The organism is Putridiphycobacter roseus, assembly GCF_003234935.1.
Taxonomy (GTDB): Bacteria; Bacteroidota; Bacteroidia; order Flavobacteriales_D; family Crocinitomicaceae; genus Putridiphycobacter; species Putridiphycobacter roseus.
The window spans coordinates 518,141-896,313 of sequence record NZ_QKSB01000001.1 but is presented as its reverse complement, the minus strand read 5'-3'; the positions used below and the strand labels follow the sequence as shown (position 1 = coordinate 896,313).

The 378,173-nt window shown below is 34.4% G+C and carries 310 protein-coding genes and 5 tRNA genes; 154 read left to right on the top strand and 161 right to left on the bottom strand.

All coding sequences use genetic code 11. From position 1 onward, the window contains the following. The 3 genes from DNU06_RS03755 to DNU06_RS03745 form a co-directional block, all read left to right on the top strand. Positions 1-1,824: T9SS type A sorting domain-containing protein (locus DNU06_RS03755; protein WP_146239140.1), on the top strand; the 1,824-nt coding region annotated here is incomplete at its 5' end. Between the two features lie 77 nt (positions 1,825-1,901). Beyond that, a complete protein-coding gene (locus tag DNU06_RS03750) occupies positions 1,902-3,245 on the top strand; it encodes a choice-of-anchor B family protein (RefSeq protein ID WP_111061854.1) in 1,344 nt (447 codons plus the stop codon). A gap of 153 nt (positions 3,246-3,398) precedes the next feature. Next, a complete protein-coding gene (locus DNU06_RS03745; protein WP_111061853.1) occupies positions 3,399-9,239 on the top strand; it encodes a T9SS type A sorting domain-containing protein in 5,841 nt (1,946 codons plus the stop codon). Positions 9,240-9,529: 290 nt separating this feature from the next. Here DNU06_RS03745 and DNU06_RS03740 read toward each other — a convergent pair whose 3' ends face one another. The 6 genes from DNU06_RS03740 to DNU06_RS03715 all read right to left on the bottom strand — a co-directional run bounded on the left by DNU06_RS03740 (position 9,530) and on the right by DNU06_RS03715 (position 14,290). Continuing rightward, on the bottom strand, positions 9,530-9,778 hold the full coding sequence (locus DNU06_RS03740) for a hypothetical protein (protein WP_146239139.1): 249 nt from the start codon (positions 9,776-9,778) through the stop codon (positions 9,530-9,532). 72 nt (positions 9,779-9,850) lie between these two features. Next, on the bottom strand, positions 9,851-10,816 hold the full coding sequence (locus DNU06_RS03735; protein ID WP_111061851.1) for an isopenicillin N synthase family dioxygenase: 966 nt from the start codon (positions 10,814-10,816) through the stop codon (positions 9,851-9,853). Beyond that, on the bottom strand, positions 10,816-12,048 hold the full coding sequence (gene clpX / locus DNU06_RS03730; RefSeq protein ID WP_111061850.1) for an ATP-dependent Clp protease ATP-binding subunit ClpX: 1,233 nt from the start codon (positions 12,046-12,048) through the stop codon (positions 10,816-10,818). The genes DNU06_RS03735 and clpX overlap by 1 nt, the downstream gene beginning before the upstream one ends. Positions 12,049-12,060: 12 nt before the next feature. Then, positions 12,061-12,732, bottom strand: a complete 672-nt coding sequence (clpP, locus tag DNU06_RS03725; protein WP_111061894.1) for an ATP-dependent Clp endopeptidase proteolytic subunit ClpP — start codon at positions 12,730-12,732, stop codon at positions 12,061-12,063. Between the two features lie 74 nt (positions 12,733-12,806). After that, on the bottom strand, positions 12,807-14,144 hold the full coding sequence (gene tig, locus DNU06_RS03720; protein WP_111061849.1) for a trigger factor: 1,338 nt from the start codon (positions 14,142-14,144) through the stop codon (positions 12,807-12,809). A gap of 64 nt (positions 14,145-14,208) precedes the next feature. After that, a tRNA-Leu gene (locus DNU06_RS03715) sits at positions 14,209-14,290 on the bottom strand. Positions 14,291-14,411: 121 nt separating this feature from the next. On the opposite strand from DNU06_RS03715, the gene DNU06_RS03710 reads away from it, so the two are divergent. Then, the gene (locus DNU06_RS03710) at positions 14,412-15,575 is read left to right on the top strand and encodes a 1-deoxy-D-xylulose-5-phosphate reductoisomerase (protein WP_111061848.1); all 1,164 of its coding nucleotides are present in this window, start codon (positions 14,412-14,414) and stop codon (positions 15,573-15,575) included. Here DNU06_RS03710 and DNU06_RS03705 read toward each other — a convergent pair. Together DNU06_RS03705 and DNU06_RS03700 are read right to left on the bottom strand one after the other, a co-directional pair. Beyond that, positions 15,572-16,258 (bottom strand): signal peptidase II, encoded by a 687-nt coding sequence (locus tag DNU06_RS03705; protein WP_111061847.1) that lies wholly within the window; start codon positions 16,256-16,258, stop codon positions 15,572-15,574. The genes DNU06_RS03710 and DNU06_RS03705 overlap by 4 nt on opposite strands. Further along, on the bottom strand, positions 16,245-16,622 hold the full coding sequence (locus tag DNU06_RS03700; protein ID WP_111061846.1) for a TraR/DksA family transcriptional regulator: 378 nt from the start codon (positions 16,620-16,622) through the stop codon (positions 16,245-16,247). The genes DNU06_RS03705 and DNU06_RS03700 overlap by 14 nt, the downstream gene beginning before the upstream one ends. 194 nt (positions 16,623-16,816) lie before the next feature. On the opposite strand from DNU06_RS03700, the gene DNU06_RS03695 reads away from it, so the two are divergent. The 9 genes from DNU06_RS03695 to DNU06_RS03655 all read left to right on the top strand — a co-directional run bounded on the left by DNU06_RS03695 (position 16,817) and on the right by DNU06_RS03655 (position 27,976). Next, positions 16,817-18,556 (top strand): T9SS type A sorting domain-containing protein, encoded by a 1,740-nt coding sequence (locus DNU06_RS03695; RefSeq protein ID WP_111061845.1) that lies wholly within the window; start codon positions 16,817-16,819, stop codon positions 18,554-18,556. Between the two features lie 176 nt (positions 18,557-18,732). Continuing rightward, complete coding sequence (locus DNU06_RS03690; RefSeq protein WP_111061844.1) at positions 18,733-20,010, top strand: M23 family metallopeptidase; 1,278 nt, start codon at positions 18,733-18,735, stop codon at positions 20,008-20,010. Positions 20,011-20,135: 125 nt separating this feature from the next. Beyond that, positions 20,136-21,665 carry a bifunctional phosphoribosylaminoimidazolecarboxamide formyltransferase/IMP cyclohydrolase gene (gene purH, locus DNU06_RS03685; protein ID WP_111061843.1) on the top strand — a complete coding sequence of 510 codons (1,530 nt, stop codon included), beginning with the start codon at positions 20,136-20,138 and terminating at the stop codon, positions 21,663-21,665. 72 nt (positions 21,666-21,737) lie between these two features. Further along, the gene (locus tag DNU06_RS03680; protein ID WP_111061842.1) at positions 21,738-22,766 is read left to right on the top strand and encodes a rod shape-determining protein; all 1,029 of its coding nucleotides are present in this window, start codon (positions 21,738-21,740) and stop codon (positions 22,764-22,766) included. Between the two features lie 36 nt (positions 22,767-22,802). Then, positions 22,803-23,624: a rod shape-determining protein MreC gene (gene mreC / locus DNU06_RS03675; RefSeq protein WP_111061841.1), complete on the top strand. Its 822-nt coding sequence runs from the start codon at positions 22,803-22,805 to the stop codon at positions 23,622-23,624. Continuing rightward, positions 23,617-24,129: a rod shape-determining protein MreD gene (locus tag DNU06_RS03670; protein WP_111061840.1), complete on the top strand. Its 513-nt coding sequence runs from the start codon at positions 23,617-23,619 to the stop codon at positions 24,127-24,129. The genes mreC and DNU06_RS03670 overlap by 8 nt, the downstream gene beginning before the upstream one ends. After that, positions 24,130-25,947: a penicillin-binding protein 2 gene (gene mrdA, locus DNU06_RS03665; protein ID WP_111061839.1), complete on the top strand. Its 1,818-nt coding sequence runs from the start codon at positions 24,130-24,132 to the stop codon at positions 25,945-25,947. It abuts the gene before it with no gap. Continuing rightward, positions 25,944-27,272, top strand: coding sequence for a rod shape-determining protein RodA (gene rodA / locus DNU06_RS03660; RefSeq protein WP_111061838.1), 1,329 nt, complete (start codon positions 25,944-25,946; stop codon positions 27,270-27,272). The genes mrdA and rodA overlap by 4 nt, the downstream gene beginning before the upstream one ends. Then, a complete protein-coding gene (locus tag DNU06_RS03655; protein ID WP_111061837.1) occupies positions 27,272-27,976 on the top strand; it encodes a CPBP family intramembrane glutamic endopeptidase in 705 nt (234 codons plus the stop codon). Before rodA ends, DNU06_RS03655 begins: the two co-directional genes overlap by 1 nt. 53 nt (positions 27,977-28,029) lie before the next feature. On the opposite strand, the gene DNU06_RS03650 is transcribed toward DNU06_RS03655, so the two are convergent. The 7 genes from DNU06_RS03650 to DNU06_RS03620 all read right to left on the bottom strand — a co-directional run bounded on the left by DNU06_RS03650 (position 28,030) and on the right by DNU06_RS03620 (position 33,634). Beyond that, positions 28,030-28,509, bottom strand: a complete 480-nt coding sequence (locus tag DNU06_RS03650) for an ExbD/TolR family protein (protein ID WP_111061836.1) — start codon at positions 28,507-28,509, stop codon at positions 28,030-28,032. Positions 28,510-28,518: 9 nt separating this feature from the next. Next, positions 28,519-29,241 carry an ExbD/TolR family protein gene (locus tag DNU06_RS03645; RefSeq protein ID WP_111061835.1) on the bottom strand — a complete coding sequence of 241 codons (723 nt, stop codon included), beginning with the start codon at positions 29,239-29,241 and terminating at the stop codon, positions 28,519-28,521. Positions 29,242-29,247: 6 nt separating this feature from the next. Continuing rightward, complete coding sequence (locus DNU06_RS03640; protein ID WP_111061834.1) at positions 29,248-29,955, bottom strand: hypothetical protein; 708 nt, start codon at positions 29,953-29,955, stop codon at positions 29,248-29,250. A gap of 28 nt (positions 29,956-29,983) precedes the next feature. Continuing rightward, positions 29,984-30,706, bottom strand: coding sequence for a MotA/TolQ/ExbB proton channel family protein (locus DNU06_RS03635; protein WP_111061833.1), 723 nt, complete (start codon positions 30,704-30,706; stop codon positions 29,984-29,986). A gap of 128 nt (positions 30,707-30,834) precedes the next feature. Continuing rightward, positions 30,835-31,869: an asparaginase gene (locus tag DNU06_RS03630; RefSeq protein WP_111061832.1), complete on the bottom strand. Its 1,035-nt coding sequence runs from the start codon at positions 31,867-31,869 to the stop codon at positions 30,835-30,837. A 122-nt stretch (positions 31,870-31,991) separates the two neighbouring features. Further along, positions 31,992-32,765, bottom strand: coding sequence for a TatD family hydrolase (locus tag DNU06_RS03625; protein WP_111061893.1), 774 nt, complete (start codon positions 32,763-32,765; stop codon positions 31,992-31,994). A 5-nt stretch (positions 32,766-32,770) separates the two neighbouring features. Next, the gene (locus DNU06_RS03620; RefSeq protein WP_111061831.1) at positions 32,771-33,634 is read right to left on the bottom strand and encodes a hypothetical protein; all 864 of its coding nucleotides are present in this window, start codon (positions 33,632-33,634) and stop codon (positions 32,771-32,773) included. A gap of 59 nt (positions 33,635-33,693) precedes the next feature. On the opposite strand from DNU06_RS03620, the gene DNU06_RS03615 reads away from it, so the two are divergent. Then, positions 33,694-34,056, top strand: coding sequence for a YraN family protein (locus DNU06_RS03615; protein WP_111061830.1), 363 nt, complete (start codon positions 33,694-33,696; stop codon positions 34,054-34,056). Between the two features lie 58 nt (positions 34,057-34,114). Here DNU06_RS03615 and DNU06_RS03610 read toward each other — a convergent pair whose 3' ends face one another. From DNU06_RS03610 to DNU06_RS03585, 6 genes are all read right to left on the bottom strand, one after another. Then, positions 34,115-34,906 (bottom strand): DUF3108 domain-containing protein, encoded by a 792-nt coding sequence (locus tag DNU06_RS03610; protein WP_111061829.1) that lies wholly within the window; start codon positions 34,904-34,906, stop codon positions 34,115-34,117. A gap of 187 nt (positions 34,907-35,093) precedes the next feature. Further along, entirely contained in the window at positions 35,094-36,080 is a 987-nt protein-coding gene (locus tag DNU06_RS03605) for a glycosyltransferase family 9 protein (protein ID WP_111061828.1), read from the bottom strand. Continuing rightward, entirely contained in the window at positions 36,073-36,828 is a 756-nt protein-coding gene (locus tag DNU06_RS03600; protein ID WP_111061827.1) for a glycosyltransferase family 2 protein, read from the bottom strand. Before DNU06_RS03600 ends, DNU06_RS03605 begins: the two co-directional genes overlap by 8 nt. A gap of 1 nt (position 36,829) precedes the next feature. Then, positions 36,830-37,543 (bottom strand): hypothetical protein, encoded by a 714-nt coding sequence (locus DNU06_RS03595; protein ID WP_111061826.1) that lies wholly within the window; start codon positions 37,541-37,543, stop codon positions 36,830-36,832. Further along, entirely contained in the window at positions 37,540-39,258 is a 1,719-nt protein-coding gene (locus DNU06_RS03590; protein ID WP_111061825.1) for a DUF349 domain-containing protein, read from the bottom strand. Before DNU06_RS03590 ends, DNU06_RS03595 begins: the two co-directional genes overlap by 4 nt. Before the next feature lie 78 nt (positions 39,259-39,336). Further along, on the bottom strand, positions 39,337-40,260 hold the full coding sequence (locus DNU06_RS03585; RefSeq protein WP_111061824.1) for a PfkB family carbohydrate kinase: 924 nt from the start codon (positions 40,258-40,260) through the stop codon (positions 39,337-39,339). Between the two features lie 354 nt (positions 40,261-40,614). Here DNU06_RS03585 and DNU06_RS03580 point away from each other — a divergent pair, with 354 nt between their 5' ends. From DNU06_RS03580 to DNU06_RS03560, 5 genes are all read left to right on the top strand, one after another. After that, a complete protein-coding gene (locus DNU06_RS03580; protein WP_111061823.1) occupies positions 40,615-40,968 on the top strand; it encodes an MmcQ/YjbR family DNA-binding protein in 354 nt (117 codons plus the stop codon). 18 nt (positions 40,969-40,986) lie between these two features. After that, complete coding sequence (locus DNU06_RS03575) at positions 40,987-42,156, top strand: cystathionine gamma-synthase (protein ID WP_111061822.1); 1,170 nt, start codon at positions 40,987-40,989, stop codon at positions 42,154-42,156. Positions 42,157-42,345: 189 nt separating this feature from the next. After that, positions 42,346-43,059, top strand: coding sequence for an SDR family NAD(P)-dependent oxidoreductase (locus DNU06_RS03570; RefSeq protein ID WP_111061821.1), 714 nt, complete (start codon positions 42,346-42,348; stop codon positions 43,057-43,059). 104 nt (positions 43,060-43,163) lie between these two features. After that, positions 43,164-45,263 carry a M43 family zinc metalloprotease gene (locus tag DNU06_RS03565; RefSeq protein WP_111061820.1) on the top strand — a complete coding sequence of 700 codons (2,100 nt, stop codon included), beginning with the start codon at positions 43,164-43,166 and terminating at the stop codon, positions 45,261-45,263. Positions 45,264-45,265: 2 nt separating this feature from the next. Next, the gene (locus tag DNU06_RS03560) at positions 45,266-47,389 is read left to right on the top strand and encodes a zinc-dependent metalloprotease (protein ID WP_111061819.1); all 2,124 of its coding nucleotides are present in this window, start codon (positions 45,266-45,268) and stop codon (positions 47,387-47,389) included. A gap of 72 nt (positions 47,390-47,461) precedes the next feature. Here DNU06_RS03560 and DNU06_RS03555 read toward each other — a convergent pair whose 3' ends face one another. Together DNU06_RS03555 and DNU06_RS03550 are read right to left on the bottom strand one after the other, a co-directional pair. Further along, entirely contained in the window at positions 47,462-47,803 is a 342-nt protein-coding gene (locus tag DNU06_RS03555; protein ID WP_111061818.1) for a DUF2853 family protein, read from the bottom strand. A gap of 143 nt (positions 47,804-47,946) precedes the next feature. After that, complete coding sequence (locus tag DNU06_RS03550; RefSeq protein ID WP_111061817.1) at positions 47,947-48,390, bottom strand: T9SS type B sorting domain-containing protein; 444 nt, start codon at positions 48,388-48,390, stop codon at positions 47,947-47,949. A gap of 68 nt (positions 48,391-48,458) precedes the next feature. Here DNU06_RS03550 and DNU06_RS03545 point away from each other — a divergent pair, with 68 nt between their 5' ends. Continuing rightward, positions 48,459-49,085: a uridine kinase family protein gene (locus DNU06_RS03545; protein WP_111061816.1), complete on the top strand. Its 627-nt coding sequence runs from the start codon at positions 48,459-48,461 to the stop codon at positions 49,083-49,085. On the opposite strand, the gene DNU06_RS03540 is transcribed toward DNU06_RS03545, so the two are convergent. Both DNU06_RS03540 and DNU06_RS03535 read right to left on the bottom strand, forming a co-directional pair. Continuing rightward, the gene (locus tag DNU06_RS03540; RefSeq protein ID WP_111061815.1) at positions 49,072-52,953 is read right to left on the bottom strand and encodes a DUF7948 domain-containing protein; all 3,882 of its coding nucleotides are present in this window, start codon (positions 52,951-52,953) and stop codon (positions 49,072-49,074) included. The genes DNU06_RS03545 and DNU06_RS03540 overlap by 14 nt on opposite strands. A 58-nt stretch (positions 52,954-53,011) precedes the next feature. After that, the gene (locus DNU06_RS03535) at positions 53,012-53,497 is read right to left on the bottom strand and encodes an SPOR domain-containing protein (RefSeq protein WP_111061814.1); all 486 of its coding nucleotides are present in this window, start codon (positions 53,495-53,497) and stop codon (positions 53,012-53,014) included. A 252-nt stretch (positions 53,498-53,749) separates the two neighbouring features. On the opposite strand from DNU06_RS03535, the gene DNU06_RS03530 reads away from it, so the two are divergent. The 10 genes from DNU06_RS03530 to queG all read left to right on the top strand — a co-directional run bounded on the left by DNU06_RS03530 (position 53,750) and on the right by queG (position 68,245). Further along, positions 53,750-55,084, top strand: coding sequence for a cytochrome c3 family protein (locus tag DNU06_RS03530; protein WP_158526807.1), 1,335 nt, complete (start codon positions 53,750-53,752; stop codon positions 55,082-55,084). Positions 55,085-55,107: 23 nt separating this feature from the next. Beyond that, complete coding sequence (locus DNU06_RS03525) at positions 55,108-58,431, top strand: TAT-variant-translocated molybdopterin oxidoreductase (protein WP_111061812.1); 3,324 nt, start codon at positions 55,108-55,110, stop codon at positions 58,429-58,431. Between the two features lie 34 nt (positions 58,432-58,465). Beyond that, entirely contained in the window at positions 58,466-60,178 is a 1,713-nt protein-coding gene (nrfD, locus tag DNU06_RS03520) for an NrfD/PsrC family molybdoenzyme membrane anchor subunit (protein ID WP_111061811.1), read from the top strand. 7 nt (positions 60,179-60,185) lie between these two features. Then, positions 60,186-60,731 carry a DUF3341 domain-containing protein gene (locus DNU06_RS03515; RefSeq protein ID WP_111061810.1) on the top strand — a complete coding sequence of 182 codons (546 nt, stop codon included), beginning with the start codon at positions 60,186-60,188 and terminating at the stop codon, positions 60,729-60,731. A gap of 7 nt (positions 60,732-60,738) precedes the next feature. Continuing rightward, on the top strand, positions 60,739-61,869 hold the full coding sequence (locus tag DNU06_RS03510) for an OmpA family protein (RefSeq protein WP_146239138.1): 1,131 nt from the start codon (positions 60,739-60,741) through the stop codon (positions 61,867-61,869). Positions 61,870-61,893: 24 nt separating this feature from the next. Next, on the top strand, positions 61,894-63,114 hold the full coding sequence (locus DNU06_RS03505; protein WP_111061808.1) for a quinol:cytochrome C oxidoreductase: 1,221 nt from the start codon (positions 61,894-61,896) through the stop codon (positions 63,112-63,114). A 32-nt stretch (positions 63,115-63,146) separates the two neighbouring features. Then, the gene (locus DNU06_RS03500) at positions 63,147-64,310 is read left to right on the top strand and encodes a cytochrome c oxidase subunit II (protein ID WP_111061807.1); all 1,164 of its coding nucleotides are present in this window, start codon (positions 63,147-63,149) and stop codon (positions 64,308-64,310) included. Between the two features lie 28 nt (positions 64,311-64,338). Next, entirely contained in the window at positions 64,339-66,117 is a 1,779-nt protein-coding gene (locus DNU06_RS03495; RefSeq protein WP_111061806.1) for a cytochrome c oxidase subunit I, read from the top strand. Positions 66,118-66,261: 144 nt separating this feature from the next. Beyond that, the gene (gene ruvB / locus DNU06_RS03490) at positions 66,262-67,290 is read left to right on the top strand and encodes a Holliday junction branch migration DNA helicase RuvB (protein ID WP_111061892.1); all 1,029 of its coding nucleotides are present in this window, start codon (positions 66,262-66,264) and stop codon (positions 67,288-67,290) included. Between the two features lie 25 nt (positions 67,291-67,315). Continuing rightward, positions 67,316-68,245, top strand: coding sequence for a tRNA epoxyqueuosine(34) reductase QueG (queG, locus tag DNU06_RS03485; RefSeq protein ID WP_111061805.1), 930 nt, complete (start codon positions 67,316-67,318; stop codon positions 68,243-68,245). A 48-nt stretch (positions 68,246-68,293) separates the two neighbouring features. On the opposite strand, the gene DNU06_RS03480 is transcribed toward queG, so the two are convergent. The 5 genes from DNU06_RS03480 to amaB form a co-directional block, all read right to left on the bottom strand. Then, complete coding sequence (locus DNU06_RS03480) at positions 68,294-69,064, bottom strand: PPK2 family polyphosphate kinase (RefSeq protein ID WP_111061804.1); 771 nt, start codon at positions 69,062-69,064, stop codon at positions 68,294-68,296. A 48-nt stretch (positions 69,065-69,112) separates the two neighbouring features. After that, the gene (locus tag DNU06_RS03475; RefSeq protein ID WP_111061803.1) at positions 69,113-70,015 is read right to left on the bottom strand and encodes a MerR family transcriptional regulator; all 903 of its coding nucleotides are present in this window, start codon (positions 70,013-70,015) and stop codon (positions 69,113-69,115) included. 3 nt (positions 70,016-70,018) lie between these two features. Continuing rightward, a complete protein-coding gene (locus DNU06_RS03470) occupies positions 70,019-72,430 on the bottom strand; it encodes a TonB-dependent receptor (RefSeq protein ID WP_111061802.1) in 2,412 nt (803 codons plus the stop codon). 44 nt (positions 72,431-72,474) lie between these two features. Further along, a complete protein-coding gene (gene kdsB, locus DNU06_RS03465; RefSeq protein ID WP_111061801.1) occupies positions 72,475-73,209 on the bottom strand; it encodes a 3-deoxy-manno-octulosonate cytidylyltransferase in 735 nt (244 codons plus the stop codon). 77 nt (positions 73,210-73,286) lie between these two features. Next, positions 73,287-74,837, bottom strand: a complete 1,551-nt coding sequence (gene amaB / locus DNU06_RS03460) for an L-piperidine-6-carboxylate dehydrogenase (protein WP_111061800.1) — start codon at positions 74,835-74,837, stop codon at positions 73,287-73,289. Positions 74,838-74,950: 113 nt separating this feature from the next. Here amaB and DNU06_RS03455 point away from each other — a divergent pair, with 113 nt between their 5' ends. Next, positions 74,951-75,667 (top strand): TapB family protein, encoded by a 717-nt coding sequence (locus DNU06_RS03455; RefSeq protein ID WP_111061799.1) that lies wholly within the window; start codon positions 74,951-74,953, stop codon positions 75,665-75,667. Positions 75,668-75,687: 20 nt separating this feature from the next. Next, positions 75,688-77,541 carry an LTA synthase family protein gene (locus DNU06_RS03450; protein WP_146239137.1) on the top strand — a complete coding sequence of 618 codons (1,854 nt, stop codon included), beginning with the start codon at positions 75,688-75,690 and terminating at the stop codon, positions 77,539-77,541. Here the strand turns inward: DNU06_RS03450 and DNU06_RS03445 are convergent. Continuing rightward, positions 77,538-79,010, bottom strand: coding sequence for a VWA domain-containing protein (locus DNU06_RS03445; protein ID WP_111061797.1), 1,473 nt, complete (start codon positions 79,008-79,010; stop codon positions 77,538-77,540). The two genes, DNU06_RS03450 and DNU06_RS03445, sit on opposite strands and share 4 nt — an antisense overlap. A 159-nt stretch (positions 79,011-79,169) precedes the next feature. Here DNU06_RS03445 and DNU06_RS03440 point away from each other — a divergent pair, with 159 nt between their 5' ends. From DNU06_RS03440 to DNU06_RS03425, 4 genes are all read left to right on the top strand, one after another. Continuing rightward, entirely contained in the window at positions 79,170-80,711 is a 1,542-nt protein-coding gene (locus DNU06_RS03440; protein WP_111061796.1) for an acyl-CoA carboxylase subunit beta, read from the top strand. Between the two features lie 139 nt (positions 80,712-80,850). Continuing rightward, on the top strand, positions 80,851-81,369 hold the full coding sequence (locus DNU06_RS03435; RefSeq protein ID WP_262510036.1) for an RNA polymerase sigma factor: 519 nt from the start codon (positions 80,851-80,853) through the stop codon (positions 81,367-81,369). Next, positions 81,369-81,647, top strand: coding sequence for a hypothetical protein (locus DNU06_RS03430; protein ID WP_111061794.1), 279 nt, complete (start codon positions 81,369-81,371; stop codon positions 81,645-81,647). Before DNU06_RS03435 ends, DNU06_RS03430 begins: the two co-directional genes overlap by 1 nt. Next, positions 81,644-82,108 (top strand): hypothetical protein, encoded by a 465-nt coding sequence (locus DNU06_RS03425; protein WP_111061793.1) that lies wholly within the window; start codon positions 81,644-81,646, stop codon positions 82,106-82,108. Before DNU06_RS03430 ends, DNU06_RS03425 begins: the two co-directional genes overlap by 4 nt. Before the next feature lies 1 nt (position 82,109). Here DNU06_RS03425 and DNU06_RS03420 read toward each other — a convergent pair whose 3' ends face one another. The 9 genes from DNU06_RS03420 to DNU06_RS03385 form a co-directional block, all read right to left on the bottom strand. Further along, positions 82,110-82,673 carry a hypothetical protein gene (locus tag DNU06_RS03420; protein ID WP_111061792.1) on the bottom strand — a complete coding sequence of 188 codons (564 nt, stop codon included), beginning with the start codon at positions 82,671-82,673 and terminating at the stop codon, positions 82,110-82,112. Positions 82,674-82,713: 40 nt separating this feature from the next. Further along, entirely contained in the window at positions 82,714-83,271 is a 558-nt protein-coding gene (locus DNU06_RS03415; RefSeq protein ID WP_111061791.1) for a hypothetical protein, read from the bottom strand. Positions 83,272-83,324: 53 nt separating this feature from the next. After that, a complete protein-coding gene (locus tag DNU06_RS03410) occupies positions 83,325-83,525 on the bottom strand; it encodes an EF-hand domain-containing protein (RefSeq protein WP_379659540.1) in 201 nt (66 codons plus the stop codon). Between the two features lie 113 nt (positions 83,526-83,638). Continuing rightward, a complete protein-coding gene (locus DNU06_RS18010; RefSeq protein ID WP_233502936.1) occupies positions 83,639-83,896 on the bottom strand; it encodes a YHYH protein in 258 nt (85 codons plus the stop codon). A 47-nt stretch (positions 83,897-83,943) separates the two neighbouring features. Further along, on the bottom strand, positions 83,944-84,600 hold the full coding sequence (locus tag DNU06_RS03405) for a hypothetical protein (RefSeq protein WP_233502935.1): 657 nt from the start codon (positions 84,598-84,600) through the stop codon (positions 83,944-83,946). Between the two features lie 121 nt (positions 84,601-84,721). After that, positions 84,722-85,414 carry an inorganic pyrophosphatase gene (locus tag DNU06_RS03400; protein ID WP_199398976.1) on the bottom strand — a complete coding sequence of 231 codons (693 nt, stop codon included), beginning with the start codon at positions 85,412-85,414 and terminating at the stop codon, positions 84,722-84,724. A gap of 33 nt (positions 85,415-85,447) precedes the next feature. Then, on the bottom strand, positions 85,448-86,908 hold the full coding sequence (gene cysS / locus DNU06_RS03395) for a cysteine--tRNA ligase (protein ID WP_111061788.1): 1,461 nt from the start codon (positions 86,906-86,908) through the stop codon (positions 85,448-85,450). Between the two features lie 78 nt (positions 86,909-86,986). Further along, positions 86,987-87,862 (bottom strand): toxin-antitoxin system YwqK family antitoxin, encoded by an 876-nt coding sequence (locus DNU06_RS03390; RefSeq protein WP_111061787.1) that lies wholly within the window; start codon positions 87,860-87,862, stop codon positions 86,987-86,989. A 100-nt stretch (positions 87,863-87,962) separates the two neighbouring features. Next, on the bottom strand, positions 87,963-88,901 hold the full coding sequence (locus tag DNU06_RS03385; protein ID WP_111061786.1) for an NAD-dependent epimerase/dehydratase family protein: 939 nt from the start codon (positions 88,899-88,901) through the stop codon (positions 87,963-87,965). A 245-nt stretch (positions 88,902-89,146) separates the two neighbouring features. On the opposite strand from DNU06_RS03385, the gene DNU06_RS03380 reads away from it, so the two are divergent. From DNU06_RS03380 to DNU06_RS03360, 5 genes are all read left to right on the top strand, one after another. Next, positions 89,147-90,304 carry a homogentisate 1,2-dioxygenase gene (locus DNU06_RS03380; protein ID WP_111061785.1) on the top strand — a complete coding sequence of 386 codons (1,158 nt, stop codon included), beginning with the start codon at positions 89,147-89,149 and terminating at the stop codon, positions 90,302-90,304. Positions 90,305-90,428: 124 nt separating this feature from the next. Then, on the top strand, positions 90,429-91,586 hold the full coding sequence (gene hppD, locus DNU06_RS03375; RefSeq protein ID WP_111061891.1) for a 4-hydroxyphenylpyruvate dioxygenase: 1,158 nt from the start codon (positions 90,429-90,431) through the stop codon (positions 91,584-91,586). Positions 91,587-91,667: 81 nt separating this feature from the next. Then, positions 91,668-92,189, top strand: a complete 522-nt coding sequence (locus DNU06_RS03370; RefSeq protein ID WP_199398975.1) for a 3-hydroxyanthranilate 3,4-dioxygenase — start codon at positions 91,668-91,670, stop codon at positions 92,187-92,189. A 3-nt stretch (positions 92,190-92,192) separates the two neighbouring features. Beyond that, positions 92,193-93,551, top strand: coding sequence for an FAD-dependent oxidoreductase (locus DNU06_RS03365; RefSeq protein WP_111061784.1), 1,359 nt, complete (start codon positions 92,193-92,195; stop codon positions 93,549-93,551). 347 nt (positions 93,552-93,898) lie between these two features. Next, on the top strand, positions 93,899-94,840 hold the full coding sequence (locus DNU06_RS03360; protein ID WP_111061783.1) for a tryptophan 2,3-dioxygenase family protein: 942 nt from the start codon (positions 93,899-93,901) through the stop codon (positions 94,838-94,840). Positions 94,841-95,007: 167 nt separating this feature from the next. Here DNU06_RS03360 and DNU06_RS03355 read toward each other — a convergent pair whose 3' ends face one another. The 3 genes from DNU06_RS03355 to DNU06_RS03345 all read right to left on the bottom strand — a co-directional run bounded on the left by DNU06_RS03355 (position 95,008) and on the right by DNU06_RS03345 (position 99,724). Beyond that, positions 95,008-97,422 carry an alpha-ketoacid dehydrogenase subunit alpha/beta gene (locus tag DNU06_RS03355; RefSeq protein WP_111061782.1) on the bottom strand — a complete coding sequence of 805 codons (2,415 nt, stop codon included), beginning with the start codon at positions 97,420-97,422 and terminating at the stop codon, positions 95,008-95,010. A gap of 140 nt (positions 97,423-97,562) precedes the next feature. Next, positions 97,563-99,167, bottom strand: coding sequence for a hypothetical protein (locus DNU06_RS03350; protein ID WP_111061781.1), 1,605 nt, complete (start codon positions 99,165-99,167; stop codon positions 97,563-97,565). Positions 99,168-99,217: 50 nt separating this feature from the next. After that, positions 99,218-99,724, bottom strand: coding sequence for a DUF2480 family protein (locus DNU06_RS03345; protein WP_111061780.1), 507 nt, complete (start codon positions 99,722-99,724; stop codon positions 99,218-99,220). 131 nt (positions 99,725-99,855) lie between these two features. Between DNU06_RS03345 and DNU06_RS03340 the strand changes: the two genes are divergently transcribed. Further along, positions 99,856-103,317, top strand: a complete 3,462-nt coding sequence (locus DNU06_RS03340; protein ID WP_158526806.1) for a WD40 domain-containing protein — start codon at positions 99,856-99,858, stop codon at positions 103,315-103,317. A 204-nt stretch (positions 103,318-103,521) separates the two neighbouring features. On the opposite strand, the gene DNU06_RS03335 is transcribed toward DNU06_RS03340, so the two are convergent. The 10 genes from DNU06_RS03335 to DNU06_RS03290 all read right to left on the bottom strand — a co-directional run bounded on the left by DNU06_RS03335 (position 103,522) and on the right by DNU06_RS03290 (position 125,633). Continuing rightward, entirely contained in the window at positions 103,522-104,925 is a 1,404-nt protein-coding gene (locus tag DNU06_RS03335; RefSeq protein WP_111061778.1) for an efflux RND transporter periplasmic adaptor subunit, read from the bottom strand. 10 nt (positions 104,926-104,935) lie between these two features. Then, the gene (locus tag DNU06_RS03330; RefSeq protein ID WP_111061777.1) at positions 104,936-109,285 is read right to left on the bottom strand and encodes a CusA/CzcA family heavy metal efflux RND transporter; all 4,350 of its coding nucleotides are present in this window, start codon (positions 109,283-109,285) and stop codon (positions 104,936-104,938) included. Between the two features lie 90 nt (positions 109,286-109,375). After that, positions 109,376-109,822, bottom strand: a complete 447-nt coding sequence (locus DNU06_RS03325) for a hypothetical protein (protein WP_111061776.1) — start codon at positions 109,820-109,822, stop codon at positions 109,376-109,378. A 97-nt stretch (positions 109,823-109,919) separates the two neighbouring features. Continuing rightward, positions 109,920-111,485, bottom strand: a complete 1,566-nt coding sequence (locus tag DNU06_RS03320) for a glycosyltransferase family 39 protein (protein ID WP_111061775.1) — start codon at positions 111,483-111,485, stop codon at positions 109,920-109,922. Further along, the gene (gene mutS / locus DNU06_RS03315; RefSeq protein ID WP_233502934.1) at positions 111,454-114,069 is read right to left on the bottom strand and encodes a DNA mismatch repair protein MutS; all 2,616 of its coding nucleotides are present in this window, start codon (positions 114,067-114,069) and stop codon (positions 111,454-111,456) included. The genes DNU06_RS03320 and mutS overlap by 32 nt, the downstream gene beginning before the upstream one ends. A 147-nt stretch (positions 114,070-114,216) precedes the next feature. Further along, a complete protein-coding gene (locus DNU06_RS03310) occupies positions 114,217-118,065 on the bottom strand; it encodes a T9SS type A sorting domain-containing protein (protein WP_111061774.1) in 3,849 nt (1,282 codons plus the stop codon). A gap of 184 nt (positions 118,066-118,249) precedes the next feature. Then, positions 118,250-118,945, bottom strand: coding sequence for a LytR/AlgR family response regulator transcription factor (locus DNU06_RS03305; protein WP_111061773.1), 696 nt, complete (start codon positions 118,943-118,945; stop codon positions 118,250-118,252). Beyond that, a complete protein-coding gene (locus DNU06_RS03300) occupies positions 118,942-121,866 on the bottom strand; it encodes a sensor histidine kinase (RefSeq protein WP_111061772.1) in 2,925 nt (974 codons plus the stop codon). The genes DNU06_RS03305 and DNU06_RS03300 overlap by 4 nt, the downstream gene beginning before the upstream one ends. A 221-nt stretch (positions 121,867-122,087) precedes the next feature. Further along, positions 122,088-123,641, bottom strand: coding sequence for a T9SS type A sorting domain-containing protein (locus DNU06_RS03295; RefSeq protein ID WP_111061771.1), 1,554 nt, complete (start codon positions 123,639-123,641; stop codon positions 122,088-122,090). Between the two features lie 105 nt (positions 123,642-123,746). After that, positions 123,747-125,633: an O-antigen ligase family protein gene (locus tag DNU06_RS03290; RefSeq protein ID WP_233502932.1), complete on the bottom strand. Its 1,887-nt coding sequence runs from the start codon at positions 125,631-125,633 to the stop codon at positions 123,747-123,749. A 127-nt stretch (positions 125,634-125,760) separates the two neighbouring features. Between DNU06_RS03290 and kbl the strand changes: the two genes are divergently transcribed. Next, positions 125,761-126,951 (top strand): glycine C-acetyltransferase, encoded by a 1,191-nt coding sequence (gene kbl / locus DNU06_RS03285; protein WP_111061769.1) that lies wholly within the window; start codon positions 125,761-125,763, stop codon positions 126,949-126,951. 64 nt (positions 126,952-127,015) lie between these two features. Here kbl and DNU06_RS03280 read toward each other — a convergent pair whose 3' ends face one another. Continuing rightward, complete coding sequence (locus DNU06_RS03280) at positions 127,016-129,472, bottom strand: TonB-dependent receptor (protein WP_111061768.1); 2,457 nt, start codon at positions 129,470-129,472, stop codon at positions 127,016-127,018. Positions 129,473-129,617: 145 nt separating this feature from the next. Here DNU06_RS03280 and DNU06_RS03275 point away from each other — a divergent pair, with 145 nt between their 5' ends. Together DNU06_RS03275 and DNU06_RS03270 are read left to right on the top strand one after the other, a co-directional pair. Continuing rightward, positions 129,618-130,736, top strand: a complete 1,119-nt coding sequence (locus tag DNU06_RS03275) for a glycosyltransferase (protein WP_111061767.1) — start codon at positions 129,618-129,620, stop codon at positions 130,734-130,736. Then, on the top strand, positions 130,729-131,862 hold the full coding sequence (locus DNU06_RS03270; protein ID WP_111061766.1) for a glycosyltransferase family protein: 1,134 nt from the start codon (positions 130,729-130,731) through the stop codon (positions 131,860-131,862). The genes DNU06_RS03275 and DNU06_RS03270 overlap by 8 nt, the downstream gene beginning before the upstream one ends. Here the strand turns inward: DNU06_RS03270 and DNU06_RS03265 are convergent. The 4 genes from DNU06_RS03265 to galE form a co-directional block, all read right to left on the bottom strand. After that, positions 131,859-132,254 (bottom strand): toxin-antitoxin system YwqK family antitoxin, encoded by a 396-nt coding sequence (locus tag DNU06_RS03265; RefSeq protein WP_111061765.1) that lies wholly within the window; start codon positions 132,252-132,254, stop codon positions 131,859-131,861. The two genes, DNU06_RS03270 and DNU06_RS03265, sit on opposite strands and share 4 nt — an antisense overlap. Then, complete coding sequence (locus DNU06_RS03260) at positions 132,251-133,228, bottom strand: polyprenyl synthetase family protein (protein WP_111061764.1); 978 nt, start codon at positions 133,226-133,228, stop codon at positions 132,251-132,253. The genes DNU06_RS03265 and DNU06_RS03260 overlap by 4 nt, the downstream gene beginning before the upstream one ends. A gap of 79 nt (positions 133,229-133,307) precedes the next feature. Beyond that, positions 133,308-134,057 (bottom strand): outer membrane beta-barrel protein, encoded by a 750-nt coding sequence (locus DNU06_RS03255; protein WP_146239135.1) that lies wholly within the window; start codon positions 134,055-134,057, stop codon positions 133,308-133,310. Next, positions 134,054-135,076, bottom strand: a complete 1,023-nt coding sequence (galE, locus tag DNU06_RS03250) for a UDP-glucose 4-epimerase GalE (protein ID WP_111061762.1) — start codon at positions 135,074-135,076, stop codon at positions 134,054-134,056. The genes DNU06_RS03255 and galE overlap by 4 nt, the downstream gene beginning before the upstream one ends. A 295-nt stretch (positions 135,077-135,371) precedes the next feature. Here galE and lepA point away from each other — a divergent pair, with 295 nt between their 5' ends. After that, positions 135,372-137,165, top strand: coding sequence for a translation elongation factor 4 (gene lepA / locus DNU06_RS03245; RefSeq protein ID WP_111061761.1), 1,794 nt, complete (start codon positions 135,372-135,374; stop codon positions 137,163-137,165). Positions 137,166-137,287: 122 nt separating this feature from the next. Here the strand turns inward: lepA and DNU06_RS03240 are convergent, their stop codons facing one another. Then, positions 137,288-140,086, bottom strand: a complete 2,799-nt coding sequence (locus DNU06_RS03240; protein WP_111061760.1) for a PD-(D/E)XK nuclease family protein — start codon at positions 140,084-140,086, stop codon at positions 137,288-137,290. A gap of 149 nt (positions 140,087-140,235) precedes the next feature. On the opposite strand from DNU06_RS03240, the gene bcp reads away from it, so the two are divergent. From bcp to DNU06_RS03210, 6 genes are all read left to right on the top strand, one after another. Continuing rightward, on the top strand, positions 140,236-140,703 hold the full coding sequence (bcp, locus tag DNU06_RS03235; protein ID WP_111061759.1) for a thioredoxin-dependent thiol peroxidase: 468 nt from the start codon (positions 140,236-140,238) through the stop codon (positions 140,701-140,703). 78 nt (positions 140,704-140,781) lie between these two features. Then, positions 140,782-141,819, top strand: coding sequence for a recombinase RecA (recA, locus tag DNU06_RS03230; protein WP_111061758.1), 1,038 nt, complete (start codon positions 140,782-140,784; stop codon positions 141,817-141,819). Between the two features lie 203 nt (positions 141,820-142,022). Then, positions 142,023-145,682, top strand: coding sequence for a sensor histidine kinase (locus tag DNU06_RS03225; protein ID WP_111061757.1), 3,660 nt, complete (start codon positions 142,023-142,025; stop codon positions 145,680-145,682). 6 nt (positions 145,683-145,688) lie between these two features. Further along, positions 145,689-147,029, top strand: a complete 1,341-nt coding sequence (locus tag DNU06_RS03220; RefSeq protein WP_111061756.1) for a cation:proton antiporter domain-containing protein — start codon at positions 145,689-145,691, stop codon at positions 147,027-147,029. Positions 147,030-147,064: 35 nt separating this feature from the next. Further along, positions 147,065-148,567: a hypothetical protein gene (locus DNU06_RS03215; RefSeq protein ID WP_111061755.1), complete on the top strand. Its 1,503-nt coding sequence runs from the start codon at positions 147,065-147,067 to the stop codon at positions 148,565-148,567. Position 148,568: 1 nt separating this feature from the next. Further along, positions 148,569-150,200, top strand: a complete 1,632-nt coding sequence (locus DNU06_RS03210) for a hypothetical protein (protein WP_111061754.1) — start codon at positions 148,569-148,571, stop codon at positions 150,198-150,200. A gap of 101 nt (positions 150,201-150,301) precedes the next feature. On the opposite strand, the gene DNU06_RS03205 is transcribed toward DNU06_RS03210, so the two are convergent. Next, a complete protein-coding gene (locus tag DNU06_RS03205) occupies positions 150,302-151,906 on the bottom strand; it encodes a T9SS type A sorting domain-containing protein (RefSeq protein ID WP_111061753.1) in 1,605 nt (534 codons plus the stop codon). A gap of 379 nt (positions 151,907-152,285) precedes the next feature. On the opposite strand from DNU06_RS03205, the gene DNU06_RS03200 reads away from it, so the two are divergent. The 4 genes from DNU06_RS03200 to DNU06_RS03185 all read left to right on the top strand — a co-directional run bounded on the left by DNU06_RS03200 (position 152,286) and on the right by DNU06_RS03185 (position 155,934). Then, positions 152,286-152,624 carry a single-stranded DNA-binding protein gene (locus DNU06_RS03200; RefSeq protein WP_111061888.1) on the top strand — a complete coding sequence of 113 codons (339 nt, stop codon included), beginning with the start codon at positions 152,286-152,288 and terminating at the stop codon, positions 152,622-152,624. A gap of 411 nt (positions 152,625-153,035) precedes the next feature. Beyond that, on the top strand, positions 153,036-153,512 hold the full coding sequence (locus DNU06_RS03195; RefSeq protein WP_111061752.1) for a T9SS type A sorting domain-containing protein: 477 nt from the start codon (positions 153,036-153,038) through the stop codon (positions 153,510-153,512). A 4-nt stretch (positions 153,513-153,516) separates the two neighbouring features. After that, positions 153,517-155,454 (top strand): hypothetical protein, encoded by a 1,938-nt coding sequence (locus tag DNU06_RS18145; protein ID WP_111061751.1) that lies wholly within the window; start codon positions 153,517-153,519, stop codon positions 155,452-155,454. Positions 155,455-155,667: 213 nt separating this feature from the next. Next, on the top strand, positions 155,668-155,934 hold the full coding sequence (locus DNU06_RS03185; protein ID WP_111061750.1) for a hypothetical protein: 267 nt from the start codon (positions 155,668-155,670) through the stop codon (positions 155,932-155,934). A 322-nt stretch (positions 155,935-156,256) separates the two neighbouring features. Here DNU06_RS03185 and DNU06_RS03180 read toward each other — a convergent pair whose 3' ends face one another. From DNU06_RS03180 to rpoN, 16 genes are all read right to left on the bottom strand, one after another. Continuing rightward, positions 156,257-157,969 carry a porin family protein gene (locus tag DNU06_RS03180; protein WP_111061749.1) on the bottom strand — a complete coding sequence of 571 codons (1,713 nt, stop codon included), beginning with the start codon at positions 157,967-157,969 and terminating at the stop codon, positions 156,257-156,259. Next, positions 157,966-158,493, bottom strand: a complete 528-nt coding sequence (locus tag DNU06_RS03175; protein ID WP_262510035.1) for an RNA polymerase sigma factor — start codon at positions 158,491-158,493, stop codon at positions 157,966-157,968. Before DNU06_RS03175 ends, DNU06_RS03180 begins: the two co-directional genes overlap by 4 nt. A gap of 53 nt (positions 158,494-158,546) precedes the next feature. Next, a complete protein-coding gene (locus DNU06_RS03170) occupies positions 158,547-160,088 on the bottom strand; it encodes a T9SS type A sorting domain-containing protein (protein ID WP_111061747.1) in 1,542 nt (513 codons plus the stop codon). 224 nt (positions 160,089-160,312) lie between these two features. Next, positions 160,313-161,566, bottom strand: coding sequence for a T9SS type A sorting domain-containing protein (locus tag DNU06_RS03165; protein ID WP_111061746.1), 1,254 nt, complete (start codon positions 161,564-161,566; stop codon positions 160,313-160,315). 317 nt (positions 161,567-161,883) lie between these two features. Next, positions 161,884-162,222 (bottom strand): T9SS type B sorting domain-containing protein, encoded by a 339-nt coding sequence (locus DNU06_RS03155; RefSeq protein ID WP_111061744.1) that lies wholly within the window; start codon positions 162,220-162,222, stop codon positions 161,884-161,886. Positions 162,223-162,245: 23 nt separating this feature from the next. Beyond that, positions 162,246-165,056, bottom strand: coding sequence for an alpha/beta hydrolase family protein (locus DNU06_RS03150; protein ID WP_111061743.1), 2,811 nt, complete (start codon positions 165,054-165,056; stop codon positions 162,246-162,248). 9 nt (positions 165,057-165,065) lie between these two features. Then, positions 165,066-165,416, bottom strand: coding sequence for a hypothetical protein (locus tag DNU06_RS03145; RefSeq protein WP_111061742.1), 351 nt, complete (start codon positions 165,414-165,416; stop codon positions 165,066-165,068). A gap of 62 nt (positions 165,417-165,478) precedes the next feature. Further along, on the bottom strand, positions 165,479-166,201 hold the full coding sequence (gene truB / locus DNU06_RS03140; protein WP_111061741.1) for a tRNA pseudouridine(55) synthase TruB: 723 nt from the start codon (positions 166,199-166,201) through the stop codon (positions 165,479-165,481). 3 nt (positions 166,202-166,204) lie between these two features. After that, positions 166,205-166,996, bottom strand: coding sequence for an undecaprenyl-diphosphate phosphatase (locus tag DNU06_RS03135; RefSeq protein WP_111061740.1), 792 nt, complete (start codon positions 166,994-166,996; stop codon positions 166,205-166,207). Positions 166,997-167,001: 5 nt separating this feature from the next. Continuing rightward, positions 167,002-167,235 carry a DUF3098 domain-containing protein gene (locus DNU06_RS03130; protein ID WP_111061739.1) on the bottom strand — a complete coding sequence of 78 codons (234 nt, stop codon included), beginning with the start codon at positions 167,233-167,235 and terminating at the stop codon, positions 167,002-167,004. 10 nt (positions 167,236-167,245) lie between these two features. Then, a complete protein-coding gene (locus tag DNU06_RS03125) occupies positions 167,246-168,130 on the bottom strand; it encodes a cell division protein FtsX (RefSeq protein WP_111061738.1) in 885 nt (294 codons plus the stop codon). A 79-nt stretch (positions 168,131-168,209) separates the two neighbouring features. Then, positions 168,210-169,031 carry a DUF4249 family protein gene (locus tag DNU06_RS03120; protein WP_111061737.1) on the bottom strand — a complete coding sequence of 274 codons (822 nt, stop codon included), beginning with the start codon at positions 169,029-169,031 and terminating at the stop codon, positions 168,210-168,212. A 4-nt stretch (positions 169,032-169,035) separates the two neighbouring features. Further along, positions 169,036-171,393, bottom strand: coding sequence for a TonB-dependent receptor (locus DNU06_RS03115; RefSeq protein WP_111061736.1), 2,358 nt, complete (start codon positions 171,391-171,393; stop codon positions 169,036-169,038). 147 nt (positions 171,394-171,540) lie between these two features. Continuing rightward, entirely contained in the window at positions 171,541-172,347 is an 807-nt protein-coding gene (locus tag DNU06_RS03110; protein WP_111061887.1) for a M48 family metallopeptidase, read from the bottom strand. Positions 172,348-172,375: 28 nt separating this feature from the next. After that, entirely contained in the window at positions 172,376-173,029 is a 654-nt protein-coding gene (locus DNU06_RS03105; protein ID WP_111061735.1) for a phosphatase PAP2 family protein, read from the bottom strand. Next, the gene (gene rpoN, locus DNU06_RS03100) at positions 173,026-174,468 is read right to left on the bottom strand and encodes an RNA polymerase factor sigma-54 (RefSeq protein ID WP_111061734.1); all 1,443 of its coding nucleotides are present in this window, start codon (positions 174,466-174,468) and stop codon (positions 173,026-173,028) included. Before rpoN ends, DNU06_RS03105 begins: the two co-directional genes overlap by 4 nt. 218 nt (positions 174,469-174,686) lie before the next feature. On the opposite strand from rpoN, the gene DNU06_RS03095 reads away from it, so the two are divergent. From DNU06_RS03095 to DNU06_RS03075, 5 genes are all read left to right on the top strand, one after another. Then, on the top strand, positions 174,687-175,391 hold the full coding sequence (locus DNU06_RS03095; protein WP_111061733.1) for a TonB-dependent receptor plug domain-containing protein: 705 nt from the start codon (positions 174,687-174,689) through the stop codon (positions 175,389-175,391). Between the two features lie 277 nt (positions 175,392-175,668). Further along, complete coding sequence (rimP, locus tag DNU06_RS03090; protein WP_111061732.1) at positions 175,669-176,145, top strand: ribosome assembly cofactor RimP; 477 nt, start codon at positions 175,669-175,671, stop codon at positions 176,143-176,145. Between the two features lie 9 nt (positions 176,146-176,154). Then, the gene (gene nusA, locus DNU06_RS03085; RefSeq protein ID WP_111061731.1) at positions 176,155-177,390 is read left to right on the top strand and encodes a transcription termination factor NusA; all 1,236 of its coding nucleotides are present in this window, start codon (positions 176,155-176,157) and stop codon (positions 177,388-177,390) included. A gap of 76 nt (positions 177,391-177,466) precedes the next feature. After that, a complete protein-coding gene (gene infB, locus DNU06_RS03080; protein ID WP_111061730.1) occupies positions 177,467-180,391 on the top strand; it encodes a translation initiation factor IF-2 in 2,925 nt (974 codons plus the stop codon). Positions 180,392-180,470: 79 nt separating this feature from the next. After that, on the top strand, positions 180,471-184,103 hold the full coding sequence (locus DNU06_RS03075) for an AAA domain-containing protein (RefSeq protein WP_111061729.1): 3,633 nt from the start codon (positions 180,471-180,473) through the stop codon (positions 184,101-184,103). A gap of 4 nt (positions 184,104-184,107) precedes the next feature. On the opposite strand, the gene DNU06_RS03070 is transcribed toward DNU06_RS03075, so the two are convergent. Next, positions 184,108-187,413 carry a PKD domain-containing protein gene (locus tag DNU06_RS03070; RefSeq protein WP_111061728.1) on the bottom strand — a complete coding sequence of 1,102 codons (3,306 nt, stop codon included), beginning with the start codon at positions 187,411-187,413 and terminating at the stop codon, positions 184,108-184,110. A 147-nt stretch (positions 187,414-187,560) separates the two neighbouring features. Beyond that, positions 187,561-188,403, bottom strand: coding sequence for a 1,4-dihydroxy-2-naphthoyl-CoA synthase (locus DNU06_RS03065; protein WP_199398974.1), 843 nt, complete (start codon positions 188,401-188,403; stop codon positions 187,561-187,563). 247 nt (positions 188,404-188,650) lie between these two features. Here DNU06_RS03065 and DNU06_RS03060 point away from each other — a divergent pair, with 247 nt between their 5' ends. The 5 genes from DNU06_RS03060 to DNU06_RS03040 all read left to right on the top strand — a co-directional run bounded on the left by DNU06_RS03060 (position 188,651) and on the right by DNU06_RS03040 (position 194,931). Then, positions 188,651-190,051 carry an arginine decarboxylase gene (locus tag DNU06_RS03060; RefSeq protein ID WP_111061727.1) on the top strand — a complete coding sequence of 467 codons (1,401 nt, stop codon included), beginning with the start codon at positions 188,651-188,653 and terminating at the stop codon, positions 190,049-190,051. After that, complete coding sequence (speB, locus tag DNU06_RS03055; protein ID WP_111061726.1) at positions 190,041-190,976, top strand: agmatinase; 936 nt, start codon at positions 190,041-190,043, stop codon at positions 190,974-190,976. The genes DNU06_RS03060 and speB overlap by 11 nt, the downstream gene beginning before the upstream one ends. Beyond that, positions 190,966-191,940, top strand: coding sequence for a deoxyhypusine synthase family protein (locus DNU06_RS03050; RefSeq protein WP_111061725.1), 975 nt, complete (start codon positions 190,966-190,968; stop codon positions 191,938-191,940). The genes speB and DNU06_RS03050 overlap by 11 nt, the downstream gene beginning before the upstream one ends. Before the next feature lie 18 nt (positions 191,941-191,958). Further along, entirely contained in the window at positions 191,959-192,273 is a 315-nt protein-coding gene (locus DNU06_RS03045; RefSeq protein ID WP_111061724.1) for a hypothetical protein, read from the top strand. A gap of 84 nt (positions 192,274-192,357) precedes the next feature. Beyond that, the gene (locus tag DNU06_RS03040) at positions 192,358-194,931 is read left to right on the top strand and encodes a LamG-like jellyroll fold domain-containing protein (protein ID WP_111061723.1); all 2,574 of its coding nucleotides are present in this window, start codon (positions 192,358-192,360) and stop codon (positions 194,929-194,931) included. Here the strand turns inward: DNU06_RS03040 and DNU06_RS03035 are convergent. Both DNU06_RS03035 and DNU06_RS03030 read right to left on the bottom strand, forming a co-directional pair. Further along, positions 194,928-195,854: a LysR substrate-binding domain-containing protein gene (locus DNU06_RS03035; RefSeq protein WP_111061722.1), complete on the bottom strand. Its 927-nt coding sequence runs from the start codon at positions 195,852-195,854 to the stop codon at positions 194,928-194,930. The genes DNU06_RS03040 and DNU06_RS03035 overlap by 4 nt on opposite strands. 173 nt (positions 195,855-196,027) lie before the next feature. After that, a complete protein-coding gene (locus DNU06_RS03030) occupies positions 196,028-197,698 on the bottom strand; it encodes an ABC transporter ATP-binding protein (RefSeq protein ID WP_233502930.1) in 1,671 nt (556 codons plus the stop codon). A 247-nt stretch (positions 197,699-197,945) separates the two neighbouring features. On the opposite strand from DNU06_RS03030, the gene rbfA reads away from it, so the two are divergent. From rbfA to DNU06_RS03015, 3 genes are read left to right on the top strand one after another with little or no spacing between them, the layout of a single operon-like run. Then, positions 197,946-198,287 carry a 30S ribosome-binding factor RbfA gene (gene rbfA, locus DNU06_RS03025; protein ID WP_111061720.1) on the top strand — a complete coding sequence of 114 codons (342 nt, stop codon included), beginning with the start codon at positions 197,946-197,948 and terminating at the stop codon, positions 198,285-198,287. Then, positions 198,287-199,516 carry an ABC transporter permease gene (locus DNU06_RS03020; protein WP_146239133.1) on the top strand — a complete coding sequence of 410 codons (1,230 nt, stop codon included), beginning with the start codon at positions 198,287-198,289 and terminating at the stop codon, positions 199,514-199,516. The genes rbfA and DNU06_RS03020 overlap by 1 nt, the downstream gene beginning before the upstream one ends. Beyond that, positions 199,513-201,540, top strand: a complete 2,028-nt coding sequence (locus DNU06_RS03015; protein WP_111061718.1) for a S9 family peptidase — start codon at positions 199,513-199,515, stop codon at positions 201,538-201,540. Before DNU06_RS03020 ends, DNU06_RS03015 begins: the two co-directional genes overlap by 4 nt. Positions 201,541-201,605: 65 nt before the next feature. Here the strand turns inward: DNU06_RS03015 and DNU06_RS03010 are convergent, their stop codons facing one another. The 3 genes from DNU06_RS03010 to DNU06_RS03000 form a co-directional block, all read right to left on the bottom strand. Continuing rightward, on the bottom strand, positions 201,606-202,295 hold the full coding sequence (locus tag DNU06_RS03010; protein ID WP_111061717.1) for a type 1 glutamine amidotransferase family protein: 690 nt from the start codon (positions 202,293-202,295) through the stop codon (positions 201,606-201,608). Between the two features lie 74 nt (positions 202,296-202,369). Further along, positions 202,370-202,732 (bottom strand): hypothetical protein, encoded by a 363-nt coding sequence (locus tag DNU06_RS03005; RefSeq protein WP_111061716.1) that lies wholly within the window; start codon positions 202,730-202,732, stop codon positions 202,370-202,372. Continuing rightward, the gene (locus DNU06_RS03000) at positions 202,732-203,052 is read right to left on the bottom strand and encodes a hypothetical protein (RefSeq protein ID WP_111061715.1); all 321 of its coding nucleotides are present in this window, start codon (positions 203,050-203,052) and stop codon (positions 202,732-202,734) included. The genes DNU06_RS03005 and DNU06_RS03000 overlap by 1 nt, the downstream gene beginning before the upstream one ends. Positions 203,053-203,185: 133 nt before the next feature. On the opposite strand from DNU06_RS03000, the gene DNU06_RS02995 reads away from it, so the two are divergent. Beyond that, positions 203,186-204,550: a saccharopine dehydrogenase family protein gene (locus DNU06_RS02995; protein WP_111061714.1), complete on the top strand. Its 1,365-nt coding sequence runs from the start codon at positions 203,186-203,188 to the stop codon at positions 204,548-204,550. A 345-nt stretch (positions 204,551-204,895) separates the two neighbouring features. Here the strand turns inward: DNU06_RS02995 and DNU06_RS02990 are convergent, their stop codons facing one another. The 3 genes from DNU06_RS02990 to DNU06_RS02980 form a co-directional block, all read right to left on the bottom strand. Next, positions 204,896-208,027 (bottom strand): fibronectin type III domain-containing protein, encoded by a 3,132-nt coding sequence (locus DNU06_RS02990; RefSeq protein WP_111061713.1) that lies wholly within the window; start codon positions 208,025-208,027, stop codon positions 204,896-204,898. A 59-nt stretch (positions 208,028-208,086) separates the two neighbouring features. After that, positions 208,087-211,398, bottom strand: a complete 3,312-nt coding sequence (locus tag DNU06_RS02985) for a CRTAC1 family protein (protein WP_111061712.1) — start codon at positions 211,396-211,398, stop codon at positions 208,087-208,089. 75 nt (positions 211,399-211,473) lie between these two features. Continuing rightward, a complete protein-coding gene (locus DNU06_RS02980) occupies positions 211,474-214,977 on the bottom strand; it encodes a hypothetical protein (protein WP_146239132.1) in 3,504 nt (1,167 codons plus the stop codon). A gap of 44 nt (positions 214,978-215,021) precedes the next feature. On the opposite strand from DNU06_RS02980, the gene DNU06_RS02975 reads away from it, so the two are divergent. After that, positions 215,022-215,714 carry an SIR2 family NAD-dependent protein deacylase gene (locus DNU06_RS02975; protein ID WP_111061710.1) on the top strand — a complete coding sequence of 231 codons (693 nt, stop codon included), beginning with the start codon at positions 215,022-215,024 and terminating at the stop codon, positions 215,712-215,714. A gap of 50 nt (positions 215,715-215,764) precedes the next feature. Here DNU06_RS02975 and DNU06_RS02970 read toward each other — a convergent pair whose 3' ends face one another. After that, positions 215,765-216,490 (bottom strand): T9SS type A sorting domain-containing protein, encoded by a 726-nt coding sequence (locus tag DNU06_RS02970; protein ID WP_111061709.1) that lies wholly within the window; start codon positions 216,488-216,490, stop codon positions 215,765-215,767. A 355-nt stretch (positions 216,491-216,845) separates the two neighbouring features. Between DNU06_RS02970 and DNU06_RS02965 the strand changes: the two genes are divergently transcribed. From DNU06_RS02965 to DNU06_RS02955, 3 genes are read left to right on the top strand one after another with little or no spacing between them, the layout of a single operon-like run. After that, on the top strand, positions 216,846-217,361 hold the full coding sequence (locus tag DNU06_RS02965) for a TlpA family protein disulfide reductase (RefSeq protein ID WP_111061708.1): 516 nt from the start codon (positions 216,846-216,848) through the stop codon (positions 217,359-217,361). After that, a complete protein-coding gene (locus DNU06_RS02960; protein WP_111061707.1) occupies positions 217,358-219,049 on the top strand; it encodes a DUF6029 family protein in 1,692 nt (563 codons plus the stop codon). The genes DNU06_RS02965 and DNU06_RS02960 overlap by 4 nt, the downstream gene beginning before the upstream one ends. Positions 219,050-219,060: 11 nt before the next feature. Further along, positions 219,061-219,981 carry an Omp28-related outer membrane protein gene (locus DNU06_RS02955; RefSeq protein WP_111061706.1) on the top strand — a complete coding sequence of 307 codons (921 nt, stop codon included), beginning with the start codon at positions 219,061-219,063 and terminating at the stop codon, positions 219,979-219,981. 384 nt (positions 219,982-220,365) lie between these two features. Here DNU06_RS02955 and rfaD read toward each other — a convergent pair whose 3' ends face one another. After that, positions 220,366-221,331 (bottom strand): ADP-glyceromanno-heptose 6-epimerase, encoded by a 966-nt coding sequence (gene rfaD, locus DNU06_RS02945; RefSeq protein WP_111061704.1) that lies wholly within the window; start codon positions 221,329-221,331, stop codon positions 220,366-220,368. 148 nt (positions 221,332-221,479) lie between these two features. Here rfaD and DNU06_RS02940 point away from each other — a divergent pair, with 148 nt between their 5' ends. Both DNU06_RS02940 and DNU06_RS02935 read left to right on the top strand, forming a co-directional pair. After that, on the top strand, positions 221,480-222,202 hold the full coding sequence (locus tag DNU06_RS02940) for a Bax inhibitor-1/YccA family protein (protein WP_111061703.1): 723 nt from the start codon (positions 221,480-221,482) through the stop codon (positions 222,200-222,202). Positions 222,203-222,278: 76 nt separating this feature from the next. Beyond that, positions 222,279-224,276 (top strand): urocanate hydratase, encoded by a 1,998-nt coding sequence (locus tag DNU06_RS02935; protein WP_111061702.1) that lies wholly within the window; start codon positions 222,279-222,281, stop codon positions 224,274-224,276. A 68-nt stretch (positions 224,277-224,344) separates the two neighbouring features. Here the strand turns inward: DNU06_RS02935 and DNU06_RS02930 are convergent, their stop codons facing one another. The 4 genes from DNU06_RS02930 to ileS all read right to left on the bottom strand — a co-directional run bounded on the left by DNU06_RS02930 (position 224,345) and on the right by ileS (position 230,731). Continuing rightward, entirely contained in the window at positions 224,345-225,013 is a 669-nt protein-coding gene (locus DNU06_RS02930; RefSeq protein WP_111061701.1) for an NAD(P)H-binding protein, read from the bottom strand. A 20-nt stretch (positions 225,014-225,033) separates the two neighbouring features. Beyond that, entirely contained in the window at positions 225,034-226,413 is a 1,380-nt protein-coding gene (locus tag DNU06_RS02925; RefSeq protein WP_111061700.1) for a CotH kinase family protein, read from the bottom strand. A 1-nt stretch (position 226,414) separates the two neighbouring features. Then, complete coding sequence (locus DNU06_RS02920; protein WP_158526805.1) at positions 226,415-227,119, bottom strand: DUF2490 domain-containing protein; 705 nt, start codon at positions 227,117-227,119, stop codon at positions 226,415-226,417. A gap of 144 nt (positions 227,120-227,263) precedes the next feature. Further along, positions 227,264-230,731 (bottom strand): isoleucine--tRNA ligase, encoded by a 3,468-nt coding sequence (gene ileS, locus DNU06_RS02915; RefSeq protein WP_111061698.1) that lies wholly within the window; start codon positions 230,729-230,731, stop codon positions 227,264-227,266. A gap of 153 nt (positions 230,732-230,884) precedes the next feature. Here ileS and DNU06_RS02910 point away from each other — a divergent pair, with 153 nt between their 5' ends. Further along, positions 230,885-231,106, top strand: a complete 222-nt coding sequence (locus DNU06_RS02910) for a hypothetical protein (RefSeq protein ID WP_111061697.1) — start codon at positions 230,885-230,887, stop codon at positions 231,104-231,106. 18 nt (positions 231,107-231,124) lie between these two features. Here DNU06_RS02910 and DNU06_RS02905 read toward each other — a convergent pair whose 3' ends face one another. The 5 genes from DNU06_RS02905 to DNU06_RS02885 form a co-directional block, all read right to left on the bottom strand. After that, entirely contained in the window at positions 231,125-232,105 is a 981-nt protein-coding gene (locus DNU06_RS02905; RefSeq protein ID WP_111061885.1) for an acyl-ACP desaturase, read from the bottom strand. A 7-nt stretch (positions 232,106-232,112) separates the two neighbouring features. Continuing rightward, positions 232,113-232,850, bottom strand: coding sequence for a lysophospholipid acyltransferase family protein (locus DNU06_RS02900; RefSeq protein ID WP_111061696.1), 738 nt, complete (start codon positions 232,848-232,850; stop codon positions 232,113-232,115). A gap of 317 nt (positions 232,851-233,167) precedes the next feature. Beyond that, positions 233,168-233,710 (bottom strand): CopD family protein, encoded by a 543-nt coding sequence (locus tag DNU06_RS02895; RefSeq protein ID WP_111061695.1) that lies wholly within the window; start codon positions 233,708-233,710, stop codon positions 233,168-233,170. A 1-nt stretch (position 233,711) separates the two neighbouring features. Then, the gene (gene hemH / locus DNU06_RS02890) at positions 233,712-234,725 is read right to left on the bottom strand and encodes a ferrochelatase (protein ID WP_111061694.1); all 1,014 of its coding nucleotides are present in this window, start codon (positions 234,723-234,725) and stop codon (positions 233,712-233,714) included. Beyond that, positions 234,722-235,594, bottom strand: a complete 873-nt coding sequence (locus DNU06_RS02885; protein WP_111061693.1) for a helix-turn-helix domain-containing protein — start codon at positions 235,592-235,594, stop codon at positions 234,722-234,724. Before DNU06_RS02885 ends, hemH begins: the two co-directional genes overlap by 4 nt. A 175-nt stretch (positions 235,595-235,769) precedes the next feature. On the opposite strand from DNU06_RS02885, the gene hemA reads away from it, so the two are divergent. The 7 genes from hemA to hemF are packed head-to-tail and all read left to right on the top strand — an operon-like array spanning position 235,770 to position 242,815. Continuing rightward, a complete protein-coding gene (hemA, locus tag DNU06_RS02880) occupies positions 235,770-237,014 on the top strand; it encodes a glutamyl-tRNA reductase (protein WP_111061692.1) in 1,245 nt (414 codons plus the stop codon). Then, positions 237,014-237,913 (top strand): hydroxymethylbilane synthase, encoded by a 900-nt coding sequence (gene hemC, locus DNU06_RS02875; protein ID WP_111061691.1) that lies wholly within the window; start codon positions 237,014-237,016, stop codon positions 237,911-237,913. The genes hemA and hemC overlap by 1 nt, the downstream gene beginning before the upstream one ends. A gap of 43 nt (positions 237,914-237,956) precedes the next feature. Further along, positions 237,957-238,580 (top strand): uroporphyrinogen-III synthase, encoded by a 624-nt coding sequence (locus DNU06_RS02870; RefSeq protein ID WP_111061690.1) that lies wholly within the window; start codon positions 237,957-237,959, stop codon positions 238,578-238,580. Continuing rightward, complete coding sequence (gene hemB, locus DNU06_RS02865; protein WP_111061689.1) at positions 238,567-239,541, top strand: porphobilinogen synthase; 975 nt, start codon at positions 238,567-238,569, stop codon at positions 239,539-239,541. Before DNU06_RS02870 ends, hemB begins: the two co-directional genes overlap by 14 nt. Before the next feature lie 20 nt (positions 239,542-239,561). Further along, a complete protein-coding gene (gene hemL, locus DNU06_RS02860; protein ID WP_111061688.1) occupies positions 239,562-240,860 on the top strand; it encodes a glutamate-1-semialdehyde 2,1-aminomutase in 1,299 nt (432 codons plus the stop codon). A gap of 10 nt (positions 240,861-240,870) precedes the next feature. Continuing rightward, on the top strand, positions 240,871-241,902 hold the full coding sequence (gene hemE / locus DNU06_RS02855) for a uroporphyrinogen decarboxylase (RefSeq protein WP_111061687.1): 1,032 nt from the start codon (positions 240,871-240,873) through the stop codon (positions 241,900-241,902). 10 nt (positions 241,903-241,912) lie between these two features. Then, positions 241,913-242,815, top strand: coding sequence for an oxygen-dependent coproporphyrinogen oxidase (hemF, locus tag DNU06_RS02850; RefSeq protein WP_111061686.1), 903 nt, complete (start codon positions 241,913-241,915; stop codon positions 242,813-242,815). A 20-nt stretch (positions 242,816-242,835) separates the two neighbouring features. Here the strand turns inward: hemF and DNU06_RS02845 are convergent, their stop codons facing one another. The 7 genes from DNU06_RS02845 to DNU06_RS02815 all read right to left on the bottom strand — a co-directional run bounded on the left by DNU06_RS02845 (position 242,836) and on the right by DNU06_RS02815 (position 247,439). After that, complete coding sequence (locus tag DNU06_RS02845) at positions 242,836-244,215, bottom strand: MBL fold metallo-hydrolase RNA specificity domain-containing protein (protein ID WP_111061685.1); 1,380 nt, start codon at positions 244,213-244,215, stop codon at positions 242,836-242,838. Positions 244,216-244,336: 121 nt separating this feature from the next. Beyond that, the gene (locus DNU06_RS02840) at positions 244,337-245,083 is read right to left on the bottom strand and encodes an MbnP family protein (protein ID WP_146239131.1); all 747 of its coding nucleotides are present in this window, start codon (positions 245,081-245,083) and stop codon (positions 244,337-244,339) included. A gap of 5 nt (positions 245,084-245,088) precedes the next feature. Continuing rightward, a complete protein-coding gene (locus DNU06_RS02835) occupies positions 245,089-245,478 on the bottom strand; it encodes a DUF4625 domain-containing protein (protein WP_111061683.1) in 390 nt (129 codons plus the stop codon). Between the two features lie 180 nt (positions 245,479-245,658). Then, entirely contained in the window at positions 245,659-246,045 is a 387-nt protein-coding gene (locus DNU06_RS02830; RefSeq protein ID WP_146239130.1) for a hypothetical protein, read from the bottom strand. Between the two features lie 47 nt (positions 246,046-246,092). Then, positions 246,093-246,533 (bottom strand): MarR family winged helix-turn-helix transcriptional regulator, encoded by a 441-nt coding sequence (locus DNU06_RS02825; RefSeq protein WP_111061681.1) that lies wholly within the window; start codon positions 246,531-246,533, stop codon positions 246,093-246,095. Positions 246,534-246,535: 2 nt separating this feature from the next. Further along, complete coding sequence (locus DNU06_RS02820) at positions 246,536-247,078, bottom strand: NADPH-dependent FMN reductase (protein WP_111061680.1); 543 nt, start codon at positions 247,076-247,078, stop codon at positions 246,536-246,538. A gap of 4 nt (positions 247,079-247,082) precedes the next feature. Then, entirely contained in the window at positions 247,083-247,439 is a 357-nt protein-coding gene (locus tag DNU06_RS02815) for a DoxX family protein (protein ID WP_111061679.1), read from the bottom strand. Between the two features lie 474 nt (positions 247,440-247,913). Here DNU06_RS02815 and DNU06_RS02810 point away from each other — a divergent pair, with 474 nt between their 5' ends. Further along, positions 247,914-248,342 carry a DUF2141 domain-containing protein gene (locus DNU06_RS02810; RefSeq protein ID WP_111061678.1) on the top strand — a complete coding sequence of 143 codons (429 nt, stop codon included), beginning with the start codon at positions 247,914-247,916 and terminating at the stop codon, positions 248,340-248,342. A 24-nt stretch (positions 248,343-248,366) separates the two neighbouring features. Here DNU06_RS02810 and aspS read toward each other — a convergent pair whose 3' ends face one another. Next, the gene (gene aspS, locus DNU06_RS02805; RefSeq protein ID WP_111061677.1) at positions 248,367-250,133 is read right to left on the bottom strand and encodes an aspartate--tRNA ligase; all 1,767 of its coding nucleotides are present in this window, start codon (positions 250,131-250,133) and stop codon (positions 248,367-248,369) included. A 250-nt stretch (positions 250,134-250,383) separates the two neighbouring features. On the opposite strand from aspS, the gene tyrS reads away from it, so the two are divergent. The 7 genes from tyrS to DNU06_RS02770 all read left to right on the top strand — a co-directional run bounded on the left by tyrS (position 250,384) and on the right by DNU06_RS02770 (position 255,928). Next, on the top strand, positions 250,384-251,664 hold the full coding sequence (gene tyrS / locus DNU06_RS02800) for a tyrosine--tRNA ligase (RefSeq protein ID WP_111061676.1): 1,281 nt from the start codon (positions 250,384-250,386) through the stop codon (positions 251,662-251,664). A gap of 10 nt (positions 251,665-251,674) precedes the next feature. Continuing rightward, entirely contained in the window at positions 251,675-252,103 is a 429-nt protein-coding gene (locus DNU06_RS02795) for a hypothetical protein (protein ID WP_146239129.1), read from the top strand. Positions 252,104-252,109: 6 nt separating this feature from the next. Continuing rightward, positions 252,110-252,652 (top strand): RNA methyltransferase, encoded by a 543-nt coding sequence (locus DNU06_RS02790; protein ID WP_111061674.1) that lies wholly within the window; start codon positions 252,110-252,112, stop codon positions 252,650-252,652. A 5-nt stretch (positions 252,653-252,657) separates the two neighbouring features. Further along, complete coding sequence (locus tag DNU06_RS02785) at positions 252,658-253,560, top strand: histone deacetylase family protein (RefSeq protein WP_111061673.1); 903 nt, start codon at positions 252,658-252,660, stop codon at positions 253,558-253,560. A gap of 284 nt (positions 253,561-253,844) precedes the next feature. Then, entirely contained in the window at positions 253,845-254,621 is a 777-nt protein-coding gene (locus DNU06_RS02780) for a hypothetical protein (RefSeq protein WP_111061672.1), read from the top strand. A 4-nt stretch (positions 254,622-254,625) separates the two neighbouring features. Continuing rightward, positions 254,626-255,405, top strand: coding sequence for a hypothetical protein (locus DNU06_RS02775; RefSeq protein ID WP_146239128.1), 780 nt, complete (start codon positions 254,626-254,628; stop codon positions 255,403-255,405). Positions 255,406-255,481: 76 nt separating this feature from the next. Further along, entirely contained in the window at positions 255,482-255,928 is a 447-nt protein-coding gene (locus DNU06_RS02770; RefSeq protein WP_111061670.1) for a hypothetical protein, read from the top strand. Positions 255,929-256,199: 271 nt separating this feature from the next. Here the strand turns inward: DNU06_RS02770 and DNU06_RS02765 are convergent, their stop codons facing one another. The 3 genes from DNU06_RS02765 to DNU06_RS18000 are packed head-to-tail and all read right to left on the bottom strand — an operon-like array spanning position 256,200 to position 259,876. Beyond that, positions 256,200-257,171 (bottom strand): glycosyltransferase family 9 protein, encoded by a 972-nt coding sequence (locus tag DNU06_RS02765; protein ID WP_111061669.1) that lies wholly within the window; start codon positions 257,169-257,171, stop codon positions 256,200-256,202. Between the two features lie 47 nt (positions 257,172-257,218). Continuing rightward, positions 257,219-258,991 (bottom strand): signal peptide peptidase SppA, encoded by a 1,773-nt coding sequence (gene sppA / locus DNU06_RS02760; RefSeq protein ID WP_111061668.1) that lies wholly within the window; start codon positions 258,989-258,991, stop codon positions 257,219-257,221. A 45-nt stretch (positions 258,992-259,036) separates the two neighbouring features. Further along, complete coding sequence (locus DNU06_RS18000) at positions 259,037-259,876, bottom strand: DnaJ domain-containing protein (RefSeq protein ID WP_111061667.1); 840 nt, start codon at positions 259,874-259,876, stop codon at positions 259,037-259,039. Positions 259,877-260,210: 334 nt separating this feature from the next. On the opposite strand from DNU06_RS18000, the gene DNU06_RS02750 reads away from it, so the two are divergent. The 3 genes from DNU06_RS02750 (at position 260,211) to DNU06_RS02740 (ending at position 263,593) form a co-directional block, all read left to right on the top strand. Then, entirely contained in the window at positions 260,211-261,371 is a 1,161-nt protein-coding gene (locus tag DNU06_RS02750; RefSeq protein WP_111061666.1) for an HU domain-containing protein, read from the top strand. A 116-nt stretch (positions 261,372-261,487) separates the two neighbouring features. Beyond that, on the top strand, positions 261,488-262,714 hold the full coding sequence (locus DNU06_RS02745) for a C1 family peptidase (protein ID WP_111061665.1): 1,227 nt from the start codon (positions 261,488-261,490) through the stop codon (positions 262,712-262,714). A 117-nt stretch (positions 262,715-262,831) separates the two neighbouring features. Next, positions 262,832-263,593, top strand: coding sequence for a hypothetical protein (locus DNU06_RS02740; RefSeq protein WP_111061664.1), 762 nt, complete (start codon positions 262,832-262,834; stop codon positions 263,591-263,593). 1 nt (position 263,594) lies between these two features. Here DNU06_RS02740 and DNU06_RS02735 read toward each other — a convergent pair whose 3' ends face one another. Further along, positions 263,595-264,323 carry a T9SS type A sorting domain-containing protein gene (locus DNU06_RS02735; RefSeq protein WP_111061663.1) on the bottom strand — a complete coding sequence of 243 codons (729 nt, stop codon included), beginning with the start codon at positions 264,321-264,323 and terminating at the stop codon, positions 263,595-263,597. A 256-nt stretch (positions 264,324-264,579) separates the two neighbouring features. Here DNU06_RS02735 and DNU06_RS02730 point away from each other — a divergent pair, with 256 nt between their 5' ends. The 7 genes from DNU06_RS02730 (at position 264,580) to DNU06_RS02695 (ending at position 272,437) form a co-directional block, all read left to right on the top strand. Next, positions 264,580-267,006 carry a PIG-L family deacetylase gene (locus tag DNU06_RS02730; protein WP_111061662.1) on the top strand — a complete coding sequence of 809 codons (2,427 nt, stop codon included), beginning with the start codon at positions 264,580-264,582 and terminating at the stop codon, positions 267,004-267,006. A 109-nt stretch (positions 267,007-267,115) separates the two neighbouring features. Next, complete coding sequence (locus tag DNU06_RS02725) at positions 267,116-268,795, top strand: sodium:solute symporter (RefSeq protein ID WP_111061661.1); 1,680 nt, start codon at positions 267,116-267,118, stop codon at positions 268,793-268,795. Positions 268,796-268,809: 14 nt separating this feature from the next. After that, positions 268,810-269,649 carry a DUF2911 domain-containing protein gene (locus tag DNU06_RS02720; protein WP_111061660.1) on the top strand — a complete coding sequence of 280 codons (840 nt, stop codon included), beginning with the start codon at positions 268,810-268,812 and terminating at the stop codon, positions 269,647-269,649. 386 nt (positions 269,650-270,035) lie between these two features. Then, positions 270,036-270,578, top strand: a complete 543-nt coding sequence (locus DNU06_RS02710; protein ID WP_111061658.1) for an RNA polymerase sigma factor — start codon at positions 270,036-270,038, stop codon at positions 270,576-270,578. Positions 270,579-270,582: 4 nt separating this feature from the next. Then, a complete protein-coding gene (locus DNU06_RS02705; protein WP_111061657.1) occupies positions 270,583-270,768 on the top strand; it encodes a hypothetical protein in 186 nt (61 codons plus the stop codon). Beyond that, on the top strand, positions 270,765-271,592 hold the full coding sequence (locus DNU06_RS02700) for a mechanosensitive ion channel family protein (protein ID WP_111061656.1): 828 nt from the start codon (positions 270,765-270,767) through the stop codon (positions 271,590-271,592). The genes DNU06_RS02705 and DNU06_RS02700 overlap by 4 nt, the downstream gene beginning before the upstream one ends. Next, positions 271,589-272,437, top strand: a complete 849-nt coding sequence (locus tag DNU06_RS02695; RefSeq protein ID WP_111061655.1) for a mechanosensitive ion channel family protein — start codon at positions 271,589-271,591, stop codon at positions 272,435-272,437. Before DNU06_RS02700 ends, DNU06_RS02695 begins: the two co-directional genes overlap by 4 nt. Before the next feature lie 6 nt (positions 272,438-272,443). Here the strand turns inward: DNU06_RS02695 and DNU06_RS02690 are convergent, their stop codons facing one another. Together DNU06_RS02690 and DNU06_RS02685 are read right to left on the bottom strand one after the other, a co-directional pair. Then, on the bottom strand, positions 272,444-273,274 hold the full coding sequence (locus tag DNU06_RS02690; RefSeq protein ID WP_111061654.1) for a metallophosphoesterase family protein: 831 nt from the start codon (positions 273,272-273,274) through the stop codon (positions 272,444-272,446). Continuing rightward, the gene (locus tag DNU06_RS02685) at positions 273,243-274,625 is read right to left on the bottom strand and encodes an SLC5/6 family protein (RefSeq protein ID WP_233502929.1); all 1,383 of its coding nucleotides are present in this window, start codon (positions 274,623-274,625) and stop codon (positions 273,243-273,245) included. Before DNU06_RS02685 ends, DNU06_RS02690 begins: the two co-directional genes overlap by 32 nt. Before the next feature lie 219 nt (positions 274,626-274,844). Here DNU06_RS02685 and DNU06_RS02680 point away from each other — a divergent pair, with 219 nt between their 5' ends. From DNU06_RS02680 to DNU06_RS02610, 15 genes are all read left to right on the top strand, one after another. Beyond that, complete coding sequence (locus tag DNU06_RS02680; RefSeq protein WP_111061653.1) at positions 274,845-275,210, top strand: hypothetical protein; 366 nt, start codon at positions 274,845-274,847, stop codon at positions 275,208-275,210. A gap of 115 nt (positions 275,211-275,325) precedes the next feature. After that, on the top strand, positions 275,326-277,695 hold the full coding sequence (locus DNU06_RS02675; protein WP_111061652.1) for a T9SS type A sorting domain-containing protein: 2,370 nt from the start codon (positions 275,326-275,328) through the stop codon (positions 277,693-277,695). Between the two features lie 243 nt (positions 277,696-277,938). Then, positions 277,939-279,054 carry a mechanosensitive ion channel family protein gene (locus DNU06_RS02670; protein WP_111061651.1) on the top strand — a complete coding sequence of 372 codons (1,116 nt, stop codon included), beginning with the start codon at positions 277,939-277,941 and terminating at the stop codon, positions 279,052-279,054. A 33-nt stretch (positions 279,055-279,087) separates the two neighbouring features. Continuing rightward, the gene (locus DNU06_RS02665) at positions 279,088-280,191 is read left to right on the top strand and encodes a sensor histidine kinase (protein ID WP_111061650.1); all 1,104 of its coding nucleotides are present in this window, start codon (positions 279,088-279,090) and stop codon (positions 280,189-280,191) included. Then, a complete protein-coding gene (locus DNU06_RS02660) occupies positions 280,188-281,507 on the top strand; it encodes a sigma-54-dependent transcriptional regulator (protein WP_317048224.1) in 1,320 nt (439 codons plus the stop codon). The genes DNU06_RS02665 and DNU06_RS02660 overlap by 4 nt, the downstream gene beginning before the upstream one ends. A 178-nt stretch (positions 281,508-281,685) precedes the next feature. Continuing rightward, positions 281,686-281,934, top strand: a complete 249-nt coding sequence (locus tag DNU06_RS02655) for a hypothetical protein (protein ID WP_146239126.1) — start codon at positions 281,686-281,688, stop codon at positions 281,932-281,934. Between the two features lie 13 nt (positions 281,935-281,947). Next, complete coding sequence (locus DNU06_RS02650; protein ID WP_111061883.1) at positions 281,948-283,231, top strand: Glu/Leu/Phe/Val family dehydrogenase; 1,284 nt, start codon at positions 281,948-281,950, stop codon at positions 283,229-283,231. A gap of 4 nt (positions 283,232-283,235) precedes the next feature. Further along, entirely contained in the window at positions 283,236-284,354 is a 1,119-nt protein-coding gene (locus DNU06_RS02645) for a Rossmann-fold NAD(P)-binding domain-containing protein (RefSeq protein ID WP_111061647.1), read from the top strand. A 2-nt stretch (positions 284,355-284,356) separates the two neighbouring features. Beyond that, positions 284,357-284,680 carry an NAD(P) transhydrogenase subunit alpha gene (locus DNU06_RS02640; RefSeq protein ID WP_111061646.1) on the top strand — a complete coding sequence of 108 codons (324 nt, stop codon included), beginning with the start codon at positions 284,357-284,359 and terminating at the stop codon, positions 284,678-284,680. Next, the gene (locus tag DNU06_RS02635; RefSeq protein ID WP_111061645.1) at positions 284,664-286,052 is read left to right on the top strand and encodes an NAD(P)(+) transhydrogenase (Re/Si-specific) subunit beta; all 1,389 of its coding nucleotides are present in this window, start codon (positions 284,664-284,666) and stop codon (positions 286,050-286,052) included. The genes DNU06_RS02640 and DNU06_RS02635 overlap by 17 nt, the downstream gene beginning before the upstream one ends. Positions 286,053-286,104: 52 nt before the next feature. Further along, on the top strand, positions 286,105-286,524 hold the full coding sequence (locus tag DNU06_RS02630) for a GreA/GreB family elongation factor (protein ID WP_111061644.1): 420 nt from the start codon (positions 286,105-286,107) through the stop codon (positions 286,522-286,524). A 26-nt stretch (positions 286,525-286,550) separates the two neighbouring features. Beyond that, entirely contained in the window at positions 286,551-287,357 is an 807-nt protein-coding gene (locus DNU06_RS02625; protein ID WP_111061643.1) for a universal stress protein, read from the top strand. Positions 287,358-287,400: 43 nt separating this feature from the next. Continuing rightward, a complete protein-coding gene (gene nhaA, locus DNU06_RS02620; RefSeq protein ID WP_111061642.1) occupies positions 287,401-288,702 on the top strand; it encodes a Na+/H+ antiporter NhaA in 1,302 nt (433 codons plus the stop codon). A gap of 215 nt (positions 288,703-288,917) precedes the next feature. Beyond that, positions 288,918-289,736 (top strand): universal stress protein, encoded by an 819-nt coding sequence (locus DNU06_RS02615; RefSeq protein WP_111061641.1) that lies wholly within the window; start codon positions 288,918-288,920, stop codon positions 289,734-289,736. A 19-nt stretch (positions 289,737-289,755) separates the two neighbouring features. After that, positions 289,756-290,190 carry a DoxX family membrane protein gene (locus DNU06_RS02610; protein WP_111061640.1) on the top strand — a complete coding sequence of 145 codons (435 nt, stop codon included), beginning with the start codon at positions 289,756-289,758 and terminating at the stop codon, positions 290,188-290,190. A gap of 43 nt (positions 290,191-290,233) precedes the next feature. Here DNU06_RS02610 and DNU06_RS02605 read toward each other — a convergent pair whose 3' ends face one another. Further along, positions 290,234-290,833: a DUF6134 family protein gene (locus DNU06_RS02605; RefSeq protein WP_111061639.1), complete on the bottom strand. Its 600-nt coding sequence runs from the start codon at positions 290,831-290,833 to the stop codon at positions 290,234-290,236. A gap of 242 nt (positions 290,834-291,075) precedes the next feature. On the opposite strand from DNU06_RS02605, the gene DNU06_RS02600 reads away from it, so the two are divergent. The 9 genes from DNU06_RS02600 to DNU06_RS17735 all read left to right on the top strand — a co-directional run bounded on the left by DNU06_RS02600 (position 291,076) and on the right by DNU06_RS17735 (position 299,789). Further along, positions 291,076-292,389, top strand: coding sequence for an APC family permease (locus DNU06_RS02600; RefSeq protein WP_111061638.1), 1,314 nt, complete (start codon positions 291,076-291,078; stop codon positions 292,387-292,389). Positions 292,390-293,016: 627 nt separating this feature from the next. Further along, complete coding sequence (locus DNU06_RS02595) at positions 293,017-294,312, top strand: tyrosine-type recombinase/integrase (protein ID WP_158526803.1); 1,296 nt, start codon at positions 293,017-293,019, stop codon at positions 294,310-294,312. A gap of 50 nt (positions 294,313-294,362) precedes the next feature. After that, the gene (locus DNU06_RS02590) at positions 294,363-295,172 is read left to right on the top strand and encodes a hypothetical protein (RefSeq protein WP_111061636.1); all 810 of its coding nucleotides are present in this window, start codon (positions 294,363-294,365) and stop codon (positions 295,170-295,172) included. A gap of 73 nt (positions 295,173-295,245) precedes the next feature. After that, positions 295,246-295,536 carry a helix-turn-helix domain-containing protein gene (locus tag DNU06_RS02585; protein WP_111061635.1) on the top strand — a complete coding sequence of 97 codons (291 nt, stop codon included), beginning with the start codon at positions 295,246-295,248 and terminating at the stop codon, positions 295,534-295,536. Continuing rightward, entirely contained in the window at positions 295,536-296,609 is a 1,074-nt protein-coding gene (locus DNU06_RS02580; protein ID WP_111061634.1) for a hypothetical protein, read from the top strand. The genes DNU06_RS02585 and DNU06_RS02580 overlap by 1 nt, the downstream gene beginning before the upstream one ends. 192 nt (positions 296,610-296,801) lie before the next feature. Beyond that, positions 296,802-297,716: a hypothetical protein gene (locus tag DNU06_RS02575; RefSeq protein WP_146239125.1), complete on the top strand. Its 915-nt coding sequence runs from the start codon at positions 296,802-296,804 to the stop codon at positions 297,714-297,716. A gap of 111 nt (positions 297,717-297,827) precedes the next feature. Then, a complete protein-coding gene (locus DNU06_RS02570) occupies positions 297,828-298,421 on the top strand; it encodes a hypothetical protein (RefSeq protein WP_111061632.1) in 594 nt (197 codons plus the stop codon). Between the two features lie 131 nt (positions 298,422-298,552). Then, the gene (locus tag DNU06_RS02565; protein ID WP_111061631.1) at positions 298,553-299,449 is read left to right on the top strand and encodes a hypothetical protein; all 897 of its coding nucleotides are present in this window, start codon (positions 298,553-298,555) and stop codon (positions 299,447-299,449) included. Between the two features lie 88 nt (positions 299,450-299,537). Continuing rightward, the gene (locus tag DNU06_RS17735; protein ID WP_146239123.1) at positions 299,538-299,789 is read left to right on the top strand and encodes a hypothetical protein; all 252 of its coding nucleotides are present in this window, start codon (positions 299,538-299,540) and stop codon (positions 299,787-299,789) included. Between the two features lie 23 nt (positions 299,790-299,812). Here DNU06_RS17735 and DNU06_RS02560 read toward each other — a convergent pair whose 3' ends face one another. The 7 genes from DNU06_RS02560 to DNU06_RS02525 form a co-directional block, all read right to left on the bottom strand. Next, positions 299,813-300,259, bottom strand: coding sequence for a hypothetical protein (locus DNU06_RS02560; RefSeq protein WP_111061630.1), 447 nt, complete (start codon positions 300,257-300,259; stop codon positions 299,813-299,815). Between the two features lie 5 nt (positions 300,260-300,264). After that, on the bottom strand, positions 300,265-300,822 hold the full coding sequence (locus DNU06_RS02555; RefSeq protein ID WP_233502928.1) for a Panacea domain-containing protein: 558 nt from the start codon (positions 300,820-300,822) through the stop codon (positions 300,265-300,267). Between the two features lie 1,310 nt (positions 300,823-302,132). Beyond that, positions 302,133-302,633 carry a hypothetical protein gene (locus tag DNU06_RS02545; protein WP_111061627.1) on the bottom strand — a complete coding sequence of 167 codons (501 nt, stop codon included), beginning with the start codon at positions 302,631-302,633 and terminating at the stop codon, positions 302,133-302,135. Beyond that, entirely contained in the window at positions 302,630-303,343 is a 714-nt protein-coding gene (locus tag DNU06_RS02540; protein WP_111061626.1) for a DUF3800 domain-containing protein, read from the bottom strand. The genes DNU06_RS02545 and DNU06_RS02540 overlap by 4 nt, the downstream gene beginning before the upstream one ends. A 150-nt stretch (positions 303,344-303,493) precedes the next feature. After that, positions 303,494-303,567, bottom strand: a tRNA-Arg gene (locus DNU06_RS02535). A 55-nt stretch (positions 303,568-303,622) separates the two neighbouring features. Next, positions 303,623-304,402, bottom strand: coding sequence for an SDR family oxidoreductase (locus DNU06_RS02530; RefSeq protein ID WP_111061625.1), 780 nt, complete (start codon positions 304,400-304,402; stop codon positions 303,623-303,625). A 42-nt stretch (positions 304,403-304,444) separates the two neighbouring features. Next, on the bottom strand, positions 304,445-305,065 hold the full coding sequence (locus tag DNU06_RS02525) for an HAD family hydrolase (protein ID WP_111061624.1): 621 nt from the start codon (positions 305,063-305,065) through the stop codon (positions 304,445-304,447). A 102-nt stretch (positions 305,066-305,167) separates the two neighbouring features. Here DNU06_RS02525 and DNU06_RS02520 point away from each other — a divergent pair. The 3 genes from DNU06_RS02520 to DNU06_RS02510 all read left to right on the top strand — a co-directional run bounded on the left by DNU06_RS02520 (position 305,168) and on the right by DNU06_RS02510 (position 305,973). Continuing rightward, positions 305,168-305,241: transfer RNA gene (locus DNU06_RS02520), tRNA-Ile, on the top strand. Positions 305,242-305,285: 44 nt separating this feature from the next. Next, positions 305,286-305,576 carry a GIY-YIG nuclease family protein gene (locus tag DNU06_RS02515; protein ID WP_111061623.1) on the top strand — a complete coding sequence of 97 codons (291 nt, stop codon included), beginning with the start codon at positions 305,286-305,288 and terminating at the stop codon, positions 305,574-305,576. 106 nt (positions 305,577-305,682) lie between these two features. Beyond that, on the top strand, positions 305,683-305,973 hold the full coding sequence (locus DNU06_RS02510) for a GIY-YIG nuclease family protein (protein ID WP_111061622.1): 291 nt from the start codon (positions 305,683-305,685) through the stop codon (positions 305,971-305,973). A gap of 263 nt (positions 305,974-306,236) precedes the next feature. Here DNU06_RS02510 and DNU06_RS02505 read toward each other — a convergent pair whose 3' ends face one another. Beyond that, complete coding sequence (locus DNU06_RS02505; RefSeq protein WP_111061621.1) at positions 306,237-306,629, bottom strand: acyl-CoA thioesterase; 393 nt, start codon at positions 306,627-306,629, stop codon at positions 306,237-306,239. A 263-nt stretch (positions 306,630-306,892) separates the two neighbouring features. On the opposite strand from DNU06_RS02505, the gene DNU06_RS02500 reads away from it, so the two are divergent. The 10 genes from DNU06_RS02500 to DNU06_RS02455 all read left to right on the top strand — a co-directional run bounded on the left by DNU06_RS02500 (position 306,893) and on the right by DNU06_RS02455 (position 318,075). Then, the gene (locus DNU06_RS02500; RefSeq protein ID WP_111061620.1) at positions 306,893-308,509 is read left to right on the top strand and encodes an AMP-binding protein; all 1,617 of its coding nucleotides are present in this window, start codon (positions 306,893-306,895) and stop codon (positions 308,507-308,509) included. A gap of 204 nt (positions 308,510-308,713) precedes the next feature. Continuing rightward, a complete protein-coding gene (locus DNU06_RS02495) occupies positions 308,714-309,805 on the top strand; it encodes an efflux RND transporter periplasmic adaptor subunit (protein ID WP_111061619.1) in 1,092 nt (363 codons plus the stop codon). Continuing rightward, positions 309,805-311,067 (top strand): ABC transporter permease, encoded by a 1,263-nt coding sequence (locus DNU06_RS02490; protein ID WP_111061618.1) that lies wholly within the window; start codon positions 309,805-309,807, stop codon positions 311,065-311,067. Before DNU06_RS02495 ends, DNU06_RS02490 begins: the two co-directional genes overlap by 1 nt. An 8-nt stretch (positions 311,068-311,075) precedes the next feature. After that, positions 311,076-311,750, top strand: coding sequence for an ABC transporter ATP-binding protein (locus tag DNU06_RS02485; protein ID WP_111061617.1), 675 nt, complete (start codon positions 311,076-311,078; stop codon positions 311,748-311,750). Between the two features lie 177 nt (positions 311,751-311,927). Next, positions 311,928-312,266 carry a hypothetical protein gene (locus DNU06_RS02480; RefSeq protein WP_111061616.1) on the top strand — a complete coding sequence of 113 codons (339 nt, stop codon included), beginning with the start codon at positions 311,928-311,930 and terminating at the stop codon, positions 312,264-312,266. A gap of 210 nt (positions 312,267-312,476) precedes the next feature. Then, entirely contained in the window at positions 312,477-312,887 is a 411-nt protein-coding gene (locus DNU06_RS02475; RefSeq protein WP_146239122.1) for a hypothetical protein, read from the top strand. A 91-nt stretch (positions 312,888-312,978) separates the two neighbouring features. After that, positions 312,979-315,366: a TonB-dependent receptor gene (locus DNU06_RS02470; RefSeq protein WP_111061614.1), complete on the top strand. Its 2,388-nt coding sequence runs from the start codon at positions 312,979-312,981 to the stop codon at positions 315,364-315,366. Positions 315,367-315,414: 48 nt separating this feature from the next. Further along, positions 315,415-316,287: a heme/hemin ABC transporter substrate-binding protein gene (locus tag DNU06_RS02465; protein WP_111061613.1), complete on the top strand. Its 873-nt coding sequence runs from the start codon at positions 315,415-315,417 to the stop codon at positions 316,285-316,287. Beyond that, positions 316,284-317,300, top strand: a complete 1,017-nt coding sequence (locus DNU06_RS02460) for a FecCD family ABC transporter permease (RefSeq protein WP_111061612.1) — start codon at positions 316,284-316,286, stop codon at positions 317,298-317,300. Before DNU06_RS02465 ends, DNU06_RS02460 begins: the two co-directional genes overlap by 4 nt. 1 nt (position 317,301) lies before the next feature. Next, positions 317,302-318,075: a heme ABC transporter ATP-binding protein gene (locus DNU06_RS02455; RefSeq protein ID WP_111061611.1), complete on the top strand. Its 774-nt coding sequence runs from the start codon at positions 317,302-317,304 to the stop codon at positions 318,073-318,075. A 30-nt stretch (positions 318,076-318,105) separates the two neighbouring features. On the opposite strand, the gene DNU06_RS02450 is transcribed toward DNU06_RS02455, so the two are convergent. After that, the gene (locus DNU06_RS02450) at positions 318,106-318,576 is read right to left on the bottom strand and encodes a rhodanese-like domain-containing protein (protein WP_111061610.1); all 471 of its coding nucleotides are present in this window, start codon (positions 318,574-318,576) and stop codon (positions 318,106-318,108) included. Positions 318,577-318,934: 358 nt separating this feature from the next. On the opposite strand from DNU06_RS02450, the gene DNU06_RS02445 reads away from it, so the two are divergent. Then, entirely contained in the window at positions 318,935-319,714 is a 780-nt protein-coding gene (locus DNU06_RS02445; protein ID WP_111061609.1) for a tryptophan-rich sensory protein, read from the top strand. Between the two features lie 7 nt (positions 319,715-319,721). Here DNU06_RS02445 and DNU06_RS17730 read toward each other — a convergent pair whose 3' ends face one another. Together DNU06_RS17730 and DNU06_RS02435 are read right to left on the bottom strand one after the other, a co-directional pair. After that, entirely contained in the window at positions 319,722-319,964 is a 243-nt protein-coding gene (locus tag DNU06_RS17730; RefSeq protein ID WP_146239121.1) for a hypothetical protein, read from the bottom strand. 315 nt (positions 319,965-320,279) lie between these two features. Further along, positions 320,280-320,759, bottom strand: a complete 480-nt coding sequence (locus tag DNU06_RS02435; RefSeq protein ID WP_111061607.1) for a hypothetical protein — start codon at positions 320,757-320,759, stop codon at positions 320,280-320,282. 397 nt (positions 320,760-321,156) lie between these two features. On the opposite strand from DNU06_RS02435, the gene DNU06_RS02430 reads away from it, so the two are divergent. Then, positions 321,157-321,957 (top strand): sulfite exporter TauE/SafE family protein, encoded by an 801-nt coding sequence (locus DNU06_RS02430; RefSeq protein WP_111061606.1) that lies wholly within the window; start codon positions 321,157-321,159, stop codon positions 321,955-321,957. A 10-nt stretch (positions 321,958-321,967) separates the two neighbouring features. Continuing rightward, complete coding sequence (locus tag DNU06_RS02425) at positions 321,968-322,369, top strand: rhodanese-like domain-containing protein (protein ID WP_111061605.1); 402 nt, start codon at positions 321,968-321,970, stop codon at positions 322,367-322,369. 8 nt (positions 322,370-322,377) lie between these two features. On the opposite strand, the gene DNU06_RS02420 is transcribed toward DNU06_RS02425, so the two are convergent. Further along, positions 322,378-322,971, bottom strand: a complete 594-nt coding sequence (locus tag DNU06_RS02420; RefSeq protein WP_111061604.1) for a class I SAM-dependent methyltransferase — start codon at positions 322,969-322,971, stop codon at positions 322,378-322,380. Positions 322,972-323,105: 134 nt separating this feature from the next. Between DNU06_RS02420 and DNU06_RS02415 the strand changes: the two genes are divergently transcribed. Then, complete coding sequence (locus DNU06_RS02415; RefSeq protein WP_111061603.1) at positions 323,106-324,644, top strand: glycine--tRNA ligase; 1,539 nt, start codon at positions 323,106-323,108, stop codon at positions 324,642-324,644. A 4-nt stretch (positions 324,645-324,648) separates the two neighbouring features. On the opposite strand, the gene DNU06_RS02410 is transcribed toward DNU06_RS02415, so the two are convergent. From DNU06_RS02410 to DNU06_RS02375, 8 genes are read right to left on the bottom strand one after another with little or no spacing between them, the layout of a single operon-like run. Continuing rightward, the gene (locus DNU06_RS02410; protein WP_111061602.1) at positions 324,649-325,587 is read right to left on the bottom strand and encodes an energy transducer TonB; all 939 of its coding nucleotides are present in this window, start codon (positions 325,585-325,587) and stop codon (positions 324,649-324,651) included. A gap of 35 nt (positions 325,588-325,622) precedes the next feature. Beyond that, positions 325,623-327,548 (bottom strand): YgiQ family radical SAM protein, encoded by a 1,926-nt coding sequence (locus tag DNU06_RS02405; RefSeq protein WP_111061601.1) that lies wholly within the window; start codon positions 327,546-327,548, stop codon positions 325,623-325,625. A 43-nt stretch (positions 327,549-327,591) separates the two neighbouring features. After that, on the bottom strand, positions 327,592-329,925 hold the full coding sequence (locus DNU06_RS02400) for a M14 family zinc carboxypeptidase (protein WP_111061600.1): 2,334 nt from the start codon (positions 329,923-329,925) through the stop codon (positions 327,592-327,594). Between the two features lie 53 nt (positions 329,926-329,978). Then, the gene (locus tag DNU06_RS02395) at positions 329,979-330,194 is read right to left on the bottom strand and encodes a hypothetical protein (protein WP_111061599.1); all 216 of its coding nucleotides are present in this window, start codon (positions 330,192-330,194) and stop codon (positions 329,979-329,981) included. Next, on the bottom strand, positions 330,172-330,753 hold the full coding sequence (gene lptC, locus DNU06_RS02390) for an LPS export ABC transporter periplasmic protein LptC (RefSeq protein WP_146239120.1): 582 nt from the start codon (positions 330,751-330,753) through the stop codon (positions 330,172-330,174). Before lptC ends, DNU06_RS02395 begins: the two co-directional genes overlap by 23 nt. Further along, a complete protein-coding gene (locus DNU06_RS02385) occupies positions 330,754-332,061 on the bottom strand; it encodes a hypothetical protein (protein WP_146239119.1) in 1,308 nt (435 codons plus the stop codon). 10 nt (positions 332,062-332,071) lie between these two features. Further along, positions 332,072-333,442, bottom strand: coding sequence for a hypothetical protein (locus DNU06_RS02380; RefSeq protein ID WP_111061596.1), 1,371 nt, complete (start codon positions 333,440-333,442; stop codon positions 332,072-332,074). Then, entirely contained in the window at positions 333,435-334,151 is a 717-nt protein-coding gene (locus DNU06_RS02375) for a type III pantothenate kinase (protein WP_111061595.1), read from the bottom strand. The genes DNU06_RS02380 and DNU06_RS02375 overlap by 8 nt, the downstream gene beginning before the upstream one ends. A gap of 110 nt (positions 334,152-334,261) precedes the next feature. Here DNU06_RS02375 and DNU06_RS02370 point away from each other — a divergent pair. Both DNU06_RS02370 and asd read left to right on the top strand, forming a co-directional pair. After that, positions 334,262-334,334: transfer RNA gene (locus DNU06_RS02370), tRNA-Phe, on the top strand. Between the two features lie 137 nt (positions 334,335-334,471). Further along, positions 334,472-335,353: an archaetidylserine decarboxylase gene (gene asd / locus DNU06_RS02365; protein ID WP_111061594.1), complete on the top strand. Its 882-nt coding sequence runs from the start codon at positions 334,472-334,474 to the stop codon at positions 335,351-335,353. Between the two features lies 1 nt (position 335,354). On the opposite strand, the gene DNU06_RS02360 is transcribed toward asd, so the two are convergent. The 16 genes from DNU06_RS02360 to DNU06_RS02285 form a co-directional block, all read right to left on the bottom strand. Beyond that, positions 335,355-335,582 carry a NifU family protein gene (locus tag DNU06_RS02360; protein WP_111061593.1) on the bottom strand — a complete coding sequence of 76 codons (228 nt, stop codon included), beginning with the start codon at positions 335,580-335,582 and terminating at the stop codon, positions 335,355-335,357. A gap of 2 nt (positions 335,583-335,584) precedes the next feature. Further along, positions 335,585-336,643: an Mrp/NBP35 family ATP-binding protein gene (locus DNU06_RS02355; protein WP_111061592.1), complete on the bottom strand. Its 1,059-nt coding sequence runs from the start codon at positions 336,641-336,643 to the stop codon at positions 335,585-335,587. Between the two features lie 42 nt (positions 336,644-336,685). After that, positions 336,686-338,788 carry a YfhO family protein gene (locus DNU06_RS02350; RefSeq protein WP_146239118.1) on the bottom strand — a complete coding sequence of 701 codons (2,103 nt, stop codon included), beginning with the start codon at positions 338,786-338,788 and terminating at the stop codon, positions 336,686-336,688. 9 nt (positions 338,789-338,797) lie between these two features. Continuing rightward, the gene (locus DNU06_RS02345; RefSeq protein WP_111061590.1) at positions 338,798-339,568 is read right to left on the bottom strand and encodes an enoyl-CoA hydratase/isomerase family protein; all 771 of its coding nucleotides are present in this window, start codon (positions 339,566-339,568) and stop codon (positions 338,798-338,800) included. A gap of 133 nt (positions 339,569-339,701) precedes the next feature. Continuing rightward, complete coding sequence (gene paaZ, locus DNU06_RS02340; RefSeq protein WP_111061589.1) at positions 339,702-341,756, bottom strand: phenylacetic acid degradation bifunctional protein PaaZ; 2,055 nt, start codon at positions 341,754-341,756, stop codon at positions 339,702-339,704. Positions 341,757-341,859: 103 nt separating this feature from the next. Next, complete coding sequence (locus DNU06_RS02335) at positions 341,860-342,810, bottom strand: HmuY family protein (protein WP_111061588.1); 951 nt, start codon at positions 342,808-342,810, stop codon at positions 341,860-341,862. Then, positions 342,807-345,050, bottom strand: a complete 2,244-nt coding sequence (locus tag DNU06_RS02330) for a TonB-dependent receptor plug domain-containing protein (protein WP_111061587.1) — start codon at positions 345,048-345,050, stop codon at positions 342,807-342,809. Before DNU06_RS02330 ends, DNU06_RS02335 begins: the two co-directional genes overlap by 4 nt. Before the next feature lie 4 nt (positions 345,051-345,054). Beyond that, positions 345,055-345,372 (bottom strand): DUF6686 family protein, encoded by a 318-nt coding sequence (locus tag DNU06_RS02325; RefSeq protein WP_146239117.1) that lies wholly within the window; start codon positions 345,370-345,372, stop codon positions 345,055-345,057. Then, a complete protein-coding gene (locus DNU06_RS02320; protein ID WP_111061585.1) occupies positions 345,359-346,747 on the bottom strand; it encodes an FMN-binding protein in 1,389 nt (462 codons plus the stop codon). The genes DNU06_RS02325 and DNU06_RS02320 overlap by 14 nt, the downstream gene beginning before the upstream one ends. 2 nt (positions 346,748-346,749) lie before the next feature. Further along, a complete protein-coding gene (locus DNU06_RS02315; protein ID WP_111061584.1) occupies positions 346,750-347,652 on the bottom strand; it encodes a sirohydrochlorin chelatase in 903 nt (300 codons plus the stop codon). Further along, positions 347,649-348,866 (bottom strand): T9SS type A sorting domain-containing protein, encoded by a 1,218-nt coding sequence (locus DNU06_RS02310; RefSeq protein ID WP_158526801.1) that lies wholly within the window; start codon positions 348,864-348,866, stop codon positions 347,649-347,651. Before DNU06_RS02310 ends, DNU06_RS02315 begins: the two co-directional genes overlap by 4 nt. Positions 348,867-349,389: 523 nt before the next feature. Then, complete coding sequence (locus tag DNU06_RS02305; protein ID WP_111061582.1) at positions 349,390-349,686, bottom strand: phosphoribosylpyrophosphate synthetase; 297 nt, start codon at positions 349,684-349,686, stop codon at positions 349,390-349,392. Positions 349,687-349,740: 54 nt separating this feature from the next. Then, complete coding sequence (locus tag DNU06_RS02300) at positions 349,741-350,739, bottom strand: T9SS type A sorting domain-containing protein (protein ID WP_158526800.1); 999 nt, start codon at positions 350,737-350,739, stop codon at positions 349,741-349,743. Positions 350,740-350,957: 218 nt separating this feature from the next. Next, the gene (locus DNU06_RS02295; protein WP_111061580.1) at positions 350,958-352,415 is read right to left on the bottom strand and encodes a zinc-dependent metalloprotease; all 1,458 of its coding nucleotides are present in this window, start codon (positions 352,413-352,415) and stop codon (positions 350,958-350,960) included. A gap of 90 nt (positions 352,416-352,505) precedes the next feature. After that, on the bottom strand, positions 352,506-353,348 hold the full coding sequence (locus tag DNU06_RS02290) for a helix-turn-helix domain-containing protein (protein ID WP_111061579.1): 843 nt from the start codon (positions 353,346-353,348) through the stop codon (positions 352,506-352,508). A 225-nt stretch (positions 353,349-353,573) separates the two neighbouring features. Beyond that, entirely contained in the window at positions 353,574-355,265 is a 1,692-nt protein-coding gene (locus DNU06_RS02285) for a M1 family metallopeptidase (RefSeq protein WP_111061578.1), read from the bottom strand. A 291-nt stretch (positions 355,266-355,556) separates the two neighbouring features. Here DNU06_RS02285 and DNU06_RS02280 point away from each other — a divergent pair, with 291 nt between their 5' ends. Then, a complete protein-coding gene (locus tag DNU06_RS02280) occupies positions 355,557-356,057 on the top strand; it encodes a hypothetical protein (RefSeq protein WP_146239116.1) in 501 nt (166 codons plus the stop codon). An 11-nt stretch (positions 356,058-356,068) separates the two neighbouring features. Next, positions 356,069-356,944, top strand: coding sequence for a PCP reductase family protein (locus tag DNU06_RS02275; protein ID WP_111061576.1), 876 nt, complete (start codon positions 356,069-356,071; stop codon positions 356,942-356,944). 122 nt (positions 356,945-357,066) lie between these two features. Here the strand turns inward: DNU06_RS02275 and DNU06_RS02270 are convergent, their stop codons facing one another. The 5 genes from DNU06_RS02270 to DNU06_RS02250 all read right to left on the bottom strand — a co-directional run bounded on the left by DNU06_RS02270 (position 357,067) and on the right by DNU06_RS02250 (position 360,241). Beyond that, on the bottom strand, positions 357,067-357,915 hold the full coding sequence (locus DNU06_RS02270) for a hypothetical protein (protein ID WP_146239115.1): 849 nt from the start codon (positions 357,913-357,915) through the stop codon (positions 357,067-357,069). Positions 357,916-357,944: 29 nt separating this feature from the next. Next, entirely contained in the window at positions 357,945-358,271 is a 327-nt protein-coding gene (locus tag DNU06_RS02265; RefSeq protein ID WP_111061574.1) for a hypothetical protein, read from the bottom strand. A gap of 82 nt (positions 358,272-358,353) precedes the next feature. Next, a complete protein-coding gene (locus DNU06_RS02260; RefSeq protein ID WP_158526799.1) occupies positions 358,354-358,914 on the bottom strand; it encodes a class I SAM-dependent methyltransferase in 561 nt (186 codons plus the stop codon). 212 nt (positions 358,915-359,126) lie between these two features. Next, positions 359,127-359,711, bottom strand: a complete 585-nt coding sequence (locus DNU06_RS02255) for an SOUL family heme-binding protein (protein WP_111061572.1) — start codon at positions 359,709-359,711, stop codon at positions 359,127-359,129. Between the two features lie 77 nt (positions 359,712-359,788). Beyond that, entirely contained in the window at positions 359,789-360,241 is a 453-nt protein-coding gene (locus DNU06_RS02250; RefSeq protein WP_111061571.1) for a hypothetical protein, read from the bottom strand. Positions 360,242-360,672: 431 nt separating this feature from the next. Between DNU06_RS02250 and DNU06_RS02245 the strand changes: the two genes are divergently transcribed. Next, entirely contained in the window at positions 360,673-363,792 is a 3,120-nt protein-coding gene (locus tag DNU06_RS02245) for a DUF7619 domain-containing protein (RefSeq protein WP_111061570.1), read from the top strand. Between the two features lie 213 nt (positions 363,793-364,005). Here DNU06_RS02245 and DNU06_RS02240 read toward each other — a convergent pair whose 3' ends face one another. The 4 genes from DNU06_RS02240 to DNU06_RS02225 form a co-directional block, all read right to left on the bottom strand. Further along, the gene (locus DNU06_RS02240; RefSeq protein WP_111061569.1) at positions 364,006-365,265 is read right to left on the bottom strand and encodes a serine hydrolase domain-containing protein; all 1,260 of its coding nucleotides are present in this window, start codon (positions 365,263-365,265) and stop codon (positions 364,006-364,008) included. Between the two features lie 347 nt (positions 365,266-365,612). Next, complete coding sequence (locus DNU06_RS02235) at positions 365,613-365,813, bottom strand: GIY-YIG nuclease family protein (RefSeq protein WP_111061568.1); 201 nt, start codon at positions 365,811-365,813, stop codon at positions 365,613-365,615. Between the two features lie 195 nt (positions 365,814-366,008). Then, positions 366,009-366,082 (bottom strand) — tRNA-Asp (locus tag DNU06_RS02230). Between the two features lie 115 nt (positions 366,083-366,197). After that, entirely contained in the window at positions 366,198-367,124 is a 927-nt protein-coding gene (locus DNU06_RS02225) for a DUF58 domain-containing protein (RefSeq protein ID WP_233502927.1), read from the bottom strand. Between the two features lie 73 nt (positions 367,125-367,197). Here DNU06_RS02225 and DNU06_RS02220 point away from each other — a divergent pair, with 73 nt between their 5' ends. Together DNU06_RS02220 and yidD are read left to right on the top strand one after the other, a co-directional pair. Beyond that, positions 367,198-367,572, top strand: coding sequence for a hypothetical protein (locus tag DNU06_RS02220; protein ID WP_111061567.1), 375 nt, complete (start codon positions 367,198-367,200; stop codon positions 367,570-367,572). Beyond that, entirely contained in the window at positions 367,569-367,811 is a 243-nt protein-coding gene (gene yidD / locus DNU06_RS02215) for a membrane protein insertion efficiency factor YidD (RefSeq protein WP_111061566.1), read from the top strand. Before DNU06_RS02220 ends, yidD begins: the two co-directional genes overlap by 4 nt. A 48-nt stretch (positions 367,812-367,859) precedes the next feature. Here yidD and DNU06_RS02210 read toward each other — a convergent pair whose 3' ends face one another. From DNU06_RS02210 to DNU06_RS02200, 3 genes are all read right to left on the bottom strand, one after another. Continuing rightward, positions 367,860-370,304 carry a protein-disulfide reductase DsbD family protein gene (locus tag DNU06_RS02210; protein ID WP_111061565.1) on the bottom strand — a complete coding sequence of 815 codons (2,445 nt, stop codon included), beginning with the start codon at positions 370,302-370,304 and terminating at the stop codon, positions 367,860-367,862. 130 nt (positions 370,305-370,434) lie between these two features. After that, positions 370,435-370,719, bottom strand: coding sequence for a hypothetical protein (locus DNU06_RS02205; protein ID WP_111061564.1), 285 nt, complete (start codon positions 370,717-370,719; stop codon positions 370,435-370,437). A 149-nt stretch (positions 370,720-370,868) separates the two neighbouring features. Continuing rightward, on the bottom strand, positions 370,869-371,240 hold the full coding sequence (locus DNU06_RS02200; RefSeq protein ID WP_111061563.1) for a hypothetical protein: 372 nt from the start codon (positions 371,238-371,240) through the stop codon (positions 370,869-370,871). Positions 371,241-371,362: 122 nt separating this feature from the next. On the opposite strand from DNU06_RS02200, the gene DNU06_RS02195 reads away from it, so the two are divergent. The 4 genes from DNU06_RS02195 to DNU06_RS02180 all read left to right on the top strand — a co-directional run bounded on the left by DNU06_RS02195 (position 371,363) and on the right by DNU06_RS02180 (position 377,681). Further along, positions 371,363-371,950 carry a ribonuclease HII gene (locus DNU06_RS02195; protein ID WP_199398973.1) on the top strand — a complete coding sequence of 196 codons (588 nt, stop codon included), beginning with the start codon at positions 371,363-371,365 and terminating at the stop codon, positions 371,948-371,950. A 102-nt stretch (positions 371,951-372,052) separates the two neighbouring features. Continuing rightward, positions 372,053-374,305 carry a hypothetical protein gene (locus DNU06_RS02190; protein WP_111061562.1) on the top strand — a complete coding sequence of 751 codons (2,253 nt, stop codon included), beginning with the start codon at positions 372,053-372,055 and terminating at the stop codon, positions 374,303-374,305. A 2-nt stretch (positions 374,306-374,307) separates the two neighbouring features. Further along, the gene (locus DNU06_RS02185; protein ID WP_111061561.1) at positions 374,308-376,893 is read left to right on the top strand and encodes a DUF5723 family protein; all 2,586 of its coding nucleotides are present in this window, start codon (positions 374,308-374,310) and stop codon (positions 376,891-376,893) included. Between the two features lie 14 nt (positions 376,894-376,907). Beyond that, on the top strand, positions 376,908-377,681 hold the full coding sequence (locus DNU06_RS02180; RefSeq protein WP_111061560.1) for a hypothetical protein: 774 nt from the start codon (positions 376,908-376,910) through the stop codon (positions 377,679-377,681). Between the two features lie 3 nt (positions 377,682-377,684). Here the strand turns inward: DNU06_RS02180 and DNU06_RS02175 are convergent, their stop codons facing one another. Beyond that, a complete protein-coding gene (locus DNU06_RS02175; RefSeq protein WP_146239114.1) occupies positions 377,685-378,152 on the bottom strand; it encodes a DUF4783 domain-containing protein in 468 nt (155 codons plus the stop codon). Positions 378,153-378,173: the final 21 nt, after the last annotated feature.

Genomic DNA, 378,173 nt, shown 5'->3' with positions numbered 1-378,173 from the left:
AATGGAACTGGTTCTGCTTTATCTTGTCATGGAGACAATGATGGAACAGTAACAGTGATTGCTGCAGGTGGAACTGCACCTTATACTTATGCTTGGAGTAATGGCGGTACAACTGCTACACTTACTGGTTTAGTTGCAGGAACATATACGGTAACCATAACAGATGCAAACGGCTGTACAGAAACAGCAAGTGCAATGGTATCAGAACCAACTGACTTAACAGCAAATGGAACTGGTTCTGCTTTATCATGTCATGGAGACAATGATGGAACAGTAACAGTGATTGCTGCAGGCGGAACTGCACCTTATACTTATGCTTGGAGTAATGGCGGTACAACTGCTACACTTTCCGGTTTAGTTGCAGGAACTTATACGGTAACCATAACAGATGCAAACGGCTGTACAGAAACAGCAAGTGCAATGGTTTCAGAACCAACTGACTTAACAGCAAATGGAACTGGTTCTGCTTTATCATGTCATGGAGACAATGATGGAACAGTAACAGTGATTGCTGCAGGTGGAACTGCACCTTATACTTATGCTTGGAGTAACGGCGGTACAACTGCTACACTTTCCGGTTTAGTTGCAGGAACTTATACGGTAACCATAACAGATGCAAATGGTTGTACAGAAACAGCAAGTGCAATGGTATCTGAACCAGCAGCAATTATTACGACAACAAATACTAATGATGTTACTTGTAATGCTAGTTGTGATGGAGCAGGTATGGTTAATGTATCAGGCGGTACAGCACCATATACATATGCTTGGAGTAATGGTGAGGCAAATGCATCTCTTACAGGATTATGTGCAGGTACTTATGTGGTTACAATTACGGATGCAAATGGTTGTATGGCAGTTGACTCTATAACAATTAATGAACCAACTGCGATTAGCACATTAACTTCTACTACAGATGTTACTTGTAATGGGAATAATGATGGAACAGCAACGGTGACTGTTTCTGGAGGTTCAGCACCATATACTTATGCATGGAGTAATGGACAATCAACAGCAACTGTTGTTGGTTTGTATCCAAATGTAAGTTATACTGTGTCGATTACGGATGCAAATGGTTGTAATACGGTAGATACGGTGATGGTAGGTGAACCACAAGAGTTGCATGTTATTGCTTATTCAACGGATGCTAGTTGTTTTGATGCTTGTGATGGAACAGGACATGCTTATGTTTCTGGTGGAACTGCACCTTATACCTACTCTTGGTCAGTACCTGATACCACAGCTTTAATTGATAACTTGTGTGCGGGATCATATTATGTGATTGTTACGGATGCAAATGGATGTATAGCTATCGCATCATTGTTGATTGGCCAGCCTACTGAAATCATGGCAGCATTTACGCCAGATTATATCTTAAACACTATTCAAGTTGCAGGATCAAACGGTGTGTCACCTTATACCTATGTTTGGAATGATGGTACAGCGGGAAATCTAGTTTCTAATGTTGTAAGTGGAACTTATTCAGTTACCATTACGGATGCAAACGGATGTGCAATAGTAGACAGTTTAGTTTATGATGATGGAAGTGGAATCATTAATCAATTTACAGTGAACGTTGGACCAAATCCATTTACATACACTGCAAATATGGTAATGAGCACGAAAAAAAGTACAAACATTACTGTTGAATTGTTTGATGTACATGGAAATATAGTTGAACATTCTTATGATGGCTTAATTGAATCTAATGTTGACTTACAGTTAACAATAGATGGAAATGGAATGGATCCAGGTTTATATATCTGGAGAGTTCTTGCTGAAGACGGAAGTGCAACAGCGAAAAGAGTCGTTCTAGTAAAATAGAGTTTAAACGTTAAACTTTTATTTAACACCTGTAACTATTGTTACAGGTGTTTTTTTTTAGCTTAATTTTGAAGGCTATGATAAGGGTGAAGCAAAACGGTTATTTAATTTTATTATTGGTTTGGGGTTGGAGTGCAGCTGCACAAGAATCCTTTGGTGTTCAATTTATCGATAACTGGAACGATACTACAATTACCATGGGACCCGGAAATGTTCGCTATTCTGATTGTTATGGGTTTAATATAAATGCCCAAAATTATGCAGTTATAGGCTCTACAATAGGTGCTCATTTTTTAAAAATCACCCCAACTAGTATAGACTATTTGGTTACTAAGGAGGGATCATTTGAAGGTAAAACGGTTCAACATAGAGATTATAAAAAGTATAAAAATTATATCTACGCAGTGTGTGATGAAGGGGCCTCCTCTTTGCAAATATTCGACGTTTCTTTTTTGCCTGACTCAGTACATAAGGTTTACGATAGTAACGAGTTTTTTGAAATATGTCATAATATTTTTATTGATACAATTTCCGCTAAACTATACGCTTGTGGACCAAATAATGAAGGGATGAAAATTCTAGATTTAACAAATCCTGTTGCACCTAAATTGGCACTTAATTTTAACAACTTACCTTATGTTCATGATTGTTTTGTGCGAAATGATACTGCGTTTCTAAATGCTGGAAGTAGTGGTTTAGTAATTTATGATTTCAACCAGAGTAGTCCCGTTGAAATAGGATTGCTAAATTTTTATGTTGATCAAGGTTATAACCATAGTGGCTGGTGGTCTGAAGATGGTTTGACTTATTGTTTTATTGACGAAACTTTAGGTAAAAAAATTAAATATTGTCGCATTGATAATGGCATACAAAACATAAATGTAAATGCGCTTTTTGGAACTAAAAATGCAATCAATTATATCCCACATAATATTCAGTTGTTTATGGATTTTGCTTTTGTATCTTATTATAATGAAGGTTTGAGAATATTTGATTTAAAAGCTAAACCTATTAAAGAAGTTGCCTTTTATGATACTTATTTAAGTGAGAGTGATTTTAAATTACATGGGGCTTGGGGAGTTTACTTATTTAAAAAAGATAATATCATTTTAATATCGGATAGACAAGGCGGTCTTTTTTCTTTTTATTTTCCTGCTCCCGCATTAAGAAATATTATTAATGATGCGGCGGTTTTTAATATTCCATTTATAGATGCCAATAGTTTAATTATCATCCAACCTAAAGATGCTTCAAAATTGAAGTTTAGTATTTATAGTATAAATGGAGCACTTGTCTATGAAAAACAATCGTATTTAAATTGGGTAAATATTCCTTTATTCCTGAATCCAGGGACATACATATATCATGTTACTTCAATAGATTTAAAAACGAGTTTTTCTGGCATGTTTGTTGCTAATTAAATTTTGTTAAAATTATTCTTACTGGATAATCACCAATTGGTCTATGATAAAATAGCTTTGGTCTATTAAATACACTAATTAATAGTATTAGGTGAGGATAAGTTTTACAAATAAAATTTTAACAAAAATTAATACATTTGTAACAAATTAAGTATGATGACAACTTTACCTTTTTTTTATAATGGGATTGCTATGCGTAAAATTTTCTCCTTCTTGGTGATTTTTTTGTTTTCGCATGTGGTGTTGGCTAGTGACACTGACAATTGGGACTATAATATGGAGAGTCCACCCTGTGATAATGTGACTAATTCTGGCACAATTACAGGGGCACAAAGTTCTTGTGGTTCATTTTATCCAACTAGCTTATTAAGTACTTCACCGGCTTCTGGTGGCTCTGGTGTGATAGAGTATCAATGGATGTACAAAAGTGCATCAACAGGTTGGAACTTACAAACTGTTGTGGGTGCTACTATGCTTGATTATACCCCCGGACTACTTTCAGAAACTACTAAATTTGTGCGTTGTTCAAGAACACAAGGCTGTACTAGTTGGCCTGGAGAAACAAGTAGTATTACGATTACAGTGACTAACGCATGTTGTAATGTTACCAATGCTGGAATCATTGGTAATACTCAAACTTCATGTGGCCCATTTGATCCCTCACCTATTGTTAGTATTGCTCCTGCTTCTGGTGGTACAGGTTTGATTGAATATGTATGGATGTATAGAAGTGCTTCTACAAATTGGGGTTTAACAATGATACCTAATTCTAATAGTGAAACTTATGATCCTGGTTATCTAACTGAAACAACAAAATTCAGAAGGTGTTCTAGAAATATAGGCTGTACTAGTTGGCCTGGTGAAACGACAGATTTGCTAATGACTGTGAGTAACTCTTGTTGCAATGTCACTCAGTCTGGGGCTATTGGTAACGCACAAATAAATTGTGGGGCTTTTGATCCTGCACCAATTACTAGTTTGTCCCCTGCTTCAGGTGGTAGTGGTATAATAGAATATATTTGGATGTATAGTAATGCTACAACAAATGATGTATTAACCGTAATTCCAGGTACAAATAGTGAAACATACGATCCTGGTTATATTACAGAAACAACAAGATTTAGAAGATGTTCTAGAAATGTGGGCTGTTCCAATTGGCCTGGTGAAACTACGGATCTTTATATGACAGTGAACCCAATATTTTCAGCAACTGCAACTTCAACTGCTGCGAGTTGTTCGGATACCATTAAAGTTTGTACCATGTCTGATTACAATGGCTCTAGAACTATTTGGATGCCAAATTTGGGAGGAACATCTGTTACGTCCAATTTTAAAATTATTAATAATTCCGCTAAACTTTATCAATTTTCAGATGGCACTGCGCACTATGTGGGTAAGGCTCAGAGTACAGTAGATGCAAATAAACAATGGGTTTTTTCTGTCTGGTTTAAAGATAAAAAAGACTGGTCTACATGGAATGCAGGTGGTGGAAGTTATAAAAATGGTGGTGGAACAACAAACCATACTAATTGGGACTATTACATCATGGATGCTTCTAAAACTAATTCAATGATTGGGTTGTTAGATTATGCTGGTATTGAATTAAATTTAACCCACATGCCTTCAAGTTATTTGTATGCTATGCAGTTAGGACAAGGCGCAAATGATCATGATGGTGATTTTGGGATGTCATTTTGGTTTAATTATACAAGTACTAATAGCGCTTTTAGTGCTGGTCATGGAGATTTTAATGCAGATGCCGCTTGTACTGATTTGATTACTTGTGGTGGTAGCGCTTCTGCTGCTATTGTAGGTGGAGTAGCTCCATATATTTATGAATGGTCGAATGGAATTTATGGAGATTATAATAAAGATTTGTGTATAGGGACTTATAACGTCACGGTTACGGATGCAAATGGATGTGTGGCTAATGCTTCCACTTCTATTTCATCTTCAACATGTTGTTTAATGTCTAGTGCTGGAACTATTGGTAATGCTCAAGCTGGCTGTGGTCCTTTTGATCCAATGGCTTTTACGAATCTTTCTTCAGCAATTGGAGGTGGAACAGGGGTAATTGAATATCAGTGGATGTATGAAAATTCTACTACTAGTGGAGTTTTGACAGCTATTTCAGGTGCCAATAATGCCGTTTATGATCCAGGGATGATAAATGAAACTACACAATTTAGAAGATATTCTAGAATTCAAGGCTGTTCTGGTTGGCCCGGTGAATCTAATGATATTACCATTACAATTAACGCCAGTCCACTTGCAACTGTGACTAATACCAATGCGACTGGAAATGGTGTAGCGGATGGTACAGCAACAATTATTGCCAATGGCGGTACCTTGCCTTATTCTTATTTGTGGTCAGATGGTCAAACTACTGCTACTGCAAATGGTTTAGCTTCAGGAACTTATTTGGTAACTGTAACAGATGTAAATGGCTGTACAACGTCTGAATCAGTAGTGATTAACGAACCGATTGCCTTGTCAGTAACAGTAACTTCAAGCGCTGTTTTATGTAATGGAGGGAATGACGGAACCGCTATGGTTTCCATTGCTGGTGGTACTTCACCATATACTTATTTATGGTCAACAGGAGCCACAAACGATAGTGTTTCTGGATTAACTGATGGAAATTATTCGGTGACAGTAACAGATGCAAATGGTTATTCAATTTTAGGAACCGTATTGGTGAATGAGCCAACGGCATTAACAAATACAAATATTTCAGTTTTGGATGTTACGTGTAATGGAGGAAATGATGGATTAGTGTCGTTGAATGCTTCTGGAGGAACGGCGCCTTATACTTATGCTTGGTCTAATGGACAAACTACGCCAAATGTAATAGGATTATCAGCTGGAAGTTATTCGATATCCATAACAGATTCTAACGCTTGTAATATAGTCGTTTCTACTGCAGTGAATGAGCCAACAGTGTTGTCTAATAATAGTGTGAATATCACGGATGCTTCTTGTAATGGAACCGCAACTGGTACTATAGCGTTACAAATTACAGGTGGATCTTCTCCATATACCTATGCTTGGTCAAATGGTCAAACAAATGCGGTGGCTACCGGGTTGACGGCAGGCGTGCATAGTGTTGTTGTGACAGATGTAAATGGATGTAGCTTAAGCATAAATAATTTAACTGTAAATCAACCATTGACTTTTGCTGTGGAAACTGCTGCAGCAACAAATACTTCTTGTTTTGGTGCTTGTGATGGATTTGCAATTATCTCTTTGGATGGTGGCACTTTTCCTTATACTTATTTGTGGAGTAACGGGGCAACGGATCCTGTTAGTTTAGGATTATGTGCTGGTACCTATTCTGTAACCGTTACAGATGCGAACGGTTGTTCTTTAACCGAAAACAATATTCTTGTTGCTGAACCTGCACCGATAGAAAATAGCAGTACTTCAATTGTTGATGTCACTTGTAATGGATATAATAATGGTTCTGCAACTGTACACCCAACTGGAGGTACGGCGCCTTATTCTTATGTTTGGTCAGATGGACAAACTACTGCAACTGCGACTGGATTAATGGCAGGTTTATTCAGTGTAACCATTTCAGATGCAAACGGCTGTTCTGTACTGATAAATGATATAAATGTATCGGAACCAGATTTATTAATAAATACAAATACTTCCATTGTAAATACTTCGTGTTTTGGTACTTGTGATGGTTCAATTTCAGTTGCTGTAACCGGTGGTACCGCTCCGTATACTTATGCATGGACAAATGTTGTCTTTAACCAAATCAATGGTGATGGCACAGCTGTTATTACAGATTTATGTAAAGGTTTGTACGCTGTTGTGGTAACAGATGCTAATGGATGCACTATTGCAATCGATAGTATTCTAATTGCTAGTCCAAGTCCACTTTTTAATAATAATCCAACCATTACACCGGTTTCTTGTTTTGGTGAAACAAATGGAAGTATTGATTTAGATGTAATGGGTGGTACGCTACCCTATACTTATGCTTGGTCGAATGGCGTTAATACTGAATTAAATGATAACTTATCGGCTGGTAGTTATAGTGTAACAGTAACGGATGCAAATGGTTGTGCTTTTGATGTGTCTAATGTAATTATTACTGAGCCGACTCTATTGTCAAATTCAAATACTACTATTGTAGCTGTATCTTGTAATGGTTTAAATGATGGTTCTATTACTGTTAACCCAACAGGAGGAACAGCTCCTTATACTTATGCTTGGTCAAATGGTGCGATAACTTCTTCTGTGAATGGTTTAACTGCTGGTGTTTACAACGTAGTGATAACAGATGCGAATGGCTGTTCTTTTAATGAGAATAATATGAATATAATGGAACCTACGCCGCTTGTAATATCTACCCCTATTATCAATCCTGCTTCTTGCTTTGGAATATGTGATGGTTCTATTACAATTAGTCTATCTGGAGGAACTGCACCATATACCTATGCATGGTCACAATTTGTAATTAATCAAATTAATGGTGACGGAACGCCTGAAATTACGGATTTATGTAAAGGAATTTATTCTGTTTTAGTGACGGATGCAAACGGTTGTACTGTAAGTTTAGATAGTGTTCAAATTTCAGAACCACCTGCAGTGTTTAATAACAATATGGTGGTTTCTAATATCTCTTGTAATGGAAGTAGTGATGGGGCTATTGATTTAGATATTTTTGGTGGAACATCCCCTTATTCTTATACTTGGAATAATGGCGATTCCACAGAGAGTATTGATGGCTTATCTCCAGGAGTTTATTCCGTAATTGTGACGGATGTAAATGGTTGTGGTCTAGATGAAAATAATATTTTAATTACAGAACCATTGCCAATGTTGGCTCCAAATAATGTTGTTTCAAATATTTCTTGCGCTGGTATTTGCGACGGATTAATTCAGTTGAATGTTACTGGTGGTATCTTGCCTTATAATTACAACTGGAATACAGGGGATAGCTCTATGTTAATATCCAATTTGTGCGCAGGGAACTATGCGGCTGCAATTACGGATGCAAACGGTTGTACTTTAAATGTAAGTGGAATGACGATAACTGAGCCAATGGCTTTATCAGCTGGGTTAATTTCAACGGAAGTTCAATGTTATACTGGTTGTGATGGTTCCATTAACACTACGATTACGGGTGGAACAGCGCCATTTCTATTGGATTGGAATAATGGAAGCACAAATAGTAATCTAATAAATTTGTGTGCGGGTGTTTATGCGGTATCTATTATTGATGCGAACGGATGTACAGTAGAGGATTCTGTTGCAATTAGCCAACCTAATGAATTACATTCTATTTCAACCACAACAGACGCAAGTTGTTTTGGAGTTTGTGACGGGACGAGTGCAACGACTGTAACTGGTGGTACAATGCCATATTCTTTCTTATGGAATACGGGTGATACTACCAATAATGTAACAGGTTTATGTGCTGACTCTTATAATGTGATAGTGACTGATGCCAATGGTTGTGTTGCGGTCAACTCTAGTTTAATATTAGCGCCTGCTGAAATACAAGTAGCCTTTGTGGTAGACTATAATTCGGCATCAATTCAAGCGAATGGGATGAATGGCGTTTTACCATATACTTACAACTGGGCTAACGGAAGTGTTGGAAATACCATTTCTAATTTGGTAAATGGGGAATATTTCTTAACCTTAACAGATGCTAATGGATGTAGTGTGAATGATAGTATTGAATTTGTAGATGGCGGTGGTATCATTAATCAGTTTACTGTAAATGTAGGACCAAATCCTTTTTATAACGATACTAAGTTGAGCATTTCAACCACACAGTCTAGTAAAATTGTGGTTGATATTTATGATGCAACTGGAAATATTATCGAAGAAACTTTTAATGGTATGTTAATCGAAGATACAGAATTTGAATTAATCATTAATAGTAATAGTATAAAACCTGGTATGTACTTATGTAGAATTCTAGCCGAGGATGGAAGTGCAATCACTAAAAAATTAATGGTTGTGAAATAGAATTAACACATAACCTTCAGTGTATTTATAGCCCTAACCATTTTGGTTGGGGCTTTTTTATGGTCTGGAGATGCGTTTTAAGTTGCTATATAAATTGGCTGGGGGAGATGGAACTACTGTAATGGAGTGTAATTATTTGTATAGGTATAATCGTTTTTAATATCACCTAATAATGCTTGGAGATTTTGGTGTTGTGCTAAAAGGAAAAATATTTTCGTCAGCACAGTGAAAAGTAGGCATAAAAAAAGCGTACCTCAAATGAGATACGCTTTTTTATTTATATTAACTTATTAATTATTTCCTGTATTCTTTTTATCTACATCAAAATCTTCGTCTTCATTAGGGTCTGTAACTAGGTGAATAGAATCAGAGTAAGATTGACAAGGAGCTTCAACAGATTTATCACTAAAAAAAGGCGTTTCGTTTTCGGATGTACTTGGCTCAATTACTTCTTTATTACAAGAAGTAAAACCGATTAAAAATAAAGCTATAAGTGATATTAGTATTTTCTTTTTCATTATAAAAAATGATTTAATCAAATATACAAAATTTATATTGTGCCGCCAAAAAAATAATTATTTACTGTAGTTTTTATTGATTTAACGGTAAAATCAGCCTTTTTTTAATCCTAACTCTATTAATCTTTCTGTTAAAAATTCGCCAGCAGTCATGTCTTCGTATGACTTAGGGTTATTTTCATCAATACAGGTAGACAGGCATGTAAGGTCCATTTCAGATCGCGGATGTAAGAAAAATGGGGCTGAATATCTGGGGGTTAACCAAGAAGATTCCTTGGGCGTAATGACACGGTGTTGGGTTGATCTAAACCTGTTATTAGTTAACCGAGCAAGCATGTCGCCAATATTTACCACAATTTCATCTGCCTTTGGACTAACTGGTACCCATGCACCACCTAATGTTTGCGCTTGAAGTCCTTCTGCGCTACCACCCATTAATAAGGTAATTAAATTTATATCTCCATGTGCAGCAGCTCTAACAGCTCCTGCAGGTATATCTTTTATATTATCCATAGGGTAATAATGTAACAACCTAAGTATACTATTGCCATGGTGGACTTTTTGTTGAAAATAATCCTCTTCCAAACCAAGATATAAGGCGACTGCTTTTAGTAGTTGAATACCGGTCTGCTCAAAAGTTTCATAAACTTCAAGCCCAACAGATTCAAAGTCAGCTACTTCTTTCGGCCATATATTGTCTGGGTATTGTGCTTTTATTGGATCATTATCCTTTACCGTCTGCCCTATGTGGTAAAATTCTTTGATATCTGGAATATTTCTTCCTTTCGCACTCTCTCTATTTTTTGCAATATATCCTCTTTGTCCCGATAAAGCTAAGTTTTCGTATTGCTGCTTGATGTCATTTGGTAATTCAAAAAATGCTTTCGATACCAAAAATAATTTTTTACGAAGCGCTTCACTTACGCCATGGTTCTTTACTATAGCAAACCCCATGTTGCTAAATGAATTACCAAAGTCTTCAATAAAACTATTTCTAACCTTTTTATCTTCCGATAAAAAGTCAAGATAATTTACAACAGCAATTTCATCCTTGTGCATTAGGCAATTTTTAATTTCGACAATTTAGATTTCCCAAATTTCGATTCTGCATAAGCTAATGTTACCCTAAAGTCTTTTTCTGTCGCACTAGAAGGTAATTCAAACATTGCATCTGTCAAAATTGCTTCACATATAGAACGCAATCCACGTGCCCCTAGCTTAAACTCTAAAGCTTTTTCAACAATAAAATCTAAAACTTCTGCATCAAATTTTAACTGAATACCATCTATGCTAAATAAATGCGTATACTGTTTGATTAAGGCATTATTAGGCTCTGTTAGAATTCTTCTTAAAGCCACTTTGTCTAATGGTTCTAAATAAGTTAAAACAGGCATACGACCAATTAACTCCGGAATTAGACCAAATTCTTTAATGTCTGTTGGAATAATATATTGTAGTAAATTATCAGGATCTAGTGCTTCCTCTTTGTCTTTATTTGCAAATCCAATCGCACTAGTATTCATTCTTCTACCAATAATTCTTTCAATACCATCAAAAGCACCACCAGCAATAAATAAAATATTAGTTGTATTAACCTTAATCATTTTTTGGTCAGGATGCTTTCTTCCACCTTGTGGTGGTACATTAACTTCCGTACCTTCTAACAATTTTAACATGGCTTGTTGAACACCTTCTCCTGATACATCTCTTGTAATAGAGGCGTTGTCAGATTTTCGTGCAATTTTATCGATTTCATCAATAAAAACAATTCCTTTTTCTGCGGCCTTAACATTAAAATCAGCTGCTTGTAAAAGTCTTGACAATATGCTTTCTACATCTTCACCAACATACCCTGCCTCTGTCAATACTGTAGCATCAGCTATACAAAAAGGAACATTTAACATACGGGCAATAGTTCTTGCCAATAAGGTTTTTCCTGTACCTGTTCTACCAACTAAAATAACATTAGATTTCTCTAATTCAGGGGTGTCTGTACTTGATAAGTTATTGTTAATTCTCTTGTAATGATTGTAAACGGCAACAGAAAGATACTTTTTAGCATCTTCCTGACCGATCACATACTCATTCAGTTTGTTTCTAATTTCAATAGGCTTTAAAAGCTTTAAGTCATTCCCTATTTCGGTTGACTTATGTACTTCCTCCTCATTTACAATTTCATGTGCCTGTTCTATGCAACTTTCACAAATATGTCCAGTTACACCAGCAATTAATATATCCACTTCACTTTTTGGTCGTCCACAAAAGGAGCAACCCACCTCATTTTTTGCCATTGTGTATTGTAATTATTTTATAATATTTTTTGATAAAACTTCATCAACCATTCCGTAGTTTTTTGCTTCCTCTGCAATCATCCAATAATCTCTATCAGAATCTTGCCAAACTTTATCGTAATCTTGACCAGAGTGATTAGCAATAATTTCGTATAATTCTTTTTTCAATTTTTGAATCTCTCTTGCAGTAATTTCGATATCAGATGCTTGTCCTTGCGCACCTCCTAATGGTTGGTGAATCATTACTCTTGAATGTGGTAATGCAGATCTTTTACCTTTTGCACCTGCACATAATAATACCGCACCCATAGATGCAGCCATACCTGTACAAATTGTGGCAACATCAGGTTGAATGTATTGCATAGTATCATAGATACCTAATCCTGCATATACACCACCGCCTGGAGAGTTTAAATAAATTTGTATGTCTTTCTTTGCGTCTACTGATTCTAAGAAAAGTAATTGTGCGGTAATAATATTAGCCACTTGGTCATTAATCCCAGTACCTAAAAATATAATCCTATCCATCATCAATCTTGAAAAGACATCCATTTGTGCCACGTTCAATTGACGTTCTTCAATAATGTAGGGTGTTAAAGATGATTCAATATAGTTTTGTAAATGCATACTACTAATTCCGTGGTGTTTAGTAGCGTATTTGTGAAATTCGTTTTGATCTATCATTTGTAAATGTTTTAATAAAAAAATAATGCCTATAAATATAGGCATTATTAAATAAAAATATGTTAAAATTAAAATTAGTTCTGAGCGTAAGCTACTTCAACAAATTTTTCATAAGGAAGTAATTTCTCTGTTAATTTGACATTTTCTTTAATGTATGCCAATATTTTAGCACCATATATACTGTCGTATATTTTATTTGCTTCTTCTTGATTTGACAATACGTTTTTAGCTTGTGCATCAAGTTCCTTCTCTTCAGGAGCAGGCATGCCATACTGTGCATATTGGTTTATTAATAAACCTTTTGTGTGGGCAATCACTTCTTCTGATTTAACTTGTAAATCATTTTCTTTTATTATTTTATTTTGAATTAATTGCCATTTTAAACTCTTCTTGTAATTGTCAAAATCTGCTTCAATTTCTTCCGCGGAAACTTCTTCTTTTGCAGATTCTTTTATCCATCTTTTTAAGAAATCTTCTGGTAATTCAAATTTGGTTTTTTCTACAATTGCTTCTGTTGCTTTTTGACTGAATAACCTGTCTGAATCATTTTGAAACATTTGGTCTAAATCCGCTTTAATTTTTTCTCTCAATTCTGTTTCGTTCGAAATAGTTCCTGGTCCAAACAATTTATCGAATAATTCTTGATCAATCGCAGCTGGAATCATATTTTTGATTTCCGTAATCTTAAAGTCAAATTTAGCTGGAAGATCGTTGATTTTCGATTCGTCAACACCTAACATTGCTGCTAAATCTTTGTCGTCTCTAGAAACCGTTTTTGGATCTAAACTTAATACATCTCCAACTTTCTTTCCTAAAATTGATTTTTTAACTTTATCATCCTCAATAAATTCTAATGAAATAGTGGAGTTGTTACTAATCTCACCAGATGGCTCTGAAAATTCACCAACTACCATGTCTTTCTCACCTACTTTATCCGCAGGTACTAATTTACCGTATCTTCGAGCTAAATTATCTACTTCTTTGTCTAACATCTCTTCAGAAACGTCAACTTTTAAATAGTCAAATTTTTGCTTTGCATTGATATCTAAATCAAAAGTTGGTGCTAACCCTAAAACATAAGCAAATTCGAATTCAGTAGGGTTAATAAAATCACCTTTTACTTCTTCGTCAATCTTTGGTAATGGGTTACCTAATACCTCTAAATTATTTTTTTGAATGAAATCGGTTAAGGATTCATTGATTAATTTATTTAGTTCGTCCGCTAAAACACTCTTGCCGTATTTTTTCTTTATAATACCCATTGGTGTTTTTCCAGGTCTGAAACCTGGCATGTTAGCATCTTTTCGGTACTTTTTTAAGATGTCTTCTACTTTTGTAGAATAATCTGCAGGTGCAATTTGAATTCTCAATACTGCATTTAAATCATCAATTTTTTCTTCAACTACATTCATTTTCTTAACGAAGTTTAAAATTTATATAAAAAAAAATGGTCTTGGCAATGCCGAGACCATTTAGTGCGGGTGGAGGGACTCGAACCCACAAGCCGTGAAGCACTAGATCCTAAGTCTAGCGTGTCTACCAATTTCACCACACCCGCAATACTTCAATCTCTTTTAAAAAGAAAGAGGGCACGAAAGTAGTTAATTAATATTTAACTACAAAATTTTATTTCTTACAAAATATAGCTTTATTCCAAAGTAGTCAATTATTTTTGCAGTATGTCAGAAAAGAAAAGAATTGCCATTTTAGGTTCCACCGGCTCCATAGGGACGCAAACCCTTGAAGTTATTGCCGCTAATCCTGATTTATTTGAAGTAATTGTATTGACCGCAAATAAAAATGCCGATTTGTTAATTGCCCAAAGTTTAAAATTTAAACCAAATGCAGTGGTGATTGTCGACGAAGAGGTGTACGATAAAGTGAATGATGCACTTTGGGACCATGACATTAAAACTTTTGCTGGAGAAAAAGCTTTGGAAGAGATTGTAGAAATGGAGGATATAGATATTGTATTAACTGCGCTCGTAGGGTATGCAGGTCTAAAACCAACTATTCGTGCTATTAAAGCAAAGAAAACAATTGCTCTGGCGAACAAGGAAACCATGGTTGTTGCCGGAGAGATTATTACCAAATTGGCAAAAGAAAATGCAGTGAATATTTTCCCTGTTGACTCTGAACATTCTGCTATTTTTCAATGTTTGGTAGGTGAATTCCATAATAAAGTGGAAAAAATATACTTAACTGCTTCTGGGGGACCTTTTAGAGGACGTTCTGCAGAACAATTAAAATCGATCACAAAAAGTCAAGCACTAAAACATCCGAATTGGGAAATGGGGGCAAAAATCACAATTGATTCAGCTACCATGATGAATAAAGGTCTAGAAGTAATTGAAGCAAAGTGGTTGTTCGCACTTAAAGATGAACAAATAGATGTTATTGTGCACCCACAATCTATTATCCATTCCTTAGTACAGTTTGAAGACGGGTCTATGAAAGCCCAAATGGGATTGCCAGATATGAAATTACCTATTCAATATGCCTTGACCTATCCATTGCGTGTAAAGACAGATTTTGAGCGATTTAATTTTGTTAATTATCCAAATCTTACATTTGAACAGCCAGATTATGAAACGTTTATTAATTTAAAACTTGCTTTTGCTGCCATGAAAAAAGGCGGTAATGCTGCTTGTGCTTTAAATGCTGCTAACGAAGTTACTGTGGGGGCGTTTTTGGCGGATAAAATCAGTTTTGTGGATATAGGTTTAATTAATCAAAAAGTAATGGATGCATTTACTTTTATTGAAAATCCATTATTAGAGGATTTATTTGAAACAGATAACAAGACAAGATTATTAACAAAAGAATTTATTGAAAATAATTAAGAACTTACCGGGGTTTTGTCTACTGGTTTTTTTTGCCCGAAATTTTTCCGGTATTTTAATAGCAATAGGCCAACCCCACAGGAGATAGAAAAATCAGCAATGTTCCAAATGGGTGGGAATATTTCTTCGCCTCCTAAACCAAAAGGCATTTTTTGTGGCCATGTGATGGTAAATCTTAGCATATCTACCACAGAACCTAACATGAATCCTGTTTCTCTGAGCTTGTCTGGAAAATAGACATCATTGTCTGCATTGTATTCCATGATCCAATTGGTCCTAAATCTTTCGTCTAAATCAAACCAGAAATCATAAAACATACCATCAATTAAATTGCCGGTAGCACCTGCAAAAACTAGTGCAATTGCAATTAAAAATAAGAGATTATGCTGACTCGAAATCACCACTTTTCTGACGTAATAACCTATGCCAATAATGGCCAAAAGTCTAAAAGTTGACAAGGCATATTTTGCCCAAATGCCAGCCCCAAACTCGGTACCAAAGGCCATACCACGATTTTCTATAAAATGTAATTCTAAAAACCCTTTAATTAATGGGCGCGTTTCATAGGGATTAAAATGTTGTTTAATCCATATCTTGAATACTTGATCTATCACTAGAATCATTAGAATAATTCCAACGACTAAAATTGATTTTTTTGTAGTAGAATAATTAACCTTGGGCATTTTTAGCTTCTATACTAAGAGTAGCATGTGGCACTAATCTTAATCTTTCTTTTCGGATTAATTTTCCAGTTTCGCGACAAATCCCGTAGGTTTTATTTTCAATTCTTCTTAAGGCATTCTCTAAGTTGGTAATGAACTTTGTTTGTCTTACCGCCAAATGAGACATCTCTTCTCTAGACATAGTTTCAGAACCATCTTCCATCATGTTGAATGATCTACTGGTGTCATTTGTTCCATGGTCGTCACTATAGTCAAGTTGACCACGTAATAATTTGAGGTCTTCTTTTGCTTCCCCTAATTTTGATTCTATAATTGTTCGGAACTCTTTTAGTTCCGTATCTGAATATCTTACTAATTCTGCCATTTTTAATGGTGTTAATTATCAATAAGCGACAAATATAAATTATTTATTTTTGATTTTAAGCCATATGTGTGAAAAATACTTCTGGTTTTATCATATAATTAGCGCTTTAATGGAAATGTAATTTTTACAGATAAATATTTTTTTTTATATTAAAAAAAGATTAAATTTGTGTTACACACATTAAATAAAAACTTATGAAAAAATTATTACTTTCTTTTGTTGCTTTTGCTACTGGGTTGACCAGTATAGCTCAAGTTTCATTTTACGTAAATCCACCGTCTATGAACAGTGGTAATTATTCTGTTATGTATGAGGATGCTACCGGTTTGGATTGGTCTATGCCTGATCCTGCGGATCCAGCGAATGCAGTGGATGATACATTGGTAATTGTTCAAGGTGTTGATTCTTTAGGGTGCGATCCTTTAACAAATGGCACTGATATTAATGGCCAAATTGCTGTGGTATGGAGAGGAGATTGTCAGTTTGGTACAAAAGCCTTAAATGCACAAAATGCGGGTGCAATTGCTGTTGTTATTGTTAATAATGATGGAGAGCCTGTTGGAATGGCAGGTGGTGATGACGGATTAAGTGTTACCATTCCTGTATTTATGATTTCAACTAGTACTGGAGAATTGTTATACAATGAAATTATGGGAGGTGCTACGGTAACTGCTTTTATTGGTAACAAATTTGGCTATTTTGCAAATGATATAGGTATTAACCAAAAAGATGTTTTAAGAGCAAGACAATATGCTACACCTATTGGATTAGCACAAGATAATACAGAGTTTGAAGTGAATGTTGGAGCTTGGGTTTACAACTATGGTGTTAATACACAGGCTAACGTTACTTTAAATGCAAAAGTTACTGCAAATGCAAGTGTGCTTTATGATGAAACTTCTAGTGCGGTAGCAACTATTCCTTCTGGTGATAGTGTTTGGATTGCATTGCCAACTTTTTCAGAAGCGACTTACAGCTTAGGTTTATATGAAATGGTATATTCTGTGTCTTCAGATTCAATAGATGACTTTATTGATGATAATGGTTTGAATGCAGATTTCTTATTTACAGATAACGAGTATTCTTATTCAAGAATGGATGCTTCTAACTTAGAGCCTTCTTCTAATCAGTTTTTTCAACCAAGTGATTTTACTTCCACTTTTGGGGATTGTATTCATTTTACAGATGCAAATGCAAGCAGAAAAACAGCAACTGGACTTACTTTTGCAGCAACGAGTGCAACAGGTACTACTTTAGATGGACAAGTATTGTCTGTGGAAGCTTATGAGTGGCAAGATGCAGTAACGGATATCAATGATGCTGGATTTGGAATTTCTTTGTTAAACGGTGTTGCAATTGGTGAATATACTTATGCAACGGATGATCAAGGTTTAGCAGTAAGTGTACTTTTTGATGAGCAATTAGCTTTAGAAGATAATGCACATTATATTTTCTGTGTAATTTCTTCTAGTCAAGATGTCTTCTTAGGATATGATAACGGTTTAGATTATGATGAAAATATTTCAGGAGAAGATGCTACAGGTAATGTTCACGGAACAGGTCATGTAACTTCTTTGGTAAACAATGATGGTTCCTATTCTGGATTAGGTTTTGGATCTGATTTGTCAGCTGCTTTGGTTGTAAACATGTTGACAACTGCTGAATTAGGTGTTGATGATAACGAAGTAGAATTAGAGAAAGCTTATCCAAACCCAGCCGTAAATACATTAACTATTCCTTTGAATGGTGTGGATGGTGCTGGAACTTTGAATATTGTAGATCTTTCAGGAAAATTAATTTCTACACAACAAGTTAACTTATCTGCATCTAAATTATTAGTTGATGTTTCAACTATTGCAAACGGAATGTATGTATTTAATTTAAAATTAGAGAATGGAAAATCTTCAACTTTCAATGTAGTTGTAGGTAAATAATTAATCTCTTTTTGATTTATATTGAACCACCTGTTACTAATGTGTAACAGGTGGTTTTTTTTGTGCATATAATATATTGCGTTAGGCAAATAATTCTAAACAAACATCCCTTAATAAACATTATCTTTAAGCTTGTGTATTCCCCGTTTGTTTTATTATTTTTGCCAAAAAAACACATGTACAAACTTTCACTTCTACTCTTAGGATTTGTTTTTATTATCAGTTGTAAAAATGAATCAAAAACCAAAGTTAAAGAAGTGGTAGAAGTGATTGATTCTGTGTTGCCGTCGCCTATAGCATATGGTTTTACATTAGACTCCTTTCAAATTCATTACGATACAATTGTCCCCAACAGTACCTTGAGTCATTTATTTGCGCCGTATGATATTTCACAATGGTACATCAATACCGCGGCTGAGATGGCTGCTGATAGCAGTATTGGGTTAAAATATGTAACAACGGGTACGCCAGTAATGTTGTTGCAATCAAAAAAAGATACTGCAGCACGATTGCTATATTGTGTTTACCCTAAAAATGAAGTGGAATATGTTGTTTTTAACTTTACCGATTCTGTAGAAGTGTCTTTGGAAGTTAAGCCACACGCGGTGGAAGAGAAGATATTAAGTGCTGAAATTATAGCCAATTCTAACTTAACGGTTGCCATTAATCAACAGTTAAAAAACATTAATATGACTGGGGAAATGGCAGAAGAGATATCAGGGCTTTTTGCATGGACTATTGATTTCTTTAAATTACATCCTGGTGACCAATTTAAAGTTATTTACAATGAAAAAAGTGTAGATGGTAATCCTTATGATATTGGAGATATTAAATATGCCTATTTTAAGCACCAGAACAAAGAATTCTATTCTTTTTATTATGTGTTGGATAGTGCCAAAAATAAAGTAGGTGTGTTTGATGAAAACGGTAAGGAAATGAAACGGAAGTTTTTAATGTCACCCGTAAAATATTCCAGAATTAGTTCCAGCTATTCCAATAGAAGGTTTCACCCTGTTCAGCGCCGGTGGAAATCTCACTTAGGCACAGACTATGCTGCGCCAAAAGGAACACCTATCTGGTCGACTGCAGATGGTTATGTGATAGCAGCAGCATATACAAGGGGAAATGGAAACTATGTAAAAGTAAAGCATAACGATACCTACACAACGCAGTATTTGCACATGACTGGCTTTGCTTCAGGTATTAAAAAAGGTGTTTATGTGAAACAAGGACAAATTATTGGCTTTGTAGGTAGTACTGGTTTAGCTACTGGCCCACATGTGTGTTATCGTTTTTGGAAAAATGGTAAACAAATTAACCACCGTACAGAAAAATTCCAACCCTCTACACCAATGCCTGATTCTTTGTTACAAGATTATTTAAAATTTATTGAACCTATAAAAGCAAAATTAGACCAGACAAAAATTACTCCTTTTATTCGAGAAAATAAATAAATATTCCATCAAATAATCAAATAACAACTTCGAATACTAAAAAATCTTGAATTAATTAAGTTTTCAACAAAATTATCCTAGTATTTATCCTAAATTTGCACTTATATTTCCAAGGGTAAAATAGAATGGCTGAAGTAAAAAAAATTAAAAATGCGCTAATTTCCGTATTTAGTAAAGATGGATTAGATCCAATTGTAAAGAAATTAAATGATTTAGGAGTTGTAATCTATTCAACTGGTGGTACACAATCTTATATTGAAAATTTAGGAATTTCAGTAATTCCAGTAGAGGAGTTGACGTCATATCCTTCTATATTAGGGGGGAGAGTAAAAACTTTGCACCCAAAAATATTTGGTGGTATATTAAATCGTAGATCATTAAGTGAGGATCAAGCGCAAATTTCAGAGTTTGAAATTCCAGAGATTGATTTGGTAATTGTCGATTTATACCCGTTTGAAGATACAGTAAATTCTGGTGCTAGTCATGCAGATATTATTGAAAAAATTGACATAGGTGGTATTTCTTTGATTCGTGCAGCAGCAAAAAATTATCAAGATGTGGTAATTATACCTTCTATGAATCAATACGAACCCTTTTTAGCTTTGTTGGAAAGTGGAAATGGGGAGACTTCAATTGAAGATAGAAAATCTTTTGCTGGAGAGGCATTCAATGTTTCTTCTCATTATGATACCCACATTTTTAATTATTTTGAACCGAATCAAACCAGAAGCTTTAAACAAAGCTTTAATCAACCAAATGCTTTAAGATATGGTGAAAACCCACATCAAAAAGGTACTTTTTATGGCGACTTAGATGCTATTTTTGATAAGTTACATGGTAAAGAGTTATCCTATAATAACTTGTTGGATGTAGATGCTGCGGTAAACTATATGAATGAGTTTAAAAATGACGATCCAACCTTTGCTATATTAAAACATAATAATGCTTGTGGCTTGGCAACAAGACCGACCCTTTTAGAAGCTTATAATGATGCTTTGGCCGGGGATCCAGTTTCTGCTTTTGGTGGTATTTTAATTGCTAATAAGAAAATTGACTTGGCTACTGCAAATGAAATTCACAAGTTGTTTTGTGAAGTAGTAATTGCGCCGGCTTATGATGCGGATGCTTTAGAAGTTTTAAAAGGAAAGAAAAATCGAGTGATTTTAATTCAAAAAGATTGTGTTTTACCAAGTAAACAATCCAGAACAATTTTAAATGGTGTTTTGGTACAAGATAAAGATTTGGTGACGGATCAAATTAAAGACTTTAAAACCGCAACTAAATTGGCACCTAGTGCTACTGAATTAACGGATTTAGAATTTGCTAATAAATTGGTAAAACATACTAAATCAAATACTATTGTATTGGCTAAAAATAAGCAATTATTTGCTTGCGGAACTGGTCAAACTTCAAGAGTAGATGCTCTGGAACAAGCTATTCATAAAGCGAAGTCATTTAATTTCGACTTAAATGGTGCGGTAATGGCATCTGATGCGTTTTTCCCTTTTCCTGATTGTGTAGAAATTGCAAAAAATGCTGGAATCACAAGTGTCATTCAACCAGGTGGTTCTATTAAAGATCAATTGTCAATTGATTATTGTGATGCAAATGGAATGAGTATGGTTTTTACAGGAAATAGACATTTTAAACACTAAAATCAACTTTTAAGTAAAAAGTTAGTTTGAATTTAATATATTAGTAAGCTTAATACAACGGAAAAATAAAGGATGGGACTATTTGATTTTTTATCACAAGAAATTGCCATAGATTTAGGTACGGCAAATACCCTAATAATAATGAACGACAAAGTGGTTGTTGATGAACCAAGTATCGTTGCCAGGGATATTCAAAGTGGTAAAATTGTTGCAATTGGTAAAAAAGCGCAACAAATGCATGGAAAAACCCATAAATTAATCGAAACGGTTCGTCCTTTAAAAGATGGCGTTATCGCTGATTTTGAATCGGCAGAGCAAATGATACGCGGAATGATTAAGATGATTAATACTTCATCAAGGTTATTTAACCCTAGTTTAAGAATGGTTATTTGTATTCCTTCTGGAATTACGGAAGTTGAAAAAAGAGCGGTTCGTGATTCTGCAGAACATGCAGGTGCGAAGGAAGTATTTTTAATACACGAACCAATGGCAGCAGCTATTGGTATTGGTATTGATGTCATAGAGCCTATGGGTAACATGATTATTGATATTGGAGGTGGTACTTCAGAAATTGCGGTTATTGCCCTTGGAGGGATAGTTTGCGATAAATCTATTCGTGTGGCAGGGGATGACTTTACCCGTGATATTGAAGAATACATGCGTCGTCAACATAATATTTTGGTGGGAGAAAGAACCGCGGAACAAATTAAAATAGAAGTAGGTTCAGCAATCACAGAATTACCAGATGAACAAGCGCCGGATCCTTATCCGGTTAGAGGGAGAGATTTAATGACTGGTATTCCAAAAGAAATCATGATTTCCTATGGTGAAATTGCGCATGCCTTAGATAAAAGTATTGCTAAAATAGAAGAGGCAATTTTGAATGCTTTGGAAATGACACCACCCGAATTGTCTGCTGATATATACAAAACTGGGATCTATTTAGCAGGTGGAGGTTCTATGTTGCGTGGATTAGATTATAGAATATCTTTAAAAACGAAACTGCCTGTACATATTGCTGAAGATCCATTGAGAGCTGTAGCAAGAGGGACGAGTATTGCCTTGAAAAATATCGATAAATTCCAATTCCTAGAACGTTAAAATTTAGGAGTAAATTAAGAAGTACCTAAGCATAAAATGAGAAATTTATTTAAGTTTTTAAAACGTTTTAGAAATTTCTTAATTTTTATGGTCCTTCAAATTTTTGTCTTAGGACTTTTTTTTAACAGTAAAAATTATCATAAAGCTAGTTTTGTAAATTCTACTAATGCAATTTCCAGTTGGTTTTTACAAAAAAGGTACAATATTACACGTCATTTTGATCTCGAAAAAAATAATGTAATATTGGCGAATGAAAATGCTGAATTGTTGGGGAAATTGCCCATGAGCTATTATGCGCTACAACAACAATTGTTTCAAATAAATGATTCTGTTTATGAACAACAATACCAGTTTATAGCGGCAACCGTTATCAATTTTTCTAACCATAAGTTAAATAATTTTGCTACGATTAATAAAGGCAGTTTAGCCGGCGTTGAAAAAGATATGGGGGTAATAGTTTCTGATGGAATTATTGGTTTTGTAATTGATGTATCAAAGCATTACGCCATTATAAGGACTTTACTTTCAGAAAGAATTAATATTATAGTGGAAGTGAATGATATTATGGGTAGTTTGGATTGGAATGGGAGAGATAATAAAGTTGGAAAAGTAAAAGGTATTACCTCAAGTGCTCAGATAGTGGTGGGTGATACAGTATATACCAAAGGAAGTAATGGACACTTTCCTATTGGAATTCCGGTGGGCGTAGTAAGCGAAGCTAAGATTGAAAATGGTGCTGCGACTTTGAGTATAAACATTGATTTTACGGTTAATTTTAGTGCTTTGGGACATGTTTATATAATAAAAAACATTTTTAAAATGGAAAAAGATAAATTAGAACATAAGTATTATGAGTAATCAATGGATTCAATATGGTATTTACTTTGTTGCTTTTTTATTAATTCAAGGATTAATTATTAATAATATTGCCCTGTCAATATATGTTTATCCCATGGTTTATGTGATTGCAATTATGATGTTGCCGTTTGAAACAAACGTTTTGTTGGCAATGGGTATAGCGCTGATAATGGGATTCGGTTTGGATATCTTAAGCGATACTTTTGGTTTACACACTTCTGCTAGTTTATTTTTAGCCTATATACGACCGTTTATATTAAAAGTATTACAGCCTAGGGATGGCTATGAAAATAATAAATTACCTACTGTGCACGATATGGGGTATACTTGGTTTTTAGCTTATGCTTTTGTATGCCTAATTTTACACCATACCTGGTTTTTTGCCTTTGAAATTTTTAGATTCGACCTCATAGGCTTATTGGTTTTAAAAGTGATATTTAGTAGTTTGGCTTCCTTTATATTGATTTTCATCTTTCAGTTTTTATTTTATAAACCAAGTAAATAAATGAATAACTTTGACAATCGAAAATTCGTAATTACGTTTCTAATCTTATTGATAGGATCCGTTTTTATATTTCGGTTAGCATATATGCAGTTGATTGATGACCAATGGAAATTAAGGGCTGCAGAAATTTCAGAGAATAAATTAGTTACTTATCCAGCACGGGGAATAGTATATGACCGTAATGATAAAATCCTGATCGATAACCAAGTTTTTTATAATTTATTGGTAATACCACGAGAAACGGAAGGTGTAGATTCAGTGGAATTTGCAAAATTGCTTAACATTCCAATCGAAGATTATACGACTAGGATGAATAAGGCAAGAAAGTATTCCAAAAGAAAGTCATCTATTTTTGAAAAACAAATTTCTCCAAAAGACTATACACAAATAGGACCTGAACTGTATAAGTATCCCGGGTTTATTGAAGAAGAAAGGACTTTAAGAACTTACCCTAAACCAATAGGCGCACAGATGCTGGGCTATATGAATGAAGTCAATAAAAGTGACATTCAAAAAGATGGGTATTACAAGTCGGGAGATTATATTGGTAGAAGTGGGATTGAAAAAGAATATGAGTCGGTTTTACGTGGTAAAAGAGGGGTGCGGTATATTTTGCAGAATGCCATAGGTGTTTTTACAGGTAGTTTTGAAAATGGAAAATTTGATACAGTTGCGATTCAAGGAAAAAATATTCAATTGGGAATAGATGCAGAACTCCAAGCTTATGGTGAGCGATTAATGCAGAATAAAATTGGATGTATTGTTGCTATCGAACCTAGTTCAGGTGAAATACTTAGTTTGGTGACTTCGCCTACTTACGACCCAAATCTATTGGTCGGTAGAAATTTGGGCAATAATTACATGGATTTATATAAAGATTCTTTGAAGCCACTTTTTAACCGTGCTTCTATGTCTACCTATCCGCCAGGATCGACTTTTAAATTAATGATGGCTTTAATTGGCCTGCAAGAAGGAGTAGTCACTTCAAATAGTAGTTTTCCTTGTACAAAAAGCTTGGTAGGTTGTCACAATCATCCAACAGCTCAAACTATTTCAGATGGCGTTAAAATGTCTTGTAATCCTTATTTTTATCACCTGACCAAAAAAATTATTCAACAAAATAAATCACCAAATGGGTATATTGATGCTGGTATTGGTTTGGATATCTGGCAAGACTATGTGCAAAGTTTTGGAATGGGTAAAACATTACCTACCGATTTAAATGGGGTAAGTAGAGGGTTAATACCTGGTAAAAGCTATTATGATCGGATTTATGGTGAGCACAGGTGGATGTTTAGTACTATTTTCTCTATTTCTATTGGTCAAGGAGAGGTTTTAGTTAATCCAATTGAAATGGCCAATTTAGCAGCTATAATGGCCAACCGAGGTTACTATTACCCACCTCACTTTATAAAAAACATTGAAAATGATACCATAGCTTCCATTTTTCAAAAAAAGCACAAGACTAAAGTAGATGCTGAAAATTTCAGCTATGTAGTGGATGGAATGTATCGGGTGGTAAATGAAGCTGGTGGAACGGCTAGAAGGGCTCGTTTAGACAGTATTGCTATCTGTGGTAAAACAGGAACAGCGCAGAATCCACATGGGGAAGATCATTCTATTTTTATCGCCTTTGCGCCTAAAGATGATCCAAAAATCGCAATTTCAGTATACATAGAAAATGCTGGTTTCGGCGGGACTTGGGCTGCTCCAATTGCAAGTTTGATGATAGAAAAGTATTTAACCAATGCTATCTCGCCAAGTTCGATTAAAAGGGAAAAGAGAATATTAGAAGCAAATTTAATATTGGGTAAATGAGAAGAAAATATGCAATCTTAGGAGATGTGGACTGGGTGCTAATTGGCCTCTACCTGATTTTAGTCTCTTTAGGCCTTTCTAATATTTATGCTGCAGTTTATGATGTGGAGCATCCTATGATTTTTAGCCTATCTACAGAATATGGAAAGCAATTTATGTGGATTGGAATATCCTTGTTTTTTGGGCTCTCTATTTTATTGCTGGATGGGTCTTTTATAAAGAAAAATGCCTATTGGGTATACGGTTTTACAATGTTACTGCTATTGCTGGTCCTTTTTACTAGTCCCATTAATGGAGCTAGGTCCTGGTTTGGTATAGGTAGTGTTGGTATTCAACCCTCAGAGTTTGCTAAAATTGGCATCAGTTTAGCATTGGCTAAATATATAGCTGAAATGGGTAGTCAATTTAAAGAATTTAAATCTAAATTTAGAATAGGTTTGATTCTAGGCATACCTTCTATCCTTGTTTTATTACAACCAGATGCTGGTACTTTTATCATCTTTGTTTCCTTCGTATTGGTGCTTTATAGAGAAGGTCTTTCCGGTAACATAATCTTGTTCGGTATAGTCGCAGTAATTGTGGCTGTTATTACATTGATTGTGGCAGATAATACATTTTTTATCCCTTTTACAAAAATTAAAGTGACTGGGAAGTTTGGTATATTTTTGTTTATTACTTTGTTGGGATTGGTTTCTATTTTTATGGTCAAAAATTATGTTATACCTAGAAATAGAAAGAGTTTATATCGTGTAATTATTGGTGGTTTTTTAATTTCTATAGTTTTTGTAAATTTTGTAGAAGTTGGTTATACTAATATTCTACAAAGTCACCAAAAGGAAAGAATTGATTTATTACTAGGGAAAATTGTTGATCCAGATGGTAAAGGATATAATATCAATCGTTCTAAAGCAGCCATTGGTTCTGGTGGTTTTATGGGGAATGGATTCATGCAGGCTAAATTAGCCAATGCTAATCAGCGCCATGTTCCCATGCAAAGCACCGATTTTATTTTCTGTACTTGGTCTGAAGAACGCGGCTTTTTAGGTGCTTCTTTGTTAATTGGACTGTATATAGGTTTAATGATGAAAATTATTACCGTGGCCGAAAGACAGCGGTCTAGATTTACCCGGATTTATGCCTATTGTGTTTTGGGAATCTTTTTTTTTCATATGCTAATTAATATCGGCATGGCCATTGGATTGGCACCGGTAATTGGAATTCCATTACCATTTTTCAGTTATGGTGGTTCCAGTATGATGAGTTTTACTGTTTTACTCTTTACATTGATTAAATTAGATGCCGAGAGAAAAAATGTCCTGCAATAATGACTGCTTATTTTAATCAATTTTCTGTTTTATTGCTATCCACCATTTTTATCAGTTTAGTCAGTGGTTTATTACAAATATTTTTAGTTGACTTTTTTGAGGTGGATATTACCTCCAATTATATTGTAAATGGTTTAATCACACAAATATTTGTATTTATTGGGGGTGGATTACTTTATTTAAAACTAACTGCACAGTCTTTTTATTCCGTTATTCAAATCAAATCCATTAACCTAAAGGGTCTATTGACTGCTCTAGGTTTATTTATAGTCGCAATAGCTCTAAGTAATATACTTTCGGTATTCAATGCTTGGGCGGTCGATTTTGACTACTTTAAAGATGCGCTAAATAGGAATGAAGAAATTGTAGCATTACAAACCAAATTAATTAATTCTTTTGAAGGGGTAGAGATTATTTATGCTGTAGCCTTTTTTGGTGTATTACCTGCCGTAGCAGAAGAGTTTTTATTTCGGGGACTATTGCAAAAGATAATGGTAGATTGGACCAAGTCAGTATATATTGGGATTACACTGACTGCTTTGTGTTTTGCCATTTTACATTTTCAAATACAAAGTGTATTACCAATTTTTGGAGTGGGGCTAATTTTGGGGTATACTTATGATAAGTTGAATAATATTTGGTATCCAATAATTATACACTTTTTATATAATTCACTACAGGTCCTCATGTTGAATTATGGGTAAAAAAAAACATCCCAATTAGGGATGTTTTTAAAAAGTTAACCGTTCAATTATATTTATTGATCGGTTGGATTTAAATCATTTTTAGTAGAATATACAATTCTATACCCTTTTACTTTTGGGTCACTTAATGCATCTTTGATATTGGCAACAGTTTTCATGTTTACATCATCATCAATTTTTAAAATAGTAGCTACATCAAAAACCTCCTTATTGGCTGGTTTATTAGCTATTTTCCATTTTCCTATTGCAGAAGTGTAATCCACTTTCAACTGATCATCTAAAAACACTTCCACCAAAGCATTAGACCCTCCATTGATTGGATATCCTGCCCAAATGTAATCTGTATCGTCATCTTTATTTAATTCAATAGCAATGGCAGATTCTGGAATTTGTAAATCTAAATTCGTTGGTTCTTTCTCTTTTGGTCTTGTAGCAACCATAAAGAAGAACAATAGCATGAATACAATATCAGGTAATGCCGCCGTGTTAACTGGTGGTTGTCCTTTTTTACCTTTCTTTCTAAATTTCGACATATTAAATAATTAGTTTGTGATAGCAGGTTCTAACAATCTGTCAGGAACCATGATATCTAATATTTTAATTTTTTCGTTGTCTTCCGGAATACTAGGATCTAAGTCGTAATATGAAGTACCGTTAAAAATTTCTTTCGAACGTTCGTCTTTCACTTTATTTACTACTTTACCAATGTGGTTAATTATAGAAATATAAACACCGTATGATGTACCCGCTTTTTGTTTTAACTGTATTGCAGCTTGTTCGTTAATTTCTAAAAACTTTCCATCAGGCATTGCATCTAAAACAGCTTTTCTTTTCTCCAGTTTTGAAACAGCAGATTTTAAAACAATATTGTCTTCATCTTGTGTTAATTCTTGCTTCGCTAAACCTAATTCTTGTTTTGTACTCTCTACATCACGCAAAAAGTATTCTACTTGAGAAGGATCTTTCTCTGGCGTATACATGTTTGCAGTATAAAAATAATAGAGTTTTTCTTCTAATTGAGAAATATCTAAATTTTCAGTTTCTACTAAAAGTTGGTCATTTGCATTTACGTTTATTGAAAATACATCCCGCATTCTAGTAGGTGGTAGAATTACATCATCCGGAACCTCTACCTTCATAGGTAAAGTTTTAGGTATTCCAGCTTCCAAATCCATTGTAGTGGTTACAATAAAGAATATTAAAAGCAAGAAGGCAATGTCGGCCATTGACCCTGCATTAATTTCTTCTAGTTCTCTTCTTGCCATACCTATTTATTTTGAAAAAAGTCTGAATAAATTAATAGCTCCTTGGTACAAGATTAAACCAACAGTAATGAATAATAACGTTCCCGTTACTAAGATTCCAGCTCCTGTGTATTGGAAACTTTTATCTGTGTAATTACTTGTCTCAAGCATTTTTCCTTCCCCAACTTCGGGTGCCATTTTAAAGCAAATAAATCCAATGATAATCAAGGCCGCAAAACCAATTGCAGAGCGAATGAATCTCTTTGGGTTATTGATAATGTTTATTACAGTAAATAATAAAATAACTATAAATGCAATTATCATCAACCATTTTGTAAAGTTGATAGAATTAGTGGTTGCATTTTGAAAGTCATAATTTTTACTGACTAAATCATTTAGCATGCCTTCTTTTAGTTCTCCTTCAACAGTTTTGGTATTTCCTTTAGAGTCTACAAATGCTTGGTAATTTAAAACTTTGTTTTCCGCTAAGTCATACACTTTGTTTGCTTTTGCGTCCACTACATAGTTATATAAAACTTGTTTGGTAGGTTCTTGAGGTTTTCCATCTACATCAGGTTGTTCGTGTTCAACAACAAAAAATGCTTGATCTGTTAAGGCGATATCTTCGTCAGAGCTTGGTGCAAGCGAAATATTGTTCCAAATAAGCACAATGCCTATTAAAAACAGTATCGCCATACCAGCTTTCAGTATTAATGATACTACTTTATTTTCCATATTCTTTTAATTATCGATTTTTCGATTATTATTTAGCTACTTTGTTTTTCAACATTACATCAATTAAAGAGATAGATGCATCTTCCATATCGTTTACAATACCATCCACTTTTGCAATAAGGTAATTGTAAAACACTTGAAGAATGATTGCTACAATCAAACCAAATACAGTTGTTAATAAGGCAACTTTAATATCACCAGCAATTTGATCTGCTTGTACACCACCATTAGTCTCAATGGTATCAAAGGCTTGAATCATACCGATTACCGTACCCATAAACCCTAACATTGGCGCCAAAGCAATAAATAATTGAATCCATGACATACCCTTTTCTAAAAGTCCCATTTGAACACCACCGTAAGAAATAACAGATTTTTCAACCATATCAATTCCTTCTTCAGAACGATCTAATCCTTGGTAAAAAATAGAAGCAACTGGTCCTCTAGTATTTCTACAAACTTCTTTTGCAGCTTCAACACCACCTGATGCTAATGCTTCATCTACTTGAGCAACTAATTTTTTAGTGTTTGTTGTGGCTAAGTTTAAATAAACAATTCTTTCAATAACCATGGCTAAACCAAAAATCAAACAGGCCAATACAACCCCCATAAATTCAGGTCCACCCTCAATAAACCTTTGTTTTAACACATTGGTAAATGATGTTTCTGCGACATCTGCAACTTTAGAATCTTGTGCGAATAATGATGCTGATGTTCCAAAGGCAGCTACTAACATTAATACTTTTTTCATTTTTTTAAATTTGAGTTATTTTTTGTTTTCTATTTTGATTAAACCCGTTATTTATTTTAACGAATTGCTAAAGTACAAAAATTTATAATTAATACTAATTTCAATTTATATATTTTAGTTCTGTAGTTCTATTTTCTAAGCATCTCACCACAAAGTGATGAGTTTAATAATTCAATTCTTTCTTCTTTTTCTGTAGTTCTTCCCAATACATACATCAATTTTGCAAGGGCTGCTTCTGTCGTTAAATCCACGCCATTTATTACGCCTAATTTCTTGAATATTTCACTGGTTTCATATTTGCCAAAAACTACTTTTCCTTTCATACATTGGGTGATATTTAATACTAATCCTCCTGCTTCAATATAGTCTGCTATTATTGTATTGAATGCGGTAGAACTAAACATATTGCCACTGCCAAATGTTTCTAGGACAATTGCTTCATTGATAGTGAAATCAAAAAATCCTTTGATAGAAGGAATGGACATGCTTGGAAATAACTTTACCAAACCTACTCTGGTGTTAAATTCGGTAAATACTTCCAATTTTGGTGCGGCTGTTCTAAATAGCTCTTGTTCATCAAATTCTATTTCCACACCAGCTACAGCCAAATTTGGATAGTTTGGTGAGTCAAATGCTTCAAAAGCATTGGCACTTATTTTGGAAGCGCGGTTTCCACGATATAAATGATATTCAAAATAAACAGCGACTTCTTGAATAATTGGCTCGTCGTGTATATCTCTAAGTCCAGCAATTTCAATCGCTGTAATTAAATTTTCCTTACCATCTGTTCTAATTTTACCAATTGGTAATTGTGAACCGGTTAAAATAACTGGTTTTTTTAAACCCAACAACATAAAACTTAAGGCAGAAGCGGTATAAGCCATGGTGTCGGACCCATGTAATATTACAAATCCATCATAATCTTCGTATTTAGTGGCTATAAGATTTGCTAAAAAAGTCCAATTGGAAGCATTCATTTCTGAAGAATCTATTGGAATATCAAAAGAAATGACGTCTAATTGATAATCGATTTGTTTTAACTCGGGTATATTATTATATAAGTGCTTGAAATTGATTGATTTCAACGCACCTGTCTTAGGGTCATTGATCATGCCAATTGTGCCGCCTGTATAAATAATTAAAACTTTAGGGTTGTGCTCCATCTTAATAGTACAATGATAATTAATGAAATCTAATTGGAATGTTAAATTTCCTTTATGTGTAAGTTATGTTTATTTAAAGGGGTGTATTTTCAACTTTTCTTTATGAAAATAGGGTGCTGGAATTACAATTCTCCGAAAATTTCTAGGGTATTTGCATTGGTCTGTTCCGATATGGTTAATTGGTCGACTTTAAATATCTCGGCTAATTTTTCTGCTACCTTAACCAAATAGGCACTCTCGTTTCTTTTTCCTCTATATGGGGTTGGTGCTAAGTACGGCGAATCGGTTTCTAAGACTAAATCTTTTAATGTCAGGTTTTCAATTACTTTATCTAGTCCAGAATTTTTAAAGGTCAATACACCACCAAGTCCTAACTTAAAACCACCATATGACAATGCTTTTTTTGCTTGGTCTAAGTTACCTGTAAAACAATGAAAAACTCCTGTTAGGTTATTATCATTGAGTTCGTCTAGTACTTCAAAAACTTCTTCAAATGCATCACGCACATGAATAACAATGGGTAATTTTAATTTTTTGGCCCATTCAATTTGAATTTTAAATGCTGCTTTTTGAATGGCAAGGGTGGTTTTGTCCCAATACAAATCTATCCCAATTTCCCCAATTGCAATAACGGTATTTTGGTTTAATTCTGTTTCAATTTTCTCTAATACAGATAAATAATCTGCAGCTACAGAACAAGGATGTAAACCGAGCATAGGGAAGCATTGCTTTGGATAAGCTTTGGTTAACGCAAACATTTTTGGCATGGACGCCAAATCTATATTTGGTAATAAAAATTTTTGGACACCATTTTTCATGGCTCTCTCCATCATTTCTTGTCGGTCCTCCTTGAATTCGTCGACATATAAATGGGTATGTGTATCTATATAAAACATATGTATTAGTCCCAATCTGGGCATGAACTACAGCCATTTTTTTTTCGGCTATATAAAAATATCCCACCAACTAATTGCCAGTCGGCATATACAAATTGCTGTTTTGCACGGTGATCGGAATTTCGGATTGTATTTAAATTTGGTAAATTTATGTACCCTGCTGACCAGTTGGATTGTAAGAAAAACCGGTTAAAAAAATCAGCCCGTAACCCTGTGTGAATGGAGGCGCCGAATCCAGAGATTTTTAAGTCAGTATGGTAGTCCTGGTTATTCCAGTTAAAATCGGTTTGTGTCACTACCCCCCCAATACCTAGTCCAACTCTTCTTTGTAGATAAAATTTTCTGTTTTTAGAACGGTAAAAATATTCTGTATTATTAATTTGAACAGAGATATAGTTTAAACCATTTGAGTTTTCGTATTGTATGGTTTTTGTGCTGATATAATTAAGGTCATTATCAAAAGTGCCATTTAAATATGCATTGGCAGACGCATCAATTTGTCCACTAATGAAAGCAGATTGATTATCGGTCATCACGTATTTCATATGATCGTATCCAATTGAAATGTCCCAATGTGGTTTATAACTATAACCTAATCTGATATTAAATTGTGGTACGGAAAGGGTTTGTGGATTAAAATAGGTACGGGCATTATTTTCTGGTTTGTCATGTGCTTTGGCATCATGAATGGTAAAGTTATAACCAGGGCCTTTAAATTGAATATCACTTTTGGTATAAATAGAACGATTATATCCCCAATAAAAATATATAGCTCCCGCTTGTGTCGCTTGTTTCTTTTTGTAGGAATATTTTTGCCCATAACCAATGGATAAAAAACAAATAAATAAAAAGCAAAGAATATTTTTCATAATTTAGTTTATTGCATAACGCAAAACTGTTTCAAAATTACGAACTATTTTTTACCTGTATGGCAAATCACAACGAAATTGGAAAAAAAGGAGAGGAAATTGCCAAAAAGTATCTATTAGATAAAGGATATAAGGTTTTGGCTTGTAACTATCGATTCAAACATTTAGAAATAGATATTATTTGTGAAAAAGATTGTCATTTGATTATTGTAGAAGTTAAGACAAGACAAAGTTCCTATTTAGCGGGACCTGAAGACACCGTTTCTAAAACAAAACAAAAAGGAATAATTAAATGTGCAAATGCTTATATCATTGAACATGAAATTGACATGGAGACAAGGTTTGATATAATAGCTATTATTTTAAATACGAATGAAAAAAGCATTGTGCATATAGAAGATGCTTTTTACCCTTTGCGATAAAAAAAAGAGTTAAGCCTAAGCTTAACCCTTTTTCTACTATTTATTTAACTTAAAATGTTTAGCTTACTTTTGCCATTGAATTTTTCAAGTTTTCCCAACTTACTAAGTGCATTTTTAAAGAGCCTACTTTAATTTTGGCTTTTGCTAAAATTGGAATTCTATTGGCGTCGTCAGTAATCCATACGGTTAGGTCTTCTTCGCTATTAAAAACTCTTCCTTCTTGAACCACTGGCGCAAATTTCAAACACCTGAATTTACCTTCTTTAATTTTTACCGTTTCTTTTCCTTTGTATTTAATTTTGGTTGGATAAAGTTCATTGTCCAAAAATATATTTACCGTGAAAATATCGCCTACTTGTGCATTAGAATAGTCAAGTGTTCTTGCATAGTAGAATGAAGACAGCATATCTTGTACCATGTTTGGGACTTTATATTTTTTTCCTTCCCCATTATCTACTACTTTTTTATGTTGGTAAAAGGTATAATCTTGGTTAATTTTGTAGCCTCCCTCGTTTACGCGTCTAATAAACAACCAAGGAAACATCCCCTCAGCATCCATGTGCGATTCGTATACGTCGTTTACCTTGTAGAACCATTCAAATGCTGAAATAGTTCTGCCAACCCCTCTTACTCGCCATAGTTTTCTACCTTGAATTGATTTTTTTGATTCTTCTACACTAAGGACTGCTTCGCCAGCATCTATAATGCCATAAGACAGTCTATAGGTTAATTTTTCACCAGGTTGAAATGCGGTATTGTTTACTTTTCTATAAGGAGTTGTTTCTCCCGCTTGTGCCTTAAAACTGAAACCAGTTATAATTAAGGTTAATATAAGTATGGAAGTTTTCATATAATTAAATTTTGTTACACTAACACATTTGCAAATGCAGTGCCAAACTTTAACAACAGGGGTTTATAGAGAGTTAATTAACAAATATTTTGGAAAGTTCAATTATATTTCTTACATTGTTCGTTGAGTAAGTAGTTTTTTTCATTTCAAGCGGAAGAGTTCAATTAATAGTTGAGCTCTTTCCATGTTAAATAAGAAACCGTTCTATTGCTTTTTGAACAAAATCTACTTCAATGTTTAGTAATTCATTTCTTTCAGAAATTGTTTTTTCTTCTAGAATTAGTACATGATCTCCTAAAGGTTGCCACCTGCCAAAATGCAAAGGCTTTCTAGGTGTGAATAGGCCAATGGTTTTGATATTAGATAACCCTGCAATATGCAAAGGACCAGTACTAGCAGCCATTAGCCCATCTGCAGCATGTATAAAAGCAATTAGCTCTTCTAAGCTCATTTTACCTGACAGGTCGTGTATATGTGCCATGTCTGGTAGTTTTTCTCTAAAAGAAGCTGCCTCTTCTTCTGTGCCAGTAAAAAACAATTCATACTTACTTAACTTTTTTGAAAGCGCTATAAAATTGTCAACGCCCCACTCTAAAGCACTTCCTTTAGATTTCGGATGAAATATAAGGTTCTTTTTTTCGGTGGACAAGAGTGATTTAAATTTTTGAGGGAGTGTTGGAATGCGATTGAATTGAGCTTGTTTTGATAAAGTTTTTAATGGGTATAATTTGGTTATGCCAAATGGGGCTAATAATTTAATGTTTAGTTGTGATTCATGTAGCATGGAATTTTTCCTAGAAAAATTAACCCGATAGTTACAAGTTAGCAGGTGAAAAAGGCGGTGTGCAGTACCAATTCTGTATTTTATTTTAGCTTTTTGGGCTAAGCGCGCAATTTCTCTCCTAGGAAAAACGTGTATAAAGACATCAATATTCTGATTTTTCAGCCATTTAATTTGTGCTTGCTCTTCCATTTTTTGAAGGTCAGCCCAACACCAAACTTCCTCTATTTCGGAACTGCAATTAATAATGGGTTCGGTATAGGTGTTCCCTAAAAAAATGATGGTGGCGTCTGGAAATTTTGTTTTAAGAATACCAGCCATTGGAAGTGTTAAGGCAACGTCTCCAATACTATCTGTTCTGCTGATTACTATTCTATTTACCTTTTTAATCACGTTTTAATGCCTTGATTTTTTTATATTTTAAATAAGCAGCATAGCTGGATTTTACAGAAATAATCCAACCGGCCTTACCATCTAAAAAGCCTAATTTAATAAAGTAACATTTAATAAATTTAAGTATTGGACTTAAATACTCTTGCAAGAAAAACGTAGGTTTACCCTTTTTAACATGTGTTTTTGCTGCAATATTGGTAAAGTATTCAATTTGCTTGTCATGGTCTTCGGGATGGTGGTAGCTATAATGTAAAATATCACCTGCTAAAAAACCAGTTGCTTTGGTTGCGTCGAATAATTTAAATTCATCATGCGGGTTTTCTCCTGTCCATTCACCAGATCCTTTTTTCCATAAACGCAGTTTTGTGTCAGGATACCATCCTGTATGCTTAATCCATGTACCACAGTAATTCGTTAGGCGATTCATGGTGTAACCATCAAAATGATGATTTTCTTTAATGGATAAAACCGACTTTTTTAAATTTTCGTCCAGTGCCTCGTCTGCGTCTAGAGATAAAATTAAATTAAAATTAGCTTGGTCTTTGGCCCAGTTTTTTTGTTCAATATGTCCTTCAAAAGCATGGGGTATAAATTGTGCACCAAATTTTTTACAAATGGCTTCCGTACCATCTGTAGAAAAACTATCAACCACAATAACTTCATCTGCTACACCATTTAATGAAGCCAAACAAGTAGCTATATTTTTTTCTTCATTAAAAGTGATGATAACCACAGAAAGTTTTGTCATTTTAAGCCTCTTGGTTTGTCAATGATTTTACATACTGGTGGTAGCTATCATCAATAAATACCACCTCAGTGTCTAAAACTGCGTTTAGGTTGTTAAAGAAATTTTCTTTTTGTTCCTCCGGTATAACGTCTAAGTTTAAAAATAAATTTAAGTCTTTTTTATACCTAAAATTAAGCATGTTTTGATATACTTCCACTCTTTTTAACCCTTTGTAATAATAAAGGTGCATTTCTCGATCAAAATAGGCAACAAACTTAGGAGAAACACCTATTTTAAAAGCTTTTCGTTTACTACGAAATATTATTAAATAGACTAAACTTTCTAATAATAGTACACTAACAATTATAAGGAGGGGTAAAGTTAGCAAGGCATCATCCAGATTACGGATTAACAAAAGGATAAATAAGAAAAAGAAACCAAATAATAACTCGATACTTATTAATAGGGTACTCAAGTTGATTTGATTTTTAGCAATGGGTACTGCAAAGACAAATTGCTTAAAATTGCGAATGTCTTTTTTTCCATCCAGTCTTCTTTTTATTCGAATTAAGCCCAAAAGTAAAAACAAAGCAGATATGCCATAAACAATAGCTTGTATATTTGGAATGTCATTTACTTCATATACAGAAAAACCTAAATCGTAGATAGAACCAATGGCGAAAAACGCGAAAATGATAAATAGGATTAAGCTAAAAATATTAATTATTTTGTTCATTCGCTTTCTTGATCGTAATTATTCAACAAGTTTAATTTTAACTTAAAATTATTGATTTCCTTGTCAATATTTTCTACTCTTTGCATGACAGATTTTAGCAATGGATTACTTTCATCTGCATTTGCAAAAAAGCTTAAATTAGTTTCTACTTGAGATTTTTCTTTGATTTTCTCATCAATTTTACTTCTCAAAAAGTACACTTCTTTATCCAATTCACGGTCCATATTTGGACTGTTAAATATGGCGTCAATTTTTGCGGAGTACATTATCTTCTCTTTCTCTACTTCGTCCATTTCTATAGACTCGTATTTTTCATTTAAAGCTTTTTTATAAGCGGCATAAATTCTATCTTTTTCTTTAAAAGGAACATTACCTATGGCGTTAAATTCTTTAGATAAAATTTGCAAGTTTTTTATTGCTGCAGCAGGATCTGTGTCTACTTTAAATTCTTCAATCTTTTTTATTAAGTCTTCTTTGAGGTCTAGATTACCAGCATTTGCTTTATCTAAAGAATCAAAATGCGCGTCCTTTTTAGTGAAAAAGGCATCAATTGGCGTACGAAATTTTTTCCAAAGTTTGTTTTCATTTCTTTGACCTGCTGAACCTAGTTTTTTCCAATCCTTTTGAATGTTGACTATAAACTTAGTTGTTTCATTCCAGTCTTCTGAATTTTTAATGGCATTTACCTTTTCAATCAAAGCCAGTTTTTGGTCTTTTATTTTGTCAAAATCAGCATTTATATCTTTAAAAAATTCATTTTTCGCATCAAAAAATTGGTCACATTTAGCCCTAAAACCTTTCCAAACAATTTCGTTTTCTTTTTTTGGTCCAAAACCAACTTTCTTCCAATCATTTTGCACGGTAATTATTTTGTCCGTTACTGATTTCCAGTCTTTAGATGATTCACAAGGTAGCGCTAAAAGCTCATCTATTTTATCGATTAAAGCCAGCTTTTTAAGGATGTTTTCTTTTTGTTCTATTCTTTTACCGTCATAAAATTCTTTAATCCTAGTATAAATAGCATTTACAGTGTCCCAATAATTGGTTTTTAAAGATTCCCATGCTTCTGCTGAAGTGCCACCAATGTCATTCCATTCGTCTTGTAATAAGTGAAGTTTTTGTTCAACAGATTTAATATTTTTTTCGCTTACTAATGCTTTTAACTTTGCTATTACTGCTTCTTTCAAAACAGCATTTTTTGTTAAATCATGTTCTTTAATTTCTTTATAAATGTTTATATTATATTGAAATTCATCCATTAAGTTAGAATATTCTTTTTGAATATCTTGACGAACATTTCTAGGAATGGGTCCCACATTACGCCATTTTTCTTGTATGGCTTGTATGGCTTGAATGGCTTTACCAATGTGCTCTTCTTCTTGGATTAAAGTTTTTACCTCTTTAATCAGTTGTTTTTTCACACTATGATTACCTTCTTCCGATAATTTTTTTTGTTCAACTAGCGCTTTCCTTTTACTTTTAAAATCATGTTGGATAGACTTAAATTTATCGATTAATTCGTCTAGTGGTTTTTCAATTGCTTCAGGTTTTTCGCCTGCTTCAATTCTATTTAATTTTTCAATTTCAAATAGTCTTTCCTCTTCCTTAATAATCTTGTAGAAATCATCTGATAAGGTTTTGAATTCTTCATTGATATTTAGAATATCTTCCTGTGCTAACAATGTCTCTAATTTTTCAATAATCTCGGTCTTCATGCTTTTATAGTTTATTCAATGGCTTTTCGACCATTCGATAGAAATGTTCACCTTTTTTTACTGGTGATTTAATTATAATTATTTATCAATAGTAAATTCAACCAAATCTACGAATTCTAACATTCTATCGTAAATTTCAGTTTGATTTAAACTTTCTATTCTTTCTGTTCCGAATAATTCTACACAAAAAGAAGCCATTGCAGAACCTGCAATAATTGCACGCTTCATGTTTTCAAAAGAAATATCGTCTGTTTTTGCAAGGTACCCCATAAATCCACCTGCAAAAGTATCTCCTGCTCCTGTTGGATCAAATACTTCTTCTAATGGCAATGCTGGCGCAAAAAATACTTTTTCACCACTAAACAATAAAGCACCATGCTCTCCTTTTTTAATGATTAAGTAAGTAGGCCCCATTTTTAATATCTTTTTGGCTGCTTTTCTTAAAGAATATTCACCAGATAATTGTCTTGCCTCTTCGTCGTTGATTATTAATACGTCTACTAATTTAATGGTGTTGTGTACTTCTTCCATCATGATATCCATCCAAAAATTCATGGTATCTAATGCAATTAATTTAGGACGTTCTTCTAATCTTTCAATAACTTGACGTTGTACAGTTGGTGCTAAGTTTCCTAGCATTAAATAGTCAACTCCTTGATAAGATGCTGGTATTACTGGGTCAAAATTTTCTAATACGTTTAATTCTGTTACTAACGTATCTCTTGAGTTCATATCGTTATGGTATTTACCTGACCAGAAAAATGTTTTTTCACCGTCTTTTACTTGTAAACCATCAATATCTACACCTCTTGATTTTAAATCGAGTAATGTTTCTTTTGGAAAATCATCTCCAACTACAGAAACTATTTTTTGATCTTTAGCAAAGTAAGATGCTGAAATTGAAATGTAAGTTGCAGCACCACCTACAATTTTATCTGTTTTTCCAAAAGGGGTCTCAATGGCATCAAAGGCAACACTACCCACTGTTAATAATGAACTCATATTATATAATTGTTTGAATGCAAATATAATTACTTTTTAAGATTGTTTAGGGGATTGCGTATCAATTATGTGTTAATATGAGCTAAGTGGTGATTATCATGAAGAAATTGAAATGTTTTTGGGGATTGGTTTAGTAGACTTAATGATTATTATAACCTATAAAAGGTAAGGCTATATGTTTTATTCAGAAGTATTACAACTGTTGCAGTGGAAAAGGATAGAAGAGTGCTTAGGACCATTAATCGTATCGCGGCCATGTACTTGCATTTTTTTTAATCTAATATAAATGTATTCAAAAAAAACAGGAACAAATTATTACTTTAGCTTTTCATAAGTCGACTAAGCAAAATTAGGATGAATATAGAAGAATTAGATCAATATTGTATGCAAAAAAAAGGCGTTACAGTTTCTACTCCTTTTGATGAGGTGACACTTGTTTATAAAGTGATGAATAAAATGTTTGCTTTAATTAACAGCGATAGTGGTACCCATATAAATTTAAAGTGTGATCCGGAATATGCCTTAGAATTGAGGGCAATGCATGTAGAGATTCAACCTGGTTTTCATATGAGTAAGAAACATTGGAACACGGTTGCTTTGAATGAGTCCTATGAGGACCGAAAGGTTTACGCATTAATTGATCATTCATATGATTTGATAGTGAAAAGTTTAACAAAAAAGCTGCGAACTGAACTTGCGGAAATGTAGGCAGTATAAAAAGTAATTATGGAAGAAAAAGATAGCAATACGAAAACTTATCAATTTGGAACAAAAGCCATTCATGCAGGGGTGCAACCAGATAGTGCTACGGGGGCTATCATGACCCCAATTTATCAAACGAGTACCTATGTTCAAGAAGCGGTTGGTGTAAATAAAGGATATGCGTATTCTAGATCTAAAAATCCAACGAGACATGCTTTGGAGGAAAATATTGCAGCCATAGAAAATGGAAAATACGGTGCTTGTTTTGGTTCAGGTATTGCAGCCATAGATTGCGTGCTAAAAATGTTAAATCCAGGTGATGAAGTGATAACAACAAATGATTTGTATGGTGGGACGTATAGAATATTCAAGACTATTTTTGAAAAATATGGCATTGTATTCCATTTTGTAGATATGCTCCATGCGGAAAACATCCTAGGGTATTGTAATAAAAACACGAAATTAATTTGGGTAGAAACACCAACTAACCCAATGATGAACATTTTGGATATTGAAGCGGTTGCTGTTATTGCCAAGGCTAACCATGCTATGTTAGCGGTGGATAATACTTTTGCGACGCCTTACCTACAAAACCCTCTTGATTTGGGCGCAGATATTGTTATGCATTCTGCAACAAAATATTTAGGTGGACATTCGGATGTGGTGATGGGGGCTTTAGTTTGTAAGAATGACAAAATTGCTAAGGAAATGTATCGAATTCAAAACTCTTCTGGAGCGATTGCTGGTCCCATGGATTCTTTTTTAGTATTAAGGGGTATAAAAACTTTACATTTGAGAATGCAAAGACATTGTGAAAATGGAGATAAAATTGCACGGTTTTTAGCGGGGCATTCAAAAGTGGCACATGTATATTGGCCAGGTTTGGAAAGTCATCCAAACCATAATATCGCCAAAAAACAAATGCGTGGATTCGGCGGAATGATTTCTTTTAGTTTGGTTGGGAATCAAATGTCTGCTGCCCAGGAAGTTTTGAAAAAAACAAGATTATTTGCATTAGCAGAATCATTGGGTGGTGTGGAATCATTAATTGGCCACCCCGCATCTATGACACATGCTGCTATACCAAAAGAAGAAAGAGAAGCAGCTGGCATAGTAGACTCCTTAATTAGGCTAAGTGTTGGTATAGAGGATGTGGTAGATTTAATACAAGATTTAAAGGAGGCATTGAAGTAGTTAAACGTTTATCAAACATTTAAAAACGCTTCTAAACACTAGCTGGTAGGAAGGACAAATAGCTTAGTTATAGCAGTAAATGTATTATTGCACCCAAACAATCAATCAAAGCAGCCATAGAATCAATGACAGTGTCTTTTTTCTGTATTATTCCGTATCTTGTGTAACATAAGAACGACAAACTATAAAATGATTGCATACATTACAGGTACCTCTTCTGGGATAGGGAAGGCTTTGGCTGAAAAATTATTAGAGCAAAGCCATCAGGTCATAGGCCTTTCTAGAAGACAAACCATCAAACATCCTAATTACACACATCACGCGATTGATTTAAGTGATTTGAAACAAGTAAAAGCTTTTGAGTTTACCGCCAATTTAAATGACGACATTGTTTTGGTAAATAACGCAGGTAGTCTTGGTCCAATGGTCCCCGTTGGTAGATTAATAGCGGATGAAATAATTAAAATTAATAATTTAAATATTACTGCACCACAAATATTGTGCAATCAATTCATTCAAAAGTACCAAGCAAATATTGGTCATCTTTACCATATCATTAATATAAGTTCAGGGGCAGGAAAAAGGCCGATAGATGGATGGGCAAACTATTGCGCTTCCAAGTCAGCGATTGATTTGTTTACGCAAACCATTGAAATTGAGTTAAAGGAAAGAAAGAAAAACAATTGGCATGTATATGCAGTCTCTCCTGGTGTAGTAGATACGCCAATGCAATTAAGCATAAGAAGCTCAGACCCAAAGGCATTTTTAAATCGACAAAGTTTTATTGATTTAAAAGAAAATAATGCTTTGGTGGCTCCAAATAATGTAGCATTACAGTTATTGGAAATCATCCATAATCCAAAGAAATTCAATACTACACTTGTTTCCTTAAATAAAAGGTAAAGTGATAATTCTTACAATAGCTTTCCTATACTTAGCGTATATTTAATATAACATTCAATTAAAATTAACTTAAATTTACAAACATCAAAAATCAACTTTTTAACATGAAATTCATACTTACATCTTTATTTATAACCATATCTCTGCTTACACTGGCGCAATCAGATTGGTGTGGTACCGATCATTATTACCAACAAAGCTTGGCTGAAAATCCAAATTTACAAAATCAAATAGACGAGTACATGTCAAGAATGCATACTGTTGGTGTTGCTTCTGACCGTTCAGATTCGATTATTATACCCGTAGTTTTCCACGTAATACATGATAACGGTATTGGGAATATATCCCATGCTCAAATTTTAGATGGCATCCGTATATTAAATGAAGATTTTAATCGACTAAATGCAGACACTATTGATACAAGGAATACTGTGGATGCACCGTTTTTACCAAGAGCTGCAAATGCAAAAATATGTTTTCAACTGGCAAAACTAGATCCAAATGGAAACTGTACCAATGGTGTAGAAAGAAGAAATTCAGCTAACGGGACATATAATGGTAGTGATGCCACTTCAAAAAGTTTTTCTGGTGGAGGAATGGATATTTGGAATCGATCAAATTATTTTAATGTTTGGGTGGTAAATGATATTGAAAATACGGGTAGCGCTGGAACGATATTAGGATATGCACAATTTCCTTATTTTGGTTCGGCTAGTACTTATGGTGTAATAATTCGTCACGACAGAGTTGGGGAAATTGGGACTGGAACAGGAGATCGAACTTTAACCCACGAAATTGGACATTGCTTAGGTCTTTTTCATGTTTTTCAAGACGGCTGTGGTTCCACTGGGACAGATTGCTCTAATGCAGGAGATTATTGCTGTGATACGCCTCCTTCTGCGCAATCAACGCAATCTTGTAGCGATACATATAATTCTTGTAATCAAATTCAAAGTGGAGATTTTTACGGCGTGAATGTTGTTGACCAACTTGAGAATTATATGAGTTATAGTGATTGTCAGAATATGTTTTCAACCGACCAGAAGAATATCATGCATTTTAATATTGATAGTTATGGTTTTTTAACGACATTAACTTCTGCTACTAATTTAAACAATACTGGGGTAACACAACCAGATGTTTTGTGTAGCGCTAGTTTTGAATCCACACAACAAGTAATCTGTGCGGGTAGTAGTATAGATTTTTATGATTTGTCATATGCTGGAATCAATACAAGAAATTGGAATATCAATGGTGGTTCTCCAGCGACGAGTAATGATTCTTTAATTTCAGTGACTTATAATACGGCTGGTGTGTATACAGTATCCTTAGAGGTTTCTGATGGCACAAGTACGCTTATGGAAACAAAAACAAATTACATTACCGTTTTACCAGTACCTGGAAATAATTTGCCAATTCAAGAAGGGTTTGAAAGTGTTACTTTTCCCGATAATTATAATTTCTTTTCCAGTAACTATAATGGCGTAAATGATTGGGAACTTACGACAAATGCAGCCCACACAGGAACAAAATCAATTTGGTACAATAATTACCAAAACGGAAGTGTTGGTGCTGTAGTTTCATTTGAATCAGGCACTATTGATTTAAGTGTATTGGATCCAACCGACAATCTAATTTTTACTTTTGACTATGCTTATAACAAGCGCACGAGCGCAAGTGATGATTATTTGAAGGTTTATGTTTCAGATGACTGTGGCGAAAATTGGGCTTTTAGAAAATCAATACATGGTAACTTTTTAAATAATGAAGTCACCAGTGGGGTATTTACACCAAGTAGTATTGAGGATTGGAATAATGTGGTAATTAGTAATATTGATAATTCTTTTTTCATCTCTAATTTCAGGTATAAATTTGTATTCGAAAGTGATGGTGGTAACAACATCTTTATCGACAATATTAATATTGTTCCAGAATCATGGTTAGCAGTAGATGAAGAAAAAGGTTTAGCGCAAATTCAAATGTATCCAAATCCAGTAAGTAATGTTTTAAATGTGCAATTAACAGATGCAAATACCAGTATGAAAGTTTATGATGCAGCGGGTAAAGAATTACAAAATTTATATTTTAATCAGACGGATGGAAATACCATTCAATTGTCTACAGAAAATTTAGCAGTTGGTTTGTATTTCATTTCATTTACGAATGAGCAAGGTTCAATTTCTAAGAAATTTATAAAAAAATAAACATGAAAATTTCTATATTTATAAGTGCTTTAATGCTCCAATTCGGTATTGTTTTGCATGCACAGACCACAAGTTATGAAAACCCGATTATGTGCGCAGAACACATAGAAAGAGAAAAGTTAAGTTTAGAAAATAATGCTTATCGTATACAAGATAGTATAGATCAAGTAGCTTTTGAAATTGATTATCAATCTTATTTATCAAGTTTTAGTGCAGATGATCGCTCCACATATACCATTCCAGTAGTAGTACATGTGGTTCATTTAGGTGGTGTGGAAAACATTTCAAATGCGCAGATTAATGAGGCTATCGAAACTTTAAATATAGATTATAACATGCTGAATTCAGACTTGGGAAATACTGTTTCCGCGTTTTCAGGAATTACTGGTAATCCAAGTTTTGAATTTGTATTAGCGACAAAAGATCCAAATGGAAATTGTCATAGTGGGATAACTAGAACGGCATCCAGCACTACTTTCGATACAGGAATGAGTAATGGGTCTCACGACATTGTGGATGCAGTTGTGGCGCAACATGGTATATGGCCACAAAAAGACTATTTATCCATTATTGTTTGTATCGATCCTAATGGCGCGGCTGGGTATACCTATAGACCATCTAACTTTTTTAATCCAAATCAAATGTATGGGGCAATTTTTATGCGACATGATTATATGGGTACTACTGGAACAAGTTCTAATGTAGCTCGACATACTTTAAGTCACGAAGTTGGCCATTGGTTTAATTTGGCGCATTGCTGGGGCTCAACGAATAGTCCGGGTGTTGGCAGTAGTTGTAGTAGTGATGACAATGTAACAGATACACCTAATACAATCGGTTGGTCTTCTTGTAATACTGCTGGTGTTTCATGCGGCTCTTTAGATAACGTACAGAACATAATGGAGTATTCTTATTGTTCAACTATGTTTACAGACGGTCAAGCTGCAAGGATGCAAACTGCCTTATTAAATAGTACGGCTGGTAGAGATAATTTATCGACTAGTGCCAATTTAATCGCTAGTGGTGTTTCAAATAATACCGAAGAAATATGTGAGGCAATATTTACCCAAACGAATAGTATTTCCTGTGCTGGAAGTAGTATAGAATTTTCGGATATTTCTGTTCATAATATTACTACTAGAGCTTGGTCTTTTCCAGGAGGAACACCGAGTACTTCAACGGATTCAAATGTAGTGGTGTCTTATAATTCACCTGGTCAGTATCCAGTTACTTTAACTGTTTCTAATGCCAGTAACCAAGAAACGGTGACCTTAATTAATTCCATTAGTGTGTTAGACGTTCCGGGAGAAAGTCTTCCATATTTTGAAGGATTTGAAAACCAATCAGCCTTTCCTGACAATATTAGTTTTTCTATAGACAATCCCAATAATGATTTTGGGTGGGAAGTAACTAATAGTACAGGTAGTACGGGTAATCATTCTTTATTTTTGAATAATTATAGTGCAAATGGAATAGATGTAGATAAATTTATTTCTGGTGCGATAGATTTAGGAAATCTTACCGCTAACCACACAGTAGCTTTTGAATTCAAATATGCTTACCATAAAAAAGATGCATTAGATGATGAATACTTAAAGTTTTTTGTGTCCAATGACTGTGGTGAAACATGGGTGTTGCGGAAATCTATTCACGGAAGTTTTTTAAATTCAAATGTTCAAAATAGTAGTTATGCGCCAGCAGATGAAGACTGGAAAACTGTTGTAGTTAACAATATTAATGACGTATATTTTGTACCAAACTTTAGGTACAAATTTGAATTTAGTTCTAGTGAAGGGAATAACATCTATATTGATGACATCAACATTGTTTCACCTGACTATGTAGGCTTAGATGGTACGCAAAATGAAGGCTTAGCCTTTGCTAGTTTATACCCGAACCCTACAAACGGAAATAGTAATCTAACGTTGAGAGGTTATGATAACATGAACATTTCAGTAACACTATATGATATTAATGGCGCACGTATTCAAGAGATGATAAATACAACTGTGACCAATGATAATTTAAGTTTACAGTTGGAAACTGCTTCACTTGCTAAAGGTGTTTACTTGGTTAATATTAAAAGTGATAATAAGTTTGAAACTTTAAAATTGATCAAACAATAAGTATTTAATACGAAGACATAAAAAAGGGGCAAATTATTAATTTGCCCCTTTTTTCATCAAAAAATTTTGTGCTTATTTATAAACTTCTGCTTTGTTAAACTTTTCTACTAACAAATAATAGAAAATAGCTCTATACTTATTTTTATTAGATTTTCCCATTTCAGTTATTACGTCCTCAATAGCGCTATCTAAAGTTGGACCATCTTTTAGTCCTAATTTCTTGATTAAAAAATTGTTTTTAACCGTTGCTAATTCTTTAGCATCTGATCCAGAAACTGTAGAAGAGTCTGCATTATATATAGAAGGACCGCAACCAATAACAACCTTTTCGAATAAGTCATTATTTACATTGTTAATACCTAATTTGGTCATTTCTTTTTTGTACTTTTCAATTAATTCCGCTCTTTTACTCATAGTTTTTAATTTATTATGTACGCTAAAGATAGCATTTTTCAAATATTTTAAAAAGTTTATGTTTTATATTTTTATTGTATAATTGGTATTTTCTTTATTGTTCTAACTTAATAATTGGATTAAACATCATACGATTGTATTTTTTATAAAATGGTGACAAAGCCTTGTCTGCTTTTTTTACTCCCATAATTGCTTATATATTTTATTTGGTATAAGTAAACTCCTGGTGAACAATACCTGCTCGCGTATTTCCCATCCCATTCTTTATCTGGATTATAAGACTTGAATACGATTTCTCCCGAGCGATTGTAAATGATCATTTCAAATTGATCAATTTCTTTACCTATAACTTTAAATGTGTTGTTTTTACCATTGTAACTCCAAGGTGTAAAAGCATTTGGTATAAATAGACTAGAAGGGTCCTCTAATACAAAAAGACTGCTGTCTGTGTCTGTATGGTTAATAAAAGTGGATGTTTTTATGGTGTTGCATGGGGATGCTTTAGGCTTTGAATTTATTTCGGTTGCATTTACTATTGTTGTATTAATGCACAAAAAAGAAATTCCAATTATTGTAAATAGATGCATATTAATTTATTCTTTTAGTTTTGCAATAGACGAATTTAAATATAGCAGGGTAGCTAAAAAAAAGTTAAATGCCAAAAAAATTTATAATAGGAATTACTGGGGGTAGTGGTGTTGGAAAAACGACATTAATTGAATTGTTACGTAAAGAGTTCCCCAATAAAATTACTACTTTCTCCTTGGATAATTATTATTTGCCAATTGAAAAGCAACAACGAGATGAAAATGGTATCGTAAATTTTGATTTGCCAACAGCCTTAGACACTAAGAGAATGGCAGCTGATTTTTTAAAGTTAGTTGAAGGACAAGATATTTCTTTTTCAACCTATAACTTTAATAACCCTATTGGTGATAGAAGTGATGTTTCTTTAGTTTCGAAAGATATCCTATTAGTGGAAGGATTGTTTGTAATGTGTTATCCTTTTTTAAAGCAAAGGTTAGACTATGCAGTATACCTTAAAATGGATCCGGATCTTCAATTTGAAAGAAGGTTAAAAAGAGATTTACAGGAAAGAAACTATTCGAAGGAGGATATTATCTATCAGTGGAAGCACCATGTTTTGCCAGCCTATAATAATTATGTTTTACCATATATAGATGAGGTAGATCTGATCATTACAAATAATCAATCTTTTGATGAAAATATTAATGTCTTAATAGATAAAATAAGAAATGTGCTCTCTGTTATTTCAGAATAGAAACATGTCCTAGAAGTTGTTCTTTTTTCCCATTCAAATCCACATAATCAATTACCCAAATATAGAGACCATCTTGGGATAAGCGACCATTATAATAACCATCCCATTCTCCATCTGTATCATAAGATTTAAATACAATTTCTCCCCAACGGTTATAAATGGTCATTTCAAATTGTTCAATATTCTGGGTTATTGCTTTAAAGGTGTTATTATAATCGTTTCCATCTGGTGTAAAAACATTAGGTACGTAAATTAATGGTTCAAAACTAATGAGTACATCTCCTTGAACTTTACAACCATTTTCATTGGTTAAAACCGCAGTGTAATTCGTATTTGATGGCGGGTAAACTTCTGTTTCTGGACAAATATCACAGGTAATAAAGCTTTTTGGAAACCATTCTATTTCCCCATTGCCATCTGCCCATATGGGTATGATATCACCTGCCACTGCAATGATATCCGTGGATAAAGTTATTTTTGGTAAATCGAATACCGTTACATAAAATCCTGTACTGTCTTCACAGCCATAATCATCACTTACCGTTACAGTATAGTATGTTGATTTTACTGGTGTAGCTATGGTATTTGCTTCTTTATAATCTGCTACTCTTACCGTGGGATACCATTCGTAATAAATCCCACCTGTCGCCCATAAAGAAATGGGTTCTTCTGGGCAAATGGATGTGTCAGGTCTGGTGATTGCCTTTACATCATGTACATATACATCTACCATATCGAGTGAAGTGCCACATGCATTGGTAAAACTTACTATGTAAGTGGTGTCTACAGCCGGTGCTACAATTGGATTAGGAATCTGTGTATTACTAATGTTATAGTTTGGTGACCATTCATAAGTTAGGGCACCACTTGCTGTCAATTGAATATTACTGCCAAAGCAAATATCTGCAGAGGATTGTACTTTTGGGTTCGGCAGTCCTTGGTCTACAAAAATATAAAGGGAGTCTGCGAAATGGCATTGATCAGGTGTTGTGATATAAACCTTAAATTGTGTGTTTTGAGTGACAGTGGCTATTGGGTTGCTAATGAGCGGATCGGAAAGACCCAAAGGTGGATTCCATAAATAAGAGCCACCGCCTGTAGCCCATATTTCTGTACTTTGACCAGTACAAATCGTGGTGTCTGGACCAGCTCCTCCCACTAAATCAAAAGTCCATACATCTACTGTTAAACTGGTTATGCCACAAACGCTACTAATTTCTACTGTGATTGTTGTATCGTTATCGATTGTGAGTATGGGGTTAAATAAATAAGGGTTGTTAAATAGTAAAGGTGGTCCCCAAACATAGTCTGTGCCACCGCTAGCAATAACTTGTACACTGGTTCCAGGACAGATGGTATCTTCCAAGACATAAGCTTCGTAAACAGGTAAAATTATTTCTACTTGGGTAAAGGCAGTGTCTGGCGTATAACATCCATTGCTGTCAGAAACAATCAATATGACATCATATATTCCTGGGTTTGCATACAGGTGTGATGGAGAAAATACACTAGAACTATCCCCATCTCCAAAATACCACATAAAGGTATTTCCATTAATACTTGAATTGGTGAAGATGGTTGCGTTAGGCAAACACGTTATTGGAATTGGAACCCCCAAAGTCGCTTCTATTTTAGATAAATCAAATACGAAACCAGCCATATTACAATTCGTGGATCCATTTGTAGTTGAATATGCCCCAGGCGTAGTAGGAAAGGAACCTGTTGAGGAGCAAGCAGCACAAACTGCATGGTAGATTTTACCACTTTTATCAAATCGACATGTGCCACCATCTACATGGTCGTTTGTTGAAGTTGGATTACCCATAAAAGTGGCATATTTTAATGCCAGCATATCTGGTGTAAATAAAGCTAAATAAAAATTACTACCTCCTGTAATGTCTTGGTAAGCATCTGAAGTAGTAGGAAAACCATTGGTAGTACTATTACTTGCACTCGAATTACTGGAATTGGTAAGTCCACCCCATCCTGCGATATAAATTTCATAGCAATCACTGACTAAAAAAGCCGTAGGAGAAATTTCTACATCACCAGTACCTCCACCAAAAACAGAAGACCATTCAGTTGTGGATAAATCTGAATTCATTTTATGAATAAATTGACCACTATTTGGATTCACATATTTCCCCGTCGTAACGGGATAATTTCCTTTAGATTGGCCATATATGTATACCTTATCATTTAAATCTAATTGTACAAAATAAGCTTGGTCATAATCATTCGTACCTAAATAAGTTGCTATAGGATTAGCATAGTTTGGAGCTTCTAACCTTAATACATATCCATCTGTACTTCCGCCTAAGAAACTAGGGTTAATTTGTCCGGATGTAAATGGAAAATTTGAGCTAGTAGTACCACCAGCCATGTATAAATCCCCATTGCTGCCAATTTGAATTGAATTTCCTGATTCTAGTCCTGAACCTCCGATATAGGTGCCATATAATAAATTAGAAAATATATTGTTTAACTTTACAAAAACAGCATCTTGAGAGCCGTTTAGGGTAGTGCTAAATCCATTATTGGTTGGGAAATCGGTAGAACTAGTTGTAGAGGAAATGTAAACGTTTGAATTTTGATCAACAATAATTTCTCCTCTTAATTGGTCACCATAATTGTAGGCAATATTTGCACCACCATTATTTAAGTTAACCACACCATCATTTCCTGTGCCACCCAAAAAAGTGCCGTTTTGAATAGTGGTTCCCGTGGGGTTTAATTTTATAGCATATAAATCAGTTCCGGCTGTAAATAAAATACCATCTATATTGGTGTTTAATGTACCGCCAGCAAAATTAGGTTGATAAGCATTTGGTGGAATTGGAAAATTAGAAGATGAGGTAGCCCCCATTAAAAATATTTGATTGGCGTCATTGACAATTATACTGTGGGGTGTTTCTGCTCCAGTACCACCAATATAAGTTGAAAATTCAATTCCGGTCCCTAATGCATTGAATTTGGTTAAACCTATATCTACTTGCCCACCATTAAACGTAGTGCTTTGTGCACCTGTTGAAGTTGGATACCCACTTCCAAATACTATTCCTGCGGCTATCAGTTTTTGATTTACATCAGGACAAGCGGTCATTCCCCAGTTATCCGCAGAAGATCCAGTGAAGGTAGAAAAAAGCAAAATAGGGTCAATGACCAATGTGTCTGAATTACTATATCCTTCCGGAAATTCAAAACTGATGATATCCTTATCTATGGTGTAATTGCAAAGCACTATTTTTTTTTCGCCATGGATCATTTGATAAGCTATGGGTTTGCTTTCAGAAAACATGCCAAAAGTAGTGTGTATGTTTAATTGCCCATTTTCAATTTCTAAACTATTTTGACCCTCGTACTTAATTTGAAGTTGTTCTGTATTGGTGTTGGGTGCTATTATATAATCATACTTTAGCGTCTGATTTTGTTCATAAATATGCAAATCAATACCTGGATAAATCGATTGGTATTGTACAGAATTATAAAGTGTTAAACTGTTAACCCATTTACTTGGGTCATTACCTAAGATATAGTTTTCAACATGTGTTGAGGGAATGCTTTCTTTAAATTTCGTTGTTTTATTTGCGCCTAAAAACGTAGTCTTTATGACATGACTTTTAAATAACTCAGTGGATTCTAAATGTTCATCTGCATGGTTATGCTCATGAATAAAATCGGCTCCATTATGAAATTGATAGGTAAATCCATTGTTTTCCAAAAATAAATCACCGCCTGGAATTCCAATTTTATAAGCTACATTTTCATGCCATTGACCTTTATTCGGCTTAATCCATATTGAAGGTTGCCCCAATATGCCTAAAGCCACCATCATAAAGATTATTAAGGTGTAACACTTCAAATTCATTATATATTAATATAACCCTGTCTCTTTAGACGGGAGATTTATCGAAAAGGTTGCCTATTTACTCTTTTTCAATTATTTTCGGTAATTCTATATTGTCAGGAAGCACAATGCAGGTAGGATAGGCTGACAATAATTCTTGCTTTAATTTTTCTGCTTCTAATTTAGTTCTAAAGTTACCCACGCGCACTCTATAGTTAGGTGCCATGTAATCTAAATATGCTTTGTGTTCTCCGTAACTGGATAAAAAATTTGCTTTTTGACCAAGCGCGGTAGATTTGTTTTCGTTAAAATAAATTTGGATGCGATAGCCTTCAATTTTTACTTGATCCATATGGTCTTTATTTCGGCTAACAAATTCAGTGATTTCTTTCAATTCCTTTGGTTGATGTACTTCAATATTGCCTTTACTTTGACTATTAAAGTCCAATTTTGCAATGCTGTCTTTTGAAATATTTTTATTGAAAAAATTAAAACTTAAAGTAGAGTCTTGACTATAAGTAGTTGTGCTTGTAATTAAAAGTAAAAGAATAATAATTGTTTTCATGCAGGTAATTTTAACAAATGTATTAATTTTTAAAGTATAACACAGATGGTGCCATCTAATATATTTACTAGATAAGAGACACTTTCTAAATTTTTACTAATATTTACTAACAGGTATTTATTTAGAAGCATTCTAAATTAGGAATCAAGAGGTCAAAAAACTTTCTAATAATTAGAATAAGATAGCGATTGTTATAATTTTGTGGGCACTTAGGGAGAAAATATGAATTTAAAAAGTATTAATATTTCGCCAATGAAATTATCAAATAAATTAAAAATCAGTAAGTTAAGTTCGTTATTCGTCTTGACTTTATTCTTATTCTTTATCAGTAATTCTGGCTTTGCGCAGGATGCTGAAAAGGGTGAAAAAGTATTTAAGGCCAACTGTGCTGCCTGTCACAAATTAGACAAGAAGTTAGTTGGGCCAGCCTTAAATGGTATTGCAGAAAGATGGGAAGAGAATTCTTCTATTGAAAACATGTATGCTTGGATTAAGAATTCACAAGAGTATGTGAAAGCTTCAGGAGATCCTTATGCAAAAGGTTTGGTTGCTGAGTTTAATGGTTCTGTAATGACAGCTCAGGCAGTTTCTGATGAAGACATTGATAATTTATTGGCGTATATCGCTGCTGGACCAGCTGTTGCTGTTGTGGTAGAAGGAACAGGTGTGCAAGAGGTGGTTGTTGAAGCAGAACCTTCCAATTGGTATTGGTGGGTAATTGCTGGATTATTATTGGTGGTAATATTTGCTGTTAGTGGTGTAAGTCGTGAATTAAAGAATGCGAGTTTAGACGAAGATGGTGAACCAATGATGGAAGGAGAAACTTTTGTGCAGTCTACTAGAAGATGGTTGTGGAAAAACTTTAATATGGTTTTCTTTTTTGGATTTGTATTATTAATAGGCACACTAACATTAGGCTTTGGTGGTTTAAATCAAATTGGTGTTTTCGAAAATTATAAACCAGATCAACCGATTAAATATTCGCACAAATTACATGCTGGAACTTTAGGTATAGAATGTAAATATTGTCACAACTCTGTAGAGAAATCTAAAACTGCAGGTATTCCTACAGTAAATGTATGTATGAATTGTCATAAAGGAGTTTCTGAAGGGAAAGAATATGGAACTACTGAGATTCAAAAGATTTATGATGCGGCAGGATTTGATCCAAATACTTTAGAATATAGTGGTGAGACGGAGCCAATAAGATGGACCAAAGTACATAACTTACCAGATCATGTTTATTTTAATCACTCACAACACGTTAAAGTTGGTGGATTGGATTGTAAACAATGTCACGGTGATATGACAAAAGAAACTGTAGCAAGAGTAATGACTACAGAAGATTTGAATGCTGTTGAAGACAATAAAATCAAATTTACACGTCCAACTTTAACAATGGGTTGGTGTTTAGAATGTCATGGTAAAAAAGAAATCGACATTAAGTCTGCAGCAAAAGGATCTTATTATAACGAAATACACAAGCGTTTATTAACAGACAAAGAAACCTATCAAAAATATAAAGAAGATGGCAAGGTGACAGTTGCGGAGCTTGGTGGTTGGGAATGTGCAAAATGTCATTATTAATTCTGAATTTAGGCTAATAGAATATGGGAACAAATAAAAAATATTGGAAAGGTCTCGAAGAGTTTCATGAAACACCGGAATTTTTGGAAAGTTCAAAAAATGAATTTCCAGAAGAACTAAGTGTAAATGAATTCTTATCTAATGAAAACTTAGAAGAGAGCTCAACGGGAAGAAGAGATTTCTTGAAATTTTTAGGATTTAGTGTTGCAGCAGCAACATTAGCAGCATGTGAGTCACCTGTTATTAAAGCAGTACCATATGTTGTAAAACCTGAAGAAATTACACCAGGTATGCCAAATTGGTATGCGTCATCCTATTACGACGGTTCAACATTTGCTAATATTTTAGTAAAAACTAGAGAAGGTCGTCCGATTTTTATCAAAGGAAATAAACATTTATCTACCTATAGTAAAACAGCAAATCCACGAGTGGTGGCATCTGTTTTATCTTTATACAATAGTGAGAGGTTACAAAGTCCTGTTGCCAACGATCAAAAAGTGGATTGGACGGTATTGGATGCTAACCTTAAATCTAAATTAAAAGGCATTGCAAATAAAAGTGGAAAAATAGTTTTATTGTCAGGTACAGAAATTAGTCCTTCAACAAATACTATTATTGAAAACTTTAAAGCTACTTATGGTGGTGGTGATGCTGAGTCAGAAGATAAACAGAGTAATGTTGAGCATGTACAATATGACGCTGTATCTTACCAAGGAATAAGAAAAGCTAATGAAGCTTCTTTTGGTAAAGCAGTTATTCCTGATTATGATTTTTCTAAAGCAAAAGTAATTGTTAGTGTTGCTGCTGATTTTCTTAATTCATGGTTAATGTCGAATGAATATGCGGCACAATATGCTGCTAAAAGAAATCCAGATGGGGAATGGATGAATAAACATTTCCATTTTGAAGCAAATATGTCTTTGACAGGTTCAAATGCAGATGTTAGAGGAATGGTAAAACCATCACAACAAGGTGCGGTATTATCTATTTTACATAAAGAAATTGTAGGAGCGCCATTAACAGGTGTAGATACAACTGTATTATCGGAAGGTGTTCTTAAGAAAGTAAGAGCTGCTGCTAAAGCTTTAAAAGCAAATAGTGGTCAAAGTTTATTAGTAGCCGGTGCTACAGATGAGGCTTACCAAACCGTTGTAAATGCAATTAATGCAAAATTAAATAACTACAAGTCGACTATTAATCTTAATAATGGGGTGAATTTATTCAACTCACAAGATGATAAAATGGCCGGCTTAGTACAAGATATGAATGCAGGTAAAGTGGATGCCATTATTATGTGGAACACAAACCCTGTTTATTCTTATGCAGATTCAGCAGCATTTAAAGCTGGATTGGAAAAAGTGGGTGTATCTGTTGCTATTGCAAAGTATGCTGATGAAACTGCAAGTTTGTGTAATTATTTAGCGGCACAAAGTCACGATCTTGAAGCTTGGAATGATTTTAGTCCGAAAACAAATACTTATGCTTTGGCTCAGCCAACTATTCGTCCTTTGTTTGATACAAGACCGGCTGCAGAATCATTAATGATATGGGCAGGTATGGCTTCTCATGCAGGTAGAGACAGCAAAAATTATTATGATTTTATTCAATCAGTATGGAAAGAATATGGTTATAAGGCAACAGCTGGTTTCGCAAGCTTTGATTCTTGGTGGAATGATGCAGTACACAAAAGTGTAACGGCTGTGGAAGAAATTCCTGCCACTGCTATTGAATTTATTGGAAATATTAATAAAGCGGCAAAATCAATTGCAGCTGTAAAAGGAGGAGATTGGGAAATCACCTTATATGAAAAATCATCTATAGGAGATGGTACAATGGCAAATAATCCTTGGTTACAAGAAATGCCAGATTCCGTTTCTAAAGTAACTTGGGATAATTACATTACCATGTCTCCAGATGAAATGGAGAGAGAAGGTTATAGCATACATTTAGGACAAGAAAGTCCTTCAACTGTTGCTAAAGTAACAGTAGGGGATCAAGTTTTTGAATTACCTGTATTTCCACAACCTGGTCAAGCACACGGAACAATTGGTATTGCATTAGGATACGGTAGAGGAGCAAATGGAGAAGTAATTGGTAAGTCTGCTTACCAAACTGGTCAATACGGTAAATTCTTACCAGGAAATAATGGCGGTAAACAAGTTATTGGTGTAAATGTATATCCATTATTAAACGCTAGTTTTAGTGTTATGGGTGCTAAAATTGAAAAAACGGAAAGCGTTTACAATTTAGCATGTACACAAACACACAGTACAGTAATGGGTCGAAATTCTATTGTTAGAGAAACGACTTTATCTACTTATAAAACTAAAGATGCTTCGGCATATAATCATAAGCATGTATTACATACAGGATGGAATCATGACGAAAAACCTATTTCTGAATTCAACTTATGGGATGAACATCCTGTAGAAAATGTTGGACACAGATGGGGAATGGCTATTGATTTAAACTCATGTACAGGATGTGGTACTTGTTTAATTGCTTGTCAGTCTGAAAACAACGTTCCTGTTGTTGGAAAGGATGAAGTAAGAAGAGGTAGAGAAATGCATTGGTTAAGATTGGATCGTTATTATGCGTCTGATATTGAGCCAGCAATTGGAACAAAGGGAGAAGGATTTAAAACGGAAGGTTTTGATGGTTTACAAGAGCCAGCTGATGCTCCTTCTGTAATCCATATGCCAATGATGTGTCATCACTGTAACCATGCACCATGTGAAACTGTTTGTCCAGTAGCTGCAACTACGCACTCGAATGAAGGTTTAAACATGATGGCTTACAACAGATGTATTGGAACAAGATACTGTGGTAATAACTGTCCTTATAAAGTACGTCGTTTTAACTGGTTTGATTACCCATCTTACAGAAAGTTTACTGAAGTTAACCCAGCGCAAGATGATTTAGGCCGTATGGTATTGAATCCAGATGTTGTGGTAAGAACTAGAGGGGTAATGGAAAAATGTTCTTTCTGTGTTCAAGAAATTCAAACTGGTAAATTAGTTGCTAAGAAAGAAGATCGTCCTGTTAAAGATGGAGATATCATGACAGCTTGTGCGGACGCTTGTCCAGCAGATGCAATTCACTTTGGTGATTGGAATGATGTACATTCAACGATTAGAAAAAGTACAGAAGATGTTAGAGCGTATCAAGCATTAGAAGAAATAGGTGTTAAACCAAATGTTTGGTTTAAAGTAAAAGTTAGAAACGAAGATAATGCTGAGTTAGCTGCTTTACAAACGGAACATCATGCTGGACATGAAGATGCATCACATGATACGGAAGCACACCATGGAGAAGATGCTGCACATACAGAAGGTGCGCATCATTAAAAATAATTTGAGAATATAATATAAACAAAGGATAATGCACAAAGAATCAGCAATAAGAGAACCTTTAATACTTGGACATAAAACGTACCACGATATTACAGAGGACGTATGTCGCTCTATCGAAGGCAAGGCCCCAAAGGCTTGGTACATTATGTTCGGAATTGCACTTATAGTAGGTCTATATGGTGTTGGATGTATACTTTATTTATTAGGAACCGGTATTGGTACTTGGGGATTGAATAAAACGGTAGAATGGGCTTGGGATATCACCAACTTTGTATGGTGGGTAGGTATCGGTCACGCTGGTACTTTAATTTCTGCGGTATTACTTTTGTTCCGTCAAAAATGGCGTATGGCCATCAACCGTTCTGCGGAAGCAATGACAATTTTTGCTGTATTTATGGCAGGGTTGTTTCCTTTGATTCACATGGGGCGTTTGTGGGTTGGTTATTGGGTATTACCAATTCCTAATCAATTTGGGTCTTTATGGGTTAACTTTAACTCACCTCTTTTATGGGATGTATTTGCCATATCAACTTATTTGTCTGTTTCTTTAGTATTTTGGTATATTGGATTATTACCAGATTTTGCAACGATTAGAGATCGCGCTAAATCACCAGTAGCAAAAAGAGTTTATAGTGTATTGTCTTTTGGTTGGTCAGGTAGAGCGAAACATTGGAGTCGATTTGAAATCGTATCCTTAGTTTTAGCTGGATTGGCAACTCCTTTAGTATTTTCTGTTCACTCAATTGTATCTTTTGATTTTGCTACTTCAGTAATACCAGGTTGGCATACAACTATTTTCCCGCCTTATTTTGTGGCTGGGGCAGTTTTCTCTGGTTTCGCAATGGTGCAAACCTTGTTATTAGTCTTGAGAAAAGGGATGAAATTAGAAGCGTATATTCATACAAAACACGTAGAATATATGAATATTGTAATCATGGTGACTGGTTCTATGGTAGGTGTAGCTTACTTAACAGAGTTATTCATGTCCTGGTATTCAGGTGTGGAATATGAAGCATATGCTTTCTTAAATAGAGCAACTGGACCTTATTGGTGGGCTTATACTTGTATGATGACTGCTAACGTACTTTCCCCACAATTTATGTGGTTTAAAAAATTAAGAAGAAGTTTATTGTTTACTTTCTTTATTTCAATTATTGTGAATATTGGAATGTGGTTTGAACGTTTTGTGATTATTGTAACTTCCATTCATCAAGATTATTTACCATCATCTTGGAGTATGTTCTATCCAACTTGGGTAGATATTGGTATCTACATTGGTACCATTGGATTGTTTTTCGTATTCTATCTTTTGTATGCTAGATATTTCCCTGTATTAGCGATATCTGAAGTAAAAACAATTTTAAAGTCTTCGGGTGAATCCTACAAAAATGGTTCTGCGGAAATTCATACTAGTCATTCAAAGATAGTGCATACTGAAATGGAAGAAGTGGCTGTGGAAGAAGAGATAGTGGAAGATAAGTCTGAAAAAATTAATTCCTTAATCAGCAAAATTGGTGCTGGATCAATGGATAACAAAGATGATTTAAAATTAATTTCTGGTGTTGGACCAGTATTAGAAAAAACATTAAATAGTATTGGAATTTATTCATTTGAACAAGTAAGTAAAATGACTAAATCTGAATACGACTTATTGGATTCAATTACTGGATCGTTCCCAGGAAGAGCAGAAAGAGATGATTGGGCTGCTCAAGCTAAAGAATTAATGAACAAGACTAAATAAATAGAACATGGCAGATAGAGTAATATATGCAATGTATGATGATGATGATGTAACTAAAGATGCTGCAAAAGCATTAGTTGCGGATGGGATTCATATTTCAGAGGTATTTTCACCTTTTCCAATACATGGAATTGACCCAATTATTGGGGTAAAAGAAACAAGAATGGGAATAGTTGCCTTTATGTTTGGATTAACAGGGTTAACTTTAGCGCTTATTGGAATGCGTTATTTTATGATTGTAGATTGGCCTATGAATATTGGTGGTAAACCAAACTTTTCATTATTGGAAAATTTACCATCTTTTATTCCAATTACATTTGAGTTTACTGTACTTTTTGCTGCACACGGAATGGCAATTACTTATTTATTAAGAAACAAAACATTACCTGGTATGCCTGCAGATAATCCACATCCAAGAACTACAGATGATAGATTTGTAATGGAAATTAGATTATCGCAAAACACAAAATTTTCTTCTGAAGATTTACATGCCAAGTTAAAGCGTACACCGATTGTTGAAATCGAAGAAAAAGAATATAAAATTATTAAATAAGTTGATCATGAACAGAAAGTTTAAGACAATAAACATATTCACATTAAGTATCCTTGCATTAGGAGGCACTATGAGTTCTTGTGTTGGAGATTCAAATTCTCCAGGATTGGAATATATGCCTGATATGTATCGTTCTCCAGCTGTAGAGGCTTATGTTGATTATGGTCAAATTTTAGGTAAATATAATTTAGATATCGTGGCGGCATACAAACCGGGATTGGCACCAGCAGGAACAATTCCTACTACTAGTAATGCCATGAATGATTTGCCATACGAACATGGTGCACCAATTGGTTTTGATAAATCGCATGGATTGTATGGTATGCCTGTAGATAGTACAGGATATGCGGATGCTGCTGGAGATTTAAATCCAATTGCATATACGGAAAAGACTAAAAAAGAAGCAAAAGTTATTTATCAAAATTTCTGCATTCACTGTCATGGTGAAAAGGGAGATGGTCAAGGTACGGTTGTTACTAATGGTGGATTTCCGCCACCACCTGCTTATGGTGGTGCGCTTAAAGATTTATCTGCTGGACAAATATTTTATTCTGTAACTTATGGTAAAGGATTGATGGGGTCTCATGCCTCTCAACTGACCAAAGAAGAAAGATGGAAAGTAGTACACCATGTAGAAGAGTTACAAGGGAAAGTAAAAGAAGTAGAGGTAGAATTGTTATTTGATGCGAATACGGATACAGATGGGGATCATGTGATGGATAACATGGATGAGTGTCCTACGGTTGCTGGTAGTATTGATAACCACGGTTGTCCTGCGGTAAGTGAAGCAGTGGCGGCTGTATTAGAAGGTGCTATTCGAGGTTTGGTTTTCACCACTGGATCGGCTACAATTAATCCAAGTTCTTTTAAATCATTAAACGGGATTCGTGACTTAATGCAGCAAGATTCTACTGCTACATTAATTTTAAATGGTCACACAGATAATGTTGGTAATGCAGCTAGCAATCAAACTTTGTCTTTATTAAGAGCGAAATCAGTTAGAGATTATTTAGTGACGAATGGAATTGATTCTAAAAGAATTAATCCGATAGGATATGGCCAAACTAAACCTAAAGTATCTAACGATACTGAGGAAGGTAAATTGGCTAATAGAAGAGTAGAATTTAGATTATATTAATACAAGTTTTAATACAAAAAACACATGGAGTTTCAAATTTCAGGAAAAGCTAAGAAGTCAATCATTACCGCAGCGGTAGTAGGCTTGATATTGTTTTTAGTTGGTGTATTTACCAACAATGAACCAGAATATCTAAAGTCAAGAGTAATTTCAAATTTTTTAATTGATAGTTTATTCTTTTTATTCATTTCCTTAGGTGCCTTATTTTTCTTGGCATTACAGTATGCAACCGAGACTGGTTGGTCCGTTGCCATAAAAAGAGTTTTAGAAGGGGTGTCTTCCTATGTAATTATTGGTGCCATAACGGTTTGTGCTGTATTTGCTTACTTATCTTTTACAGATGGAGGTTATACTGTAAATGATCACGGTCATCATGTAGGTCACGTTTATGAATGGATGGATCATCATATGGTTGAAAATGATGCGATATTGCAAGGTAAATCAGGTTTCTTGAATAAAACATTTTTCTGGGGAGCTACTATCGTTTACTTCGCTATATATTTATTATTCTATAGAGGATTTAGAAAAAGAAGTTTACAAGAAGATTTAGAAGGTGGTACTAAATTACACTTCAAAAACTTTGCAAAAGCAGCTTTATTCTTAGTTTTATTTGGTTATACAAGTTCTACTTTTACATGGCACTGGATTATGTCTATTGATGCACATTGGTTTTCTACCTTATATGGTTGGTATGTATTTTCAGGTATGTGGTTAACAGCAATGGTTTGTACCATGTTGTTGATAATGTATTTAAAAGGTAAAGGACATTTAGAAAAGGTAAATGATAGTCATATTCATGATTTAGGTAAATGGATTTTTGCATTGAGCTTTTTATGGTCTTATTTATTTTTCTCTCAGTTCATGTTGTATTGGTATGCTAATATGGGTGAGGAAGTGGTTTATTACTTATTTAGATTTGAAAACTATAAAGTTATTTTCTGGGGAATGTTTATTATTAATTTTACCATCCCAATGCTTATCTTAATGTCTCGTGAGGCAAAACGTCATGCTGGAATTTTAATCGTAGTTTGTTTAATTATCATTGTTGGTCACTGGACAGATGTTTACATGTTAATAACGCCTGGTGTAATGGGAGAACATGGAAAAATTGGAATTATTGAATTGGGCTTATTTTTAGTATTTGCAAGTGGTTTTGTATTTTGGGTTTTAAATACCTTAACAAAAGCGCCGTTAATGCCTAAAAATCATCCTTATTTGGATGAAAGTAAACACCATGAAATTTAAATTAATAATAGATAAAATATAAAAGATAGATTATGTTGATCATTTGGATAGTAATAATTCTTGCTTTAGTAACTGTAGCTCAATTGTTGAGGGTTTCGGGAATTGCAAAAAAATTGCGCAATAAAAAAGAAGAGGATATTAGTGATGCAGATAACAATTTTAATGGAATTTTGTTATTGCTTTTTATGTTCTTTTTCCTAGGTTTTACCGTTTACTTTTTAGTGAAGTATGGTAATGGAATGCTTCCACAAGCAGCTTCTGAACATGGGTTAGATATTGATAGACTTTTTAATATTAACTGGATTATAGTTTTAGCTGTATTCTTTTTGACCAACGCTTTGTTGTTCGGCTTTGCTTTTAAATATAGAGGTAATAGTAAAAGAAAAGCTTATTATTTTCCGCATGACACCCGTTTAGAATTGTTGTGGACTATTGTACCAGCTGTAGTTTTAACTGTAATTATTATTTTAGGTCTAAGAACTTGGAATCACGTTACAGGAAAGCCTTCAGAGGATGCACAAATAGTGGAAGTTTATGGACAGCAGTTTAACTGGCTAGTTCGTTATTCTGGAGCTGATAATAAATTAGGTTTTGCGGATTATAAGTTAATTAGTACAGAAAACCCATTAGGTGTGGCTACACCAGAATCTATAGATGCTGCATTACTTAATATGTCTAATTCTATCAATGATTTGGACTTAGCTTTAAAGGCTGATTCATCTGGATTGGATGTGCATTCTGTTGAAGAGACGTATGAAATGCAATCAAGGTTAGAAAAATATATTCGTATACGTGAACGTATTGCTAAAATGAAAGCACAATATTCTAATTCAGACCTTACAGTGGCGGATGATGATATAGTTTCTAAATTAGAATTACACTTGATAAAAGGGCAAGAATACCAGTTTATTTTTAGATCTAAAGATGTGTTACACTCAGCCTATTTCCCTCACTTTAGAGCGCAAATGAATTGTGTACCTGGAATGCGTACTAAGTTTAAATTCAAACCTATTATTTCAACTGCTGAAATGCGTGAGATTAGAGGTAACGAAGATTTTAATTACGTATTAATGTGTAATAAAATTTGTGGAGAGTCTCATTCAAATATGAAAATGATTGTTGTGGTAGATGAAACACAAGAAGAATTTGATGCTTGGATAGCAGAGAACACAAAACTAGCAATAGCAAAAAACTAATTATTAAAATAACTAAAGAATTATAGATATGTCAGCAACAGCTCATGCACATCATAAAGATAGCTTTATCACTAAATACCTGTTTAGTCAAGATCATAAAATGATTGGAAAACAGTTCCTAATAACGGCAATATTTATGTCGATTATTGGAGTTTTCTTATCTGTTTTGTTTAGAATCCAATTAGGTTGGCCAGGAGAAAGTAGTAGTTTTTTGAATACCTTTTTAGGGGATACTTGGGCACCAGAAGGGGTGTTGAATAGAGGTATGTATCTTGGTTTGGTAACCATTCATGGTACCATTATGGTATTCTTTGTATTGACAGGTGGTTTGTCTGGTACATTTAGTAATATTCTTATTCCATTACAAATTGGGGCAAGAGATATGGCTTCCGGTTTTTTAAATATGCTTTCTTATTGGATGTTCTTATTGTCTTCTTTATTGATGGTATATAGTTTGTTTTTAGAAACTGGACCTGCATCAGCAGGTTGGACTATTTATCCTCCTTTGTCTGTTTTTGAACAGGCTATACCAGGATCTGGTAATGGGATGAATATGTGGTTAATTTCTATGACTATTTTTATAGCCTCTTCTTTAATTGGTTCTTTAAATTATATCGTTACTGTTTTAAACCTAAGAACAAAAGGAATGAAGATGACACGTTTGCCTTTAACAATTTGGGCATTCTTTGTTACTGCAATTATTGGGGTACTTTCTTTTCCAGTTCTTGTGTCAGCTGTTGTGTTGATGATTATGGATAGAACATTAGGAACTTCTTTTTATATTTCTGATGTGATTATTGGTGGTGAAATTATGGAGCAATCTGGTGGTTCTCCAATTTTATATGAACACTTATTTTGGTTCTTAGGTCACCCTGAGGTATATATTATTCTTTTACCTGCTTTGGGTTTAACTTCTGAAATTATTTCAACCAATGCTAGAAAACCAATTTTTGGTTATCGTGCAATGATTGGTTCTATTTTAGCTATTGCATTCTTGTCATTTATTGTATGGGGTCACCATATGTTTGTTACTGGTATGAATCCGTTTTTAGGTGGTGTATTTGTATTTACAACTTTGTTAATTGCGATTCCATCTGCTGTAAAAGTGTTTAATTACATTACTACATTATGGAGAGGTAATTTGAGATTTACACCTGCCATGTTGTTTTCTATTGGTTTGGTTTCTGCCTTTATCACTGGTGGTGTTACTGGTATTATCTTAGCCGATTCTGCTTTAGATATTCAAGTGCACGATACTATGTTTGTTGTGGCTCACTTCCACGTTGTAATGGGACTGTCTGCTATTTTAGGAATGTTTGCTGGTATTTACCACTGGTACCCTAAAATGTACGGGACTATGATGAATACCAAATTAGGATTTATTCATTTTTGGATAACTATAGTATGTGCTTACGGGGTATTCTTACCTATGCACTTTGTTGGTATTGGTGGTGCGCCACGTCGTTATTACGATTATAGTGTTTACCAAGAGTTTGATAGTATTCAAGGTCAGATGATTTTAGATTTAAATGTAGTGATTTCAATATTTGCGATTATTGGTGCATTGGGACAAATAATATTCTTATTTAACTTTTTCTATAGCATTAAAAAAGGTCAAAAAGCAGTTCAAAATCCATGGAAATCTAATACTTTAGAGTGGACAACTCCGGTAGAACATGTACACGGTAACTGGCCAGGTGAATTGCCTACAGTATACAGATGGCCATATGATTATTCTAAACCAGGTGCAGAGGAAGATTACATTCCACAAACTGTTCCTTTGAAAGATGGTGAAGAAGATCACTAGTCAATCGAAAATAAATTAATATAAAGCCTTGACATTTATCGTCAGGGCTTTTTTGTTTCCGTTTGTATATTCTCTGTAGACTTATCTTTTTGAAGCTAGCCCATTATATAAAAATTGACTACTTTTATACCAAATACGTACCCATTGGAATCATTTGATTATAGAGAAGAAGAGGAGCAACCCCAAGATGTAGACTTAGATCAGGTTTTACGGCCTAAATCGTTCAACGATTTTGCTGGTCAAAAAAAGGTGTTGGAAAATTTATCCGTTTTTGTCGAAGCTGCCAAACAGCGTAATGAACCGCTTGATCATGTTTTATTGCACGGACCTCCGGGTTTGGGAAAAACTACCTTGGCGAATATTATTGCCAATGAGTTAGGTGTGGGTATAAAAATTACTTCAGGACCAGTTTTAGATAAACCAGGTGATTTGGCTGGATTGTTAACGAATCTAGAAGAAGGAGATGTGCTGTTTATAGATGAAATTCACCGACTTTCTCCTGTAATTGAAGAATATTTGTATTCTGCCATGGAGGACTTTATGATTGACATCATGATTGATACTGGTCCAAGTGCAAGAACTGTTCAAATAGCTTTAAATCCATTTACTTTAGTTGGTGCTACAACGCGTTCAGGACTATTAACAGCTCCTTTAAGAGCTCGTTTTGGGATTAACAGCAGACTGGAATATTATAACACTAAAGTTCTCTCAAAGATTGTTTCTAGAGCTTCTAGTATTTTGGTTGTACCCATTGACGAAGATGCCGCCTACGAAATAGCAGGTAGAAGTAGAGGTACGCCTAGAATTGCAAATGCTTTATTGAGGAGAGTTAGAGATTTTGCGCAAATTAAGGGAAATGGTACCATAGATATGCCAATTGTAAAGTTTTCATTAGAAGCTTTAAATGTAGATGAAAATGGTTTAGATGAAATGGACAATAAAATATTGACTACCATCATTGATAAATTTGCTGGTGGACCAGTAGGATTAACTACCATAGCAACTGCGGTTGGAGAAAATGCCGGTACTATTGAGGAGGTTTATGAACCTTTTTTAATTCAAGAAGGTTATATCATGCGTACCCCGCGAGGTCGAAAAGTAACTGAATTGGGATATCGACATTTAGGAAGACAACTAGGAAGTTTTCAAGCAGGTTTATTCGGAGAGGAATAATTCAATTTAGTTAATCGATTATAAAATGCGGGAAGACATACCGTTTTCTGAACAAATAAAAGCGCAAGCATTAGACTTAGGTTTTATGTCTTGTGGTATTTCTGAAGCTACTTTTTTAGAAAAAGAAGCGCCTATTTTGGAGAATTGGCTCAATAATAACTATAACGGTAAAATGGCCTACATGGCCAATCATTTTGACAAGCGACTCGATCCACGATTGCTGGTGGATGATGCAAAGTCGGTCATTTCGGTGATGTTGAATTATTATCCAGAAAAAGACTTGTTTGCAGATGCTCCGCTCAAAATTTCCAAGTATGCCTATGGTCAAGACTACCACAGTGTGATCAAAGAAAAACTAGGTAGATTATTGGAATTTATTGTCGAAAATTCGGAAGAGGAAATCAATGCTCGGGTTTTTACAGACTCTGCACCAGTGCTAGACAAAGCATGGGCAGAAAGAAGTGGTTTAGGCTGGCAAGGAAAAAATGGCATGTTAATCTCCAAACAAAAAGGCAGTTTCTTTTTTGTGGGAGAAATCATTTTAGATAAAGTTTTAACCTACGACCAAGCAAGTACAGCTAACCATTGTGGAACTTGTACCAAATGCATTGATGCCTGTCCCACAGACGCCATTAAAAGCGCTAATGTTATTGATGGCTCAAAGTGTATTTCTTATCTTACCATAGAGTTAAAAGACGAAGTCATTCCCAATGCGTTTAAAGATAAAATGGAGGGCTGGTTTTTTGGCTGTGATATTTGTCAAGATGTCTGTCCATGGAATAGGTTTTCTACCCCAGCAAACTCAAGTGATTTTGTACCACATCCCGACTTGTCAAATACGGAGTGGACGGAGTTAACCGAAGATATATTTAGAGAAATATTCCGACACTCTGCCGTAAAAAGAACAAAATTTAAAGGGTTAAAACGCAATATTGGGTTTGTAAATACTATTTAAATATGAAAATGATTTTATACTGGATGTAAATTGTCTTGTCTAATAAAATCACATTCCTTTCTCCTTGAATAATTCTGAATCTAAAGCAGGATATTTTAAATCCATTTCTTCAAAAGCCTTGAGTACAATTTTAGCAATATGGTTTTCTTTTTCCCAGTTTCTGTCAGAAGGAATAATGTGCCATTCAGGTTGATTACATTTTTCAAAAATCTGTTCATAAACACTCATATAACTATCCCACTTTTTACGAGTTTCCCAGTCTTTGTCATTGTGTTTCCAATATTTTTCAGGTATTTCGATTCTTTCCGTAAGCCTTTCTAATTGCTCTTCTTTTGAAGTGTGTAGATAAAACTTTAAGATAGTTGTGTTATTCCCTTCAATGAGCAACTTTTCAAAATCATTAATGTGTTGGTAACGTTTTTCAATATAACTTTCCTCAAAATAACCCTCTATCGTTGGGACTAAAATATCTTCATAATGGGAACGATTAAAAACTTGAATCATGCCTTGTTGTGGTACATTTTGATGTATTCTCCATAGAAAGTCATGTGCAAATTCCTTGTCTGTTGGTTTTTTATACGCGTGTACTTTTATACCTAAAGGATTCACCCCACTAAAAACCTTTCTTGTGGCCCCATCTTTTCCAGAAGCATCCATTCCTTGAAAAATGATGAGTAAATTATGCCTTCCATCTGAGTACATACGTCTTTGAAATTCAACAATCTGATTGACTAGTTTTACATTTTCTGCTTTAATTTTTTCTTTTAAAGCTCTATCGTATGTTTTAGTAGTAGTATTGGCTAAAATAATTTTTGACATGGATATTTAATTAGAATATAAAACTAAGGATAAATGTTGCCAATTGGTTTATAAGAACTTGTTTAATTCGTCCATTTTATTTAAAAAATGGAAGTTAGTAGGCATATTTTGTGCGTTCTTTATCTTACCTGTTTTTCTACCAGCTATTATTAATCGGTCGTTTGGGGTTAAAATTTGTTCAAATTGATTCAAGTAATGTGAAATTTCTTTATCCGGGGGACATACTGTCCAGTGCATGATATATGTTAATTTTTCTTTTTCAATCTCATTAAGTATCGTTAGGGATTCAATACTAATGTTTGGACCTAAATAGATGACATTTTTTTTCTTTGCAATTAATTGGTAATTGATAAACAAGGCCCCCATATCGTGTATTTCGTTTAGAGGTAATAGAATTACAAATAATTCATCCACTTTTGCAGTAATATCTATCGATTCATTATCGATTGCAGCATATAGTTTTTGTCTTACTAAATTAGAAATAAAGTACTCATTAGCAGGTTGTATTACATTAGATTGCCACATCAGGCCAATTTTTTCAAACAGGGGAATAAAGACCTTTAAAAAAGTGTCGTAAAAGGAATGGCTTTCGGTACAATCTTTAAAAACAGCATTAAATTTGTGTTTATTTAGTTCCAACATGGCCACAATTAGCGCGTTAATTTTGATTTGAAAGTATTGACTTTGATTGCTAGGTAATGCGGCAATAGCTGAGTTTATTTCTTCCTCGCTAAGTTCAGCAATTTTTGAAATTTTATAGTTCGAGTTTTTAAGTATACTGATATTAAGTAATTTTCTTAATTCACTTAGCGGATAATTTCTAATGTTAGTTTCTGATCGAATTGGTTTGAGCAGGTGATAACGTTGTTCCCAAATTCGAATGGTATGTGCTTTTATTCCAGAAAGGTTTTCTAGATCTTTAATGGAAAAACTTTCTTGTATAAATGTCATATTTTAAAATTCAAACATTAAACCAATGGATGGTAATAAAGTACCTGATATGTTACTCAAGTATTTCCATTCATAAGAATTAGGCAGATTAGGATTAACAATTGGGTTTTCATTGTCATCTTTTACTACAGTAAAATATGGTGATAATTCTGTTTTTGAATTGTATACATTTTGTATATCAATATAAAAATTTAAGGCTGTTTTAGAAAAGTACCATTTTTTATCAATTCTAATATCTAATGCATGATTTGGTTTTAATCTTAGGGTATTCAACTGGTCATAGTTTAGAATTCCTCTCTGTGTAACATCCCAGACTGGAATAAGTGAAGAGACAGCAGTATTGTATGGTGTATAGGGTGCTCCTCCTGAAAATCTAAACTTCATACCCACTTGCCAATTATTTTTGAATTTTCTACCTACCGATACGGATGCGATATGTCTAACATCCCAAGCCGAGGAAATATAATTATTGTTGGCGTCTGTGAATTCAGAAACAACAAAGGTATATGAGATGATGCCAAAAAACTTTTTTCTCAATTTTTGTTGTGCAAAAACTTCTACACCGTAGGTTCTACCTTTTGAACTTGAGTTTACGGGTTCGTTACCTATCACTCCAAAGTCGCCGCCTAAGTTTGCTAAAGAAATACTATCGTTTAAAAGGAAAGGATAATTGGCATATTTTTTATAAAAACCTTCTAAGGTAATTTTACTGAATTCAGAAGGTCGGTACTCTAAACCTGCTACAAAATGATCGGCACGAATATATTGCACACCATTCGCTTTATTAACCAATTCATTTGCTTCATTTCTATAGCCTAATACGGTATATGCAGGTAATTGAAAGTAACGACCAATACTTGCATTAATCTTCCATTTATCAGTCAAGGCATATGAAGCGGAGAAACGGGGAGAAATTTGGTTTAATGGATTACTCATATCGCTGGAATAGGAATTGGCATCTGTTCTTATTCCTAAAGATAAGGAAAGTCGGTTATTGAAAATATTTCTACTGGTTTGTGCAAATACCCCATATTTGACAAAGTTTAGCGCTGAGTTTAAATTAATTTCTTTTACTGCACCATTAATAACTACACGATTAAAGGAGTTATTGTTATACTTTGCAGTCTCTACACCTGCGCCATATTTAACTTTAAATTTCCCTTTATTAAAAGTATGTTCGTATCTAAATTTATTTTCCATTTCTTGGGAAGTATAATCCAGAATTTTATTAGCAGGAGTTTCAATATTGTTTTGATACTTTTCAGATTTGTTATTCAGCATATTTCTACTGATTACAAAATTTTGGAAGCCCTTTCCTGTATAGCGCGTCCATTTAGCACCTACGGTATAATTCCATTGTGTACTTACAGGAAGGTACCCTAAAATATATTTATTTCTCTCTATTGTTTCCGCATCCGTTTCATTATCATTAACGCCTTCATTAAGTGAAAACTGGTCTATAGCGCCCAGACCAATAAAGGTTAGCTTATTTTTCTCGTTAATGCGATAAGTTTGTTTATACTGAAAGTCGTTGTATGCAGGTAAAAACGGTAAAGCCAAAGCTTTAAATAAAAACTCTAGATAGGATCTTCTTGCGGAGAATAAAAAGGATGATTTTTTACTTTTGCCTAAGGGACCTTCTAGCGTTAAACCCAGATCACTAGAACCAACAGTCAGGGTACCGTTAAATTTTTCATAATTACCTTCTTTTTGATCGAAGCTAATCACAGAACTCAGGGCATTCCCATTATTGGTTGGAAAAGCACTGGAGTAAAATTCTACTTGACGAATAAAGTTGACATTAATTAACCCTACTGGTCCACCAGAGGAACCTTGGGTAGCAAAGTGGTTAATATTTGGTACTTCAATTCCGTCTAAATAAAAACGATTTTCACTGGGTGCACCACCTCTAACTAAAATATCATTTCTAAATGCAGATGTTGCACCTACACCTGGGAAAGATTGTAAAACTTTAGAAATATCTCTATTGCCACCAGGATTACGCATAATTTCTTCTGCAGAGATATTAATTAAACTAATCGGACTTTCTTTGTTCACTTGAAATGGAGACGATCTAACTTCGACTTCCGTTAAACTATCACTCACTTCCTCTAAACTAATTTCTAATACAATAGGCTTTACTGGAGTAACATTAATTTCCTGGATAAGTCTAGACCTAAATCCAATGTAAGAAACGGATAGATTATAAAATCCTGGGGGAATATTGTTAATTTCAAATTCACCGTCTAAATTGGAAACACCACCAATTTCAGTATCTACTAAAAGTAATTTAGCAAATGGAATAGGTGCATTACTGATACTGTTCACTATTTTTCCTTTAATGACACCATTTTGTTGGCTAAATAGGCTGTTTTGTAGACAAATAATGGTCAATAAGAAAAGGGTAAAACGCATTTTGTTTAGTTTTTATACAAATATATTAAACAAAGATAACATTTTTACAATCGATTCAATACTTTTTGTAAATCTTCGGGGGTGTCAATATTAGGAGTTTCAATATTTGTTTCCGCTGTACGTATCTTTAAGTCGGCATTTAGCCAACGTAATTGTTCTAAAGATTCTAGTTTTTCTAGTGTGCAGACAGGAAGTTTTAAAATTTGTTTTAAGGTTTTTTCTCGCCAGGCATAAATACCTATATGTTTCCAAAAGGTAGTTTTATCTAGCCAATTTTCTTTGGCAACATTTGCTAAATAAGGGATTGGACTACGACTAAAATAGATGGCATTTTTAAATTGATCTAATACTACTTTTACTCGGTTCGGATTAAATAATTCACTTTCTTGGTCAAATGCTTTTACTAATGTGCCAATATTTACAGAAGGGTCTTCAAAAAGGTTTAATACTTGCTCAATTTGTTGGGGTTGCACTAATGGCTCATCCCCTTGAATATTAATGACAACATCAAAACCGGTATATTTTTCAATGATTTCACCACATCTTTCAGTACCACTTTCATGGGTGTTTGCAGTCATCATTACTTCGCCACCAAAAGAAACTACAGCATTAAAAATACGAGAGTCATCCGTAGCAACCACTACTTTTTGCACCATGTTTGATTTGCAGACTTGCTCATATACTCTTTGAATCATTGATTTTCCTTTAATATCAATTAAAGGCTTTCCTGGAAAGCGACTCGAATTGTATCGGGCTGGTATAATGGCTAAAACTTTCATTACTTACAAAAATAACACAAAAAAATAAGGCTGCTTTAATAAAAAGCAGCCTTTACTATTTATATTAATTATGTGGCTTAGAAATCGAATTTAATTCCTTGTGCCAACGGTAATTCAGTTGAGTAATTAATGGTGTTAGTTTGTCTTCTCATATATACTTTCCAAGCATCAGAACCAGATTCACGACCACCACCTGTATCTTTTTCACCACCAAATGCACCACCAATTTCTGCACCTGAAGTTCCAATATTTACATTGGCAATACCACAATCAGAACCTGCTTGTGATAAAAATAATTCAGCTTCTCTCAAATTATTGGTAAAGATAGAAGAAGAAAGACCTTGCTTAACGCCATTTTGAAGAGCGATAGCGTTGTCTAGTTCCCCAGAATATTTTATCATGTATAATAACGGTGCAAAAGTTTCATCTTGCACAATGTCAAATGAATTTTCAACTTCAGCAATAGATGGACTTACATAACATCCAGATTCGTATCCTTCACCTGTTAAAGTAGTTCCTTCAATTAAAAGTTTACCACCTTCCGCTTTTACTTTTTCAATAGCACTTAAATAAGTGTTTACCGCATCCTTATCAATTAATGGACCCATGTGGTAATTTTCATCTAGTGGATTTCCTATTTTTATTTGCTTGTAAGCGTTTACTAAAATAGATTTAACGTTATCATATATTGATTCGTGAATAATAAGTCTTCTTGTAGAAGTACATCTTTGACCACTAGTACCTACAGCGCCAAAAACAACACCTGGTAATACTAATTTTAAATCGGCTGAAGGAGAAATAATAATGGCATTGTTGCCACCTAATTCTAATAAAGACTTACCTAATCTTTTTGCAACTGCTTCACCAACTGCTTTACCCATACGAGTAGAACCAGTAGCTGAAACCAAAGGAACTCTTCTATCAGCAGTCATTAATTTACCAATTTCAGCATCCCCAATAATTAAAGTAGATACACCTTCTGGTACATTATTTTCCGCAAAAACTTCTGCAGCTATTTTTTGACAAGCAATAGCAGTGATTGGTGTTTTTTCTGATGGTTTCCAGATACAGACATCACCACAAATCCAAGCTAAAGCAGTATTCCAACACCAAACGGCAACTGGAAAGTTAAATGCAGAAATAATACCTACTGTCCCCAATGGGTGATACTGGTCGTACATTCTATGTGCTTCTCTTTCGGAGTGTAAAGTGGATCCGTTTAATTGTCTCGATAAGCCAACAGCAAAATCACAGATGTCGATCATTTCTTGCACTTCACCCAATCCTTCTTGGTATGATTTACCCATTTCGTAAGAAACTAATTTTCCCAAAGGCTCTTTGTATTGTCTTAATTTTACACCTAATTGACGTACAATTTCTCCTCTTTTTGGGGAAGGAACTAAACGCCATGTTTTAAATGCTTTTTGTGAAGATTGTATCAATGCTTCATAATCTTCAACAGTCGCTGCGTTAACATTTGCAATTAATGCACCGTCAACTGGAGAATGTGAACTGATTTTAGCACCTTTTGTACTCAACCAATCACTCCCTGTAGAAGCACCGTTGTTTTCTGATGATATATTTAAGGTTTCTAAAACCGATTGAATTTCTGTTTCTGTACTTATCATGCAATTTTTGTTTTGTGAATTCTTATATTACAAAAATAATAATTTAATCAAGGAAATTGTGTAATTTATCACGTGTTTCTTTATTTTTGTTAATAACTATTAAAACTAAGATTATGAAATTTTCTACATTATTGTTAATTGTTTTGTCTTTTATTGGGTTTAGCTTTACTTCCAATTTATCGTCGGAAGTAGATTCTTGCGACTCTTACTTTCCATTAAAAGAAGGTTTGGTGTGGAAAACAGAGTCTTTTGATAAAAAAGGAAAAAGTACTGGAACAAATCAAATGACTGTCCTTGGCGTAAGTTATATTGATGACGCCATGAATTATACTATTGAAAGTGAATACCAAGTAACTAATAAAGACGAAGTTCAAAAAACAGAGTTAACCTATGTTTGTAAAAATGGGGTATTGACTTTAGATTTTGATGATTTGATGAAAAATTTTGGTGGACTGGAAGAGTCAAGTCCAGATATGGAAGTAAAGATTACAGGGGCCGGTATGGAAATACCTGCAAATTTAGCAACCGGAGATATTTTAGCGGAAACAAATATTGGTATGAATGCTTTTATGAATGGCATGAAAATAATGGGCGGAAGCGTGAGAGTATATGAGAGAAAAGTGGAAGCAATGGAGAATGTTACTACAGCTGCAGGTACTTTTGAGTGTGCAAAAATTACATCTAAAACTTATATAAATATGGGTTTTGTCAAAAGTACTACCAGCAGTATAGAATGGATTAGTAAAAAAGCAGGTATGGTTAAAAGTGAACAATACGATAAAAAAGGTAAATTTGCCGGACATACTGAATTGGTGGAATATAAAAATTAGTGAGATATTATTTTAAATTTTTGTTGCGGTTACTTTTGTTGTGGCTTGTATTTTTTACGGTACAGCGTTTATTGTTTATTCTTCATTATGCCGGCGACATTGATGTTCCGCTAATAGAATTATTGACACTACCTTGGCATGCTTTACGCATGGATTTATCGAGTTTTGCCTATATCATGGGAATTCCACTGATACTATTAGGGCTTACTGCTTTATTCCATGGGAAAGCACAAGTAATCTCTTTTAAAGTCGTAAAAGGAAGTGTTTTATTTTTCGGCTTAATTACCAGTATTCTATTCTCGAGTGAATTGGTTTCTTACCACGAATGGCGCACGAAATTATCGTCTAAAATATTTGTTCATTTTGAAACACCCTCCGAAGTTTTTAGGACTTCTTCGGGGTCATATACCGCTTGGTTTATTTTTTATTTAATCATTCAATTATTGGTGTTTTATTTACTTTATAAGTACTTAATACTAAAATTTAAACCAAATTTTAATCTAACTTCTCTTCCAAAAAGGGCAATTCACTTTTTAACTATCCTTCTTGTAGGTGGATTTTTATTTACTATGGGTATTCGAGGAGGGTTACAAAAAATTCCAATTTCTGCTACCAATGCTTATTATTCTCAAAGTCAAATTGTCAACGATATTTCCGTGAATTCTATTTGGAATTTTATTCACATGACTTTTCAGCATTTTAAAAAAAATATTGAAGGGATGTATAATTGTTTGGAGGTAAACGAAGCGCAAAATATTACCAAAGCACTTTATGCCTATCCAGAAACAGATAGTATTAAGATTCTAAAGACAACAAGGCCAGATATTATTTTTATCACCTTAGAAAGTTGGGCAGCCAACATGATTGGTGTCTTAGGAAATCCGGACCATATTACACCAAACTTTGATCAATTGACAAAAGAAGGCTTGCTGTTTACCCAGATTTATGCAAATTCTACTACCTCAGAAACAGGTCACACCGCTATTTATAGTGGTTATCCAACTGTTCCAGGTATTGCTATTTCGTCGGAATCTGCAAAGTGCCGGCAATTACCTTCTATATTTAAAGATTTAAAGGCAGAAGGGTATAATTCTTCTTATTATTTTGGTGGCTCTTTAGCATACGGTAATATTGGCGGCTACCTTACTGAAATGAACGTGGACAGGCAAACGGATGAAAACGATTTATCTTTAACTCCTAAAGGGGACTTAGGAATCCATGATGAGGCTATGTTTCCCTATTTTATTAAAGAGTTAAAAGTTGCAAAATCTCCGTATATCTATGGGGTTTTTTCTCAAAGTACTCATGCTCCTTATGATATGCCAATGGACGGAATTAAAAATCATCCAAAGAATGTGGAAGGCTATGTCAATAGTATGGTGTACACGGATATACAATTAAAAAAATTAGTGGATGCCTTAAGGGAATTACCAAATTTCGACAATACTTTAGTTGTGTTTGTTGCCGATCATGGAAAAACAAACTACAATAATAATAATATTTATTCTGCTGATTTTTACCATATTCCATTGTTATTTTGGGGAGGGGCGTTAAAACAAGACTATGTAGGTAAAACCAGGGATAAAATTGGTTCGCAGAGTGACATTGTAACTACTTTGCTCCACCAGATGGATTTACCTACTACTGCTTATCATTGGTCAAAAGATCTGCTTAATCCAAGTGCACCGAATTGGGCTTTAACTGCTTCCACCATGTCTTTTGGAATTGTGGATACTACAGGTTATGCGGCATACCATACCATTAATGAAAAAATGGTCCATTCGACGTATAAAAATGAAACGCAAACTAATGCATCCTTAAAAAGAAGTCGTGCTTTAGTAGAAACAATTTATAGGGAGTTTAGAAACTTTTAATCACCTTTAAAAGAGGTTCTTTTAATTTCTTCAAATAACTTATTTTGTGCATCATCTGATGTGATAATACGGATATAAGCACCGCCTCCTTTTTCTGCAATAGTCTCTAAATGATTTCTTAAATATTCAGAGGTTTTGATACCCACAACAGAAAACTTAATTCCCTTCGTTAAGTAGGTTGTTTGAATGATGCGTTGGTAACTTTTTGATCCTTTATTAAAAGCACCATCCGTCACCATAAATATCATGTTGTTTCCTCCTTCTATGTAACCCTTTTTTGCAATTCTAATTCCTTCTTTTATCGCTAAATCTCCGGCAGTGTATCCCCCAGTTTTAAGTGTTTTTATTTTTTCTATAATTTCTTCTTTATCTGTACCATTTTTTAGCTCAAATAATACATTGACTGAACCGGCATAAGCAATCACTGATACTTGGTCTTGGGGTCTTAAAATTTTTGTCAGCTCAATCATAGATAATTTTAATAAATCTATCTTACCCATTTGATTCATGGAAGAGGAAACATCTACAATAAATACAATATTGTTGGGTGCAAATTGATTAGAATTAAAGCCTGTATCAAGTTTTACTTTGATTATGCTCGTAGTTGTGTCTTCAAAAATTGCTGTATCTTCTATGACAATTTCTTCGGTTGTTTCTTCCATTTCAATCACAATTTCTGGTACTTCTTCTTCCACTTCTGTTATGATTTCTGGCGTTTCCTCTTCAATAATTATAATTTCAGGTGCTTCTTCTTCAATATCCTCTTCTGTAATCATCACAATTTCTTCCGCTATTTCTTGTATTGGACTTTGCAATTTAATTTCAACATAGTTTTCAATGAAATTTAAATAACCTTGGTAGTAATTAGAGGTGTAATCATCTTTTTGGGCAGTGATGTAGTAGTGTCCCAAAGGAACAGGGCGGTGTATGATACCATCAGAATTGGTATAGTATGTGCCAACCATTTCGCCATTGTTAATGAGGTAAACTTTACTTCTTCTAATTGGTTCACTGGTTAAACTGTCGATTACTTTTATGGTTACTTCAAAATTTGGAGAACCATTTACGGGTGGCTCTGCATTAAAGTCAGGACAAGCAGTTAGTGGATTGCTACTTTTTTCTTTTACATTACCATAAACATTTAGGGTAATTGGTTTGTTGCTATTACTAAAGAAAACGTCAACGCTGTAGTTAAACCTTCCTTTAATATTGTCGTTTATCTTCAGTCTAACGGTCACCGAACTATCTGCTTGAATAGTTTTGGTAGAATATATGTAATAGACTTCTCTTGGTTTATCCACCGTAAGTAAATACGTTTTGGCTTGCCCAATGTTTTTAAAAGTAAAATCTACATAAGTTGGTGCATTGGCATATAGATTCCCAAAATCGTGACTCGTTTTATCAATTTGCATTTGTGTATAAGCAAGTTGATAAAAAAATAAGGTGATAAAAAATAGTAAATTGCGCATAATTGGGAAGTTCCAATACTAGTATAACAAAAGTAATTCCAAAAATTACAAAAGGCCAAGAATTAATATTTTTCTTCTTTATTTTAGGAGAATATTTTCAATAAAACCTTATCAAAAACAAATAATGCTTATTTTTAGAGCTTCTTAACCGTATTAAATATGAATTCAAAACTAGACTTATTACAATCTAAAATAAACAAAGCCAAAGAAGGCGGCGGAGAAAAGCGAATCGAATCCCAACACAGTAAAGGGAAATTGACTGCGCGTGAACGAATATCATTGTTTTTAGATGAGGACAGTTTTGAAGAAATTGGCATGTTGACGGAACACCGTTCGACAAACTTTGGTTTGGAGAAAACTAAGTTTTTAGGGGATGGTGTGATTACCGGTTCGGGTTTTGTAGATGGGCGACCAGTTTATGTTTTTGCACAAGATTTTACTGTGTTTGGTGGTTCATTGGCTGAAATTCATGCAAAGAAAATTTGTAGGGTAATGGATTTAGCCATGCAAAATGGAATGCCATTTGTTGGCTTAAACGATTCAGGCGGCGCAAGAATTCAAGAAGGTGTAGTGTCTTTAGGCGGATATGCGGATATATTTTATAGAAACACAATGGCATCTGGCGTGATTCCACAGATTTCTGCTATCATGGGGCCCTGCGCCGGTGGTGCAGTATATTCTCCGGCATTAACCGATTTTATTTACATGGTTCAAGATACCTCATTCATGTTTGTAACCGGACCAAACGTGGTTAAAACAGTAACCCATGAAGAAGTTACTTCTGAAGAATTAGGTGGTGCTTCAACCCACTCTGAAAAATCAGGAGTTGCTCATTTCTCAGTTGAAAATGATGTGAAATGTATCAAAGACATTAAAAAGTTATTGTCTTATTTACCACAGAATTGTGAAGAACAGGCACCAAGTTTGCCTTACACTGCTGGTGATGAGTCAAGACCAAAATTAAATGATATTGTACCTGCTAATCCAAATCAACCTTACGATATGCGCGAGGTGATTCACGAATTAGTGGATGATAAAAGCTTTTATGAAGTACAGGAAAACTTTGCACAAAATATTGTTGTAGGATTCGCAAGAATGGCTGGAAAAAGTATTGGTGTAATTGCTAACCAACCTGCTTATTTAGCAGGTGTACTCGATATTCAATCCTCCAACAAAGCAGCAAGGTTTATTCGATTTTGTGATAGTTTTAACATTCCTTTATTGGTTTGTGAAGATGTACCAGGCTTTTTACCTGGGACCGACCAAGAGTGGAATGGAATCATTTCTAATGGGGCTAAATTATTGTATGCATTCTGTGAAGCAACTGTTCCTTCGGTAACGGTGATTACCAGAAAAGCATACGGTGGAGCTTATGACGTAATGAATTCTAAACACATTGGTGCAGATATGAATTATGCTTGGCCATCAGCAGAAATTGCTGTAATGGGGGCTAAGGGTGCAGCCGAAATCATTTTTAGAAATGAAATTAAATCTGCAGAAAACCCAGAAGAGAAATGGAAAGAAAAAGAAGCAGAATATGCTGAATTATTCGCCAACCCTTATAACGCAGCTCGACATGGTTTTATAGATGAGGTGATTGTACCTGCTGATACGAGAAAGAAATTAATTCGTTCATTTGAAATGTTGAAAAATAAGGTACAGCACTTGCCTAAAAAGAAACACGGAAATATTCCTTTGTAATTTTTTAAACCATTTTGTTGAAGGATTCAAAAGTGAAATGCGTGTAAATTAATATTATATCTTCAACATTATTACAGACAAGGAACTCATAGCACTGCTAATCGATAAGGATTCAAAAGCTTATCGCATTTGTTATGATTTGAATGTTGCAAATGTTTATCATACGGCTTTGTTGTATTTACAAAATGAAGCTGAAGCGGATGAGATTACACAAGATGTATTTTTAAAGGTGTTTGATAAGATTGAGACCTTCCATCAAGATTCAAAATTGAGTACTTGGATTTATAGGATCACAGTAAATGCTTCATTGAACCGACTGAAGAAGAATAAACGCTGGTCGTTTGTCAGGTGGAAAGAAGAAGAGGATATTCAAGTTGATTTTGATCATCCCCAATTATTAGCTGAAAAAAAAGAAGATGCAAATTTAATTTTCAGGGCCATGCAAAAATTGCCTGACAGTCAGAAAACCGCATTTATTTTAAGTTTTATCGAAGAAATGCCACGTCAAGAAGTAGCGGATGTAATGGAAACAAGTTTAAAAGCAGTGGAGTCCTTATTGCAAAGGGCAAAAAAGAATTTAAGACAATTTATAAATTTATCAGAAGAGAGCGAAGGAATACGCCTAGATATATTGTCCAATAAAAAAGATAGAGAGTGATGAAGCAGCAAGATAAAAATTTCGATCAAATATTATCGAGTGTACAAGGGTTAGGTACCGTGAAACCAAAAAATGATTTGTTCAAGGTGATTCAAGAAAGAGTCCAGGAGGAATTAATAATACCAAAAATAAAACTGCTTTGGATTGCTGCTGCTGCTATCATTGTGCTTATGATTAATGTTTACGGTTTTACCAATGTCAAACAATCATCTCAATCATTATCCAGCACGGAATCATCTACTCCGTTGACGCGTAATTTTAATTTTTACGAATTATGAAAAAACTTACTATTTTTCAAATCTTAACAGTTTGTCTTCTAGGGTTAAATCTAGCATTGATTGGGTTTATTTTTATCAATAGACCTGGAGGTGATAAGCTACGTGGAAGAGGTGAAATGGCTAGAAAGGAATTGCGTTTGACCGAAACACAAAACGAACAATTTAAAAAGATAGCAGATGAGCAGCATCAAGATATGGAGGACATTGATGCAAAACAAGCCGTATTTTTAATTCAGTATTTTAGTCAGTTAGAAAATGGAAGAAATACAGATGATAAATTACTTTTAAATCAATATGTTGAAATAGAGAAAAAGCGCCTTGATGTGACCTTGACTCATTTTGAAAAATTAAAAAGTATTTTAGATGAAAGTCAATATGAGTACTTGTACAACTTTGTCAACCGTATTGTCCGTGAAGTGATTACTCGAAGTGCAAAGCCCCCTCGTCCAGATCATCATTAATTTATATTTTACCAATGCGATAATTTACTCCAAGAATATATTGGGTGTAGTTTGACTTATATTCAATTTTGTTTAAGATTTGATAATTATAAAACCCAATTTCAAATCCCCATCTTTTTTTGCTGTAAAGTTCTGCACTTCCACCAAATCCCCAATAATAAATTCCTTCCTCAGTTTTTGGTTCACCCAAAATATTTTGCAACATATTCGATTGGTTGAAAGAAGTTTCTAAAAGGAAATTAAAGTTTTGGACAGTAAGCACATTTCCTTGAACAAAAAAACCGTAAAAATTAAATGGTTCTTTTTTAGATAATCCACCTTTGTATGTTTTAGTAAGGATAGGTATTACCTGTAATCCAAAAGAAAACCTTTTGCTAAGACTCATTTTCACGTTCACGTTCCAACTGAATTCTTGGTATTTATAAATACCAGATTGATCGCCATTATCAGAAAAGTAAGTGAGTGAGGTACCCACTTCAAATCGTTTTCCAAAGTAGGCCTTGTTTGATTGTCCCCATAGGCCAAAGGCATTAAATAGTATAAAAAGGAATAATATTCTTATCATAAATTTAGTCTAATATCGATAAATTTATTTAGGTATTTTATTATTTCCTTCTGTAATAAAAATAATTTGTAATCAATACGATAAGAATTACGCAAAAAAATGCAAAAATTAACCACAGTATACTATTGGATTCGTTTACCATTAGTTTGTTGTTTTTAATTTTAAGGTTTAATTGAAAATCATTATTTTTATTTAATTCTAAAGGTTTTGATATTACACCATTTTTCAAGATAATAAGGGTGCTTTTACTGTTGTGGAATTGGGTAAAACTTTTGTTGGATACTTGAATTTTCCTGAAATCGTTTGGCATATTTATTAATGGATATGCAACCTTCATTTCATGCCCTAAACTAATTTTACCATTAGATATATTAATCACTTTTTGGTCGTCACAAACTATCTTAATATTATTTTTTAGGTGGGAAAGCACTAATTTTTTAAATTCCTCTATAGAAGAATAAGCATTTTCGCCCAAATTATTTTTAAATATAGTTTGAAAAGCACGCATTGAAGTTACTATTTGTAAAATCCATTTTTGGTCTTCTTGTTGGGCAATAATGGTAGAAGAAATATTTGGGGAATGCGCTTTTACTTGCATAGTATTTAAGCAAAGCAACAAGCAGATTCCCCAAGTTAATTTAATACTGTTTATCACCTTCTAGGTGGTCTTTCACCGCTTCCTCTTTCTGGTCTTTCTCCCTTCGGTTTAGGTTCTTCTCCCAATTCTTCTTTTGTGATAAAGCCATCTTTGTTTAAATCGAATTTATCAAAATCTTCTAAAAGTGGACCAGTTACTTCAAGTTTTGACAATTTTCCATCACGGTTTATATCCATTTTAAAAACCTCTTCTATACTGGGTGGTCCTTCTTGTCTGTACTAGCGGTACTTTTTTGATTTCCACAAGCTGTAAGTAGTGCAATCATTGCAACACCAACCATTTTTTTTCTATTTTCATATATTATAATTTATTCTACGTAAGCGCCATTTAGGCAATTGATAAAGTTGTTATTTCCTGCAGCATCTGCATGATAATGATATCCTCTAGTTTCGTCGTAATGGCCCAGGCATTCGTCTAAGTCACTTGGCGCATTGCCCTGCTCATCTAATCTTTCGAATATGGCATAGCCATCCATGGCATAACCAATCATTGCCGCATGTCCGTCGGTTTGGGTGATGGTTTGACTTACGCCATTGGCGGCATGATAATGGTAACCAGCAGCCAAATTGATATGTCCACCTGCATCATCAAAAGGGGCAAGTGTATACGCTCCTAAAATGGCATCTGTCGGTGCGGGTGCATCAAATATTCCCCGTTAAAAGCTATGCCTCTTTGAGAAGGCGCACTAGATACACCTGGAGGTCCAAAACCACCAAAGGAGATCGGTTCTTCAGCTTTTTGCGGGGTTACTGGAATATAGTAGGTATTACTTATACTGGTCACATAGGATGGTAAACATTCCACACAAAAATTTTCATATTCCACACCAACATCTGGATTGGCAGCATTGGCACAATCATCTTCTGTTTCCGTTTTGTAAATGTTACCGCTACCATCATACATTAACCATTTATTGTCGTTATAAAAGGTAGCTAAGTTTTCAATAAATGCCCCGTCGACATCATATACTTCTCCGTTTTCTAACCATATTCCACCGGCTTCTGCACCATCCGTAATATTATCGGGACACCATGGACCCATTTCATGATCTGAGGGTACGCCATTGGTTACTATTTTATAACACTCGGCTGTATTGCCATTCGAGAGTGTTTTTTCTTCTGTAGTGATGGTGAATGTATCACCATTGGCTAAAAAGTTTGCAGCTTTTACTTCCACAATTACCGCATAATCATCCGTCTTGTCCTTATTACAAGAAATAATCGTGAAAAATAAAAGTGTAGGTATAATACATTTTCTTAATTGTCGCATAGTATTTATTTAGTCAACTTTTAAATTAGACCTATGTTTTTCTAATTTCCTTCGCTACGACAAAAAAAAAGTACTTAAGATATTCTTAAGTACTTTTTAATAAATGATATTTAAGTAGGGCTTAGCCTAACAATGCTTTTAATGTGTCTGCAAAATCAGTGTTTACGTTGCCGTATTTATTTAAATAATCTTGGTGAGATAGGTTGATTACTTTTAGCGCTTCTTCTTTGCCATAGGTATCAGTGATTTCCACTTTTTTATCCGAACCATCCGCATTTGGATTAGATTTATATGTTAAAAAGAAATGCTTGATTCGGTCCAGTACTAAACTAGGGATTTCATCAATATTCTTCATTTTTCCATAAGCTTGATCATCTTTTAAAACAGCAATGATTTTATCATCTGCTTCACCACCATCAATCATTCTAAATCCACCTACTGGAATACAGTTTACCAAAATATCTCCTCTATCAATGTTTCTTTCAGATATTACAATAATATCCAAAGGATCTGCATCACCTACTATACCAGTTTTACCTGATTTTTCCATGCAATAGTCAGCTACTAGAGTATCGCAGTATGTTTGTGGCAAAAAACCATATAATGCTGGAACGATATTAGAATACTTTTGAGGTCTATCAATAAAAATATGTCCACTAGGTTTATCAATTTCGTATTTAATTTGATCTGTTGGATTTATTTCTATATATGCTTTTACTTCGTTTGGGGCATTTTCGCCTAAAGTTACACCATGCCACGGGTGTGCAACAAATTTTTGTTCAAAAAGTTGGATCAGCTTATTTAGTTTTGTCATTATATTTTTTTTTCAAAAGTAATTATTTTTTTATTATCCTTCCCAGCTAGTTCCTTCTCTACTATCTTTTATGGTAATTCCTGCTGCCAACATTTTATCTCGGATAAGGTCTGAGGTAGCAAAGTCTTTATTGGCACGGGCGTTTTTTCTAATTTCTAAGATAACATCCATCACGGCGCTAAGTTTTCCTGTTTCTGCTATACTTTGATTTTTAATCCCCATCACTTGTCTGATAAAATCATTCATGGCGGCTAAAAGTTTGGTTTGATCTTCGGCTGTTATTGTGGCATTTTTATCATTGACAGAGTTGATGAATTTAACTGCATCAAATAAATTAGCAATCAATATAGGGGTATTAAAATCGTCTAAAATTGCAGTGTAAAATGAAGCAATCATAGCATCTACGTCCTCGCTACTTTTTATTGATGGTACCAGTTTACCTAATGTTTCCAGTCCGTTGTTTAGTTTTGCAAAGCCTTTCTCTGCAGCATTTAATGCGTCGGAAGAAAAATCTAATACACTTCTATAATGTGCTTGCATCATAAAAAACCGAACGACCATTGGGTGGTATGCTTTTTCTAATAAATTGTTATCGCCTGAAAATAATTCCCTTGGAAGCAGTGTATTTCCAGTGGACTTACTCATTTTTTTACCGTTTAAAGTTAGCATGTTGGCATGTAACCAATATTTTACTGGTTTTTTACCATTAGCGGCATTGCCTTGTGCAACTTCACATTCGTGGTGAGGAAATTTTAAATCCATTCCACCACCATGTATATCAAATTGTTTTCCTAAATATTTAGTCGACATGGCCGTACATTCTAAGTGCCAACCTGGAAAACCGTCACTCCATGGTGAAGGCCAACGCATAATGTGCATAGGGGATGCTTTTTTCCATAAAGCAAAGTCTAGTGGATTTCTTTTTTCAGATTGCCCATCTAAATCTCTAGAACCAGCAATTAAATCTTCAATTTTTCTACCAGAAAGCTCCCCGTAATTTTCTGTTTTATTGTATTTCTCAATATCAAAATAAACGCTCCCATTACTTTCGTAACCAAAGCCGTTGTCAATAATAGTTTGAATCAATTCTATTTGTTCAATGATGTGACCAGTAGCAGTTGGTTCAATGGTAGGTGGGAGATTATTAAACGCTTTTAGTATTTCATGAAAATCTACAGTGTATTTCTGCACAATTTCCATGGGTTCTAATTGCTCTAATCTTGCTTTTTTAGCGATTTTGTCTTCTCCTTCATCTGCATCATTTTCTAAATGACCGGCATCCGTAATGTTTCTAACATACCTTACCTTATAACCTAAGAATTGTAGGGAACGATAAATCATGTCGAAAGAAATAAAGGTTCGGCAATTACCTAAGTGCACATCTGAATAAACAGTTGGCCCACATACATACATTCCTACAAAATTTTTATTAATAGGTTCAAAAAGAACCTTTTCACTGGTTAAAGTGTTAAAAATTTTCAATTGCTTTTCCATTTCAAATATTTTGACTTGTCAAAAATAAAAAAACGCCTGCCAAAGGCAGACGTTTTTTTGATAAATCTTTATAATTAATTAAAGTTGTCCATCAGAATGGTATTTTCCATTTTTCCAAACTTCAATTTTTAGTAGAATGCCATCCGCATCATATTTATATAACTTCCCGTCCCAAAGTTTGGCATTTTTAAACTTCCCGTCTAACCAAAGTTCTTCGTTTTCGTTGTACACTTTATTGTAGCCGTCACGTTCAAAAGTTTTACCTCTCATGTTCCCACTTGAACCGCTTGGTCCTCCAGTTCCTTCTTCAACTTTAATAGGCTTGGTTTTTATTTCTTTTACTTCCCTAGTGGCTACTTCTCCTTTTTCATTGTATTGAATGATTTCCACTACTTGTCCATCTTCTGAGTATCTGGTTGCTGTACCTTTAGTAATGCCTTGTTTTTTGTTAAACTCAAATTCTACCTGACCATTTGGGTGATAGTAAGTTTGTGGTCCTTCTTCCAAACCATTGATGTTGAAATTTTTTTCTTGCGCAACATTACCATTTTCGTAATAAGTTTTAAAAGATCCTTCTTGATGGCCATCTTTAAAGGTTCCTTCTTCTTTTACAATACCATTTGAATACATTTTTGTGTATTGACCTTTTGGTCTACCATCAATAAATTCACCAATAATTCGTGGTGTTTTACCATCCTTAAAGTATTTTGTCCAGAAACCATTTTTTCGGTTATCTACATAAACGCCTTCTTCAATTTTACCATTCTCAGGAAACCCTTGCTCAGGTCTATCTTTTCCTAGAATTACCCAAGGACCTTGTTTTCTTCCTTTGTCATCTTTTTTATTAATTTCAACATCAGTCTGTTTAATGCTGTTAATACGTAGATTTGGAGAAGTGGCGAATAAAGAAAATAGCGAAACAATGATCAAGCTACTCAGTAAAAAATTTTTCATAATGCTCACAAATATGCCTTATAAAATTACGAAAAAAACTTAAAAGCAAGTTTATTTTCCCGATAAAACAACAATTAAATAGGATAGCGTTAAATTTCTATCAAACGCTAATATTATCTAGCATTACTTGGGTCATTTTTTCTAAATCATATTTTGAATCCCATCCCCAGTCAGCTTTTGCTACCCTATCATCAATACTACTTGGCCATGAGTTTGCTATGTCTTGTCTAAAATCTGGTTGGTAGTTAATTTTGAAGTTAGGGACATGGGCTTTAATTGCTTCAAAGATTTCAGCTGGTGTAAAAGTAAGTCCTGCAATATTGTAGCTTGATCGCACTTTTACATTTTCAACTGGTGCTTCCATTAAGTCTATTGTTGCCCTAATGGCATCTTCCATATACATCATAGGCAAGGCAGTTTCTTCACTTAAAAAACAAGTAAAGTCTTCCTGCTTTTTGGCAGAATAAAAAATATCAACAGCGTAGTCTGTTGTTCCACCACCAGGTAAAGAAGTATAAGAAATAAGACCTGGGTAGCGGATAGATCTCACATCCACACCATATTTGTCATGGTAATATTCGCACCATCTTTCTCCTGCCTGTTTACTAATGCCGTAAACAGTGGTTGGTTCCATGGTGGTAACTTGGGGTGTATTTAATTTTGGTGTTGTAGGACCAAAAACAGCAATAGAGCTTGGCCAAAATACTTTTTCAATGATTTTATCCTTGGCTAAATCCAAAACATTGAATAAGCCTTCCATGTTAAGCTGCCATGCAAACTTAGGATTTGCTTCTGCAGTAGCAGATAATAAAGCTGCCAATAGATATATTTCGGTAATTTTATGTTTGGTTACCACGGCAAGCAATGCTTCTTTATTTAAGATGTCTAGTTTTTCAAAAGCACCGCTCTCTAAAATAACCGCAGCCGGTTCTTTGATGTCAGCAGCTATGATAGCTTCATTACCAAATTTTTCTCTTAACGTTAAGACTAATTCTGTGCCAATTTGACCAGCTGATCCAATTACCAATACTTTTTTCATATCTTAAATATTTATGTTGCAAAAATATATTTAATTTTTAATTTTCTATGCATGATTTCCTTTCCTACATTAAATTAGTTTTATTATATTTGTTAATCAACCGGAATAGACATGATGAAAACAAATTGGTCGGGTTTATTAAGCTATTTGAGATTCCTGATTATTAGGAATCCGGAGTGATTTAGCCTCTTTTTTTTAGTGGAGCATTGGCTCCTGTTATTTTTCAATTTCAACTTAAAAAAATTATGCCTAGATATCATACTTTGGGAAACATCCCGCATAAACGCCATACTGTTTTTAAACAGAAAAACGGTAAAATCCATCACGAACAATTATTTGGAACCATTGGATTTGATGGCATGGCTTCATTACTTTACCATTTACAACCACCAACTATTGTAAAATCAATTGGGAAGTCAGTGGATTTAAATCCAGAAATTGCATACGAAAAAGATATGCAAATGAGGAGCTTAGAAGGTTTTAAGGTGAAACCAACTGACGATTACTTGGAGAGTAGAGTGCCAGTATTGGTCAATAGTGATTGTCACATTGTATTGGCATCTCCAAAAAAATCATTGACGGCATACTTTTACAAAAATGCAGATGCGGATGAGGTGATTTTTATTCACGAAGGTTCCGGAACATTAAGAACGCAATTGGGTAACATTAAATTTGGGTACGGCGACTATTTAGTGGTGCCAAGTGGTATGATTTATCAAATTAGTTTTGATACGGAAGCCAATCGCTTGTTTATTGTGGAGTCATTTCGACCAATTTACACGCCAAAAAGGTATAGAAATCATTTTGGTCAATTGATGGAACACGCACCATTTTCTGAAAGAGATTTTAGACCACCTTCAGTATTGGAGACGCATGATGAGGAAGGTGATTTTTTAGTGAAGATAAAAAAAGAAGGAATTTTATACGATTACACTTACCAACATCATCCATTTAATGTGGCAGGTTGGGATGGTTATAATTTTCCGTATGCCTTTTCCATTCACGACTTTGAACCAATAACAGGTCGTGTGCATTTGCCACCTCCAATTCATCAAACCTTTGAAACAGATGCTTTTGTGATCTGTTCGTTTGTGCCGAGGTTATATGATTATCATCCTGAAGCAATTCCTGCACCTTACAATCACAGTAATATAGATTCTGATGAGGTGTTGTATTATGTAGATGGCGACTTTATGAGTCGAAATAATATCGAAAAGGGGCAAATTACATTGCACCCAGGAGGAATTCCTCATGGGCCACATCCTGGTACTTACGAAGGAAGTATTGGTAAAAAAGAAACGGGAGAATTGGCTGTGATGGTGGATACATTTAAGCCATTAAAAATGACAAAGCAGGCTTTGGATTTAGAGTTTGAAGATTATTATAAATCGTGGTTGCACTAAGTTTAAGGATATAACCATAAATAAAAGAATAGATAAATGTGGTTTTGATCAATAAAGATTAAGTCACTTGAAAAAATATTTTGGGATTGCCTTAGTCGGTAATTTCAATAAAAAACAAATTATTATGAGTAAAGTAAAAAACGTAGAATACGGATTAGAAAAAATATTTGAAGGCGCACAAGATTTTTTACCATTGTTAGGAACAGATTATGTAGAATTTATTGTGGGTAACGCCAAGCAAGCAGCTCACTTTTATAAAACTGCTTTTGGATTCCAATCTCATTCTTATAAAGGATTAGAAACGGGTTGTAAAGACTATGCTTCTTACGTGTTAAAACAAGACAAAATTAGAATTGTGTTGACCACTCCGTTAAACTCAAAATCATGGATGAATGAGCACCTTGCGAAACACGGTGATGGTGTGAAAATTGTTGCACTTTGGGTAGATGATGCCAAAAAATCATGGGAAGAAACCACTAAGCGTGGTGCTAAATCTTTTATGGAGCCAACGGTAGAAAAAGATGAGCATGGTGAGGTGATTAGAGCGGGTATCTATACTTACGGTGAAACAGTGCACATGTTTGTAGAGAGAAAAAACTATTCTGGAGAGTTTTTACCGGGTTACGTGAAATGGGAATCAGATTACAATCCAACACCAACGGGACTTAAATTTATCGATCACATGGTAGGAAATGTGGGCTGGAATCAAATGGATGTATGGGTAAAATGGTACGAAGACGTAATGGGATTTGTCAATTTTTTGTCGTTTGATGACAAGCAAATTACCACTGAATATTCTGCATTAATGAGTAAGGTGATGAGTAACGGGAATGGAAGAATTAAATTTCCAATTAACGAACCAGCAGAAGGAATAAAGAAATCTCAAATTGAAGAATACCTTGATTTTTATGAAGGAGCAGGTGTGCAACATATTGCCATGGCGACAAATGATATTTTAGATACTGTGGCGCAAATGCGTGCTAGAGGAATTGAGTTTTTATCTACTCCTCCAGAAGAATATTATAAAGCGGTACCAGGAAGATTATTAGCACACAACCATGAATTGGAAGAAGATATTGAAAAGTTGAAGGAACTTGGGATTATGATAGATGCTGATGAAGAAGGTTATTTATTGCAAATTTTTACTAAACCAGTTGAAGATAGACCTACTTTGTTTTTTGAAATTATTCAAAGAATGGGAGCCAAAGGTTTCGGTGCAGGTAATTTTAAAGCCCTTTTCGAATCCATTGAAAGAGAACAAGAAAAAAGAGGAACACTATAAAAATAGTATTTTGTTATTAGTTGATAATTATGAGAATAATGTTCAACTAATAACTATTCACTCATCACTAATAACTATTACATGATATTACCACCAATTAATTTTAAGAAATGGATAGATGAAAACAGGGATAAACTAAAACCACCTGTTGGTAATCAAGTGGTCTATAAGGACACTGAGTTTATTATTATGGTAGTTGGTGGACCAAATGCCAGAAAAGATTTTCATTTTAATGAGGGGGAAGAATTTTTCTATCAAGTGGAAGGTGACATTACCTTGCCAATTGTGGAAGATGGTAAAATTAGAACCGTTGAGATTAAAGAAGGTGAAATATTTTTATTGCCAGCCAGGGTACCACATTCGCCGCAACGACCAGCCAATACGGTTGGTTTGGTTATTGAGAGGTTGAGAAAACCAGATGAGTTGGATTATTGTATGTGGTATTGTGAAAACTGTAACGAGCCATTGCACAAACAAAGCTTTCATTTAGGAGACATTGTCACGCAGTTACCTAAAATATTAGATAATTTTTACGCAACACCTGAATTGGTGACTTGTAAGGCTTGTGGAACAGTTATGGATAAACCAGCATTAAAAGCATAAATTATGAAGACAGCAACCATTGTCGGAGCAGGATTAGCAGGTTCTTTGTGGGCAGTTTACTTAGCGAAAGCTGGCTATAATGTTACAATTTTTGAAAGAAGGAGTGATATAAGATTAGCTGAAATACAAGCAGGAAAATCAATTAACCTGGCACTGTCACACAGAGGTTGGGAGGCTTTAAGAGCGGTTGGAGTCGACCACCATGTAAATGAATTAGCGATTCCAATGACTGGAAGAATAATGCATAGTGCAACGGGTGAATTAACTGCGCAGCCCTATGGACAAGAAGGTCAAGCCATCTATTCCGTTTCCAGAGGAGGGCTAAATGCAAAAATGATGGATGTTGCTGAAAAGGAATTTGGTGCAACTATTAATTACAATATGCAATGTACTGGTGGTAATTTAGAGGAAGGTATCGTATACTTAACCAATAAATTAACTGGTGAGCATTCAGAACATCAGTCCGATTTAGTCTTTGGTTGTGATGGCGCATATTCAGCTTTAAGGTATAAAGCATTTCAAAAACTAGATCGATTCAATTACAGTCAAGAATTTGTTGAAGATGGGTACAAAGAGTTTTTGATACCCGCAAACGCAGACGGTTCATATAAATTAGATAAAAACGCATTACATATTTGGCCTAGAGGTCGTTTTATGTTAATTGCTTTGGCCAATGAAGACGGTTCATTTACTTGTACTTTATTTATGCCATTTGAAGGAGATGAAAATGCCTTTGACAAAATAAATACTAAGGCAGAAATTGAAGCTTTTTTCGAAACTAGGTTTCCAGATTTTTACGAAATGTGTCCCAATGTTGTTGAGCAATGGGGAACACACCCATTGTCGAGTTTAGCCATTATGCGTTGTTACCCTTGGACTTCCGGAAAAGCTGCTTTAATGGGAGATGCTGCACATGCAACGGTACCTTTTTATGGACAAGGAATGAATGCTAGTTTAGAAGACTGCCATACCATGGGTAAGTTAATGGAGGAGCATGATCATGATTGGGAAGCAATATTCAAAGCCTATCAAGCAGACAGAAAGCCTAACGGTGACGCTGTACAAGAATTATCCAAACACAATTATTTGGTCATGCGGGATTTTGTGGCTGACCCTCAATTTTTATTGCAAAAGAAATTTGAAAATAGAATTCAAGAATTGTATCCAGAAAAGTATATAGCCTTGTATTCTATGGTGTCGTTCTCTTCTATTCCTTATGCTGAAGCATGGAAAAAAGGACAAGAACAAGATGTTTACATGAAAGACTTAATGCAGCAACACGATATTGAATCCTTGATGAAGGAAGGTAAAGTTGATGACTTAATTCACCGTATTTTTAAAGATAAATTAGTCTCAAATTAATGTTGGTTAATCAGCAACATATCAATTGTAAAGTAAATCTCTTAAATGGGGTTGCTGATTATTTGAACGTCAAGTCTCCACTGTCCTAAGGTTATCGATTAACAAATGCCACCCTTGGCTTGAAGTCCTTTGCTCTGCTTTGCAAAACAAACCAAACTTCAGCCGTCTGGCTACTTTCTTCCTCAAATAGAAACCATTGAAGGAAGATATCAAATTAACCAAAATCGTAAATAAAAACCAAAAATGCCTAGCATCTAGGAGCAACGCGATCTAGTAACTAGTATCTAAAAAAATCCAACAGCAAGGTGGTCTAGTATCTAGCAGCCTAGCGGTCTAAAATCTAAACTATGACCAGAGAAGAAATATTAAAAGCAATCGACGAAAAATATACGGCAATTGGTCAGGACCCCAATGTGCATTTGAAAGGGTTATTGTATGCAGAACCAATGACCTACTGGGATTTTATTCAAGTGGATGCCTTATTGGGTTTACAAACGCAGCGTACGCAATTACCAGATGAAATGGTGTTTATCATGTACCATCAAATCAATGAATTATTATTTAAAATGATTTTGTGGGAAATGGGACAAATTTCACATACCGAAAATATTAAACCTGAAAAATTTGAGATGCACTTAATGCGCGTCAGTCGTTATTTTGATGTATTGGCCAATTCATTTACAGTGATGGGGGATGGTATGGAAGTAGAACAATACATGAAGTTTAGAGATACTTTAACACCGGCTAGTGGGTTTCAATCGGCCCAATACCGTAAAATTGAAATCGCCTCTACAGAGTTAATCAACTTAATTGATTATAGGTTTCGAAAGGGAATCGATAGAAATACGCCTTATGAACATGCCTTTGAAAATATGTATTGGCAAGCTGCGGGTAAAAATCACGAAACAGGAAAGAAGAATAAACTGTTGAGTAATTTTGAAGACAAGTATAAAATTGAATTGATAGAGTGGATGAAGGATTATAATTTGGTGAATTTATGGACCAAATTTAAAGCTCTACCGAAAGACTTTCAAGAAAATAAGGCATTGATTAATGCCATGCGTCATTACGACCATACGGTAAACATTAAATGGGTAATGCATCACTATGATGCTGCTGCGAAATATTTAGATAGCGGTAAGAAAAATGTGGCTGCAACTGGTGGAAGTGATTGGCATAAATACATGCACCCACGATACCAAAGAAGAATATTCTTCCCTGAATTATGGTCGACTGAGGAGATGGAAAATTGGGGTTTGACCAATTTAGAAGGGTATGAGAAAGTGTAAAAAGTAAAATACTTTAAACTATTAATAATGGGTGGTCACATAAAGTGATCGCCCATTTTTTTGTCCACTATGATGTTTGCTAAATGATAAACTCATTAATGAGCAGCAATCCAATGGCAACCAAAATCAAAAGTCTTGATACTAACTATTCATTACTTACTACCCAATCAATATAATTCCGGGTACTTCGCAGGATTTGATTCTCTCATCAAGGCGTAAACTTTTTCAAATACATCTTCGTTATTTGGTTTTGAGAAGTAGTCTCCATCTGTTCCGTATGCAGGTCTGTGATCGTGAGAAGAAATGGTTACTGGTTCAGAATCCAAGTGGTAATACCCTTTTTGTTTCACCAATATTTGGTCTAACATATAGGCAGTTGCTCCACTGGTGCAATCTTCATCCACAATTACCAACTTATTAGTCTTCTCCAATGATTTTGCAATCATATGGTGGACATCAAAAGGCAATAAAGTTTGTGCATCAATTAATTCAACAGAGATATCTACTTCAGCCAATTGTTTTACTGTTTCAGCAATTAAATTGAAAGTAGAACCATAAGACACTAAAGTAACATCCGTTCCTTCTTGTGTGATTTCCGGAACACCTAATGGTTCGCAAAATACACCGAAGTTAGTTGGTTTAGGTTCTTTAGATCTGTAACCATTTAATGGTTCAATGACCAATGCTGGATCATCAGATTTGATGAGTGTATTATAAAAACCGGCTGCTTTGGTCATGTTTCTAGGCACACAAACGTGAATTCCTCTAATCGCATTAATAATCATCCCCATTGGAGAGCCAGAATGCCAAACACCTTCTAAACGGTGTCCTCTTGTTCTGATGATTAAAGGAGCTTTTTGACCACCTTTAGTTCTGTATTGAACCGTTGCTAAATCGTCACTCAATAATTGAATGGCGTAATGTAAATAATCTAAATATTGGATTTCAGCAATAGGTCTTAAACCACGCATAGCCATTCCAATTCCTTGTCCAATTATGGTACACTCACGAATTCCAGTATCTGTTACACGTAGTTTACCAAACTTTTCTTGCATGCCTTCCATGGATTGGTTTACACCACCAATTTTACCAGTATCCTCCCCAAAAGTCAATACTTCTGGTCGGTTGGTAAACATCACATCAAAATTTTCTCTTAATATTAAACGACCATCAATCATTTCTGGCTCGGCTGGGTATTCAGGTGCTGTTCTGCTCACCAATAATGGCGATTCCGCAGATTGAGAATACAAGTGAGAAGAATAACGGTCGGTGTTAATTTCCTTTAAGGCATTTAACCAATCTTTCAGTTCCGTTTTAGCCGTTGAATCTTCTCCAGCGGTTAAGCGTAAAATCTTTTTAGATGCCGCAATAATATCCTTTCTAATCGGGTTCATTTCCGCTTTTAAAGCATCTAAGGTTTTTTGTGCAAAAACACCATTTGCACTTTCTGCTACTATGGTTTCTAACCAAGGTAAAGCAATATTTAAATCTGTGGTTAACTCATTTAAGAATTCAGTCCAAGCCTCTCTTTTTTCAGCAGAAACTTGTTTTTTTGCTGCTTTTTCAATCTCCTCTAATTCTGTTGCATTGGCAATTTCTGCATCTAAAATAAATGCTTTAAATTTATCAATACAATCAAAATCTTTTTCCCATTGCAATCGTTCTTCCGACTTATAACGTTCGTGTGATCCAGAAGTAGAGTGACCTTGTGGTTGGTTTACTTCAATCACATGAATCATTACTGGTACATGTTCTTCACGACATAATTTAATTGCTTTTTCATAAGTTTCCACTAATGCAGGGTAATCCCAACCCTTCACTTTAAAGATTTCATATCCTGGAACTTCTTTTGAACGTTGCATACCAGACAAGGCGTCTGAAATACTATTTTTAGTCGTTTGATATTTTCTGGAAACAGAAATTCCATATCCATCATCCCAAATTGAAATGGCGAAAGGAATTTGCAATACACCTGCAGCATTTACTGATTCCCAAAATGGTCCTTCAGAAGTACTGGCATCACCAATAGTACCAAAAGCAACTTCGTTACCCTTGTCCGTAAAATTAGTCATGTGGTGTAAGGCATCATTTTGACGGTACATTTTTGAAGCCAAAGCCAAACCAACTAAACGTGGCATTTGACCAGCTGTTGGTGAAATATCTGCAGAACTATTTTTTTGTTCCATCAGGTTTTTCCATGTACCATCTTCATTCAAAGAACGGGTTGCATAGTGTCCGCCCATTTGACGTCCACCAGAAGCAGGTTCTTTTGTCACATCTGTATGGGCATACAAGGCCGCAAAATATTCTTTCACGGTCAAAGCACCAATCGCCATCATAAAAGTCTGGTCGCGGTAATAACCCGAACGGAAATCACCATTTTTAAATTGCTTTGCCATGGCCAATTGCGCCACTTCTTTACCGTCACCAAAAATACCAAATTTAGCCTTTCCCGAAAGCACCTCACGTCTCCCCAACAAAGAGGTTTCTCGTGAAATCCTAGCAAGTCTATAATCTGCTAATACTTCGGTTTTAAACTTAGTATTTACATCTGCTAAAACTGAATCATTTTTAGTTCCCATATCTTTTGATTTGAATGAATTGCAAAAGTAGGCAATTTTGGGAATTTTTCAAAGTAAAATGTATTGTAAAACGGTATTGTAAATCGTATTTTTAATGGGTTTAAATCTTTATGTATATACTTCAAGTATATAAGAAATTGCTATTTTTTTATCTCAAAGGTTTTTCCGTTGAATAAATAGGTGGCTTTTTTGATTTGAAATGTGTCCCCTTTTTTAATTTGACTTAGGTCGATTACTTGGTTTGCGTAATAAATTTTACCTCCGGTTTGGTAAGCCAAATCAAGGTAATGTTGTTGAATAGAAAAAGTAAGTCCACAAGGTAATATTGAAACAGGTAGGTCAATTTGTTTGAGCAGTTCAATATCTTTGATTTCCGACATGTTATCAGCAATTAATAATACTGCTGTCGCTTGATGGTCTTTGTGCACAGCGTGTAAAATTGATTCTATGTCATTTTCTGGGAAATCGCCACCGTTGCCATTGAGCATGGCGGTTTTGATGATTTCGGGGTATTCGGCGTAAAACCCGGTATAATAAATGCCTTTTGTGCTACCAATTTCCTTTAAATTGTCTTTCATTCCATCACCGTCATTAAAGGCGGTAAAACTGCTAAATGGTAGGTTGTTTTCGTGTTGCTTTAACCAATAACAAACGGATACAATATTGTTTTGCATACTACCGGTCACGTCCATCACCAAGGCCATTTTTCCAGGGATTGAAATAGAATCAAATGCTTTAAAAACAGGTGATTCTTGTATAAATAATGGGCTGACTGTTTCTTTGTTGCCAGACGCGCCTGCAATGCTATTGGTAGTATGGTCTAAAACAGGTGCTTTTCCATTTTTCAAATACAAGCCTTTAACGGTTGGTGAATAACTTACCCGCCACTCAAATTGCACGGTATCTTTAACTGGGAATTCATTTAATGTTTTGGGTTCCCACTTGGGCATTTTTGAGACAGCAGATGCTATGGCGTTTTGAACTTCTTTGCTATACTTTTCCTTGAAATCAATTTTTCCAACTTCACCATTTTGTGCAATGCTTAAATCAAATTTCACCCAAATATCTTTGCGATCCTGCCATACATCTGCAGGGGTGGTTAAGTTTCTTTGGATGTGCTCGAATAAAGCTTGATCGCCTCCTTGAAAAGCTGCTGTAACTGTTTCGCCTTTGTGTTCGGTTTTCACATCCGTTGATTCTTTTATATTTAAAGTAGCTGCAATAGGATCTTCGTCTTCAAAAGGCAGGGGCTCGTTTGGGTGATCGAAATACTGATTGATCAATTGAATTTCTTTTGTTCTATTGGTTTCGGTAAGCAATGGTCGGTGGACGATTATAAAGCCGTGAAAGTAATTATCGCCCTTGGTATAATCGTTTAATTTAGTTTGTTCTAGTATTTCCCATTCAATTTGATTTGATTCAAACAATTCTGGGTAAGCAGCACTGAGTTGATTGAAACGTTGTTGGTCTAAACCAAATTGATCAAAGTTTTGACTGCGTTTGTAAGCAGTATAAACATAATATACTTTGAGGACTTCTAATTTTTTAACCTTGTCCCTTAGGTTAATGGTCTTAATCTTTGCGCCTGCAAAATCAGATGAGATATAGGTGATTTTGTCTGACTGAATGGTTTCTACTCTTTCAATTTGTTCCCGCTCTTGTTTTAAAATTTGTGTAATTTTTTCACTTTGACTGAAACTTAAAAAAGTACTGAAAACAAGAATACAAGTAAAAAAATGCTGCATAAAATAAATAAGGTAAGTCAGATAACGAATTTACCCATTAAGGTTACGATTTATTTATTTTTGAAGACTGGTACTGCTGAACATGGCTCTCCAAACATTAAACTTTTTACATGTGGTACCAATAAATTGGTGAGTTCAATATATGCTTTGGTCGGATTTGGAATATTAGAACATCCTTTTACCATTACTCTTTGGTCTTTCAAATCCGTCAAGTCCATGTTTTTTAAGTTGTCAAAAAACAATTCGGCTTCCACTTCTTTTTGGCTTCCGTAATAAATATTGGCATCCACCTTTTTCAATGCTACACTCACTAACATGAAAGCCCAAGCCGGAATAATAGCATCTACGGAACAGGTAATACCTACCGTTTTTCCTTTAAATTCTTCCCAGTTGATTTCTTTAACAAAAGTCCTGAATTCTTTTTCTTTGATGACCATTTCTTGCCACAACCCTGGTTTTAAGTCGAAAATTAAAATGGGAGATTTCGCAACAAAATCGATTAAATCAATTTGTTGAATATTCGCCTTTTCTATTTTATTTACTATTGGCATTTCCATGGTACAAATTTACAGAAATACTTTTAGATTAGCACGGCTTTATATTAGAAGCCTTTTCTTTTGGCATTCTGTTGAAAATGTTAGACTTTAAGTTTAAAAATTGTATTTTTGTTAGGTATAATCACAGATTTATGGGCATTTTAAGGATATTTTTAATTTCATTTCTATCGTTGATAGTATCGAATATTCAAGCACAAGACATAGAAGTCATCACACAGCAAAAGTCAAATGGTGTCATTTCAGTCATGGCTTACAGTCCAGACGGGGCCTTGTTGGCTGTTGGTGGAAAAGGAGACCATGACATTAAGGTTTGGGATATTGTCAGTGGAAAAATAATTGGCACTTTATCGGGGCATCAAGCGTCGGTAAATGCAATTCAGTTCAATGAAGAAGGTACAAAAATAATTAGTGGCGGTGCGGATAAAAAAGTCATTATATGGGATGTTCTGCAATGGGAAATTGCTGATTCTGTAACGACCATTGCTGTGGTAAATGATTTGACTCGGATTGAAAACGGGACTTTTTATTCTGGTCATGAAGATGGATCTATGGTTACCTGGAATGCAAATGATATTTCAAAGCCAAGTGAAACGTATTTAAGTGATGGAAGTATCCTAAAGCTAAAGCGATTTCAACAATATGTTGGATTTACGCAATCAGGAGGTAATTTATCTATTTTTGATACGAAAAGCAAAGCACTTTTAATCAAGAAAAAGGTACATCCAATCTCTATTTTAGGTTTCGATTTTGATCCAAATTCTAAGCAAATTATTACGGTAGGTGTTGAAGGAAAGATAAATTTTTTAAACCTAGAAAGTCTCGAAGAAAGTAAACAACAAAAAACCGGGAGTTTGTTGATTAATGCCTATGATATTGATGTTAAAAATAAGCTTTTTGCCATTACAAACGCCAGTAGAACCATTAAATTATTTAATTTTGAAGGAAAAGAATTACAATCCTTTAAAGGGAATTCGGAAGACGATAACGCACCCATTTCAGCGGTAAAAATTTCGCCAGATGGAACTATCTTGGCCAGTTCAGGTAGCAGTTATGTACAAAGTATTAAAGGACGAAAAGGAGTTTCGGTAGTAAAGTTGTGGGATTTAAAAAGAGGGGTATACTTTCAAGATTTAAAAGGGGAAGTAAACCCTGTTTATACCTTTGATTTTCATCCCTCCGAAAATAAATTAGTCCTGCTGGGAGATGAAAATATGCTCAGTTTTTGGGATTTAAATACGGCCTCATTGTTTGGTAACTTTAAATTGCCAGATGCAAAAAGAGAAATACCACCAAGACAAAAAAATATTACATTAAAAAAAGGAGCAAAATTTTTAGACAAAGCTAGAATGGTCGCAAATGGTGATTTGGGTGCATTGACCAGAGATTCGGATATGCGTTCAATGGCTAGTACTGTTTTAAAAAGATCGACCATTGAAAAGGATTTACTCTTATATGGCCAAACAGGAAAATATCTTTTCACAAAATTAAGACATGACGAAATTCGGCAATACGATATGCAAGGAAGAAAACCAGAAGCCATGAAAACCTTGTTTGCTTATCAGCCAAACATCAACGAAATAGTAACCGATAAGGATGATGCTTATATGGCTGTTTTAGGTTCGGGAGACTCTGCTGTTTCTATCATTAATTTGACCACTGGTGAATTTGTCAAAAAATTATCGACACCTGCGCCTAGCCAAGGATTAAAGTATTTATATGAAGCACAGTCGGCTACATTTTCGCCAGATGGAAAGTACTTGGCAGTTTGTTTTAACACCAGTAAAACTTATGTTTGGCGGGTAGGTACATGGACACAGGTTTTTGAAAACTTTTTGCCAGGAAATTTAGGCTATACCCAAGGACCATTTGTCAATTTTTCTAAAGACGGAAACTCATTTATCATCAATACTATGGCTGGATTAAAGGTTTATAATACCAAAGCCTTTGATTTATTTGCCGATAATGCTGCCACTATCAAAGGGCATGCTTTGCCAATTAGTAAGCCTTGCGATTATATTGCGGCCATTGAAAACGATTTCCTTTATTTTGAAAATGTAAATACCAAAAAAGTGGTAAAGAGTATTCGTCTAAAACCATATATGGTTACCAATGTGGCGTCAAAATCGAATGGAAAAATTGGGGTGACTTTAACTAACGGACAGTTTTTTATTTTAGATCCTGCAACTGGCGAAGAAGATATCATGTTGGTAAGTAATGGAGAAAACTCCATCATTAAAACGTATGATAATTATTATAAAGTCAACAAGGAAGGGTATAAATTGGTGACTTTTAGAATTGGTAATAAGGCATACCCATTTGAACAATTTGACGCCATCTATAACCGTCCAGATTTGGTGTTAAAAAAATTAGAATGTGATGATGCAGCTTTGATTAATTTATATGAAAGGGCTTATGAAAAAAGAATTGCCAAACTGGGGATAAACCCAAAAGCGTCAGCAGACTTTTCCAAGGTACCGAATACCAAAGTGACCAATAAATCGAGTTTACAAGCGATTGTAAATAGCAATACGGTTTCATTGAATATTAGCATGGACGATCAATTGGGACTTCAATCATACAATATTTGGGTAAACAATGTACCACTTTATGGTAAAACAGGTAAAGTACTGGGTGGAAAAACAAAATCCACCGCCATTGTAAAAATAGAATTGGTGTCAGGTACCAATAAAATTCAAGTGGCTTGTAGAAATAAAAATGGAGTAGAAAGCTTGTTAGAAACTATGTTTGTGGAAAGTGTGCAAGAAGCGGAAAAACCGAGTATTTATATGGTGACTATTGGTACATCAAAGTATGCGGACGCTCAATATAATTTAAATTATGCAGCGAAGGATGCCCAAGATTTAGATGCTCTTTTTAAGACCAATAAAAATGGAATGTATCAATCAGTAAATACAAAAACATTGACGGACGAGATGGTGAATACTGAAAATGTATTGGCATTAAAAACTTTTTTAAGTCAAGCCAAAATCAACGATATTGTTATAGTTTTTGTGGCGGGTCACGGGGTGTTAGACCAAAATTTTGATTATTATTTTGCCACTCATCCCATGGTATTTAATAATCCAAAATTAAAAGGAATGGCCTATGAAGATTTAGAAAGTCTATTGGATGAAATTAAGGCGAAAAAGAAGATACTGATCATGGATACTTGTCACAGTGGTGAAGTAGAAAAAGATGAGGTGTTTTTTGCGGAAGAAGAGGATGCTGAAATCAATGATGTCAGTTTCCGTTCGGCAGGTGTTGCAGTGGCTGAAACAAATGCTTCTGCAAGTCCGAGTAAAGCCATGAACGAATTGTTTAATGATTTGAGAAGAGGAACAGGTGCAACCGTAATTTCAAGCGCAGGTGGTGCTGAGTTTGCCTTGGAAAGTGATGAATGGAAAAATGGTTTATTTTCTTATTGTTTACTCAGTGGACTCAAGGAAGGCTATGCTGATTTAAATAAGGATGGAGAAATTTACTTAACCGAATTACAGACCTATACCATAGAAAAAGTAAAAGCCTTGTCCCACGGTAAACAAGTACCCAATTCAAGGTTGCAGAATTTGGAGTTGGATTTTAGGATTTGGTAGGGTTAGGAAAATTGTCTTCAAGTGAGTTCACCCTTCTTAATGGTTCTCGATACAATTTGTTTGCAATACTTAGGTATTGCAAACAAATCACTCGAACTGACAAATTACTTGTCCTGTCAGTTCGAGTGGTTTTAATGAAAACGAGCGTTTGAATTAAAATTTTATCGAGAACAGCTTTGTCGGCATGTTCGAATATTTAAAACCTTAATGTGAATGTCCACCGCCACCTTCAGATTTTTGAAGGTGACTTTGTAAATAGTAGGCGCCTTGGATGACAATTTTTTCATCAGCACCAATCATTCCAATAGGCGTTACCCCAACTGAACCCAATTGCTCCGCTCCAATTTTCACTTCTACTCTTCTAAAAACATAATCGCTTTTTGTATGGTCGTGACCATGGTCAGTGGTTGCTTTGGTATCGTGTCCAACATGATGACCAGCTTTTGAAGTTGGTGCATGTTCATGATCGTGATGAGAAGTTTCTGTTCCATGTGCTGCATGACTTTTCGCATTTGTTTTGTGTTGTGGATGATGGTCAGAATTTGTAGTCGTTTCATGTCCGTGTCCATTTTGTAATTCTCCTTTACCTTCTAAGACATAAATAAATTTTCTACCCACATCATCAATAATGGCTGAAGCCGGTAAAGTGTTCACTTTTTCCGATCCAATATCAATTAAAGCATTGATGTACATGCCCGGTATTAATTGGACTTCAGTTTCGTCAATGTCGGCGTGAACGGCTACCGTTTTCGTTTCATTTTCAAAGGATTTTCCAACATTAAAAATGGTCCCGTTAATTTCAGTATTCGATTGGTTGGTCAATACAAAACGCACGTGTTGTCCCTTTTCAACCTTCCCCAAATCTTTTTCGTACACCATTAAATCAATGTGCATTTCATCATTGTCAACAATTGAAAACAATTCGTTTCCTGGGGCAACTGAAGAGCCAATTTTAATGTTTACTTCTGTGATATTTCCTGTAATTGGAGAAAGAATGGGTAGGCGAGTGCTCACAGGTGAATTGGGATTAATATTCAACATGTTTAATTGTTGCTTCAAGGAATTGTACTTGGCCTCTTCAATGGCTAAGTCCGACTGAACTTTTTGAAATACTTTTTGAGCATTTACATTTTCAGCTTGCAATTTTTCTTGTCTGTCAAATTCTAATTTTAAATAAGTCACCTTACTTTTACTCGATAGGTACGCCTCTTGCATTTTGGCAATTTCCAAACTTTCAATGGTCCCCAATAATTGTCCCTTTTTCACATATTGACCTTCAATTACTTTAATGCTATTAATCAATCCACTGATTGGAGAAGAAACAGCTGCTTGGTTGTGGGGAGGTAATTTGGTATACCCATTTACGCTCAATACATCACTCATGTTTTTTTGCACAAAGTCACCCATTTCAATTTTTATCAAATCAAATTGAGCGGCACTTAAAGTAACTTCTTTCTCAGTAGATGCTTCGTGCGATTCAGCTGCATGGTCATGTCCTTCGTGATCATCATGTTTAACTGTTATTTCTGTTCGAAAAAAGATGAAATAGATCAAAATAGCCAGTACTATACCGACCAATGCCCCGATTATTAATTTATTATTTTTCATTTTAAAGGTATTATTCGTTAATTAAATATTTGATACCATGTAAGCTGTTATTGCTCTTTTGCAACAGGTCTAGGTAATTTTTCTGGACTGTAAAGCTAGTGTTTAGCGCTTGTCCATATTCCACATAAGCAATGTCTCCCGCGGCATATGCTTTTTGTGCCTTTTCTAAAATTAGTTCGGCATTGGGCAAAGCGGCATTTTGATAAAAGGCCAATTGTAATTGGAAATTGACCCATTCTTGAATTTGAATACGCAATTGATTCGACAATTGCTGATACAAATAATCATTGTTTGTTTCTTGGATATCGATAGCTGTTTTTGCCATGCGGTATCGTGTTCTTTCTGCTGTAGAAAAAATAGGAATAGCCAAACCAATACTAAAACCGTGAAATTGAGGACTGCCATTGTAGTAAACTGACTGTCCATCTTTATCTTGCGGTCCTTTGATGGACTGCACAAAATAACCCAATTCGATTTGAGGAAAAATAGCGGCTTTTTTCAATTTTGCATTCGATAAGGCCAATTCATATTCTTTTCCTGCTTTTTCTAAAAGTGGATTGTTTTGAATGCGAGTTGAATCTTCTTCTACCAAATATTGTTCATTGGTCAATTCAGTTTCTAAAGGCAAAAAATTACTTTTTAAATTTAATAGCAACTGAATTTTTAACACTTGATTTTGGATGGCGGTGTTGAGGTGAAAAATGGTCTGTTCAAATTCTAACTGCCAAGTTTCGGCTGAAGTTTTCTCTAAAACGTTTCCTTCTCCCACTTCATATTTTAAGGCAGCCATGCTGGCAAATTTGCGGTATAAACTGTCTTGTGCAATGTATTCCTTTTGCAAGTTTTTAAGATAGAGCAGATCAGTCCATGCCGTTCGAATGTTTAAAATAAGGGTCTGTTTTTCCAATTCCACTGCACTCATGCTTACCGCTTCGTGTTGGGCGTACAGCTGTTTTTTTGCAGCAATTAAAACTGGATTGATGCCTTGTGTCACACTGTACTGTTGGTCGAACGCAAATGTGTTTAATTGACCAAAAGAACCCGTAATCTTGGTGTTGGGCATTTCAAATGCAGCCTTTTTTTGTTGGGTGTTTAAGGTCACATTCATATTCGCAATCTTCAGTTGCTGGTTGTTCGCCAAGCCAATTTTAATAGCCTGTTCCAGACTCAAAGTTTTCGTTTGACTAAATCCATTGGCTGCAAAAAAGAACATAAATAACAACATTAAAGTCGTTTTTCCACGATTTAATTTTCCAGTGAACGTTTCTAAATAATAATATAGAATTGGCAGTAAAATCAAGGTTAAAAAAGTGGCTGTAATCAAGCCACCAATGACTACGGTAGCCAATGGTTTTTGTACTTCAGCTCCTGCACTAGTGCTCAAAGCCATGGGTAAAAACCCAAGAGAAGCTACACCGGCTGTCATCAAAACAGGTCTCAAACGAACTTTGGTACCCTCTTTAATTCTGTCTATAATATTTGTCATTCCTTCTGCTTTTAGTTGATTAAAATAACTGATCAGTACAATACCATTTAAAACGGCGACACCAAACAAAGCAATAAAGCCAACTCCTGCCGAAATACTAAAAGGCATGTCACGCAAGTAAAGGGCGAATACACCGCCAATTGCGGATAATGGAATGGCTGTAAATATTAAGAGTGATTGTCCCACATTTTTAAACGTGAAATACAAAAGGACAAAAATCAGTGCCAAGGCAATGGGTAGCGCAATGGCTAACCTTTTATTGGCTGTGACTAAACTTTGAAACTGTCCTGCATATTTAATAAAATATCCTGGTGGCAAAGCAATTTGCGCATTCAACTTCGATTGAATTTCTTCAACTACTGATTGCACATCCCGATCTCGTACATTAAAGCCAATGATAATTCTTCTTTTTCCCTCTTCACGAGAAATTTGAGAAGGTCCATTTTCTAGGTGAATATTGGCGACTTGTTCCAATGGAATTTGGAATCCGTTTGGCAGACTAATGAACATATTTTTTAAATCATTGATGTCGTTTCTGCTTTCATTTTTCAATCGTACCACCAAGTTAAACCTTTGTTCGCCTTCGTATATTACGCCTGCAATTTTTCCTGCAAATCCCATTTGAATGGCCTCGTTTAGGTCGCTTACATTTAAGCCGTACAAGGCCAGTTTATCCTTGTCGTAATCTACTTTTAATTGGGGGAGTCCAGATACGGTTTCCAGTCGGGCATCTTGTACTCCTTGCACCGCTTGAATAATAGTTACAGCTTGGTTACCCATACCTTCGAGCATGGCCAAGTCTTCTCCAAATATTTTTACCCCAACATCACTTCTGATACCGGTCATCAACTCGTTAAAACGCATTTGAATGGGCTGTGAAAATTCAGTAGTCATCCCTGGGATTTGGTCCAATACATGCTCCATTTTATCCACCATTTCTGCTTGTGTTTTAGCGGTCGTCCATTCTTTTTTATCTTTCATGATGATCATCATGTCCGCCACTTCCATGGGCATAGGATCAGTTGGAACTTCGGCACTACCAATTTTTGCCACCGCCTGTTCAATTTCTGGAAAGTTTTCGAGTAATAATTTTTGGGCTAGGGTAGTAGCATCAATTTCTTGCTCTAAGGAGCTTCCAGGAGGGATTATAATGTGCGTGGCAATGTCTCCCTCTTCTAAATTCGGAATAAATTCTCCTCCCATTCTGTTGAAAGTAAAAATGGAGAAGATAAATATTAACAATGAGGCTGCCAGGACTAAACCTTTTGCTTTCAAGGCATGGTTGAGTAAGAATTGGTATCTTTTATTTAAAAATGCAATGATTTTATCTGAGAAAGTCTCCTTTTGAACAATCTTCTTGCTCAGGAAAAGAGACGAAATCATAGGAACGTAAGTCAATGATAAAATAAAGGCACCTAAAATGGCAAAACTTACGGTCTGCGCCATAGGGGCAAACATTTTTCCTTCAATACCTACTAAGGCTAAGATGGGTAAGTACACGATTAAAATAATGATTTCGCCGAAGGCAGCACTGGACCTAATTTTGGAAGAAGCTTCAAAAACATTGGCATCCATTTCAGTTTGGGTAAGTACTTTGTTTTGGTTCTTTTTGTTGTAAATCCGGTGAATGATGGCCTCGACAATAATCACTGCCCCGTCGACAATCAAACCAAAATCAATCGCCCCTAAACTCATTAAGTTACCGCTTACACCAAACAAGCGCATCATACTAATTGCAAATAATAAAGCCAAGGGAATTACGGAAGCGACTATGAGTCCAGCACGCCAATTACCGATTAATAATACCAGGATAAAGATGACAATCAGGGCACCTTCAATTAAGTTTTTTTCAACCGTTCCAATGGCTTTCTCCACCAATTTCGATCGATCTAAAAATGGTGTAATGATAACCCCTTCTGGTAATGTTTTTTGAATTTCTGCGACCTTCTCCTTAACCAATCCTACTACTTCAGCAGAGTTTTCACCTTTTAACATCATGACCATGCCACTTACAACTTCCCCTTTTCCATTTTTGGTAGTGGCGCCATAACGTATGGCTTTTCCGTAACGCACTTCCGCTACATCTCTAATTAATTTGGGAATATTATTGTCCACCTTAATAACAATTTTCTTGATTTCTTCTAAAGAATTAATCATCCCAATACCACGGATATAATAGGCGTTTGGTTTTTTATCGATATAAGCGCCACCGGTATTTTCATTGTTTTTTTTAAGGGCTTCAAAAATATCTGACATGGTAACGTCCATGCTTTTTAACTTGTCGGGCTCAACAGCTACTTCGTATTCTTTTAATACACCGCCTAAGGTATTGACCTCAGCCACGCCTTTTGTACCCAAAATTTGTGGGGCGATCATCCAGTCTTGAATCGAGCGCAATTCCATGATGTTGAATTCATCTTCGAAACCGGGCTTTGCCTCTACACAGTATTGGTAAATTTCACCCAATCCAGTGGAAACAGGTGCCAATTCAGGTCGACCAAAAGCAGCTGGAATGATGGACTCTGCTTCTTTGAGCCGTTCATTTATTTGAGTTCTCGCCCAATAAATATCGGTTTCCTCGCTAAATACTACTGTCACCAAACTCAATCCAAATCGACTGACAGAGCGTAGCTCCACAATGTTGGGGACAGACTTAACGGCCCGTTCGATTGGAAAAGTAATATATTTCTCTACCTCTTCGGTGGCTAAAGTAGGTGAGGTAGTAATAATTTGAACCTGATTATTTGTAATGTCAGGCAAGGCATCAATGGGTAATCTGGTAGCGGAGTAAATTCCCAAAACTATGAGTCCCAGTGTAAACAAACCAATAATGAATTTGTTTTTAATACTAAAATGAATAATTTTATTTAACATTTGAAATAAATTAGAGTGTAAGTCAAATTAAAGACGTACAGTTATTTACAAATAAATATTGGTACACATTGACCAATAACTTCGATAAAATTATTGCGTTGGGGGCCCTCTGAGTTTGGGCAAGGGGGAAGTGACTTCTTCTACCAATTGGATAGCATCCGTGCTGATGGTTTCTTTTTCAACTGAAATAGGTACCAATTGAAATACAGAAGGTATTATGGATACATGTTGTGATTGAGTTACCTTTTTAAAAATTTGAGTATTTAGGGTATAAGTTTCGTGACAGGTATGGTGCTTTTCGGGTAAATTATTGTGTAAGTTTTCTATTAAGCAACCTAAAAAATCAACAATTCCTTCGTCTACATGATTATCGTGTACAATGTGATCATGATCTTTATCCGATTCAGTTTCACAATGGGTTGGCGGGTGTGTTCCGTCTGAATTTAAATGTTTATGAGAAGGAATAATGGCATGACCAAAACTTACGGAATAAACCAGTAAGAAAAAGAAAGACCATAATTGTTTTAACTTCAGCACTTGACAAAGATAAGAATTATTGTCAATGTGATATTATGGTAATCTTAATTATGTTTAAAGTATGGTTTGGTGGTTGGGGAGGAGAGGTAAAATCAAATTAATTGGGTTTAAAATTTGTTTTTACCACGGTCACCATTTCATTTTTATTTTTTGGATTCATATAATGTAGAAATTGGTCAATAGCACTTGATTCATATAGGGCTCTAATTTCCATTTGCGGATAAAACTGAAAGAAATAATCTAATCTTTGGTCAAGACGAAGTCCACCGTTAAGTAAAATGAAATCTGGATTTTTACCATTTTTTTCCCAAGCCTTTCTTTCCGCTAGGCTATTGATTGTAAAGCTATAAATTTGGCCATTACCTGTGTAAAACTTGGTGAATAATGCACAACTTCCTTCATAAAATCGGTCGGAGCCAAAGGAGTCTTCTTGCATAATGACCAATGGGGTGTTTTTTTGCTTTTCATAAAAATAATAGGCAGAATTCACTTTTGCTTGTTTAGTGGCATAAGTTGAAGCAGCGATTAATAGTATAAGATTTAAGGTGAAAGAAATGCCAAATATCCAAGGCCATATTTTTGGTTTTTTATGCCAAAAAACACTTTTACTGCGATAATTGTTCCAACCTATAGCACCTAGGATTACAAAAATTGGAATCATTGGAAAAATGAATCTTTCTTGTTGATTGGGGTACATGGTATGGAATAAAGTGAAGATAAGTAAAGGAATAAATAGGTAAAAGTACTTTTTAGCTACTGTAATTGTCCCAAATAACCAAAACAAACCTACAATGGGGATGGAGAAAAAAGTCAAGACTATGATGTACTTATACCATTGCCAAGTACCGCCATAATCGAACATGGCGTCGCTACTGTTATAGTTAATGTATTCTATTAATTCGGCAAAAGGGTAGCCCCATAAATACCAGTCGATAATACCTTGGCTTAAAAAAGCCCCGATAAGGAAGCCAAAAAACAAGGCAATACTTCCTTTCCATTGCTTTAGCAATAATAAACAAAAACCAAATGCGACATAAAATACGGCCAATTGTAGACGGACAGAAAATGCAATACCAAACCAAAAACCTGCCAACAAGTATATTTTCCAATTGGCTTTAAAGTCCCTTTTTATCAATAGCCAAAGGCCATAAAGTAAGGGAGGTATACAAACCATTTCTACAAGATTTCGAACCCCGAAAAACGGCATTGCCCAACTTAAAGCCAAACTAATACCAACAACATTTGCGACCTTTTGATTGGATAATTTTAAAGTGATTTTATAACTAAATAAAACAATTAATAAAGACAATAGACCGTGAAGCAATCGGACACCTAACATTTGTAATTTAGGATTTTCAACACCTAAAAAATTGCATGTCTCAAAATAGAGATAATGTAATGTTGGATAAAATAAACTATGCCCCTGTGCTTTTGGTATTGCTGTATCTTGATCCCAAGGCAGCCAATTATTGTACGCATATCCATGCGACCATGCCCAAGGAGTTTCTATGATTAAAAAATGATCGTCCTGCATGGCAAAACCACTGGAGAAAACCACTGCTAAGAGTCTAAAAAACAGTCCTAAAATCAATATTGAAATCAAAGGTCTTGTCTGCCAAAAAAGGCGTAACTTACTTCGCTCCCACATATTTTTTAATGTCATTTAACTTCATTAAAGCTTCCACAGGAGTAAGTGTATTGATATCTATCGCTTCGATTTGTTCTTTAATTTGCATTAAAACGGGATCATCAAGTTGAAAAAAGCTGAGTTGCATATTCTCGTCCGCCACCAATTCTTTTACTTCTTTTTGTATATCACCAGAATGAGATTGTTCTAATTTTTTAAGTACCGTATTGGCTTTGTCTAGCACTTGTTGTGGCATTCCTGCCATTTTTGCAACGTGAATACCAAAACTATGTGCCGACCCTCCTGGGACTAATTTTCGCATAAAGATGATTTTGTTTTGTAACTCCTTCACCGAAACATTGTAGTTTTTAATGCGGTTAAAAACATTGGTCATTTCATTTAATTCATGATAATGCGTTGCAAATAAAGTCTTGGGTTGCGCCTTGCCATTTTCGTGCAAATATTCCGTAATGGACCATGCGATTGAAATACCATCATAAGTACTGGTACCCCTGCCAATTTCATCTAAAATAATAAGACTTCTGTTGGATAAGTTATTTAAGATACTCGCTGTCTCATTCATTTCTACCATAAAAGTAGATTCTCCAGAAGAGATATTATCAGAAGCACCTACACGGGTAAATATCTTATCGACCCATCCAATTTTCGCTTCATCAGCAGGCACGTAGGAGCCCATTTGAGCCATCAGCACAATGATAGCAGTTTGACGGAGTAGGGCGGATTTACCAGACATGTTTGGACCCGTAATCATGATGATTTGTTGGTCCTCGTTGTTGAGGTAAACATCATTTGCAATAAAGGCTTCACCAATGGGTAATTGTTTTTCAATCACTGGGTGTCGTCCCGCTTTGATATCAATGGCCAAACCGTCGTTCACTTCGGGCTTGACGTAATTATTTTTTTGAGCAGTCAATGAAAAGGCATACAAACAATCGAGCTTAGCTAACAAGGCTGCATTCTGTTGAACCGTAGAAATATAATCGGCCATGGCCAATACCAAGTCATTAAAAAGACGAGATTCTAAAGCTTGAATTTTATCTTGTGCTGAGAATATTTTGGTCTCGTATGTTTTTAATTCTTCCGTAATGTAGCGTTCTGCATTCACCAAGGTTTGCTTGCGAATCCACTCTTCTGGCACCTTGTCCTTATGCGAATTTCGTACTTCAATATAATACCCAAATACATTGTTGAAATCGATTTTTAAACTGGTGATACCGGTTCTTTCGCTTTCCCTATTTTTTAAATCTTCTAAGTATGTTTTTCCAGAATACAATAAACTCCTGTATTCATCTAGTTCAGCATTGAACCCGTCGGCAATTATTTTACCTTTTCCAACTGCGATAGCAGGGTCTTCTTGCATTTCATTTTCAATGCGCTCTCTCAATGCATTGCAAGGATTTAAGTTGTCAGCCAGTAATTTAAGTGGTGCTGAACCTATATTTGCACAAGTTTCCTTGATGGGTTCAATAGCGGTTAGTGCGCGTTTAAGCTGTACTACTTCTTTGGGGTTAATTCTCGTAGTGGCTACTTTGGAAATGATTCTTTCTAAGTCACCGACCTCATTTAAATTAAATTTAATGTTTTCGGTAAATTGTTCATCCTTTAAAAAGGTGTCCACTATGTCTAGTCTTTCGTTAATACGCGACTGAGACTTTAAAGGTAATATCATCCACCTTCTTAACATTCTACTCCCAGGAGGGGTAATGGTCTGGTCTAAAATATCGATTAAAGTGGTGGCGTTTTCATGTGGAGAGTAGAGTAATTCTAGATTCCTTACCGTAAATCGGTCTAGCCAAACGTATTTGTCTTCTTCTATTCGAGAAATGTTTTTGATATGTCCAACTTTATCGTGAGCTGTTTCGCCTAGATAGTGCAAAATTGCGCTGGCTGCTATAATGCCAGAATGCATATTCTCAATACCAAACCCCTTTAAAGACTTTACTTCAAAATGGTTCAATAATGTTTCTTGGGCATAGTCTTGGGTAAAAACCCAATCGTCTAATTTATAGGTGTAAGCCTTGTCGTTAAACTTTTCAGTATAGGTGGCTTTTTTACTTTTTTCGTATAAAATTTCGCTGGGTTGAAATCCTTGAATGAGTTTATCAATGTATTCATATTGTCCTTCGGCGACTAAAAATTCACCGGTAGAAACATCTAAAAAAGAAACGCCCAAATTATTTTTAGTAAAGTGGATGGCTGCTAAGAAATTATTCTTTTTTCCTTCTAAGACTTTATCGTTGTAAGATACGCCTGGTGTTACTAATTCAGTTACACCACGTTTAACAATCGATTTGGTCATTTTTGGATCTTCTAACTGATCACAAATTGCAACCCGCAATCCTGCACGTACCAATTTGGGTAAGTAAGTGTCTAAAGAATGATGTGGAAAACCAGCCAAAGCAATTTCAGCAGCAGTTCCATTTTTCCTTTTGGTCAATACAATGCCTAAAATCTTTGCAGCTTGTACAGCATCTTCACGGAAGGTTTCATAAAAATCTCCGACGCGAAACAATAACATAGCATCAGGGTATTTACCCTTGATTTGGTTATACTGTTTCATTAAAGGCGTTTCTGCCACTTTTTTGATTGTTTTAGCCACTAAGTTTCTGTTTTATTACAAGTAAACGAAGGTAGGCACAGCCCGTTGCTTTTCCAATTTAAATGAATCAGACTTTTCAACAGGTTATAAAATAAAAAAGCTGCCATTTTTTGAATGGCAGCTTTGAATAAAAAGTGGGATATTAAATTATAATTTAATAAATTTTAATTTACCAGAAATTTCCCCTTCAGAATTTAAAGACATAAAATATGTTCCTGAAGCAAAATGCTCAATATTTAAAGTTTTTCTACCTGAGGTGAATGAAATATTCTCTTGATGTACTATTTTACCATCTATATTATAAATAGTAATTGTCTGGTAAGTACTTTCTGAGCCATTCAAAATTTCTAAAGTTATCTGATCTTCAGAAGGATTAGGGAAAGCACTTAACAAGATCATATCTTTTTGGATTTGAATTGTTTTAGATTGATCTATTATTGGTGCTTCAGAAATTGGAAAATTGTATTTATATACACTAGGAATAGCAGTAGATTTTGCAATTGAAACGGCTAAATTATAATTAGCATTGGAATTGTTACTTTCGTTTATTAGTTTTTCCAAGGTTTTTAGATCTGATTCATTCAATGTGATATCATTCAGAATTTTTAAATTCAATCTTTCAACTTGTTTATAATGTGAGTCATTTAGGTTATTTAGCCTAACTAAGGCTTGTTCGTAACTCTCGTTATGTTTATAGTAGTTATACCAAATTGAATTTAGATCGGCTTGTTTTAAATTAAAGTAGTTTAGCACCTCTTCCAAATAACTTTTATTAATTCCTTCGATATTTGTCGCGGCATTAATTATTTCAAACTTATTTTCATTATGTTCGAGATAAGTCAAGAATTTATTTAAAGATGGTAGCTTTAACTCTCCATTTTCTTCTTCAAATGCTTCTAAAAATATAGCGTCGTTCCTACATGCAAAGTTTGTGTTTAAATTACCTTGATTATCATATCCAGCAATTTGAAATGCACAAGAGGCAGTTGAATGATACGGGTTATTTTGAGTCGTGATAATATTTCCAAAAATATTAAACACGCCAAAATTATTAGCAATGTTTAATGTAGTTAAAGGACTGCTAATATCGGTAGAGTTGTTTCTATTGCTCCATAAAGTATTCATACCTGGATTGGAAGCAGTACCTATACTGCCTGTGTGGCCATTATTTAATATTCCAATCTGATAGTTATAAATGAAATTGTTGCTTACGATTGGTATTGTACTATTTCCTTTTAATTCGATTCCAAGATGACTATCTTTTATGCAATTCGAGGTTATTTGTGTTGAGGAGTTCCCTTGTTCCACAGAAATCCCACTACCTAAATCAACTCTCATTGTAATATCATTGCAGGTAATAAAATTTGTAGACTCTTCATTTAAATTCGTGTTAATGCCGAAATTGGATATGTTTGTTAAATAATTATCTGATATATTTAAACCTCCAGATTGATTTGCATAGATTCCAATGTCAAATCCATCAATGGCATTATTAAAAATATTGATATTACTTGATCCATCAGTAAAAATGGCAGTTCTTATATAGCTTTTAATGTTATCGCCATTGTTTAATTTATTGCCACTAATACGTACAGTTGACGATTGTGAATTAAATATAGATATTTGTGAAGTGTTGTTGGAACTCGTTGAATATGCATTGTTAAGTTCTAACATGTTATTTTCTATATTTACCAGACCTATGGGACTTTGAATTGTTATAGCATCTGTCATGTTAGTCAATTTGTTACTACTGACATTTGTTGATGTATTCAATAAATCAATACCGGACACAATTAAAGCAGTTTCCAATGAATTATTTGACATTGAATTTTGACTAATCTCTATTGGTACTATTCTTAATTCCGCGTTAAAAAAACTGTTAGCATGGATATTAATTACATTATTTGGATTTGTAGATTCGTAACAATTGAAATAATTTGGAAATGAATTGTTAGTGATGAAATTATTTCCATAAATCGTTCCATGATAAATTGATTGATTAATATATATTCCTTCATTACAATTAGAAAAAGTATTCGAATTAATCTGAGCAGTTATCTGGTTGTTCAATTCATCTTTGCCTTCTAAATTAATGGCTATTTCAGCATTTTTAAAAGTATTTTCATTTATTTGATGGGCGTTAATTGTAGAGCCAAAGAATTTTAGCCCTCTCCAAGTATCATTGATTGAGCATGGTCTGAAAACTGAATTATTAGCTCTTAATTCAGCACCATTAATAAAATCAATACCTGAACACGACCCAAAAACTACATCTGCAGTAGTAATGTCTAATACTGAATTGTTCACAGTGATTATCGTGTTGTTAGGAATATAGATTTTCCCATCCCAATATGTGTTGGTTGTCACATTATTAGTGATTGTGGTAAATAAAGGATCATCTGCTGCAGCACAACAATCCTCACTTTCGTAAATAGTAATTGGAATTGAAGTAATGTTACAACTACCTTCTAAATTAACTAAAATATAATATTGACCGGGTTGGTTTACAACATTACTAGCACCACTGCCTGGAATTAAATTATAGTTAGTACCATCTGAGCTATAATACCAGCTATAGCTTGTTACACCTATTCCCATTGCATCAATTGTCGCAAGTAAATCGGTTGATTCTCCTTGACAAATCGTATCACTACCTGCAACGTCTACCACAGCACTCCATTGGGGTGTTGTTAAAAATTCTGGAAAATTTGTTGCAAATGTGTTAGCTGTCGATATAATATTTACATTATCATAGATTGGGTCAGGAGTTCCTGTTGTTGTAGATGCAGTTAAAGCAACATCAGGATTAGTAATTCTACCTATTTGAACAGTCCCATTATTTCCTATTAATCCTGCATCTTTAATATGATAAATATATCCATCTGGTGCAAGTTTTAAACCTCCAGCTCTCAAGGGTCCGAAACCAGCCACCTGATATTTTAGTCCTGAGGAAAATTGAAATTGGTATAAGTTACTATTGAAGTAAGACGCATAGTATAAAAAATCACCAGTTGGGGAAAACTCGCAATCATATAAAATTTCTCCATCAAAAGCATCTACTAAGAAGTCAGTAGCTGTTAGAAATTGGCCTGTTGTATTATTAAATTCACATGTAAATACATAATTGGTATCTCGTGAATCTCCTGAGGTCGCACTTCTTCTTGAAGCTGTAAAAGCCACTTTATCAATTGATGGGTTTGAATTAGCATTTCCATTAAAAGACATGTTCATTATTGGTGATGCTCCTGTATTATCTAAACCGATACCTGGGCCAAAATCATATACATTTAAATAGGTTACGCCCGCAGGATCAATTTGGTAAACTACATATTGAGAGTTTCCAGATAAGCCATCAATATTGTTGATTGGATTTAAAAGTCTTGTTACTAAAAAAAAAGTATAAGGATCATTACCATGTGGAATTATTACCATCCCTTCACCAACAGCAGTATTTGAGTATAATCCAGGTAAGCTTGTAGTAGGGGAAAAGCTCGGAGTGGCCGTTGAATTGTCATATATTCTATACGTAACAGGTCCTGAGGTGGTTCCTGCTGGATCTTTTCCTGTTGGATTAGAAAAAACATAGTACTTGTTAAATGGACAAATTGGCATTACACAAGTTACCACAGGTTGGGCTGAAGAAGGGCTCGCTCCAAGACCATACGCAGGTGTAGTAGGTGTAATATTATTATGAGTTGCGTCAAAAACCTCATTCCCATCAGTGTAAAATATTAACTGCCCTGTATTAGGATCGGATGCTACCGCCCAGCTTTCAAATCCATTAGAACTAGATATAGCACTTGGTGCGGGAGACATGCTTAATGGTAGTGGTTGGGTGTACAAAGAATTGCCTGATCCTGAGTAAAAATCAAGATTAATGTTGGTTGTATTACTTCCATCAGTCCTTCCAAAAATCCAGTTTTTATCTGAAAGGTTTTGTCCAATGGCACTTAAAACGAACATGCAACTTAAAATTGACAATAATATTTTTTTCATGTTAAAAAGTTTAAATTATCCTACTCTAAAATGGGTTTTCAGATCCCCCAGATTTACTTGAAATCGGTTAAAACTAGGGGTTATTAATCTTTTTTTTGATGCTAATTCATAAACGGGTTTCGCAATTTGTATTAACGGTCGGAATTATTTCATTATCGGTTTTAATTTTAAAAGGAGGACTTGATTAAAACAACAAGTTTAATACTTCTTCTTTTTTTCTTCTGGATAATGGTACTTGTGAAGCATCTGACATTTCAAAATAGCCACCTTCTAGCTTGACGTATCTTTTGATATGATTTTTGTTAATAATGTGCGATTTATGTGTTTTAACAAACAAATCACTAGAGAGATTTTCTTCCAATTGTTTGATACTTTTTGAAATCACAATTCTATTCCTGTTCAAGGTATAGATAGTGGAATAATTACCTTCACTTTCAATTCTAATTATATCTTCTAATGAGATCGCTTCAATTGTTTCTTTTGTCTTGATTACCAATTTCCCATGTTCTTCTTTAACGGCATCATTTTTTGTTAAGTATATGATGAGTTCAATAAGTTCATCTATTACAATAGGCTTCATTAAGTAGCCATCTGCAAAAACATTAAACGCATCAACAGCATATTCACTATGGGCAGTGGTGAAAATTATTTTATACGCCGATCGGTCTATACTTTTAATAAAATCAAATCCAGTTTCATTTGGCATTTCTATATCCAAAAAAATGATATCTACTTTTTGTTTAAGTAATATTTTGAGCCCTTCATTCACAGAGTTAGCAGTCCCGACTAGTTCTAGATTAGGAACAAATTCTGTTATGATACTTGAAAGATAATTTATCCCACCTTGCTCATCATCAATTATTATTGCTTTTAAATTCATTTTTCAATAAATGGTATTTTTATTTCTACAATTGTGCCTTCTTTATCTGTTGCATTTTTTACTTTAAAATCATGTTGCATGTGGTAAAAACCAGCAAACAATTCAATTCTGTTCGTCAATAATTTTGTGCCTTTAGATTCATGATTTAATCTTGACTTTTCCATGGATTTTAAAATACCAATGCCATTATCTTCTATAAATAGAAATAAATATTTTTCTACTTTTTTAATCCGGATACATATTTTCCCTTTCTCATTTTTTGGTCGTATACCATGCCAAATTGCATTTTCTATTAATGGTTGGATTAATAAGGTTGGTATAAGCACATTTGTCGCATGAATACTGGGCTCTTTTTCAATGATAGTTTCGATTTGATTATTAAATCTTAAATTTTCTAGCTCTAAATAGATTTTAATTAAATCTAATTCTTTTTGTAATGAAATAGTAGGTTCTTGCGAATTGGCTAATGTTTTACGCATTAATTGCGCAAACATGGATAAGTATTTATTAGATGCTTTCCGATCGTTATTTATAATAAAGCTTTGAATTGAATTTAAGGAATTAAAAATAAAATGAGGGTTCATTTGTGCATTTAATGCTTCAATTTTTAGACTTTGTATTTGGCGTTTAATTGCTTCTGTATTTTTAACTTTTCTCAATAAGTAGTAATAAAGGAGGACTAAGCATATCAGAATTGTTAGACCAACAATGAGCTTAAAAGATACGGTTTCCCAAAAAGGAAATAATACACTTATTTTTAATAAAGCGGGTTTGGAGCTCCAATTTATGCCATTAGTTGAAGCGTACAATTCAATACTATATGTGCCTGAAGCCAAATCAGGGAATAACAAATTACTTCTTTTGGTATAGGTCCATTCTTTGCTGTCTGCATTTAATTTGTATTTGTAGACAATGTCTTTAGCATGTTGTAAATCAATTCCAATAAAAGAAATGTCGATAAGAGGCTCATTATAACCAATGCTGATTACAGTATCAAGTTTGTAATACGTGGTATCTTGTAGTTTTACATTTTTAAAGTATACGGGTACATCATATAGTTTTTTTTTAATAACTCTTTTATCCAATACAGTTAATCCTTTTTTAGTGGCGATATATGCTTTGTTTTTACCTACATAAATGTCATTTATTTCATTGGAAATTAAACCTTCTCTTTCTGTGATAGTGATAATTTCTCCAGAGGTTTGGATGATATTTAATCCATTAGAAGAGCCTAGCCAAATGTCACGATTTTCATCCACCGCAAGGGCATTGATATCGTTGCTTAATAAACCTTTTTTTGCATCTATATTATAAATACTACTATCTGAAAAAAAGACGAGTCCATTACCTTTTGTGGCAAGTAGAATCGTTTTTTTGTCGTAATTAGCAAGTTTTTTCACTCGTGAATTCAATAATTCATTTTCAGGATATAGTTTATTAAGATTCCTGTTAATGAGTTCATAAATACCTAGTTGAGAGCCAATTAATATTCTATTGTCTGCTGTTTGTATCGCATCAGTTGTCCTTATATAATGTATTGTGTTATTCAAAACACCATACTCACTTAAGTCTTTTATGTGTAGGTCCCTAAATGCTTTTTGCTTTATGGGGATTTCTTTATTATTAAATAAAGTAATTAAACTATCCTTTCCATAAGGTAGAATAAAGGGTTGAGAATAGTCAAATAAACTAGTTAACTTACCTTGGTTATAAATAAAAGAATTGTATTTGAAAATGATAAATCGGTTTTTATATTGGTCGTAAATTATCTTATTGATTGCGGTTTTATTAGATTTGATATCTACCTTACTAATGCGATTGTTTTTTAAGTTTAAAACAGACAAAGTGCCATTTAATCCACCAATCAAAACCACATCATCAGATCCATTAATAGAAGTTAAGTTATTGGTTTGAAGTCCGTCATTTTTAGTGTAGGAGAAATGGTCAAAATTAGAAATGTAGTATACGCCGTTTTCTAAAGTTGAAAACCAAAAACCATCATATTTTCTATCATAGAAAATATCACAAATGGAATAATCATTAAAATATTTGGTTAAAATTTGAAATGGTTTTTGGCTATTCATCACTACTAATCCACCATTTGCTAGGCCTATATAGTATTTTCCCTTTAATTTGTTAATTGCTAAAATTCGTTCGTCAAACTCTTTTAAGAATTCTATTTTTGAGCCATCAAAACTATATAGCTTATTCCATATTGAAAAAGTGGTCAATGCTCCTTCTTGATGAATGCCTTTAATGATACTTTTCCAATAACTTTTATTTGAATTTATCAATACTAAATTTGGAATTTCAAGTATAGATTTTGAGCCATTTTTTAAATTGAAAGTTAGTGATTTTGTAGAAGAACCTATTCTTTCATTGATGACTTTGATTACCTTATTTTCGATAAGGTAAATAGAGTTTGTAGTTCGATCTGATTTTAATGTAATTTGTCCCTGTTTATCTATTTTAATTAATCCGAAACCATGCCTGCTGATGTATACTGTTTGTGCTTTGTCAACATAAAACGATTCAATCAAAATTAAGCCAAATTCTGCTTTTATTTTTTCATTGAAGGCGTAGGGTTGTATTTTACCTTCATTGTAATAAAATATTTGTCCAGAATAGGTGGCAAACCATATTCGACCAGATTCATCCTCCATGGCGTAAAACACAACATTGTCTAAAAGCCCATTTTTTTTATTGAAAATTTCGAAGTCAGCACCATTATATCTAGCAACGCCTCTGTCTGTGCAAAACCAAATAAAACCTTTGCTGTCTTTGAAGACTGTATATACTTCAGAGCTTGGCAAACCATTTTCTACAGAATAATGATGGCTCGAATATGTGATGGAGAATGCTGGATTAAAAGATAATAGATAAAGCAGTAACCCAAAAAAATTATGTTTATCAAAAATCATGCATACGCTAATTACTATTAAAAGGGGGAAATATAAGGAATATAGGTCATGTTTAATTTTTCAGGGGACTAATTTATTATGCCAATGTTCTTATTATTAAAACTGAAATGAAATAATGGACTTTAAAGTCCGGCGTATTTTTTAGTGGAGGAATATGGGTGTTGAAAAAAAAGCACCACCTAATAAAAGGTAGTGCTTTAACTATGATAAAGTTATATTTTTTATTGTTTTACAATCTTCAAATGGTAAGCTGCATTATCGGCTTGTAGTTTTACATAGTAAATACCATTAGGTAAGTCGGATAAGTCTGCATTTAAAACATTAGATTGGTGGTTATCGAAAGTTTGACTCCATACCACTTGCCCTAGTTGTGAATAAACATTTGCGGTGAATTTCGACAATTCATTAGGTAATTCAATGCTGATTTTTCCTGTGGTAGGATTTGGGTAGACGGTTAAAGTAGTTTGGTCATATTTTTTAGTCGCTAAAAATGCAGATTTAAATATTTCCCCATCATCTATTAAAAAGTCTAGGCCATTGAATGAATTGTCAGTTGCGTTTACCACAAAGTCGTAGGATGATATTTGCTCATAACCTGGGATATTAATGAGGATAGAATAATTACCATCTGGAACATGGTCAAAACTGTAAAGTCCGTTTACATCTGTTTCTGCTTGGGCATAAATGCTATTTGTTTCGCCTTTTAAGAAAACTTCAACACCTTCTGCCAAAACTGTATTCGCTTTTGTGAATCCATTTGGTCCGTACCCTAAAGTGCCATTTACAGTTCCCGATCCTGTTAAATTAATACTTAAAAATGGTGAGATGTCATAAGTATTGGTCGTCACTAAAGGGTCAGTTGCGATTACAGTTGCATTTTGCCATGCAATATTATTTGGATAGTAAGTTGCGACTACATCTGTCATGTTGGATGGTACAGCTCTTAACAAATAAGATGCTTCTGCTATAGGTGAAAAAGAATAAGCATTATTGGGACTTACTATGGCATCAGCAATTAAAGTGTATGTTGCCGGTGAAACGTTATTATTTTGATGATAAAGCTCCACTACGCCATTAAATGTACCAGTATAATTTACTATACCATCTATTGCGGTTGATTCAGCTATAGTAATCGCATTTGATTCATAAAATGTACCGTCAAATGAATTACCATAAAAAACAGATAAATTGTCACCTACTGCAATTCCAGGATAGTTTATATTAAATGTTCCTTTTATATAATTGTCATTTAATGCGGTAACTGCTGTTTGAGGAAATAATAAGTTGTTACTACCTTGTACTAAATAAATGAAATTATCTGTTGCTTGCGAGAAGTTCGTATTGGCCGTACTAATAGTTATTGGTAGCGTTTGGTTGATGGCAGCAACATTTGGTGTAATGGTGTTCAAAGATGGAGGTTGGTTGTTTGGGTATACCGTAAAACCATTTCCTAAACTTAAATAATTTGTTTGAGTACTGTCATAAACTTCTACTTGATAAGCACCCAAATTCGCATTGTTAGGAATGCTTAAGTTTAAATTAATTTGTGTATTAGTCACTGCGGTAACAGAAAGAATTTGAAGGGTGTTAGTACCTTGAGAAAATCTAGCCACTGTATTTGTAGCAGCGGAGAAATGTGTATTTGTACCAGAAATGGTAACTGGCAATGTATAGGTTCCGCGCAGTCCATTGTTTGGAGATACGGTAGAAATATTCTGTGTATTTCCCAAATAGGATAAGCCAACGGCAAAGAATAAAAAAGCTAAATTTTTCATTTTAATTGTTTTAAGTGGTGCTAAGATACGAAATAAATAAAGAAATTTTATTTGGACCTATGGTAGTAGGATGCGACTTTGAACGATTTGGTTGCTTTTCTCCCATTATTTATTTTCTTTGGCATAATATAACCTGAGTTCGTCCTCATAGCTAGCTCCTGTTTTTCTTGCATTAATAGCTATTTCGTAAGCAAATTCTTCTTGTTTATAATGTGCAATAAGAAAGTTTTCGAAGCCTTCTTCATCCCAGAGTTCAATTAGCCAAGCCATTTTTACTTGTCCAATTGCTGTGGCATATGTTTTGTAATTTTGTGGTTCTTTGTCAATACGCACTTTTAAGATTTTATCTAATGCCCCATCAATATTACCATTGTTAAATTCAAGTGCAGCATAATTCATCAGGGTTTCCGTGAATATTGGATTTATAATTAGTGCTTTTTGATAGCTTACTTTTGCGGAATCTATTTCGTTTAAATTTAGGTAGGTGCTCCCTATGTTATTTAAAATATGTACATGATATGGGTTATGTTTTAGGGCTGTTTTAAATTCTTTATTTGCTGCTTTATAATGTTGTCTTTGGTATAAATCATTTCCCAAATACCAATGCACGGGCATTCCTGTAGGATCAATGCTATAAAAAGTTTGGTTGAGACTTTTGAGAATCTGAATTTTTTGATATTGTTTAAAAGTGAAATATTGGGCTTCTAATTGATACCAATAAAGACTTGTTACTAGGAAAATGATGGATAGCATTAGGCGACAAATAGATAATATTTTTCCATCTATCTGTAATGGCTTACCAGGTATGAATTGAATTAGAAAGAGGAGTAAAAAGAGCAATTCTATTTTTTCGAAAGGAAAAGAAAAGTTAGCAATCAGAATAAAGCCGAGCATACCTCCAGCAATACTATATTTTACACTTGGTTTTAAATCTGTTTTTAGTAATTTTCGAAAGACAAAGAAAAAAAATAGTAGGAGGATAGTTAATCCAACCAAGCCATTCTCTGCTGCAATTTGAATAAAATCATTGTGTGCTCTTTGAAAAAAAACCAAGCTATCTTCTGCTTGTGTAAAAGCCAATGGTGTTTTTAAAATTTCAATTTTCCAATCGCCAGATCCTACGCCGAAAATTGGGTTTTCTTGAATGATGGCAAAGGTATTGGTCCAAATCCTTAACCTTTCATTTCCGCTGCCAAAATTGGTTTCAAATAAGCGATCAATCCATGAGAAATGAAATGGATTTGTAAGCACAAAAACTAGACTGATTAACAATAAAGGAAGAAAGAATGATATGAATAATTTAAGGCTAATTTTTTTAATGACTTGGAGGTAATAAAGGAAAATTAATAGAGGATAGATTACATAGATAACTAACAAAACAGAACGGCACATGAGCAAAGTAATTAGGATGTAGGTTAGTCCTAAGGTCATTAACAATACCCATTTTTTCCATGTTGTTTTTGTTTCTGTGAGTCCAAGAAAAAAAAATGGGATAGACAAGGTTAAAAATTGGGCAAATTGATTCCTATGCCCAAAGTTAAAGGCAAACTGATAAGTAGTATTATGATTGAAATCATCTAGTTGCCATAGAAAATATATTTTGATGAATGCAAAAATGAGCAGCGGGACCAAGCAAAAAGTTAGTAGCAATGCAATGCTTTCAAATTTTCTTTTGATACTATGCCATTTTTGGAATAGTAAAGTTGCGGCAATAGGAGCAAGTATTAGAGGTGTTGTTCTTATTAAACTGTCCCATATATTATAAGAAGATAAGGCACTGACCATGAATTGTAAAACAAAAACACCCCAAATAAGATGGGTTAGATCAAAGGTGGTCTTCTTCGGTTTTTTAAAGCTTAATCCTATGCAAATCAAAGCGAAACCAAGCCATTTTGGTGTTACTGCATAATTTTCAATGTAGGGTGAATAGGCATAGATACAAATCAGAAAGGTAACTAGGGTAAAAAGACTGATAAAGTACTTACTATTCATTTTCAATTTAGAAAATAAAGTCATCCTTTCAAATATATGAGATAATGTAAAGAAGCATTGAAAAAAATGAATTTAAATGTTGCCTTCTTATTTTTTTTTACCTTTAGGGCATTAAATAGCTAGACAAATGATCGGAAAATTAGAAAACCAATTAAAAGAAGAGTTAGCAGCCATTAAGGAGGCTGGACTTTATAAAAGTGAACGAATTATTACTACACCACAAGGTGCGACTGTAAAAGTTGATTCGGGACAAGAGGTAATTATTATGTGTGCCAATAATTATCTTGGCTTGTCCTCTCATCCCAGTGTTATTGAAGGCGCCAAAAAAGCCTTAGATTCACATGGTTTTGGTATGTCGTCTGTTCGATTTATTTGTGGAACGCAAGACATACATAAAGAATTAGAAGCAAAAATTTCTGATTTCTTAGGAATGGAAGATACCATTTTATATGCAGCAGCATTTGATGCGAATGGTGGTGTTTTTGAGCCTTTATTTTCAAAAGAAGATGCTATTATTTCAGATGCTTTAAACCATGCTTCCATTATTGATGGTGTACGTTTGTGTAAAGCCGAAAGATATCGCTACGCAAATTCTGACATGGAAGATTTAGAGAAGCAATTGATTGCAGCACAAGCGCAACGCAATAGAATTATTGTGACAGATGGTGTGTTTTCAATGGATGGTTTTGTGGCAAAATTAGATAAGATTTGTGATTTAGCAGAAAAATATGATGCAATGGTAATGGTGGATGATTGCCATGCGACAGGTTTTATTGGTAAAACTGGTCGTGGTACGCATGAATATAATAATGTGATGGGTAGAGTTGACATTATCACTGGAACATTAGGTAAAGCCTTAGGTGGTGCAATGGGTGGATTTACGGCTGCTAAAAAAGAAGTCGTAGAATTATTGCGCCAACGTTCTCGTCCATATTTATTCTCCAATTCATTAGCGCCTTCTATTGTAGGTGCTTCCATTGCTGTATTCGACTTGTTAAGCGGATCAACCGAATTGAGAGATAAGTTAGAAGCAAATACCAATTATTTTAAAGCAGGGATTAAAAAAGCTGGTTTAGAAATTAAGGATGGTGATTCTGCCATTGTTCCTGTGATGTTATATGATGCTGCTTTATCGCAAAAATTTGCAAATAGGTTATTAGAAGAAGGCGTTTATGCCATAGGATTCTTTTACCCAGTTGTACCAAAAGACCAAGCAAGAATTAGAGTGCAACTTTCTGCCGCCCATACTACAGAACACCTTGATAAAGCCATTGCTGCTTTTGAAAAAGTAGGGAAAGAATTAGGTGTGATTAAATAAAATAGTTTTACAAAAAAATGAAGCCATGACATTTATTGTCATGGCTTTTTTTGTCCAAAATATATTACTCTTGCAGTCCCCTTGAACGCTTATTTAATTTAAACTCAATTTTATAATAAAACAATGGTAGTAAACCGAGTTGATTTCTAAATTGATAAGGTTCACTTGGATTGGTTTCGTTAGGGACATAAGTTAATCCTAAAATGTTAGGAGTATTGAATACATTCACTAAATCCAATCCAAATTCATGGGTGACTTTGGCAGCGTTTAAGGTATAATTAACCTTAAAGTCAAGCCTAAAGTATTCTCTAAATCGCTGGGTGTTGTAGCCTTCATCAAGGAATACAATTTCTTTTAATTCGTTGGTTGCGACAGTGTCTACATAGCCATATCTTTTACCACCTGCAAAGGTTATTTTGCCACCAAACCCAAGTTTTTTATTTTTCTTTTTCCCCAAGATAAATTCTTTTCCGACAAGGCCATTTACAATATAATTACCATTAAAATCTGTATCTCTTAAAACCCCATCTGAACCTCGGTATTTAGAATTATAAAGACTTACAGTAGTTAAGAAAAAGAAAGACTTATTAAAGAATTTTTGGAGGGTGAATTCAATTCCGTAGTTTTGTCCTGTTCCTGTATTTTGTAAATCATTGGGAAAGAATCTAGAAAATCCCGAACCTTGGTTGACTAAAGAAAAGGAGGAAGAGGTTGTTTCAACAGGGATATTATATAAGTGCTGGTAATAAACTTCCGTTTTAAATTTCAAGGAATTTTTGATGGAAGTGGCATAACTCAATACGGTATGTATGCTCCTTGAAAAATCCATGTCTATATTATGGTAAACTTTATCGCCGGTAATGGGATCAATTTGGTGATAGGTATATATGTACATAGGTTGGGTTTGAGAATGCATACCTACACCACCTGCCAAAACACTTTTTTCATTTAAATTATATTTTAGACCTACTCTTGGTTCAATGGGGGATACACTATTACTCAGAGAAAAATATTGACTGTGTAATCCAGCATTTAAAACTAAACTCGGGGTTATTTTGTAACGCCACTGCACAAAGGCTTGGAGCAATAAATCGGGATTGACTGACTTGTAATCCCAACGTGCTTTAAAAGCAGAAGTGGAGTCACTAATGTCATTTCGAATAGAATCTTGCATGTTAAAGGTATAAGCATCTAAATTAATTCCTGCTTTAATTAAATGTTTTGAATTTATTTTTCGCGTCACACTGGTATAGGCTGATACTTTATTGATTAAATATTGATAGCCCATCATGGTAAATGGTGCTGCTTTATAGTTCCACGTGGAATCTGGATTTAAATCACGGAGTATATATTCGTGATTTGTGTGCTGGTTTTCTCGGCCATATGCAATAGTTGACTTGATAAATGTTTTTTGGTTAATTGGCTTAGTTAAACTTATCCCTGTAAAGTACATTTGAGAACCAAAATATTGGTCCCGATCCTGGTCTCCAAAAGCATCTTGAGCTGGTTCTTCCTGGTCTGAAATTAAAATTTCAATTTCACTGGCACCACCAATGCCAAAAAAGGAGATGTCTCCTCCTTTTTTTAATGGAAAGTTAAATTTAAAAGCACCATCTCCGTATAAAGGTACCGCATCAGTTCCTATGGTAACACCAATTTTTTTCATCATGGTAAGGGTAGAATATCTTCCGCCAATTAAGTAACTGGCTTTTGAATTTGCAGATAAAGGTCCTTCTACTTGAAATTCTGTCCCTAAAAATCCAAACTGTCCTGAAAATTCGTGAATGGAATTATTGCCATTCCTTAAATTAATGTCAAATACTCCAGCCATGGAATTACCATATTCAGCAGGAAAAGCACTCATGAAAAAGTCGGAATTAGATAAGAATTTATTGTTCAATATAGCTACTGGTCCACCCGCGGAACCCGCAATGGCAAAATGGTTTGGATTTGGAATATCCACACCTTCTATTTTATATAAAACCCCTAAAGGTGAATTTCCTCTTACCACAATGTCGTTTCTGGAATCATCTGCGCCTTGTGCACCTGCATAATTGGACATCATTCTAGCAGGGTCTCCTCTGCTTCCCGCATAGCGATTGGTTTCCTCAATTGTAAAACTTTGCGCAGATACGGTAGCCATTTCGTTAATTACTTCTCCTTTTTTTGCACCCACTACTTCAATTTCACTGCCTACAAAGCTCGACTCTTCCAATTCAATAATTAGGATGGACTCTTTTCCAGAGTTTAAGGTCACCGTTCTAACGGTTGGGGTATATCCGGTATAATTAAACGCTAACTCATGTTTGCCAATGGGTATATTTTTTAAGGTAAAATCACCAGTTAAATTGGTGGTGGTGCCATAAAATACCGCTGCTGTATTTAGCAATTTTATAGTGCAGCCAATTAAAGGCATTTTTGTGTCTGCATCTACTATTTTTCCACGGATATTTTGGGTTATTTCTTGGCTATATCCCAAGCTAATTATACTTAAAAAGAAAGCGAGTAAAAATATTTTCATAGGGTGTATTTTAAGCCAATGTAGTAATTTTTTTTAATTTTAACTCGCGCATAGGCTGTGTTCGAGTGCCAATTAATAGAATGATTGTTCTTATAAAAAATTGATGGAAGTTCTTTGAATAAAAAATACTTTATACATTTGAATAGTGAAAAAGCAAAAGAAAATTATCATTTCCGTCACGAATGACTTATACACAGACCAAAGAGTAAAGCGAATTTGTGCTTTTTTACACGATACAGGTTATGACATTACTTTGTGTGGCCGAAAATTAAAAAGTTCCCCAGCATTAAATGACCGTCCTTACCGGGTAAAACGATTTAATTTACCTTTTACTACCGGGGCTTTGTTTTATGCTAGCTACAATGTCCGCTTATTTTTTTATTTACTATTTCATAAAACAGATGTGCTATTGGCCAATGACTTGGATACTTTATTAGCCAATAGAATGGCAAAAAGTTTTAAAAGAAATACGACTTTAGTTTATGACGCCCATGAATATTATACGGGTGTTCCTGAGTTGGAAAGTCGACCAAAAGTACAAAAGGTATGGCAAAGGATAGAAAAGTATTGTTTGCCTAAGGTGGATAAAATGTATACGGTCAATTCCTCTATTGCCGACTTGTATCAAAAATTATACCCAGGTAAAATTGAAGTGATAAGGAATATTTCTAACTTTATAAAAGCAACAAAAAGTTTAACTAAAAAAGAATTGGGCCTACCATTAGATAAAAAAATTGTCATTATACAAGGTGCAGGAATTAATGTTGACCGAGGTGCTGAAGAGGCGGTAGAAGCCATTAAATTGGTACCAAATACCGTGTTGATTTTTGTAGGAGATGGAGATGTAATTCCCGCGTTAAAGGAGAAAGTAAGAGCTGAAAAATTGACAGAGAAGGTGTTGTTTTATGGCAAACAACCTTACGAGCTTTTGATGAATTTCACCATGCAATCAGATTTGGGTTTATCTTTGGATAAAGATACCAATATAAACTATAAATTTTCATTACCCAATAAGGTGTTTGATTATATCCATGCTGGTATTCCATTATTAGTGACAGATTTAGTGGAAGTGAAAAAGGTGGTGGACGCATACCAAGTTGGAGAAGTTTGTCGTAGTTTAGTACCAATTGATTTAGCAAAACAAATGGAAAATATACTTTTTAATAAACCATTGCATGCGAAATATGTATTCAATACCCATCAAGCAGCAAAGGAGTTAAATTGGAAAAATGAATCCAAAAAACTAGCACGTATTTATGGATAAGCAACACCTGCATTTTGTTTCTTTTGATGTGCCGTATCCACCAGATTATGGCGGTATAATTGACGTGTTTTATCAATTAAAGGCTTTGCATGATTTAGGGGTGAATATTACTTTACATTGTTTTTACTACACGGGAAACAATCCACCAAATAAAAAATTGGAGCAATTTTGTTCCAGCATAAATTATTACCATAGGAAAAAACATGTCGGAAAATTATTGGCAAGTAAATTACCATTTATAGTTGCTACTCGAAATGACAGTAATTTATTAAAGAATTTATTATTAGATAAAAGCCCAATATTATTCAGTGGATTACAAACCTGTTATTTTTTAAATCACCCGGCTTTAAAGGATCGTCGAAAAATTGTTCGGGCCCATAATGTGGAGCATGATTATTATAAAGGATTGGCTTTGGGTGAAAATAATTTGGTGAAAAAACAATACTATTTATGGGAAGCGAAAAAATTGGAGAAATTTGAACAGATCTTAAAAGATGCTTCGGGCATTTTATCCATTTCAAAAAAGGATATTAATCATTTTAAAAAATACACCAAGACTTGGCATGTTCCCCCTTTTTATAACAACCAAGTTATAGCGTACAATGCACAAAATGTAGCAGTGCCATATGGGTTTTTTCATGGAAACTTATCGGTAATTGAAAATATAAATGCTGTTTTATTCATTTTAAGAGAAATAGCACCGAAAACTAAATTCCCAATAATTATTGCAGGTAAAAATCCTGCTAAAATAATAGTAGATAAAATTAATTTGTTGGCTAATGTAAGCTTACAAGCAAATCCTAATGCAAAAGAAATGGAAGCATTGATGACGGCTGCACAAGTTCATTTGTTGTTTACAGATCAACAAACAGGAATCAAGTTAAAGCTGATGCATTCCCTTGCAAAAGGAAAACACATTATTATCAATAGTAAAATGGATGATGAAGGATTATTTAAGGGTTTATGTCAGGTGATAGATAACCCTAAAGAGATTAAACAAACTTTTGAAAAATTGATGGTCACGCCATTTACAATAAAAGATTACGAAAAGAGAAAAGAAAACTTTACTCGTGTTTTTAATAACCAGAAAGGTGCTGCATTAACAGTAGCAAGTTTATTTGATTAATAGTTTTCTACTTTGCTTACTTTACCATTTTTGTCATAAAAAGTCCACTCACCAATTTTTTTTCCGGCTTTATAGTTACCAAAATAGTGGACTAAAGCATTTGGTTGCCACACCATAGAATAGCCATCATTGAGACCATTTTTAAAATTGGACTCACTCATTTTGTTACCATTTTCAAAAAACGACATCCAAAGCCCTTCTTTTAAACCAGCTTTATTTTTTTTACCTTCCACTTTAACCTGTCCATTATCATAAAATTCTTGATAATAGCCCGGTTTAACATTTTTAGTGACCATTTTGGCACTTGTTTCTTCATTCGTTGAGGTGGCTTCATTACAGCTAGGAAAAATTACTAGCATCACACCCAATACACCGACAAATAGTTTCATCATTTTTCTCTGTTTACAGTATAATCTACTAAGCCAATTAGAATTCTTTTTGGTTCATTATCTGGGAATTGTTGTAATAATTGAATGGCTTCTTTTCGGTATTCCAACATTTTTGCATGGGCATATTGTATACCGCCACTTTTTATTACAATATTCATGGCTTCTTTTACTTTTACTTTATTTTCATTGTGATTTTTCACAATATTTATCAAAGTTCGTTTGTCCTCTATTGTACCATTATTCAAGACATAAATCAGTGGGAGTGTCATCTTTTGTTCTCGGATATCATTTCCTGTTGGTTTCCCAATAGCTTCGCTATCGCCATAATCAAAAATATCATCTTTAATTTGAAAGGCTAGCCCTACTAATTCTCCAAACTTTTTTAATGTTGCCACGGTTGTTTCATCTTCTGTTACTGAAGCTGCTCCTGCCGCACAACAAGAGGCAATTAACGAAGCTGTTTTTTTTCGAATTACCTCAAAATATACTTCTTCGGTAATGTCTAGTTTTCTTGATTTTTCAATTTGTAAAAGTTCTCCTTCACTCATTTCTTTTACTGCTTCCGAAACAATTTTCAGTAATTGAAATTCTTTACTTTCTACCGACATTAATAAGCCTTGAGATAATAGATAATCGCCAACCAAAACGGCAATTTTATTTTTCCACAAAGCATTTACAGAAAAGAAACCTCTTCTTTCATTGGCATCATCTACTACGTCGTCGTGGACTAAAGTAGCGGTATGTAATAACTCGATTAAAGAAGCTGCTCTATAAGTTTTTTCTTCCACTTGTCCATGCAACATTTTTGCCGTCAAAAAGACGAACATGGGACGCATTTGCTTCCCTTTTCTTTTAATAATGTAATGTGTAATTTTATTTAATAAAGGAGCTTCGGAAACCATAGCCTCTTTGAATTTTTTTTCAAAGACCTTCATTTCATCACTTACACTTTCTTTAATTTCGTTTACAGATACCATAGATTAAGTTGCAAAGATACCTATTTGTTTAAATATTATTCGCTAAAAATTCTTAATTGTTGCAGGGTCAAAGTCTAAATTAAAACCACCCAATACTAATACCTACAGAGAACATATTTAATTGGGTACTATTTTTATTTTCGAAAAGGTAAGATAGATTATATTCTCCAAATAAAAATATATTATCCATTCCTAGCCTCAAAGTAGCGCCATATTGTAAGTGTTGTACATCTGGAAAATTAAAGGATTTATACTTTAAGTCGTTAACGCGCCATTTTTGGTAATTATCAAAAATATAACCGACTTTAAAACCGGGGTAAAGTTTAACTTTATGTCTTTCCTTACGGGAGCGAATGCGAAGTTCAAAAGGAACATCAATTTGATTAAAAACAGTTCTATTAATCCATCTTTTTTGTCCAGTATATGGCTTCAAGAGTGTGTAATCAGGTGTCGGTTTTTGTGGCACTGCTGCAGATTCAAATATTAAATTACCGTCATGGCGAATATTGTAATGGGTGTAACCTAATCCAATGCCTATTCCAAAGATGGAATTTTTAGAAAATGGAATATCGAAAGAAAGGTTCAAACCATGTCCAATTGCATAAAATTTCGTGGCCACCCCCTGAGTATTTCCTAACCAATTGTTGAAAAAAATGTGGGTATTTAATCGGTCAAACTTTTCAGCTGAAGTTTCAGTTGGGGCAAATAAACTATAATGTCGCATTACCCCAGGTTTTCTATTTAATAAATTAAAAGGACGGTCAGCACTATTTTGTCCAATGACAATTTGGAAAATAAAAAGTGCAAGAAGGGTAAATATTATTTTCATTTTAAAGTTAATAAAGATTTTTCCCAATTCCATGAGTGCTTTAAAGCGTCGGCAATTGTATATTTTGCCGTCCAATTTAAAACGGTTTTTGCCTTAGTAGGGTTGGCATAAATTTGAATTACATCTCCTGCTCTTTTAGGACCAATGGCATATTTTATTTTTAATTGGTTAACTGCCTCGAAGGTACGAATGATTTCTAAAACGGAAGAACCTTTTCCTGTACCAATGTTAAACGCTTCAACAACTCCTGCAGGTTCATTGCTAAGCCATTTAATGGCATTCACATGCGCCTTCGCTAAATCTACTACATGAATATAGTCTCTAATACAAGTACCATCTTCTGTAGGATAATCATCACCGTAAACGGTTAAAGATTCTCGAATACCATTTGCTGTTTGTGTGATATAAGGAACTAAATTATTTGGTATTCCTTGCGGTAACTCACCAATTAATGCACTCGGATGGGCGCCAATAGGGTTAAAATATCTTAATAAAGTAGCATTAAAATTTGGATTCGCTTGCACCGTATTTTGAATGATTCTTTCACAAATTATTTTGGTGTCGCCATAAGGTGAGGCAGCATTTTGAATAGGGGTAGATTCTATGACCACCGGGGATTCTGGTTCTCCATAAACAGTACAAGAAGAAGAAAAAACAAAATGTTGCACTTTGAATTTTAAAAGTACCTTTAGTACCGTTACAAGTCCCCCAATATTATTGTCGTAATATTTTAAAGGATTAATGGCCGATTCCCCAACTGCCTTATCCGCAGCAAAATGTATAACACCCGCAATGTTTGGATGCTTTTCAAAGACTTCAGATAGTGCTTCTTCGTCGGCGCAATCTAATTTATATTGGGTTATTTCTTCTCCCGTAATTTCAGCTAGACGATCCAAAATAAATGGTTTTGAATTTCTAAAATCATCCACTATTATTGGTTTATAACCTGACTCAATTAGTTCTACAACTGTGTGAGAGCCAATATAACCAGTGCCGCCTGTAACTAAAATTTCTTCCATTCTTTTTCAATTTGAACAAAAGTAAATCTTTTAGAGTTTAATACCAATGTTTCGGTGTCATTTATTGGTTTTTAACCAGATAAAAAAAGGTCGGCATATTGCTATACCGACCTTAACCCAAAATCCATGAATTATAATAATTCAATTAGTCAAATTTACTCAAATTCTGAAAGCTTACTTTCACTTTAGGTTTTTTTATGAATTGTATCGCTTTATTTAAAAATCCAATAATACTAGTTTTTTCTATTTTTTTTAAACCATGCTCATAATTCTAAAAATAGCTTATTTTTGCACCATGAAGCATATTAGAAACTTTTGTATCATAGCACATATTGACCATGGAAAGTCAACTTTAGCAGATAGATTGTTACAAACAACCAATACCATAGCAGATCGTGACATGAAAAATCAAGCATTGGATGATATGGATATTGAGCGTGAGCGAGGGATTACCATAAAATCGCATGCCATTCAAATGGATTATACGCATTCTGATGGTGAAAAATATGTTTTAAATTTAATTGACACACCAGGACATGTGGATTTTTCCTATGAAGTTTCTCGTTCTATTGCTGCATGTGAAGGTGCTTTATTAATAGTAGATGCTGCGCAAGGAATTGAAGCGCAAACAATCTCTAACTTATATTTAGCTTTAGAAAATGATTTGGAGATCATTCCAATTTTAAATAAAATGGATTTACCAGGTGCGCAACCTGAAGAAGTAACGGATCAAATTGTGGAATTAATCGGTTGTCGACCGGAAGATGTAATTCCTGCAAGTGGAAAGACTGGACTTGGTGTGCAAGCCATTTTAAATGCAATTGTAGAGCGTATTGAACCACCAAAAGGAAATCCAGATGCACCTTTACAAGCTATGATTTTCGATTCTGTGTTTAACTCGTTTAGAGGAATTATAGCTTATTACCGTGTTTTAAATGGGAAAATTAAAAAAGGTGATCGCGTTAAATTCGTGAATACAAAAAAAGAATATTACGCGGATGAAATTGGAATTTTAAGAATGACCATGGAGCCGCGAAAGGAAGTTTTGACAGGGGATGTTGGGTATATTATTTCTGGAATTAAAAAAGCCAATGAAGTTAAAGTGGGGGATACCATTACTACTACAGCCAATCCATGTTTAGATGTGGTACAGGGTTTTGAGGATGTAAAACCAATGGTTTTTGCTGGATTATATCCTGTGGATACTGATGAATACGAAGAATTAAGGGCTTCTTTGGAAAAATTACAGTTGAATGATGCTTCCTTGGTTTTTGAACCAGAGTCTTCTATGGCTTTAGGCTTCGGTTTCCGTTGTGGATTCCTTGGTATGTTACACATGGAAATTATTCAAGAACGCTTGGAGCGGGAATTTGATATGACGGTAATCACTACGGTTCCCAATGTGTCGTATAAAGCTTATTTACCAAAAGAAAATGAACCCAAAATAGTTAATAATCCTTCTGAATTACCTGATCCATCTAAAGTAGATTATATTGAAGAACCATTTATTAATGCACAAATTATTACCAAGTCGGAATATATCGGACAAGTAATGAGTTTATGTATTGAAAAAAGAGGAAACTTGAAGAATCAAGTCTATTTAACTCAAAATAGAGTAGAATTAACTTTTGAAATGCCTTTGGGAGAGATTGTATTTGATTTTTATGATAAATTAAAGTCTTGTTCAAGAGGATATGCTTCTTTTGATTACCATCCAATTGGATACCAACAGTCGGATTTGATTAAATTAGATTTACTATTGAATGGAGATCCTGTAGATGCATTGTCTGCTTTGGTTCACCGTTCGAATGCTTATGAATTAGGAAAGAAAATTTGTTTGAAATTAAAGGAGTTAATTCCCCGTCAACAATTTGAAATTCCGATCCAAGCAGCAATTGGCGCAAAAGTTATTGCCCGTGAAACAATTAAAGCATTACGTAAAGATGTAACAGCTAAGTGTTATGGTGGTGATATTTCACGTAAGCGTAAGTTGTTAGAAAAACAAAAGAAAGGAAAGAAAAGAATGCGTCAAGTAGGTAATGTTGAAATTCCGCAAGAAGCATTTTTAGCTGTATTGAAACTGGATTAATTCACTTTAAGGAGTATTGTAACTTGTTAACCATTCCACTAATTATTTTATTAGTGAAATGGTTAGTTTTATTGAGTTTTTTATAGCTAAATGCTATTTCAGATTCAATTTACTGGAAAGTATTAATTCCCACAGTAATCACAGTATTTTGCTTTGGGGTTGTGCTTGTATTCAAATCCTTGACTGTACATTAGTTTAACGGTTTCTTTGAGCTCTTCTTGGAATTTTTCTAATAGGGTATCCGAAATATAATTCTCATCCTCTTGAGTACCTACATTTTGTACCCAATCCTTTAAGTTAATCATAGAAATGATTCCTGCAGTAAATGGTTTGTGTTCCGGAAACATACCTTTAAACATAGAGGCATACATCAATAATTGAATGGCATAAGCTTTTTTGTTTTCCTTGTCTTCAAAAACAGATTGAAAGCCGTCTTGTTCTACTTTTTTATTGAGTTTTACCTTTTCGGAATCACATTTACCACTCTTATAATCAATAATCCTATAAATACTTCCTAATTGATCTATCCTATCGGCTTGTCCCTTTATTTTTACTTTTTTCTGTTTGCCATTGATCTCCCATTCAAAAGTAGTTTCAATGTCTTCTTCTAAATGTTTGACAAATATAGGAAAGTCAACTTTTTTTAATTCTTTTATTTGTAAGTCAATAAAGTCTTCTAAAAATTTAATCGAGACTTCGTAAGACAGTTTATTTTGTCCAAATTCAAAATCTTTGGGCTGAAAAACTTTTAAGTATTCTTCTTTTAGATAAACTTTTAACTGTTTTTTTTCTTGGCTTAAAATGGGAATAGTAATTGCCCTTTTTTCTTTTAAAAACGGACTAAAAATACGTTCCAAAACCTCGTGAATCATGGTACCAAAAGTAGAAGATTCAATGGATTCTTCTACATCATTTTCTTCCCTTAAATTTAATATATAAGTGTAATAAAAATCAAGCGGACATTTTAAAAAAGTGTTGAGGGCAGAAGGCGATAAGCCCCGTTCAAATAAGGCGTCCAATTTGGCTTCTACTGTTGGTGTTAGCTTGTAAACTGTTTCAGCAGTATTTGTTGCCTTGTCCGATCCTGAAAAAGTATGTTTATTCAATTGATGACCAATAGTAGGATCTAACTCATTTTCTAATTGGGTGATAAATCTACTTTTTTCTCCACTGGCAAAGCCTTCACCATTTGAATTGTAGCTCAAAAATACCTTTTTTGCACGGTGTAATAATCTGTAAAAGTGGTGGGCAAAAATGGCGTCCCGGTCTTCTTCAACAGGTAAGTGATGGTGTAGTTTTAGTTCGCGCATTAACAAGGAATTGCTAAAGTTGTTTTTGGGCAAGTTACCTTCATTTAGACCCAATACAATCAAGTTTTCAAAATCCAGGGTACGGGTTTCTAAAATACCCATTACTTGCAGTCCGTTGGTCGGGTTTCCCAAAAAAGAAAGGGATTCATTTTGCCAAAACTGATAGGTCAATTTTTTAAAGGATTTTAAAGAAAGTGTTTGAGGATAAGTATCGAAAATGGCTTCAAATTTTTGCATTCCAATGGAAAAGTGGTATAAAATTTCAAGAGAAATGGATTTGGAATCGTCTTGCTTTTTAAAGTTTTCATACAGGGCTTGAATCAATGTTTTCATTGCCTGTATACCATCTTCGGCTTGTTTCTCCCAAATGTTGAATATAGGGATTACATTGGCTAACGCCGGTAAATTCTTTAAGAGTTCTTGCGGGGTAATGGTAATTTTATTTTTGAGAATAATCTCCTTTTTAAAGACTTCAATGGCTTTTCTATCTCCAATTAATTGTTGAATATAACCATGGTCTAAAAACTGTAATATAGTTTTGTGGTATAGGTTTTTATTACCGAATTTTAAAGCGTTTTGTTGTAGGTCAAAAATCATATCGACCAAACTTTTTAGGTGAGAGTATTTTAACGGATACCCCATTGTTATGTTGGCTTTTTCAATGGTAGCGGGCAAGGATCGACTCAAGGGAATAAGTAATGATTCGTCCGCCAAGACTATGGCCGTTTTATTAATCTCTTCCGGGGTCAAGTCTTTGAGTATATGTCCAGCATATTTCGCTTGGGCTACTTGTTGTGCTGTTTCAACAATTTCAATAGTTTTCGCAGTTCCATTAATGTGATTAGGTACGGGTATTTTATCGGCAAAAATTGGCCTTAACTTACGGTAAAAATGCCCTGCTTCGTGCTCCTTATTGTTGACATAATGTTGGTCGACATCAAAATATATTGTACCGACTTCCTGCTTTTTTAATGCAGAAATGATGTCTTGTTCCGATTGTGAAAAGGCGTTAAAACCAATAAAGTAGTAATGTTTGAAAGAGGTAGGCTTAATCAATTCACACTTTTGAGCAAACTGCTGATAAGCTTTTCCTTGATAAGTAGCGTTCATTTCTTTCAATTGCTCACTCAAGTGCTGGTAATACTTTGGTAGTTTATCCCATAAATTCATGAAATCAATCTGGCCACTGTGCAACTCTTCCGTATCAAAACTCCATTCGTCAATTTCCTTGATGTTTTGTAAGTCTCTAAAAATTTCGTGAGGGGCAATTCTATATCGGTCTATTTCATCAAAATCATTTAATATAATGGTCGCCCATTTTAAAAACTCATCAAAAGATTCTGATTTCGCTTTTTCGTAGTTGACATAAACATTGTAAAAAACGAAAAGCAATTCAGTTTGATTCAATATTCTTTCACTCGTTTCCGCATCCACCCATTCGTTAATGGTAATTATTTTGGGTGCAAAAAAAGGTTGCTTAATTTGCTTAGATAAATACTGTTGAATGTAAACTGCAGCCCTTTTATTAGGTATAATAATAGCTATTTGATCAATTTCTTGAGCATGTCTTTGGTAAATATCGAGGGTAGTTTCTTCTAAAAAGCTTTTCATAATAGAAGGTTAAAGATAAGTGATAAATAAGGGAATAGGTATGTTTAATACCAGAATTATTAAAATTTTTTTAAAAATAATTCCTAGAAATTAATCAAAAATAAAAATCTTTGACTATTTTTGTGTCAACAATTGATTAATTATTCGGCATGACAAATTTAACAGTAGGAGACAAAGCACCAAATTTTAAGGGGGTGGACCAAAACGGGGCAAGTATTGCCTTGGAAGATTTTAAAGGGAAAAGATTGGTTTTATATTTTTACCCTAAAGATTTAACACCGGGCTGCACCACCCAATCTTGTAATTTACGAGACAATTATGCTGACTTAAAAAAGGCAGGATTTGAAGTCGTGGGTGTGAGTGCAGACGACGAAAAAAAACATTTAAAATTTATTGACAAGCATGAGTTACCTTTTAGGTTGATTGCCGATACCGATAAAAAAGTCATTAATGATTACGGCATTTGGGGACCAAAAAAATTCATGGGTAAAGAGTATGATGGCATTCACCGCACCACTTTTGTAATTGATGGTGAAGGGGTAATTGAAGCAGTAATACCTAAAGTTAAAACCAAGGACCACGCAGCACAAATTTTAGCAGTTTTAGCAGAAAAATAAATAAAAAAGGAAACTTTTTTAAGTACGTAAATAGATTACGTACTACTCGGGTTTCTTTGTAGTATTAAAATAAACATTATGGCAGAAGTAAAAGAAGTAAACAAAGAAAAATTAAAAGCGTTACAATTAACGTTAGATAAATTAGAAAAATCATACGGTAAAGGAACCGTAATGAAATTAGGTGATGCGGCGATTGAAGATTTAGATGTGATTTCATCAGGTTCTTTAACCCTCGATTTAGCATTGGGTGTAAAAGGTTATCCTAAGGGAAGGATCGTTGAAATATACGGACCAGAATCTTCAGGTAAAACAACCTTAGCCATTCACGCGATTGCCGAAGCACAAAAAGCAGGTGGAATTGCAGCCTTTATTGATGCAGAGCATGCTTTTGATCAATTTTATGCAAAAAGTTTAGGTGTTGATGTGGAGAATTTATTAATTTCTCAACCAGACAATGGTGAGCAAGCATTAGAAATTGCCGATAATTTAATCCGTTCAGGTGCTATTGATATTATTGTTGTCGATTCTGTTGCAGCATTGACACCAAAAGCAGAGATTGAAGGTGAAATGGGTGATTCTCAAATGGGATTACAGGCACGTTTAATGTCTAAAGCATTGAGAAAATTAACCTCTTCTATCAACAAGGCAAACACAACTTGCATATTTATTAACCAGTTGAGAGAGAAAATTGGTGTAATGTTCGGGAATCCTGAAACAACATCAGGTGGTAATGCATTAAAATTCTACTCTTCTATTCGTATCGATATCCGTCGTTCTAGTCAAATTAAAGAAGGTGATGAAGTAATGGGTAATAGAACAAAGGTGAAAGTGGTGAAAAATAAAGTAGCGCCTCCTTTCCGAAAAGCTGAATTCGACATCATGTACGGTAAAGGAATTTCAAAAACAGGTGAAATATTAGATCTTGCTGTTGAAATGGGCATTGTGAAAAAAGCAGGTTCTTGGTTCAGTTACGGCGATACAAAATTAGGACAAGGTAGAGATGCTGTGAAATTATTAATCGGTGATAACCCTGAATTAAGTGATGAATTAGAAGGGAAGATAATCGAAGCATTGAATCCAAAAGCGGAAAAGGAAGAACCAGTTCCAGCTAAATAAAATATAACCGTTGGCAATGTGCCAGCAACATTCGGTTAAAGATTTACTTCATGCCGAAGCAATAAGGAGGAGGTTGTGTATGCATTTACACGCCTCCTTTTTTAGTTTAAAAACTTTCGTACTCAGATAAACTAGCACGATTATTGTGACTGTTAAAACAAACATAGTTTTATATTTGTAAGGCAGGCTCGCTAAGAAATCGAATGAGAAAAAAAAATCAATTAAAATTTATTTTAACATTATCACTTGGTTTGATACTATGGCTGACTGGCTACTATTTATATAATTATAAGGTAGAACAACGTTTTTCTTTAAATGAAGTAGTCGCTTTAGAGCGGACAATACAAGAGGAAGAAGTTAAGTTAAATGAATCATTTAATAATTTTGTCGATCGAATTAGTCTAAAAGAAGCAAAAGAAAATCTTTTTGTCCATGCAAAAAAACACACAGAAGCTACAAAATATGATGTCTTTATATATAAAGACAATAAATTGTATGTGTGGACAAATAATCGAGTTGCACTCCCTTTATTTGTAGATAACGATTTTTTAGAGACTAAAATATTGCACCTCCCAAACGGTTGGTATTTTTTAAAAAAAAGGAAGCGGGCAAATTTTATTATTTGTTCTGTCTTTTTAATCAAGCAGGAATTTCCTTATGAAAATAAAGATTTGGTCAATGGTTTCTCCAGTAAAATTGACCAAAACCTAAACGCTACCTTATCTAATCAAGTGGGTAAATATAATATCACGAATAAAAAAGGAACCTTTTTATTTTCTATTCAGCCAACCTTGCAATCTCAAACACATGTAGGTTACGAAATTCTTACTTTTTCATGCTACCTCATTTCATTTTTTATTTTACTGCAATTGCTTATCTCTTCGAGTCAAATATTATTGATTCGAAAGCCAACCTTACTTATTATTTTTCCCTTGGCCATTATATTGTTGCGCATATTTTCCATTCAAAATAGCTGGTTTGCTAGCATGGATAAATTTGAAATGTTTAATCCAGAATTATTTGCCTCTTCTAGACTTATCCCCTCATTGGGGGATTTAATTATTAATGTCTTTATTTTTTACTTTTTAGTGATTTTCTTGCAAAAACGTACAAGAAATTGGTTTGCCAATGGAAATAAAAAACTAAAACTGGCTTTGTTCGTCATTCCATTAGCTTTGATGAGTTTCTATGTAGCTTTTCAAATCAATCATATTATTTATGCCTTGGTTTATGATTCCAAAATAAATTTTGATTTGGAACATTTATTCGATCTCAATATATATAGTTTGATAAGTATTGGCTTAATAGGCTTTTGTTTCTATACTTATTTCAAATTTATACAATATTTAGCCGGTCAATTAAAGAAATTAAATTTTGCATTAAATATCATAGCAATATGCTGGTTTTTATGTTCCGCAGCTTTCTGTGTCTTCGATCAGATTCAATTTGAACACTCTCTCCTAACTTCTATGTGGCCAGTAATATTATCTGGGATGTTACTTTGGTTTGAATTTCGAAATACAAAATATAAATTTGTTCATATTATCAGTCTTTTAGCTTTTGTATCCTTTTATGCGGCTTATATTCTAGAAGATTATAGTAACCATAAAGAGCGTGAAGTAAGACAGATTTATGCCGAAAAAATTGCGGAAGATGAAGATCCTATTGCGGAGTATGAATATGACCAAATAGAAAAGGAAATAAGGCGAGATAAATTTCTTGAAGCTTATCTGGTCAATGATTTTGAAGAAACTAAATTTACGGATGATATTGAAGCAAGTTATTTTAATAACCTTAGACAAAAATATGATTTAAGCTATCACTTGTTTAACGCCAATAAAGAAAAGAGAAGTAAACCAGGAGCTATTCCTACGGTTGGATACGAGAAGTTAGATTTTATTGTCGACCATAGTAGTTTAGCTTCTTCTATCAATCCACACATTTATTTTATCAAGACAAATGTAGATAAGTTAAGTTATTTGGTTAATTATCCCATTCTACAGGACAAGGATACCCTAGGTTATTTGGTGATTGAATTTCGTTCCAAAAAATTACCCAAAGAAATAGGACTTCCTTCCGTGCTTTTGGAAAATGATGGGTTTTCTAATGCAGAGTTAAAAAATTATTCTATCGCAAAATATGTTGATGAATTATTGGTGAATAATATTGGGGATTATGATTATCCTTTTGTGCCAAATTTATGGCGTTTAAGTCCAAATCGTTTTTCTACTTTAGATGGCTATAGTCATTACGTTTATACCCATACACCTGATAGAATTACCGTAATCTCTAAAAAGAAAAGTACCATTATTAGTGCTTTTACAACTTTTTCTTATCTGTTGATTTTTTATGGCTTTATTTTATTGATGATTAATCTGTATAAGTATTTAAACAATAATAAGATAACATTTAGAAACTTGTCCTTGAATTTTAAATTTCAAAGTGTCTTGGTTGGCTTAATTTTGTTAACCTTAGTTAGTTTTGGGGTGGGAGCAGGTACCTATGTGGTTCAGCAATATTATCTTAACTCACAAGTATTGATTAAAGAAAAAGCTGGCTCGGTAGAAACGGAGTTGGAACACAAATTTTCGGCAGAAGATGATATTACTTTTGATAAACCTTATTTAGAGTACTTATTAAAAAAATTCTCCAGGGTTTTTGTAACAGATATTAATTTATTTGATTTAAACGGTAGTTTATTGGCGTCTTCTCAGCCTAAAATTTATTCCAGGGGACTCATCTCCAAAAAGATGAATTCTACGGCGTATTATGCATTTGATATTGAAAAACGAAGTGAGTTTATTCATCAAGAAAAAATAGGGGAATTGGAGTTTCTTTCCGCCTACCGACCGTTTGTAAATGCTAAAGGGGAGTTGTTGGCATACTTGAACATTCAATATATTTCCAAACAAGATGAATTAGAGAACCAGATATCTGGATTTTTATTGGCCATTATAAATATCATGGTATTGATGTTGGCTATTTCTACCCTAATAGCAATTGTAGTTTCTAATCGTTTAACTTCACCACTTAAATATATACAGTCCAGTTTAAAAGGTATGCAGTTAGGGGCAAAAAATAAACCTATCTATTACAGGGGGAATGATGAAATTGGAGACTTGGTTAAGGAATATAATCGTAAGGTCAATGAGTTGGAAAATTATGCAGAGCAATTGGCGAAAAGTGAAAGAGAAAGTGCTTGGCGTGAAATGGCAAAACAAGTTGCACACGAGATTAAAAATCCATTGACACCCATGAAATTATCCATACAGCACATGAAACGTTCTATTCAGGTTGCTGATGAAGCATCTGAGGAAAAGTTAAAACGTGTTACTACTTCTTTAATTGAACAAATTGATGCGTTGACGAAGATTGCAAACGAGTTTTCGAATTTTGCGAAAATGCCAAAGGCAAATGAAGAATCGGTTAATTTAGCCGAAATACTGCAAAGCGTTAATGCCGTTTTTGCGGATGGCAATAAAGCGTATCAATTGTATTTTAAAAATGAGTTAGACCATGCACCTATCATTTGGGCGGATAAGAATTTGACATTGCGGGTTTTTAATAATTTAATAAAAAATGCTTTACAAGCAATTCCGTCGGATAAAGAAGGAAGAGTGATTATATTATTATCAGAAGTTAAAGAGGAGTATTTGGTGACTATAATAGACAACGGTGTTGGTATTGATGAGACCGCAAAAGCAAAAATGTTTATTCCATACTTTACTACAAAATCAACAGGTACAGGATTAGGACTGGCCATGTCTAAACAAATCATTGAAAATATGAATGGGAAAATTTGGTTTGAATCTGAACTGGGTGTAGGGACAAGATTTTTCGTATCTTTCAGCAAAAAAAAATAGCATTAAATGACAACGTATACTTTAATCATTGCAATTTCAAGCATTATAATCATTTCCTTTATTTTTAATATTGTTGCTAAACGAACAAACATTCCTTCTGTATTATTGTTGATTGGTTTAGGGGTTTGTATTAAAGAGTTTGGTGCAGATTACTTTGGTATTTCTATTGACTTTGATCCTGGCATCCTAGAAATAATTGGAAATGTTGGATTAGTGATGATTGTGCTGGAAGCAGCGTTGGACTTAGATTTGAAAAGAGAAAAAATGGGCATGATATGGCGTTCCTTTTTAGTCGCATTAATTGCTTTAGTTGGTTCCTCCTTTGCAATTGCTTATATAATTATATATATGATCCCTGGTTCCGCTTCGCTGTATCAAGCTTTAATATACGCTATTCCATTGTCCATCATGAGTTCTGCTATTATTATACCAAGTGTTGGAGGATTAAAAGGGTCTAAAAAAGAATTCATGGTTTATGAAAGTACTTTTTCGGATATCTTAGGAATTATGTTTTTTTACTTTATGCTCGAAGCCGAAGCAGGAGCTACAGCCGGTAAAATTGCAATAGATGTAGGGCTTAATATTGGCGTCACTATTTTAGTATCCATTGTATTGTCTTATATTTTAGTTTATATTTTTCAAAAACTTACTTCTCAAGTTAAACTGTTTTTAGTTATCTCCGTTTTAATGATGCTTTATGCACTTGGAAAGACTTTTCACCTTTCTTCTTTGTTGATTATTTTGACGTTTGGACTAATACTTAACAATACCCCAGTTTTCTTTCGTGGCAGATTGAGTAAAGTGGTGAATAGAGAAACGGTTAAGCCGATAATGCATGATTTTCATATTTTAACATTAGAATCAGCCTTTGTTATTCGAACGTTTTTCTTTGTGCTTTTCGGTATGTTTATCACTTTAAGCTCTATTGTTGATTGGCGTGTAGCGGTGATCAGTTTGGCAATTGTTGGTGCTTTGTATGTTGTGCGTTTTATTTTGCTAAAATTAATTGTTCAAAGAGATATTGTGCCTCAACTGTATATTGCACCAAGAGGATTAATTACCATTTTGCTATTTTTCGTAATTGATAGTCATGTGGGGGAAGATGGAATTAATCATTTAAGAATCGTAAATTTTGATACTGGTATCTTATTATTTGTCATTTTAATTACCAGTTTGGTAATGACTTTAGGACTGATTATTTATCGTGGAGATAATGTAAAGGATGTACTTTTAAATCAAATGCCAGGAATGAAAGTGGATAAAGATACTGACTTGTCGGAGCAAGAAGATGATTATGACGATATTATAAAGCATAATGTAGAAGAGCAGGATTTTAAAGGCTTTTGATTCCATTTTGTTAATTTTAGGCTACCTTAGTCTCCATGAAAAATATGCTACTTAAAAAGCAATTATTGCTTTTACTTTTAGCTTGTATAAGCTATTCCACTGTTTTTAGTCAAGTGCCGATCCACGAAAAATATCGACAGGATATTTTTAATGAGATTGGTAACAGCGATAATTTATTATATACTTTTAATGGTATTCCAAAAGAGTACAAAAAGCAAGATTTAACGCTTTATAATCCACATGCAAAAAAATTGTCGACTAATATTTTGGAGTCCAAAAGAGGATTGGAGTTAATTGATTGTATCTCATTGGGAAGTAATACACTTTTTTACTTCGATTTTATAGCTGAAAAAACGATATTATTGGTTGTTTATGATATCCTTGGAAATGAAGTGTCAAGAAAAATAATTGAATACCCAAAAATAGTGGAACAAGATATTGTTAAGTTAAGTGATAACAAATTTTGTTTGGTTACCGGTATAAAATTAAAAAAACCGGGATTACAAATAGAGTGTTTTGATGCTAGCTTATCTTCCCAATGGAAAGTGACTAAATCCTCTGAGGAAACTAAATATTATTACGATTTGGCTGCTGTGAGTAAAAATGGTAACCTAGCAATTTTGTATTCAGAAAAAATGAAACATAAGTTTTTGATGACCATTGATGCTGATGGAAATGAAATAGGTAATCAAGTTATTCAGGAAGAAGGAATCGATAGATTTAAACCATATCATTTGGGTTTTATTTCGAATGAAGAGGTAATGTTGGTCTCTGATATGGGAGCAACAACAGAGGACATGTTTAAAGCGTTGCCAACAGCTACAAATATCAAACGTTTTAACTTACAAGGGGAAGAAATTAAAACAAAAACTATTGTTTTCAACGAGGTCCAAGAAAATTTTGGAGATAGAAGAGTAGATGGTTCTTTATTTTGGGCCGTGAGTCCTTCTTTAAGAGCTGTTGGTATGGTTAACGTTAACGGTAAACTTCAATTGGTTTGTGAAAGTTATCAAATGACCAAAAGAACAGTGACCGAAGTTTCAACAACAGGAGGAGCACCAACGAAAGTAGGGATAGATATGCTTACGCTATTAGATCTTTATTTAATTGATTTGGAGGACATGTCTGTTACTAAAAGAATTTGGAAGCCAACAAGAACAGTTTCAATCAAGGGAGCTGGTAGTTATTTTAGTGTCCAAGAATTTTGTGCATTATTAGATGAGAATAATATGTTTGGGTTCCAATTTGCCCAAGATGAAGCTTTTTTTATTAGAAGTATCAGTCAAAATTATGAATATTTTAATCGCATTCCTTTCTCTGCAAACTATGAAGAAGTATTAAACAGAACCTATTGGGGAACGCCGGTAAATGACAATTACAGAAGTAATGGTAGTGAACAATTGTTTTATAAGCAAGGCGTCAGTGCACTTAGAGGCATCAATAAAAATGGGTTTTTAAAAACAACCGAAACAACGGTGCTTTACCACCTCCATCAACCAACTGGAGAATTACAATTTACAATCTTAAAGCAACAATAAAATGAAATTATATATCGCAATTATTACCCTATTTACTAGCTTGTTTTCATTTGGACAACAGCATGAGATTCCATATATCAACGCGCAACATATACGTGGGATATACAATACTGGGACAGAAGGATTATCGCTTTTGTTTCTAGAAAATAGAAACTATGATAAAAAAGACATTTATCAAATTTCCTTTTTAAATGAAAATAACGAAAAGTTAGCCTTTGAAATGGATGAGAAAAGTGTTTTGATGGAAGTGGCAACAAACAATGGACGGACATTTTTTGTTTTTAAAAATCCGGTATTGGATAATATTGAAATTGTAAAAATATCAAAAAGTCATGAAGTTTCTAGAGCTTTTGCACCGGAACCAGCTGAAAATGTAGTTTTTTCTGGATATTCTACAATGGAAACTAACCAAGCTGAAAATTTATTTATTTTTAGGGCTTATTCTGTTTGGGAATTAAATGAAAAGAAGGAACGCGTTACTATTGAGTATGGGACAGAAATATTATCCTATGCTAGTGATTTACAATTAATCGGTAGTTATAGGATGAAATATGATCCTAAAACAAGACCAACTATAACTGGTTTCACCCCCATAAAGGAAGGCTTTGTTTTATCCGTAGAAACAAAAGATTATAAGGAAAAACAATACGATTTAAATTTACAGATTTTCACGAATGAATTGGCCTTAAGAGGAACCTATGTGCTAACAAATGATGGGACCTATTTTCCAACAGAAATTATTTCAGATAATAACCAAATTATTATTGCTGGCTATAATTTGAAAGGTTCTATTTTCGATTCTAAAGATGTAGAAGGTTTATTTGTGACAAGTTTAAATATGGATGGTTCTGTTAAAAAAGCAAATAAATTTAGCTGGGTATTATTAAAAGAAAAATTAAAAGATAATGGCAGAGGTGATTTTATTTTTAGTGGAAAAATGGGAGTTTTAGTCGAGCAAATTATACCTAGTGAGAATGGGTATAAAATCATTTGTGAAAGTTATGCCAACAATTCTGGAAAAACTATAGCTGAAATTGCCTTGGGAGGTGCGGATGACAATCGAATGGTTGTGGTATATGATTTTGTTATCTTTAATACAGATGCCGCAGGAACGCTTGGAGAAGTAATTGTACTAGAAAAAGAACCAATGAATATACAAATTGGTGCAGGTAGAATGAGTAAGTCTTCAAGAATAGAATTCGCTTATTATTTAAAAAAGTACCAAGCTTTTCCTTTTAGAAGTGTAAAAGACAATGTTATCACTTTTGTTAATTATAAAAACCAAATTGGTTATTTATCCACTATGGATATGTTGTCTGGAACTGTTATTCAAGGGGATCCAATTTCTATTATTCCTGTAGTTGTGGAAGAAACAAATGAAGCAAGTGAGGAGTTTATTGCCAATAGTAGTGCTTTAAGTAAATTAGATGGTTTAAGTAATAAATTGGACAATACTTCAGGTAAACTAGATAAGTTAGGTAATAAATTGGAATATGGTATTGAAAAAGTAGACCTTGATTTTGACCCTTGGGGCAATAGAGATAATGGGATGTTTAGTTTTCAAAATGGTAGTCATTTGGGGTTTGTTGTCCACCCGAATAGACACAGCATATTTATTGCTCCTGTCAAATAAATATTAAATTATAAACCCCATTTTAGCTGCTAATCTTTAGACTAAAATGGGGTTTTTTTAAAAACTGAGGTCTCGTACCATTGCCTTTAAATAAAATATTATCATTGAATTACAATTTTTCGTGTTACTGTTTCAGTAGCAGTTTCGATAGTCAATAGAAAAATGCCTCCTTTTGTGATGGATCGAAATTTTCGCTCAAAAGTATTTTTACCAACTTTCAAATCGGTTAATACCTTTTCTTCTAATTTTTTTCCATCCAAAGTATATAAACTAAATTTAACTTCTGTTTGCTCAACAAGGTTAAAGTGCACGATAAAATCGCCCCTGTTTGGGTTGGGAAAAACTTCTAGATTAAGTGTTCCAATGCTTTGTTCATTCAAATTATCGATTTCTAAAGTGGAATCCGTTAAAACATAAACTTTAAATATTTGATCACTTGCACTACTTTCTGAACCAGTATTGATAAAGAATATATTCTTTTGAGTACTACTTATACCACCAAATATATAACCAACTAAAGTACTGTCTTGACTAAAGTCATCTAATTTAAATACTTCATTAGGATATTTAGATAAGGATTGTATTGGAATAAATTCTGAACCTGCGCCCAAATAATTTGGCATTTCAATGGGTAATTTATACTCTGCTAAAACACCATTTTGGTCTCTAGTGACTCGTGCAATAGTTTTTACAAATGGTACTTCATTATCTTGAACCAGCGTACCATTATTATCGTAATATTGTGCAATACCGCCAAAAAAAACGGTGTGCATGGCATTGTTACTCACTGAATATAATGGTAATACCGCACAGTGATAATGATTGTAATATTGTAAAAAATTATTATCTACAGCATGATTTATACTGTCTATGGTTACTGCGGTTAAAAATGGCAAGTTTACCGTGGGTTGAAACACCCCTGAAAAGGCAGTTATTCCTTCTTCACCAGAAGGCAAAATTTGATGTACCACATTTAAATCTCTACGGTGTAAATTTGCTGCATCCGTAATGGATGGAAGATGAGTTATGGTGAGATTAGTGCCGTCATCATCCATGTTGAATTTTCGTATGGTATTGGTGTAAACTTGCGTGTAAGTGGGATTGCCAATTGGGTTATAATCGCCATCAAATTGGTTACCTCCTACTAAATAATAGGTATTATTTATCTTCGATAAATGCCCTCCTGTAACGGCAAATTCAGAATCTGTAATTTGTCGAATTTCACTTGTGAATGGTGTGGAGTTGATTATGGCATGGATAACGTTAGGTACATGTATTGCAGTTAATTTATCAAATGTTTTTTTCTCTGTTGTTGCGGCATTGTAACCGTATCCACCAATGACATATAAATAGTCACCGTTTTGGTGAAACTCCATATTTGTCGCACTTAATTGTTCTTGTAAATCTGTACTTAAACTGCTTAAAGGAGCATTCCATGTTTGCTTAGCAACAGGATCAACGACTATAATTTGGTTATTGTTTCCAGCTACATCAAATGCCGCCCAAGGTTGTCTGCGGTGCAAACCATCTAGACGGCCGCCTACAATTAACCATTTACCATCATGTTGTCCATAAGCAAAAGCTTGAAGTCCGCCTAATCCATTAATGGTCATTGGTTCTATGTGGATATGAAATGGGGTAGTTTGACCAATTAAATGATTGCTTGTTATTAATATTACTAATATGGATAATAATTTATTTTTCATATACCTAGTTATCGATTTACTTAAAGTTAAGCTTTATACTTTAATAGTTTGTGCTATTTGTTACACTTGCTATTGCTATTGGAAAAATGGCACATTACTTTTACCAGTGAGCAAATGACGCCTTGTTCTTGTCGTTTATTCTTTTTAGGACGTAGCAATAAATATTTTTATTGAACTGATAATTAGTGAAAAAAATATTTATAAACGTTTACAAACGACTAAAATTCGTTTACAAATGTTTAATGTACGGTTCCTATTTTTATTTCTCCCTTACTTTGCATTGTCGAACAATTAATGCATGCTAAAATGTTCGGACAGCTATAACAAATACAAACAAGTAGCGCTTTTAAAATTACTGCGTTACACAAAACAAAACATCATGAACAATTTAAGAAACAAAGTACAACTGATCGGAAATTTAGGAATGTCACCAGAAGTAATCACCTTCGATAATGGCAACAAATTGGCAAAATTTACCATTGCCACTAATGAAACTTACAAGAATGCAAAGGGTGAAAAGATAACAGACACACAATGGCACAATGTAGTGGCTTGGGGAAAGACTGCAGACATTGTTGAGCAGTATGTAGTGAAAGGACAAGAAATAGCCTTAGAAGGGAAAATTATCAATCGCAATTACGAAAATAAGGAAGGCGAAAAAAGATACACTACCGAGGTTCAAATTAGTGAATTGTTATTATTAGGAAGCAAAAAGTAATTCCTCTAAAAGGGAAATTTGGCATGAAGAAAAAACGCTCAAACAATTAATGTTTGGGCGTTTTTTATGCCAGTCATTTGCTCACTCAAAATTAAATTTCTCAGATATATCTATACAAAAACTTGTCTATTTTTGACTTTGATTTCCTTCATTTCTATCTGAAATAATGACGTTTCCTTAGTTTTTGAGCAAAATAACCTCGAAAATATGCAAGAAGGTGCTGTAAAATCGATTTAGAATGCTATCAGCCATAAAATATACTAACTAGATGATAAATAGATGTTAACGTACTAAATTTCATTCGTTCGGGTGAAGGTTTTCACTACTTGTTTTTAGTGTTTTCACCTGAAAGGGTTAAAGTTAATCCTTCTCAGAGCTGTAAGTTTGGTCAAATTCATTTAAACATTTAAAATGGTAAAAAAGTTAGTTTTAATAACAGCATTAAGCTCGCGGATTGCATTCTGTCAATCAAACACGGTAGCATGTGGTGGAGAGGCGAGTGGAAGCGGCGGAACGGTGTCGTATTCAGTTGGTCAAATAGATTATATGACAGTCGATAATAATTCAGAGGTAATAACCCAAGGGGTGCAACAACCTGCTGAAATTTTTGACATTGATGTCAATAGTGCGGATTCCTATCAAACAAGCATCAATGCGGTAGTATTCCCAAACCCTTCAAGCAAATTGATTCATTTAAAAATATCAGACTATGATATAGATGGTCTTTATTATCGCCTGTATAATTTTCAGGGAAAAATTGTGCTTGAAGCCAAATTAAATACGGACCAAACAAGCATTAATCTAGAAAACTTATCAGCTGGAAGCTATTATCTAAATATTCAAAAAGAAGGCCAAATTTTAAAGAACTTCAAATTAATAAAACACTAAAACTATGAAAAAAATTATTTTATCAATTAGCTTGATGCTGATGTCTCTCATGATGTTCGCACAAGCACCAGAAAAAATATCGTATCAATTTGTGATTCGAGATGCTAGTAATAATTTAATTACGAATAGTAATATTGGATTAAAAATTAGTGTTTTGCAAGGTTCAATTACTGGAACGCCAGTTTATGTTGAAACCCAAATACCCAATTCGAATACGAATGGATTAGTAAGTATAGAGGTTGGAGCAGGGAACGTAATTACTGGAAATTTTTCGGTAATAGATTGGGGAAATGGCCCATATTTTATTAAAACAGAAACGGACCCTACAGGAGGGAGCACGTATACAATTTCAGGCACAAGTCAGCTGATGAGTGTGCCCTATGCATTGTATGCAAAGACTTCAGGAAGTGGTGCTTTACCCGGGCCAACTGGCCCGCAAGGCCCTGCAGGTCCAACAGGATTAACAGGTCCTCAAGGTCCTGCTGGTGCTGATGGAATTGATGGCGCTCAAGGTGTAGCAGGTCCAACTGGTCCTCAAGGTCCTGCTGGACCAACAGGTCCAACAGGTTCACAAGGCGTTGCAGGTCCTGCTGGATCACCTGGTTTAACGGGCGCTCAAGGTCCTACTGGATTAACAGGCGCAACCGGATCAACTGGTCCACAAGGCCCAATTGGTTTAACCGGGGCAACCGGAGTTGCTGGCCCAACAGGTCCTGCAGGCCCTCAAGGTGCAGATGGTGGAGACGACCAAAACATAACTTCTGCCGTACTAACTGGTAATAGCCTACAAATTAATATTGAAAACGGAAATCCAGCTACGGTTGACCTTTCGCCCTTGGCTTCTAGCTCTGTTTTTGAAGAAAGTGGAGGGGTAATTAGACCAAGCACATCTAATATAAGTAAAGATTTTGTTGTGGGATCTTATCAGTTAGATCACATAAGTAGTAATAGTAATCGGGAAAGAATGTTTTTTGATGAAAGTAAAGGGGCGTTTAGAGCGGGGTATGTCCAAAATAAGAATTGGGATGAGGATAGCATAGGTATTTCTTCGTTTGCAGGAGGAAGAAACTCACTCGCTATTGGTGCTCAGTCTACTGCTTTTGGAAATAACAGTGCAGCAAGAGGGGACGACTCATTTGTTATGGGAACTAGCTGTATATCCTACGCTGCCAGTTCCCTTGCTGCAGGTTCTGGATCAACTGCAAATGGCTGGGCTGGTGCGGCTATTGGACGTAGAGCAAGTAACTACGGACCTGGAGAAGTAAGTGTTGGTTTACATAATACTAGCTTTACACCTGCAGGTGGATACAATGTTACAGATAGAGTTTTTACAGTGGGAATAAGGTATTCTGCTTCTCCGACTCAAGCGGGGAAAGATGGACTTATTGTTCAGAGGAATGGTAATGTGTTTATAGGTTCCGACTGGAGTAACACGGACGGAACAGGAACAAGGACAACAACCGGGTTTGGAATATTATATTTAAACCGTGGGAATAGTGTTGGGTCTTTAACTGGTACTAATAAAACTGCTATTTGGAACAGCGCCGGTGAAATAAAAGTGAAAGACGAATCAAATAATGTAACAACCATATCGCCCCATAATTTTAGTGCCATTCCAAACGGACCAAGTGAAAATTTAGCATGGGCTTTTTACAGTGAGCGTAACGACACCATAATTAATGTTGACATGACAAAACTAGCAAGAACTGTTGAGCAGTTAAGCGGTGAAAACTTAGTATACATTAAAAATAAAAACACTGGTGAAGTTGAAGTGAAAAATTTAGATGCGGCTGAGTCTGTAAATGGCTTAAAGAGCATAATTGAGGCACAAGAAGAATTGCTACTAGAGGTTCAAATTGAAAATGAAGAATTAAAATCTAAACTAGAAATGCAACAAAATCAAATTGATATGATTTTAAAGAAACTCGCTGATAAAAAATAATTTCAAATCTGTAATTTGTATACTATAAAGTTATTAAAATGGCTCTAATACGTCTCGCTTTTTTTTGATGTAAGTTATATATTTATGACCTATTGAAAATAGGTCATATGTAGATATACACCTTGTTTTGGGAAAACCAAAATGAGGTGTTTTTTTCTTTCTACTTAACTTATATAGTTAAACCATATCTTTTTCTTATAATAATAGGAGACAATGAAAGAGATGTGGGAAAAACGTTACGGAGCAAAACCATTTGCTTATGGCACTGAATCAAATGCTTTTTTTAAAGAAAAACTTGCACAGTATCATCTGCATGGCAAGCTATTAATGCCTGCTGAAGGAGAAGGTCGAAATGCCGTGTATGCAGCTACTCAAAATTTAGAGGTTTTTGCTTTTGATATCAGTGAAGAGGGGGCAAAAAAAAGATACACTACCGAGGTTCAAATTAGTGAATTGTTATTATTAGGAAGCAAAAAGTAATTCCTCTAAAAGGGAAATTTGGCATGAAGAAAAAAGGGTCAGCAGAATTTGTTGCCCCTTTTTATTTTAACATGCAAATAAATGATTTATTTATCTGAGCAAGTAAAGAGAACAGCGAAGAAAAATAGTTCCTGTACAGGTAGCTTCGTGTATTCCCGCTTAATGGAAAATAAGTTGATGGCATAATACTTATTCGGCTATAGATATTTTGGATAACCTAAAATTTGTTCTTGAAATTAATATGCAAGGCTTAGCATTAAATGTACAAAGCAAACTATTCACTTTTTTTTAATTATAAGTCTATAATTTAATGTCTTTTATCTTAAAAGTGAAAAACAAGACCTGTTCTAAACTGATAGCCATTGTACCTTTTTTCAACATTTGGTGTTAGACTGAAATTGGTTAAATTAAATCGATAAGCACCGTAGAGTTTAAAGTCGAGTGGACCAATTAAATTATAGTTTACGCCTAGACCGACTGAACTGCTAAAAATCATTTTTCTGGTAGTATAATTCACTATTTCGTTTGTGTTATAATCCACAACAAGTCCGCTATTGTTTGTCAATAAGCCAGCCGTAAGCCCCAGGTTGGTATATGCGTTAAATTTTTTCTTGTTCAAAAATATCAATTGCACATTAATAGGTATTTGAATGTAGGAGCTTGATACAGTTCCATTCGCTACTTGTTTAGAGTCATCTACAACCGAGTCTTTGCTTGTTTTAGCTACCGTTAAAAAGTTAGGAATTAATACCGAATCTGCAATGGTACTGTCCTTATACATGAAACTAATATCTTCAATTACATAAGTGGTGTCAATAGTGATAAAAGTTTCTGTACCGTAGGAATTGACTTCTTGATATTTTTTAAAACCGATTCCTGTTCCAACAACCAGCCATGGTGTTAAATGTCTATTGATTTCAAAATCAAACCCCCAAGTATTATCAATTAATTCCTCTGTTTTCTTTTGTTCAAAGTTTTGTAATTCGCTGCTTGTGGTTAATTGCTTACTTAATAAGTCTGGTCCTAAAGTAAGACCAATCATCCATAATTTTGGTTTTTTGTAATCGTCTCCTTCAATTTTAATATCAGCCGCTATTGCTATCACTGAGTCAGTGTTTTGTTCCTCGATTTCAGCGGGGTATGTAGAGTCTAATGCTGCTGGCGCTATTGCTTGGGTTTCCCATAATATGGAAGTATCTGCAGCTGTTTTAATTTCTGGATTAGTTGCGAATTGTTCGGCTGTTTCTATTGGTGTTTCTGCCTTTTCGCTATCGTACTCAACTACATTTGGTACAGGATTCGAATCTTGATACTGCTGTTCTGTTTTACTTGGGCTAGATGTTGAATCTACTGTGCTAGGCGCATCAGGTAAATTCTGAAGCGCTGGGTTAAAAGTATTGTCAACAACAGGGTCAACTTCTACGTTGTCTTTTTGAGTAATCAATTGATCTTCTGAGTCAAGTGTTTTCTTTTTTGAAGCTATTTGATCAGATTTTGAATTGTGGTTCAACATTGGTTTAACTGCAATTTTCCCTGATGATTTAGGCTGAGGATTGAGTTGTTTTTTGTTTTTTATGGCCTTGTTTTTCGCCTTACTTACCTGCTTATTAGCTGCTGGATTTAGGGTGTTATTATTTGATTTTTCTACTGGTGGTATTGCCTTGTCTAAGTTTGTAATGGCAGTTTTTTCGAAAGTTAAATCTGATGTATGGTCATTTGGGATTGGTGTTGAAGCGTTACTTTTTTTGAAGGCATGGTCATTTAAAGATTTTTCAATTAATACTGTATTATTAGTCTCTTGAGTGGTAATGGTAGGTGAATGTTCAACCTTCGTGTCACTTAACCAAAAAACTGGAAAAATAATCACTGGAATTAAAAGTAATGTAAACCACCATTTTTTACGCGTTACTGCTGCCTTTTCAGCATTGTAAGCATCTAATTGTGTACTCATGTTATCGAGCCATTCTTGCTTAATATCAAAAGACTCAACTTGGGAGTTATTTATAAAATTCGCTATGTCGTCCTCTTCTTTCAATTGGCAATCTTTGTTTTTCTTAATTGTCTTCGGGCAGATTTTACATGCCATTTCGAAGTCTCTAAGCTGATGTTTAATTTATCAGCAATTTCTTTATGTGAATATCCTTCTCTATAATGAAGATTCAATACTAGTTTTGTCTTAGGAGGAAGTTGACTTAGTATGTCTTCAATAAATTCCTGCTCTATCAATTGTTCTATTTCATTTTCTACACCAATTTCTTCATAGGCGTTATCTTCTAATCTAATGTTGATTTCTTTTTTTTCTTTTCTAAAGTGATCAATAATACAGTTTACAGCTATTTTTCGCATCCAAGGATCTAATGGTTTATCAATATCTATTTTATCAATATTGGTTATTATTTTTAAAAATGCTTCATTTACAAATATGGCTGCATCATCCTTATTATTTGTGTATCTAACGCATATAGACATAAGTGTGTTAAAACACTGCCTATAAAATAGTAGTTGTGCTTTTTTGTCTAACTTTTTAAGACGTTTTAATAATTTTGGATCAAGTATCACTATATATTACATAAGACGATTGTTTAATTACTATCGTCTCATCACATGAAAGTTTATTTTATTATTATTTTTTGATTATATATTTCATCATCAAATAACATCTTAATTAAGTAAGTACCAGTCTCAATATTTTCAGTATTTATAGTCATTTTATGAGCAGACCCATTATTGGAGTTATTTTCGAAAACTACTTTTCCCGTTAAATCATACATGGTCACGCTATTTAATGCCTTGTTTCCTGTGTTGTATTCAATATGGATAAAATCACTTGCAGGGTTTGGATAAATACTGACAGCTGAAGAAAAATTCGTTTTTTCTACTGCTAAGACCTCCGTACCTATATACAATGTAAAACCTTCACTTTCTAACAAGCCCGAAGCGTCAACACTAATGGTATCACAATGCGAGCTAATACATCCTAAGCCATCATTAATGGTTAAACATAGTGCGTATGGTCCGTTTAAAGGGTAATTGTGCGTTAATGCTGTGCCAACACCGTTCGGACTGCCATCACCAAAATACCAAGTATAAGTTAAATTAGCAGGGTTGGATGCAGTTGAGCCATCAGTTACCTGTACTGATCCAGCTATAGTCCCCCCATTTGGTCCAGTCGCTTGTGCAACTGTAAAGTATGCTTGACAAGTAGTAGGCACTGTAACTGGACAGTAATCAAAAGTAGTGAAATTAACTAAGGTGTCATTAGTGGTATAGTCAAATGGTTTTGTTTCAAAAATGGAATCCGCATTGCAATCTTGTACTTGCATATAAACTGTGCCTTGAGTGGTTGAAGGATAGAATATATGTGAATAGTCGCCATTGGCATCTGTAACAACAGTAACACTTGTTGTATTTCCGCCATCCATAAGTTCAAGCGATACATTGATTCCTGCCGAGGCTGTATTTGTTAATTGTCCAGATGCATATATTGCCATTACTGGCGGTGTTATAGCAGGACAATAGTCGGCTGTTGTAAAAGTAACAAGACTGTCATTTACGTTTAAATCATATGCTTTAGTTTCATAAATGGAATCTGCATTGCAATCTAACACTTGCATATAAACGGTACCTTGACTTGTTGTAGTGGTGGAAAATGTTTGCGCATAGTCGCCATTGGTATTTGTTATAGCGGTAGCGTTCATTGTATTTCCATTAACATCAACAAGAGAAAGCAAAACGCTGATTGCTACTGAGTTGGTGTTAGTTAGGTTTCCTGAAGCATATACATTACTCGTCGCTGGAGGATTGGTAGTAGGACAATAGTCAAATGTAGTAAAGTTAACTAAAGTATCTCCTGTAGATACATTGTATGCTTTTGTTTCGAAAATGGTGTCATTGTTACAATCATGAACGATTAATTCAACAGTTCCTGCACTTGTTAATGTGCCGGGAAAGGTGTGAGAATAATATCCATTAATATCAGTATTTGCGGAAGAGCTAGTTGCAAATGTACCATCATAAAAGTTGAGGGTTACTACATTAAATGGTGCCGTGCTAACATTGAGTAATTGTCCTGATACAATTATATCTGTTTGTGCGTAAGCTAATTGAAATACCCCAATCAGAGCAAAAGTTAAAAAGAGTTTTATTGTTTTCATAGCGTTAATTTTTTGCTGTTTTAGTTAACACGTAATAAATTGAATAAAGGGGTGGGTGTTAAAGTAAAATATTTTAAATTAATTTTTAAATATAGGTCAATTTAATGATATTTAGTGAATTAAGCAAAGAGAAATAATTAAAAATTTTTATAAAAAAACGCCCAGATAATAAATATCTAGGCGTTGTGATTTTATTCAAAATAAATGTCCCAAAAACGTAAGGGTTATTTTATAATCACTTTTTGATGGTATAATTCATTGTTAAATTGCATTTGAATTAAGTAAGTTCCTGGTGCAATTCCTTCGGTACTAATAGTTGTTTTGTTATTGGAAGCGTTATTATTGTTTTCTTCAAACACTACTTTTCCTGATAAATCAATCATTGTAATTTTGTTTAGAGTTTGCGCACCTGTATTGAATTCAATATTAATGAAATTCACAGCTGGGTTTGGATAGATATTTACAGCTGAAGAAAAATCAGTTTTCTCAACTTCTAAAGTCACCTCTACACCTATGTTTAGGGTAAAACCTTCCGCTTCTATCATCCCTAAAGAATCAACGCTAATTGTATCACAATATGATGCTGTACAGCCAAAACCATCAGCAATAGTTAAACATAAAACATATGGTCCATTTCCACTGTAAGCATGAGTAAGTGTTGAACCTGTTCCTGTAGTACCGTCACCAAAATTCCAAGTGTAAGTTAAATTACCAGTTCCTGTTGTTGCGGAACTATCAGTTACAATTAATTGATTTCCAATTGCTACTCCGTTAGCATCTAATGCTTGATCAACCGTAAAATAAGCATAACAATTTGTTGGAGGTATTACTACTGGACAGTAGTCAGCCGTAGTAAAAATAACTATACTATCATTCACGTTTAAATCATATGCTTTTGTTTCAAAAATAGAATCAGAATTACAATCTTGCACTTGCATGTATACGGTACCTTGACTTGTTAATGATGTAACAAAGGTATGTGAGTAGTCACCGTTTGCATTTGTTACAGCGGTAGCATTCATTGTATTTCCATTAACATCCAAAAGAACAAGTGAAACATTGATTCCTGCAGAGTTTGTATTGATTAAATTTCCAGAAGCATAAACGTTTGCTGTTGTTGGTGGAGGTGTTACACTTGGACAATAATCATAAGTTGCAAAATTTACTAAAGTATCACCTAAGGAAACATTGTATGCTTGTGTATCAAGAATTGAGTCATTGTTACAATCATGAACAATTAATTCTACTGTTCCAACACTCGACGCTGTACCAGGAAATATGTGAGAATAGTATCCATTAACATCTGTAGTAACAGTAGTGCTAGTTGCAAATGTACCATCATAAAAGTTGAGGTTTACATTAATTGCAGCTGAGTTAGTGTTGAGTAAAGATCCTGTAACCAATACATCTGTTTGTGCACTTGCCATTTGGAATATTCCAAGCAGTGCAAAAGTTAAAAAGAGTTTAATTGTTTTCATAATATTAATTTTTATTGTTTGAGTTAACACGTGAAAAATCAACCTTAGGGGTGGGTGTTAAAAAATTTTTTTTTTAATTTCTACTTAAAAAAAATATAAAACATGTCAAATCAACACTTAATAGTTTTAAGTAAACGAAGTTGTGGTGGTGATTATGCGATACTATCTATACAAATGCCAATGGAAAAAATGTTTGGTCCATTAAAATGCTTGAAGATTGTACAATATTTCCGTCATTTTTGTTTCCGGAAGGGGTTGGGAAAAAAGAGTGCTTGTTATAAAGCAATAGGGGATTGGCGTATTAAATGAATATTATATCACTTAAGTAATTGAACATTGCCACTCACTACTTCCTTGGAACCGTCCGGTAGTGTCAATTCAATAACTACAAAATATACACCATCTACACAAGGTACACCAGCATGTGTATGCCCATCCCAATTTCCTTTAAGACCAAAGTAACGATAAACTAGACTACCATGTCTGTTATAAACCTGACAGGTAAGTGCTTCGTAACCGGTTGCATCCACTTCAAAAACATCATTTACGCCATCATAGTTTGGCGTAAAAACATTAGGAATAACAACCGTACTCTGACCAAAGCCAAAGCTTGTAGTAAAAAGCAAGCCAATAAATACAATGGTTCTCCAATTCATAATTCTCTATAAAGTTAGTAAAATTAATCCAATTCCAATTTTTCTAATTCTAAATTAGATGGATTACCTTTTTCTAATGCTGGAACGCCATTTTTCATCCATAAAGGCATAGCTTCACCTTTTAAATAGAAATCAAAAAATTGCATCATTCTTTTACTCAGGTCTTCTCGGTTTGCATTTTGCATCAAATTGTGTCCATCTCCATTATAATTCAGTAGCCAAACTGGTTTTTCTAATCTTCTTAAGCCCATAAACATTTCTATTCCTTGGTACCAAGGAACTGCTCCATCTTTATCGTTGTGCATAATTAACAAAGGGGTATGTACATTTGGTAATCCAAAAATTGGTGAGTTTTCAATGTATAATTCAGGGCACTCCCAAATGGTACAGCCAATTCTACTTTGTGTTCTTTCGTATTGAAATGCTCTACTCATTCCAGACCCCCAACGTATTCCGCCATATGCAGAAAACATGTTACTTACGGGTGCTCCAGCCATGCCACAAGCATATTTGTCTGTCATAGTAACCAATTGTGCTGTTTGATAACCACCCCAACTTTGCCCTTGTAATCCTAATTTATTCGTGTCAATCCAACTGTATTTATCGGTTAAATAATCGGTTCCGCTTAAAATACAATCATAAGCCGATTTGGCTGGGTGACCTGGTGTATATAAAATGTTTGGAATAAAAACTAAATACCCATTACTTGCATATTCGGTCGGGTGAACTATGGATGCAGTTGGTCGAGGGGCATAATAATTATGTAAACGGTCGTCATACTTCTCATAGAAATAAACAATCATTGGATAGTTTTTAGTGGAATCAAAGTCTTCTGGTTTATATAATAAGCCATCTAATTCTAGTCCTTTATAACTTTTCCATTGTACTTGTTCTACTGTTGCCCAATTATAATTTTGCTGTTGTGGATTGGTGTGCGATAATTGTTTCGAATCCTTAAAGGATAAATCTGTTACAAAAAGATCGGGATATTGAGAGACAGTCATTTTACGATAAAATACCTTATCCGATTTTTTTGCCTTTACCACATAGTAAAATTTGTGTGGTCCATTTAAATACTTATTACCTTGAATGGCATGATTAATATTGGTTACAAATTCATCTTTACTTTCCTTGTCCACTCCTTTTATAAATGCTCTGGTCAAATCTATGTAAGCAGAATCACGGTCCCAACTTGATATGGAGTATTTGATTTGTTCTTGCTTGCCTTTGTTTCCTGTAATGCAAACTGCTTTTAAATGATTACTCGGATCAACCAACCATAAATCATTTTCACTTTCAATAATTATTTGTTCCTTTCCGTCTTTTAACACCCAGCCACTATTGCCTTCTGGATAAGGGTTAAATGGTGACCCATTGTTGTCAGAATAAAAAATATCATCTAATTTATTTGTTAATGGTTTTACTGTTTGGGTTCTAGTATCTGTGCTATACCAAACGGAATCGTTCCCATTATACCAAACTAGATAGTCGGATTTAGGAGAAAGGCTTGGGTAGTAACCTTGGTTGTTCAGCATTAAATTACAGTCACCATTGTCAAGATTCAGTAAAAAATAATCAGAAGGCCAAGGGAATTCCCAAGAGTTTGCTAAACGTTGACTTTCGTCATTTCTCACCAAGGCAAAGGAAGCATTTGCTTTTGTATTGATATTAATTTGATCATATTCACTTTCTGTTAGGTGAATTATTTTTTTTGTATCGAGGTTAATTTTTGTCAAGAAAGCACTATTCTTCGAATATCGTAATTCTTTTAATTGTTGTGGTTGTACCTTTTTATCTGTCCAAGACCATACATCTACTTTCGCTTTTTCATTGCTCAATAGGGTGTCCTCTTCTTCTTGTTCAATTTGGATATTTGTTCCAAAATAAATAGTTCTACCATTATTTGAAAAGTAAGGCGTTTGGTTTGCTGAAACCGACCACCCAGCATTCATGCCTGGAAATAAAGTGTCTGCAATTACTGTTGTCGTTGTGTCTCCCAATTTAAAATAACGCAATTGAAACGTTTTAATTTTATTTGTGTCAATGGTGTTTAAAAACACCATTTGTGTTCCCGCTTCATCAAAAGTTAAATCTTTAATCTCCAATTGATTTTTAAGTAAGGTGTCATATTTGGTATTTTGAAGGTTTAAACTCATTATGGTTAAACTATCTGATTTTCCTTTTTGACTAATGGAATAGATTAGAAAGTTACCAGATTTATTGAATTTGTAGTCCATTACTTTATCAATAACTATTTCTGATGAAGTTAACGGGTTTAATAGGTGCAAAGTGGAACCTGCTGTTTTTTCCTTCTCGCACTTTCTTCTCTTTTTAATGATTTGCCACTTTTTATACGTAGGACAATCTGCTCTTTCATCCGTTTCACTTAAATACGCCATCCAATCACCTTCTGCTGCTAAGCGGTAAGATTTTACTTTGGGTATAGTCATTAATGAATCTTTACCTATCCAAAAAATACCTAAAGTATCTTTTGGCATTTTCTCTTTTTTTGTTTTTTCTAATTTTAATGTACGAAGGGTGTCGTAACCCGGAGTGATATTAAAAACCACATATTTATTTAAGTAATGTATTTTTGCATTTTTACCTTTGAGTATAGAATCTTTTTCAAGGGTTTCTGTCGATTGGATAAATAAATACCCATCTCCTTTTGCAGGATTTATTTCGTAGGTGATTAATTGCCCGTCTGGACTCCAATGCTCATTTTTAATCGATTTCCACAAATCGTATGTCTCTTGGTTGATTATTTTTTTATCGGTTTGTGCCTGCAAATTTAATCCAATAAAAAGGATCATACCTATAGTGAATATCTTCATAAATATATTTTAGTCTTCTAATTTAACTATTTGTACTTGATTGTCAAAATATGGTTTGTAGGCCATATCGTAGACCATCTTGTAACTTTCTCCATTCGGACTAACATGCACGTGTGTATGGTATTTGTCATCAAACCCGTGGGCAAGTAATATATCTTTTTGAATGGGTGCGCTTCTATAAATTGCAAAAACTTTCTGTAAAGTCGTCCAGTTTTTATGCAGGGAGCGATTAATTTTATTGACTTGTTGTTCTTTGTGTTTGTTTTCTTCGTTGTGGTGTTGATTTTTACATTTCATTCCACAAAATTTTTGGTTGGATCGACCTTCAAATTCTTTCTGACAGACTTGACAAATTTTCATAACATAAAAAGTTTTTAAAACGATTTAACACAAATATAAAAACTTAATGCTTTAGTTAATAATTAATTGATATTTTCTTCAACTTCACATTGTTCAATATGAGTTAACCAAGCATCAATATCCATGGCATTTTTGACATCAAATTCACCAATTTTTTCTCTTCTTAAACTCGAAAGGTATCCGCCTGTTTCAAGTGCTTTACCAAAATCATATGCAATCGAACGGATGTAAGTTCCCTTGGAGCAAGTGATGATAAAGTAAACGGTATTGTTTTCAATTTTAGTGATTTCAAACTTTGAGATGGTGATTCTTTTTGGTTTTAAAATAACTTCTTCCCCTTTTCTTGCCAAGTCGTAGGCCTTTTCTCCATTGATTTTTTTTGCTGAAAAAATTGGTGGCATTTGGTCTTGTTCTCCAACAAAACGATTTGCCATTGCTATAATTTTTTCTGAAGTCAAGTGTTCCGTAGGAAAAGTAGCGTCTATTTCAGTCTCCAAGTCGTAAGATGGGCGAGTAGCACCTAATGTGATAGAACCTGAATAGGTTTTCTCCATGCCCATAAAGGATTCAATTTCTTTGGTTTTTTTGCCAGTGCATAATATTAATAAACCAGTTGCTAAAGGATCAAGTGTTCCCGCATGACCGACTTTAATTTTTTTCACATTAATTTTATTACGAATTTTCCAACGTAATTTATTGACAACTTGAAATGAAGTCCAAGTTAATGGTTTGTCAACAAGTAGTAATTCTCCTGCTTTAAAATCGAATTTTTTTTGATCACTCATTTATTAAAGTAAAGTGTAAACAATGGCTACCGTTCCAATGACAAAACAGTAAATTGAAAAGTAAGAAAGTTTAGATTTTTTCACCAATTTAATCATCCATGTACAAGCGACTAGTCCGGTTAAAAATGCTGCAATAAAACCAATACTTAGGTTAGTATAATTTAAAGAAGTGGTTACAAATTCATCACTCATTAAATCTTTGGCAATTTTCCCAAAAATTAAAGGTACTACCATTAAAAATGAAAACCTGGCCGACTTTTCTCGATCGATACCAAGTAACACGGAGGTTGAAATGGTAGACCCGGAACGAGAAAGACCCGGTAATATGGCAATGGCTTGTGAAATACCAATAATTAATGCACTTGAAAAACTAACATTTTTATCGGTGTGTTTTGCACGATCTGCCATTAAAAGTAAAACACCAGTAAGTATAAGCATTACCCCTACTAATAGAATTTTACCTGAAAAAAAGGTCTCTAATTCTTCGTTAAATAATATCCCAACAATAGCTGCAGGAAGCATAGAAATAATGATTTTCAGGGAGAATTTAAGCTCTTCGTTCCATTTGAAGGCAAAAAGTCCCTTAATAATTTGGGTGATTTCTTTTCGGAAAATCACTACGGTACTTAATGCGGTTGCGAAATGCAAAACTACCGTCATCATCATACTTTCTTTGGGCAATGATTCGTCGCCCATGATAAATTTGGCTAATTCTAAATGGCCACTGCTACTAACAGGCAAAAACTCTGTTAATCCTTGGATAATTCCAAGGATAATCGCTTCAATAATTGACATGAAAATTATTTATTTTTCTTCTTTTTCATGATGCCATACAATACGCCTACATAACCTAAAATTACTAGGAAAGGTGCAACTGTAATTCTAATTGGACTGAAAAGTTCTTCTTCATTAAACACGGTTGGGTCTTCAGATCCTCCACCCATCATTAATAAGAAACCTAATAATGTGATACAAAACCCAATGATGATGTATAATTTATTGTCTTTACCAAATACAAAATTCTCTTTTTCCATTCTTTTATTTTTATCCGTATAAGTTGTCTAAAGACAACCTTAAATATTTTCTTAGCGCGATACTAGTTGAAACTACTGTTATCAACATCCCTAATGCAATAATTCCTCCCAAAACTATAAAAAATAAGTTGATATCTGTCAAATAAATGACATTTGGGATAAATTGTTCTAATAACATTAAGAATCCAAATACCATTCCACCTGCAATAATACCGGAGAGTAGCCCTTGCCAAACTGCTTGCCAAATAAATGGTCTTCTAATAAAGCGAGGGGTAGCACCTACCAATTGCATGGTTTTAATGATAAACCTTTTTGAGTAAAGGGCAAGTCGAATGGTATTATTAATTAAGGCAATGGCAACAACAAGTAAAAGGGCGGCGACAAATAAAATAAAATACACAAATTTCTTTAAGCCACCATTGATATCAGTAAATGCGGCTGCTCGATAAGAAACTTCTTTTATTTGACCTGGGTATTTTTGGAGTAAAATTTGTTCAATATGGAGCATACTATCTAGTACTACATATTCTTTTTTTAAGTTAATGATTATAGATTGATTAAGTGGGTTTTCATTCCCAATAATATTTAAGGCAGTGTCACCAACTATGGTTTTTGTAATTTCCCATGCTTCATCTGCAGAACGGTAAAAAGCTTTTTGAATATATGGTTGTGCCATTAATTCTGCTTCAATTTGCTTTAATTCTAATTCATTAACGTTGTTGTTGAAAAATAAATCCACCTCTAGCTCTTCCACCTTCTGGTCCTTTAAGGCATTAACTCCCAAGACCAACCAAGCACTAATTCCTAGAACAGCTAATACCAGTACAATACCAATAATGGTAGAAGCGTAGGCGGTTTTTAAGCCGTTTTTTTGTTTTTGGATTGATTTAGCCATGGTTAACGTGCACTAAAGTAAAAATAAAAAATGGTTTGATTTTAAATTGTGATAAAATCTAAGTTGCTTTTAAGATTTTTTAGAATACAACAAATGAGGTTGTGTCCATTAAATAGGCACCAAAATAACCTAAAGCATTATTGGTCAAATTGGAAACAGGGTTAGACGGTGTAGCCGCAAAAGGCCCCGTACCAGTATTATTCACTAAAGAATAGAAATAATCATAATTGGCATTATCCATGGTTAACAGTTCTACATGAACTACATCTGCAGAATCTACATCTGCCCCAAATAATACACCACCAAATTGTTCTCCAGAACCAATTAAGTCATTGGTGATGTAATAATTGTTATCTTTTTCGCCATTTATATAGGCAATAATTCGATAATTATCTCCAGTAGGTATTGGGTCAGAAAATAAGTATAGAATTAAACGAGTACTAGGATCAAAAAATTCTAAACCTTGGGTTAATGTATCTGGTAATAGACTAATTGGTGCCCCCATAATTAAATCAAGAGAAGGCGTAAATGAACTCGTTGCAGTGCCAGTAATTTCCTCTCCATCTGCATTTATTTTTAGGTCGTACGTCATGTTGTTTTCTACTTTAAAACTTGGAAAAAGATATAAACCTTTTTCTGTAGAGTCTTCTAGAAAAACTGAATTAATACCATTTTGATCGGTAATGATTACAGAAGCACCCGATATTTTTTCAAAATTATTATTGGTATAAACTGTACTTGATTTGGTTAGTTTGACATAGCTTCTACCTTCAATATTAGAAGTAAATGCTTCTACAACTATTTTTTGAGCTGCGTCGTTTAATGGAATATCTATGACTTCTTCACAGCTTATTTGTAAAAAGGCAGTGATGATTAGTAAGAATGTAAATACTTTTTTCATTTTTTTAAAAATTAAAATTGTAAGTTATAGATGGTATAATTTTAAACAAAGCTAATTTTGTTGCTTCTGTTAGTCCCGTTTCCGCATTGGTTCCAAAAGTAATCGAGTAAGCATTTTCTCTACCATAAACGTTATATACGGAAAAATTCCAATTCGACTGAAATTTCTTTTTAACGGTAACGCTTTTATTATCTATGTCTTTTACTATTTTGGTCTTTTTATTATATAAGGTAATCCCCAAGTCCATTCTGTGGTAGTTTGGCATCCTGTAACCATTTCTTTCTGTATATTGGTTAATGACTTGACCATCTATTTCATATTTTCCACTTGGAAAAGTAACCGCATTACCCGTATAGTATACCCAAGAACCAGAAAAGTTTAGCCTTTCATTTAGATTATACATTAAAACTACTGATATATCATGTGTCCGGTCTTGTTTAGCTGAAAACCAATCTCCATTGTTAATGCCTTCAATTTGATTTTCCGTTTTAGATAGGGTATAACTTACCCATCCTGTAAATTTACCTGTTTTCTTTTTTAAGAGTAGCTCTAGACCATATGCCCTTCCAATTCCAAATAATAATTCTGCCTCTACATTTGGGTTTAAAGTTACCTCTGCACCATCTCTATAATCAATCACATTTTGGAACGATTTGTAATAGGTTTCAGCAGAAAATTCAATGGTGTTTTTTCTAAAGTTTCTAAAATAGCCTAAGGATACTTGATCCGCTACTTGTGGTTTTATAATGTTACTTGAAGGCAACCAAATGTCAGTAGGTGTTGCACTGGTTGAGTTGGATATTAAATGCATATATTGGTAAGTACGAGAATATCCTGCTTTTAATGAACTTTTTTCATTTAGTATAAGGTTCACACCAAAACGAGGCGACAAACCGTTATATGCTACTACTTTTTCATTGGTTTGATAGGTAGTTGTTTCCGTAACATTTCCTTCCTCGTCGAAAGCATAAGTTTCACCAGGTCCAATTTGAGTGAAATTAGAATAGCGCAATCCATAAGTTAAATTAAGTCTCTTTCCAATTTTGTGATCATCTGAAACGTATAGTGCAGATTCAACACTATGTTTTACTGGAATGTCATCAATTGTAAATCCTAAATCTTCTCCTATATTAATATCTCCAGGTTCAAAAGTGTGGTGAATGATATTGGCGCCAAACTTTAAAGTGTGGTTTGAATTTAAATAATAATCGAAGTCTTTTTTAAAATTAAAATCTTGTATTTGAGAACCTAATTCAATTTTCCCATTACCTTCTCCAATGCCAATCACGTAATTGTATTTACTAAAAATAAAGGTTGCATTGCCAAATAGTTTCGGACTGTAAATGTGATTCCAACGCACAGTTGAAGTTAAATTCCCCCAGTCGAAAGAAAGTTGTTCCCCAAATTTGAATTGATCTCTACCTAAATAACCAGAAATAAAAATTCTATCTTTATTCGAGATTCTATAATTAGCTTTTGCATTTAAATCATAAAAGAATAGTCCAGCACCGTCTAACCTGTCGTTGTTTGAAAACCTTAAAAATTGGTCGACATAGGTTCTTCTTCCAGAAATAATAAAGGAACCTTTGTCTTTTACAATCGGCGCTTCTAAGGTAAGTCTGCTTGATATTAATCCAATACCGCCACTTGCTGCTAATTTTTTAGAATTACCCTCTTTCATTTTAATGTCCATTACAGAAGAAAGTCTACCACCAAATTCTGCGGGAGCTGCGCCCTTGTATAATTTTACATCTTTTAAAGCATCTGAATTAAAGACGGAGAAAAAACCAAGTAAGTGGGAAGCATTGTAAACAGGTGCTTCATCTAATAGAATTAAGTTTTGGTCTGAGCCACCCCCTCTAACATAAAAACCAGAATTTCCTTCACCTGCTGATTTAACGCCTGGTAATAATTGCATGGTTTTTAAAATATCTTTTTCTCCAAATAAAACAGGAATACTTTCAATATCCTTCACGTTAATTTTATCGACACCCATTTCTGTTGTCTTTAAATTTTCCCCTAATTTTTCTGCTGTAACTTCTACGGTGTTTAGCATTTCCGCAGATACACCTAATTCTAAATCTTTTCTTATGTTCTGGTTTAGTTCAACTTTTATGGTGGTAGTTTTGTAACCAATAAAGCGATAGTTGACTGTGTATTTCCCCTCTGGAAGGGTCAAGGAATAGAAACCGTAAACATTAGTAATGGCACCTTTCCCTTCCATTTCTTTAATGGTGATTTGTGCTCCAATGATATCCTCCCCTGTTTCGCTGTCTTTAATGTTGCCACTAATCGTATAATTATTTTGACTAAAAAGGTGGAGGCTTAATAATAATGTAAAAGCAAGTAAGGTAATTTTCATTTTTATTTTTTCTTAATGCAAAAGTAATATTTATATATCGGAATAATGTAAATTTTTATGCAAGACGTTTTTAAGACCTTAAAAGTTACAGCAAAAAAAAGCCTTTTAATTTAAAAATTAAAAGGCTTTTTTAGTGTTTTGTTTTAGTTAGAATAATTTTTTAAAATTAGCATAACGTGTTCTATTGTCTTTGCCAGGTGCACAACCTTCTTCTGTTGCCCATTTATGGTAATTTTCTACTCTGTTTGCTGGACTTGGGTGTGTGCTTAAAAATTCAGGTGTTCCACTTCCTCCAGCTGCTTCAATTTTTTCAAAAAATCCAGCACCACCATCTGCATCATAATCCGTTCCGCATAAATAATGTACCGACATTTGGTCTGCTTCTGTTTCGTGTGAACGGCTAAATTTTAATCCAATAATACCCGTTGTGATTTGCTTTAATGCTTCGTAATTTCCTAAGGTAGCATCAATTAGTATTTGTAACCCGTAAGATTTCGTCATTTGTCTAGTAGAATGTCTTAAGTCGGCATGCGCCATTTCATGACCCATAACTCCTGCTAATTCATCTTCTGTATCTAAGTACTTAATGATACCTGTATACACATAGATATATCCACCCGGCGTGCAAAAAGCGTTTAAAGTGGAGTCGTCTTCAATAATTCTCAATTGCCATTTAAAATCATTCGCATATTTTACTTTTCCTGTCGCAAGAATACGGTCTCTTAAATTATATAAGAAGGCATAAGCTGCTACATTTCTAGCGGAATCTAAAATAGGATATTCTGATTTTAAGGAGTCGATTTGGTGAGACACTTGTAAGCCTAAGGCTTTGTCTTGTTCAATGGAGAATAGATTGAATCCACCATTTGGTAATTTGTCAGTTTTTCCGTCTTTAGCAGTTCCACAGCTGGCTAACAACAGAAGGGAAAACGTAAAAATCATTATTTTTTTCATAGGTATTTTTTTGTAAAAGTATACAATTCTATAAAAACCACTCAAATTTCATGCATAAAAATGCAATTCCAAACCCTACCACCATGCCGCTTAATACTTCTGCGTTTTTATGCGCCTTTAAATATAGTCTGCCAGATGCTACGATACCACCAATTAATACCAGTAGTAGGATTAACAATAAATTGTAGTTTATTTGGTGATTGAAATAACCAATTATTGTGCCAATTAAACCGAAAAAACCTGCGGTATGTAGACTGATTTTGGTATAGAAATTAATAATAAAACAAGCAAGAACAATGCATAATATGGAAAATATATAAACCAAAAGAAATTCATAGTTTGGTTGGTCTATCATCATTTTTCTTAAGTAAACATAACAAAATGCGGTATACATTAAAATGGTTGCTATGGCATAAGTTCTTTCCTGTTTACTTTCCATGTAAACTGTTTTTATTAGTTTACTCCACATCATTATCAAAATACTGATACCTGGTGCAATGATTAAAAGCATGGTAATTATCAGGTAAATTGCCGTCTGTATGTCTGGACTTATATGGTGTAATGATTTTTCAATTAAACCAGGCGTAAAGGAAGGTAGCGTAAACAGAAAATATAAACCAATAATTGGAATAAATAATGGATGAAATAAGAAACTAAGTGTGTTAAAAAAGGATTTGATCATAGTTCTTTTCGTAAACGCGCTACAGGGATATTTAATTGTTCACGGTATTTGGCTACCGTTCTTCTGGCAATATTATAGCCTTTTTCTTTTAATAACTCTGCTAATTTTTGATCCGTCAATGGTTTCTTTTTAGTTTCACCATCAATTGCGTCCTGCAGTATTTTTTTTACTTCTCTCGTACTTACTTCTTCTCCAGTTGTAGTAGACAGAGATTCCGAAAAGAAGTACTTTAATTTATAAGTACCAAATTGCGTTGCAATATATTTACTATTGGCTACCCTAGAAATGGTTGAAATGTCCATATTAACAATTTCAGAAATATCTTTTAAAATCATGGGTTTTAATTTAGTCTCATCCCCAGTCATAAAAAATTCATGCTGATATTCCAAAATGGCATTCATGGTAATCATTAGCGTATTTTGTCTTTGTTGAATGGCTTCGATAAACCATTTGGCAGAATCAAGTTTTTGTTTGACAAACTGAACAGCCTCTTTATTCGATTTAGATTCTCCTCCTTCTGCATAGGTTCTCAACATGGTTTCATACGATCGACTGACTTTAAGTCTTGGTGCATTTCTACCATTTAAAGATAAAATTAAATTACCTTCTTCTTCTGCGAGAATAAAATCTGGTATAATTTGTTGAAAGTTTTGTGAATTTGTTGATTCTTTTAGAGAGTTTCCTGGTTTCGGGTTTAGTTTGGTAATCTCTTCAATGGCTTCTTTTAAATCCTCATCCGTAATTTCAAACTTTTTTATTATTTTTTTGTAATGCTTTTTAGTAAACTCGTCAAAACTTGTTTCTAATATTTTTTTAGCGGTATAAATGGCTATGTTTCCATGGTGTTTGCGCTCTAACTGTAATAATAAACACTCTTGTAAATCTCTTGCGCCTACACCAGCTGGTTCAAAATCCTGAATCACAAAAAGTACATCTTCAATCTCTTGTTCATTTACATGAATATTAAAGCCGAATGCCAAATCGTCAATCAATGCTGGTAATTCTCTTCTTACGTAGCCATCATCATCTATGTTTCCAATGATGGTATGGGCAATTACTTCTTCTTTTTCATTTAAATTTCTTAACCCCAATTGTGTGGTTAAAATATCATGAAAAGACTTACCTCCCGAAATGGGAATACCGCCTTCTTCGTCGTCTGCTGAATGATTGTTGACCGAAGTCTTGTATTGTGGTAAATCATCATCTAGATAGTCATTGATGTCAAAATCTTCCTCTTTCGATTCTGGTTCGCTTTGGTCGTAATCATCCGAAAACTCATCCACCTCTTCATTTCCTTCTTCTAAGGCGGGATTTTCTTCAATTTCTTCTTTGATTCTTTGTTCCAATTCCATAGTGGGAACCTGTAACAATTTCATCAACTGAATTTGTTGAGGAGATAATTTTTGCAGTAATTTATGACTTAACGTCTGTTTTAACATAACTTGATCTTTACAGCTGTTTTGTCAAAAATAAGAAAAAAACTTGGTAAAAATAAAAAGGCTTGATTTTTGATGATAAAGTTTGTTAAATAAAAGCCCTGTTCTAATTGCATATTATATCGCGTTTTTTATGCCGATAAAATAAATTTAGTACTGCTTTTATGGAATCCCTACTTTTTCTTCATCTACTTATATAGAAACCAATAAAAAGTAAAAAGATGAAAAAGTTTAGAATAGTAATTTTAAGTTTCCTTTTCGGAGTGGCACCAGTATTTGCACAGCAGGGAACAGGGACAATAATGGGGTATGTGTACGGAAGTGATTCCATAACTGCAGTGCCATTTGCCAGTGTTTGGATAGATTTTAATGGAGATGTAATTGGTGTGAAAAGTGATTATAATGGAAAATACAAACTTTCCGCGATCCAACCGGGCGTGTATAACTTACATAGTAGCGCTATAATGGAGGGAAAAACACAAGCGAGTGGTGTGAATGTATATGCAGAATCTATTGCAAAACATGATCTATATTTGCCCGGGAACGATACGCTTGCAACGGTAATAGTGTCTGGCGATCCTTTAATTAAGTTAGAGCATATCGAGACCATTCCTTTGTCTGATATTCAAAACAGTCCGAATATTCAAGACCCAAAAAGAATGTTGTCTAATCGTAGCTCAGAAGTAAAAGTGAGTCCAAACGGAGAGTTGATTATTAGAGGTTCAAGGCCAGGAGATGTAGTTTATTTTGTGGACGGCGTTAAACAAACAAATATGCAGTCTGTACCTGGCGTTTCTATCAATTCCATGTCGGTGTATACAGGTGGAATTCCTGCAAAATATGGCGACACAACAGGTGGGGTTGTTATTTTGAATACAAAGAGTTACTTCGATTTATATTATGCATGGAAAGCTAGTCAGAATTGAAAATTGATTAGAAACAACAGTTTAGTTGGTTGGTGTTTTTGGAAGTCTTAATACTTTTTTAAGAAGAGAAGATAGGGTTTTTGAGTAGGTTGAATTTAGGGAAAGTAGTTAAAATCACCTATGGATTATCCAGTAAAGCATTTAATAATTTATTTTATTACTGTCTAAAATATATCTATTAATTTGCTATTCCTAATAAAAGTCGTATATTTGCAACGTTAAAATTATAAAAACAAGAAAAGAGGGGACAAACTGTCCCCTCTTTTTGTACCGCAAAATGATAACAAAACAACAAGTAGCAGATCTAGCAAATGAAAGGATTCAGGAAAGAAATCCTGCATTGTATATTGTGGAAATTACTATCGGTAATGGCAACCAAATTTTAGTGGAAATTGACCATGAAGAACATGGTGTTTCAATAGAGGATTGTATGTCGGTTAGTAGAAATATAGAACATAATCTAGATCGTGAAGTTGAAGATTTTTCTTTAGAGGTAGCTTCTGCTGGTCTTTCAAAGCCTTTCAGAGTGCTAAAGCAATACCTTAAAAATATTGGGAAAACGGTAAAGGTTAAAACAATTGAAGATGGAAAGTTTGAGGGTGTTTTAACTGCCGCAAATGAAACCGAGATTCAAATAACTACTAAAGAAAAAGTAAGGTTAGAAGGTAAAAAGAAAAAAGTATGGGAAGAAACGAACCATACTATTTTGATGGAAAAAATTAAAGAGACTAATTTGGTAATTACGTTTAAATAAAGACGAGATATGAATGCGATAGATTTAATTGAATCTTTTTCAGAATTTAAAGATTTCAAAAACATTGATAGAGAAACTATGATGAGCATCCTTGAGGATGTTTTTAGGTCAATGATGAAGAAAAGATATGGGACTGATGAGCATGTGGATGTTATTATAAATCCGGATAAAGGTGATTTAGAGATTTGGGTAAATAGAGAAATCGTTCCTGATGGAGAAGTGGAAGATGAAAATATTGAAATTGCAATTTCTGATGCGATTAAAATTGAGCCAGATTTTGAAGTAGGTGAAGAGGTAGCAGAAGAATTGAAATTAGATGATTTTGGAAGAAGAAATGTTTTGTCTCTTCGTCAAAATTTAATTTCAAGAATCATGGAGCTTGAAAAGGATCATATTTATAAATTATATAAAGAACGTATCGGTGATATCGTTACTGGTGAAGTATATCAAGTTTGGAAGCGTGAGATTTTAGTATTGGATGACGAAGGGAACGAATTGATTTTACCAAAAAGTGAACAAATTCCTTCTGATTATTTCAAAAAAGGGGAAGCTATTAGAGCTGTTGTAGCAAAAGTAGATTTAAGAAATAATAATCCAGTGATTATATTATCACGTACAGCTCCTGAATTTTTAGAACGCTTATTCGAATTAGAAGTACCAGAGGTATTTGATGGTTTAATTACCATTAAAAAGATTGTTAGAGTACCAGGTGAAAGAGCAAAAGTGGCAGTGGAATCTTATGACGACAGAATTGATCCAGTTGGGGCATGTGTTGGAATGAAAGGAGCTAGAATTCACGGTATAGTGCGAGAATTAAGAAATGAAAATATTGATGTAATTAATTACACCAATAACGAAAAATTATATATCCAAAGAGCTTTGTCTCCAGCAAAGGTTACTTCTATCGTAATTAACGAAGATGAAACTAGAGCAGAGGTGTTTTTAAAACCAGATCAGGTTTCTTTGGCGATAGGTAAAGGTGGGTTTAACATTAGATTAGCAGGTAAATTAACGGGTTACGAAATAGATGTATACCGTGAAGGAGCTGAAGATATTGATGATGTTGACTTATCAGAGTTTTCTGATGAAATTGAAGGATGGGTGATTAAGGAATTAAAATCAATTGGTTTAGATTCTGCAAAATCTGTCTTGGAAATGGACATTGATGACTTGGTAAAACGAACAGATTTGGAAATTGAAACACTGGAAGATGTACTGAGAGTGTTAAAAGCAGAATTTGAATAAATTATTTTCTTTTGATCAAATATTAGGATAAAAGTAAAATAATAATTAAAATTATAATATTAGAGCTGAAAAGTGTATGGCAGGTACAGCAAAAAGATTAAACAAAGTGGCGCGAGAGTTTAATGTAAGTATTTCAACGATAGTTGACTTTCTTGCATCAAACGGTCATGAAATAGACTCAAAACCAAACACCAAAATTGAGGGTGAGGTATTGAGTATATTAGAGCAGGAATTTGCAGCAGATAAAACTGCAAAGGAAAAATCTCAACAGGCATCCGTTAAACGCGAAAAAAGAGAGACAATTTCTTTGGAAGATGTGAAAGCGCCTGAGGATAAGGAAGAGCATAAACCAGAGGTAGAAGAAGCATTTGATGTGGCTACCTTTAAATCTTCTAAAGCAGCGAAAGATGCTTTGGAAAATGCAGAGGCCAAAAAATCAGCAGAAGCGGAAAAAGCGGCCGAAAAGGCAGCTGCAGAAGCGGAAGAAGCGTCGAAAAAGGCAGCAGAAGTAGCAGCAGCGGAAAAAGTAGCGGAAGAAAAACGATTAGCAGAAGAGAAAGCTAAAAGTCCAATACAAGAAAACCCTGAGGTTATTGAATCTGGAGATTTGAAAGTATCCGTGGTTGGTAAAATAGACTTATCGTCCATTAACCAAAAAACTAGGCCTGACAAAAAGAAAAAACCAGCCCCTGCACCTCCGGCTAAAGTGGAAAAAGAAGCGATTAAACCAAAAGCGGAACCTGCAAAAACTGCCGCTAAAGTTGAAAAAGCTAAAGTGACTAAAAAGCCTGAAGTAAAGAAACCGGAAAAGAAAGAGGAGAAAAAGCCAAACGTAATTGAAAATTACGTTACGAAGACGGAAAAACTGACCGGACCTACTGTAATTGGTAAAATTGTTTTACCAGTAGAGAAGAAACGTTCAGATAGCAAAAAAGAACACGACGATAAAAGGAAGAAACGTAAGCGAATTAAAAAAGTAAACGTTGATACTAATAAAAGTAATACCCCTAATAGTAATGCGGGTAATGGTCGAGGACCAAGAGGTAATAATGCCCCTGGTGGACACGGTAAACGTGGACCAAGAGTGGAAAAAGCACCAGTAACGGAAGCTGAAATCCAAAAAGAAATTAAAGAAACCTTAGCACGTTTGCAAGGTGGAGGTAAGAAAAAAGGCGCTAAATTCAGAAGAGAAAAGCGTGACATGGTTGCCCAAAGAAGAGAGGAAGAGTTAGAACAACAAGAACTCGAAAAAGGAATTTTGAAATTAACGGAATTCGTTACTGTTTCTGAATTGGCAAGTATGATGAACGTATCTGCAACCGAAGTAATCGGTTCTTGTATGTCATTAGGTATTTTTGCTTCGATTAACCAAAGATTAGATGCAGAAACTATTCAGTTAGTTGCTTCTGATTTCGGATTCGAAACGGAATTTATTAGTGCAGAAGTACAAGAAGCAATTGTAGAAGAAGAAGATAAACCAGAAGATCTTTTAGAACGTGCTCCTATCGTAACCGTAATGGGTCACGTAGATCATGGTAAAACTTCCTTATTGGATTATATTAGAAATGCAAGTGTAACTGCTGGTGAAGCTGGTGGGATAACACAACATATTGGTGCATATTCTGTAACTGGCGAAAGTGGTAGAAAAATTACTTTCTTAGATACACCTGGTCACGAGGCCTTTACTGCCATGAGAGCAAGGGGTGCACAAGTTACCGATATTGCCATTATTATTGTAGCGGCTGATGATGATGTGATGCCACAAACAAAAGAGGCAATTTCACACGCACAAGCTGCAGGAGTGCCAATGGTATTTGCAATTAATAAAATTGATAAACCAGGAGCTAATCCAGATAAAATAAAAGAACAATTATCTCAAATGAACATTCTTGTTGAAGAATGGGGAGGTAAATTTCAAAGTCAAGAGATTTCTGCCAAAAACGGTGTGAATATCGAAGAATTACTTGAAAAAGTATTATTAGAAGCTGAAATTTTAGAATTAAAAGCTAATCCTAATAAAACGGCTACAGGTACAGTTGTGGAAGCTTCTTTAGATAAAGGTCGTGGTTATGTAACTACGGTTTTAGTTTCCGCAGGTACACTTAAAATTGGTGACTTTATTATCGCTGGTCAACATTATGGTAAAGTAAAAGCCATGAATAACGACAAAGGTGAAGCGGTTACTGAAGCAGGGCCATCTATCCCAGTATCTATATTAGGATTCAATGGTGCGCCAAGCGCTGGTGATTCATTTAATGTATTATTGGATGAGAGAGAAGCCAAACAAATAGCAGTTAAAAGAGAGCAGTTGAAACGTGAGCAAGGTCTTAGAACTAAGAAACACTTAACGTTAGATGAAATTGGTAGAAGACTTGCTGTAGGGGATTTCCAAGAGTTGAATGTGATTGTTAAAGGGGATGTTGACGGTTCTATTGAAGCACTTTCTGATTCTCTAGAGAAATTGTCCACGGAAGAAATTCAAGTGAATATTATTCATAAAGCGGTTGGTCAAATTTCTGAAACAGATGTGACTTTAGCAGCTGCTTCTAATGCAATTATTGTTGGATTCCAAGTACGTCCATCTCAACAAGCGCGTAAATTGGCCGAAAGTGAAGGAATTGACATTAGATTGTACTCCGTAATTTATAAAGCCATTGACGAAATTAAAGAAGCAATGGAAGGTATGCTTTCACCAGATATTAAAGAAGAAATTCTTGGTACTGCTGAAATTAGAGAAACCTTTAAAATTACCAAAGTGGGTACTATTGCAGGTTGTTTCGTAACAGACGGTGTTATTAATAGAAAATCTAAAGTTAGATTAATACGTGATGGTATTGTTGTTTACACTGGCGATTTAGATTCTTTAAAACGATTTAAAGATGATGTGAAAGAAGTGAAACGTGGTTATGAATGTGGTTTAAGTATTGCAAAATATAACGACTTAAGAGAAGGAGATATTGTAGAAGCATACCACGAAGTTGAGGTAGCGAAGAAACTTTAATTCCCATTTAAATATTTTATTAGAAAGTCACTTACAATACTGTAAGTGACTTTCTTTTTTTATTACTTTTGGTCTCCAAGTGTCAAACCAAGATAAACATAGTGTCCAAGATAGATTAAGTCAACTGCAAGAGGCACTATTCGATATTTCTAGTAAGAATCCATTCTTGCAAATTAAAGAGAATCGGTTGGTTTATCGTTCGCTATCGGTTGACGTGGGAGCAAAGCGTTTAGAGAAGATTTATCAAAAACAACAACACTACTTAAAAGAATATGGCTTGGAGACAAGCCTAAAGATTGGTTTGTTCCTGCAATGGAAAATGCCCAATAAAAAAGAGTTTTATACTTCCCCGCTTTGTTACGTTCCGATTCAAATTAAAAAAGACCAGAAGATAGCGCTCCATTATAAAATTGTAGAAGAAGTTGGTGGCTTTTGGGAAGTGAATCCTATACTGAAGTCAGTTTTTAAAAAGGTTTTTGAAGTCGATTTAAAAACGAGTTACGAAACAAAAGAGGAATTAATCGAGTTTTTACAAGAAAAATTTGACAATGATAATCAGCAGTTGGGCAGAACAAACACTTTAGATGTAGTGCCAGCGAGTTGGCGTATTGTAGAAAAAGAAGGGATAGGGACTTTTAATTATAAGAAAAGTTTATTGGGACAAGACTACGAGGAGATTATTCAGTCACCTAACCAAACTGTAGCTAAATTATTAGGGTACGGTAACAATGCAGTTAGTGACGTTTCTGTTGGTGAAGTGGACCTGTCTTATTATCCTTTAGATTATTCTCAAAAAAAAATCATCCAGTCGGCACACCGAGAGGATGTAATTATTCAAGGTCCACCCGGTACAGGTAAGTCACATAGTATTGCAATTTTGATTCAAAGCTTCTTAAATGAAGGGAAGTCGGTTTTGTTTGTTTCTGAAAAAAAATCGGCACTTTCCATAGTGCATGAAAAATTAAAGCCATTACAAACACTTATTGCTTATTTTGATGCCAGCGTACAGCAAAAAAAAGAGTTTTATAAAAAACTAAAAGTCTCGCTCGAAAAATTAGTCCTACCATTGGAAAAAAATGAAGTAAATCAGTTTGTTGAAATTGAGACATTAAAGTTCCAAGCGTACCATTACCCTAAGGCAATTCTTTCCAATAATCCACAGACGGATTGTAGCTTATGGGAACTCGAACAATATTTAGTTGCGCACACTAAAATTGAAGTAGATATTAACCCCAAGTCTGTTTTTCCTCACTTTGGAACATGGTCTAGTTTATACGAAGAGTTAATTGAAATTGAAAGGCAAATTGGCTTACATTTTTCTAGCACTAACCTAGGTGATATGGTGGTGCTTAATTTAAACTTAAACGTATTAAATGAGGTAGCACCTTGGAAAAAAATAAAGGATAGAATTGAAGAAGCAAAATCAATTTTAATTGAATTCAATACACTGCAGAAGCAGTATGATTTAAATGAGGATTTTGATACTTTTTCAAAGTATTGCATGACGGCTTCTGTGCTAAACATGGTCAATAAAAATTGGATTGATGTCTTAATTGAGGATGCTAAAGAATATGTTGTATTCGATAAGTTGAGCAAGCGCTATGAAAAAACGCAACAACAGTACCAACAGGCAAAAGCAAAAAATGAACTGTGGAATAAATTACCAAATTTTGCTGAAGTCGAAAATGTACAAACGCTTTTAAATGTGACAGGTTTTTTTGGTAGATTGAAAAATAAAAAAGCCATTACTCGTTTCTTTAAATCCTTTGAAGGTATCCATACTTCCGAAAATCAAACATTTATTATTGATGCAGTGATTAAGGAACTGAAGCTGAAAGATCAATTGGATACATTACAGTTAAAACTCAAACACGAATTAGGGATCATTAATCCTGATCAGGAAATTTCATTTATTTTAAATGTAAGAAGTAGATTAGCCAACTTAAACCATAGTTTGTATGAGGATATTTTATCCAGAGAGAATGCCACTGAATTTATTGAAGACTTTAGTTTTTTACATACAAAACTAGATCGTTTTAACCAGATTAATAGATATTTATTCCGAAAAACGCCAACGGATAAACTAAATGATTTTGTTGCATTTGCAGATTCTTTTTTAAAGAATTTAGTTCCTTTCCAATTGTTAGAAAATGAATTGAAGTTGTTGCTTTCATCTCCCAATCGGTTGTTGGATTTTCTGCAATTGAATGCAAGACCTTTGACACATTTAAACGAGCAAGTATATTTTCATTACTGGAATTTACTGCAAAAAACAGGTGTAGCAAATGGCCTGAGTTCAGGTGATGCATTACAAAAGCGTTTGAGAAAGTTTAATACGGCTAAAAAAGTGGTCATTAAAGCGGCTCAAAAGAAGTTATGGATAAAATATCATCAAAAATGGAAGGCATTCGAAGCATTGGACCAAACACCAAATCAAAAATTATCTGAAGAAAATAAAGAGCTGAAATATAAGTTTAGGCAAGCAAAAAGATTATTAATTCATGAGGCAAACAAAAAACAACAGCACTTGCCAATTAAACAGCTTTTTGAAAAATCACAATTTATTTTAACGCAAATAAAACCGGTTTGGATGATGAATCCACTGGCAATTTCTGAAAGATTGCCATTAGAAAAGGATTTATTTGATGTAGTTATTTTTGATGAGTCTAGCCAGATACCGATAGAAGATGCCATTCCTGCACTTTATCGTGCTAAAAAGGCTATTGTTGTCGGAGACGATAAGCAAATGCCACCTAATCGCTTTTTTGCAAGTAATAACAATAGCATGTCTTTGTTAAATGCTGTGCAAACGTTTCTTCCTACAGCATCTTTAATGTGGCATTACCGCAGTCAACATCCTGCATTAATTCAATTTTCGAATGAACAGTTCTATGAACATAGCTTAAAAATGTTACCGCCATTCCAACAGGAATACCCAATTGAATTTGTACATGTTCCAGAAGGAGAATTTGTGGATGGGAAGAACAATCAAGAGGCAAGGTTAATTGTTGCAAAGTTGGATAAACTATTAAAAGCTGGTCATTTTGATATCGGTATTATCGCTTTTTCTAAAGAACAGGAATTAAATATCCGAAAAACTATTCATCAGTTGCAAATTGATTTACCTGAAGGAGTTCTGATCTCTAATCTAGAAAATATTCAAGGAATTGAAAAAGAGTTTATTTTAATTTCTGTCGGATATGCCAAAAATAAAAATGGGGTTTTCATCCATAATTTTGGTCCAATTAACCATAAGTCCGGAGAAAACAGGTTAAATGTATTGTTTACTAGAGCCATTCAGCAAATGATTATTTTTAGCTCGGTGCTTCATACAGACTTTAAATTGTCGGATAATAAAGGGGTAATGGTTCTTAAGGATTTTTTGTATTATGCGGAAAGTAAAAAGTTTGATACTAGTGATGTCCCAAAACATGGATTTACTTTGTTGTTGGATCAATTTTTTAAGCAAAACCAACGGTTACTTACTTTTGTCGAGGAGAGTGAACAATTACTAATTACTTGTTTTATCGATTATAAAAGCAGTCGCATACTACTTGTTAATCCTGGATTACATAATCACCAGGAGTTGGAATTATCCATCATACTTGAGCTGTTGTATAGTCGATTTGAAAAAGTAAAAATACTATTACATGCTGATTGGATACAAAATAAAGAAAAGGTGAAGCTTGAATTATTAGACTTTTTTAAATAAGTTATTATTTCAATACCGATACATGTCCGGTGTGGGTGTGTTTTTTATCAGAGGCAATATCTCCATAATTTATACGCCAAATATATGCGCCGTCTTGGACAAGTTCACCATTGTATTTTCCATTCCATCCTACAGTCTGATCAAAGCTTTCCCAAATAATTTCTCCCCAACGGTTAAAAATTTGAAGGTGAAAATTATAGACATCACCGCCAATAAGCTCAATATTCCACAGACTATTCGTCCCAGTTTGGTTAGGTGTAAAAATATTTGGTACGTACAATAATATCTCATTTTCTACAATTAAACTAACCACATATTGGTCTTCACATCCGTTATCATTTGCTACGGTCAATGTGATGGTGTATAGGCCTGGTGTTGTGTAGGTATGATCCGTATTGTATTCATTAGCTGTGTATCCATCTCCAAAATTCCAAGACCAATAAGTCGGATTTATGGTCAAATTGTTGAAATATATAGGCTTGTCAATAGTAGTAGTGTTTGGACTGTGGGTGAAATAAGCATCAACCTTTTCAAATACTTCAATCGAACTGCTTAATTGGTAGGTGTCAGTACAACCTAAATTACTGGTTACAGTGATGGTTTGAAAATGATTTCCAGTGCTTGTATATGTATGTGAAGGATTAGGAGTGTTTGCAAATTCACCATCCCCTAAATTCCAATTCCAATTGTCGATTGATCCAAAGTTTACAGTAGATAAATTATTAAAATCTACGGTTAAAGGTGCACATCCTTCTTGAATACTTGATTCGCCATCTGCTAGAATGATTTGCCAGTTGAGATTAAAAGTGTCCGTAAATATACATCCATTATCATGCAAGTTAACCCAATATATACCAGGAGTAGAAATGGTTCTAACTTTTGAAGTGGCGCCATCATTCCATACCACATTACCGTTTGCGTTGCTAATATCTATCGGATAGTTAATGTTTTCACAAAGTACTGTATTGGCTATGTCAGGTAAGGTGTTTTGAATGATATTTACATGGATGCTGTCTGACGCAACACAGCCATTGTTATTTATTGTTACATAATAGGTACCCGTTTGCGTGACGTTTAATGTTTGGTTGTTGCTCCCGTCATTCCAAACAGGTTGAAAGTTTGTATTGTTCGCATTTAGTGTGATGTTTCCTTCGCAAATAGTGGTGTCATTGCCCAGGTTAACAATTGGAGGCGCAATAAATGTAATCATGATGCTGTCAGTTACCATACATGCTCCTTCAGTCACGCTTACACTTACCATTCCCGTAGTATTTACTGTTAAAGTTTGATTTGAGCTATTATCACTCCATAGAATATTGCCGTTTTGTATGCCAACAGTCAATACTAGGTTTTCACCAAAACATAGTGTGGTATCGTTACCCAGTTCAAAAGAGTTAATCACATTACTGATACTAATGGAGTCACTAACTTCACAAGTTCCATTGGAATGGGTTACCCAATAAAGTCCCGATTGATTGACTGATTGTGTACTATTGGTCGTATTGTCCTGCCATAAGTATGTTGAATTCTGTAAATTGGGTCCTGCATCTAAGGTCATGAAGACAGTGTTCCCGCAAAAAGTTGAATCAAGTCCTAGGTCTAAGTCTGGCAATACATCAACTGTTACAATAATAGTGTCATACATGGTACATGTAGGATTTGAAACTTCAACAAAATAATTACCACTTTGATTGACGGTGAAAGTTGGGTTCGTAGATCCGTCTTGCCACAAGTAATTTGCATTTGTATTAGTGGCATCTAAAATCAATGGATTCGATTCACAAAATGAGGTGTCATTTCCCAGGAACAGATTTAAACTATCCATCACAATGTGAAAAGTATCGGACCATATAATACAGCCATTTAAGCCACTCACGTTTACCCAAAAAGAGCCAGCGCTAGAAAATGATTCGGTAGTACTTGTACTACCTGTACTCCATAAAAAATTTGAATTGGTTGCATTTAATACCTTCGCGATAAAGTTTTCACCAAGACATAAATGAATAGTATCCCCACTAATTAAAGTGTCATTTGTATTCTCTACTAAAACACCTATGTTTTGCAATGAAACGTTACTGCTGTTAATGGTTGGCGTAGTGGCGGTAATAGGTAATCGCCCAGTAAGCATGGGGAAATCTTCTTGGTAAGCAGGTAAAGAAATAGTAGATAATGTAAGATCGGAATAACAATTGGTGTTTGACAGTTGGCCTGTTATTAAATCAGCTTTTACGATAAATAGGTCAAAATTATTTCCAAAACTATTTGTCCTACCTACAGTTACAGCAAATCCATTGTCTATGATAACTCTTGCGTTAGAGTTGAATAAATGCACATCTTCGATTCCAGCATCTCCATATTTTTTCGACCAAACAAGTCCCCCAGTTTTATTCGTTTTAATCATGAATAGTCCCTGGTTACCCGACCCTGTATATCCCGAAATGATGTATCCATTTGGTGTATTCACTAAATTAAAACTCCGTAAATCTTCTCCTCCAGTACTGGAATATAATTTCGACCAGCCAATATTTCCTGCGGTATCAGTTTTAATTAAACCCACTTGAAAAGGGGTTGTTGTACCTCCATTTTTTCCATATACACTAAAGATTAATGAATCGCCATCCAAATCGATACTGTAAGAATATAGTCGTCCGCTTGAAGTGGCTGAGTTATACAAATACATTTTTGTCCATTGAAAAACACCATTTGAATCTAGTTTTGTTAAAGAAGGTCGGTAAGCCATTTGACCTGCTGATTTTTGCATCCTTCCCGCAATGTATGTTGCTTTATTGCCTGGATAATATATTGCATCTGCAAAATGTTCATCATAGGCATTCCCAAAACTGGTATTGGCGTAAATCGAATCCCAGACAACTGCGCCAGTCAGGTTATTCAATTGCATGGCGTAACAATCTTGTCTATTATCAGTGTAGGAGCCAACAATATTATAGTTGCCATTTCCAACCTCTTGAATAGCAGGAGCCCATAAATAATTATTACTACATTGATACATTTTTTGCCAAATGACATTGCCCAAAAGATCCATTTTAAACGCAAATCCATACGCGTTAAAGGAAGCACTTGTTCTTGAATTTCCAATTCCGATAATGAAATTGTCTGTGGTAATATCTATTTGTAGAATATAATCAGGGTCTGCACCAATATTTAAAGTTTTACTCCAAACCACAGTTCCAGTATTTGTAATCCTTGTTACCATTGCACTGCTGCCAGAATATCCTCCAATAAAATAGTCTCCAGTAGGGCCTTTAACAATCGTATTCCCGCCTTCATCTACAAGCGCACTTCCTATCACAAAATTACTATTTTGAGAATGTGAAAAAAAGTGGAGTGTTAAAAAACACCAAGTTATCAATGACTTTATGAATAAGATTTGTTTCAACTGGATTGTTTTAGATTATTAAAACTAAGTATTAATATTTCTGGTTTTAGACCATTGTGATCATGGAATCCATTTGATATTCTTAAAATCTGGTTTTCTTTTTTCTAAAAAGGCATTTCTCCCTTCTTTTGCTTCCTCTGTTCCATATGCTAAACGTGTAGCTTCTCCAGCAAAAACTTGTTGGCCAACCATACCGTCGTCCGTTAAGTTCATGGCAAATTTTAACATTTTAATAGAAGTTGGTGATTTACCTAAGACTTCTTGTGCCCATTCATAGGCAGTATCTTCCAGTTCTTCATGTGGAACTACGGCATTTACCATGCCCATGTCAAAAGCTTCTTGTGCGGAGTAATTGCGACCTAAGAAAAAGATTTCTCTTGCTCTTTTTTGTCCAACCATCTTTGCCAAATAAGCTGATCCATACCCGCCATCAAAACTGGTTACGTCCGCATCTGTTTGTTTAAATATTGCATGTTCTTTACTGGCCAAGGTCATGTCACAAACTACGTGTAAACTATGACCGCCACCTACCGCCCATCCCGGAACGACAGCAATGACCACTTTTGGCATAAAGCGAATTAAACGTTGAACTTCTAAGATGTTTAGTCTGTGCATACCATCTTCACCAACATATCCTTGATCACCCCTAGCTCTTTGATCCCCTCCAGAACAAAAAGAATAAACACCATCTTTAGAAGAAGGGCCTTCAGCAGAAAGTAATACTACCCCAATGGATGTGTCTTCTTGCGCGTCGTAAAAAGCACGGTATAATTCACTGGTGGTTTTTGGTCTGAATGCATTACGGACATCAGGTCTGTTGAAAGCAATTCTGGCAACGCCATTTGCTTTTTTATAAGTGATATCTTCAAATTCAATCGCTGTTTTCCAATCAATCGCTGCCATAATTTTAATGTTTGTACAAAAATAAGGAAAGAAAATTGGAATCAAATTTTTATTTCAATAGAAATATTTATGCATTCTCGGGTTTAATATACTGATTATTAATGTTTAGTTAAAATAAACTTGTTTTACTCATACTGTCAATTAAATATTTATTAAATTTATTTCAAACTATTTGCATTTTTGCTTTTTAAATGTACTTTTGACCGCATTAATCAGCTATTAAAAATCGTTAATTATGATTGTTTAAATGAAAAATAAATACAAAGATCTAATCGATCAAACCTTTGATTTTCCAACAGAGGAATTTGCCTTAAATGGCAACATGTTAAGCTTTCACGGCGTAGATATCATGAGCTTAATAGAAGAGTACGGGACTCCCCTAAAATTCACTTATTTACCTAAAATTTCTGAAAACATTATTCGTGCAAAAAACTGGTTTGCTAACGCAATGGAAGCACAAAATTATAAGGGTAAATACAATTATTGTTACTGTACCAAAAGTTCACACTTTAAACACGTTTTAGATGAGGCCTTGAAGAATGATATTCATATTGAGACTTCTTCGGCATTTGATATTAATATAGTTGAAAAACTAAAGTCGGAAGGTAAAATTACCAAGGATAATTTTATTATTTGTAATGGGTTTAAAAGGAGTGAATACATTACCAACATTGCCAGATTGATCAATAGTGGGCATTCAAATTGTATTCCAATAATCGATAACTTCGAAGAAATAGATTTACTGGATGAACAAATAGAAGGCAAATATAAAATTGGTATTAGAATTGCTTCTGAAGAAGAGCCAAAATTTGCTTTTTATACCAGTAGATTAGGAATCGGGTACAAAAATATTTTGCCATTCTACAAAAATCAAATTAAAGAAAATCCAAAGTTAGAATTAAAAATGCTTCATTTCTTTATCAATACTGGTATCAGAGATACTGCCTATTATTGGAATGAATTATTAAAGTGTTTAAAGGTTTATGTGCAATTGAAAAAAGAATGCCCTACTTTAAATTGTTTAAATATTGGGGGTGGATTCCCAATTAAGAATTCATTGGCATTCGATTTTGACTATGAATACTTGGTAAATGAAATTATTTCTCAAATCAATAATACTTGTGCTGAGGCCGGGGTAGATGTGCCAGATATTTTTACGGAATTTGGTTCGTTTACAGTTGGTGAAGCTGGTGGCGCTGTTTATGAGATTTTGTATCAAAAACAACAAAATGATCGGGAGAAATGGAATATGATAAACTCCTCTTTTATTACTACACTGCCAGATACTTGGGCAATTAATAAGCGATTTATTATGTTGCCGATAAATAACTGGAATAAACAATATGAAAGAGTCTTATTGGGTGGGTTGACTTGTGATAGTGATGATTACTATAACAGTGAACAGCATTTAAATGCAATTTATTTGCCTAAGTATTCCTCGGATACGCCTTTGTATATTGGGTTTTTTAATGTTGGTGCTTACCAAGAATCCATTGGCGGATTTGGCGGATTGCAACACTGCTTGATTCCACATCCAAAACACATATTAATTCAAAAAAATGATCGTGGTGAAATTTCCACAAAATTGTTTGCAGAACAACAAAAAGCAGAAGATTTTTTAAATAAATTAGGTTACAATGAAAAATAAAACTTATGCAGGCATTCCACAAGAAAATGCCCAATTAGAAACAGCTAAAATAGTTTTAATTCCTGTACCATATGATGGTACTAGTACTTGGCAAAAAGGAGCAGATAAAGGTCCTGAAGCATTTTTAGCCGCCTCTGAAAATATGGAATTATACGATATTGAGACGGATTCTGAAGTTTATAAAGAAGGTATTTACTTAGCAAATGCAATTACCGAAAACGCCTCACCAGAAGCAATGGTGGAGGCTGTTCATGCCACGACTAAAGAATACATTAAAAAGAATAAATTTGTTACCTTGTTCGGTGGAGAACATTCTATCTCCATAGGAACTATCCGTGCTTTTAATGAATCATTCGACGATTTAACCGTTTTACAAATTGATGCACATGCGGATTTGCGTAAAGAATACGAAGGGTCAAGTTGTAACCATGCTTGTGCTGTTTATGAAGCAAGTAAAACAACGAACTTAATTCAAGTAGGTATTCGCAGTATGGATAGTGCTGAAAAAAGAGTGATGGATATGGAAAAAGTTTACTTTGCCCATGATATGGCTTATGATGAGTATTGGATGGATAAAGTTGTAGATGCTTGTACAGAAAATGTATTTATTACAATAGACCTTGATGCTTTTGATCCGTCTATTATGCCTTCTACAGGTACGCCAGAACCAGGAGGCTTATTATGGTATGAAACCATGGAGTTTTTAAAGTCCGTTTTTGAACAGAAAAATGTAGTAGGTTTTGATATTGTAGAATTGTGTCCGAATGAAAATGAAAAGTCATCTGACTTTTTAGCGGCAAAATTATATTATAAAATGCTAAGCTATAAATTTAAAAATACAAAAGAAGATTTGTATTTATCAGAAGGAGCAGAGAGTACCGGATCAAAAGTAAATAAATTTAAACAAGAGCAAGATGAATTCTAAAGGAGCAATTTCAAATTTTATTGAAAAGTATTACCTACACTTTAATGCCGCTAGTGTTGTGGACGCCGCAAAAGGCTACGAACAGCAATTGGCCAATGGGTCAAAAATGTTAGTATCACTAGCTGGAGCTATGAGTACAGCTGAATTGGGTAAGATTTTTGCCGAAGTAATCCGAAAAGATAAAGTGCAAATTATTTCTTGTACTGGGGCTAACTTAGAAGAAGATGTGATGAATTTAGTGGCACATTCGCATTATAAAAGAGTGCCAAATTACAGAGATTTAACCCCACAAGATGAATGGGATTTATTAGAGAAAGGCTTAAATCGTGTCACCGATACTTGTATTCCAGAAGAGGAAGCTTTTAGAAGATTGCAAAAACATATTGTAAAAATATGGAAAGATGCGGAAGCTGCAGGTGAAAGATATTTCCCCCATGAATTTATGTATAAATTATTGCTCTCTGGTGTACTTGAAGCGTATTACGAAATTGACTTAAAAGATAGTTGGATGTATGCTGCTGCTGAAAAGAATTTACCAATTATTGTTCCTGGTTGGGAAGATAGTACCATGGGAAATATTTTTGCGTCGTATGTAATGAAAGGTGAACTAAAAGCAAGTACCGTAAAATCTGGTATTGAATACATGACTTTCTTAGCCGATTGGTATACTGCTAATTCTCAAAACGGAATAGGATTCTTTCAAATTGGTGGTGGTATTGCAGGAGATTTTCCAATATGTGTGGTACCTATGTTATACCAAGATATGGAAAGAACTGATACACCGTTTTGGAGTTATTTTTGTCAAATTTCAGATTCGACCACAAGTTATGGGTCATACTCTGGTGCTGTTCCAAATGAAAAAATTACCTGGGGTAAGTTAGATATCGATACCCCTAAATATATTATTGAATCGGATGCGACTATCGTTGCTCCTTTGATTTTTGCCTACCTTTTAGACATGTAATTTATTACCCCGAATAATATGAGCAACAATAAACCTCGAATCATAAAAGATTATATAAAGCTTGACAAATCAATTGTAGAGCAAATCAAACTGCAATATCCATATGGATTTGAAGACCATTTAATTATTTTTGTAAATGCACAAGGTAAAAATGTAAGTGCTTTGCCTTTTGAAACTGAAGACAAGTATTATTTAGTCAGAATGACCGCTGAAGAAGCCATTGAATTCATTGAAGAAGATGATGATTATGATGATGATGGTAATTTGGTAGATGATGTTCGAGAAGAATTTGAAGATAAGTATGAGGATACGGAAGATGAAACAGAAAGTTAAACTAATCTACTTATTGAGTTAACTGTATTTTAAATTGCCTTTGTGTTTGCACAAAGGCAATTTTTTTGACCTATATTTGTTTTAATGTTTCGTTTTTTACTTGTTATAGTGTTACTTACCATATTCCATTGTAATGCACAGCCTTTTTCTAATGTGGTTTCATTAGATGGTCAAAACGATTTTATTGAGATTCCGAATGCATTTAACACCCAATTTCAAAGCAATGTTACTATTGAAGCCTGGGTAAAACCTTGCGCCATTGATGGGCATAGAATGATTCTTACTAAATTTTGGTGCGGTAATAATGGCAATCAATTTTACTTTACCATTTTAGATGGCAAATTAAGGTGGGCTTGGGATAATACTGGGTGTAATGATGGCGCAAATTTTTATGAAACGGGTATTGTGGTACAGGCTAATGTTTGGCAACATGTAGCCATAAAACACACCCCTACTGGCGTCACTATCTACTATAATGGATCGCCTATTCCAGGGACTTTAATTCAAGGGAGTTATGCGAATATGCTTTTGAGTAATGAACCTTTGAGGATTGGTGTCTATAAAACCATTACAGGAAATTGGTTCGGGTCTTATTTTGGTTTGATGGATGAGGTAAGAATTTGGGATGCAGCATTGTCTGATGCATTAATTTTAAGTAGATATAATGCCCCTTTGGTTGGAAACGAGCCTAATTTGGAAGGGTATTACAATATGGACATTTCTGGAGTAGGGAATGGAATAACGGTGCCAAACATAGCAACCAATAACGGGAATACCGTAGATGGTGTAACCATAGGTACTGCAAGTGGTCCGTTTTTTTTTAACCAAACTACCGGCACTTTTAATCAGTTTTTAGGAAACGATACAACACTTTGCCAAGGAGATTCCATACTGCTGGATGCTTCCTTAATTGTTGGTACTTATTTATGGCAAGATGGGAGTAGTGATTCTGTACAATGGGTTAATCAACCAGGTAATTATTACGTGACCGTCACCAAAAACTGCGAGGTGTATACAGATACCATTCAAGTAGACTATTTCCCTTTAGTAACTGTTGACTTTGGCGTAGATACTACTTTATGTGGAAACGAAACTTTAAATTTAGATGCTACTTTTATAAATGCAAACTATGCTTGGCAAGATGGCAGTAATGCACCAACGTTCAATGTGAATTCTGCAGGTTGGCATTGGGTAGTGGTAGAAGCAAATGGTTGTTTTGGAGGAGATTCTATTTTAATCTCTTATCTACCCGCAGCAGATGTAAATTTAGGACCAGATACCAGCGCCTGCTTAGGGACAAATATTCTATTAAATGCCAATACAGGTGCAACAAGTTATTTGTGGAATAATGGTAGCACAAATACTACTTTAAATGTGAACCAGTCTGGCGTTTATTTTGTAGAAACAGCTGGCTATTGTGGTAGTAGTTATGATACCATACAGGTTAATTTTATTGCAGCACCAATTGTAAATTTGGGGAATGATACTTTACTCTGTGCCAATGAAACTTATTTAATAAATGCACCAAATATTAATGGTGCTACAGGATACTTGTGGCAGGATGGGTCAACGGGTGCTAGTTTTTTAGCAAATCAAACTGGCAACTATTCCTTAGCAGTTAGTATTGATGGCTGTACTGGAGTTGGAAGTATTCAAGTAAATTATTCTTCTTTGTTTCTTGATTTAGGGCCAACAGATACTACTTTATGTTTTCCGGCTACCTTGAACTTAGATTTAACACAAGGGAATGCCTCTTATTTGTGGCAAGATGGCACTACTAATAGCACGTATACCATATCGGAAAATGGTATGTATTATGTAACGATTAGTGATAATACTTGTAGCTTGTCAGATACCATTCAAGTAGAATTGAATAAGGTAAACAGTAGTTTTAGCTTCAGTACTCAGTCTGAGTGTGGTTTAGGACGAGTGATTTGTCAAAATTTATCTGCCGTAAATATGGGGACTATTAATCAGCTAGAATGGTATATAGATGGAGAAAGAATAACAAGTGTGAATAGCCCGTTGTTCAATTTTGAAGTTTCGGGAAATTATGCGATTCAATTAAAGGCTTATTCCACTTTTGGCTGCTTTGCAGATACTACCATTACCATTCCGGTAGTTGCTTATCCAGTTCCACTTGCCAATTTTCAGACGTCGACCAATGAAGCGGCAGAAAATGATCCTGTACAGTTTATTAATTTATCCTATAATGCCGATACCTATCAATGGTTGTTTAGTGATGGTTTTGTCTCTGTTGAAAAATCTTTATCCCATACCTTTGAAACCCCAGGTTTTTTCCAAATTGACTTATATGTGTCAAATGAATGGTGCCATGACACTGTGGTTAAATTTGTGACCGTAAAAACACCCATTAGGTACTATATTCCTAATGCTTTTACTCCAGACGGAAATGCGTTAAATCAATTGTTTTCTCCCATTTTCCAATCCGGTTTTGATCCATATGATTTTCAACTAACTATTTATAACCAATGGGGCGAAGTATTATTTATCACGCATAATGCCACAATCGGCTGGGATGGCACTTACAATAATAGCTTAGTGAAAAATGGTGTTTATTTATGGAAAGTAAAATTTTTAGATACTGAACACAATGAGAGAATTATTGAATACGGCACTGTTACCGTAGTACGTTAACGCCAATTTACCCTAAAATAATTGTCATTTTTTTTAAAACTGGGAGGAATTACGGCTAATACTTCTTTGCGTATAGCATCTATTAAAGCTTCTTTTACAAATGTATTATGACAAATAAGGCTGACTTCTCTGACTGGAATTGGCTCGCTTAGTGGTCTGTAAAAAGGGTCGCTTTTTTCGACACTTAATTGAGGTAGCAAGGTAAATCCATTGTAATGTCTTACCATTCTTTTTACAGACTCTATAGAGCTGCTGTCAAAATAAATAGATTTATTGTCGGCTTCTTCTTTAGATAAACAAAGGTTTAAAACTTGATTTCTAAAACAATTCCCCTTGTCTAATAACCATAAATTCCCCTCCTTTTTAAGGGTAGAAGGATCAATGGATTTTTTAGCTAATAAAGGATGGTGTTGAGAACCATAAAAAACAAAGGGCTCATAGTATAGCGGAATTTCATGAATACTATCTTCCTCTATTGGCGTTACTAATATTCCTAAATCTAAGCTGTCCTTTTTTAATTTCTCTATGATTAATTCACTCTTTAATTCTTCTATCTCTAAAATTGTATCCGGATATTTTTCAGCAAAATGTCCGACAAAAAGGGGGACTAAAAAGGGAGCAACTGTTGGAATGACAGCAATTTTAAAACGACCTTTTAGATCTTGCTTTTCATGGCTAATCATTTGCTTTAAACCGGCTACTTCACGCAAAATTTGCCTGGCCTTTTCAACTACCTTCTCACCCTCTCTTGTGGTAGTTAAAGGTGTTTTTTTTCTATCAAATAAAACAATTCCTATTTCGTCTTCTAGTTTTTTTACTTGAATCGTCAAAGTCGGTTGGGTTACAAAACAATGTTCTGCGGCATTTACAAAGTGTTTGTAGGTGTCTAAGGCAATAATGTATTCCAACTGTTGAATTGTCATATAGATTTTATTTATACAAATATAAAAAGTATTAATTTGACAGAATGTGATTAATTGATGAAATTTGTCAAGAAATTATTTCCGGAATAAAGGTGTAAACAAACAACGGACTGATTTAGAAAGTAGGTCTGAGTAAAACGACAAAAAAACAAAACACCTGTTTCCGGAATATTTTATACCAATTGCTGAATTTGACACAAGGAATAGTAATAGCCTTTTTCTGCAATTAATTGATCGTGATTGCCAGACTCCACAATTTCGCCTTGTTTTAATACAATAATTTGATCCGCATTTCTAATGGTGCTTAATCGGTGCGCAATCACCAAGGATGTTCTATTGCTCATTAAATTATCCAATGCTTTTTGTACAACTTTTTCCGACTCGGTATCTAAGGCAGAAGTGGCTTCGTCAAAAATCATGATAGGAGAGTCAGCTAGTACTGCCCTTGCAATACTTATCCTTTGCTTTTGCCCGCCAGATAACTTGTTACCTCTATCCCCAATTGTAGTGGCGTAACCATGTTCTAAATCCTTAATGAATTCATGCGCGTTAGCAATTTTTGCTGCAGCTTCAATTTCAGCTGAGGTAGCATCTGGTTTGCCAAATGAAATATTGTTTGCGATTGTATCATTAAATAAAACCGATTCTTGTGATACTATACTGATTAAGTTTCTCAATTGTGGAATAGAAATGTCTTTAATGTTAATTCCATCAATGAGAATTTCACCAGAATTGATATCATAAAAACGTGGAATAAGGTCAGAAATGGTTGATTTTCCACTTCCAGATTCACCAACTAGGGCAATGGTTTTACCTTTTTTTAGTTCGAATGAAATATTTTTTAATACCTGTGTTTCTTTGTAGGAAAAGTTTACCTTATTAAAGACAATTTCACTTTCAAAAGTAGTTTTCTCTATTGGATTTTTAGCAGGAAGAATGGTGTCTTTAATGTCTAAAACTTCGTCTATTCTTTCTAAAGAAGCTTCTGCTTTTTTAAAACTAGTTAAACCATTTGCAATACCGCTTATTGGTCTTAATAATTGGGAGAAAACAATAATAAAGCCCATAAATTGTTCCCCATTTAACGTGCCTTTATCTTCTAGTATTAAACTACCACCGTACCAAACAATACCAACCATTATTGCTGCGCCTAAAAATTCATTTAATGGAGAAGCTAAATCTTTTTTACGAAAAGCACTGGTGGTTAATTCTTGGTGTTTATTATTTTCTTTGGTAAAACGCTTTAATATCGTGTTTTCAGCTGTAAAAGCTTTAATAATTCTTACTCCTCCAATGGCTTCTTCAATGAGAGAAAGTAAAGTGCCCATTTTTTCTTGTCCCTGAACAGATGTTCTTTTCAAACTTTTTCCAATTTTTGAAATCAAAAAACCACTAATTGGCAATAGAATAAGTGAAAATAAAGTTAAAGGAACACTTACATAAAAAAGAAAGCCTAAACTAATCACGACTGCAATGGGCTCTCGGAAAATAATTTCTAATAAATAAACAACTGCAATTTCCACTTCATTTAAATCGGAGGTCATCCTGGAAAGTAAGTTTCCTTTTCGCTCATCTGTGTGGTATGCAATAGGTAAACAAATGGCCTTTTTAAATAAATTATAACGCAAATCTCTGACCACCGCCATACGCATGTATGATTGATGATATACTGCGCCGTATCGAAATAAATTTTTAAGAAAAAAAGCAATTAATACGGAGACACAAATAAACGCAAGTGCACCTATTTTACCATATTCAATAATAAATTGACCCATTTCATAATCATATTTATCACCGAAATATCCCATTATATCTTCCCTGTTTATCCAAGAAGGTGCTGGCATTTGCGTTATTTTTATTAAACCTTCTGGCTTAAAAATAAGATTCAAAAAGGGGATAAATAAAATGAGGGAAATTAAATTAAATATGACGTAGAAAAAATTACTGACGATCGTTAAATATGCCGAACGCTTTTGACTAAATGATAATTTGAATATTTGTACCAATCCTTTCACGGCGATAAAGGTAAGTAATCTATAATTATTTTAGACCTTTGAAAACCCTTCAATCTAATTTTTGTACTTTTGTACCATGAGTACACTACGCCAACAAAAAATTAATGCTGTTCTTGAGAAGGAACTAAATATTGTTTTCAGGGAAGAAAGTCGGACTTTCTGTTTAGGAGCAATGGTTACGGTTACCCAAGTAAATATCTCACCAGATATGACTTACGCAAAAGTCTTTATCAGTATTTTTGGAGGAGCGAAACCTATTGAAGAAGTATACAAGCACATTAAAGAAAATGCAGGATATATTCGGAAAATTATGGGTAATCGATTAGCAAAAGCCATGAGAAGAATTCCAGAATTTGATTATAAGATAGATAACTCCTTAGATTACGCTAGAGAGATTGATGAACTATTAAAAAAATAGTGAATACCCCTTTCTTTATAGCAATAAGGTATCTTTTTTCAAAAAAGTCTCAAAATGTCATTAACTTAATCTCTGGGATATCCATTTTCGGAATCACTATTGCTACAGCAGCAATGATTATTGTTATTTCTGCTTTTAATGGGGTAGAAGGTCTCGTAATTTCTCTTTTTAATTCGTTTGAGCCAGACTTGAAAATTGAACTTGTAGCAGGAAAAACATTTCCAGCCGCTGCAATGCCTGTGACAATAACAGAGGATGAAGAACTGGCGCTCTATTCAAAAATAATTGAAGAGACTGTAATTTTTAAAAATTACGAGCAATTTGCTTTCGGGAAAATAAAAGGGGTAGAGCCAGCATACTTAACCATGGTGAATATGCCAGAAAAATTAATGGAAAGCAATACCGGTTTTGACGGGCTTTCAATGGCAAAAGATGGCGTGAATTATGGTTTTGCGGGGTATGTTATTTTTCAGAATTTAGGAGGGTATATATATGATATACCTGGAGAATACGAGTCTCTTACAATATATGCACCTAGAAGAAATAAAAAAATTAAACGAAATAGTTCAGATGCCTTCGAAATTGCTACAATACCAATAGCAGGTGTATTTTCTTTTAACAATACTATCAATGAAAAATATGTAATTATTCCAATAACATTGGCCCAACAGATGCTTGATTATGGAGACGAAATTTCAGCATTGGAATTGCAGTACAATGACGGGGTAGATTTAGAATTGAAAAAGACCGAAATAAAAAATATATTAGGTCCAAATTTCTCGGTCAAAACTGCTTACGAACAAAATGAATTAATCTATAAAACAAGTAAAAGTGAAAAGTGGATGGTGATTGTTTTGCTGGGTTTTATTTTCTTTCTTGGAACGTTTACCATGGTAGCGTCAATTACAATGCTTATTTTAGAAAAAAAACAAAATATAAAAACTTTATATGCTTTTGGGGCGACCAGTGAACAATTGAAACGAATATTTTTCTATGAAGGTTTACTCATTAATTTTTTAGGAATCATTTTTGGTCTTACCATAGGTGTCCTGGTGCTTTTGCTCCAATTAAAGTTTGGTTTATTAAAAATGACAGGCGGAATGGTAGAAAACTTTCCAGTTGTCATTAAATTGTCCGACATATTTTTAATTTTGGGTATTACAACAGTTATTGGTATGATTACGGCATACCTTCCAAGTAGAATATTAATTAATAAAACAATAAAATGAAGAGTATAATTTTAGCGGGTCTGCTAATCGTGAGTTCATTAATAATGGCACAGAATAGAATGACACCGGAGTTATTATGGAAATTAAAAAGGGTGAGTGGTGTTGCTGTTTCTCCAGATTATAATAAGGTGCTTTTTACGCAACGTTCTTATGATTTGCGATTGAATTCAGGTAGAAATGAATTGATTGTGCTTGATTTGGTTTCAAAGAAAATGAGTAAGATTACTGGTATCGATCCTAATTTTTCCAATGCTACTTGGCGGCCAGATGGTGAAAAGATTTGTTTCAAACAATCCGATAAAAATGGCATAAATATCTATGAAGTCAATGTAGACGGAACGGACCTTAGGAGATTGTCAAGTATCGGTAGTAGAATGCAAGAATTTAAGTATTCTCCAGATGGAAAAAGGATTATGTTTACCCAAGAAGTTAAATTAGATAAGTTTCATTCTACCGAATTGGCAATAGACTTGGCAGCTTCTAATGCAAAAGTATACGACGACTTAATGTATCGACATTGGTCAAGCTATGAAGATGGCTTGTACAATCATATTTTGTTTTCAGTGGTGGACAATGGACTTTTAGCAGGTACAGGAATTGATATCATGCCTTATGAAAAATTTGATACACCAAGTAAACCATTTAGTGGGTTAGAACAGGCTTGTTTCTCTCCTGATGGTAGTAAAATTACGTATTCTACTAAAAAGTTACGTGGTAAAGCATATGCGGTAAGTACTAATTCTGATATATATACCTACGACGTTTCTACTCAAAAAACAAGTAATATATCGGAAGGAATGATGGGGTACGACACTGCGCCGACTTATTCTAAAGATGGGAAATATTTAGCTTGGTTAAGTATGACGACAAATGGTTTCGAATCGGATAAAAATGACATTGTAGTTTATGATATGGAAACAAAAACAAGGACTAATTTAACCGCGCAAATTGACTTAACTGTTTCCGATATTATTTGGGGAGAAGATAATAAGAAAATTTATTTTAGAGCTGCTATTGAAGCGACCTACCAATTCTTTGAATTGGATGTAAAAACAAAGACGCACCGTCAAATAACCAAAGGAGACCATAATTATACTTCTATTGCTTTTGCAGGTAAACAATTAATTGGCGGAAAGCAATCTATGAATCATCCAACGGATGTGTATGCAGTGGATATTGCTTCGGGAAAAGAAACCCAATTAACAGACGTGAATAAAGAAATTTATGATACTTTAAGTATAGGGAATATAGAAAAACGTTGGGTTAAAACTTCAGATGGTAAACAACAATTAGTTTGGATAATCTATCCACCTGATTTCGATAAAAATAAAAAATATCCTGCACTTTTATATTGTCAAGGCGGACCACAAAGTGCCGTTTCGCAATTTTTCTCTTACCGTTGGAATTTTCAATTAATGGCAGCTAATGATTATATTATTATTGCGCCTAATAGAAGAGGTCTTCCTGGGTTCGGACAAGAATGGAATGATGCTATTTCACAAGATTGGGGTGGACAGGCTATCAATGATTATATTTCGGCAGTAGATGAACTTAAAAAAGAGCCTTTTATAGATGAGAAAAGAATTGGAGCAGTAGGGGCAAGTTACGGCGGTTACTCTGTTTATTATCTTGCCGGAATGCATGAAAATAGGTTTGCTTGTTTTATAGCGCACGCCGGATTATTTAATTTAGAAAGCTGGTACGGTACTACAGAAGAGTTATTTTTTGCCAACCACGATATTGGAGGCCCTTATTATGGCGAACAATTTCTAGAAAGTTATGTAAGACATTCACCAAATAGAAATGTACACAAATGGGATACACCAATGCTTATATTTCAAGGCGAAAAAGATTATCGAGTTCCTGTTGGACAAGGACTGGAAGCTTTTCAAGCTTTGCAGGTAAATTATATCCCGAGTAAATTAATTTTATTTCCAGAAGAAAATCATTGGATTTTATCACCACAGAACGGGGTGTTTTGGCACCGTCAATATTATGCCTGGTTAGGTAAATACCTCAAATAATAAAAGATTGAAATGAAGGGGTGGTCTTGTAAAAAGACCACTTTTTTTTGGTCTAATAAAATTAGTTATTTACTAATCTTCATGTCCTTTAACCTAATCACACTTTTTACAAAGTACGTGAATATCGGATGCGGAATATCTTCGGTTGAATTCATTTGAGGACAGAACATGGTAAACATAAAGAAGTGTAAATCCTTTGCTTTTAAAATTTCTGGATCAAAATATTGATTTCTCGCGCTAATTTCAAAAGTTTCTCCTAAAATATCTGAATATTGTGGAAGAATAGAATACCTAGAGGAGCTAAATTCGATTGCACCACGATTGATGTAAATTTTCGCACATTCATCCGAAAGCTTGGTTAAATTTACTTGGGTGAAGTGGTTACCATCTACTAAATTATCAGAAATAATTTTATCGCCAACTTTATCATACCCCAAATCTGAAAAATGGGTTTGCACTAAAATTTTAAAAATCTCCCCAGTACCTAATACAGGTATATTTAAGGCTTTAAGATCTGCTAATATAGTGTTAAAATAAAATGGTTTTTGAAAGGGACCAGGAGCAATTAAAACGCCATCATAACTTTCTATTGTAGACTGTGGGAATTCACAAAATTCATGTTCCGTAAACCAAAAAAAATTAATGGGTTGGTCCAATATGTTTTCTACATGTTGTAATGCTTTATTGGTTGCATTATGAGAATGATAAGCAAAATTATAATCTCCAATTATGACAATACGAATAGCGTTTTCCATTAAAAATATTTATTCGCTCACTAAGTTAATAAAAAAATGAGGAATATGTATAAATACAGTTTATTTAAACCTGTTTAAGAGACTTGTTTAAAAACGGTTTGCACTACTTTAATGTCTAAATGTTGAATGGGTAAATACTTTTCTTTAAGGATACTAGAAACAGTTCCGTTTAATTGTTTTACTTGGTTAAACATATGGTGAATGTGTTTGGGGATATGAATAAACCCTAGGTGAAATGATTTAAAAGTTACTTTAAACCTAATTTCTCCTATATATAAGGTTTCATCTAGTGTTAAGTCAACCACCGTTCCTTCTTGTATGTGATGGTAAACATAAATCATGTCGTAATGTAGTAACTTGGTCACTTTAAAATTATGGTGGATGTTTAAGGGACTAGTTTTTTTGTTAAATATAGCATGGTATACAGAAGTTATCATTATGCGCCGATTTGAGTGTAAGTGTTCATGAATTGAAAATTATGGATGGCATGCTGTTGTTTATTTTCAAAATTAAATTCAATTAATTCCGTGCCGTCTTCTAAATAGTGAGATTCTATAAAATCTTCACCAAATTCATATCCTTGACAATTTAATTTGGCCAACAAACGATTTAAGTCTGTTTGGGATATCATTAGTTTTGTACGGATGTTTTTATTTTTGTACTTTAAGGTACAGTTGATTTCTGCTTCATAATCACCGTTTTCATATACAATGGATTGAATGCTTATTTCCTCATAAATTTTAACTATGTTGCTCATCTTGTTTTGTTTTAATTGTTTTAACAATACAAGTATATTCTTATAGAACGTATTCTATTTACGTTGTAAAATTATGTTAAATAATTTACCGAATTATCAAAAATAAGTTAGATTTACAACAAAATTAAACAACATGAAAAACATCCTTGTTATCGGAGCCGGTTTGTCTGCCTCATCAATGATTAGATACTTTATAAATCATGCTGAAAAAGAGAATTGGATGATCAAGGTCGTGGATCGTGATGGTGCTTTGGCTGTAAAAAAATGTGACGGAAGCCCTTTTGCCGAAGGAATAGCATTAGATGCTTTAAATGCAGCGGCGCGAAGACCTTTTATGGAATGGGCGGATATTGTGGTTTCCATGTTACCAGCACGTTTTCATATTGAAATTGCAAAAGATTGTATCCAGCTTAAAAAGAATTTAGTCACTCCTTCTTATATATCTGAAGAAATGCAGGCTTTACATCAAGATGCAATAGATGCCGGTATAGTGATTATGAATGAAATAGGAGTAGATCCTGGTATCGATCATATGAGTGCTAAACAGATTTTAGATAAAGTGGAAACTTTAGGCGGTAAAATGCATATTTTTGAATCTTTTACTGGCGGTTTGGTTGCGCCTGAGTCTGATAATAATCCATGGAATTATAAATTGACTTGGAATCCCAGAAATGTGGTTTTAGCAGGACAAGGTGGTGCTGCAAAATTTATTCAAGAAGGACAGTATAAGTATATTCCTTATCACAAATTATTTAGAAGAACAGAAATAATTGACATACCAGGTTATGGTAAGTTTGAAGGTTATGCCAATCGAGATTCTTTAAAGTACCGTGATATTTATAGTTTGCAAGATATTCCAACTATCTATAGAGGAACTTTTCGAAGAAAAGGTTTTTCAAAGGCTTGGGATGTTTTTGTTCAATTGGGTGCTACAGATGATACCTATGTTTTAGAAGGAAGTAAAAACATGACTAAACGTGATTTTATTAATGCTTTTTTACCTTATAATCCAAATGATTCTGTGGAGTTAAAATTGCGTCATGCACTTAAGATTGACCAAGACGATACCATTTGGGAAAAACTAGTTTGGTTGGGTATCTTTAAATCGGATAAAGTAGATATTCAAGAAGATGTTACTCCTGCAGTTTTTCTACAAAAAATAATAGAAGAAATGTGGCAGTTAGATGCTGGGGATAAGGATATGATTGTAATGTGGCATAAATTTGTATATGATTTAGGCGAGGAGTGTCACGAGATTAACGCTTCCATGGTAGTTATCGGGGAAGATCAAGTCCATACAGCCATGAGTAAAACTGTAGGCTTGCCGGTGGCCATTTGTACTAAATTGATTTTAAATAAAAGTATTAATATTACAGGAGTACAATTACCGATTCAGAGTAACGTATACACACCTATATTGGAAGAATTGGCGACTTTGGGGATTCAGTTCAAGGAAAAGGAAATAATTCCACCTGTGCTCTATAATACCTCTTTTTAATTCTCTATCACTTTTTTCTTTTAGCTTTTTTTGTTCAGCATAGTCCTGTCTTTGTTTGGGGAATGTATGCTGTATTTTTAATCAAGTAATGGCTTTCCTATAGTATACGTGTCTATTTAAGCTGTAAATTAAATGTTATTTATCAACCATTGCAGGTTTTAATGATGTACTGGCGGAAGGCGAACTCCTACTGTACTGCATTTTTTTTGCTTTGTAGATATTTCAGGCCATGCCCACAATCCTATTTTTGCTGTATGGCAATAGAGTATGAGGATTAATTTATTGGACATAAAAAAAGGCTGTTTCAATTGAAACAGCCTTTAATATTTGTATTAGTAATTGTTATTAGTTTTTAACAACTCTTACTTTTTGGTTATTCATTTCTGAAGTCAATTCAACAACATATACACCTGCATCTAAAGCAGACATATCGATTGTTTTATTACCATTGTTGTTAGAAACGTTAGATGAGATAACAAGTTTACCTTGCGCATCAAATACGTTAATAACAGCATTTCCTTCAACTACTAAGTTGTTAATAGTTAAAACATCATTTACTGGATTTGGATAAACTTCTAAGTTATTAACAGAAGCGTTATCATCTAATCCTAAACAGTTGTCAGTTAAAGTAACAGTTACTACTGCAGTATCTGCTGGACAAGAACCGTCACCAGAAACAATATAGTAGAAGTTATAAGAACCGTATTGTTTTCCGTATGCATGGAAGATACCATTAGATACATTTACTTGGTCATTAACATCACTCCAAGTACCACCCATTTGAGCTTGACCATTTAAGTGGTTAATTAACACAACGTCATCTGTATTACAAGTAGTAAATGCACCATCCATACCTGCTTCTGGAGCAAATGAAGTAGTGATCGTTGTTGAAATAGTATCAGATCCACATGATGTAGCAATAACATAATCAAAAGGATAAACTGATGATCCTGCTGGTAATGAAACTACACTGTTACTACCATTTACTTGGAAACCTGCATTCAATGCACTTGGATTGTACCATGTACCTGAAGTAGAAGTATAACCATCAATTGCATCAAACAAATCAAATGCTTCACCATTACCACAAATAGAAATTGGTGTTGCAGTTCCTGCACTTGGCGTAGGAATATCTGTTACAGAGATTCCAAATCCACCAGGACCTGAACCAATTGTTCCAGAAGTGTTAGAAAAGTTATCAAGCATTACATAGTAATATTGACCAGGATTTAAATCACAAGATAATATTTTAGAACCCTTAGTTGCTGGTCTATATGTGTTAGTAGACCAAGTGTTTGCACCTAAATTGTTATAAGTAGCAAAGTTTGAACATAATCCAACGGTATATAAAGCGATTTCTGTTGATGTATTAAATGCTTGTGTTACACTGTTTACTGTAGAAATCTCAACTTTTCCTGAAGCAGGAGCTTTAAATTTAAACCAAACTGTGTTTTGCATAGGATAAGCAGTTGCTGAACCATACCAGTTATCACCGTAAGCATAAGCCCAAGGTGGAGAAACTGCACTTTCAGTAGAAGTCGCACCTAAATTAGTATGAACATTTACGTTACCATCAACTAACAATTCAATTGCATCACAAGGTAAATCATTTGTTAATGTAGTAGTGAATTCAAAAGGTCCTACCCAAACAGATGAACCATCTGGAGCACCACAATTAGCTCTTACATAAAATTCGTAAGGAGCTGAAACAGTTAAGCCAGTTGCATAGTAATCAGAATTACCTGAAACAGTAGCAGATCCAGATCCAGAACCAATTGTAAATCCAGCAGTACCCCATTCAACATCCCATGATGTTTCAGAAGCACCTGGTTGCCAATCTAAAGTTGCAGACGTAAATGAAACATTAGCAACACTTAAGTTAGAAGGTGAAGGACATGAAGCTAAAGTAGTAAAGCAATAAGGTCCAGCCCATGCAGATGTCAAATCTGGAGTAGCACCACAATTAGCTTTAACATAGTAGCAATATTCCGTTGCAACAGATAGTCCAGTTAAAATAGCATTATTAGATAATAAAGTATTATTTGTTCCAGTACCTAATGTAAATCCTGGAGCACCCCATTCTAATGTCCATTCTGTAGTAGAACCATCAATGTTCCAGCTTATATCAGCAGAATTAATAGTTATATTACTTACACCTAAACCAGTTGGAGTAGGACAGAATATATCCGTTGTGAAAGCGTAAGGTCCAACCCAGTCAGATAATGAATCTGGTGTAGAACCACATGCAGCTCGTACATAATAATCATAATCCGTACCTGGTGATAACCCGGTTAATAAAAATGGATTATTTGTAGGTGCAGATACAATAGGTAAGGCTTGTGCTGAATTAATTAAAAAACCTTGTGGTCCGTATTGTACATCCCATGCAGTTTCAGTTCCACCAGCAGTCCAACTTAAATTATAGTCAAAAGCAGTTACACCTGGAGCAGCACTTAAGTTACTTGGTTCTGGACAAACACAATCCGTTGAAAATTCAACTGGTCCAACCCATGCAGAATATAACGTAGGTGTGAAGTTTGTACAAACAGCTCTTACATACCAATGGTAATCTTGACAAGAAGCTAAATTTAATGCATTGAACGCAGATGATGAAGGAGACCCATTGTAAAGCATTCCTATATCATTAAGTGGCGTACCAATTGGTCCGTATTGTAAGTCCCATGCATTTTCCGTTGCGCCTAAATCCCAGTCCAAAATAGCTGAAGAACTCGTTGGGCTAGTTGTTAAGTTAGTAGGCGCTGGACACAATGGTTGTGTTGTAAAAGTAATTGGTCCTACGAAACATCCTGTTCCTGCAATAGCAATATAGAAATCATAAGTCGTATTTGGTAGTAAACCACCAAGTATCGTATACGGTCCACCAATAGAATCTTCAGTAAACGTAGTCCCTGATCCTAAATTGAATCCAGAAGGTCCGTATTGAATATCCCATGCTGCTTCCGTTCCATTTGGAGACCATGAAAGAATTGCACCATTGGTTTGCGTGTTACTAGCAACACCAGTTACACCACCAGAAACTTGATAGTCCATAGTCCAATCAAACGGAGCACTATTGTTTATCCAACTATCATCCCATTCAATGTAATAGGTTGTTCCACCTACTACAGATAATGTTGTGTTAGCTGCATAAATTACAGAACCAGGACTTGTGTATTCACAAGTTAAACCTGTTGCACAATCACCAGAATAAACTGATAAACGTATTCCTGCACTTGGATTTTGCGGTAATCCGTTGTCAATAGATAAATCTCCATCACAAACAGGAGTAAATTTGTACCAATCGGCATCTGTACCGCCGTTGAAACAAACATTAGAGTTACCACCACCTGATGATGGTCCGTCAGCAGAATGGAGTCCTGAAGTAACACTAACTGCAGTTGCACAAGTTTCCCCTTGAGCGAATGCGGTTATTGAACCAAAAAACACCATGCTGAAAATAAAGTAAATTTTCTTCATAATTAATTTTTTATAAATAGTATGTGTCAAAAGTAGGAAATATTTTTTAAGGAAGCAAATTATTTTAAAAAGCTAAACCATTCAAGGAGGTAATTATTAGATGCACTGATGATTACCTCTTTGTTTCCTACTTTAATTTGGGTTAAATCTTTACAATCTGTACCAATAAACAGGCCAGATTGTCTTGGGTTAAGGCTTTCAAATTGCCCTTTTCCATCCCCTAATAAAACATTCCCTCTCCCGGCATCATAACGTATTGTCTCCACTTCTGCGGCATAATTATTACCTGCCGCAAGGATATCTAAATGCTTGTCGTTGTTCAAATCAAGGACTAAAAATTTATTTATTGGTGAGAATTGGATCTCTACGGGTAAATCCATTACTTTAAACTGGTTTGCGGTTTGTAATAATATAACCGAAGAAAACGTGGTGGCAGAATAATGCAATGCTTCTTTTAAATTTTCTGCACCATATAGCTTTTCTATATCTGCTTCTGCAAAGTCCGCATACTTCGGAAACTTTTTTGAAATAAAAGGCATTTGGTCTGTACTACATTGTTTTCCTCTTACAGGGTAACACACATTGTTTTGGTATTTACCTAGTACAATATCATAAGTACCCGATTTATCAAAGTCATGACAATATATTTCTAATGGGTATTCTTTACTAGGATGAAATTTATTATTCCATCCTAAATTTCCAGCAATGTAATCCATTTTACCATCCTCGTTAAAATCTCCTTTTTCTATGGAATACCACCATCCAACTTCTTTTTCTGTTCCTTTTTGAGCAGTAACATTCGTAAATACGCCTTCTTTATTTTCGTAAAATGAAATAGGCATCCATTCGCCGACACAAATTAAATCTGGATCACCGTCTTGGTCAAAGTCATCAAATAAGGCGTCGGTAATCAAACCAGGTCCCATTATGTCTTGAGAGTTTGCTGTGATGTCTTTAAAAACGCCTTTATCATTTAATAATAGATAACTCCTAGGCGCGAAAGGGTAGTACCCTGGTGTTTGTCTTCCGCCAAGAAATAAATCTAAATCTCCATCATTGTCTAAATCTACTTGCGCTATACTTTGGCCTGATGTTATCATTTCTGGTAAACGATCGTTAGTTTCATTGGTGAAATTACCTTGGCCATCATTGATATATAATTGGTCAAATAGGGAAGGGGAGTTGAAATCAAATTCATTACCGCCACTCACTACATATAAATCTTGATCGCCATCTAAATCAACATCAATGAATAAAGATTCCATTTCTTCACGGTCTTTTTGTTTTTCCCAAGGACCCTTTTTTAAATTAAAGTCTCCGTCGGGACTTTGAATGTATAATTTGCCTGCAAAAAATCTAGAACCAGATAAGTAGAAATCCTCTAAGCCGTCTCCGTTTGCATCTCCTTTAGAAATAAAAGGTCCTAATTGAGACATTTTATTTGGTAATAAAACTTCTTGAATAAAGTCATCTACAAATTTTTCTTGATGGATAATTAGTGGTTTTTCAGCAGTAATATTTTCGAATAAAGGTTGGTTAGTCTCTGTGTATTTTTCTTTTGTGAATTTACTGCTTTCATAGTGGACAACAAGTTTTTGATTCGCTTTTACATTGGTCAATTTTGTGATTTGCTGATCAGGCCATATTATCTCTACAAATTCTATATCTTCTGCTGCACCTAATCCAAAATGTAATACGTTTTCAACAGAAGAAATATAACCTCTGGTAGTTCTTAGCTCCTGAAATTGAATTCCTGCTTTGGTTTTTAGGGTTACTTTTGCTCCTAAACAATTTCTGTTTCCGTTCTTATTGTTCAGTTGAATACGGATATAGTGATTGTTTGAATTTAATTTGTTTTCTAGAATAAAAGACTGTTCTTCCATGTTGTTTAAAACCAAATCAACATCTCCATCATTGTCAAAATCTCCAAAGGCTGTCCCGTTTGTATTGACAGGGAAATTAACGCCCCATTCTTTCATCTTTTTATCAAAATGCAGCTTGCCGTTGTTATGGTAAATGTAGTTTTGAATTTTTGTGGCAGGCATTAAGTCTAATTTTTCAGTTACACTTAAGTCCGGATTCTTTCGACTGTTAGATCGGTTGTAATCATTGTCTCTTGAGTCTCTTTTGTAACCGTTTGAAATAAATAAGTCTTTTAGTCCGTCATTATCAAAATCAATAAATAATGGTGCCCAACTCCAATCTGTTTTAGAAACGCCAGCTAGTTGTGCTATGTCAGAAAAAGTACCGTTTCCATTGTTTAACTGTAAAGCATTAAACATGAATTGATAATGGAACCCAACAGAAACTACGCCCCAGAATTTTTCTGTACTCATACCGCTCATGTTTTTTTTAGACCTCACATGATCTTCACTGGCCATGTCTAAAGATAAAATGTCCATTAGTCCATCATTGTTGAAATCTGAAGCATCATTCCCCATAGAGTAATTAGACATGTGTTTTAATTTTGTTAAACTCTGGTCTGTAAAAGTACCGTCTCCATTATTTACATAAAAATAATCAGGAGCCATATAATCATTGGATATGTATAGGTCGTCAAAACCATCCGCATTAAAATCCGCTACTGCAATTCCAAGACCATAAGAATGATTTGATACGCCAGCTTGTTTAGTGATGTCTATAAAATGTCCATCCACGTTTTCGAGTAAAACATCTGAGTCCGGACTTCCAGCTTTAATTAATTGGTTGATGGTGGCCACAGTTTCTTTAGAGTCATCTGCCGCTTGATTTGGATGGTTCATTACATATAAGTCTAAATCACCATCATTATCAAAATCGAAAAACGCTGCCTGCGTTGACATTCTTTTAATGTCTACCCCTAATTCTTCTGCTTTTTCAGTAAAGGTGTTATCTTGGTTGTTAATGTATAGTAAGTTGCTGAGCTTATCTGGGTTATTATTTAGGCCCGATCTACATACATAGATGTCTAGCCAGCCATCTGCATTTACATCTACCATGTTTACGCCAGTATGCCAGCCGTCAACAGCTGAGTTTCCTATTGCTGTAGAGGTAATGTCTTCAAATTGCATATTACCTTTGTTTAGGTATAGCTTGTCGGAAACCTCATTTCCAGTGAAATAAATATCGGCTAATCCGTCGTTATTGATGTCACCTACAGCTACACCTCCGCCATTATACATGTATTCAAAGTTGAAAAAATTAAAGGTGTCGTTTTCTGCAATGGTGTTGCTGAATTTAATCCCTGAATGATCACTAGCGACTTTTTCAAAGCTTAAGACGGTTTTTGAAATTTCAGTTTTATCCTGTTCCTGATGGTTTTTCTTGTCTTTTTTGTCTCCACAGGAAGTAATTAAAAATACAATGGATAAAATGTAAAAGGTCTTCTTCATATAATAATAGTTAACAAACGAACAGATAAATCTACAAAAAATCTATGAATTAGGAATCAAATAATGACTGACATTTTAAAAGAAAGCTCTTAATTCCATGCCGCCTGAATGAATAAAAGCTACATTTTCAGATTTTCTACCAGAATAATTGAAATTTAGCTGTAGATTTTCGGCTATTTTTCTTTGGTAGTTGAGTCCCCAAAGTAAGTTTACACCTGGTTTAAGGGCAGCTAATAATTCAAATGCAATTGGTGTGTTTTCTGCTGCATTATATGCCAATAGTTGCAAGTTGAAATTTGCGGAAAAACTACCTTTCTTTACTTGGTTAAATCTAATTTCATTGCCAATTTTTAAGCTTTTAGCAATCTCATTTAAATCGGATTCATTTTTTTTAATGGAAAATTCACCCAATATCGCATACCGAAATTTAGTATTAGGTTGGTATGAAATAGTTAGTTCTCCGAGTTGCGTTTGGTAGAAGTAATTCCTGTTTTCAGCGTAGTCTGAAGCCGATTTTTTAAAACCAGATAGATGTTTTAAATTTAGGTTGAATGCTTTGGAAATGTTCCAGCGTAATCTGTTTTCATGGTCAAATTTTTGGTTAAAGTCGAATCCGCTTGTTAAAAGCACTTTGCTTTTGGTTGCTGTAATGGTATATTCTAGGCCAAATTTGGGATTAAGCCGATTAAAAAATAAAGTATTTCTTAAGTTCGATTGTACATTGATTAAACTGCTGTCCGGAATGTCAGTTAAAAAAGGATTGATAGCAAGCAGTTGGTCGTTGTTGGTTGTTTTTCTGTTTATTTTGTAGTTAGTTTGATTGCTAAATAGGCCAAGAAAACCTTTAATCCCCTTAGATTGGCGCCATATTTTTTCAGGCTTAAGGAAAAAAGTCTGATTAAACTGATTCCCGTAAGTTCTTACAAATTCTGTTGAAGATATTGAAATTCTGATGTATTCCGCTTGGTCTGAAAATTGTGCAATTTCAAATTCTCCTATGTCTTTTATGCCATCTTCGTTGTAATCAATCCAGGTGTAAACACCTTGCCCATTATTTACTTGGACATAAACATAGTCTCTTTTCAGTTCTAGTCCAGAGTTTACTTCGTAAAATGTACGACTAGAAAATACGCCTTTTAGGAAAAACAAATTCTGTTCCACTCTTCCTAGCATTGTATTTTCAGGTGGCTGGTCAAATAAGTTTTCATCCAAAACCTTTAGTCGTCTGTAGTTTAAGTTAACCTTCAATTGGTAATACTTGTTTTTATTAAATTGACTACTAATGCCATAGTTTTCTGCGTTTGCACTTGGTGTTAATTGATTTGTATCTGAAAGCCAATCGGTTCTTAGTTGATAATAAATTTGATGGTAATTTTTAGTAGAGTCTCCAGTAGAAATATATGCTTTTGCGTCATAAAATTGATAGGCGCTAGGCAAAAGACTATCGCTTATGCTAATGATGTTTTTTTCGTAAATATCTACATACCCAATTTTTATTTTTTTCCAGGTCTTGGATACCTCGGCTTGGTGACGAAAAAACTTGCTGTTTAAATCCCCGTTTGCGGTTAAGTAATTTCCTTTAAAATTTAAAGTGTAGCCGTTTTTAAAAAGGTTTAAATCTACATCATTTTTTAAACCTTGATAAGCTTCTCCCCAGGTGAGCTGATTAATTTGGTAGCTGATTTTTAATACTTTATTTTTTTGAATTCCAATTTGGACTTTTGAAATGTATTGATTTCCGGTGTAGGCTTGGTTACTTAAATTCCAGTCTCTATCAAATTCAGCCGACCTGAACCATTGAATAGGGTTGAAATTTCGGTCGTTGATTTCGAGGTCTAAATTGGAATAGAGGGTGATTCCTTTGTCTTTAATTTGTTTTTGTTGCCCTACCCCCCATTTTAGTGCATATCCTTTGTCATCTCCTGCATCCAGTTCGGAAAAAGTATTTTTATCTGTCCTAGAGTATGCTAACTCAAAGGTGGTGCTTACGTTTGGATTGAATTGATAGCTGGCGCCCACCGAGGCCATCTGCTTTTTTTGCGGCGCAATAAGCAATATTACTGGTTCGTAGGTGCCTTGTGGGATTCCTCCTGTAGGAAAAACCCATTTATAAATTTTGCCATTTGCAGTATATTTATCTATAATATAGTTCCCTTTGTTTTCGCCTAGCAGTTTGAAGTTTGCACGGTATTTTGCACTGTCCACATTGTTGGTAAAAACTAAAACGGAGTCAATACCAAGACTGTCTTTTAAAAAGTAATGGATGGTGTTTTCGCTGTATTCAGTTGGGATTATACTAGATATCAAAGCGTTGTTAAGGTCGTCTCCTGCAAACGATAGATTGGTTTTCTGTTCAAAACTTAAACTTTGCTGTATGGGTTGGTTTTTTGCGTCTTGTTCATTGTAAAAATTGCCCCAAATGGTATATTTCTCCCCTTCTACTTTTCCATTGTAGACGCCTAGGCTCCTAGCGTAGTTTAAGTCAGAATATTGAAATTCAACAATAATTCTTTTGTCTTTGGTGATAAATTGATTGGCAGTAAATATAATTTCGGCAGTATTGTAGTCAATGGTATAGTCAAATTCTTGCCCTCTTTCTAGAAGTTTTCCATCTATATAAACTGCTTCTGTTCCAGCTAGGACAATGATGTTTTGTTCGTTTTCTACACCCGATAATTTGTAAGGTCCTTGGTTTCCTTCTATGCCTTGTAGGATGTTTCTGGCAAATTTACCCCTAGAAAATGCACCGCCTATTTTATGGGATATTTTTGGACTGTTTTTAATGTTTGCAGAAAGGTAATTATAATCCACACTCAAACCTTGACTTCTTTTATTGTAATTTAAAAAGTATCCCGTTGGTTTTTTTAGCCAAAAATCACCACCAGTTACCGCAAAATCATCATTATAAATTTGTAAGAATACTTGGTCGAATTCTTGCAGTTTTTGGGTGTTGCCACTTGGTTGAAATGGTATATTGTTGTCTGATATTGATCCTTTAATAAATAGGTTTGGGCCAATTACACCATTTAATTGAAGATTTAAGGTCGACTGAAAAGAAAGGCTTTGTGCGTTACCAACGGTTACACCTCTAGATATACTGCCTTGTTTTTCTAACTGCGAATCGCCAAAAAAATTTAAGTCATCATTGTTATTTTTAATGGATAAACGATATGGTTCTAGCGCTAAACTGTCGTTGAAGTCGACAATTAATGTGTCTAATTTGTGGTAAAAACTTTGATTGATATTAATTGGAGATCGATAATATTTAAAAGTAAGTAATGCTGAGGGGGCAGAACTGCTGAAGAATTTTGCGGTGATAGGATCGAAAAAATAAGTAGAATCTACTAGTCTATTTTTTTTGTGGTAGACTTCAAATCCTGTTTTTAAAATAGAATAGCTTGAAAGTTGTATGGTGTCACCCTTTTGGTATTTAATGGTTTTGTTTATTAAATTGTTTTGACCATACACTTGATTGCTACTAAGCAATAAAAATAGTGTAAATATATATATGGTGATTTTTAGGGTCAAAATGAGTTTTCGCTTAAGAGATAACGTTAATATTTTAGTGAAATTACCCATTTCATTGCAATTCTATTATTTTTTGGAATAAATTAGTGTGGTAAATGAAGGAAAAAAGAAAAATTGTGTTGCTCACGGGTGCGGGAATCAGTGAAGAAAGTGGCTTGGGTGTTTTTAGAGGAGGCAAAGGATTGTGGGATAATTTCAAGTTGGAAGAAGTGGCTACATTTGCTGCATGGCAAAACGATCCTAAGTTGGTGTTGTCATTTTATAATTTACGAAGAAAACAAAATATAGCGGCCTTACCAAATGCGGCACATTTGGCTTTGGTAGATTTAGAGGAGGTGTTTGAGGTGCGTATTATTACCCAAAATATAGATAATTTACACGAACGGGCTGGGAGTAAAACTGTATTGCATTTGCATGGGGAAATAATGAAAGGGAAAACCGTTGAGCATCCGCAACAAATATTTGAGGTAAGTGAAACCGTTTCATGGGGAGATGTAGATCCTAATGGTCATCAAATACGGCCTCATGTAGTTTGGTTTGGTGAGCCAGTCCCTTTGATGGAAAAAGCGATTGAAGAAGTGGTAGCAGCAGATATTTTTATTGTAATTGGCACCTCTCTTAATGTTTATCCCGCTGCTAGTTTGGTTAGTTTTGCGCCTAAAGATGCAGTTTTTTATTTGGTTGATCCAGCTCCTGTAGATTCTCATTTTCCATATGCATATACACACATCAAATCTAAAGCAAGTGAAGGTGTTGTGGCTTTGGTCGAAAAATTATTAAAGGCATAAAAAAAGGAGCTTATGTAGCTCCCTTTTTTGGTTTAATTTTAGAAAAGTAATTATTGTACAATCAGTTTTTTTGTTTCAATAACTGCTAAATCATTGCTGATGGCATAAAAGTATACACCTGCATTTAAGTCTTTTAAGTTTAATACGTTTTTACCGTTTTGTAAAGTCGCAGTTGCTACTGTTTTACCTGTAATGTCGTACACTGTAATACTACTGTTGTTACCAAGGTTGTCTGCGTTAATATTCAATTGATCATTCACAGGGTTTGGATAAACAGAGAAGCTTGCAGGATCTTCTTTTTCCAGTCCTAAGAAGTAATTAAAAATAACATCAACAGAGTCCAAGTGAACACCGTCTTCCACTACATAATATCTATATTTAGCAGAACCTTGATTTCCTTCTGTTACATGATAAGCATACAGAATACCTGTTCCACCAGCACTAAAGCTGTATTGGTTGGTGGCTGTCCAAGGGTTGCTTGAAGAAACATCATCTGCAGAGTAACATTGTCCGCTTAACAAATCGAATCCCCAGCAAAAATAATCTTTGGAGCCGGGTACTTCATTAATTCTTTTTCTAGTAATGGTTAAACTTAAAGCCGAATTCGAAACATTTTTAATGTCTAAATACAAATGCATCTCGTCAGCACTTGAAGAAGCATATAAAGTTGTTCCAGAAACATCTGTTGTTTGATCTGCTTTGTAAATCTCTATTTTTTGTGCATTCACATTCATAGAGATAAGGCATGCAGCTAAAAATTGTAAAGCTTTTTTCATAATTATAATTATTAGAATTTCAAAAATACAAAATATAGCGCAATTGCACCTTGCTTTTTCTGTTTAATTTCCAGTCGGGTGGAGACCTTAGGATTCCAAGTTAAAAAATATATTCATGTTTGTTTTACAGAAGAGAAATTCATAGTAGGCCTTGTTATCGTTTACTTATAGGCGGTTTGTTATTTTTTTTGTGATACATAACGTCTTAAGTTAGATTTAAAAGTTAAGTTTGAAAAACAATAGTTATTGTAAAAGTAAAATATTTTACAATTGAATTTTTTTACATTTGCTTAACCTAGGATTAGTGGTCTAATTATTGAATTGATAACCTTAAAGAATAAAAAATAGAAAGAATATGAAAAAATTATTAATGATATTAACTGTAGGAGCGGCGTTTGGTTTTGCTTTTATGAATACCAATGCCGATCAAGATAGTGAAGGAAAAAATCTACCAGCAGTAAGCATTAAAGATGTGGAAGGAAATGCATTTAATACAGGGGATTTAGAGAATGATGGAAAACCTATGGTGATTTCATTTTGGGCAACATGGTGTAAGCCATGTAAGTTAGAATTAAATACTATTCAAGAAGTGTATCAAGATTGGCAGGATGAAACTGGGGTGAAATTAGTTGCTGTGTCTATCGATAATGAAAGAACGAAAAACATGGTAAAGCCATATGTGAATTCTTCAGGATGGGATTATGAAGTTTTGATGGATGTAAATGGTGATTTTAAAAGAGCAATGGGCGTAAATAATGTGCCACATACCTTTTTAGTAGATAAAAACGGGAAAATTGTTTATTCTCACAGTGGGTTTGTACCTGGTGATGAGGAAATATTATTTGAGCATATTGAAGAATTATTGAAATGATGAAAATAATGAACCCAAAATTAAATTTTATTTCAAAGTCTTTCTTGTCACTTTTATGTATTGGTTTTGCACAACAAGCTGTCGCGCAGTTTGACATGAGTAAGGCTTCGGTGACGGGTAATATTGAAACGGTTGCACAATATTTAACGAGTGATTCGAGTATTAATGCTTTTGCGCCTGAGCAAAAAGCAGTTATGAATTCTTACGCGAACATAAATTATTCTTTAGGAAACTTTAGAGCTGGTGTTCGTTTTGAAAGTTATTTACCTGGTATTGCTGGCTATCCTGCTTTTTATTCTGGTACTGGAATTGGCTATCGTTATGTCGCATATAGCACGGATAAAATTTCGGCTGTTGCTGGAAATTTTTATGAACAGTTTGGAAGCGGAATGATACTGCGTTCCTACGAAGCAAGGGCAGTTGGGATAGATAATGCTATGGATGGTGCAAAAATAGAATTCAATCCAAGAGCAGGAGTTAGATTGAAGGGAGTATTTGGAAAAATGCGTTATAATTTTGATGAAGGACAAATTAATTTGTCGGAAGGTATTGTTAGAGGTTTAGATGGAGAGGTTTCTATCAATGATTTGTTTGAGACTTTCAACGATTCAAAATTAAAAGTCTCTTTAGGAGGGAGCTTTGTGAGTAGGTATCAGCCTGGCAGTAATGACACCTTAAATTTACCATATAATGTCGCTTCTTTTGGTGGTAGATTGGATGTGAGGTATAAAAACTTTTACATTAATGGAGAATACATTCTTAAACAAAATGATCCATCTATAAATAATGGTTATGTCTATAATAATGGGCATGGTGCTTTAGTTAATATGGGGTATTCTCAAAAAGGTTTTGCGGTATTGTTTACAGCAAAATCAATTGATAACATGTTTTATCGTGCAGATAGAACAGTAGAGGGAAACCAATTGATGATTTCTTATTTACCTTCCTTAAATAAGAACCATACGTATAATTTGGCTTCGACTTTATATCCTTATGCCTCTGTGCCTTCAGGAGAGATTGCTTACCAGTTGGATGTTTTATATAAGGTAAAAAGAAATACCCTTTTAGGTGGTAAATATGGCATGGATGTAAATATAAATTTAGCGACTGCATTTAAACCAGTACAACACACTTCTGATGTTGCTTTTGATGTGGATAGGGTTTCCTATGCAAGTAAGCCTTTTGATAAAAGTGATAGTTTGTACAATTTCGATTTTAATATTGAGTTAAAGAAGAAGTTCTCAAAGAAATTCAAATTGACCGCTACTTACCTACATTTTATATTTAATAATGATGTGAATGAAGTAACAAAACTGGCGCATGGTTATATTACTTCGGATATAATCGTGTTTGATGGTGCCTATAAAATCAACAAGAAACACAGTATTCGTGTAGAGGCACAAGGTTTATTTACGAAACAAGATAAAGGAAATTGGACAACATTTTTAGCAGAGTATACTATTTCTCCAGGTTGGTTTTTTGCTGTAATGGATCAATATAATTATGGTAATCCAATTGTTTCAAGCAGAAAACATTATCCTCTTGGATCTTTTGGGTATACCCATGATGCTTCAAGATTTATGATTTCTTTTGGAAAACAAAGAGAAGGGATATTTTGTATCGGAGGAGTTTGTCGTCCCGTACCAGCAACGAATGGGGTGACATTTACTTTCACTACAACATTTTAAAAACAACGAACATGAAAACGATTTTAAAAATAACATTAGTACTAAGCGTTTTGGTAAGTCTTTATTCTTGTGATAAAGTAGAATACCCATATAAAATTATCACAGATTTAGATACTACATTATATCCTGGAAATTTTAGAGATTATGTGTATCCAACCTTTGGCGCAAATAACAATGCTACCAGAAATGTTTTAATTGAAGATTTCACTGGACATAAATGTTCATTTTGTCCAGCAGCAGCAACTGAGGCAAAGAATATAGCGGAAGCTAATCCTGGTCGTGTTTTTATTGCATCCATTCATGCATCACCAAATGCTTCAGGTACAAGTGATTTTCAGTCTGTAGCACCGTCAGGTAATAAATACACCACTGATTTTACTACAGCTGAAGGAAAAGAAATTGCAGGTTATTTATCTAATATTCAAGGTGGAATTGTTGGTAATCCCACAGGTACAGTAAATAGATCTTTAAATTCTAATGGTGAAATATTCCACAGCGCGTCTACTTGGTCTACTACTACGGATTCATTATTGAATACCCCATTATTGGTTAATATTCAAGCTAAATCAAATTATTTTGAAGCAACGCGAGGACTTTTTATACATGCACAAATTGAGTTTTTAACCGCGTTGACAGGAGAGTATGCAGTTGTTATTTATGCACTAGAAAATGAAGTGATTGATTGGCAAAAAGTTTTATCAGATGATGTGGAAGATTACAAGCACCATGAAGTACATAGAGGCAATGTATTTGCTGGAGAAACGTTCGGTCGTGTATTTGTAAATGGAGATGTGATTGCGGGTCAAAAGTTTGAAAAAGACTTTACCTATAACGTTCCTGCAGGCATTACCAATGCAGACATGCATTTTTTAGTCTATGTATATGATAAAAGTACTGAGGAGATTTTACAAGTCATCAAATATGAGTTTTAACATTTCTTAAACGTTCAGGTTAAAATATTGATTTTTAACGCTTTGCCTTTTGTTTTAAGATAGTAAAGGCTTAATGTTTATAACTATAATTTACAGTCCATAAAACAAATTCATAAGAATTTCGTATATTTGAGAGAACCCGTAATACGTACAAGGAAATGTTAGAATTATGTAAGGAGATACTTATCAAAGTTAGTTTTGATAAGTACTTATTTCAAAAAGAATTGAATAAGTCTTTGAAATGGGTAAGCAATTCTGAAGACCGCGAACAATTAAAAAGTTGGTGTGTTAGAAGGTTTGGAAAAATTTACCCAGAAGTTGTCAGATTAGCATTCGCTAAAAAAACAGTCAATCAATAAAGTTATAATTGGTCCAAATGCTTATTTATAAATAAGCATTTGGACTTAAATAATGCTGTACATAGTCCTGTACTCCTTCTTCTAAAGTATAGAAGGGTTTATTGTATCCAGCGGCTATTAACTTCCCCATTTTTGCTTCCGTAAAATATTGGTATTTATCTCTAATATCTTCAGGGGTATCTATAAAGCTAATGTCGGGTGTGACACCCAATGCTTTAAATGTTGCCTTTGTAAGGTCTAAAAAGGTACGCGAAGTACCAGTTCCTAAATTATAAATTCCACTATTTGGTTTGTTCTCCATTAAAAATATGCAAACGCTCACCACATCTTTTACGTAAATGAAATCTCTTACTTGTTCCCCATCTTTATAGTCTACATTATGGGAACGGAATAATTTCATTGCATTGGTCTTATTAATTTGGTGAAAGGCATGGAAAATAACAGAAGCCATTCTACCTTTGTGGTATTCATTTGGACCATAGACATTAAAGAACTTTAATCCCGCCCAAAAAGGAGGTGTATTTTCTTGTTTAATTACCCATTTGTCAAAATCATTTTTTGAATCGCCATATGGGTTTAAAGGTATCAATTTTTCAATTACTTCTAAGTTGTCATCAAAGCCAAACTCTCCTAGTCCATATGTGGCACCACTACTGGCGTATACAAGAGGAATGTTAGCACCGGTACAAAAGTCCCACATTTTTTTTGAATAATTCAAATTGAGTTCATCAAATATTTTTGTGTCAAATTCTGTAGTGTCTGTTCTGGCGCCTAAGTGAAATACAAATTCAATTTCACTTTTAAAATCATTGGCCCAGTCAAAAAAGTCTTTTCGGGGCACTTTTGCTAATATGGTTTTACCGTTTAAGTTTGCTGCTTTCTCTGTTTTAGAAAAGTCATCTACCACCACAATATCGGTATAACCTTTTTCATTTAACATGCTCACTAAACAAGATGAAATAAATCCTGCTGCTCCAGTAACTACTATCATAATTGAAATTTTAAGACAATTTGTCAGATTTTACGCAAAGGTAAGGTATTTGATAGTTTAGGTTTATACAAATTGTTAAAAAATTACAACCAGGTTATTTTGAGTGGTATTTATTAATAAATTTGACTAACTTAATTAAAAGAAAAAAATGAAAGATAATATTTTAGATAATTTTAATACGCGTGGGGTTGAGCAAGGGTCTATGGCAAAAACATTTATGTCGAATGTATTTGTTTATATGGCGTTGGCTCTAGCCATTTCGGGTGTTGCTGCTTATTTATTTGCTACCACAGAATCCCTTTTGCGTTTACTGTATAATCCAGAAGGAGGGATGTCGATTTTTGGCTGGATTGTGATGCTAGCGCCACTAGGCTTGGTTTTATTAATGGGGTTTAGATTTCAAAAGTTATCCTATGTCAGTTTACTAGGTATATTTATACTTTATTCGGTGTTAACCGGGGCAAGTTTGAGTTCTATTTTTCTAATTTATTCTATGGGTTCAATTGCGACTACTTTTTTAGTCAGCGCAGGTACTTTTGGAATTATGGCCATTGTAGGTTATACTACAAGTACGGATTTAACTAAACTAGGTTCTCTTTTATATATGGCTTTGATTGGTTTGATTATCGCTACGGTTGTGAATATGTTTTTAGGAAGTAGTATGATGGATTATGTTATTAGTGGTATTGGTGTATTACTTTTTACAGGTTTAACAGCTTATGATACGCAGAAGTTAAAACACATTGGCATGTCTGTAGACGGACAAAGTGAAGATGGAAAAAAGCAAGTTGTAATGGGTGCTTTGAGTTTATACTTAGACTTTATTAACTTATTTTTATTCATGTTGCGATTTTTAGGCAATAGAGATTAAAACAAAAAAGAATTAAAATGGAAAAGACAGTGCTTATTGGCCTGTCTTTTTTTATTTTTGGGTAAAATTATTTTTCATGACAATAGCACAATTTCAATCAGACATTAAAGGTGGGATTCCATTAGAAATACCTGCTAAAAAAGTATTCGAACCGGCCATTAACCATGCGCCTAAACGAAAAGATATTTTAAGTAAGGAAGAGAAAGTGTTGGCCTTGAAAAATGCTTTGCGCTATTTCCCTTCAAATCAACATGCTGAATTAGCAGTTGAGTTTGCAAATGAATTGAAGGAATACGGACGGATTTATATGTTCCGCTATCGTCCAGATTACGAAATGAAGGCTAGGCCAATTTCTGAGTACCCTGGGAAAAGTGAACAAGCAAAGGCCATTATGGTCATGATACAAAATAATTTAGATTATGCTGTGGCGCAGCACCCGCATGAATTGATTACCTATGGTGGAAACGGCGCTGTATTCCAAAACTGGGCCCAGTACCGTTTAACCATGCAATATTTGTCAGAAATGACAGAGGAACAAACTTTAACTATTTATTCTGGTCATCCAATGGGATTATTTCCTTCTCATATAGATGCGCCTAGGGTGGTAGTGACAAACGGAATGGTCATTCCCAATTATTCAAAACCTGACGATTGGGAGAAAATGAACGCTTTGGGCGTTTCTCAATACGGACAAATGACAGCTGGTTCTTATATGTATATTGGACCACAGGGAATAGTGCATGGAACTACGATTACTGTTCTAAATGCATTTAGAAAGATTAAAAAATCACCAAGCGGCGGCTTATTCGTTACTTCAGGTTTAGGAGGAATGTCGGGGGCACAACCCAAAGCAGGTAATATTGCGGGTTGTGTAACAGTCTGTGCAGAGGTTAATCCAAAAATCACCCATATCCGTCATTCACAAGGATGGATTAATGAAGTTGTTGAAAATATTGAAGAATTAGTGCCTAGGGTAAAAAAAGCACTTGAAAATAAGGAGGTAGTATCTATTGCTTATTTGGGGAATATTGTGGATGTATGGGAGCGTTTTGACCAAGAAAATTTAAAAATAGATATCGGTTCAGATCAAACTTCCTTACACAATCCATGGGCAGGTGGTTATTATCCGGTAGGATTGACATTCGAAGCGTCTAATGAAATGATGGCTAATGATCCTGCACAATTTAAAATAGAAGTACAGCGTACTTTAAGAAGGCATGCTGCAGCGATCAATAAGCACACTGCCAAAGGGACTTACTTTTTTGATTATGGTAACGCATTTTTATTAGAGGCAAGTAGAGCTGGAGCAGATATAATGGCAGAAAATGGTATTGATTTTAGGTATCCTAGTTACGTGCAAGACATTATGGGACCTATGTGTTTCGATTATGGTTTTGGTCCGTTTAGATGGGTTTGTGTAAGTGGAAAGCCCGAAGATTTAGCCAAGACAGATGAAATTGCTTGTCAAGTTTTAGAAGGGATTAAGCAAAATTCACCGCCAGAAATTCAACAACAAATGGCCGATAATATCCAATGGATAAAAGGCGCTCAAGAAAATAAATTAGTGGTAGGTTCTCAAGCGAGAATTCTTTATGCAGATGCAGAAGGTAGGATTAAAATTGCCAGTGCGTTTAATGATGCCATCAAAGCTGGTACAATAGGACCAGTTGTTTTAGGTAGAGATCACCATGATGTATCAGGGACTGATTCTCCATATCGAGAGACTTCCAACATTTATGATGGTTCTAAGTTTACGGCTGATATGGCTATTCAAAATGTAATAGGCGATAGTTTTAGAGGGGCAACTTGGGTTTCCATCCATAACGGCGGCGGTGTTGGCTGGGGTGAAGTGATTAACGGTGGTTTTGGTATGCTGTTAGATGGTTCTGAAGATTCAGAAAGAAGATTAAAAATGCTGTTACATTGGGATGTAAATAATGGTATCTCAAGAAGAAGTTGGGCGAGAAATGAGGGGGCAATATTTGCGATTAAAAGAGAGATGGCAAGAACACCTAATTTAAAAGTAACGCTACCAAATATTGTAAAAGAAAACCTGGAAGAATTATTTGATTAAAAACTACGGTATAAAAAATAAAACGGGACAATTAAATTGTCCCGTTCTTTAAAGTCACTACATTTTTTTTAGACGGTTTGTTTTGAATCTGCCAATAAAAAAACCATATTTGATTCATAAATCGTACAAGCATTATTGGTGGCATGCACTGCTTTTAACATGGCGCTTGCTAAAATATAATCTTTTATGGGTCTATATTTTTTCCAACAAGGTACAATTACAACTGCTTTCATAATTGGGGTAAATACTTTTTCCATCCATCTAAATTCAGTTCTGTCTCCTTCTAACATGGATGGGCGAAGAATACTAATGTGTGCGAAGTTCAATTTTTGCACGGCTTCATCAAGCTCACCTTTCATTTTAGAATAAAAGATTTTGGAATTTGCATCTGCACCAATAGAAGATAATAGCACTAAGTTTTTCACACCATTTTCTGCTGCAATTTTAGCAAAATTAAATTGGTAGCCAAAATCAATTTTATATTGGACTTCTTTGCTGCCTGCTGTTTTGATGGTGGTACCTAAAGTGGAGAAAAGTACGTCCCCTGTGATTTCATTTTTATGCTCCTCTAGTGCGTCAAAATTGGTGATTATTTCCTTTAGTTTTGGATGAGTAACACCGGTTGTTCTTCTTACAAAAACTTTTACTTCTGTATATAAATCGTCCTTTAGCAGGGCAGTTACGACCGCTTTACCAATTAATCCGGTAGCTCCTATTACTATTGCTTTAAGTTTCATCTTATTTGTCCTTTTCTTAATTAATTCGCATAGTTTTCTGCAGCTGTATTACGTGTTTCTACATGATTTTTTAGTGTTTCAATAGCGGTAGTAAATTCACCCATATTGTTGATGAATGAATAATCACTGTTTTCTTTTTCTACTGAACTATAAATCAAGGTTTGCAATTCTGAGTAATAACTTTGCATTTTACTGGTTTCAAAAGTAGTGGAAATAAAGTCAAGAATATGATTTTTATAATCATTTTCATAGCCGGGAATGTTTGTGATGTATCCAATAAGTGGCCAATCGTTATCGTTCAGTTCGTCAAATCCAAATGAAAGCGCGCCACTACCTGCTTTTCCATCTTCAAATGCTTCATTGTTGTCCCAAGGAATCCATTTCATCAAGTTGTCTGCGGGGTCGTTATATAAGTAGTAATTGTGTGACATGGTGCCATAGGTGTCCCAATTTTGAATGGTGGTATTTACGGCTAACCATTTTAAAAAGCCTTGAACATCCCAAACGGATGCAAGGTTAGTTTTATAAGAAGTAGTGTCTGAATTTCTGTTATCAGGATGTAAATAATCATAAATCAACTGTATGTCCGATTCTCCTGTTCCACCCGTAGTTTTGTTTTCAAAATCATTTAAGTTAAAACCGGATGTTGAAAATGTTGCGCCATCATCTTCAGGTTTATAGCAATTGCCAGTTTCGCTACCAAACTGTTTGTCGAGCATGGTTTCAAACACCACTTCAACTGCGGTATACAGTCCAAAATATACTGGTCCATCACCATAGTCAATATACATTTCGTAAAATGCGGAATAAGGCGCTGGCACACCAAATTCTCTAAAGACATCACAGCCCAATTTTTCTCTTAAAAATGATTTATCATTGTAATTGCTACTCATGGATAAAGAGGAAAACCCATAAAATGTTTGTCCAGTAATTTCAGGATAATCGTCGTTAAATTCATCAAATGCTAAGCGGAACGGTAACTTTTTTGTGCCACTACTATAAGCGCTTAAACTAGAGTTTCCCTTATATCTGATACCAACATGGTACCAATTTAAATCATTAAATTTTAAATTACAAGGCACGTAAATTGGATTTCCATCAGTAAAAGTAGCTGTACCGCCACCGCCACCTCCACCACCACCAGGACCACCACCTTGGGTACTGCTGCCGTATAGGTCATCCAAGTCATTTTGCATAGCTGTCCAATCATCCGCGGCAATGGTGATGTCTAAACGATTGACTTTATCTTGCGGGAAAACAGTTTCATATTGGGGCAATGCTGCCGCAGAATGCGTGGTTACTGTCCAGTCTTCTAGTCCATCTCCAGCTTGAATAATTAATTCCTTGTAACAAGCGTTTAAGGTAAATATGAGGATCGAAAAATAAGCTATGTATTTCATATTATCGTTTTAATTTCAAAGTGTAAGTATAGTTTAACCCAATAATGTAAGTCGTTTTTGGATAAGCTTCATTTATTTCTCTTTCTAAGCGATAAAATGCGCCAATTTTATGTGCCTTATTTAATGTGTAATCAGTCCCGAATGTAAATCTGATTTTTGCTAATTTATCTGATTCTTCAGAAAGGTCACTAAAGAGTTCTGTGGAGAATTGAGGATCTAATTTCCATTTTTTGATGTTGTAATCCACCCCTACTTTTAAACGAAATATATTGTCGGATTCATCCCCTTCTGATTTCGAAATGCCAATTTCATTTTTGTTTTGGTATCGCAGGCGATAATCGAAACTAAACCGGTTAATGTCGTGTTTGAGACCAAGGTCGAGGTTAAACCTAAATTTGTTTTCAAAATCCTCGTCCTTACTATCCGCAATGTATCTCAATGCGGCACCTAAGTATAAAAAGTGGTCGAATTTATATTTTACATCCAGATCAGTAATAATTTGATCTGTTAAGCTAGCATTATGATTGCGTCTCATTTGTTGGTTCAAACCAAAAGCTATTTTTTTAGTCGGTTTGAATTTAAAACCTACACTTGTCCAGGTTTCTAAATCATGCGTCACTATGGTTTGATCGGTTTGGGCTATTAAAACATTTTGAAAATGGAATAATAGCAAGAGTGTGCAGCTGAGTCTATAAAAGTACGACAAAAACATAGTGGTTTAATTTTATGGTCTAATGGAGAAAGGGATTATATCGTGCATTCCCTTGTTCCCCATTAGACCATAAAACAATCCAAATCCTTCTGTAAAAACAAAACTATTTTATCTTATCCTTTAGTTTCCGTCTTTTTTTTACGCTTTAATCATAGCGATAAATGCATCACCTTCTTCCATGTCTGCAACTAAATTGTTTTCCTTAGCTACTTTACCAAAGTCAATAGAGTTTGCTAGAACTTCGTTACAGATGTAAGCACTGTTATCTTTAATCGCGGCCGTAATTTCTTCATTTGCTTCAAGTGTTAGGGTAATTTTATCCATTACATCTAGTCCGCTTTCTTTTCTGTAATTTTGAATTCTATTGACTAATTCTCTGGCAATGCCTTCACTTTTCAGCGCTGGAGATAAGGTAACATCTAGAGCAACAGTTAAACCGCCTTCTGAAGCCATTAACCAACCGGGGATATCATCCGTTACAATATCAAAATCTGCTAAGTCTAAAGAAATGGTTTCTCCATTTATTTCACCGGTCCAACCTTGGTTCTTTTCTACCGCTGCAATATTGGTAGTATCCCATCCATTTACTAATCCAGCAATGGCTTTCATTTGTTTGCCATATTTGGGACCAATAGTTTTAAAGTTTGGTTTTATTTTTTTGACCAAAACTCCTGTGGTATCTTCCAATAATTCAATTTCTTTAATATTTACTTCTGAAAGAATAATGTCTTTCACTGCCTCTATTCTTCTGGCAAAATCAGCATCTAATACTGGCACCATAATACGTTGTAAAGGTTGGCGAACCTTAATTTGTTCTTTTTTACGTAGGCCAAGCACTAAAGAAGATACTTTTTGAGCAATGGCCATTCTTTCTTCTAAATCATGGTCAATTAAAGCCGTGTTTTGCACTGGGAAATCCGCAATATGTACTGATTCTATCTCGTTCTTATGCGTGGTACTATTTAAGTCTAAAAAGAGCTGGTCTAAATAAAATGGTGCAATTGGCGAACCAAGAATAGTTACTGTTTCTAAACAAGTATATAAAGTTTGATAAGCTGAAATCTTATCTTCGGAATAGTCTCCTTTCCAAAATCTTCTTCTACATAAACGTACATACCAATTAGACAATTCATCAATGACAAAAGATTGAATTAATCGGCCTGCTTTAGTTGGTTCATAGTCTGCAAATGCCGCATCCACTTCTCCTATTAAAGTATTTAATTTAGATAAAATCCAACGGTCAATTTCTGGTCGATTTTCGACTTCAGGTTCCGCATAAGAAAAGCCATCAATATTGGCATATAATGCAAAAAAGGAATAGGTATTATAAAGCGTACCAAAGAATTTTCTTTGCACTTCTGTAATCCCATCTAAGTCAAATTTAAGATTGTCCCAAGGTTGTGCATTGGTAATCATATACCAACGGGTGGCATCTGCACCATATTGGTCTAAAGTTTTAAAAGGATCAGCTGCATTGCCAAGTCTTTTAGACATTTTTTGACCATTTTTATCTAAAACTAATCCGTTTGAAATTACATTTTTATAGGAGATACTATCGAATACTAAGCCTGCAATGGCGTGTTGTGTATAAAACCACCCTCTAGTTTGGTCTACTCCCTCTGCAATAAAATCGGAAGGAAATAAGCTACCATTGTCAATTAATTCTTTATTTTCAAATGGATAATGATGTTGTGCAAACGGTACAGATCCAGAGTCAAACCAAACATCAATTAAGTCCGCTTCACGTTTTAAAGGTTTTCCAGTAGGGGATACTAAAATAATATCATCCACATAGTTTTTATGCAAGTCTACTTGGTCATAGTTTGCTTTTGACATGTCACCAGGGTTAAAGTCTGCCAATGGATTATGATCCATCAATCCAGCTTGCACCGCTTTTTCTGCTTCAGTTTTTAATTGAGCTACAGAAGAAATACAAATTTGCTCTGTCTTGTCTTCACTAGTCCAAATAGGAATAGGAATACCCCAATAACGAGATCGACTTAAATTCCAGTCATTGGCATTTTCGAGCCACTTGCCAAATCTACCTTCTCCAGTTGATTTTGGTTTCCAATTAATTTGGTCATTTAAGGCTACTAATTTCTCTCTATTTTCTTCCACTTTAACAAACCAAGAATCTAAAGGGTAATATAAGATTGGTTTATCTGTTCTCCAACAATGTGGGTAAGAGTGCTCGTATTTTTCAATTTTAAAGGCCTTGTTTTCAATTTTTAATTTCAAGGTTATTCTTTCATCAACACTTAAGTATTTGTTTAAGTTGGAGATGATATGTTTTAAGTTTTTTTGTTGAATTTCTAATTCTTCTTCTTCTTCTCCAGCTTCTAAATATTCTGCTTTTACATATTCTCCAGCAAAACCAAAGACGTCATCTTGTATTTCCGGTCTAAATCGACCGCGTAAGTCGACTAAAGGGACTAGTTTTCCATTTTCATCTTGGACCAATAGACCTGGTACACCAGCTTGTTTTGCTACCAAAGCATCATCAGCACCAAAGGTTGGTGCGGTATGTACAATACCAGTTCCATCTTCAATGGTTACGAAATCACCTGGAATGACAACAAATGCTTTTTCAGGGTTTTCAAAAGGTTGTACATAAGGCAATAATTGTTGGTATTTTAATCCAACTAAATCCGTTCCTAAACAAGTCCCCATCACGAAATAAGGAATTGTTTTCCCATTGCCATCAAAAGACAATAAGTCTTCCATAGATGCTACTTCAGTAAAGCCTTTTCCAAACTGTTTTGCAACTAGGTTTTTTGCTAAAATAACTTGTGTTTCTTTTTTTGTATATTGGTTATACGTTTGCACCAAGGCATATTCTATTTTAGGTCCAACTGTTAAAGCCGTATTTGAAGGTAAGGTCCACGGCGTAGTGGTCCATGCTAAAAAGTAAGCAATATCTATATTGGCATTCTCAAAAGGTAATGTTTGTCCAGCTGCTACTTTAAATTGTGCTACACAAGTTGTATCTTTTACGTCTTGATAGGCGCCAGGTTGGTTAATCTCGTGTGAGCTTAATCCTGTCCCCGCTTTTGGAGAATAGGGTTGAATGGTATATCCTTTGTATAATAAATTCTTTTCCCACATTTGACCTAAAATCCACCAAACAGACTCCATATACTTACTTTCATAAGTAACATAAGGATTTTCCATGTCTACCCAATAGCCAATTCTTTCTGTTAGGTTATTCCAGATATCGGTAAATTCCATTACTGTTTTTTTACAAGCATTGTTGTAATCTTCAATGGATATTTTTGTACCAATATCTTCCTTAGAGATACCTAGTTCCTTTTCTACTTTCAATTCTACCGGTAAACCATGTGTATCCCAACCTGCTTTACGTTTTACTTGAAATCCTTTTAGCGTTTTATACCGACAAAAAATGTCTTTTATAGAACGTGACATTACATGGTGGATACCAGGCATTCCATTTGCTGAAGGTGGGCCTTCAGTAAAGATAAATGGTTTGTTACCTTCTCTCAAGCTAACACTTTTTTGGAAGATTTGTTCTTTTTTCCAACGTTCTAGTACTTCGTTAGCGACATTTGGTAAGTTTAAACCGTTGTAAGTAGGATATTTTTGACTCATTTTATACGTATAAATGGAAGGTGCAAAAATAATAAAATTAGTTGGAATGACCTTAAGTTGTAATTGCCAACTGTCAGATTATAATAATGAGTTGAATTTATACCCTCAAATCAATTTACTTTTGCTTAAATTTGAGCCAATTATAATATTAGAATGATGGCTAAATTAGAAAAGAATGACAAATTAAAATTGTCAAAGAAATTATTAAAAATTCAAAAAAAGGGACTAGTTTCTTTTAGAGAGTATTTAGAAAAGGAATATTTTAATGCAGCAGATGATAAAACTAAAAAGAAATACTGCCGATATATTGAAGATCAGATTGTAGATACAGATAAGAAACTAAGAAAAATGGATAAAAAAATAGGGGAAATTTAATTCCCCTATTTTTTTGTTTTAACGTGGCATTAACCACTTAAATTGTACTTTATTATTTGGGACTACAATTCTTTCGGTAATTGCTTGCATTCTGTCTGGCAATTTCATTAACCAGTTTCTAGCTTTTTCAGCTTCATCAGTTAAGTTCGAAATTTTCCCAATTTCCCAAGTGTTGTTCAGTTTTCTAATAATGTCCACATAATCAAAGCCGGTATAAACGCCAAGTCTTTGTGCAACATCAGAAAACTGATCAAATAATTGGCCTTTTTGCCCAAAGGATTCTCTTAGGTGCATGGCAGGCATTACAATTTTATACTTCATCATGTCTCGGTATGCCAACATCATTTCACTGGCGTCATTTTTAAAAATTTCTTTTACAAAATGGGAGTAAGCAATATGATGTCTCATCTCATCTCCAGCAATTATTTTAGACATTTTCGCCAATGCATTTTGTCCTTTTTGCTTGGCAATTTTTGCAACATTATTGTGTGAGATATAAGTAGCTAGTTCTTGAAAGCTGGTATATACAAAGTTCTTGTATGGGTCGTGGGCAGTTCCAATGTCAAAGCCATCTGCAATCAAGTGTTGGGTAGATATTTCAACTTCTCGCATATTTACACGACCTGAAAGGTATAAGTATTTATTTAAAACATCTCCATGTCTATTTTCTTCTGCAGTCCAAGCTCTAATCCATTTTGCCCATCCATTCTCACTATCTTGCTCTACACCATCTAAGCCAAATAACCAAGATTCGTATGTAGGTAATGCTTCTTCTGTGATAATGTCACCAACTAAAACCACCCAGAAATCATCCTCTAAATCTTTAGATAGTCCTTGTATTTCTTTAATGTCTTCTAAAAAATTAGGAGACTGAGAGTCTGGCAAAAAATCAGTTGGTTGCCAAATTGTTTCTGGTGTAATTAAAAATTTTTCGACAAAACTATCAATGTTTTGCTCAAGCGTTTTCATTACCTCTTTTCGTATGTTTTGTATGGACATATTAATTTTATTTTTTATTTGTAATGATGTATTTTTTAACGGTTGTTTCTGTGCGTTTAAATAATTCATCAAAAGACATGGAATTGATTGGAATGGCTTGGTGCGCTTCAATTTTTATAGCTACACCTAATCCCAAAGGAAATTTACCGTATTTAAATACTTTCCAAGAATTATTAATAGTAACAGGCACTACATAGCCGTTAGGATTGTATTTGGTTAACATTTTTAAGCCATTTGGTGAAAAAGATTTTGGAACACCGTCTCTACTTCTTGTTCCTTCAGGAAAGATTACTGTTGACCATTTATTTGCATTAATTTTTTTCGAAAAATCCATCAGTGCGACTAATGCTTGTTTGGGATCTTTTCGGTCTATTAATGCAGCACCGCCGTGTTTTAAATTAAAAGAGACGCTTGGAATGCCCTTGCTCAATTCTTTTTTTGAAACAAATTTTGGATGAAATTTTCTAAATGCCCAAATAATGGGTGGGATATCAAATAAACTTTGGTGATTTGCTGCAAAAATAATCGTTGAATTCTTTGGCAAATCTTTGGGTATGGTGACTTTAACAGTGGTTCCTAATATTAATAAAGACTTTACCAATAGCCAGTTCATATAATCTACAACATTTTTATGGGCTTGGTAACTAATTTTTAACGCTATCCATTGAATAGGGTGACAAATTACCAAGATAATAAAGAATACCAAAATAAAAATTGGTGTAAGAATATAGCTGAGTATTTTCATTTTTAGCGCAGATGTTTTACGGCAAAGTTAATACATTATTTTTTCCAAAAATAATTACATGATTACCAATTTAAAAGAATCGCAGAAATAAAGTGGTCTGTTTTTTTATGTTTAAAACTTTCATTTTTAGTATGGGTGTGTAAGGGTTTGGTTTCCATATAAATCAAAGTAAAGTGTGGGAAGATTTTATTGGGTTTTAACCATTGAAAGCGGTTAGAATACTACAGTAAAAAATAGGGTGACATTTATCAGTAATTAAATTGCCTTAATTTGCATAAAAAAAGGCATGAGTGGAACAACAGCCTTAAGCTAGTGCATTATAAGGATGCTTTTTTAGCTCTGTATTTTTTATACCATTTAATGAGTATCATTAAAATGATGCCTAAGGATAGAATGCCAAGCACGCCAAATATCCAATTTAAAGTACTTTTTAAAACGACTACAAAAACAATGGCAAATAAAAGTAATGTAGCTCCTTCGTTCCAAATTCTAAGTTTGGTAGAAGTTGTTTTGATATTATTTTTTTGTAAATCTTTAAAAATTTTGTGACATCTAAGGTGGTAGAGGTATAGCAGTAGTACAAATCCGAGTTTAATGTGCATCCAGCCAAATGTTAGCCATGTTGGATTATTAATTAATAATAAGGATGCAGTAATCAATACAATTATTGCAGAAGGCCAAGTAATGATATACCACAATCGCTTGGTCATTATTTGGTATTGATTTTGTAAAATAGTTTTTACTTCAGTTGGTTTATCTTCTGCTTCTACGTGGTATATAAATAGGCGGACTACGTAAAATAAGCCAGCAAACCAAGTGACGACAAAAATGATGTGTAATGCTTTAAGGTATAGAAACATATTAATTCCAGTTGTTAATCCATTTTCCTATGAGTTCTGCCCAAGCAGGTTGTACATTCAAGCAAGGTATGTAGGTGAATTTTCCACCACCTGCAGCTGTAAATTCTTGTCTTGCTTCCATGTTTATTTCTTCTAACGTTTCTAAGCAGTCACTTACAAAAGCAGGAGAGATAACCGCTAATTTTTCAATTTTTTCATTGCCAAGCTCTTCAATTAACTGGTCTGTAGCAGGCAATAGCCAAGGTGTTCTTCCTAGGCGAGATTGGAAACTAATGGTATAGTTTTCAGTTTTTAATTGCAAGTTTTCCGCTACTAGTCTTGTCGTTTCAAAGCATTGGTGACGGTAACAAGTTTTATGTGCAATGCTTGGTGTTGTACAGCAAGATCCGTCAATTTTACAATGACTTTTTGTAGGGTCAGTTTTGTAGATTTGTCGTTCTGGTAAACCGTGGTAGGAGAAAACAATTTTTGTATCCTGTAACTCCGAATTCAAGGTGCTTTTTACTTTATCGGCAAGTAATTGTATATATGCTGGATTATTGTAAAATGGTTTAAATTTTTCAATTTTAAAATGTGGAAAGTGTTTTTTTTGTAGTTCGTCAACCAACACTTCAACGGTCTCTGTACTTGCCATGGCATAATGCGGATACATAGGCATCAATAAAATTTCAGTCACACCGTCCGTATTCATTTTTTTTAAAACACTGTGTATAGAAGGGTTTCCATAGCGCATGGCTAAGTAAACAGGTGTTTTTGTATACGTGCTTACTTTGTCTCTTAATTGGTGTGAAATCACTACAAGTGGCGAGCCTTCTTTCCACCATATTTTTTGATACGCTGCCGCCGATTTTTTTGGGCGGGTATTTAATATGATACCTTTAACTAGTAAAAATCTTGAAACATAAGGGATGTCAATCACTCTTTCATCCATTAAAAATTCGGCGAGGTATTTTTTTACGTCTTTGGTCTTTGTACTATCGGGAGAGCCAAGGTTGACCATCAAAACTGCTTTCATTGTGCTTGGTATTTTTTGGGCGTTAAGTTAAATTTCTTTTTAAAAGCAGCGATAAAATGACTGGAATTACTGTAGCCAATTGTCTCCCCAATTTCTTGAATACTGAGGTTGTTTTCGGCCAATAAATCTCTTGCTATGTTTAATTTATGGTTTAAGAAAAAGGTATAAATAGGAAGTCCATACATCTCTTTAAATTCTTGCTTTAATTTTTTTTCGCTGATATGTAATAGCTTTGCGATATCTTCAATTTTAGGGACAACTTTCAGGTCTTTAATCAAATAGTCTTTTGCTAAAATAATGGTGTTCTTTTTTACAGAGGTAAAAGGACATTTTCCACTATCTGCTACAATAGAATCGGTACCTAAATAACTAATAAGTTCAAGAATCTTTCCTTTATAGTAAATGCTCTTGATTTTTTCGTTCATGTTTTCTATGCCTAATTGTCGAATAGTTTGCATTACTTCATTCGAATTCTCTTTCATTTCCAAAATTGCATTTTGGGTCGCGAAAATGTTTTCTCCTTCAGGAATATTATGTTTACTAGATAAGAGTAAGTGTAAATTAGAAAGGGATAGTTGTAATAAATAGGAATTTGAGTTAGCACCAATTTCAAAATCCAATTCACTCATTTTTGAGTCGTAATACAACATGGATTTCGTGGAGGAAATGGTATGCGTAATTTCTTTATTTTGAATGGTAACATGTCCATTTTGACAAAAATGTAGCTCTAAAAAAAAATCTCGCGGTACATGCTTACTGATAATGATATCGTCGGAATCATTTTTAAAATGATGTAAAACGTAGTCGGAATCTTCGAAAACGACACGATTGGGACTTATTGCGTTGTTTTTTATTGTAAAATTCTCCATGTAAGCAAATAGTTTTCCTGCGAAATTAATAATTCTATACTAAGAAGCCCTTTATCTACTTCGTTTTTATGCGGTTTTATTGTTTATTTATAATGATTATAAATTAAGATATCAAGGTGAGCATTTAGCGTTATTTTTTTCGGTTATCTTTAATTTTGGAGCGTAAAATTTTCGGATGAATATTGAAAATAAAGGAGCTAAGCTATATGTTATAGGACTCAGTTTTGAGAAATCAAATCAGGAGGTTCGTAATTTATATAGTCTTTCAAAAAATAAAATAGAAGCGTTATTGGTTGATGCCAAGGAAAGTGGGATTGATTCTTTAGTCGTATTATCTACTTGTAATCGGACCGAAATATTTGGTTATGTAGCGCACCCATATATTATTATCGAGTTATTGTGTAGGCATACGGAAGGGTCGGTTGATCATTTTATGAAGTATGCTTATATTTTAAAACAAGAGGAAGCGGTACAACACTTATTTGAGTTGTCCGTTGGTATTAAAAGTCAAATTTTAGGGGATTACGAAATTGTAGGACAATTAAAAATTGCTGCAAAATTGAGTAAAGCACACCAGCTTTTAGATGGTTTTTTAGATCGTTTATTGAGCTATGTCATACAGGCTAGTAAAGCGACAAAAAATGCGACCACCATTAGCGGAGGAACTACTTCCACTTCTTATGCGGGGATTCAATATTTAAAAGATAAATTCGGAGATTTAAAAGATAAAAAGGTGACCGTATTGGGAGCTGGAGATATTGGAAAAAGTACTGTAAAAAACCTATTAGAATATTCAGCTTGTACGCAAATCACGGTCATTAACCGAACGATAGAAAAAGCCATGGCAATCAGTATAGATGAAACAAGGGTAGTGGTGGAAGAGTTTGGTGCATTGAAAGAGGTGTTAGCCATCAATGATGTATTGTTTGTTTGTTCTTCAGCGCCAAATCATTTGGTACATCAAGAAAACACGCCTTTAGTAAACCCGTTTACCATCATAGATTTATCCTTGCCTAATAATGTGGATTATCAGCTTAAAAATTTCACTAATGTGGATTTGATGACTTTAGACGATTTGTCTTTAGTGAGAGATAATACTTTAGAAGCAAGGAAGCAGGAAATACCGAAGGCAATCGCTATTATCGATTCCTATAAAAAGAAATACAGTAAGTGGGTAATGGATCGCAAATATACACCGGTAATACACGGGTTTAAAAAGCAATTATTAGCCATTCAAGAAACGGAATTAAAAAGTCTGAGTAAAAGCAACCCAGCAATGGCAGAGGAAGCGTTTATGGTTTCTGATAAAGTGATTCAAAAAATCACGAATAAGTTTGCCAATCATTTAAAAAGTGACCCAAAAATGGCCAATCAAAGTATTGAAGTCATCAAGGAGGTATTTAATATTACAATCGACTAATGCAGACAATAAAAATTGGGACCCGCAAAAGTGAATTGGCTTTAAAACAAGCGAATAATGTGGGTGCAAGTATCGAAAAATTAGGAGGAACCTACGAATTGGTTTTGATTCAATCGGTAGGGGATATTGATTTAAAAACGCCTTTGCACGAAATTGGTTTTACTGGGGTTTTTACCAAGGCATTAGACATGGCGTTGCTCAATGGTGATATAGATATTGCGGTACATTCTTTAAAGGATGTACCAACAGAATTGCCAAAAGGAATTGTACAAGCTGCAGTTATAAAAAGAGATAATCCCATAGATATTTTAGTGACCAAAGAGGCGCTAAACCTGGCAACTAAACTAACCATAGCAACGGGTAGTATTAGGCGAAAGGCACAGTGGTTGCATAAATATCCAGCACATCAAATTGTTGGATTGAGGGGGAATGTGCATACCAGGCTTCAAAAATTAGCAGATAGTGAATGGAGTGGTGCTATATTTTCTCACTCAGGTCTTGATCGTGTAGATTTAATACCGGTCCATCACATAGAATTGAATTGGATGACACCGGCACCGGCACAAGGAGTTGTTACAATTTCTATCGCGGAAGCCAATGTCGCATTAATGCCTTTTATACAGCAATTAAATCATGCAGAAACAGCGTTAATCACCCAAATTGAAAGAGATTTTTTAAATGAATTAGAAGGTGGATGTAGTGCCCCAATTGGCGCTTTAGCCAGTATAGAAAAAGATACTGTTCGTTTTAAGGGGGTGTTAACAGCTCCAGATGGAAAACAACAGTTTGAAATTGAAGAAACTATAAAAATGGATCAAGTAGTGGATTTTGGAAGAAAATGTGCACAATCCATCTTGGCCAAAGGTGGCGCTGAAATAATGAAAGAACTTCAAAATTGAAAATAAAATCGAAGTAAAAAATAACATATTAATCACTAAAAAAATGAAGTGTCTACCGCCTTCGAATTCGATTCGTTGGAAGGACATGGATTTTATAAATGTCGGTATTAAAAAATTTGAATTGCCGTTTAGTCTAAAAGAGAAAACAATCGTTTTTACGAGTAAAAATGCCGTAAACGCATTGGTTAAATGGTATCCGAATGAAAAGTTTAAAGAAGCATTTGTGTATTGTGTTGGTGAAAAAACGAAAGCTCTTTTAGAAGATAATGAGATTGAGGTGCATGGTGTTTCACCCTATTCAAAGGATTTATCCTTACAGTTGGTGCAGGATAAAACCAGAGAAATTATACTTTTTTGTGGTAATTTGCGTCGTGCAGAATTAAAAGAAGCGGCATTAGCGCATGGTATCGTTTATCAGGAAATTGAAGTCTACGAAACCACTTTGACGCCACATGAATTAAGTGAAGATTTTGATGGGATTGTTTTTTTCAGTCCATCTGCTGTGCAATCTTTTGCAGAGTTAAATTCACCTAAAAATAGCATTGCGTTTTGCATTGGCACTTCTACTGCAAATGCCGCTTCAAAATATTTTAAACAGGTCCTTATTTCAGATGATTTGACTATTGAAAGTGTACTTGATAAAGTAAAAGAATATGATGGAAATTAATAGAACCCGTAGATTAAGAACCAATTCTAATATTAGAAATTTGGTACGTGAAAATGAAGTGCGTATTCATGATTTGGTATATCCAATATTTATTGAAGAAGGCGAAAACATTAAAAAAGAAATTCCATCCATGCCTGGTATTTTTCGTTTTTCAATCGACCACTTGAAAGCAGAATTAGATGAGGTGGTGGAATTAGGCATTCAAGCAGTTTTATTGTTTGGTATTCCGATAGAAAAGGATGAGATTGGTGCCGAGACTTGGAATGATGATGGGGTAATACAAAATGGGATTCGGTTTATAAAAAAACACTATCCCAACTTATTTGTCATTACAGATGTTTGTTTTTGTGAATATACCACACATGGTCACTGTGGGGTTTTGTGTGGGACAGAAGTAGACAATGATAAAACATTAATTAACCTCGAAAAACAAGCCATTTCTCATGCCAAAGCAGGAGCCGATATGGTTGCCCCATCAGGTATGATGGATGGCGCAGTTCAGGTGATTAGAAAAGCTTTAGATGGTGCAGATTATAAAAATGTTTCAATCATGGGCTATACCGTGAAATATTGTTCCTCCTTTTACGGTCCGTTCCGAGATGCGGCAGATTCGGCACCTAGTTTTGGAGATAGAAAGCAATACCAAATGGATCCAGCAAATCGAATCGAAGGAATGCTGGAGTCGACTTATGATCAAATGGAAGGGGCTGATATTTTAATGGTAAAACCGGCTTTGGCTTATTTAGATATCATTCGGGATTTAAAAAACTCAACCGATTTACCTGTTGCTTGTTATAATGTGTCGGGAGAATATGCCATGGTAAAGGCTGCAGCAGAAAAGGGATGGATAGATGGAGAAGCAGTGATGATGGAAAGCTTATTGGCTATGAAAAGAGCAGGGGCAAAAATTATCATTACTTATTTTGCCAAACAGGCAGCCATTTTGATCAATAAAAAATAAAGATTTAGAATAGAACAAAAATGAAAACAAATCAATCTAAAAAATTATATAAAAAAGGATTAAAACACTTAGTTGGGGCGGTAAATTCTCCAGTTCGTGCTTTTAGTTCGGTGGGCGGGAATCCAATATTTATGGAAAGTGCCCATAAAAGTAGAATTCAAGATGTGGACCACAATACTTATGTGGATTATGTGCTTTCTTATGGTCCAATGATTTTAGGACATGGAAATAAAAAAGTTATCAAAGCGGTTAAAACTGCAGTGGATAAAGGATTTTCTTTTGGAGCAAGTACTGCTGGAGAAATTGAATTGGCAAAAATTGTATGTGATGCCTTTCCTGAAATGGACAAGGTACGGTTTGTAAATTCTGGTACCGAGGCCGTGTTGAGTGCCATTCGTTTGGCAAGAGCATTTACAGAAAAAGATGAAATCATTAAATTTTCTGGCTGTTACCATGGGCATTCAGATGCCTTACTGGTGGCTGCAGGTTCTGGTTTGGCAACTTTAAGTATGCCAGGTAGTAAAGGGGTACCAAAAGATGCCGTTAAAAATACTTTAATTGCAAAGTATAACGACTTAGAAAGTGTGGCCCAACATTTAGAGGAATCAGACAATGTAGCAGCTATTATTATTGAACCAGTTGCCGGAAATATGGGGACAGTAGTGCCGAGTAAAGCATTTATTAAAGGCTTAAATAAATTAGCTCGAAAATACCAAGTATTAATTATAGCAGATGAGGTAATGGCTGGCTTTAGGTCGCATTTTGGTGGGGCTTATGAATTGTTGGGTCTACATGCTGATATAATTTGTTTGGGCAAAGTAATTGGTGGCGGAATGCCGGTAGGTGCATATGGCGCAAGAGAAGAAATCATGCAAATGGTTGCTCCTTTGGGTGGTATGTATCAAGCGGGAACGCTTTCTGGAAATCCAATCGCAATGGCGGCTGGAATTGCAACGTTAAGTGAGCTAAAAAAAGCAAATCCATATGAAGGGTTTAATGAAACTGCAGCTCAAATAGAGAACATGCTACTAAAGGCTGCAAAAAAGCACCATGTTAAGGTGACAGTGAATCGTTTTGGTTCTATGATTAATGCATTTTTTACTGAACAAACCGTGGTTGATTTTGAAACAGCACAAAGTTCCAATGTAAAGGAGTTTGCCACTTTTTTCTGGGAATTACTACGTCAAGGAGTTTCCATTCCTCCAGCACAATTTGAAGCCTGGTTTTTAAGTACCACATTAACCAAAAAAGATTTAAAACAGACTGCTCTTGCCATTGATAAAGCAATGGAAAAAGTAAGTGAAATGAAAAATAATTAAGCAAAAAGACATGAGCATTAAAAACGATTTATTCTTACGCGCATTAAAAGGAGAAACAGTAGACAGGCCACCAGTGTGGATGATGCGTCAAGCAGGTAGATATTTACCTGAATTTATGGCGTTGAAAGAGAAATATGACTTTTTCACCCGTTGTCAAACTCCTGAATTAGCATCTGAAATTACAGTGCAACCCATTAGAAGGTTTGGCATGGATGTCGCCATATTATTTTGCGATATTTTGGTGATACCACAAGCCATGAATATTCATGTTGAAATGAAACCTGGGGTAGGACCTTGGCTGCCAAATCCGATAAGAACTTTAAAAGATTTAGACCATGTTGTTGTACCGGATATTCACGAGTCGCTTGGCTATGTGATGGAAGCCATTAAAATGACTAAGGAGAAATTGAATGATGAGGTGCCATTGATTGGTTTCGCGGGTTCACCTTGGACTATTTTATGTTACTGTGTTCAAGGGCAAGGTTCAAAAAACTTTGACAAGGCCAAAGAATTTTGTTTTACTAACCCCATTGCGGCGCACATGTTGTTGCAAAGGATTACCGATACCACCATAGCTTATTTAAGAGAAAAGGTGAAGGCTGGAGTGGATGCAGTGCAAATTTTTGATTCATGGGGTGGTATGTTGTCACCAGAAGATTACCAAACTTTTTCCTGGCACTATATTCAACAAATTATAGATGCTTTAAAAAGTGAAGCACCAGTAATTGCGTTTGGAAAAGGATGTTGGTTTGCTTTGGAGGAAATGAGTCAGTCAGGCGCTGCCGCTTTAGGGGTTGATTGGACGATTACACCTGAGAATGCTAGAAAGTTTGCTGGAAGTAATATTACTTTACAAGGTAATTTTGATCCAACAAGATTATTTTCACCACCTGCTGAGATTAAAAAAATGGTAACGAGTATGATCGACCGTTTTGGAAAAGACAAATATATTGTGAATTTAGGGCATGGGATTTTACCAAATATTCCTTTAGAAAACGCCAAAGCATTTATTGATGCTGTAAAAGAATACAAGCAAAATTAATCGTGATACCATGAAAGAGCAATTTTATAATTACATTTTGAATTTACAAGATACAATCGTTTCTGGATTAGAAAAAGTAGACGGTAAGGCTAAGTTTCAAGAAGATTTATGGGAGAGAGCTGAAGGTGGTGGCGGTAGAACTAGGGTGATTGAAAATGGTGCTGTTTTTGAAAAAGGTGGGGTAAATATTTCAAAAGTATTTGGAAAATTACCAGAAGCCATGCAAAAGCAGTTTGGGGTGAGTGAGGCTAATTTTTTTGCTTGTGGCTTGAGTTTAGTATTGCATCCAAAAAGTCCTATGGTGCCTACAGTTCATGCAAATTGGCGCTATTTTGAAATGTATGATGCCGAAGGTAAAGTAGTAAAACAATGGTTTGGTGGCGGACAAGATTTAACACCTTATTATTTGTTTGACGAAGATGCGGTTCATTTTCACCAAGTTTGTAAAGATGCTTGTGATCCGCACCATCCTGATTTTCATGCTAAATATAAAAAACAGTGTGATACTTACTTTTGGAATGCCCATAGAAATGAAGCGAGAGGAGTTGGAGGATTGTTTTTTGATTACTTACAACCAACAGCAGATTTTTCATTAGAAGCTTGGTATAATTTTGTGACAACTGTTGGCGACAGTTTTTTAAATTCTTATGTCCCAATTGCGGAAAAAAGAAAAGCATTGACGTATACCGCTAAGGAAAAAGATTGGCAAGAAGTGAGAAGAGGGCGTTATGTAGAATTTAATTTAGTTCACGATAGGGGAACTTTGTTTGGTTTAAAAACGAATGGGAGAATTGAGAGTATATTGATGAGCTTACCGCCTGTTGTGCAATGGAAATACGATTTTCACCCACAACCCGGATCAAGGGAGGCGGAATTAGAGCAAGTACTACAAAGTCCAAAAGATTGGGTGTGATGGTAATTGGTGATAAAGTGTCAATCCAAAATTACCTTTTCATTTAAAACAGGTATTTTAACTTGCCATTTTAACTTGGTTTCTATCCAGACTCTAAAAGCATTTGTTTGGTGGGGTTCTCCGTGATTTAAAAAGATAGTTTTCGGTGCTTCTTTAAAATTAGATAACCAATTTAATAAATCATTTTTATCGCCGTGAGAAGACATGGAAGTGATGTTTTCAATATGACAATTAATTGCATGATAGTCTCCAAAAAACTTGATGCTTTTATTGCCTGTTAATAGATCTCTACCCCTTGTGCCTTCTGCTTGAAAACCGACAAATAGTATCGTGTTGTTCGGATTTTCTCCGTGTGCGTTTAGATAGTGTAACATTCTACCTCCTTCTAGCATTCCGCTGCCTGCAATAATAATTTTCGGTTTTTTATCCGCTACCAGTACTTGGCTAAATTTATAATCAGGGACAAATTTAATATTGTCATACATATGGTCTGCTTCCTGTTTAGAAATGTCTTGTAATTGGTGAAACTTATCAAATACGATAGAAGTCCTAACTGCCATTGGAGAGTCTAAGTAAATGGGCATATTGGGTAAAAGGTTTTCTTTACTAAGGGCGTGTAATAAGTAAATTAATTCTTGGGTTCGTTCAACGGCAAATGCAGGAATCATTAATATTCCTTTGCGTTTAAAAGTGTCGTTAATTATTTTTAATAATGCGGCTTTCTCATCTACTTTTTCATGAATTCGGTCTCCATAGGTAGACTCAATGATAATGTAGTCGGCATGTTTTATTTTTTTAGGAGGATACATGAGCATAGGATCTTTTCGACCAATATCCCCAGAGAAGACAATGGTTTTATTGTCTGCTTTTACTTCAACGATAGCGGAACCAATGATATGACCGGCATTGTGCATCTGAAACTTCACGCTTGGCGTTAAAATCACCCATTCGCTATAGTCATGTACTACAAAATGCTGCAAAGCCAAAGCAGCATCTTTCTGGGTGTAAAGGGGTTCACATTTTTCATGTTTTCCGTAACCGTATTTATTTGCTCTTTCTGCGTCTTCTTCTTGAATTTTGGCAGAATCTAAAAGTATGATTTCTGTTAAGTCTCTTGTTGGTTGGGTACAATGAATTTTCCCTTTAAAACCATTTTTCACCAGTGCTGGAATATAACCAGAATGGTCCAAATGGGCATGTGTTAAAATAAGTGCTTCAATTTCAGCTGCATGAACGGGTAAGTCTTGTCGGTTTAAGGTTCTTAATTTCTTTAACCCTTGAAAAAGTCCACAATCTACCAACACTTTTGAATCCTCTTTAGTGGTAATTAATGTTTTTGATCCGGTTACTGTTCCTGCGCCACCTAAAAAGTGTAAGCTTAATTCACCCTTGTTTTTCATGTAGTTGTTTTAGTTAAAGCTACGAAAAATAAGGGGGTAAAAACTGATAGGAGTTTTATTAAATACTGATTTTACACATTAAAAAACGGTCCTTCTTTTTGAAGAACCGTTTTTAATTAGGTTAATTTTTAAATCTAAACACTTGTTGAAAATTATCACTCAGTTGCTCTGATAAATAAAAATCTTCGGTGTTACCGTGGTAGTTTGAATGTTCTTCAATGTCTAAGTTACCACCGCTACCTTCCAATATTTTAGCAACGTCTATAAAGATTGTTTCTTCATGGTTTGCTTTTTTATCAAAAGTCATGGTTTTAACTAGTTCCACATTTCTATAAGATTCATTTCTACCTGTATGGTAGGAAAATGTGCCAACAAAAACGTCGTTTTCATCAAAGAATCTGCCATCAATCATTACAAACCGATACATACTATTCATTCCCCAATACGTGTTATTCGTTGAGTTTAATGGATGGTCAGCATCCGCAAAAATACTCGGGTCAGATTCGTTTAATGCTTTGGGTACACCTACACCAAATTTGAAAGCAGTATATGTTCCTGCTTCAATTTTTGTCTCAAATGAAGCCTTACCATTCATGTCTAGTTCAATAAGAACGATTTCATCCGTCGGGACTTCTTCCCCTTTGTCATTGACAAAAATAAGATCCGATAAATAAAATTTTACAAGTTCAAGCTGAATTTGTCTGTTTTGCGCATCCGCAAATCGACCTGTTAAGTCAAAATTGTTTTGATTTAACTCCGTTTGAAAATTAACTTTAAGCGTTGCTAGTTTTTTTTCTTTCAACTTTTTACAGCTACTCAATAAAAGTATAAAAATCGGTAAGATTTTAATAAGTGTATGTATTTTCATGGCCATTACTCTTCAAAGTGTATCATTACTTGTTCAGTAGTTGTTTTTTCTTCTGCATCCGTTACTTCAAAGTAAATGTAAGCCATAGATGCAACACTATCAGGTATCATAAAGTGCTCGTGAAATTCATAAGAAGTTTCCGTTGTTGTTCCCTCTTCCATAAATCCTATATCGTGGTTGTGGTTTCCGTCAGCATCACCTACAAATACTTTATAACTTTTTAATTCAGTATCATCCGTAAAAGTAGCTTCAACATGTACTTCTTCACCCCATTTAAAAGTTGTGTGATTTTCAGGTGTAGACACAACAATTGTTGGGTTTTCTTTGTCTTTATTACAGGATACAATTGAAGTTGATAAAAGCGCAATAGTTGCGAACATGAATATATTTTTCATTTTATTTAGTTTTTTATATGGCTTAGCCAAAATTTTTATTTGATGTAATTTAGTGCTAGAATAATGCGCACAGATTCTTTATAATGGAAACATAATTTGTCTCCAGTCAATTATAGAACGCACACAAATCATCAAAGGTTGTTTGTTAAACCTTGTAATAAAATTTGATTGTGTACTGTGTTAAATGAAAAGTATTTCGGGAGGATCTAGAATGTATTCAGATCCTAAAAATTCGTATTCGTTGATGTATTGCTTAAAAAGCTTTGCTTTGGTTTGAAGTTCAATTAGTGAAAAATCAATAGCCATGATGCGTTCAAATGCAATGGGTAATAATATTGGAACTTTAATTTCGTTGGGAAATTCTTGCTCTTCAGTAGGATTTAATTTTTTTAACTCCTTTTTTAAATAACAGTGACCATTACAATGAAGTGCTGGTTTGTCTTTATTTTCACAATAAGCTTTTTCAATTGCTGCTTGGTTAGCGTAAAAATTGCCAACAGTCACAAGAGGACCAATTACGGTCAGGCAGAATAGTCCTATGAAGAGGACTGAAAAATATTGAATCACTTTTTCGATAATTCAAAAATACAATATTTTTCCTTAATGAAACTGACTTATCTCAACTTGTCTAAAATCCTATTGAGCTCTTTAGCTTCCGCTTCTGTAATTTTTTCTATACTTTCAAAATCCTTAATTATAATGTCAATTTCAGAAAGCATGTTTAAACCAGTTCCAGTGATTTCGCTATAAACAATCCTCCGGTCGTTTTCTGATCGGGTTCTTGCAATTAGTTTTTTATCGCACAGTTTGTCCATTAATCGCGTGGTGTTTGGCGACTTCTCAATCATCCTGCTTTTAATGTCCGACACTGTAATGGGTTTTTTTGCACCTCTTAAAATGCGAAGTACATTGTATTGCTGATTTGAAATACCATAAGGCTTAAATATTTTATCACTGTGTTGATTGAGCCAATTAGCAGTGAACTTTATGTTAAGTCCGGCTTTCGTCCATTCGTTTTTAAAAGTAGATTGTATTTCTTTGGCAAAATCTCCCATGATTAATCAGTTTTCAAAGCAGCTTCAAAATTACTAATTTCCTTTAAAAGTTGAGTCTTTAAAGTTGGATTCGTTAGTTCATCATTTTCAAAGTTTTGTTGAAAAGTCGGCAAGGACATTTGTCCAGTTAATTTTGCCCCCCAATGTGGGTAGAGTGATATGGCCTGATTTAAAACGGATGCGCCACCACGTGCACCAGGAGAAGTACTTAATAACAGCATGGGCTTGTCGTTAAATATTTTTCCCTCTTGTCTAGAAATCCAATCGATAATATTTTTATACCCTGCTGCAAAGGATCCATTATGTTCGGCATGAGAAATAATAAAACCGTCTACATCTTTGAACAGAGAATTTAATAATTCAATTTCTTCTGGTGTTTTATTTTCCTTTTCATAGTCTACCGAAAAGATGGGTACATCATTAAAGTTACTGATGTCTATTTGGATGATTTCAATTTCATTAATTAGGCTTGCAACGTATTTTGCAAATGTTTTGTTGATGGAATTTTTACTTGTACTAGCCCCTATTGTTATTATTTTTTTCATGGTATTATGCGTTCAATTTTTTGTAAGTAAAATAGGATAAGATCAATAAAATTAGAGCCATTACCGCTCCACCAAACTCTCCATCATTTACATTTAAATGTGCGGAAATTGCCAATAGAAATTCAAAGAAAAGTGCGGAATATGCCCATTCTTTTAATGTTGGCATTTTTGGTGCCCAAATTGCTATTACTGCTAATATTTTTGCTACCGCTAATGGATAAATGATATAGGTTGGATAACCTAAAGCACTAAATAATTCAGTAATATCGGCGTTTTTAAAAATGTACATTCCTGCACTCATTAATAATAATGCGCTTAATAGACCTGTTGAAACGTAACGTGTAATTTTAATTGCTTTCATAGTTAATTATATTTTATGGGGACAAAGATAGTAAAACAATCTAATTATTTACCGTGGTAAATAAATTCATGGTAGATAAATGAGGTCGATTATTGGATTCTTATTTTGCCCCTGATTGTAGCAGCAGCTTTTTTGGGGTGAAAAGGAATGTAGCTTTGTCTTGAAGCAACGCGACAGAGGAGCGCTTGCGGCATGCTAAGCTAACTTTTTACCACAACAAACTAACGCGGAAAGCAGGAATGAGGCCCAATAAAATATTTTTTTAATTGAAAAATTATCGAATTTATAGTCCTGGTTTAAATTGTAGCGCTGCAATATTTAATAAATGAGTAAGGCTTTGGATAATGGGATGTTCTGTTTTTATTGTGGGGTAAAAAAAAGAGTGTAAATGGAATGTTTTAACTTATTTTATACTTGTTCTTTAAATAATTGGAGGTATTATTACGTTTGATTAAAGAAAGAATACACTGATTTATGAAAAGAAGTATTATCATTTTATGCTTATCCACGATATTTTTAGGCAGTAGTTTTAAGTCGGCCGAAAACCATTTGGTAAAGGTTTATTTAAAAAATATTGTCGCTGAAAAAGGGACTGCTTATGTTAATATTTATACCAGTGAGGGGTTTCCGAAAAGTGATAAACAACTACAACGAAAATCAGTTAAAATTACTGGCAATACTGCCTATGTTACTTTTTCAGTGCCAAATGGAAATTATGCTATTGCCATGTATCACGACGTGAATGATAATGACCAAATGGACAAAAATTGGATAGGTTACCCATTAGAACCATATGGCTTTAGCAGAAACTTTAAACCAACCATTAGTGAACCCGATTTTACAGATTGTAATTTTACCGTAAAGAATGCTTCAAAAACATTAACGATAAATTTAATCCAATAAAATATAAGCTATCTATCGCATTGCTTAAGCAGGCTTTTCGGTCTTTTTCACATCCAAACTCAATTCGTTTAGTTGGTCGGCTGCTAATGGTGCAGGTGAGTCAATCATGACATCACGGCCTGAATTGTTTTTAGGGAACGCAATGTAATCTCTAATAGAATCTGATCCACCCATAGTAGCAACTAATCTATCAAAACCGAATGCCAATCCACCGTGTGGAGGAGCACCATATTCAAAAGCGTTCATTAAAAAGCCAAATTGCGCTTTTGCTTCTTCGTCTGAAAACCCAAGTAATTCAAACATTCTTGCTTGTAATTCCTTGTTGTGAATTCTAATAGATCCTCCACCTAATTCAACACCATTCATGGCTAAATCGTAAGCATTTGCTCTTACTTTACCTGGTTCGGTATCTATTAAGTGCATATCTTCTGGTTTTGGAGAGGTAAATGGGTGGTGCATGGCATGGTAACGTGCCGTATCCTCATCCCATTCTAATAATGGAAAGTCCAATACCCATAATGGTGCAAATACATTAGGGTTTCTCAATCCTAATTCATCTCCCATATGCAAACGCAAATCATTCATTTGACTGCGCACTTTTAAGTCGTCACCTGACAATAATAAAATTAAATCGCCTGGCTTCGCATTGGTCGCTTCGGCCCATTTTGCCAATTGTGTTTGGTCGTAAAATTTATCGACACTACTTTTAAAAGTACCGTCTTCGTTCACACGCATATAAATCATGCCTTTGGCACCAACTTGTGGACGTTTTACCCAGTCTGTTACTTTATCGATTTGTTTACGTGTATAAACCGCGCATTGTTCCGCATTAATGGCCAATACTGTTTCCGCTTCATCAAAAATGCCAAAACCTTGTCCTTTTACAATGTCAGTCATATTGCAAAATTCCATTCCGAAACGAATATCTGGCTTATCAGAACCATATTTTTCTAAGGCTTCAGCGTAAGTCATTCTCGGGAAATTCCCTTCAAATTTATGGTCTCTACAAGTTTCAAATAAGTGCTTGATTAAGCCTTCAAATGTGTTCAATACATCTTCTTGTTCCACAAATGCCATTTCGCAATCAATTTGTGTAAACTCAGGTTGACGGTCGGCACGTAAATCTTCATCTCTAAAACATTTTACTATTTGGTAGTAACGGTCGTAACCACTCACCATTAATAATTGTTTAAAGGTTTGAGGCGACTGCGGTAAAGCATAAAATTCACCTGGGTTCATTCTACTTGGCACTACAAAATCACGCGCACCTTCGGGTGTCGATTTGATTAAATAAGGCGTTTCCACCTCCATGAAATCAACCGTATCTAAATATTTTCTCGTCTCCAAGGATACCTTGTGACGCAATTGTAATTTTTCTTTTACTGGGTTTCTTCTCAAATCCAAGTAACGGTATTTTGCACGAATTTCTTCTCCGCCATCCGTCTCATCTTCAATGGTAAATGGTGGCGTTTTAGACGCGTTCAATAAAGTGATTTTCTCGGCCTTCAACTCAATGTCACCCGTTAACATTTCAGGGTTTTTTGAGTGACGTTCAATGATTTCTCCTTCAATTTGAACCACAAATTCACGTCCTAGTTTTTTAATGTCAGCAATTACTGCATCACTTACTACACCGTGTTCCGCTACTACTTGCGTGATTCCGTAACGATCGCGTAAGTCAATCCAAGTAATATTTCCTTTATCTCTGATGGTTTGTACCCAAGCAGATAAAGTTACTTTTTGTCCTATATTTTCGGCGCGTAATTCGCCACAGTTGTGCGTTCTGTACATGGTTGTGAATTTGTGAAGGCAAAGATAGTGTTTTGTTTTTTTTGATGTGCATTATTGGAAAAACTTTTAAAATGGTTTAGAAAGAAAATAGCTGCATTTGGATTTGTATGCCACTTTTTCATCAGACACTATAATTTTTTCTAGCTACTGCTTCGCTTCCCTAAAAATGGCTCCTTTTATTATTTTGCATCATTTCTATTAAAAACAGTCAACTTTCTGTAACTTTATGCCCTTAAATAAGAAGATAGAAATGCCTGTAAATTTTGTAGAAGAGTTAAGATGGAGGGGAATGTTGCAAGACATTATGCCCGGAACGGAGGAATTATTAGCCAAAGAAGTAGTAACTGGTTATATTGGATTTGATCCAACAGCCGATTCATTGCACATTGGTTCATTGATTCCAATTATGATGTTGAAACACATGCAAAATGCTGGTCACCGACCAATTGCTTTAGTAGGTGGTGCAACAGGAATGGTAGGAGATCCTTCAGGGAAATCGGATGAACGGAACTTATTGGATGAAGCGACTTTGGCTAAAAATATTGCTGGTGTTCAAGGGGTATTGTCTCGTTTTTTAGACTTTGACGATACCGAAAACGGTGCGACCATGGTGAATAATTACGACTGGATGAAAGGAATTTCATTTTTAGAATTTATCCGTGATGTTGGTAAACACATTACAGTAAACTACATGAGCGCAAAGGATTCTGTAAAAAAACGTATTGAAACAGGTATTTCATTTACAGAATTTTCTTACCAATTAATTCAAGGTTACGATTATTTACATTTATACCAAAGCATGGGTTGCAAACTACAAATGGGTGGTAGCGACCAATGGGGGAATATTACAACGGGTACCGAATTGGTGCGTAGAATAGGTAAGGGTGAAGGTTTTGCTTTTACTTGTCCTTTAATGACTAAGGCAGATGGAACAAAATTTGGAAAAACTGCTGGTGGTGCCATTTGGTTAACTGCTGATAAAACTTCTCCATACGAGTTTTACCAATACTGGTTAAATGCAACGGATGAAGATGCACCGAGGTTTATTAGAACCTTTACATTTTTGACAAAAGCTGAAATTGAAGCGGTTGAAAAGGAGCATTTAGAAGCACCTCATTTAAGATTATTACAGAAAAGGTTAGCGGAAGAAGTGACCAAAATGGTTCACGGTCAAGAAGAATTGGATACTGCAATTGCAGCGACAAATATCTTATTTGGTCGTTCAACGGGTGATGACTTGAGAAAATTAAATAGCAAACAAATGTTATCCATTTTCGAAGGAGTTCCTCAAGCGACTATTTCAAAAGCTGACATGGAAGCAGGTGTTGGCATTATTGATGCCCTTTCAGCCAAGACTGGATTTTTAAAATCGAACGGAGAGGCGAGAAGAGAGTTAAAAGGAAATGCCATTTCGGTGAATAAAAGTAAGGTAAAAGAAGATTATATTTTGACCAAAGAAGACTTAATCAACGGTACTTTTGTGTTGTTGGGAAAAGGTAAAAAGAATAATTACTTAATTATAGTGGAGTAAAAATAAGTGTATGCATTTTAAAAGTCTATTTTTTTTATTCGGATTGTTTTTTTTGTTCAGCTGTAGTCCCAAAATAGTTTCATATACTTACGTAACAGGAAGTATGGGTGGAAGTAGCAGTATACAAATAAATACAGATTCAATTTTCGAGGTTAAAATGGATAGGCATGGTTCGGTAAAAAATGCCATGGAATTTTCTAAAGGAGAATGGAAAGCCTTGTCCAAAGTAGGAAAATCGATTGATTTAAATGGTGTAGATACCATCAAATCGCCTACCCACAGAAGAAAGGTAGATGCAGCACCCTATGCTTATTTGATTTTTAAAACCAAGGACAGTACTTATCAATCTGCCAGTTTTGATGGCGGTGAGCCGCCGGTTAAACTCAAGAATGTTGTCAATACCATGTTGACGTTTTCTATGATTAGAAAAGGAAAGTAAATTGCTATGTCAGACCACAGAAAATTAAAATTACAAGAACTCGGAAGGTTGTCGATTGCCGACTTTAAAGAAGAAGAAAAATCACCTTTGATTGTGGTGCTAGACAATATTCGAAGTTTGAACAATATTGGTTCCGTTTTTAGATCTGGAGATGCTTTTAGGATTGAAAAGATTTATCTCTGTGGCATTACCGCTACACCTCCTCACCGCGACATTCATAAAACAGCCATTGGTGCTACCGAGTCGGTGGCGTGGGAACATGTTGCAGATACCAATGCATTAATGGAGCAATTAAAAGCAGAAAACATCCATTGTCTGTCAATAGAACAAACGGAAAACTCGGTAATGTTAGATGAGTTTCAACCCGTAAAAGGACAAAGGTATGCCGTAATTATGGGGAATGAAGTAGATGGAGTGCAGCAATCGGTGATTGACCAGAGTGACACCATTATTGAAATTCCACAAATAGGCACCAAACATTCCTTAAATATTTCTGTCTGTACAGGCGTTGTTTTGTGGGACTTGTTTAGTAAAATTAAAAAATTATAAGGGCCATGAAAGTGGCTTTTTCACCAGTTTATTCCTACAATCGCTTGCCAGAAGGTCACCGTTTTCCCATGGAAAAATACGACCTATTGCCGCAACAATTAATATTGGAAGGTACCTTGACGGAGGGAGATTTTTTTGCACCCCGTTTTTTAAGTGAAGCTGAAATATTAAGGACACATACTGCCGCATATTGGCAAAAATTGAAGGAAGGAACCTTGACGAAAAAAGAAATTCGGGCCATGGGATTTCCTTATCATCCGGCTTTAATTAACAGGGGACGGTACATTTCAAAAGGAACTTTAGAATGTGCCTTGTACGCCCTTGAAAATGGTTGTGCCTTAAACATTGCTGGCGGTACCCATCACGCCTATGCGGAAAGGGGAGAAGGGTTCTGCATTTTTAATGACTTTGCCATTACTGCCAATGAATTATTGTACCATCAAAAAGTAAAGCAAATATTAATCATTGACTTGGATGTACACCAAGGCAATGGAACGGCTAAAATTTTTGAAAACCGTCCAGAAGTGTATACATTTTCTATGCATGGGGCGCATAACTATCCACTTAAAAAAGAAGCCTCCGACTTGGACGTTGGTGTGCCGGATAAAATAGCAGATGCCGAATATTTAGCCACCTTAGCAGTGGAACTCATTCCCCTTATTGAAAAAGTAAAACCCGACATTGTACTTTACCTCAGTGGGGTGGATATTTTGTCTACCGATAAACTCGGTCGATTAGGGGTGAGTATTGCAGGGTGTAAAAAAAGAGATGAAATGGTTTTTGAAGCCTGTCACAAAAGACAAATTCCCATTGCGGTGAGCATGGGTGGTGGCTATTCTGTACACATCAAAGACATTGTAGAAGCACATGCCAATACCTTTAGGGTGGCTAAGTGGTTTTTTGGGTAAAGTTGTCTGTCCAAAGTCTAGTATCTAGCTTCTAGAATCTAGCATCTATTTTTACAATTCTACCGAAACAGTAGGGACTCCCGATAGCTATCGGGACGAACGGACACTTCAACCCCTAACTAAAATCATGCATTTACCTCCTTGGCAATGGCGTTGAGGTCTTGTTTGATCATGCAATTAAAGTGGCTATTAATCCTGATTAGGGTAAAAAATTCATAAAACAATTAAGAACAGGCCTTTAAAATTATTTATTATATTGTGAAGAGAATTTTATTTGTTCAGTTATGAGAGTCATTACCTTACTTTTTATTGTTGCGATTACGTGTACCGCTTGCAAAAAAGACCAAGCAGAAATAGCGGAGTTTAATAAAAATTGTAGTTGCGCCAAGGAAGTGACGGCGGAGTTTATGATGGAAGAACTTACTTATCCAGGTATAAATGTGAGGTATACTGAAACCGATACTATACATAAAGAAAAAAATGTAAGGTTTACACCAATAGAAAAAAATGCTGTATATACTTGGTATATGGGAACTGAGATTTTAACTGATAGCGTGGTGCAAAAGTATTTTGATGAAAGCTTAGCTGGCGGGAACTTGCCCATCACCTTAGTTGTAAAAAAACCACCCAATAAAATTTGTTTGCCTAATGATGATGGGTATGACTCTATTACCAAATATTTACATGTATCCAATCTTCCTATATGGAATAGTCCAGATGCTATAGTAGGACCTATAGAAGGAAATTTTAGGGTAAAGTCTGAACATCTCCCCGATAGTTTTGATATTAATATTGATATAACCTATATCCCTCCAAAGGCTTATTTTAATATAACTAATTATGATGGAATGGGTAGTAGCTGCATTCAACAAGCTCGACCAACTGACAGAAATTACCGTCAAATGTGGGGTTTTGATGGGGTGAGTACTTCACAATGTGATGCTATGAAAGGAGATGTTCATGTAAAAATGGATGGGATGGTAGAAATGAATTTTGAATTTTTTCATCATCCAGATTATCCAGGATATGCTAAAAGACAATACTTAGGAAGGAAAATATAAAATTATGAGAAAATCTATCATATTTTTTGTTGCATTGACAATGCTAGCCTGCAACAAAGACCAAGCTGAAATTGCTGAGTTTAATAAAAATTGTAGCTGTGCTGAAGAAGTGAGTGCTGATTTTACAATGGAGGATTTAGCTAGTACCGTGCCGGCGCTCTTTGATTATAGAACAGAAACGGATACTACATTTGAAGGGTCATATGTTTATTTTGAAGCTAAGGATACGAACGCGGAATATACTTGGTATATTGGTAGTGAGGTAATTCACGAAAAAAACTTTACTCGTAAAATGGAAGGTTCCCAATTAATTGGGCAGCAATTGCCTATGACTCTAGTAGTAAAAAAAGCCCCAAATTTAGTATGTTTTCCGAATGATGATGGCTATGATTCAATTATTAAGAGTTTAACTTTGGTAGATTTTAATAGTTTTGATTATTACCATAATTACAATCATTTGTTTGAAGGGACATTTAGATTTAAGGACCATTTAAAACCAGGACAAGACTCCATTGATGTTGTTGTTGAATTGAAAGCTAATGGAGAAGATGGCGTGGGGTATGATAGGGCATTACTTTACGGCATGGGTCATAACAATACCGACTTAGAGTTGGATGGAACCTGGCGCATTACATATCGCCAAATATTTTTTCAATCAGGAGAAGGATATAGTGTTCAAAGAATGCATCACCGAATGGATGGGATTGTTGAAATTGAGCTTTTAAAAATAGAAGGGTTAAATGATCCACCACCAGAATATCACTTAGAAGGGAGAAAGCTATAAGGATTTACGATAGAAAAAGTAAAATAAAATATTTGTGCTATTTAATTTAATAAGTGTTTTTATAAAACAAAATAAAATGAAAAAATATATAATATTTATTGTTGCATTGACAATGCTAGCCTGCAACAAAGAAAAGCGCTTTTCAAGTAAGCTCATGAAAGGGCAGACTTGGAATGTTACCGCAATAACAGTAGATGATGAAGTGTTGGCACCAAAAGGGCATTGGCAGATTACAACTGACGTTGATATTTATGATTCGGTACCCAATGCCAAATGGATAGATGGGGAAGGAGACGCCGTTTTTGAATGGCAATTCCGAGACAAAGGGGAATCGTTTTATTTAAGTTATGTGCAGCAAAAAGAGGAGGTAGATGGTAATTTATTAGATACCTTAGATTACTTTGCCTACTACTTAACTGGCAAATATACGGTAGACGTTCATAAAAAAGACCGAATGGTTTTTGTGAGCAATACAACCGAGGAATACGAGGATAAGGAAGTTAAAATTGAAATTGAGCGGTGATGGAATTGGATAGGTGCTAACATCTTTTTTCCAAAATGTTCTCGATACGTTTAGTCTACAATTTGACCGAAACTGTAGGGACTCCCGATAGCTATCGGGACGAACGGACAACTGGTTTTTGGAATTTGATTTTTTTTTTGGCCTTCAGTTTTCTGTCCAAAGTCTAGTATCTAGCTTCTAGAATCTAGCATCTATTTTTACAATTCTACCGAAACAGTAGGGACTCCCGATAGCTATCGGGACGAACGGACACTTCAACCCCTAACGAAACTCATGCATTTACCTCCTTCGCAATGGCGTTGAGGTCTTGTTTGATCATGCAATTAAAATGACCTTTGGGACAAGCTTGATAGCCAATTTTTGAGCAAGGTCGACATTTTAAGTCCAGCACTTCATAAATGGAGTAATTCGATTTTTTTTCTGGCAAATAAGGATACATGCCCAATTCGGGAACGGTGTTTCCCCAAATAGAAATAATCGGTTTTTGAAAGGCGGCAGCAATGTGCATTAAGCCGGTGTCGTGTGATATTACTTTTTTGGCTTGTTGCAAAATACTTGCCGACTGGTTCAAGTTGATTTGACCGGTGAGGTCAATGACATTTTTACAATAATTACTTATTTTTTTTCCAGCCTTCATGTCGCCAGCTCCACCCAATAATACTACCGTCTCGTTAATTTTCGACACCATTTCAATGATGGATTCTACGGGCATTCTTTTGGTGCAAAATTGTGCACCAATTGCAAAGGCCACATAATTTTCAGGTAAGTGAAAATCCTTTGTATTGACCTGGTCTTTTTTGGCTATGAAAAAGTCCAATCCTTTTCCGTCATTTTCAACCCCAATTTTTTTTACAGCCTTAAAATAACGATCTACAATGTGAATGTCTGGCATTAAATTCACCTTTAATTTAGTCAATATAAATTTTTGAAAATTTAATTTTGGAAAGGTGGCAGATTTTCTTTGAAGGGCTAATTTGAGTCTTTTGGTCCTTAAATTATGGTGTAAATCCACGACAAAGTCATATTGCTCCGCTTTTAACTCGGGCAACAAAGTATCAATTTCTTTTTCCATCCCAATCACCTTATCAATGTATGGGTTGTTTTCTAAAATGGAAGTGTAAACAATCTTTGTCAAGTAATGAATGGTTACATCAGGATAAGTTGCTTTTATGCATCTAACCACAGGAGTGGTGAGTACAATGTCTCCAATAGAACTAAAACGAACAATAAGGATTTTTTTCACTGCTTAAAGATAGGGTATTCGAATGTCAAAATAAAATTAGGTTGCATTTAGTCTATCCAAAGTAAGTAAGGCATTCTAGCTTGAACACCTTTGGCTTGTTCCAATTGACTTAAAAAGTGGTAAATTTCTTGCAATCTAGTCTGTAAGGTAGAAGTTGGCATTTGCACACCACCATCATTCATATTTTGAATTAATTGCATGAACTTATCTGTTTTATTGGTGGTTTCAATCCTAGTTTCAATGTCACTTGTACTGTCTACGCCAATTAATGAAGCAGCGTATTGAATGGCATCATTTAAGCCACCAAATTCATCAATTAAACCAATGTTAATGGCATCCGTACCGGCCCAAACTCTACCTTGTCCAATGCTGTCCACTTGTGCAGTGGTCATGTTTCTACCCAACCCTACTTTGGTAATAAAGTCTAAGTAAATATCGTCTACCCCATGTTGGATTATTTTTAATTCTCCTGCAGTTAATCTTTTGTTTAGTGACAATACACTGTGCGCATTGGTTTGAACATGATCGAAGGTTACGCCTAATTTTTCTTTCATCACATCACCAGTGTAAGGAATTACCCCAAACACACCAATGGATCCAGTTATGGTATTTTCCTGTGCGAATATTCTATTGGCGCCACAAGCCACATAGTAACCACCCGAAGCAGCTACATTACCCATAGAAACAACTACTGGTTTAACCGCTTTTGTCAATTCAACTTCACGCCATATTAAATCACTTGCCAAGGCACTACCTCCACCTGAGTTCACCCTTAATACCACCGCTTTCACAGTACTGTCTTGTCTAATTTTTCTGATTAATTCAGCGGAAGAATTTCCGCCAATTTGTCCTGTAACACCATTGCCATCTACAATTTCACCTTCTAATGAAACAACAGCAATATTTGATTTTGCGTCATGTGCTCTTTTCTTTTTTACGTAATCCCTAAAAGGAAATAGGTTAAGGTCTTCGCTGGTAGAAATACTTAATTTCTCACGCATGATATTGGCTACTTCATCATAGTATTTTACGGCGTCTATAAATTTAAAGTCAGCTGCATCCTGCGGTGTTCTGGTTAAAACAGAATCTACAATGCGATTAATTTCTACTTGAGAAATGTTTCTACTCATTTCAATAGATTGTGTGATCTCGTTCCATAATGCATTCAAATATTTTTGTGTTTGTAAGCGGTTTGCTTCACTCATTTGAGTATACATCAAAGGTTCAACGGCACTTTTAAATTTATTGTTTGTCCCTCTGATTATTTGCATTTCAACACCTAATAAATCAAGTGTTCCTTTAATAAATGGAATTTCAGCACCTAAACCAGTTACGCCAAACATACCTGTTGGGTATTGGTAAATCTCTTGGGCAACTGAACTTAAATAATACGATTTGTTGTCGTAGTTTTCTTGATATGCAATAAGGAATTTTCCTGAGCTTTTGAAGTCTTCTAAGGCGATTCTAATTTCTTTTAACAAGGCCATTCCTACATTACTGGCAGTAACATTTAAATAAATTCCTTTAATTCTATTGTCCGTTTTTGCGGCTTTTATGGCACTTAAAATATCTACCAGTCCCATTTGTTCAATTGGTTGAAAGGACATAGGGTCCATATAAGCATAAGAAACATCACCTACTTTACTGTTGAGTTTCATGTGTAAAACAGCATTCGACTTTAAAATCTTATTTGGTGCTTCAAATAGTCCGTCAATTCCCGAAACCATGGCACCTAAAATCATAAAAAAGATGACCATTAATAATAGGCCTGAAGCGATTGTTGCTAATAAACTAGCGAAAAATGTTTTCCAAAATGTCATAAACTATTGTTTTATTGTTTGCAAAGGTAGGGCTTATCTTATGGATTACTTAAATCCCCTAACAGTTTTAATTTGTTCGTAAGCCCCATTTATTTTCTGAAATTTCTCCTTGGCACTTTTCTGAAAGCTCTCTCCCATATTGGCAACCTTGTCGGGATGATAAATTATGGCCAAACTACGGTATGCTTTTTTTATTTCAGCATCTGTGGCTTTTGGTGTTATTTCTAAAATTTTATAGGCTTGATTAATACTTGAAGCCGAAGTTCTAGGTCTGCTTTGTTGTTGACGCTGGTATTGTCCCTGACCTTGTCCTTGGTATTGTCGACTGCCTTTAAATTCAAAAGAGTGTAACGACAATAAAGAGTCTACGGTTAATCGATTTAAATTTAATCTATTTCCAATAATGTAAATGTCCCTTAACTCTGCTTCAGAAAGTTCACGATCAGCTACTGCTGCACCAATAATAAGGTGTAAAATTTGCCTTTTTCCAGCCCCATCTAAGGCGTAGTTTAAGCGGACACATATTTTATCAATGGAAAGGTCTTTCTTCGTATATTCTCTAAATTTTAAAAGGTAATCACGGGCTTCTTCTTCGTTAAAGTTGTGGTTTAAAAACCTTTTTACATAATTTAATTCCGACTGCAATAGTTTTTTATCATTGGTCAAAATGACAGAAACCAAGGCAAGGATTTCGTTGATGTAGTCGAGTTTAGCTTCCGAATTAGAGTTGGCACTTGCATGGTTGTCATTGGTAAAAGCGCCAGAAAAAGCGATAGCAAGTGCCCCGATTATCATGCCACCAAAAAAACTTTTGGTCATACTATATCCAATGAAAAAGCCTATTGCACCTATGATTAAACTGTTTTTTTGAATTTTTGGTTTCATACAGGCGACAAAATTACGGATTTAATCCTAAATGACTGTCTTGGGTATCCATCAAATTAAGGGGAATAAAAAGTAAAGCAGGGCATAAGGGTTTTTTAATAAAAATATCCTTTTTAATTTATGGGGTGTTTTATGTCCGTTCTGGACTTTCTTTGCAGTAACTTTTATCCTTAAGTGACTGCTATAAGGTTATTGTTGTTTGATGATTTGTAGCTGTTTAGAGTTAAGTTGCTTGCAGGTTTGAGCATGGGAAGGTTTTTTTTTTGAAATTGGCGGTAACAAAAACAAGCATTGTACCGTATCATTAATACTATTTTAGTATTTTTGTTTGAAGATGAATTTAGCCCAACACATAATTGATTTATTGCGCCACAACAACTGTGTGGTGGTTCCTAATTTTGGTGGTTTTATTGCCAATTATAACCCTGCAGTGATTGATGCAGCTAAGCAAAAGATTACACCGCCTTCTAAGCACGTTTTATTCAACGCTAAGTTACAAAGTAATGATGGTTTGTTGGCTAATTACGTAGTCGAAAAAGAGGGCGTTAACTATGTAAATGCATTGCTTTCCATTGATAGTAAGGTTGTAACATGGCGTCGTCTGTTAAAAGAGGAAAAAAGACTAGATTTTGGTGAAATTGGGTATCTATTTGAGCAAGATGGGAATATTGTTTTTGAGCAAAATAGAGAGGTGAATTTATTGTTGGCTGCATACGGATTGTCAAGTGTTCAATTTGTTTCGGCTGAAGCAGAAAAGGTGGTAGCGCCAATTTTAGAAAAAGTGATTCCTTTAAATGTACCTGTAGAAGCAACTGCTCTTGAATTCGACAAGTTGGAGAAAGTAGAAGCAGTAGTTTTGGAAGAAAAGGATGAAAAAATTATTCCAATTCAAAGAGAACGAAGTGTAGGTAAAAGATTAGGTTATTTAGCTGTTGCATGTGCTATTCCATTATTATTCTATACTTACTGGATTCCAATGAAAACAGATTTCTTAGAAACAGGTAATATTCAAGTTTCAGATTTTAATCCTTTTCATTCTTTTAAAGCCGACCAAACTTACAGAACAAGAGTTGCAGCAAAACCTGTGGAGGCTATTCATTTAGGAAAGTCCTTTGAGGAATTGATTAGTGAAATGCCAAATTCTGTAGAGGTTTATAATTTTAAGTTTGATGAAGAATTATATATTCCTGTCAAATTAGATAAATTAAAAATCGAAAATGAAAATGTTGAAATTGCTAAATCAAGTACTGCTGTAAAGACAAGTGATGTGCATGCGGCGGCATACCAATTGATAGCAGGTTGTTTTTCAGTAGAAGAAAATGCTTATAACTTGATGGAACAATTAAGTGATGCAGGTTATGAAGCGTATATTTTAGACAAACACAAAGGGCTTTATCGTGTGGCTACTAGTGGCTTCAATTCTATCGATTCCGCAAAAGAAGCCAAAGCTAATTTAAATGCGAATAATATTTCAACTTGGATTTTAAGTAAATAATTTCTCCGATTAACCAGCATTCTCACCTTTAAGCATGTTTTTTCTAAAGTTTGGATGAATTATTGGTGGTTTTCTCTTTAGTATTCCTTAATTTTAAGGTCTATCAAAAACAAACTATGAAGAGAATTATTATAGCTGCAAGCTTTTTGTTAATTGGTTTAACAAGTATTGCACAAACCGAGTATTCAACAAACAAAGAAGGAAGTGAATACAAATTTGAAAAGTTAGCACATTTGGATGCAACGCCTGTTTTATCGCAAGGATATACTGGGACTTGTTGGAGTTTTTCAACTTTGTCTTTTTTCGAATCAGAATTAAAAAGAATGGGAAAGGGAGATCATATCCTTTCTCAAATGTGGATTGCAAGATTTGCATACATTGGAAAAGCCATTAACTATATTCGTTTAGACGGAAAAGCTAATTTTGATGAAGGTGGTGCTTTTGTCGATATTCCTTGGGTAATCAAGCAGTATGGAATTGTGCCATTAACAGCGTATGAAGGATTAAATTATGGCAGTGAAAAACATACACATGCAGAACTTTCAGAGGTATTGAAGGGTGCTATGGATGGTGTTTTAAAAAGAGCAAAAGAGTTAAGAGGAGGAGAAGGATTGTCTTCTGCTTGGGTAAAAGCCATTGATGGTATTTTAAATGCTTATTTAGGATCAGTGCCAAGTAATGTGGAAGAATTTGAATTCGAATCTGAAGGAAAGAAAATGAATCCAATAACTTACAGAGATGAATTAGGCATGAACATGGATGATTATATTTCAGTGACTTCATTTTCACACAATCCATTTTATGAAAAAGCACCAATTAGAGTGCCAGATAATTGGACATGGGCTTCAAGTTATAACGTGCCTTTAGATGAGTTTTGGCAAGTAGCTGAAGATGCTTTGATGAATGGATATACTTTCGCTTGGGGTTCTGATGTGTCAGAAAAATATTTTAATTATAAAGCTGGTTTAGCCATTGTACCAAAAGATAAATCTTCCATTTTTGTTTCCGGAAAAGACAACAAAAACTTTTCTGATGAAGGATCAGAGAAAAAAGCATCTTGTTTTGATGCGCCTGTAGAAGAAGAAGTGATTACACAAGCTTCTCGTCAAAAAGGGTACGATAATAAGCAAACAACTGACGATCATGGCATGCATGCAGTTGGTTTATACAAGGATCAAAAAGGAACAAAGTACTTGTTGATTAAAAATTCTTGGGGTACAACAAATGATTGTGATGGATATTTTTATGCTTCAGAAGCATTCTTTAAAAATAAAACAATCAACATCTTTTTACATAAAGATGCATTGACAAAATCAATGAAAAAGAAATTAGGTGTAAAGTAATATTTAAACCAATATTTTATTTTGAAGCCACCTTGCAAAAGGTGGCTTTTTTTTTATTAAATTGTAATGTATTTATGTTGAATACGTCTTAAGAACTATAGTGTTAAAAACAATAGTATGAAAGAAACCATTCAGGAGTTACATTTAGCATCCCAATATTTAGCAGCAGCTGCCATCTGTTTTGTTTCGGTGAAAGCCGACGATAGTCATACCAATTTAGGATGGGAATCGGATACCAATAGATTAACAACACACGTTTTTGGGCGGAATAAGAATCGTGTTGCCTTAAATTTAGAAACAGGTAATTTGGAGTGGTTTGAAGGTAAAAAAATCACGCAAGTTTTAGATATTGAAAAATCAACACACGCGGAAAATGTGATATGGTTGAAAGCCCAAGGGGTAAAACACCATCTAAAAACGCCCTTCGAATATCATTTTCATTATGATTTACCTTATCCTATTATTACTTCCGATAAGGTGTTTAAATTTATAGGTTCAGAAGTGGCGGATTTTGCAAAGCGATTAACTATAGCCAAATCGGCTTTTTCAAATTTTATCGCGCAAAACAATTTGGATACTACAATAAGGGTATGGCCACATCATTTTGATATGGGTATTTATGCGTTGGTAAATGCCGAAAAAACAATTTCCATTGGCGCTGGTCTAGCTATTCCTGATCAGGTGGTGCCAGCTATGTATTTTTATGTTTCCGGTTATCAGAATGGAGAACCTATTCCAACCAAAAAATTAAAAGCATTAAACAATGGGGCTTGGGCAGCAAATTGGCAAGGGGCAGTTTTAGCCGCTAGCCATGTGGAAGAGGAAAAAGCAATGAAATTTTTAAATGAAAGCTTACAAGCCTATAGTATGGTGGATTAAACTAAAAAATGAATTTTTTGGTCTCCATTATCAGCCCTTCTTTATCCCTTAATTGTATAAAATAAACGCCAGTTTTTAAATGGGGTAGTTTTATATTGTAGGTGGAGGCGCTCGTTGTAATTGTTTGTTGCATTATTTTTTGTCCAGCTAAATTGAATAGGGTAAAGCTTTTTTGCGCGGTTAAATTACCTGTCATATTTATTTGGTGCAGGGATGGGAGATACTGCCATTTAAATTTATTTAAATTTTGAGATATGGTTGCCGTAGCATTTCCCTGTGCTATTTCAATGTTGTAGTGTAGCCATAAAGTGTCTTCTCGGTGTAAAACAGGAAAAACTTTAAAATGTGCAGTGGCATACCAAGCATAAGCTTGATGATCGACCCCTATGATTAACTTATTTGAAAAACCAACAGGATCCGTTAACGTAAAGTCAGCACTGTCTAAGTTTAAAATGTTAGTATGGTAATTGGCAGGATCAGTAAAGGAAATTCCCCACCAAGTTGGCCAATTACTGTCCAAATATTTTACCCAGCGCATTTGCAAATCTTGCCCTGAATAATTGTAAAGCGCTAAATAATCGTGTACGGTGCCATAGTCTGTGTTTTTTGAGATGAACAAGTTTGTGTCTGAAACGCCCCAATTTACAGCATTAATTTGATTGTAACCTGTTTTGTTTATCCCCATAAAAAAAAGGAAAATGACGAGAGAATAAAATTTTACTTTTGACATACCGGTAAAGGTAAAATATTTTAAATCGCTAATCGTATACTGGTGTTTTTATTTATAGGCTTACTATTTAAATGCTATTTCTTCAATTTTAATTCTTTTTGGTAATTGTAAATTTAGATTTTTTAACAATTGAGTACCAAGAATGGAAGTTTTTGGTGAAGACATTGCGCTTATTTCTTGTTAGCTTTGTGAGGTAAAAAAATGCAGGATGGATATTCTTTTCTGCATTTATCATTTTTAATAAAACAACTTTTCCATGATGCGAATAATACTTTCTATATATATCTTACTGCTTTCTTTCTCCGGCATGGCCAACGAAAGTTCCTCTAGAATCTATAAGGATTTACAAAAAGCACATTCTTTAAAAAGAGTGTTATATGTGGCAGCTCATCCCGACGACGAAAACACAAGGGCATTAGCTTGGTTGTCGCTCGGTGAAAATGCGGAAACTGCATATTTGTCCTTGACAAGAGGAGATGGCGGTCAGAATTTAATTGGAGAAGAATTAGGGGCAGATTTAGGAGTGTTAAGAACCCAAGAGTTATTAGCAGCGAGAAGTCATGATGGCGCAAAGCAATTTTTTTCAAGGGCAGTAGATTTTGGTTATTCTAAGTCGGCAAAGGAGACTTTTGAGAAATGGGGAAAAGAATTGATGTTGGCCGACGTAGTGATGGTGATTAGAAAGTTTAAACCAGAAGTAATCATTACACGTTTTCCGCCCGACAAAAGAGGTGGTCACGGTCATCATACTGCTTCTGCAATTTTAGCAATCGAAGCTTTTTCAAAGGCGGCTGACCCGACGTACATGCCAGAACAAGTAAAGGAATTTGGAGTTTGGCAAGCAAAATCGGTATATTGGAATGCTTCTTCTTGGTGGAATAAAGAAATTGCAGCACAAGCAAAGGACAATGAAAATTACTTAGTAGCGGATATTGGTGGGTACGATCCATTATTGGGAATGTCTTACAACGAAATAGGAACCATTGCAAGAAGTCAACACAAGTGTCAAGGTTTTGGTGCCATAGTGGAAAGAGGTAGTCGCTTAGAGTATTTTGAACACATGGCAGGAACAAAATTGAAAAGTGACTTTTTTGAAGAGGTGGACAAAAGTTGGACGAAATTGGTAGATGCAAACTTCGATAAAAATTTTAAAAGCTTATTAAATAACTTCAATTTTGCCAATCCAGTAGCAAGTGTGCCTTTGTTATTTCAAATTAAAAAAGGATTAGAAAAATTGCCAGCATCTTACTTTAAGGAAGAGAAAATTAAAAGAATTGATGATATTATTATTAATTGCCTAGGGCTATATATTGATTTGACTGGAACAGATTTTTCAGGTCTTTCTGGTGAAGTAATTGAATTGAGTTTGAATTTGACTAACCGTTCAGATTTAACGGTAAAAGTTTTAGAGGAACAAAATTGGGTGACTTGTGAAAAAAATGAAGAAGTTTTGATAAAAACTATAGCCAATCCGGCCATTAATTTTTCAAATCCCTATTGGTTAGAAAAACCATTTGTGAATTTATTTACAGTTGTGAATCCACGCGATTTAGCAGCACCAATTAGTCGACCGAGTATTGAAAAGACCATTCAATTGAAAATTGGAGAAAACACAATGGCTTATACCGTACCTGCAATTTATAAATGGAGAGACCCATCTTACGGCGAAAGAAGTCGAGAATTGATCGTAACGCCAAATTTTGCAGTTAATTTTGAAGAGTCAAATGCCGTTTTAAAGCCCAATGAAACGAAAGAAGTTAAATTGAAGGTACAAAGTTTTAAAAAGGATTTAGCGGATGAGATTGTGATTACAGCGCCAAAGGGATGGACTGTTTCTCCAACAAAAATCAACATTGAAATTGCAAAGAAAAATGCAGAACAATGGGTGACATTTAAATTAACCCCTAATGCGCAAGCGGTGAAAGGTGATTTGACATTGAGTAATAAAAACGGTCAACCTCTGCAATATTATACTGAAATTAAATACGATCATATTCCAACGCAAGCCATCTTTCGTCAAGCGGTGTTAGCTTGTGTTCCTTTAGATGCCAAAATAATCCCTGGAAAAGTGGCGTACATTAATGGTGTAAAAGGAGATGTGCCAAAAGCTATTCAACAATTAGGTTTTATTGTAGAAGAGTTTGAAGTGAGTGATTTAGCAAAAGTAGACTTTAGCGGATTCGAGACCGTAGTACTAGGTATTAGAATTTATAATGTGTATCCAGAATTGAAAAATTTTGATGATAAATTATTTGCGTATGTAAAAAACGGAGGAAATGTGGTGATGCAATATAATACCGCGTCAAGAAGAGTGAAGTCAGAAAGTTTTGGTCCCTTTCCTTTTGAATTGTCAAGAGATAGGGTGACGGATGAAAATGCAAGCCCTACGTTTTTAGCTAAAGACCATGCCTTACTAAATAGTCCAAATAAAATTACGGCTGACGATTTTAAGGGTTGGGTGCAAGAAAGAGGGTTGTATTTTGCGACCAATTGGAGTGAAGAATATACTCCTATCCTTGCGTGGAATGATGTGGATGAAGAACCCGTGTCAGGCGGCTTAATTGTTGCCAACTATGGCAAAGGAAGATTCGTGTATACTGGTATTTCCTTTTTTAGAGAATTACCTAAAGGAGTAAGCGGTGCTTATAAATTATTTGCAAATTTATTAAGCTACCAGCCATAATGGAAGAAGAAAAAGACAAAACAAATTGGAATGCTTGGTATTGGGGACTAATGTTTTTTTTAGCCTTACAAATAGCCATTTATTTATTCATTACTAAAACATACAGTATATGAGTGGTATAGATTGGTTAATTCTGGCGATTACACTACTTACTATAGTAGGGTACGGCGCTTGGAAAACAAGAAAAAATAAAAACCTAGAGAGTTATTTAAAAGGAAATAATGCAGAGAATTGGATGACCATTGGATTGTCTATCATGGCGACTCAAGCCAGTGCAATAACTTTTTTATCTACTCCTGGACAAGCGTATGAAAGTGGTATGGGATTTATCCAATTTTATTTTGGTTTGCCCTTGGCCATGATTTTAATCTCCATTTTCTTTCTGCCAATTTATTATCGCTTAAAAGTATATACTGCTTATCAATATTTAGAACAAAGATTTGACGTCAGGGTGAGGGCATTTACGGCATTTTTATTCTTGGTTTCAAGAGGCTTAGCTGCAGGAATAACCATTTATGCACCAGCCATTATTTTGTCTACTTTATTAAACTGGAATTTAAATTTAACCTGTGTCATTATTGGTGGCTTGGTGATAGTTTATACCGTTTCTGGTGGAAGTAGGGCCGTTTCATTGACGCAAAAGTGGCAAATGGGCGTTATTATGGGTGGAATGTTTATTGCATTTTATTATGTTTTAGATAGTATTCCATCTACTGTTGGTTTTTCAAAAGGACTGGATATTGCCGGTCAAATGGGTAAAATGGAAATCATTGACCTTTCGGTTGATCCTAAAAATAGGTATACCCTCTTTTCAGGTCTAATTGGTGGCTTATTTTTATTTCTATCTTATTTTGGTACGGATCAATCACAAGTACAACGTTATTTAGGAGGTAAATCTCTGAAAGCATCTAGACTAGGCTTAATGTTCAATGGTTTATTTAAAATACCAATGCAATTTTTCATCCTATTTATTGGGGTAATGGTTTTTGTTTCTTTTCAATTTAATAAGCCACCAATCATTTTTAATGCGGCGACAACAAATATTGAATTGAGCGAAAATCAAAAATTAAGTGCATTGCACGATTCTTACAATGAAACTTTCGAAGAGAAGAATAAAGCTTTATTGAGCTGGTCGGGAGAAAAAGACCTTGCATTTGCAAATTTAAGCGTTTTACAAAGCAGACAAGATTCCTTAAGAAAGGCTTATAAAAAAGAGGTAGAAGTACTTGATCCAGATTATAAATCAAAGGATAGTGATTACATATTCTTAACGTTTATATTAAACTTTTTACCACATGGGTTAATAGGTTTACTGTTGGCTGTTATTTTTTCTGCGGCCATGTCTTCCACTGCTGGAGAATTAAATGCTTTAGCTTCGACAACAACTATTGATTTTTACAAAAAATTTGTGGTAGATAACGAAGATGAGAAAAGAGATTTGAGAGTAAGTAAATTACTGACTGTGGCTTGGGGAGTTCTAGCTATTTGTATTGCACTGGTAGCAGGTCTTTTTGAAAACCTTATTCAATTGGTGAATATTTTAGGCTCCTTATTTTACGGAACTATTTTAGGGGTGTTTTTATTGGCCTTTTTCTTTAAAAAAGTAAATGGGAGCGCCGCTTTAATTGCTGCAATAATCGGACAAGTGTCGGTTTTAATATTACACTTTTTAACCGTTTACAATTACTTTGATTTAAGTTATTTACTCTATAATATTATCGGTAGTTCTATTGTTATTTTCGTAGGATTAATCGTGCAAAGCTTTACCAAAAAAACAATTATAAATTAAACAAAAAAAAACACATGAAAAAGTTATCTTTATTTTTATTTGCTGGATTATTGTCTAGCAATTTAATTGCCCAGGAATTACCAAAGCCTAGTCCGCTAGCAACAACTACGCAAAAAGTAGGATTGTCTGAAGTGTCTTTAGAATATTCAAGACCAGGCGTAAAAGAAAGAAAAGTATTTGGAGAGTTAGTACCTAACGACAAGTTATGGAGATTAGGCGCAAATACTTGTACTAAATTTACCAGTTCTACTACTGTTACTATCGACGGAAAAGAGTTGCCAGCAGGTACTTATGCAATGTTTGCTACGCCTACTGAAGCGGGTACTTGGACGATTGATTTTAATTCCAATACAAAACAAGGTGGTACAGCTGACTATGATGCAAAATTAAATGTATTGTCTGTAAAAGCTAAGGCAATGGAAAATTCATTCAACGAATCGTTGATTATTGAATTTAATAACTTAACGTCTAATTCAGGTGTAATCTCTATTAAATGGGAAAAAACAAGAGTAGATATTCCTTTTACTGTAAATACAGCTAAAATTGCACAAAAAAATATTGATGAAGCAATTAAAAAAGGTGAAAACTTAGACCAGGTTTATTACCAAGCTGCATCTTATACATTTAATACTTTAAATGAAAAAGAAAAAGCGATAAAATATTTGGATAAATCTTTAAAAATTAAAGAATCACATGGCGCTCTTTTTTTAAAAGCGTCTATTTTAGAAAGTGATGGAAAGAAAGATGAAGCGATTAAAACAGCTGAAAAAGCATTAAAAATGGCAAATGAGGCAGGTTCAAAAGGTTGGGCTTCTCATATTGAAAACAGCATTAAAAAATGGAAAGAAGCTTAATTCTTAGCATTTAATCCTTACGTAAAGGGAGCTCATTTGAGCTCCCTTTTTTATTTTATTTAAAATAAATTGTGACCTTAGTAAAATTAATTCGTCAAAATACAAAATGGACTATGCAAGAAAAAACAGCTTTTCAAAAAATTAAACTATTTCTTGGGTTGGGATTGGTTTTAATTTCACTCATACTAATTTTTCAAAATATATCTTCCGTTCCATTAACGGTGCTGTGGATGAAGTTTGAAGTTAGTTTATTTTTAATCATCTTAACATCATTAATTGTTGGTTTTATATTGGGATATTTAATTTTTACGAGAAAACAGAAAGCCATTAAAAATAAAGTCCAATAGTTTTGAAAAACTAAATGGTTATTAAGGGTATTTTTTTTAGTGGAAAAATTAAGCGATAAAGCACTCATCAAGAAATTTCTTGAAGAAAAAGATGTTTCAGGTTTTGAAATGTTATATGATCGCTATGTAGATAAAGTTTATGGAAGATGTTTGCGTTTTACACATAACGAATCTGAATCTAAGGATTTTACGCAAGAAATATTTATCAAAGTACTTGGTAAATTAAGTAGTATTAAGGATGGAGAGTATTTTTCAACCTGGTTGTATACGCTTACTTATCGTTTTTGTATCGATAAATATCGTGCCAATAAAAAAAATATATTCGAAGATGAATGGTTAACGGAAATAGAAGATGTGGCAGCAGAACATGATTTTTCCGCATTGCAGGTTTCTATTTTGGAGCAAGGCTTGACGAGACTATCTTCAGGCGAAAGAAGTTTGTTATTTATGAAGTATAATGATGAGCTAGAAGTTGGGCAAATCGCGATTCTATTAGAGATGGGTGAAAGTGCGGTAAAAATGCGTTTAAAACGTACAAGAGATAAGCTGAAGGCGATTTGTGAAGTATTAATTAAAGAATAAAAATATGAAAAAGGCATTCCAACAAATGAACGAAAATATAGTGGCCCCAGATACCATTAAAAAAGAGGTGATGTGGTCTGCTGAAAAGTTTTTATTATTGTCGAGTCTTACCAATCATTTTACGGTTGAAATGGGCAGTACTTTTATGAAGCTTTTTAGTGATGTAACCCCAAAATCAGAAAAATTATGAAAGATACTGTTGTGAATTGGTCCAGTTATATATCCGATTCTTTTCATGGGTTTTGGTTAAAAATAGTAGCAGTTTTCCCAAGTGTTTTGGGTGCAATAGTAATTTTAATTATAGGATGGCTATGTGCTAAATTAATCCGTTACCTGATCCAAAAATCTTTGACAAAAGTAGTGCAATCTAAAACCATTGCAAGTTACATTCATGAAGGCAATCAAGAGATGTCAGCCAGAACCATACAAATAGTGGCGCAATTTGTTTATTGGGTGATTATTTTATTATTCCTAGTCATTGCTTCTGAGTCTTTAGGTTGGAAGGTAGTTTCTCAAGAAATAGGCTTGTTGTTTCGTTATATCCCAAAATTATTCAGTGGTGTTATTATTTTAATCATTGGCTGGTATATTGCACGTTTAATAAAGAACCTTTTAGCAGGTTCTATGAATTCTTTTGGCATGTCGGGTGGGAACCAAATTAGCACCATTGCTTTTTATGTAATTATGATTTTTGTAGGGGTCACTGCTTTAAATCAAATAGGTGTCAATACCGCTATTTTAAATCAAAATATTACTTTAATTATTGCCTGTGTATTATTATCTTTCGGAATTGCTTTCGGAATTTCGAGTAAAAATTTAGTAGAAAACTTCCTGTCCGGATCCTATGCTAAAAAACACTTAAAAGTTGGGTTATGGATAAAAGTTGGGGAAGTGGAAGGAATTATTGAAGCAATTGACAATACTACGGTTAAAATTAAAGGAAAGGAATCTTCCTATGTTTTGCCAATAAAAAACATAGTAAATACGACTTATCAAATTAAGGAAATAGAATGAACCCTATTAAAGATATATTAGAATTTAGTTTAATTCATTACAAAAGCCTGAACATTACAGTAGGATCCATAGTGCTTACTGTGATTATTTATTTAATGGCAAAACTGGTTTTATTCCTAGTCAAAAGGATTATGGTTAGGGTTTTGGAAAAAACTGAGCACGAAAAAGGCAGGTCTGTGGCCCTATTTCAAATATTTAGATATTTTATTTGGTTTGCTTTCTTTGCTATTATATTAAGAGTTATTGGTATTGAATTGACTTTTTTAGTAGCTAGTTCTGCGGCTTTAATGGTGGGAGTTGGCTTGGGTTTACAAAATGTTTTTAATGATTTTGTGTCGGGAATTATCATCTTATTTGAAGGTAGTGTAATCAAGGGAGATATTATTACTGTGGATGATATGATTGGAGAAGTGAAGATTATCAAGATTAGAACTTCTGAGATATTGACAAGAAATAATATTACCATCATTGTGCCAAACCATAAACTAGTAATCGATAATATTATTAATTGGAGCCACTTAAACAAAAGTCCTCGTTTTGTTTTAAAATTAGGGGTGGCTTATGGTAGTCCAACAAAAAAAGTGAAAGAGATATTATTGGAACAGGTTAGTAGAAATGCAGAAATTGATAAACAACCGAAACCTTTTGTTCGATTCAATGATTTTGGCGACAGTTCTTTGGATTTTGAAGTTTTCTTTTGGAGTGAAAATATTTTTAGAATTGATGATGTGTTGAGTGACTTAAGGTTTGAAATTGATGATGCATTTAGGGCGGAAGGAATCACCATTCCTTTCCCACAGAGAGACTTACATATTGTGTCGGGTGTTGATAAATTAAATTCTTAAAGAATTTTAATAAGACCATTCCATATGTGCTTTAATCTTTTTCCCTTGTAAAGCGGTTTCTTCTTCCGGTAATATTTCACAATTGTCCCATATGCCTGTGTGCAATGTTTTTGCATATGGTGTTGGTAAGCCATTCTCTAGCATTACGCGACTAGCTGTTTGGGAATCATAAGAGAAAGCATGGTGTTCGAATTGTAATTCATCTGCCCTTAAAATACCAAACCAACAACGATTTGTGCCATCATTTGCAGGCATGCCTACCACACCAGAATTAATCCAATATTGCTGGTTTATCTGCTCAGAAAAAGGCAAGCCAGAGTGTCCTGCAATTACTATATCGGCATTGAGTTGCGCCATAAATTCTTGCTTAGCGTTCCAGTCAGTAGATGAAAAGATATAGGCCGATATGTCCGGAAATCCTCCGTGAATCACCCTAAGCCTTTTACCTTTTAATTCTAAGCTAATGGTTAATGGTAAATCTTTCATCCAAGCAATGGAATCCTCACTTAGTTTACTTTGGGCGTAGGGGAACCAAGATCTAGAAAATAAATCACAACGAGAGCCAGCATCAAAATTACAACCACAATCAAATTCCCCATCTCTAAGTTGGGCTTCTACATTACCAGCAATTACTTTGATGTCCCAGTTTTTTACCAATTGAACCGTTTCTTCTGGCTGCGCGCAATAACCAACTACATCCCCAGTGCATATAATTTGAGTGGAAGGGAAGTCCAGTAGTTCTGCTATATTTTTTACGGCTAATGTGGCTTGTAAATTGCTATAGTTTCCACCAAATATAAATAAATCATTGGGTTGATATTTCTTTAGTTTTTGCATGGTTTTGAATGAATAGTAAAGGTAAAAAATAGATGGATATACAGATTAGTATTCCAAAAACATTCGTCCATAATAAATCGTTGTATGGTCCTTCAGTGAGGAATAATTGCTTTGGAATTAAGTCGAAGCTCAGTAAAGTACCCATCATAATTCCTATTCCTACACTTAAAAAAAAGCTAATTTTAGGCACAGGAATCCACCAAAAAATAAATACAGGGGTTAGACCAATGACCATGGTGCCACTGATGGTGGTTGCCGATAATATTTCTGGACTAAAAAAAAGTGGCATTGTACCTGCTATGGCGATTATTATCATGGTAATTCTTCCAAATTTTAAAGTGTCTCCCAATTTTAAATCCATAGCCAATAATTTACTAAAAGAGGAAAATGTGGAGTCTAGCGTGGAGGCGGCCGAGACTATCATGATAAAATTAATCAGCAATAAAACAAGAGGACCAAATGTTAGACCAAAGTCTTTGATGGCTCCGGGGGCAAAACCATTTAATTTTCCAAAAATGCCTAGAAAGCTGAAAAGCACAATGCAGATAAAACCAATAATTCCAGCTAAGATGAAACTAATTAAGGTCGTTTTATTACTACTGATAAATCCCCGGTCAGTCAATACAGGGTCGTGAAACGGATAACTGAAAGATTGCAAAGCTGCTGCAAAAAGTAAGTGGAGTCCATTGTCCCAAGAGAATGTACCTGTTGTTACTATTTCGGTAAAACTACTTTCTTTTTTACCAAATAAAATACCAAGTATAACGGAAAGAAGAATAGCAAAAAGCGCCATTTGAATTAAATCAGAAAAGATGGAACTCTTTAATCCGCCCTTTAAAGCGTAGGCTAATGTTAATGCGGTAAATACAATAATTGAACTATAATAGGGGGTCGAGCCTTGGTCGCCGAAATAACTACCTATGACCATGGTGTTCGACCATACTTCATTGAATAGCCTAAATGCCACTACAATTGAAAATAAAACGATTGCTTGTCGACCAAACTTAAAATTTAAAAAATGATGAATACTAGAAAAACCACCTTTTTTACGAAGATAGTAAATGACAATACCCCCTATAATAAAAGATAAGTAGTAGGTGCCATAAGCTACGCCACCTACCATACCAAATTTGTTTCCCAAAATAGCAGCATTGGCGATTGATTTTGCAAAAACCCATGAAATGACGAGGCTGCCAGTAAGTAATATCCAATTAGGCGATTTGCCCTTGGTATTGGCTTTGAAAAATTCGGCCGTAGTAGTTGCTAATGGGGAAATAAAAAACAAGATTAAACTTGAACCAATTACCAGCACCCATTGCCAAAATTGTATATTTTCGATTAAAGTTGCCACTAACCTTTTCTATTCATTATGATTTGGGTGCACCCAAAAAATGGCACTAGTCCGGGAGTGGAGAAAACGAATTGTTGTCGTTGCATATTTTGGAATTGCAGTTTTGACGTTGTTTACCTATAGAACTTACAGTAATAGATTTTTCTTATTTGAAATAGAAATGCTTTGCGTAGAATTTTGTCGATATTGTAGGAATACATTGTTTATCCTGTTTAAATTATGACCATATCACCAGAATTATATTTAGCCAAGACGAATGCCCGTAAACTATCTAGGGAAATGATTAAGACTGTTTTCTTGATTACAGAACAAGTACCGCCAAATGAATTCAAAACAAATCTTCGAAAAAAAGTATTGGAAATCTCCTCTTCTATTGCTCATGCTACTGTACAAGTGGTGAAAGAGGTTCAAGCAGCACATTATGTTGCTATTATGGGTGAAATTAGAGCGTTGTTGCATTTGATTAATGAAGGAAAGGAGCATGGTTTTGTATCTGATCACGGATTCGTTCTCGTTAGGGTTTCAATATCAGACTTAATATGTTCATTAGACTATTTGACTAAATGGATAGGTTGTTTTAAATAAATGTTACCTGAAGATTAAAAAATAAAATTTTAGGAATTCAATATTCAATCCTTTTTAGAATTGATAATTAGGAATTAGATGTCTATTTTTACAGTTAAACTATAAACAAAATTATATGAAAATTTTTAACTTATTATTATTTTGTCTAATTGGCCAGTTTGCCATTGGACAATATTATTATTTAGGTTCGGCAGGTCAAGTACCTGGAAACTTAAATAATGAAGATACTTACCCTGTTGGGGGTGGTCAAGCTGCAGGATGGACTTCTTTAGTAGGGCCTAGTGCAACTACACCAGTTTGGTCTGCGAATCAAACTTTACCATTTACATTTAACTTTAATGGTGCTCCAGTAACGGATTATAAAATCTCTTCTACTGGCGTATTAACGTTTGATGTAGCTGCGACTACTGTTCCTGGTGCAACGCCAATGGCTTTGCCAGATGCAAGTGTTCCTGATAATTCTATCTGTCTTTGGGGACTAAATGCAAGTGGCGCAAATGACAATGGTTCTATCAAAGTATTTGGTACAGCACCAAACAGACAATTATGGATTCACTACAGTTCAGTTGTGAATGGTACAATTGATTGGTCTTATTATTCAATTGTTTTGGAAGAAACAACGGATAGAATTTATTTAGTGGATCAAAGAAATACTACTGGAGTAGGTGCTTTAAGTGCAGGTGTACAAATTAACAGTACAACAGCTTATTCTGTAGCAGGTTCTCCAGCTTTAGGAGCAATTGCTTCTACAGATGCAACACCAGCAGATGATTATTACTATGAGTTTATTCAAGGTGTTCAACCAGCTGACGAGTCTCAATTAATTGATTTTGATTTGTTACCTTACGTTGCGAATGGTTCAGTAGATATCATTGGAACAGTTAAAAATTTAGGTTCAAATACAATCACTAGTTTAGATGTAACTTGGGATGATGGTTCAGGTCCAAATACTTCTACTTTAACTGGTTTAAGTATTGCAACAAACACAAATTATACATTTACACACCCTACTACTTTATCTGCAACAGTTTCACAAAGTTATACTATTGATTTAGTAGCTGCAACTACAGGTGATATTGATGCAACTAATAATACAATTCAAAAATCTACGGCTACTTTATCTGCTATCCCGACTAAATATGTAGTAGGTGAAGAAAAAACAGGTACATGGTGTGGCTGGTGTCCAAGAGGTGCTGTAGGCTTAGCAGGAATGGAAGCAACTGCAGAATTTATTGGAATTGCGGTTCACAATGGTGATCCAATGACTGTTGCTGCTTACGATTCAAATATCGGAACTTACGTTCCAGGTGGTTACCCAGGTGGTGGCGTGGATAGAGTAATTGATGGAGATCCTTCACAGTTTAGTGCTATGCATGCTGCAAGAGTTGGTGATGTTGTACCTTGTTCTGTAAATGATATAACTACAAGTTATAACGCAACAACAAATGAAATTGAAGTAAGTACAGATGTTGAGTTTTTTGGAACTATTAGTGGAAACTATAGATTATCCTTAGTTGTTTTAGAAGATGATTTAATTCAAACTGGTGCAAACTGGAGTCAAACTAATTACTACGCAGGTGGTGGTAGTGGTGTTTTAACAGATCCTGTTACTGGATTTTCTTGGGACGGTGCTGCATCTTCAGTAAACCCAACTTTGTTTGGTGGTTACGATCACGTTGCAAGATATTTATCTAATAATGATATTTTAGGAGAAGCAGGAAGTTTACCAGCAGGTTCAGTACCAGCAGGTGTGCATTCTTATACTTTCGCAAATATTCCAGCTGCAACAGTGAATTTAGTTTCTAATTCTCATTATGTAGTAATGGTAATTAATGCAGATAACGGTGAGATTTTAAATGCAGGGAAAACAGAAGTTGAATTACCTACTGAAGTTGCTTTAACTGATTTTAATTTACCACAATTATTACCATTCGGAAATTCTGATATTATTGGAACAGTAGAAAATAAAGGTACAACTGATATTACAAGTTTAGATGTAACTTGGAATGATGGTAGTGGTCCAAATACTTCAACTTTAACTGGTTTAACTATTGTACCTGGTGCAACTTATACTTTTACACACCCAACTCAATTAGCAGTTACTCCTGGTACTACATATAGTATTACTTTAACTGCTACAGTAACTGGTGATGTAGACGCAGCAAATAATTCAATTACTAAAGTAGGTACTGTACCTTCTGATTTAAGTGTTGGAGATGCTGTAAATGCATTCGAATTTAATATTTATCCTAACCCAACAAAAGGTCAAATGATTCTTGAGTTGAACGCTAACGATTCTAAAGAAGTAAGTTACTTTGTAACAGATGCAATTGGAAACGTTGTTATTTCAAATAACATTACAAGCGTTACTGCAGGTCAAAACATCATTAAATTAGATGGTGAGAGATTGGCAAACGGAATGTATTTTGTTCATGTAAAAGCTGGTGATTCAGTAATTACTAAAAAAGTGAATATTATAAAATAATCCTTTTACTAAATTGTAAAAAGCACCATGGGAACATGGTGCTTTTTTTATGCCCATTTTTTTTAGAAATAGAGGGAGCCAAAAGGATATTTAATGCTTTTACAAATTGTATTTTTAAGGGATACTCTTTTTAAACTCCAATATTTCCTTTTTTTATCTTAATCTTAAATTAAAACAGACGACAATATAATTGTATCAAATGCATGTAATATCTTTACCCAATAGAAAATATAACTTGGATATATGAAAGTCTTCTTCGATACTTATAAACCGCAACTATTTTATGCACTAATTGTATTGGTTACTTTAATTGCATTATTGGTATTTACAAAAATATTGCACCAATGGCTAGTCAAGAAAAAAGAACAAAAGTTTCCTGGGGAGAACAACAAGACCTTGAATTTATTAAAAAGATTGTTGAATTCTTTATGGCTTGTTTTAGGGATTATTGCTTTTAGTTTTCTTTTTGTTGAAAAAGATGAATACAATATTTTGCAAAGTAATTTCAGATTAATCATGTATTTGGGCTTTATTGCAATACTCACCATTGTGTCTGCAAGTACTATAAATTTATGGTTTAAAAATAAAATTAAAGTCAAAGTAACTATTGGAGACGATCCTACTGCTTATAAATTTCTTCGGTATGTCGTAGTTGTTTCTATCTGCTTTGTTGGTATTGTTTTCGGTCTTCTGGTCTTTCCTTCCTTAAGAAGTGTAGCGCAAACGGCGCTGGGTGGTGCAGGAGTAGTTGCTATTATTATTGGTGTGGCCTCTCAAGAGGCTTTGGCAAACTTGGTTGGTGGAATATTTATTATTTCTTTTAAACCATTTAAAATTGGCGACATCATAAAAATATCAGATACCATGGTTGGAACTGTTACTGATATTACACTAAGACATACGGTAATGCGTAATTTTGAAAATAAAATGATTGTTATACCCAATGCAGTCATAAATAAAGAAAAATTAATTAATTACGATTTGGGAGAATCTAAATGCTGCGATAGAATAGAAATAGGTATTTCATACGATAGTGACGTTACATTGGCAAAGAAAATTATGCAAAAGGAATGTGAAAATCATCCTTTGATTATTGACAATAGATCGGAGGTGCAAAAGCAAGATGGGCAACCGATAGTAAAAATAGCTTTAACCGCATTAAATGATTCTTCTGTTACGATTCGGGCATGGGCATGGTCAAAAGATTATGTGGATTCTTTTGACTTAAGATGTGATATTTTAGAAAGTGTTAAAAAGCAATTTGAAATGAATGGAATTGAAATACCATACCCGTATCGAACTTTGGTCATGAAGCAAGAATCAGTAAAAGATCCGCTTGCAGATAAACCTAAAAATTAGTATATTATTTAAGTTTATTAATTTTGACTCAAAATGAAAGAAGAGGATTTCGATAGCAGTACATTGTCAAAAGATTTGGCGGAAAGGGTAAAGGAATTAGAGTGTTTATATAATATTTCCCGTATAGCAATCATTCATAAAAATGACTTGAATAAGGCTTTGCAATTAATTGTTGAAGAAATACCGAGTGGTTGGCAATATCCACAAATGGTAAAAGCCTACCTGCGATATGGCGATACGGAAATAGGTATTCGTCCTAAACAAGAAAAATGTCAATCCGTTTTATTCGAGTTTGGTCAAGGATTAGTAGGAGAATTATTCGTTTACTATCAACAGTCCAATCAAACTGAAATACCTGAGGTTTTTTTAATTGAAGAACAAGCATTGCTCAACCAAATTGGATATGAAATATTAAGTTTAATAGAACTTGATTTAACCAAGCAACAGGAAGTAATGATTAAGGATAAATTGCGGTTTAACGACCGTTTAAATCTGTTGGGCGAGCTGACCGCTGGCATTGCTCATGAATTAAATACTCCCCTTGGAAATATTATTGGATATGCTGAATTATTGCAAAAAGGGGAAACAGATTCCTTAAAGAAAAATGATGTAGAAAAAGTATTAAAGTCAGCTAAACACGCCAGAGAAATAGTGAAAAAACTCATGTTTTTCTCCTGTGAAATGCCTTCTCAATTCAAGAAAAATGATTTGAACAAGTTGGTAAAAGAATGCTTAGATTTACTTAAAATTCAACTCAATGAAAAGGGGATAAATGTAACCGTTGATTTGGAAGAGGATGTACCAAAAATAAGCTTAGATGCGGTACAGTTTACCCAAGTAATCTTCAATATTGTGTTAAATGCCATAGATGCTATGCGTGCTAATGGTAATTTGAGAATCAAAACGAGTAAGGAACAAAATAATATAAAATTAGAAATTGCCGATAATGGGAAGGGAATTCCTTCGCATGAAATTGGCAGGCTGTTTCAGCCTTTCTATACCAATAAATCACAAAACGGTACTGGTTTAGGTTTAGCAGTCTCCCACGGTATTGTTCAAGCGCATAAAGGGACTATTGAAGTTGAATCAGAAGTTGACAAAGGCACTTTATTTACCATAATTCTTCCATGTATATGAATGAAACTTTATCCATTTTAGTAGTAGATGACTCAAGAGATTTGTTGGAATTGTTGAGGAGACAACTGCAAGACCTTGGTATGAATCCATATATTTCAGACAATGTACTTGAAGGGATTGAAATCCTTGAAAATACCGAAATAGATTTATTGATTACGGACCTGAACATGCCTAAAATTGGAGGGGAGCAGCTCATTCGGTATTGTAGTGAGCACTTTTCAAGTATTCCAATTCTCGTTATTACTGGTTATCCAAGTGTTAATTCAGCAATTAATGTGATGAAATTAGGTGCTTTAGAGTATTTGATCAAACCGTTTACTGCAGATGAGTTAGAAGATGCATTGCGAAGTATGCTGGGTGCCAAAACTGTGCGTGAAGAAGTGCAGACCACGGCAGTGATCGAAAATTTTCAAGGTATCATTGGGTCTTCCAAAAAGATGCAGCATTTATATAACACCATTCAGCGTACAAAATCAAATAGGGCTACTATTTTGGTGAGTGGAGAAAGTGGGACTGGAAAAGAATTAGTCGCTAGAGCAATACATTATAGTGGCGACTTTTCTTCTGCCCCATTTGTACCGGTAAACTGCGGTGCTATTCCCGACCAATTGTTAGAAAGCGAGCTGTTTGGTCACCTAAAGGGTAGTTTTACGGGAGCGATTACAAATCGTGCTGGTTTTTTTCAAGCAGCTGATGGCGGAACTTTATTTTTGGATGAAATCAGTAATACTTCACTAGAAGTTCAAGCTAAATTATTAAGAGCCATTCAAGAAAAAGAAGTGACCTCTCTAGGGTCGACTAAAAGTCAGAAAATAAATGTAAGAATTGTCACGGCTTCCAACGTAAACCTTTTAGAATTGATAGCCCAAGGGAAATTCAGAGAAGACTTGTATTACCGATTAAATGTGATTTCCATTGAAATTCCACCTTTGCGTGAAAGAGAGAATGATATTCTAGCACTCTTGAAATATTTTAATCTTAAATTCAGCAAAGAACAGTCCAAATCAAAACTAAAATTCGACAGGAATGCCTTGAGCGCTTTAAATAAATATGCATGGCCTGGGAACGTACGTGAATTAGAAAACTTTGTGCAAAGACTGGTGGTAATGCATGATGACAATATCACCATCAATGAAATTCCAAATTATATGAAGTCAAAGGTGCAGTTGGATAAAAGTGCATCACTTTCCATGTCTTTAAAAGAAGTGGAAAAAGATTATATTCAAAAAGTATTGTCGGCCAATAATAACAACAAAACTAAAGCCGCTGAAATTCTCGGAATTGATCGGAAGACATTGAGAGAAAAATTAAAATAGTCACCGATACATTTGCACCCGTACCGGGGAGTATTACCCCGTTTTTAATGTAGTAAATTTTCTTGGAAATTTCTGTGCCAAAACATATTAAATTCATTGTCAGTATTTAGCATCTGTAAACCCATGTTGATTTGATGGTTGGCATTGCTATTGCCTTATTGTTTCCAAAATGAATTAAATGGAAGCAAACATTTGTAATAATTGTGTCAATGACAACACTTGCATGTATCAAGCTGAGGCGGTAGATGAGTCAAAAATATTTTGCGAAGCTTATGAGTTTGAACAAGGAATTGTAATTCCTAGTCAGGAGAATAACAATATGTCAACAACCGCAATCAACGACTTGTGTGCAAGTTGTGATTTCAAAGAAAGTTGCACATTAAGAAGTTTAGGTCACTTTATTTTTCAATGTGAGCATTATGAATAATCAGAAAAAAAATATGGAAACAGTAAAAAAACAATTGCCTAAAGCAGGCATGTACGAAAACGTATTGCGTCAGTACAATCAAGCTGCAGATATTATTGATTTGCACAAGGGGATTAGAAAGATTTTAATGAACACCAACAACGAAATTGTTGTTCATTTCCCGGTAAAACTAGATGATGGTTCAATTGAAGTCTTCACAGGTTACAGGGTGCAACACAATAATGCATTAGGACCATACAAGGGCGGTTTACGTTACCATACTACGGTAGATATTGATGCTGCAAGAGCACTTGCTATGTGGATGACTTGGAAGTCAGCAATTGTTGGGTTACCATACGGTGGCGGCAAGGGTGGCATTCAAATTGACCCAAGTAAATATTCGGAATCAGAATTAGAAAGAATAACAAGAAGGTTTACTTATGCGCTTGGCGATAATATTGGACCAGATTTAGATATACCTGCTCCAGATGTCAATACAAATGCTAAAATTATGGCTTGGATTGCGGATACTTATTCTTCTATCAAGTCTCCTTCAGTAAGACAAAAAAACATGCACGTGGTTACTGGTAAACCTGTTGGTTCTGGTGGACTAGAAGGAAGAGATAGAGCGACTGGTTTTGGGGTGGTGACCAACATAAAAAAATGGGCCAAAAATCTAGATAAAGACTTGAATGGCATGACTTTTATTATTCAAGGTTTTGGTAATGTAGGTTACTGGACCGCTCACTTTTTAACCAAAGAAGGTGCGAAGTTAATTGCGGTGCAAGATGCGAGTGGTACCATTGCAAATACGAATGGAATCGATCCAGAAAGTTTGTTGGCACACACCAGCAAAAATACTGGAAAAATTGACGGTTTTGAATCCGCTTCTAAATTAGACTCGTCCCACTTTTTTGAAATTGAATGTGACATTATTATTCCAGCAGCATTAGGAAATCAGATTACCGCTGAAAATTGTGATAAAATCAAAGCCACTTTAATTGCTGAAGGAGCAAACGGCCCTGTAAGTGCAGATGCAGAATTGATTCTTTTAAAGAATGGTGTAGATGTGATTCCTGATATCCTTTGTAATTCAGGTGGAGTAATAGGTAGTTATTACGAATGGTTGCAAAACAAAAGAAGTGAAAACTGGAAAATGGAAACTGTTTTAGATATGATTTCAGAAAAACTAGAAGACGCTTTCGATCGGGTTGTGGAGGTTTCTAATACTTACCATGTGAGCTGGAGAGTAGGCGCTTATATCGTCGCATTAAAAAAACTAGATCAAACGTACAAAGAAAGAGGAGTATTCCCATAATTATATGAAAGTATTAGGATTATTAAAAGAAAACGCAGGAGTGAACGTAGTTGCGCTTACTCCTGACAATGTAAAGCATTTGTCGGAACATTATACCGTAATAGTAGAAAGTGGGGCTGGCGTATTGGCTGGTTTTACAGATGAAGCGTATGGTTTGGCAGGTGCTGAAATTGAAAGTGATCGAGCATTGTTACTCAAAAAGTCATCTTTGCTAATTACGCTCTCCAGTAAAATAAACTTTTCAGGAATTGAAAAACATAAAACAGTGATTGGAGGGTACGGTGTATTAGATGAACTTGAATCGATTTTGCAATTTACTAATAATCCTATAGACTTTTTTTCCTTGTCACTTTTGCCAAGGATTACAAAAGCACAATCCATGGACATTTTATCAAGTTTGGCTGCCCTGTCAGGTTATCAGGCCGTAGTGCATGGCTTCGATAAGTCCATGGTTGTTTCTCCCATGATTTCAAGTGCCGGTGGGACACTTTATCCCGCAAAAGTATTAGTATTAGGTGCAGGTGTTGCCGGACTGCAAGCAATTGCAACTGCAAGAAGACTTGGTGCAGTGGTTACGGCATTTGATATCCGTAAGCAAACCAAGACAGAAGTGGAAAGTTTAGGTGCTGATTTTATTGAAGTTATGGGAGCTGTTGAAGATGAGTCGAGTGGAGGATATGCCATTGAACAAGATGAGAACTTTATGACTAAAGTTATCGATTCAATCGCCCTTCAGGCGAAAGACGCCGATTTAATTATTACAACAGCAAGAATTCCGGGGAAAAAAGCCCCGAAATTAATTACTGCTGATATGTTAAAGCGCATGAAACCGGGTAGTATAGTTATTGACATGGCCGCGGATACCGGTGGTAATTGTGAATTTTCAGAAAATAATAAAACTGTTTTAAAGGATGGCGTATTCTTGCTCGGCGAATCAACAATTTACAATAGGGTAGCACGTTCAGCCTCTATTTTATTGGGTAATAACATGACCACTTTTATCCATCATTTCAGGTCTAATGAAGACTTGACTTTTCAAGATGAAATATTGGCCGCAACCTTGGTAACCAGAAATGGAAAAATAGTGCACGAAAAAATATGTGCAGAAGTAAATAAATATTAAACATGGAAAATACATTCAGTCTAACCCCAATTGATGGGATTTACATCATTCTTTTGTGTACCCTCGTCGGTATTTCAATTATAAAAAATGTGCCAGCAGTATTACATACTCCTTTGATGTCAGGTTCGAATGCAATCAGTGGCATCATCATTATCGGTGGAACTATTCAGTTGATGCAACCGGGTATTGGGTTTAACTTAATGACCGTGATTTCGGCTATTGGCGTCTTGATTGGGAGTATCAATGTCGCAGGAGGCTTTTTTGTGACACACAGGATGTTAAAAATGTTCAAACCAAAAAAAATAAAAAATGATTTTAACAGGTAATATCGGAATTTTTGCCGCAACAGCATCCTTTTTAATGGGCATGATGATTATGGGAAATCCAAAAAAAGCAGTTTTTGGAAACTTCCTGCTGGTGGTGGGAATGATTGTCGCAATTGTCAGTACAATTTTGATACAAAGTAGTATTGAAAATGGGATGCAGTGGAATAATTTATTGCTCATTTTCGGATTGTTAATTGTAGGGACAGTAATTGGTAAAAAAATATCTTTTGGCTTTCAATTGACAAAAATGCCAGAGCTTGTCTCGCTTTTTAATGGGTTTGGAGGTTTGGCAGCAGGTTTAATAGGATTGGTGGGTACACTTAATTTTAGCTTGGTTTCTGATGCATTAAGTAGTGCGATTCTTTTAGTCTCCGTGTTTTTAGGTTTCCTTACTTTCTCTGCCAGTTTTATTGCTTTCTTAAAGTTGGGCGGAAAGTTTAAAAAGTACATTCCTCATAACGGCACTTATAGTGTCGTTTCTCTGGTGATTAGTGTCTTGTTAATTTTTGTATTACTTTTTTATCCAAACATAAACACGTACATGTTGCTTGTAGGTTTATTGATCACTTTTAGTTTAATACATGGTGTTTTCTTTGCGAATGGAGTAGGCGGAGGAGACATGCCTATTTTAATCTCCATTTTGAATGGACTTACTGGGGTGTTGACAGTTATTTCAGGTATCTATTTCGAAAGTGCAATCATGATACTCTCCGGTGTTTTTGTTGGCGCTACGGGTATTATACTCACCGTTCAAATGTGTGGCGCAATGAATACCTCCATTTTAAAAGTATTTTTAGGACCAACCGCAAAAGCAGTATCCTCAGATGAAGCGACCAATTATGAGGTACTTCGAGAAACTTCTCCGGTAAAAGTTGCTGCTGACTTAACCTTGGTGAAAAAAGTAGTAATCGTGCCTGGTTTCGGACTTGCAGTAGCCAAAGCACAAAAGCTTTGTCGCGAGTTAAAAGATGAGTTGAATGCCATGGACATTGAATTGAAATTTGTCATTCACCCCGTTGCCGGAAGGATGCCTGGTCATATGAATGTATTGCTTGCAGAAGCTGGGATTGAATATGCCGATATTCTAGACCTTGACAAAGGAAATGATTACTTGTCAGAAACTGATTTGTGCTTGGTTATTGGTGCAAATGATGTGGTCAATACCGCGGCAGAAAATGATTCTGATTCATCTATTCATGGAATGCCGATTGTTCAAACCTACAAATCAAAAAAAGTAGTGATTGTAAAAAGGAGTTTAAGTCCAGGTTATGCCGGGATCAAAAACCCACTTTTTGAACACGCAACTGCTGAAATGCTTTTTGTAGATGCAAAAGAAGCAATTGATCGGATTTTAACAGAACTAAAAATGTAGTAAAAAAGAGATAAAAATTAGAAAGGTTATTTTCATTAAATAATACAAAATAATGGCATTTGAAAAGGTGAAATTAAGAAAAGAGCAAAGAAATTATCTTTTAGATAGGGTGGTGTTGGAAAAGCCTGTGGACAAGGATAAAAAGAAAAGTATCTTATTATTAAAAGAGAAATTAGAAAAAGCGGCATTATTTGAAGGGACAGAGCTGACAGATAATTACGTGCAATTGAATTCGATTGTAACCATCAAAACCTCTTTTGGCTTTAAATATGGCTTACAAATAGTTTTACCAGAAGAGGCGGATATTCAATCCAATAAACTATCCGTTTTTTCTTCGGTAGGAAGTGCTATTTATGGTAACAAAGAAGGTGATACAGTAGGGTGGTTTTTTTTAAATGCTCTAGAATATGTAGAGATTATTAAGGTGTCTAAAATGAGCAATCATATTCCTAAATCTCTTTTGCGACCTTAACGCGTTAAACTTAAAAATATTTAATAATGAAGCAGGTAATTGTTCCTACAAATTTTTCTAAAACTGCATGGAATGCAACCATGCATGCCATTGAATATTGTAAAATATTAGATGCAGAATTGGTATTGCTTCATGCTTTTGAAAATTATCCAAATGGCCTTAATACTAGCGCTTTGTCAGTGTCGGAGACCATGGAATCGAAAGAGGACGAAATGGAGCTCTTGGTAACAAAACTTATGCAATGTAAAGAAAGTACGATCAAAATCAAAGCTTTATGTATAGGAGGGTCTCTTTTTGAATACATCAATGCACTCAATGCTACATCAGTATCTAACCTTATTGTTATGGGTACACAAGGTAGAAGTGGAATGGGCGGTAAATTTTTCGGCAGTAATGTAAGTCGTTTAATGCATGTTACTCATAGTACCATTTTAGTCGTGCCCAGCAATGCTGCTTTTTCTTTGTCGAATACCATTTGCTGTGCCATTGATAATGGATCTGAGATTAAAGCAGGAGACCTGAATATGATGGAACAAATCGTGCAGGCAGGTCATCAACAAATCATCAATATTATTCATGTATTAAAGAATTTTAAAAAACCGAATAAAATTTTACCAATAAGTCAATTTCAGAAAATTAAGCTGCTTTATAAAGAAATTGAGGGCGATAATGTACCAACCACGCTGGAATTATATACGAATCACCATAAGAGTAGTTTATTGGTTTTGGTGCGTAAAAAGAGAAGTTTTTTTGAAAATATTTTCCAAGAAAGTGTTTCCACCTCACTCACTTTTAAAGCAAGCATACCAATATTAGTGTTACGTTCAAAATAAACATGTTGATAAAGTTTTAAACACATAAATGGAATCCAATTAAATGAAATCAAATTTTTTTCAAAAACAGTCTTCAGCAGGAATACTTTTATTTATAGCCACTATTGCAGCGTTAATAGTGGCTAACTCTTCTTTAAGTTCGTACTATCATCAATTCATGCATTTGGATTTTACATTTGGATTTGTCGATAGTTTTAATATTACTCATTCCTTAGAACATTGGATCAATGATGGCTTGATGGCAATATTTTTTCTTTTAGTTGGATTAGAAATAAAGAGTGAATTAAAGTTTGGAAAATTAAATTCAATCAAGTCGGCACTTTTCCCCACCGTTACAGCAATTGGAGGTGTGATTGTTCCTGCTATAGTGTTTTATTTCCTGAATAAAAATTCAGGAAATATTGATGGCTGGGCAATACCCATGGCTACTGATATTGCTTTTGTAATAGGAATACTCGCCATTATTGGATCGCGTGTTCCTTCTTGGGTAAAAGTATTTATCACGACTGTGGCTGTAGTAGATGATTTAATTGCAGTTTTAGTAATTGCATTTTTTTATACTGATGAAATAAATGTGTTGGCATTATCACTGGCTGTTATTTTTACTTTGGTTTTGGTATATTTTAATTATAAAAATGTTTATCATTTGGCGCCTTATTTAGCGGTAGGTTTTTTCCTGTGGTGGGCTGTATTGGCCTCGGGAGTACACGCTACTTTGGCTGGTGTGATTTTGGCTTTTACTATTCCTTTAAAAAGAGATTGGACCATAGAAGAAATTAAAGAAAGTGCTACCCAAGGATTTGATTTTTATTTAAAAGCCAAAGAAAAGGATTCTCCAGTCACTATGAAAGATGCCCACCTAAATTTAAACAAGATGAGGTTAGAAATTGAGTCTCCACTAAAGCGACTTGAAAGAAGACTACATAATTTGGTTTACTTTATCATTATGCCTCTTTTTGCTTTTGTAAATGCAGGAATTTTCTTGGATAGTGATATTCTCAATAATGCCCTTGTTTCTACCATAAGTTGGGGGGTATTTTTAGGTTTGTTAATTGGGAAACCCTTAGGGATCACCGTGAGTTTTTGGATAATGTATAAGCTCACCATCAAGGAAAAAAATACACCCATTAACCTTTGGATGACTATTATTGGAGTTGGGTTTTTGGCTGGAATTGGATTTACTATGTCTTTATTTATCGCCAATTTATCTTACACAGATGAAAAATTATTGGAATATGCGAAAATATCTATTCTCCTGGCTTCCATTGTAAGTGGCTTTATTGGCTACTATATCTTGCGATTTAAAGTGAAGCAATATGACGAGAAGGGATTTGATGTTTCCTAAGCTATATTTAATGCATGTCCTATGTTTACTCTATTTTAAGGCGGGAAACGCATGGCGTTTAATTATTGCTTTGTAAGTGAGACTTAATAAAATGAATTTGGATATATTTCAATATATAGATGTCTAATATTGATGAAAATCAAGTTTTAAAATGATATGTCCACCTTTTTTTTAAGGTTAAATACCTATCTTTATTTGAAACAAAGATTAAAAGTATGAACATTCTATTGACCACTGACTTTTCATATGGTGCGGAAAAAGCCATTCATTATATTATTAATTCCTTCGGTACTGAAGGAAAAGAATATAAACTCTTAAATGCACAAAATATTAAAAGAGCAGGAGCCACTTTTGACGATTCTTTTTTTGAAGAGATGATTGCTTATAATCAAAAAGAGCTATTGATTTTGCAATCTAAACTAATCGAAAAGTATAAAGGTTTAAAAATGGACTGTATTGCAGAGACAGGAAATTTAGTAACAGTAATTGAGCACGAATTAAAATTGAAAAATTACGAATTGATTGGAATTGGTGCTAATGGGTCTGCTAATTTATACGAAAAATTAATAGGTACAAGCGCAAGAGCAGTGCTTAAATATAGTAATATACCTGTGTTAGTTGTACCCGTTGTTACGAAGTTAAGATCGCCAATTAATGTTTTAATTGCCATGGATAAAAATTATGCGCAAATAAAAGAGCAGTTGATTGGGTTGTTAAGTGAATTAAAGAATAAGGCATTAAATATTACCCTTTTTCACATTGATGATACTGTAGATATTCAGGAATCAGATTTTTTAATCTTAAGAGAAGCGCTTTTACAAATTAATGAACATATTAAAGTAAATACAAAGACTAAAAAAAGTTCAAAAGCTTCTATAGATAATCAAATATTAGAGTTTGCCGAAAATTATGAAATGGACATGATTATCACGAGCCCCAATAACCATAGTTTCTTTGAAAAATTATTTACACAGAGTATTACAAATATGCTTTTAGATAGAACACATATCCCTTTAATAGCACTTAAAAAATAAACACTTAAAAACATAGCTTATGTATGATTCATTATTGTTGTTTTTAGAAGAAAACACCACTTTTTTTACTTTTTCATTGGTAAGAATTGCTTTAGGGTTATTGTTTTTCTTTCAAGCTTATGATAAGATTTTCAACATTAAGCTTTCGGTAGTTTGTTCAGAAATATACTATGGTGATAAATCAAAAAATATTCCAAGGCCATTGGTGAAAAGTGCTATCTATTTTTCTTCCTATTTAGAATTAATAGCTGGATTATTATTGATTGTCGGGTTGTTTACTTTACCTACATTATATTTGTTAGGAATTCACTTTTTAGTGCTGATTGGTACTTTTTCTTACTTAGATAGTGTTTGGAATACTGGCTTAGTTTACTCTCGATTTATTTTGTTATTAATCCTGTTGTTAATGCCAATTTCTTTGAATGTTTTCTCTTTAGATTATTTGCTTAGATAAGGAGATGTATTTTTTTCAAATAATAGTTGAATGGTAGATAGTATTAGGATTCTAATTTCATTTCTACATTATACATTTGATGAAAGAATTTAACACTTTTAGCTATTTCATTTTTATTATAAGTGTAGGTGACTTTAACGCCATCATCATCAATTTCATAAGTGCTTTCATTTAGTTTAGTTATTTTACTTATTTCTGCGTCATTTAACATAAATACATCTTCTATTTTGGAAGGTGTAAAATAGTACATGTCATATCCTGTTAATGCCATTTTTTCTTTAGCAATTGTTTTTGCATTGTCATTCACAAGTACATGGTAGTTGGAATCATCCAAGATAGATATTTTTGTCGCGGAATGTATACTACCATTATTGTAAATAGTGGATGATCCTTCTTGTAGGACTTTATTTTTTCTAATAATGTAACCTGTAAATTTTAGTTTTATATGTATCAATATATGTATATCAATCAAGGAGGTTAATTCAATTTTTTCTGAACCATCTGCAAGTATACTTTTTACAATTTTAGAGGTTCCTGCTTCATAGCCATCAATAAATACTTTATAGAACTGCGTATTGCCATACAGGGAAGAGGAAATACAAAAGAAAGCGGCTAATAATACCGTTTTAATAAAATGACGCATATGGTTAGTATTTGTTGCTATTGAATACAGGTAAAGTTAGCAATAAACATAGGTTTAGCATGCCTTATTAACAAACAATAAAAAATTATCCTATTATTAACAGCTAATGTATTCTTACTTTCTGTAAATATATCCAGTGTTTATCATAAAAATGGTAATAGGAGGTGAAATTGCCTTATACTACTTATACTTGTTGTTTTAATTATTTTTCTAAAAATATTTGTTTGTAAAAAATAGTAAGCATGCGTAAAAACAAAAAGTCAATGTCTGTTATATCTGCCGCATCTATGGGGGTTGGTGCCATGGTTGGAGCTGGTATTTTCGCACTTTTAGGCGACGCTAGCGCAATTGCGGGTAACCTGGTTTATATTCCATTCGGAATTGCTGGAATTGTAACGTTATTCTTAGGTTATTCCTATAGTAAATTAGGGGTGCGCTTTCCTTCCATGGGAGGGCCTGTGGAGTATATCATTCAAGGGTTCGGAACTGGGGTGAGTTCAGGTGCGTTTAATATTTTGTATTGGTTTGCCTTAATTTCTGGAATTGCAATGGTAGCAAAGGCTTTTGGGAATTATGCAGCAGCAATAATGCCTAATGGTTTTACAGAAGGAAAAGCTATGCTATTTACAGCAGCGATCATAGTTTTTTTTACTTTACTTAATTTTTTAGGGTCATCCGTGATCGGAAATCTTGAAAAATGGATAGTTAGTATTAAGCTTTTAATATTACTGGTCTTTTCTTGTGTCGCACTTTTTTTTATTCAACCTGAGTTAATGGTTCCCCCAATTGGTGGGTTAAATAATTCCATTTCAGTGATGAATGCAGTTGGCGTTGTTTTTTTTGCCTTTACAGGATTTGGAATAATTAGTAATACGGTGGAGGATATGGCAAATCCAAAAAAGGATTTACCCCGTGCTATATTTCTAAGTATTTCGATAGTAATTTTTATTTATATACTCATTTCAATTGCTGTAGTTGGTAATTTACCGTACGCCGAAATTGTAAAAGCTAAAGATTATGCCTTGGCTGAAGCAGCTAAACCTATTTTAGGTAATATTGGTTTTAAAATAATGGCAATAGCAGCTCTATTGTCTACTGCTTCTGCTATCAATGCCTCATTATACGGTGCTGCCAATATTAGTTATATGATTGCTAAACGAGGTGAATTACCCAGTTTTTTTGAAAGAAGGTTATGGAAAAAAAGTACAGAAGGTTTGCTTATTACTGCCTCTCTAATATTGTTGATGGCACTTTTTCTTGACTTAGGTAGTATAGCCAGTGTAGGAAGTGCGATCATGTTATTAATTTATATTTTAGTTAATGTCAGTCATCTAAAATTACTACAAAAAACGGGGGCTAAACCATGGGCCATTTGGACTGGCCTTTTGGCATGTGCATTTGTACTTTCTTTTTTCCTTTATTATAAAAGTGATGAAAGCTACTTAACCGTAATTATCTTGTTAATGGCAATTGCGCTTGCTTTCATTATCGAATTTTTTATTCAAAAGGTGATTGGAAGAGAATTAAAAAGTGAAATTTTTTTAAAAGAAAAATAATCTAATTAATTGTCGTTGATTCTTATTTCAATTTAACTGCTTTATTGTTTTTTTAGATTAGTCGCTTGGCTCTTGATCCTTTGTGCTCCGGTAGAATAAAAGCTTTTAAAATCTACGATTTTATATCTTTTGTTGTCTACTCGCTCCCTCAAATAACAAAAGCTCCCCGCGGAAGCGGAAAGCTTTTGTTTAAGATTGTATGATGCGCCATGCTAAATTTGATATTTTCATTGCTTATGCAAAGGGTTACTCGCTTGGCTCGTGATCATTTGTACTCCTAATTCCGAATTAAAAAACTAGCTTCTTAGAGAAGCTTATGTTTTTTTTTGTGTAGTCACTTTTGAGACTAGAGTCTCAATGCTCCTAAACAAAAAAAACCAAGCGTTACACGCTTAGCTTTTTTATTCTTAGTGACCCCAGCAGGATTAATCCCTACTTAATTTTGATATATTTTGTATCCCTGTAAATATTACCTATCCCTGTAAAAACATTACATTAATATAGATAATAGTGTTTTATGATTAGTTAGCATTAGTTAGTGTAAATTAGTATCAGTAAATAAATGGTGGGGAAAAGGTGGGGAAGACTTTTTTTAATTGTTATCTTTGATTTTATAAATTAATGATTATGGCAACTGTTAAATTTCTAATTAAAGGCAAAAGCAACCCCGTAAATATTTATGTAAGGTTAAGAGATGGAAAGAATATTGATTTGACTTTATCAACTTCAAAAACGATTAATCCAAATTTTTGGGGAGTTAAAGGAATTAAGCAGAAAGCCGACTTTTTAGATAAGGTAAACCTTGAAAATGATTTAAGAGGGCTTGAAGAATTAATTTTAAATAAAAGAAACGAATCGGTCACCAAGAAGAAAGCTATCAATAAAGACTGGCTTACTAATGTTATTAATGATTGGAAAGGTTTAAATATTGGTGAAGATTCTGACTTGCTAATTGATAGAATTAAGTCTTATAAGAAGTGGCTTCCAGATTCAATTAGAAATAATAAAAAAGGAGTTTCAGATGGTACTATCAGAAATTACAATACCACTATTGCGAGATTGGTTAAATTTGAAGAGTATAAAGGAGCTGAATTTTCTCTAGTGGATATTGATTTAACTTTTTACGATAACTATAAAAGCTTTGCACAATCTAATTTAGGACTTTCATTAAATAGCATAGGTAAAGACGTGAAAAACATTAAAGCCGTTTGTCGATATTCAAAAGATAGAGGGTTTAAAGTAAATGAACAAGTGTTCTCATCTAACTTTAAAGCACCGTCCGAGAAAACACTATTTACAACGCTTACAGTAAACGAACTTACTCAAATAAAGAATAAAGACTTTGAAGGTAAAAGTTATCTTGAAAACGCCCGCGATTGGCTTATTGTTGGTTGTTGGACTGGTTGTCGTGTTGGTGACTTAATGAACTTAACGAATGACAATATATTAACCCACAAAAGTGGCAATAGAATAATCCAATACACACAAAGTAAAACGGGAACACAGGTAAAAGTTCCAATTCATGAAGATGTACTAGTGATTATTGATAGGCTTAACGGTTTCCCTAGACCAATTTCAGCAGTAAAGTTTAATGATTATATTAAAACAGTTTGTAAATTAGTTGGGCTAACTTATAAAGTAAAAGGTACTAAGCAGAATAAAGATACGCATTTAAAAGAGACAGGAACGTTTGAAAAATGGGAGTTAATCCGAAGTCATACTTGTAGAAGAAGTTTTGCAACTAATCATTATGATAAAATGAGCAATAAACAAATAATGTATGTTACTGGTCACGCCACAGAGAAGATGCTAATCCGCTACGTAGGGGAAACTGAAAGCGACCATGTAGAAGATTTTATTGATTTATGGAGTAATGAAAGAAGTCAAGAAAATGAAAAAGTTAAATCAATAATAAATTATTAAATATGTTTTCTTCAGAGAACTAAATACAACTTAAAATAAGCTAAGTCAAGATGAAAATTACTAAAACCACATACAACTTTTACGACAACTTGGACACTATTTTTTCACCTGTAATTTGGGGAGGCTATAAGCACGAACCTATTAAACCAATAATTATTGATAATGATAAAACTTGTTTAGATTTAATGATTGTTGTTGGTATCATCCACAATTCCTTCGGACTACTGAACGTTTTAAATAGAAAAGATTCAGATTTTACAGGATACAAGGATTCATTTAACCGCGAAATTGAAAGGCTTTTTAATACTGACTACATAGCGAGAAGAATAATTAGGTATTTACTATCAAAATACGCTAGTAGCCCCAGTAATGGCAAGGCTCTAACGGACTCATTTATTATAGCACTATCAAAGCATATAGGTAACTTAGAAGAGCCAAACAAATACATAAATGAAGAGATAGAGATAATTAAATTAAGCTTTATAAGTCTTACTAAAGGACATATAGACAGTCTGGAATTAATATCACCTGAAAACAAAATATTTAACTCTCCTACTGTCTTAACAGAAGAGGAACAATTCACTCTACCCGAAGTTGAATTAAAAACCATAAATGATAGGATTAGACTACTTTCAGATTTAGGCATCATTGAACACTTAAAAAATAAATATCCTAACTCTTTTAGAGATGTGAACCCTTTAGCAGATATAATTTCAAAAATTCTAGTAGAAAACAAAACAAGTGTTCAACCTAGCTTAAATTCATTGTTAAACGATAATTCAAGTAATAAAAATTACCCAAAAGAAAACAGTCGGACTAAAGCCATAATAGATACTCTTAACGCAAATGAACTCATTTAGGGAATTTTAATTTTTCCCTAACAAATCCCTAATCATCCTTTGTTTTCAAGTTAAACAAACAAAACAAAGGAATATGAGTAAAATACAATTCATTCAAGTAAGCCCAACAGAGTTGGCGACCATTATCAATGAGCAGTTAATCGCTAACATTGAAACTATCATTAAAGACCTTAACAATAACAAGACAGAAGGCAAAGAATTTATAAGCAGAAAAGAGACTGCCGAATTTTTTGGAGTAAGTTTAGTTTCTATCCATGATTGGGTTAATAAAGGAATAATCAAGAAGTATAAGATAGGGAATAAGACCTTGTTTAAGCGTTCTGAATTGGTTGACGTTTTACTTAGTTCTAACAAGTCCGCTTAATGGATAGAATCAAAAAAGGAAGTGACCTTGCGAGTGCTTCCTTAATTGATTTCAATAGCAGAAACAAAAATATATCTACCAACCAAAGATACAAAAATTATGTACCACTAGACTACATAAAGGCTGAATTAATTGACTTCGACACCCAGCAGTTACTTTCAAATGAATTCCTTAATTTTAGTAGACCAATAAATGAAGATTCAGGAGAAATAAAAAACGCCAAAAACAGAAAGCCATATAGATTAGCAAAGTTTAGGAATCTGATATTTAAGTATTATACAGATTCAAGCAAGGTTTATTTATCAGGTAGCATTCATGTGCTCTATAATGATGGTAAACACAATTACAACGATTTTAACATACAAATGTTAGATGATGTGTTAAGGGAACTTTTTGACTTGTTCGGAATACTGCCAAGACATTTAAAAATCACCCAATTAGAATGGGGGGTAAATATTAGAATCCCATATAAAGTAAGTACAATAATTGACCATTGCCTTAGTCACAAGTGGAAAAGGTTTGTTTGTGTAAAGGATGATAAAGAAGGAAAGTATCACCAAGCAGAACATAAACACAACTATATACTAAAGATTTACAACAAAGGACTTCATTATGGATTAGGTTATGACTTGTTAAGGTTTGAAAGAAAACAAATGAGCTGGCTTAAGTTCGCTAAAAAGGAACGAATAGGGCAGACATTGGACTGCTTGATTAAAAGCGATTTTAAAGGGCTTAAAAGGTCTTTATTGAGTAACTGGAACGAAGTATTGTTTTACGACCCTATGATTGATACTAGCAACCTTAAACAGCTTCAGTATAGAGACCCGTTGTTTTGGTCAGACTATAGTTCAAGTCGACAAGCAAGACATAAGCATTATAAATTATTAAAGCATATCAATAAAACAATAGGCGGTAATGTCCAAGACATAATTTACAATATAATAGAGAATAAAATAATGGAGCTAAACAATGAAATATTGACGTTTTCCGACTTTAGTTATAATAAGAATACGTCAACTAGGATAATCCATCTCCATTGGGGTATTGAACAGTATTTAGCAAAGTCATGTTAAAAATGTAAAGTTCCTTAGGGATTTCGGTTATAAAACTACGCTACTAGTTAAATCAATGATGAAAACATTTGAATAATCGACTAAAAACACTAACAATTCTTGATTACCTAAACTAATTATAAACTTAACTCAATTGATTCATTAACTTTGTATTAACTTAATGCTGAAAATAATTCTCTTAAATAATAGAATATGAAACTTTTTACAAAATCAATAATTATCTTTTCTATATTAATGCTTGGTTGCACAGATAATAAAGAACTTGAGAGTACAAAACAGGAGTTAGAATCTTTAAAAAAAGAATTGAAAAATTGTTCAATAGAACTACAAGAGATAAAGAATACGCCTGAAAATAGAATCTTAAATGCAAAAAAATCATATGCAAATGGCGATATTTTTTCAGCTAAATTGGAGTACGAGGATATAAAAATTAACTTTCCTAAGACTGAATATTCTGAGATAGCTATAAAAGAACTTAAAGTTATAGCGCGAGATGATGCAAAGAAAAAGCTTGAAGATGCAAAGCAGAAAGCTGAAGAGGAACGTAAAAAGGCATTAGGTTTTAAAATATTGAAACAATCAAGTAAAGTTAAATTCAATGATGTCACTTTGAAATTTGATAAAATTTGGCTTGGTAAAAGATGGATATTTGATAATTATGGTAATCGTTATTTTCTACGTGACGCCACTAGAGGTAGTAAGCACATATTAGCACGTGTATCCATTTCATCTGAATCAAAGAACCCTACGCTCCCTCCTATTCTTGCATACGAATATATTGATGGACGATTGCAATTGATTGGAGTATTAGATTATGAATTTAGAAGATGGGAAGACTATGGTTCATACTTAGGCAACTATGCAGATTATGGAAATGACTTTGCTCACACTAAAACAATACCATTTAATTTAGGTCTTGAAGTTGATGAAGATAAATTAAAAAAAGGTCGAATATATATAGTTATGGAAAAAAATAATTGCTTTTTTAGAGACGTGAAAAAGCTTGGAAGTCCTGAAGTTAAATACACAAATTTCAGTTGTAAATTCAATACTTCATTAGAGGTTAACGACTTTGATAAAAACTATGTGCTAATTAAAATTTTATAGTAGAAAGCGAATACATTAATTGTCCCCGAATTACACCAGCAAAAACAAAAAACACAATGTAATATTAGCTTAATTAACAGGTTTTTAATTTATATTATCGTATATTTAGGTATGCCAAAACCAGCAAATTTCCCACCACTATTAGACAATTGCCTAAATTTAAACATTACTTATTACAAGCGGGAAGGATTCATAGAGAAGGGGAAAATACGTAATTTAACATCTACATGGAAGCATCCCCGAACCTATGACGAATCAAGTATTAGTCTAACAATCGACAACAGAGAACACAGTCCAGTTTTTAATTTATCATATAGGAATAATGGTGAATTAATAGAGTACACGGTACACACAACCACCATGCCTTCAAACTTAAAGTCTGGCGGTGAAATACTGTATTTTATTTGTCCATTTACGGGTTTAGCGTGTTTAAACCTATACAAGACTACCAAGTACTTTGCGCACCGTAAATACAACAAGGAAGCCACCTATGATAGTCAAATACAAAGTAAAAAAATGAGGGATATTTTTAGTTATTACGGTGCTTATTTTGAATATGAAAGAGCGTGTGCGAAATTATATAAAAAACACTTCAAAAATACGTACAATGGCAAACCGACAAAACGATACATAAAACTAAGAGCTATTTTAGATAGAGCAAACTCATTTAGTAGTGACGAGATAATTGGTTTGTTTTATGTTTAGTTAAAACGATAAACAATACGGTTGGCAATGACGCACCTTAACACCTTAATAAGTAGTGATATAATTATTCAATTATTTCGATTTTAATATAATTCTACTATCTTTGATGTTGAAAAATCAAATCTTGAACAATGTATAAAATACTAATCTTTATGTTACTTGCAATAGTGACAAGTTCTTGTAAACAGTCGAAAAGTTATGACTATATAGAAATCTCATCATACAAGTCAACACCTGGAGGAATTGAAAAAGAAACAAAAGATACATTTAAAATTTTTTCGAAATATGATTCAGTTGCATATTTAGCTGCTTATCAAAAATTCTGCATTTCTGAAAAAGTATCACAAGACTTGAAAGAAGCAAGCGGTGAATCAATTGGGGGGACTCCGATTAGTTTTGAATTGATAAATGATGAAGGTATTAATATCGCAATTTTTATGAAATTTGATAAAATAGACTCATTAAAAAATGAAATTAGAGCTACTGTTTTTAACAGGAAAAATACTTATCTAGGAAGTTTTGACAAAATTAATTCAGCTAACATAGATAGCGCCAAGGTAAAAAAACTAAAAAAATATTTCAACAGTAATAAAGATGAATTTTCCCCAGATGGATTAGTATGGCATAAGCCTAAATCCGCACCAAAATACACTAATAGAAATAGTTTATATTGTTATTTTCAGTCAAGCAATGGAAAGCCTAGTAATTTGAGATTACGAATGCAATATCATTCAGATGATTGGTTGTTTTTTCGTAAAGTTCAATTTTCAATAGATGGAAAAGCATTTGAATTCATACCAATGAACACAGAAACGGATTCTGGAAATGGTGGTCGAATTTGGGAATGGTTTGATGAAAGTATGGGGAAATCAAATGCTGAATTGTTAGACGCTTTAGCCAATGCAAAATCTGCAAAAATGAAATTAATAGGGCGACAATATTCTGATGTGAAAACAATTACAAGTAGTCAAATTAGAGATATCAAAAGAAGTTTAGATTTATTTAAAGCAATGGGTGGAACTTACTAAACAATAATTGCAATTAACCTGTATAAAAAGTATACTTTCTCCATTTAACAAAAACGACAATTTTAATTTCACACCTTAAAACAGTATTATGAATGATGTAGCGATTTCTGAATTTGATATAGTAAGCGTGTTCAGCGTGTTAATATTTTTGTATTTCTATATTAAAATGCTAATGAATATTGCCAAAATTAAGAACGATATGGAAAGTGTTAAAGGATTAATTTCAAAAGAACTCGATAGGATGCAAAAGGAAAGGGATGGAGAAGATATTCCTTCTAAAACTGATTTTACAGGTAATGATTCAGTAAACGACCCTAAAATACTTGATGAATTAATCTAAATAGTAACCTAGGTACACAAAGTTTAAGAATTTAAAAAATTTATGTGTTTCTTTTTGACAGTTTTCGAATTCGTAAGACAATTTATTAGTTCAGTAAAGATTCTTTTTTTCATATTACCAAACACTTTATAATCTACCCCTTCAACTGCATAGGCTTCTTCTAATTTAGATACTGGATATGTATCAATCTCAAAGCCGTAAATATGAGTTGTTACATCAAATTTTTTATTGCATTTGGTAATAATCTTTGTATTAGATATCATAAAACAATTAATCCCACTTTCTGGAACCTCTATACAGCCATCTGTTATACTATTTGATAATGGTAATTTATCTTTACTAGTAGGAAGACTAGCCAAAAGACTATCAGAACCATTCTTTTTTAACACAATAAAAAACTTTGGTGCTGGGTCATTTCCATTTTTAAAATAAAAAGGTGTAAAATAAATTATATTACCTTCTTCTAGCATAACAATTAATGCATTTCAAGGTACTCTTCATAAATACTTGCTTTGCGTTCGTCGTATTTAATTAATTCAGATAAGTCTATTGTAAGCTCTGTAGTACTTATTCTTTCTTTTTCTAAGTCTTCTAGCACACCGTTTTCCAACGCTATTTTATACCAAAGTGAAGTTTCCCTATGAGTATACTTAATCAATTCTGAAGCAGATTTAACTCCAAATTCAGAAGACACCTTGTTTAACAATTCTAAATCATTAATAGAAAATTCATCATCACTAAAGTCCACAATGACTTTAAAATCATTTCCATTTTCACAATCAAGTTTAGTGATAAAAGGCTTAAGAATAGAAGGTGAAGAGGATAATTCCGCAAATATATCAACTGCAACTGGTCCAAATTTCCAAACTTTGTAATTTAAATTTAAAAAGGGAATTCCTGATTTCTTGATGGACATTTCATCTAATATGTAAAGAAGTTTCAGAAGTTTTGTTTTTGAAATATCTTTATATTCATTTATTAGAAACACAATTGTATTTCCAATTTTTGAAATTTCATCATCAGAATGAGTCAATATAGTATTTTTATGCTTGTTCATTGGTTTGAGGGCGCAAAGGTACTTTTAATTTTTTAATTATACACGTGTCCTGCACAAGAATAATTATGTTCTAAATATAGTGATTTGTTTCAATACCTACTAAACTTTAACGAATATTAATACATTAAGTTACAATTAAACCAATAAAAACACTCATTTACAGCACCAAAATTTTTAAATAATAGTTTACTAAATGGAAAAGAAACATTACAAATTATAACTTTTTTATAATATGTCCCTAACTATATTCGTGTCTTGTTTTGATTTAAGTGTAGACTTCTTTGGTATCTGTTCGCAGGCGTTGGCACTTATTTGCTTTTCGAACGGTAAAAAGTAATATTCCACTATCTGTTCGCGTGTGTACTTCCTTGGTGTCTGTTCATGTGTATAATATTGTACTATCATCTGCGCGCGCGTATTTGTTTGATTTTGTTTTTCGACGTATACAAACAAAGATTTATTATATTTCCATTTCTCCACGCATGTAATAAATGGGTATCTGTTACGCGCATTAGTTAATTGTTTTCCACACGTTAAAAAAAACGAATCTTTTAATAGTTCGGGGTCATCTGTTACGCATTAACCTATTATCGGGTCATCACTACGCGCGCGTATTGTTTTACTTTTGATTTCGACCTGTATGTAAAACGTTTTTTATATCGTCCTATCACTATGCGCGCACGTACAATGTCATTAATTGATTTCTCAGCCTTAATAGAGTTTTATGTATATATTTGATTATGGCAGAATTCTGTAAAGACTGTGCGAAGGAACTAAAGGAGGAAACAGACTACCCCCCATACTACTGCGAGAACTGTGGAGTACTTGTTGAGTCATTAACCAATCCAAAGAAAAGAATTACAAGCGCAACCATTAGAAGTCTATTATACGACCGTATCAAAAAAGGGCTTAATTAAAGTGTAAAATCATTGTGATATTAACGGCAATTATCTCAACAAAAGAGCGTATTGTATTCTTTAGTATGGCGATAAAACATTAGTAATGTTTCAAGTATCCTTATATAACAAGTGTGAGCAAAACAGAATTCTAAATCAAAAGGGTTAAATATAAAAACAAGACCGATCATTCCTATGTCAATGATATCAAGGCTTATGTCGGATTTGTTGAGAAACAATCTTAAAATTATTAAATCAAATAAAATTCATTTTTGTTAAATTTAATAATTTGATGTATCTTTGTACCAGCATCAACCCAAGGTTGAAGGCAATGGCATCGTGAAGCCGCACTCACGCTCCCTAGATACGGTCTAGGGTTTTTTTTGCATTTTAGATAGATTTTTGATAATTTTCTAAACGCTCTTTAAATTTAATTTCGTTTTCACTCGAAACACAAAAAGCAGTAACCACCATTACATCGTTAGAGACATCTTTCAAGACAACTACAAAACTTTTTCTTTTAAACCATAGATGCAGTTTATGTATTCCATTATGATCTTTCCATTTAAATACACTAATAGCCCTTAAGTGCTGATTTTCTATTATTGTTTTTATCCAATGTACACGGTTTAATCTTTGGTTATTTATAATTCGACCATGAGAAGTGTTCTCTGTTATTACATGATAAAATGTTTCACAATAATCTGAATACTCTTTAACACGAGTTTTTGAGGTAATAATTTTAATCGTTTTTCCTTCAATAATTAATGGGGTATCAATAAAATGACTTGAAAAAAGCTTATACATTGTGTCTATTTGTGTCTTTTTGCAAATGTTTGTAGACTCCAAATCCTCAAAATACGGTTTTAACCCAAATAATTCTTCACTCATTTATGATAATTTTTAGTAGGCGAGAATTCAAATAAATTAAACTTTTTTTCTTTAGTAATTATCGGTGTCTTACTATCCAGCAGATAACCTGATTTTCGCTCTAAATATTCAATAATTTCAAGTTTCACAGGTGAAGGAGCTTTTAATTCCTTATCTTTATAACGCAATCTAGTTTTATAGTTAACAGCTCCAATAAAAAAGTCGGCGAGTTCGATAAATAAATTGTCTTCTGAATGTATATGTTTAAAAAAACGGAAAGGGGAATTTCCCTTGTTTTTGTTATTGAAGATCTCTGCTATTTTTTTTAATTTTTCACCACTTCTAGAGTCTTTGATATCTAAAAAAACACCGTATTCTGTATCCTTTTCGTTCATTGGATTTAATGCATAATAGATCGCATAATAGTAAAAATCATTTGTAAGCCTCTGCTTATGCAAAACTTTAGTACATCTAAAGGTTAGATTTGTTTCAAAGAAAAAATCTATAAGTTCTTTGTAGAAAGACATTTGACTTTTTATCACCTTATTCCATTTTAATTCATAGAAGTACTGGTTTTGTTCTTTGATTTTCTTTAATCTATTAAATAGATATGAATATTCCAGATCAGGCACTTTAATATAACCAACGGTCATTACCGAGGAAAGATCATTTTTTAAATGACAACTTTCATCAAAAAAAATTCGATAAAATACTTTCGTGTTTTTAGTCATGATATAAATTTACAATTGATTTTGAATAAAACAAACTAACTATGTGTTACTAATACTTTTTTAGGAAGAACAAAAAAATATAAATGGGGAGTATGTGGGGAATCAAAAAAGCCAACTAACTGTTTTGAAGCTAGTTGACTTGTTTAGAAGTGACCCCAGCAGGATTCAAACCTGCAACCGTCAGAGCCGAAATCTGATATTCTATTCAGTTGAACTATGGGGCCATTATTGCGACAAACATAACAAATTAATGGCAAACTATGTTTGTATTATATCTTTTTATAAACTCTTTGTTCTACCTCCATCCACAGGAACGTTAATTCCGTTGATGTAGCTTGCAGCTGGAGAAGCTAAAAATGCGATTGCATTTGCAACTTCGTAGGGTTGTGCGATTCTTTTCATTGGAGAAGCATTGGCCATTTCAGTTTTTACATTTTCTGCTGCCTGTCCCGTTTTATTCGCTTTATTTTCAATGATGGTTTTTAAACGAATGGTATCCGTAGCACCAGGTAAGACGTTGTTGACAGTAATGTTAAACTCTCCTAATTCGTTGGCTAAAGTCTTACTCCAATTTGCAACCGCTCCCCTTATAGTGTTTGATACACCTAAGTTTGGTAAAGGTTGTTTTACTGAAGTTGAAATTACATTGATAATTCTGCCGTATCCAGCTTCCTTCATTTTGTCTCTCACGGCTTGGACCAAAATGTGGTTACAAATCAAATGTTGGTTAAATGCATTAATAAATTCCTCAGTTCCTGCTGTATTTACAGGTCCACCAGCTGGCCCACCAGTATTGTTTACCAAAATGTGAACAGCCTTATCTGCAATAAATGCATTGAATTTTGTTTCTAAATCAGCTGGGTTTGTAAAATCAACCGCTAAATGACAATGTCTTTCTGGATGAGGTAAAGTTTGAATAACTGTTTTAAGTTTCTCTTCATTTCTTGAAACCAAAATCAAATTTGCACCTAAATGTGCTAATTCTTGAGCAGTTGCTAATCCAATTCCTTGTGTACTTCCGCAAACGACTGCAGTTTTCCCTGATAAATCTAAATCCATTTTTCCTTGTTTTAAAACACAAAGATAATTATTCGGATTTTATTAACTTAGAAATATCTCACTTATGTCTTTACCTACTAAATGAACTGTTTGTAATCCTATTTTTTCTGCCCCTTCAATATGTTGAAGACTATCGTCAATAAATAGAGTTTTGCTCGGATTCAGTCCTTGCTCATGGATGATGATGTCAAAAGCCGCTCGATTTGGCTTTCGTGCCTGAATGAGGTGAGAATAGTAAGTCTTAGAAAAAGTACTTTCTAATAAATGCTCCTCACCAAAACTGTCTTTAATCATTTTTCGAAATGCTTTTAAATGTATTTCATTGGTGTTGCTCAACAGAAAAATAGGAATTTCTTTGCTGATTTTTTTAAGTAATTCAATTCTGTGACTGGGTAAATCCAGCAACATTGCGTTCCAAGCCGTTTCTATCTCGGAATGCTTAAGTTCAAGCCCCGTTTCTTTATTGAGTGTCTTATAAAATTCTTCAGCTCCCATCTTTCCCGTTTCCAATTTGTCAAATGTGCCATTTTGTTGACTTTGACTATAAAGCTTATCAAAGTTTTTAACCCCTAGACCCTTAAAGGCTTGCGTGGTTTTTTGATAGTCAATATTGAGAATTACACCCCCCAAATCAAAGATGATTGCATCATAATTTAAATTCATGCTTTAAAATTATCAATTTTTATTTTGAATAACCATTTTTATCAAATACATTTGCACCCCTAAAGTCGTATGGCTTTGCGAGAACCCAACTCGATAAAATACGGGCCTATAGCTCAGCTGGTTAGAGCACTTGACTCATAATCAAGGGGTCCCTGGTTCGAGCCCAGGTGGGCCCACACTTTAAAAAGCTTTCTAGGAAACTAGAAAGCTTTTTTGTTTTATGGCAAATTGTTATATCATCCATAGTGAATCTTTAAACCGTTTTTACACGGGAATAACAACCGACTCAGTTGAAGAGCGGTTAATAAAACACAATGATGGAAGCTATGGTGCTCATAGGTTTACTTCAAAAGCGTCTGACTGGAAAATCTTCTTGATCATTGAATTGACAGATTACAGTCATGCTGTTCGATTAGAAAAATTTATCAAATCCCAAAAAAGCGCGAAGTATATTCAGAACTTAAAAAAAAACCCAGAACTGGTTGAGAAAATTGTTTTGCGAACCAAATAACACTTGACTCCCCCGAAAGCTTTCGGGGCAAGGGGTCCCTGGTTCGAGCCCAGGTGGGCCCACACTTTAAAAAGCTTTCTAGGAAACTAGAAAGCTTTTTTGTTTTATGGCAAATTGTTATATCATCCATAGTGAATCTTTAAACCGTTTTTACACGGGAATAACAACCGACTCAGTTGAAGAGCGGTTAATAAAACACAATGATGGAAGCTATGGTGCTCATAGGTTTACTTCAAAAGCGTCTGACTGGAAAATCTTCTTGATCATTGAATTGACAGATTACAGTCATGCTGTTCGATTAGAAAAATTTATCAAATCCCAAAAAAGCGCGAAGTATATTCAGAACTTAAAAAAATACCCAGAACTGGTTGAGAAAATTGTTTTGCGAACCAAATAACACTTGACTCCCCCGAAAGCTTTCGGGGCAAGGGGTCCCTGGTTCGAGCCCAGGTGGGCCCACACTTTAAAAAGCTTTCTAGGAAACTAGCAAGCTTTTTTGTTTTATGGCAAATTGTTATCTTCTTAGTCACTAAGCCCCAATATATTCTTCCCCATAGGCGGCTGAAGATTGCGAAAACGAATGAACTCTTTTCTCATAGGTGGCTGAGGATTGCGAAAACGATAGTTTTCACAATGAACTCGAAGCCCCGGGTTTTTACACTATTCTTCTTTCAACCTGTCCTTCACATATTCTACCTCTGTTTTGCCATGCGGCGCTGGATTGCCATCAGGACCTAAATTGACCATTACAATGCGGTCAATTTGAATGATGACTTGATGTGTCATTTTATTTCTAACCACACATTTTAATGTCAAACTGCTGCCACCAAACTTTACGGTTTCCATGCCAATTTCAATGATGTCGCCTTGCCTTGCTGCGCTTTCAAAACTAATTTCTGAAATAAATCGGGTCACTACTTTTTGATTTTCTAATTGAACAATGGCGTATAAAGCAGCTTCTTCATCAATCCATTGCATTAAACGACCGCCGAATAAGGTGGCGTTTGGATTTAAATCTTCGGGTTTTACCCATTTTCTGGTGTGAAATTTCATAATTGAGGTTAATGGTTGTTATTCCTATACTTTATAAACTAAAATTGACCAAAAAAATTGTAATTTCTTTGAATGAATTTGTTTTATCAGTTTTATTTTTTTTGAAATAAAAGTATGTAATTATAGCCATTTTGACAGCCATAAAAACGAATTTAATCCAATGAAAGTAGTTTTCTGATATTTGTCATATTTTTTAATTCAAGGAGTTCAGGTCCTTTTAATTAGCGTAAATATGTTTATATTTAAAAAAACTTCATTTAGCTATGAATTCACTTTCATATACAAACATAAAATCTTCCCATCCACTTTTAGGGGAAACGATAAGCGACAATTTACGCAAGACAGTAAGGAAGTTTCCGGATAATGACGCATTAATAAGTGTGCATCAAAATTATAGGGCGACTTACAAGCAATTTCACCAACAAGTGATACAGTTGGCAAAAGGATTTCTTGCGGATGGTGTTCAATTTGGTGACCGGGTAGGTATTTGGGCACCTAATCGTTTCGAATGGACTTTGGTACAATACGCTACTGCAGATATAGGAGCGATATTGGTCAATTTAAATCCCGCTTATAGAAAACATGAGGTGAAATTTGCGATCAATCAATCTGAAATTTCTTATATCGTCTCTTCAGAGACCTATAAGACGAGTGATTATAGAACCATGTTAAATGAAATAAAAGAAAATTGTTTTTCACTAAAAAAAATAATTTATTTAGATACAGGTGATTGGGACAATCTTTTAAAAAAAGGAGATAGTATTTCTGATGAAACTTACACTGTCGCTGTTGAGAAAACTGATTTTGATCAACCGATAAATATACAATATACTTCTGGTACAACTGGCTTTCCAAAAGGGGTAACCTTAAGTCATCATAACATATTAAACAATGGCTTTTTTATTGCAAGACGGCTTAAATATACTGATGCAGATCGGGTTTGTATTCCTGTTCCTTTTTACCATTGTTTTGGAATGGTAATTGGAAATTTAGCTTGTACCTCACATGGTGCTTGTATGGTAATTCCGAATGATGGCTTTGATCCGGGTTTAACATTAAGTGCTGTCGAAAAGGAAAAATGTACTTCTCTATATGGCGTCCCTACTATGTTTATTGCTGAATTGGCATTGGAAGATTTTAAAAAATATGACTTGTCTACTCTACGCACCGGTGTAATGGCAGGGGCTACTTGTCCCGAAGAAATAATGAAAAGGGTACAGGCTGAAATGAATATGAAAGATGTAACCGTTTGCTATGGTATGACGGAAACTTCTCCCGTTTCCCTTCAAACTAAAATAGGAGCTGCTTTAGAGAAACAGGTTTCGACTGTGGGAACCGTTTTAGAACATTTAGAGGTGAAAATAATCAATCCTGAAACTGGTGAAACGTTACCAATAGGCCACGAAGGAGAGTTGTGTACCCGTGGCTATTCCGTAATGTTAGGGTATTGGAATAATCCTGAAACAACCCAACAAGTAATTGACCCTTCACGTTGGATGCATTCTGGTGATCTCGCAGTTATGGATGAGGAAGGTTATGTTCGAATTTCTGGTAGAATTAAAGATTTAATTATTCGTGGCGGAGAAAATATTTCTCCTAAAACAATTGAAGATTTTTTATATACACATCCAAAAATATTAGACGTGCAAATTATAGGCGTTCCTTCTCAAAAATATGGAGAAGAAATAATGGCTTGGATTAAATTGCATCAAGATGTAGAATGTGTAGCAGAAGAATTAATGGCCTTTTGTAAAAACCAAATCGCGCATTATAGCGTGCCGAAGTATTGGAAATTTGTAAGTAGTTTTCCTATGACCGTTTCTGGTAAAATAAGAAAAGTAGAAATGCGTGAAATTTCAGTAAAAGAATTGGGTCTATAATAATCCGATTTGGTACATGACTTCTGGCATAAAAAAAACTATAATCTATCATTCTTATCCCTCAATATTCGAATGAAAAAAATAGTTCTTTTTCTTATCTTTGTAGATGTAATATGCGCATTTGTTACGGACTAAAAAAGTAGGAATAAATACGCAATTTGTATATTACGGAAAATTAATTTTTGTTATTGAAATTAAAAATATATGAGAATATCAATTGCTTTAATTCTTTTATTGTTTTTCACTTACGCTTGTGATAGTAAGAAAGATAAAGGAGTGCTTCCCCAAACAAAAAACATTACAGAGTCCGTTTATGCTTCCGTAAAAGTACGTCCTAAAATAGTGTATTATCCACAACCTATTCGGTCAGGTGTTATTAAAAAGATTTATGGAAAGGAAGGTGACTTGGTGGGTAAAGGACAAATTTTATTTGAAATAACGCCGACAGAAATTATCAAAGGGCAGTTAAATACTGCGGAAATTAATTTACAAGAGGCAAAATCTAATTATTTAGGAAGTGATAATTTATTGAAGAATATTGCATTGGAAATTCAAATTACGAAAGAACAACTAAGTTTAGATTCAACCAATTTTAAAAGGCAAGAGCGCCTTAAAGAAAAAAATCTAGAAAATAAATCAGAATACGACCAAGCGAAATCAAAATATTATACCACGCAAAATCAACTTGGCATTCTGAGGAAAAAATACACACAATCACAAATCAATTTAAAAAATAACTATAAAAAGGCAGTGAGTCAAACCAAAACGGAAAAAGGTCAACTCAACGACTTTACTATTCGGTCTGAAATAGATGGGAAAATATATACTATAAATAAAGAAGAAGGTGATTTAATTTCTTCTCAAGAAATATTTGCGGAAATTGGTAGTGCCGAAGATTTTATACTTGAAATGGATATTGATGAGGTAGATATTACTAAAATTGAAGTGGGGGATTCCGTTTTAATTATTTTGGATGCCTATGCTGATCAGGTATTTGTTGCTACTGTCCATAAAATTTTCCCTAAAAAAGATGACATCACCCAAACTTTTAGGGTGGAAGGAACCTTTAATAAAAACCCACCTAAATTATATAACGGTCTTTCTGGAGAAGCTAATATCATTGTTTCAAAACGAAAAAACACTTTGGTGATTCCAACGGCTTATCTACTTGCTAACAATATGGTACTGACCGCTAATGGGGAAGTAAGTATTAAAGTAGGGATGAAAAATTTAGACTTTGTTGAAGTACTTTCTGGTATCGACAGTACAACAACTATTTTTAAGGCAGAAGAATAATGAGTAACCTTTCAATTATATGGGATATTTCTAAAACACATTTGTTTTCAAAAAAGAAACAAACCATGGTGGCAGCTCTCGGTGTTACTTTTGGCATAAGTATGTTTATCATAATGATGAGTTTTATGACGGGACTCAATCAGCTTTTAGATGGTTTAGTGTTGAACAGAACGCCGCATGTTCAAATTTATAACAATACAGACCCTACCGAAACGCAACCAACGGACAGTTATTTTAACGCAGCAACTAACCTAAATTATATCCACTCTATTAAGCCAAAAAGTCGACTGGAAAGAATTCATAATGCTTTACCCATTCTCTCCGAACTTAAAAAAAATAAAAAAGTAAATGGTGCCACACCCCAAACAATTTGTAAAGTGTTTTATATCGCGGGATCTAATAATTTAAATGGTATTATTAGCGGTATTGATGTAACCCAAGAAGCACGTTTATTTAATTTTAAAGATTATATAGTGGAAGGGGATATCAATAGTTTGATTAAAAAGAAAAATGGTGTTTTATTGGGGTCAGGAATTGCTGAAAAACTGTCGCTTTCTGTGGGCGATAAAATCCAAATCTTAAATCCTAGTGGTACTAGTTTTTCTTTGAGTATAGGAGGTATTTACCAAAGTGGGATGGCAGAAATTGACGATATCCAAAGTTACGTTAACTTAAAAATGGCACAGCAAATCCTAGGCGCAGGGAGTAATTATATTAGTCGAATTCATGTAAAATTAAACGATATGGAAGATGCGGTGCCTTTTTCGAAGTTGATAGAAAATATATATGATGTGAGTGCCATGGATATTAAAGAGGCGAACGCACAATTTGATACTGGTTCTTCTATTCGAACTTTAATTTCTTACGCAGTCTCTATAACTCTACTAATTGTTGCTGGATTTGGGATTTATAATATTCTAAACATGTTTATTTACGAAAAAATGAATGATATTGCTATTTTAAAAGCTACCGGGTTTACAGGGCGTGATGTCATGTTGATTTTTATTTTTCAAGCATTAATTATTGGTGTTTTAGGTGCTGCATTGGGATTAGGAGTTGGTTATGGTGCTTCCGTAATTATTGATAATATCCCATTTAATTCTGAAGCTTTACCTACTGTAAAAACTTATCCCGTTAACTACGACCCCCTGTTTTATATTACAGGAATTATATTTGCTTTAGTTTCGACATTTTTAGCCGGCTACCTTCCTGCAAGAAAAGCAAAGAAATTAGATCCAGTAGAAATTATTAGAGGCCAGTAAAAATCATGATGAAACCAATTTTAGAAACCAAAGACATAAATAAATATTTTACAGATCCTGTAGAGTTTCATGTTTTAAAGGATATTTCTTTAAAGCTTGAGCGAAAGGAATTTGTTTCTATTATGGGGAAATCTGGTTGCGGAAAATCAACCTTATTGTATATTCTTTCCACCATGGATACCAATTATACCGGTGAACTCATTATTGATGGTAAAAATGTTTCCCATGAATCTAAGGATAACTTGGCGCGTATTAGAAGCGAAAATATTGGTTTTGTATTCCAATTCCATTACTTGCTGCCTGAATTTACCGTACTCAAAAATATCATGTTGCCTGCGCTTAAATTGGGTAAGTTCGATCATAAAACGATTAAAAAAAATGCCCTAGAAAAGTTGGAAATTTTAGGCATGCAAGAACAAGCTGATAAAAAAGCATCCAGATTATCAGGTGGTCAAAAGCAAAGGGTAGCTATAGCCCGTGCATTGATTAATAACCCAAAAATTATTATGGGAGATGAACCAACAGGTAATCTTGATAGTAAAAATGCCAATATTGTTTTTGATATTTTAAGGGAACTGAGCAATGAGCTTGATATGTCCATGCTTATTGTGACACACGATAAAGATTTCGCAAAAAAAACCGACCGAATTATTGAAATGGAGGATGGGTATATTATATCCTAGGCCCCATGGGTTAATTCTACTGAGGTTGTTTAAAAATAGGTGTCTATACTTCCATTAACTTTTTAAAAGACGTTTGTTGTTTTGTCCGCAGACTCAATAAAACCACCACTTTGTCTTTTTACTTCAAAGTTTAGGTGGTTGCGTTTAATTTTATTTTAATTTTGGAGGTTCAACTTTATGTGTAAACTCGTAAAAATAGGTTTAGTTATTTTCAATATCTTGGTATTGTTCAGCTTTCAAAGTTTTGCTTTTGAAGTGACTCCTGCGTATTATAATTTTGAAGGAATGGAGCTAGAAGAAGAAGCGGATGTTTTAAATGACAGGTTTTTCTGTGATTTCCAAAAGGAAAAGGTTTCTGGTGGAGCTGATAACAGCATAATTACAGTGGTTAATAAGCACTCTTTTATTTTTTTTAAAGCTGTTTGTCGTTCATTTGTAAACGAAATAAGTCAAAAAAAATCAGTTAACCCACTCCCTTTTTATATCCAAAATTGTAGTCTAACCCTCTACGCGTAAATTATACGGTGTAGCTAGATTCCGCTACCATTTCCCTTTGATTGATAATACCCAATAACATTTAATTTATTCCGTTTAATCCCAATCGTAAATTTGAAAAAGTCATTCATTTTTATATTATTCATTAGTTTGATTTTGCCTTTTTTGGTGGCCTACTTTTCCTTTCATATTGAATTGAAATTGGTGCGTCGTGAAGTGAAACATAAAATAATGGCCGGGATCGATCATGATGAATTGACATTGCTGAAATTTTCAAAATCGGAAGTAGCATCAGCATTAAAATGGAAACATTCAAAAGAGTTCAAATTTAAAGGCGAAATGTATGATGTGGTGAGCAAGACAGAAACTGTGGATTCAATTTTCTTTTACTGTTGGTGGGATAAAAAAGAAACCGCATTAAATGTTCGCTTACAAAATTTGACTTTTCAGCTATTAGACCAGCAACCTTTTCAAAAAAATAAACAGAAACAATTACAACATTGGTCAAAACAATTGTTTTATACTGATAGATATATAAAGGATGAATTCATTTTTGAAACCCAAACGAAAAGGAATTTTTTTTATGATAAAGTTTGCCTTTTGCAATTTTACGATCCACATATTCCTCCCCCAAAAGTTTAATTTTTCCCAAATTTTATAGCTGTCAAGTAAGTCTAAAAAACTTGCATTCAGGATAGCTATGTCTAAGAATTTCACATAAAAATTAAATTAAATGAATAAATTATTATCAATGATTGCGCTGATGTTAACCATGATGAATGCATGGAGTCAATCGCAAATTAACGGAGTTGTGTTGGATAGTCAAACCAATTTGCCACTTGTAGGTGCAAGTATAAAAACAGATTTAAAACAAAAAACAACGAGTGATTTGAAAGGAGTATTTTCAATATCTTGTACGGATTCAATGCAAGTTACAGTAACCTATGTCGGTTACCATGCTTTTCGTAAAGTAGTAAGGAATTGCAACGCTAAACTAATGGTTCAATTGAAGCCTAAAAAGGAACAGTTAAATGCTGTGGAGGTTAATCCTGAACCTAATGAATTGGAGTCAACTTTACTCGCACCGAATGCTCGTGTAAGTATCGATAGCACTGCAATAAATAGAGGGACAGGTTTGTTTTTGAATGATGCCTTGAATACAAGTGTTCCAGGTGTGACCATGCAAAGCAGAACTTCTTCCGCAGGTCAACAAATAAATATCCGCGGTTATGGCAATGGGCTTGGTTTTAAAGGGGCCAATAATAACTTTGACGGACAAGGATCAAAAGTGTACTTGAATGGTATTGCTATTACTGATGCTGAAGGGGTAACCATGTTGGATGATATCGATTTTGGGTCTGTTAATAAGGTCACGGTCGACAAAGGTCCTTCTGGTACTTTATACGGATTAGCCATTGCTGGGGTTGTAAATTTGGAAACCCAAAAGGCTTTAAAAAATTCAAGTAGTATTGGGCAAGATGTATTAGTTGGGTCATACGGTTTGGCTAGAGCTACCACTCGTTTGGCTATCGGTGGAAAAAAATCGTCCCTTTTAATCAATTATGGTCATCAAAAGTTTGATGGATTTATGCCGCATACCGCTTCGCAAAAAGACTTTGTGAATGTGATTGGCGATTTTAAATTAAGCGATAAACAGTCGGTGACTACTTATTTTGGATATGCAAATAGTTACGACGAACGCAACGGAGAATTAACAGCTGGACAATACGATACCCTTGATTATTCTGGAAATACAAGGTATATTGCCAATGATGCCCATTCAGCAGTCCAAACTTTTAGGGCAGGAATTGGTCATACTTATCAGTTATTCTCCTTTCTTTCAAATACTACGTCCATTTTTGGGTCTGCTCAAAAAATGGATAATAGTTCTGCTGGTGGTTGGTCCGATAAAACCCCATTAAATGTCGGTTTCAGGTCGGTGTTTAACTTGAATTTTAAACTCTCTGAAAAAGTGATGCTCAAAGGTGTTGTGGGAACGGAGATGCAAAAAATGAATACCTTGGCTATGGGTTATTCCATGGGGACGGATAGCACAAATTTAGAAGGCTATAATGTCATTACCGCCTTGAGAAGTATTCAAGAAACGAGTAGTGCTACAGCTTCTTATTTTGCACAGTTCTCCCTCTTGTTACCTTATCAGTTGTCCGTAACTGCAGGTATAGGAGTGAGCAGTATGAAATTGAGATTAGAAGATAGGTTATGGGGTGTAAATAATAATTCTAGCGGTAGCTTTATTCCGCCTTATTACGAGCAATCTTATACAAATTTATTGTCTCCATCTGTTGCAATTAATAAGAAAATTAATAATAATTCTTCCGTTTATGCTGCCTATTCTACAGGTTATAAAGCACCGGTCAGTTCACAATTTTATATTCCGGTAACAGGGGAAGTGAATCAAGGATTAAAGCCTGAAAAAGGGACGCAAATTGAATTGGGGACAAAAGGTTATTTCTTAAACCACAAATTGTATTATTCATTGGCTGTTTTCAATGCTAGGTTTTCGGATAAAATGACCATGCTTTCTGTTCAGAATTCCGACAATACCGCTACACTTTACACTTATGTGCAAAACGACGGTAATCTGAATAATAACGGACTTGAATTATTGGTGAGTTATGAATTAATGGACCAAAAAGATCAATTTTTTAAATCGGTTCGTCCCTTTTTTAACCTGACTTATTCTGATTTTAAGTATGATGGTTATAAATACCAAAAGATCGATAAAATAAGCAATGAGGTGATCACTGAAGATTATACGGGTAACCAAGTGGCAGGTGTACCTCCTTTGTTGTTCAATGTAGGTGTTGATGTAGTTTCAAAGTTGGGTGTTTTTGCCAATGTGAACCTCAATTATAGAGATGCCATGTATTATACCTCTGATCAATTAAACCAAACGGATGCTTTTTCAATTTTGAATGCAAAGGTGGGGTATAATTATCATGTCAAGCATTTTGATGTTGCTATTTATGCAGGTGGAATCAATTTAACGAGCAGCCAGTATTATAATATGGTTTTTGTTAATCAATTACCTGACGCCTATATCCCTGCTTCTAATGAAGCAAATTTTTATGGTGGAATTAATTTAAAATACAACTTTTAATATTTGCGGGACACGGTTTCAAGTGTCCCGCTTTTTTATTCAATTATTATGAAAAAACTAATGATATTTTTGTTGACACTTGTCTTGATTTCAAGTTGCCAACGATTTAACAATGCAGATAAAAAAGCGAATCATGCGGAACGCATTGTCTTGATTTCAAAACAGTATACCGAAATTATTCATGCCTTAGGTGCTGAAAAGGATGTAGTAGCTGTTGACCTTTCTAGTATTTATCCCGAAAAGGTGAAAAAACTTCCTACAGTTGGCTATCACCGCGCATTGAGTATTGAAGGTTTATTAGCGGCTAAACCGACATTGATTATGCATGATGGCATCAATTCATTGGGACCAGATCATATTGTAAAACAAATCATGGATTTGGAAATTCCCATGAAAACATTTCATACCAAGGCCAAGGATGTGGCAAGTACTAAGGCTTTGATTCATGAAATCGCTAATTATTTTCACAAAGAGGCAGCTGCGGATTCCCTTTGTAAAATACTAGATAATCAGATAAATGAAGCACGTAAGAATGCGACGAAATTCACAGAAAAACCTAGGGTACTCGTCGTTCATTTTGGCAGGGCATCTAATGTTTATTTGGTCATGTCGAATGGTGGGGCAGTTGGAAAAATGATTGCCTGGGCAGGAGCAGAAATGGCGGTACCAGACACTTCAGGTATGCAACATTTGTCAGCCGAAATAATCTCGGAATACAATCCAGATGTAATCCTATTAACAGATTATGGCTACGACCGTTTAGGGTCTGATGAAAAGATTAAAGAACTCCCTGGTATATCAAGTACTGCGGCTGCTTTAAATAATCGAATTTATCGGGTAAATGAATGTGATATGGTGTATTTGGGACCGCGTTCTGGTGCCATAACACTTGCTTTACAAAAGCTAATACATCAAAGATGATTCGGAAAAATCAATTCCTTATTTTACTCATCTTCACGGTGCTTATTTTTTTAATAAGTATCCGTTTTGGTGCAGTTCAAATGTCAACCGAGCAAGTACTGTCGGGAATAACAAAATGGGTTACAGGCGATACGAATTTAACTTTATACGACCGTATTTTAATTGATATTCGATTGCCTAGGGCCATTCTGACTTTATTTGTTGGCGCAAGTCTAGCAGTAGGTGGCGTACTGATGCAAGGTTTATTCATCAATCCAATTATAGAACCAGGTCTCATTGGAACTTCAAGTGGTGCAGCTTTTGGTGCATCACTTTATTTTGTGTTGGGTGCAAGTTTTTCCATTCATTTTGGTGAGTGGACCTTGCCAATTATTGCTTGTTTGGGTGCTGTCTTATCTACCTTTTTGGTCTTTATTTTATCGGAAACCAACCGAAAAGGAAACAGCACCACTCATTTATTACTGACTGGTATCGCCATTAATAGTTTGTTTTTAAGTGGAATTGGATTTCTGTCTTACCTCGCCCGTGATCCACAAGCGAGATCTATTACTTTTTGGAGTCTTGGATCGCTTTCTGGTGCCAATTGGCATGCTGTAATTTTGGTTGGCTTTAGTACATTGTTGTGCATCCTATTCGCCTTGCGTTATGCCAAGCAATTGAATGCGTTAATGTTGGGGACTACAGAAGCTTTTCATTTGGGGGTAAACGTCAAGAATCTGAAGATTAAAATATTTTTAATCAATGTGGTTTTAGTTTCAGTAGCTACTGCATTTGTAGGGATTATTGGTTTTGTCGGCTTAATTGTTCCGCATTTTGTCAGGATTTTAAAAGGAAGTGATCACCGTACTTTATTGATTGGTAGTGCAGTGTTAGGTGGCTTTTTGTTAAGTGTTGCTGATGTATTGGCGCGTTTGTTATTGGCGCCTGCCGAATTGCCAATCGGAATTGTTACCACTGTAGTAGGCGCGCCCGTTTTTGTCTATTTGTTAAGAAAAAATCAATATAATTTTTAATATGCTAAAAGTAGAAAACCTGACGTATAAAGTCAAAGATAAAATACTGATAGATGGAATAACAATGCATTTTAATGTAGGCGAAATTGCCATTGTATTGGGTGCAAATGGAGCAGGGAAAAGTACATTGCTGGGTTTGTTGTCCGGACAGTTAAAACCCAATTCAGGAAAATTGTCCTTAGTTGATAAATTAATGAAGGACTTTTCACAGATTGAGTTAGCACAAAAAAGGGCAGTGCTTTCGCAGCATAACGTTCTTGGTTTTCCCATGAAAGTTTCCGAAGTGGTTTTAATGGGACGCTACCCTTATTTTGAATCTACAGCGAGTAAAAAGGACTTGGGCATATGCAGAGAAGCCATGTCGCTTTTTGGAGTCGAAAAATTTGCGGACAGGAATATGCTTTCACTGAGTGGGGGAGAGCAACAAAGGGTTCATTTTGCTCGGGTGATTGCACAAGTGATGGATGCAAGCGAAACGCAGCAAAAAATACTATTGCTCGACGAGCCATTGACTTTTTTAGACATCAAATTTCAGCTTGAATTTATGGAGATTATTCAAACGTTCTGTAAAACCAAAAATGTAATGGTGGTTGGGGTATTACACGATTTAAACATTGCCTTAAAATATGCTGACCGTCTTTTTATGCTTAAAAATGGCCAATTAATCGCTCAAGGAAAGCCAGCAAATATTATAACTCCTAAACTCATTGAAATGACCTTTGGTATCCAACCGAATATTCAAGAGTTGAATGGGAAAATACAATTGTATTTTTAAATGAATGAAAAATTCGGTTTATAATCGGAATTACTTGTGTTTATTCCATGGCAGCATGGCAATTCCCATTCGCATGTAACATTTATCAATAATAGATGTGATGATAAGTCCGGTGGATAGTATGATTGGAATAAATATTAAAAATGAAATGCCGAAGTAAAATCCAATTAAAAAAATGGCCAATAATAAACCCAACAACATTCTAAACTGTCGGTCGACTGACCAACTGTTGTTTTTGATTTTATGACTGACGTTGTCCATGTGTTTGTCAAGTAAGATTACCTGCTTAAAATCGTTTTCTGTTAATTTTTTTTCAATGGCACTAGCCCTTTTACCAGTTTGACAAATCAAACAAATGACATTTGAACGGTATGGTTCAAATTGGTTAACCTCGAATTGAGTTGAAGGAATGTTAATCGCACCATGTAGGTGATTTTCTCTGTACTCCTTCGGTTCTCTTACATCAATAATTATCGCCGTACGCTTATTTTTATTGTCCATTTGGTAATTTTAAATACTTGATAATGTAGTGTATGCATTCAAGTTTATTACTGTAAATATAAAAATGAATTAATCATTTTGAATGAATTTCACCCATGAATTTTATGTGGATTCAACATGAGGCCGTGTAACTTACAGATAGACAGTAGTTAATACTGTGTTTGCGTCGTGTCTTATTTGAAATGAAAAAGATACTTTTTATTTCGTTCGTGTGAATCGGAAATCTTGAATTTTCATTTTGGGTCTGCTACAATGTTTCGGGTATTTCAATGGTCGTATTTTTGTTAATGCAGTTGAGGGACTTGGCCAATGGAAATTACTTTCCAAATAGTTTTGTACATTGTATAAAAAATATACTATGAAACGCTTTTATGCCTTGTTGAATTTATTGGTTGCTGTAGCAGTTGTTCTTTGGAATTATTTATCCAATACAGGAAAAATTAATGGGAAGACAATAGGTGATGTCAGTGATGATTTAGATAATTTATTTACACCTGCTGGCTATGCATTTGCCATTTGGGGTGTTATATTTATAGGTCTAATAGCCAATGGAATTTATCAAGTGAAGGTTGCTTTTGGTGATGATAAAGAAAAAGCGCAAAATGTACTCACAGGGCCTTGGCTAATTATTGCAAATATTGCTAATGGCGCTTGGGTTTGGTTTTGGCTGAATGAATATACGGGGATTTCTATTGTATTTATGGTCATTATATTGCTTTCATTGATTAAAATAACCATTCAATTAAGGTTAGAGACTTTTGATGCACCTAAAGAAATTATTATATTCAGTTGGTGGCCAAATACCATTTATTTAGGATGGATTTCTGTAGCGTTAATTGCAAATATTGCCGCGTATTTAGCTAAGATTGGTTGGGCAGACACCGTCAATGATGTCACTTATACTGTTGTTATGATCATAGTGGCAACTTTGGTTAATGTATTTGTATTGTACACCAGAAATATGCGAGAATTTTGTGTTGTCGGGATATGGTCCTTTGTCGCTATAGCTGTCGCCAGTTTTGAAAATCAAAGTGTAATTTTTATTACCGCTTTGGCTTGCGCATTTTTATTATTGCTTTTAACGACCATCCATGCTGCTAAAAACTATAAAACTAACCCGTTTTATAAAAGGAGTTAAGTAGATTTTAACCTTGACAATGCGCGTAGGTCGTTAACATTACCTTAGCAACTACAAAGAGTAATAATAGTCCAGAAAGGGAATAAATAACCCTAGAAATGACTTGGTTGTTCATGGCTTTTCGAAAGCGGTAATTCATCCAAATAATTAATGTGCCATTAAAAATAGCGCCGTAAAACAAGGGATTAATCATGCCGCTTCTGTAGGTCCTGTTACCCATCAACCAACCCGAACTGACTAATTCAAGCATTGGAAAAAGGTAAATTTGATAGGCGACAAAGCCCAAATTGAATAATAGTACTGTCAATATTGTAATGGTAAGAAACTTGGGTGTTTTAAAGCATTCACTGTAGCTATACAGACAAACCATTAATCCACCAAAAATGATTTCGCCTATCAAAATATTTTTAAAAAAAGGTAATTTTACAGATTTGCATTGGGAGATATAACCTTCGGGGTGAGACAGGAAATAGAGTCCCAATTGAATAATTAGAAATAAAAAAAAGCATAAACCAAGGGTTACTAATAATGATAAAGTGAAGAGGATTATTTTTTTTCGCATCTATTATTTTAGGATAAACCAGCCGTGACTGCCAGCTACTGCTCCAGCAGTGGTAATGAGACTAAGTAATAATAAAATCCAATGTGCTCGGTGAATTATTTTAAAAGTCTTTGCGGGATTTTCTTGGACATATTTTTTAAATAATTTGTGCAAAATCAAAGGCTCCAAAACATATAATACCAAAGTGAAAATTATCCAAACCAAGGTCATGGCATGTACCCACCAAAAACGATAGTCAAAATAGCGGTCCCAAGCATTGAGTTCGTAAAGCATGTAAAATCCCGATAAGCCGGTAAGTAATGTAGTGACTTTCGCTTGTAGGGCAAAGCGGCCTTCAATTTGCTCAAAGGTCTTCATTTGTTCTTCTTTTGATTTCAGCTGTTTTACTGCAGGAATAATTACGGTGGTTACCATAGCAACACCACCTATCCATAAAATAACAGCGAGTACATGAATGACACGGGCAAGGGTGAAATACGCCATAGTGAATTTTATTTTAAATGTAAGCTATGTTATCTGCTCCAATTAGTTTAATGGATTCAAATATAAATAATAAGAACCATAAAAAATGAATAAATAAGCATGAACTTTACCCTTTCTTAAAAGGATAAAAGAAATTAAAAAATCACCAATAGGAAGAGCTCTTGAATTGAATAAAAAGTAAAATAAGAGGGGGGCTGGCTATGGGTAATAGATGGAATATTAATGTCAAATATTACTACTCAGTATCTAAACTTATTTTTTAGGAGAAATTGCAAGTTCAGAACAAGCAGGTTTATTTTGGGCTAGCGCACACGTAATTTTGAAACAATTTCTTTTATGTAATAAAAATTACTTTGACTTTGATAAAGAATAGCTTAATTTGTAATAATATAAATACATGGAAATAACAACACTTATAGGATATTTCGGCGCACTACTCATTGGTTTAGTATTGGGATTGATAGGTGGTGGTGGGTCTATTCTTACTATTCCAATTTTGGTATATGTTTTTAGTATCTCACCAGTGCTGGCAACGGCTTATTCTTTATTTGTAGTCGGATCGGCTTCTTTAGTTGGTGCACTGAGAAATGCACAAAAAGGATTAGTTGATTTTAAAACGGGACTGGTGTTTGCGATTCCAGCTTTGACTACTGTTTTTTTAATTCGAAAATTTTTAATCCCTATTATTCCTCAAAATCTTTTTACAATTGGTGATTTCACCTTGACAAAAGACGTGGGGATTATGGTGTTTTTTGCCATTGTGATGCTTTTGGCCTCTTATTCCATGATTAAAAAACGAACGGAACCTGTAGTCGAGACTGAATTTGAAGAGGAATTTAGTTACTTACTAATTGTTTTACAAGGAATTGGAGTGGGTGTTTTGACTGGTATTGTAGGTGCAGGGGGAGGGTTTTTAATTATTCCTGCCTTAGTTGTTTTAGCAAAAGTACCCATGAAAAAAGCAGTGGCTACTTCTTTAATGATTATTGCAATTAATTCGCTACTAGGTTTTTTAGGAGATGTTGGTAATACTCCTATAGATTGGCCTTTTTTACTAGTATTTACTGGTATTGCTATTTTTGGAATATTTATCGGCATTTATTTAAACAAATTTATTGAAGGACCTAAACTAAAAAAAGCATTCGGTTGGTTCGTTCTAATCATGGGTATTTATATTATTTTAAAAGAATTACTTTAAATCAAAAATTATGAAACAACTTATTGTATTTTCCTTATTTTCAATTGCAAGTTTTACCGCTTGTACACAAACGGAAACTAAAAATGTAGAAGGAACAGAAGAGGTGATTTCTCAAACGGAAATAAAAAGAGTCTCGAAAGCAGAATTTAATACTTTTAAGGATAAGCATCCCGAAGCATTACTTTTAGATGTGCGCACACCAAACGAGTTTAAAAATGGTACTATTGGCAACGCCGTTAATATTAATTTTTTTGATGCTGATTTTCAAGAAAGAATTAACCAACTCGATAAAACGAAACCGGTTTTATTATTTTGCCAAAGTGGTGGTAGAAGCGGTAAGGCATTAAAGGTTTTAAAACAAAATGGCTTCCAAACAGTGTTGGAATTGCAGGGTGGATATGGACAGTATTAAGCTGATGCTTATTTGCGTAACACTATAGTGCTCATACACCTCAAATCTGCTACATTTACTGTCTTTAAAGGGTCAATGAATTGCAATTGATGTTTTTTCATTACTTTTTCAAGCATTGGTGCTGTCAATAAATAGCGAGTCGATCCATCTGGTAAAATCGCTACACCTTGTTCGTTTTGATGGAAGTCATTTGCCGTAGCAAAATTACTTGTCATTCTAATGAATAATATTCCATTCACATGCATTAATTCTACCAATTTGTTAAACATGAATTCAAAGTGTTCATGCGAATCGGCAAAGTGTAATACTGCATTGCAAATTACGTAATCGAATTGTTGTGTAGCCTGATAATTTTCAATATTTGAAACCTTGAGTCTTTGTGAAACAGCCGGAAAATTAAATTGTAAATATTTGATAATTTCCGCTTGTGGATCAAATCCATTGATGTCAAATCCCAATTGATGCAGGGCGACTAAATTTCTTCCCGTGCCACAACCAGCATCCAAAACAGATAGCTCGCTATTGAGGGTTCCCCGCAATAATTGGTCAATTAAATAAATGTCGACATTTTTTAAAGAGGCAATTGATTGTGTGGACTTCATAATTTTTGGAATGATCTGCTAAATTATAATTAATTCAAGAATAAAAATAACTTGTTGATGTATTCCTTAAAACTCTATGGATTAATGGTGCTCAATTAAATTGAAAACTATAAATTTGCAGTAAAATTACAAACATGGCAGCTCAAGAAGATAGGTTAAAAGACATTATAGGACACGCAAAAGAATACGGATTCGTTTTTCCAAGTAGTGAAATTTATGATGGTTTAAGTGCGACGTACGACTACGGTCAATTAGGTGCTGAACTTAAAAATAACATCAAAACTTATTGGTGGAAGTCCATGGTGCAAATGCACGAAAATATTGTAGGTCTTGACGCTGCTATCTTTATGCACCCTGATACATGGAAAGCTTCAGGCCACGTTGATGCTTTTAACGATCCTTTGATTGATAATAAAGATTCTAAAAAAAGATATAGAGCAGATGTCTTGATTGAAGACCATATTGAAAAAATTCGTCAAAAAATTAATAAAGACGTTGCAAAAGGTTTAAAAAGATTTGGGGACGATTTTAATGAAGCAGAATTTAGAGCGACCAACCCTAATGTATTAAGAAGGGAAACTGAGATTAAAGGGATTGAAGATAGAATGCGTGATGGTTTGGTGAATGAAGATTTAGCTGCCATCAAACAATTAATCGTTGATTTAGAAATAGCATGTGTTGTGTCTGGTTCCAAAAACTGGACAGATGTCAAACAATTTAATTTGATGTTTTCTACAGAATTAGGTTCTGTTTCTGGTGAATCGGCAAAAATTTACTTAAGACCAGAAACGGCACAAGGTATTTTTGTCAACTTCTTAAATGTACAAAAGTCTGGTGGTATGAAAATTCCTTTTGGAATTGCCCAAATAGGGAAGGCTTTTAGAAACGAAATTGTGGCCCGTCAGTTTATTTTTAGAATGCGAGAATTTGAACAAATGGAAATGCAATTTTTTGTACGACCAGGAGAAGAAATGAAATGGTATGAGCACTGGAAAGCCTATAGAATGAATTGGCACAAAGCTTTAGGTTTTGAAGACAACGCTTATCGTTTTCACGACCATATAAAATTGGCACATTATGCTAATGCAGCTGCCGATATTGAATTTGATTACCCTATGGGATTTAAAGAACTAGAGGGAATTCATTCTAGAACCGATTTTGATTTAAAACAACACGAAACGCACTCTGGAAAAAAATTGAGATATTTTGATCCAGAAATTAATGAGTCTTATATTCCTTACGTAGTGGAAACTTCGGTTGGTTTGGATAGAATGTTTTTATCTGTACTGACACAAGCCTTGAAAACAGAAAAGTTAGCAGATGGTTCTGAAAGAGTGCTAATGGCGCTTCCTGCTGCTTTGGCACCTTACAAAGTAGCAATTTTGCCATTGACTAAAAAGGATGGTTTACCTGAGGTAGCGAGAGAGATTATGGCTGAATTACAGCTGGATTTCAATTGTCAATACAACGAAAAAGATACGATTGGGAAACGTTATAGAAAAGCGGATGCAATTGGTACCCCATTTTGCGTTACAGTTGATCACCAAACATTAGAAGATAAAACGGTAACTATTAGAGATAGAGATACCATGCAACAAGACCGTGTTGCGATAACGGAATTGTTTCAAATCATTGATGCAAAGGTAAACATGAGACATCTATTGAAGAAGTAAACGATTATAGCTTAAACTGAATGGGTAGTGTCATTTTCATTGGTGTAGATTGCCCATTTTTTTGAGCAGGTTTCCACTTTGGAAAAGACTGTACCAAACGAATGCTTTCTTTCGACAGGAATTCTGAAGGGGATTTAACGACTTGTACATTTGTAACCTCTCCTATTTCTGTAATGACAAAGGAAATATATACTATTCCATTTTGTCCGAATGCTTTTTCAGGATAAAATAGATTTTTGTTTATATAGGAGTTTAGTGCATCATTGCCATTAATAAATTGTGCAGGTTCAAATATGTCGGTGGAGTCTACTGGATAGGCATTTCTGGAATCCATATCCATTTTTACAGCTAATTTTGCGCACTTAGACTCGCATGTATAGGAAGGATTTACAAAATAGTTTGCCTTGCATATTTTATCGGCTAACAAAAATAGTGCAAGTTTATCCATCATATTATTTGCTTGTGTATAAGCGTATAAGTTTTTAACGGTGCAGCCAATTTTATGTGGCTTGTATGTGTTGTACCCCCAATAATTTAACTCGTGTAAGGTAAAATAGGCTTTGGTAACTATATTTATGGAGTCCCAAAGATTGTATTGCTGCACGAGATCATATAGTTTATTTTCTAGGGCCTCTGAATTGTTTTTAGCAACAATTCCTAAATAATAGAATTTTTTATACGACTTTAAATCCTCTTTTTCAAAAGACTTTTCTTTGGTCTTTATTTTGTGTTCTGCATAAATTGCAAAATCTTTAATACTTGTAACTTTTTTGTAATTAGATTTGCTATAGGCGAAAAAATCATCTTTACTAGCCATGAAATCAACTTCATTGGCTATAAATAAAGAGTCAAGATATTTTTCTAAACTTGTTTCAAATGCATTTTGTGCAGTTGAAGCAAAACTAGATAAGAATATTAACCATGTTAACAGTGGTTTTTTCATTATGCTTTAACATTATAAAAGTATTATTTGGGATTTTATCTTTTTTTACGGGGTTTATTCTTATTTGTTTCACTCCTTTTGTTTTTCAACCAATTTGGCACTTGTTTTTCCATGTTGTTTGCTCCCGGACCAAGCAGTTTTTCAAGCAGTTCAGGCTGTTTAGCTTGATTTAATTTATCTTTAATCCACTGTTTGTTTTCCGGTTTGTACCAAAAGAAAAATCGGTGTTGGTCCGCTTTATCTTTTGCAGATTTAGGTACGTAGGTAGGTTTTAAAGTGTATGGATGTACTCCAGCATAATAAATAACCGTTGCAACGGTCATTGGGGTAGGGGTAAAATCATTTACTTGCTCTAATTTAAAACCCATGTCTTTGGTCTCTGCAGCTAAATTAGCCATGTCGGTTTCTTCACATCCAGGATGAGAAGAAATAAAATAAGGAATTAAAGGTTGTTTTAATTGGTGTTTAGCTTGAATTTGATCGTACTTCTCTTTAAACTTATGAAAGTGTTTGAAAGAGGGTTTACGCATTACTCTTAGTGTAGCATCAGCAGTATGCTCTGGTGCCACTTTTAATCGTCCGGAAACATGTCTGGTAATAACTTGCTCCATGTATATATCCGCATTTTCTGTATTCAAATTTTTATTGTATTCTTTTACCAATAAATCGTATCGAATACCGGAGCCTACAAAAGCTTTTTTTACTTTTGGATGTGCATCTACCTTTTTATAGATGTTAGTCAATGGTTGATGGTCTGTATCCAAATTACTACATACTACTGGGTGAATGCAGGATGGACTTGAACATTTGTCACAAATGGACTGTACAATCCCTTTCATGCGGTACATGTTAGCAGATGGACCACCTAAATCAGAAATATAACCTTTAAATTCTGGGTGATTGGTTACCTGTTCTACCTCCTTCATGATGGATCCTTCACTTCTGCTGGCGATAAACTTTCCTTGGTGCGCAGATATCGTACAAAAACTACAACCGCCAAAACAACCACGGTGCATATTAATCGAAAATTTAATCATATCGTAGGCTGGAATAGCACCACGCTTATGGTATTTAGGATGAGGCATTCGGGTATATGGGTAATCAAAAGACTTGTCCATTTCCTTTTCGGTCATGGTTTGATAAGGCGGATTAATAACCAGTGTTTTACCGTTGGTGTCTTGTAAAATCCTTTTTGCATTTAACTTGTTAGACTCTACTTCAACTACCTTAAAATTTGCCGCATACTTTAATTTATCTTGTAAACAAAGTGAATGACTACTCAACTCTATGTCTTCCCAATTTTTGTTTTTTGGTAATTCTTCGTTTTCTGGTATCAACCATGCGGTTTGTGGAATGGTTTTCAATGATTCAAATGGTACACCTTTTTTTAATAGAGAAATAATATCCCTTAAAGGCTGTTCCCCCATACCATATACTAATACATCTGCGCCACTTGTTTCTAAAATGGTAGGCATTAACTTGTCCGACCAATAATCGTAGTGTGTGACTCTTCTTAAGGAAGCTTCAATCCCACCAATAACTACAGGGACATCTGGATATATTTCTTTTAATATTTTTGTGTAAGTAATTGCTGCGTAATCTGGTCTAAAACCTGCTTCACCTCCGGGTGTGTATGAATCAGTTGATCTTTTTCTTTTGGATGCCGTGTAATGGTTAACCATAGAGTCCATACAACCTGCAGTGACACCAAAAAAGTATTTTGGTTTCCCAAATTTTTTAAAATCTCTTAAGTCATCTTGCCAGTTTGGCTGTGGTATTATCCCTACTCTAAAGCCTTCGCTTTCAATAATTCTTCCAATTACAGCAGGACCAAAAGAAGGGTGGTCTACATAGGCATCACCGGAAACTAATACCACATCTAACTCGTCCCAACCATGTTGTTCAAGTTCTTTTTTGGTAATGGGTAACCAGTCGGTAATAGGTCTACGATTCTGAATCATGGGGCAAAGGTACAACTAAATTTACCAAATACTCAAAAAGCAATTATTTAGAAATAACCAGTTTTTTAGAAGTTGGATGTTCGTAACAAGGAAGTAATTTCACAATATATATACCATTGCTTAAATTCGAAATGTCTACCCTACCGTTTTTAATGACTGGTGTTGCAACAAATTCGCCCGTGATGGTGTAAATATTTATTTCGGTTAATCCCTTTGGGTCATTCACCATAAAATAATCGTTAGCTGGGTTTGGATAAATTTCAAAACTATTTTGCATGACCTCGGATTCAAGAGCGAGTACAGAGCCATTGGTGTATATATTAAAATCATCAAAGGCAAAACCATCCTCTGTTATAAAACCATCTGAAATTAAACGGAATTTAAATTTTAGATTGGACATTCCTAAATATGCATCTAAGTTTATTTCTTCTAACACCCAATCGGATTGAATGCCGTCGTAAAGTGGTTGGTCCATGTCTTGGTCTGCCTCTCCCATATTAGTGTATTCACCACATAATGCTGTCCATGTATTGCCTTGGTCGGTAGAAACCATGAATTGTGCATAATCATAGTTGTTTTCAACTTCCCAACGCGCATAATATTGTATGTAGGCATAGGTAGATTGATTTAGGTTTATGGTCGCATTTAAGGTTAAGTTATTATTGTCATTATTACTGTAATCTGTATTTGGACTATCGGTAATAGATGTGTTTGGACTAACAAAATAGGCGTTGGTTGTTCCCCAATTTCCGGTCCAATTCAGTAAGTTATTACCGGCATCCACATACTGTAAATTTCCTGTCCCATAGGTTTTAATAATGGTGTCTATTTGGGTCCATCCACCAAAATCTGTAGATAAGGTGTAAATGATTTCATCTCCGAAATTTAATGAGCCGCTCAATGTATAACTAATTGAGTCTTGTATGGCATCTAACAAGTTAATGTTGTGTGTTTGTCCATTACCCATGCTCAATATGTTTTGGATTGGTTGCATAGTAATGCTTACAGGACCATTCGTAAGGCCCAGTCTTTGGTAACTATAATGAAAATAACCTATAGATAAATCAATTTTTGAGTGGTCCAACTCTTTAGTCTCTCCATAAACGTGTGGTAAATGTGCCAATGTTTTAAAATTCCAAACATTTTCTTGACAAAGGGGTAGAATCCTATTTTGTGCCGGCCAAAAACCATCATTGTCATTTCCAATTTCGGGTGTTAAGGCGTAAATTTTGGGTTTATTGACCAGATCGCCATCATACATCCAATCATCTGAATCACCTGCAGCAGCATATAGTCCCGAACTTTTTATTGCATTGTAATTATTAAAGGCAACCTGATGTGAAGAGAAAGCTTGGAAATAATTATTGTCGTTAGCCACGGCATTTGTTGCATAGCCAAAAGGAAAAAGTAATAAATTACCATAGGAGTGTGCATTGGAAGCAAATTCAAAATTGTGTTGTTGACAGAAGTATTTTATCGCTTGTGTCTCTGGTTCAGAAAAAGGGGCTGTTCCAGCATAAGTGTCACCATTTACATTGTTACTGGTGCCCGAAGTATTCCAAAAATAATCGTAATTCCTATTTAAATCAACGCCAGGGTTAGTATTGCCAATATTTCTTTTGTTTTTTCGGTGCATACCACCGCCATTAGGGTCTGTGGTTTCATTTTGAATATAACCATCTGGGTTGACCATGGGTACAAAATATAATTCAGATTCGTCCAGTAAAAAAGTTATTTCGGGACTAGTGCCATAATTTTCTAATAAGTACCACATGTAAAAAATGTTAGCAGATAAGCTTATAGGCTCTCTGGCATGGTGGAGGGAAGTGTAAAGGATTTCTTTCTCGTTTTCATTACTATTTGGATTATCTGAAATCCTTACCCAATATAATGGTCTTCCTTCGTGCGTTAAAAAGGTATCAATTGGTGTACGAACTGAAATTAGATTTGGGTATAGTGCAACCATGGAATCTAATTCTTCTAAGTATTCTTGGTAGGAATAAAACCCAGCATAATCACCTAAATGAAAATTTGCTGGCGTATTCGGTACATAGCCTGTAGAGGTAACAGATGGACAAGTAGCTCTATCGCCTTCGTTTTGGTTTTGACTTCTTTCCTTGTAAAATGCTTTTACATCTTCAATTAAGATTTCATATTGGAAATGATGTTGGTTTAGTAAGGCAATTTGTTCCGTGGATAAATCCGCGATAAACCAAATGTCTTTTTTTATGGTGCCATGATCAATAGGTATACCTATTTGATCCAAAGTAGCCATGTTCTCTGTGTTGGTAAAGATTTTAACCTTAGCGTAATTACCTTGACTATAGGTGAAATTTGGAGCACAAATTAGCCATAACCATAAGAAAGCATATTTCATAGCGTGTTATTTTAGCCTAAAATAGGCAAAAAAAATGAGGCCAGTAAATTTGTTTAAGCTTCCTTTTTAAAGGCACTAGATTTATCCAATTTATTTTTCATAAACCTTCTAACCAATGCCATTAATACGGATATGATAGGGACCAAGTAATAAAAAGCCCATTTGCTGAAGCCGTCTTGGAAGGCAAAAAAGGTTACGGCTACAAAAGAAACGATTGCGATTGCCCACCAAAATTGTTCTAATATTTTATTTAATCGTGCTAAATTCATTATCTGTGGTGTCTGTATAAATTAAAGAAAAATTCGACATGGTATAATTGCTAAAGGTTTCATCAGCGGTAAGTCCTATGCCGTTTGCTTTCGTATTTGGGGATTCAATATAGAATGGTTTATCCGTTCTGATTTTCTTTACCCTTTTATCGTAGTATAATTCTTCCGTTTTTAAGGTTTGTTGTTTTTCAAAATTAGTAATAATTACATTGTTTTTCGCAATGATAATGTTTTCTAGGGGTTTTAATTCGGCATACTCTGCTGTTAGGCGAGAGACCAAGGTCGCACTATCAGAATAATAGTTTACAATGATGCCGCTTTTGAATTTTGTAACGCGACCAAATTTACTGTAATCTTCAACTTTATCTCCTAAGATTTCAATCTTTACATTTCCCGAATCGGAGTAAAGCATGTGAAAGTCAGTAAAAATTTGATCGGGAGTGTCTTCGGTTGCAGTAACAACTTTTACGTTGGCTAAATCGTTTTCACATGAAAAAAACATTCCCGCCAAAAATAAGGCAGGAATGTAATATTTAAAATATGTTTTGAGTCTGTTCAATTATCTTACAGTTGTACTTTCTCCCCAACAGCTTAAGTAAACGCTATCACCAGCTTTTTTACCAGCTTCAAAGAATTCAGTTGTACCGGGTGCACCATTTGCATATCTTGAAGAGTAATCTTCCCCTAATGCGGATGCTTTTTTCATGTAATCATCTGCCAACCAGTAATTCGCTTTTCTATCAAATGTAGTGTCTCCGCAAGAGTTTGCTAATGCACCAATTGCTCCGGCACATACAATCATTGCTTTACCTTTCTCTTCACCATTTACTTTTTTTGCCGTGTTAAATGCTGCTTTATAGCTTTTGTTAGATAATTGCGTAGCGGCTAAAGAAAGCATATATTTATTTAAATTTTCTCCTGCTTCTCCTTCTAATTCAACGGCTTTTTCAAAGTAGTTTTGTGCTTTTCTGTCTTCATTTCTTTTTTTGAAGTAGTTTCCTTGTGCATAATATGCATCCGCAGTAGGTGAGATGCTAATAGCGCTATCCGCTAATTGACCATACAATTCAGTTTGATCACATCCTCTTTTCTCTAAAATAGACAAATAACCTTGAATTTTTGCTAATTTTTCATCTTTCTCTTTTGGTAAAGTATTTACTTTTTTAGCCAAAACTTCTACTAACATTTCACAATCTTTTGCTAACTGTGTAAAGTAGTTATCTAAATATCCTTGCGCTCTATTGTACCCATCTACCCCTTTTTGATTGTTGTCGGCTGCGTATTTGTTTTTTGCAATACCAATGTAGTCTGACAATTTTAAGTATTCTTCAATGGCAAAATTTCTAGCTACTTCTTTTTCTTCTCCTTTAGTTCGGTTATAGTTACCTACTAAATGATAGAAATAATATATCATTTCATTAATGGATAATCTTTCCTTTAATTCGTGCACACTTTCTGCAAATAGTTTATCTATTTTAGCTAAATCTTTTGCTTGGTTTTTCACTAGTTTTGCAGCATATTCTGCAGTTAAGTCTGCAGTTTTTAAATGCTTTAATTCTGTTTCATAACACCAATAAATAGTATCCTTAAGTTCTATTTGTCTAGTTGAGGTAGTGTCTATCTTTAACATAGAAGTATATATAGCTCTGGCATTATTCCAATCTGTATGGTCTAATTTTTCTTCTCCACAAGCCGTGTAAGCCTTTACAAAAAAGTTTGCAGCATCACGCCACATTTCTTGTTCACCATAAGTACCCATTAAGCTTAGGTATTTTTTACAATCCTCACTTAAGACTCTTTCTTGTGCGATAGAGTTTGCTCCTAGTACACTAATAAATATTACTAATAATAAGTTCTTTAATTTCATTTTGTTCGTTTTAATCATATTTTCTTTTCAAAAACCATCTGTCATAAATTCCAGGACTGATGGATACCCCAAAGCTAACACCTAATTTTTGTTCTTGGATTAAGTTATTATTAATTGTTCCAAGGTTATTATAAGTTACGCCCAAGTTTATATTTGTGTTTGAATTCCCATTCAATACTGGTATACCTAATCCAAAACTTATGCCATAATTGTTTAATTGGGTGTTTTTGGCCATAATTTCTGTCATGGTATAATTAAAACCGAATCTATATTTCAATTTTGCCAAGTACATTACCAACTTGTCATTTGCTTTTGCATTGGCGTATGGTGCGTATTCAATTCCAAAACTTAAATTAGTTCTGTCTGCATAAACGGAATCATTTACAACGCCTTCAAAAGTAGTTTTAAAATCCGACCACTTTTGATAATTGTATTCTCCCTTAAAAATAATTTGGTAATTTAAATTAGAAGTAGTGCCTGGTCTTAGTCTATATTCACCACCTACGCCATAGCTTTCAGGAATGTAAGTTGTGCCTGTTAAATCTGTTAAAAAGTTGGAGGTGTCACTTATAGATTCGTAATAGCTGTAATTATCGTAAAAACTTTGTGAATAGGCATAAGAAACAATTTCTGTACTACTTTTTAAAGATGCTGCAGGTGTATAGGTTGCAGCTAGTGTATAAGAGCCTCTTGCAAGTTTTTGTGCATAAAGCAAACCAAAGTCAAATCTAAAATCATTGACATAAGTGGCTGACTTTACTCTAGAGTGTAATGCGTCATTTGGGTATTCTGTATATTCAAAGGATTCTATTTTTTCATTACTCCCAAATAGGTAGTTTAAATTAACACCTAAAGAGATGCTACTATTTTTTTTTATTTTTTGTTTATACCCAAGACCAATATGGAAATTACTAATAGTTCCTTGGCCTTCATTTATTTTTTCAGCAATTGTATCGCCTTCTTCAATAATTGGATTTGAAATTAAATAACCAGTGGAAGAAAAAGGTGAAAGTCCAACGGATGCACCAAAGTTTTTTGCGATAGGTAAACCAAGTTGAAATTGATCAAGTCCCATTTGACTAGTAGTAGCAGTACTGTTAGTAGTAGATAACTTGGTGAAAGAACCATTTAGTCCCACTTGAAATACAGGCCTGTTTCTGTCCAATCCAGCATAACTTGCAGGATTAGATAATGTGATAATAGTGGAATCGGTGTTGGCAATTTGAGCACCACCTAAGGCACTAAAATAAGCGTATTTTCCACTTTTTAATTCTCCTATACCGTAAACACTGTATGGTGATTGTGTTCCTTTTTGCGCGTAGCCGTTTAAACTAAACAATAGAACTGTAAAAAAAAGTACTTGGCTTAAATGACTATGCATTATGGTTTAAAATTTCGTTTAACCCAATGAGGGTAAGATTTTCGACTGCAAATATGTGGTTTTTATCTGTTTTATCAAAGTAAATTGAATCACCTCCTGTCATAAAAATTGTTAATTGGTTGAATTGCTGTTTATAACGATTGATAAACCCATTTATTTCTTCTTGCATGCCTAAAAGCACACCGCATTGTATACTGGTCTGAGTGTCAGTACCAAATTCTTGTTTTAGTGTTTTATCGACTTTTATTAGAGGTAATTTATCGGTTAAAGTATGTAACGCTTCGAAGCGCATTTTTAACCCAGGAGAGATATTTCCTCCTAAATAAGTACCTGTTTTATCCATCAAATCATACTTTATACATGTGCCTGCATCTATAATCAATATGTTTTCATTTTTTTTCAATGACCATGCGCCAACAGCATTTGCCAATCGGTCCCTGCCTAAGGTTTTTGGCGTAGTGTAATTATTAGTAATAGGAATACCTGTGTTCTCATCAAGATGTATGATTTTCTTTAGGTTTAAAAATTCCAATGAAATTTGTTTATGGACTACCGAGGAGATAATCGCATTCGAAATATGCTTTAATTTGCAATACTCTTCAAACTTTTCAATAGCATCATAAGAAAAGTTTTCTTTTTCCATCAAATCCTTACCGTTAAAGATAGCTGCCTTTAAGTAGGTATTTCCTTGGTCCAGTATTAAATTCATGTGACAAAAATACGGGAGTTTTAAGACAAATTTAATTTTTTTTAAAAAAAGTCAATAAAATTATTTGCTATTAAAAATGAATTTATATCTTTGCACCCACAAATACGTGAGGTGATGTAGCTCAGTCGGTAGAGCAAAGGACTGAAAATCCTTGTGTCGGCGGTTCGATTCCGTCCATCACCACATCCAAGAGGGAGCTTTATGCTCCCTTTTTTGGTTTTTATACTTTTTATTGTTCTATTAAATTATCCTAAACGGCGTGATATTTAAATATTTTAACCGCACTAATCACTAATTATTTTTTATTTTTGGAAAAGTATATGGATGAAATAGTTTACATCAACCGAAAAACTGGTGATCGGGTTGTGGAGAAAGTGCCAGGAGGTGGGATGATGAAATTTTTATACAGTTCAAATGTATTGGGTCGTTTTACTTTATGGTTGCTGATTAAGCGTAGATTCTTTTCTACTATGGCAGGTTGGTTTATGAACAGCAGGTTCTCCAAAAAATCAATTGGTAAGTTTATTAAAACCCATCAAATTAACATGGCGGAGTATATAGTTCCACCAAATGGATTTAAACATTTTAATGCTTTCTTTTATCGAAAAATAAAATTAGATAAAAGACCTATTGGGAACGGTATTGTCTCTCCTGCTGATGGCAAGTTGTTGGTTTTTCCAAGCATAAAAAATACAGAAACTTTTTTTGTAAAAGGTCGTCCTTTTAATTTGAGTGCTTTTTTGCAAAATGAAAAAGATGCTTTAAAATTTGAGGGTGGAAGTATGGCGATTATTCGCTTAGCGCCTACGGACTATCACCGGTATCATTTTCCAGTAACAGGATTTGTAGGTGACAATAATAGAATATTTGGAGATTATTATTCCGTTTCACCACTAGCTTTGCGACAAAGAATGGAAATATTCTCTCAGAATGCAAGAGAGTATGTTATCGTAAAATCTAAGCAGTATGGTGAGGTTCTTATTTGTGATGTTGGGGCCACCTTAACCGGTTCCATTGTGCAATCGCATTGGCCTAATATTGAGATTCAGAAAGGTCAAGAAAAGGGTTATTTTGCCTTCGGAGGATCAACCATCATTTTACTTTTTGAAAAAGGTAAGATGACGTTCTCGGAAGATTTAATTAAAAATACACAATTAGGGCTCGAGACCGCTATTAAAATGGGGGAAACAATCGGGAATTAGATCAAACGGATAATAGTTTGTTTAATTCAGGAAAAACATTTTTAATGGATTCTTCTATACCCGCTTTTAAGGTCATTTTACTCATGTCGCAATTGACACAAGCACCCAATAATCTTACCTTTACAGTGTTGTCTTCCGTTAATTCTATGAATTCTACATCACCACCATCTTTTTGAAGATAAGGACGAATGGATTGTAATGCAACTTCAATTTTTTCTTGGTTGTTCATAATTATTTGGAATTAACCGCTTTTACAAAGGTAGCGACAAATTCATCAAAAACTTTCGAAGATATAGTATTTTCTTGAAGTACAGCTGGTCGACCCACATCACCTGATTCTCTAACGCTTTGAATTAAGGGTATCTGGGCTAATAAGGGAACGTTCATGCTTTCCGCTAAATTCTTAGCACCGTCTCTTCCAAAAATATAATACTTATTATCTGGTAATTCAGCTGGTGTAAACCAAGCCATGTTTTCTACTAGACCTACAACAGGTACTTTTAAGGAGTCCATTTGAAACATGTTTATTCCTTTTCTCGCATCAGCTAATGCAACTTCTTGAGGTGTACTGACAATTACGACACCTGTTAAAGGTACATTTTGTACTAAGGATAAGTGAATGTCTCCGGTGCCAGGAGGTAAATCGATTAATAAGTAATCTAAAGCACCCCATTCCGCATCTTTAAATAGTTGATTTAAAGCTTTTGAAGCCATTGGTCCACGCCACACAACTGCCTGGTCAGGTTCTGAGAAAAATCCAATCGATAATACTTTTACACCGTAGGATTCAATGGGTTGAATTAATGTTTTACCATCTTTTTCCACTCCTTTTGGTCTTTGTCCAACTAAATCAAACATGGTTGGAGCGGAAGGGCCATATATATCAGCATCTACCAAACCAACTTTGTATCCTTGTTTCGCTAGTCCAGCTGCTAAGTTAGAAGTGATAGTTGATTTTCCAACACCACCTTTGCCTGAAGCAATCGCAATAATATGTTTTACATTCGGTAATACTTTTCTTACTTCAGGATCTCTGTCTTTAGGCAAGGCTTCAATAAGAATGGCAGACTTTACTTCTTTTCCAAAAGCGCGTTCCAGTGCAAATTCACAAGCTTCCTGCATTCTTTTTTTAGAGTGCATGGCTGGATTAGATATTTGTACGGTAAAAGCTACCTTATTATCTTCTACTTGAATGTTAGAAACTAAACCAAGTGTGATGATGTCTTTTTTTAAATCTGGCTCAATTACTTTACTTAATGCTGCTGTTACTTGATCGGCTGAAATGTTCATGGAATGTTTTTTTACGTTTGCAAAGTTAAGTGATTTTAAAAATTAAACTTTGTTTTGGTGACTAATATTCGTTATGTTTTTAATTTGAAAATATAGAATGAATCCAATACAGATTAAAAAACTGAAGAGGGACAGGTAGAATAATCGAATGGTAGTTTTGGGTTCAAATTTAATTGATAATGCGGATTCATCTGATTTTAATTGTACTGCTAAAAAGTTGCCTGAAATAGATTTGGAAATTAGGTGTTCACCATTTTCGTAAAAATGCCAATCTGGGTGCGTATTGTGATTGAAAAGTATTGTTTTTCCTTCCGCTTGACTGATGGTGAAATCAAATTGGTTTGGGGAAGTATAGGTAGACTGTATGTTTTTGGTTAAGGTGATATTGTAATGTTGTTTTGAATTTGAAAGATCTTCTAATTCATCAAATACCGCTATGAAAGGATACTGGAGAGCCGTGTCTAATAAATGATTTTGAATGACTGCTGAGTAGGTTTTTGTAGAATATGGTGATGAACCTTCTACGATAGGGTACTTAAAATAAGTAAAGCGATTTAACCATAGTTTTGGTACTTTTTCAAATGTTTCGGTGATTTTTCCTGTCGTAATTTGTTGGTTGATCAATGGAAACCCTTGGTGAATTGCTTTTATTTGCTGGTTGACAAGCTGTGGGTTTTTGTCGCTGTGCACAAAGGTTGGTGTACGGATCCATGTGTGTATAATCATGTCTCCAGCCGTTAATATGAGTAGTGTCAGGAGTAGGTGTTTGGGTTTGTATACTGTGAATAATAGCAGAATTGATAAGAGTGAAATTCCTATTAATAGGTCAACCGACCACATGTTTGAAATACTTTGTTGTTTAATTTGAGTAAAAAATTCCTCGTTTATAAATGGTAAGTTGACCGGACTTGTGAAGAATAATCCAATGGTCATGAGAATTAAAACAATGCCCAAGTATTTACCGAAAACAATTCTTGTTTTGGCATTTTGTAGAATTAATTCAATGCTAAATAGACTAATGGTAATCAGATTAAAAATAAAAAATATTCTGAAAAGAGAAGGGAACCTAAATTGGTCCATCAATGGTAGTAATCGATAGAGTAAATTGTGAAAAGGAAGTTCTACGGCTGCACTAATCATTAAAAATAGTATTGCAATTCCAAAAAGCCAAATTGCTAATTTATAGTAGCTGCTTTTTCTACCAAATAACAAAAAGAAAATGCTAAGTAATAAAGGAATCAATCCAATATAGGCATCATTTAACATCTTACTGGTGTTCCATAACTCGCTGCTTACCGAGGTGGAGGATGGACTGATTAAAGAGGAGTAACCAATAAGAGAAGAGCTGCCTGTTTGCGCACCAAATCCTTCATTGTTATAGTCTAGGCTGCTACGCGTGATCAAAGGGTTTAACGCACTGGTGCTGTATAGTACTACACTGTACATTCCAATGAATAAAACACTCAATATTAAGGTAAAACCGCCAATTTGTTTTAATGTTGAAAATGCTTTCTGCCTGAAGTATTTAATTACAAAATACACCACAATGGCAATACAAATGTAGGTGATGGTAATAAAGTTTCCTGCATAACCGCCAGTGACTAGTAGGTAGTAGAAAAAGGTAAAGTATAAACCAATTTCAAAAGAAGGTTTTTGTAGGAACCGAATCAAAAAATAGAATACAAATGGCATCCATGCACCACTAGTCAGGTAGCCCAATTGTGAGGCTTGTGAAATAAATACACCGCACAACATGTAGGCAATGGCACCAATTGTTCTGGTTTGCTTGTGGAGTTGAAATAGCTTCGTAAATTGATAAAAGCCTACTCCAGCCATTAATAGGTTAAAAAGGTATTCGAATTGTAAGACAATCAAGTCGTACTTGTATAGCAATGCAATAATCCAGCTTACTGGGTACCATGTTTCGTAGTGACCCATTTGCGGGAACCCATAATTCATGTATGGGTTCCATAAGGGCAATTCACCGTTGTTGATACATTCTGATAAATGGTATCGCCAAGGTAAATTGTACAATATAATGTCCCAAAACATTTGTCCTTTCATTAAAAATAAAAGGGGTAGTGCTAGAAACAGGACAATTAATAAAGTGATGAAATATGATTTATTTTTCAAAAAATATTTCATCAATTCAATTTATTTTTTCTTGAATGCGCTAATGGCATTGACTGTGAAATCAGATAAAACCAGTTTACCACTCATTGCAGCTCTTTCTTTTAATAATTCATCCCAGTTTTCGGTTCCTTCCCAAAATATTTGTTTTAATAAACGCATGGCTTCCGGGTTTGAGTTGGCTAATTTATTTGCCAATGTGTCCACTGCTTCGTCCATTGCTTCTACAGTTTCAAATGTTTCAGTATATAAGCCTTTTTCTTTGGCCCAATCTGCTGTTTGCCATTCGGTAGCATCAATTGCTAACTGTGACATGGCTGACATACCAATTTTTCTTTGTACCGCTGGCCCAACTACAAAAGGTCCAATGCCGACTGCCAATTCAGAAAGTTTCACAGCCGCAAATTTAGTTGCAAAACAATAGTCAACTGCCGAAGCAACACCTACACCACCACCAACTGCTTTGCCTTGTACTCTTCCAATAATTAATTTTGGACAAGTTCTGCAGGCATTGATCACATTAGCGAAACCAGAAAAGAAAACTTTACCCGTTTCAAAATCTTTGATCGAAATTAATTCATCAAAACTAGCGCCTGCACAAAATGCACGTTCACCTGCCGACTTTAATACAATGATTTTTACAGCTTCATCTTTTCCCAATTGGGTAATGGTGTCTGCCAATTTGTTCAATATTTTTCCCGGTAATGAATTAGATAAAGGATGTCCAAATTCAATGGTTCCAATTCCTTTTTCGTTGATTTCAAATTCAACATGACCTTCGTTTATTGCATTCATATTTTTAGTAATTAGTCTATAGTATTGAGTAGTTAGTACATGTGCTTGGGTACTCAATCGATTTTTATTATTTGTTTTACAGTGTTTCGTCCAGCGCCTTTTGCGATATTACTTGGAATGGACATTGAACTTCTTATTTCGATTGATCAATTTTTTTGACCATGGTTAAAATTGTAGCAATACCTACTGTTTCCCCTGTTTCGTCATAGATGTCCACCAAAAATTTCACAATTCCTTTTGCAATATCTTCTTCTGATTTCTTTTCTTGATCAATTTTTTCTTTCACGGTAAACCTTACTCCAATGGTTGCTCCAGGGTAAACTGGCTTGGTAAATCTAGCTTCTTCCACACCATAGTTTAGTAAAACCGGTCCTTTTTTAGGGTCGACAAATAAACCTGCTGCTTTTGAAAGTAAGAAATAACCATGTGCTACTCTTTGTTCGAAAATAGTTCCGTCTAAAGAAGTTGCATCCATGTGTGCATAAAAATTATCACCACTAACATTTGCAAAATTGGTGATATCAGTTTCAGTTACGGTGTGTTTGTGTGTAAAAACGGTCATACCCACTTTTAAATCTTCGAAATGCTTTCTAAAAACGTGTTCAATTGGCTCTGGTTGATCAGCTCCAACTTGAAATTGTTGTGTGATTGCAGTAATGGTTTGTGGATGACCTTGAATGGCTGTTCTTTGTAAGTAGTGCATTACACCTCTCATTCCGCCCATTTCTTCACCTCCACCGGCTCTACCTGGTCCACCGTGTGTTAACAATGGCATTGGAGAACCGTGGCCAGTACTCTCTTTGGCACAACGTTCGTTTAATACTAAAATTCTACCGTGCATAGAAGCGGCGTTCACCACATAATCAGTTGCTATTTTATCGTCAGCAGTAATGATAGAAGATACCAATGAACCTTTACCTAACTTGGCAATTTGTACGGCCTCTTCTAAATCCTTATAAGGCATTAACGTAGAAACAGGACCAAAACATTCAATGTCGTGTACTGCTGTTTTGTTAAATGGATCATCATTTCTGAATAAAATAGGAGAGAAGAAAGCACCTTTACTTCTATCTGCACTTTCATGTACTTCAAAGTTTTCTAAATCACCAAATACAATTTCTTGTTCAGCTTGTAATAATTTTACATTTTCTTTTACGCGCTCAACTTGTAAATGTGTTGCCAAAGCACCCATTCTTACGGCTTCGTTTGCAGGGTCACCAATGACTATTTTTGACAATCTTTTTGATAATGCAATTTGAACATCTTCCATTAAGTCTTCCGGGACAATTATTCTTCTGATGGAAGTACATTTTTGTCCGGCTTTCACCGTAATTTCTTTTTGAACCTCTTTGATGAAAATGTCAAATTCAGGCGTGCCAGGGACTGCATCTTTTCCTAAAATTGAAGCGTTTAATGAGTCAGCCTCCATGTTAAAAGGAACTGAATTTTCAACGATATTGGGTAATGACTTAAGCATTTTACCTGTTTTAGCAGATCCAGTAAAAGTAATGATATCTTGATTGGTTACATGGTCTAATATCCCATGTCCAAGTCCTGTTACCAGTTGTAATGCACCTTCGGGTAAGATTTTAGATGCAATAATTTCTCTCACCATTAATTCAGTCAAGTAAGAAGTGTATTCCGAAGGTTTAACAATTGCAGGAACGCCCGCCATTAAGTTAACCGCTATTTTTTCTAACATTCCCCAAATCGGAAAGTTAAATGCATTAATGTGTATAGCTACCCCTTCTTTTGGAACCATAATGTGGTGTCCAATAAAAGTGCCTTCTTTTGATAAAGCTGCAGCTTGACCATCTACATAATAAGGTAAGTCTGGAAATTGACGACGCAAAGAAGCGTTGGCAAATAAGTTTCCGATACCACCTTCAATGTCTATCCAAGAATCTACTCTTGTTGCACCAGTTGCAGCACTTAAAGTGTAAAACTTTTTTTTGATACTCATCAAGTGAAGCGCTAATTTCTTTAGCATCATCCCACGCTCTTGAAAGGTCATTCTCCTTAAGGCATAACCACCTTTTTCAACTGCGTATTCACGCATGGCTTTAAAGTCTAATCCTTTTGATGAAGTTTCACCAATTTTTTCTCCAGTTATGGTATTAAAATGCTCTATTTCTGTTCCATCACCCGATTGCCAGTTGCCAAGTGCGTAGTTTTGATAAGTTGTCATGTTTGTTGTTTTGAAGGCATAAAGTTAGAAATATGCCGCAATTAATCCTACTTTTAAGGAGATTTAATCGCTTCACAAAAAACATGAAAATGGTTCTTAAATCCTATAACTGTTGAAATTCAAAGACTGGAAAACCTTTTTCACCCAATTTGTTGTAAAAATCAACAAAATGTAATTTGTAGTAAAAGCCTTCTTGTGTTTGAATGATAAAATTGTGCTCAGGATATATGGTATAACTGTTATTTATAAATGCTTTCCACTCGTATCCAATGGCATCTAAGCTAAAACTGAATTTATTTGGATCAATTGACTCATAAGCCAGTTCCAAAAATGACTTATTTTGTACTGCATATGCTTTGGTATTGGTCCTATTCATTAATACGCCAGTCACTGAATAAGGAGTTGCGAATTCGTGGAAGTAATAAATGTATTGTGTAAAAACTATATCCCATTCGGTTTTGGGAGGTTCAACGGTTACTGTAGTTTCGTTTTTTAGAGAATAAAAAATAGCATTGTAAGTATCGTCTTTGGCCAATGTAATGTTTTTAGGATTGGTTTCGTTTAAGTTTCCGTATTCAAATGTACAGGTATTCAATTCATTTTCTATTAATCTTAGTTTTCTGTATCCTAAGTGATTGCCTGATTGTGTGTAGCCTAAATCAATGATGAAGATGTCTTCTGGTTGCCAATGGCTGATAATTAAGGAGTCGTAAAATCCGGTACTAGAATCGAATTCAAATGTTAGTCCCGAAGTATTGGTCACTGCTTCAAATGTACTATTTTCAACTTTTGCAATAGCGGAAGACTTGGAAGTATTCACATAGATAATTGCCGAAAATTCACCGCAACCAAATGCAATATCCCAATCGGTTTTTTCATTGGAACTGACAAAAGAATTGGTTTCAAAATCGAAATATGTTTGGTTACCATATATTGTTGTCGGTAAGGAGGCAGTTTGTGCATCTCCATTTTCATGTGCAGCAATCGGAATTTCTCCTTTTTCACAAGCGCTGAAGATGAATAAGGAAATAAGAAGAAGGATTAAGATTTTCATTTTGACTTAAAATTATAATTAATAGAGATAAAGATTGATCTTCCTCTAGCTGTTGCAATATTGTTTGAAGTGGCGTGTGTACTTCCGGTATTGTTTCCAACAGCCTGAATGTTTTGAACATTCAATATGTTTTTAACGCCCATGGTTAAGCGCATATTTTTTTGTAAAAACTTTCCTGAAACACTGGCATCCATAATTGAATACCCACTATTTTGATTGGTGTAAATGGTATTTTCTGCATCTATTCCGTAGCTCAAAATAGGACCGTTGTATTTGTAAAACAGGTTGATATTATATTTATTTTTAAATAGGTTATAAGTCAAATTTCCACTGACTTCAGGAGAGTAGATAAAATCACCTAGGTCTTCACTATTAACTGTATTGTGTCTGCCTATATAGCTAAAGGCAGTGTTTACTTTGAATTTTGATTGACGATAACTGAAATCGACATTGAAACCTTGTGTGGCATAATCACCTATATTAATATAGGTATAAGTTCCGTCGTCAATCAATCCTAAGGTAATTAAGTTTGAAAATTCATTGTAAAATATTTGTCCCCCAATTTTAATGAGGTCCTTGTCGTTAATCGATTTTAACCAATTGATAGAAGCATTATAATTGATGGATTTTTCAGGGACTAAATCTGTGTTTCCAAAAATGTTATGGTTAATGTCAACAAAAGTGTAATACAATTCTTTTAAGGTTGGTGCACGAAATCCACTCGCGATAGAGGCCCTAAATTGTAGTGATTTTAAATTGTATTTTAAGTTGATTGAAGGGGTGATTGGTGACTTGAAAACGGTGTTGTATGCGTATCGAGCGCCAGGTTTGATGGTTAATTTGTTTTTTAATGCATTAATTTCTGCACTGCCATAAATAGCATAATCACCTATGCTTTGATGTTTGTCTACAATCTTTTCTCCCCGTGTCGATTCTACATTGATATCTGTTCCAATTTGAAAATCAAACCATTTACGGCCATGTGTTTGATAGGAAACTCTGGACATCACTAAATCAAATATGGAAGTGTCCTGACTGCTTGGGTCGGAGGATAATATTTGTGATAGGTCTGTTAAGTCTTTATAATAGGTGTTTTTTGCTCTGTTAAAATAATTGTAAGCAAATAGGCCTTTTATGCTCGATTTTTTAAATGATTTACTGATGTTCACGCCTTGATCTATGCGCTTGGTATAATAGTAGTCGTCAAATGCCGTTTCTAAATAAGGGGCGGATGGATAGCCCCGATTCGTGATTTTTTCTTGGTAATACCTGAAATAAGGATTGACTTGCCATTTTTTAAGGTTTAAAATAAGTTGCGCTTCGCCAAAATATTGTTCTTTAGGATTCCATTGTAGGTCTCTATTGGTGTCGGCTAATGTTTCTTTAGGTAAGGTGATAAATTTTTCATTCGGATCCCATCCGTCAAAATACTTGCGACCACCGTTTATTTTTAAAGTTTGTTTTTTATGGGTGTAAGCAAGGTTTCCCGTGAGGTTATAATTACCAGTACTTTCGTAATAGGCCATTGCGTTACCATTCCACCCATTTTTTAAATTTTTCTTGGTGATAATATTGATGGTTCCAGCCAGTGCATTGGTGCCGTAATTTACCGAAAGTGGTCCGTTTACGATTTCAATTTTTTCTACATTCTCTAAATTAATCTGACTCAAATCTACATTGCCATCCAGCCTACCAATTACAGGAACACCGTCTTGTAATATTTTTACATTCTCACCCGACATGCCACCCATACTGATTCCAGCTCCTAAAATGTTGTCTTGCTCTATTCTTATGTTTGTTTGGTAAGTTAAAATGTCGTTCAAAGTTGAAGCGCCTGACTTTAAAATGTCTTCTTTGTGAATGACTGTTATTTTATGGACAGATTGACTTGCTAGCGTCGGCATATACTCTCCCGTTACACAAATTTCACCCAGTAATTTATTGTCTGGCGTTAATTGAAACGTGTAATTTTTAGTAGCGATTAGTGTATCGTAAACAGTAATGTAGCCCAATGCATTCAATTGAATAAATAATTGGTTTTTACTGTTGGGTTTATAATTTATTTTGGCTTCCCCATTTAAATCGGTCAAAGTGAAGTTTACCCTGCTGTTTAATGTTGAATGGTAGCTAATTTTGACGTAAGGTAAAAGGTCGTTTTTACTTTTTACCTGAATGGAAACTTGAGTTATTCCATTGGTGAAAATCGTAAGAAGTGAGATGAATAAGAGGTAAGATTTCATGTAATTACTTTAATAATTCGAAAATTTCAAGGTGGTGGTTGGCGCGGTCTAATAATTCAAATGTTGATTCAAATTCATTTTCATCCAAGGTGATAAAAGTATTTTTAGTAGTTTGAATCACCATTTGGTCAGGTTTGTTTTCTGAGCATAAATAATGGAAAGGAATTTTGTTCCTTTGTTTAAAGTCTTTTACAATAAGTTTAAATTGAGTAATTGGCATTACGGCCAAAAATGTGCCTATTTCTAAATGAATATGTTCGCACTTTTCACAAAGTGCCACATTACCTGTTTCGTTTTGATGAATGATTTTATGTGTGTGCATTTTTTTGTTTTTTGGATGAAACAACCATGATGCTGTCTAAAATAGAACCAGTTGGACAAAGTAATCGACACCATATCATTGGGTAAACCCAGTTCATTAATAAGCCGACTACTGAGAATATAAAGAACCATAAACTTTCGACTTCAAAACCAAAAATGTAAGGGAAAGGTTCCAGGTGACTTAAGTTTCTGTACCCTGCTAATATTCCTATAACTAGAAAGAAAAGGATGGTAAACCGCACTTGTTTTATGCGCTTGTTTTTTAAAAAGAATTTTTTATTTAACCCTTTGGTGAGGTGAAGTTGCAAACGTTGAATGTTGCCGTATGGACAAATGTGTTTACAGTATGTGTTTTTACCCCAAATTGCACCTAGCAAAACAAATAGTGCATAAAGTCCCATAAAAGAGGAAAGTGATGTGCCAATAAATGGATGCATAAAAGTGACATAGGTAAATGAGTCGTTTAAGAAAAACCCAATATAGATTACGCAAACTGCAGCGGTCAGCAAGACGAATTTTTTACTTTTCCTTAATTTTTTTTGAAATGCATAAAGGAATAAAATAAAGATTACACTGATGTGAATCAACCACTTTAATGTCAGACTAGCAACCATTTGAAAATTGGAAAGTCCCATGCTGTCGCTCAAGTTTTCAATTGGGTCGGGGTTTGCCATTGCAACCAATTCGGTTGTTGTTAATGCCATGGCTTTGGTAGTGATTGTCGCACCTGAAATGGCGTCAATTTGATGAATTTCTTTTAATGATTTATTTTTGTACTGATCATAATAATAAGTACTGGCAATTTTTTTTAAATAACTAACTGTTTCATGTGAACTGACATGATGCATGTTGGTAATTTTTGCGTTTTCATCAATAAATATTCCTAGGTTGATGGGGCCAGAATACCCTTGGATTTGATTGGTGAGTCCTTTTGATTGAAAGTAATAAGTCCTTTCTTTATTGCGGATAATTTCGACAAAAAATAGATGTTCTGTTTGACGGAGTATGGTCTCGTCGGGGGTGTGTTCATATAGCTTAATCGCATTTGCGAGTAATGCTTTGCCGTATTCACTTTTGTTGGCAATAGTTTCTTCAAAATGAATGACCTTTGAATGTGGTTTGGCTTCTCTTTTTCTGGTGATTAGCCTGTAGCCATCACCTTTTGTTTCCATTTCACCAATATTTTTTACTTGATTATAATGGTGTTGTCTTTCTTTGACCAAAATTGGTTTTACATGATGGACATCTTTTTCTGTATTAAAAAAAGGCGTAATAACTCCTTGTAAGGGTCCGTAGATCCAGAAAAAAAGGAAGAAAGCGGACACAACAATTGTTGCGATCCACTTTCTTTTATCATTTGAAAAACGATTATTCATTTTTATTTATTGATGTTTTCTACTGTTTGGTTTGTAATGTCAATCACCCAGGCATTTAAGTTTTCATCTGGTAATAAAGCGTCTTGCTTGTATTTTACAGCGCTAGTGTTTGAAGATGCATCTACACCGTTTTGGATGATTTCACCTTGGAAAAACTCATCATTTGCAACAAGTACTGGAATCACAATCACATTGTCTTCCAATTTTAGTAATTGCTCAATGCCTTCTGTTGTTGGTTCCGAAGAATATCTTACAATATGTCCACACCATGCGTATGCAATACTTTCATGACCTGTTTTGAATTTTAAATACTTTCCAATTTCTTCTACCATTTCTTCCCATTGTTGGTTGTATTGTTCGTCTCCGTATGCCACCAATAAAATTGCTTCATTTTCTGCAGACTCACTCAAAGCCATTACCCTACGCTCAATATTCTTTTTTAATAAAGTAGTGTAGTTCAGTGGCGGTGTAATGGTCACATTGGCTTTTGGATTGTAAACTTCAATTTTTTCCTTAGCCAACTCTTCTTGAATTTTTGGATCAGAACTAATTCCAGCTATCACTGGTATGTCGTGCGAATAATGCGAGCTAACGGTTAAGAAAACAGGAACAATTATCACATCTGTATAACCTTCGGCATCATATTCTTTTAATCTGGTAGCTATCGAAGGTTCATTGTATTCCATAAAGGCTGTCTTCACATCCCCAATCAAAGGGTTTTTCAAAATCGCAGCTTCCACTTGGTCTTCCATGTCTAATAACATGTTTCTCCATGTTTCTGAAACAGACCCGTGGTTAACTAAAATAATACCTATTTTTTGTGTGTTTTCTTTAGTTTTTTCCTCTTTAGTGGAATTACAGGAGAATAGTGTGATGCCTAAGCAAAGAATAATTAATTTTTTCATTTTTTAATAAATTTTGAATTGTAAATAGAACCGTCGGTTTGTGTTGCTTTTAATACATAAATTCCATTAGGTAAATTATTGATGTCGAATTGAATAATGCTTTGGTTTTGGATGTTTTGATCGCGTACTATTTGTCCGTTCATGTTTAGAATTGAAATGCTTTGGATGTTATTTGCATTTTCAATATGGAGGATGTCGATTGCAGGATTTGGATAGATGTTTAAAGCGTTTGCTGCTGGAGTAGACGCTATTGATGCTGCCCCAATTTGAGTTAATGTAAATTCAAAATCACCAGTACTTGATCCACCAAAGCCGGTAAATACTAATTTAAAAACATCTCCGTTTTGACTCTCAATGAAAAATACTAAGGAATCATCTAAAACGTATCCACCTGCGCTAAAAGAATAAGATTTCCAATCGTATCCAATTGTATTGATTTCGGTATTAAATGGAATGGCATTATTGTAAGTTAAATTACTCGCTAAATCGCCGTTTGCCTCGTATAGGCTTGTGTATGGATTGGTTAAAACGCCTGTGACAGCATAATAGGTATCTGGTGCAATTTCTCCTATGTATTTTGTGAATACTAAGTCCCAATCGGTAGCCAAAGGCTCACGGTCAATCACAGTGTTTGATGCAATGGCATAATAAACTAGATTTTTATCCGAATAATTTCCCTTGATAATGGATTGATTAACTAAGTTGTTATTGTCTAAGTCGGCTACCTGAATTTTGATAGTGCCATTGACTAAGTTTTTAATCCAAAGTTTTTTAATGTCTCCATTACTTGCTTCTAATACAAATATCTTGTCTCCGGTAATGGCGTGTGATGTTGGGTTGTATATTCCCCAGCCAATGTCGTATGGGTTGTTTGGGTCGTTGGCTTGATTAAAAGCGCCTTCGCTCCACGATAAATCTGAATTGTGCAAGGGAGTCCATGTTGAAAAACCTGCTGTGTCCAAATTTGCCCAATCTGTTGTGTCATTTGAAGCCGTATAAACTGACCAGTCTAATGTGCCATTGATTCTAATGCCTGTATTAAATGCCCCCGTTTCAAATGCAAGATCCCAATCGTTGTTTACAATGTTCGATATTTCTCCATTATTCAAGCTGTAATATGCTTGATTTGTATAGCCTGCTTGAACAGAAACCACCTCTTGTGAGTTTGCGGTTGCAGCTAATAAAATGCTTGCAAAAAGTAAGTTTTTTTTCATTTCGTTATTTTTAATGATTCTAAATAGTGTTTTGCAAATGTAATATCTTTTTTTATTTAGAATCATTCTATATAAAATAATTTGCAATTATTTTATTGCTGTGTAATTATATTATGTTTTAAAGAGCAGTTAAGGAGTGTGTTAGTCTTGTTTGTTTTAATCGGATTTTATTTTTATAAAGACAGATTAAAAAGAATTGGCTTTTTTGTTAAGGAAAACTCTTTTTGAGTTGGAGGCTTTTCGAAAAATAATTTTGGGTAGCGGGTATGAATATTTATACCTTTAAGTATAAATATAAAGTTCCTTTTCCCAAGTTGATTTACCGGTATTAATTGGTCTTAAAAAAAATATAAATAAATGGTTTTTACGTCCTATTTTTTTAGGGATTGGGTTGGGGGATATTTGCCAGGTGACATGAAAAAAATAAGGGATTTTTAGCAATGAAAAAAGGAAGTGATTAGCTTCCTTTTTTATAAATATTCGAATATTTAAAAATGTGAATTACAAGAAATAAGGTATTTTACTATTTTAGTTTTTCTAGCAATTCTTGGGTGAAATCGTCTTGATAAATACCATAACTTCCTACTAATAGTCCTTTCATTTTTCCATTGACAGATGAAATGGCATAAAGCGTAACAGCATCTGAAGGATCGTCATTGTCTTCAAAATGATATTTCTCATCAATTTCAAACTCTTTAGGGCTTAATAAAATATTCGTTACTTTACAATGGATACCATTTTGTCGAATGTTGAAATCAGTTGTGTATCCCTCTTTTTTAAGCTGAGCAATAGCGGCAGTAAGCGTTTCAAATGTTTTCATAGCTGTAGTTTTTTTGATTGGTATTTTAGTGCATTACCCTTTCATTTATATGGATTATTCTATGATAATCTTTTTTACCGTATTTCCTGCTTTTACAAAATAAATCCCACTGGATAAAGCGCTAATGGAAATGGTATTTATATTTGTGTTTAAGTTGCCTGATAGCATTTCTTTACCAGCGATATTTAAAATTTGATAGTTTTGTTTTTTTGCGAAACTACTTTCTATCGTTATATAGCTGTTGGCAGGAGATGGGTAGACTTTAATTAGGTTTTCGACAGTATTGTTTTTATTAATTCCTAAATCGAAATCAATAAAATAGTTTAAAGAAGCGTTAATAAAATCAATTCTTTTTTGATCTGTGTTTATTAAGGCAGGATCGAAATAAGTGCCCATCACATTGGTTGCAAAATCGTGATAATGCGTCATGGCTGTTTCACCAGCTAATGTATAACTACTTGGTCCCATATTATATATGGCAGTTCCTTCATTTCTAACCGTCACACCATCTGCCCACCAAACGGTACTAAAAGTCCATATTAAACTGTCGGGAAAATTTGCAGTAACGTTGCTGTTCAGGTCTACTTGCGGTAAGCCAACATTACCGTCATCACCATATGACTGGACATTGTAAGATGTTAATCCCATATATTCATATGTAAAATCAGTGCTTAAAAAGGTTTCAGGATTAGTGTATCCTCCGGCATAAAATAAATCAGTCCCTATTATCCAAGCCCTTCCGCCATCTGTCAAAAAACCTTTTAAAGCCGTGTTTCCCGCTTGGCCATTGTCCCATAAGTTTAATCCAATTCCATCTGTAGAGGCATAATAAATCACCACGTCAAAATCTTGCAGATAAGTACTCGAAGGCATTTGATTAGAGTCAATTGCATTGAAATAAGTGTATGTTGAATAATCGGACCCTTGAAGTGCTGCTAAAAAAGTGTCGGTGTTTTGCGTGATATTATCATTGTCGTTTATCACTAATATGTTTTGTGCATTTATGGAAAGCCCTGTAAGCAATGCAATACCTAAGATATATAATTTTTTCATCATCAAAATTTTAATAAATGTATGAAATGTTCGAGTAAATGTACTTCTTAAGGGTATTTTTTTTTGCGTGAAATGCACTTTTTTTTCAATTACTATTTTACCCAAGTTGAAGATGTAGGAGATATTATGACTTTCCAGCAGTGTTTCGTTTAAGTGAAATATAAAATTGAAATTGTGTAATTAAGGGAAGAAACCTACAATTGACCGTCCATTTTGATCTATTCAATAATAATTTTTTGCGACCATTGTTTACCATTTTCTGTACTCAATTGAACAAAATATACGCCTGGTTCTATTGCTAATCCAAGAGGAATGATTTTTGTTTTCACGTAATTTTTCGTTAATACTACCTGACCAACGCCATTGAATATGCTCAATTGCACATTTTCAATATTTGTCCCTAGGTCAATAAACACATTTCCATTACTTGGGTTAGGGTATATAATCACCTTTTCTAATAAGTTACTTTCTGCGATACTAGCAGTTGAAATAACTGTAGGTAAATCTATTCTAAAATTTTCAAGGACGGCACGCATCACATCTGCTTGCCCAATAGTAAAGGCGTTTTGACAATCAGAACTTGAATAATCCATGTAGTTTTCGGTCATGTTTGGTAAATCTTGTCCGTTGATATTGTCCACACAGCTATTTAAAGAAGGGTTGCAGTTATATTGACTTGGATTGTTAGCTAGTGGCGTATCCGAAATGTGGTCATCTATTGTGCAATCGCCGTCAGCCCAGATGTGTCTTAGACCTAAATAATGCCCAGTTTCATGAACCAACATTTTTCCTTTGTTTACTAAACCATTGTATGCTGTGTATGGTGCTGGTAAACTATTTGGATTGTTGGCGCCAATATTTACATAATGCATCAATACACCTTGGTGATAAGCATCCGTAATTTGTAATACGGAGTCTGGCCAGTTTTGATGATTTGAAGGTGGTGTCGATAAACCGAAAAAAACCAATTCCTCTAAGTTGTTGAACTGTGGTTCTAAAATTCTTAAATCTCCAATCCAAACATTTAAATATTCATCTGTGTTCCATGGGTCACTGCCACCTAAACTTGACTGAGTGATTCTAAAGAAGTTGTAAAATAAGCTGTCGTTTATCCAGTCTTGAATCTCTTGTGTTTGAGATGCACCATATGGAAGAATTCCACCAAAATTGCTGACCGTAGAAGAGGTTCTTGTGATGCCTGTTGTTGGATTGCCAGCTGGATCAATATCTGCCAGTTTAAATTCTATTTTTGAATCGCCAACAAGGGGATGGAACACATTTCTGGTATTGGTGGTGTCGGCATTCTTTCTCCTAAAACATTCGTTTAAAATTGTTATTTGATTTAATAGAACAGAGTCATGTAGGTTTTCTTGATTGTTGTTGTATACAATGTGAAAAACGACAGGAATGACATACAAATCTTCGTAGGCGCGGTTCTGTTGTTGGTCCAACACTAATGCGTTGATTTGCTGCATTAATTGGGTGGAGAGATCAAAGTAATTACTAGATTCATTATTCACCTGTTCCATGTAATGGTAACTTCCACAAGTTGGCTGGTTATTTTCAATACTCGATTGGCTGTCATTTACCAAAGAGGATATGGCACCTTGGCAGAAGGTATTATTGCTGATCAATAACCCAAATAAAAACAAGATAGATTGTAATGTGATTTTCATTTCTTTAAGATGTTTGGCTTTAATGCTTTTTACTGGGTAAATATAAAACAGTTTAGTGAACTAAAATTGTATTTTTGGGACAAATCAAGCTTATTCAAAGGTCCAGTAAGTTTCTTTACCGCCATAGTTCGAAAGCTTATTGAAAAAAGATTTAGGATTAAATCCCGTTAATTGTTTAAAATGACGAATGAATTCAGTTTGGTCATAATAATCACTTTTATAAGCTACATCTGTTAATGATAATTTTTCGATTGAACTTTGAAATGTTTCAACTGCTTTTCTGAACTGTATCAATTTGATATATTCAATGGTAGCACAGTTTAAATGTTTTCTAAATAAACGTAATAATGTTTTTCTATGAATTGACAATACCTCCGATAACTCTGCTACGGTATATTTGTGCTCTTTTGTCAATAAAAGCGTAATGGCTTGCTCTAATTTTTTTTCTTCAAAATTAGTTTGGTTTAAGAGGAAAAATGCATCTAATTGCGCTACTTTCTTATCAATGTCTTTAGTTTCAAATGTTTTCAATAAGGTGTCTTCCATAGCATTCTTAAAATGATTGAAGTTTAAATGAATAGGCGAATTAACTAATTCCTGGAATGTTCCATTTAAAAATCTATTAAGACCTAAGGGTTGGAAAACGACGCCAATTTTATCGAATGGCGGATAAAGGATTGCTTTTGCAGCATGTTTTGTTATTTGTGTATATCCAATAAAGAAACCATCTTTAGCAGGTTTTGTACAGGTAGTGTAGCTATTCTCCATGGTAACAATGGAGTCCTTATAAATGGTCAATGCATTTTTGTAATGGGGGTAATAAAAGAAGGATTTTACGGCTGTTTCTGAAACGGATTCATGAAAATAATAATAAGCGATATATTTTCTGATGATTTCCGATTTTGGAATTGCTGTATGAAAATTATCTTGCATATATTTATTATTTAATACCAATAGTGATGAACTCTAGCTTTTTATAGATAACGTAATAATTTAACTTTAATTGAAAAGCGGGATTAATAATAGTGGTGAAATTAGTTTTATTCGGTATACCTTAAAAAATATAAGCCAATAGTAAAGTCAGTTTTAGGTATGGTGTATTGAATTTTTATAATCATTAATATGGCATGTTTCGAAGGTTATTATTTAAATTATTTGTCATGCTTTGATTAATGATTTGTCTTTTATTATAGCAAATAGTACTTCGTTTGAAAAATTAAAATGCCAATAGCCATCTTCCGATTTTGGTAAAGTAAATTGCTGAACCTTGTGGGTTGGTGTGATTGTATATTCTTTGTTTTGGGTAGTTAGCCCGAGTTTGAGTTGGTTGAATTCGGGAAGCGTATTTGACCATTTATAATGAAGGATGCCTTGGTCGGAAATGTAATAGGAAAGTGATGGTGCTTCATTGTTATATAGGTAATGGTTAAAGAACCAGTTATAATTATCCTTTGTTTTTTCATTTACCAAATGAATGAAATCATCAGAGTCTACTATTTTATATTTGTTGTTTTCAGAAAAAGTTTGAAGGATGTCAAAAAAGATACTGTCTTGGTTGATCTGTGTTCTTAAGGAGTGTAATATCCATGCGCCTTTATTATAAACATCACTATTTTTTCGATAATGAAACCACCTACGGCCTTCTAAAACCACAATTGGGTATTTATTTTTTATAAATATTCTTTTATAGTGTAATTCATTTTTATAGTGTGTATGGCCGTCTTTTTCTTCAAAATATAAAACTTCAGCATAGGTAGCAAAGCCTTCTTGTAACCAGACATGTGCTAAGTCTTTTGCTGTAACACTATTTCCCCACCATTCGTGTGCCGTTTCGTGCAAAATAATATAATCCGTTTCAAAGTCGGCATCATTTTTATAGCCATTACCATACGCTATTGCTGTTTGGTGTTCCATTCCTGGGTATGGAGATTCCACCAATTTAAAACCATCATTATACCAAGGGTATTCGCCAAATCTTTTTTCGTATAAAGCCAAATGTTTATGTAGTTGTTTAAAATGAGTTTTCGCTTTTTCATAATTTTTTTCTAGTACATAGTGGGATATGGCAAGTGACTTCCCATTTATTCCTTTATATGTTTCTTGTATCAATTTGAATTTTCCAATATAAAGGGATACATTATAAGTGTTAATTGGATAAGAGATAAACCAATTATAGGTTGACTTGTTATTTACAGTGGTGCTTCCTTTATATTGTCCGTTTCCAATTGCCATTAAGTCGCTAGGTACGGTATAATGTAATCGCATACTGTCGGGCTCATCTGAAGCATGGTCTTTTAATGGCCACCAGATACTTGGACCAATAGATTCACAAGCTACACCATCCCAATGGTTGCCTTCTTTGTCTTTTTTCCAGACAAATCCACCTTTCCATGGTGCTTTTTTAGCTTTGATGGGTTTGCCGTTGTAAGCAATTTTCAAACTGAATTTTTCGTTTTTTTGTTTAGAAAGTAATACAAATACCGCTCTTTTTTGTCGGAAATATTTTAAAGAACGCTTACTTTCAATTTCAACTAATGCTGTTATTTCAAAGTTGTGGTGCAGGTCAATTTGAAGCGTGTCAAAATCTGTTAAAGCTTCAGCGTGAATTTCTACTGTCCCGTTTAAAGATTTGCTTTCTGGGGCAATGTCTAGGGCTAAGTCGTAATAAAATACATCAAAACAAGTTCTGTATTTGGATAATTCACCCAATAGAATTGTTTCTTTCGAAAAATGAGGTGTTTTTCCCGAATGGTTTGGATTGTGAACTTCAAAATGAATGCCGAATATGGAACAAGAGCCTAGTAAAAATAGCATGAAAACAAGGGGATAGAAGTGTTTAGTTTTACGCATGATGGAGGCTAATTTTTTAGGATGTTAAAGTTTAGTTCGTTTGAGGCCTATTTTTATATACAGTGGAAAACATAGGCTAACAGCAAGTAAATCAAATCTAATGAATTAATCTTGAATTTTCTAACTTGTTTTAAAAATGGTTAAAAATAGGGCTTGTAGAATTACCAGTCACGACTAAACCATTGCATGTCCATTAAATTTTATGTAACGAGAGAGGGGGGTGATAAAGCTGACCTTAGTCATTGCCTTATACGTATTCCCGCCTTACCTTTATTACATATTTCAAAGAAAATGAAAAAGAAGATTATTATTGGTGTATTTTCTGTATTGGTACTGTTCTTCCTTTTTTTAGCTTGGTTTAGTGTGACTTATTCTATGGGCGTTGTAGCTGTTTTTGAAAAAGGAGATAAAGCAAGTAATTTAAAAGTTTTAGTGGTCACGCAGGGAAGTGATTTTAAAAAAGAAGTAGTAAAGGGGGTTCTGGAAGATGAAGTTTTTGATACCATTTATTTTAAAGTTATAGATGCAACAGATTTAAAAACGGTTGAGCCTGCGGATTGGAATGCAATTATTCTAATACACACATGGGAGAAATTTAGTCCAGAGAAAAATACCGCTGATTTTATTGAAAAGTATTATGATGAGAAAAAAATGTTTGTCATGGCAACATCTGCTGCGGGAGACAATGCCATAGCAGGCGTAAATGGCATAACTGGTGCTTCTGATCTTTCTAAGGTGGAGACAGATGTGGCAGAAATTAAACTGTGGTTAGTAAAAGTTTTAAAATTATAAATATAAAAAATATGTGGTGGAACGATAAGGATAAAGAAAGATTTGTGGACGTAAAAGTGTTGGATAATTTTTATCAAACCTCTTCTTTTTTTCCAATGCCGGTAGTGCTTTGCACGACTAAATCGGAGAACGGATTAACAAATATTGGGTCTTATTCCCTGTGTTTTCCTTTTGGAATTTCTAAAAATCACTATATGATGCTAATTAGTCGAGGGACTTCTAATACGGCTGAAAATATTAGAAAGCGGAAGACGGTTGCATTAAATTTTATTCCTTACGATAAAGCTTATTTAAAAAATGCCGTGGAATTAGGTTATCCAGGAGAGACGACCAAAGAGAAAATGGCCGATAGTATTTTTACACTGATTCCTTCTACAAGAGAAAAAAATCCTGACGTTGCTGAATTGGAGTTTCCAGAAATTATAAAAGAGTCGGTCCAAATTTTTGAATGCACGTTAGAGGAATCAGATATTTTCCGATACGACGGTCCTGAGATTGAAGCACACTTTTTATTGCGTATTGATAAAATTATCATGCAAGAGCGTTATGCCGAATATTTGAAAAAAGGAGAAGGCTTCCCTACTTTACCTGTCGATTTTGGATTTCGTGACAGTAAACAATTTTGGTTTAGTAAGCATTCTCATCCTTTTGCTGAGCCTATTCCAAAAGCGAAAGGCGTAAATGTGGACTCTGTTAAATACCAAGTTGAAAGAATGGAATCGCCGGTGAAATGGCATCCAGATGCTTATAAACAATTGACAAAAGTACCACGTATCTTTCTGAAGATGATTATTACAAAAATTAATGAAGCAGCATTAGAAGAAGGAGTGGAAGTGGTTACGCCTGAGTTTTTAGCAAAAGTACAAGATAAAAGAAATAAAGATTAATTGGATTTTGCCATAAGGCTATACCTATGAATGGTATGGTTAGAAATCAATAGAAGGGGGATATCCTTTTACTTTGGTTGGTGTTTTGGATAGTAACAAATTTGAATTTACATGCAATAAATCTATTTCAAATACTTTTCCAGTAGTGCTGAAACAGATGCTGAAGTAGCATTTTCACTTATTGCTGTTAATGTTGCAGGTGGCAATACTTCTTGAACTTTCAGCTCCACGGCTATCAATGGTTTTTCGTCAGGTGGTTCTGGAAAAATATTTTGTGCTTTGAATAATCTTCTTGTCACCACCGCAACTTCATGTGCACCCTCATAATTTTCTTGCTGTTCTAGTAAATAAGCTAAAGCAATTAAACCATAAGCATCTTCGGTCTCATTATTTTCTTCTTTTCTCAGTTGATAATACTTTTTAATTAAGGTATTGGCAGTAGTAAAGTCTCCTTTGGCTGTGGAAACAAATGACTTGTTAAAATGATCAATGGTATACATACCAGTCGCACCAGTTTCATAACTGATTCTCATACTCTCGTTGTAAAAATCTTCAGCTCTATCCATGTTACCAATTAATCGCCACATTTCAGCGTTCATATGGGCCCGATACATCAGCCATTTTTGATTGCCAGATGAGGCAGCTAGATCCATTAATTCTGCACTTAATTCTGCTAATTTAATGGTGTCCAAGCTTCGCTGAGCGTTTCGGCATAACGAAGTTAAGGCATTACCAATTAAGGTATCGTTTTTACTGTCTCTTCCTATTTGTAAAACTTTATTCGCTAAGTGGATAGATTCCGTGTCGTCGCCTTCTTTAAAAAGCTGATATGCTTCACGAAGCATATCTTGAGGTTTTTTTTCAACTACCTTTTTTTCAGCTTTATTTTTAATGGATTTTTCATCTTGTAAACCGCAACTTACCATCAATAAAGTAGTTATTGCCAGTATTAAATATTTTCCTTTTGTCATTTTATTTTTGAATGTTAGAAACATTATATTTATTTCAGTAGATGTCCTAATCCAATCATGAGGTTTTGTTCTAAAACATCATATTTATCATCTCTTAAGAAAACTGCTTTTATGTCTTCAAATAAGGCATCTTTATCTTCTTTTGAATAACCATTTTCTTTCATGGATAATTGAATTTTTTGAATACTTTGGTAATCATTGTCTTTATCAAATTCAGCATGCAATTGCTCAAAATTGCTGGTTTTAATTTTTGATTTTATAAATGCTATCTCAGACTTTGTTTCTGAAAAATCTGCGTTTGCGCAATAAATCAGAAGGTAAATTTTCAATTCTTCTTTTGTCCAGTTTACTTGCATGTCTTTTCTTGTTTTATTTTTTTAAAATTAATGAATTAGGAGTCCTTTAGTATCAAAATTAATATTTTTTTTTAGATACATTTTAAACCGTAAATATGGCTTGGTAAAAACGCAGTCCTTTTTTAAAATAATGTTCACTTTCTAGTTTAAAACCAGCCGCCTTAATGAAGACATCTGTATCTCTGTTTAAATTACAGCCATCACCTACCAGCTGCCATATTGGATTTGCCATGTTTTGCAATATTCTATTGACTTTTTTTTGCGCATGTATATGTTCTAAAATTATAAGTTTCCCTGAAGGTTTTAACCATTTCTTGAACTTGTCTAAAGCTAATTTTTGATCTGGAATAGTACATAAAACAAGGGTGCATATAATGTAATCTAAGGAGTGTTGGGGAACAATGTTGTCTAATGTTTTGTCTGTAACATCAATATTATAAGTAGTAATATTCGCTTTTTTAGGTAATTTAAGCTCTGATTTGTCCAACATAAATTTGGATGGCTCAACGGCTATTACGTTCGCTTTTGGGCTAAAGTATTCAAAATTTACTCCTGTACCAGAACCTACATCTAAAATATTTCCTTCTAAATCACCTAATAATTCTTTTCTAATTGGTCCTAAAGAATTTTCTAAATTCCTCATAAACGAATCGTATTTGGCGGCAAATATTTTTTGATAGCTTTTCATCCGTTCACAAATATATAGTGTTGTAATTAAAGATTATGGTATAATTGTCACGTAAGAAAATATTGTGTTTACGCTTTTAAATATACGGTTTTCAACTGTCAAAAGCACAGTGGTAACATAAGGGTTGACTGGTTTGGGGGAGATTTGTAAATAAAGATTAGTGGTAATTAATTGTCTAATTCTACAATGATTTCATTTTTTCTACCAATCATTTCGAAGGGAGGGTTATAACCAAGAAAATAAAATCGATTAGAATACTTAATCCCTTCATTGTCTAAGGCTACCTTTAACGCCATTTTATAATTTTTTATTTTTTCATCATTTGCCCAACCTCCGAAAGTTATCGCTGCTACTCTTTTAGCAGGTTCTTCTCTAAATTTTATTTGGGTTTGGTTTGGCGCAGGTAAATTTTCTTTTTTGTATTCCTTTGGTACTAGAAACATCATAGTCATTGTGTCGTCTAATGAAATGGCTACTGGAGATGTCATGGCAATTTTTTCTTTTTTATCATTCCCACCAAAAATATAGCCAGCTAAAATGGAAAAGCCCTTGCTGGAAGAAGTTTTATACTCTTTGGTTAATTTAACCGAAGTGAACAGGCTTGCAGCGTAACTGCGAATTTCAAATTTTTCATATTTTTTTTCAACCTTATAAGGATAGGTTTCAATATTGCTTTGGGTTTTCATGGTGTAGATTTGAATGATAACAAATACCAATAAAAGCACGCCAAGAATGATAAATACTGTTTTCATGTCTGGTGTTTTAATAAAAATACGCAATTATTACCAAACTGTATTAAAGCTTAAGCTATTTCTTAAAGTTTTGTTTGCTATTTCTTTTTGCTAGTCGCCTGCTTGATTTTTTCTTTATACCCTTCCTCCCAATTTTCTTGAAAGTCCATGTTTACTTTAATCACTTTAATGTTGCAATTCGTATTTTTTTTCGCGGCATCTTCCCATATTTTAACGTGGTCTTTATTTAGTTTCCCCGACCATACGGTATAGTAAATCAGTAAATAGAAATCTGCAGGCACAACCGCATTTAACTTGTTGTCATTTAAGTCGTTGAATTTATTTAGCTCTCCTTTAAGATTTAAGTTGTCGGGTTTGTTGTACGAAATCGTTGTGTCTAAAGCAGGGATAAAATGGAATAGTCCAGCGTTGCAAGTGTTGTCCGATAGCTTGTATTCTATGTAGTTGCCATTTTTATCATAAATAGCTCCTTGTGGAATACCTTGTTTATTTATTTCCACTAAAAAGTTTTCAGTGTTTAAGGTTGCCAAATTTGTGTTGTCTAAATCAAATTTGTTTGTTTTTTAGGAGTGAATTTTGAGTTTCAAATTTTGGTTTTGTCATTCCGTAAAGGCGCATCACAATAGGTTGACAGCTTAGAAATAGTGAAGCAGAAAGTACTAATAACAATGATTTTTTTAGTTAGTATCTTACTGTTAGATAGATGTTAATAGGTTAAATATAAATATATTTTTCACACGATCAATTTTTTTATAAAATTGGATGATTTGTATATTTTAGTTTTAAGCGTGTTATTTTTTATTTAAAAATAATCCATTGTGCTTTGAAGTACTGCTTACATTGGCATGAGCCTTATTTTTAGTGGTTTTTTTTTGGGTGAAAAGTATTTAATTAATTTTGGTCAGACAACTTATTTGTTTTTGGTAACGTATTTGAATTAAACAACTTAAAATTCAGAATTATGAAAAAGCTATTTCTCTTACTTATTCTCATGGTCAGTTTTACATCAAGCATATTTAGCCAGAACTTAGTGGGTGTGGTTACGCAAGTGCCATGTAATAATGACGGTATTTATACCGTTACCGCTACAGGATTGTCACTGCCGATAACTTATACTTATTTTATTAATGGAACTTCCATTGTCCATGCGAATGTAAATTCCTTGACGGATCAATTGACAAATATTGGGATGGATAATTATGGTTATATGTCTTGCCAAGCCAGTGATGGTTCATTAAGCGCATGGGATCAAAGTGGTTATACACCGTCTTTTAATTTTTATACTTCAGCTATTTCTCCAGTTTGTCCAGCAACCATGGGTACTTTAACTGCAACACAACAAGGTGGGTCTACTGGTCCTTTTACTTTTGATTGGACAAATACGCAAACTTTGGCAGTTTATACTGGAAATAATGCAGTTGTTCCACTTGGTGAGTATTCAGTAGTTATTACCGATCAAACTACGGGTTGTGTTTTAGAAGTATCAGATTCTGCGGCCAATGTTTATCAGATATCTAACGTGTCTGCCACTATAAGTACAACGGATGCAAGCTGTATTAATGGTACTGCAACCGCAGTAGGTACTGGAGGAACAGCGCCATACAGCTATCTTTGGGCAAATGGCGTTACGACTGCCGCTTTAAGTGGTATGACGCAAGGTTATTATCCGTTAGTAGTTACGGATGCGCAAGGTTGTCAATCTAATTATTTAGGGGCTTATATCTCGCAGAATCCACAAGTGTCTGTAAATACAAGTATGACAAGTGCGACTTGTGTTCAATCAGATGGAAGTGTAATTGCTTTTGGATCCGGTGGAGTTGGTCCATACAGTTATGCATGGGGCAACGGTCAAAATACACAGACTGCTTCTAATTTGTCAGGTGGTACCTCACAAACTGTAATTGTAACAGACGCCAATGGTTGTACAGGCCAAGGGTATTCGTATGTAGGTGTTAATACGCCAATAAATGTTACTTATACTGCAACACCAAGTCAATGTACTTCTGCTACTGGATCAGCTACTTTGACTGCAACAGGTGGTACAGCTCCATATACTTATTCATGGAATTCAAATACAGCAGCCACAGGTGCAACACTTTCAAATCTTGATCCAGGAACATATGCTTTTCAAGTGACAGATGCAGTTGGTTGTGTGAGAACTGGAAGTGTGTTGATTAATCCAATTAGTTCAATCAATGGAAGTGTTAACGGTTCTACTGTTGTTTGTCCTAATACTACAGGAACCGTTAGTGTAAGTGCTTCAGGTTCAAATCCACCTTTTACTTATTTGTGGAGTAATGGAGCGACAACGAATGTGCTTTCCGGGGTTTCGTTAGGAGGTTACGCTTGTCAAATAACAGATGCAGTAGGCTGTTCTATTAATAAATCGACTACTTTGTCTAGTGTTTCTCCTGTACATATTGCGGTTTCAACTACACCTGCAACTTGTATATTTAATACTGATGGTGCAGTTACTGCAAATGCATATGGTGGAGTTGCTCCTTATACTTATTCTTATTCTGGCGGCGTTACTACGGCAAGTGTAAATAATTTAGGTGTTGGCGATTATTGGGTAACGGTAACAGATGCGAATGGATGTAGTAGTTCAAAACATTTTTGGATTACAAATGCAAATACAAGCAGTAGTTGTTATTGTACTATTTCTGGTAATGTTTACGTGGATGCAAATGCGGATTGCGTATATGACGCAACAGAAGTAGGCGTGGAAAACATTATGATACATTGCTCAGGTATAGGTTATGCTTTTACAGATGCAAATGGATATTATAGTTTTCAAGTGCCTTCAGGAACGTACACTATTTCTGAACAAGTAAATGCTTATTATCCATTGGCTGCTTGTCAAAGTAATACCAACTCGGTAAGTGTTACCGCTGCAACCGGTTGTAATACTGTTGTGAATATCGCAAATGACATGAACATTATTCACGATTTGAAAATAGTGACTGTTAACGCAAATATTCCACCTATTCCAGGAAACAATTATCAGCAAAAAGTGATTGTAAAAAATCAAGGTACAGTTACTGAATCAGGAGTGCAAATGGGGTATGAGCAAGATGCTCAGGTTTCCTTTTTAAATTCCACTTCACTTAATTTTGTTCAGTTAAATAATATTGCGGCTCCTTATGCATATAGCATACAGTCCGGTTTTCCATCACTTAGTCCCAATGCGTCAAACGTAATGCTATTGAATTATAGCGCACCGACAAATATTCCTTTGGGAACCGTATTGAACTTTTATGATACAGTGGCTAATGTGGCTCCAATTGACGTAAATTGGTTATTGGATTACACACCATGGAATAATGTGAATACTTATCAACCAGTTGTAATTGGTTCGTACGATCCAAATTACAAGGAAGTGTCTCCAAGAGGACAAGGTGTGGAAGGTTTTGTTTCAATGGATACCAAAGAATTTGATTATACCATTCACTTTCAAAATGAAGGGACTTATTTTGCGCAAAACATTTCGGTTACCGATCAGTTAGATGCTGATTTGGATTGGACCACTTTAAAACCGGGATATTCTGACTATGCTTATACCACAACTGTAAGTGAAACGGGATTAGTCACTTTCTTTTTTGAAAACATTAATTTACCATGGAAAAGCACTTATGGTGATGCTTTGAGTTCTGGTTTGATTAGTTACAGTATTCAACCGATTGCTGGTAGTCCATTAGGGACAGAATTTACCAATACGGCGGATATCTTTTTTGATTACAATGCACCAATTACGACCAATACCACATTGAATACTTTTATGAAAGTAACCAGTATAGATGCAGTGAGTCAGACTATTGAAAATGAAATAACAATTGATTTGTATCCAGTTCCTGCAAAAGATTTGATTACCATTCGTGTAAACAATGTGTCTCAAAATTCGACCGCTACTTTAAGTATTGTCAATTTAATGGGTAGTGTTGTGATGACGGAAAAAATCAGTCTGAATGAAGGAGCAACGATATTAAATCAAAACGTTTCTAATTTAGCGGCAGGTACTTATTTAGCCCGCATGCAGTTTGAAGATGGTTCCGCTATGCTAAAGAAAATAGTATTGTTCTAATCATTTTTTAAACTTATACTTTAAAAGCCGGTTCAATAAATGAATCGGCTTTTTTTTCTGATAAAAAACGATTTCACGGGGCGATAAACACCTAGGCTTATATCACCCAAAATACCAAGTTTTTTAATTTTTTGATGGCTAAAGTTTGTGTGAAATTTTGTTGTAACTAAGGTCCTTAGCAATAATGAATTTTACACTTTGTTGTATGCGGTTTTATTTCCTATCAAAAGTTACTTTTTCTGCACCCATTTTTAGCGTAACTCTAGCTTTAGTATACTTAAGTAATAAATTGCTTGTTTTTGATTTGTAAACATTCTTTCTTGACTGTTCTAGGAACTGATATTGCTCATTGTTAACTTTCACTAGTAGAACTGTATTTAGTTTTATTAGTGCTAAGTTGGCATTAGTTGTGGTGTAAGTTTGCTCCTTAGGTTTTAGCAAATCATAAGAATATAGTGTATGTAATAATATGTCATTTAGGTAGCCAGCATCACCATTTGCACAGAATGATATACTAATAGAATCTTCAGGAAAGTAAACGGAATACGAATGGAATCCATCAATCCTTCCTTCATGTCCAAAACAAACTTTATCCTCATAAGAGATTACAGGATACAGCGCGAATTCGTATAAATTATCATTGTTAATCATTAGGTTTAGCAAGCTGTCATTAAGGAGTTTGCCAGTAAATAATTGAAAGTAAAAAGAATTTAAATCTTTAGGAGTAGAGACAATTCCTCCTGCTCCCATTGGAACGCTGATATCTGTATTTGTTGAATTTGTCCAATCATAATTTCCCTTAACATATGAAAGGCATTGATCTACAGATTCATTGGTTTCTCCGCTGAAATAGGTATTCTTTAATAAGCAAGGGCTTGTCACCCTATCTCTAAGTATTTTGGAATAATCTTTTTGCTCAATTTTTTCAAGGATGAAAGACAATAAAATATAATTTGTGTTAGAATACTTTGTCTTTCTTCCTGGTTTAAAAACTGCTCCATTTGCTACTATGCAATTAATTACTTCCTTTTCCGTATGAAAAGATTCCATCCAAGTTGAGAAACCAGAAGATTCAGTGATATTAAATAATCCGCTTTGATGCTTTAGTAGTTGCGCTATGGATATACTATCAGAATTGGGAATATCGGGAAAGAAAGACTCTAATTTATCATTCAAAGACAGCTTAGACTCTTCAATAAGTTGCATAATCATTACTGCTGTAAATGACTTCGAAACTGACCCTATTCTAAATTTTGTGTTTTCTGAGTTTTTAGATTTTTGACCATAATTTTCATATCCAAGTGAGTATTGATATATTTCTTCACCTGCTTTTGAAATCGAAACATTTCCCATTAAGGAATTGGCACTATCAATTTTCTGCATAAATAGATCGGTAGTTTGCGTATTCTTTACCTGACTGTAACCTGATGAAATTGCCAAAGTAACTGCGATAAGAATTAATATATTTTTCATTTTTACTATTACATCCAAGGTATGGGTATGAACACCTAGGTACGTTTATATCACTTGTGTAATTTATTGGTTATGATTCAAATATAAAAAATATAGTGGTTAATGACTGATTTCAAGTGCTTTTTTGTGACAAGGGTATAAATTTCTGTGTTCTGAGTGGGGGAGTGGTCTAATAAAAGTTGCATTTGATATGCAGACGAAGCTTCGCTTATCTGCATTCCGACTGAAACGTCGTGAACGCTTTGGGGTTTCTATACCTACAGTAAAGACGAAGTTAATGCTTGTCTGAATTCAGTCCTTCAGCGACTGGGCCATATTTATCAATAAACTGTATAAGTCTCATGCGGTTAAGGTTTTTTATTTTCTAAGCTCATTGCTTCTGCTCTTGTGTCTTTTTTTACTAGACAAACATTTTTCCACGGTAGATAAGGTTTAGTTGATTTTACTAAACCATTATTGTGTTGTGCTAATCTTTTTGAAAAGTCATTTGATTGACCAATATAATATTTATCAAAAGTTTTAGCATAATTAATGTAGACGTAAAACATGATCCATGAAATATAAGGATAGGTTTTTAAAAAGCAAAATTTAAAACAGGGGAGCTACTATTTATTAAAATGCAAATTGAAATATCACCAAGCCATGGGTTATAGAAAAAGTGACTAAAAAGCAAAACCCCCAAAGAATTTGATACTCTTTGGGGGTTTCTATACCTACAGCCATATAGGCAATAATTTAAAAAGCGGTCTGGACGGGACTCGAACCCGCGACCCTCGCCGTGACAGGGCGATATTCTAACCAACTGAACTACCAGACCGTTTTTAATACTTTTGAAGTTTGAAATTTCAAACTTGCTACCGTTGTTAGCGGGGCAAAAGTAGGTATACTTTTTCTTATGACAATGGAAAAAACGAAAAAACTTTATTTTTTTTTCAAATCATCTTACTTCTCTTGATTAAATACTGCTGTAAAGTGAATTCAACACCTTGATTTATATCTGTTTCTATATAGTCTATTTTAAATTGAGAACATTTTAATTTTAACGCATCAATTCGTTCTTTTACCTTTAATTTATAATTATTCTTCACTTCATTGGGGTGAACCTTTACTTTACGTCCAGTTTCTAAATCGATAAATTCAGTCGGTTTATTGATGAAGTCAAAATTTATCTCCTTGTCTTTGTCTAAAACATGAAAGAGAATAACTTCATGTTTATTGTGTTTTAAATGTAAGAATGCCTCTGTAAGATCTTCCACAGTCTCCGTGGAAAACAAATCAGAGAAAATAACGATTAAAGAGCGTTTATGTGTGCTTTCTGCTATTTGGTGTAATACTTCAATTAATTTGGTGGGATGGTTTAGACTTGATTGCTGTTCCTTCATGGCGCCTTCTAGCTCCGCATAAATGAGTTTATGGTGTTTGTTGGAAGATTTAATAGCTGTCTCTGCAATTATTTTATCATTAAATAAAGTAATGCCTGCAGCATCTCTTTGTTTTTTGAGTAGTTCCATCAAACTGGCTATAGCGTATACACTATACCCTAATTTATTCACCTTATTAGTAGTTGTAATTTCAGGAAAGTACATGGAAGAGGATATGTCGAGAACAAAGCGACAACGTAAATTGGTTTCCTCTTCATACCTTTTTACAAATAGTTTGTCCGTTCTTGCGTATAATTTCCAATCTATGTTCTTGGTCGATTCACCAGGGTTGTAAAGTCTGTGTTCCGAAAACTCTACCGAAAACCCATGAAAAGGGGAACGGTGCAGTCCAGTTACAAATCCTTCAACTACTTGTTTTGCTAGGAGTTCTAAATTGCCAAATTTAGGTAATTCCTGTATGTCTATTTTTCCGTACAATTCAAATTATTTGATTCGAAGATAGGCAATATTATAAAAAAAGATTACATTTATAGGGCAAGTTTTTAAAGCTATGTCTGATAAAACCAAAAAAAAACTTTGTTTAGCCTGTAATTCCGAAATATCTGGTCGTGCAGATAAAAAGTATTGCTCTGACTATTGCAGGAATGCCTATCACAATGAGTTGAATAAGGATTTCAATACTTATATTAGAAGGGTAAACAATGTTTTAAGACGGAATAGAAGAATTTTAGCAAGGTTTAATCCAAAAGGAAAATCGAAAGTTAGAGAATCTACTTTATTAGAGGAAGGCTACAATTTTGGATTTCATACCAATGTTTATAACACTAAAAAGGGAGGAAAGTATTACTTTTGTTACGACCAAGGTTTTATTAAGCTAGATGATGGCTGGGTAGCGCTGGTGGTCCGACAAGATTACGTAAGATGATTCGACAATTTTTTCAAGCAATTTTTATTTTTCCAGTTAAGATATATCAATGGATTATATCTCCTATTCTTCCAGGCGCATGCCGTTATCACCCTACCTGCTCCAATTATACAATTGATGCGATCAAGGAATGGGGACCGCTTAGAGGGTCTTGGATGGGGATAAAAAGAATTAGTACTTGTCACCCTTGGGGCGGACAAGGATTGGATGAGGTACCAAAAAACCCAAAAAGAAAATAGCCCTGAAATAAATTCCAAGGCTATTATTACTCATTAAAATAGTTGTTTTTACTCTACCAAGGCTAATGCTCCAGTACCATAAATTACCAAGGCTTCACCTCGTTTTTCAAATTCTTTTGTTGCAGTAGTTAACCATTCTTCAAACTCTTCAGGTGTACCATGCGTTCGGTATGTCGCATCCGTATGCATCATGTTGCCACCTTTGTCTAAAGCAATGTATTGTGGTTGTGTATTCTTTTTGTATAACACAGACTGCATGTCCGACCATTTGTCACCCCAAGTTACTAACTCTCTACCACTATAAGGTGAGGTTTCTGCTTTCGGCATATTGATTCTTTCATCTACTGGCAAGGAAGCAATTACAAAATTTTCTTTCATTAATTGATGTACTTTCTCATCTGACCATACATTGATTTCCATTTTACGACAATTCACACAATTGTGTCCTGTAAAATCTATCATTAAAGGTTTGCCAACTTCATCCGCATATTTTTTTGCTTGGTCAAAGTTGTGGAATACCATTAAGTTATGTTCAAATTCTGCGCCTTCTGGCAGTCCGTCTTCTGCTTCTGGAGCATGACCATGAATGCCGTATGGAATTTCACTGTAAGAGGTTGGAGGAGGGAAGGCAGAGATTAATTTTAATGGTGCCCCGAATAACCCTGGAATCATATAAACAGTCAACATTAAGGATAGTGTTGCAATGATAATTCTGAATGTTCCTAATCCACCAACGATTGGTGAATCATGTTTGGTTTGATACATCCCAAACAAATACAAAGTCATGGCTGCAAAAATGGCAATCCAAATGGCAATAAATACTTCTCTTTCTAAAAGGTGGGCTTGAACGGAAAGATCGGCATTGGATAAGAATTTAAAAGCAAATGCTAATTCTAAAAATCCTAATACTACTTTCACATTGTTTAACCAACCACCAGAAGAAGGTAATGTGTTCAACCAGCTTGGGAAAATAGCGAATAGTGCAAATGGTAATCCAAGAGCAACACCGAATCCAGCCATACCCCAAGTTAAATTCCAGGCTCCACCACCAGCAGCATTAGCCAATAAAGAACCTAAAATTGGGCCAGTACAAGAAAAGGAGACCAAAGCCAAGGTTAACGCCATAAAAAAGATACCAATTAAACCGCCAAGGTCAGATTTGGAGTCGGCTTTGTTGGTCCATTTTGCAGGTAACACAATTTCGAAGGCGCCTAAAAAAGACATGGCGAAAATAAATAACATTAAAAAGAAAAATATATTTAAAGGACCATTGGTCGCAATGTTGTTTAATATATTTGGATTTAGTGAGTCTATTAAATGAAAAGGAACACTTAAAAGAACATAGATTAATAGGATAAAGAAGCCATACATTACGCCTCTAAAAAGACCTTTCTTTTTGTCTTCACTGCCTTTAGTGAAAAAACTTACGGTCATTGGAATCATTGGGAATACGCAGGGGGTTAATAAAGCGACCAATCCACCTGCAAATGCAAGCCAGAATATGCCCCAATAAGAAGTTTGAGCGGCATCAGATATTTTTTGAATTCTTGCTTTATTTACAGGTATTTCTGCAATGTGGGGGTTGGCATTAAAAACTTCTCCATCTGGTCCAATAGCTTGAAAGGTTAAACTACCATAAATAGATTGTGTGGTGTCTTCCGTAGCAATCTCAAAAGATTTACTAATGAATCCAGCCTTGTATACGGTGAATTGTTTGCCATTAATTGTCGTGTCTGTGGTTTGTTTTGGAAGGTTTAATTCACCTTCTTTGGTGAAGTTACCTTTAATCGTGGTTGTTGTCTTTGCAGGGTCAACAATAAAAAGCCATCCTTTATTAGGGATAGGTGCAAAATGGTACTCGTAAGCATTTTCACCTGTTTTTAAAAGATAAGCTTCAATGCCAATCGGAGATTTAATGTCTTGATTTGTACTGTCAAGATCAGTTACTATTTCTTCAACAATTAATACTTCTTCTTCTGTTTTATCAATTACTTCTTCTATTGCAGCTTGGGTATTTTTTTTACAACCTTTTACGGAAATGTCAAAGAATTCATCTGTAGGTGGAAAGCAAGCTTCTAAACAAGCCATGTAACCATAGTCAACATGTAAAGTGAAATCCGTTTTGGACTTGATTTTAATTTTTTGTTTAAAAATTGCTTTTTTTCCAGGGAATATTTTTTCCGGAAATTGTCCTTCGTGTAATTCTGTTCCGTATTCCTTTACTTTACCAATTAATTCGTAATTGGCTGATTTTTTAAACTCAAAATAAGTCGGGAAGCTTATGCCGCCTTCTGGTTGAACTTGTGCATATACATGCCATCCATCTTTTTGATCTACCGTAAATACAATTGTCGCTTCGTCGCAAGAACTATATTCAATTTTATTCGACCAGGTTATGACTTCGCTTACATCATTAGGCATGTCTTGGCTGAAACCAACCAAACTCCAAAAGAAAAGGCTTAAAAAACTAAGTTTTGTTAATGTGTTTTGCATATTTTTATTCTAAATGACAAATTTAAAAGAAAGATTATATTAATGGGGGATTTAGTGTGTTGTATTATTGGAATCCTAGCAATAAAAAAAACGACCTAAGTCGTTTTTTAACTGTTGTATTTTGTGACTATTAGAGTTCTTTTAGTCCATTTATTCTTGAAATTGGCAGCCATACACCTCCTTTTAAACAAATAAATTTAGCACCTGTGGCCCAAATGGTCGTTTCAACCCACTTTAAACCCTCATCATCTAAAAATTCAATCCTGGTTTTGCCATGGTGAATATTACCAAGTCTCGTTGCATGCATTAACTGTTGCATTAAATCAGGGGCTTGATCAATTTCTAAGTTTTTTTTAAAATTTAATTCGGGAATTTGTTCTTTTTCTATGAGAACAGCTATCATATTTGTTGTCATGGTTTAGTTTTTTTAAAATTTCTTTGCTCCGTAAAAATAAATCGGGTGGATTAAGGTATAAAAAAAAAACGATAGTGACTCAGTAAAATCTAAAAAACTAAGCGTTTGTTAAGAATTTTTTAGAATTAAAGAAAAGGCAATAGGCTTCCTTATTTCTGAATGAATTTATCTACAAACTCTGTGGTTTTAAGATCGGCGCCCATAATTTCAATTTGATCGACAGCAAGACTGATAAAAAAACGCAAAGTAACTTTACGTGCCATTTCCGTATCTTCCACTAATGTAATTTGAACTGCAGTACCACCAGTACTTATAGGAGTAGAAATTACCGTGAAAAATTTGGTGTAATAGTCGGCTACTTTATTGATTTCAGTTAAAGGGTATGTATTGTCGAATTCAAAATGAAAGATTCCTGCTGTTTTAGCTTCGTTTACTTTGTCTACGTCAGTATACACCACTTTTTGACTGAAGGCTGTTAAGGAAAGGAAAATACCTAAAATAATACTTGTAATCTTTTTCATGCTTTTTGCTTTAAATATTAAACGTAACCAAGCTGGCTAAAGTTGTTTAAAATTAGTAAAATTATTGGTTTATAAGGTTGTTTTTTTTAAGTGGTTTAGTATTTTAATATATTTGAAACATTATGGGCTTGACATTAAGGTATATTGAAGATGATAAATTAGAAAGTGGTTGTGATGAAGCAGGACGTGGATGTTTGGCTGGTCCGGTGGTAGCCGCCGCTGTTATCCTGCCAAATGACTTTAAAAATGAATTATTAAATGATTCTAAACAGTTAAGTTTAAAAAAACGACTTTTACTCTACCCAATCATAAAAAAAGAGGCACTTGCCTATGGTATAGGTGTTGTTTCACCCCAAGAGATTGATGAGATAAATATTTTAAATGCTTCATTTTTAGCTATGCACCGCGCTATTGATCAATTAGAGAAAAGACCAGATCGATTGCTAATTGACGGGAATCGTTTTAATGCCTACGCTTCTGTTGAGCACCATTGTATTGTAAAAGGAGATGCTAAATTTATGGCAATTGCTGCCGCATCTGTGTTGGCTAAAGTTTTTCGTGATCACCTAATGCATGAACAGCATCTCATTTATCCCGCATACCACTGGGACCAAAATAATGGATATCCTACCAAAAAGCACCGGGTTGCAATTAAAGAATATGGGCCAACTCCTTTACATAGAAAAACCTTTAAATTATTGGCTACTTAAGCGCTATAACGACATCTTTGATTCACAAATTATTGTGTAAACATTCCTTGCTATGCGGTTGTAAATAAGGGAATCCATGTTATTTTTGACCAAAATTGCTCAATGTTTGGAAGATTCTTGAAATTTATTGTTTTAATAGGCAGCTTAAGTTTGTTGATTTACGGGGCCGTTTATGTGTATCAAAAACAAAAATTTCCAATTAATCATGGTTCTTTTGCAAGTGAAAATAGCCGTTTAGTTTATGTCAATGATATTGAAAAACTAGATAAAATGGAGCATGGATATGCCTTGCTTCAAACGTATGGCGTGCCAGTTGCTGCAACTAAAATCATGGAAGTAATTGAAGCGGCTAAACCAGTGGTTACAACTGCACAAATTGCATTCGAATTCCAAAAATTTAATTTAAGCATAGCTGGATTAGATTTACATGATGTCCCCAATTATTTTCCTGTATCGGAGACCGTAAATGGGTATGTTTTTCAATTGATGGGCAATCAAATACTAGTAGAAAAACATGCCGATTACCTGGTTTTTAGTAGTTATGAAAAAATATCCCTCCGTAATTTACCCATATTTAAAACGATTAAATTTAAAGGAAATGCGGATTTCTATTATGTTGGGACTGACCATGTGGTGGAGTCCATAAAAATGTCTAATGAATTTAAATATAGTACTTTCTCCGATTCACTCAGTATAGTGAAAGGAAAGCCAGTGAATCCTTATCCAATTTTAACCCTTTGTCCAACCAATGCAGAACGTATTTTATTTTATGGTAGTTCTAGATTTTTAGAGGATGCACACACCCTGTTTTCTAATATTCAAAACCAACATTTAAGCTGGGTGGATAATGCCATTGCTTTGGTCGAAAAAGACAGTTTTTCGGTCATTGTAGCGAAAGAAAATGAATTCAGCAATTTAAAATTAATGCTGATGGAAGAAACTTTAAAACTAGCCTACGATTCTCTTATGCCGCAGTCGATATACATGAGTAGTATAGAAATTATTCCTTTTAAAAGTAGTTGGAATTGGCAAGAGTTGGTCCCAGACTTAAAAGGGGATATGAAATATTTCGCAAATTATAATGGCTATGTAATACTGACTAATAAACTAGGCGCAATGAAATGGATGATAAAAAATCTACAAATTGGCAAAACGTATGAGAAAAAACTAGTCGCAGAAAAAGTCCCCACCCGTTTACACCAACTTTTGATTCAAAATGACGCTGGTAATAGTCTTGCTATTTCTTTTAAAACATGGATACAACCCAAGCTTTGCTTTAATGCTTTAGCAAGTACCCAAGATGCTGTAAATTTAGGGAATACAATTATCCATTTAGAGATTCCATTTTACGAAGAAGTAAAATGGTTGAGTTCCATTAGGCATGAAAATAGTATTTATACACTAGTGATGACTAGCGAAGAGTTATTTTGTTTCAATGAAAAAGGAAAACAGCTCTGGAAAAATAAAGTTTTATTTGACCCAAACATGCTACCTGTTGTAATAGACGTGGATAAGGACGGAACTCCAGAAATTTGTTTTGTAGCAGGTAAAGAATTTTATTTGTTCACCGTAGCGGGAAAACCTATGCCAGGTTTTCCAATAAAGTTTACCCAAAATATTCATCAATTTAAAATAGTAGCGTACCCTACAGGAGAACCTAGAATTTTGATTAATGTAAATGAAAAAGTGGTGAATTACGCCATTTCTGGTGCGCAAGTCAATGGATGGCAATTTAACCAATGGATTGGTGACTTAAATACCCGTATTTTTTACCAAAGATTTAAAGCTTTAGATTGTATCTATTTTACCAATCAAAAGGATTCTTTATTCGTGTTGAATAGAAAAGGAGAAATAAGGGCTAAATCCACTAAAGGTAAAGTGAATTTTGGTGAACAGTTTGTGCTGAGTTCAAATACAGTGAATAGTCAAAATTTTAACCTCATGTATTATCAAAACAAAAAGTTAATTAAGTATTACTTTGAATCCGAATTATCCGATACCATTCCACTAAAAATAGACCAAGATATTACGCAGTTCCATTGGTTAAATTTTAAAGATAATAAGTGGTTATTTTTAGAATCATTTGATAAAGTATCTGTTTATAATTATCTTGGACTATTGGAATTTGATATGTTGAAGGCAGAACCTAATACTTATTTGCTGTTTCATCAAGTAGATTTGCAAGATGGATTTCCTTTTTATAATCCAGAGAAAAACACGGTTTATCTCTTAGATTCTTACGGGAATTTGATGTTAAAAGAGCCAGTGGATTGTGAAGGGGTATTGAGTTTTAGAAATAGCGTATTGGTGACAAACGCAAAAAATAAAATTGTCATCAGAGACTTAAATCAATAGTTATGAGAAGTTTTGTATGGTTTGTTTGCTTTTTCTTAATTTTTACTAAAGGATTTTCCCAACAATATGTTGGCTATTTACAAAGTAATTATGCTGGTGTAAATGCCGGATCCATGAATCCTGCTTTTATAGCCGATAATCGTTTTTTGGTAGATGTTAATATTGGTAGTTTTGCCATGACGGGCTTTAATGATTATGCGTTTTTTAATCCATGGAAAATGCCTAGTGGTTATTTAAATACATTTACATCAAGTTCTAATCAAGCGGAAGCATATCGTACAGATCCGAGTAACTTTAAAATAGTTTCTTATGATTCAACAACATATTATAGAAATACTTTAGGTTCTGGTAATATTTTTGAATACAATAACCCAAAGAAAAATAGTACGAACTTATCTTACAATCACGAAATCGCAATTTTCAATTTCATGATTTGTTTAGAAGATGAAATCGCCTTTAGTTTTGGCATCAAACAACGTACTTTTGTCAATCTTGATCAAGTTTCTTATGAATTGTTGGCTTTGAGTAGAACGGATTTAAATTTCCCAAGCATGTGGAATTTATACTGGACGGATCAAAATTTAAAGTTTTCAACGAATACATGGAATGAATACACGTTAGGAATAGCCTCTGTGGTATATGATAAAGAGGAACATTTTTTTAAGTCGGGATTGAACATCAAATTTTTACAAGGTAAACAAGCCGCCTATTTTAAAACGGACGGATTAGAATATGAATTAATCAATGCTGATTCTGCAAGAAGTATGCAAGGCGAAATTCATTATGGCTACACTGAAAATCTCGACAATTCAAGTTTGTTGGCTGGGGATGTTTCAGACTTTTTTGATTTTCAGAATCCTCTAAAAGGTGGTGGAGGTTTCGGTTTTGGTTTAGACGTTGGTGTCGTATATGAATGGCGACCAAAATGGATGACATTTGTTTATAGTATGGATGGGCGTAAAAATCTACAACGCCCAGATTTAAACAAATACCGAATTCGTGCGGCTCTTTCTGTAAATGATATTGGTGGGATTCGTTATAAAAAAGGGAAAGATGCGCTTGACTTTGCATTCAATAATGTGCAAGATCTTGATTTTGATAATTTGAAAGCAAATTCTTTAGGTGCTTTCACGCAAAAAGTATCGGCACTGGTTGCTGGAAATCAAGCAAACTATACCACGGAAAAAAGCACTTTTTTCATGAATTTACCCACCCATGTCGTAGGTAATGTCGATTACTTTATTGGTAAAAACTTTTATTTGAATGCGAGTGGTTTATTGGCTTTTGCCATGAAAAATAATGAAAACAATTCCAGGTTGTACAACAGTTTTACTTTTAGCCCACGCTTTGACCATAAGTTTTTTAGTCTTTCTGTTCCTTTGAGTGTGACCCAGGTATATGGGGCCCGAATCGGTGCGTCTATGCGTCTTGGACCGTATATCGTGTTAGGAACAAGTAATCTAAAACCTTTTATGAGTGCTAAAAAGGATGTGCGCTTAAATGGAGCTGATATTTATTTCGCTTTAAAAGTGCCTATTGCACGGCGTGTACTTAAGGATACGGACAAGGATTTGGTTTCTGACAAGTTAGATTTGTGTATCGATACACCAGGGGTTTGGGCTTTTAATGGCTGTCCAGATTCAGATAATGATGGTGTTCAAGATGCAGAAGATAAATGTCCGGATGTGCCAGGAATTGTAGCATTCAGTGGTTGTCCAGATGGGGATGGAGATGGAATTGTAGATGGAGAAGATGATTGTCCATCTATAGCTGGAATAGCTGCTTTTAATGGTTGCCCAGATACAGATAGTGATGGAATTACGGATGCAGAAGATGATTGTCCTACAATAGCTGGTTTAGCCGCTTTTAATGGTTGTCCGGATACAGACAGTGATGGGATAAAAGATGCGGATGATCTTTGTCCAAATGCAGCAGGTCCTATCGAGAATAATGGTTGTCCAGATACAGATAAAGATGGTTTGTTTGACTATTTAGATGATTGCCCAGAAGAAGCAGGGCCGAAAGAAAATAAAGGCTGTCCATGGGCGGATACGGATAAAGATGGTATTTTAGATAAAGACGATAAATGTCCATTAAATGTTGGGCCAGCAGCAAATGATGGTTGTCCTTATATAGATACAGATGGGGATGGCATATTAGATAAGGATGATGCTTGTGTGAATGTTCCTGGCGTGATTACGAACTTTGGTTGCCCAGAAATTCAAGAAGAAGAAAAAGAAATATTGCAAACTGCTTTTCAAAATCTTCAATTCGAAACAGGTAAGGCCGTGATTAAAGAAGTGTCTTTTGAAAGTCTGGATAAGCTAGGGGCATTGTTAGTAAAAAAACCAGAATGGAAACTTAAAATTACTGGACATACAGACAGTCAAGGTAAGTCGCAGACGAATTTAATTCTTTCTAAAAAACGCGCGGAAGCAGTTAGAGATTATTTAATAAGTAAGGGCATTGATGCAGATCAAAGAATTATTGTCGCTTACTTTGGAGAAGAAAAACCGATTGCGGATAATAGCACAGAGGAAGGACGTCAAAAAAACAGAAGGGTTGAAATGGATGTTTTATTCGAATAATTAATGAAAAATAAATGGAAGTAAAAAGCACATTGTTAAGTTGTTTGTTGGGGGTACTAATATGGGGGTGTAATTCACCTGCTAAAAAGGGAGGGGCTGCAGAGCCAATTCAAAAAGACTCCCTGCAATTAGTAATAGAAGAAAAAGTATTAAGCATTATCGAAATGCAAGATTCTTTGACGATAGTACCTAGTTTAAGGTATTCTAAAGGTGCTTCAGAAACGTATGCTGTACGTTCCTATAATCACCCAATAGGTGTTAAATTAATTGTAGAAGAGTTTTTCTCGAATACAGAAATTTCACAAAGACTTTTTTACTTTGAAAGTGGACATCCAATCTTTATTAAAGAATCGGCGTCTATTTTTCATGATTCTATAGAGGATTATACAGAGAGAAAAATCTATTTAAATGAAGGGGAGCTATATAAAGTCTTTGAAAAAGATAAGTATTTAGATGTCTTTATGTTTGACGATACAACCTTTCGAGAAGGAACGATAAATTTAAACGAATACGATTATGAAAACGCATTACATGCATTAAATCAAACCGATAAATACGCTTTGCATTTCGACGAGTTTTTATCTATTGAACCGCAAACGTATATTATTTTAGAAACTGTAGATTCTAGTATGAATGTCGCTTTATTTATACAAGAAGGCGATTCACTGCTTAATTTACTATATGACAATGCCGAAGAATACAAAGGAAGAGCTATAAAAGTAAGCCATTACTTTGAAGAGATGAATGGCATTGAAAGAATGATTTATAATGGTGCTATATTAGAATAAGGGTTATGCCTCAATTGTAATACTGGTAATTTGCTCAGAACCGCCACTCGATTTTACATTGACCGTAACACGAAATTTTTTGGATGCCGATACATAAGTACCAATAAAGTATTTTGTTCCATTGGATTGCCCTTCGTGTATAATGCTAAAACTTGAAACCCTGTTTTGGGAAAAGAAAGTAGATAATACTTGCACTGCTTGAGATTTAGAATACAAATTTGATTTTCCAGTAATGGTTACATCCAAATTGGAAGGGAAATAATTGGATAATAATTTAGCGTTGCCATTGGAAAATCCAGAAAGGATATCGCTTTTAACAGACAATATAATTTCAGGACTCATCTCTTTAGGCTCCATAGTTACCGTTTTGGGTGTGGATTCTATTTTGGCTAAAACTAGTTCTTCATTTATATTTTGAGCAAATGATGATATACTTGCTAAAAGAAAAAACAACACAATTAAATTTTTCATCTCAATATTTACATTAATTTT

Coding starts and splice junctions, on each gene's coding strand:
- DNU06_RS02255 (WP_111061572.1), bottom strand. CDS start 359,711: ATGAAAACAGTATTTATCATTCTTGGCGTGCTTTTATTGGTATTTGTT.
- DNU06_RS03095 (WP_111061733.1), top strand. CDS start 174,687: ATGAAAAAGTTTAGAATAGTAATTTTAAGTTTCCTTTTCGGAGTGGCA.
- DNU06_RS03165 (WP_111061746.1), bottom strand. CDS start 161,566: ATGAAAACAATTAAACTCTTTTTAACTTTTGCACTGCTTGGAATATTC.
- DNU06_RS03005 (WP_111061716.1), bottom strand. CDS start 202,732: ATGATAACTTCTGTATACCATGCTATATTTAACAAAAAAACTAGTCCC.
- DNU06_RS02935 (WP_111061702.1), top strand. CDS start 222,279: ATGACAATAGCACAATTTCAATCAGACATTAAAGGTGGGATTCCATTA.
- DNU06_RS02395 (WP_111061599.1), bottom strand. CDS start 330,194: ATGAATTTAGCACGATTAAATAAAATATTAGAACAATTTTGGTGGGCA.
- DNU06_RS02485 (WP_111061617.1), top strand. CDS start 311,076: ATGAAACCAATTTTAGAAACCAAAGACATAAATAAATATTTTACAGAT.
- cysS (WP_111061788.1), bottom strand. CDS start 86,908: ATGGAAAAGCAATTGAAAATTTTTAACACTTTAACCAGTGAAAAGGTT.
- DNU06_RS02910 (WP_111061697.1), top strand. CDS start 230,885: ATGATGGCTAAATTAGAAAAGAATGACAAATTAAAATTGTCAAAGAAA.
- DNU06_RS03590 (WP_111061825.1), bottom strand. CDS start 39,258: ATGAAGACCGAGATTATTGAAAAATTAGAGACATTGTTAGCACAGGAA.
- rimP (WP_111061732.1), top strand. CDS start 175,669: ATGATAACAAAACAACAAGTAGCAGATCTAGCAAATGAAAGGATTCAG.
- DNU06_RS03655 (WP_111061837.1), top strand. CDS start 27,272: ATGACTGCTTATTTTAATCAATTTTCTGTTTTATTGCTATCCACCATT.
- DNU06_RS03260 (WP_111061764.1), bottom strand. CDS start 133,228: ATGGTATCTGTAAACGAAATTAAAGAAAGTGTAAGTGATGAAATGAAG.
- DNU06_RS03475 (WP_111061803.1), bottom strand. CDS start 70,015: ATGACATTTATACAAGAAAGTTTTTCCATTAAAGATCTAGAAAACCTT.
- DNU06_RS03195 (WP_111061752.1), top strand. CDS start 153,036: ATGGTAAAAAAGTTAGTTTTAATAACAGCATTAAGCTCGCGGATTGCA.
- DNU06_RS03555 (WP_111061818.1), bottom strand. CDS start 47,803: ATGAGTAAAAGAGCGGAATTAATTGAAAAGTACAAAAAAGAAATGACC.
- DNU06_RS03750 (WP_111061854.1), top strand. CDS start 1,902: ATGATAAGGGTGAAGCAAAACGGTTATTTAATTTTATTATTGGTTTGG.
- DNU06_RS03050 (WP_111061725.1), top strand. CDS start 190,966: ATGAATTCTAAAGGAGCAATTTCAAATTTTATTGAAAAGTATTACCTA.
- DNU06_RS03270 (WP_111061766.1), top strand. CDS start 130,729: ATGGATAAGCAACACCTGCATTTTGTTTCTTTTGATGTGCCGTATCCA.
- DNU06_RS02665 (WP_111061650.1), top strand. CDS start 279,088: ATGAAAGAAGAGGATTTCGATAGCAGTACATTGTCAAAAGATTTGGCG.
- DNU06_RS02195 (WP_199398973.1), top strand. CDS start 371,363: ATGGGCTTGACATTAAGGTATATTGAAGATGATAAATTAGAAAGTGGT.
- DNU06_RS02650 (WP_111061883.1), top strand. CDS start 281,948: ATGGAAACAGTAAAAAAACAATTGCCTAAAGCAGGCATGTACGAAAAC.
- DNU06_RS02600 (WP_111061638.1), top strand. CDS start 291,076: ATGCGTAAAAACAAAAAGTCAATGTCTGTTATATCTGCCGCATCTATG.
- DNU06_RS03130 (WP_111061739.1), bottom strand. CDS start 167,235: ATGGAAAAAGAGAATTTTGTATTTGGTAAAGACAATAAATTATACATC.
- DNU06_RS03295 (WP_111061771.1), bottom strand. CDS start 123,641: ATGAAAAATTTAGCTTTTTTATTCTTTGCCGTTGGCTTATCCTATTTG.
- rpoN (WP_111061734.1), bottom strand. CDS start 174,468: ATGTTAAAACAGACGTTAAGTCATAAATTACTGCAAAAATTATCTCCT.
- DNU06_RS03215 (WP_111061755.1), top strand. CDS start 147,065: ATGAAAAATATGCTACTTAAAAAGCAATTATTGCTTTTACTTTTAGCT.
- DNU06_RS03425 (WP_111061793.1), top strand. CDS start 81,644: ATGAAAAAACTTACTATTTTTCAAATCTTAACAGTTTGTCTTCTAGGG.
- DNU06_RS02415 (WP_111061603.1), top strand. CDS start 323,106: ATGGCAGCTCAAGAAGATAGGTTAAAAGACATTATAGGACACGCAAAA.
- DNU06_RS02735 (WP_111061663.1), bottom strand. CDS start 264,323: ATGTCAAAAGTAAAATTTTATTCTCTCGTCATTTTCCTTTTTTTTATG.
- DNU06_RS02840 (WP_146239131.1), bottom strand. CDS start 245,083: ATGAAAATACATACACTTATTAAAATCTTACCGATTTTTATACTTTTA.
- DNU06_RS03480 (WP_111061804.1), bottom strand. CDS start 69,064: ATGTCAAAAATTATTTTAGCCAATACTACTACTAAAACATACGATAGA.
- DNU06_RS03510 (WP_146239138.1), top strand. CDS start 60,739: ATGAACAGAAAGTTTAAGACAATAAACATATTCACATTAAGTATCCTT.
- DNU06_RS02420 (WP_111061604.1), bottom strand. CDS start 322,971: ATGAAGTCCACACAATCAATTGCCTCTTTAAAAAATGTCGACATTTAT.
- nhaA (WP_111061642.1), top strand. CDS start 287,401: ATGAAATCAAATTTTTTTCAAAAACAGTCTTCAGCAGGAATACTTTTA.
- DNU06_RS03640 (WP_111061834.1), bottom strand. CDS start 29,955: ATGGAAAATAAAGTAGTATCATTAATACTGAAAGCTGGTATGGCGATA.
- DNU06_RS02465 (WP_111061613.1), top strand. CDS start 315,415: ATGAAAAAACTAATGATATTTTTGTTGACACTTGTCTTGATTTCAAGT.
- DNU06_RS02530 (WP_111061625.1), bottom strand. CDS start 304,402: ATGGATTTAGATTTATCAGGGAAAACTGCAGTCGTTTGCGGAAGTACA.
- DNU06_RS03440 (WP_111061796.1), top strand. CDS start 79,170: ATGAATTCAAAACTAGACTTATTACAATCTAAAATAAACAAAGCCAAA.
- truB (WP_111061741.1), bottom strand. CDS start 166,201: ATGAGTGATCAAAAAAAATTCGATTTTAAAGCAGGAGAATTACTACTT.
- DNU06_RS03560 (WP_111061819.1), top strand. CDS start 45,266: ATGAAAATTTCTATATTTATAAGTGCTTTAATGCTCCAATTCGGTATT.
- DNU06_RS02745 (WP_111061665.1), top strand. CDS start 261,488: ATGAAGAGAATTATTATAGCTGCAAGCTTTTTGTTAATTGGTTTAACA.
- rodA (WP_111061838.1), top strand. CDS start 25,944: ATGAGAAGAAAATATGCAATCTTAGGAGATGTGGACTGGGTGCTAATT.
- DNU06_RS02300 (WP_158526800.1), bottom strand. CDS start 350,739: ATGAAAAAATTATATATCTTAGGTATTGCATTGCTTACAGGGCTTTCC.
- DNU06_RS03505 (WP_111061808.1), top strand. CDS start 61,894: ATGGAGTTTCAAATTTCAGGAAAAGCTAAGAAGTCAATCATTACCGCA.
- DNU06_RS02235 (WP_111061568.1), bottom strand. CDS start 365,813: ATGTTTTACGTCTACATTAATTATGCTAAAACTTTTGATAAATATTAT.
- DNU06_RS02770 (WP_111061670.1), top strand. CDS start 255,482: ATGAAAAAATATATAATATTTATTGTTGCATTGACAATGCTAGCCTGC.
- hemH (WP_111061694.1), bottom strand. CDS start 234,725: ATGAAAGCAGTTTTGATGGTCAACCTTGGCTCTCCCGATAGTACAAAG.
- DNU06_RS02670 (WP_111061651.1), top strand. CDS start 277,939: ATGAAAGTCTTCTTCGATACTTATAAACCGCAACTATTTTATGCACTA.
- DNU06_RS03415 (WP_111061791.1), bottom strand. CDS start 83,271: ATGCAAGTAAAAGCGCATTCCCCAAATATTTCTTCTACCATTATTGCC.
- DNU06_RS03445 (WP_111061797.1), bottom strand. CDS start 79,010: ATGCGCAATTTACTATTTTTTATCACCTTATTTTTTTATCAACTTGCT.
- DNU06_RS02660 (WP_317048224.1), top strand. CDS start 280,188: ATGAATGAAACTTTATCCATTTTAGTAGTAGATGACTCAAGAGATTTG.
- DNU06_RS02515 (WP_111061623.1), top strand. CDS start 305,286: ATGGCAAATTGTTATATCATCCATAGTGAATCTTTAAACCGTTTTTAC.
- DNU06_RS03010 (WP_111061717.1), bottom strand. CDS start 202,295: ATGGAAAACGCTATTCGTATTGTCATAATTGGAGATTATAATTTTGCT.
- DNU06_RS02630 (WP_111061644.1), top strand. CDS start 286,105: ATGGCATTTGAAAAGGTGAAATTAAGAAAAGAGCAAAGAAATTATCTT.
- DNU06_RS02960 (WP_111061707.1), top strand. CDS start 217,358: ATGATGAAAATAATGAACCCAAAATTAAATTTTATTTCAAAGTCTTTC.
- kdsB (WP_111061801.1), bottom strand. CDS start 73,209: ATGAAAGTTTTAGCCATTATACCAGCCCGATACAATTCGAGTCGCTTT.
- DNU06_RS03710 (WP_111061848.1), top strand. CDS start 14,412: ATGTCAGAAAAGAAAAGAATTGCCATTTTAGGTTCCACCGGCTCCATA.
- aspS (WP_111061677.1), bottom strand. CDS start 250,133: ATGTACAGAACGCACAACTGTGGCGAATTACGCGCCGAAAATATAGGA.
- DNU06_RS03205 (WP_111061753.1), bottom strand. CDS start 151,906: ATGAAAAATAAATTATTATCCATATTAGTAATATTAATAACAAGCAAT.
- DNU06_RS03680 (WP_111061842.1), top strand. CDS start 21,738: ATGGGACTATTTGATTTTTTATCACAAGAAATTGCCATAGATTTAGGT.
- DNU06_RS02885 (WP_111061693.1), bottom strand. CDS start 235,594: ATGGAGAATTTTACAATAAAAAACAACGCAATAAGTCCCAATCGTGTC.
- DNU06_RS03115 (WP_111061736.1), bottom strand. CDS start 171,393: ATGAAAATTACCTTACTTGCTTTTACATTATTATTAAGCCTCCACCTT.
- DNU06_RS02700 (WP_111061656.1), top strand. CDS start 270,765: ATGAAAGATACTGTTGTGAATTGGTCCAGTTATATATCCGATTCTTTT.
- DNU06_RS02690 (WP_111061654.1), bottom strand. CDS start 273,274: ATGCAAAAACTAAAGAAATATCAACCCAATGATTTATTTATATTTGGT.
- DNU06_RS03380 (WP_111061785.1), top strand. CDS start 89,147: ATGCCTAGATATCATACTTTGGGAAACATCCCGCATAAACGCCATACT.
- DNU06_RS03000 (WP_111061715.1), bottom strand. CDS start 203,052: ATGAGCAACATAGTTAAAATTTATGAGGAAATAAGCATTCAATCCATT.
- DNU06_RS02410 (WP_111061602.1), bottom strand. CDS start 325,587: ATGAAAAAACCACTGTTAACATGGTTAATATTCTTATCTAGTTTTGCT.
- DNU06_RS02835 (WP_111061683.1), bottom strand. CDS start 245,478: ATGAAAAATATATTCATGTTCGCAACTATTGCGCTTTTATCAACTTCA.
- DNU06_RS02540 (WP_111061626.1), bottom strand. CDS start 303,343: ATGACTAAAAACACGAAAGTATTTTATCGAATTTTTTTTGATGAAAGT.
- DNU06_RS02375 (WP_111061595.1), bottom strand. CDS start 334,151: ATGAATTTAATACTGGACCAAGGAAATACCTACTTAAAGGCAGCTATC.
- DNU06_RS03545 (WP_111061816.1), top strand. CDS start 48,459: ATGCCAAAAAAATTTATAATAGGAATTACTGGGGGTAGTGGTGTTGGA.
- DNU06_RS03515 (WP_111061810.1), top strand. CDS start 60,186: ATGGCAGATAGAGTAATATATGCAATGTATGATGATGATGATGTAACT.
- DNU06_RS02430 (WP_111061606.1), top strand. CDS start 321,157: ATGGAAATAACAACACTTATAGGATATTTCGGCGCACTACTCATTGGT.
- DNU06_RS02640 (WP_111061646.1), top strand. CDS start 284,357: ATGGAAAATACATTCAGTCTAACCCCAATTGATGGGATTTACATCATT.
- DNU06_RS02510 (WP_111061622.1), top strand. CDS start 305,683: ATGGCAAATTGTTATATCATCCATAGTGAATCTTTAAACCGTTTTTAC.
- DNU06_RS02775 (WP_146239128.1), top strand. CDS start 254,626: ATGAGAAAATCTATCATATTTTTTGTTGCATTGACAATGCTAGCCTGC.
- DNU06_RS02220 (WP_111061567.1), top strand. CDS start 367,198: ATGTCTGATAAAACCAAAAAAAAACTTTGTTTAGCCTGTAATTCCGAA.
- DNU06_RS02400 (WP_111061600.1), bottom strand. CDS start 329,925: ATGAAATATGCTTTCTTATGGTTATGGCTAATTTGTGCTCCAAATTTC.
- DNU06_RS02275 (WP_111061576.1), top strand. CDS start 356,069: ATGTGGTGGAACGATAAGGATAAAGAAAGATTTGTGGACGTAAAAGTG.
- DNU06_RS02240 (WP_111061569.1), bottom strand. CDS start 365,265: ATGAAAAATATATTAATTCTTATCGCAGTTACTTTGGCAATTTCATCA.
- DNU06_RS02305 (WP_111061582.1), bottom strand. CDS start 349,686: ATGAAAACATTTGAAACGCTTACTGCCGCTATTGCTCAGCTTAAAAAA.
- DNU06_RS03705 (WP_111061847.1), bottom strand. CDS start 16,258: ATGCCCAAGGTTAATTATTCTACTACAAAAAAATCAATTTTAGTCGTT.
- DNU06_RS03300 (WP_111061772.1), bottom strand. CDS start 121,866: ATGATTTTTGATAAACATAATTTTTTTGGGTTACTGCTTTATCTATTA.
- DNU06_RS02435 (WP_111061607.1), bottom strand. CDS start 320,759: ATGGCGTATTTCACCCTTGCCCGTGTCATTCATGTACTCGCTGTTATT.
- clpP (WP_111061894.1), bottom strand. CDS start 12,732: ATGATAGATCAAAACGAATTTCACAAATACGCTACTAAACACCACGGA.
- DNU06_RS02585 (WP_111061635.1), top strand. CDS start 295,246: ATGAGTAAAATACAATTCATTCAAGTAAGCCCAACAGAGTTGGCGACC.
- DNU06_RS03610 (WP_111061829.1), bottom strand. CDS start 34,906: ATGAAAACTTCCATACTTATATTAACCTTAATTATAACTGGTTTCAGT.
- infB (WP_111061730.1), top strand. CDS start 177,467: ATGGCAGGTACAGCAAAAAGATTAAACAAAGTGGCGCGAGAGTTTAAT.
- DNU06_RS03015 (WP_111061718.1), top strand. CDS start 199,513: ATGAAGAGTATAATTTTAGCGGGTCTGCTAATCGTGAGTTCATTAATA.
- DNU06_RS02580 (WP_111061634.1), top strand. CDS start 295,536: ATGGATAGAATCAAAAAAGGAAGTGACCTTGCGAGTGCTTCCTTAATT.
- DNU06_RS03310 (WP_111061774.1), bottom strand. CDS start 118,065: ATGAAAAAAATATTATTGTCAATTTTAAGTTGCATGTTCGTTTTAAGT.
- DNU06_RS03355 (WP_111061782.1), bottom strand. CDS start 97,422: ATGGGAACTAAAAATGATTCAGTTTTAGCAGATGTAAATACTAAGTTT.
- DNU06_RS03035 (WP_111061722.1), bottom strand. CDS start 195,854: ATGACAATTCAACAGTTGGAATACATTATTGCCTTAGACACCTACAAA.
- DNU06_RS03385 (WP_111061786.1), bottom strand. CDS start 88,901: ATGAAAAAAGTATTGGTAATTGGATCAGCTGGTCAAATTGGCACAGAA.
- DNU06_RS02185 (WP_111061561.1), top strand. CDS start 374,308: ATGAGAAGTTTTGTATGGTTTGTTTGCTTTTTCTTAATTTTTACTAAA.
- DNU06_RS02645 (WP_111061647.1), top strand. CDS start 283,236: ATGAAAGTATTAGGATTATTAAAAGAAAACGCAGGAGTGAACGTAGTT.
- DNU06_RS02445 (WP_111061609.1), top strand. CDS start 318,935: ATGAAACGCTTTTATGCCTTGTTGAATTTATTGGTTGCTGTAGCAGTT.
- DNU06_RS03625 (WP_111061893.1), bottom strand. CDS start 32,765: ATGTTTTATATAGATACACATACCCATTTATATGTCGACGAATTCAAG.
- DNU06_RS02905 (WP_111061885.1), bottom strand. CDS start 232,105: ATGTCCATACAAAACATACGAAAAGAGGTAATGAAAACGCTTGAGCAA.
- DNU06_RS02355 (WP_111061592.1), bottom strand. CDS start 336,643: ATGAACATTTCAGCCGATCAAGTAACAGCAGCATTAAGTAAAGTAATT.
- DNU06_RS03330 (WP_111061777.1), bottom strand. CDS start 109,285: ATGTTAAATAAAATTATTCATTTTAGTATTAAAAACAAATTCATTATT.
- DNU06_RS03240 (WP_111061760.1), bottom strand. CDS start 140,086: ATGAAAAGCTTTTTAGAAGAAACTACCCTCGATATTTACCAAAGACAT.
- DNU06_RS03390 (WP_111061787.1), bottom strand. CDS start 87,862: ATGAAAAATTTTTTACTGAGTAGCTTGATCATTGTTTCGCTATTTTCT.
- hemC (WP_111061691.1), top strand. CDS start 237,014: ATGCAGACAATAAAAATTGGGACCCGCAAAAGTGAATTGGCTTTAAAA.
- DNU06_RS02315 (WP_111061584.1), bottom strand. CDS start 347,652: ATGAAAAAATTAATTATTCTTTGCTTAGGCATCACACTATTCTCCTGT.
- DNU06_RS03280 (WP_111061768.1), bottom strand. CDS start 129,472: ATGAAAATATTTTTACTCGCTTTCTTTTTAAGTATAATTAGCTTGGGA.
- DNU06_RS02990 (WP_111061713.1), bottom strand. CDS start 208,027: ATGAAGAAAATTTACTTTATTTTCAGCATGGTGTTTTTTGGTTCAATA.
- ileS (WP_111061698.1), bottom strand. CDS start 230,731: ATGAGTCAAAAATATCCTACTTACAACGGTTTAAACTTACCAAATGTC.
- DNU06_RS03405 (WP_233502935.1), bottom strand. CDS start 84,600: ATGCGACAATTAAGAAAATGTATTATACCTACACTTTTATTTTTCACG.
- DNU06_RS02310 (WP_158526801.1), bottom strand. CDS start 348,866: ATGAAAAAAAACTTACTTTTTGCAAGCATTTTATTAGCTGCAACCGCA.
- DNU06_RS02575 (WP_146239125.1), top strand. CDS start 296,802: ATGAAACTTTTTACAAAATCAATAATTATCTTTTCTATATTAATGCTT.
- DNU06_RS03580 (WP_111061823.1), top strand. CDS start 40,615: ATGAATATAGAAGAATTAGATCAATATTGTATGCAAAAAAAAGGCGTT.
- DNU06_RS02720 (WP_111061660.1), top strand. CDS start 268,810: ATGAAAAAGTTATCTTTATTTTTATTTGCTGGATTATTGTCTAGCAAT.
- DNU06_RS03570 (WP_111061821.1), top strand. CDS start 42,346: ATGATTGCATACATTACAGGTACCTCTTCTGGGATAGGGAAGGCTTTG.
- DNU06_RS03105 (WP_111061735.1), bottom strand. CDS start 173,029: ATGATCAAATCCTTTTTTAACACACTTAGTTTCTTATTTCATCCATTA.
- DNU06_RS02980 (WP_146239132.1), bottom strand. CDS start 214,977: ATGGGTAATTTCACTAAAATATTAACGTTATCTCTTAAGCGAAAACTC.
- DNU06_RS03670 (WP_111061840.1), top strand. CDS start 23,617: ATGAGTAATCAATGGATTCAATATGGTATTTACTTTGTTGCTTTTTTA.
- DNU06_RS02455 (WP_111061611.1), top strand. CDS start 317,302: ATGCTAAAAGTAGAAAACCTGACGTATAAAGTCAAAGATAAAATACTG.
- DNU06_RS03420 (WP_111061792.1), bottom strand. CDS start 82,673: ATGATAAGAATATTATTCCTTTTTATACTATTTAATGCCTTTGGCCTA.
- DNU06_RS02470 (WP_111061614.1), top strand. CDS start 312,979: ATGAATAAATTATTATCAATGATTGCGCTGATGTTAACCATGATGAAT.
- DNU06_RS02680 (WP_111061653.1), top strand. CDS start 274,845: ATGACCATATCACCAGAATTATATTTAGCCAAGACGAATGCCCGTAAA.
- DNU06_RS02330 (WP_111061587.1), bottom strand. CDS start 345,050: ATGAAATCTTACCTCTTATTCATCTCACTTCTTACGATTTTCACCAAT.
- DNU06_RS03150 (WP_111061743.1), bottom strand. CDS start 165,056: ATGAAGATATTCACTATAGGTATGATCCTTTTTATTGGATTAAATTTG.
- DNU06_RS03525 (WP_111061812.1), top strand. CDS start 55,108: ATGGGAACAAATAAAAAATATTGGAAAGGTCTCGAAGAGTTTCATGAA.
- DNU06_RS03470 (WP_111061802.1), bottom strand. CDS start 72,430: ATGCGTTTTACCCTTTTCTTATTGACCATTATTTGTCTACAAAACAGC.
- DNU06_RS02595 (WP_158526803.1), top strand. CDS start 293,017: ATGGCAACTGTTAAATTTCTAATTAAAGGCAAAAGCAACCCCGTAAAT.
- bcp (WP_111061759.1), top strand. CDS start 140,236: ATGACAAATTTAACAGTAGGAGACAAAGCACCAAATTTTAAGGGGGTG.
- DNU06_RS02280 (WP_146239116.1), top strand. CDS start 355,557: ATGAAAAAGAAGATTATTATTGGTGTATTTTCTGTATTGGTACTGTTC.
- DNU06_RS03400 (WP_199398976.1), bottom strand. CDS start 85,414: ATGACAAAACTAAATAAGCTGATCCAACTTTTTGAACAAAAATTTGTT.
- nusA (WP_111061731.1), top strand. CDS start 176,155: ATGAATGCGATAGATTTAATTGAATCTTTTTCAGAATTTAAAGATTTC.
- DNU06_RS02995 (WP_111061714.1), top strand. CDS start 203,186: ATGAAAAACATCCTTGTTATCGGAGCCGGTTTGTCTGCCTCATCAATG.
- DNU06_RS03040 (WP_111061723.1), top strand. CDS start 192,358: ATGTTTCGTTTTTTACTTGTTATAGTGTTACTTACCATATTCCATTGT.
- DNU06_RS03135 (WP_111061740.1), bottom strand. CDS start 166,996: ATGTCAATTATTGAAGCGATTATCCTTGGAATTATCCAAGGATTAACA.
- DNU06_RS02635 (WP_111061645.1), top strand. CDS start 284,664: ATGATTTTAACAGGTAATATCGGAATTTTTGCCGCAACAGCATCCTTT.
- DNU06_RS03615 (WP_111061830.1), top strand. CDS start 33,694: ATGGCAAATCACAACGAAATTGGAAAAAAAGGAGAGGAAATTGCCAAA.
- hemE (WP_111061687.1), top strand. CDS start 240,871: ATGAGCATTAAAAACGATTTATTCTTACGCGCATTAAAAGGAGAAACA.
- speB (WP_111061726.1), top strand. CDS start 190,041: ATGAAAAATAAAACTTATGCAGGCATTCCACAAGAAAATGCCCAATTA.
- DNU06_RS02870 (WP_111061690.1), top strand. CDS start 237,957: ATGAAGTGTCTACCGCCTTCGAATTCGATTCGTTGGAAGGACATGGAT.
- DNU06_RS02825 (WP_111061681.1), bottom strand. CDS start 246,533: ATGGGAGATTTTGCCAAAGAAATACAATCTACTTTTAAAAACGAATGG.
- DNU06_RS02570 (WP_111061632.1), top strand. CDS start 297,828: ATGCCAAAACCAGCAAATTTCCCACCACTATTAGACAATTGCCTAAAT.
- DNU06_RS02450 (WP_111061610.1), bottom strand. CDS start 318,576: ATGGACAATAAAAATAAGCGTACGGCGATAATTATTGATGTAAGAGAA.
- DNU06_RS03370 (WP_199398975.1), top strand. CDS start 91,668: ATGATATTACCACCAATTAATTTTAAGAAATGGATAGATGAAAACAGG.
- DNU06_RS03185 (WP_111061750.1), top strand. CDS start 155,668: ATGAAAGAGATGTGGGAAAAACGTTACGGAGCAAAACCATTTGCTTAT.
- DNU06_RS02475 (WP_146239122.1), top strand. CDS start 312,477: ATGGCCGGGATCGATCATGATGAATTGACATTGCTGAAATTTTCAAAA.
- DNU06_RS03430 (WP_111061794.1), top strand. CDS start 81,369: ATGAAGCAGCAAGATAAAAATTTCGATCAAATATTATCGAGTGTACAA.
- DNU06_RS02200 (WP_111061563.1), bottom strand. CDS start 371,240: ATGAAAAAGATTACAAGTATTATTTTAGGTATTTTCCTTTCCTTAACA.
- DNU06_RS03340 (WP_158526806.1), top strand. CDS start 99,856: ATGGGCATTTTAAGGATATTTTTAATTTCATTTCTATCGTTGATAGTA.
- DNU06_RS03210 (WP_111061754.1), top strand. CDS start 148,569: ATGAAATTATATATCGCAATTATTACCCTATTTACTAGCTTGTTTTCA.
- hemL (WP_111061688.1), top strand. CDS start 239,562: ATGAAAACAAATCAATCTAAAAAATTATATAAAAAAGGATTAAAACAC.
- DNU06_RS03650 (WP_111061836.1), bottom strand. CDS start 28,509: ATGTCGAAATTTAGAAAGAAAGGTAAAAAAGGACAACCACCAGTTAAC.
- DNU06_RS03630 (WP_111061832.1), bottom strand. CDS start 31,869: ATGGAGCACAACCCTAAAGTTTTAATTATTTATACAGGCGGCACAATT.
- DNU06_RS02290 (WP_111061579.1), bottom strand. CDS start 353,348: ATGCAAGATAATTTTCATACAGCAATTCCAAAATCGGAAATCATCAGA.
- galE (WP_111061762.1), bottom strand. CDS start 135,076: ATGGAAGAAATTTTAGTTACAGGCGGCACTGGTTATATTGGCTCTCAC.
- DNU06_RS02975 (WP_111061710.1), top strand. CDS start 215,022: ATGAAGGAAAAAAGAAAAATTGTGTTGCTCACGGGTGCGGGAATCAGT.
- DNU06_RS02705 (WP_111061657.1), top strand. CDS start 270,583: ATGAAAAAGGCATTCCAACAAATGAACGAAAATATAGTGGCCCCAGAT.
- DNU06_RS02610 (WP_111061640.1), top strand. CDS start 289,756: ATGTATGATTCATTATTGTTGTTTTTAGAAGAAAACACCACTTTTTTT.
- DNU06_RS03305 (WP_111061773.1), bottom strand. CDS start 118,945: ATGAATTTAAAAGCAATAATAATTGATGATGAGCAAGGTGGGATAAAT.
- hppD (WP_111061891.1), top strand. CDS start 90,429: ATGAGTAAAGTAAAAAACGTAGAATACGGATTAGAAAAAATATTTGAA.
- DNU06_RS02405 (WP_111061601.1), bottom strand. CDS start 327,548: ATGATTCAGAATCGTAGACCTATTACCGACTGGTTACCCATTACCAAA.
- DNU06_RS02615 (WP_111061641.1), top strand. CDS start 288,918: ATGAACATTCTATTGACCACTGACTTTTCATATGGTGCGGAAAAAGCC.
- DNU06_RS17730 (WP_146239121.1), bottom strand. CDS start 319,964: ATGCTTGAATTAGTCAGTTCGGGTTGGTTGATGGGTAACAGGACCTAC.
- purH (WP_111061843.1), top strand. CDS start 20,136: ATGGCTGAAGTAAAAAAAATTAAAAATGCGCTAATTTCCGTATTTAGT.
- DNU06_RS03365 (WP_111061784.1), top strand. CDS start 92,193: ATGAAGACAGCAACCATTGTCGGAGCAGGATTAGCAGGTTCTTTGTGG.
- paaZ (WP_111061589.1), bottom strand. CDS start 341,756: ATGACAACTTATCAAAACTACGCACTTGGCAACTGGCAATCGGGTGAT.
- DNU06_RS02525 (WP_111061624.1), bottom strand. CDS start 305,065: ATGAATTTAAATTATGATGCAATCATCTTTGATTTGGGGGGTGTAATT.
- rfaD (WP_111061704.1), bottom strand. CDS start 221,331: ATGATAGTAGTTACTGGAGCAGCAGGATTTATTTCATCTTGTTTAGTG.
- DNU06_RS03735 (WP_111061851.1), bottom strand. CDS start 10,816: ATGCACAAGGATGAAATTGCTGTTGTAAATTATCTTGACTTTTTATCG.
- DNU06_RS02205 (WP_111061564.1), bottom strand. CDS start 370,719: ATGACAACAAATATGATAGCTGTTCTCATAGAAAAAGAACAAATTCCC.
- DNU06_RS02810 (WP_111061678.1), top strand. CDS start 247,914: ATGAAAAGAAGTATTATCATTTTATGCTTATCCACGATATTTTTAGGC.
- tig (WP_111061849.1), bottom strand. CDS start 14,144: ATGAATGTAGTTGAAGAAAAAATTGATGATTTAAATGCAGTATTGAGA.
- DNU06_RS03060 (WP_111061727.1), top strand. CDS start 188,651: ATGAAAAATAAATACAAAGATCTAATCGATCAAACCTTTGATTTTCCA.
- DNU06_RS03120 (WP_111061737.1), bottom strand. CDS start 169,031: ATGAAAAAAGTATTTACATTCTTACTAATCATCACTGCCTTTTTACAA.
- DNU06_RS03690 (WP_111061844.1), top strand. CDS start 18,733: ATGTACAAACTTTCACTTCTACTCTTAGGATTTGTTTTTATTATCAGT.
- DNU06_RS02350 (WP_146239118.1), bottom strand. CDS start 338,788: ATGAAATATTTTTTGAAAAATAAATCATATTTCATCACTTTATTAATT.
- DNU06_RS02500 (WP_111061620.1), top strand. CDS start 306,893: ATGAATTCACTTTCATATACAAACATAAAATCTTCCCATCCACTTTTA.
- DNU06_RS03225 (WP_111061757.1), top strand. CDS start 142,023: ATGAGAAAAAAAAATCAATTAAAATTTATTTTAACATTATCACTTGGT.
- DNU06_RS02295 (WP_111061580.1), bottom strand. CDS start 352,415: ATGAAAATCACATTACAATCTATCTTGTTTTTATTTGGGTTATTGATC.
- DNU06_RS02785 (WP_111061673.1), top strand. CDS start 252,658: ATGAAAGTGGCTTTTTCACCAGTTTATTCCTACAATCGCTTGCCAGAA.
- DNU06_RS03645 (WP_111061835.1), bottom strand. CDS start 29,241: ATGGCAAGAAGAGAACTAGAAGAAATTAATGCAGGGTCAATGGCCGAC.
- DNU06_RS02480 (WP_111061616.1), top strand. CDS start 311,928: ATGTGTAAACTCGTAAAAATAGGTTTAGTTATTTTCAATATCTTGGTA.
- yidD (WP_111061566.1), top strand. CDS start 367,569: ATGATTCGACAATTTTTTCAAGCAATTTTTATTTTTCCAGTTAAGATA.
- tyrS (WP_111061676.1), top strand. CDS start 250,384: ATGCCTGTAAATTTTGTAGAAGAGTTAAGATGGAGGGGAATGTTGCAA.
- DNU06_RS18145 (WP_111061751.1), top strand. CDS start 153,517: ATGAAAAAAATTATTTTATCAATTAGCTTGATGCTGATGTCTCTCATG.
- DNU06_RS02565 (WP_111061631.1), top strand. CDS start 298,553: ATGTATAAAATACTAATCTTTATGTTACTTGCAATAGTGACAAGTTCT.
- DNU06_RS03045 (WP_111061724.1), top strand. CDS start 191,959: ATGAGCAACAATAAACCTCGAATCATAAAAGATTATATAAAGCTTGAC.
- clpX (WP_111061850.1), bottom strand. CDS start 12,048: ATGGCAAAAAATGAGGTGGGTTGCTCCTTTTGTGGACGACCAAAAAGT.
- hemB (WP_111061689.1), top strand. CDS start 238,567: ATGATGGAAATTAATAGAACCCGTAGATTAAGAACCAATTCTAATATT.
- DNU06_RS03635 (WP_111061833.1), bottom strand. CDS start 30,706: ATGAAAAAAGTATTAATGTTAGTAGCTGCCTTTGGAACATCAGCATCA.
- DNU06_RS03540 (WP_111061815.1), bottom strand. CDS start 52,953: ATGAATTTGAAGTGTTACACCTTAATAATCTTTATGATGGTGGCTTTA.
- DNU06_RS03575 (WP_111061822.1), top strand. CDS start 40,987: ATGGAAGAAAAAGATAGCAATACGAAAACTTATCAATTTGGAACAAAA.
- DNU06_RS02930 (WP_111061701.1), bottom strand. CDS start 225,013: ATGAAACTTAAAGCAATAGTAATAGGAGCTACCGGATTAATTGGTAAA.
- DNU06_RS02335 (WP_111061588.1), bottom strand. CDS start 342,810: ATGAAAATCTTAATCCTTCTTCTTATTTCCTTATTCATCTTCAGCGCT.
- DNU06_RS02970 (WP_111061709.1), bottom strand. CDS start 216,490: ATGAAAAAAGCTTTACAATTTTTAGCTGCATGCCTTATCTCTATGAAT.
- DNU06_RS03290 (WP_233502932.1), bottom strand. CDS start 125,633: ATGAATAGTAAGTACTTTATCAGTCTTTTTACCCTAGTTACCTTTCTG.
- DNU06_RS02655 (WP_146239126.1), top strand. CDS start 281,686: ATGGAAGCAAACATTTGTAATAATTGTGTCAATGACAACACTTGCATG.
- nrfD (WP_111061811.1), top strand. CDS start 58,466: ATGCACAAAGAATCAGCAATAAGAGAACCTTTAATACTTGGACATAAA.
- DNU06_RS02175 (WP_146239114.1), bottom strand. CDS start 378,152: ATGAAAAATTTAATTGTGTTGTTTTTTCTTTTAGCAAGTATATCATCA.
- DNU06_RS02425 (WP_111061605.1), top strand. CDS start 321,968: ATGAAACAACTTATTGTATTTTCCTTATTTTCAATTGCAAGTTTTACC.
- DNU06_RS02780 (WP_111061672.1), top strand. CDS start 253,845: ATGAGAGTCATTACCTTACTTTTTATTGTTGCGATTACGTGTACCGCT.
- DNU06_RS02360 (WP_111061593.1), bottom strand. CDS start 335,582: ATGAACAACCAAGAAAAAATTGAAGTTGCATTACAATCCATTCGTCCT.
- DNU06_RS03350 (WP_111061781.1), bottom strand. CDS start 99,167: ATGCAGCATTTTTTTACTTGTATTCTTGTTTTCAGTACTTTTTTAAGT.
- DNU06_RS02605 (WP_111061639.1), bottom strand. CDS start 290,833: ATGCGTCATTTTATTAAAACGGTATTATTAGCCGCTTTCTTTTGTATT.
- DNU06_RS03065 (WP_199398974.1), bottom strand. CDS start 188,403: ATGGCAGCGATTGATTGGAAAACAGCGATTGAATTTGAAGATATCACT.
- recA (WP_111061758.1), top strand. CDS start 140,782: ATGGCAGAAGTAAAAGAAGTAAACAAAGAAAAATTAAAAGCGTTACAA.
- DNU06_RS03170 (WP_111061747.1), bottom strand. CDS start 160,088: ATGAAAACAATAAAACTCTTTTTAACTTTTGCTCTGATTGGGGTATTT.
- DNU06_RS02730 (WP_111061662.1), top strand. CDS start 264,580: ATGATGCGAATAATACTTTCTATATATATCTTACTGCTTTCTTTCTCC.
- hemF (WP_111061686.1), top strand. CDS start 241,913: ATGAAAGAGCAATTTTATAATTACATTTTGAATTTACAAGATACAATC.
- DNU06_RS02985 (WP_111061712.1), bottom strand. CDS start 211,398: ATGAAGAAGACCTTTTACATTTTATCCATTGTATTTTTAATTACTTCC.
- DNU06_RS02965 (WP_111061708.1), top strand. CDS start 216,846: ATGAAAAAATTATTAATGATATTAACTGTAGGAGCGGCGTTTGGTTTT.
- DNU06_RS02795 (WP_146239129.1), top strand. CDS start 251,675: ATGCATTTTAAAAGTCTATTTTTTTTATTCGGATTGTTTTTTTTGTTC.
- DNU06_RS02625 (WP_111061643.1), top strand. CDS start 286,551: ATGAAGCAGGTAATTGTTCCTACAAATTTTTCTAAAACTGCATGGAAT.
- DNU06_RS03455 (WP_111061799.1), top strand. CDS start 74,951: ATGAAATTTTCTACATTATTGTTAATTGTTTTGTCTTTTATTGGGTTT.
- DNU06_RS02545 (WP_111061627.1), bottom strand. CDS start 302,633: ATGAGTGAAGAATTATTTGGGTTAAAACCGTATTTTGAGGATTTGGAG.
- DNU06_RS03335 (WP_111061778.1), bottom strand. CDS start 104,925: ATGAAAAATAATAAATTAATAATCGGGGCATTGGTCGGTATAGTACTG.
- DNU06_RS02320 (WP_111061585.1), bottom strand. CDS start 346,747: ATGAATAATCGTTTTTCAAATGATAAAAGAAAGTGGATCGCAACAATT.
- DNU06_RS03700 (WP_111061846.1), bottom strand. CDS start 16,622: ATGGCAGAATTAGTAAGATATTCAGATACGGAACTAAAAGAGTTCCGA.
- DNU06_RS02490 (WP_111061618.1), top strand. CDS start 309,805: ATGAGTAACCTTTCAATTATATGGGATATTTCTAAAACACATTTGTTT.
- rbfA (WP_111061720.1), top strand. CDS start 197,946: ATGAGTACACTACGCCAACAAAAAATTAATGCTGTTCTTGAGAAGGAA.
- DNU06_RS03595 (WP_111061826.1), bottom strand. CDS start 37,543: ATGAACAAAATAATTAATATTTTTAGCTTAATCCTATTTATCATTTTC.
- DNU06_RS03535 (WP_111061814.1), bottom strand. CDS start 53,497: ATGAAAACAATTATTATTCTTTTACTTTTAATTACAAGCACAACTACT.
- DNU06_RS02955 (WP_111061706.1), top strand. CDS start 219,061: ATGAAAACGATTTTAAAAATAACATTAGTACTAAGCGTTTTGGTAAGT.
- DNU06_RS03360 (WP_111061783.1), top strand. CDS start 93,899: ATGACCAGAGAAGAAATATTAAAAGCAATCGACGAAAAATATACGGCA.
- DNU06_RS02345 (WP_111061590.1), bottom strand. CDS start 339,568: ATGAATGCAATAAACGAAGGTCATGTTGAATTTGAAATCAACGAAAAA.
- DNU06_RS03495 (WP_111061806.1), top strand. CDS start 64,339: ATGTCAGCAACAGCTCATGCACATCATAAAGATAGCTTTATCACTAAA.
- DNU06_RS02325 (WP_146239117.1), bottom strand. CDS start 345,372: ATGCACACACATAAAATCATTCATCAAAACGAAACAGGTAATGTGGCA.
- mrdA (WP_111061839.1), top strand. CDS start 24,130: ATGAATAACTTTGACAATCGAAAATTCGTAATTACGTTTCTAATCTTA.
- DNU06_RS03265 (WP_111061765.1), bottom strand. CDS start 132,254: ATGATGAAACTATTTGTCGGTGTATTGGGTGTGATGCTAGTAATTTTT.
- DNU06_RS03745 (WP_111061853.1), top strand. CDS start 3,399: ATGATGACAACTTTACCTTTTTTTTATAATGGGATTGCTATGCGTAAA.
- DNU06_RS02675 (WP_111061652.1), top strand. CDS start 275,326: ATGAAAATTTTTAACTTATTATTATTTTGTCTAATTGGCCAGTTTGCC.
- DNU06_RS03220 (WP_111061756.1), top strand. CDS start 145,689: ATGACAACGTATACTTTAATCATTGCAATTTCAAGCATTATAATCATT.
- DNU06_RS03600 (WP_111061827.1), bottom strand. CDS start 36,828: ATGACAAAACTTTCTGTGGTTATCATCACTTTTAATGAAGAAAAAAAT.
- DNU06_RS03030 (WP_233502930.1), bottom strand. CDS start 197,698: ATGCCAGCACCTTCTTGGATAAACAGGGAAGATATAATGGGATATTTC.
- DNU06_RS02385 (WP_146239119.1), bottom strand. CDS start 332,061: ATGAAATTAAAGAACTTATTATTAGTAATATTTATTAGTGTACTAGGA.
- DNU06_RS02210 (WP_111061565.1), bottom strand. CDS start 370,304: ATGCAAAACACATTAACAAAACTTAGTTTTTTAAGCCTTTTCTTTTGG.
- DNU06_RS02265 (WP_111061574.1), bottom strand. CDS start 358,271: ATGCAAGTAAACTGGACAAAAGAAGAATTGAAAATTTACCTTCTGATT.
- DNU06_RS02270 (WP_146239115.1), bottom strand. CDS start 357,915: ATGACAAAAGGAAAATATTTAATACTGGCAATAACTACTTTATTGATG.
- DNU06_RS03320 (WP_111061775.1), bottom strand. CDS start 111,485: ATGACATTAAAAAATATGTGGGAGCGAAGTAAGTTACGCCTTTTTTGG.
- DNU06_RS03550 (WP_111061817.1), bottom strand. CDS start 48,390: ATGCATCTATTTACAATAATTGGAATTTCTTTTTTGTGCATTAATACA.
- DNU06_RS02380 (WP_111061596.1), bottom strand. CDS start 333,442: ATGCATAGTCATTTAAGCCAAGTACTTTTTTTTACAGTTCTATTGTTT.
- mreC (WP_111061841.1), top strand. CDS start 22,803: ATGAGAAATTTATTTAAGTTTTTAAAACGTTTTAGAAATTTCTTAATT.
- DNU06_RS02925 (WP_111061700.1), bottom strand. CDS start 226,413: ATGAAATACATAGCTTATTTTTCGATCCTCATATTTACCTTAAACGCT.
- DNU06_RS02790 (WP_111061674.1), top strand. CDS start 252,110: ATGTCAGACCACAGAAAATTAAAATTACAAGAACTCGGAAGGTTGTCG.
- DNU06_RS03530 (WP_158526807.1), top strand. CDS start 53,750: ATGAAATTATCAAATAAATTAAAAATCAGTAAGTTAAGTTCGTTATTC.
- DNU06_RS03155 (WP_111061744.1), bottom strand. CDS start 162,222: ATGAATTGGAGAACCATTGTATTTATTGGCTTGCTTTTTACTACAAGC.
- queG (WP_111061805.1), top strand. CDS start 67,316: ATGCGGGAAGACATACCGTTTTCTGAACAAATAAAAGCGCAAGCATTA.
- DNU06_RS02750 (WP_111061666.1), top strand. CDS start 260,211: ATGAATTTAGCCCAACACATAATTGATTTATTGCGCCACAACAACTGT.
- DNU06_RS02940 (WP_111061703.1), top strand. CDS start 221,480: ATGAAAGATAATATTTTAGATAATTTTAATACGCGTGGGGTTGAGCAA.
- DNU06_RS02740 (WP_111061664.1), top strand. CDS start 262,832: ATGAAAGAAACCATTCAGGAGTTACATTTAGCATCCCAATATTTAGCA.
- DNU06_RS03145 (WP_111061742.1), bottom strand. CDS start 165,416: ATGAAAATTTGTCAAGTCTGTCAGAAAGAATTTGAAGGTCGATCCAAC.
- DNU06_RS03565 (WP_111061820.1), top strand. CDS start 43,164: ATGAAATTCATACTTACATCTTTATTTATAACCATATCTCTGCTTACA.
- hemA (WP_111061692.1), top strand. CDS start 235,770: ATGAATATTGAAAATAAAGGAGCTAAGCTATATGTTATAGGACTCAGT.
- DNU06_RS03200 (WP_111061888.1), top strand. CDS start 152,286: ATGAACAATTTAAGAAACAAAGTACAACTGATCGGAAATTTAGGAATG.
- DNU06_RS03695 (WP_111061845.1), top strand. CDS start 16,817: ATGAAAAAATTATTACTTTCTTTTGTTGCTTTTGCTACTGGGTTGACC.
- amaB (WP_111061800.1), bottom strand. CDS start 74,837: ATGATAAGTACAGAAACAGAAATTCAATCGGTTTTAGAAACCTTAAAT.
- DNU06_RS18000 (WP_111061667.1), bottom strand. CDS start 259,876: ATGAAACCAAAAATTCAAAAAAACAGTTTAATCATAGGTGCAATAGGC.
- kbl (WP_111061769.1), top strand. CDS start 125,761: ATGATCGGAAAATTAGAAAACCAATTAAAAGAAGAGTTAGCAGCCATT.
- lepA (WP_111061761.1), top strand. CDS start 135,372: ATGAAGCATATTAGAAACTTTTGTATCATAGCACATATTGACCATGGA.
- DNU06_RS02895 (WP_111061695.1), bottom strand. CDS start 233,710: ATGTTTCTATACCTTAAAGCATTACACATCATTTTTGTCGTCACTTGG.
- asd (WP_111061594.1), top strand. CDS start 334,472: ATGGATGAAATAGTTTACATCAACCGAAAAACTGGTGATCGGGTTGTG.
- DNU06_RS02460 (WP_111061612.1), top strand. CDS start 316,284: ATGATTCGGAAAAATCAATTCCTTATTTTACTCATCTTCACGGTGCTT.
- DNU06_RS02260 (WP_158526799.1), bottom strand. CDS start 358,914: ATGAGGAATTTAGAAAATTCTTTAGGACCAATTAGAAAAGAATTATTA.
- DNU06_RS03125 (WP_111061738.1), bottom strand. CDS start 168,130: ATGGCTAAATCAATCCAAAAACAAAAAAACGGCTTAAAAACCGCCTAC.
- DNU06_RS02815 (WP_111061679.1), bottom strand. CDS start 247,439: ATGAAAGCAATTAAAATTACACGTTACGTTTCAACAGGTCTATTAAGC.
- DNU06_RS03585 (WP_111061824.1), bottom strand. CDS start 40,260: ATGAGTTCATTATTAACAGTGGGTAGTGTTGCCTTTGATGCCATTGAG.
- DNU06_RS17735 (WP_146239123.1), top strand. CDS start 299,538: ATGAATGATGTAGCGATTTCTGAATTTGATATAGTAAGCGTGTTCAGC.
- DNU06_RS03110 (WP_111061887.1), bottom strand. CDS start 172,347: ATGAAAAAAATAATGATTTTTACGTTTTCCCTTCTGTTGTTAGCCAGC.
- DNU06_RS02560 (WP_111061630.1), bottom strand. CDS start 300,259: ATGCTAGAAGAAGGTAATATAATTTATTTTACACCTTTTTATTTTAAA.
- DNU06_RS02180 (WP_111061560.1), top strand. CDS start 376,908: ATGGAAGTAAAAAGCACATTGTTAAGTTGTTTGTTGGGGGTACTAATA.
- DNU06_RS02245 (WP_111061570.1), top strand. CDS start 360,673: ATGAAAAAGCTATTTCTCTTACTTATTCTCATGGTCAGTTTTACATCA.
- DNU06_RS02505 (WP_111061621.1), bottom strand. CDS start 306,629: ATGAAATTTCACACCAGAAAATGGGTAAAACCCGAAGATTTAAATCCA.
- DNU06_RS02845 (WP_111061685.1), bottom strand. CDS start 244,215: ATGAAAAACAAGGGTGAATTAAGCTTACACTTTTTAGGTGGCGCAGGA.
- DNU06_RS02190 (WP_111061562.1), top strand. CDS start 372,053: ATGTTTGGAAGATTCTTGAAATTTATTGTTTTAATAGGCAGCTTAAGT.
- DNU06_RS02900 (WP_111061696.1), bottom strand. CDS start 232,850: ATGAAAATACTCAGCTATATTCTTACACCAATTTTTATTTTGGTATTC.
- DNU06_RS03345 (WP_111061780.1), bottom strand. CDS start 99,724: ATGGAAATGCCAATAGTAAATAAAATAGAAAAGGCGAATATTCAACAA.
- DNU06_RS02285 (WP_111061578.1), bottom strand. CDS start 355,265: ATGCGTAAAACTAAACACTTCTATCCCCTTGTTTTCATGCTATTTTTA.
- DNU06_RS02590 (WP_111061636.1), top strand. CDS start 294,363: ATGAAAATTACTAAAACCACATACAACTTTTACGACAACTTGGACACT.
- DNU06_RS02725 (WP_111061661.1), top strand. CDS start 267,116: ATGAGTGGTATAGATTGGTTAATTCTGGCGATTACACTACTTACTATA.
- DNU06_RS03255 (WP_146239135.1), bottom strand. CDS start 134,057: ATGAAAATAATATTTACCCTTCTTGCACTTTTTATTTTCCAAATTGTC.
- DNU06_RS02695 (WP_111061655.1), top strand. CDS start 271,589: ATGAACCCTATTAAAGATATATTAGAATTTAGTTTAATTCATTACAAA.
- DNU06_RS02495 (WP_111061619.1), top strand. CDS start 308,714: ATGAGAATATCAATTGCTTTAATTCTTTTATTGTTTTTCACTTACGCT.
- DNU06_RS02820 (WP_111061680.1), bottom strand. CDS start 247,078: ATGAAAAAAATAATAACAATAGGGGCTAGTACAAGTAAAAATTCCATC.
- sppA (WP_111061668.1), bottom strand. CDS start 258,991: ATGACATTTTGGAAAACATTTTTCGCTAGTTTATTAGCAACAATCGCT.
- DNU06_RS03620 (WP_111061831.1), bottom strand. CDS start 33,634: ATGAAAAATATTCTTTGCTTTTTATTTATTTGTTTTTTATCCATTGGT.
- DNU06_RS03500 (WP_111061807.1), top strand. CDS start 63,147: ATGTTGATCATTTGGATAGTAATAATTCTTGCTTTAGTAACTGTAGCT.